408 protein-coding genes, 2 tRNA genes, 2 rRNA genes, 1 pseudogene and 1 riboswitch (1 of these 414 cut by a window edge) are annotated in these 461373 nt (G+C 32.6%); of the genes and pseudogenes, 213 read left to right on the forward strand and 200 right to left on the reverse strand.

All coding sequences use genetic code 11. From position 1 onward, the window contains the following. The 13 genes from ATE84_RS23645 to ATE84_RS23705 all read right to left on the reverse strand — a co-directional run. Positions 1-495: ribosomal RNA gene (locus ATE84_RS23645) — 23S ribosomal RNA — on the reverse strand; it reaches 2325 nt to the left of the window's first position. A 230-nt stretch (positions 496-725) separates the two neighbouring features. Further along, a tRNA-Ala gene (locus ATE84_RS23650) sits at positions 726-799 on the reverse strand. 193 nt (positions 800-992) lie between these two features. After that, a tRNA-Ile gene (locus ATE84_RS23655) sits at positions 993-1066 on the reverse strand. A 177-nt stretch (positions 1067-1243) separates the two neighbouring features. Beyond that, positions 1244-2765, reverse strand: a 16S ribosomal RNA gene (locus ATE84_RS23660). The 16S and 23S rRNA genes sit together here with 2 tRNA genes alongside, the layout of an rRNA operon. Positions 2766-3507: 742 nt before the next feature. Beyond that, positions 3508-3996 carry a DUF2938 domain-containing protein gene (locus ATE84_RS23665; RefSeq protein WP_101450263.1) on the reverse strand — a complete coding sequence of 163 codons (489 nt, stop codon included), beginning with the start codon at positions 3994-3996 and terminating at the stop codon, positions 3508-3510. Positions 3997-4128: 132 nt separating this feature from the next. Beyond that, entirely contained in the window at positions 4129-4974 is an 846-nt protein-coding gene (locus ATE84_RS23670) for an AraC family transcriptional regulator (RefSeq protein WP_101450264.1), read from the reverse strand. A gap of 138 nt (positions 4975-5112) precedes the next feature. Continuing rightward, positions 5113-6192 carry a serine hydrolase gene (locus tag ATE84_RS23675; protein ID WP_101450265.1) on the reverse strand — a complete coding sequence of 360 codons (1080 nt, stop codon included), beginning with the start codon at positions 6190-6192 and terminating at the stop codon, positions 5113-5115. A gap of 157 nt (positions 6193-6349) precedes the next feature. Further along, positions 6350-7003, reverse strand: coding sequence for an AraC family transcriptional regulator (locus ATE84_RS26380; RefSeq protein ID WP_158237324.1), 654 nt, complete (start codon positions 7001-7003; stop codon positions 6350-6352). A 614-nt stretch (positions 7004-7617) separates the two neighbouring features. Continuing rightward, positions 7618-8112 (reverse strand): hypothetical protein, encoded by a 495-nt coding sequence (locus ATE84_RS23685; RefSeq protein WP_101450267.1) that lies wholly within the window; start codon positions 8110-8112, stop codon positions 7618-7620. Positions 8113-8272: 160 nt separating this feature from the next. Then, positions 8273-9916 (reverse strand): serine hydrolase, encoded by a 1644-nt coding sequence (locus ATE84_RS23690; protein WP_101450268.1) that lies wholly within the window; start codon positions 9914-9916, stop codon positions 8273-8275. Between the two features lie 81 nt (positions 9917-9997). Continuing rightward, positions 9998-11137, reverse strand: coding sequence for an AraC family transcriptional regulator (locus ATE84_RS23695; protein ID WP_101450269.1), 1140 nt, complete (start codon positions 11135-11137; stop codon positions 9998-10000). 179 nt (positions 11138-11316) lie between these two features. Then, entirely contained in the window at positions 11317-12177 is an 861-nt protein-coding gene (locus ATE84_RS23700; RefSeq protein ID WP_101450270.1) for a polysaccharide deacetylase family protein, read from the reverse strand. Between the two features lie 121 nt (positions 12178-12298). Further along, positions 12299-14287, reverse strand: coding sequence for a putative porin (locus ATE84_RS23705; RefSeq protein ID WP_101450271.1), 1989 nt, complete (start codon positions 14285-14287; stop codon positions 12299-12301). A gap of 135 nt (positions 14288-14422) precedes the next feature. Here ATE84_RS23705 and ATE84_RS23710 point away from each other — a divergent pair, with 135 nt between their 5' ends. The 3 genes from ATE84_RS23710 to ATE84_RS23720 all read left to right on the forward strand — a co-directional run bounded on the left by ATE84_RS23710 (position 14423) and on the right by ATE84_RS23720 (position 21592). Beyond that, the gene (locus tag ATE84_RS23710; RefSeq protein WP_101450272.1) at positions 14423-15025 is read left to right on the forward strand and encodes a ribonuclease HII; all 603 of its coding nucleotides are present in this window, start codon (positions 14423-14425) and stop codon (positions 15023-15025) included. Positions 15026-15176: 151 nt separating this feature from the next. Then, the gene (locus tag ATE84_RS23715; RefSeq protein ID WP_101450273.1) at positions 15177-17645 is read left to right on the forward strand and encodes a hypothetical protein; all 2469 of its coding nucleotides are present in this window, start codon (positions 15177-15179) and stop codon (positions 17643-17645) included. A gap of 287 nt (positions 17646-17932) precedes the next feature. Then, positions 17933-21592, forward strand: coding sequence for a reprolysin-like metallopeptidase (locus tag ATE84_RS23720; protein WP_101450274.1), 3660 nt, complete (start codon positions 17933-17935; stop codon positions 21590-21592). Between the two features lie 64 nt (positions 21593-21656). Here ATE84_RS23720 and ATE84_RS23725 read toward each other — a convergent pair whose 3' ends face one another. From ATE84_RS23725 to ATE84_RS23735, 3 genes are all read right to left on the reverse strand, one after another. Continuing rightward, on the reverse strand, positions 21657-22193 hold the full coding sequence (locus ATE84_RS23725; protein ID WP_101450275.1) for a hypothetical protein: 537 nt from the start codon (positions 22191-22193) through the stop codon (positions 21657-21659). 99 nt (positions 22194-22292) lie between these two features. After that, positions 22293-23009, reverse strand: a complete 717-nt coding sequence (lipB, locus tag ATE84_RS23730) for a lipoyl(octanoyl) transferase LipB (protein WP_101450276.1) — start codon at positions 23007-23009, stop codon at positions 22293-22295. Between the two features lie 44 nt (positions 23010-23053). Further along, positions 23054-23821 (reverse strand): hypothetical protein, encoded by a 768-nt coding sequence (locus ATE84_RS23735; RefSeq protein ID WP_101450277.1) that lies wholly within the window; start codon positions 23819-23821, stop codon positions 23054-23056. 326 nt (positions 23822-24147) lie between these two features. Between ATE84_RS23735 and ATE84_RS23740 the strand changes: the two genes are divergently transcribed. Next, a complete protein-coding gene (locus ATE84_RS23740; RefSeq protein WP_143273697.1) occupies positions 24148-25467 on the forward strand; it encodes a hypothetical protein in 1320 nt (439 codons plus the stop codon). A 106-nt stretch (positions 25468-25573) separates the two neighbouring features. Here ATE84_RS23740 and ATE84_RS23745 read toward each other — a convergent pair whose 3' ends face one another. From ATE84_RS23745 to ATE84_RS23755, 3 genes are all read right to left on the reverse strand, one after another. After that, a complete protein-coding gene (locus ATE84_RS23745; RefSeq protein ID WP_101450279.1) occupies positions 25574-26164 on the reverse strand; it encodes a hypothetical protein in 591 nt (196 codons plus the stop codon). Between the two features lie 17 nt (positions 26165-26181). Beyond that, complete coding sequence (locus ATE84_RS23750; RefSeq protein ID WP_101450280.1) at positions 26182-27747, reverse strand: S41 family peptidase; 1566 nt, start codon at positions 27745-27747, stop codon at positions 26182-26184. A 133-nt stretch (positions 27748-27880) separates the two neighbouring features. Next, positions 27881-28036, reverse strand: coding sequence for a YqaE/Pmp3 family membrane protein (locus tag ATE84_RS23755; protein WP_101450281.1), 156 nt, complete (start codon positions 28034-28036; stop codon positions 27881-27883). A 160-nt stretch (positions 28037-28196) separates the two neighbouring features. Here ATE84_RS23755 and ATE84_RS23760 point away from each other — a divergent pair, with 160 nt between their 5' ends. The 26 genes from ATE84_RS23760 (at position 28197) to ATE84_RS23885 (ending at position 50172) form a co-directional block, all read left to right on the forward strand. Beyond that, positions 28197-29252, forward strand: coding sequence for a response regulator transcription factor (locus tag ATE84_RS23760; protein WP_101450282.1), 1056 nt, complete (start codon positions 28197-28199; stop codon positions 29250-29252). Between the two features lie 101 nt (positions 29253-29353). Further along, the gene (locus ATE84_RS23765) at positions 29354-30517 is read left to right on the forward strand and encodes a hypothetical protein (RefSeq protein ID WP_101450283.1); all 1164 of its coding nucleotides are present in this window, start codon (positions 29354-29356) and stop codon (positions 30515-30517) included. A 114-nt stretch (positions 30518-30631) separates the two neighbouring features. After that, positions 30632-31111: a DUF1573 domain-containing protein gene (locus ATE84_RS23770; protein WP_101450284.1), complete on the forward strand. Its 480-nt coding sequence runs from the start codon at positions 30632-30634 to the stop codon at positions 31109-31111. Positions 31112-31238: 127 nt separating this feature from the next. Next, the gene (locus ATE84_RS25935; RefSeq protein ID WP_143273698.1) at positions 31239-32138 is read left to right on the forward strand and encodes a thioredoxin family protein; all 900 of its coding nucleotides are present in this window, start codon (positions 31239-31241) and stop codon (positions 32136-32138) included. 311 nt (positions 32139-32449) lie between these two features. Beyond that, a complete protein-coding gene (locus ATE84_RS23780) occupies positions 32450-33412 on the forward strand; it encodes a hypothetical protein (RefSeq protein WP_143273699.1) in 963 nt (320 codons plus the stop codon). 190 nt (positions 33413-33602) lie between these two features. After that, on the forward strand, positions 33603-34286 hold the full coding sequence (locus tag ATE84_RS23785) for a hypothetical protein (protein WP_101450286.1): 684 nt from the start codon (positions 33603-33605) through the stop codon (positions 34284-34286). A gap of 147 nt (positions 34287-34433) precedes the next feature. Continuing rightward, a complete protein-coding gene (locus ATE84_RS23790; protein WP_101450287.1) occupies positions 34434-35453 on the forward strand; it encodes a hypothetical protein in 1020 nt (339 codons plus the stop codon). A gap of 99 nt (positions 35454-35552) precedes the next feature. After that, positions 35553-36272, forward strand: coding sequence for an SMI1/KNR4 family protein (locus ATE84_RS23795; RefSeq protein ID WP_101450288.1), 720 nt, complete (start codon positions 35553-35555; stop codon positions 36270-36272). A gap of 223 nt (positions 36273-36495) precedes the next feature. Further along, complete coding sequence (locus ATE84_RS23800) at positions 36496-37641, forward strand: Fic family protein (protein ID WP_199176907.1); 1146 nt, start codon at positions 36496-36498, stop codon at positions 37639-37641. 165 nt (positions 37642-37806) lie between these two features. After that, complete coding sequence (locus ATE84_RS23805; RefSeq protein WP_101450290.1) at positions 37807-38376, forward strand: hypothetical protein; 570 nt, start codon at positions 37807-37809, stop codon at positions 38374-38376. A gap of 271 nt (positions 38377-38647) precedes the next feature. Beyond that, positions 38648-39157 carry a hypothetical protein gene (locus tag ATE84_RS23810; protein ID WP_101450291.1) on the forward strand — a complete coding sequence of 170 codons (510 nt, stop codon included), beginning with the start codon at positions 38648-38650 and terminating at the stop codon, positions 39155-39157. A gap of 17 nt (positions 39158-39174) precedes the next feature. Further along, the gene (locus ATE84_RS23815) at positions 39175-39522 is read left to right on the forward strand and encodes a hypothetical protein (protein ID WP_101450292.1); all 348 of its coding nucleotides are present in this window, start codon (positions 39175-39177) and stop codon (positions 39520-39522) included. 170 nt (positions 39523-39692) lie between these two features. Further along, entirely contained in the window at positions 39693-40802 is a 1110-nt protein-coding gene (locus ATE84_RS23820) for an alpha/beta fold hydrolase (RefSeq protein ID WP_101450293.1), read from the forward strand. A gap of 117 nt (positions 40803-40919) precedes the next feature. Then, complete coding sequence (locus ATE84_RS23825; RefSeq protein ID WP_101450294.1) at positions 40920-42275, forward strand: radical SAM protein; 1356 nt, start codon at positions 40920-40922, stop codon at positions 42273-42275. Next, a complete protein-coding gene (locus ATE84_RS23830) occupies positions 42262-42936 on the forward strand; it encodes a hypothetical protein (protein WP_101450295.1) in 675 nt (224 codons plus the stop codon). Before ATE84_RS23825 ends, ATE84_RS23830 begins: the two co-directional genes overlap by 14 nt. 148 nt (positions 42937-43084) lie before the next feature. Next, positions 43085-43699, forward strand: coding sequence for a hypothetical protein (locus tag ATE84_RS23835; RefSeq protein ID WP_101450296.1), 615 nt, complete (start codon positions 43085-43087; stop codon positions 43697-43699). Positions 43700-43828: 129 nt separating this feature from the next. Then, a complete protein-coding gene (locus ATE84_RS26385; protein ID WP_158237325.1) occupies positions 43829-43975 on the forward strand; it encodes a hypothetical protein in 147 nt (48 codons plus the stop codon). A gap of 52 nt (positions 43976-44027) precedes the next feature. Further along, positions 44028-44246, forward strand: a complete 219-nt coding sequence (locus ATE84_RS23840; RefSeq protein ID WP_101450297.1) for a DUF6500 family protein — start codon at positions 44028-44030, stop codon at positions 44244-44246. Next, the gene (locus tag ATE84_RS23845; protein WP_101450298.1) at positions 44246-44800 is read left to right on the forward strand and encodes an NADPH-dependent FMN reductase; all 555 of its coding nucleotides are present in this window, start codon (positions 44246-44248) and stop codon (positions 44798-44800) included. Before ATE84_RS23840 ends, ATE84_RS23845 begins: the two co-directional genes overlap by 1 nt. Before the next feature lie 923 nt (positions 44801-45723). Then, the gene (locus tag ATE84_RS23855) at positions 45724-46347 is read left to right on the forward strand and encodes a hypothetical protein (RefSeq protein ID WP_101450300.1); all 624 of its coding nucleotides are present in this window, start codon (positions 45724-45726) and stop codon (positions 46345-46347) included. Between the two features lie 160 nt (positions 46348-46507). Further along, positions 46508-47005 carry a DinB family protein gene (locus ATE84_RS23860; RefSeq protein ID WP_101450301.1) on the forward strand — a complete coding sequence of 166 codons (498 nt, stop codon included), beginning with the start codon at positions 46508-46510 and terminating at the stop codon, positions 47003-47005. 60 nt (positions 47006-47065) lie between these two features. After that, positions 47066-48346, forward strand: coding sequence for an RNA polymerase sigma factor (locus ATE84_RS23865; protein ID WP_101450302.1), 1281 nt, complete (start codon positions 47066-47068; stop codon positions 48344-48346). A gap of 88 nt (positions 48347-48434) precedes the next feature. Continuing rightward, positions 48435-48791, forward strand: coding sequence for a YciI family protein (locus tag ATE84_RS23870; RefSeq protein WP_101450303.1), 357 nt, complete (start codon positions 48435-48437; stop codon positions 48789-48791). A 10-nt stretch (positions 48792-48801) separates the two neighbouring features. Then, complete coding sequence (locus ATE84_RS23875) at positions 48802-49011, forward strand: hypothetical protein (RefSeq protein ID WP_101450304.1); 210 nt, start codon at positions 48802-48804, stop codon at positions 49009-49011. A gap of 1 nt (position 49012) precedes the next feature. Continuing rightward, positions 49013-49483 (forward strand): YHS domain-containing (seleno)protein, encoded by a 471-nt coding sequence (locus tag ATE84_RS23880; protein WP_101450305.1) that lies wholly within the window; start codon positions 49013-49015, stop codon positions 49481-49483. 254 nt (positions 49484-49737) lie between these two features. Beyond that, positions 49738-50172: a GNAT family N-acetyltransferase gene (locus ATE84_RS23885; RefSeq protein WP_101450306.1), complete on the forward strand. Its 435-nt coding sequence runs from the start codon at positions 49738-49740 to the stop codon at positions 50170-50172. Positions 50173-50338: 166 nt separating this feature from the next. Here the strand turns inward: ATE84_RS23885 and ATE84_RS23890 are convergent, their stop codons facing one another. Then, positions 50339-52429, reverse strand: a complete 2091-nt coding sequence (locus ATE84_RS23890; protein ID WP_101450307.1) for a S41 family peptidase — start codon at positions 52427-52429, stop codon at positions 50339-50341. A 610-nt stretch (positions 52430-53039) separates the two neighbouring features. Between ATE84_RS23890 and lysS the strand changes: the two genes are divergently transcribed. Beyond that, a complete protein-coding gene (gene lysS / locus ATE84_RS23895) occupies positions 53040-54731 on the forward strand; it encodes a lysine--tRNA ligase (protein ID WP_101450308.1) in 1692 nt (563 codons plus the stop codon). Positions 54732-55182: 451 nt separating this feature from the next. Next, positions 55183-55791 carry an SPOR domain-containing protein gene (locus ATE84_RS23900; protein ID WP_101450309.1) on the forward strand — a complete coding sequence of 203 codons (609 nt, stop codon included), beginning with the start codon at positions 55183-55185 and terminating at the stop codon, positions 55789-55791. A gap of 111 nt (positions 55792-55902) precedes the next feature. Here ATE84_RS23900 and ATE84_RS23905 read toward each other — a convergent pair whose 3' ends face one another. The 5 genes from ATE84_RS23905 to yiaA form a co-directional block, all read right to left on the reverse strand. After that, positions 55903-56247, reverse strand: coding sequence for a DUF6515 family protein (locus ATE84_RS23905; protein WP_101450310.1), 345 nt, complete (start codon positions 56245-56247; stop codon positions 55903-55905). A 303-nt stretch (positions 56248-56550) separates the two neighbouring features. Continuing rightward, the gene (locus ATE84_RS23910; RefSeq protein ID WP_101450311.1) at positions 56551-57096 is read right to left on the reverse strand and encodes a GDYXXLXY domain-containing protein; all 546 of its coding nucleotides are present in this window, start codon (positions 57094-57096) and stop codon (positions 56551-56553) included. Between the two features lie 19 nt (positions 57097-57115). Then, positions 57116-58393, reverse strand: coding sequence for a DUF2157 domain-containing protein (locus tag ATE84_RS23915; protein ID WP_101450312.1), 1278 nt, complete (start codon positions 58391-58393; stop codon positions 57116-57118). 136 nt (positions 58394-58529) lie between these two features. Next, the gene (locus ATE84_RS23920; protein ID WP_101450313.1) at positions 58530-58889 is read right to left on the reverse strand and encodes a hypothetical protein; all 360 of its coding nucleotides are present in this window, start codon (positions 58887-58889) and stop codon (positions 58530-58532) included. A gap of 122 nt (positions 58890-59011) precedes the next feature. Further along, complete coding sequence (yiaA, locus tag ATE84_RS23925; protein WP_101450314.1) at positions 59012-59488, reverse strand: inner membrane protein YiaA; 477 nt, start codon at positions 59486-59488, stop codon at positions 59012-59014. A 180-nt stretch (positions 59489-59668) separates the two neighbouring features. On the opposite strand from yiaA, the gene ATE84_RS23930 reads away from it, so the two are divergent. From ATE84_RS23930 to ATE84_RS23980, 10 genes are all read left to right on the forward strand, one after another. After that, on the forward strand, positions 59669-61153 hold the full coding sequence (locus ATE84_RS23930; protein WP_101450315.1) for a hypothetical protein: 1485 nt from the start codon (positions 59669-59671) through the stop codon (positions 61151-61153). A 109-nt stretch (positions 61154-61262) separates the two neighbouring features. Then, positions 61263-61826, forward strand: a complete 564-nt coding sequence (locus tag ATE84_RS23935) for a hypothetical protein (protein ID WP_101450316.1) — start codon at positions 61263-61265, stop codon at positions 61824-61826. Next, positions 61798-62226: a GIY-YIG nuclease family protein gene (locus tag ATE84_RS23940; protein WP_143273700.1), complete on the forward strand. Its 429-nt coding sequence runs from the start codon at positions 61798-61800 to the stop codon at positions 62224-62226. Before ATE84_RS23935 ends, ATE84_RS23940 begins: the two co-directional genes overlap by 29 nt. Then, entirely contained in the window at positions 62227-63096 is an 870-nt protein-coding gene (locus tag ATE84_RS23945) for a leucine-rich repeat protein (protein ID WP_101450318.1), read from the forward strand. A gap of 546 nt (positions 63097-63642) precedes the next feature. Further along, on the forward strand, positions 63643-65040 hold the full coding sequence (gene tssD / locus ATE84_RS23955) for a type VI secretion system tube protein TssD (protein WP_101450320.1): 1398 nt from the start codon (positions 63643-63645) through the stop codon (positions 65038-65040). Continuing rightward, entirely contained in the window at positions 65037-65576 is a 540-nt protein-coding gene (locus ATE84_RS23960) for a hypothetical protein (RefSeq protein WP_101450321.1), read from the forward strand. Before tssD (ATE84_RS23955) ends, ATE84_RS23960 begins: the two co-directional genes overlap by 4 nt. A gap of 122 nt (positions 65577-65698) precedes the next feature. Then, entirely contained in the window at positions 65699-65932 is a 234-nt protein-coding gene (locus ATE84_RS23965) for a hypothetical protein (RefSeq protein WP_101450322.1), read from the forward strand. Further along, entirely contained in the window at positions 65929-66456 is a 528-nt protein-coding gene (locus ATE84_RS23970; RefSeq protein WP_101450323.1) for a hypothetical protein, read from the forward strand. Before ATE84_RS23965 ends, ATE84_RS23970 begins: the two co-directional genes overlap by 4 nt. A 122-nt stretch (positions 66457-66578) precedes the next feature. Then, positions 66579-66812 (forward strand): hypothetical protein, encoded by a 234-nt coding sequence (locus tag ATE84_RS23975; protein WP_101450324.1) that lies wholly within the window; start codon positions 66579-66581, stop codon positions 66810-66812. After that, positions 66809-67336, forward strand: a complete 528-nt coding sequence (locus tag ATE84_RS23980) for a hypothetical protein (RefSeq protein ID WP_101450325.1) — start codon at positions 66809-66811, stop codon at positions 67334-67336. Before ATE84_RS23975 ends, ATE84_RS23980 begins: the two co-directional genes overlap by 4 nt. A 674-nt stretch (positions 67337-68010) precedes the next feature. Here ATE84_RS23980 and ATE84_RS23985 read toward each other — a convergent pair. Then, a complete protein-coding gene (locus ATE84_RS23985) occupies positions 68011-69009 on the reverse strand; it encodes an IS1595 family transposase (protein WP_101444842.1) in 999 nt (332 codons plus the stop codon). A 118-nt stretch (positions 69010-69127) separates the two neighbouring features. Here ATE84_RS23985 and ATE84_RS23990 point away from each other — a divergent pair, with 118 nt between their 5' ends. The 3 genes from ATE84_RS23990 (at position 69128) to ATE84_RS24000 (ending at position 72643) form a co-directional block, all read left to right on the forward strand. Continuing rightward, a complete protein-coding gene (locus tag ATE84_RS23990) occupies positions 69128-69529 on the forward strand; it encodes a hypothetical protein (RefSeq protein WP_101450326.1) in 402 nt (133 codons plus the stop codon). A 174-nt stretch (positions 69530-69703) separates the two neighbouring features. Then, complete coding sequence (locus tag ATE84_RS23995; protein WP_101450327.1) at positions 69704-70747, forward strand: BT4734/BF3469 family protein; 1044 nt, start codon at positions 69704-69706, stop codon at positions 70745-70747. 102 nt (positions 70748-70849) lie between these two features. Continuing rightward, a complete protein-coding gene (locus ATE84_RS24000) occupies positions 70850-72643 on the forward strand; it encodes a reverse transcriptase/maturase family protein (protein WP_101450328.1) in 1794 nt (597 codons plus the stop codon). 97 nt (positions 72644-72740) lie between these two features. On the opposite strand, the gene ATE84_RS24005 is transcribed toward ATE84_RS24000, so the two are convergent. Then, entirely contained in the window at positions 72741-72956 is a 216-nt protein-coding gene (locus ATE84_RS24005; RefSeq protein ID WP_101450329.1) for a helix-turn-helix domain-containing protein, read from the reverse strand. Positions 72957-73078: 122 nt separating this feature from the next. Here ATE84_RS24005 and ATE84_RS24010 point away from each other — a divergent pair, with 122 nt between their 5' ends. The 4 genes from ATE84_RS24010 (at position 73079) to ATE84_RS24025 (ending at position 76923) form a co-directional block, all read left to right on the forward strand. After that, complete coding sequence (locus ATE84_RS24010; RefSeq protein WP_101450330.1) at positions 73079-73384, forward strand: hypothetical protein; 306 nt, start codon at positions 73079-73081, stop codon at positions 73382-73384. 384 nt (positions 73385-73768) lie between these two features. Beyond that, a complete protein-coding gene (locus ATE84_RS24015) occupies positions 73769-74257 on the forward strand; it encodes a hypothetical protein (protein ID WP_101450331.1) in 489 nt (162 codons plus the stop codon). A gap of 698 nt (positions 74258-74955) precedes the next feature. Beyond that, positions 74956-76224 carry a hypothetical protein gene (locus tag ATE84_RS24020; RefSeq protein WP_101450332.1) on the forward strand — a complete coding sequence of 423 codons (1269 nt, stop codon included), beginning with the start codon at positions 74956-74958 and terminating at the stop codon, positions 76222-76224. Between the two features lie 240 nt (positions 76225-76464). Further along, a complete protein-coding gene (locus tag ATE84_RS24025) occupies positions 76465-76923 on the forward strand; it encodes a hypothetical protein (protein WP_101450333.1) in 459 nt (152 codons plus the stop codon). Between the two features lie 55 nt (positions 76924-76978). On the opposite strand, the gene ATE84_RS24030 is transcribed toward ATE84_RS24025, so the two are convergent. Genes ATE84_RS24030 through ATE84_RS24040 form a run of 3 tightly spaced genes read right to left on the reverse strand, consistent with a single transcriptional unit; the run spans position 76979 to position 80880 of the window. Beyond that, positions 76979-79675: a carboxypeptidase-like regulatory domain-containing protein gene (locus tag ATE84_RS24030; RefSeq protein WP_158237326.1), complete on the reverse strand. Its 2697-nt coding sequence runs from the start codon at positions 79673-79675 to the stop codon at positions 76979-76981. A 2-nt stretch (positions 79676-79677) separates the two neighbouring features. Then, positions 79678-80481 carry a GLPGLI family protein gene (locus tag ATE84_RS24035; RefSeq protein WP_101450335.1) on the reverse strand — a complete coding sequence of 268 codons (804 nt, stop codon included), beginning with the start codon at positions 80479-80481 and terminating at the stop codon, positions 79678-79680. Positions 80482-80529: 48 nt separating this feature from the next. Then, positions 80530-80880, reverse strand: a complete 351-nt coding sequence (locus ATE84_RS24040) for a hypothetical protein (RefSeq protein WP_101450336.1) — start codon at positions 80878-80880, stop codon at positions 80530-80532. Between the two features lie 435 nt (positions 80881-81315). Here ATE84_RS24040 and ATE84_RS24045 point away from each other — a divergent pair, with 435 nt between their 5' ends. From ATE84_RS24045 to ATE84_RS24070, 6 genes are all read left to right on the forward strand, one after another. After that, a complete protein-coding gene (locus tag ATE84_RS24045; RefSeq protein ID WP_101450337.1) occupies positions 81316-83814 on the forward strand; it encodes a zinc-dependent metalloprotease in 2499 nt (832 codons plus the stop codon). Between the two features lie 224 nt (positions 83815-84038). Continuing rightward, on the forward strand, positions 84039-84725 hold the full coding sequence (gene aqpZ, locus ATE84_RS24050; RefSeq protein ID WP_024771865.1) for an aquaporin Z: 687 nt from the start codon (positions 84039-84041) through the stop codon (positions 84723-84725). Positions 84726-85137: 412 nt separating this feature from the next. Then, positions 85138-85590: a hypothetical protein gene (locus ATE84_RS24055; protein ID WP_143273701.1), complete on the forward strand. Its 453-nt coding sequence runs from the start codon at positions 85138-85140 to the stop codon at positions 85588-85590. A gap of 142 nt (positions 85591-85732) precedes the next feature. After that, positions 85733-87160, forward strand: coding sequence for an SDR family oxidoreductase (locus tag ATE84_RS24060; protein WP_101450339.1), 1428 nt, complete (start codon positions 85733-85735; stop codon positions 87158-87160). 188 nt (positions 87161-87348) lie between these two features. Next, complete coding sequence (locus ATE84_RS24065) at positions 87349-87795, forward strand: hypothetical protein (RefSeq protein ID WP_101450340.1); 447 nt, start codon at positions 87349-87351, stop codon at positions 87793-87795. Positions 87796-88100: 305 nt separating this feature from the next. Beyond that, complete coding sequence (locus ATE84_RS24070) at positions 88101-88346, forward strand: hypothetical protein (protein ID WP_101450341.1); 246 nt, start codon at positions 88101-88103, stop codon at positions 88344-88346. Between the two features lie 23 nt (positions 88347-88369). On the opposite strand, the gene ATE84_RS24075 is transcribed toward ATE84_RS24070, so the two are convergent. Together ATE84_RS24075 and ATE84_RS24080 are read right to left on the reverse strand one after the other, a co-directional pair. Then, positions 88370-89107 (reverse strand): LytTR family DNA-binding domain-containing protein, encoded by a 738-nt coding sequence (locus ATE84_RS24075; RefSeq protein WP_101450342.1) that lies wholly within the window; start codon positions 89105-89107, stop codon positions 88370-88372. Further along, the gene (locus ATE84_RS24080) at positions 89104-90093 is read right to left on the reverse strand and encodes a sensor histidine kinase (protein ID WP_101450343.1); all 990 of its coding nucleotides are present in this window, start codon (positions 90091-90093) and stop codon (positions 89104-89106) included. Before ATE84_RS24080 ends, ATE84_RS24075 begins: the two co-directional genes overlap by 4 nt. Before the next feature lie 182 nt (positions 90094-90275). Between ATE84_RS24080 and ATE84_RS24085 the strand changes: the two genes are divergently transcribed. The 7 genes from ATE84_RS24085 (at position 90276) to ATE84_RS24115 (ending at position 97107) form a co-directional block, all read left to right on the forward strand. Continuing rightward, positions 90276-91493: a S41 family peptidase gene (locus ATE84_RS24085; protein ID WP_101450344.1), complete on the forward strand. Its 1218-nt coding sequence runs from the start codon at positions 90276-90278 to the stop codon at positions 91491-91493. Between the two features lie 4 nt (positions 91494-91497). Then, entirely contained in the window at positions 91498-92259 is a 762-nt protein-coding gene (locus tag ATE84_RS24090; RefSeq protein WP_101450345.1) for a DJ-1/PfpI family protein, read from the forward strand. 86 nt (positions 92260-92345) lie between these two features. Continuing rightward, entirely contained in the window at positions 92346-92813 is a 468-nt protein-coding gene (locus ATE84_RS24095) for a hypothetical protein (protein ID WP_101450346.1), read from the forward strand. A 41-nt stretch (positions 92814-92854) separates the two neighbouring features. After that, entirely contained in the window at positions 92855-93451 is a 597-nt protein-coding gene (locus tag ATE84_RS24100; protein WP_101450347.1) for a glycohydrolase toxin TNT-related protein, read from the forward strand. 221 nt (positions 93452-93672) lie between these two features. Then, positions 93673-94566: a DUF5694 domain-containing protein gene (locus ATE84_RS24105; RefSeq protein ID WP_101450348.1), complete on the forward strand. Its 894-nt coding sequence runs from the start codon at positions 93673-93675 to the stop codon at positions 94564-94566. Between the two features lie 282 nt (positions 94567-94848). Continuing rightward, complete coding sequence (locus ATE84_RS24110) at positions 94849-95943, forward strand: serine hydrolase (RefSeq protein WP_101451226.1); 1095 nt, start codon at positions 94849-94851, stop codon at positions 95941-95943. A gap of 186 nt (positions 95944-96129) precedes the next feature. Continuing rightward, positions 96130-97107: a hypothetical protein gene (locus ATE84_RS24115; RefSeq protein WP_101450349.1), complete on the forward strand. Its 978-nt coding sequence runs from the start codon at positions 96130-96132 to the stop codon at positions 97105-97107. 237 nt (positions 97108-97344) lie between these two features. On the opposite strand, the gene ATE84_RS24120 is transcribed toward ATE84_RS24115, so the two are convergent. The 3 genes from ATE84_RS24120 to ATE84_RS24130 form a co-directional block, all read right to left on the reverse strand. Then, complete coding sequence (locus tag ATE84_RS24120) at positions 97345-97821, reverse strand: nuclear transport factor 2 family protein (RefSeq protein WP_101450350.1); 477 nt, start codon at positions 97819-97821, stop codon at positions 97345-97347. Between the two features lie 273 nt (positions 97822-98094). Then, a complete protein-coding gene (locus tag ATE84_RS24125) occupies positions 98095-98445 on the reverse strand; it encodes a DUF1801 domain-containing protein (protein ID WP_101450351.1) in 351 nt (116 codons plus the stop codon). 122 nt (positions 98446-98567) lie between these two features. After that, entirely contained in the window at positions 98568-98771 is a 204-nt protein-coding gene (locus ATE84_RS24130; RefSeq protein WP_158237327.1) for an effector binding domain-containing protein, read from the reverse strand. Between the two features lie 112 nt (positions 98772-98883). On the opposite strand from ATE84_RS24130, the gene ATE84_RS24135 reads away from it, so the two are divergent. The 15 genes from ATE84_RS24135 (at position 98884) to ATE84_RS24205 (ending at position 114276) form a co-directional block, all read left to right on the forward strand. Then, a complete protein-coding gene (locus ATE84_RS24135) occupies positions 98884-99126 on the forward strand; it encodes a VF530 family DNA-binding protein (RefSeq protein ID WP_101450353.1) in 243 nt (80 codons plus the stop codon). Between the two features lie 98 nt (positions 99127-99224). Continuing rightward, a complete protein-coding gene (locus ATE84_RS24140) occupies positions 99225-100055 on the forward strand; it encodes a CPBP family intramembrane glutamic endopeptidase (protein ID WP_101450354.1) in 831 nt (276 codons plus the stop codon). Between the two features lie 186 nt (positions 100056-100241). Beyond that, complete coding sequence (locus ATE84_RS24145) at positions 100242-100754, forward strand: GNAT family N-acetyltransferase (RefSeq protein WP_101450355.1); 513 nt, start codon at positions 100242-100244, stop codon at positions 100752-100754. A 39-nt stretch (positions 100755-100793) separates the two neighbouring features. Next, positions 100794-101171, forward strand: coding sequence for an ester cyclase (locus ATE84_RS24150; RefSeq protein WP_101450356.1), 378 nt, complete (start codon positions 100794-100796; stop codon positions 101169-101171). Positions 101172-101354: 183 nt separating this feature from the next. Continuing rightward, complete coding sequence (locus tag ATE84_RS24155; RefSeq protein WP_143273702.1) at positions 101355-102224, forward strand: DUF5694 domain-containing protein; 870 nt, start codon at positions 101355-101357, stop codon at positions 102222-102224. Between the two features lie 982 nt (positions 102225-103206). Next, a complete protein-coding gene (locus ATE84_RS24160) occupies positions 103207-103755 on the forward strand; it encodes a GNAT family N-acetyltransferase (RefSeq protein ID WP_101450358.1) in 549 nt (182 codons plus the stop codon). A 163-nt stretch (positions 103756-103918) separates the two neighbouring features. Then, on the forward strand, positions 103919-105040 hold the full coding sequence (locus tag ATE84_RS24165; RefSeq protein WP_101450359.1) for an AraC family transcriptional regulator: 1122 nt from the start codon (positions 103919-103921) through the stop codon (positions 105038-105040). A gap of 102 nt (positions 105041-105142) precedes the next feature. Further along, on the forward strand, positions 105143-105550 hold the full coding sequence (locus tag ATE84_RS24170) for a lipocalin family protein (protein WP_101450360.1): 408 nt from the start codon (positions 105143-105145) through the stop codon (positions 105548-105550). A 197-nt stretch (positions 105551-105747) separates the two neighbouring features. Continuing rightward, positions 105748-106308, forward strand: a complete 561-nt coding sequence (locus tag ATE84_RS24175) for a TIR domain-containing protein (protein ID WP_101450361.1) — start codon at positions 105748-105750, stop codon at positions 106306-106308. A gap of 532 nt (positions 106309-106840) precedes the next feature. Continuing rightward, positions 106841-107368, forward strand: coding sequence for a carboxypeptidase-like regulatory domain-containing protein (locus ATE84_RS24180; protein ID WP_101450362.1), 528 nt, complete (start codon positions 106841-106843; stop codon positions 107366-107368). Between the two features lie 14 nt (positions 107369-107382). Beyond that, positions 107383-110067 (forward strand): SusC/RagA family TonB-linked outer membrane protein, encoded by a 2685-nt coding sequence (locus ATE84_RS24185; RefSeq protein ID WP_158237328.1) that lies wholly within the window; start codon positions 107383-107385, stop codon positions 110065-110067. 11 nt (positions 110068-110078) lie between these two features. Continuing rightward, complete coding sequence (locus tag ATE84_RS24190) at positions 110079-111494, forward strand: SusD/RagB family nutrient-binding outer membrane lipoprotein (RefSeq protein WP_101450364.1); 1416 nt, start codon at positions 110079-110081, stop codon at positions 111492-111494. Positions 111495-111789: 295 nt separating this feature from the next. Continuing rightward, entirely contained in the window at positions 111790-112170 is a 381-nt protein-coding gene (locus ATE84_RS24195) for a hypothetical protein (RefSeq protein WP_101450365.1), read from the forward strand. 47 nt (positions 112171-112217) lie between these two features. Beyond that, positions 112218-112802, forward strand: coding sequence for a penicillin-binding protein activator LpoB (locus ATE84_RS24200; RefSeq protein WP_101450366.1), 585 nt, complete (start codon positions 112218-112220; stop codon positions 112800-112802). Positions 112803-112860: 58 nt separating this feature from the next. Beyond that, positions 112861-114276: a COG3014 family protein gene (locus tag ATE84_RS24205; RefSeq protein WP_233195885.1), complete on the forward strand. Its 1416-nt coding sequence runs from the start codon at positions 112861-112863 to the stop codon at positions 114274-114276. A gap of 17 nt (positions 114277-114293) precedes the next feature. Here the strand turns inward: ATE84_RS24205 and hemL are convergent, their stop codons facing one another. From hemL to ATE84_RS24225, 4 genes are read right to left on the reverse strand one after another with little or no spacing between them, the layout of a single operon-like run. Further along, positions 114294-115580, reverse strand: coding sequence for a glutamate-1-semialdehyde 2,1-aminomutase (hemL, locus tag ATE84_RS24210; RefSeq protein ID WP_101450368.1), 1287 nt, complete (start codon positions 115578-115580; stop codon positions 114294-114296). Between the two features lie 2 nt (positions 115581-115582). Next, positions 115583-116461, reverse strand: a complete 879-nt coding sequence (locus ATE84_RS24215) for a glucosaminidase domain-containing protein (RefSeq protein WP_101450369.1) — start codon at positions 116459-116461, stop codon at positions 115583-115585. A 1-nt stretch (position 116462) separates the two neighbouring features. Beyond that, entirely contained in the window at positions 116463-117410 is a 948-nt protein-coding gene (locus tag ATE84_RS24220) for a 1-aminocyclopropane-1-carboxylate deaminase/D-cysteine desulfhydrase (protein ID WP_101450370.1), read from the reverse strand. Beyond that, the gene (locus ATE84_RS24225; protein WP_101450371.1) at positions 117411-117737 is read right to left on the reverse strand and encodes a hypothetical protein; all 327 of its coding nucleotides are present in this window, start codon (positions 117735-117737) and stop codon (positions 117411-117413) included. It abuts the gene before it with no gap. Between the two features lie 28 nt (positions 117738-117765). Between ATE84_RS24225 and ATE84_RS26390 the strand changes: the two genes are divergently transcribed. From ATE84_RS26390 to ATE84_RS24235, 3 genes are all read left to right on the forward strand, one after another. Further along, complete coding sequence (locus tag ATE84_RS26390; RefSeq protein ID WP_158237329.1) at positions 117766-117942, forward strand: DUF5522 domain-containing protein; 177 nt, start codon at positions 117766-117768, stop codon at positions 117940-117942. A gap of 153 nt (positions 117943-118095) precedes the next feature. After that, positions 118096-118626 (forward strand): DUF4136 domain-containing protein, encoded by a 531-nt coding sequence (locus tag ATE84_RS24230; protein ID WP_101450372.1) that lies wholly within the window; start codon positions 118096-118098, stop codon positions 118624-118626. 101 nt (positions 118627-118727) lie between these two features. Beyond that, on the forward strand, positions 118728-119339 hold the full coding sequence (locus tag ATE84_RS24235; protein ID WP_101450373.1) for a DUF4230 domain-containing protein: 612 nt from the start codon (positions 118728-118730) through the stop codon (positions 119337-119339). 210 nt (positions 119340-119549) lie between these two features. On the opposite strand, the gene ATE84_RS24240 is transcribed toward ATE84_RS24235, so the two are convergent. From ATE84_RS24240 to ATE84_RS24280, 9 genes are all read right to left on the reverse strand, one after another. Next, positions 119550-120242, reverse strand: a complete 693-nt coding sequence (locus tag ATE84_RS24240) for a nitroreductase family protein (RefSeq protein ID WP_101450374.1) — start codon at positions 120240-120242, stop codon at positions 119550-119552. A gap of 61 nt (positions 120243-120303) precedes the next feature. Continuing rightward, positions 120304-121446: an FAD-dependent monooxygenase gene (locus tag ATE84_RS24245; RefSeq protein ID WP_101450375.1), complete on the reverse strand. Its 1143-nt coding sequence runs from the start codon at positions 121444-121446 to the stop codon at positions 120304-120306. Positions 121447-121709: 263 nt separating this feature from the next. Continuing rightward, entirely contained in the window at positions 121710-122174 is a 465-nt protein-coding gene (locus ATE84_RS24250; protein ID WP_143273703.1) for a GNAT family N-acetyltransferase, read from the reverse strand. 203 nt (positions 122175-122377) lie between these two features. Next, the gene (locus ATE84_RS24255; protein WP_101450377.1) at positions 122378-123802 is read right to left on the reverse strand and encodes a GyrI-like domain-containing protein; all 1425 of its coding nucleotides are present in this window, start codon (positions 123800-123802) and stop codon (positions 122378-122380) included. A 130-nt stretch (positions 123803-123932) separates the two neighbouring features. Further along, on the reverse strand, positions 123933-124754 hold the full coding sequence (locus ATE84_RS24260) for an alpha/beta fold hydrolase (protein WP_101450378.1): 822 nt from the start codon (positions 124752-124754) through the stop codon (positions 123933-123935). Between the two features lie 129 nt (positions 124755-124883). Further along, positions 124884-125969, reverse strand: a complete 1086-nt coding sequence (locus tag ATE84_RS24265) for a leucine-rich repeat domain-containing protein (RefSeq protein WP_101450379.1) — start codon at positions 125967-125969, stop codon at positions 124884-124886. Between the two features lie 379 nt (positions 125970-126348). Further along, the gene (locus ATE84_RS24270; protein WP_101450380.1) at positions 126349-126744 is read right to left on the reverse strand and encodes a hypothetical protein; all 396 of its coding nucleotides are present in this window, start codon (positions 126742-126744) and stop codon (positions 126349-126351) included. Between the two features lie 295 nt (positions 126745-127039). Continuing rightward, a complete protein-coding gene (locus ATE84_RS24275) occupies positions 127040-128020 on the reverse strand; it encodes an integrase core domain-containing protein (RefSeq protein WP_101449223.1) in 981 nt (326 codons plus the stop codon). Between the two features lie 239 nt (positions 128021-128259). Continuing rightward, a complete protein-coding gene (locus ATE84_RS24280; RefSeq protein WP_101450381.1) occupies positions 128260-130242 on the reverse strand; it encodes a tetratricopeptide repeat protein in 1983 nt (660 codons plus the stop codon). Between the two features lie 501 nt (positions 130243-130743). Between ATE84_RS24280 and ATE84_RS24285 the strand changes: the two genes are divergently transcribed. After that, positions 130744-131079, forward strand: coding sequence for a single-stranded DNA-binding protein (locus ATE84_RS24285; protein WP_101450382.1), 336 nt, complete (start codon positions 130744-130746; stop codon positions 131077-131079). A gap of 91 nt (positions 131080-131170) precedes the next feature. Here ATE84_RS24285 and ATE84_RS24290 read toward each other — a convergent pair whose 3' ends face one another. Continuing rightward, positions 131171-131824, reverse strand: a complete 654-nt coding sequence (locus tag ATE84_RS24290) for an OmpW family protein (RefSeq protein WP_101450383.1) — start codon at positions 131822-131824, stop codon at positions 131171-131173. A gap of 297 nt (positions 131825-132121) precedes the next feature. On the opposite strand from ATE84_RS24290, the gene ATE84_RS24295 reads away from it, so the two are divergent. Both ATE84_RS24295 and ATE84_RS24300 read left to right on the forward strand, forming a co-directional pair. Then, a complete protein-coding gene (locus ATE84_RS24295; protein ID WP_101450384.1) occupies positions 132122-133363 on the forward strand; it encodes a peptidase U32 family protein in 1242 nt (413 codons plus the stop codon). Beyond that, complete coding sequence (locus ATE84_RS24300) at positions 133363-133593, forward strand: ferredoxin (protein ID WP_101450385.1); 231 nt, start codon at positions 133363-133365, stop codon at positions 133591-133593. Before ATE84_RS24295 ends, ATE84_RS24300 begins: the two co-directional genes overlap by 1 nt. Before the next feature lie 117 nt (positions 133594-133710). On the opposite strand, the gene hppD is transcribed toward ATE84_RS24300, so the two are convergent. Beyond that, positions 133711-134868, reverse strand: a complete 1158-nt coding sequence (hppD, locus tag ATE84_RS24305) for a 4-hydroxyphenylpyruvate dioxygenase (RefSeq protein WP_101450386.1) — start codon at positions 134866-134868, stop codon at positions 133711-133713. Between the two features lie 25 nt (positions 134869-134893). Further along, positions 134894-136054, reverse strand: a complete 1161-nt coding sequence (locus ATE84_RS24310) for a homogentisate 1,2-dioxygenase (protein WP_101450387.1) — start codon at positions 136052-136054, stop codon at positions 134894-134896. Between the two features lie 352 nt (positions 136055-136406). Between ATE84_RS24310 and ATE84_RS24315 the strand changes: the two genes are divergently transcribed. Then, positions 136407-136985, forward strand: a complete 579-nt coding sequence (locus tag ATE84_RS24315; RefSeq protein ID WP_101450388.1) for an XRE family transcriptional regulator — start codon at positions 136407-136409, stop codon at positions 136983-136985. Positions 136986-137033: 48 nt separating this feature from the next. Here the strand turns inward: ATE84_RS24315 and ATE84_RS24320 are convergent, their stop codons facing one another. Genes ATE84_RS24320 through ATE84_RS24330 form a run of 3 tightly spaced genes read right to left on the reverse strand, consistent with a single transcriptional unit; the run spans position 137034 to position 140156 of the window. After that, positions 137034-137720 (reverse strand): phosphonatase-like hydrolase, encoded by a 687-nt coding sequence (locus ATE84_RS24320; RefSeq protein ID WP_101450389.1) that lies wholly within the window; start codon positions 137718-137720, stop codon positions 137034-137036. Positions 137721-137722: 2 nt separating this feature from the next. Further along, on the reverse strand, positions 137723-138877 hold the full coding sequence (locus ATE84_RS24325; RefSeq protein WP_369828554.1) for a TIGR03364 family FAD-dependent oxidoreductase: 1155 nt from the start codon (positions 138875-138877) through the stop codon (positions 137723-137725). Then, positions 138864-140156, reverse strand: a complete 1293-nt coding sequence (locus tag ATE84_RS24330; RefSeq protein ID WP_369828555.1) for a DUF5690 family protein — start codon at positions 140154-140156, stop codon at positions 138864-138866. The genes ATE84_RS24325 and ATE84_RS24330 overlap by 14 nt, the downstream gene beginning before the upstream one ends. Positions 140157-140813: 657 nt before the next feature. Here ATE84_RS24330 and ATE84_RS24335 point away from each other — a divergent pair. The 3 genes from ATE84_RS24335 (at position 140814) to ATE84_RS24345 (ending at position 143682) form a co-directional block, all read left to right on the forward strand. Then, positions 140814-142424 carry a glutamate synthase-related protein gene (locus tag ATE84_RS24335; RefSeq protein WP_101450391.1) on the forward strand — a complete coding sequence of 537 codons (1611 nt, stop codon included), beginning with the start codon at positions 140814-140816 and terminating at the stop codon, positions 142422-142424. Between the two features lie 122 nt (positions 142425-142546). After that, positions 142547-143293 (forward strand): hypothetical protein, encoded by a 747-nt coding sequence (locus tag ATE84_RS24340; protein ID WP_101450392.1) that lies wholly within the window; start codon positions 142547-142549, stop codon positions 143291-143293. Between the two features lie 5 nt (positions 143294-143298). Next, positions 143299-143682: a DUF2721 domain-containing protein gene (locus ATE84_RS24345; RefSeq protein WP_101450393.1), complete on the forward strand. Its 384-nt coding sequence runs from the start codon at positions 143299-143301 to the stop codon at positions 143680-143682. Between the two features lie 125 nt (positions 143683-143807). Here ATE84_RS24345 and ATE84_RS24350 read toward each other — a convergent pair whose 3' ends face one another. The 8 genes from ATE84_RS24350 to ATE84_RS24375 all read right to left on the reverse strand — a co-directional run bounded on the left by ATE84_RS24350 (position 143808) and on the right by ATE84_RS24375 (position 152451). Next, positions 143808-144515 (reverse strand): Crp/Fnr family transcriptional regulator, encoded by a 708-nt coding sequence (locus tag ATE84_RS24350; protein WP_101450394.1) that lies wholly within the window; start codon positions 144513-144515, stop codon positions 143808-143810. Between the two features lie 487 nt (positions 144516-145002). After that, positions 145003-145650 carry a Crp/Fnr family transcriptional regulator gene (locus ATE84_RS24355; RefSeq protein ID WP_101450395.1) on the reverse strand — a complete coding sequence of 216 codons (648 nt, stop codon included), beginning with the start codon at positions 145648-145650 and terminating at the stop codon, positions 145003-145005. A gap of 384 nt (positions 145651-146034) precedes the next feature. Further along, complete coding sequence (locus tag ATE84_RS24360; protein WP_101450396.1) at positions 146035-147000, reverse strand: DUF3078 domain-containing protein; 966 nt, start codon at positions 146998-147000, stop codon at positions 146035-146037. Positions 147001-147323: 323 nt separating this feature from the next. Beyond that, entirely contained in the window at positions 147324-147989 is a 666-nt protein-coding gene (locus ATE84_RS26495) for a carbonic anhydrase family protein (RefSeq protein ID WP_199176908.1), read from the reverse strand. A 21-nt stretch (positions 147990-148010) separates the two neighbouring features. Next, the gene (locus ATE84_RS24365) at positions 148011-149615 is read right to left on the reverse strand and encodes a SulP family inorganic anion transporter (protein ID WP_233195886.1); all 1605 of its coding nucleotides are present in this window, start codon (positions 149613-149615) and stop codon (positions 148011-148013) included. Between the two features lie 336 nt (positions 149616-149951). Continuing rightward, the gene (locus tag ATE84_RS26395) at positions 149952-150125 is read right to left on the reverse strand and encodes a hypothetical protein (RefSeq protein ID WP_158237330.1); all 174 of its coding nucleotides are present in this window, start codon (positions 150123-150125) and stop codon (positions 149952-149954) included. Positions 150126-150514: 389 nt separating this feature from the next. Further along, positions 150515-151777: a HAMP domain-containing sensor histidine kinase gene (locus tag ATE84_RS24370; RefSeq protein WP_101450397.1), complete on the reverse strand. Its 1263-nt coding sequence runs from the start codon at positions 151775-151777 to the stop codon at positions 150515-150517. Continuing rightward, positions 151774-152451, reverse strand: coding sequence for a response regulator transcription factor (locus tag ATE84_RS24375; RefSeq protein WP_101450398.1), 678 nt, complete (start codon positions 152449-152451; stop codon positions 151774-151776). The genes ATE84_RS24370 and ATE84_RS24375 overlap by 4 nt, the downstream gene beginning before the upstream one ends. A gap of 238 nt (positions 152452-152689) precedes the next feature. Here ATE84_RS24375 and ATE84_RS24380 point away from each other — a divergent pair, with 238 nt between their 5' ends. Continuing rightward, positions 152690-153589 (forward strand): hypothetical protein, encoded by a 900-nt coding sequence (locus ATE84_RS24380; protein WP_101450399.1) that lies wholly within the window; start codon positions 152690-152692, stop codon positions 153587-153589. A 386-nt stretch (positions 153590-153975) separates the two neighbouring features. Here the strand turns inward: ATE84_RS24380 and ATE84_RS24385 are convergent, their stop codons facing one another. After that, complete coding sequence (locus ATE84_RS24385) at positions 153976-159924, reverse strand: fibronectin type III domain-containing protein (protein ID WP_101450400.1); 5949 nt, start codon at positions 159922-159924, stop codon at positions 153976-153978. A 540-nt stretch (positions 159925-160464) separates the two neighbouring features. After that, on the reverse strand, positions 160465-161463 hold the full coding sequence (locus ATE84_RS24390) for an IS1595 family transposase (RefSeq protein ID WP_101444842.1): 999 nt from the start codon (positions 161461-161463) through the stop codon (positions 160465-160467). Positions 161464-161700: 237 nt separating this feature from the next. Here ATE84_RS24390 and ATE84_RS26500 point away from each other — a divergent pair, with 237 nt between their 5' ends. Then, the gene (locus ATE84_RS26500) at positions 161701-161895 is read left to right on the forward strand and encodes a hypothetical protein (protein ID WP_199176909.1); all 195 of its coding nucleotides are present in this window, start codon (positions 161701-161703) and stop codon (positions 161893-161895) included. A 931-nt stretch (positions 161896-162826) separates the two neighbouring features. Here the strand turns inward: ATE84_RS26500 and ATE84_RS24400 are convergent. Continuing rightward, a complete protein-coding gene (locus ATE84_RS24400) occupies positions 162827-163693 on the reverse strand; it encodes a bile acid:sodium symporter family protein (RefSeq protein WP_101450401.1) in 867 nt (288 codons plus the stop codon). Positions 163694-163900: 207 nt separating this feature from the next. Here ATE84_RS24400 and ATE84_RS24410 point away from each other — a divergent pair, with 207 nt between their 5' ends. Both ATE84_RS24410 and ATE84_RS26400 read left to right on the forward strand, forming a co-directional pair. Further along, on the forward strand, positions 163901-164131 hold the full coding sequence (locus ATE84_RS24410; protein ID WP_101450403.1) for a hypothetical protein: 231 nt from the start codon (positions 163901-163903) through the stop codon (positions 164129-164131). Between the two features lie 24 nt (positions 164132-164155). Beyond that, entirely contained in the window at positions 164156-164326 is a 171-nt protein-coding gene (locus ATE84_RS26400; protein WP_158237331.1) for a hypothetical protein, read from the forward strand. Between the two features lie 132 nt (positions 164327-164458). On the opposite strand, the gene ATE84_RS24415 is transcribed toward ATE84_RS26400, so the two are convergent. The 5 genes from ATE84_RS24415 to ATE84_RS24435 all read right to left on the reverse strand — a co-directional run bounded on the left by ATE84_RS24415 (position 164459) and on the right by ATE84_RS24435 (position 173627). After that, positions 164459-165982, reverse strand: a complete 1524-nt coding sequence (locus ATE84_RS24415) for a RagB/SusD family nutrient uptake outer membrane protein (RefSeq protein ID WP_101450404.1) — start codon at positions 165980-165982, stop codon at positions 164459-164461. 21 nt (positions 165983-166003) lie between these two features. Beyond that, positions 166004-169360: a TonB-dependent receptor gene (locus ATE84_RS24420; protein WP_101450405.1), complete on the reverse strand. Its 3357-nt coding sequence runs from the start codon at positions 169358-169360 to the stop codon at positions 166004-166006. Positions 169361-169489: 129 nt separating this feature from the next. Beyond that, entirely contained in the window at positions 169490-170500 is a 1011-nt protein-coding gene (locus tag ATE84_RS24425; RefSeq protein ID WP_101450406.1) for a FecR family protein, read from the reverse strand. A 183-nt stretch (positions 170501-170683) separates the two neighbouring features. Beyond that, positions 170684-171232 carry an RNA polymerase sigma factor gene (locus ATE84_RS24430; protein ID WP_101450407.1) on the reverse strand — a complete coding sequence of 183 codons (549 nt, stop codon included), beginning with the start codon at positions 171230-171232 and terminating at the stop codon, positions 170684-170686. Between the two features lie 109 nt (positions 171233-171341). Continuing rightward, the gene (locus ATE84_RS24435) at positions 171342-173627 is read right to left on the reverse strand and encodes a glycoside hydrolase family 3 N-terminal domain-containing protein (RefSeq protein ID WP_101450408.1); all 2286 of its coding nucleotides are present in this window, start codon (positions 173625-173627) and stop codon (positions 171342-171344) included. 270 nt (positions 173628-173897) lie between these two features. Here ATE84_RS24435 and ATE84_RS24440 point away from each other — a divergent pair, with 270 nt between their 5' ends. The 3 genes from ATE84_RS24440 to ATE84_RS24450 all read left to right on the forward strand — a co-directional run bounded on the left by ATE84_RS24440 (position 173898) and on the right by ATE84_RS24450 (position 177315). Beyond that, positions 173898-174833 (forward strand): hypothetical protein, encoded by a 936-nt coding sequence (locus ATE84_RS24440; protein WP_143273704.1) that lies wholly within the window; start codon positions 173898-173900, stop codon positions 174831-174833. 53 nt (positions 174834-174886) lie between these two features. Next, the gene (locus tag ATE84_RS24445; RefSeq protein ID WP_101450410.1) at positions 174887-175618 is read left to right on the forward strand and encodes a glycoside hydrolase family 25 protein; all 732 of its coding nucleotides are present in this window, start codon (positions 174887-174889) and stop codon (positions 175616-175618) included. A 158-nt stretch (positions 175619-175776) separates the two neighbouring features. Continuing rightward, entirely contained in the window at positions 175777-177315 is a 1539-nt protein-coding gene (locus ATE84_RS24450; RefSeq protein WP_101450411.1) for a serine hydrolase, read from the forward strand. Positions 177316-177399: 84 nt separating this feature from the next. On the opposite strand, the gene ATE84_RS24455 is transcribed toward ATE84_RS24450, so the two are convergent. The 19 genes from ATE84_RS24455 to ATE84_RS24540 form a co-directional block, all read right to left on the reverse strand. Continuing rightward, a complete protein-coding gene (locus ATE84_RS24455) occupies positions 177400-179526 on the reverse strand; it encodes a thiamine pyrophosphate-dependent enzyme (protein ID WP_101451230.1) in 2127 nt (708 codons plus the stop codon). A gap of 164 nt (positions 179527-179690) precedes the next feature. After that, the gene (locus ATE84_RS24460; protein ID WP_101450412.1) at positions 179691-180764 is read right to left on the reverse strand and encodes a branched-chain amino acid aminotransferase; all 1074 of its coding nucleotides are present in this window, start codon (positions 180762-180764) and stop codon (positions 179691-179693) included. Positions 180765-180847: 83 nt separating this feature from the next. Beyond that, a complete protein-coding gene (locus tag ATE84_RS24465; protein ID WP_101450413.1) occupies positions 180848-182155 on the reverse strand; it encodes a dihydrolipoamide acetyltransferase family protein in 1308 nt (435 codons plus the stop codon). Positions 182156-182278: 123 nt separating this feature from the next. Continuing rightward, positions 182279-182875, reverse strand: a complete 597-nt coding sequence (locus ATE84_RS24470) for a transferase hexapeptide repeat family protein (protein ID WP_101450414.1) — start codon at positions 182873-182875, stop codon at positions 182279-182281. A gap of 110 nt (positions 182876-182985) precedes the next feature. Then, positions 182986-183147: a four helix bundle protein gene (locus ATE84_RS26680; RefSeq protein WP_233195887.1), complete on the reverse strand. Its 162-nt coding sequence runs from the start codon at positions 183145-183147 to the stop codon at positions 182986-182988. Then, complete coding sequence (locus tag ATE84_RS26685; protein ID WP_233195888.1) at positions 183126-183353, reverse strand: four helix bundle protein; 228 nt, start codon at positions 183351-183353, stop codon at positions 183126-183128. Before ATE84_RS26685 ends, ATE84_RS26680 begins: the two co-directional genes overlap by 22 nt. Before the next feature lie 106 nt (positions 183354-183459). Continuing rightward, the gene (locus tag ATE84_RS24480; protein ID WP_101450415.1) at positions 183460-184212 is read right to left on the reverse strand and encodes an enoyl-CoA hydratase/isomerase family protein; all 753 of its coding nucleotides are present in this window, start codon (positions 184210-184212) and stop codon (positions 183460-183462) included. A 303-nt stretch (positions 184213-184515) separates the two neighbouring features. Further along, positions 184516-187017: a phenylacetic acid degradation bifunctional protein PaaZ gene (paaZ, locus tag ATE84_RS24485; RefSeq protein WP_101450416.1), complete on the reverse strand. Its 2502-nt coding sequence runs from the start codon at positions 187015-187017 to the stop codon at positions 184516-184518. A gap of 3 nt (positions 187018-187020) precedes the next feature. After that, the gene (pcaF, locus tag ATE84_RS24490; protein WP_101450417.1) at positions 187021-188232 is read right to left on the reverse strand and encodes a 3-oxoadipyl-CoA thiolase; all 1212 of its coding nucleotides are present in this window, start codon (positions 188230-188232) and stop codon (positions 187021-187023) included. 195 nt (positions 188233-188427) lie between these two features. Next, positions 188428-188838, reverse strand: a complete 411-nt coding sequence (locus tag ATE84_RS24495; protein ID WP_199176910.1) for a PaaI family thioesterase — start codon at positions 188836-188838, stop codon at positions 188428-188430. A gap of 9 nt (positions 188839-188847) precedes the next feature. After that, on the reverse strand, positions 188848-190032 hold the full coding sequence (locus tag ATE84_RS24500; protein ID WP_101450418.1) for a 3-hydroxyacyl-CoA dehydrogenase NAD-binding domain-containing protein: 1185 nt from the start codon (positions 190030-190032) through the stop codon (positions 188848-188850). Positions 190033-190132: 100 nt separating this feature from the next. Then, positions 190133-190912 (reverse strand): enoyl-CoA hydratase-related protein, encoded by a 780-nt coding sequence (locus ATE84_RS24505; protein WP_101450419.1) that lies wholly within the window; start codon positions 190910-190912, stop codon positions 190133-190135. 2 nt (positions 190913-190914) lie between these two features. Next, positions 190915-191283 (reverse strand): VOC family protein, encoded by a 369-nt coding sequence (locus tag ATE84_RS24510; RefSeq protein ID WP_233195889.1) that lies wholly within the window; start codon positions 191281-191283, stop codon positions 190915-190917. Next, positions 191283-191786 (reverse strand): 1,2-phenylacetyl-CoA epoxidase subunit PaaD, encoded by a 504-nt coding sequence (gene paaD / locus ATE84_RS24515; protein ID WP_101450421.1) that lies wholly within the window; start codon positions 191784-191786, stop codon positions 191283-191285. The genes ATE84_RS24510 and paaD overlap by 1 nt, the downstream gene beginning before the upstream one ends. A gap of 93 nt (positions 191787-191879) precedes the next feature. After that, a complete protein-coding gene (gene paaC / locus ATE84_RS24520; RefSeq protein ID WP_101450422.1) occupies positions 191880-192635 on the reverse strand; it encodes a 1,2-phenylacetyl-CoA epoxidase subunit PaaC in 756 nt (251 codons plus the stop codon). A gap of 99 nt (positions 192636-192734) precedes the next feature. Next, positions 192735-193019 carry a 1,2-phenylacetyl-CoA epoxidase subunit PaaB gene (paaB, locus tag ATE84_RS24525; RefSeq protein WP_025667674.1) on the reverse strand — a complete coding sequence of 95 codons (285 nt, stop codon included), beginning with the start codon at positions 193017-193019 and terminating at the stop codon, positions 192735-192737. Positions 193020-193052: 33 nt separating this feature from the next. After that, positions 193053-194009 (reverse strand): 1,2-phenylacetyl-CoA epoxidase subunit PaaA, encoded by a 957-nt coding sequence (gene paaA / locus ATE84_RS24530; RefSeq protein WP_101450423.1) that lies wholly within the window; start codon positions 194007-194009, stop codon positions 193053-193055. A gap of 12 nt (positions 194010-194021) precedes the next feature. Further along, positions 194022-195095, reverse strand: a complete 1074-nt coding sequence (paaE, locus tag ATE84_RS24535) for a 1,2-phenylacetyl-CoA epoxidase subunit PaaE (protein ID WP_101450424.1) — start codon at positions 195093-195095, stop codon at positions 194022-194024. Positions 195096-195197: 102 nt separating this feature from the next. Beyond that, the gene (locus tag ATE84_RS24540) at positions 195198-195767 is read right to left on the reverse strand and encodes a TetR/AcrR family transcriptional regulator (RefSeq protein WP_101450425.1); all 570 of its coding nucleotides are present in this window, start codon (positions 195765-195767) and stop codon (positions 195198-195200) included. A 249-nt stretch (positions 195768-196016) separates the two neighbouring features. Between ATE84_RS24540 and ATE84_RS24545 the strand changes: the two genes are divergently transcribed. Continuing rightward, the gene (locus ATE84_RS24545; protein ID WP_101450426.1) at positions 196017-196454 is read left to right on the forward strand and encodes an META domain-containing protein; all 438 of its coding nucleotides are present in this window, start codon (positions 196017-196019) and stop codon (positions 196452-196454) included. Between the two features lie 22 nt (positions 196455-196476). On the opposite strand, the gene ATE84_RS24550 is transcribed toward ATE84_RS24545, so the two are convergent. Further along, a complete protein-coding gene (locus tag ATE84_RS24550; protein WP_158237332.1) occupies positions 196477-198153 on the reverse strand; it encodes a T9SS type A sorting domain-containing protein in 1677 nt (558 codons plus the stop codon). 114 nt (positions 198154-198267) lie between these two features. Between ATE84_RS24550 and ATE84_RS24555 the strand changes: the two genes are divergently transcribed. Further along, complete coding sequence (locus ATE84_RS24555) at positions 198268-200028, forward strand: aromatic amino acid hydroxylase (protein ID WP_101450428.1); 1761 nt, start codon at positions 198268-198270, stop codon at positions 200026-200028. Between the two features lie 29 nt (positions 200029-200057). On the opposite strand, the gene ATE84_RS24560 is transcribed toward ATE84_RS24555, so the two are convergent. Then, on the reverse strand, positions 200058-201008 hold the full coding sequence (locus tag ATE84_RS24560) for a GSCFA domain-containing protein (RefSeq protein WP_101450429.1): 951 nt from the start codon (positions 201006-201008) through the stop codon (positions 200058-200060). A gap of 58 nt (positions 201009-201066) precedes the next feature. Continuing rightward, a complete protein-coding gene (gene alaS / locus ATE84_RS24565; RefSeq protein WP_101450430.1) occupies positions 201067-203700 on the reverse strand; it encodes an alanine--tRNA ligase in 2634 nt (877 codons plus the stop codon). Between the two features lie 209 nt (positions 203701-203909). On the opposite strand from alaS, the gene ATE84_RS24575 reads away from it, so the two are divergent. From ATE84_RS24575 to ATE84_RS24585, 3 genes are read left to right on the forward strand one after another with little or no spacing between them, the layout of a single operon-like run. Further along, entirely contained in the window at positions 203910-204887 is a 978-nt protein-coding gene (locus tag ATE84_RS24575) for a M23 family metallopeptidase (protein WP_101450432.1), read from the forward strand. A gap of 9 nt (positions 204888-204896) precedes the next feature. Next, positions 204897-206003 carry a CapA family protein gene (locus ATE84_RS24580; RefSeq protein ID WP_101450433.1) on the forward strand — a complete coding sequence of 369 codons (1107 nt, stop codon included), beginning with the start codon at positions 204897-204899 and terminating at the stop codon, positions 206001-206003. Between the two features lie 2 nt (positions 206004-206005). Next, positions 206006-206335: a MerR family transcriptional regulator gene (locus ATE84_RS24585; RefSeq protein WP_024772724.1), complete on the forward strand. Its 330-nt coding sequence runs from the start codon at positions 206006-206008 to the stop codon at positions 206333-206335. A gap of 56 nt (positions 206336-206391) precedes the next feature. Here the strand turns inward: ATE84_RS24585 and der are convergent, their stop codons facing one another. The 3 genes from der to era form a co-directional block, all read right to left on the reverse strand. Then, positions 206392-207699 carry a ribosome biogenesis GTPase Der gene (gene der, locus ATE84_RS24590; RefSeq protein ID WP_101450434.1) on the reverse strand — a complete coding sequence of 436 codons (1308 nt, stop codon included), beginning with the start codon at positions 207697-207699 and terminating at the stop codon, positions 206392-206394. 304 nt (positions 207700-208003) lie between these two features. After that, positions 208004-209536 (reverse strand): choice-of-anchor I family protein, encoded by a 1533-nt coding sequence (locus tag ATE84_RS24595; RefSeq protein ID WP_101450435.1) that lies wholly within the window; start codon positions 209534-209536, stop codon positions 208004-208006. Positions 209537-209703: 167 nt separating this feature from the next. After that, on the reverse strand, positions 209704-210585 hold the full coding sequence (gene era / locus ATE84_RS24605) for a GTPase Era (RefSeq protein ID WP_101450437.1): 882 nt from the start codon (positions 210583-210585) through the stop codon (positions 209704-209706). A gap of 169 nt (positions 210586-210754) precedes the next feature. Here era and ATE84_RS24610 point away from each other — a divergent pair, with 169 nt between their 5' ends. After that, a complete protein-coding gene (locus tag ATE84_RS24610) occupies positions 210755-212833 on the forward strand; it encodes an OmpA family protein (protein ID WP_101450438.1) in 2079 nt (692 codons plus the stop codon). 36 nt (positions 212834-212869) lie between these two features. Here the strand turns inward: ATE84_RS24610 and ATE84_RS24615 are convergent, their stop codons facing one another. From ATE84_RS24615 to ATE84_RS24625, 3 genes are all read right to left on the reverse strand, one after another. Beyond that, positions 212870-214213: a sodium:alanine symporter family protein gene (locus ATE84_RS24615; RefSeq protein WP_199176911.1), complete on the reverse strand. Its 1344-nt coding sequence runs from the start codon at positions 214211-214213 to the stop codon at positions 212870-212872. Between the two features lie 75 nt (positions 214214-214288). After that, entirely contained in the window at positions 214289-214756 is a 468-nt protein-coding gene (locus ATE84_RS24620) for an RNA methyltransferase (RefSeq protein ID WP_101450439.1), read from the reverse strand. Between the two features lie 83 nt (positions 214757-214839). Next, positions 214840-215682, reverse strand: a complete 843-nt coding sequence (locus ATE84_RS24625) for an N-acetylmuramidase family protein (RefSeq protein WP_101450440.1) — start codon at positions 215680-215682, stop codon at positions 214840-214842. A gap of 602 nt (positions 215683-216284) precedes the next feature. On the opposite strand from ATE84_RS24625, the gene ATE84_RS24630 reads away from it, so the two are divergent. From ATE84_RS24630 to ATE84_RS24640, 3 genes are all read left to right on the forward strand, one after another. After that, a complete protein-coding gene (locus ATE84_RS24630; RefSeq protein WP_101450441.1) occupies positions 216285-216860 on the forward strand; it encodes a hypothetical protein in 576 nt (191 codons plus the stop codon). A gap of 164 nt (positions 216861-217024) precedes the next feature. Beyond that, positions 217025-220084 (forward strand): histidine kinase, encoded by a 3060-nt coding sequence (locus ATE84_RS24635; protein ID WP_101450442.1) that lies wholly within the window; start codon positions 217025-217027, stop codon positions 220082-220084. Between the two features lie 7 nt (positions 220085-220091). After that, a complete protein-coding gene (locus tag ATE84_RS24640; protein ID WP_101450443.1) occupies positions 220092-220841 on the forward strand; it encodes a LytTR family DNA-binding domain-containing protein in 750 nt (249 codons plus the stop codon). A 34-nt stretch (positions 220842-220875) separates the two neighbouring features. On the opposite strand, the gene ATE84_RS24645 is transcribed toward ATE84_RS24640, so the two are convergent. Then, positions 220876-222111 (reverse strand): NAD(P)/FAD-dependent oxidoreductase, encoded by a 1236-nt coding sequence (locus tag ATE84_RS24645; protein ID WP_101450444.1) that lies wholly within the window; start codon positions 222109-222111, stop codon positions 220876-220878. A gap of 111 nt (positions 222112-222222) precedes the next feature. Here ATE84_RS24645 and hutH point away from each other — a divergent pair, with 111 nt between their 5' ends. The 32 genes from hutH to ATE84_RS24805 all read left to right on the forward strand — a co-directional run bounded on the left by hutH (position 222223) and on the right by ATE84_RS24805 (position 253372). Then, entirely contained in the window at positions 222223-223758 is a 1536-nt protein-coding gene (hutH, locus tag ATE84_RS24650; protein WP_101450445.1) for a histidine ammonia-lyase, read from the forward strand. Further along, positions 223758-224885: a WG repeat-containing protein gene (locus ATE84_RS24655; RefSeq protein ID WP_101450446.1), complete on the forward strand. Its 1128-nt coding sequence runs from the start codon at positions 223758-223760 to the stop codon at positions 224883-224885. The genes hutH and ATE84_RS24655 overlap by 1 nt, the downstream gene beginning before the upstream one ends. Before the next feature lie 57 nt (positions 224886-224942). Further along, complete coding sequence (fabG, locus tag ATE84_RS24660; protein ID WP_101450447.1) at positions 224943-225674, forward strand: 3-oxoacyl-ACP reductase FabG; 732 nt, start codon at positions 224943-224945, stop codon at positions 225672-225674. A 15-nt stretch (positions 225675-225689) separates the two neighbouring features. After that, the gene (locus tag ATE84_RS24665; protein ID WP_101450448.1) at positions 225690-226913 is read left to right on the forward strand and encodes a beta-ketoacyl synthase; all 1224 of its coding nucleotides are present in this window, start codon (positions 225690-225692) and stop codon (positions 226911-226913) included. A 3-nt stretch (positions 226914-226916) separates the two neighbouring features. Further along, positions 226917-227165, forward strand: a complete 249-nt coding sequence (locus ATE84_RS24670) for a phosphopantetheine-binding protein (protein WP_024771999.1) — start codon at positions 226917-226919, stop codon at positions 227163-227165. A 6-nt stretch (positions 227166-227171) separates the two neighbouring features. Continuing rightward, complete coding sequence (locus tag ATE84_RS24675) at positions 227172-228056, forward strand: lipid A biosynthesis acyltransferase (RefSeq protein ID WP_101450449.1); 885 nt, start codon at positions 227172-227174, stop codon at positions 228054-228056. 1 nt (position 228057) lies between these two features. Continuing rightward, positions 228058-228987 carry a hypothetical protein gene (locus tag ATE84_RS24680; RefSeq protein WP_101451236.1) on the forward strand — a complete coding sequence of 310 codons (930 nt, stop codon included), beginning with the start codon at positions 228058-228060 and terminating at the stop codon, positions 228985-228987. Next, positions 228987-230120: a beta-ketoacyl-ACP synthase III gene (locus tag ATE84_RS24685; protein WP_024771996.1), complete on the forward strand. Its 1134-nt coding sequence runs from the start codon at positions 228987-228989 to the stop codon at positions 230118-230120. The genes ATE84_RS24680 and ATE84_RS24685 overlap by 1 nt, the downstream gene beginning before the upstream one ends. Position 230121: 1 nt before the next feature. Further along, a complete protein-coding gene (locus ATE84_RS24690) occupies positions 230122-230553 on the forward strand; it encodes a hypothetical protein (protein ID WP_101450450.1) in 432 nt (143 codons plus the stop codon). Beyond that, positions 230553-231008 (forward strand): ABC transporter permease, encoded by a 456-nt coding sequence (locus ATE84_RS24695; RefSeq protein ID WP_101450451.1) that lies wholly within the window; start codon positions 230553-230555, stop codon positions 231006-231008. The genes ATE84_RS24690 and ATE84_RS24695 overlap by 1 nt, the downstream gene beginning before the upstream one ends. 7 nt (positions 231009-231015) lie before the next feature. After that, a complete protein-coding gene (locus ATE84_RS24700) occupies positions 231016-231423 on the forward strand; it encodes a hypothetical protein (RefSeq protein WP_101450452.1) in 408 nt (135 codons plus the stop codon). Further along, on the forward strand, positions 231413-232408 hold the full coding sequence (locus tag ATE84_RS24705) for a BtrH N-terminal domain-containing protein (RefSeq protein ID WP_101450453.1): 996 nt from the start codon (positions 231413-231415) through the stop codon (positions 232406-232408). Before ATE84_RS24700 ends, ATE84_RS24705 begins: the two co-directional genes overlap by 11 nt. Before the next feature lie 14 nt (positions 232409-232422). Further along, positions 232423-233163, forward strand: a complete 741-nt coding sequence (locus tag ATE84_RS24710; RefSeq protein ID WP_101450454.1) for an ABC transporter ATP-binding protein — start codon at positions 232423-232425, stop codon at positions 233161-233163. Beyond that, positions 233156-234427: an ABC transporter permease gene (locus ATE84_RS24715; RefSeq protein ID WP_101450455.1), complete on the forward strand. Its 1272-nt coding sequence runs from the start codon at positions 233156-233158 to the stop codon at positions 234425-234427. The genes ATE84_RS24710 and ATE84_RS24715 overlap by 8 nt, the downstream gene beginning before the upstream one ends. Continuing rightward, the gene (locus tag ATE84_RS24720; protein WP_369828557.1) at positions 234417-234866 is read left to right on the forward strand and encodes an acyl-CoA thioesterase; all 450 of its coding nucleotides are present in this window, start codon (positions 234417-234419) and stop codon (positions 234864-234866) included. Before ATE84_RS24715 ends, ATE84_RS24720 begins: the two co-directional genes overlap by 11 nt. Then, entirely contained in the window at positions 234859-236004 is a 1146-nt protein-coding gene (locus ATE84_RS24725) for a beta-ketoacyl synthase N-terminal-like domain-containing protein (RefSeq protein WP_101450457.1), read from the forward strand. The genes ATE84_RS24720 and ATE84_RS24725 overlap by 8 nt, the downstream gene beginning before the upstream one ends. Positions 236005-236020: 16 nt before the next feature. Next, entirely contained in the window at positions 236021-237082 is a 1062-nt protein-coding gene (locus ATE84_RS24730) for a methyltransferase (protein ID WP_101450458.1), read from the forward strand. Between the two features lie 7 nt (positions 237083-237089). After that, positions 237090-237710 carry a 3-oxoacyl-ACP synthase gene (locus ATE84_RS24735; protein ID WP_101451238.1) on the forward strand — a complete coding sequence of 207 codons (621 nt, stop codon included), beginning with the start codon at positions 237090-237092 and terminating at the stop codon, positions 237708-237710. A gap of 1 nt (position 237711) precedes the next feature. Further along, the gene (locus ATE84_RS24740) at positions 237712-237969 is read left to right on the forward strand and encodes a phosphopantetheine-binding protein (protein WP_024771985.1); all 258 of its coding nucleotides are present in this window, start codon (positions 237712-237714) and stop codon (positions 237967-237969) included. Between the two features lie 17 nt (positions 237970-237986). Further along, positions 237987-239189 (forward strand): beta-ketoacyl synthase, encoded by a 1203-nt coding sequence (locus ATE84_RS24745; protein ID WP_101450459.1) that lies wholly within the window; start codon positions 237987-237989, stop codon positions 239187-239189. A gap of 47 nt (positions 239190-239236) precedes the next feature. After that, complete coding sequence (locus ATE84_RS24750; RefSeq protein WP_101450460.1) at positions 239237-240301, forward strand: beta-ketoacyl synthase N-terminal-like domain-containing protein; 1065 nt, start codon at positions 239237-239239, stop codon at positions 240299-240301. Further along, on the forward strand, positions 240295-241071 hold the full coding sequence (locus ATE84_RS24755) for a polysaccharide deacetylase family protein (RefSeq protein ID WP_101450461.1): 777 nt from the start codon (positions 240295-240297) through the stop codon (positions 241069-241071). Before ATE84_RS24750 ends, ATE84_RS24755 begins: the two co-directional genes overlap by 7 nt. Further along, a complete protein-coding gene (locus tag ATE84_RS24760) occupies positions 241064-241681 on the forward strand; it encodes an outer membrane lipoprotein carrier protein LolA (RefSeq protein WP_101450462.1) in 618 nt (205 codons plus the stop codon). The genes ATE84_RS24755 and ATE84_RS24760 overlap by 8 nt, the downstream gene beginning before the upstream one ends. After that, complete coding sequence (locus ATE84_RS24765; protein WP_101450463.1) at positions 241662-242273, forward strand: hypothetical protein; 612 nt, start codon at positions 241662-241664, stop codon at positions 242271-242273. The genes ATE84_RS24760 and ATE84_RS24765 overlap by 20 nt, the downstream gene beginning before the upstream one ends. Further along, complete coding sequence (locus tag ATE84_RS24770) at positions 242270-242866, forward strand: porin family protein (protein ID WP_101450464.1); 597 nt, start codon at positions 242270-242272, stop codon at positions 242864-242866. The genes ATE84_RS24765 and ATE84_RS24770 overlap by 4 nt, the downstream gene beginning before the upstream one ends. Before the next feature lie 6 nt (positions 242867-242872). Continuing rightward, positions 242873-243238: a 3-hydroxyacyl-ACP dehydratase gene (locus ATE84_RS24775; protein ID WP_101450465.1), complete on the forward strand. Its 366-nt coding sequence runs from the start codon at positions 242873-242875 to the stop codon at positions 243236-243238. A gap of 36 nt (positions 243239-243274) precedes the next feature. After that, positions 243275-243769, forward strand: coding sequence for a hypothetical protein (locus ATE84_RS24780; protein ID WP_101450466.1), 495 nt, complete (start codon positions 243275-243277; stop codon positions 243767-243769). A 21-nt stretch (positions 243770-243790) separates the two neighbouring features. Then, complete coding sequence (locus ATE84_RS24785) at positions 243791-244975, forward strand: DUF2062 domain-containing protein (RefSeq protein WP_101450467.1); 1185 nt, start codon at positions 243791-243793, stop codon at positions 244973-244975. Next, positions 244972-248664, forward strand: coding sequence for an MMPL family transporter (locus ATE84_RS24790; protein WP_369828558.1), 3693 nt, complete (start codon positions 244972-244974; stop codon positions 248662-248664). Before ATE84_RS24785 ends, ATE84_RS24790 begins: the two co-directional genes overlap by 4 nt. Positions 248665-248806: 142 nt before the next feature. After that, a complete protein-coding gene (locus tag ATE84_RS24795) occupies positions 248807-250333 on the forward strand; it encodes an NAD(P)/FAD-dependent oxidoreductase (RefSeq protein WP_101450468.1) in 1527 nt (508 codons plus the stop codon). A gap of 58 nt (positions 250334-250391) precedes the next feature. Next, on the forward strand, positions 250392-252077 hold the full coding sequence (locus tag ATE84_RS24800; RefSeq protein WP_101450469.1) for a C45 family peptidase: 1686 nt from the start codon (positions 250392-250394) through the stop codon (positions 252075-252077). Beyond that, entirely contained in the window at positions 252077-253372 is a 1296-nt protein-coding gene (locus tag ATE84_RS24805; RefSeq protein ID WP_101450470.1) for a phenylacetate--CoA ligase family protein, read from the forward strand. The genes ATE84_RS24800 and ATE84_RS24805 overlap by 1 nt, the downstream gene beginning before the upstream one ends. Positions 253373-253513: 141 nt before the next feature. On the opposite strand, the gene ATE84_RS24810 is transcribed toward ATE84_RS24805, so the two are convergent. The 3 genes from ATE84_RS24810 to ATE84_RS24820 form a co-directional block, all read right to left on the reverse strand. Next, entirely contained in the window at positions 253514-254218 is a 705-nt protein-coding gene (locus tag ATE84_RS24810; protein WP_101450471.1) for a hypothetical protein, read from the reverse strand. Between the two features lie 249 nt (positions 254219-254467). Further along, positions 254468-255451, reverse strand: a complete 984-nt coding sequence (locus tag ATE84_RS24815) for an IS110 family transposase (RefSeq protein WP_101450472.1) — start codon at positions 255449-255451, stop codon at positions 254468-254470. A gap of 389 nt (positions 255452-255840) precedes the next feature. Beyond that, a complete protein-coding gene (locus ATE84_RS24820; RefSeq protein ID WP_101450473.1) occupies positions 255841-257583 on the reverse strand; it encodes an NAD(P)/FAD-dependent oxidoreductase in 1743 nt (580 codons plus the stop codon). 274 nt (positions 257584-257857) lie between these two features. On the opposite strand from ATE84_RS24820, the gene ATE84_RS24825 reads away from it, so the two are divergent. The 5 genes from ATE84_RS24825 to ATE84_RS24845 all read left to right on the forward strand — a co-directional run bounded on the left by ATE84_RS24825 (position 257858) and on the right by ATE84_RS24845 (position 261733). Then, a complete protein-coding gene (locus ATE84_RS24825; RefSeq protein WP_101450474.1) occupies positions 257858-258259 on the forward strand; it encodes a response regulator in 402 nt (133 codons plus the stop codon). 265 nt (positions 258260-258524) lie between these two features. After that, positions 258525-259070: a heme NO-binding domain-containing protein gene (locus tag ATE84_RS24830; RefSeq protein WP_101450475.1), complete on the forward strand. Its 546-nt coding sequence runs from the start codon at positions 258525-258527 to the stop codon at positions 259068-259070. Beyond that, positions 259063-260655, forward strand: a complete 1593-nt coding sequence (locus ATE84_RS24835) for a PAS domain-containing sensor histidine kinase (RefSeq protein WP_101450476.1) — start codon at positions 259063-259065, stop codon at positions 260653-260655. Before ATE84_RS24830 ends, ATE84_RS24835 begins: the two co-directional genes overlap by 8 nt. Positions 260656-260658: 3 nt before the next feature. Then, complete coding sequence (locus ATE84_RS24840) at positions 260659-260979, forward strand: Hpt domain-containing protein (RefSeq protein ID WP_101450477.1); 321 nt, start codon at positions 260659-260661, stop codon at positions 260977-260979. Between the two features lie 22 nt (positions 260980-261001). Beyond that, positions 261002-261733 carry a LytTR family DNA-binding domain-containing protein gene (locus ATE84_RS24845; RefSeq protein ID WP_101450478.1) on the forward strand — a complete coding sequence of 244 codons (732 nt, stop codon included), beginning with the start codon at positions 261002-261004 and terminating at the stop codon, positions 261731-261733. On the opposite strand, the gene ATE84_RS24850 is transcribed toward ATE84_RS24845, so the two are convergent. Genes ATE84_RS24850 through ATE84_RS24880 form a run of 7 tightly spaced genes read right to left on the reverse strand, consistent with a single transcriptional unit; the run spans position 261728 to position 267310 of the window. Continuing rightward, positions 261728-262534 (reverse strand): hypothetical protein, encoded by an 807-nt coding sequence (locus ATE84_RS24850; protein ID WP_101450479.1) that lies wholly within the window; start codon positions 262532-262534, stop codon positions 261728-261730. The two genes, ATE84_RS24845 and ATE84_RS24850, sit on opposite strands and share 6 nt — an antisense overlap. Next, positions 262534-263166, reverse strand: coding sequence for a hypothetical protein (locus tag ATE84_RS24855; RefSeq protein ID WP_101450480.1), 633 nt, complete (start codon positions 263164-263166; stop codon positions 262534-262536). The genes ATE84_RS24850 and ATE84_RS24855 overlap by 1 nt, the downstream gene beginning before the upstream one ends. Next, a complete protein-coding gene (locus tag ATE84_RS24860) occupies positions 263163-264266 on the reverse strand; it encodes a glycosyltransferase family 4 protein (RefSeq protein WP_101450481.1) in 1104 nt (367 codons plus the stop codon). The genes ATE84_RS24855 and ATE84_RS24860 overlap by 4 nt, the downstream gene beginning before the upstream one ends. Then, positions 264267-264653 carry a hypothetical protein gene (locus ATE84_RS24865; protein WP_101450482.1) on the reverse strand — a complete coding sequence of 129 codons (387 nt, stop codon included), beginning with the start codon at positions 264651-264653 and terminating at the stop codon, positions 264267-264269. A 7-nt stretch (positions 264654-264660) separates the two neighbouring features. Next, positions 264661-265590, reverse strand: coding sequence for a hypothetical protein (locus ATE84_RS24870; protein WP_101450483.1), 930 nt, complete (start codon positions 265588-265590; stop codon positions 264661-264663). A 1-nt stretch (position 265591) separates the two neighbouring features. Next, positions 265592-266743: a glycosyltransferase family 4 protein gene (locus ATE84_RS24875; RefSeq protein WP_101450484.1), complete on the reverse strand. Its 1152-nt coding sequence runs from the start codon at positions 266741-266743 to the stop codon at positions 265592-265594. Then, the gene (locus ATE84_RS24880) at positions 266744-267310 is read right to left on the reverse strand and encodes a LemA family protein (RefSeq protein WP_233195890.1); all 567 of its coding nucleotides are present in this window, start codon (positions 267308-267310) and stop codon (positions 266744-266746) included. It abuts the gene before it with no gap. Between the two features lie 352 nt (positions 267311-267662). On the opposite strand from ATE84_RS24880, the gene ATE84_RS24885 reads away from it, so the two are divergent. From ATE84_RS24885 to ATE84_RS24900, 4 genes are all read left to right on the forward strand, one after another. After that, on the forward strand, positions 267663-271676 hold the full coding sequence (locus ATE84_RS24885) for a DUF4114 domain-containing protein (protein ID WP_101450485.1): 4014 nt from the start codon (positions 267663-267665) through the stop codon (positions 271674-271676). A 1113-nt stretch (positions 271677-272789) separates the two neighbouring features. Then, on the forward strand, positions 272790-275990 hold the full coding sequence (locus ATE84_RS24890) for an RHS repeat domain-containing protein (protein ID WP_101450486.1): 3201 nt from the start codon (positions 272790-272792) through the stop codon (positions 275988-275990). Between the two features lie 2 nt (positions 275991-275992). Then, on the forward strand, positions 275993-280705 hold the full coding sequence (locus ATE84_RS24895) for a DUF6443 domain-containing protein (RefSeq protein ID WP_101450487.1): 4713 nt from the start codon (positions 275993-275995) through the stop codon (positions 280703-280705). Between the two features lie 46 nt (positions 280706-280751). Beyond that, positions 280752-281126: a hypothetical protein gene (locus tag ATE84_RS24900; protein ID WP_158237253.1), complete on the forward strand. Its 375-nt coding sequence runs from the start codon at positions 280752-280754 to the stop codon at positions 281124-281126. A gap of 114 nt (positions 281127-281240) precedes the next feature. Here the strand turns inward: ATE84_RS24900 and ATE84_RS24905 are convergent, their stop codons facing one another. Next, positions 281241-281576, reverse strand: coding sequence for a helix-turn-helix domain-containing protein (locus ATE84_RS24905; RefSeq protein WP_101448432.1), 336 nt, complete (start codon positions 281574-281576; stop codon positions 281241-281243). Positions 281577-281719: 143 nt separating this feature from the next. Between ATE84_RS24905 and ATE84_RS24910 the strand changes: the two genes are divergently transcribed. From ATE84_RS24910 to ATE84_RS24930, 6 genes are all read left to right on the forward strand, one after another. Then, positions 281720-283294: a hypothetical protein gene (locus tag ATE84_RS24910; RefSeq protein WP_101448433.1), complete on the forward strand. Its 1575-nt coding sequence runs from the start codon at positions 281720-281722 to the stop codon at positions 283292-283294. Between the two features lie 42 nt (positions 283295-283336). Further along, on the forward strand, positions 283337-284257 hold the full coding sequence (locus ATE84_RS24915; protein ID WP_101448434.1) for a tyrosine-type recombinase/integrase: 921 nt from the start codon (positions 283337-283339) through the stop codon (positions 284255-284257). Next, complete coding sequence (locus ATE84_RS24920; protein WP_101448435.1) at positions 284257-285150, forward strand: site-specific integrase; 894 nt, start codon at positions 284257-284259, stop codon at positions 285148-285150. The genes ATE84_RS24915 and ATE84_RS24920 overlap by 1 nt, the downstream gene beginning before the upstream one ends. A gap of 18 nt (positions 285151-285168) precedes the next feature. After that, positions 285169-285321 carry a hypothetical protein gene (locus tag ATE84_RS26405; RefSeq protein ID WP_158237254.1) on the forward strand — a complete coding sequence of 51 codons (153 nt, stop codon included), beginning with the start codon at positions 285169-285171 and terminating at the stop codon, positions 285319-285321. Between the two features lie 1003 nt (positions 285322-286324). Further along, on the forward strand, positions 286325-287398 hold the full coding sequence (locus ATE84_RS24925; RefSeq protein WP_101450488.1) for an RHS repeat-associated core domain-containing protein: 1074 nt from the start codon (positions 286325-286327) through the stop codon (positions 287396-287398). A gap of 2 nt (positions 287399-287400) precedes the next feature. After that, positions 287401-287946, forward strand: coding sequence for a hypothetical protein (locus ATE84_RS24930; RefSeq protein ID WP_101450489.1), 546 nt, complete (start codon positions 287401-287403; stop codon positions 287944-287946). Between the two features lie 301 nt (positions 287947-288247). Here ATE84_RS24930 and ATE84_RS24935 read toward each other — a convergent pair whose 3' ends face one another. Then, complete coding sequence (locus tag ATE84_RS24935; RefSeq protein WP_158237333.1) at positions 288248-288595, reverse strand: helix-turn-helix domain-containing protein; 348 nt, start codon at positions 288593-288595, stop codon at positions 288248-288250. 165 nt (positions 288596-288760) lie between these two features. Between ATE84_RS24935 and ATE84_RS24940 the strand changes: the two genes are divergently transcribed. From ATE84_RS24940 to ATE84_RS24970, 8 genes are all read left to right on the forward strand, one after another. Next, the gene (locus ATE84_RS24940) at positions 288761-290329 is read left to right on the forward strand and encodes a hypothetical protein (RefSeq protein WP_101450491.1); all 1569 of its coding nucleotides are present in this window, start codon (positions 288761-288763) and stop codon (positions 290327-290329) included. Between the two features lie 42 nt (positions 290330-290371). After that, positions 290372-291289, forward strand: a complete 918-nt coding sequence (locus ATE84_RS24945) for a tyrosine-type recombinase/integrase (protein ID WP_101450492.1) — start codon at positions 290372-290374, stop codon at positions 291287-291289. Next, complete coding sequence (locus tag ATE84_RS24950; protein WP_101450493.1) at positions 291286-292176, forward strand: tyrosine-type recombinase/integrase; 891 nt, start codon at positions 291286-291288, stop codon at positions 292174-292176. The genes ATE84_RS24945 and ATE84_RS24950 overlap by 4 nt, the downstream gene beginning before the upstream one ends. A gap of 84 nt (positions 292177-292260) precedes the next feature. Further along, positions 292261-292440 (forward strand): hypothetical protein, encoded by a 180-nt coding sequence (locus ATE84_RS24955; RefSeq protein WP_101450494.1) that lies wholly within the window; start codon positions 292261-292263, stop codon positions 292438-292440. Positions 292441-292521: 81 nt separating this feature from the next. Continuing rightward, entirely contained in the window at positions 292522-293043 is a 522-nt protein-coding gene (locus tag ATE84_RS24960; protein WP_101450495.1) for an ORF6N domain-containing protein, read from the forward strand. A 647-nt stretch (positions 293044-293690) separates the two neighbouring features. Continuing rightward, a complete protein-coding gene (locus ATE84_RS26410; RefSeq protein WP_158237334.1) occupies positions 293691-293864 on the forward strand; it encodes a hypothetical protein in 174 nt (57 codons plus the stop codon). A gap of 388 nt (positions 293865-294252) precedes the next feature. Then, entirely contained in the window at positions 294253-295404 is a 1152-nt protein-coding gene (locus ATE84_RS24965) for an RHS repeat-associated core domain-containing protein (protein WP_101450496.1), read from the forward strand. 2 nt (positions 295405-295406) lie between these two features. Next, positions 295407-295952, forward strand: a complete 546-nt coding sequence (locus ATE84_RS24970) for a hypothetical protein (protein ID WP_101450489.1) — start codon at positions 295407-295409, stop codon at positions 295950-295952. A 301-nt stretch (positions 295953-296253) separates the two neighbouring features. Here the strand turns inward: ATE84_RS24970 and ATE84_RS24975 are convergent, their stop codons facing one another. Continuing rightward, positions 296254-296601 (reverse strand): helix-turn-helix domain-containing protein, encoded by a 348-nt coding sequence (locus ATE84_RS24975; protein WP_158237333.1) that lies wholly within the window; start codon positions 296599-296601, stop codon positions 296254-296256. Positions 296602-296766: 165 nt separating this feature from the next. Here ATE84_RS24975 and ATE84_RS24980 point away from each other — a divergent pair, with 165 nt between their 5' ends. The 7 genes from ATE84_RS24980 to ATE84_RS25005 all read left to right on the forward strand — a co-directional run bounded on the left by ATE84_RS24980 (position 296767) and on the right by ATE84_RS25005 (position 303455). Beyond that, a complete protein-coding gene (locus ATE84_RS24980; protein ID WP_101450491.1) occupies positions 296767-298335 on the forward strand; it encodes a hypothetical protein in 1569 nt (522 codons plus the stop codon). A 42-nt stretch (positions 298336-298377) separates the two neighbouring features. Beyond that, on the forward strand, positions 298378-299295 hold the full coding sequence (locus tag ATE84_RS24985) for a tyrosine-type recombinase/integrase (RefSeq protein WP_101450492.1): 918 nt from the start codon (positions 298378-298380) through the stop codon (positions 299293-299295). Further along, a complete protein-coding gene (locus tag ATE84_RS24990; protein ID WP_101450493.1) occupies positions 299292-300182 on the forward strand; it encodes a tyrosine-type recombinase/integrase in 891 nt (296 codons plus the stop codon). Before ATE84_RS24985 ends, ATE84_RS24990 begins: the two co-directional genes overlap by 4 nt. A gap of 84 nt (positions 300183-300266) precedes the next feature. Continuing rightward, positions 300267-300446: a hypothetical protein gene (locus ATE84_RS24995; RefSeq protein ID WP_101450494.1), complete on the forward strand. Its 180-nt coding sequence runs from the start codon at positions 300267-300269 to the stop codon at positions 300444-300446. 81 nt (positions 300447-300527) lie between these two features. After that, entirely contained in the window at positions 300528-301049 is a 522-nt protein-coding gene (locus tag ATE84_RS25000) for an ORF6N domain-containing protein (protein ID WP_101450495.1), read from the forward strand. A 647-nt stretch (positions 301050-301696) separates the two neighbouring features. After that, positions 301697-301870: a hypothetical protein gene (locus ATE84_RS26415; RefSeq protein ID WP_158237334.1), complete on the forward strand. Its 174-nt coding sequence runs from the start codon at positions 301697-301699 to the stop codon at positions 301868-301870. Between the two features lie 553 nt (positions 301871-302423). Then, positions 302424-303455, forward strand: coding sequence for an RHS repeat domain-containing protein (locus ATE84_RS25005; RefSeq protein ID WP_158237335.1), 1032 nt, complete (start codon positions 302424-302426; stop codon positions 303453-303455). Here ATE84_RS25005 and ATE84_RS25010 read toward each other — a convergent pair whose 3' ends face one another. Next, positions 303456-304349: an IS1595 family transposase gene (locus ATE84_RS25010; protein ID WP_101447696.1), complete on the reverse strand. Its 894-nt coding sequence runs from the start codon at positions 304347-304349 to the stop codon at positions 303456-303458. A gap of 76 nt (positions 304350-304425) precedes the next feature. Here ATE84_RS25010 and ATE84_RS26845 point away from each other — a divergent pair. The 3 genes and pseudogenes from ATE84_RS26845 to ATE84_RS25020 form a co-directional block, all read left to right on the forward strand. Beyond that, positions 304426-304629: pseudogene (locus ATE84_RS26845) on the forward strand (hypothetical protein); the annotation flags it as partial. Positions 304630-304656: 27 nt separating this feature from the next. Further along, entirely contained in the window at positions 304657-304782 is a 126-nt protein-coding gene (locus ATE84_RS26850; RefSeq protein ID WP_369828559.1) for a hypothetical protein, read from the forward strand. Positions 304783-304802: 20 nt separating this feature from the next. Further along, positions 304803-305168 carry a hypothetical protein gene (locus ATE84_RS25020; RefSeq protein WP_101450498.1) on the forward strand — a complete coding sequence of 122 codons (366 nt, stop codon included), beginning with the start codon at positions 304803-304805 and terminating at the stop codon, positions 305166-305168. Between the two features lie 567 nt (positions 305169-305735). On the opposite strand, the gene ATE84_RS26760 is transcribed toward ATE84_RS25020, so the two are convergent. Both ATE84_RS26760 and ATE84_RS25025 read right to left on the reverse strand, forming a co-directional pair. Beyond that, positions 305736-305870, reverse strand: coding sequence for a hypothetical protein (locus tag ATE84_RS26760; protein ID WP_255412046.1), 135 nt, complete (start codon positions 305868-305870; stop codon positions 305736-305738). Positions 305871-306245: 375 nt separating this feature from the next. Continuing rightward, complete coding sequence (locus ATE84_RS25025; protein ID WP_101450499.1) at positions 306246-308333, reverse strand: tetratricopeptide repeat protein; 2088 nt, start codon at positions 308331-308333, stop codon at positions 306246-306248. A gap of 573 nt (positions 308334-308906) precedes the next feature. Between ATE84_RS25025 and ATE84_RS25030 the strand changes: the two genes are divergently transcribed. The 7 genes from ATE84_RS25030 (at position 308907) to ATE84_RS25060 (ending at position 318506) form a co-directional block, all read left to right on the forward strand. Then, positions 308907-309713: a glycosyltransferase gene (locus ATE84_RS25030; RefSeq protein ID WP_101450500.1), complete on the forward strand. Its 807-nt coding sequence runs from the start codon at positions 308907-308909 to the stop codon at positions 309711-309713. Between the two features lie 94 nt (positions 309714-309807). Next, positions 309808-313833 carry a DUF4114 domain-containing protein gene (locus ATE84_RS25035; RefSeq protein ID WP_101450501.1) on the forward strand — a complete coding sequence of 1342 codons (4026 nt, stop codon included), beginning with the start codon at positions 309808-309810 and terminating at the stop codon, positions 313831-313833. Positions 313834-313955: 122 nt separating this feature from the next. Continuing rightward, complete coding sequence (locus ATE84_RS25040) at positions 313956-315212, forward strand: oligosaccharide flippase family protein (protein ID WP_101451246.1); 1257 nt, start codon at positions 313956-313958, stop codon at positions 315210-315212. Positions 315213-315314: 102 nt separating this feature from the next. Continuing rightward, positions 315315-315611: an STAS domain-containing protein gene (locus tag ATE84_RS25045; protein ID WP_101450502.1), complete on the forward strand. Its 297-nt coding sequence runs from the start codon at positions 315315-315317 to the stop codon at positions 315609-315611. Between the two features lie 29 nt (positions 315612-315640). Beyond that, positions 315641-315940: a hypothetical protein gene (locus tag ATE84_RS25050; RefSeq protein ID WP_101450503.1), complete on the forward strand. Its 300-nt coding sequence runs from the start codon at positions 315641-315643 to the stop codon at positions 315938-315940. A 253-nt stretch (positions 315941-316193) separates the two neighbouring features. After that, on the forward strand, positions 316194-317384 hold the full coding sequence (locus ATE84_RS25055; RefSeq protein ID WP_101450504.1) for a glycosyltransferase: 1191 nt from the start codon (positions 316194-316196) through the stop codon (positions 317382-317384). A 171-nt stretch (positions 317385-317555) separates the two neighbouring features. Further along, entirely contained in the window at positions 317556-318506 is a 951-nt protein-coding gene (locus tag ATE84_RS25060; protein WP_101450505.1) for an expansin EXLX1 family cellulose-binding protein, read from the forward strand. A 42-nt stretch (positions 318507-318548) separates the two neighbouring features. On the opposite strand, the gene ATE84_RS25065 is transcribed toward ATE84_RS25060, so the two are convergent. From ATE84_RS25065 to ATE84_RS25075, 3 genes are read right to left on the reverse strand one after another with little or no spacing between them, the layout of a single operon-like run. Next, positions 318549-320093 (reverse strand): cellulase family glycosylhydrolase, encoded by a 1545-nt coding sequence (locus ATE84_RS25065; protein ID WP_369828560.1) that lies wholly within the window; start codon positions 320091-320093, stop codon positions 318549-318551. Next, complete coding sequence (locus tag ATE84_RS25070) at positions 320093-321328, reverse strand: hypothetical protein (protein ID WP_233195891.1); 1236 nt, start codon at positions 321326-321328, stop codon at positions 320093-320095. The genes ATE84_RS25065 and ATE84_RS25070 overlap by 1 nt, the downstream gene beginning before the upstream one ends. After that, on the reverse strand, positions 321328-324417 hold the full coding sequence (locus ATE84_RS25075) for a hypothetical protein (RefSeq protein ID WP_101450507.1): 3090 nt from the start codon (positions 324415-324417) through the stop codon (positions 321328-321330). The genes ATE84_RS25070 and ATE84_RS25075 overlap by 1 nt, the downstream gene beginning before the upstream one ends. A 333-nt stretch (positions 324418-324750) precedes the next feature. On the opposite strand from ATE84_RS25075, the gene ATE84_RS25080 reads away from it, so the two are divergent. Further along, the gene (locus tag ATE84_RS25080) at positions 324751-325572 is read left to right on the forward strand and encodes a dolichyl-phosphate beta-glucosyltransferase (protein ID WP_101450508.1); all 822 of its coding nucleotides are present in this window, start codon (positions 324751-324753) and stop codon (positions 325570-325572) included. Between the two features lie 123 nt (positions 325573-325695). On the opposite strand, the gene ATE84_RS25085 is transcribed toward ATE84_RS25080, so the two are convergent. Both ATE84_RS25085 and ATE84_RS25090 read right to left on the reverse strand, forming a co-directional pair. Beyond that, positions 325696-326874, reverse strand: a complete 1179-nt coding sequence (locus tag ATE84_RS25085) for a PepSY domain-containing protein (protein ID WP_101450509.1) — start codon at positions 326872-326874, stop codon at positions 325696-325698. A 374-nt stretch (positions 326875-327248) separates the two neighbouring features. After that, a complete protein-coding gene (locus tag ATE84_RS25090) occupies positions 327249-327509 on the reverse strand; it encodes a carboxypeptidase-like regulatory domain-containing protein (RefSeq protein ID WP_101450510.1) in 261 nt (86 codons plus the stop codon). Positions 327510-327677: 168 nt separating this feature from the next. On the opposite strand from ATE84_RS25090, the gene ATE84_RS25095 reads away from it, so the two are divergent. Then, positions 327678-328691, forward strand: a complete 1014-nt coding sequence (locus ATE84_RS25095) for an AraC family transcriptional regulator (RefSeq protein ID WP_101450511.1) — start codon at positions 327678-327680, stop codon at positions 328689-328691. A gap of 2 nt (positions 328692-328693) precedes the next feature. On the opposite strand, the gene ATE84_RS25100 is transcribed toward ATE84_RS25095, so the two are convergent. Next, complete coding sequence (locus ATE84_RS25100; protein WP_101450512.1) at positions 328694-329056, reverse strand: hypothetical protein; 363 nt, start codon at positions 329054-329056, stop codon at positions 328694-328696. 96 nt (positions 329057-329152) lie between these two features. On the opposite strand from ATE84_RS25100, the gene ATE84_RS25105 reads away from it, so the two are divergent. After that, positions 329153-329698: a flavodoxin gene (locus tag ATE84_RS25105; RefSeq protein ID WP_101450513.1), complete on the forward strand. Its 546-nt coding sequence runs from the start codon at positions 329153-329155 to the stop codon at positions 329696-329698. Positions 329699-329763: 65 nt separating this feature from the next. Here the strand turns inward: ATE84_RS25105 and ATE84_RS25110 are convergent, their stop codons facing one another. From ATE84_RS25110 to ATE84_RS25165, 13 genes are all read right to left on the reverse strand, one after another. After that, complete coding sequence (locus ATE84_RS25110; RefSeq protein WP_101450514.1) at positions 329764-330591, reverse strand: crotonase/enoyl-CoA hydratase family protein; 828 nt, start codon at positions 330589-330591, stop codon at positions 329764-329766. A 4-nt stretch (positions 330592-330595) separates the two neighbouring features. Beyond that, the gene (locus ATE84_RS25115) at positions 330596-331708 is read right to left on the reverse strand and encodes a heparan-alpha-glucosaminide N-acetyltransferase domain-containing protein (RefSeq protein WP_101450515.1); all 1113 of its coding nucleotides are present in this window, start codon (positions 331706-331708) and stop codon (positions 330596-330598) included. A gap of 6 nt (positions 331709-331714) precedes the next feature. Next, on the reverse strand, positions 331715-332644 hold the full coding sequence (locus tag ATE84_RS25120) for a sterol desaturase family protein (protein WP_101450516.1): 930 nt from the start codon (positions 332642-332644) through the stop codon (positions 331715-331717). Between the two features lie 106 nt (positions 332645-332750). Further along, a complete protein-coding gene (locus ATE84_RS25125) occupies positions 332751-334595 on the reverse strand; it encodes an IucA/IucC family siderophore biosynthesis protein (RefSeq protein WP_233195892.1) in 1845 nt (614 codons plus the stop codon). Next, the gene (locus tag ATE84_RS25940) at positions 334588-335211 is read right to left on the reverse strand and encodes a GNAT family N-acetyltransferase (RefSeq protein WP_143273705.1); all 624 of its coding nucleotides are present in this window, start codon (positions 335209-335211) and stop codon (positions 334588-334590) included. Before ATE84_RS25940 ends, ATE84_RS25125 begins: the two co-directional genes overlap by 8 nt. A gap of 11 nt (positions 335212-335222) precedes the next feature. After that, positions 335223-337682 (reverse strand): GNAT family N-acetyltransferase, encoded by a 2460-nt coding sequence (locus ATE84_RS25130; RefSeq protein WP_101450517.1) that lies wholly within the window; start codon positions 337680-337682, stop codon positions 335223-335225. 9 nt (positions 337683-337691) lie between these two features. Next, the gene (locus ATE84_RS25135) at positions 337692-338879 is read right to left on the reverse strand and encodes an MFS transporter (RefSeq protein WP_233195893.1); all 1188 of its coding nucleotides are present in this window, start codon (positions 338877-338879) and stop codon (positions 337692-337694) included. Between the two features lie 71 nt (positions 338880-338950). Further along, positions 338951-340282, reverse strand: coding sequence for a lysine N(6)-hydroxylase/L-ornithine N(5)-oxygenase family protein (locus ATE84_RS25140; RefSeq protein ID WP_101450519.1), 1332 nt, complete (start codon positions 340280-340282; stop codon positions 338951-338953). Between the two features lie 12 nt (positions 340283-340294). Then, positions 340295-341800: an aspartate aminotransferase family protein gene (locus ATE84_RS25145; RefSeq protein ID WP_101450520.1), complete on the reverse strand. Its 1506-nt coding sequence runs from the start codon at positions 341798-341800 to the stop codon at positions 340295-340297. A gap of 412 nt (positions 341801-342212) precedes the next feature. Beyond that, positions 342213-343316: an alkaline phosphatase family protein gene (locus ATE84_RS25150; protein ID WP_101450521.1), complete on the reverse strand. Its 1104-nt coding sequence runs from the start codon at positions 343314-343316 to the stop codon at positions 342213-342215. A gap of 25 nt (positions 343317-343341) precedes the next feature. Next, entirely contained in the window at positions 343342-344778 is a 1437-nt protein-coding gene (locus ATE84_RS25155; protein ID WP_101450522.1) for a SusD/RagB family nutrient-binding outer membrane lipoprotein, read from the reverse strand. 10 nt (positions 344779-344788) lie between these two features. Beyond that, the gene (locus tag ATE84_RS25160; RefSeq protein WP_101450523.1) at positions 344789-347998 is read right to left on the reverse strand and encodes a SusC/RagA family TonB-linked outer membrane protein; all 3210 of its coding nucleotides are present in this window, start codon (positions 347996-347998) and stop codon (positions 344789-344791) included. Between the two features lie 396 nt (positions 347999-348394). Beyond that, positions 348395-349123 carry an XRE family transcriptional regulator gene (locus tag ATE84_RS25165; RefSeq protein WP_101450524.1) on the reverse strand — a complete coding sequence of 243 codons (729 nt, stop codon included), beginning with the start codon at positions 349121-349123 and terminating at the stop codon, positions 348395-348397. A 283-nt stretch (positions 349124-349406) separates the two neighbouring features. Here ATE84_RS25165 and ATE84_RS25170 point away from each other — a divergent pair, with 283 nt between their 5' ends. The 5 genes from ATE84_RS25170 to ATE84_RS25190 all read left to right on the forward strand — a co-directional run bounded on the left by ATE84_RS25170 (position 349407) and on the right by ATE84_RS25190 (position 367552). Further along, positions 349407-349685: a DNA-binding protein gene (locus ATE84_RS25170; protein ID WP_143273706.1), complete on the forward strand. Its 279-nt coding sequence runs from the start codon at positions 349407-349409 to the stop codon at positions 349683-349685. Positions 349686-350229: 544 nt separating this feature from the next. Continuing rightward, positions 350230-350943 (forward strand): hypothetical protein, encoded by a 714-nt coding sequence (locus ATE84_RS25175; RefSeq protein ID WP_101450526.1) that lies wholly within the window; start codon positions 350230-350232, stop codon positions 350941-350943. A 44-nt stretch (positions 350944-350987) separates the two neighbouring features. Further along, complete coding sequence (locus ATE84_RS25180) at positions 350988-351680, forward strand: hypothetical protein (protein ID WP_101450527.1); 693 nt, start codon at positions 350988-350990, stop codon at positions 351678-351680. 229 nt (positions 351681-351909) lie between these two features. After that, positions 351910-355512, forward strand: a complete 3603-nt coding sequence (locus tag ATE84_RS25185) for a hypothetical protein (protein ID WP_101450528.1) — start codon at positions 351910-351912, stop codon at positions 355510-355512. Between the two features lie 73 nt (positions 355513-355585). Beyond that, the gene (locus ATE84_RS25190) at positions 355586-367552 is read left to right on the forward strand and encodes a LysM peptidoglycan-binding domain-containing protein (protein ID WP_101450529.1); all 11967 of its coding nucleotides are present in this window, start codon (positions 355586-355588) and stop codon (positions 367550-367552) included. 114 nt (positions 367553-367666) lie between these two features. On the opposite strand, the gene ATE84_RS25195 is transcribed toward ATE84_RS25190, so the two are convergent. The 14 genes from ATE84_RS25195 to ATE84_RS25260 form a co-directional block, all read right to left on the reverse strand. After that, positions 367667-368113, reverse strand: a complete 447-nt coding sequence (locus ATE84_RS25195) for a DUF1772 domain-containing protein (RefSeq protein WP_101450530.1) — start codon at positions 368111-368113, stop codon at positions 367667-367669. A 21-nt stretch (positions 368114-368134) separates the two neighbouring features. Continuing rightward, positions 368135-369436 (reverse strand): ferric reductase-like transmembrane domain-containing protein, encoded by a 1302-nt coding sequence (locus ATE84_RS25200; RefSeq protein ID WP_101450531.1) that lies wholly within the window; start codon positions 369434-369436, stop codon positions 368135-368137. Between the two features lie 18 nt (positions 369437-369454). Beyond that, a complete protein-coding gene (locus ATE84_RS25205; protein ID WP_101450532.1) occupies positions 369455-370213 on the reverse strand; it encodes a hypothetical protein in 759 nt (252 codons plus the stop codon). A gap of 112 nt (positions 370214-370325) precedes the next feature. After that, positions 370326-371084 carry an AraC family transcriptional regulator gene (locus ATE84_RS25210; RefSeq protein ID WP_101450533.1) on the reverse strand — a complete coding sequence of 253 codons (759 nt, stop codon included), beginning with the start codon at positions 371082-371084 and terminating at the stop codon, positions 370326-370328. Between the two features lie 187 nt (positions 371085-371271). After that, a complete protein-coding gene (locus ATE84_RS25215) occupies positions 371272-371814 on the reverse strand; it encodes a hypothetical protein (RefSeq protein ID WP_101450540.1) in 543 nt (180 codons plus the stop codon). A 52-nt stretch (positions 371815-371866) separates the two neighbouring features. Then, positions 371867-372475: a hypothetical protein gene (locus ATE84_RS25220; RefSeq protein ID WP_101450543.1), complete on the reverse strand. Its 609-nt coding sequence runs from the start codon at positions 372473-372475 to the stop codon at positions 371867-371869. Positions 372476-372588: 113 nt separating this feature from the next. Continuing rightward, a complete protein-coding gene (locus ATE84_RS25225; RefSeq protein ID WP_143273707.1) occupies positions 372589-373788 on the reverse strand; it encodes an ankyrin repeat domain-containing protein in 1200 nt (399 codons plus the stop codon). 151 nt (positions 373789-373939) lie between these two features. Continuing rightward, the gene (locus ATE84_RS25230) at positions 373940-374431 is read right to left on the reverse strand and encodes a DUF2867 domain-containing protein (RefSeq protein WP_101450546.1); all 492 of its coding nucleotides are present in this window, start codon (positions 374429-374431) and stop codon (positions 373940-373942) included. A gap of 179 nt (positions 374432-374610) precedes the next feature. Next, a complete protein-coding gene (locus ATE84_RS25235; protein WP_101450548.1) occupies positions 374611-375225 on the reverse strand; it encodes a hypothetical protein in 615 nt (204 codons plus the stop codon). A gap of 193 nt (positions 375226-375418) precedes the next feature. After that, positions 375419-376006: a GrpB family protein gene (locus tag ATE84_RS25240; RefSeq protein WP_101450550.1), complete on the reverse strand. Its 588-nt coding sequence runs from the start codon at positions 376004-376006 to the stop codon at positions 375419-375421. A 174-nt stretch (positions 376007-376180) separates the two neighbouring features. Beyond that, positions 376181-376624: a hypothetical protein gene (locus tag ATE84_RS25245; RefSeq protein WP_101450552.1), complete on the reverse strand. Its 444-nt coding sequence runs from the start codon at positions 376622-376624 to the stop codon at positions 376181-376183. Positions 376625-376721: 97 nt separating this feature from the next. Continuing rightward, on the reverse strand, positions 376722-377330 hold the full coding sequence (locus tag ATE84_RS25250) for a hypothetical protein (protein WP_101450554.1): 609 nt from the start codon (positions 377328-377330) through the stop codon (positions 376722-376724). A gap of 249 nt (positions 377331-377579) precedes the next feature. Further along, the gene (locus ATE84_RS25255; RefSeq protein ID WP_101450556.1) at positions 377580-378341 is read right to left on the reverse strand and encodes a leucine-rich repeat domain-containing protein; all 762 of its coding nucleotides are present in this window, start codon (positions 378339-378341) and stop codon (positions 377580-377582) included. Between the two features lie 89 nt (positions 378342-378430). Then, positions 378431-379048: a hypothetical protein gene (locus ATE84_RS25260; RefSeq protein WP_101450558.1), complete on the reverse strand. Its 618-nt coding sequence runs from the start codon at positions 379046-379048 to the stop codon at positions 378431-378433. 696 nt (positions 379049-379744) lie between these two features. Here ATE84_RS25260 and ATE84_RS25265 point away from each other — a divergent pair. From ATE84_RS25265 to ATE84_RS25275, 3 genes are all read left to right on the forward strand, one after another. Further along, positions 379745-382114: an outer membrane beta-barrel family protein gene (locus ATE84_RS25265; RefSeq protein ID WP_101450560.1), complete on the forward strand. Its 2370-nt coding sequence runs from the start codon at positions 379745-379747 to the stop codon at positions 382112-382114. 90 nt (positions 382115-382204) lie between these two features. Beyond that, positions 382205-383233, forward strand: a complete 1029-nt coding sequence (locus ATE84_RS25270) for a sensor histidine kinase (protein ID WP_101450562.1) — start codon at positions 382205-382207, stop codon at positions 383231-383233. Continuing rightward, on the forward strand, positions 383230-383973 hold the full coding sequence (locus ATE84_RS25275) for a LytTR family DNA-binding domain-containing protein (protein WP_101450564.1): 744 nt from the start codon (positions 383230-383232) through the stop codon (positions 383971-383973). The genes ATE84_RS25270 and ATE84_RS25275 overlap by 4 nt, the downstream gene beginning before the upstream one ends. A 154-nt stretch (positions 383974-384127) precedes the next feature. Here the strand turns inward: ATE84_RS25275 and ATE84_RS25280 are convergent, their stop codons facing one another. Further along, on the reverse strand, positions 384128-384517 hold the full coding sequence (locus ATE84_RS25280) for a hypothetical protein (RefSeq protein WP_101450566.1): 390 nt from the start codon (positions 384515-384517) through the stop codon (positions 384128-384130). Between the two features lie 27 nt (positions 384518-384544). Next, positions 384545-384973, reverse strand: coding sequence for an RDD family protein (locus ATE84_RS25285; protein WP_101450568.1), 429 nt, complete (start codon positions 384971-384973; stop codon positions 384545-384547). 200 nt (positions 384974-385173) lie between these two features. On the opposite strand from ATE84_RS25285, the gene ATE84_RS25290 reads away from it, so the two are divergent. Beyond that, positions 385174-385764: a hypothetical protein gene (locus tag ATE84_RS25290; RefSeq protein WP_101450570.1), complete on the forward strand. Its 591-nt coding sequence runs from the start codon at positions 385174-385176 to the stop codon at positions 385762-385764. Between the two features lie 484 nt (positions 385765-386248). Here the strand turns inward: ATE84_RS25290 and ATE84_RS25295 are convergent, their stop codons facing one another. Further along, positions 386249-386752: a GNAT family N-acetyltransferase gene (locus ATE84_RS25295; protein WP_101450572.1), complete on the reverse strand. Its 504-nt coding sequence runs from the start codon at positions 386750-386752 to the stop codon at positions 386249-386251. A 302-nt stretch (positions 386753-387054) separates the two neighbouring features. On the opposite strand from ATE84_RS25295, the gene ATE84_RS25300 reads away from it, so the two are divergent. The 12 genes from ATE84_RS25300 (at position 387055) to ATE84_RS25355 (ending at position 397752) form a co-directional block, all read left to right on the forward strand. Beyond that, entirely contained in the window at positions 387055-387681 is a 627-nt protein-coding gene (locus tag ATE84_RS25300; RefSeq protein WP_101450574.1) for an HAD family hydrolase, read from the forward strand. 205 nt (positions 387682-387886) lie between these two features. After that, complete coding sequence (locus ATE84_RS25305) at positions 387887-388615, forward strand: phytanoyl-CoA dioxygenase family protein (RefSeq protein WP_101450576.1); 729 nt, start codon at positions 387887-387889, stop codon at positions 388613-388615. Positions 388616-388757: 142 nt separating this feature from the next. Next, complete coding sequence (locus tag ATE84_RS25310; protein ID WP_101450578.1) at positions 388758-389321, forward strand: Crp/Fnr family transcriptional regulator; 564 nt, start codon at positions 388758-388760, stop codon at positions 389319-389321. A 299-nt stretch (positions 389322-389620) separates the two neighbouring features. After that, positions 389621-389815 carry a 4-oxalocrotonate tautomerase family protein gene (locus ATE84_RS25315; protein ID WP_101450580.1) on the forward strand — a complete coding sequence of 65 codons (195 nt, stop codon included), beginning with the start codon at positions 389621-389623 and terminating at the stop codon, positions 389813-389815. A gap of 5 nt (positions 389816-389820) precedes the next feature. Next, complete coding sequence (locus tag ATE84_RS25320; protein ID WP_101450582.1) at positions 389821-390564, forward strand: SDR family NAD(P)-dependent oxidoreductase; 744 nt, start codon at positions 389821-389823, stop codon at positions 390562-390564. A gap of 11 nt (positions 390565-390575) precedes the next feature. After that, the gene (locus tag ATE84_RS25325; RefSeq protein WP_101450584.1) at positions 390576-390944 is read left to right on the forward strand and encodes a nuclear transport factor 2 family protein; all 369 of its coding nucleotides are present in this window, start codon (positions 390576-390578) and stop codon (positions 390942-390944) included. A 1132-nt stretch (positions 390945-392076) separates the two neighbouring features. Then, on the forward strand, positions 392077-393468 hold the full coding sequence (locus tag ATE84_RS25330) for an RtcB family protein (RefSeq protein WP_101450586.1): 1392 nt from the start codon (positions 392077-392079) through the stop codon (positions 393466-393468). Between the two features lie 137 nt (positions 393469-393605). Next, entirely contained in the window at positions 393606-394301 is a 696-nt protein-coding gene (prfH, locus tag ATE84_RS25335; protein WP_101450588.1) for a peptide chain release factor H, read from the forward strand. A gap of 3 nt (positions 394302-394304) precedes the next feature. Continuing rightward, a complete protein-coding gene (locus ATE84_RS25340) occupies positions 394305-394838 on the forward strand; it encodes a lipopolysaccharide assembly protein LapB (RefSeq protein WP_101450590.1) in 534 nt (177 codons plus the stop codon). A gap of 49 nt (positions 394839-394887) precedes the next feature. Further along, positions 394888-395433, forward strand: a complete 546-nt coding sequence (locus ATE84_RS25345; protein WP_101450592.1) for a 3'-5' exonuclease — start codon at positions 394888-394890, stop codon at positions 395431-395433. Positions 395434-395529: 96 nt separating this feature from the next. After that, positions 395530-396414, forward strand: a complete 885-nt coding sequence (locus ATE84_RS25350) for a methyltransferase domain-containing protein (protein WP_101450594.1) — start codon at positions 395530-395532, stop codon at positions 396412-396414. A 30-nt stretch (positions 396415-396444) separates the two neighbouring features. Next, complete coding sequence (locus ATE84_RS25355) at positions 396445-397752, forward strand: hypothetical protein (RefSeq protein ID WP_101450596.1); 1308 nt, start codon at positions 396445-396447, stop codon at positions 397750-397752. Here the strand turns inward: ATE84_RS25355 and ATE84_RS25360 are convergent. The 9 genes from ATE84_RS25360 to ATE84_RS25400 all read right to left on the reverse strand — a co-directional run bounded on the left by ATE84_RS25360 (position 397747) and on the right by ATE84_RS25400 (position 408882). Further along, entirely contained in the window at positions 397747-398652 is a 906-nt protein-coding gene (locus ATE84_RS25360; RefSeq protein ID WP_101450597.1) for a 2OG-Fe dioxygenase family protein, read from the reverse strand. The two genes, ATE84_RS25355 and ATE84_RS25360, sit on opposite strands and share 6 nt — an antisense overlap. Continuing rightward, a complete protein-coding gene (locus tag ATE84_RS25365) occupies positions 398649-401366 on the reverse strand; it encodes a DEAD/DEAH box helicase (RefSeq protein ID WP_101450599.1) in 2718 nt (905 codons plus the stop codon). The genes ATE84_RS25360 and ATE84_RS25365 overlap by 4 nt, the downstream gene beginning before the upstream one ends. A 12-nt stretch (positions 401367-401378) precedes the next feature. Further along, a complete protein-coding gene (locus ATE84_RS26505; RefSeq protein ID WP_199176912.1) occupies positions 401379-403283 on the reverse strand; it encodes an AAA family ATPase in 1905 nt (634 codons plus the stop codon). Further along, positions 403283-404089: an ABC transporter ATP-binding protein gene (locus ATE84_RS25375; protein WP_101450601.1), complete on the reverse strand. Its 807-nt coding sequence runs from the start codon at positions 404087-404089 to the stop codon at positions 403283-403285. Before ATE84_RS25375 ends, ATE84_RS26505 begins: the two co-directional genes overlap by 1 nt. A gap of 1 nt (position 404090) precedes the next feature. Next, positions 404091-405059, reverse strand: a complete 969-nt coding sequence (locus ATE84_RS25380; RefSeq protein WP_101450603.1) for an ABC transporter permease — start codon at positions 405057-405059, stop codon at positions 404091-404093. Further along, positions 405059-406606 carry a phosphate ABC transporter substrate-binding/OmpA family protein gene (locus tag ATE84_RS25385; protein WP_101450605.1) on the reverse strand — a complete coding sequence of 516 codons (1548 nt, stop codon included), beginning with the start codon at positions 406604-406606 and terminating at the stop codon, positions 405059-405061. The genes ATE84_RS25380 and ATE84_RS25385 overlap by 1 nt, the downstream gene beginning before the upstream one ends. A gap of 23 nt (positions 406607-406629) precedes the next feature. Further along, positions 406630-407640 carry a PspA/IM30 family protein gene (locus tag ATE84_RS25390; RefSeq protein WP_101450607.1) on the reverse strand — a complete coding sequence of 337 codons (1011 nt, stop codon included), beginning with the start codon at positions 407638-407640 and terminating at the stop codon, positions 406630-406632. Then, positions 407641-408321 carry a hypothetical protein gene (locus ATE84_RS25395; RefSeq protein ID WP_101450609.1) on the reverse strand — a complete coding sequence of 227 codons (681 nt, stop codon included), beginning with the start codon at positions 408319-408321 and terminating at the stop codon, positions 407641-407643. Between the two features lie 120 nt (positions 408322-408441). Next, entirely contained in the window at positions 408442-408882 is a 441-nt protein-coding gene (locus ATE84_RS25400) for a hypothetical protein (RefSeq protein ID WP_143273708.1), read from the reverse strand. Positions 408883-409150: 268 nt separating this feature from the next. Here ATE84_RS25400 and ATE84_RS25405 point away from each other — a divergent pair, with 268 nt between their 5' ends. The 11 genes from ATE84_RS25405 to ATE84_RS25450 all read left to right on the forward strand — a co-directional run bounded on the left by ATE84_RS25405 (position 409151) and on the right by ATE84_RS25450 (position 418560). Beyond that, positions 409151-410614, forward strand: coding sequence for a cobyric acid synthase (locus tag ATE84_RS25405; RefSeq protein ID WP_101450613.1), 1464 nt, complete (start codon positions 409151-409153; stop codon positions 410612-410614). Beyond that, entirely contained in the window at positions 410611-411633 is a 1023-nt protein-coding gene (locus tag ATE84_RS25410) for a histidinol-phosphate transaminase (RefSeq protein ID WP_101450615.1), read from the forward strand. The genes ATE84_RS25405 and ATE84_RS25410 overlap by 4 nt, the downstream gene beginning before the upstream one ends. Next, complete coding sequence (gene cbiB / locus ATE84_RS25415; protein ID WP_101450617.1) at positions 411615-412559, forward strand: adenosylcobinamide-phosphate synthase CbiB; 945 nt, start codon at positions 411615-411617, stop codon at positions 412557-412559. The genes ATE84_RS25410 and cbiB overlap by 19 nt, the downstream gene beginning before the upstream one ends. A 77-nt stretch (positions 412560-412636) precedes the next feature. Beyond that, positions 412637-413161, forward strand: coding sequence for an AAA family ATPase (locus ATE84_RS25420; RefSeq protein WP_101450619.1), 525 nt, complete (start codon positions 412637-412639; stop codon positions 413159-413161). Positions 413162-413336: 175 nt separating this feature from the next. Then, positions 413337-413525: riboswitch (cobalamin riboswitch) on the forward strand. A gap of 96 nt (positions 413526-413621) precedes the next feature. Beyond that, complete coding sequence (locus ATE84_RS25425; protein WP_101450621.1) at positions 413622-414443, forward strand: ferredoxin; 822 nt, start codon at positions 413622-413624, stop codon at positions 414441-414443. Further along, positions 414430-415245 (forward strand): NAD(P)-dependent oxidoreductase, encoded by an 816-nt coding sequence (locus ATE84_RS25430; RefSeq protein WP_101450624.1) that lies wholly within the window; start codon positions 414430-414432, stop codon positions 415243-415245. The genes ATE84_RS25425 and ATE84_RS25430 overlap by 14 nt, the downstream gene beginning before the upstream one ends. 2 nt (positions 415246-415247) lie before the next feature. Continuing rightward, positions 415248-415970, forward strand: a complete 723-nt coding sequence (cobA, locus tag ATE84_RS25435; RefSeq protein WP_101450626.1) for a uroporphyrinogen-III C-methyltransferase — start codon at positions 415248-415250, stop codon at positions 415968-415970. Between the two features lie 77 nt (positions 415971-416047). Then, positions 416048-416986: a sirohydrochlorin chelatase gene (locus tag ATE84_RS25440; protein WP_101450628.1), complete on the forward strand. Its 939-nt coding sequence runs from the start codon at positions 416048-416050 to the stop codon at positions 416984-416986. A gap of 346 nt (positions 416987-417332) precedes the next feature. After that, positions 417333-417509, forward strand: coding sequence for a hypothetical protein (locus ATE84_RS26420; RefSeq protein ID WP_158237336.1), 177 nt, complete (start codon positions 417333-417335; stop codon positions 417507-417509). 3 nt (positions 417510-417512) lie between these two features. Next, positions 417513-418109 carry a superoxide dismutase gene (locus ATE84_RS25445; protein WP_101450630.1) on the forward strand — a complete coding sequence of 199 codons (597 nt, stop codon included), beginning with the start codon at positions 417513-417515 and terminating at the stop codon, positions 418107-418109. A 1-nt stretch (position 418110) separates the two neighbouring features. Next, positions 418111-418560 (forward strand): hypothetical protein, encoded by a 450-nt coding sequence (locus ATE84_RS25450; protein WP_101450632.1) that lies wholly within the window; start codon positions 418111-418113, stop codon positions 418558-418560. A 145-nt stretch (positions 418561-418705) separates the two neighbouring features. Here the strand turns inward: ATE84_RS25450 and ATE84_RS25455 are convergent, their stop codons facing one another. The 6 genes from ATE84_RS25455 to ATE84_RS25480 form a co-directional block, all read right to left on the reverse strand. Beyond that, positions 418706-419275: a hypothetical protein gene (locus ATE84_RS25455; RefSeq protein WP_101450634.1), complete on the reverse strand. Its 570-nt coding sequence runs from the start codon at positions 419273-419275 to the stop codon at positions 418706-418708. Between the two features lie 103 nt (positions 419276-419378). Further along, positions 419379-420503: an AraC family transcriptional regulator gene (locus ATE84_RS25460; protein WP_101450636.1), complete on the reverse strand. Its 1125-nt coding sequence runs from the start codon at positions 420501-420503 to the stop codon at positions 419379-419381. Positions 420504-421073: 570 nt separating this feature from the next. Next, positions 421074-422222, reverse strand: a complete 1149-nt coding sequence (locus ATE84_RS25465; protein ID WP_101450638.1) for an NAD-dependent epimerase/dehydratase family protein — start codon at positions 422220-422222, stop codon at positions 421074-421076. A gap of 64 nt (positions 422223-422286) precedes the next feature. Continuing rightward, positions 422287-423354: an AraC family transcriptional regulator gene (locus tag ATE84_RS25470; RefSeq protein ID WP_101450640.1), complete on the reverse strand. Its 1068-nt coding sequence runs from the start codon at positions 423352-423354 to the stop codon at positions 422287-422289. A 183-nt stretch (positions 423355-423537) separates the two neighbouring features. Continuing rightward, the gene (locus ATE84_RS25475; RefSeq protein WP_101450642.1) at positions 423538-424581 is read right to left on the reverse strand and encodes a dienelactone hydrolase; all 1044 of its coding nucleotides are present in this window, start codon (positions 424579-424581) and stop codon (positions 423538-423540) included. Positions 424582-424750: 169 nt separating this feature from the next. Continuing rightward, positions 424751-425356 carry a hypothetical protein gene (locus ATE84_RS25480; protein WP_101450644.1) on the reverse strand — a complete coding sequence of 202 codons (606 nt, stop codon included), beginning with the start codon at positions 425354-425356 and terminating at the stop codon, positions 424751-424753. A gap of 182 nt (positions 425357-425538) precedes the next feature. Here ATE84_RS25480 and ATE84_RS25485 point away from each other — a divergent pair, with 182 nt between their 5' ends. Continuing rightward, entirely contained in the window at positions 425539-426411 is an 873-nt protein-coding gene (locus ATE84_RS25485) for a winged helix-turn-helix domain-containing protein (RefSeq protein WP_101450646.1), read from the forward strand. A gap of 105 nt (positions 426412-426516) precedes the next feature. Here ATE84_RS25485 and ATE84_RS25490 read toward each other — a convergent pair whose 3' ends face one another. The 12 genes from ATE84_RS25490 to tssD (ATE84_RS25545) form a co-directional block, all read right to left on the reverse strand. Beyond that, the gene (locus ATE84_RS25490; protein WP_101450648.1) at positions 426517-426735 is read right to left on the reverse strand and encodes a hypothetical protein; all 219 of its coding nucleotides are present in this window, start codon (positions 426733-426735) and stop codon (positions 426517-426519) included. Between the two features lie 14 nt (positions 426736-426749). Continuing rightward, on the reverse strand, positions 426750-427166 hold the full coding sequence (locus tag ATE84_RS25495) for a hypothetical protein (RefSeq protein WP_101450650.1): 417 nt from the start codon (positions 427164-427166) through the stop codon (positions 426750-426752). Further along, entirely contained in the window at positions 427163-427708 is a 546-nt protein-coding gene (locus ATE84_RS25500; RefSeq protein ID WP_101450652.1) for an RNA polymerase sigma factor, read from the reverse strand. The genes ATE84_RS25495 and ATE84_RS25500 overlap by 4 nt, the downstream gene beginning before the upstream one ends. Positions 427709-427974: 266 nt before the next feature. Beyond that, positions 427975-429342 carry a dicarboxylate/amino acid:cation symporter gene (locus ATE84_RS25505; protein WP_233195894.1) on the reverse strand — a complete coding sequence of 456 codons (1368 nt, stop codon included), beginning with the start codon at positions 429340-429342 and terminating at the stop codon, positions 427975-427977. Between the two features lie 150 nt (positions 429343-429492). Then, the gene (locus ATE84_RS25510; RefSeq protein ID WP_101450654.1) at positions 429493-430248 is read right to left on the reverse strand and encodes a hypothetical protein; all 756 of its coding nucleotides are present in this window, start codon (positions 430246-430248) and stop codon (positions 429493-429495) included. 102 nt (positions 430249-430350) lie between these two features. Then, positions 430351-430716 (reverse strand): DUF2200 domain-containing protein, encoded by a 366-nt coding sequence (locus tag ATE84_RS25515; protein ID WP_101450656.1) that lies wholly within the window; start codon positions 430714-430716, stop codon positions 430351-430353. A 39-nt stretch (positions 430717-430755) separates the two neighbouring features. Beyond that, a complete protein-coding gene (locus ATE84_RS25520) occupies positions 430756-431184 on the reverse strand; it encodes a hypothetical protein (protein WP_101450658.1) in 429 nt (142 codons plus the stop codon). Positions 431185-431516: 332 nt separating this feature from the next. Then, on the reverse strand, positions 431517-432014 hold the full coding sequence (locus tag ATE84_RS25525; protein ID WP_101450660.1) for a VOC family protein: 498 nt from the start codon (positions 432012-432014) through the stop codon (positions 431517-431519). 75 nt (positions 432015-432089) lie between these two features. Beyond that, positions 432090-432905 (reverse strand): helix-turn-helix domain-containing protein, encoded by an 816-nt coding sequence (locus tag ATE84_RS25530; RefSeq protein WP_101450662.1) that lies wholly within the window; start codon positions 432903-432905, stop codon positions 432090-432092. A 131-nt stretch (positions 432906-433036) separates the two neighbouring features. Further along, positions 433037-433867: an SMI1/KNR4 family protein gene (locus tag ATE84_RS25535; protein ID WP_158237337.1), complete on the reverse strand. Its 831-nt coding sequence runs from the start codon at positions 433865-433867 to the stop codon at positions 433037-433039. Positions 433868-434010: 143 nt separating this feature from the next. Beyond that, positions 434011-434622, reverse strand: a complete 612-nt coding sequence (locus tag ATE84_RS25540; RefSeq protein ID WP_143273710.1) for a hypothetical protein — start codon at positions 434620-434622, stop codon at positions 434011-434013. Between the two features lie 4 nt (positions 434623-434626). Continuing rightward, positions 434627-436522 carry a type VI secretion system tube protein TssD gene (gene tssD / locus ATE84_RS25545; protein ID WP_101450668.1) on the reverse strand — a complete coding sequence of 632 codons (1896 nt, stop codon included), beginning with the start codon at positions 436520-436522 and terminating at the stop codon, positions 434627-434629. A 154-nt stretch (positions 436523-436676) separates the two neighbouring features. Here tssD (ATE84_RS25545) and ATE84_RS25550 point away from each other — a divergent pair, with 154 nt between their 5' ends. Continuing rightward, positions 436677-437675: an IS1595 family transposase gene (locus tag ATE84_RS25550; protein ID WP_101444842.1), complete on the forward strand. Its 999-nt coding sequence runs from the start codon at positions 436677-436679 to the stop codon at positions 437673-437675. Here ATE84_RS25550 and ATE84_RS25555 read toward each other — a convergent pair. The 9 genes from ATE84_RS25555 to ATE84_RS25595 all read right to left on the reverse strand — a co-directional run bounded on the left by ATE84_RS25555 (position 437672) and on the right by ATE84_RS25595 (position 448126). Then, positions 437672-438007, reverse strand: coding sequence for a GNAT family N-acetyltransferase (locus ATE84_RS25555; RefSeq protein WP_101450670.1), 336 nt, complete (start codon positions 438005-438007; stop codon positions 437672-437674). The two genes, ATE84_RS25550 and ATE84_RS25555, sit on opposite strands and share 4 nt — an antisense overlap. After that, positions 437991-438170, reverse strand: coding sequence for a GNAT family N-acetyltransferase (locus ATE84_RS25560; protein ID WP_143273711.1), 180 nt, complete (start codon positions 438168-438170; stop codon positions 437991-437993). Before ATE84_RS25560 ends, ATE84_RS25555 begins: the two co-directional genes overlap by 17 nt. A 91-nt stretch (positions 438171-438261) precedes the next feature. After that, positions 438262-438726 (reverse strand): nuclear transport factor 2 family protein, encoded by a 465-nt coding sequence (locus ATE84_RS25565; protein ID WP_101450674.1) that lies wholly within the window; start codon positions 438724-438726, stop codon positions 438262-438264. Positions 438727-438926: 200 nt separating this feature from the next. Further along, on the reverse strand, positions 438927-439250 hold the full coding sequence (locus ATE84_RS25570) for a hypothetical protein (RefSeq protein ID WP_101450676.1): 324 nt from the start codon (positions 439248-439250) through the stop codon (positions 438927-438929). After that, entirely contained in the window at positions 439217-440209 is a 993-nt protein-coding gene (locus ATE84_RS25575) for a nucleotidyl transferase AbiEii/AbiGii toxin family protein (protein WP_101450678.1), read from the reverse strand. Before ATE84_RS25575 ends, ATE84_RS25570 begins: the two co-directional genes overlap by 34 nt. Continuing rightward, positions 440206-440931 carry a DUF6088 family protein gene (locus tag ATE84_RS25580; protein WP_101451254.1) on the reverse strand — a complete coding sequence of 242 codons (726 nt, stop codon included), beginning with the start codon at positions 440929-440931 and terminating at the stop codon, positions 440206-440208. Before ATE84_RS25580 ends, ATE84_RS25575 begins: the two co-directional genes overlap by 4 nt. Positions 440932-441206: 275 nt before the next feature. Next, positions 441207-444953, reverse strand: a complete 3747-nt coding sequence (cobN, locus tag ATE84_RS25585) for a cobaltochelatase subunit CobN (protein WP_101450680.1) — start codon at positions 444951-444953, stop codon at positions 441207-441209. Next, on the reverse strand, positions 444944-446239 hold the full coding sequence (locus ATE84_RS25590) for a cobyrinate a,c-diamide synthase (protein WP_101450682.1): 1296 nt from the start codon (positions 446237-446239) through the stop codon (positions 444944-444946). Before ATE84_RS25590 ends, cobN begins: the two co-directional genes overlap by 10 nt. A 222-nt stretch (positions 446240-446461) precedes the next feature. Continuing rightward, on the reverse strand, positions 446462-448126 hold the full coding sequence (locus tag ATE84_RS25595) for a VWA domain-containing protein (RefSeq protein ID WP_101450684.1): 1665 nt from the start codon (positions 448124-448126) through the stop codon (positions 446462-446464). A 506-nt stretch (positions 448127-448632) separates the two neighbouring features. On the opposite strand from ATE84_RS25595, the gene ATE84_RS25600 reads away from it, so the two are divergent. After that, the gene (locus tag ATE84_RS25600; RefSeq protein ID WP_101450686.1) at positions 448633-449796 is read left to right on the forward strand and encodes a response regulator; all 1164 of its coding nucleotides are present in this window, start codon (positions 448633-448635) and stop codon (positions 449794-449796) included. A gap of 35 nt (positions 449797-449831) precedes the next feature. Here the strand turns inward: ATE84_RS25600 and ATE84_RS25605 are convergent, their stop codons facing one another. From ATE84_RS25605 to bluB, 13 genes are all read right to left on the reverse strand, one after another. After that, entirely contained in the window at positions 449832-450149 is a 318-nt protein-coding gene (locus ATE84_RS25605) for an Hpt domain-containing protein (RefSeq protein ID WP_101450688.1), read from the reverse strand. Between the two features lie 295 nt (positions 450150-450444). Continuing rightward, on the reverse strand, positions 450445-450897 hold the full coding sequence (locus tag ATE84_RS25610; RefSeq protein ID WP_101450690.1) for a tRNA (cytidine(34)-2'-O)-methyltransferase: 453 nt from the start codon (positions 450895-450897) through the stop codon (positions 450445-450447). Between the two features lie 71 nt (positions 450898-450968). Continuing rightward, positions 450969-451679 (reverse strand): hypothetical protein, encoded by a 711-nt coding sequence (locus ATE84_RS25615; RefSeq protein ID WP_101450692.1) that lies wholly within the window; start codon positions 451677-451679, stop codon positions 450969-450971. Further along, the gene (locus ATE84_RS25620) at positions 451676-452773 is read right to left on the reverse strand and encodes a cobalt-precorrin-5B (C(1))-methyltransferase (protein ID WP_101450694.1); all 1098 of its coding nucleotides are present in this window, start codon (positions 452771-452773) and stop codon (positions 451676-451678) included. Before ATE84_RS25620 ends, ATE84_RS25615 begins: the two co-directional genes overlap by 4 nt. Before the next feature lie 90 nt (positions 452774-452863). Next, positions 452864-453601, reverse strand: coding sequence for a precorrin-6A/cobalt-precorrin-6A reductase (locus tag ATE84_RS25625; RefSeq protein ID WP_158237338.1), 738 nt, complete (start codon positions 453599-453601; stop codon positions 452864-452866). Beyond that, on the reverse strand, positions 453598-455454 hold the full coding sequence (gene cobM / locus ATE84_RS25630) for a precorrin-4 C(11)-methyltransferase (protein WP_101450698.1): 1857 nt from the start codon (positions 455452-455454) through the stop codon (positions 453598-453600). Before cobM ends, ATE84_RS25625 begins: the two co-directional genes overlap by 4 nt. 93 nt (positions 455455-455547) lie before the next feature. Then, positions 455548-456561, reverse strand: coding sequence for a glycosyltransferase family 2 protein (locus ATE84_RS25635; protein WP_233195895.1), 1014 nt, complete (start codon positions 456559-456561; stop codon positions 455548-455550). Then, positions 456561-457565 (reverse strand): NAD(P)-dependent oxidoreductase, encoded by a 1005-nt coding sequence (locus ATE84_RS25640; RefSeq protein ID WP_101451256.1) that lies wholly within the window; start codon positions 457563-457565, stop codon positions 456561-456563. The genes ATE84_RS25635 and ATE84_RS25640 overlap by 1 nt, the downstream gene beginning before the upstream one ends. 174 nt (positions 457566-457739) lie before the next feature. Beyond that, positions 457740-458066, reverse strand: a complete 327-nt coding sequence (locus ATE84_RS25645) for a hypothetical protein (RefSeq protein ID WP_143273712.1) — start codon at positions 458064-458066, stop codon at positions 457740-457742. Positions 458067-458272: 206 nt separating this feature from the next. Continuing rightward, positions 458273-459460, reverse strand: a complete 1188-nt coding sequence (gene cbiE, locus ATE84_RS25650; RefSeq protein WP_101450704.1) for a precorrin-6y C5,15-methyltransferase (decarboxylating) subunit CbiE — start codon at positions 459458-459460, stop codon at positions 458273-458275. Positions 459461-459522: 62 nt separating this feature from the next. After that, positions 459523-460119, reverse strand: a complete 597-nt coding sequence (locus ATE84_RS25655) for a mobile mystery protein B (protein ID WP_101450706.1) — start codon at positions 460117-460119, stop codon at positions 459523-459525. Further along, positions 460110-460571, reverse strand: a complete 462-nt coding sequence (locus tag ATE84_RS25660; protein ID WP_101450708.1) for a mobile mystery protein A — start codon at positions 460569-460571, stop codon at positions 460110-460112. Before ATE84_RS25660 ends, ATE84_RS25655 begins: the two co-directional genes overlap by 10 nt. A 143-nt stretch (positions 460572-460714) precedes the next feature. Beyond that, positions 460715-461371, reverse strand: coding sequence for a 5,6-dimethylbenzimidazole synthase (gene bluB / locus ATE84_RS25665; RefSeq protein ID WP_101450710.1), 657 nt, complete (start codon positions 461369-461371; stop codon positions 460715-460717). Between the last annotated feature and the right edge of the window lie 2 nt (positions 461372-461373).

Raw genomic sequence — 461373 nt, forward strand, 5'->3', positions numbered from 1 at the left:
TTCCCTCACGGTACTGGTTCACTATCGGTCTCTCAGGAGTATTTAGCCTTAACGGATGGTCCCGCCAGATTCATACAGGATTACACGTGTCCCGCACTACTCAGGATACTACTAAATTAATGCTCTTTACTTATACCAGGCTATCACTGTCTATGGCTCCTCTTTCCAAAGGATTCTAATTCATCACATCTCTTATATCGTAGTCCTACAACCCCACAACTGCCGTAACAATTATGGTTTGGGCTAATCCGCGTTCGCTCGCCACTACTAACGGAATCACTTTTGTTTTCTTCTCCTCCGGGTACTTAGATGTTTCAGTTCTCCGGGTTCGCCTCCATTGCTGGATACTATATCTTCAATATAGTGGGTTGCCCCATTCGGATATCTACGGATCAATAGGTATGTGCCCCTCCCCGTAGCTTTTCGCAGCTTATCACGTCCTTCTTCGCCTCTGAGAGCCTAGGCATTCCCCATACGCCCTTAATTAGCTTATGCGTCTTGCTTTAACTTGCTCTTTTAGTTTTTGTCGATACTAATAAAGTAACTAAATTAGTATCAACCTCTTTTATTATCATTAATTGTAAACAATTAATGCTCGTATTTTTAAATCAATATGTCAATGAACGTTTTTCTTATCATTAATATAAAATCAATGAGTATAAAGACTTTTTCATATCATGAATCCTGTGCTTTATAATCTATCAATCCTTATATCTAAAGAATCGTGGAGAATATCGGAGTCGAACCGATGACCTCCTGCGTGCAAGGCAGGCGCTCTAGCCAGCTGAGCTAATCCCCCATTATTTGAAATTCAGAATGTCGAATTTAGAATTACGAATAATGTGACTTAAACTCTATCTTCTAGAATTTCCTTTTTCAATATATTATGAACTTATCAAATGTAAAATGTAAAACCGAAAAATAATAAACTGAAAAGTAAACAAAAATTAACTTTTACATTTTAAATTTAAACTTTTACATTTTAAATTTCGTAGTCTCAGGCAGACTCGAACTGCCGACCTCTACATTATCAGTGTAGCGCTCTAACCAGCTGAGCTATGAGACTGTCTTTTAGTAGTGAGTAATCAGTAATCAGAATTAGATCAAAATCTAAAAATCTTACCTAATACCTAATACTCTGTACTCAATACTAAATAATTAATTAACAGCATAAAGACTAAAAACAACCAAGATACATTCCATCGTATCATTTCTGGTCTCCTATTAAATAGGAAATCTCTAGAAAGGAGGTGTTCCAGCCGCACCTTCCGGTACGGCTACCTTGTTACGACTTAGCCCCAGTTACCAGTTTTACCCTAGGCCGCTCCTTACGGTGACGGACTTCAGGTACTCCCAGCTTCCATGGCTTGACGGGCGGTGTGTACAAGGCCCGGGAACGTATTCACCGGATCATGGCTGATATCCGATTACTAGCGATTCCAGCTTCACGGAGTCGAGTTGCAGACTCCGATCCGAACTGTGATAGGCTTTATAGATTCGCTCCTGGTCACCCAGTGGCTGCTCTCTGTACCTACCATTGTAGCACGTGTGTGGCCCAGGACGTAAGGGCCGTGATGATTTGACGTCATCCCCACCTTCCTCGCGGTTTGCACCGGCAGTCTTGCTAGAGTTCCCGACATCACTCGCTGGCAACTAACAACAGGGGTTGCGCTCGTTATAGGACTTAACCTGACACCTCACGGCACGAGCTGACGACAACCATGCAGCACCTTGTAAATTGTCCGAAGAAAAGTCTATCTCTAAACCTGTCAATCTACATTTAAGCCCTGGTAAGGTTCCTCGCGTATCATCGAATTAAACCACATGCTCCACCGCTTGTGCGGGCCCCCGTCAATTCCTTTGAGTTTCATTCTTGCGAACGTACTCCCCAGGTGGGTTACTTATCACTTTCGCTTAGCCACTCAGACCGAAGTCCGAACAGCTAGTAACCATCGTTTACGGCGTGGACTACCAGGGTATCTAATCCTGTTCGCTACCCACGCTTTCGTCCCTTAGCGTCAATTAATTGTTAGTGATCTGCCTTCGCAATCGGTATTCTGTGTAATATCTATGCATTTCACCGCTACACTACACATTCTAACCACTTCACAATAATTCAAGACTTGCAGTATCAATGGCAATTTTCCGGTTGAGCCGAAAACTTTCACCACTGACTTACAAACCCGCCTACGGACCCTTTAAACCCAATGATTCCGGATAACGCTTGGATCCTCCGTATTACCGCGGCTGCTGGCACGGAGTTAGCCGATCCTTATTCGTAGAGTACCGTCAGCATCTCACACGTGAGATGGTTTCTTCCTCTATAAAAGTAGTTTACAACCCATAGGGCAGTCTTCCTACACGCGGCATGGCTGGATCAGAGTTGCCTCCATTGTCCAATATTCCTCACTGCTGCCTCCCGTAGGAGTCTGGTCCGTGTCTCAGTACCAGTGTGGGGGATCTCCCTCTCAGGACCCCTATCTATCGTAGCCTTGGTATGCCGTTACCATACCAACTAGCTAATAGAACGCATAGTCATCTTATAGCAATAAATCTTTAATCCTTAGTGAATGCTCACTTAAGATACTATAAGGTATTAATCCAAATTTCTCTGGGCTATCCCTTACTATAAGGTAGATTCTATACGCGTTACGCACCCGTGCGCCGGTCGTCAGCGAGTGCAAGCACTCCTGTTACCCCTCGACTTGCATGTGTTAAGCCTGCCGCTAGCGTTCATCCTGAGCCAGGATCAAACTCTTCATCGTTTGTCTTTAAATATTATTCAAAACAATACAACGGAATTATAATCGTATCTCAATAATGTCTCTAGTCTTTATTCTTTGTATAAACTATTAATAGTTTAATACGCGCTGTCAATCAATATGTCTATGAACTTTTTTAACTAATAAAGCAATCTTCATCGCTATTAATTATAGATCGTAAATAAGGAATCGAACCCTATAAATGTTTACAAAAAACACCCTAAACCAATACTACTATTTTTATGAACTATGCTTTGTTTCTCTAAGCGGGTGCAAATATACAACCCTTTTTATTTCTACAAAGTTTTTTTTGATTTATTTTAAAAAAAAATTCTAAGAAAAAATCAAACTAAATCTCAATGAACTCGCAAAAACATATCCCATTTTTGCAGGGCGCAAACATACAACCCTTTTTTATTCTGACAAGACTTTTTTGATAAAGTTTTTAAAACTTTCTCTTAACCTGAAAATCAAAAAAATAAATCTCAATGAACTCCCAAAACAATATTCCGTTTTGCGGGTGCAAATATAAAAACCTTTTTATTTCTAACAACACCTTTTCTTAACTATTTTAAAACTTTTCCTTAATATCTTGATATTACACCTTTTACATTATCAATAAAATTATAGATGGTACTACAACTCCAGATATAGGTATCTCAATCTAAACATAGAAATGTTTTTTCTCCCCAGAGAAGTATACTACTATAGTATTTAATTGTTCATTTTAAATACGAACAAAGGATTATATAGTCGATATTTTATTTAATAGAATTGCGCTTAAGTATAATCCAATTCCGAAAATGGTATGTGTAAGCAAGCTTTTTATCCTGCCTATAGTTGGATTTGGCATATCTGATAATGCCACTCCAAATCCAAATGCAGGCTGCATAATAAAAAAAGGAGCGACGATAGTAACAAGACCTATTACAATGGCTGGCTGAAGAGTTGGATTAGTTAACCAATCTTTTTCACAAACAAATACCAATAAAAACGCAAATGATATACCTATTATATAATGCGATAACCAACCTATTATCAGTTCATTTTTTAATGATGGTGAATTAAAAATTTTATTATGAAAGAATTTTCCTTTGGACATATAGCCTATCCAACGACCAAGAAGACTATAGTCTAGTGATTTTATTTTAAACATACTTAATATATATGACCAAACATCCATTGTAAATGTAGCACCAATACCAATAATTATTGTTTTCAATATCCAATTCATTTTAAATTTGCTTTTTGATTCATTTAGACAATTAAGGAGTAGATAATAAATAGGAGTACTATTTATGGGTTCAAAATTAGTGCTCACATGAGTTACTGGAGCAGGACAAAATTGTAGTTTACTAGGATTTATCTAAAAAAACTTATGTCTAAACACCTTGGGTGAGCATTTCATATGTTTTTTAAAAAACCTGATGAAGTAGGATGTATCATCATATCCTAAATCATAGGCGATACTACTTATTTGGTTAGAAGTAGTCAAAAGATATCTTTTGGCTTCCAAAATCATGTATTCATTAATTAATTCGGAACATGTTTTACCTACTGTAGATTTAGTAACTGCATTAAGCTGATACAAAGAAAGGTTCATCATTTCTGCATATTGAGCGGCACGTTTACAGGTAATACTATGTGTTTCTAAAAGTTCTAAAAATTCTTCAAGTCGTTCTTGTGAATATGGTGTACCACCACCTTTATGGTCTGTTCCAATATTTCGACTAAGTTCGGTAAGTAATATACTTAAGTTTGCATTAATTACTTCCCGGTATCCATCATCCTTATTTGTAAATTCCTGAAAGATAGCATCTAAAATGGATAGTGATTTTTTAAAATCATCGATATCAAGTTGATAAAAGTTTACACCACTTATTTTCCTTAACAATTCTGCCTTCACCTTATCATGAGCTACGTAAGAATTGGCATTAAAATTAAGTAAATACCCTGTACATTTTTCATTTAGTGTAAGTTGATGTACCTGACCAGGGCGAATAAAAAATATGGTGCGAGCGCAAACATTGTAAGGAACAAAATCTATTTCATGAAAACCAGTTCCCTGCTCTAGTGCAAGTAAGAAGAAAAAATCATGCCTATGAAGACTTTGGGTCATAGATTTTCCACTCAACATCTTCTTAACATTCTTAATTGCAAAAATAGATTCATTTGAGTTTGCATTACCTTTTCTTACAGGAATGTCTTGCATTATAAGTCTCAGGGATTTAAATTTAACTTGTTTTTTTATGAGCATTAAATCATACACGAAGGCTTTATACCATATAAAGAATACTTCTAATTTTTCATTGGCACTAAGATAATTAAACAGATAAAAATGTAGCTCTGTTTATTTGCTTAGTTTATTCCAAATTTTCTTAAATCTTTCTAAATTATCAGAGCTTAGATCTTCATTTGCCATCAGGATTTGTCCTACGTTTGTTTTGGGATTGAACATCATAAAAGCAGATGCTCCTAAATCTGAACCTGTATGACCTATTTTCCCAGATTTAAAGTAAGCCATAAAAAGCCCGGTATTAGGTTCTCTCGGGTTAATATTCTGAACCTCGTTATTTTCATTAAAATTCTTAGCATATAACTCACTCCACGATTTTTTAGTAAGTAATGTACTATTTCCATTATATCCTTTTATGAGTTCAATTAAGTAAAGAGATATATCTTGTATGTTAGTTTTTAAGCTTCCATCGGGATATGTCACACAAGAATAAGGTTGTATAACTTGATCTTTTTCATCATATAATATACTATGTTGTGCACTATTTATATTCTCATAAAACCAACCTGTATTATTCATCTTTAATGGTGTGAATATATTTTCTTTAGTAAATTCATTAAAAGGTTTCGCACTAATTTTTTCAATTATATAAGCCGCTAATGCTGCTCCAATATTCGAATATTCATATTGCACTCCTGCTTTTTTTTTCAAAAAACTTTTCTTTACGCTCTTCCTATTATGATTAAGATGCTCATATAAGTATGCTCTTAAAGATATTTTTGGAGAAAGTTCATAAGCATATGCTGATTCGTATATTTTCTCATTATCCATAATTCCAGAGGTATGCGTTGCCAGATGTCGTAATGTAATGATGTTTGAATCATCGATATGCGGATTAACAATTTTAAAGTCCAGATATTCATTAATATCTTTATCCAAATCAATTAGTCCTTTCTCTTTGGCGATCATTAAGGAAACTCCAATAACTGTTTTACTCACCGATCCTATTGGTTGAATTGTATTTTTTGAATAGTTCTTCTTTTTTTCTTTATCGGCTAATCCAAATGCTTCTATTTCTAAGACCTCATCCTCATTAACTACTGCAGTAGCATAACCTGTAAATTTTCCGTCTTGAGATGTACAACTCTGGACACTTAAAAAAGTAATTAAAATAAAAGTAAAATACGATTTCATAATTATTGTTTTTTTTGATTGATATATTCATTTTGAAATTACACACTACTCAAACATTACATATCACCCTATCGAATAATTATTCTGTTGAGATTTGACACAAATAAATATGAAAACTACGACCCAAACGCTCCAACGCTTCTGTTGGCACCTATTTTTATAATGTTTTTTGGAGTGAAGATTTGAATTGGGATGGAGATAAACCGGTTTCTTTTTTAAATATTCTATTAAAACTGGTTTTGGATTTAAAACCAGATTCGTATGCAATACCCAGAAGTGTAATATTACTATACTCTGATGATTTCATTTTTTTCTTGACAGAGGCTACGCGATATTTATTCACATAGTCATAAAATGTAGTCTTTAAATATTGATTTAAAAATGCTGAGAGCTTTTTATCAGAAATTGAAATTGTACTTGCCAATCTGCTTAAAGTAAGATCTTCGTCTAAATATTTTTCTCCAACAGACATTACATGCTCTAATGACAATTTCAGATTATTCAATTCTTCATCGCTTATACCAGACAAATATTCGTTTTTTTTACCTTCTTTATCTTTTTCCTCTGGTGTATTGATCAAAAAATCAGGGAGTAGGATTTTTGACTGTTTAACTCCATAATATCCTAAATATGCTATTAATATAATTACTGAAACTAATGTCAAATACGAAGTTTCAAAATTTAGCTCTTTGACGTTGACTTCATACAAAGTAAATATCACATCCAGGCATGAAATCACGAGCACACCAATTAGCATTCGTTTCACCCAACCAAAATCATTTTCAGAAATGTTTGAAAAATTGAGTTTCATTGCACTTTTGTAGGTGTTAAATAATTTTAATGAATATAAGGTGTAAAAAATAAAATACATCATCAATAAAACGCCAAACAAATCACCATGATCATTGATAGTTTTTAAATAGTTAAAAACAAACTCTTTCTTAATGATTGAGATCAAAAAAGGAATGGACACACATAGCAAATAGAGCAAAGTGGGAACAAAATGAATATAGTATTTCCTTATTAGTTTTGTCTTTCCCTCAAATAGGGACTTGATATAAACAAATATTAAGGGTCCGGTAAAAAATTCAATAATTTCATTAAACACAAAAGTGGTGAGAAATAGGGATTTTAATTTATGAATTTGTGCATATCCATGAATAATGTAAAATAGGGTTATCGAAAAAAACAAAAGAAGTAATCGTTGCGGTGATTCTTTGGTCTTAGATTTTATCAATAACAAAAGTATAATTGCATTGATAACAATTCCTGTGGTTAAAAAGAAGGTGATTCCTAAATTCATATACTACAAAATGCTGTAAATTATCTCTGATTACACACTGTTATCTACTTTCTGAAAATCGACAAAAAAGCTATGCGCGAAAATATATTATTTCACCATTAAATCCAGACAACAACCACTATTTAATAATTTGCAAAATGAGTGTGTATTATTTTCGCATTACCTTGTTTATCATTCCTAAGAATGAATGTAACGGGTCCTTTTGAAACACTATCTTTTACTGTATTTCTATCTCCAAAATACCATACGGCAGCCACCATTGCAGTTTCTCCATAAATTTTTGTCGTGATATCTTCTAACCAGAGTGATTTTTTAGGTTGTTTCCCTCCTTCTACAAAACCAAAACCCGAGTGATGTGGCTTGAGATGTTTGTATCCTATCATCAAGCCTTCCTTTTCTGATGAAAAATAGGTTAGATCTTCGGTTTGAATAAAAATATCATCTAGCAGGTTTAAATCATAAGTCTTCCACAATTCTAACCATTTATTAATCACATGTTCTGTCTCATTTTGAGATAACGTTGCTTTCTCATTTTGGGTATCTGTTTCACTTTTTTGCGTATTGCAAGCTAGTACTAATACAAGGAAAGCGATTATATTTATAAATTTGAAGTTCATAACGATACGATTAGAGTTGTACTAAGTCAAATATAAATATTTTGCTTTTATCGTTTTTTTGTAAATGTCAAATTTAAGATTTGCGACTTAGTAAATCAGTCAAAGTTTTTCAAACTATCTTAAACCGTCCTACGTTTTTATACATTTTTGGTTATTGGCCTTATTTTCTCTCTATTATTGCAGGTAATATATATTCCTTCATCATTTTGTCTGCATTAGCATGGGCATTTGGATTGTTATATGCAGAAGAAGTAATAACAACAACAAAAGGAATATTTTTAAAGATAAAAATCTTATTTCCGCCTCTACCACTACAAAAAGAAACTGGGTAATCTCTGCCATTAACAGTATATATTTTATTCCAGAAAAGGTAGCCGTAGTAGCCATCTTTTATACCAGCATAGGTTTGTGACACTTGTTTTGATACACTTTTCTCTACCCATTTTTCTGCTATAATTTGTTTGCCATTCCATTTTCCTTTGTTTTTATATAATTGCCCATACTTAGCAAAGTCGATGGCTCTTAACTGTATTCCGCCAGCAGTATTACCTACTTTTTGTGGTGTGTATTGCCATTTATAATTGGTAATATTAAGTGGTGCAAATAATTTTTTATCTGCATAAGAAATTAATCCTTCAGGAACAGATTTATGAATGACATCTCCTAAGATCACGACTCCGGCAGTAAAATATGTGAAGTCTTTTCCTATTGTTTTATCTTTCCGCATTGGTAAATCAAGTGAAAACTTAACCCAGTTATCTGCTGGATACATATTTTCTTCATTTCCTGGGCTATTATAATCACTATCATCACCTAGAAATCCCGAACTCATAGTTAGAAGAGATTTTAATGTTACAGAATCTTTCTTACTGCTATAATTTTTAAAGGATTTTAATTTGTAAAAATCTTTTAAAAATGCATTTTCACTATTGATATGGTTTTCTTTAATAGCAATCCCCAACATTGTAGATGCAAATGATTTTCCTACAGATCTTGGGTTGTGTAAACTATTTCTGTTTTCACCATTAAAATATTCTTCTATTAAAAGCTTATTTTCTTTTATAACGACAATTCCATTAATGTTTTCGAATCTTTTTTCAGCTATTTTTCTATTTAGCACTTCTATTTTGTGACGATCAAAATTATCTTTAGATAATTGCCAACCACTATCGGGCTGTATTTCCTGAACTGGTATTAGACTTTCATCTATAGGAATTTTGGCCACTTCGATCGTTATATTCCCTTTAGCTAAAATCTCACCTACTTTTAGCGCTTCTTCTTTTAAATAAGGTCTTACTTCAATAGTTAATGAATGGTTGCCTTCTGCAAAAACATCTTGCCCTCCACTTAACTTCATAAACTTTAGCCACATAAACCAACCCCAAAAATCAATCTGTTTGGGATACATTAATGGAACCATATATTCAAGTTTGGTTGTTTTAGAATCCACAGTTCCTGCACCTTTGTTTAAATTTTCTATATGAACTTTTTTACCATCTACTAAAAATGAAAATTGAAAATTCCCTTTATTTAATAATTGATCTTGTGATAAGCTTGGAGCTAATAATTTAAGACTTTCAATAAGAGGTTTATCTAATGTAAAATGAATGTTCAGAAACTCATCTTTATTAAGTGTAAAACTATTGACGTAGTTATTTGGTGTAGGTTTATTTTTTTTAAAGTCAACCTTTGAAAAAAATAGATTCTCAATTTCATTGGTTTGAGATTTTTTTGGTGTTGAACTTTTACTAGTATTGCAAGCTACGATGAAGCAAACAATAAATACTAAATAATTTGATTTCATATTTGATTGATAATTGAATTATTCAACAAACATAGGTCTACCAGGGCTTACAAAAGCTCCATATTATAGAATGGGACTCATTTAACGCTGTTGAGAGTCATTTTTTATTGACTTTTTATAATGCAAAGGAGTGATGCCCTTAATATTTTTAAAGACTCTGTTAAAAGTTGTTTTTGAATTAAAACCACACTCAAAAGACAAACCTAATAAGGTTATGTGATCATAACTACTACTATGTAATTTTTCGATAATAGCATTTACACGATATTCATTTACAAAATCCGAGAAATTTTTATCCAAACCATCGTTTATTACTTTAGACAAAATATTGGGGTGCATATTAAGATTTTCTGCCAAAGACTTTAATGTCAATTCTGAGTTAAGATAAAAACGATTAGCTACCATTTGTTCTTTTAACCAAGATGCTTTTTTGAAGATTTCTTCAGATGGTTTTTCTTTATCAATACTATTTTCTCTATTAGCCTCTAGTAAAATCACTTCTGGTCTTAAAAAAGCTTCTGCACTAATCCAAATAGTGATAATAGACAGTAATACATAAATTGGATAATAATCACTTATGCTTAACTGAAAATTAAATACGACATAATCAATAATAGTATAGGGTGTCCATAAAAACCAAAGTACAGCAAATACGATAATCAACCTATATAACCACCTTAAACTATATGCGTCATTATTGCTGTAATTTTTATGTAACCATGTATGATAAGCTTTAATTTCTTTTAGAGCATATAAACAATAGGTTACTATAGAAATAATTGCAAAAAACTGAACAACAGGCATTAATTGAAGGTACGTATTCGTTTCTATACCAATAGTATTATTAACAAGTGCATCACGACTAATCACAAAATGTATCGCGAGTTCTATCACTAATGGTAAAAAATGAATACTGTCTTTTTTAGAAAGGCGATAACTAAAGTTGGTTATTTTTTTTACATATAAATATAATAATGGCCCAAGAGCTAAAGAGTAGTTTAATGGTATTAAATAAAAATGTGGTATATAAGTAGTGATTTGAAAATCCAAACTCAATATCCAAATATTCCAAAAAACAATAATAAAAGTAACCAAGCCAAGTAGCACATTAGCTTTTTTATTTATCCGCTTAGTAAAAATAAGTAATAGTCCAAATGTGGTTCCTATAAATACAGATGCTATTATAATAAGGTTGAAAATATTTAAATTGAATTCGCACATTATTGTATTCTTCTTTTATAAAACTACCTATTTATAAGTGGGTACGATTTTTTGTAGCAATGCTATAAATCAAAACCCCGATTAACACTCCAATTAATGTAGCATTTATAATTGCAATCGTATTTCTAACCTAAAACTTTAGAAAAGGTTTTACATAGGAACCTTTGTTATGCACTTTTCTATTTCTGTTTTTTTATATCATTCCAAGTAATTAATTCAATATTACTCTCCCTGAGTTTTGACTTGTTTTGTTCGCTTGTAAAAAAATCAAAATCGATTTGTCTCCATTCAGAACCGAAATTAGGATGGTTAACCGTAATTCCTTTCATTTCATTATCATCAAATGCAGGATGAATTAAAATAATGTTTAAGCCAGATACTAAATTTTCAAAAACCTGAGAGTAATACTCACTCAACTTTCCAGATTCAAAATATTTATATATTCCGTAGTGAACTTTTTCAATTGTTAAATCTTGCTCAAGAATATTTTCCTCTGGAATTAGTCCAACCATTTCCATTAGCTGTTTGCTTATCATGATTGGAAGATTGTATTTTTTACCTAAATTTCTATAAACTTGAAAAAATGCTGAACTAGCTCCAACACTATACATATGTGAATCAATATGCGTTGGTTTCAATCCGAATTTTAGTGCTTTTTTTATTTGGGCGTCAAGCTCTTTCTCAACATCTTCTATTTTTGCATTGTTTCTAAGGTTATCTCTTTTTTTATAAAAATATCCATTATCGTCTACTAAACTTGGAACTTCTGAAATCGGTAAAACAGGTCCGAATTTGTAATTTTCCCATTCGCATGTTAGAGTTAAATGAATTCCGTTATCAAATTGCGGATTGTTTTTAGCAAATACCGCCATTTCATAAAACCATGGACAGGGAACCATAATACTATATGAGTTCACAATTCCTTTTTCTAAGCATTGAATTGTAGCCCTATTTTCGGAATGAGAAAGTCCTGCATCATCTGCGTGTATTATCAACAGTTTGGTATTTTCCGAGAATCCTAATTTTTGTGCTGAATTCATTCTCAATAAGGTTTTTTATAACTTAAGATTCAATTTTTATGGAATTGTGCATGACACTAAGTGCATGTTCTTGTTTATAACCATTTGTTTTATCATAATGCTATTCCGTAAAGATATTCTTTTACAAAAAGAAATTCCAAACCAAACCGAAACGCAATACAGCATCGCGTGTTGCATATCCCGGTGCCGAAAACTCGTTATTTTGCCTAAAAGCTTCTCCTATGTTTTCGTATTTGAAGTAGATTCTTGTTTGTCGTACTTTGGCATTAAAAAAGATATCAAACTGTGGGTAATTTCCTATCTCCTCAACATTTTGAACATAGAACTCTGATAAAACAGGGTCGTATGCATCTGTCTTATAACTCGTGAAATATTTAAAAGTTACTCCTGTTTGCAAGTACAAAGCTTTTTTAAACCAGTGGTCATGATAATATAAACTGTTTCTAGTCGTAATTTCTGGTACGTTATATATTTGATCTCCTCCCTCAACATCTTGGTACATTACCGTATTGTCGAGACCTAGTTTCCAATATTTAAGCCCTTGGGTAAGCTTTACCTTTAGTACATCAATACTCTCTGAAGTTTGTAAAGGAACAATAGCAGCAGTTGCATTTTTGGTGAAATAGGTATAATTATTAATCTTAGCATAGCTAGCTTCTATTGCTGCTATTTTTTTTGCTTTAAGATTCACTTGTATTTTTTGAGTTTCAATATTCTCAAAATTATTTTGCCAGTTATAATTTACATAATCACTTTGATAAAGTAGAAAATTATAATTTGGTGCTACCGAGCTAGAACTTACCTTGGCCTGAATACCATATTTCTTATTGAGTTCATATCCGGCACCTGCATTGAAATAATTTCCTGTGAAATCACCAGAAACAATGGTCATTCCATCTCCAAATAGTTGAAATCCTTTATACGTATTCTTATACTCTCCTCCAACAGAATATACATCTCCTTTAATACGATTTGTTATATTTATTTGAGTTCCAGAACTATTTACCTGGTTTACAATCGCATTATATCCATAGTTATAATTAGAACTCCCTCCTAGTACACGTAAATTACCTAACCATTTATTTGTAAAATCTATAAATACTTGGTTACTAAAGTCCTCTAAAGCTACATTATCCGAAATATTTGTAGCTACATAGGACGCTCCCAAGAGGTCATTGGGAGCAATTGCAGCTTGATCATATTTAAATCTCTTATCTGTAAGATCCATGATATGTCCAACCGATAATGCTGTAGAAGAACTATCTGTTTTTTTTAATATTGCGAATTGATGATTTAGGTAAAATCGCTTTCCTAGTAATATGCTTTCGGCATTTTCAAAATTAACGGATACTGATCCCCGGTCTGCAAATTCGTCACCCTCTCCAACAAATTCTCCTGTGCCTAAATATTGGTTTAGTCCTTCTTCTGATAATCCTCCATTCTCTTCATTAAGCAAATCTTGTGACACAAAATGTGTACGCACATTATATCGTTCATTTTTGGTTAAATAACTTGCTGTAGCCCTAAAATTACCTGTACTGGTTAAGGCATGTTGATATTTCCCTAATGATCGCACACCTTTATAAGCTATCGAAAGATTAAGTCTTGGTGAAGTATTTACAGTAAAGAAAGCATCTAATTGTTGTCCCTGTTCAAAAGTAGTTTTAAAATATAACTCGGTAAGTGGAGTGGGCACCTGATAGTATACTATATCTTTGACTTCCATAAAATTGAAATGCCTTGCTCTAGCTCCCATAAGCGGTAATATATGATCTCGCTCTTCTCGCTTGGCCAAACTATTATACGTTTGCCCCACATTATGAATTGGAAGTAGTTCAAAATCATCCCTACGCAGATAATTAAACTTATAATCCTTTTGTATCGTTAATGTTGTATCCAGATACGTCGTATCATTTTCTATTGTAATGATTTTATACTCTGTAACTGGTGGCTTCTTTTTTTTGGTTTTCGGTTGTCTCAATGATTTTCTAGGTTCTTGAGATCCATCTCTTCCTACATTAGAAGTACCATCTATTCTCTCCTGATCTCTTTGTGCCCAAATCATCGAAACCGATAAAAGTGCAACTATAAATATTATGTTTTTTCTCATTAGAATGCTAAACTGTGGCAAAAATATACTTTTTTAACGAAAGTAAATGATACTCATTGTTTGTTTAAATTAACTTTCTTATTCAATTTGTGAAAATAGTTTTTAGGTATTCTATTCATACTGTATCTTCGTGTTATGCTTACATTAAAATTAAATCCAGATATTCTCGAATGTGGTACCGATGAGGCAGGACGAGGATGCCTGGCAGGTCCGGTCACAGCAGCTGCGGTAATCTTACCCGATGATTTCAATAATTCGGTCCTTAATGATTCTAAACAACTTAGCGAAATCAAAAGAAACCAGCTGAAACCTATAATAGAAGACTCTTCTTTGGCCTATGGTGTTACACATGTTTTTATGGAAGAGATTGATGAGATCAATATTTTAAATGCTTCTATTTTAGCTATGCAAAGGTCAATTGAGCAATTACAACCTCAGCCAGAACATATCATCGTAGACGGAAACAGATTTAAGCCATATCATAATATACCCTATACTTGCGTTATTAAGGGAGATGGAAAATATTTAAATATTGCTGCAGCCTCGGTATTGGCAAAAACATATCGTGATGAGTTTATGGAAAAAATACATGAAGAGTTTCCTATGTATAACTGGAAAAAGAATAAAGGATACCCAACAGTAGAACATCGAGATGCCATTCGTAAATATGGTATTACCAAATATCACAGAAAAAGCTTTAGGTTATTACCAGAACAACTTACACTAGATTTTAAATAGTTATATCTTTGAGGCTGAATAAAGAGAAAATTCTAAAAAATATATTAAATTATATTTCGATCATTACATTAGACTTTATATTTTGCAAACCAGGAAATTGAACTTTTTTATTTTGACAACTAAATTCAGGAATACAAAACGCATCGGCATAATGAAAAAAATAGTTGCAATTCTTTTAATTTTTATTGCTATTTCTTGTGACGATACAACGAAAAAATCAAATTCTTTACTGGATCACATCCCAAGAGATACTCAGATTATTATAAAAATCAATGATCTTGAAGGTGCTGCCAGTAAATTAAGAGATAATAATTTTATCAAAAACAATAACCAGATCGCTTTTTTTGAATACTTCAAAAACTTATCTATTCTGGATCAAACTCATCAAACTGAAAGCATATTATGTTTCTCTCCACTGGGAAAAAATGATTATGAATATACGTATATTTCAAAATTTGACCCTTCTGTAATTAATGCTGATTCGCTTAATACAAAACAAATTGAAACTATAAATTATTCTGAGAATACTATTTATAAAGTTACATCAAAAGGAGAATCATTTTTTGCTACCCAACAGGATAGCCTGCTTATTGCCTCTTCTTCTCAATTATTGATCGAAAATGCAATACGAATGCAAGCCGCTCCAATTCCTGTTGACAAAGATTTACAAAAAGTATATGAAGTTTCCGGTACTGAAAATACACTGTCTGTATTAGTCAATGGAAAAAAACTACAAAACATTCACAATACATTGCTACCTAATACAGATCTGGAAAGCTTGACAAATTTTAGCGGTTGGATATCTGCCGATGCCACTATAGATCAAGATGCAATGTATCTGGATGGCATTGCTATAGAAAAAGATTCATTATCCAGTACTATTGGGATTTTTGATAATACTATTGCTCAAGAAAATAAGATTTCAAAAGTCACACCTGTTACCGCAAAAGGGTTTATCTCTTATACGTATGATGATTTTGATGTATTGAAAAAAAATCTATCTATAGCGCAGGATAGAGAATTAGAAGATATCCCTGGAGATCTTGACGATATATTATCAGGTGTTTCTGAAATAGGCATGATTTTTCTGGAAAAAGAAAATATTTTAGTTCTAAATTCTCTAAGCCCAGAAACTGCCCAAGAAAGTTTAGCTGGGGATAAAATAGACACCTATAGAAATACAGCGATATATAGTTATAAAGGCACCTCTACCTTTTCACAAATCCTTAGTCCTTTGGTTAACGATTTTGAAGCCAAGTTTTATTTTGTTCGAGATGATTTTATCATTTTCGGATCTTCTACCAAAGCTCTTAGAGATGTTATTGCCAATATTCTAAATCAGACATTACTCCATGATCAGGAGTATTACAAAGCAATTATAAAGGATTTATCTGATCAATCTTCGATATTAATAGCTGGTAACATCAAAAATTTAAAAGAATATATTTCTAAAAATGCCGAAGAAGAATATTCATCGCAATGGGAAACACTTAAAGATAAAGGATATCAAATAGGGATAGTACAGGTTATAAAAGAAAATGATTTTGCTCACATTCATAGTATATTACAAAAAAACAGAGCTAAAGGTGCAGCAACATCTGTAACACAAACAGCATCAACTACTTTGGAGAATAAGGTTCTAAACAAACCTATTCTTGTTAAAAACCACAGAACCAAAGGCATGGATGTAGCCGTACAGGATATCGAAAACAATGTATATCTAATTTCTGATAAAGGTGCTATTTTTTGGAAAAAACAAATCGATGGTGAAATACTCGGCGACATTCAACAAATCGATATTTACAAAAATGGCAGGTATCAACTATTGTTTAGTACTGCTAATACCATGTACCTAATTGATCGTGATGGAAAAGATGTAAAACCGTACCCTAAAACATTTGAAAAACCAATTACACAACCACTTGCCCTATTTGATTATGACAAAAGCAAACGTTATCGCATTGTTATTACCCAAGGTAATGAAATAAAAATGTTTGATGCCGAAGCAAAAGCGGTAACTGGATTTAGATTTAAAAACACAGAAACAGATCTTATTTTACCACCGAAACATATTAGAATTGGAACCAAAGATTATATTTTACTTTCTGAAAAAAATGGAAAGTTAACGATCCTAGATCGACTAGGTAAACCACGAGTTAATGTAAAAGAAAAAGTTGATTTTTCTAAAAACGAATGGTATCAGTACCTGAATAAATTTACATCTACCACCAAAAGTGGAAAATTAATTCAAGTACAAAACGATGGTAATGCTGTAGAACAAAACCTGAGTTTACATGAAGATAATAGAATGGTGGCTACCAATAAAACCTTGGTTACTTTTTCTGAAAATAAGCTTACCATAAAAGGCAAAACTCTTGAACTCGATTTTGGAGTGTATACAGAACCCAAACTCTATTTTATCAATAATAAAATTTATATTACTATTACTGATATACAAGCTAAAAAAGTGTATCTGTATGACAGTAATGCTGAATTATTTCCTAATTTCCCAGTATACGGTAATTCTGTACTTAGTTTAGGCAATATGGATAAAGATCCTAATCTCGAATTTGTAGTTCAGGGAGAAGAAAATGGAATACTCATCTACCAAATAAATTAATCCATTGTTAAAAAAATAACAATAGTAGAAAATCCAAGATTTTAGATTTTGGATTTTCTATTGACAGAATTCACTTTACATGTAACGCTATAACACAGAAGATTTTATTGATTTTCACCATACCATTTTGTAGCAATAAACCAATATATTTTCTTTAACATTAAATTAAGAATCTACACGGATTATTGTTATTTTATGTTAAATATCATTTCCCAGGTACTAAATTTCATTTTTAGGAGTTGTACAGCCAACGACACAAATTTACTAACACAAACCAAACTCAATTTATGAAAACAAGTATTTTTAACAAAATACTGGTGCTCGCGTTCTTTTTAGTGAGTATTAGTGTTAATGCACAACTATGGAGTCCCGTATCTCCTGCAAAAGCACAAGCCAAATCCAAAGAACTTAGAAAAACAACTCCAACTAAGTATCAACTATTTAACTTAAACACTACAGAGTTAAGATCTATCTTGCAACGTACGCCATCAAGAGTACAGCAAAAAAGTTCAGGTATTGTTATCGAACTTCCAACTGCAAAAGGAGTACTACAAAAATTTAGAATTCTTGAAGCTTCTGTTCTTGAAGAAGGGCTCGCAAAACGATTTCCCAGTATCCAATCTTTTGTTGGTTATGGAATTGATGATCCTACATCTATTGCCAGATTTAGTTTCTCAAAAATTGGTTTACATGCCATGATAACCTCTGGAAATCATTCAACTATTTATATTGACCCTTATACAAAAGATAAAGGAAGTTATATCTGTTATGCTAAAGCAGACTTACCTGCTGATCCTAATAATTTCGAGTGTCTTGTTGAAGAAAACGTTAAATCAAACTTTTCTAATCAACAATTCAATGCTTTAAAAAATGCTAATGACGGTAAGCTTAGAACTTTTAGATTAGCTATCGCATGTACTGGAGAATATTCACAATTTCATATAAATAATCAGGGAATTAGTTCTAGTGCTTCTGATCAGGTAAAAAAAGAAGCTGTACTTTCTGCTATAAACACTACCATGACTCGAGTAAATGGTATTTTTGAAAGAGATCTAGCTTTAACCATGGTATTGGTAAATAATAATACTGATATCATTTTTCTCGATGCTAATACTGATAATTTAAGTAATAGTAATGCAAACTCTTTAATTAACGAAAGTCAGACTGTTTGTGACAATGCTATTGGTTTTAACAATTATGACATCGGACATGCATTTAGCACCGGAGGAGGAGGGTTGGCACAACTTAGATCTCCTTGTACAAATTCTAAAGCACGAGGAATCACAGGAAGTGGCCGCCCTATCGGAGATGCATATGATGTAGATTATGTTGCTCATGAAATGGGACACCAATACGGTGGAAATCATACTCAAAACAATAGTTGCCAGAGGTCTAATGCATCTGTAGAGCCAGGAAGTGCTTCTACGATTATGGGGTATGCTGGTATTTGTTCTCCAAACGTACAAAACAATAGTGATGCTTATTTTCATGCGATCAGCATTCAGGAAATGTGGCAGAATATTTCGCAAGGAAACAGCACATGTGGTGCTCAAAGTAATACCGGTAATGCAGCCCCTACTGCCAATGCAGGACAGGATTATACGATTCCTGCCTCAACACCATTTGTATTAAAAGGTAATGGATCTGATGCTAATTCGGGGAACAACCTAACCTATTGCTGGGAGCAAATGGATGCACAACCTGCAACCATGCCACCTGCTGCTACGTCAACAAACGGTCCTGCTTTTAGATCTTTGACTCCAACTGCTTCGCCTGATAGATATATGCCAGCATTACCTACAGTTATTTCGGGACAAACGTCTTCTACCTGGGAGGTTGTTCCTTCTGTAAGCAGAACAATGAATTTTAGACTTACCGTAAGAGATAATGCATCTGGTGGCGCTAGTAGTGCCAGCGACGATTCAAAAATAACAGTTGCAGGTGCAGCTGGGCCTTTTGTCGTTAATGCACCCAATACTAATGTTAACTGGGCTTCGGGATCTACGCAAACCGTTACCTGGGATGTAGCAGGAACAACTGCTAATGGTATTAATGCTACAAACGTAGATATTTTATTATCTACCGATGGAGGAAATACGTATACAACAACAATTGCTTCTGCAGTACCTAATGATGGTTCTCATAGCATCACTGTTCCAAATGCTGTAGGAACACAGAACAGAATAATGGTTAGAGGGTCCGGAAACATTTTCTATGACATTTCTAATGCTAATTTTGAAATCTCTGGAGGAAGCGGTGGAGATACTCAAGCTCCAACAACTCCTAATGGTTTAGCAGCTTCTAATATCACACAAACTACTGTTGATCTTAACTGGAATGCTGCTACAGATAATGTGGGAGTTACAGGATATGATATTTATCAAGGGAATACTGTAATTACAACAGTAACCTCTACTTCACATCAAGTGACCGGGTTATCAGCAAATACATCATATAGTTTTAGAGTAAAAGCTAAGGATGCAGCAGGTAATGAATCTAATTTCAGTAACACTGCCAATGCAACTACGCTTTCACAACCAGATACTCAAGCACCAACAGCTCCTGCTAATTTAGCAGCTTCTAATATTACAAAAACTACTGTTGATCTTTCCTGGGATGCTTCTACCGATAATGTAGGAGTTAGCGGATATGATGTTTATAGAGGTACTACAGTGATCACAACCGTTACTACTACTTCTTATCAGGTTACCGGATTATCACCAGATACTGCTTATAACTTTAGCGTAAAAGCAAAAGATGCTTCGGGCAACGAATCTAGTGCCAGTAATACCGTAAATATTACGACCTTACCATCTACAGGAGGTTCTTCTTGTACTGGAGAGATTTCATCATTCCCATATGCTGAAGGATTTGAAAATACTCTTGGAGCATGGAAACAGGCAACTGGAGATGATTTTGACTGGGCAGTAAATACTAACGGAACTCCATCAAGAAATACAGGACCTTCTGGTGCTTCTGAAGGAACTCATTATATATATATGGAATCATCTTCACCTAATTACCCAACCAAAAGAGCGATTCTTAATTCTCCTTGCTTTGATTTAACAGCTCAAACAAAAGCTACTTTCTCATTTAAGTATCATATGTATGGAGCTTCAACTATGGGTAGTCTGGCTTTAGAAGCAAGTAATGATAATGGTGCTACATGGTCTACAGTTTGGTCTAAATCAGGAAATCAAGGAAATTCATGGCAACCTGCTAATGTAGATCTAAATACATACTTAGGTTCTACTGTACAATTACGATTTAATGGTGTTACGGGTACTACCTGGCAAGGTGATATGGCAATAGATGATGTAAGCCTTGGTGGAGGTGGAGGATCAGGCACTACCTGTACTGATGTCGTATTAACTCTTAATTTTGATAATTACCCACAAGAAACAAGCTGGCAAATTACTGATAGTAATAGTCAAGTTATTGCATCAGGAGGAACATATGACACTCAGCCTGATGGATCAACATTAACTATTACAGAGTGTTTGGATCCGGGGACTTATACTTTTACACTTAATGACGCCTATGGTGATGGTATTTGCTGTGCATATGGTGATGGATCCTACACCTTTACATCAGAAGGAACTACTATAGCCTCTGGAGGATCTTTCGGAGCTTCTGAAGCTACAACATTTACAATCAGTAACCCTTCTGCAAGATCCGCAATAACCATTGACGATACAACGACTACAAAACAATTAGAAGTATTCGCATTCCCTAATCCTATAGGAAGAGATCGTTTACTAAATGTAATTGTTTCTAAAGAAGACACTTCATATGAAATTGTAAGTGTCCTTGGCAAAATCGTAATGAAAGGTAAATTAGCACAAAAAACAATCAATACCAGTGCATTACCATCGGGATTATATATCCTGAAACTTAACCCTGGAGGTGAAGGTAAGTACAAATCTTTTCAATTTATACAAGAGTAAATAGTAGATAATAGTTAATTATAGTAAGCGGTGCATTGAGAAATGCACCACTTACTTTTTTGAATTAAAGGCTTATTTTTTCTTTGATATTAAAGGTTTTATGGGAAACTTCAGGTATTCTAAACGATATATCAATATTGATTTCGTCTTTTGATTTTTGAAGCTCCAGATTTCCATCTTTAACTTTATAATATCCTGCCTCTCCTCTACAAAAACAGTGTTTCCCAAAAAGTAAATGTACTTGCTCTAACTTTTCCCCTTTTAAACTTAGAGTCTCTGTAGTTTTATTGATTTCAAAATGTATCGTTTCAGAATAATCTCCATCTGCAGTACCTTCAGGTCCTTTGATTAAAAATTTAAATTCGATAACTATCCCATCTCCTTTTTCGATAACAGGGTAATATCTATCTGTGGTATCTTTTTTTAGTACCATCGAAGAATTCTTATAAAGTTTGATAGTACAGTTTCCGCCTTCCGGGCAGTACTCTTTATTATTTTGATGTTCAGAAACAACCGCTATTTCTTTTAAAGAATCAACTGTATTTTGAGTTTTACATGCGTATACCAGCATAAGGGCACTAAGAAAAGTATATACCTTCATTTCTACTTATAATTTTAATCATTTCTTTTGTAAAAAGATCAGATCGTTATTGTATATAAAAACCCAGGATTAACTTTTTTAGTATGAAAAACTGAAGATTTAAATTTCTGTTTTTTGTTTTACAAATTCTGCTTCAAAAAGTGTTTTAAAATGTTTTAGCAGCTTTTCTTTAACTTCATCTACATTTACATGGTCTACTCCTAATTCGACTTGTAATGATGTAACTGTTTTGTCTTTAATCCCACAAGGAATAATATGATCAAAATACCCCAGATTAGCATTAATATTTAATGCAAAACCATGCATCGTAACCCAGCGACTGGCACGAACTCCCATAGCACAGATTTTACGAGCAAATGGAGTGCCCACATCAATCCACACGCCGGTTTCTCCTTCACTTCTTGTGGCATTAATATCATATTCTGCCAAAGTGAGAATAACCATTTCTTCTAAAAAACGAAGATATTTATGAATATCGGTAAAGAAATTATCGAGGTCAAGAATTGGATATCCTACTATTTGCCCAGGACCATGATAGGTGATATCTCCTCCTCTGTTGATTTTATAAAATGTAGCTTCTTTTTCCTTTAATTGCTCTTCTGATAATAACAGATTGCTGATATCCCCACTTTTACCTAAAGTATATACATGTGGATGTTCTACAAAAAGAAAATAATTTGGTGTACTAAGCCCAGCAGCTTCTCTTCGGTTTTTGATTTTTATATCCAAAATCTCTTTAAAAAGAGCTTCTTGATACCCCCAGGTTTCTTTATAATCTTTACGGCCAATATCCTTAAGTTGAATTCTTTTATTCATAGTTCACAAAGATACATCATAAAAAAAAGTGAAGAGATAATTTTTTAATTTTCCAGTTCTACTTCGACATCCAATATCTTAGGGTTTTCCATAAGTTCGATAAACCCGACTTCGAGTACAAAACTCTTCATATCAAGACTAAATGTGGCTTTATCTGATGACATTTTTATTATTTTTCTCGGAAAAGTATACTTCAGCTTATATTTAGAACTTGCTAAAAACATTTTGGCTTTTTCTAAGCTATCCAAGCTTTTTTTAACCTTTTCCTCATCAATAATCTCTGTAATTCTACTAAACTTGTTATTTTTAAAACTATACTTCACTTTGGTTCCTCCTTCTTCCGACGTTAACGCTTCAAGAGGATCCATTGTACTTCCATTTCCCGGAGTTTTATTATTCTTGCCTTCAATAACCATGGCAGTTTTAAAATCACTAAATACATCACCTAACTCAGAAACATCTTTAAAGTCTTTGTACATATCCATATTCATTTTCTTGGCTTCAGAATTTGCTACGATATGCATTTCATAATCCTTTAACTTTTGTAGTCTTTCCTGCATCTCTTTTGGTAATTTGGAAATACTATCTTTATGTTCTTCTAAAAAATCTTTAAAAACTATTAGTGAATCAATATTCTCTTTTTTCGTTTCTGAAACTTGCCCTTCTCCCATTTTCATGAGTTCTGATCCATCAAATTTTATGGTAATTTTCCCTGTTCCATCCTCATTCAGATTTAAATTCTCAGAAAATTGACATCCAACCAAAAGTAAAGATGATATTATAGTTAACACACAAAGACTAAATCTTTTCATATATTTTATTATTTATTTAAACTAGAACAACTATATAACAGGTCTATTTTTTTTATTAAAAACTATAGATCGCATTTAGTCTTTTCACACACTCATGATCTGTGATGTAAAAGTAAATTAAATATTATAAAGTATTCAAAATAATGAGCTCTGAGTTAAGAATTAGTAATCTTTTGCTTAAAAACCGTATTTATTATTTTCACGTTTCTTTTTTTTGTATTTTACCTATAATTTGAAAACAATGGTAGAATTATTTTTGTTTTTCAGTATAAATATTGTAATTCTTTCTTCACACAAACAATTAAGAGGAGTTCTATAATTATCAAATGAGAAAACAATTACACATATATGCACTTCTATTTTCTATGTCTTTTATTGGGTTTGCGCAAAATGGCCCAGGAGGAGTAGGAACATCTGATGGAACCTCTTCTTTAAGGGTATGGCTAAAATCCGATGACATAGATGCTGATGGTGATAATACCGATAACCCTATTAATGGAACCGCAGTATCCACCTGGTCTGATAATAGTGGTAATACCAATAATTTTACCCAGGCGGGAGCAAATCGGCCAACTTATAATACAACAGGAACTTTTAATGCTGTTAACTTTAATTCTGGTTTGGCTGCTGCGCAATTTATGAACGGTACCATAACGGGATCTTTTACTAATGCAAGTGCTTATTTTGTAATAAACCCTGTTAATACAGGTAATTCTCATTCTTTATTTGATAACACAACTGCTTCTTTACGAGTAGAACAATGGTTTAATACGAGTAGAGTTGGTTTTACTCGTTATGGAGTTGCAGATTATGCTACTACAATAGCTTCTCCATTTGGTATAAACAGTATAATATCATACCATAAAGCAGGAGGATCGACGAATCTTAATGTAAGAGTAAATGCTGCAACACAAGTTTTAAATATAGGCTCTACTACAGCAGGTATTCCTTATGACAGAATTGGTAGAAATTCTAATGGTGCTGATGAAGCAAGTGGAGATTTTTTAGAAATCTTACTATATAACAACAGCCTTAATACTGCACAAACTATCATTGTAGACAACTACTTAAGTGCCAAATATGGAAGTATTCTAATCCCTATAAATGTGTATAATGAAGATGATATAGCAGCGGGGAATTATGACCATGATGTTGCGGGGATAGGAAGAGTTGATGCGGCTAATCTTCATAATGATTCTCAAGGAACCGGTATCATAAGGATATTAAACCCATCTGGATTGGGTAATAATGAATTCCTGATGTGGGGGCATGATAATGGAGACCTACTTTTAAACAATGTAACAGATATACCTACTAGCATACAGTCGAGGTTAGATCGAGTATGGAGAGTAAGTGAAGTCAGTACATTAGGAGCACCAGTCGATGTAGGAAGCGTTGATGTTAGGTTTGATCTAACAGGACTTAGCGGTATTGCCACATCGTATTTAATGCTTCTGGTAGATACCGATAATGATGGCTTGTTTAATGACGAAACTCCAATTTATGGAGCTACATCTCTTGGGGGTAATATTTATAGTTTTACAGGAATAACAGCATTATCTGATAATGTAAGATTTACTCTGGCAACAGCTATACGTAAAGTGATAACCAATAGAAATATTACATATCGAGTTAATAGAAACTAAAGAAATAATCTATGGTATAAAAGCAAATTAAATAGTACAACATATACTGTAGAATATAGTATAGTAGTAATTATTATTTTACACATAGTTTCTTTGCAAATACTAATTATTTACCAGTCTTAAAACCGTTTTTATTGACACTAACTTCCAATTCTTTAGTCTCTACAGGAGTTTCAGAGAAGCTTTGTTGTTCTGAATGTGTTTTAAGTTGAATCTGAAGAGTATCGCTTCCATTATATTTAAGTGAATCTATTATAATTCTATCTCCTAAAAAATAAGAATCAATCTGCCTAATTGTTTTATCTTCATAATCTAAAACAAACATACCTATATAATTAAAAATACCTGATCCCTGATTTGAAACTTTGAAAGGAACCATAAAATATTGTTCATTTTCAGAAGATTGATTTAAGGTTGTTATTTTTAAATAATCGACAACAACTTCTCCTCGTTCGTTTCCATCAACATAAATGCCTTTTACCACATGTAAAGAATCTGTATCAACTTCTGAAATCTTACATTTAGCATTTGTTTCAGGAATAGTAATAACCCAATCATTAGACGTTTTTAAATTAAATAACTTTAATAAAACTTCAGATTGCGAAGATGTGTTTTCATCCTTACAACTTTGTGTTATAGCTATTATCATAATAAGGATAATTACTCTACCCGTTCTAACTCTTCTTTCTTTGACCATATATTATATCTATTATTTTATTTATTAACGTCTTGTAGTACCCACTCAAGGTTTTTATCTATCCCATTTTTTGTTTCGATATAAACATCTGGTTTTATCCCAAAACCATCAGGTTCTACTGTATGAGGTGCATTTATTTTCATTAACCCTACTCTCATATTTATTTTAGAATTAGGAAGTTCTATATATGCAAAAAACCCTGCAATTGTACCATTATATGCTCCACCTGTTTCTTCTCCCACAAAAGTAGCGCGTTTGGTAGCTTTTAGATGAGTAGATAAAATACTGCTTGCAGAAAAACTTTCCCCATCTATTAATACATAAATTTTACCGGTATACGAATTTGATTTAGGTTTTCTGAGTTTACTATATTTAAATTTAAAATAAGGATCTCCATTTTCTTTTTTAACCTTAAAAAACTGGTATGTTGTTAATACCGGGGAGAATAATATAGCTCCGGTTTTTCCGATCCAGGATTTAGTATGAAAAATCGGATATAAAAAACTTAGCCGTTTGGTCATTTTTGCCTTTTCAATAAACACATACTCTTTATCAGTCAAATAAGAATAGAGCTCTTCTATTTCTGCTAATCTACCTCCCAGATTTCCTCTTAAATCTATAATGAGGTTTTTACTAGTTGCAGAATCTATTTTTGAGAAGCTTTCTTCATAAAAATCTTTATAATTTCCGTTCGTAAAACTTCTTATTTTTATATAAGCGATAGCAGAAGTACTATCTGTTGTTATAAATTTAAAATTTCTATTATATTCTTTTTTGTATGTATCAAAGCCATATTTATTGTGCCGTTTACGCACCGCTTTATTCTTTTTCCTGGCTATTTTTTTATCTGCTTTGCTTTGTTTTACTACTGGTACAGTTATGGTGTCTTTTTTTACGGTTTTTTTCTTTTTACTATATCCGGCATGTACATAACGAGAATAAATACTATCTCCCGCTTTTAACTTCACTAGCACACTATCTTTTTGCTGATGTGTTCTGGCATAAAGCACTCCAAAACCATGACCAGTATACTTTGGGATAAATGTTCTATTATAGCCATCACCCGTATGTAGTTTTTGAAAAGACAGCAATAGATCACTTGTTTTCTCATGATCAACACTCAATATCTCTGAACCCACTGCGAGGGTATCATTTTTCTCGTAATTCTTTTCGACATATATCTTATTGTCAACACTATGAAAAGCTAATGATTTAAAAGGATAGCTTCTTCTACCTTTCATTTTTTTCTCTTTTTTTGTTTGCTTTTTATAAGGAGGATAGATTGCTGTATGTCCCTGTCGTATACTAGCAATTACTGGGGCTAATCGTTTATAAAATGCAATGCTGGATATAGGTTTCTTTATATTTTTCTTTAGTGTGTTTATTTTTTCATCCAATGAATCCTTACTTATATACCAATATAAATCCGGATGTAGTTTTTGTAATTTATGATATATAAAATCTATATCATCGTGTATTTCTCCTGGGCTATGAAGTTCGCTAATTTGTTGATTATACTTTTTAACTGAAGAACAAGCTGTTAACGAGATTGTTAATACACACAAAAATAACTTTCTAATCATAAAGACTTGATTTTAGATTTGAATTTATACCACCAAATGCATGCCACAATTATTGTATTATGGATTCATCACAATAATTCTGTTTTTTTACTGCGTTATTTGCTTTCTGTAGAAAAGTCAGAAGAGCTTTCTGTCATTTTGGATTATTAAGTATAACCAATGCCGCTATTACTCCTGGCACCCAACCGCAAATAGTTAACAACAATACTATTACGACAGATCCACAACCTTTATCTAATACTGATAACGGTGGAAAAAAAATAGCCAATATAACTCTCCAGATACTCATAGTTTGTAATGTAAAATAAATTAAATGTTATACTTATAAGTAGACGACAATTTTATTATGTTACAATATTACTGTAAAATTAATTTCTATATTTTTAACTTGGCTTGAAAATTAAAAACAATGAAACAAGCAATAACAAGTTTTGAAAATATTTAAATGCATGAAATTACCATTTCTAATACTATACTTTATTGTATTGATCAGTCCCAAAATACTTTTGGCGCAATATGAATTTTCTGGCTATGTCGATAAAAAAAACTGGTCGGGAGATATTTATCTATCATTGATAGAGGACTACAGGAAGTTATCAGGGGTTTATCCCGAACAGATTATTCAGAAAACGGTAAGTGACTCCATGGGATATTTTAGCTTTTCGGGAGATAATCTTCCTTTGCAAAACCATATGTACAGGATTCATATAGAAGGATGTTCTGAAGATGAAAAAAAGCCAATTCATTTTAATGGGTTTTGTCCTTATAGTAAAGAAGTTCTATTTATTGCAAATAACACAGATGCTCTTACCTTACCTTTTTCTTTTGATAATGAAATGTTTTGTAAAATTGTTTCGAATAACGAAAAAAGTAATGCTTTTATCAAGGTCGACTCTATCATAGGTGAAATGCGTTTTGCCTTTGCTTCATATAGAAGTGAAGCCAATCGTAAGATCAATGAAAAAAAGTGGTTTGCTACACTACAACGTTTTGTAAAAGATCAAAATGAACCACTCACAGAGCTTTATGTTTATGCTTTTTTATCAGATAAAGCCAATAATTTATATGCTCATTATCTTGAAGATCTAAAGCAAAATGTATACTATGATAACCTATTAGAACGATTACAAAAAAAATACCCCAGTAGTACATATACCAAACGATATGAAGCAGAATTAGCTTCAGATAAATTTATGATTAGCCCCAGGGAAGTTTCATATAAAAACTTGTGGCTATGGATAGTGTTGGCATGTGCTATAGTACTTAATATTTTTCAATTTCTGAACTACCGAAAAAAGGTAAAAACGTCTCATAATTCTGAAAAAAATCTTACACAGCAAGAACAAAAAGTATTAGACCTTATCCTTGATGATAAGACTAATAAAGAGATTGCTTCTACCATGTTTGTGAGTATAAGCACTATAAAAACTCACATCAACAATCTGTATAAAAAACTTGACGTGAGCTCAAGAGATGAAGTTAAATCATTGAATATGAAGAAGTAATAAAAAATCCACCTGGGGTCTAGTCCCCTTTTCAAACCTATTTTTATTGATTTTGTTCTCTTATGTTTTCATTTTTGGTATTGCTATCAAAATCAAAATAAATGAACAAAACAACGATTACACTACTACTCTATACTATATTTTTATGCAATCTAAATGGGCAAACCAGTTCTGTTCTGGTTCCTAAAAACACAAGACTACCTAAAGATTCGATCATAACCAATACGCTAATTAAATCATTAGGCGGGTTTCTTAATTTAAAAGAAGGACTCAATAGGGAGAATACATTTGTTTTACCTCAAAATTTATTAGAAACCTCAATTTTACTTGATGAAATAAAAAACATTGAGAAAAGTACCAAATTTAAAAACGAAAAATTTTATAAGTGCTATTTAAATAATATTATCAAAATCAATGAAACAGAATATTTAATTCAGTTTTATTACCTCGGCCTACATAAAACTGAACCTATTTTAAGAGCAAATTATAGTATAATGGCTCAAGAGAGGGATGGCCAATTTTACTTCTATTCTCCACTAAAAAGGAATACAGTATCCTGGCAAACAAAAAAAATAAAGAATACCACTTTTTATTTCAAGAATGATTTCGAATTACCCAAAGCAATAGCATACACTTCGAAGATTGCAGAATACGATAATATATTAAATATCCCAGAACAACCAATGGAATTCTATTGTGCTGAAAATTTTAATGAGGTCATGAAACTAATTGGTGTAGATTTCAAATTAGATTATAATGGGTATAGTCATAATTCTATTGAAGCCTATGAAAACGGTAATAGTCTAATCATTAACGGCGTTATTGCATCTAATTATAGAGATTTTGACCCTCATGACCTATGGCACAGCAGAGTACGAAAAATACTGCCTGCAAATAAGATATATAAACCTGTTGATGAAGGTTGTGCTTTTTTATATGGAGGTAGTTGGGGCTATAGTTGGGAAGAAATTCTTCAAAAATTCAAACGATTTGTGCTTTCCAATCCTGATGCTAACTGGTTAACTCTTTATAATGAGAACAAAAATTATGGCAACGAAAAAAATAAGGCATTACGAGTAGACTACACACTCAATGCATTACTAGTTAAAGAATTATACAAAGAGAAAGATTTTTCTGTAATCCTAAAATTACTGAGTTGTGGCAAAAAAAACGAAGACTATTTTCGTGTTCTAAAAGAAGTAACTGGTATAACAAAAAGTAGTTTTAATAACTATATGTCTACACTGATTAAACAAATTAAATAATTATCAGAATACTAGCCCCTCTCCCGGTAAGCTAATAAAGTACCATTTAATATGAGATAGGTTTAATATCTCTTATCTAAAAATAATGTTTTAATAATTTTAAAAATCGAAATCATGAAAAAAGAATTCCTAATCTTAGCTAGCCTACTTGTAATGGCTGTAGTATCTTGTAAGGATGATGCTACCAAAAAGATAAACGTAGAAAACGTTACCGTTTCTGAAAATCGAGATACAAAAATCTCAGATTTTCCGGTAATGGCTTTTACAGAAACCAATCACAATTTCGGAGCTATTAATGAAGGTGATATTGTAGAACATAAATTTACCTTTACTAATACCGGTAAAGCTCCATTGGTTATTATAAGTGCCAAAGGTAGTTGTGGTTGTACTGTTTCTAAGTGGCCAAAGGAACCCATTGCTCCGGGAGCAACAGGAGATATGATGGTTACTTTTAACTCTAATGGTAAACCCAATCTACAAAACAAACAAGTAACAATTACCGCAAATACCGAAAAAGGCAAAGAGATACTTAAAATCAAAGCCATGGTTACTCCTAGAATCAAGGCTGTAAGCGGAGCTCCTATAAGCAAATAGACTAGTCGTAACATTGTAATCGATTAGTTCTCGATAAGAGAGAAACAATTCTTAAACCTTAAATCTCCTCCTGATGGGAGGAGATTATATATGCCTTATTTACAACAATAATAAACACCTTCTTAACATGAAAACAATCATATGTGTCATTACATCCATGATTTTATCCATAATCACGCTTTCTGCTCAATCTTTTAATCATGAGATCAAAGCAGAAGGAAGCTCTCCTATGCTTCTTGGTAAAATCAATAATCAGGGATTAACACAAGATCCGTATAATGAGTGGTTCTCAAAAAACTATAAAGAATACACTCCAAAACAGAGTAGTATAGACTCCTTAAAAACACATTTATCCTCGTATACGATTACCCTTTTTATGGGTACCTGGTGCGGAGATAGCAAACGTGAGGTCCCTCGTTTATACAAAATATTAAAAGAAAGTAATTTCCCATTAGATCGACTCACCACTATAGCTGTAGATCGAAGTCGGGAGGCGTATAAACAAAGTCCAGGAGGAGAACACGAAGGTTTGAATATACATCGGGTACCTACTCTAATTTTTTATAAAGATGGAAAAGAGGTCAATCGTATTGTAGAATCTCCAAAAAACACTTTAGAAGAAGATATACTCGCTATACTTTCTAAAAACTATACTCCAAAATATAGTTCGGTAATTCTAATGAATGATATTCTTACTAAAAATGGAGCTTCCTATATTTTTAAAAACACCAAAAAACTAGTAAAAAAATTTAAGGATAAAACTCAAAATTTGTATGAATTAAACACCTATGCCAGTGTTCTTTTTTATGATAATAGAAAAGAAGAAGCCATAGCTGTATTGGATTTTAATACTGCATTGTTTCCTAAAGAGGCAAATACTTATGTAAGTCTTGCCAATAAATATCTGTATATGGATGACACGGTCAATGCGATCCAATACTACAAAAAATCATTAGAATTTGAAGAAAATAAAGAAATACAAAACAAAATTAAAGAACTAAGTACTACACCAAACGTTTCGAAGTAATTATAACAAGGTTTCTAGCCCTCACAGATTTGTATAAAACTTAATTCGACACAAGTCTGTGAGATCATTTTAGGGCAACTTCAAGTCCAATCTTTTTTCTAAATATATAGGTCATCACAACTTTTTCTCTCAGATTAATTACAAAATCTACTAGTATTGTAAGGCATATGTTTTTATTATTGATATTTAGCAATACCTTTATCATACAACATTATGACAAAACAAACATTTACAAATGTTTATAAATAAGTACAAACGGATGTATGTGTAATATTGCACATATAACAGTGTTAGGCATAATCAAAAAACAAATGAAGTACGGAATCTATACAATCGAAAGTCAAATACTCCACTCCGAATATTATTCTGAAAACCCTAGCTTATTTTTGAAAAGAAATGCAATTTTATTTGACAAGTTAGTTATAGCAGATGGTAGTGAAATTTATGGTTTTGATAAACTCCATTACTTAAATGGTGCTTCAAAAGAAGTTATAAAGAATAAAGCTGACCTTGAAAAAATATTACTTTCTATTAAGGATTTTATAAGTGATGACAACAATAAAAAACCTATCAATGAGCAACCCAAGCACGAAGACTCTATGTGGGGAGGAGAAAACTCAAGTGATTATATTGAATTTGTATCTGATTATTATTTGAAAAAAGTTGGAAAAAGCTCTATATCGAAATTAGGAAGATATGAATATAAAGAGTTAAAAGGATACATTGGTGGTATTTCCAATGATTTTCAAACTTTATCTCTAGCTAATGAAATATCTAAAGATTTCTCAGCTTTATTTTCTGAAATTCACGAAAAAGCATTTAGACATACATATCAAAATGAAAAGAGGTTTGATAAAGGTGACGTTATTAGAGAAATAGAAAAAATTAATTTTATCGATTTTGGAGGCTTATCTTGGGATGAAATAATCATTTTAAGAAAATCTGAATTTATAAAAGACTTTAGGCTTAAAATATTTGATTGGACGACAGACTTCTTAAAAACGAAAGATGTAGAGAAATTTCAATCCGATTTAAATAAATTTATAAATGACGCAAAATTTGACTTCATTGACAGAAAAAAACCAAACCTAAAAAAGACCTCTATTTTAGGTATTTTAGGAAATATTCCATTACCAATTCCTGTTAACCCCATAAGTTTAGCAAATAGTGCTAAAGAAATTCGAGATGATATTAAAATAAAAAAAGATTTTGACTGGTTATTTTTTATACAAAAAGCGTATAAGATGACTATGCCTAACAATGACTATAATTAATACGGGTTTTGGTGCTTTACTCAAAGTTTGGGTATATTCACGAAGTCCGCCAAATCTTTTGATTTGGCTTTACACAAAAAAGATAAAACAAAATAAAAAGTTTTGGCTAAGTGATTAATCGAAAGTTCACTACTTTTAATTCCCGCACTAACCATAGCCGAGACGTTGTAAGTAATCTAATAATCCCAAAGTGAAATTTAATTCGTTAATAATACTTTTTCTTTCACTTTTTCTTTTTAGTTGTTCTAAAAAGGAAACTGTAGAAAAGGAAAATAAAAAAATAGAAATCTATCTTACGAATAAAAGAATTTTAAATGCTAATTCAATAATAGCTACTAAATCTGATTCATTAATAAAGTACATAAAACAGAATGTTCCTGAAAAAGATTTCAATTTTTTTATGAGTAGATACGTGACTAAAGAATGGGATACAATCCAAAATAATATAGCTCCTAAGGGAAAATTTATTGCTACAAAAATTGATTTAAATAAGAATCCTATTGTTTACGATTCAGAAATAGGGAACTTCAATGTACAAAAAGGTGAGTTAAGAATAAGTAAAAGTGGACTTGATAGAATAATAAAAAACCTAGACAGAAAGTATATTTGGGATGGTCAACAGTACGTTATAACCTATGGTGGAAAACCAATATTTACGGGGTATTTTGTTTCAAGTTTAAGTAGCTCCCTTGTAAATTGGTATTCAACCTATCATTTTCATTCCGATTTATCGAAAGGAGATTTTGAATTAGCAACTCCATTTAAAATAGATCAATGTTACTGTTTATTGGAAGATAGAGAATTAATCCCCAATTTAAAGTCTAATAAAAAACTAATCGAAGCCTTTCACCAAACAGATAGGTTAACTAAATAATAACAACTACTTACAACAATTTGTATATTGCATATGCCGCCTTCGGTAGGCAAACGCAACATACAAGAGACGTTGTAATACATTTTGCTCGTCCTAAAGATTTACGAAATAGACCAGACAAAATTTCTTTAGATTTTATTTTAAATTATGCTAAAAAAAACATACATAGTCACTTTCTACTTAATCATCAATCTTTTTTGTAGTTGTCATATTTGCTTCTCTCAAATCATAGAGTATAATCCTGAAGACAACATATATGACCTTAAAATTAATCGTGGCTATTTACATAGCGTTAAAGGAAATGTAAAAAATTTAATCACTAAATTGTATGTATATGATTATAATTCTAATGAATATAAAGAATCTTCAATTAGATACCCTGAAGGGTATAGACCATCCAAGTATAGTTTAGACAAAGAAGGGAATATTATAGAAAGAGTATTTTTAGGCACCTATGCATACTACTACAGAAATTCAAAAAAACATAAAATTGACTCTAAAAAGACAAATGTCCTTAATAGAGTTTGGAATAAAGTAATAAAAACAGAAAAAATAGAGGAAGAAGATTTTAGATGGGATTATTATTTTGGTAAAGAAATAAAGATGAGTCTTTTTGACAAGTATGGTATTATTTATGAAAGAAACAAAAATAATATAGATGTCTATTTTCTAGAATATAAAAACAAACATTTATTTGATAAAAAAGGCAATATAGATAAAGATAACCATTTAGTATCAAAAGAATTACAATATAGGATTGAATATAATATACATGGAAAAATTAAAAAATTCGAGAACCTTAATGATAATAAGATGATTCATTATTATACTTATGACAAAAACAACAATCTAATACGTGAAGACATATATCATTACAGTAATAATGAGTTTTATGAATTTGAAATGAAAACATTCTTATTAAATGCCAAAAATGATGTTACCAAAAAAAATGTATATAAAGCATATATAAAAGAGAACCCTTTTGATGAAAGTACAATGCTAAAAATGTTCATTAATCTTATAAGTGACAAAAAAATACCTTCTAAGTTAAAGTATGATAATAATGAATTTGAATATGAGTATGAATATGATAAATATGATAATTGGACGACTAAATTCTATCAATATAGAGCTAGTAAAATAGTTAGAAAATTAGAATATCATTAAGATAAAATAAAAGAAATAAAACGTATTACAACAATTTGTATAATGCATATGCATTATACAAGAGCCGTTAGGCACAAGCACAAAATACTCAAACGAAAAATGAATCCAAAACAAAAATTAGAATCTATTTTAGGTAATGAGTATGAATCTGAAAACGGAGATTTATATAAAATACAGTTGTTGGATGGAATGACAAACAAAGAAATTTCAGAATACAAAAAACAGCTTCCAAATAATCATCTTCCATCAGAAATAGAAGAACTCTTGAAGTTTAGTATAGGATTTGATTTTTATGGATTAGAAGCAGTGAGATTTGATACCTATGGCCAATTTGGCTTTGAAGAAATGTTCCCTAATTCAATTCCACTTACAGGAGATGAATTTGGCAATTTTTGGATTCTAGACATCGATAAAAAAGGAAATTGGAATTCAGTATATTATGTTTGCCATGACCCAGCAGTTATTGTTAAACATTCTGAGAATTTAAGCGAATTTATTGAGCAAATTCACGAATTTATAAAAAAAGAAAACGAATCAGTTCTTAATATAATTCACAAAAAAACAGTAATGGAAATTTGGACTGAAAAAGTCGGAATAATGGAAAGAAATGAAAAGGATTATAAGTTTGAGAATGCGCAAGTTGATTTACCAGAAATATTTTTGGTAGCAGATTTAACCGACCAACCAATTAAAACTGGATTCCCTTGGGGTAAATCTGGTGCGAATACTAAAATAATAAGACCATCAGATAAACCGATTTGGATTGTGGAGAAAAAAGTAAAACAAGGGTTTTTATCGAGGTTATTGGGGGGAAAATAAAGCCAGTGCCTAACACTATAAAAAAAATTGCTGATAAAAGCCTACTTACGAACTTTAGCGCTTAAAACACGCAACTTTCCTTACACAAACACGTCGGCATTAATAAAAAATCAATCATTTCTAAATTCGCATTTAATGAAAATTTGAAAATACTTATTTTCACTATTCCAATTAATTGAAAATATAAAATATTATATTTGTGTTTTAGCTAAAAAATAAAATTATGGATTTAAATGATTTCATTTCTGGAAAGCACATTAAACAAATAGAATATAAATCATTTTCCCCTGAGAAAATTAATCACGAATGGATTGTATCAACTCCCGAAGTGAATAAATTATTATCAGAAGCAAATAGACTAATCGGAGAATTGAATGCTTTTTCACAGATTATTCCTGATGTTGATTTCTTTATTACAATGCATATTCTAAAAGAGGCAACAACTTCTAGTAGAATTGAAGGAACAAAGACAAATATGGAGGAAGCCCTAGTTAAAGAAGAAGATATCAATCCTGAAAAAAGAGATGATTGGGCAGAGGTACAAAATTATATAAAAGCAATTAACATCTCAATAAAAGAATTAGAAAAACTACCTATTTCAAGCCGACTTATAAGGAATACCCATAAAATAATTCTCTCTGGAGTAAGAGGAAAGCATAAAATGCCAGGTGAGTTTAGGACAAGTCAAAACTGGATAGGAGTAACATTAAAAGATGCTATTTTTATTCCTCCGCATCATTCAGAAGTAATTGAATTAATGAGTGACTTAGAAAAATTTATTAATGATCAAGAGAATCATATTCCTCACTTAATAAAAATAGCAATTGCACATTATCAATTTGAAACAATTCATCCATTTCTAGATGGTAATGGTCGACTTGGCAGACTTTTAATTACACTTTATTTAGTTAGTAATGATGTGTTAAAGAAACCATCTCTTTACTTATCTGATTTTTTTGAAAAAAATAAAGGGTATTACTATGATAATTTAATGACTGTGCGTCTTACAAGTAATTTAACACAATGGGTTAAGTTTTTCTTAGTTGGTGTTATCGAAACTTCGAAAGAATCAATACAAGTGTTTAAAGATATTATAGCCTTGAAGAATAACATTGAAACAGTAAGATTACCTAAATTAGGAAGTAAGATTAAAAATGGTCAACTATTAATGAAACAACTTTTTCAAATACCAATTATAGATTCAAAACAAGTTTCAGAACTATTACAAATTTCAGCATCAACTGCGAATAGGTTAATTAAAGATTTAATCGATCTGGAAATATTGACAGAACTAACAGGCTACAAACGGAATAGAAAGTTCATGTTTAAAGAATATTTTAAAATATTTCATGCGGAAACAAAAAACTAAAGACAACAAATAATGCATAATTCCCCATATAAAGAAACTCTATTAATTTCTATTGCTAACATCATTAAAAAAAGAATAGGAATTGAGCGAATTTTTGGGAAGATTGACTAAACCCTAAACAACTAAATATTAAAATAATAATTTGACGTTAGTCAGAATTCAAAAATGAGAACACATTTAATAATTATAATTGTATTAATACTTAATTTACATTCCTTTGCTCAAACAAATAAAAAAAATGACAATGGAAAATTTTATACAATTAAAGGGTTAATTACTGATAAAAACTCTAAGGACACTTTACACCTTGTAATTGTTGAATTTATGAATAAAGAAAATAAACTGATTAAAGCAATGCGATCAGATTTTGACGGAATTTATTATTCATCTATCTGTTCGAAAGAATTAATAGACGATAGCCTTCTAATTAAAACTACGAACGCATTTTACAAACAGGAGGTTTTTAATTATAAAATAGTTTCTGATACAATTATTAATATCAATATGGATTCGGATAGTAACAAAACATTTTCAAAAGAAAAATTTGAAGAATATAATAGGCTCAGAATGTATGGTCGCGGATGTGGTTTAGTTGATGATGACGAATATGATGAACTAGAATACCAAAGGAACCTAAAAACTTACAAGCATTATTGTACTGGACAGATAAAAAAATATAGAAGTTTGATTGATGATAATGCAATTTTTTCAGAATGGATACTAATAGAAAAATAAAACTATGCCTAACACGATGTCCTATAATTAATACGGTTTTTGGCGCTTAACCCAAAGTTTAGGGTTTTAAACTAAGTCCGCCAAATCTTTTGATTTACGACTTTGTTTTTATTTCATATTTTTGGTAGTCGTAGTCCTTAGGTGGGCATTATAAAGAAAAAGCTAAAACAGAATAAAAAGTTTTGGCTAAGTGCTTAATCAAAAGTTCACTACTTTTAATTCCTGCACTAACCATAGCCGGAACATTGTAAAACATAATGAGAATCAAATTTTGAAAAAATATTTAACCTTATTTGTAATTTTAATCTCTGTATGGGTGACTAATAGCCAAAATGAAAAATCTCACAGAGAATCGTTTGATTTGACTGTTGCTATAGACACTATAAATTTTTACAAACAAAAAATTGATAAAACCCCCTATTTTGTTAAGGAAAATGTTTTACAAATTTACCCAACAGAAAAGATAAATATCGAAGTTGAAATATCAAAAGATAGTATCATAGCAATGAAAGTTGTGAAAGAAAACCTTAATCCGGAAAAGACTATTGTACTTGAATTTAAACAGGAAGTAAAAAACCAAAAAAGTGAAAGGATGATGCTTACCATAACAAATCCTTTTGAAAAAACACTTACATATGATGCTCATATGTTTATTGTAGGGCACGATAAATGGATTTCAACAAGTATAATACCAATTCTTCCTAAATTGACCAACTTTGAGATGTGGAATGATATTATTCTTTCTTTAGTTTTAGAAAATTGGAAATTAACAACTAAGTAAAATACGTTTTACAACTAATGAAACTGACATTCATCATACTATTTCTATTGACTGTTTCTACTTTGTTCTCCCAAGAAAGCAAGAAAAACACTATATGTCCGATTGAAATAGTAAAATTAGCTGTAGAATTAGATTCAGTTGAATTATTAAAAACCGCATATAGCAACAGAATGGTAGATATTATATCAAGTAGCGGAGAATGGGAAAAGGCTTTCAAATACTGGAAAAAATTAGGGCTGGATGATTATTCATGTGAAATTGATCAGAAAAAACCCATAGCCATCTTTTTTTATCGAGGAAAGGAGCATGAAGGTAGAATGAAAGTTATTATGGAGAAATCAAGTTGGAAGTTTGATGAAAAATAAACGTTGTACAACACAAAATAAACCACATTAAAATGATGGTTTATTCAAACCGTTGTGTTTAATTCCCTACATAAAGAAACTCTATTAACTTCTTAAGCTAACGGATGAAATTTTAGAGTAAATTCGAAGAGTAAATTTTACCGTTAGTCAGAATTTGAGAAAAATTGAAGATGGAAATATGTATTAAAAAATCAACCTTTTTATACTCTATTAAAAGAGTAATTACACCCATACTTATAGTTACTTTAGTTCTAACTTCCTGCAAACAAAATTCTTCTAACAAGACGAATGTTGAAGTTGAAACTATAAAGAGTGACAGTATTTCGGAACAGAAATATGTAATAATTGAAGGAATAGAACAATTCATTCTTGTTAGTGGACAATCAAAATCTAATCCATTATTATTAATTCTTCACGGTGGACCAGGAACCTCAGAAATGCCTATGTTCAGAAAATATAATAGTGAACTCGAAAAACATTTTTTAGTTGTTCATTGGGATCAACGTAGTGCAGGGAAATCTTTTAGCAAGGAAATTCCAAATTCTACAATAAATGTCCCCCAAATGATTGAAGATGCACACCAACTTACACGCTATCTAAAGAAAAAATTTAAAAAGGAAAAAATATTTTTGTTAGGACATTCTTGGGGTTCATTTTTAGGTATCAATACAGTTTTCAAGTACCCAGAAGATTACTATGCATACATAGGTACTGGACAAATAGCAAATCAATTAATAAGCGAACAATTGGGTTACGAGTTTGTCTTGCAAAAAGCCAAAGAGGCAAATGATATTGAATCTATTGATGACCTGAACAAATTAGGGCAGTTAACAATAGACGATAAAACGCCAGAGGAAATTATGTCTTGGATTTTTAAACAACGAGGGTATTTGGGTAAATACGGAGGTGCAATGTTCGAAATGGATGGAGCGAAAATGATGATGAGCGCCTTTGCCGAAAGTAAAGATTTAACTGATTATGATAAAGAACATTTTATGGATGGCAGTATGCTATCACTATACAAATTATTTCCTACAGTCTTGAAAACTGATTTAACAACCAAAATAACAGAATTAAAAGTGCCTACATACTTTTTACAAGGTATAGCAGACTATACCACATCATATTCGGAAGCAAAAAAATATTTTGGCCAATTAAAAGTTCCTCAAAAAGAATTTATTGATTTTAATAAATCTGGACATAATCCACCTTTTGAAGAATCTGAAAAATTCAATAAAATAATGATTAACAAAGTGCTTAAACATGCAGATAAAAAATAAAACCTGATAGCGGATTTGTATCTTAAATCTGCGCGGAAGTATTAACGATTAGGTAACATTTTGCACAACCACGAGACATATTTATAACGTTGTGCGTCATACCGAAAAAACCTGCAAATGAAGAAACAATACAAAGTCATTTTAATTTCAATGAGTGGTGTAAGAGTTTATAACAAACGATTACTTGACCTTGGATTGACTTTACCCGGATTTGTAGAAAGAAGCGAAGTAATTACAAGTCTCCCAAGTTTAGGTCTATTGACACTTGCAGCTCACACACCTGAAAATTGGGAAGTAATTTATAAAGAATTAGACAATTTTTCAGAATCTGAAATCATAGAAATAATTAATAAAAAACCAGATATAATTGCATTTTCTTCATTAACTGCTAGAATTAATGAAACGTATAAATTAAGCCAAAGATTCAGAAATATTGGAATAACAGTTGCCATTGGTGGATTACACGTTTCAGCAGTTCCAAATGAAGCACAAAAATTTGCTGACATTGTAATACAAGGAGAAGGCGAAATAATTTGGAAAACAATTCTTAACGACTTTGAGAACAATTCAATCAAACCTTTTTATAGTTCGCTTTCAAACTCAAAATATACTTTCCGTTTCAATTCTTGTAAAATACCAAAATATGAATTGCTTGACATTTCAAGGTATAATAGGTTAACAATTCAAACTACTAGAGGTTGTCCTTTAAACTGTAGTTTTTGTGCAGCTTCTCGAACTATAAGTTCCTACAAAAAGAAATCAATATTGCAAATTGAAAAGGAATTAAACAAAATACTTGAAGTTTGGGAAAGGCCTTTTATCGAGTTAGCAGATGACAATACATTTATAGACAAAAAATGGTCAAGAGAATTGTTAACCCTATTCGCAAAATATAAAATCAAATGGTTTACTGAAACGGATATTTCTATTGCGTATGATGATGAGTTATTAAAGCTTTTGGCAAAATCCAATTGTGCTCAAATTTTAATTGGATTTGAAACCGCAAATAAAAATGGACTGAAAGGAATTGATAGAGGTAATTGGAAACATAAACAATTTGATAATTATTTAAAAGCTATTGACAAAATTCAATCCTACGGAATATCTGTTAATGGTTGTTTTATTCTTGGATTTGATACAGACACAAAAGAAACATTTAAAGAAACAAAGCAATTTATAATTGACAGTAACCTATCAGAAGTTCAGATAACTTTATTGACACCATTTCCAGGAACTGAATTATATAATCAACTTAAAAAAGAAGATAGGTTATTAACTGAGAACTATTGGGACAAGTGCACATTATTTGATGTGAATTTTATTCCGAAAAACTTTTCAGTAATAGAACTTGAAACAGAATTTGAAAATCTAATGGAAAATGTCTATTCCAAAGAGCTTGTTGCAGATAGAAAAAAGCACTTCAAAAAAACACTATTAAACAGAAAAAAAACGAATCTATATGAGTCTATTTAATACCTTAATTAAACTGTTAACTTTTAAGTTAACCAGAAAAGAAATGTTAAAATTTAATATAAAGCATTTCTATTTAGGTTTGGTTGGCACTTGGCTAGTTGGAATGGGAAGATATTGGGATGATAGTGGAGCAAATTTGATGCAACATCTAGGATTAGGTTCTGTCATTTACATTTTTGTATTGGCATTATTTATTTGGCTAATCTTAATTCCATTCAAAATAGAAAATTGGAGTTATTTTACTGTGTTAACTTTTATTGGTCTTACCTCCTTCCCTGCAATCTTTTATGCTATTCCTGTAGAAAAATTTCTTTCAATTGAAACTTCAAACACTATAAATGTTTGGTTTTTAGCAATTGTTGCAGCATGGAGATTAGCCTTACTATTCTACTTTTTAAAACAGTTTACGAAATTAAGTATGATTAATATTATTACTGTTACATTAATGCCAATATGTATTATAATATCCCTATTAACAATATTAAACTTACATAGAGTTGTTTTTAATATTATGGGAGGAATGAGAAACCCAACTCCACACGATAGTTCTTATATGGTCTTAATGCTACTTACTGGAATTTCGTTAATTTTATCAATACCATTATTGATTTCTTATGGAGTTGGAATTTATATCAGAAGGAAAAAATTAAACACAAAATAAAGTACGAAGGCACAAACGAACAACAATGTAAAAATACTAGCGGTTTAATCGCTATAATAAAAGTAAGTATAAAAAAGGTCTGTGTTTATCCGAAAAGTTAGTGAGGTAAAATCCGCTACTATCCTTATACTAGACCGTGGGTACAATTATGACGAACAGTATTTTTCATAACAAAGAATTTAAAATAAATGGAATTTCTATTCCTGAATTTGAATTGAAAAATGGAAATCTAATCCGAATATACATCCCAAATTTTGATGCCAAAAACTTGCCTTTAGGTTTTGACTTGGCTATTGAATTAATTAAACGTTTTCAAAATCAAAAAACCGATTTTCCATGGGCAAAAAACTACCGACAGCATACAGTTATGGAATTATTAAACTCTTTGACTGTTAATAAATATCTGATCAATAAAATGCGAATTGATAAATCGAAGGCGAAAAAAATTGCAGAAGAAATCGGAATTAGTTTAAAGGATAAATTCGAGCATTTGAGTTTTACTAATAGAAAAGCACTAATTATAAAAGCTCTTTTTGATAAAAATGATAGTGTGATTTTAGATTATTACGGAGTAGATGCTAACGGAATTAGATTTTTGGAAAGGTTAGTGAATTCCGAAATTGAAAATGATAAATCTGCTATTGCATTTGATAGATTTGAATTTAAAGCCAATCAAGAACCATTTCAAAATATTATCCCGATAGAAATAAAAAACTGTATCCAACACGATATATGTGACCATAACAAGCAGTTAGAGTTTTAATCCAATGGTTGTTGTATTTTCACAAAGGCACAATGCTTGCAAAAATAAAAAGTTAGCAATCAATGTACAGAAAAATCGAAAAGCAAGATAAGTGCTATTACAAGAAAATTAGCTGTAATAATTTGGACTATGAGTACTAAAAAAGCTCCTTATCAACCCTCAACTGATTTCTTATTCTTAGATCAGAAACGAAAACTTAAAATGATAAACAGAATTAAAAAACATATCGCCAAATTTAAACTTAATCTCGAAAAACCAGAAGAAATAACTAATTGATAGTCAAAACAAGTAATTGACATTAGTCAGAATTAAACTCACAATTATTAAAATGAATGAAATAATAAGGCAAAAAATAATTAATATTTGTAATGAAAAAATTGAGAAAAAAGGAACAGGTGTTGGGCTTTCATTTTATGCTTTTTTCGCCAATAAAAACGATAACCCAAAACTATTAATGGAAGTTGCAGAGTGGTGGATTATGAAACATAAACTTGACCATTTTGAAAAAGCAATTAAAATCAGAGAAATGGTCCAAAACAAATTGTAATGACTAAAAGACTTAAAATTTTAGGGATTAATGGAAGTGCAAGCCAAAATTCTTCGAACCTTTCCATTTTAAATAAAATTGCCGAACTCGGAAAATCCCAATTTGATTTGAATATAATTGACGACTTGACCGAATTACCACATTTTAAAACGGAATTGACAGATAACAATGTTCCCGAAAAAATAATTGAATTTCGTAATCAAATTGAAAATGCAGACGGAATCATAATCTGTACACCTGAATATGTTTTTAGTATCCCAAGCGGGCTTAAAAATGCAATTGAGTGGTGTGTTTCGACTGCGGTATTTTCTGACAAGCCAATTGGACTGATTACAGCTTCTGCAAGTGGTGAAAAAGGACACGAGGAATTGAAACTAATAATGAAAACAGTTCAAACAAATTTCACAGACGAGACTACGCTTCTGATACAAGGAATTAAAGGTAAAATAAATAATAGTGGGGAGATTTTGGATGATAACACGAAAAATCAATTAGAGAAATTTGTACAGTCGTTTAATAGATTAAATGAAAAGTCTACAGGTAACACGGCATAGTACATTTATTTCCTTCACGAAGCATACGCATTATACAAAAGACTCCAGACTGTCTAAAAACCAATAGAAGATTATGCCATAAAACAATAGAATTAAAAAAGTCTGTAGTTGACGCTCAACAAATAATGAGCATCATAAATCATGCATATGTTCCTAAGGAATCAAAGAGAATATTAATGAAGTTCAAGATATATGTAATAAACTAGATTCACTTGTTTTAGCTGCTAAAACTAAAACAGAATCTAATTTAAATCGAATTGCTCCTAAACAAATAGATATTGCCAAAATATTCTTATCCGAAAACCCTATAAGTTATTATGATTGCATTAATGATCCAGATTCTACAATTACTCTAAAAAACCATCCTCTAAAAAAGAAATCGAAAATTCACAACTCAATGACATCCCTTTTTCGGAGATTATGTTAAAGGATGACTCAAGCCTGTTAAAATTATCCGAACATACTTCTTCATTTTTGGATTCTTTAAAATTTCATAAGCTCAAAAAATTATCAACCTTAAATTTAAGAGAAAATAGTTTAGACTATCTACCTTTCAATTTAACAAAATTAAATAAAATTGAATATTTGAATTTAAACAAAAATAGTATCGAAAAAACACCAAATAACCTTGATGGTTTTAGTAGACTAAAGTATTTAGATCTAAGAAATAACTTTTTTGATAAAACCGAAAAAGAAAGAATCAATAGTATCTCGACTGAGACTGAAATACTATTTTGAATAATATTTGCCAACATCAAGTATGATACCATAAACGTTGAGTGATAACCAAAAGGTTCTTTTATATTTGCTATGGCACAAAAATTTCAGAATGTAAAAGTTATAAAATCAGTGTAGAAAATATCATTGGCTTGGTAACATTTTAATCAGCTACGACACATATTTATAAAATTACCACATATAAAATGAAAACTTATATTTTACTATTAGCATCAGTTATTCAACTGAGTTCATTTTCTCAAACAAAAATTTCTGGAAAAACTAAGTATTTTGCCAGTTATAAGTATAACTTATCTGTTCTTGATTCATTAGTAAAAAAGGAACTGTCTATTTTGAATTCTGCAAAACATACTATTGAAATAAAACAAGGATCAAAAACTTATAACACACAAACTGATTCTAAGGGTTTTTTTGAAATGCTCCTTGATAGTGAAGAACAAATATTCATTAAAGTAAATAAAGAATCCAAAGTTTCTAACTTTAATTTTATTATAGAACCTCATAAGTTTAATCGTCTAATTGAATTAAACATGACAAATACTAGAGTTGAAAGTCATATAGACTCTATTACATCTACTAAGTTCTACAATAAATACAATTTAGGTCAAGCTTATAAAAACTTCGAGAACAAAAACTATAAACTAATTATCATAGAAAAACCAAATACTTCAAAACAAATAATCAAAAGACGAAGACGAAAAGAGAAAAGGCATAATGTAAAATATGTCCCTGAAGATATAAACTCAGTTGCTGAGCTCAGAATGATGATTAAATATAATTCTAAGATGAAAGAATTAATCGGAATTTAATACATGTGTGGCAATATATAACCTTAATTACGGAAGATCAACTGCGTCTGAATCCACTCGGAATTTATAAGATTTATGTTTAATCCGAAAATAATAGCTAATTTAACCCGTAACTGACAATTAATAAGAATCGTATACAAAAAGCTTAACATTCATTAGAATGAAATATCTAATTCAAAACATTATTCAACAATATAAAGAAGTCCAAAATGGAAAATTATGGATAGGTAGCACATTTACTAGTAAATTAAATCAAGTTGATGAAAATATGGTTTTTAAAAGACCAATTATAGGTTTACACAGTATCGCAGAAATAATTTCCCATTTGACGTTGTGGAGAAAAGAGACCATCTTGAAAATTGAGACGGGCGAAGGAAGTAAAACAGATGATTGTGAGGAAAACTGGTTGACTAATGACAAACTGGAATTAATGGGTTGGCGATATATCAAATCAGAATATGATAAAACTCTTACAGAATTGATTAATTTACTAAAATCAAAAGATGATGAATTTCTGAATAAGGAATATTATGATACAGATTTTAAAGGCAATTATAAGTATCGTTTTGTAATTAACGGAATGTTACATCATGATATTTATCATTTAGGACAACTTGGAATAATCATAAAATATTTAAAAGAAAACAACAATAGCTAAAAGTAATTGCTTGTTCACACAACAATTCATATTCAAGACGTTAGTCACAAGCATATAAAAATGCCCGTAAATGAAAAGAACATATCGAACAAAATTGATCATTTATTCAGGCATGAATACGGTAAACTTGTTTCGGTATTAACCAAAACATTTGGAACTTCAAATATTGAACTTGCTGAGGATATAGTACAAGAAGCTATGCTCGAAGCTCTAAATAGATGGACTTATAACGGAATCCCAACTAACCCTGTCGGATGGATTTACAAAGTTGCTAAAAACAAAGCAGTAAACATCCTGAACAGAGAAAAGTACAAAAGACAATATGCTTCTGACATTGCTCATCTTCTGCAATCTGAATGGACTGTAGCACCCACTCTAGAGCAAATCTTTACAGACAAAGAAATTGCAGACGACCAACTGCGAATGATATTTACCTGCTGCAATCCTATCATTTCAAAAGATTCACAAGTTGCCCTTACCCTAAAAACTCTTTGTGGGTTTAGTATTTCGGAAATTGCAAAAGCATTTCTGACTACCGAAGAAAACATCAATAAAAGATTGGTAAGAGCAAGAAAATCAATTAAAGATGCAAATATTTTATTTGAAGTCCCAACTGGAAGAGAATTAGAACAGAGATTATCAAGTGTTCTCGAAACTATTTATCTTCTGTTTAACGAAGGTTACAATGCAACTTCTGTCGATAACCCAATTCGTTATGAACTTTGTGAAGAATCCATTCGATTAACTGAAATTATTGCATCAAATCAGATCATAAAATCTTCTAACACATATGCTTTATTAGCGTTGATGATTTTCAATACATCAAGATTTAAATCAAGAATTGACGAATTTGATAATATTCTGGATTTGGAACATCAAGATAGAAATCAATGGGATAAGGAATTGATAAAGAAAGGGCTTTATTATTTAGAATTTGCAACACAACAAAATGAGGTTTCCATTTATCACATTCTTGCCACAATTTCTGCCCATCATTGTACAGCACTTGATTTTAAATCAACAGATTGGAAAAGTATTTTATCTCTATACGATATGCTCATCAAAATAGATAATTCACCCATTGTCCTACTAAATAGAGCTATTGTTTTTTCCAAAACCGCAAGTCCCAAAAAAGCTCTTCAGCAATTAGAGAAAATAAAAGACAATTCTGTTTTTAGCTCATATTTTCCATATTATACTACAAAGGCAACGCTTCATTTTCAAAACAAAGAGTCAAAAAAAGCTAAAAAACTCTTAGATGATGCATTAAAAAAATTCGACACAAGAAACCACAAGCACCTCATTAACAAGGTTTTGAATGATTTTTCAGGAAATATTTGATTTTTTTTAAGATTCAATGTCCTTTTTGCTTCCTTTCATTTGACTATTAGATATAAAACAATTTTCAAAAAAATTAAATGAACAAATTATGCAAGAATTTATGATTTTTATCAAAACCAAAGGCGACCATTTGGCAAGCCTTTCGCCAGAACAACAACAAGCCCACGTACAGAAAATCGGGAAATACATAGGTGGTTTAATGGACTCAGGAAAACTAAAAGGTGCACAACCGTTGGAAATGGGTGGAGCTGTAATTCACGGTAACAAAGGTGTTTTTAAAGACGGACCTTTTAACGAATCGAAGGAAGTGATTGTAGGCTATTTCCACATTGTGGCTAAAAACTTAGAAGAGGCTATTGAAATTGCAAAAGCAAACCCAGTGTTTGACGATTCTGAAGGTTCAATTGAAGTAAGACCTATTAAACAAATGGACGGTATCAACTAAAAAAAACCATATGAACTCAGGAAATAAAGACAAAACAGTAGCGTACAGTGGGCATTGTGCTTTTGCCGTTAGCACAGGAAAAATAGATATTAAAGGAGGCAAACACAGCCTGACGATTGAAGGAAAAACTTATCTATTTTCAAATCCGATAGCCAAGTTTTTATTCAAATTGATACCCAATCGAATTGAAAAGGCAGATATCAACTGGAAAAACAAATAAAATGAAAAAAAGAACTAAAATAATATTACTATCACTCGTAGCAATAGTCGCTTTTATTTTCATTTTTGCAAAAGCAAACCGTATTTCACCATTATCTTGGGGGCACAAGGAAGTTAATCAATCAATGTTTTCAAACGAAGCCGCCAATGGCTATGATGTCGTTGCCTACTTTACAGAAAACAAAGCTATAGTTGGTAATGAAACCTATTCCTTCAATTGGAAAAATGCAGATTGGTTTTTTTCATCAGAAGAAAACAAAAGTTTGTTCATTCAAAATCCAGAAAAATATACTCCGCAGTATGGTGGTTATTGTGCCTTTGCCGTAAGTACCGGGTTTACAGCGAATACAGATCCGAATTCTTTTGAGATTATTGATGATAAATTATACCTTTTTGATGGAAAAAGTGTGAAAACAGATTGGAAAAAAAATCTAAAAGAAAATTTGCAAAAATGTGGAATGAACTGGAAATAATACGGTCTACAACACTGTAAAAAATAATAGCGACTTTGATACTTAATCTAAAGTCGCTTTTTTATATTTATGGTCAGTCTTAAAACAGAAAGATTAGTGTTTCAAAAAACTACTATTACTTTTATACTAAACTGTTGTCAATAATTTAACCCATGAAAATTAAGAAAAATATAAGAAATAAATACCAATAAGACGAAGTCAAAATATGGTATAAACTATCTGGATTAACGAACATATCAATGTAAATGAAAAACATGATTACTGAAATTAAACAAATCACTCCATCTGAAACTTTACCAATTCGCCAGAAAGTTATGTGGCCAAATAAACCTATAGAATATGTTGAACTGTCAAATGATGAAAACGGAAGACATTTTGGTTTATTTGTAAATGAAGAGGTTACATCAATAATATCTGTATTCGTAGAGAATAATGAAGCGCAATTTAGAAAATTTGCAACATTAGTTGAATTTCAAGGATTAGGATACGGAACAATTTTATTAAAAAGAATAATTGATTTAATGAAGAAAGAAGGAATTAAAAAGTTGTGGTGTAATGCCCGAGTAGAAAAATCAAAATTCTATGAGAGATTCGACTTAAAGCTTACAGATGAAAAATTTAAGAAAGGTGGAATTGAATATGTAATCATGGAAAGAACTTTTGTTAACATGGCATCTGATAAAACATAACTAATACCTACTAAACTGAAAGGCTTGTGTCTATTTTCAAAAATCATCGAATTTTGATTAGTCTTCAAACAGAAAATAAATAAAACACTTACACTTAATAATGAGATGTGAGTTTCTATATTTAAAATGGTAGTATTTATAGCCGATATACTACCATTTTATCATTCTAATTTTCGTTTAAAATATACTGCTTAGCACTTTCCAAAATCTCATCTTTACCACTTTTTATTCCTTCAATAGTCAAATTAACTTGAACATCTGGAACAATACCAATCCCTTGAGTCTCATCCCCGTTTGGATAATACACTCCAAGACCAGAAATCATTGTACTAATGTTTCCAGGAAGATTTATTTTAGAGATATTGCCATCTGCACCCGCCGTTTGGCTACCAATTACTTTTGCTTTAGGCGCTGTTTTTAAGGCCATAACTGTGTATTCGGCCTGGCTTTGAGTATACTCATCTACTAATATTACTACTTTCCCTTTATAATAATCTGAATTATTTCTCCCTACAGTTAATGGAGAAGCAAAATTGAATTTCCCTGGATTTTCAATAGATCCTTTAGAAAATTTAACGAATTCGACAGGTTTTGGTAAAAGATAATCACTTAAATTAAAAACAATAAAATCTGATGGATAACACCTTAAATCAATTATCAAACCTTTTTTGCTTAAGTATTTTTTCATTATTTTATTGATTTCTCCTTTCTTTAAAGAGCCCGGGTATATGTAACCAATATCATTATCCAGTTCTTTATGGGATGGCAAATCTTTATTAAAAAAATTAACTTGGCCAATAGGTGTACAAAAAACTTCCTTATTAATTTCTTTATTGTCTCTTTTTATTGTGAGATTTATAAACTTATTATTTGTACGTAACAGTTTAAAACATACATCTCTAATTCTTGCAGATTCATTAGAACCAATGGCATATTTTTTTAGAATATTGACATTTCTATCTATATTTTTCTCATTAATTTTTGTGATAATATCACCTTTCTTAATATCAAGATTCTTATTCAATATATTTGTAACGACAAATTCATTTTGGATAAATTTAATTTCCAAAGGTGCTATATTCATACCAAAAAAACTATCGATCATTTTCCCCATTTGTAATATGGTAGAATGTGTATCATTAATTTCTCCAATTAATCTTAAAACAGTTAGTTTATACGAAACTTCATCGTCTGTTTCAATAAATTCAGGAATATATTTCCTAAGTACTCCATTCCAATTATTGGCCAAATGTTTGGAAGGGTGAAAATACTCTACCATATTCCATAATCTAAACAAAGTTAATAGTTTATATCCGGTATCTTTCCAATCCATTTTAGGATAATTAGGCTCATTTTTGAAAATCGGATTGCCTACGTTTTCATCAAATTCGAGGTAATGATTATATTCGATATCATGGTTTTGCCCTTTTTTAAATGATTTTTTCCAATGAATTAGTTTGGATTTAAAATCATTATCTACTGTTAAAGGTAATATTTCTAATAACTCCTTATCCCAATTATATGCTCCTGAACTAACCAAAGAGTTATGATATTTTAAATACCCCCATTCTTTTGCTAAATCTTGTAAATTGTTAATTTGGTTTTCAGAAACGGCACCATATATTCTGAAATTAGAATCTATATAGTTATTATTAGCCTCTGATTCTTTAGTTACAGCTTCTTTAAACAATAGATCTTTATTATCCATTGTGGATACTACATCTTGATACCTTTTTCCATCTATGTAAACCGAAAAATCATCAAACCACACTTCTCCATTTCCAGACAATATACCTCCAATGTATATATTGGTTGCATCCATATGATTAGGTAAAGTAATTTTATACTTTGTCCAATCCCCGGATCCATTTATATTTTGACTATACATATTATCAAACTCCAAACTTTCATCATCTTTATCAATTCTAAGAAGTAATCCAACACGACCTTTAACATTTTTAGTTTTTATATATCCTTCTAATGTGATTTTTTTTCCTGGTAAGCTATAAGGTAACTGATAAGCAATGCTTCCAAATGGTTTTTCATCATCATTAGACGTAATATTAACGGCATAATTTCCTGAATTATAATGTATCGAATCTTTTGCTATACTATAACCTCCCCATGTAAACCAATTTTTGGGGATATGACTCCCTTTTTCATATTCTTCGAACCTATAATCAGCATTTACTATTTGAGATTTTGAACTACAAGAACAAAAAATAATGAGTAATACTATAAAAAAAGATTTTTTCATACTTAATTGAGTTTTAATATTGTTCTGGGAGGAAATATTGCATTCTTAAAAGAAAGTAGTTTTAGGAGTGCTATTATATAACAGATTTATAATAAAGTCCTTTAAATTTTTTCAATGTTAGATACAATAAATCTTTGAAGCCCACTTTTTGTTTAAGTATAAACAATTAATGGGATTGAAAATCTTTTCAATCCCATTAGTTTAACAATGTAATCTATATAAAATTAAGCGACTGTGCACTCACAAGTAGCTTGCCCAATAGTACCACCACATGCTAAGGTTACACAATTTTCGGTAGGTCTAGGTTGACATATCCTAGGGTGTGTATCACATCCTGGAAAAAGCCATGATCCTCCATTTTCTTCTCCTCCTCTAATTTCATTTTGACTTAGTTTTGATATTGTTGACTTTTCTAATTTTAGACCTTTAAGAGACTTTTTCTTTATGAGATTTTTATTTTTATATAATAAATAAGCTCAAATATATTAAATTTCAGCAATACATAGTAAAAATTAAGAACGACTGTGCATCAGAGGCTAAAAGTTTTTAAGCAGACCTTTCTTTAAATTCTTCAAATAGGCTATTTTTGTCCCTTTAAAATGACGAATTTATGCAATTATCAGAACAAGAACTTGTAAGAAGAGAGAAATTAAAAGCATTACGCAATCTAGGTATTGATCCTTATCCGGCTGCATTGTATCCGGTTGACTATACCTCTAAACAGATAAAAAGCAAGTTTGAAGAAGGTAAAAAGGTGATTATTGCAGGTAGGTTAATGTCGAGAAGAATACAGGGTAAAGCTTCTTTTGCAGAATTACAAGATACCGATGGTCGCATACAAGTCTATTTTAATAGAGATGAAATTTGTCCCGGTGAGGATAAGCTATTATATAATGAAGTTTATAAAAAACTATTAGATATAGGTGATTTTATAGGTATCGAAGGAGATCTTTTCACTACTCAAGTTGGAGAAAAAACGGTATTGGTTAAAAATTTTACACTATTAAGTAAATCTTTAAAGCCACTTCCTCTTCCTAAAACAGATAAAGAAGGAAACACCTTTGATGAATTTAATGATCCAGAGTTAAGATATCGCCAGCGTTATGCTGATCTGGTGGTGAATCCAAAAGTTAGAGATACATTTATAAAACGTACCCAGATTGTAAATACTATTCGTGATTTCTACAATGAAATGGGCTTTTTAGAAGTCGAAACTCCTATCCTTCAGCCTATACCAGGGGGTGCAGCTGCACGTCCGTTTATGACACATCACAATGCACTTGATATTCCATTATATCTTCGTGTTGCTAACGAACTGTATTTAAAACGTCTAATTGTAGGAGGATTTGATGGAGTTTATGAGTTTGCAAAAGACTTTAGAAATGAAGGTATGGATCGTACTCATAATCCAGAGTTTACAGTAATGGAAATGTATGCTGCTTACAAAGATTACCATTGGATGATGGATACTACCGAAAAGTTACTAGAAAAAGTAGCGGTAACACTTCATGGAACTCCTGAAGCACAGTTTGGAGACAATATCATTAACTACAAAGCACCGTATAAGCGAATCGGTATTCTGGATGCTATAAAAGAACATACCGGATATGACCTTTACCAAAAGAGCGAAGACGAAGTTCGTGAAGCTGCTAAAGCATTAGGTCTTGAAGTTGATGAAACCATGGGTATCGGAAAAATGATAGATGAAATTTTTGGAGAAAAATGTGAAGCCAGTTATATTCAACCCACATTTATTATCGACTATCCTGTAGAGATGAGTCCACTTACCAAAAAACATCGTTCTAAAGAAGGCCTTACAGAGCGTTTTGAACTTATGGTCAATGGGAAAGAATTAGCGAATGCCTATACAGAGCTTAATGATCCTATTGATCAACGTGAACGTTTTGAGGATCAACTTAAATTATCTGAAAAAGGTGATGATGAGGCTATGTTCATAGATCAGGACTTTCTACGTGCCTTAGAATATGGTATGCCACCAACCTCGGGGATTGGAATAGGTATTGATCGATTAGCTATGTTTATGACCAACAATCAATCTATCCAGGAAGTATTATTTTTCCCTCAAATGCGTCCTGAGAAAAAACAGGTTGAACTTAATGATAACGAAAAAGCAATTTTTGAGATTCTTAAAAAAGAAAAAAGCATGGTGCTTTCTGACCTTAAAAATGCTACCGGATTAAGTAATAAAGGCTGGGATAAGGGAATGAAAGGCCTATCTAAATTGGGATTAACAAAAGTTACGAAAACTGATGACAGTCTATTGGTAGAAATAGCAGAGTAATTTTGAACACCAAAATATAATATAAACATAAAAAACGCAACCGTATTGGTTGCGTTTTCCCCTTAATAAACAATTTCCGTTATATGAAAGAATTTTCCAGTTGTCTTCGCATATACTTTTCTAACATGCAATAATGATATCCTAGTACACCTAGGCAGTACTTTCCGAAAATGTTATTCTTATAGTATTCTCAATTCCAAATATTTGGATATTACAAGTCATCAATATCCAAAATCAAGTATCAAATAATTCCCTTTCAATCATTTTTATACCAGGCGAAGATACTTCTATCTTCATATTTATATGTTAACAATAGATTAAAAAAAAACCTAATAACAGTGAGCCTGTCATGTTATGTTTCCATTTTATATCATATAAATATTCCTAAAACTCGCAAAACCTTGAAGTTTTATAATAATCAATTATATTTGAATATCTAAACACAAATCAGATGCCTTTTATAACTGACGAAGAATTACAGAGTTTTAAAGACCAAATAGAAAAAGTAGAAGAGTCTAACCGTGCAACAGAATATACACATAGTAAAGCTGTAAAAGACGAAAAAGAAAACTCTCGAAAATTTAAGATCGCAACCATCATACTTGGTATTATTGCATTACTAGGTGTTGCCGGAACTGTGTATTTCATGAATTTTAATACTCCAGAAAACATGATTACTCAGAAAAAACACAAATCTGAGGTTACTACACGAGATACGAAAATAGCCGAGCTAACAGAAACAATTAAAAACCTATCCATGAACCAGGAATTGGATTCAAATAGTACTGGAGGAGGAAATGGTCGTTCCCTGGAAGATGAATTAGTATATGCTGTACAAATCGGAGCTTTTGAAAGTATCGATTTGTCTATGTATTCTGAGAATTTTGTGAATTTCAGACAAATTAAAAGTGGCGGATATAATAAATATGCCTTAGGAAACTTTGAAACGCTTAATGAAGCCAAAAAATTTCGTAGACAATTAGTACGACTCGGGTTTAGAAATGCTTTTATCGCCTCATATCAAAACGGAGAGCGAATAAAGATTGAAGAGGCTTGGTAGACACCGATTCTGGCTATAGTTTAAAAGAAACCAGAATAACAATATAAAGGAAAACCCCGACGCCAAAACGTCGGGGTGCACCATCAAAACTAATTAATCAACTCAATACAACTAAACTTGTACTACAATATATTTTCTCCCTGATTTCTTGTAGTATACTCCTTTACATCTGTAATATTTTACACCTCTTACTTTTACTGTTTTATATCCTCTGGGTAATGTCGTTACTCGCACTCCTGTAGGAACCGTAACTCTTTTATAAGCCCTATTCTTTTTTACATACCAAACACCATCACTTCTATAATAATGTACATTTTTATGTACTACAACTTTAGGGCGATGTACTTTGGTAACCACAACTCCTCGTGCCGGACGTACTTTTACTGTAGTTGCACAAGACGTCATTAAAAAACCAAACAATACAACTGGTACAACTATTCTCATCACATTTTTCATATCCTTACTATTTTGATTTCTTATAATAAGACCTAAGGATTATAAAAAGGTTTAATTGGTAAATATTAAAAATGACATTTTTATCATTCTACATTTGTTATGTGTTTTTATTCATCTTGAAATGGTTTAAACTTCCTTATAAAAAAGCGTCAATTCGAGTGGTTTTTCAGAATGAAATGGAGAAAAACTGTATCGAGAATAGCTTTTTTTATCCAAAATCCTATTCTCGATACACTTCTTCCTACGGTCGAAGCAATCGAATTGACGAATTTCTGATCAAAAAATATCAAAATGCATAACGACTCATTCTACATACTCTTGTATCGGTAGTCCTGCAATAATTACATCTTCTAAAACTGATGCTCCATCTTTAACATATACCACAGCATAAACATCCTCCTCCTGTGCATTTCTATTTACTTCTCTATAAGCTTTTTCTGCATCGTATGCTTTGGTTTCTTCCATATAAAATCTATCAAATGGTAGCTCAAATAGTATTTCATCACTATATGTATTCGTTACTTTGGCCATAACATAATCACCACCAGTATCAAGGGGTTCTCTACTTACCTGAACAGCTTTTGCAAAACCCTCATCATCATTTTCTATATACACTCGTACCTCATCTCCATATACATAAGTAGTATCTGATGTTTTAAAAGAATTCATTTCAAACTGAAGTGTAATATACTTTCCTCTAAACGGATCTGTAGGATCAATCGGCCTGGTTTTAAATTTATATGCCGTACCCGATATCAGGATATCCTCGTTATCAAAAATCATCTTTAGCGGAGTACCAATTTGTACTACTGCCAAGACTATAAATACTATAAAATAAATCGGTTTCATATCTCTATATTTTTAATTGCTATTTAATGCGCTGTTGTTTTTTCAGCATGATATAATTGGTTAAAAAGAACCCCGCTCCTACCATCACAAATAAAATTCCTCTGACAACAAAGCTCATTCCGGTATCAAAAAACCTACAAATGATCAATATCGAAATGATCAATAATCCATAGTTAAGGATCCCGAAGTTAATTTTATCTGCTCCAATCTTTATGGCAGACATGCCCAAAGCAAACACCAATGCATTCATTAATATAACAGGTAAAATTCCTGTATCAGGTAGTAAGAAGTAGACTACCCCAAAAACTACAAAAGCCACCTGAAACAGATTAACAGCTCGTATTCCTTTTCTTATAACAGTATACCCCAAAACAGAGATACTTAACAAGGATAATACTACTGCTGTATAGCGCTCCTGAGTATCATAATTGAATGTTTCTGGGAGTTCATCCCATATCCAACGAAACGTAAAAATCATCAGCAATACTATAGTACCCAGCGAACCAATGATCAAAAAACCGTTTCTAAGTGTTCTTAACTCTTTAAATACCGGAAGTCGTCCTATAGAATACAAGAATCCAAACATGGTGATGTACATCACAAAACCAAGATCTTCGCTACGGCCTATAAATGCACTTAATGCAATTGCAATACTTGCTGGTAAAATCCAGGTAAAAATAGTAGCCGTATTGCTGGTCGTATTCTTTGTAATTACGGTGTAGTAATACGGTAACACAGCTCCAATAAAAGCAATATACAACCAGGGAGTTTCTGTGTTTCTATAGTTCCATAGTCCAACTTCTACCGCGTAGTAGGTACTTAGCAGTATTGTAAGTAAGGCTACTGCATGCGATCGGAACAAGTATACCAATGGTAAGCAAAGTACAATCCAGGTACCCAAAAAAGAACCTAATTCTCCCGGGATATTATAAATCTGACTTACCAATGCCATACATGCGCCTACTGCGAAAAAAAGAAAAGTCCCTGATGCTTCTTTCCAGGTGGTGCTTTTATTTTTTAGTATAGAAAAACCAGCAAATATCTGACCCAGGATTAAAGGTCCAAATGCTAAAATTGTTTTTGTTAATCGCGAAAAATCATCCCAATTGTGCGCCAGCATTAGAATAATACCAGAACCGACTAATAACGCACCAAAAATCCCAAAGATCATAAACAGCTTATTAGGCTTTCCTGCATCTTTGGTAGCGTAGTATTGTCCTATTTTATCTGCAAGCTCTGGAGAAATAATCTTATCTCCTACCAGTGTTTGCAGTTCTTTATTAAATTTTGATCCCATAATGTCATGTTGTTTAGTGAACTTTTAATCCGTTGTGCATTTTAGAATTAAAAAGTATTAAAATGTCAATCCATTAGTTTTGCTCTCATTTCTACTTCTTTTTACATGAACCTGACATATGTTATTGTTGTAGTACCTACTGCTTATCTTTTATATTCAGACATGTAATAAACACAGAATACGCTGCGATACACATGGGTATAATCTCTAAGAAAATCAACTCCCCGTTACTATTCTTATGTAGATCATTTATTTCCATTTGAAATAAAACACCATATAACAAAACTATACCCCAGTATATCAATACATTCTTTTTTACTTTGGCACTTCGTTTTTTCCATTGAATAAAAAAACCCAGCCCAATACCAAGCTGAATGCCGCCAAGAAAAATTTGAGCAAATAATCCCTCTTTCTCTCCCATAATCCCGTAATATCCTAAGGTGATTATAAAAGCCAATACATTGATTATAAGTGCTATCTTTTTGATTTTTCTCATCTTTATTAGATTTATTTATGATTATAAAAAGACAGCCGTAACCATACGGCCGTCTTCTCTAATCATCAAAACAAGAGACCTCAAGTGCTTTAAGGTCCCTTCTTTTGATTTCACTGTTCTAATTACTCCTTATTGTTTTCGATAAACTTCTTATCCCTGGTATTCTTCTGTACTGCAATGGCAGCAAATAAACTTAGGGTAAAAGACATCCCATAAAACCCTTTTTCACTAAGCTCCAGGTCAGCATTCCATAAGCCGATAATCAGCAATAAAATAGACGTGAGTGTGGTAAACCAACTAATCCCATAATAGATATCGGTAACCGGAATTCCCTCTAGCCTATCCCTAACACTTTTTTGCACAGATACAGCAGAGAACAATCCAAATAGCAGGATGGTAAAGTAGTATCCTTTCTCATTAAGTAGCATACTCGCATTCCATAATCCGGTGCAATAGGATACCATTCCTATAAACAGTGCAGACCATGATGCTGATATAAAAGCCGGGGTTGGCTTTTGATCATATACTTTATTTTCTTTCTTTTCTACATTTTCGATTACGGTATCCTCGGATACATCGTTACTAAATTTGTAATTCATAATTATTGTATTTTGATGATTCAATAAAAATTCAATTGTTTGTTTTGAACAGGACAAATGTGCGATGATATGCGTTGATATAAAATTCGATTTTAAATAAAAACTTACGATATATTTATGTTAATAAATCAGTTTTATCAATATTTACAGTATTTTTATCAAAATTATACTTACGATATAATGCATGTTATTTCTTCTATAATCCATACCTTATCTGATGAATCAAAGCGAAATTTCATCACGATATTGCGGCAAAAGAATAAAAGAAACGATACCAAAAACATCCAGTTATTTAAGCTTCTTGATACCACATCAACAGCTAAAGACCTCGATATCCAGATTTATGGAAAAAGAGCCAAGGGTGCTTATCACGCACTATGCAAAAGACTTTATGATACGCTGATTGATTTTATTGCTGCCAAAAGTTTTGAGGAAGAGACTTCAGAAGAGATGGAAACCCTTAAGCTCCTTAGAGCCAGCAGGAGTTTCTTTGAACAAAAACAATATAAAATTGCTTTTAAAACCATTTCCAAAGCAGAGCAAAAGGCCAAAACCTATGCACTTTTCAGTATCCTGAATGAGATTTACTATACACAGATTCAATACGCTCACCTTAACCGGGGGATAGTAATAGAAGCTTTATTTGCTAATTTCAGAAGTAATAAAAAATCACTACAGCAAGAAGAAAACCTAAACCTGTTTTACGCTACTGTACAGCATGAATTGATGAAACAAAGACGAGATGCCGTACCGATTATAAAAACCACATTATCCAGGTTTGGATTATCGATTACACAAGATCTTACGTTTCGATCCTTATTTAAGATCCTGGAGATTACGAATCAAACAGCTCATATCACCAGGGATTATCACTCCATACTTCCTTTTGTAGAAGAAGTCTATACCCTAATAGATGCAAAAGAGGATGTAATCGACAAGCATCTCTTTTACCATATCCAGATCTTATACTATGTAAGTAATTCTTATTTCAGGAATAAAGATTTTAACACCTCGCAGCAGTACCTGGTCCTGATGCATGAGCAAATGAAAAAACATCAGGATAAATATTACAAGCGATTTTTTCCGCAATACACACTACTACTGTCGCTCAATCTTAATTATACAGGCCAGGCAGAAGATGCTATTTTGATGTTAGACACCTTTGACTACGAAAAACACAAAGACCAGATCTCATATATCCTGGATCTTAAATTAAGCCATATTGTCTATTATTTTCAGCAACAACAGTTTAAAGAAGCCCTAGGTATTCTTAATGACTTTTACCACAGTGATCACTGGTATACCGAAAAAGCAGGGCTGGCCTGGGTAATTAACAAAAATCTAATTGAGATTTTACTACGTATAGAACTTGATCATATAGATGTAGTAGAATCCAGAGTAAATAGTTTTAAAAAGAAACATGGTGCATATCTCAAAAACAATAGAGAAACGCGAGCATCAGAATTCCTGAAACTAGCGGCTACGTACTACCACAAACCAGAGATTGCAACCACAGTAGCATTTAAGGACAAGATTCATAATGAACTCACCACTTCTACTCCCAAGGATGAAGACATTTTTGATATGAGTTTTTATGCCTGGATAAAGACAAAGGTCGAAGGCACCCCTTTGTATGAAACTACTTTACAATTAGTACATCAATAAAAAGACCTATGAGTTATCCCATCACTCATAGTATTATTTTTTTCCTAAAAAATTAAAACCCAATGATAAAGTCGTACAAACCTACCCCGATGATGATGGCAAAGGTTTAATGCATATCAACCACCAGGCTATTGTAGTGGGCGAAAGTATTGCACAAGTTAAACGCTCTACCACTGCCAAAGTTACAGATAGAGGAACAATACTTGTTAGCCAGTTGAAATCTGAAATTTCATCAAGGGGCGAAGATGTGTTTTTTTATGATAATTCACTAGGCACATTTGAAGGTACTTTGGCAGATGCACAACGCCTATTCCCTAATGTTGATTTTTCAGATTTACAAGTACCTGATATCGTAGATCGCAGCAATCCAGAGTTTGCAAACTATTCGACTGTTTCACCAGATCAAGCCGTATCGTGGCAAGAGATAAGTAAATACGATGCAGAGGAAAACGGAGGAAAACCTACCACTTGGAGCAAGTGGGCAGACAGTTTACAAACAGGGTTAGATATTGCTGGTCTTGTCCCTGGATTAGGAGAAATTGCAGACTTAGCCAATGGCTGTATTTCTTTAGCACGAGGAAATTATGGCGATGCTGCACTAAGCTTTGCAGCAATGGTACCAGGTTTTGGAGTTGCTGCTACAATTGCTAAGCAAGCTAAAAAAAGCTGTTGATAATAAAGGTGTTTATGATCTTATCATTAAAAATGCTGATGATCTTGAACAGGCTTATGTAGGGCAATCCAAGAATATTTTTAAACGGATGCAACGCCATTTTGGCAAGAGTGGTAAATTAAAAAGCGCACAAGAAGTAATACAAGGTGTTACTCATAAAATGGCAGGTTCTACCAAAGCAGAACGGGAAATCTATGAACAGTTTATTATTGCTGAAAAATATGGTGGTGTTATAAAAGATAAGAGTATTTTTAAAAAGTTATTAAATAAAGTTAATCCTGTAGGCGGTAGATATGATTTGAATTCTGTAGGAGGACTTAGAAAATTTAAACAGAAAGCTCGAGAAATTGCAGAAAAATATAATCTACCTAAAGAATATCAACAAATAAATCTAAATTAAATGTATCTGATAAAAAGTGTGCCAGGTGATCCTTATTTAATGATCAAACCAAGTTCAAATTTAGATGACGCTAAACCAGAATTTTTAACGGGTAAATACAGTGTTCGTTTAGATGAAGAATTTCCTGAAGAATTTTTGGAAAAATTTATGCAAAAATTCAAAGAAATAAAATCTTTAAACTTATCTACTTGTTATTATTACAAAGCTAAATCATCTTATGTATATCAGATGCCAAATTTAGAAGCACTTTCTATATCGGTTTGGAAGGATACAGATTTTATATTAGATTGTAATACGCTGCCTGCAACTATCAAAACTTTATGGTTAACTGTTTATTCAAAGAAGAAGATTATCAATTTAGAATCATTAAACAGTCATATCGAAGATTTAATGATTTCAGATTTTGACGAAAAAGACCTAACAAAATTAAGCAACCTTACTAATCTGAAAAGCCTAAGTTTCGCAACTGCCAAAATCAAATCATTAAAAGGAATAGAAAATCTTACAAACTTGGAAAATCTATCATTAGGGGGAGTACGTAGTCTTACAGATATTTCAGGTATTACGGCTTTACAAAAGTTAGAGCGATTAGAGTTTGATATTTGTTGGAAACTTAAAGATTTTACCCCTGTCGGTGAATTGAAAAGCCTTAAAGAACTTCAATTATTAGACTGCAAAAACCTTGAGAGCATTAAGTTTGTAAAGGAATTATCTAATTTGAAACGCCTTTCTACATTAGGTACTACGATTATAAATGATTATGACACTACACCCGCCGAACACGTACCCGTGTTTTTTGGCAGTCAGAACAACAAATATAATAAGCAATATCCTGAGAAAGAAATACATAAAAAGTTGGATGATTTGTAAGCTTAAAAAAAGAAAATATTACCTACGGTAAATACTCTTATTAGATAAAAAAAATAATTCCCGTAACTGTAGTATCAATTTTGATCTTTCTTTCAATATCATTTTTGACTGTTTTAAATTCTATTTTTACCTCAGATTTCCCTGAATTAAAAATTGGTTTTCCTTTACAATATTATAATCAATTCTTTACTGCTTCTGATGAATTAAGATTTTCTTGGAATATTTGGAGTTTATTAATAGATATTTTAATTATTTGGGGAATTATAGTAATAGTATACTATTTACAGAAACGAATAAAAAACTAATCAACAAATAAAAAAACGGCTCAGAACAAACTATATAATTAATAACTCCTCCGACAATACAGATTTGCAATCCCTCCACGTACCCTGAGCGCAGCCGAAGGGTACACTTCATACCTAAAACCCAAAACCTCATACCTACTACCTAACACCTCATACCTCCTACTCCCATACATCTATCATTATTCTAAACCATTAAACCAAAATAATTTATAAATTTGAACAACTCTTAAAAACCAAAAAAATGGGCATTATTGCCAGATTATATGCTGATGGACAAGTTTATAACGTACTACAAACCGAGCACAGTATCACACAGCCCAGTGATGAGACAGGACGACCAATTTCCAGACCTTTTCACACGGGATTAAAAGCAGTGATCGAAGCTACAAAAGACACCTACTTTTTTGAAAAAGCCATACATCCCACACAGCAAATACAGGAAATCATTCTGGAATATGCCGATAGTATGTCTGGTAGTAGAACCCGTAAGGTTAGATTTGTCGATTGCTATGTAACCTATGATGGTACAGATTTTAAGGCTAATGGAAGAGAACCACTTACCGAAACCCTGTTGATAACTGCTGCGGGAATAGAAGATTCTCACTCACAGGGAAAATATACTACTCCAAGAAGGGTAACAGCGTTTCTGAATAATCAAGTACCTTTAACTACACAAGAAGAAGAAACAGAAGCTATAAAAGTAACCAATGTAGATGGCCCGTTTGATGAAGCAGGGAACAAAGTAAAATATATCAGTCCTAAACATGAATATTACTACCACGCTACACTAAAAAACTATGAAGAAGGAGATGACCTAAACCAAATACAATGGACTGCTAGTTATGACGATGAGAATGCTACTCAACAACTCACAACAGGTGGTACGTATGAAGATGGAATATTAAAAACCCCTATAAAAGTAAATAAAGGCAAGCACACTGCTAAAATATACGCATATATAGGAAACCTTAACCCAAATATAAATACCAAAGTAACTTATAAACAGGTAGTCACCTTTTTTATCGGTGGTGCTGGGGATAAGGAATCATTTTATGGTGTTGGACCAACAAATAATATCGAAAGAGGAGTCAAAGTGGTTTTTGATAATCTCATAAAAACAAGATTTGAATATAAAAACCAATATAATTCTCAGCATTTAGGCTATAACGAAGTAAAAGGAGAAGAAGATATCGAGAGTAACATATTAAGTTTATTACCTAACAAAGATGGAACACAAGTAAATATTGTAGGGCATAGCTTAGGGGGCTGGAATGGTGCTCATTTATCTCAAATACTTACTGATATGGGATATACAGTAGAGATCTTGATTACCCTTGATCCAGTAGGTGCAGGAGAACATATCAAAATGATTTCGGATATTCATATGCGTACACCAAAACCCAAAATGAATTACTGGATTAATATTTATACTCATCCAGAAGATTATATTACAGATGATGCTATTGCGGATGCAGGTAGGCAATGGACTCCTGACCCAAAAGATATTCATGTGCTACACATTACCAGATATAGTCATGGAGAATCAGGAAATATGTTTAATGAAGATATAACCAAAAACAACATAACATCTTCTAGTCAGTTATTTTTTACAATCAAAAAATATTTAGAAACAAAATGAAAACAATAAAACAGGTTGTAATTACACTATTAGTGTTTGCTTTACTTACTTACTGTGCTGATCACAAAATCCCTAAGGCAGATTTAAAATATAAAAGTTTTGAGAAGATCAGAAATAAAGGAGATCTTGTTGATACTTATATTTTGAAAATAAATTCTGACATAAAAATAGATAGTTTGTTAGAGATTAACGGAGGTACTCCTTATCTAATATGTCCCTTAACACAGATTGATAATTTTACGTCAAAAGAAATTGAGTCTTTAGAAAATTATATCGCAAGTATAGGTTTTGAGATCATCGACGATAATAGCCAACAAGGATATAATTATTTAGTTGGAGTTGATTTTTATACTGGTAAAAATAAAAGCTTTCGAGAAGCATATTTAGATAAGAAACATCTTATTAACCTGATGAAACAGGTAGAATGTTTAGAATGTAAAATTGAATGCCGTTTTTTTATGGATGCTCATAAACCTTACCTCTCTAATTCTATGTGTATACCAGTAAAAGATGTTTTAAAAGTTATAAACGAATAAAAAAACGACTCAGAACAAACTATATAATTAATAGCTCCTTCAACAATGCAGATTTGCAATCTATCCACGTACCCAGGGCACAGTCAAAGGGTATACCTCAAACCCAAAACCTCAAACCCAAGATGAATTACTGGATCAATATTTATACTGCCCCCGAGAACTATGCCATGGATGATGCTATCGCAGATGCAGGTAGGCAATGGACTCCTGACCCAAAAGATATTCATGTACTGCATATCACAGAATATAGTCATGGTAGTGCTGGAGATATGTTTACAGAATCATTATCTAAAAAAAGAATAACCGCTTCTAACTTATTGTTATCAGCTATTCAAAAATATATTGAAACAAAATGAAAACAATCAACTTCATACTCATCCTTTTAATATTGGTATTTTCAATTAGCTGCCGTTTGGACAATAATATACAAGAAACAAAAATCCATTTTTTAGATTTCAAAAAGAGTCCTACTACTAATAGACCTGATTTATATAATATATATTTCAATACAAATATAAAATTAGATAGTGCTCTCATTAATTCTCTAATATATTGTCCGTTAAATAAAAACATCAATTTTACAGTAGAAAATCTTAGAAAATCTAATAATGCCATATCTGGTTTTATTTTGGAAAACAAAAAAGTTAATATCACTGAAAAAACAAACACTTATATTGCGGAAGTAGCATTTAAAACATCCAAAAATCAAGGAAGCGAAACCAATTTTATGGAGGTAAAAGAAATAAAAAAATTACTTAAAAATTTAACTTGTGTGCCTTGTAAGATATACAAACCCTTCTATTTAGATTCATACAAACCCTACCTCTCCAACCCGATGTGTATCCCTGTAAAAGATATTTTAAAAGTTATAAACGAATAAAAAAACGATTCAGAACAAACTATATAATTAATAGCTCCTTCAACAATGCAGATTTGCAATCCTTCCACGTACCCAGGGCACAGTCAAAGGGTACACCTCAAACCCAAAACCTCAAACCCAAGATGAATTACTGGATCAATATTTATACTGCCCCCGAGAACTATGCCATGGATGATGCTATTGCTGATGCGGGTAGGCAATGGACTCCCGATCCAAAAGACATACATATACTACACATTACAAAAAATAGTCATGGAAGAGCTAAGCCTATGTTTAATGAAGTACTTGCTAAAAAAACAATTTCAGCTTCTAGTTTATTGCTAAACTCTATCACTAATTATATAGAAACAAAATGAGGCCATTATATATTTATCTATCCACTTTCTTATCGATACTTGCAATCAGTTGTTCTAAAGATCATGAGATACCTATTGCTGATCTCGAGTATAAAGAGTTTAGAAGCCCTCATAAAAAACATCCAAGGTTAGATATCTATGAAGTATTTTTCTTTTCTAACATTGATTTGGATAGTTTTTTTATAAAAAAAGGAGGTAGTCCTAGACTTTATTGTTCTTTAGAGAATAGTAATAATTTTGATATCAAAGAGATTACTCAAAATAACAGAAACCTCTCAGGTTCTTTTTATTTTTTAAATCAAAATAAAAAACAATCAGGTAAGTTTTTGTTTCGATCCGAAGTTTTTTTCTACGATAAAGATGATGAATTCTTAAATAAAAAAAGAATACTCAAATTATTATCAAATAAATCTTGTATCCCATGCAAAGTAGAAGAGAGATTTTACCTAAACACTTATAAACCTTACCTCTCTAATTCTATGTGTATACCAGTAAAAGATATTTTAAAAGTTATAAACGAATAAAAAAACGGCTCAGAACAAACTATATAATTAATAGCTCCTTCAACAATGTAGATTTGCAATCTATCCACGTACACTAAGGTGTCATACAGGCCTTGTCGAAGTGCTCTCGAAAGGTACACCTCATACCCAAAACCTACTACCCAAAACCTCATACCTACTACCTAACACCTCAAACCTACTAACGTATACAAAAAACTTTCTCCCCTACCATGTGGTTTCCCGTAACCGTAATAAAAAAGGTAGCAGTAGTTTTAGGGGATTAAAAAATACAAATGTAGATAGGCTGGAGTTTTTATGATAAAATGAATGCTTATCGATATGTATAAATGGGTGTATGTGTACTGGTACGTATATGTTATTTTCGCTAGCGATTTAAATAAACCATAGAAAATGAATTTTAAAAATGTGATCGAATTAAAGAATAGAAACAATCATTTATAAATATCAACATAAAAGTTGATACAGTTTGTGATAGAGTAAAAACAAGACCCAATAATACCTTTTTCAGAACAGAACAGAATTAGAAAATCTACTGAATAAAAAATTAGACATAAAACTTTAGACAACTATGACAGAACAAAACGCAAAATCACATTTATATGAACTTTGGCAAAATGGAGAAATTCCAGATAATTTTGACGAAAATCATTCTGATTACGAAAAAGCAATAAGGGCTAAGTTCTAAAAAGCATATTATTTACTACTATGTTTTTAAATTCCATCCAGGCAGTATTGGAAGCAAAGGCTATAGCTGCTACGGTTGCCATTTTACTGGTTGAATTTTTTATTTTTTCTAAGACTAAAAACCAATTCAGATAATTCTGAAGGTATTTTGTTGCCACTCCATTGAAGGGCTCCATAAATTTCCTTAGACGCATATCCATATTATTCACATTTTGTACGTGATATATTTTGTCAACAGCTCTTTGACCCTTCGAAGCATTAAATTTTTTGTGTGCTACCTTCTTGTCTTTTGCAAATGCAGTATAGCTTCTGTGACTGTCGCTACAAAGGGTTTCTACTTTAGCCAACTTCCCTTGTAATATAGTCTCCAAGTCACTTTTACTAATGCGACCTCTGGTAGCTACTTTGAAATCTTTGTTCCCTGATCGGTCACAACTGGCTATCACAGCTACTTTTTCATTACTGAGACCAGCTTTACTTGCCTTTGCGCCACGTTTTCTAGCAGGACGATCCAAATTTCGATTCCCTTTTTCAGAGTAAGCAAAGAAAAGATCATCACTCTCTAGGATTCCTTGGAATTCATCCACACTTACGCTCCCAAAGGAGACAAGTAATTTGTGCCTCCAATCAAAAGAAGTCTGAATAGAAATCCCTGTTTCTTTGGCACTCTTGCGAATACTATATCCAGAGAGTAAACAGAATAAATAACGATTAACTTTGTCTTTCTTCTTGAGGTTGTACCAGAACTTACCGGTAGTTTCACTAAAGTTTTTATGACAAGTATTACAAACATAGCGCTGTACTCCTTTGAGCTTACCATTAGCCTTAATTTTATTGCACTTACAATGAGGACAGCTTATGGCTTTACTCTGATTGCTATCAATCAGGGCTGAACCCTCAGTAGAGATCTCCAATAATGTGGAAACAATTTCTGATTGAACCAAAGCCGATGAACTAATGAAAAAATCTCTAAAATCTTCTGGTATCATTTCTCCGTTTTTATAAAGTAAAGATAAAACATATTCTAATTAGAACTTAGCCGCAATAAGTTATACTAAAAAAAATGGTCGATTTGATTATGAACAATTTTGTAGCGATAATTCAGTAATGAAATTTGGAGTTTGGCAAGTTGAGTCTGACGCTTTAGTTGGTAAAGTTGGTTATGATTACATTATTGCGGATAGTAGATTTTGGGAAACCCAAGATTATAATGGATATTTAGTTTGGAGTTGGCTAATTCATTTAACCGAAAAAAGTTGGATTGATAAACAAACCGTAAAAGATTTGAATACAGCTTTCTTTTTCTGTCAAGATTATTATAAAAAGTATAAGCCTAAAAATTTACCATACATTTCAACTGCACAAACTTTGAATATTCAAAAGCAATTATTGGAAATAAATGAAGAAATGCAAAAAAAGGAAAAAATAGATAAACACGGGATAATTGAAATTGAAACGGAAGGTATGACAAAATATTCCGAATTACTCAATGGAATAACATATCTATAAAACTACTGGCAACAATGGCTAAATTAATAAAGGTTTTGGTGCATAATTCAAAATATAGGACTTTAAAGAAAGTCAGTCAACATAGAAAATTGGTTAAGTGTTTAATCGAAAGCTCTCTATTTTTAACTGTTGCACTAACCATAGCCGAAACCAAAAACCAACTATGGAAATAGAATGAAAAATATTAAAGTTTCATATCAAGAAAACACTTGGTCAAAAATTTCGAAAGAAATAACAATAGGCCAAACTTTAAATATTATTAATTCTGAATTATTACAAAATAAAATTAGACGATTACGAAAAGAATTAAAAAATGGAAATAAAGATTACTATAACAACCATAAAAAATCTCTACCTGCTGTAACTTTTTCGGCTACATTTCAAGAAAACCGGAGAAAAGACAAATTAAAACATTATAACCAAATCCTTGTCATTGACATTGACAAACTTACAACAGAGGAAATGACAGAAGTCGGAAAGACTTTAAAACAAGAACCATTTGTTTTTTCTTTTTGGAAATCTCCTTCTAACAAAGGTTATAAAGGTTTGATAAAATTAAGTTTTATCGAAAAATTCGAGAAAAACAATACAGATTTTCAGCATAAAAATGCTTTTAATTTAGTTTCAAATTATTTCTTAGAAACTCACAATATTGAATTGGATAAAAGCGGTAGTGATATAACAAGGCTTTGCTTTCTTTCTTATGACCAAAAAATCATAAACAAAGAAAATTTTCAAGAATTTAAAATTGAGAATTCAAACATACCAGAACAAACTAAAAAAAAGAAAGAAAATAATTCTGTCATAAAATTTAGCAGTAACAAAGATGCTTTATACAACTCAAAAAACAGAAATGATCCATATGACAGACGTTTAATGAGTAATATAATTAGATATTTAAACAACAAAAATCATACAATTACAGAAAGCTATGAGAATTGGTGTAAAGTGGCAATGGCAATGGCAAATACTTTCACATTTGATGTTGGGAAAAATTATTTCTTAAAATTGAGCAAAAGAGATTCCGATAAATTCAATGAAATAAATTGTATAAACTTCCTAAAAAACTGTTATGAGAACAGAAAAGGTGAAGTTTCATTTGCAAGTATTGTTTTTCTCGCAAACAATAAAGGATTTAAAACAAAATACCAAAAAGATAATGGAGTACCGAAGGCGGAAGGTTTTACCTCGAGCGAATATCACTCTCATAAACGATAAGGTTTCGTCAGAGAGCTTAAAAGAAACCAATGACTTATATGTCAGTATCTTTGTCAATATGTGCATTTTGCACTTCACAGGTACTCCATTTATTTAAAACCTATGAAAGAGTTTAATTTATATTTTAATGAAATAGATATAATCAGGCAACTATGTAAAATCAGAGTGAAAATTGCTAAAAATAGAAACAAAAAACACTTATTACATTTACTTACTTCAAATGAAGAGTACAATTATCACCTAGAAAATAATTCAAATGAGCAAAACGAATTTGAAATTTATCAAAAAGCAATTAATGATAAATTAAAAACAATACTACCCCCAAGAAGGCAATGGGTGAAAATTGGTTCAAAATCAAGAATTAAAGACAAATCAACAAACGAATTTTTAACTTCTAATGATAAAAATTTTTATGCACTTTTAAAAACAATTCGTAAACACAAAAAAAATAAATCAACAGAACATTGGTTTATTAATTTAATGCAGTTCGTTACAGAAATTCAGCAAAAAGCATTATCAAATTCATATTCCGTTTCCACTCCTCTTATATTTCCAAAACTCAAAGAACCAATAAAAAAATCCTTTAAAGAAAAGAATGATTGCCGACCAATTAGTATGTTTTCCATTGAAGACAGAATAATTTTGAGTTTAACCAATAAATTTTTAACCTCAATATTTGATAAGCATTTTAAAGATTCTTCATATGCTTTTCGTTCAAAAAAAATAGAAAATAAAACTATATCACATCACAATTGTATCAAAGATATAATTGATTACAAAAAAAACAATTCTGCTTCAGAATTATATGTTATTGAATGTGATATGAAAAAATTCTATGACACAGTCAATCATAAAATTGCATTTGATATTTTTAATAAACTTATTGGTAAGGTAAGTCAAGAATCACCCGAATTAGATTTAAATCAACCTATTCATATTTTTAAAAGTTTCTTAGATTGCTATTCTTTTAACTCTAATGTAAAAAAAATAGACAAACCTGAATATTGGAATTCATATGAAATATCAAATGGTTCGTTTCCTTGGATAGATAAAGATCTATCACTTCATTATGAAAAAGGTCATAATGAAAGAATTGGCGTTCCGCAAGGTGGAGCATTATCTGGATTAATAGCAAATATATATTTAAACAAAGCTGATATTGAACTTGAAAAACTACCTGTACTATATTTAAGGTTTTGTGATGATATGATTGTAATACACAATGATAAAAAACAATGTGAAAAAGCTAAAGAAGTATATTTAAGTTGTTTAGACGAACTAAAATTATTTCCTCATAAATTTAAATTACCTGATGAATTATATACTGTTACAATTAAAAACAGAAAGACTAATTATAAAGCTTTTTGGGATGGTAAATCTAAAGGGCCATACAGATGGACAAATTCATTTAAAAATGGGGATTTTCCTTGGATAGCATTCGTAGGTTACGAAATAAATTTCGATTGTGAAACTAGAGTTAGAAAGAAATCATATAATAAAGAAGTGATTAAACAGTCGAAAATAGTTAATGAAATAAAAAAAGCAGTTGAAAAAGATCAAAGATGTAAAAAAGGAACAGCAATTGAATCTACAATAAACAAATTAATTGGAATGTCTGTTGGAAGAATTGGATTAGATAATTTCAGTGAAGTTTCAACTGATATGTGTTGGAAAAATGGTTTTCAAGAGTTAGAACTAAATAAATTTTCAAGAGTCCAAATAAAAGAATTGGATAGAAATAGGAGCAAATTATATTATAACCTATTTAGTCAAATAAATGATTTAGAAAAGGAAGAAGATGAGGAAATAGAACTTGAAGATGATAATAGGCAACATAAGAAATACGATAAACCATTTAGTTATTACTATCAAATTCTAGAAAGAAAGAGAAATTGAAAAAATCTTGGACATTAAACTATGCTCCGAAAGCCTAGATTTCCAACCCGACAGCCCAGATTTATAATCCGTAAATAACTAACATAAATAAAAAACCTTAAAAAGTAACCAACTCCGGCAATGAAACTTCCAAAGCTTTTGAGATTTCTAAAAGTGAATAAATGGTAGGGTTTACTTTTCCGTTTTCTAATTTCTCCAACGCTTGTCTGTCTTTATCGCAAGCCCTGGCCAAATCAGATTGGCTCCAACCTTTTTGAGTCCTTAACTCAACGATTCTGTTTCCTATATTTTTCTTTAGCTCGTCTTTGGTCACATAACAAATGTCAATTAATCATATGACATTCTTGTCATATTAAAGTTTGACACTTTAAATTAATTCATTAAGTTTGTCGTATAATAATATGACAACTTAACCAAGATTTAATAGATACTACCATGCACCAAAACAATGAGCAGCTTATCATCGATTTGATACAACAAGATCTTAAACATTGCCAATTGGTATACGGCTTAGCACAATTGGGGTTAGAAGGATCAAACACACACCATCTAGAGATGCTGGAGATCATATACCAGCTTATGCATATCCCCAGTGATAAAAAAAACGACTACCTCGCAGAGACCTATGCTGCTTTTATGAGTATGGCTACCGAGTATGAGATCACCCCTCTGGGAGAATCCCTGCGTCCCCTGGCAAAAGAGTGTTATCAACGCATAAAATATCTTATAGAATTGGTGTGATTGTACCCTTTGAGTGCCCATCATATTATCGTTTTCAAATGCATCTCGATACACGCTCGTTCCTCACGCACTCGATCCCGAGGAAAATTCGGGACAAGTTGTGACGTAGCGTGTTAACTCGTCAGTTCGAGTGGTTTTTCGTAATGTAATGGAGAAAAATTGTATCGAGAACTAAATGTAGTAATAGGTTTTATTGCATCTCGATACAATTTTATCAACCGCTATCGCTACTGATAAAATCACTCGATGAGACGTAAGAATATGTAAATAAAAATCAAAAAGTTAGCCAAATCTTTCTTAAAAAAATCTCAGTTCCGAAAAATGAAACTGGTGTACTCTATTCTTGTCTTATAAAAATTTATTAACTAAAAAAATATAGTAAGAATGGCATTAGAAAATCTAATTAGTGTAACCTTTACAGAAGACGAGTTAAACAAATTAACCCAGGGGATAGCAACCATAAAAGAAGTACTCTTGGGTAAAACAGTAAATCTTACCCCAGAGCAACGGGCACAGTACGGTCGAATCGCTAATCAAAACAAACTTATTGTAGACAAAGCCAAAAATTATATGGAGCAACACCCTGGCTGGATTCCTAATTTTTTGGACAAAGAAGAGTTTGATCGGGATTATAGTACCCGCCAACAGATAGAAACCCACGTACAACTATTAGAAAACCTCTCTCAGCAATTGGTAGATACCAAAACCTTATTAGATTATGATAACTACTCTAATGCATTAAGCTTTTATCGCATGATGCGTTTTCTGGCTGGTGAGAACGAACCGGGTGCCAAATCGGTTTACCAGGATATGAAAGTTCTTTTTAAGAGAAGTGGCGGAGTCACCACAGATACTCCCGATACAGAACTATAAATCGCTATATATTGTATTATACCAGTTCTGATGTAAAAATACTCAAAAGGAAAATTGAAGGTTTTTGTTCTAGGCGAATACTAAAAATCAACCATAGCCATAGCTACGTTTTATTTTCAGTATGAAGTATAAGGCAAAAAGAACGGTTTTAATTGGGTAATTTTGCGTTAGAACTGGTATCAAAACAGCACCAGCCGTAATGGCTGGTGCTGTTGTTGTATAGTAGTTACCCCTTATCGGGATGCTTCTACCCCTTAAGAACATCCTTCGAAACGTTACCGAGGTCCTTCGAAGGCTCCCTTTATGGCCTCGACCCCCAAAACGTATCGCTTTTATCCCTCCTGCCAAGCCCTCTGGGCCATATAATATCAGCTCGAACCCTGATCGTATCCCTTCGAAGGGTCATCATCACCCTTCGAAGCGTTAAAGTATCAGCTCGAACCACCTTTTGATGGGATACCCCCCATGTCGATAAGGGGGTATCCCCTTGTTGACATGGGTTGTGTACCCTTCGAGAGCACTTCGACAAGCTCAGTATGACATCTCAGGGTACTGGTATGCATATATCATTGTAGGCAATAATTAAAGATTAATCATCTCTTTTTTTAGGGTAGAAAAAGACAATGAACTAAATCTTAATTTTTAAGTAAACTGTAACATTTGTCATATTATCCCATCTTGATAAAAAGTATTATATCATGAAAAATATTAGAAAATTTTTATTTTTTGTTATTGTGTTGCTTGTTTGTTTTGCTTCAAGAAAGTCGTCTGCACAAAATGATTATTCTATTGACTCGATTATTCAGTTAAATACATATACTTTCAAAATTGTAAACAATGAAATTATTGGAAATGGAAAAGATTTTCTTCAAAGAGAAGCTGAAAATTCTCAATTTTTTATGATTGGTGAGTTACACGGAAATAAAGAAACTCCCGAATTTACTTCTGCTATTCTTAACTTACTAAAGCCTAAAGGATACAACAACTTTGCTGTTGAGATTGGTCCTTTTAGTAAAAAAAAATTGCTATCTATTATTAAGCAAAAAAACGGTATTGATTCTTTATCCAATTTTTATAAAAAGTATAATCCAGATGATTTAACAAATCCAATTCCCTTTTTTGATGGGGTTGATGAAGTTAGAATGCTAGAAATTGCTATAACTAATGCGTATAATATCTGGGGAATCGATCAAGAGTTTGTATATGCAGCTCCCTTTTTATTTGATGATATTTTTAAGACAAAAAAATTAAAAAACAATTCAAAAAACAATTCAAAAGGCTATGAAAAGATCTATAAAGAAGCTCGCGCATCTTTATTAAAGCATCTTACTACGAAATCAAAATCTAAATTTAATCTTTTATTGAAAGATAAACATATTCTTGAGTTTATTTCTGAATCAAAAGGAGTAGATAACGAGGTTACTACGCTATTGACAGAGTTAGAAAAAAGTTGGAAAATATATGCATACGGAAATGGCCCAACAAAACAATACTTTGAAAGTAATAACTCCAGAGCGATTATGATGAAACATTACTTTTTTGACTATTATAAAAAAGCTTTATCAAAGGAGCCTAACCCAAAAATGATCTTAAAAATGGGAAGTATGCATACTGTTTATGGAAAAAATCCTTTAGCTATTTATGATATTGGAAATACTTTATATGAATTATCAATATTAAATAATTCCAAAAGTTTTAATCTTGCCCTTGCTGGCAGATATTATATTAGAAGTAGTGGAGAAAAAATTGATCGCTTAAAATATGTTCCAGAATATAAGAAATTATTTAAGCATCAGGAAGAAAATCTTTGGACTCTCTTGGATTTAAGGCCTCTTAAAAAGGCTATTTACAATGGAAAAATTAAAGTAGACGATAAGAAATTCAAAAAGCTACTTTATAGATATGATTCTGTTCTCATGAAAACTCTTACAGCTGCTACAGAGGATATTAGAGATTATAAAAACTAAATTTGTCTACTAAATTCATTTATGAAAATATATGAATGACTCAAGGAAAATTGAAATTTCAAAAAGTAAGACAATCAATATTTTTAAAACTATTGCCAACAACGTGTCCTAAAAATGTACTAAAACCCATTTTACACTAACCGGTATAGTGGATTACAAGGAAAATGGAAATGGAAATAGGATATAAAACATTAAAAAAGAGAAAATAAAATTAACTTTACCGACATCAATCAACATGTTATGAGAAACCAAATTATACTATTAGCTTGTTCTTTTATTTTTATTACCTGCAACAAAAGCGAAACCGCCCCAACAATATCAAAATCTAAAGAGGTCAAAAAAATAGAAGGAGCATGGAAAATGGTGTATGGAGAGATCAAAGAAGGAGATTCTGTGAAAATTAAAGACATGACTACATCAGATTTTATAAAAATCATCGGTAAGGATCATTTTGCATTTTTTAATCAAGATCATACAAACCCAGATGGTTTTTATGGAGGAGGAGGAACGTATACTCTAGAAGGAAATACGTATACAGAAACATTACAATATTGTGCGGTAGAAGCAGTAAGAGGCCACAAATTTCCATTTACAGTAGAAATAAAAGGAGATACTCTTATACAGTATGGACTAGAAGAGGTAAAAGAAGCTAACATAAAAAGGTACGTTGTAGAAAAATATATTAGAAAGGATAAATAGTATATCCCCGACAACGCGGATTTGAAATCCACCAGTTTTTGGTATAAAATACAGATTAAAATCTGAAATCCATTTTTAAAAACAAATACCTTGGGATTAAATTATAAGTGGTTGATGAAATCGCAGTATCACTAATAGAGAAGTTCCCGAAGGTATTAGTGTTAAATAAATTATGCCCAATAAGCTGAAAACTAAGTGCATTTGGTTTTACTGTGTATTTAACATCAAAATCTGAAAAATAAAAAGTATTATTATCTTCTTCTAAATTCCCAAAATGATATCGTTCATTTTTAAGTTGAAAACTAAGCTTACTTGTGGCATTATAGGTAATGTCTAAAAAGGTAGTATTATTTGTATTGTCATTTTTGAAGTTTGCTTTTACAATAGAAGTTTTCCAACTTGTGCCTATATGAAAATTGAATTTATTGATAAACGCGGATCTATATTCTATTCCATAATTAATAGACATATTTTCGATACTTCTAACTTCTGAGTTGTTTATAATATTTTTAAAATTTGTAATAATATATCCTCCTTTTAATTTTAAGTTAGAAGATAGTTTTTTGAGATATTTGTCTAAAGTTAAGGAAATATTTGTAAATGATTTATTGGGTAATATAATCTGATTAGATTGATTGAAATCTTGATTAATAGTTGTATCAGAGCTAAAAAAATCTTTACTCTCATTGTGTACAAATGATGCATTTATCAAAAATTCATCAGACCAATTACCATATATATAATTAAACAGAAAGAAATCTGAATTGAGAGTGGTAAATTCTTTGATTCCTCCTGAGTAAAAATTACGATAGTTCGATAAAATACTATTATCTATTAATGTATTGAAATTTGAAATATCGGTATTGTAAGAATAAATTGATATGATCTTATTTTTTTTATCTAAACCATATTGCAATTGTATGTTGGGAGCAATATAAAAAGGATTCTTTTTCTTTTCTGATTGCAGGATATGGTTTTGGAATGTTGTAAATAATTGATGAGTTGTAATATTACCCGTTAATGATAGATTTTTGAATTTTATTTTATAACTAGCTTCTGTAAAAAAATCTTTATTATAAAAAGTAACATCATTTCGATATCCATCAATATTACTTATTGTATTTTCTTGATTACGGGTTAAGAAAAGGTTAGATATAAGGCTGCTCTTTTTTTGGGTATATCCAATCTTTATATTAAAGTTCTTTCTTTTTGTATTTACAATATAATTTGCTGTAACTCCAAAAAAGTTTAGCTCATTTGTGTTAAGCTGTCTTACACCTGCTATATTTTCTTGATCAGGAAATAAACTCTGGTACAAAAAAGTGTTTACATTATAGTTTTCAGGTAGATTGTGATTTAAATAACGAGATTGTACTATTAAGGCTTTGTTTTTATTCGTTTTTATAGTGTAGTCTAATTTGTGATCGTGGTATTCTCCATTAGTATTAGCTATTTCATCTATATTTTCTTTATTAAATAGTAAGCTGGAAAAAGTATCTGTATTGGTATAGTTATATTTTCCAATATAGTTTATATTGGACATTTTATTGATCTCGTATTTTGCATCAAGTTTTAAATACCCTACATCATATTTTTTTCTTAATGTATATTCTTCAGTATTTGTAAATTTAGTTTCGTCTGGCAACGTAAATTTTGTAAAACTGTTTCTAAAGAAATCTTTTTCATCAAAGGTTAGAAAACCAATGGTTTTAATTTTTAGCTTTTTTAAGGGATTATAAATTGAATTTAGAGATACAAATTCGGCATTGTTAAAATTAGTGTTACTAGATCCAAGATTAGGGATTGAAGTATTAATGTTTGTAAACCCAGAAACATTTTCATCATCTCCTACAAAATAATTTGTACCATATGCATTAGGATTTATCAGCATGCCAATATCTCCAGTGGGATCATTACCTAAATTGTTAAAGTTACCAAAGGAGTAAAATTTCATTTTTTTGAGAAATGAAATTAGGTTTACTTTTACCTCATAATTATTATCCGTGCCATAGCCGGTAGATGCATTTCCAAAAAGTTGCGATTTTCTTCCTTCCTTTAAAGTTAGATTTAGGGCTACCTTATCACTGTCTTCAACCCCTTTAAGTAATGAGTTATTAGAATATTTTTTTAAAATTTCGATTTTATCAATGATTTCGGCATTTAAATTTTTGGTTAGTAGTTGGTATCCTTTTTCAAATAAATCATCTCCTTCAATCATTACTTTTTCTATATTTTGACCTTCAACTGAAATAGTTCCGTTGCTATTGACTTCAATTCCAGGTAATTTTTGTAATAAATCTTCCACAACTTCTTCTCTTCCATCTGCAAAGGCACTTGCCTTCAATATTATAGTGTCTTTTTTTACAGAAATTTTTTTCTCATACTTTAGAACAACTTCGTCTAGTGTAAGTGTTTCCTTTTTTAGATTAACACTTTTTTTGAGAATGCGTTGGTTCGTTTTAAAATTGACAGTAAAACTTTTAGCTTGATAAGAAAGCGCATTAAATGTTAGTATATATATATCTGGAACTTCTGTTTTTATGGTGTAATTACCCTTATTGTCGGTAAATGCAAATCCAGTAATTACGCTATCTTTTTTGGTTTTCAAATAAACATTTACCTTATTCAAAGGAGTTTGTAAAGAATCGGTGACAGTACCGCTTATTTGATACTGGCCATACGAAAAATTACCTAAAACTATGGTAAGTATTAGGTAATTAAATAGGTTTTTAGTTTTGTTAGAAAAGTACAATATTATTTATTGTCTAATTCATGAGTACGCTCAATATAATCCCAATCCTCAGTATTAACAGAAACAAATGATCCCGGAATAACATCTCCTCGTTCAAATTTTGCCATTATCTTAAGTTGTTCTTTTTTTGCTTCAGCTTCTATTTCTTTTCCTATATCTCTAAGCTTCTTAAAATAAGTTAAAGATGATACTTTTTCGCCATTATTAGGAGGTAATAATTCCGTACTTATAGTTCTGTTTTTAACAGAGAATGCAGTAAAACTAATCTCTTTTTCTGTGTCTTGTATTTCCAGTATTAAACCAGGTAATCCATTGAATTTATAAGGACCAGTACTTACTGGTATTTTATCTGTAAACCACGCATGGTATGTTCTTCCTCTAAATTCCCCGATTGCTTTTTGGCAGGGATAGTTTAAAATTTCTTTTTTTTCGCTAGTTAATTTCCAATCAATTTTAGGGATTGGTTCCTCAATAATATATGGAGTTTTATATACAGTATTTCTAAATACTAGTAGATCGTTTTTTAGATTTTTATAAAATACTTTTTTGGTGGTATCAATATCATATTCGACAAGTTCATAACTCATTCCATCTTCACTTTTCTTTACAGCATTCTGTTTAGGTTCATCTTTATAAGTATACAATGACTTTATATCTGTAAAAAGAAGCATAGTCTCTCTTTCTATTATATCTGAGGAAAGTTCAAGATGTTGCCTCATTATATACCCTATTTCACCTTGTGTAGTTTGCCCAGATATTAATGATATATTAAAAAAGATATACGCAATAAATATATATATTTTCATTTTTCTATTCTTTTACAAGTAATTAAAACCGTTTCTATAAAAATTATTTTAGTTTAAAAAAGCTGGAGCATGTGTTCCGATTGAAGCGCCAGCTCTATCCCCAGTTATTTCTGCTGGTAATGCAGCTTGTTGTGATTGTTGACTTCTCTCTGCTAAAAAAGTATCAACTCTTTCACATCTAACATACCATGTCTGTACACCAGTTATTCTTCCATTTGTTCTAGTGGTAATTTTAATTTCGGCTAGACAATTTAAGGCAAATTTCATGCCGTTTTTGGCAAAAACAGTATTTGTAAGTACCGATATTTTAAGGTTATTGTTGTTAATTTCTTTTGAGCTATTTGCAAATGATACCGCAAAGGACATCATAAGTACGAGTGTAATAAAAGATTTTTTCATAAATATATTTTGAAAATGTTTAAATAATAGAAACGGTTTTAATAAAAACCTGTGAAAGATAATTTTTTTTTTAAAATGTACGGCTATTTACCTTTTTAAATATGGTTATCAAACACATTTTTAGTAAAAACCATATGTTCATGAAGCAGAATACATCTCATAATTGAAGTGTTTTGAACAAAAACAGTAGAATTATTTCAGAAGGTTAATCCTTTCTCCTCTGGTTTTTCAGAAATTCAATAAGATTAAACTTCTTACAAATATAGAATGCTAAACTAATAGCTTGTGCTCTCAAAGGGTACATGAACAACAACAAAACTCATAATAAATTCACAATTAACAGAGGTTCTGCCCTTTACCAATCTACCTTTAACCTTACTTTCACATATTGGGGTTTCTTATTTTGTTACCTTCCGCCGATTAAAAATTCTTTACATGCTCAAAAATACATTTAGATTGCTTCTATGCTTAGTAGTACTCACCACTAGCGGTTGTTCTGTTCTTCAACCTAAAAAAGGAAAAAACCCTACGGCCGATGCCAAAAAACCAGGTAAGGACAAAGACACCATTAAACCTTATGACAAGGTTATTACCAAAAAGGCTAAAACCGACAAAGGTTTATTTACCGTTCATAATATAGGTAGTAAATACTATTATGAGATTCCGGATTCATTGTTTAACCGAGAGATGCTTATGGTTACTCGTATTGCCAAAACCGCTACGGGGATTGGTTTTGGAGGCGGAAAACAAAACACTCAGGTATTACGCTGGCAACGAAAAAACAAACAGATATTACTTCGTGTCGTATCACATCAGGTCTTCGCTTCGGATTCTTTACCGATTCATGAAGCCGTAGAAAATTCTAATTTCGAACCAGTATTATATGCATTTCCGATTAAGGCATTTTATAAAGATTCTACCAATGCGGTAAAGAATGCAACAGTGATCGAGGTTACCGATCTGTTTAAAAAAGACGTAAAACCTTTAGGGTTTCCTGTAAGGAGACGAAAGCAGTATAAAATTTCAAAATTAGATGTTGCCCGATCGTATATCGATACGATTAGAAGTTACCCGTTAAATATCGAAACTCGTCATGTAAAAACCTATAGTGCTGCCGAACCACCTTCTAATGCTAGTACAGGATCTATCTCATTAGAAATGAGCAATTCTATGATCCTGCTTCCTAAAACACCTATGAGACGTCGATATTTTGACCAACGAGTAGGATGGTTTGCCCGTGGACAAACGGATTATGGGTTAGAAGCGCAAGAAAGTAAAACGGTACGTTACCTGGATCGATGGAGATTAGAGGTAAAAGATGAAGATCTTGCAAAGTTTAAACGAGGAGAACTAGTCGTTCCCAAAAAGCAAATCGTATACTATATAGACCGTGCAACTCCAAAAAAATGGAGAACATATATTAAGCAAGGGATCGAAGACTGGCAGGTTGCCTTCGAACAAGCAGGATTTAAAGAGGCTATTATCGCCAAAGATCCTCCAACAGTAGAAGAAGATCCTGATTGGAGTCCAGAGGATGTGCGCTACTCTGTAGTGCGCTACCTGGCCTCTCCAATCCCTAATGCCAACGGACCTCATGTAAGTGATCCCAGATCGGGAGAGATCCTGGAGAGTGATATCAACTGGTATCATAATGTAATGACCTTATTACGCAATTGGTTTTTTGTACAAACCGCAGCAATTAATCCACAGGCGCAGAGTGTTGCTTTTAAGGATGAAGTAATGGGAAGATTGATTCGATTTGTATCTGCTCACGAGGTAGGTCACACCCTGGGGCTACCACACAATATGGGAAGTAGTGTTGCCTATCCTGTAGAATCTCTAAGAGACCCTGAGTTTACTAAGAAATATGGTACGGCACCATCGATAATGGACTATGCAAGGTTTAACTATGTTGCCCAACCAGGAGATGGTGATGTTGCCTTAATGCCTAATATCGGTATCTATGATAAGCATGCGATACGATGGGGATATCGACCGATACTTACACCAACTGCCAAAGAAGAGAAAAAGACACTGGACAACTGGATACTGGAGCATCAAAATGATCCTATGTATCGATTCGGGAAACAACAGTTAGGAGTTATTGATCCAAGCTCACAAACCGAAGATCTTGGGGATGATGCCGTACTAGCCAGTACCTACGGAATCAAAAACCTAAAAAGAATTGTACCCAACCTCATCACATGGACTGCCGAAGACGGTAAAAACTATGATGATCTGGGCACGATGTACAGACAGGTATTGGGGCAGTTTAATCGATATATGGGCCATGTATCTTCTAATATTGGTGGAGTATATGAATATTACAAAACCTATGATCAAAAAGGGGCTGTATACTCTCATGTGACCAAAGCAAATCAGAAACGTGCCATGAAATTTTTACACGAGCAATTGTTTAGCACTCCGGATTGGTTACTCGACAATACTATTTTTGATAAAATAGAATCTGCAGGAAATGTAGAACGTATTCGTGATTTCCAGGTGAGAACCTTAAACAACCTGTTAGATCATGGTCGTATGGCGCGATTAATCGAGAATGAAGCTTTAAACAATAAAGAAGCCTATACCCTACTCGATATGATGACCGAACTACGATCGGGACTATGGAGCGAATTACGAAGTGGTCGTACCATCGATGTATATCGTCGTAATTTACAGAGAGCCTATATCGATCGACTAGAATTTTTGATGACCAAAGAGCAGCCTAAGATTCCGGAGAATATGAGACGCTTTGTAATACGAACTAATGTAAATGCTTCACAAAGTGATATTAGAGCGGTAGTGCGTGCAGAGCTAAACACGCTACGCCGCGCAGTAAGAAACGCCACTGGAAGAACATCAGATAGAATGACACAATATCACCTGCAGGATATCGCAGAACGTATCACCGCCATCCTTGACCCTAAGAAATAAGATAATACATCTATAGTATAACACCCCCTGTTTGAATCATCAAGCAGGGGGTTTCTTGTAATAAGTACTTGTCTGATCGTGTGATTATATTATAGTTATCCTATTATTCTGCACTTAATCCGAAGTTGGAGAAAAGATCATACGAGAATAGAACCTCTAAAAGAAATATAAGTACCTTAGTAATTCATACCCTCATTAGTAACATCAACAATAGAATAAACAACATGAAAAAATTAATTTCAGAATTTATTGGGACCTTATGGTTAGTATTAGGTGGGTGTGGAAGTGCTGTATTAGCAGCGGCATACCCAGAGTTAGGGATTGGATTTGCAGGAGTTGCTCTTGCATTTGGTTTAACCGTTGTAACGATGGCCTACGCCATTGGGCATATTTCGGGTTGCCATCTTAATCCCGCAGTATCTATCGGATTATGGATAGGTGGTCGTTTTGATAAAAAAGAACTGCTACCTTACATTGTTGCCCAGGTATTGGGTGGTATTGCCGGTGCAGGGATTTTATACCTTATTGCCACAGGAAAATCAGGGTTCGAAATTGGTGGGTTTGCTGCCAATGGGTATGAAGAACATTCCCCAGGAGGCTATTCTATGCTTGCGGCTTTAGTAACCGAAATAGTAATGACATTTATGTTTTTGATCATTATTTTGGGAGCTACTCATTCTAAAGCTCCTAAAGGTTTTGCAGGCCTTGCCATAGGACTAGGGTTAACTCTGATTCACCTTATAAGTATACCGGTAACCAACACCTCGGTAAACCCTGCCAGAAGTACGAGTCAGGCATTATTTGCAGGAGGTTGGGCAATAGAGCAATTATGGTTATTTTGGGTAGCTCCAATCATAGGAGCGATTTTAGCCGGATTGGTGTACAAATTTATTTCTCCGGAAGAAGCATAAAAAACACAATAAACCTATCATACTAAACCCTTGCATGATGATTCATGCAAGGGTTTATTGTTCATGTTTTGTCAGATCGAGAATCAATAATTACTATCGTTTTCAAAAGCATCTCGATACAATTCTCCAGCCTGTACTGAGTATGTCGAAGTATCGAATCACTCGATCCCGAGGAAAATTCGGGACAAGTTGTGACGTAGCGTGTTAACCCATCGGTTCGAGTGATTTTTCGTAATGTAATGGAGAAAAATTGTATCGAGAATCAATCATTCCCATACCATGAGGTTTCCCGTAACTTTATTAAAAAAGGTCGTCGTACTTTTATGTAAAGAGATAGACATTACCCTGGTAATGTTATCTGGTCGTATTTAGAAATATGGTTATTCACGTAATAACTGATAATACATTTAAAATGGACTACATAAAAAACACAAAAACAATAGAACGATTTGACGGGCATAATGCCGAAATCAATACTAAAGGAGTGTTTATCTTAGCACTTAATGTATTAATCATCATTAGTGTCACAATAATTACAAGTGATTTAACAGCATTCGTCTCCCCCTTACATCTTTCCTTGTTTAAATTGATCACCAGTTTAATAATCCTTTTTTCAATTTTTTCTATCCTTATCACCGTGTATACAATAACCCCACATTCAAGTCCTTATAAAAAGTTCTTTTGGTTTTTTAACGGTATTGCGAATAGTAATAACAAAGAAGATGAGCAAAAAGATATCGATAATCAAGTTTCTGATTTAGAAAAAGGACTAAAAAGAAAACATAAGGGCGTTAAAATGGCATTACTTATTAATTTTATTCAGCTACTTTTTCTAACCTATATCACATATATTATTGTATTTTAGATAAGATTCTCTAGTCATTATTAAAAATAAAAGCGTTAGTATACATGAGTATCGTGATACAAAGAAATGTGCAAATACATATACATAAGTATAAACAAGTATACAGGATATATGTCCTGTATACGGGTTATGATTTACATGAATGAAAATACTCTTAACAGGTGCCACAGGCTACATCGGAAAACGAATTCTCCCTTTATTAGTAAATAAAGGGCATCATGTGGTATGTTGCGTTAGGGATACCTCTAGATTTCATCCTCCTCAATCTTTGAGCGCAAGTATTTCAGTAATAGAAATTGATTTATTGAAGGCTTCCTCTCTTTCAAAAATCCCAAACGATATTGATGTAGCGTACTATTTAGTGCATTCTATGTCGACATCTGACGATTATAAATCATTAGAGCAAAAATCTGCTATCAATTTTCGGAATACATTATCTAATACAACTGTAAAACAAGTAATATATTTAAGTGGTATAGTTAATGAATCTAACCTATCTAAACATCTGCTATCAAGAAAAACGGTTGAAGATGAGCTAGGGAAAGGGAACTACAACCTAACTTGTTTTAGAGCAGGAATCATTGTTGGATCGGGCAGCGCATCCTTCGAGATCATGCGCGACTTGGTAGAAAAACTTCCTATTATGATTACGCCAAAATGGCTTCTTACCAAATGTCAGCCGATAGGAATAGCAGATGTGCAACGTTTTTTAACAGAATGTATCCTTAAAGAGGAAACGTACAACAGGAATTTTGATATTGGCTGTGATGATATTCTATCGTATAAAGAAATGCTGCTTGACTTTGCTAAAGTTAGAAATTTAAAAAGGAGAATCTGGACTGTACCTGTAATGACCCCCAGACTCTCTTCTTATTGGCTATATTTTGTAACCTCTACTTCTTACAAGCTGGCTAGATCCCTGGTCGATAGTATGAAGGTTGAAGTTGTATGTAGAAATCATGAAATCAATACCCTACTAAAGATCCAACCCATATCCTACAAGGAAGCTTTATTAAGAGCATTTAATAATATTAAAAATAATGAGATTGCTTCTAGCTGGAAAGATTCTTATTCTAGTAGTGAGATTACTAGTAATATATCAGAATTTATAGCTGTTCCAGAATTTGGATGTTTTAAAGATGTACGTATTCGGCAAACTGAAAACCACACATCATCAATAGAGAAAATCTGGAGTATTGGGGGTGAGAACGGATGGTATTATGGAAATTGGTTATGGAGAATACGTGGCTTTTTTGATAAATTATTTGGTGGAGTTGGATTGAGAAGAGGCCGCACAAACCAATCCACTATATCTGCTGGAGACTCACTGGATTTCTGGCGGGTGCTTTATGCAAATAAACAAGAAGGACGGTTATTGCTTCTTGCTGAAATGAAACTACCAGGAGAAGCATGGCTTGAATTTAAAATAGTGGATAAGGATGTAATCCAAACTGCTACATTTAGACCCTTAGGTTTGGCAGGCAGACTATACTGGTATGCTGTATACCCGTTTCATGGGTTTATCTTTAAAGGGTTAATCAACAAAATAAGTACACATAACAAAACCTAATAATTCTGGTAAGAGTACTAAAAACCTTACACTTCATTCCTCCTCTTTTACAAAAAACTTCTCCCCTCATCATATGGTTTACTCGCTAGTGGTCATATTCATGTCTCTTCCTGATAGCGTAATCGTAACAGAAAGATTCGAGGCATAAAATATTTACTATTTTAGTTACCCATATAAAAGAAAAACTAATGAGAATTAAACTTTTAACCATAAGTCTAATTTTATGTACTGTATTTGCTTACGGACAAAATGGAAATAATAAGCAGACTAACAAATCTAAAATGAATATAAAAGAGAACGCAGAAATCAAAAAAAACTCAGAAATCCTAAAAATGGGAATGATTGAATATATTCAATATGGAGAAACGGAATACACAAAATCTGATGTAGAAAAATGTATGACGCTAATTGATAATTTTCTTGTTGAAATATCGAATTCTGACTCCAAAGAAAACGGAATGAAAATTGTGAAAAAAGTTGTTCTTGAACTAAATGATTTAAATAAAAAGTGCGAATACGAATTAATTGAAACTGACCAAAGAGAATTTATCGCTGAGATTATTATTATAGCCGGACATTTAAAAGGTTACAATGATAGAAATGAAGATATAACAGAGGATTGGCGAGAATGGTAATCATGAAAGTATGTTTGTTTGATACAGGCCATGATGCGGCGTTGTAGATAATGCAATTATACAGTGATATAAAAGCCAATTTATTACTACAGGATATTTGTCTTTTTTCAGCATTAAAGAAAGTGTTATTCAACCAACCCCATTAAGTGAGCGTTGCAAATGGCAATTGAATAAAAATTAAACAGAGGAGGTTTTCAAAAAAATAAATATAAAAACTCCCAACAAACATGAAAAACAAATGACAGGAGATGCTTCATAAAGCTCTGTATTTGTATCGCTTTACAATCAATAGAACTTCTTAAAAAATGACTGAAAAAGAATTAAAAAAAATAGAAAACCGATGTAATAGAGCTACAAAAGGACCTTGGAAATCAATGATTGAAGGAAGAGATCATACAAGTGGAGATAGCTTTATCATGACAGATGGAGAAGATATTTATATTTCTAATCCACTTTTTGATAATAATCAAGATTTTATAGCAAATGCAAAACAAGACATTCCAAAATTAATACAGGAAATTAGAAGACTGAAAAAGAAAACCAACAATTAATCAAACTTAGAATATCATTAGGATTATTCCCGAATAAATTTTTCTTTAAAATAATGAGAATAACTACTGCCTAGTGGTAAGGTAATATCATTTATTTGTATCCTATTTCCATCAATTTTGCTAACGTGTTTTAGGTTTACCAAGTAGCTTTTATGGATTCGACAAAATTCAAACACGGATAATTCTTTATCAATTTTAGAGATCGTATTTCTAATAATTTTCATTTCTCCATCGATAAGGAATAGTTTTAAATAGTTCCCATAAGATTGTATATATAGTAAAGATTCATACGTTATCTTATGAATAGTTTTTCCTTCTTTTATACAAAAACAGGTAGCATTAGTACTAGAAATATTAGTTTCAAAACTTTGAGAGGTTTCATTTTTCTCAAGCATAATAACTTTTTTCACCCGCTCTAAAGCTTTGACAAAGCGTACAAATTTTATAGGTTTCAATAAATAATCTACCACTAAGTCGTAGTTGTAAGTTTCGATAGCAGAATCAGAATACGCAGTAACCATAATCACTTTTATATCTTCTTTTTGAATAGTATCTAACAATTCAATTCCAGAGATTTCTGGCATTTGTATATCCAAAAGAATAATATCTACCGGTTGCTTATTGATTTCATTAAGTGCTTCTATACCATTGTAGCAGTTTCCAATTATTTTCACATAATCTAGTTTGTCACAATAGCTTTCCAATAAATTATGTGCATAAGGTTCATCGTCAACAATCAGTATGTTATAGGTAGTATTCATAAGTTAATATTTAGATGAACAAGGTATGTTTCGTCCTTTTCTTCAATCACTAGTTGATGTCTATCTGGATAAATAAGTTGCAAACGCTTTATGGTATTTTTTTGTCCAATGTTATTTTTGGAAACTTTTTGATTTTTAAACAAACTGTTTTCTATAATTAATTCTAGTCCAGATTGGTTATAAGACAATTTAATATGTATAAAACTAGGAAGTGAAGTATGCGTCCCATGTTTAAATGCATTTTCGACAAAAGGTAAAAGAAGCAATGGCGCTATAGAAGTTTCAATATCGGTTTTAGATCGCTCAAATTTTACAGAACAATTATTCCGTAATCTCATCTTTTCTAATTCTATAAAAGCTTCTATCAACTGAATTTCTTTACGAACCGGAATTTTATGAACAGCTGAGAATTCTAAATGATATCTAAGTAATTCAGCTAAGTTGATAAGCATTTCAGTACTTTTCTCTGAATTCACCTGGTTAACACCGCATATATTATTGATAGTATTAAAAAGAAAATGTGGGTTGAGTTGAGCTTTCAATAAATGAATTTCCATTTTCAACTTTTCTACTTGAAGTTTTTGGAGTTCTAATTGGCTAATAATACCTTTCTTTGCTATTCGAGACACCACTACTATAAAGGCCATTATAAACATATTCTGCACCCATTGTCTCGTGTCTAACTTAACTTCATCGTACAAATAAGCACTAAAATAAGCAGCAAAATACCCCATAGCTACAGTAATCATAATAGCTACAATACCAAAACTGACATATTGTTTTTTAGAAAAAAAATAGTCTTTAAAATAGAATAGTAGATAAGTAAGAATCATGGAAGGAACAATAATTGTAACAGTATCAATGATCTTGTCCATTATATCTGTACTTTCTGAAGCCAGAAAAACAAAAATTATCAATACAGATAACAACCAAATTAAACTATGATAATACCAACGTTTTTTTAGTATTTTTTCTACTATTTTCATCCAAATGTAAAGATAAGGATTCCCTTAATCACACTCTATTTTTTGTGACCAACGTGGTTCATCCCACTTTTAGCAAATGATATCATTTATTGGTTCAAGCCTATCACAAATATTTTAATCTATCTTTTTTTGCATCTAATTTTGAGGTATGATAATATGTTTATCAATCAAAAATTAAAGATATGTTACGTAAAAGAAATTATCTAGTCCTCATTTTGAATTTGTTAGTTAGCTTTATAGTATTAGGACAGACACAATTTAAACAACTATCAAAAGCTGAAAAAGTAGCTGATTTTAATTATTTGTATCAGGAACTGGAACAGTCATATCCATATTTCGGGATAAATAAAAGAGCACACAATACCGATTGGCTTTCAAATAAAAGGGATTATCTTAAAAAGATAAAGAAAACTAAGAACGACAAAGAGTTTTTTAAGGTTTTTAGCGGAATTATGAATGATTTAAATAATGGTCATACAGACGCCTACCCAACTTTAATTTACAATTACTTTTATAAAGGCGCTAAACAAGCAGTAGCACATGACTCTATTTTTAAAAATTATGTAAGGGAATTGGAAAAAACAGATTCTATTCGTTCTAAATATTGGAAAGAAATTAATCTCGAACTTTTTTTCCCAGAGCGTAAAAATAAAGAGACAAACATCAATGAAACCAAAACAGAAATTTCTGAAAATGTTGAAGTCAATTTTATCGACTCATTATCAACGGCAATCATTCATATAAAATCATTTGGATATGAATATGTAGAGAAAGACGCTGATACACTAAAATATCTTTTTGACAAAGCCCACAACTATAAAAACTTAATCATAGATATACAAGGAAATGATGGTGGTAGCGACGAATACTGGATGCAAAATATGATTCCTCATCTAATTAACGATACCATTAGTGCGCCTGTATTTTATGGGTTTAAAAATTCTGATATGCTCAAAAAATTTAAACCATTCTATTTTAAAAATACTATTGCTTATCAAGAAATAGGGTTACCCAATATGCCTAAAGAATTAAAAGATGGCAGTTATTTATTTAGAAAAGATGACATGGTAATACCCCCTTCAAACAAGAAAAAATATACGGGAAATGTTTATCTTTTAGTAGACCATGAAGTATTTTCTAGTTCGGAAGCATTAGCTTATTTTTGTAAAGCAACAAATTTTGCAACGGTTGTAGGAGAAAAAACAAGTGGTGATGGTGTAGGTACAGATCCTTTATTATTAACACTTCCAAATAGTGGCATCGTTATTAGATTTACTGGAGAAATGGGATTAAACCCCGATGGTAGTGCAAATGATGAAACAAAAACAGTCCCGGATTTAATTATAAAAGCATCTAATAAGAAAGAAAGACGTAAAAAACTTATTAATCACATTAAATAGAAACATGAATAAACTTTTTGCATTATTAGTAATAGTATTTTTAGTTATTTCCTGTAATAAGAAAAGTAAAAAAACCAAAATCCTTTTTGTAACTTCCAATATTAATGAAATGAAAAGTGAGCCAAACGGAACTTATCTAATTGAATTAGCTGTTCCGTTTAATCAATTTTTTAAAAAGGGTTTTGAAATGGATATTGTATCTCCAAAAGGTGGAGAAATCCCAATCTATCATAGTGGAGATACTACGATTGTAGTAAAATCTATTATCCAAAATGAAGTATTTAAAAACAAAACGGAGAATAGTTTAAAACCATCAGAAATCAATCCAGAAGAATATTTGGCTGTAGTCATTCCTGGTGGATATGGACAATTTTGGGATACACATACGAATAAAGATATTCTTCAGGTTATATCAGAAATATATGATTCTGGAGGTATTATCGGAACAATTGGTCACGGAACTGCAACTCTAATAAATGTAAAATTGAAATCAGAAGAATACCTGGTAAAGGATAAAACAATGACAAGTTTCCCTACTTGGAATGAAAAAAACATAATGAAACAATCCGACTTTGGGAAATTGTTACCTTATGATATGGAAACAGAATTACAAAAAAGAGGCGCTAATTTGAAAGTATATAATCATGAAAAGAAAATAAATTACGAAGTAGTAGATTCTAAAAACAGGCTAATAACCGCATCTTTTTCAAATAGCGGAGAGTTTGTGGCAGATGAAGTACTAAAATTGATTAACAAAAGAGAATAAAAAGACAACTCTGTGTTTATTCAAAAATGCAGCTTTCTAAATGTTATATTTTTATACAAACCCGTTTACAAATACCATTCTAAGCCATGAAACTATCTGATTTAATTGACAAAAAAATCTCAAAAATTCGATTTAGCTATAAATTCGAAAATGAACAGGGTATTCAAGAATTTCAATCCCAAATTAGATTGTCAAATGGCCAAATTGTATTGTTACCTAAACATTTGGATGACAATTATGATTTAATTGAACATTATTCAAACCATAGAAGCACACCATTTGAGAAAGCTCAAAGATGCGGATTAACATCGAGATTAATGTTCAGAAATAAACAGATAATAGACATACATTTTAAGTTTTTGGATAATAAGTATTTAATGAATTCGTGCGCAATACTTGAACTAGATAACGGAAAGTTCGTAACCGAAAGCAATTATGGTTCAAAAGACCTAACGAATATAGATTTAAAAATTATGAACAAAGCTCAATTCCAGGAGCTTGCCGATGATGAAATCCAAATACGATCGCTTCGAAAAGATATTTTGAATCGTTAACAATAAACGTATGCTAACAACATCTATAATTAAAATAAAAAATGTTTAAAAAATTCTTTGGGAAAAAAATTGAAAGCACAAAAGAGGATAAACTAAACAGTCCTAAAATTGATTGGCACATTAACGAATCAATATTGACCTTTAATAATGGAGATGCTTATATGCATTACTACAATAAAGAAGCTGTAAAAAACACTCAAGACCCAGCCTGGCAAAATCAAGGAATATACTTTTGGAATAACGATGAAATATTTGAGAAAAAGTCTTTACCAGATGAATTTTTAGAATTTGAAAAGAAAATTTTCTTAATAAACGAAATTCCTGAATATATTACCATTGCTGGCGGTAAAGCAATGCCTTGGTTTGGAAAACCTGGAGGAGGGGATAAATACTTCTTTCGATATGAGAACAATCCAATTAGCATAGAGGAAGCCGAAAAATTAAAGATTCTTATTTATTTTGAATATGTTGAGATAACAGAAAATAATACTTCAATATTAAATGATAGAGATAATTATATATTTCAGCTTGATAAATCAGTAAATTTCAAAGAAAAAGAGTTTTACTACGAAAAATTAAAAGTCTCCTTATCAGAACTATACCACAAAGAGTTATTGAAAGTATTGAAAATAAAATAACGACACCCAATACCGTTGTATAAAACACTTAGTTAAATAAAATTAGCTAAGTTCAAGTCCAAAAGTTCAATTCTCTGAATCCCCGTACTAATCATCATCGAGATGTTATAGTACTATATATCTATCCAAGAAAATAGATTCAGGCAACTATCTCAACAAAATTTGCGTCTATATTAATAGAGCCATTTAGCCTGATAAAAACAATGAATTTAAAAAAATCAATGAAATATTTATTCAAAGTATTATTAATTCTTCTTATAATTTCATGTAGTTCAAAAAATAAAGATAAAACCAAGCAACATCATATGACCGATCTTCAGAAAGCGCTCGCTGTATATCCGTCAATTGATAGTATTCCAAAACATCAGGTTTTAACCTTAGGAGTGTTTCATTTTGACAGATCAAGAGATGGTAGCGATGTGGTTGCCAATGAGCATATTGATATCTCAACAGATAGTAATCAAAAGGAGTTAGATAGCCTGATCAATTTATTAGAGCAATTTAACCCCGGAAAAATAGCTGTAGAATGGCGTACATCTAATCAAGAATGGATGGATTCACTGTATACCGAATATCAAAAAGGAAATTATAAACTAGGAAAACATGAAACGTTCCAACTAGGTTTTAAATTAGCCAATGCCCTTGGTCATAGTAGCGTGTATTGTATAGATAACAACCCTCCATTCCCTGAATATATAAACGCTATTGATGACTGGGGAGTATATGCAGATAGCCTTGGACACCTAGAATTATGGAAAACCTATGATAAAGAAAATAAAAGATACAATACATTTATGGACACCATACAGAGGCATCTCAATGTATACGATTATATAAAATTGATCAACTCGAAACAGCATTCAAAAAGGTCTAAACAACTTTGGACAACTGGACTTGTAAATGTTGATCATGGAGGTAATTACTTAGGAGCAGACGCTGTTGGCAGATGGTACAGAAGAAACGTACGATTATTCGCTAATTCAAAAAACTTAGTATCAAAAGATGAAAATTTACTCATCATCTATGGAGGGGCTCATAAGTGGATTCTGGATGAATTATTTGAATCAGCACCTGATTTTCAAGTAATAACATTTAATGATTTGACAAAGCGCTAACATTTATGTGACGAGTTACTAGGTTTGATTCCTAAAATAGCATTAAACTGTTTGACTTCGCGTTTATGAAATTGAAAGAATTTACGTAGAAAAAAAACGAATCTATGATTGGGTTGTTTCATGTATATATAATTTTGGATATACCTTATTAGTAGTGCTACATATCAAAATATCACACTTTTTAGAAGAAATTTTTGAAATGCATACATGTATGGATTAAGTTTTTAAAATAAATACAAGCAAGCATATATACTGGTACATATATTGTGGTTATTTTTTAATATGAAAAATATAGCAACCCTAACGCTTTTTGTTCTCTTGATAAATACATTTTGCTACGGACAAAACCCATATAAATATTCTAAGCCAAAAGACCTCAATGACGGGTGGAAAACAGCTCATCTAGGTTTACAGAATGTCGACACCACAAAAATCTATCAGTTATTCGAACAAATACATAATGGTAAAAATAAGTTACACAGTGTTTTATTAGTGAAAAATGATCAAATCATTATCGAAGAATATTTTAACGACCATTCTTCAAATAAGCAACACGACCTTCGTTCTGCAACAAAAAGCATAAGATCAATTTTATTGGGAATTGCGATTGATCAAGGATTTATTGATAGCATCGACGATCCCATATCAAAGTATCTCAAAAACCCCGTGCCAACCAAAAATCTAGACAAGAGAAAAGATAAAATAACAATCAGGCATCTATTAACAATGTCACCCGGATTTGATTGCAATGATTGGGATAAAAAATCAAAAGGGCAAGAGGATAAAGTTTATAAAAAAAGGGATTGGCTTCAATATACACTTAATTTACCAATGGTTAATGAACCAGGAACTGTCTCAAATTATTGCTCGATGGGCGTAGTATTACTAGCCGAAATAATAAGTCAAGCTTCGAAAATGACAATTGATAAATTTTCTGAGCAATACCTATTCAATCCATTAGGTATTACTAATATAGGTTGGGAGCATACATCAAATAAAAAGGTGATCCCTTCGGGAAAAAGGCTGTATATGACCACACGTGACATGGCCAAAATTGGGCAATTGATACTCAATAACGGAAAGTGGAATGATAAACAAATTGTTTCTAAAAATTGGATTGAGGAATCAACCACACCAAAAACAAAAATTACAGGAATTGATTACGGATATTTGTGGTGGAACATTCCGTTTAAAATAAACGAAAAAGTGATAATTTCTAAAACAGCAACTGGAAACGGAGGGCAATATATCATGATTTTTCCTAAATTGGATATGGTTGCTGTATTTACAGGAGGCGCATACAACTCGCAAGAAGACAAATTACCTTTTGCTATAATGCAAAACATCTTCCTGCCAACATTTATAAACGAAAAATAACAGCGAATACAGTCCCATAGATCATTTCAAAAAGTGAAAGACACCACAAATCAATATCTTTACTAAATCAAAACGTTTTGTTCGTTGAGGCGTTATACAACATTTAAAAACTACATGCATAAAAAATCATTCATCCACAACGAGAAGATTCTATAAGTACTAATCAAAATATCAAATAAAACCAGAATGCAAATACAAACAATTACTACAAATTATTTAAAAACGATAGACTGGTTTGATAATAAGGTTGTGGATTGGAATTCAGCTGGAACTCAATATTTAGAAAACGGTGAAACTATTCAATTACAGAAATATCATTTTGGTTTTGAATGTGATAGCTCGATAACTTCACAGAATGGAAAATATGTTTTAATATATCAAAAGTTAGGTACAAAAGGGCTTCTATTGAAAAACGGAGAACTCTTACGAGAAATAAATAGAAGTTACTATCAATCTTCGGTATATGAATTTCCTGCAGCCTTTTTAACTTACAAAAACCGAACTTTTCTTGTTCATTGCCCAATTCAATATAATCAATTAGATATTGAAGATGTGGAGACAGGAGAAATCATTACTAACACTCCCGAGAGAGAGCCTCTTGATGTGTTTCATTCAAGATTAGAAATAAGCCCTGATAATAAATATATACTTAGTAAAGGTTGGTATTGGCATCCATTTGATGGTATAGAATTGTTTGATGTTGAAAAATGTTTTTCAAATCCCAAGCTCTTGGACGAAAGTAGGACAGTACCAGGTGTAACATCTGAAATTTGTTCTGCAAGTTTTGTTGATAATAATAGAATTTTGGTTTGTGCTTCAAATGAAGAACCCTTAGATGATGAAAACGAAGAACCTATTCCCCCCGGTCACATCGCAATTTGGGATATTACCACAGATACGATTAGTAAATCAGTAAAGATCAAGGGGCCTTTTGGAAATGTATTTGCCATTGATGATAAAACATGCTGGGATTTATATGAATACCCTAAAATAATCGACTTAACAAGTGGTGAAATAATTGACAAGCATGAAGAAGTCTTTTCAGGAAAACAAGCTTCTTCTATAATTCATCACCTTGATGATTTACCAAAAATCGCATTCAATAAACAAACCAAACAAATAGCAATTGGACACAAAAATAAAATTGAAATACTGACTAAATAAAACACTTGTTACTCAATTTTTTCTAATATAAACACAAGCATAAAATACCTAATACTTCATTCACCCACAGCACAGAAATTCTACAAATACTAATCAAAACAAAAAGCAGTAAAATTTCACCGAAAATATACTTTAAATTTAGTTTTCTGTTTAGTTTCAATAATCTCATATCGTTTTTTGATAAAATTGCAGCTAACGTGTTTGTGTACTATTATTTGCGTGTCTTAGGCACTACCTTTATTTTATTTTCCCATCATGAAATCCTGCTCTTTTCCAATTCCCTGTATCATTTACCCAAACATTAGTAATTCTATATTCATTTTTTCGGATTTCTCCGTTTTTTTTATTTGAAACAATTACTTTTCCGGTGACTATTGCCATGTTTTTATACAATTCAATTTCCATTTCATCCATTTTATATTCGATAACCTCAAGATCTCCCGATTTAATTTCGTTTTCTCTTTTACTCAAATAACTGAACCATTCCTTTTTTCCAATAGATTTTGAATTTCCATTTGTATGCAAATAGTTTTCGGTTATCATTGATTCTAGGACTGCAATATTTCCGGTCTGAAATGCTTTATTGAATTTGTCAATTGTCTTTAACAGTTTTTCTTTAGCTATTTCTGATTCTTTGTTGTTTGCATTTGTATCCTTGCAAGACAATAAATTAAAAGCTATAATAATTGTAAATAATATTTTAAGAAATCTCATGTGTTCTAATTTCGTGTTTTTTAAGGCTGTGTCCAAGGTTATAAATATGTATCGTAACAGAACAGGATATTATCGAACCACCCCACAAATCTGCACTGATTTTATAATTTATTTTTAATAAAATCTTTGAGCTATAACAAATATACAATAACCTTTGAGAGGGAATCACTTAGCAGGTGAGACATATTATATTCGGCGGCGTCAGTAAATATAAAAGGGCGTTTGAGTTTAGCACCTAAATGCCCTTTGTTTTTTTGTTGTTAGCTGTTGGCTTTATTTTCCATTATAAAGTTTCATTGCCATATCAAATATGCTATGAATTTTTTCTATTGGAATATCCTCATTTGGGTCAATCATTAAAAGTTTTGTAAATGTCCTTTTCCCCAGAATTAAGTCTGGGTGATTGATTTTTATGCCTTTTCCAATTGCTATGTAAGGAAATTGTGTTTTCTTATCTATCCACAAATAGCAGAAGATCTGATTTTTATACATAAAACAAGGTAAACGATAATACCATCTTGGTTCAAATTCTGAATTATAATTGGCTATAATAGCTTTTAAAGCCAAAAGACAAGCTTTAACAGGTTCTTCTTTATCAAAATAAAAATTGTCTAATGCTTTCATATAAATTATTTAACTGCTACAAAAAATTCTACTTCTGCATTTGTAGAGTCATGAGTTTTTTCTCCATAAACTTCAAAATCGACAGTAAAGATTCTATCCAAGTCCTGATTCCAGATTTCTGTCTAGCTGTTATACACTTCTCCTTGTAACAAATTACCTTTAGAGATAAATTTAGTGTAATTTCCTTGCTCAAATTCTTGTCTAATCATTCCGTTAGGAATTTCATTTAAGGTACTCACTTTGCATCCCAATATAGTATCATATGGTTTAGTATGGTCTTTTTCATAATTGATGTAAATTAAGAAATAGGCTTTTTGTTTAATCAAAAAGCCTATGTTTTTTTGTTAAGTTACAGAATATTTATATTTGGCTTAATACCAATCCGAAATGTATTCTACATTTTCTTATATAAAACATTTTAATTAATCATCATTAGTAATGCACGATAAAAAAAGTCCTAAGGAACAACTCAACAACCCCTTGCACGGGATGAAATTGATAGACATATTAGAAGTATTAGTAGCACATTATGGTTGGGAGCGATTAGCTATGAAAATTAATATCAATTGTTTTAAAAAAGATCCTTCGATTAAATCTAGCCTTAAATTTTTAAGAAAAACACAATGGGCAAGAGATAAGGTTGAACAACTTTACCTTGAGTTACATAAAAAAAATAACTAATACCTTTCCTTTTTTTGAATGTAACATCATCTTTTATAAAACCTTTTTTTTGGTACAATAAGTATTAATATATAGCAATTTCAAAAGGTTAATACATTATGAGAGCGTATGCAAAAAGAAATCCTATTACTTCCTTCTTCATTCTAACATTTATTATCTCATGGAGTGGAATTTTGATTGTAGCGAGCCAAACTGGGATCCCGGCTACCGCAAAACAATTTGACAAATTGCTTCCCATTGCAATGATTCCATATTTATTTGGCCCTAGTATCGCTGGTTTCGTTATGCTTGGTATAACGAAAGGTAAAAAAGGGTTCAAAATGCTATTCAAAAAATTAGTGAAGTGGCGCTTAGGAACTAGATTATACCTCATAGCGATATTCACTATCCCTATTCTTTCAATTATTTCTCTCTTCATTTTAAATCAATTTTCAGAAGTATACACTCCGGATATTATCACAACCGATGATAAAATAACCCTGATTTTAAGTGGGTTAATTTATGGAATAGTTGGAGGAGGTATTCTAGAAGAGTTTGGATGGTCTGGATTTGCTACACCAAAACTAAGAGAACGCTATGGGGTAGTAAAGACAGGCTTGATTATTGGATTGCTTTGGGGAGTTTGGCATTTCCTTCCTGTTATTTGGGGATCTGGTAATAGTTCTGGTGATTTAGTGCTATCAAAATTTCTACCTGGTCTTTTCTTTCATTACGCTGGCTTAATCCCTATAAGAATTATGATTGTTTGGCTATATGACAAGTCAAATAGTCTAATCTTACCAATTATTATGCATGCAACAGGAACGGCTTCTACATTTTTTATCTTTAATATATCTGAAGTCGGAATACCTCTTTTTACATACTATTTTTTACTAGCGTTCTTACTTTGGTCATTCATTGTGTTGATACGATATAAATTCGGTTTGTAATTAGAATTTAATACCACTTCAAATAAAAAACTAGTCACAAAAATGATATCTAAACCATTTAAAATTAATCCAAAGTTATCTGATAGTAATAGAATATCAAATTCAAGAAATATTAGCAATTTTTGGGTTGTTGCATCCTAAAAATAGTTAGACATTTGAATACATCATTTTATAAATGAGACAAGTATGGAAATTAAAAATTGTACAATAGATGATATCAATGAAATATTCCGACTGTACCGGATAGCTTCAGCGTATCAAAAATCAAAAAAAGGAGTTATCGTTTGGCCAGAGTTTGAACGACAACTTGTAGAAGACAGTATTTCAGAAAACAGACAATGGAAACTCATCATCGATAACAAAATTGCTTGTGTATGGACCATCACATTTAGTGATGAACAAATCTGGGAAGAAAAAAATGGCGATACTGCTATCTATATTCACCGTATTGCAACAAATCCCGATTTTAGAGGTCAAAATTTTGTAGCAATCATTGTAGAGTGGTCAAAAGAATATGCTCAAAATAATAACAAGGATTTTATACGATTAGATACACTTGGCAACAACGTAAAGCTTATCGAACATTATAAAAATGCTGGATTTGACTTTTTAGGGCTTTTTGATTTAAAAAACACCGAAGGATTACCGGATCATTATGGTAAGGCCCCTGCTTGTTTATTTGAAATAAAACTACCTTAGTTACTTGTATACAACTCTTACAACATAAGAACAACAATTATGAACTTAGAAGAAAATAAAAAGAATGCAATAGCATTCTACAAAACTGCCTATACCGGAAATCCAAAAAAAGCGGTAGAACTCTATGTTGGTGATCAATATATTCAACACAATCCAGATGTTGAAGATGGTACCCAGGGATTTATTGATTACTTCGAAAAAATGCAAGTCGAGTACCCCGAGAAATCAATTGAATTTATACGTTGCATTGCCGAAGGTGATCTGGTAGCACTGCATACACATCAGATCTGGCCCGGAAATGACGAATATATAACCATGGATTTTTTTAGATTTGATGAAAAAGGAAAAATTGTGGAGCATTGGGATGCTATCCAGCAAATCCCTGAAAAACGAGCAAATAAAAACACTATGTATTAATTAAAAACTACCTCTACTCTATAAAATTTCACACCAAATACCTCAATTCTAAATTATAAAAGCACTGTAACAATTTCATGCTCCTTTCATCTTTACACTAACACATCTTGATTAAGTAATACAACACAAAGTTATCTTAGTAACGATGTACGCTTGTTAGTGACAATTATGAAATATCAACTTATGAAACAATTTTTAAACAGTCTTTTACTATTATTAGTACTTGTAATCGTATTTAGCTGTAATCCCAATAAAAGTAACCCTGCCCTTAACGAGCTTGAAAAAGCAGAAAACACATTAAAAAATTATGACTCATTAACGCAATCAAAAATTATGATTGTAGGGACATTACATTTTGGTAAAGACATTCTCGAACCCCATAATCAAGAGAATATTGTAAAATTGGTCAAAACTATATCCAAATACAATCCTACAAAAGTAGTATTAGAATGGGAGCCTTCTGCTTTATCTATAGTAAACAAAGAATATCAATCTTTTGTAGTTGATACATTTAATATTTCAAACAAGAGGAATGAAGTTTATCAATTAGGATTTCGCATTGCTAAAAATATGAAACATGATAGTATATACCTTTTTGATAACCAAACCGAATTTATAGGATCCTTAGAGAATTTTTCCTTTGATTCATTTGGTGAGTATGCTAAACAAAATGATGATGGTTTTTACAATATATATGAAAAGCATCTAACTAAGATTTTTAATCAAAATCAAAAGATATACAAAAATCATAATCTTTATGATCGTATTGCGCTTATGAACTCTCCAACGGCTCAAAAATTTAATGCGCAACGTATGCATATGTATGAAATAAGAGTAGGGATCCAAAAAAACTGGATCGGCCCCGATTGGTTAGCTCGGTCGTATCAAAGAAACATAAGAATGGCAGGTAACATTCTAAAAATGGCACAGACAGGTGATAGAATACTTGTTATTGTTGGTGATAATCATAAATGGACATTAGACATGTTATTTGAAAACATTCCGGATTTTGAAGTGGTTTCAAGCTGGGATTATCTAAAGAATACTCACTAACAAATTTATCCATAATCAATAACAAGTTTAACCTTAATCCAAAATTTAGAACTCAACTATATCTGTAATAGAATATACGTGAGTTCGACATAACATCTAAGTTAATCAGAAGCCGTTAAATTGAGTGGTTTTTCATAGTGAAACGAAGAAAAATTGTATCGTCCCTTCAACAAGTTCAAGATAACAAGGTTTTTGATTAAAAATTTACTTGTCTTCGATAGTTATTCTAAGCTTGTCGAAATATAATTTTCTACCAAAAACCTGACTAATGTAAATTTTCTTATATCGAACTCATCTAATAAAGAAACTTACCAGAACTTAAATCTCAAAAAGTATACATGCTCCTTAACATAGAAGCAATATTTTTTTAAACATCAATTCCATAAAAGGGTTGAAAATAAAAAATGTGTTAAAAAAATAGGGTGTCTTCCACTTTAGATGTTGTATAAGAAAAGGTATTTGGTTTTAAAGCCTAAAACCAACATAAAATAAAGACAAGTATTGTAGTATTCAGAGATTTCGCTTCTATTTCCCAAGGTGACAAAAATGGTAAAGATTCAATTTTTGATCATCAGAATATAAAGGAATCATTAATGCTAGAATATGGTCTCAATTTTAATACAATTTATAAACAGAATATCTTTTTTGATAAGAGTTACTTCAACCCTCCTCATTAGTTCTCCCTGACCAATGAGGGAAGTAGCTCTATAGAACACCTCAGCTTACTTCTTATAAACAGGATAAACTAAAGAAATTGGGTAGTCTATCAATTTTCAAATAGAGATACTACAGAACTCGCATATAATTGCCTTCACAACCTTTTAGATTCTTTTATACCAACCTTTTTTCGGAAATAATGTTACTTGCCTCATAATATCACTTCTGAAACATATATAATTTATCACTCTATAAAGTTTTATTTATTTAATTTTACGTCTATTGAAAAATAATATGTGTACTTAAACTATAATATTATAACAAAATGCCTATTACATTTCCTATAATAGAAACAGAACGATTACTATTAAGACAGTTTACAAATGATGATTTAGAGAATGTATATCATGGCCTTTCAAATCCTGATGTAATCAAATACTATGGTGTTAGTTTTAATAGTCTTGAAGCTACTAAAGAGCAAATGACATGGTTTGCTGAATTAGAGAAAAATGAAACCGGGATATGGTGGGCGGTCTGTTCAAAAGATGGTAACACTTTTTATGGTGCGGGTGGACTTAATGCTATAGAAAAAGAAAATAAAAAGGCAGAAATTGGATTCTGGCTTCTTCCTGAGTATTGGGGAAAAGGAATCATGAAAGAAGTAATGCCTCTCATTTGTGAATTTGGATTTAAAAATCTAGGATTACATCGAATTGAAGGATTTGTAGATGCAGAGAATACGAACTGCAAAAATGGATTGGCAAAATTCGATTTTAAATATGAAGGAACTATGGTCGATAGTGAAATCAAAGACGGAAAACATATTAGCGTAGCTATTTATGCCATGTTAAATAAGAGTTCTTCTTTTAAGTAAAGAAAAGTATACTATTTATAACCTGTTGTGCATTTAGAAATTAGTAGCATAAAAAAAGTGTCAATTCGAGTGATTTTTCGAAATAGAATGAAGAAAAATTGTACTTCGGAAAGCTCAGCAGAGCTATCGAGAATAGCTTTTTTAATTCAAAATTCTATTAAGTATGAATTTTGAAATATTAGATTTTTTAATTTTAATAGGAGTAATCCAAGGATTCATTTTTGCAATCGTAATTTTATTTTCTAAATTTTTTAAGAACAAAACCAATTTATATCTAGGAATAAGTCTTTTACTTGGAGTTTTTATCAATATTCAATATTGGGCCTTACATTATGATTGGTATAAAGAACATCATAACTTTAGAATACTAGAAGATATTGAATTAGTATTGGTTTTTCCGGTAACCTTGTATTTTTATTACTTAAAATTATTAAACCCCTCATTACAACTTAGAAATAAACATTGGGTGTTATTTGTTCCCTTTATTATATCAATTGGACTAAACTTATATATTGGCGGGCAGTTTTATTTTGATTTATACCCTATTCACAACAAATCATGGATACCCTATTTTTATTCGATAGAGTATTACTTTTCGATCCTATTTAATTTAGCATTACTCGTAGTAGAATTCCGTTTACTATTTAAAAATACAACCAAACATCAACATGATATCAGTTATGATCTAAAATGGATACGCTTATTTTATACTTTTCATGTTTTACTCATATTTTTTTGGATTATAACAAGTATCGTAGATTACTTTTATAATAATGATTACTCTATTATCATATGGCTATTGCTTAATATTCTTTTTTACTGGATTGGCTATCAAGGCATATACAAGTTCACCTTAGCCAAAAACAGATTCGAAATAAGAGAGATTAACAAAAAGAAAGTAAATGAAAAACAGAAAGAGGCTGTAAAATTTAAAAAAGGAGAAGAAAATCCATATTTTAAAAAATTCATACAACTTTTAGAAAGTGAAAAACTATATAGAAATCAACAATTAAGTAGAGATGATATTGCAACCAGGTTAAATATAAGTGTTGGTTATCTTTCTCAAATAATTAATAGTGTCACTCAAAAGAATTTTTCTGATTATTTAAACTTGTATAGAGTGAAAGAAGCTAAAATCATGATTTTAGACCCTGAATTTGACAACTATGATATGGTAGCAATAGGGCTTGAAGCTGGTTTTAATTCTAAATCTGCTTTTTATAAATATTTCAAGAAAGAAACCGGCCATACACCAACTACATTTAAAAGAAATCACAAAGAATAAATGTAATGATAAAAGATGTCCATAATTGTTCAATTCTAACTTTTAGAGACTTCTAACTTTTAAAACCAAACTAATTTTGCTCAAAACAAAAAAAAGAATGTTATGAGCAAAAAATTAATTGTTTTCGTTTTAATAGGATTAAGTATGAATTTTTCATGTAATACTGATGATGATGTCGTCGGCACAATTAATGAAACATTTATTATTGGCCAGTGGCAATTAACCAGTTCTACCAAAAATGGAACTAATGTCGATCTAGGTACCTGTGACCTTATGGAAACGTATGTATTTGATAAATCTAATAAGGTAAGTATTACTCTTCACACGCTTAATGCAAACAACATATGTGAAGAAGGTTCTAAAACAACTTATGATTATAGCATTACTAATAAAAATCTTACCATTAGTAATAATAGTACTTTTGTAATTTCGACTTCAGAAAATGCCAAACTTATACTTACCTCCAAAAGTTCATCAGATACTTTTGTAAATACTTATAAGAGGAAATAACTCAAAGATATTTTGTGTTAAAAATGTCCAGATTTAATATGATGTTAAATCTGGACATTCCTATATGGTATTACCTCGAATACATAACAAATAAACTTTGTATTACACTAGGTATAATGAATATTAACAATATCTGTAACAACAAAACCTAGGGTCAGTACGTTAAGGTATTCACACATGATCATGTTATAGAACTGATGAATATATTACCTAAATACGGGCTATTGCAGTTTAGAAATGCAGCGAGAATATATAGCAAGTCTATTATTGAAAGTCTGCAACTCTTTAAGGAAGAAACAAAATCCCTAAAAGTCTCTCTGTTTTTTTCGTATAAACACGACGAACTTGAAGAACTGGATAGCGCTATTAATTTCTTAAAAGGGTTCGATGTACTTATCTATGCAGATTATTTATTGTTAGATCAAAATACTCCAGAAAACCCAAGTAAAGCAACAGACAAACAGATACAACAAAAAACAGAAGAGAAAATAAAGGGCAACAAAAAATTTATTTTCCTTGCCACAGAAAACGCTATTAACTCCAAACGTTGTAAGTGGGAATTACGATATGCCAATACACAAAAACCTAAAGATCATATCGCTATTTTTCCTATACGAGAGGATTATACAGATTATGGTGGGGCCGAATACCTGCAAAAATTCCCATACATTCAAAAAAGCGAAACGAACCCTGAAGGATATGATGTTAAATCTCCAAATGGGAATGTCATAGAATTAGGTACCTGGTTAGCATCATAATTAACTATTTAAAGGCCTAGAGAACACCTCACCTTATTTAAGCGGTTGCTTTCAATATTTTGTATATAGCAAAATACTGAGATCAAATTCGCACACCACCTACAAGCTTTCTTTATTTCATTTTTCCTAAACATTTCTTTTATTTTACTCAAATATCTTCACAGTAAATCATAAAAAATTACCGATCATCTATATTTTTTATTAAAAAAATTAAATTACAACTGGGGGGTAATATCTAATAACACGTCTTATATAATAGGCGCCATAATCAATATAAGTAATAATTGATGGTGCTAAAGTTTAATCAATTTCTATTAATAGCAGGTATACTATCTATTTATAGTACACCTCCTTTTGTATGAATTTTAGTAAAAACACGAGAATGCTTCTAATAAAACATTTCAATCATTTTTCATTTCAGTATTTCATAAGATTCTACCTACTCGATATACTCCTCAAAACATTCAAAATTATAATTCACTAACTAAAATGTAGTATCATTTTAATTCATGTCTAATCAAATCACAATTGTATGAGAAAACAACTCTTAATTTTAATATGTGCAGTACTGCTGTCAGGTATTGGTTATAGCCAAACTACTATAACAGGTACTGTACGGGACGTAGTAGGTCCTTTACCTGGGGCTACAATTATAGTACAGGGAACTAGAACTGGAACGACCACAGATTTTGACGGTAAGTACACTATCGATGCAAACATTGATCAAACATTAGTTTTTTCGTATTTGGGATATGTCACGCGAGAAATACCGATAGCCAATCAAACCATAATCGATGTTATCTTAAAGGAAGATGCAGAAGCTTTAAGTGAGGTTATTGTAACCTCTTTAGGGTTTGTAGAAAAAAGAGACAAACTATCTTCTACTTACTCTAAAATCGATGCAGACAAACTAGTGCAGCCTGTAGAAAACAAGATTATTGATGGTATAGCTGGTAAAGCCGCTGGTGTAAGTATCAGTGCCACCTCTGGAGATCCTGGAGCAGGTTCTAATATACAAATAAGAGGAACAAGTTCTCTGGGGGGTCTAGTCAACCTCTAATTATTGTAGATGGGGTGCCCTTAAACAACGACACAATAGAAGGTTCTGGTAGTAGTGACACCTCTGCAGGAGTATCACAGCAATCCAGACTTAATGACATTAATCCCGATGATATAGAATCTTTTCAGGTATTTAAAGGAGCTTCTGCAGGAGCACTATATGGAACAAGAGCACTTAACGGAGTAATTGTAATTACCACCAAAAAAGGTAAAAAAGGTAAAATGAGAATTACTTTTTCTTCTGGTATTTCTATCGATGAAGTCTCTTACAAACATCCATTACAAAAATCTTTTGGGCAAGGTACCAATGGTAATTACAGTCCAACATCTGCATTCTCTTGGGGAGATAGAATCTCTGATCGTAGTGGTGCAGCAGATGAAGTGGATACTTCGGGACGTTTTTTTGAATCTCTGGTTAGTAATAATATCATCTATCCAATCGATCAAAAAAATAAAAAAGATGTATATACTGATAGTAATTTTGATAAAGTATTTGGTACTGGGATCACACTAGATAATCGTTTCACCTTAAGTTCTGGAAATGAAAAAGGCACCTATTTCTTAAGTGGAGGTCACGTAGATCAGGACGGAACAATCAAAAATAGTTTTTATAAGAAAACCAATTTCACCTTATCTACTTCTCAGAATTTTACAGAGAGGCTTACTGCTAATATCAAAGGAAATTATATACACACTAGTTCTAACAGAATCCAACAAGGTTCTAATACTGCAGGATTATATCTGGGACTACTGCGTACTTCACCAGATTTTGATATCACAGATTATAAAGGAAATTATCATGATGGCTCTGGAACTATTGTACAATCACGTCATCGTTCTTACAGAAGGTATCTCGGAAATAGTAACAACGTAATTTATAATAACCCCCTTTGGACCATCAATGAGCAACAAAACACAGCCAAAGTAAATCGTTTTATTGGTACAGCAGAATTAAAATATCGATGGAACGATAATATCAATTCTATCCTTAGAGGAGGTGCTGATTTTTATTCTGATAGCAGGGTGTATTTTTTTCCATACTATACGGCAAGTTCTGCACGAAGATTTGGCTTAATTAATGATGAAACCATAAATAATGAAGAGTATACTCTGGATATACTAACATCTTTTAGGTATGCGTTAACCGAACAACTAAACACTAATGTTATATTAGGTTATGGTATTAATGACAGGAGAAGAAAACGAAATTTTATTGAAGCAGATAACTTCATCGCTAATTTCAGAAAACCGTTAGATCCTGTAGAAATTTCGGCAAAAGAGAATATCTCCTCAGAGATTACCAGAACTTCGAGAAGAAATATCCGATTCTATGGTACTGCTAATTTCGATTATGCTGATCAATTGTTTTTGACTCTTGGAGGAGCCTATGAAAAACATTCTGTACTTCCTAAAAGCAATAATGCTTTCTTATACCCAAGTGCAGAATTAGGATGGACTTTTAGTCGACTAATTAACGGTTTTGATCCTTTATCCTTTGGTAAACTCAGACTGGCTTTTGGTCAGGTAGGTAATGTTCCTTTAGCCCATAGAGAGGAAACTGTTTTTGAGGTAGGGTCTTTTTCTACTTTTTCTGACGCAATAGCACTGGAAGATTTTGGAGGAGGATTTCAATTCGATGAACGTCTTGGAAATCCAAATCTAAAACCAGAAATAAAAACAGAATACGAGGTTGGATTAGATCTTCGTTTCCTCACCAATAGACTTTCACTATCAACAACTTATTATAAAAATGAAACTAAAGACGTATTACTCAATATAGCAATACCCCCAACATTAGGGTTTTCTGAAATCTATGGAAATGGAGCTACGATAGAAAATGAAGGGTTTGAAGCCGAATTGAAATATGATTTTATAAAAAACAGAGATTGGAAAGCTAGTGCATCAATTAATTTTAGCACCAATAAAAATCTGGTTTCTAAGATTGAAGGAGGAGGAGTTGTTAACTTTACTTCTGGTAGTTCTATCCAATCTGTAGCCATAGAAGGTGAACCTTTAGGAGTCTTATATACCCAAGGAGCGCAACGTAATGCCGACGGTAGCCTGGTATTAGATGCCAATGGTTTCCCTATAGTAGATACAAGCGGTAACAAAGTAGTAGGAGATCCTAATCCAGATTGGTTAGGAGGTTTACAATTAAGTGTATCTTATAAAGGCCTATCGATGTCAGCATTGTTTGATACCAGTCAAGGTAATGATATGGCACAAAGAACTCGTTTCATCACTTCATACTTCGGAACTCACGGAGATGTAGGAAATACAATTACTTTAAATGAAGATTTGGTGAATTTTAATGGGGATGTTGTCCCAGCAGGTACAAGCGTAAGAGCTAATGTTGGTAACTTCGGAAATGGAAATGTCTTGCTAGATGAGAGTTATTATAGAAACCTATATGGTTTCGGAGATGGTAAATTAAATGAATTTGCTGTTGGAGATGCTAGTTGGACTAGATTTAGAGAACTTTCGTTATCCTATTTACTTAATTCAAAAGGGTTACAAAAAACAACAGGGTTAAGCTCAATTGAATTTACAGCCTCTGGAAGAAACTTGGTTATCTGGACCGATGTAGTTGGTATAGATCCCGATATAAACCAATTTGGAGTCGGTAGAGGAAAAGGACTGGATTATTTTTCAAATCCAGGAGTAAGAACCTATGCGTTTAGTATCAAGTTTAATTATTAAAAAACGAAATCATGAAGACTATATATAAAATAATAGTATCCTGTATCGTAATTACGATGTTCTCTTGTGAAGATTATCTGGATGTTAACGAAAATCCAAATCAACTGGTTGAAGTCCCATCTGGTGATCTTTTATTAAAAGGAACTCTACTTGCCAATGCACAGGTACAACAAGGACAACTGGCAAGAACATCTATGTATTATACTGGTGGACTTGTTGGATTAAATCTGGTACAACAAACACTCTATAATTATGACTATACCCCGGGAGATTCTGATGCTGTATGGGAATTAATTTATAATGGAATATTAGTTCAAAACAAGGAAATCAGACGAATCTCTCCTAACCTCGATTTACTGCAAGGAATCATCGATGTTAATGAAGCATTAGCTATTGGTACAGGAACATCTCTTTTTGGAGATATCCCCTATTCTAATGCAGTACCTGATAATGCCAGTTTAGAATCTCCTGATCCTACAATAGACCTGCAATCAGACATCTATAACAATTTGCAAAGTTTACTGGATGGAGCTATATCCAAAATAAATAATGCTACTACTAATGTTGGCAGCGAAGATATTTATTTTTCTGGTAATGGTGCTTCTTGGGCTTCAGCAGCATACACTCTAAAAGCCCGATATTATTTACAAACCAAACAGTACAATCTGGCATTAAACAATGTAGTAAATGGTATTAATAACGCATCCGGAACTATGGCTTATAAACCTATTGGTACTGTCGACTCAAACAGTAATATTCTTTTTAATTTTGTAAACAGTAGTCGTGCAGGTGACATGACTGGTGATAATGCCTTTTATCGAGATCTATTAGACCCTGCAAATACAACAAGCAGAAACAATACTAAAACAGATGAGACTGCTCGTAGAAACTATTCTTACATTAGTGGAGATGGAAATCAGGATACTGGTATTGATGGACCATCCACTCCTATGAAATTAGTAAGCTACGAAGAAAACCTATTGATCTGGGCAGAATGTATATTACGTGTAAATAGTGACAATCAAGGAGCTATTGATAAGCTTAATGAATTAAGAGTTTATCTGGATTCTGGAAATGCATTTAATCTTATTGATGTAGCCGATATTTTTAACTATGATCCATATGTTTTGGCAGATTTTCAAGCAGGAGGAATAGAAAACACTGATAATATAGCGGTAGACAGAGCGATTTTAAGAGAAATCATCGAAGAACGTTATGTAAGTGGCTTTCATAGTTACATGCCATTCAATGATTCCCGAAGGTTACTCAAATCTGATAGTGATGTTATTGTTCCTTTTCCATTAAATAATACCACTACCACAATCAATCCTCAACGATTTTTATATCCGCAGGATGAATTAGATAGTAATCAAAATATCCCCCAACCCATTCCTGATTTATTTGCTCCTACGCCAGTAAATCAATAACCGAATTACTCTATTTTTTGAGAGTAGTAAAAAAACCTACGAAGTCAACTTCGTAGGTTTTTTTTATATAACCATAAAAAATACGATCTGATACATTTCTAATAAAAAGTAGTTAGATACATTTTAACGTTTTTAAAATAGGGCAATATAAACCTTAAATGTTGTGTATATAAATTGAAAAGTCAAAATAATTTCGTAAATATATAGAGTATTTCCTCATATGATGCAACCCTTTGACTTTTAAATTGTCATTTATAGTAGGTAATATTTATATAGGAACTAATCTATAAACATTATGAAAAACATATTTTCAATATTTATTTTTGCTATAGTTGGGTGTATTGGGTATGCACAAGAGGCACAACTTATAGAAGATCAAAATCCTAATTACAAAGTGGCTATGAATAAATTCTTAAAAAATAGTCAGGAATATACGTTACAACAAGGTACTACTGCACAAGAAACCTATAAAGCCATTGATCCTCTCGAAGAAAAAAGAGAACTACGCTCATTACGAAGACAATACAGATCACAAAGAGCATACTGGAGACATGAACGAAGGTTAAAACGCATCGAAAACACCAGGTATTATGATTATGGATCTTATTATGACCATAGATCATATGGATATAATTGGTTAACATTAGGGGTTTTGGGAGCATATATCCTTTGGTAAAATCATTAAAAAACACTAATCAAAATACATTAAATAAAAATTACAAAATGAGAAAATTAATCGCTGCTATAGCAGTATTACTAGTAATATCTTTAACTTCTTCATGTGCAAGAAAAATTACACGTGTTGCTCCGGATACACAAATTGATATTAGCGGACGATGGAATGACACTGATTCACGCTTTGCAGCAGAAGAACTTACTCAAGAAGTGCTTACAGGAAACTGGATAACCGATCATATTCAGGAAAAAGGTAAAAAACCTGTGGTTATAGTTGGCTTAATACGCAACAAATCACATGAGCATATAGAAAGTGAAACCTTTATTAAAGATATAGAGAAAGCATTTATTCAACGACAAAAAGTTAGAGTAGTACAAGGTGGTAAAATGCGTGAAGAACTAAGAGCAGAACGTGCTGATCAACAAGACAATGCTTCTATGTCTACTGTCAAAAAATTTGGATTAGAAACAGGAGCAGATTATATGCTTCAAGGTAATATTAATTCTATAGTTGATGCACATAAAAGAGACAAGGTAGTATACTATCAAATTGATCTGGAGCTAACAAATATCCAGACTAATGAAAAAGTATGGATTGGAGATAAAAAAATAAAAAAGTTTGTCAAAAACTAGTTCTTAACACTCTAAACTACATCAAGCTTTCTCAGGAAAGCTTTTTTGATAATTCAACATGATCCATATAAAAATGACCTTTCGTGCTGTACTATTGTGTTGCTTTTCAATATTGCTTAACAACTGTGGTAGTTATCATACCAAGAGTGCACTTTTTCAAGAAAAAGTACAACAAGGTGATATGGAAGGTGCCATCGAAGTGATCGAGGAAAATAAATTTTTAGGAAAACCCAGAAATCATCTTCTATATTTATTAGAAAAAGGAAAACTAGCATACCTGGCAGGTAACTACACCTTAAGTAATCAGCTTTTAAATGAAGCAGATCTATTTATAGAATCTAATAAAAGAGCTATAGGAAATCAAGTTCTGGGAATTCTTTTAAATCCCGAAAAAGAAACATATAAAGGTGAAGATTTTGAAAAAGTTGCAATACACTATTACAAAGCACTTAATTATATTTTTTTAAACAAATACGATGATGCCATTGTTGAAGCTAAACGTATTTCATTACAACTCCAAAAAATCAATGAAAGTTATCCTCCCGAGAAAAAGAACAGGTATAATGATGATGCATTTGCTCATATACTGCAAGGTCTATTATACGAAGCCTCAGGGGATATAAATAATGCATTTATTGCGTATCGTAATGCTGTAGATTTATTTATAGAAAATCAAGGAACTTATATAGGAGTTAATATACCTGAGCAACTTTGCCAGGACATGTTTCATACAGCAAATTTTATGGGGTTTACCGATGAGATAGAACGCTATGAAAATCTATTAAATACTACTTATATTCCCAAAAAAACTACTGAAGGTGGAGAAGCAGTTATTTTTTGGGAAAACGGACTGGCTCCTTATAAAGATGAAACCTTTTATACGTTTACCATCTTACCAGGTAACGAAATTGGGTTTCTAACCATTATCAATGAAGATCTCTCTTTAAATTTACCATTACCAATACCAACCGGAGGAGATAATAATTCTGATTTTTCTGATCTAGATGTTTTTAATGTTGCATATCCTAAATATGTGAGTCAGCAATCTCTATACAATAATGCAGAAGTACAAGTGGATAGTCTATCATACCCATTTCAATTAACACAAAACTATGAAGAAATTGCATTTAAGACTTTAAAAGATAGAACATTTAGAGAAATAGGGAAAATAGCTTTACGACTAGGAACAAAGAAAATTTCAGAATATATAGTAAAAAATCAAAATGGTGATTTAGGTGCCTTATTGGGTATTTTCAATGCATTAACTGAAGGTGCTGATACGCGCAATTGGCAAGGTTTACCTAACAAAATATTTTATACCCGAATCCCTTTAAAGAAAGGAGAAAATACTTTAGCCGTTAAATTACGTACAAATCAAGAAGTACTAACTTCTAAAAACATCATCATACAAGGAACTGGAGGGATTCAATTTGAAAAAATCACAACCCCAAGCGTTTCTCACCCCAGTCAATAATCAATCTTGTTTATCTTCTATAGTGTTTTAGCAACTTTTTGCACTGCTGCAATAGTTTCATCCAGATCTTCATAAGTAAGCGCCTCGGTTATAAACCAGGTTTCAAAAGCGCTTGGTGCAATATAAACCCCATTATTTAGCATTCCATGAAAAAACTTTTTAAAGGTATCATTATTGCCTTTTGCAGCAGTATCAAAATCCACTACCGCATTCTCGGCAAAATGAACTGAGATCATAGAACCTATTCTATTGATCGTATACGTGATATTATGCTCATCCAGTGCATTTGCAATTCCATGATGTAAGTATTCGGTTTTATCAGCCAGGCTTTTAAAAACCTCTGGGGTATTATTCAACTCAACAAGCATTGTTAATCCAGCTGCCATTGCTAATGGATTACCACTCAAAGTTCCAGCCTGATACACTGGACCAAGTGGAGCCAAGTGATCCATAATTTCAGAACGTGCTGCAAAAGCTCCAACAGGTAAACCTCCTCCAATCACTTTACCAAAAGTAACGATATCGGCATTTACACCTGTAAGTTCTTGTGCTCCTCCTTTTGCTAATCTAAAACCGGTCATTACCTCATCAAAAATTAACAGTATATCATGGGAATCACATAGTGACCTAAGTCCTTCTAAAAACCCTTTTACTGGAGGGATACATCCCATGTTTCCTGCAATAGGTTCTATAATAATACAGGAAACTTCTTCTTTATTAGACATGATAATACGCTCCACATGATCCAAATCATTATATCTTGCCAATAAAGTATCTTGCGCTGTTCCTTTGGTTACGCCAGGACTGTTAGGGCTCCCGAAAGTAACTGCACCACTTCCTGCTTGGATCAGGAAAGAATCGCTATGTCCGTGATAACATCCAGAAAACTTGATAATCTTATCCTTTCCTGTATATCCACGTGCCAATCGTACAGCACTCATACAAGCTTCGGTACCCGAGTTCACAAATCGTATCTTATCAACATTAGGCACCATTGAAACTGCAAGTTCTGCAATCTGAGTTTCAATCTCTGTAGGCATTCCAAAACTAGTTCCTTTTTTGGCTTTATCGATCACCGCATTCACTACCGGTGGATAGGCATGTCCCAAAATCATTGGTCCCCAGGAATTGATATAATCAATTAATCGGTTACCATCCTCATCATATAAATATGCTCCTTTGGCTTCTGTAACAAATATAGGATCTCCTCCTACAGCTTTGAAGGCTCGTACTGGTGAATTAACCCCTCCCGGGATCACTTTTTGCGCTGCTGCAAATAATGCGCTACTTCTTTTATAGATCATGCTTAATTAAAATCTTCTTCCTCTTCGTCGGCAGCTGCTACTTTAAGAACTTGTCCGACTGCAATGTTATTATTAACCAGTTTATTAAATGCTTTGAGTTCCTCTACAGAGATTTTATACCTCCTAGAAATCGAATAAAGAGTATCTCCTTTTTTTACAGTATATCCATCCTTGTTAGAAACAGATGTTATAACTGCAACGGCTTCAATTTTTTTACTTCTTCTTAATGGTTTTGTACCAAGTACCTCATCGTCAAATTTATCTAAATCATAACGTTCTATAATGGCAATAAGTTTTTGTGGGTATTTCTTATCAGTAGCATAGCCCGCTTCACGTAGACCACGTGCCCATGACTTATAATCTTTTTGACTAAATGTAAACAGTCTGGAATATCGTTTTCTATCTTTTAAAAATAGAGAATGATCTCTAAAGGATTCACTTGCTCTATCATATTTTCTAAAACATTCTTGAGAACGATCATCATCATGATATACCCGATCTCCTTTCCAATCATGACATTTAATCCCAAAATGATTTCTTGCTCTTTGTGTAAGATCTCCATATCCGGCTCCAGATTCTAATATTCCTTGCGCTAATGTAATACTAGCCGGGATTCCGTATGTTTTCATTTCGCTTTTGGCAATACTCGAGAACTCATTAATATAGCGTTGCACTTTATCGTTGTATGATAATACAGGAAGTGGTTTTTTGGTAGTATGCTCTTCTACTCTATTTTTTTCAGAATTTCGCTCAACCTTTGTTATAACCATCTGTTTAGGTTTAGGTTCTGGTTTACGCGTTCGTGAAGATGTTACTTTTTTGCTTCCTCCACAAGAAATCATAACCATAGCAATACATAACAATACAATAAATTTCCTCATTTTAATATTCAATTGTAATAAGGGGTAGTTTCTTTTTCTTTAATTTTTTATTCATTCCGGCTATCCCTTGCAAACCACCGGTATGAATGGCTAAAATACGAGTATTTTTCTTAAAAACACCTTTTTGTGCCATGTCAAAAATACCAAAAATCATCTTAACTGTATAGACTGGATCTAATGCAATATGTTGCTGATCCCTAAACATATTTATAAACTCAACTCCTTCCTTGTTTATTTTACCGTATCCTCCAAAATGATATTCGTTAATAAGTTTCCAATTGGTTTTTGATGTATATTTCTTAATCTCTTTGTCGAGAAAATCCCCTTTTAAAGCAGGAAAGCCTATAACATTTTGATGAGGCGCTGTGCTATTAATAATTCCTGAAATTGTACCTCCTGTTCCTACTGCACTACAAATAATATCATAACCATTATCCTGAGCCGTTAATATTTCTTCACAACCTTTAACAGCTAGGTCATTAGTACCTCCTTCGGGAATGATACAACAAGAGCCAAATTCATTCTTTAACTCTTCTAAAAAAACTAAAGATGTTTTACCTCTATACTGTTCTCTACTAATAAATTTAAGACGCATTCCTTTAGCATGAGCAAATCGTAAGGTATCATTTTCTAATAGTGTTTTCTCCAAATCTTTACCTAATTCTTCTCCTCTAATAATTCCTATGGTTTGTAATCCCATAATTTCTCCCGCAGCAGCAGTTGCAGCAATGTGATTACTATATGCTCCTCCAAAAGTAAGTACAGTTGCATAACCAAACCTTTTGGCTTCAATAAGGTTATATTTTAATTTTCTGAATTTATTACCCGAAACATCTTTATGAATTTGGTCTTCTCTTTTAATGTCAAGAAAAATTTCGGCATTGTCCAAAATAGAATGAGTAATCGATTGATTTTTTGAAGGTAATGTCTCCGAAGAAAAAATGTGCATTTATCGATATTTAATAAAACTCCAGAGTTTTCTGTTTTTAAGATAATCAAGATTATCTTCGTTAAGATATGCTTCTCTTTCAAAAGAAATATTGCGATAGGCTTGCTGTAAATTTCGATATTGAATAACTCTAAAAAAATACTCTGTAAAGTAAAAAAAATAAAAAGGTATAACCAGTAGCTCTGCCTGTTGTCTCAAGTGGATTCTTTCATGATTAATAAAGACTTCATCCTCTTTAAGGAAAGAATTATTAACCACGATAAAAGGCCAAAGAGCAATACCAACAAAACGGCGACCTATCAAATATTTGTTAACAACAATGGGCATATAACTGCAAGATACTATTTTTGTAACTATGGACAATCCTAAAAAAGTATTAACTCCAAAAGAAGGAGATTATTATATTACTCCAGAAGGGTATCGTTGTTTTACAGAACAATACCACCTAAGAAGAGGCTATTGTTGTGAGAGTGGTTGCAGGCATTGCCCTTATGGTTATGACAAAAAAACAAATAGTTATACTAAGAAATAGATTAGGTATCTATCTCATGGTATGATTATTGTGGTTAAATTATATAAAGTAGCTATTGTTAAATCAATATCAAATGCTTTTAAAATGATTGATGAAAATGTATTTTCTTTCCCAATCATCATAGTATATTTGATATTATAAAAAACTAGGATTATGAAATTTTTTTCCATTTTATCATTAATCCTTATCATAATTCTTAGTTCTTGCTCCACAGTGCGTGTTGCTTCGGATTATGATAAGCAGGCTGATTTTAACACCTATAAAAGCTTTGCATTTTACAAACCTGGAATCGACAAAGCAGAAATTAGCGATCTCGACAAAAAACGCATTTTACGTGCTATCGAAGCAGATATGACGTCAAAAGGTTTTGCAAAATCAGCAAACCCAGATATACTTGTGAGTATTTTCACAAAGACTCAGAAAAATGTAAATATCTATCAAAATAATTATGGATGGGGTTATGGATGGGGATGGAATCCTTGGTTCTGGGGTTCTGGATACAATACCGTATCTACCACTACCGAAGGCACCCTCTATATAGATCTTATAGACGCATCTAAGAAAGAATTAGTTTGGCAAGGAATGGGGTCTGCTGCTTTAACCAAAGATGTTAATAAAAAACAAGAGAAAATGAATCAGATCGTTGCAGCAATCTTAGAAAAATATCCTCCGCAAGAACATTAAGAATAATACATTCTTACTTATATTAATAAATAGCCTTTCTTATCTATATAGAAAGGTTATTTTTTTGTGTACATTTATACTCAACATGATACTATAGATGTATGCGTAATTTTTTACTCGGTGCACTTTTAACAGCACTTCTGGTGTTTGGAATCAAATATATTATTGATCAATCTAATAGCCAAAAAACAGAAGTAACATCTTCTGGCCTTATTCTGGATCAAATCAAAAATGTAGGTAAACTTGTGGTTACAGAAGGACACTTTTCTGACATAATTACTTATAAAAATGATAAGACTTATTTTAAAGTAATCTCATCAAAGAAAAAAATAATTGTAATGGTCAATGCCAATGTACAAGTCTCTTATGACTTAAGAAAAATTGAACACATTATTGATCAAGAAACAAAAACACTAACCATAACAAAAATTCCTTCTGCAGAAGTTAATATTAATCCGGAAATAAAATATCATGATATTGAAGAAGGTGTCATCAATAAATTTAACCCCGAAGATCATAACGCTATACGTAAAATAGCGATGGCACAATTAAATGAAAAAGTAAAAAAATCTACACTCGTTACCAATTCACAAAATCGACTCATTAGTGAATTGCAGAAAATATATATTCTTACTAATTCTTTGGGTTGGACATTAAAATATCAGGATACAACGATAGACAGTCAAATAGGCATTAAAGAATTTATATTTTAAAAATCTTAAACCATATATCAAAAAATATGGGAAGAATAAATTCTTCCCATATTTAAATTTAAAAAAAAATCTGAATTACAGAATTCATTTTGTCCCTTAAACTCTAGTGTTATTACAGATTTACAAATTTGTTACTTCTTTATAACGCTTTACTTTCTTTATACCCTACCCTTTTACTAAAAAAAATAAAACAACTAACCTTTTTCAATCTTATTCATAAAAAACGGTCATTTCATCCAATCCTTTTCTTTTTAGATCTGGCACATAGGTAGGAAACTTAGGATAACCAACAGGGAGCAATAAAAAAGCTCTTTCATTAGCTGGTCTTTTAAGCACATTTGTCAAAAAATTCATAGGACTTGGTGTATGAGTTAATGTTACCAATCCAGCATTATGAATTGCAGAGATTAACATTCCGCAAGCAATTCCTATAGATTCATTCACATAATAGTTATTATGTTTATTTCCATTTTCTTCGAATTCATATGCTTTTTTGAATGCAATAATCAACCAGGGAGCAACTTCTAAAAAAGGTTTGTTCATATCGGTAGCTAGTGGTTCGAGGTCTTTTTTCCAACGTTCGCTCATCCTATCCCCATAGTTTGTTTTTTCTTCAATTTCTGCTTCTTTACGGATTTGAGTTTTTATGGCGGGATTAGAAACAGCACAAAATGTCCAAGGTTGTTTATGAGCCCCAGACGGAGCAGTAGAAGCACTTTTAATAAGGTTTTCTATAACCTCCTTAGGAACGTGTTTATCAGAAAAATCTCTTACTGATCTCCTTTTATTAAGCCATTCATAAAATGAACTACTTTTTAAAACTAACTCTTCTTCAGAGAAAACATCAGCATGGTAAGAAACATGTTTATATCCATTGATGGTAATGCTACTTGGTGATTTCATTTTTATAGTTTTGTATTATCGTTAATTATTACTTCAATATTCTTATCCTGCATTTATATTGTTAACACACTTTTTCTAACTGATACATTTCATTCATTTTTTTCTGAATCAGGTTTTTTGGAATACTTTTTAATATAAAATTTCTCATTCCTTTTCCGTATTTCCAATGTGCCATTTTTCCCGTAGCCCAGGATTGTTTTACTATTGTATTTACTTTTTGTTTTCGTTTTTCTTGAAATAGCTGAAAAACATTGACATTACCTTCGTTTTTAATAAGGTTACTCAAATAATAAGCATCTTCGATAGCTTGCGCTCCTCCTTGCCCCATATTTGGAGTTGTAGCATGACCTGCATCTCCAATTAGACAAATGTTGTTTTTATACCAATGATTAAGTGGCATTAAATCACTGATATCATTTCTCACTATTTTATCTTGAGATGTAGCTGCGATGAGTTCTTTGACTAATGGATGAAAATTAGCGTATGTTTTCAAAAGCTTATCTTTTATCAATGTATCATCATCTTTTTGATTTGGCTTGCTTAATGAGACTGCAAACCAATACACTTTATCTTTGGCTACTTTTGAGACTCCAAATCGAATTTGATTCCCCCATAGTTCTATTCCTCTGTGCTCAAAATCAGCACTCATCGTATAATCAGCGATACCTCTCCAACAGGTTTGGCCAGAATATCTTGTTTTGCTTGATGGAAAAAGCTGATTTCGTATTTTAGAATTAATTCCATCGGCACCAATTAAAAAATCAGTTTCGACCTTAGAATCATCACTAAAAGTAACTAGAATTCGTCCTTCTTCTACTTCTTTAAATTCTTTAAACGATTTTCCCAGGTGGATTTTTTCTTTTGGAACTTGTTCAAGTAATAACTTCTGAAGTTCTGCTCTATGAATAGCAATGGTAGAATACCCAAACTTGTCTTTTACATCATCTTGAAAACTATCTGACAAAGGTGACAAATCAGATCTGCCTACGGTAACTCTATCGATAGAATTTCCTTTCGCTACAACATCTTCTAGTATCCCAAGCCATTCGAATACCTGTAAAGCGTTTGGAGCGAGCCAAATTCCTGCTCCTACTTCATTTAACTTAGGAGCTTTTTCGAATATCTGATACTCTATCCCACATTTTTCAAAAGCTAAAGCAGTAGTTAGTCCTCCGATTCCTGCTCCTACTATTGTATATCCCATATCTTGTTTTTATATTAAAATATAAAGGTTTTATTACATACAGAATAGAAAAATATGCCCTACACCTTAATCAAGAATAAGCTGTATTAAAACCTTTATTTATGGATTCTAAATTTACTCATTTTACAGCAGTTAAATCAAAGAATTTACAATGTTTCGTTTTGTGATTGGATTGTTGTTTTGTTAACAAGAGCATGAAAGTTCTCTCTATTTATTTTTATCACATATTCCCGATTATTTATATCAAAAATGTAGAAGTTCTTTTATTTTAATTCCATTAGTACTCGTTGTGAATTACCTCCGTAATAGTTTGAATCATTTTTAATAATTTCAAACCCTATTTTTTTATAAAAATCAACTGCAGGACTATCTGGTTCAGTGGTCAAAACAATACTATTAATATCCAACTCATTAATTTTTTTTATAACTGTCGAAACTAATTTTAGGCCTATTCCTTGTTTTCTAAATTTCTTTTCAGTTGCCAGAGCGAGTACCCAGCCAACTTTCTCTTTAGGATTAATTCCTCCAAGAACATACCCTACTATTTCCTTTTCTTCATTTTCGGCAACAAGAAAATAATCTGAAAATAAATCATAATACTGCCTAATTACAAATAGTGGATAGTTCATTGGGGAAAATACATTTTCCTCAATTTTGTAAATTGCCTCCAGTTCACTTAATGCTACTGGTCTTATCGATATTTCCATTTGCTTTTTTTCTGTTATCACATTACTATATTTATGATCTTATTGTCACCACTTATATGAGGTTAAAAAGTAATGCTTTCTCTATTACGTGTACAAATACCCCCCCTTTGATTGCTAAAATTATAAATTCTATTACCTCTAATTTATTTTGAGCATTCATTTCATTTATTCACAATGTAATCTTTTACATATTTGCTAACGTTCTGTGTATAGTGCCTTTTTTATCATTCGAGAATATCTCTAATTTCATTTATAAATTTTAATGATTCGGTTTCAATTTGCTTTGTTAAGATACTTGTATTATCAAAATTAAGCTTTTCTACTATTATATGGTCTATGATAGAAAGGCTGCTATCAATTGATTCTGCCAAATGGTATTTACTCCAACTACTGTCTTTAAATAACTCCCAATATTTCTTCCTAATATTTTTATTTTGACCAGATAAACAAATTTCAAATCGCATCATCTTATGATTGAATATTATGACAAATTTTAATTTTTGTTTTTTCAATTCTTGAGTAGTCAAAGAAAAATAGGAAAAATCCATATTCCCTTGATAAATGTTTCCTATTATAAAATTTGAAGCATATTCATTACGGAAATAAGTCCTTAATTCTTTGATGTAATTTACCAATTGACTATACTCCTTTTGTATCTGTCCTTCACTGATTTGCTTTCTATAATTGGATAAGTTCCCTTTATTTAATGTCGTATCATTTTTATCAAATTTAATTTTATTACTGTTCTCAAGAGGGATGCAGATGTCTACTATAAATTTTTGTTCAGGATGGGTTTTATGATCATTATGGTACACTTCAAAATATTCTCCATCTCTAAAGTTATAGTCATTCTCTATCACCCATATACAAATACTTTCCCATGCTTTTGAAAAGTCTTTTGCTTTAATTTCATAATGTCCAATAGCATAAATACCTTTTTGGATCACAAGAGGCCTGATTTCTCCTTCTGCTTCAATATCTTTACTAATGGTAACGCATGCACTATATCTTACTTTTGAAGTCTGAGTCACATTGGGGTTATCGTGATACACGGTAATTGCTTTAAAATCAGACACACTCAACACTTCTTTTTGAGTTCCCCATTCCATTAATCTTTGATACATATTACCAATTTTATCAAATTCTCCAATATGCATTATACCTGCAAGTTTTATCTCATGCAATTCTTTTACCGTTATTTGAGCATTCATATCAATCCATTTTTTAATGTTATCAATGCTGCAAATGTATTTTTCCATTGTTAGAGGTTCTATACCAATCTTGCTAAGTACACTTATTCCTTCCGATTTAAACGCAGTAGGACTAATACCATAATATTTTTTAAATGACCTTGAAAATGAGCTTTCACTATTGAAACCATAACTATAAGCAAGTTCCATTATAGATTTACTACTATCCACTAGCAAGATAGATGCAATACGTTCTATTCGTTTTCTATTGACAAATTCGTTTAAATTCTCACCTACAATAACTGAAAACACTCTATGAAAATGATACGATGAATAATTGGCTTTTTCGGATAGCTGTTCAAGTGATAAATCTGCATCAAGATTCTCTTCAACGAAATCCAATACGTAGTTTATTCGTTTGATATATTCTCTACTTGTCTTGCTTATTTCAGATTGCATTTCTTCACTTGATTTTAATACAATTAAACACAACGATTTATGTATGAAAAATAGCACAAACAAGCACAAACCTTTTGTAAATATCTTACAATCAATTTTTTACACACTTAATTCCCTATTTGACCCTACTTCATTTATCAATTTTTAGATACAATTTTGTAATTTCTTCTATAACAGTTTTGGGATCTTTCTCCCAAACTTTATGGTCGGTATTTTTTGCCAGAACATATTTGTGGTTGGGCAGATTGCCAAAGTCCTTTAAGCATTTCACCCAATTTATTCTATCTTCTTCAGTTCTTAAGGTATTGCTGTCAGGTAAATTTTCGGCAACAATTAAAGTTAATGGAATATCATTGGAAATATATCGTGTGGACATATAGTCTGCAATAGTTGAGAAGTTTTGCAATAGATAATACAAGCCCACTCTATGTTGTTTGAGCATGACCCAGACATCAGCAGGGAGGCTTTTTTTATAATTTGAAGCCCACTCTTTTGTAATAATACAAGGTGTACCTACATCAATAAAAACAGCTCCGTTTATCTTACCTTTATTTCTTTGTGCAAATTCGGAAGCATAAAACCCTCCAAATGAATGGGCTACTAAAAAATAATTTTTACTGTAACCAAGTTTTTTAAGTGCCTTATTTAAATTTTTAATTTCCTGTTTAAATGAAATTTTAGTTGTGTCAATTTCGCTTTTTCCTAAACCTGCTCTATCATACGTTATTAAAGTAGCACCTGTTGCTTTATAAATGTCTTGCAAAATTGGTTTCCAAACACTTCCGTCATCTCCATTCCCTGCTTCAAAAAGAATGGGGGTATCATTTCCCTTTATTATTTCAAAATGTAGTTGATGATTACCAACATTAATAAGCGTATCTATAGTTTGAGATTGTCCTGTATTATGGATTAATAGAATCAAGCATATACAGAAGTTAATTTTTGACATCATATATTTTCCTGTTTCAAAGAAGACGATTAACCCAATTGATTGTTACAATTTGATTTTCAATACCGTATTGCTAATGCCTCTTGTATCCCGAAGGGTACATATGCAATACACAAATTGTTATAAGCTTTTTTAGTTATCAATAATGTTAACCTCTTTCAAAACCGATTTTATTTCAGACTTTTGATTGTCACTCAATTTATTTGAAAAAAGTTGATAAAGTCTTTTCAAATTCAAAAAAGGTTTAACATTAGAAATTTGAACATCCCATAAGTTTAAAACTTTTAACGCTTTTAAATTATTCAGAAAAGAAAACTCTGTTATAGAATTCCCTCTTAACTGTAAATTGTAAAGATTTAACTTTTTGGACATAACATTAATCGGAATAGAAGTTATTGAATTATCATTTAACCACAATTCTCTCAATTCATTTAAATTTGACAGTGCACTTATATCATTTATTAAAGTTCCGTTAAGCTGTAAAATTTCTAGTTTATTAAGGTTAGAAAGTATTTCTATATCTTTGATTTTAGTTGAATATGCTTGAAAAACTATAAGCTCTTTGAGATTCTTCATTGGAGCAATGTTTGCAATATTTTGGTTTAAACTTATATTTAATTCTTTTAACTTTTCAAGTTTAGACAAAGGAGATAAATCGTTTATTTTGTTCTGATTTAAAATTAATTTTTCTAAGTTCCTTAAGTCTCTTAAAGGGTTAATATTTGATATTTCATTAAAGTCTAACTCTAGTATTTTGAGATTTTTTAAATTTCTAACATGACTAATGTCTGTTATTTTTTGAGAACCTAAATATAGCTCTTCAAGATTATTTAATTCTTTCAAAAATGATAAGTTCGATATTATGCCACCATAAAATCGAAGTTTTTTTAAATTTTTAAGATTGCTAATTTCTATTAAACCCTTGTTGCCATCCAAATTCAAAAATAATTCTTCGATGGCAGTAAAGTATTTTATTCCTTTTAGGTTCAAAATATCCAATTCACTATGTGATAAGTGGAGTTTTTTTATTTCCTTTACTTCATTATATGTTATTTTTTTATCCCCATTAAAATCATATTTATCAATTATAGCTTTGCTAAAATCTATATCGTCAAAAGAAATTATTTGGTCATCACTATATTGATTAGAAGTATTGTTTTGGGCTTTACCATTAACTCCAATTAGAACTAGAAATATGAGTGTTATAATTTTTTTCATTACGGTTTTATAATTCTGAATAACATCAAATTATTCAATTGACATTCAATTATTTATGATTTTATCTAATTCCTAAAAAATCAGTTCTATTTTGTCTTCTTTATTGACGTTAGCAAAAGAAATTAATAGATTTTCTTTATATGGGGAATTAAACACAACGCCAAATATATGAATCGGAACAAAGCAAGTATACCTGAACCAATCGATTTATCTGCGCATTTTTATTTCTTGTCCAATTTATAAAAATCTGGCGCCATGGTAAAAAGGAAATGACCTCTCGATTGATGCCAGATTTTGCTCTGATTTCATATATAATGTTATGCGTTCGGCATTATTACCAATTTATTAATCAGTTAAATTAATAATTAATTTTGTCAATTTATTCAATTGGAATAATTACTCTTTGTTCAGCTTTCGTTGACCATTGTACCTGCCATACCCTTCCATCAAGCTGGTCAAGTAAAATGAAATTATAAATGTTTTGAGTAGGATAAAGGGTAAATCTATCATCTGCCTCCTCTTCGCTGTCAACAAGTGATAAAATGTTCAAATATGTTTCAAAGCGATTGCTATCTTTTACATCATATTGAACTTGCCACATTCGCCCATTTCGTGTATTTAATTTGATAAAAGTCCACATATTTTGTGTTGAGAAAAGCCGATATTTGGCTGCTGAAAGGCTGTTTTGACTGGTGACATTTTCATTTTTTTCTACTTGGGCAAATGAAGTCATTGTCATTAATACAATGATTAGTTTTAGTATAATTTTCTTCATATCTAAGTTAGTTAAAGAACTGTCAGTTTTTGTCTTGCAGCCAGTTTTTGCTGTTCGTTAAGATACATAGTTTACACAAGTTAAAGATTAGGTGTTTACACTAAGTTAGTTTCTAATCTTGTTGCTTGTTGTTTCTTTCTTAGGTTTCTTTGATCAAAGAAACCTAAAAATACATTTCTATAATAAACTTTCCAAATACCATTGCCTAACTCTTGTATACCTACATATTTCCCTTTTAATGCGGCAGTTAAATATACCCAATAATAAGACTTCCATCTAATAGCTCCACTCTTGGTTACTTTAAGTACTTTAGGTTGGTGTCGTAATCAAAATTAGATATTTTTTCGGGGAATGGTCTACAGGAAAAGTCGTGTATATCAGCAGGTGTTTTCATTTCTAAAGCTTCATGTGGTCTGATAGTATTATACTCTTTTACGAAGTGATTTAAGCGCCGTTGTTGTGCTTTTAAATCGTAAGCTGAAGGTTTAGCACAAGCTGCTTTTAAATCACGATGCATTCGTTCATGTCTTCCATTTTGTTCTGGATGAGCAGGATCAGAAAATACAGGTGTGATTCCTAGTTCAATAAACCAATAAGATAATTGTGTATAGCGTTGAATAGCTCTTACAGATCCAAAAGGACTTCCATTGTCTGTGTGTATTTGTTTAGGGATTCCATATGTTCTAAAAACCTTTGTAAACTCAGCTTTGGCTGCTTTTAGCGTTTCTTTATAATGACCTTTAGCAGTGAATAGAAATCGACTTTTAGAGTCCGCAATGGTTAGTGGATGACAATAGATTTTATTACCCATTAAAAACTTTCCTTTATAATCAGCACTCCATACTTCATTACAGGATTTTGGATCAAAAATGGGGAATACAGGTTTTACTCTTCGCATTCGTTTTTGAGGAGATACCAAACCATTTTTTCGAAGAATATTATGCACAGTAACCACAGAAGGGATTTGTTGTTCAGTAAACTCTTTAAACAATAATATTCTGATTTTTTTAGCTCCCCAAAGCTTGTGCTTTTCTTTTAATTTGATAATACTTTTAACGATATTTTCAGAGGTTGCATTAGGATGTTTACCTGGTACTCTGGATTGTTCTTTTAAGCCTTCATAGCCTTGATTTTCGAATCGCTGAATCAATTTGTAGGCCGTTGGTCTGGAGATTCCAAAGCTTTTAGATAATTCTGTGATGGTATATTTTCCTGTTCGCCATTCACAGATAAATTCAATTTTCTGTTCCATAGTTGTTGTGGTTTTCCAAGGCATGATAATTTGATTTTCCTCTCAAATTATGCCTTAAAAAGTGTAAACTATGTCCCTTTAACTTTGTAAACGATGTGCCTTTAACGTACCTTGCTGACGCACAACGGTTAGTATAAGAATAGTAGCCGATTGCGTGGCGATTTCCTGTCAAACTACACGAAAGTTGAAGCTGGCTACAACCCTTGAATTCACTACTGTCTCGGCTATTATTTTTATACATTGTTAGCGTTTCGTTGTTTATTTCAATCTTCCTTTAATAGTTTTAATTTTCTATTCATCTCAATTAAACTCTGCTCATGAAGTTTTCCAAACCATTCTTCAGATAGTTCTGTCTCAGTTTCTGGCTTATCAATTCCAAATGAACCGGTAATCATTCCAGCTTGAGCCCCAAATTCACGAATTATAATTTTAGGAAATTCAGCACAAATATGAGCCATTATTTCTATTGCTTCCTCTTGTGGAAAGTCGGTCTCAGGAAAAATCATTTTAATAACCTTTGCAGCAATTCCGAATTCATTTAGTATAGTCTGTGTTATTACAGCAGAATCCTCACTTTTAAAATATTGAGTAATCGCATTACTAAAGCTTTTTGCAAAAATAAAATCCAGAATTTCCCAGAATTCTATTGAAACAACAAATAACTCTGAAATTAAGTGGTCTGAATATCTATAAATTGAATGACTATTTCGGAAATCAAGATATCTATCATAGTGTAGCAAGAAAACAATACTCTCGCTAAGGTCTATTTCACAATCTTTAATTGATTCAAAACTAGTTTCCTTGAAAATTGAAGTGTGCTTTTGTATTAAATCAAAAATTTGTTTTTCATCCTTCAATTGCTTGATTAAAAGTATTGAGTACAAACTTTTATAATCATTTTCTAATTCAAGCCGAAATTCAAAAAATCGCAATGCTTCATCAATTAACCATTCATTATCCTTCCAGTTTTCAATTAACAAATTTGATTTAAAATTTAAATAAATTATATCTTCTGAATAATGTTCTAAGCCTTTATTAATCCAATTTAAAGCTTCTTTTATGTTTCCAAGTTTTTCATAAGCATAGGCAATCCCAAAGTAAGTATATTGATATTCAAGAAGAATATTTTCAACATTCCCAACTGCTTTCAACATGAGTGACAAACCTTCTTCTGACTTATTAAAAATTCTTGAAAGTGTAACACCTTTGCTGAATAGAGCTTGAGGTAAATGTGGGTTTATTCTTAAAGCCTTATCATAACAGTTTAACTCTTTTTCATGTTCTTTAATATCAAAGTAAACTTGCCCAAGATTTTTCCATGCTTGTTCAAAATTCGGATTTAGCTTTAAGCACAATTCAAAATGAGTAATTGCTTCTTCATTATAGCCTAATCGACTCAGAGTATTTGCATAATTGTAATGATAAATAAATTGTGTATTATCCTGATTTATAAACTCCTTAAATATATTTTTCGCCTCAATAATTTTCCCTTTGATTCCATTCTGCATGCCATCCTCTGCCAAGATGCAAGCCTTTGTCAAATATTGATTAGATGTACCTGAAAGTTCAATAGCTTTATTAATATTATTGATAGCTTCTTTGTAATGAAAGGTATTATATTGACTTTGTGCCAAACCTTCTAAGATTGCGATATCATTCGGATTTTCTACCAATAGATTTTTAAAATAGAAACTTGACTTTTCAAAATCCTGTGAAAAATAATATTTCCACGCAAGAATCTGTGAATTAGAAATTTCTTCATATTCAAGAGATTTAATGCCATCAACAAGCATTTTGACACTAAAAATATCCTGGACGTATTTTGAAATTTTCCCCCAATCAATTTGACTAAGTTTATTAGCTTTTGGAATATTTATCGAATAGGATTTTTGAGAAGATGTTAAATCAAATTCTAATTCATTATACCAACACCAGTAAGCTTCTTTTTCCTCTTGTATGTATGCAACAAGTAATACAGGTTCTAACTTTGTATTAAATAGTCCTAAAGTTGAATGTTTTAATGAAACTACAGCAAAGTCATCTTTTGTCTCTTTTATTTTGCTTTTCAACTGAACAGAAAAACTAAGTCCAGTTACTTGATTATTAGTTACTATATTAACAACATAATCTATCCCATAATCATGCTCTGGCTTATCAATGTACCATTCATTTGGAACTTGAAAATTAAAAAACTTGTTTGATTCAGTTTCTAATATATGGTTGTTATGTCTATTGGGTTTGTTCAAATTCTTTACAATTATTATTTAAGGTAATTAGTTGCACTATCGTTCTTACAATCCTAACTAACGGTAAATTTAAAATCTCATAATCACCTATATATCATTCCATTCTATTTTATTTTACCGTTCGCTTCCGAAACCAATAGCTTTTTGTGCTATATGGTGAATGAACGCTAACAAGTAAATAAGCACACCTATCGTGTTTATTTTTATAATTTGTTTTTAAAAATACACTTTTTAGAATAAAAAATCAGTTTTCAAAAAAATATCATAAACACCTAACAATCAATATTTTTATTCATTCACAAACGACTACAAACGGTTACAAACGAAAATAAACACTTCCTAACCGAATCTACGTGAGACCTCAATTTATGTTTGCAGTGTTGAATTAAAACAAGCTTTTCTCATACTATACAAGAAGTTTATAAATTCAATACTTATTAAAAAGTTCCTGAAACAAATTCAGGACATGGTATTAACTGTTTAACACGTAAAATTAAAATTATGAACACGCTAAAAAACAAAGTACAGTTGATTGGAAACTTAGGACAAGAACCAGAAATCGTAAGTCTTGAATCTGGCAAAAAACTCGTTAAATTCTCTATTGCAACAAACGATCACTATTATAACAAAGAAGGCGATAAAATCACAGACACACAATGGCATAATATCATTGCCTGGGGTAAAATTGCAGATATCGTAGATAAATATGTAAACAAAGGACAAGAGGTCGCTATCCAAGGGAAACTAACTTCTCGCAGCTATGAAGATAACGAAGGTCAAAAACGATATATCACAGAGGTAGTTTGTAATGAATTATTGATGTTAGGAAATAAATAGCCGCTAATTTATTTGAGTATTATTATAGCTAATCAAAAAACCGTTTAACAGAAATGTTAAACGGTTTTTATATGATATAACTTGTATTTGTTTACAATTTAATCCCCACTCCGGCTCCAAATATCCATGGGTTAATATCTACATCTGCTCCTACAGTTGCTCCTAATGCTGTTGTAGCATTAATTGTAGCGTCTGTACTTAAAAACACTTTTTTAACATCTACATTTATAAACCACTTATCGTTAAGCATAAAATCAAAACCACCTTGAAAAGCAAAACCTACAGCAGTATCATAATCTACATCATCAGCTACTGGTCCTTCATCTACTCCATAAAAAAGGGTTAGGTTAACCCCTGCACCAAGATAAGGAACAAAATTACCACCTGTAAAGTGATATTGACCAAGTAAAGTAGGAGGCAATAACCACACATCTCCTAAATCTATGTTTCCTGCGGCAGTACCTACAGCTTTTACATCATGTTTTGTAGTCGCTAGAATTAACTCTGCAGACCAGTTTTCAGTAAAGAAATAAGTGATATCCAATTCTGGAACAATAGCCGTAGAAATATCTACATCACCACCTATAGCTCCTATCTTAGCACTTTCATCTGGCGATACAGCGATTCCTCTTAGCCTAATTTGCCATTTGCTAAAATCAGCATTATCATTTGACTCTTCTTGTGCATACGCAAAATTAGTTACCCCTAATAGTACAACCAATACAGTAATTATTACATTTTTCATCTTGAAAGAATTTTGAATTATGTAACAAAAATATTGACAAGAAAAAGGGCTAAATATGACTTTTATCATTCCTCATTTCAAGTGTTTTTAAGTTTAAAAACCATTATTTTTAGACTCTTATAAATCAACATATTACCACCTCAAATCAAAATAAAAAAGAATGATTTTAAATACTATTTTTATGTAGCAAATACCATACATTTGCCTTTTGAAAATAATCACACTTATGATGCATATTTTGCCTACCAGAAAAGGTGAAAATGATGTATTATTGCATTTTGAATTAATTAAGAAAATATGACCCCTACAGGAACAATGGAGCTAATGGCACCGGCAGGTAATTTTGAATCTTTGCAGGCCGCTATTGATAATGGAGCAGATTCTGTTTATTTTGGAGTAGATCAATTAAATATGCGGGCCAGAGCCAGTATAAATTTTACGATTGCTGATTTACCTGAAATTGCACGTCGTTGTACTGAAAAAAATGTGCGTACCTATCTCACACTCAACACCATAATTTATGATCATGATTTGTCGATTATAAAAACATTATTAGATGCGGCTAAAGCGGCAAATCTGACTGCTGTAATTGCAATGGATCAAGCCGTTATAGCTTATGCCAGACAGATCGATATGGAAGTTCATATTTCTACTCAAATCAATATCACCAATATTGAAACGGTAAAATTCTATTCTCTCTTTGCTGATACTATGGTGATGAGCCGAGAATTGAGTTTACGACAAGTAAAGAAAATTTGTGATCAGATAGAGAAAGAACAAATTAAAGGCCCCTCGGGAAGATTAGTTGAAGTTGAAATTTTTGGACATGGAGCACTTTGTATGGCTGTGTCTGGCAAATGTTATCTAAGTCTGCACTCACATAACTCCTCTGCCAACCGTGGTGCCTGCAAACAAAATTGTAGAAAGAAATACAGTGTTGTTGATCAGGAAACTGGTTTTGAAATGGAATTGGATAATGAATATATCATGTCTCCTAAAGATTTATGCACATTAGATTTCTTAGATCAGGTTATAGATACCGGGGCCAAAGTACTAAAAATTGAAGGGCGAGGGCGAGCTCCAGAATATGTGGCAAAAGTAATTAAAACGTATCGCGAAGCTATTGATGCCTATGCTGATGGAACGTATACCAAAACAAAAGTCGATCACTGGATGAAAGAGTTAGAAAAGGTATACAACAGAGGTTTCTGGAGCGGATATTATCTGGGACAAAAATTAGGAGAATGGAGTGAAGTTTCTGGATCCAAAGCCACACAAAAGAAAGTATATATTGGTAAGGGTGTCCACTTTTTTCCTAAACCCAGCATCGCAGAGTTTAAAATTGAAGCTTACGATATAAAACTAGGAGATACTATTTTAATTACAGGTCCAACAACCGGAGTAGAAGAATTTGAACTCAAAGAAATGATGGTAAACGATGAGCGATTAGATATTGCACAAAAAGGAGATTCGTGTACTATCCCAACTAATTTTAGAATACGCCCGTCTGATAAACTTTATAAAATCGTTCAAGAATAATGGTGGTAGTTACCCTACAGCGTGAAAAATGTATTGGTTGTAATTACTGTGTAGAAATGGCTCCTGCACAGTTCCAGATGTCTAAAAAAGATGGGAAAACAGTATTACTGCACGCTACAGAAAAAAAAGGGTTTCATACCCTAAAGTCTCCTGATAATACCATTTATGATGATTGCATGCAGGCTCAAAAAGCCTGCCCTGTAAAGATTATTACGACAAAGATCCTATAATTCCTTATCGTTCATAATGTAGTGTTTTCTTTAAAGGGCAGCCTATTCTATAAATTGCTTTTTATACCATTTATACTTTGAATTTACTGGAAAAGTAAATTCAAAACACAACTGGTATTATAATGTACCTCGTCTTGCTTGTTCTGCTTCTATAGACTCAAACAAAGCTTTAAAATTTCCTTTTCCAAAAGATTGCGCTCCTTTACGCTGAATAATTTCAAAAAACAATGTAGGTCTATCGGTTAATGGTTTGGTAAAGATTTGAAGTAAATACCCTTCATCATCTCTATCTACCATAATTCCATGTTTTTTAAGGAGTTTCATATCTTCTGAAATTTCTCCCACACGATCGCCAACAGTATCATAATACGTTCCGGGTACATATAGGAACTCAACTCCCCTTTTTTTCATTTCGCTAACGGTAAAAACAATATCATCTGTAGCTACTGCGATATGTTGGCATCCAGCGCCTCCATAAAAGTCAATATACTCTTCAATCTGAGATTTCTTTTTACCTTCGGCAGGTTCATTTATCGGAAACTTAATTCTTCCATTTCCATTGGTCATTACTTTACTCATTAAAGCAGTATATTCTGTAGAAATATCATTATCATCAAAGGTAATCAGGTTTGCAAATCCCATCACTTCGTTATAGAATTTTGCCCAAACATTCATTTGCCCCCAATCTACATTGCCCACCATATGATCAATATATTTTAGACCACAACTTGATGGGTTGTAATGAGATTCCCACTTTTCGAACTTTGGAAGAAAAATACCATTATAATTTTTCCGTTCAACAAAAATATGTACTGTATCTCCGTAGGTATGTATTCCTGATCTAACTACTTCTCCGTCTTCATCTTTTTCTACTCTTGGTTCAAAGTATGATTTTGCTCCTCTTTTTGTAGTTTCCTCCCAGGATTTACGTGCATCTTCAACCCATAATGCTATCACTTTAACCCCATCACCATGTTTTTGAATATGATCATAGATTTCTTTACTTTCTCCACCTGGCATTGGAGTCGTAAAAACCAAACGTATTTTGTCTTGTACCACAACATAGGATGTTCTGTCTTTAAGACCTGTTTCTAAGCCGGCATATCCCAGAGACTGAAATCCAAGTGCTGTTTTATAAAAATGAGCTGCTTGTTTTGCATTTCCTACATAATATTCTACATAGTCTGTTCCTAGAAGCGGTAAAAAATCTTCGGCTTCTGGAAATATTTTTTCTAAGCTATAATTATAATTTTCTATATTTTTTAAATCTGACATGTCTTTAAGTTTTTAAATGAAAATCCTATTTGGCTTTCCAGGATTTATAATAATCATCTACTTGTAAATTCATTGCTTCTTCTGTAATCATGATAGGATTAAAAGGATCTATCATAACAGCTAGTTCTTCTGTTGATTTTTTTCCAACACTACGTTCTATTGCTCCTGGATGAGGACCATGAGGAATACCTCCCGGGTGCAATGTAATCTGACCTTTTTGAATATTATTTCTGCTCATAAAATCGCCATCTACATAATACAGCAGCTCTTCAGAATCAATATTACTATGATGATAAGGCGCAGGAACTGCTTTAGGATGATAATCATATAATCGCGGTACAAAAGAGCATACTACAAATCCTGCGGCTTCCCATTGCTGATGTATTGGCGGCGGCAGATGTATACGTCCCGTTATAGGTTCGAAATCAAAGATTGAAAAAGCAAATGGGTAATTAAATCCATCCCAACCAACTACATCAAATGGATGATTAGCATAAGTGTATTCCCATAATACGTCTTGTTTTTTAGAAATGATCTTAAACTCTCCTTTTTCATCATGTGTTTCTAAATTTTGTGGTAATCTAAAATCACGTTCACAAAACGGAGAATGCTCTAAAAATTGTCCGTAATTATTTCTATAACGTTTAGGCGATTCTATTGCACTTGATGATTCGATGAATAATATTCTATTGGTTTCGGTATCGAAATCTATTTGATAGGTTGTTCCTCTTGGTATGATCAAATAATCTCCATACTTAAAAGGAATAGTACCATACATTGTTTTTAATCTCCCCGAACCAACATGGATAAATAGCATTTCGTCGGCATCACTATTTCTATAAAAATAATCCTGTGAGAATGTTGCTGGAGCCGCCAGACCTATTTTTAGATCATTATTTACAAATAATATTTTTCTGCTTTCCAAAAATTCTTCTCCTTTCGGAAGTGAAAACCCCTGAAAACTCATCGCTTTCATGTTTTTATCGATTGCGATTTTTGGAGTGACGTCTTTACCTCTTTTAATTTCTGAAACTACTGTAGGAGGATACAGGTGATAGATAAGTGATGACATCCCTGCAAAACCTGCTGTTCCAAATAATTCTTCTTGATACAACCCCCCTTTAGGGTTATCAAAAGTGATATGTCTTTTATGAGGGATCTCTCCCAATGAATGATATCTAGGCATAAAATACTAGTGTTAAAATGATTAAATGAATAATTAAGCTTAAGGCATGACAAGCCTTATTCTGGATTTCTCTTGATGAGAAAGTGCAAATAGATGAGTATGTATATCCATTGAGAATTCACAACGCTAATAAAAGTATTGTATTTTAGAAAAAACATGACAAATATCATATTACAGTTCATAAAATATTAGAGAATGTAGCGTTGTTATTGCCATTTCAACTCTTAAACCATAAGCAGTAATAAATTTGTTAAATAATACTAGTTATTTCCCTGATATTACGATCAGAAACATTTTCTTTGTCTTTCCTTTTAAGAATATTGTTCTACTATTATTTACTATTTACAAACAAATGGAAGATTATTTAATAGGTATTGGTAAACGTCTAAAAGAGATTCGCAAAAGCGATAAAAAAACCATTAATGAAATCGCTACTAAAGCAGGGGTTAGCAATGGGCTTATTTCCCGAATTGAAAATGGAAGAACCATACCTTCTTTACCTGTTTTATTAAATATCATTACTGCACTCGACATAGAGATTCCTGCTTTTTTTAATGGGGTGCCTAGTCAAACTAATTTTACATTTTTAGTCACCAGAGCTTCTGAGTATAGTGTCATTCAAAAAGAGGATGATGCTATTGGGTTTAGCTACAAATACATTTTTGGTAAACAACTTTCCTCTATTGGTTTTGAAGCTGTCTTTTTGGAAATACAACCGGGATCTGAACGCAACAAAGTTGAGACAGATGCTTATGAGTTTAAATATATCTTAACCGGAGAGTGCCATTATATTATTGGAGAAGAGGAAGTTCTTTTGAAAGAAGGGGATTCAATTTTCTTTGACGGGCGGATTCCTCACGTGCCTGTTAATCGTGGAAAAACACCTTCTAAAATGATTGTTTTATATTTCTTTTTAGACAAGGAAAACTAAAAAACCGCCATAAGGCGGTTTTCAGAAACAAACAATTAAAACGTTAATCTAATAAAATATAATATTGATCAACTCTATTAACTCATTTACAATATAATCTGGTTTCGCTTTTTCTAGTTGTTCTCTATTTTGCGCTCCGGTTAAAACACCAACTGTAATTCCGCAATCAGCATTTTTACCTTCTTCAATATCAATCGCAGAATCTCCAGCTTTTAACACCTTAGAAGTATCTGTAATATCAAACATTTGCATTGCCTTACAAATCATTTCTTTGTGTGGTCGACCATTGGTTACATCATCTGATGTAAGTAATGCATCAAAATGCTTCTCTTTTTTCCAACCTATTTTTTTGATCAGTTGATTTGCTGTTTTTGAATCATATCCCGTATTGAGGACTATTTTTATCTCATTGTTTTTCAATACATCAAATAATTCTTCAACCCTGTCAAAAGCCACAACCTCTACCTCTTGGTATAGTTTTTTTAGAATCGGTCTAAAATTAGAAAATGCTCTTTTTGCTGTACTTTTTACTTCTTCACAAGAAGTCACACTAGTCAAAATATCAACTATTGCCTGGTGTTTTTCTTTACCTGCACCATATTCAAGTACCTCATTCAGACTTACATTATACCCTTCGTCATTAACAACCTGCTGTACAGTTTTATACACTATATTATCTTCATTTACTGTGGTTCCTGCCATATCAAAAACAGCCAGTTCAATTTTTTTATTCATCTTTATACATTAAAAATTCTTGTGATATTTTCTTTTGAAAAGCCAGCACTTCCTGTCATTCCCTTACCTCCTATCCCTGTTATAATATGGATATTGCTACCTATCGTTTTCTGAAATATATCTTTTGTTTTACATTGAGAATACATTCCATACCATCGATGTTGAATATCATAAGTCGGTAAATCAATGATTTTTTGGGCTTCGGTAATCATAAAATCATCTATATTCATATCCAAATCATACCCCAAATCTTCTATATGCTTTGCATCGGCATATGTATGAGAATCTCCAATAATTACTGATCCATCTGGTGCCTGTTTAAACAATATATGTATTCCCCATTTTTTCTGAAGTGAATCTGGATCTTCTTGAGATTTAACTTCTGTAAAAGAGGCACATTCGGTAAATGCTTCATATCGTCTAATAGACCAGCCTGTTAAAATATTTCCTGGTAATTGATATGCTGATTGGGGTTTAGTTTTAAGCATTTGTAATTTTGTTACTTCGAGATCACTTTCATTAAAAAGCCTTGGATATAGGTTTTTAAACTCATTTCCGTTACAGATGATCACTTTTTCTGCTTCAAAAATTTCTTCTGAAGAAGAGGTAACTCGTACTCCTGTATTTGTTTCTTCACAGGAGATTATATTTTGATTTGTGAAATAAGCCAGATTCATATGTTTCACCATAAAATCCTGTAATCGATGGATCATTTCCCGAGATTCTACAGTAACTTCCTCTGGAAAGAATAATCCCGCTAGTATGTAATCTGATCGCAATCCTGAATATTTTTTCAGGCATTCTTCTTTGGTTAATACTACTGAGGCATATTGGTTGTTCTTGTTAATTTGATGTAATTCTTCGATAAGTTGTACTTCTTCTGGATTTGAAGCAAGATAAACGGATCCATTTTCTCGAAGTGTAATATCGAATCGTTGTTGAATCTCTTTGTAGGTTTTTAAACTTTCTCTACCATAGGTCTGCCATTTGGTATTCATCCCAGATGGGACCACTTGTCCGAAATTTTGAGTTGTAGCTCCTTGTGGTCTTTTATTTTTCTCAAGCAAGGCTACCTGTAATCCATTTTGTAGTGCATGATACGCATGAAACGTACCCAGCACTCCACCTCCTATAACAATGAGGTCATATTTTTTCATAATGTAATTCTGTTTGTATAGTTTCTAATCGAGTTTGATATGCATTTTTAAAATAAAGCAACGATCCCAGTATACAGAATATCCCTAGTACTGTTACGGCGTATGCTCCGTAAATAAAAAAGTCTAACCATGTTAAATTTGCTTGTCCAAAATTTTTATATAATAAAGCAGATATACTGCCTAAATACCCAAAAGAATCTGCGATATAGATTAAAAACCCTGCATTTCCTCTTACTTTGAATGCTGCTATAAATCGATCAAAAAACAAGCAATTAAAGGGAACGTAACAAATGTAAAGTCCAAAACCACAAATCACCATCCAGATAAAAGGGTTCAATATCTCTAACTGAAATAGAAGTGTAGAAACTCCAATGCACAGGATACCTGTTAAAATCAAAAGATGATAGATATACAATGCTTTTGCATTGTTTTTGATGTAAAATGTGCTTCCTAAGATTAATAAAACTACTATAGCAATGATAGTTTCTGAGGTGGTATATACCGATATGTCTCCCTGATAACCGATACTATCCCAGAGTTCTCGGGCAAAATTATCCCTAAAATCCCTAAATGCAGTTAGGATCGTATAAAACACTACGATTCCTATAATTGGTATGAAAAAAGAAAACAATAGATGTTTACGATCTTTGGATGACATTGGCACACGTACAGAACGCATTCTCTTATCCTCTTCAGTAGTACCAGGTAGTTTTTCTAACAACCATGCAAAAAATAACAATGGGACTATAAATAATGCTCCGGTCGCTGCAGGCATCCAAAACCGGGAGATCTCCCAGGTATTCATAAGGTATAAGCCAATAGACTTTACAATTCCACTAGACACAATAAAACTAGAACATAGTGCAACTCCAAGTATCTCAGTAAATTTTCGTCCTTCTAGATAAGAAAACACGATACCCCATATCATTCCCAGCGGTAACCCATTAAAAAATAAAGAAATTACATTGTAGGGTCTCGGAAGTATTGCAAAAAATAGTAATGCGACTTCTGCCAAAAGAATTAGTCCTATTAAATAAAATGCGCGTTTCCCTGTTTTTAATTCTGAAATTATTTTAATCCCAAAAAACTTTGATAAGGTATATCCCAACACTTGAGCAATGATCAGTATAATCTTATAATCGATATTAAATACAGAAAGATTCTCAAAAGTCGCAACACTAAATGGTTTTCTAAAGGCGTACATACAAAAATATGCTCCAAAAGAAGCGATACAGGCATGTAAAATAAATTTCAGATTATAAAATTTGATTTTTTCCAATTTTTTTACAATTAGTAAATTTTATGATTCAAAATTGAATAATATTTTACTATTTGTAAAACTACGGAGTTTAAGAAATATTTACCATAGCTTTGATTAATTGTAAAACTATGGTTAAGGATGTTTCAGAAACAAAGAGAGCTGATAACGAATTCTTAATCTTGAGAGAACAATAATAACTATTATAATTTGATTAGGATACTACGCAAAAATCTCACTCTCTCACCTTTTACTTTACTGATAGTCAATAAAATTATAAGATTTTATCCAAAATAATTTTCAAAAACAATTATACGGTAGTATTCTTAAAATTGAGTATTTTTAACAATACTAACTAATAATTCACCCTCTTGAATATATATCCAGATATTAGTTTTCTAATGAGGCTAACCTCTTTAATAAGCTTGAAGAATAATCTATTTTATTGTTAACACAAGTTATTAATAGTCTATATGGAGATTTATTTGACTTTAAAATGAAGTCTGTTTTTTTAAATAGTATAACACCAATAACGAAGTGATTATTAGTCAGTTTTATCTGAAAAATAAAAACAAGTTTTATGAACAGGTGAAAGTCTTGCTAAAGTTTTGAGACCAAATACAATATTTATTCTGATCAAGATCAAAATAAATTCTACCTAACCTAATAAAAAAATAGATGAAACAACCTGTCATAATAGCACAACTTAGTGATTTAGAAAATAAAGAACCTGCTCATGCCCTGATTAATGGATTAGATTTGGTCATTATAAAGTATGATGATGACATTTCTGTATTATACGGCAGATGTTTACACAGAGGAGCGCTTATGGCAGATGGGCATATTGATGGACATAACCTCATCTGCGGAGTACATGGTTGGGATTATCGATACGATTCTGGTGTTTCTGAATATAATAATAGTGAGGTTTTACATAAATTTAGCACTAAAGTTGAAGGGAATAACCTCTATGTAGATAAAATTGAGATCAACTCCTATATTGAAGATCACCCGCAACCATTTAATCGTGAAGAATATTTGGGTGCTTATGCAGATACCCATCCTGAAGAAACTGAACCTTATACTGGTTACATCAAAGAATTAGCAAAAAATGGGTTGAAAAACCTAGGGCATCATGGATTCTCTGCATCAATGGGAGTAGATCGAAATACATTACCAAAATGGAATGACATCCAATTTTTACCTGCTCAATTAGCCAACAGACCTTTATTAGATCACGAAGAAGTAGCTACCAAAGTAATTATTGGCCCTAAAGCTAAAAAACCTTTATCTATTGACATTCCATTATTTGTAAGTGACATGAGCTTTGGAGCGCTTTCCCGAGAAGCAAAAATAGCATTATCCAGAGGAGCAGAAATGGCAGGAACAGGTATCTGTTCGGGAGAAGGTGGAATGCTACCAAAAGAGCAGGAAAACAACACAAAATATTTTTATGAATTAGCCTCAGCACAATTCGGGTTTTCATGGGATAAACTAGATAAAGTACAGGCCTTTCATTTTAAAGGAGGACAAGGTGCCAAAACAGGAACAGGGGGTCATCTCCCGGGAAGCAAAGTAAGTAAAGAGATTGCAGAAGTTAGAGGATTACAAAAAGGACAAACCGCAATCTCTCCTGCAACCTTTCCTGATTTTCATGGTATACAAGATTTTAAAGCTTTTGCAGATCAGGTGCGTGAACGAACTGGTGGTATCCCAATCGGTTTTAAGATTGCTGCCAGTCATATCGAAAAAGATATACAATTTGCATTAGATGTAGGTGTAGATTACATTATTCTAGATGGTCGTGGTGGAGGAACAGGTTCTGCTCCTACTATTTTGCGTGATAACATTAATGTTCCTACCATACCTGCACTCGCAAGAGCACGAAAATACCTAGATAAAGTAGGCACAAACGACGTAACGTTAATCATTACCGGAGGACTTCGTATTGCCGAAGATTTTGCAAAAGCAATGATGTTGGGAGCAGATGCTATTGCTGTATCTAATTCTGCACTGCAGGCGATTGGATGCCTGGGGATGCGTGCTTGCGGAAGTAATAATTGCCCAGTAGGAATTGCAACCCAAAAAGAATCTTTAAGAAGCAGAATGATTATAGAATCTTCTGCTAAACAATTACAAAATTATTTTGATGCGACCAATGACCTTATAAAGGTAATTGCAAGAGCTTGTGGATATGATGATGTTTCAAAATTTAATCATAATGACCTCTCTACTTATGATTATGACATGTACCGATTAGCAGGTATTAATTATGCTGGTATTGTCTAAAATTGAAACATTACAGATTAAAACGCCAGTATAAAATGGTAGATATAGGCCTTGCTTCAAAAATGAAAATTTCTGAAGTATTGAAAACAAATTGACCTGATAAACTAATAAATCAACAAAATATGACCACTCAAATGCATTTAGCAGCGCAATATCTGGCAGCTGCTGGGATTAGCTTTCTAAAAAAGAAAAATGATGATAGCCATACTAACCTGGGGTTTTCTATAGAGAAAGGAACTTTATATACCAGACCTCTTAATCCATCCAGAGACATACTGTCTCTTAATTATAATCTTTTCGCTTTAGAGTGGAACAGTCATAATTCAACAAAGACATTGCAATTAGATGGTACTTCGCATGCAGAAGTTTTGCAATGGATAAGATGTATGGCAAAAGATAGTGATATCAATACACCATATAACTATGCTCTGCATTATGAGTTGCCTTATACGATAACAGATGACTACATCTACACACTGAAAGATCCTGATAGATTACGAGAACTGGTAGCATTTAGAAAATTATCTAAATCTGCAATCCAAGAATTTTTACAAAACAATCTATTAAATTCTGAGATTAGAATATGGCCTCACCACTTTGACACAGGAGCTTTTGCCTCATTAGAAGACGAATCTGGCCTTGCCATAGGTCTAGGACTTGCCATTCCTGATACGATGTGCAATGATTATTATTTCTATATCAGTGGGTATCAAAGTCATGATAGCCTGGATACTTCTGATTTCAAACCATTAACAACAGGAAAATGGTATAATGAGGGGTTTAAAGGCGCTGTTCTACCTATTTCTGGAGTAAATAAAACTACAATTATTGCCTTTTTTGAAGAAGCATTTACTGCCTATAAAAATTAAATACTATGGAACATTGGTATATCCCGGCTACTATAATACCAGGTATTGGGCTTTTGATATTATCTACTTCTAATCTATTAGTCAATCTCAGTACAGAGATTAAAACTTTAATTGTAGAAGTAACACTCAAAGAAGCCCTCATAAAACGTAAGCTTAAGCAACTTAAATTATTAAACAGTGCTATGGTTTTCTTATATGTCGCTGTGGCCAGTTTTGTGGTCTCTGCACTAATTTCTGGAGTATATAAAAGCGTAGAAACCAGTTTTGATTCTGCTATATATATTACCATAGCAGGCATTATTAGTGCTTTACTAGGTTTGATCGCGTTAATTGTATATTCATTTAGAGCGGTAAAAATCAGACAAGACCAATTTAATAACAAATGTTAATACCTAAAATTAATCGTAACTAGAACTCTACGCATAGGAAAATTAGTTAAAATTATACCGTTAAGCTATAATTATGATTTGAAAAGGCATGAAAAGTGTATCAATTATTCTGAAATTAACCATAGCTATATCACATTAGCGATACCTATAAGTTTTTCCATATCTTTAATGATCATCACATTTTCTTTGATTTCAATAATCCTTTCTTCTTTAAAATCATGTAAAACTCTAACCAAGGATTCAATAGATGTTCCTACTATATTACTATGATCCTTTCTCGATAGTTTAATTCCACCATTCATTATCGCGCCTTCATTAAAGAATTCTTCTAATTTTATAATAGACAATGCAATTCTTTCTCTAGCACTATGTTGGGCCATGACCTTAGAATTATTTACAAATACCCCAAATTCATGACCAATATTTTGTAATAAGCGATCTAACAGATCGCGATTATTTTCTATAATCGAAAAGAAAATGTGTTTAGGAATTAAATAAAATATGCAATCTGTCAAACAAGCAGCAGAATGTGAATAGGTTTCATCACATAATATGTTATGATGACCAAGAATTCTATTTTCTCCTACCAAATGAAAAACATGTTCTTTTCCATTTAACCCTGTAGTATAGTTTTTTACTTTTCCTTCTTTCAATATACATACCGCAGTTGGGATTGCTCCTTCATGAAATAATACCTGGCTTTTTTTAAGTTTAAGAACTGTCTTTTTTTCATCAATTATTTCTAATACATCGTTTGGAATACATTGTAAAAACGATTCATGAATAAATGAATATTGCTTGTTAGGGAAAATAGCGCTAATCGTAGGGGGCATAATTACTAAGTATTTCCTGTTCAAAAAATTAAATACAACACACTGAAAATTAACATTTTTCACATATCATATCAACGTAAAAATAACTGATATATTATATAAAACACCCATTACAGGTATCAATCACAAACAAAACGAATGAAGTAAAACATATAAATCTTCCTTAATCCTGACTGCATTTTTTCATTCAAATCTTTAATAAAAAAGGCTGCCCTTCTTATTAAAAGTATAAAGACAACCTTTTTCTCCTAGATTAGGTAAGTATTGGGGACTCCTCACCTTTAATCATCCAGAACTAATGCTTTTTTATTTAAAGCCTGTTACTACTCTAGAACTTTTATATGCACCCTGTTTGAATTTCTCTAATTATTTATGATCGCTTCTACAGATCATTTAGCCAGATACAAGATAACATACTTAATATGTTTAAAAGAGCAGCTGTTGTTTTAAAAACGTAAAGAACTATATAATATTAGACATCTCTACATCACACAAAATTGGTTGCTGCAATTAATTTTTTCATATCTATAACTTTAATAGTTTTCTCTTTAATTTCTATAATTTTCTCTTTTTTAAAATCATATAAAACTCTAGCCAAAGATTCAATAGATGTACCAACAATATTGCTATGATCTCTTCTGGACAAACTAAAACTACCGTTTTCATCAAAAAAATTTTCTAATTTAATTATTGACAATGCGGTTCTTTCTCTAACACTATGTTGAGCCATAACCATAGAATTATTAATAAACATTCCAAATTCACGACTCATATCTTTTAAAAAGAGATAGCGAATTTCATGATTAGTTTCGATAATTGAGAGAAAAACTTCTTTAGGAATTAAATAAAATAAGCAATCCGTAAGGCATGCTACTGAATACGAATAAACCTCATCGCACAATAAATTATGATGACCAAAAATTTCATTTTCTTTAACTAAAGAAAAAATATGCTCTTTATTACTTAATCCTGTAGAATATTTTTTTATTTTTCCTTTTTTTAAGACATAAATCCCACTAGGAATAGTGCCCTCATAAAACAAGACTTGTCGTTTTTTTAGTGTTATCGGAATTTTTGTTTCTTCTATCAAAAGTAAAACATCACTTGATAGTTTTTTAAAAATATTCGAATTCATAAAAGAATATCGTTTATAAGGGAAAAGAGTGCTGGCCACAATATTAGGTTTAGGTTTTATTTCTCTAAAACAGGTCTAATCCAAAATACCCTACCTTTATTTTTATTTTTTATTATATAACAACCTATATTATAAACAAAGGAGTTGGCTTTTCTCTTATTTCAATACTAATTACTCTCTCATACTGCTATTTTTAAAAGTTTAAATTTTCATAGTTCATCCATCTCTCTTATACTTATACAATAGTTGTATAAGTGATGACCTCTATACTCTGTAACAATTGAACATATACGTAGTCAAAAAGTTTCTAATAAGTGTAAAACATTTTTAATCTGATATGTATCATTATTTGTATACTGGTCATCACCAATATATTTGATCGCTTTAAAATTGATAATTTGCACCAATACCAAATGCTTCCTTTATCTGTAAATTCCCAACAGCATCGTCATCATATACCATTCTAAACACCACTCTAGTAGACAAATATTTACCTACTACAAGCGAAAGATTGGCTGTATAATCTAAGTCTACATTTTGAGGGGCTTCGAGATAATTAGAGTACAATTCTAAAGAGTTACTAAAAGACAGATTTTTTACAATATCAAACTTTAAAAAAGTACGTATTGCCGTACCAAATTCCCAAAGAGAACTTTTATTAGCTTCTACACCATAATATCGATGGTTTTCATAATGCTCTAGAGCTTCTTCATCCAAAGGATCTACTTCTGTAAAAGTTCTATCTACAAGCGTTACTCTACCCGCTACTGGAGAAACATTAACAAAAAAATGTTCCTCTTTTTTATACAATATTCCAGGGCCTAATTTTATATCTGCCGGAGAGAAAAAATGAGTTCTTTCTGTTTTTATTTCATTACCCAATTCATCTTCTTTATATTGATATCCTCTATTAAATTGAGTTTTAAAATTTAACGCAAGAGAATAGTACAATTGAGATCTCCTAATTTTGCTTCCTAATATAGAGTTAACTTCAAAATGATCAGAAATCTTACGTATAGATCGATCATTATCTGTTAATCTGGTTGCACCAATACCGTAACCTGCAGCAACTTCATTATCTATAATTACTTTTTCTTTTTTATAGTTAATGGCAGAGGATACTGTTAACCCTACAGTCATATCAACAGGTTGTCTTCCTATCCAGTTGTCATTAAAAGCTGTTTGTCCTACTACCGGAAAAATATTTCCTTCTACAGACCACCCTTCTTCCAAATGTTCTGTATTCCTTTCTTCGTAAGTCTCCTTATCAATATCAATCATGGCTTCATCCTGAGCCATCAGAATAAAAGAGTTTATCAAAAGAGATATTATTAAAAATGATTCTTTCATTTGATTATTAATTTTAGAAATGATTTATGTGATTTTAAATAAAGAATACATCTAAGCTTTTCGTTATACTCTACCGCCTTATACTCCTAGCAACTATTATTGTAGAATAAAGTAAAATCTAAAAAGCTTAAAATGAATTCAATAAATAGATGATGAGAATAACATGAATAAGATACTTTTACTAAACATGGTTAGTCAACCTTTGAGAATTATCAAGAATATAGGAGAGGCACTCTACAATAACTCCTATCATGATAGTTCTCAAAAGGGTATATGCTAAAAGAATCTTATTAACACCCTTTATCTATTTGTTGTCAGTTTTTTTAATTCACTGACTTCTCTAATTTTTCTTCCATAGAATTTTTAAGATTAAAAGGATCTAGATAAAACTCGACCTTCCCTGTAGATACGTTATATAAAGCGCCTACAATTGCGATCTCGCCTAATTTTTCCATCTGAGATAGTATGATACTTTCTTCTCTTATTCTTTGTATAGATAGTTGAATGTTCTGAACAGCTACTTTTTCTATAGCCTCTCCTTTTATTTCCTCTTTTTCTTTAATACTATCGACTGCAGGTTTAATCTTACTTAAGAGTGAAGTTATATTACCTAATTCGACATTTTGACATGCAGCTTTTACTGCACCACATTGAGTGTGTCCTAAAACTACTACTATCTTAGAACCAGCTACTTTACAAGCATACTCCATAGACCCAAGTACATCTTCATTAACGATATTGCCCGCTACCCTAGTACTGAAGATATCTCCTATCCCGAGATCGAAAATTAATTCTACAGGTACTCTAGAATCAATACAACTTAAGACTACTGCAAAGGGATATTGCCCATCACTAGTTATTGCTACTTGATCTTTAAGATTTCTCTGAGCTTTTACATTTTGTAGAAACCTCTTATTACCTTCTTTCAAAATTTTATATGCATCTCTTGAAGTAAGGCTTTGCTGTGAGTTTTTAGTTTGTGTTATCATTATTTTTAATTTATGAGTTTGTTAGGCCGTTGCCAATTCTTTTTCTTTTCTACTACTTCTGTTCTTTCTATTTTTATTTTTTTCTATTGGGCAATGCAGATGCACATTAATTAATGAAACATCAATATTTTTTTCTTTAGCATTTTCTTCAAAGTCTTTTATAATTTCAAAAACATCAGGGTGAAGAAAGTGCGAATTCAATGCACATATTTCTACAGAAGTATTTTCAGGAATCTCCATTAATGATTTCTGAATTGAAGCTTTGTTAAGAAAAGTAACATCCTCTGATAACTCTAGTTTAAAATTACCTTCTTTTTCTACTACAGCTTTTTTCATATCTCCTTTAAAAGGAACCTTGTAATTGTTGCGTAATATTGAAAAAACCGAAACCATCATTCCCATTGCAATACCCATTAATAAATCGGTAGCAACTATTCCTACAACAGTAACTACAAAAGGAACAAATTGTTCAGGTCCTTGTTTAAGCATTTTTTTAAACAGTACAGGTTTTGCCAATTTATAACCAACGGTAAGTAGTATAGCCGCCAATGTTGCCAGAGGAATAAGATTTAATATCGTTGGGATAAGTACAACACTTATTAATAATAGTACACCATGTAAAATCGCTGATGCTTTGGTCTTACCTCCAGATTGTTGGTTCACAGAACTTCTTACAATCACCTGTGTTACAGGTAATCCTCCTATTAATCCTGATATCATGTTTCCGATTCCTTGTGCTTTTAGTTCTTTATTAGTAGGTGTAATTCTCTTTAAGCTATCTTGCTTATCTATCGCTTCTACACTAAGTAAAGTTTCAAGGCTTCCTACTACCGCCAGGATAATAGCCGTAATATAAATTTGTGGGTTTACTAAAGCCGAAAAATCAGGAACAGTAAAATTACCCAAAAACGAATCTAGGCTATCTGTTATTGGTAATGAAACCACATGTTCTGAGGCAATTGACAGATAAGGGATTCCAGCAAATGCTTTGTTTAATAGAACTCCAACTATTACTGCAACTAGAGGTCCAGGAACAGAGGATATATACTTTAAATTCTTAATGAATTTAGTTTCCCAGAATATCAAAATAAATAGAGATATCATGGTAATAATAATTACTCCCAGGCTCACATAATTTAATACGTCAAATATCCCAAGAAAAGATTCTGGCGAAGCTAAGCCACCCTCTGGGGCTATATAGCCAAAAATATTTGGAAATTGCTTTATTATAATAATTAAGCCAATACCTGCAAGCATTCCATGAATTACAGAAGAAGGGAAATAATAGGCTATCACCCCAGCTTTTAAATATCCCATTGCTGTTTGTAAAATACCGGCTATAACCAGAGCAACAAGAAAAAACTGAAACCCTCCTAAATCTGTTATACCGTTTAATACGATTACTGTTAACCCTGCTGCAGGGCCACTTACTCCAAGAGACGAACCACTAAGTGATCCCACTACGATGCCTCCTATAATACCGCCAATAATACCTGAAAAAAGTGGTGCTCCAGATGCTAAGGCTATACCCAGGCATAAAGGCATAGCTACCAAAAAAACAACAATACTCGCTGGAATATCGTGTTTTAGTTTTTCTACAAAAGTTAAATCATTAATTGCTTTCATTTTAATTCGAGTTTTAAGTATGATAATTCGTGATATTAATTAATTTTATAAATTACTTTATCTATCAAACACCTTGAATACAAGACAATTAACACAATAGGTTAATTAGAAAATATTAAAACTTTACGATACCAATACCATTATTATAATTACTAATAAGGCTATGCTGATAATAAATAAGTCAAGGTTTTTTTTAGTGTATTTTTCTAAATCAAATTAATTTGAATTAAGTGATGGACATATGAAACCCATGTAAGCTATTTTAAGAGAAAAAATAACCCACGAGAATAAAAAATGAATTTTGGAATTATAATGTTAGTGTATTAAAATATATGTTTAAGCTCCATATAAATTTTCTGAAAGATCATTATGACGTTTTGATTTACCTAAAAGGTTTATTTTCTTTCTATACATGTTTTCACTGAATTGTATATGAGTATTTTTGTAGGAATTCATATATGGGATTATCCATAGAAAATTGATAGCATTATATTTTGTTGGGGATTTCATGATTTCTAATATTTTTTGATATGTAATATTATAGTTAATGTTGGTTTCTATTCTTATAATTTCAAGGTGAAACTATATAAAGATTCTGAAGAGAATCTGTAGAAACAATAATCATTCGAAATATTTTAACGCTATTTCTTCCTAATCACCTTATTCCATGCCTAATATAGAAGAATTTTCAAAAGTCAAACTTTAATAAAAATAACACATCTACAATACATAAATCATACTAAAATTTGCATCTTACAGATATAAAATACCATTTTTATTTCCCCGTAATGAGAAATATATTCTGGCGCTATCGTTTATTTATTCAATTTCTAAAACCAGATGATATAAAAAAGTATATCATAAAAGAAGTAAACCTTCACATAGAATAGGAACAAAAATTAAAACTTTAATTTTAGAATATGCCATACCTCTTTATTAGTATAGGTAATTGAGAAATTGTAATATTTAACGATACTTTGTATTAATGATAGCCCCAGACCTGTAGAGTTATGCTTATCACCATGCTTCTTAAATCGTTCAAACAATTTTTCAGGGGCTATTGGCAAAGGTTCTCCAGTATTCTTTATTAAAACATAATCTCCAGTAAGTTCTAAAATTATTTTCCCGTGGTTTATATTGTGTTTTATCGCATTACTTATTAGGTTAATAAATAACAAATAAGCCAAAGTCTCATTAAGTCGAATAATAGGAGCTTCTTTAAAATAAAAAGAGACATCAATATTTTTCATTTCTATTAACTCTTCGACACTTTTTATCATCTCTTTTAAATAATCTGCTACATTTATATCGACGACATCAATAAATTGATTGTTGCTAATTTTTGACAATAATGAGAGGTTGTCCTTAAGTTTGGATAGTCTTATAATGAGTTTATGAATTTGGTTTAAAGCAATTAATTGATCTTTAGAAAAATCATTACCCTGAATAATCAATTCTATTTTATTTTTGATAATCGCAATTGGTGTTTGGATTTCGTGAGAAGTATTTTCTGTATATTCTTTTAAGTTATTGTAGTCCTTAACCATTTGATTGGTTATTGTTTCTATAGTTGAATTTAACTCTCGAAATTCTCGAACTTTCGTTTTCTTAAAAGAGAAAGATTGTGGTTTTACGATGTTAAGTTTTTTTATCAAAGAAAGGGTATCATAAAATGGTTTCCATACTTTCTTTGATATGATATTACTTAACAGAAACATGGTCATAAAAAACAAAAATGTTATCAATGCGACAATTTCTGTAACTAGTTTTATTAGATCTTCAGAAGAAAGTAAAGATTTTGAAATCGTAATAATATAAAAATCGTCTTTAACTTGATCCGAAAACACAATCTGTCGAAAACTTATTTCCTCTTTTTTATAGAAATCGTATATTTTAACATCCTTAATATGGGTTTCTGTTTTTGGATCATGATCCATTTTTTGTAATGAAATACGGTCTCCTATATTTAAATATAAGGTTTCTAATAGGTTATCATATTCACGTAATTCGTATATTAATTGCTCTTTTTCTGCAAATAATTGCTCGTTAAATTCTCTATTTATAATAGATTTTATCATATAATACGATAATATCTCTCCTAAAATCGAAATAACTAGAAGTCCTATAAAATAATATCGATTAGATAAGATTAATAATTTCATTGATCCGAGAGTTTATAACCTAATCCATATACAGTTAAGATATAATTCTTATTACTCTTTTCTTTGATTTTTTTACGTAGATTTTTTAAATGTGAGTAAATAAAATCGAAAGAGTCTGCCATATCCATTTGATCTCCCCATAGATGTTCTGCTATGGATTCTTTGGGAATAACTCTATCTGGGTTTGATATAAAAAAAAGCATTAGATCATACTCCTTTCTAGTTAATTTTAAAACCATATCATTTACTTTTACATACTTCTCATAAGGAAAAACCTCTATTTCATTGTATGTAATACTATTTTGCGCATTAAATTTTTTTCTTCTTACTATAGCTTTGATCCTCGCATTTAATTCAGGAAGGTCAAAAGGTTTGGTCATGTAATCATCAGCTCCTAAGTCCAGGCCTTTAATTTTAGCATCCATAGCATTTCTTGCAGATACAATAATGATTCCTATATCAGAATTCATTTTTTTTACCTGTTTTATTACCTCAAGACCACTTCCATCGGGTAAATTAATATCTATAACAAGACAGTCATATTCATAATCCCAACTTTTCTCTTTAGCTTGTTTTAGGTTGTCAACCCATTCGCATAAATAGTCTTCATTTTTGAGGTACTGGAGTATAGATTCAGCTAATATCGATTCATCTTCAATAATCAAGATTTTCATCCTTTTTTGATTTTATATTTAATCCGAAATTGAAGTAATTATTATTGCAGACTGAAAATTATTATTATCAATATATTAATATTAAACAATGACCTCCAAAAATAATATCTTGTTATCATTCAACTCTTCAATTTCATCAATCAAGAATATGATATATATCAATTAATTTGTTGACTATTGAGTGGTTTAAATCAGAATAAATCGATATTTTTAAAGTATTAATTATCACACAAAACTCATGATACAATCCTCTGATTCACAACATAGGTTAATCACTATTTTAAAACTTTCTACTTTTCTTATTTTTTTAGGAAGAGCCTACCAACACATTATATGGGATGCCCCTTATCGAACTTTTTTATGGGATGAAAGTATCTTAAAAAGTGTTGTTGAAAATATTTTTGATGTAACCTGGAACGATTATGTAACCAGCCTTTCTGCTGCTAATACAATTTCTTTTTCTATAAAAACGATAGGTGTCTTTTATCTCATTTGCGCTATCATTACCTTAATGATAAAACCCAACATGAAAAAAGCAGGTAAACTCTTTTTACTTGGCGGAAGTATCGGTTTTTTTATTTTAGCACTCCTGTATTGTAAAGAGAAGTTTTTACACGTTGGACAATTTTTTGAATATACAATTCAATTTATTACTCCAGTACTTCTTTACATGGTATTGTTCACCTCTATTGAATTTAAAAAGATACGCGTAATAGCACTTATTGCTATTGCTCTTACATTTAGTTGCCATGGTTTATATGCTGTTGGATATTATCCCAGACCAGGTAGTTTCATTGATATGACACTAAATACTCTTCCTATTAGTGAACCTAGTGCCCACGTGATGTTAAAAATTGCAGGGATTCTAGATTTTGTAGTCGCTATTGCCATTTTCATCCCAAGAATATCCTATGCAGCATTGGTCTATGCATTTGTATGGGGATCACTAACTGCCATTGCTCGACTCGTCGGGCATTTTCATATTGAATTTTTATGGAACTCTTTTAGTCAATGGACCTGGGAAATGTTGATTAGATTACCTCATGGTTTAATTCCCTTGTTTGTAATGATTGCTGATCGACCCAATTTACATTATTGGAAAAAACTCCCTTTTGGAAAAAAACCTCAAACCGTATAATTTATTCATCATTGTATTTCGTAAATAATCCTCATAGATTTTCCCGAGGATTATTTATGTAATACATCATATTCGCTCGCTCTTTATCTTGATTTTAAACGAATCGAGTTATGTAGTCCTAATTTAATGTAAGGGTTTAATTCAAAACCTTCAAATTGAACCGTTCTTCATAACAACTTCTAGACTGCACTCCTTTAGATTTATTTTAGATAGATATCGCATACCGATATTTTACACCTAAACACACTTCATATAAGTTCCTACAAATAAGTGTTTTAAAATAAAAAGCATAATTTCATTAAATAAACTTTAAAGCATTAATCTTCCTATAAAAAAAACTGCCTGAACTTATGTTCAGGCAGTTTAATAAAAGTAAGAAAGATATTTTATCTCTTAATAAATTTCTTACTCACCTCTCCTTTTCTTGTTTTAATAACAATGAAGTATACTCCGGCATTCAATTTATCAATGGCATAGGTTGTTGTCTCTGATTTAAAGTTCACTTTATCAACCACCCTTCCAAACATGTCTCTAATGATTGCTTCCGACCTGTTGGCCTTAGCATAATCAGGATATTTGATGTGTAACATACCTGATTCTATTGGGTTTGGATGAATTTCCAGTTTCTTCTCTACAACACTGTTGTCACCTGTCAATGAAGTATTACTTCGTTGAGCAACAGCTCTTACCGTATGCGGATTATCGACAGTCACAACACTACCTCCTGTAGGGTTCCAAACATCAATATTGGTAGGTAAAACAAACAAGTTGTTGTCACTTAATTGTCCAACACTACTCGCATTATCTACTTTAATGGTTCTAAGTTCTATCTTGTTTTTATCGATCCATAACCACTTAAACTGGTTAAACGATCCCGCTGCTCTTGTCCAGTTCTTAGTATCAGAAGCATTACGTAAGGGAGCTCCCCAACATCCTTCTCCAACATAGATAGCTCTCTTTGGATCTGAATCTACTCTCACAAACCCTTCATCACTTCCGGTAGCTGTTGATGGTTTGATTGGCCAGGTACGTTTCACTACGTGAGAATCACTCTCCATCACCAATTGTACAGCATGAGTGTAAAAAGGTTTAGACCATGCTTCATACTGATCATTTTGTTCTGATTTACCAGGCTCATGAGGTCTGGTTGCTCTATGATACTGTGCTACTGCCCATGTGTGATTAGCAGAGTTAGACGTTAAATCATTAGCTAACCAAGTTCCTTGTGTACCTGCTGGGGTTACCTCTGTGTTTAAGGTATAGGTTCTCATCAAACTACCTCCAAAACTCAACGCATAGTATTCTCCTCCAGCTGCGGTAGGAATATCAAAAAGATCTCTGATATCATTCGATTTCTCATGATTACCTCGTGCGGCAACAACAGGAATCATCCTTCCATCAGAACCAATAGTTAATTGCCAGTCTTCAAACCAGTTTTGCCATTGAGAACTCGATGAAGAACTTGTCATATCTCCACCAAAGAGTACAGCATGTGGTCTGATCTTGGCAACAAGTTTATTAGCATTTTGTCTTGGAGTACGATTGTTTCGAGAATCTCCTCCTGCTACAATTGATAAACGGGTATTAGGATCACTAGGCGCAGTCTTAAACCAGAATCTTTTAGAAACTCCTTCACTATCCTTGATCACAAAATAATAAGCAGTATCTGCCTGAAGTCCTGTTAATCTAGCATAATTATTACTCATTCCTTTACTAGAAACCGTTCTATCTACAGTTTTACTAAGCGGATATGATGCAGCATTACTACCAAAATCTGTAGTACCGTAATGTACCACAGGATTCGTTCCTCGTACCTGATTCCATCCTACAACCATAGTGGTAGACGTATTACCTCTCCAGGTTAATCGATACTTTTCTGTTGAAGTACTGATAACAGGAGCTTCAGTAAAGGTCGCTGTTACGGTCTTATCAGAACTCATCGAGATAGATGTCGGATTCGTATTGCCTGATAGAGCACCAGACCACCCGCTAAAATCCCATCCTGATGCAGCAGTAGCTGTAACCGTTACAGATGTTCCTGAGTTATAGGTTCCTCCTCCACTTACTGTTCCTTGTCCTGTTGTATTGGTCGTTAAAGTATATTGAACAACATTCGTTGTCTTAACATTAGCAGCGTTACTACTGCCAGATACATTGCCTGCAGCATCTTTAGCCTTTACAGTAAAACTATATGTAGTATTGGCTGTAAGACCACTAACACTATATGTAGTACTTGTTGATGAACCAATACTTGTTCCATCCTGATATATATCATATCCTGTAACGCCAGTATTGTCTGTCGAAGCGTCCCAACTAAGATCTGCTGATGTATTAGCAATATTAGAAGCTGTTAAATTTGCAGGTACCGTTGGTGCTTGTGTATCTGGAACGATAGAAATAATCTTCACATTATCGATTGCCATATCACTACTCCATCCTGATCCCGTCGTTGCTTTGAATTGTAACTTGATTACAGATCCAGCATAAGAAGTAAGTGCAACTGTAGCTTGGTTCCAAACATCTCCTTGACTACCATTCTTTGACCATATAGAAGTATAAGTAACTCCATTATCTGTACTTGCTAAAACTTCCATATTCCCCATAGCAGTTCCTTGCATATGGTATCCGAATTCCAGTGATCCATTAGGAACTCCTGTTAGGTCTATACAAGGACTATTTAATAAAGCCACTTTATTTGGGCTACCTGGTGGAGTGACATTGGTCGAAGCTTCGGTATACAGATAGAAAGAACCATCCTGTCCGCTTGCCGGACCAGTAGCATTTGATGGAGTACCTCCTGAATCTCGAGTCCAATCAATATCATCACCTGTAGCGTTGGTCCAAACTCCTAAATCAGACTCAAAACTCTCACTATATGGAAAACTATTAATCCCAGCACATGCTGGAGTGTCTGTAGTAGTGACATTAGCAACATTACTGTTTCCTGATACATTACCTGCTGCATCTTTAGCTTTTACCGTAAAACTATATGCTGTTGAAGCTGTAAGACCGGTAACACTAAAACTAGTTGTTGCAGATGTTCCTATACTACTACCTCCCTGAAAAATCTCATATTCGGTAACGCCTACATTATCTGTAGAAGCAGTCCAGGATAAATCAGCTGTTGTTGCGCCAATATTAGAAGCTGCTAAACTTGCTGGAGTACTTGGTGCCTGTGTATCGAGTGTTGCAGAAATGATCTTTACATTATCGATTGCCATATCACTTCTATAATCTGGTCCCGTAGTACCTTTTAACTGTAGTTTTATCACACTACCTCCATAGCTAGATAAACTTACTACCTGAGAATTCCAATTATTACCCTGATCACCTGTCAAACTCCAAGCACTAGTCCATGTGGCTCCATCATCTGTAGAAACTCTAATTTCTAAAGTTCCCATATTAGATCCATACATATGATAATCAAAACTAAGTTCTGAGCTTGGCTGATTAGAAAGATCAATACAAGGACTGGTTAAAAGTGCAACCTTATTTGGAAATCCATTTCCATTTCCTGAGGCTTCGGTATAGATATAACTACTACCATTTGTTGCCGAAGATGGCCCTGTACTTGAAGAAGGTGTTCCTCCACTATCTACTGTCCAGTTAATATCGTCACCCGTTTCTTGTACCCAAACACCTACATTACCTTCAAAACTCTCACTATATGGAAAACTATTAATCCCAGCACATGCCGGAGTAGCTGTAGTAGTGACATTAGCAACATTGCTGTTTGCTGATACATTACCTGCTGCATCTTTAGCTTTTACCTTAAAACTATATGATGTTGAAGCGGTAAGACCAGTAACACTAAAACTAGTTGTTGCAGATGTTCCTATACTACTACCTCTCTGAAAAATCTCATATTCGGTAACCCCAACATTATCTGTAGAAGCAGTCCAGGATAAATCAGCTGTTGTTGCGCCAATATTAGAAGCTGCTAAACTTGCTGGAGTACTTGGTGCTTGTGTATCGAGTGTTGCAGAAATGATCTTTACATTATCGATTGCCATATCACTTCTATAATCTGGTCCCGTAGTACCTTTTAACTGTAGTTTTATCACACTACCTCCATAGCTAGATAAACTTACTACCTGAGAATTCCAATTATTACCCTGATCACCTGTCAAACTCCAAGCACTAGTCCATGTGGCTCCATCATCTGTAGAAACTCTAATTTCTAAAGTTCCCATATTAGATCCATACATATGATAATCAAAACTAAGTTCTGAGCTTGGCTGATTAGAAAGATCAATACAAGGACTGGTTAAAAGTGCAACCTTATTTGGAAATCCATTTCCGTTTCCTGAGGCTTCGGTATAGATATAACTACTACCATTTGTTGCCGAAGATGGCCCTGTAGTTGAAGAAGGTGTTCCGCTGCTATCTACTGTCCAATCAATATCATCACTCGTTTCTTGTACCCAAGCACCTACGTTACCTTCAAAACTTTCACTATAGGGAAAGCTATTAATCCCAGCACATGCCGGAGTAGCTGTGGTGGAAACATTAACAGTACTACTATTTCCTGACACATTTCCTGCAGCATCTTTGGCTTTTACTCTAAAACTATATGATGTTGAAGCGGTAAGACCAGTAACACTAAAGCTTGTAGTAGTAGATGTACCGATACTAGTGTTTCCTTGAAATACTTCGTATACGCTAACACCAATGTTATCTGTTGAAGCCGTCCAACTAAGATCAACAGTTGTTGAACCAATATTAGAAGCTGTTACGTTTGTAGGTACACTTGGTGCTTCATTATCAACTACAACAGTAGTACTAACACCACTAGCTACAAGAGAAAAATCTTGCGAACCATTAGTCAAAGTACCTTTATGAGTTACCGTAACCGTATAGGTTCCTGCCGCTAAAACTGCATCTATTTTTTCTACATTATCTCTAAAATTATCTCCTTTTTGAGCAGCATCACTATAATTATTAAAGCTTCCATTAGGTACCATTACCCAAGGAGAATATGTATTCCCATTTCCGGTTACACGAACATCCAGGTCATTTACCAATACAGGTGTATTTCCTGAACCAATCGCACCAGCAGGATCATTCCATACTATAGTCAAAGCTAATGGGGTAGATCCGTCAGAAATGATAGTTCTGGTATATGTACTTCCATTATTTAGCGTTAATTCATCCATAACAGATGCACTGCCATTATTACTGATTACCTGAGCAGCCCTTTCTGCATTAATCAAACCCCATCCACTTGCAAAATCAGGACCATCATTGGCTCCCATTTCATCAGCAGTATCAATAATCAATCCTTTAGCTGTAGCAGCTCTCATGTATACTCCGTTGATATTTTTATAGTGTTCCTGTAACAAGGCAATAGTACCTGCTGTGGCAGGAGTCGACATCGAAGTACCACTCTTAGTAGTATAATCTGTATCATTTGCATTATTAGAAGAATATACAGTAGTACCATTATTAGTAATATCTGGTTTAATTCTCCAGTCATCAGAAGGGCCATAAGAACTAGATGAAGACATACTTACAGAAGAAGGTCCTGTATAGTTTAGCACATCATTACAATTTCCGACAACCAGTAAATTCTTTGCAAGCTGGTTAGTTTTTACTATACCATAATTATTTCCACTATTTCCTGCAGATTTACAATGCAGATAAAATGGAGCATTATAGGTAACTTCATCCATATCACGTGCAGTAGCGTCATAAACACCTGCAGAGCCGCTTGGGGTATTGGAATTATTAGCTAAGATTCCTCCGGCAGCAGCAAATGAAGCTGCTTCTGATACCATCCCAGAAGCTGTATAGTTTTTTATAGTTGCCCCAGAGGCCATTCCTCTAGCCGCTGCATCAGTACCACTGGCAATTAATGTACCTCCTGTATGTGTTCCATGGCTAGTAACAGATCCTCCATCACCTCCATTAGAAGCTCTGCCTCCAAATTCCTGATGAGTTGGTCTGGCATAACCACTTTCCCAAACACCTATTTCGATGCCAGCTCCAGTAAGATTAAGACCTGATGCCCCACCTGTCCATATTTTATTTGTACGTCCAGAAGCTGCAGCATCAACATTATCATCATAAGCATAAATAGCTTCACCTTTTTCATTAAAAGAATAAAAAACCCCTAACCGACCGTCTTTTGTGGTCTTTGTAAGAGGCATTCTTTGACTTGCAACTTTAGCCCTATTGGCATTATTTGCATTATTAGATCTGTTAATAACCCGTTGTAGGGCTTGTAAATTGGTTTGTTTTTTAATATTCTCTCGGTCATTCTGATTTTGTGCGTTAACGAATATCGAAAACAACAAAAACGGAATAAGGAGGAATATACTCTTCCTTGATTTCATGAGTTGAGTTTTAATTAATTAAGATTGTGTGTTAAAAAAAATTAGCTTAAGATTTTAAAAGAGAAAAATCTTTTATGTCCAAAAAAGACATTGGGGTCGGGGAATAATAACTTTTGTTTTATTACTTGTGGTTTTTTGAGTATTCATAAGTACTAATTAAAATGGTTGTGTCTATTTATTATGACGTATTAATTTTGACTACCCCCTAGTTCGTTATCTTTTTTCCGAAATAAAAGCTTTACTGCCAATGCATTATAAGTCATCAATATAGACTACACACCTACTCTACATGTAGTTTATTCTTTTATAAGAGTATTAAGGGCTCTTATAAAGGTTTAATATGGTTTTGCCTTTTTCTACAATTAGTAATTTGAAATAGTAATAGGGGATACTATATGAAATTAGAGATAAGAGCATTTTACTGGTTCTCATAATCTTGTGTAGGTTTACAGTTAATGATGTTTCAAAAATACTCTCTTATCATCATTCAAATCCTCGAATTAATCAACCCAAACCTTGATATTTATCAATTTTTTTTGGCTAAGTTCTAAAAAGCATATTATTTACTACTATGTTTTTAAATTCCATCCAGGCAGTATTGGAAGCAAAGGCTATAGCTGCTACGGTTGCCATTTTACTGGTTGAATTTTTTATTTTTTCTAAGACTAAAAACCAATTCAGATAATTCTGAAGGTATTTTGTTGCCACTCCATTGAAGGGCTCCATAAATTTCCTTAGACGCATATCCATATTATTCACATTTTGTACGTGATATATTTTGTCAACAGCTCTTTGACCCTTCGAAGCATTAAATTTTTTGTGTGCTACCTTCTTGTCTTTTGCAAATGCAGTATAGCTTCTGTGACTGTCGCTACAAAGGGTTTCTACTTTAGCCAACTTCCCTTGTAATATAGTCTCCAAGTCACTTTTACTAATGCGACCTCTGGTAGCTACTTTGAAATCTTTGTTCCCTGATCGGTCACAACTGGCTATCACAGCTACTTTTTCATTACTGAGACCAGCTTTACTTGCCTTTGCGCCACGTTTTCTAGCAGGACGATCCAAATTTCGATTCCCTTTTTCAGAGTAAGCAAAGAAAAGATCATCACTCTCTAGGATTCCTTGGAATTCATCCACACTTACGCTCCCAAAGGAGACAAGTAATTTGTGCCTCCAATCAAAAGAAGTCTGAATAGAAATCCCTGTTTCTTTGGCACTCTTGCGAATACTATATCCAGAGAGTAAACAGAATAAATAACGATTAACTTTGTCTTTCTTCTTGAGGTTGTACCAGAACTTACCGGTAGTTTCACTAAAGTTTTTATGACAAGTATTACAAACATAGCGCTGTACTCCTTTGAGCTTACCATTAGCCTTAATTTTATTGCACTTACAATGAGGACAGCTTATGGCTTTACTCTGATTGCTATCAATCAGGGCTGAACCCTCAGTAGAGATCTCCAATAATGTGGAAACAATTTCTGATTGAACCAAAGCCGATGAACTAATGAAAAAATCTCTAAAATCTTCTGGTATCATTTCTCCGTTTTTATAAAGTAAAGATAAAACATATTCTAATTAGAACTTAGCCTTTTTTTTTTGACAAGCCTGCTCTTTTCTCTTTATTTAGTCATTTCTTTTAGGTCAGAATTTCTGTACCAAGAGTACCAAAATGTATCTGGTGGGTAATCGTAAGCATCGACAAGGGATCATGATAGCTGCAAAGAATTAAAACTAATACCTACTACTGAAGGAGAACTGGATTTTAAATTAAATATGACTCAACTCTTAGATAGCTATCCGGGTCATGAACATTCCTTGCCTATTTACCTTATCTATAAAGATGTTGTAAAAACAATAACAGATTCAAAAATGGCAGTAACAGCTACTTTATTAATATCCTATGGCGCATCTTGGGCAGAAAATTATTATTACTCGCGTGAAAATGTTTGGAGTGATCAAAAAATATAATATTTCACACCTTGTGAAGAATTAGCACAAAAAGCACAAACTTTTCATTGTCAAACCAAAAAACCAAATAGATTACCAGACATCAAAAAATAGATGTGAAACAAATTTAATTTCAGTAAATATTTGGAAAACAGCTGAAAAACTATTAATATTTGCATAACAAGATGAGAAATAACAAACTGCATATTAATCCAAAAACATTGTATAAACAATGTAGATATTGTAGGATAAATACATTATCCCTGCAAAACAGGATGCTATGTAGCTATTTTTGATTTTTTTGAAGTGATTTGAAATAAAAACTAAATATAACTCAAGCGTCCAAGAAATTGGACGCTTTTTTTATTGAATCTTTTTGATATAAAACGAAATAAATACATAAAATCTAGTCGAAACACTTCTCAAAATAATAAAATCTAAATAAACTCAATAAAAAAATTAAACATATGCATAGAAATTAATTAGCACATAAAAAATACTATTTGGAAACTAAGCAACAGGGAGACAGACAATTGCTACAATTATCCAAAATCTGTTGAAAAACGGACAGGAATTCCTATGCTTCAAATTAAACATAACTAATTGATTTTCAGTAAAATAACTTGAAAAAATATTTGCTTATTAAAAAAATGTTTTGATCTTTGCATCGAAACAATTGCGAACTTAGATTAATATCAATAGTACGCATTTAACTTAAAAAAATAAAAATGACACCTAGTAATTCACAACCTATGTTAACCTGTCTTTTTAATAAACAAAGGAGGTATTGTTCTGGAGTGAACATAAAAGGTGTTTTATTATATACAACAGATAATTATAAGGATAGAAACTTATAAACAAATCAAGATAAGATATAAGAAAGACGCCCTAATAAGGCGTCTTTTTTTATTGATATAGTTCAAGTTCATTGACATATTGAAAACTAATACTACTAGTTTTCATGGGTATAACTTTTCTTAATACCCATATAGACAGCAATACCACCTGTAAAAAACATTAATAAGCTATATACTGCTGGAGCAACCGCAAAAGAAGTATTTTTAAGTAAAACAACAGCGATCGTTATTGCTAAGGTTCCATTTTGGATTCCTGACTCAATTGCAATTGAAATGGCTCTTTTATCTTTAATATTAAATAATCTAGAAGAATAATACCCCACAATCATTGTAATAACATTTAGGCATAAAGCAACTGCTCCCGCTTGCCGAAAGTAAGGTACAATATTATCTTTTTCTTTAATTGCGATACCTACAATTACAAGCATGAGTACAATCCCTGAAGCTCTCCGAACGGGTTTAGCCATTTTTAAGGCAAACCGTTCATTATATTTTCTAATTAACATACCAATACTTACAGGAATAATGGTAATTACCAATATCTGAATAATAGTTGTCATCACATTCAATCTAATCATTTGCCCTTCTTCTAAAAAGTGAAGAAGTGCAAAATTTATAATAAAAGGTATAGTCAAAATAGTGATAAAGCTACTTAATGCAGTAAGAGTAACAGACAATGCTATGTCTCCTTTTGCCAAATGAGATATTAAATTAGACGTGGGGCCACCTGGACATGCAGCTAATATCATAATTCCGATTGCAATCTCGGGTTGTACGGGAAATAAAGATGCTAATGCAAATCCCAATACTGGTAAAATCAGTATTTGATTAGTCAACCCTAATAGGATTGCTTTTGGGTATATCAATATTCTTTTAAAATCCTCAATTACCAGAGATAGCCCCATTCCAAGCATGATAATGATAAGTGAAAGGGCTAAAATAATTGTCGATATACTATCCATATTTCATACTTATGATTGGATAAGCAAGATAGAAATTTTTGGAAGATATTCTGGTAAAACACCACAAAGAATACGGTATTTCTCAAGTGTTTAAACACCATCAATTTATAGATTATCTAATACAACACACAACCAATAATACTTTAGTAAAAATAAAAAATGATAAGATAATCTTATCAAGTCTAGTAATCATTAAAAACAATAATTATGAAAAATGATGTACCACAATGGTTTTTATCTAAACCCGAAAAAACAGGAAAGCTCATTGTACAACCAAAAGTTATGAATAGTACTCCTTATATCAAACTAGTTAAAGTGAATAACCTTGATAGGTCTTGTAGAAACAAACATTCTACAATAAAAAAGCGCATCGAGAATTACTCAAATTCTATTAAAAAACTTGATTCACTTGAGTATGAATCACTGCGAGGAACATAAATAAAAGATCAAAATATAATAACTATGAAAGCACAACTTACTAATACCAAAGAAAAAAATATAAAAGGAAAAATATCACAAATAATTACAAAATGGCTATCTAATTATATTACAGCTATGAGTAAATTTTTATACCCTCCAGAATCAAAAGGAGTACAAAGTAAAAATGACAGACATCGTATTTTTCATAAATGATATAGTATAATACCCTGTTACAAAACATGAAAGTAACAGGGTTTTACTTATGGTAGTTTATATTGTCTAATCATGCTATAAAAACAGTGTGTATAAGCATGCTGTTTTTATAATCTAATTACAGGCTCTAATTCAATATCCTGGGTTTTGATCTGATACTGACAATGCTGTATTCAATTGAATTTCGGTCATAGGAATAGGAAACAAATCATTTTTAGTTGTATATCCCGTACCGGCAAGTTCAGTTGCTGCTTTATCCCATCGTACTAAGTCCCAAAAACGTTGTCCTTCATGTGCTAATTCTAAGAATTTCTCATCTACAATTGCCTCAAATAAATCATTACCAGATATTCCGGAAAGGTTTGGTAATCCAGCTCTATTTCTTACCTTATTTAATTCAATTAATGCCAGATCATCTTGTCCATTTTTATTATATGCTTCTGCTGCTAATAATAAAACTTCAGCATATCTTAATAACCTCCAATTGGCTGAATAGTTTACTTCTGATATTCCATTAGAAACAGTTTCGGATAAACGAGTTACATATTTCATTCGTATGGCTCCTTCATAACCCCAAATATTCTCTGGATTATTCACACTACCTCCTGCAGCAATAATCTCTGCTTCTGTAGCTATTGTAGCCATTTTTCGATCTACGTCTCCTGCTACATCAAAAGTTGCTATCAATTTAGAAGTAGGTAAATTAAATCCCCATCCATTTAGAATTCCTAATCCTTCTACATCAAAAAAACCATCTCCTCTTGGCCCCATTAATTGCTGATGTATATTACTTTCTGCGCGACCATCCCACGGAAAATTACTCCAATCATAACCATTAGTAGAGATATACCCTAATTCAAAGAGTGATTCTTTGCCAAATTCTGTTGCTGTAGTCCATACATCTACTGGAGTATCTTCTAAATCATGAGCAGGATTTGAAATCACATCCGACAGTTGAGTAATTGCTAATGCATATTTCTCCTGAAAAACGAATACTTTGCCCAAAAGAGCTTTTGCCGCTCCTTTAGAAACTCTAAATGGCTGAGAAACTGATATTTTATCTGGTAAACCGGTAATAGCATCTTCTAAATCCTTTTCTACCTGTTCATAGATTTTTGCTCTAGAACTTTTAGGTAAAGCAAAATCATCAGAGCTTATATTGGATGGTTTTTTTAATCGTAAGGGAACATCTCCCCACATTGTGGTTAACTCAAAATAACACCAAGCTCTAATAAATTTTGCTTCTCCTAATACTAATTCACGGTTATCTAAATTTCCTGTTTCTACAGTATTAATAATAATATTTGCTAATGCAATTGTTTGATAAAACAAATCCCAATTGCTCTGAATTGAAATATTATCAATCGATACATCTGTATAACCATCAATATCTTGTAATTGCTTTTGATCTGTAGAACTTCCTCCCCCTGCATTAACATCATCTCCTGGTAACATTTTTACAAAATACGCACTGTTCCAGTTAAGTCCATAATTGTGTTGCATAAGATCATACAAACCTATAACTGCCTGATCTGCATTTTCTTCAGTATCAAAATATGTAGCGGTATCTAATACTCCAACAGGAGCAATATTTACGAAATCATCACTACAAGACACACAAAAAGCTACTATTGTAATAAAAATTAATTTTTTCATGATTATAAATAATTAAATTCATTAAAAACCTACTGATAAACCAAATAATGCTTTGCCAGGTATTGGGTAGAATCCTCTATCGATCCCTTGGCTATTATTTTCATAACTCCCGGCTTCAGGATCTAAACCATTATACTTGGTAAACGTAAAATAATCATCTAGGGAGACATAAACTCTAAACTTTCCTAAGCTAAGTTTATTTGTAATTTTTAATGGAAAATTATATCCTATTTGTAATTGCTTAATTCTCATGTAAGAACCATCTTCTACCATAAGATCAGTATTGTATGCGTCTGCGATATTAGCAGCTCCCGGAAAAGATGCTATATCACCTGGTTGTTGCCATCTATTATTATAATAATCAATAGGTTTATTAGTGATTGGGCGAGAAGGTTGGTGATATCCTGCAAAAATATCATTTCCGTATGTTCCTTGAAGTAATACATTTAAGTCAAAATTTTTATACCCTAAACTAATATTACCTCCAAACAATATATCTGGATGTGGTGAACCAATCATAGTTTTATCATTGGAAGTAATACCTGGAACCCCATCGGTATCAACAAAAATAATTTCTCCTGTCTGAGGGTCAATACCATCGGTTTTAAATCCATAAAAATACCATACCGGAAAACCTTCTTCAAATCGCGTAATCGGTGCCCCAGGGATTGATGCTCCATTTAATGCTCCTCCGATAGATACTTCTGAAGTATTATTTTTTAACGTAGACAAATTAAGGTTAATACCATAATCCAGGCCTCCGCTGGTAGTCGTATTATAACCAATCTCAAATTCAAAGCCTTTATTGGTAATCGTACCGGCATTAATTGCTCCTAATGTTCTCCCTACAGATCCGGGTACTATAATGTTACCATTAGAGACAATCAAATCTCTGGTAGTTTTATTATAATAATCTACTGAAAAATTAAACTTATTATCTAAAGCTTTAAGATCAATACCGATATCAACTTGTTCAGAACGTTCCCATAATAATTGGGGATTTGCCAAATCTCCAATTTGAGTACCACTTATACCTTCATAAACTATTGGGATAACTCCAACATCGGTAACTACATTTTGCCAGAATTCTAAATCTCCATTACCTGATAAGTTTGCATCACTCCCGTTCTGTCCCCAACTACCCCGTAACTTGATGTAATTAATCTTATTTGAATTCCAAAAATTTTCTTTAGAAAGAACCCAACCGACAGAAACTGCAGGAAAATACCCTCCCTTTTCATTTTTAGGAAAAACACTTGATTTATCATATCGTAATGATCCTTCTAACAAGTATTTATCTAAATAATCATACGATATTCTTCCAAAAACCGAAGTCATATTTTTCTGAAATATGTTATTTCCTATGATATCATTGTCTCTGTTAGAAAAATCAAAGTATGCAAAATCATCTGTTCCTCTTGTAATACCTGCTCCTTGTAGATTATAATATGGGTTCTTAATTTTCTCTGCAGAGTATCCTAATAAACCGGTAAGACTATGATCTCCCAAATTCTTATTATATCTTGCAAAATTCTCCCATAACCATCTTGAATTTCTACTTATTGCATGCTTTAAAGTCACAATAGAATTACTTGCCTCACTAGTAACATAATATATAGGTGTCCATCTGGTATCGAATGAATTAGATCTTTCATAACCAAATCTTGAAGTAAATGATAAATCATCTGATAACTTTATCTTGCCTTTAACAGAGAGTAAAACTCTATCAGTGTCTATTCCTCCTCTAAAAATATAATTTGAGGATGCCACAGGGTTGATTACCTCTCCTGTAGAATATGTAGGATATCCATATACATTTCCATTTTGATCAAGCATTGCAGTTCCATTCTCAACACCCGTAAGTGCTCTTGGAGGCAATGAACCATTGTATGTTACAGGGGTTAACGGATCAATTAATAATACATGATTTACAACTCCATTATAAGAGTCGTCTTCTGTAATTGGAGCTTGACCTGTATTAGAGTACACAATATTAGCCCCTACTTCTAGCCAATCTTTTATATCACTCTTAAGATTTGCTCTTAACGTATATCTTTTATATGACGAATTATTTTTACCTACTATACCATCCTGGTCTAGAAAAGACCCAGATAGAAAATACGTTGATCGTTCTGATCCTCCTGAAAAGCTGAGATCATGTTTCTGAATAAATGCATCTTGAAAAGTTTCACCAATCCAATCGGTATCAATTCCATTATTTACTACGGTAGTATTGCCTGCTTCATTCGAATATGTTACAAATTGAGAAGCGTTCATTAGCTCCATTTTAGTTCTCAAAGTTTGGATCCCAACTTGTGAATTGTAATTAATGACTGGTTGGCCTTTTCTACCTTGTTTTGTAGTGATAATCACAACACCATTTGCGCCTTGAGTACCATAAATTGCTGAAGATGCCGCATCTTTTAACACCTCTATATTTGCTATATCACTTGGAGCAATATTCTCTAAGTTTGAAACTTTCATACCATCAACTATGTAAAGAGGATCAGAATTTCCGTTAGAGCCTGTACCACGAATCCTAACTTTTGCCCCTGAACCAGGAGCTCCTGATGAAGAAACAACCGTTACACCCGATACTCTACCTTGCAAAACCTGCTCCATACGCTGGTTGGATGAATTTTCTATTTGTTTAAAACCAATACTAGAAATTGCTCCCGTAATTAGACTTTTTGCTCTAGTTCCATACCCTACAACAATTACTTCTCCTAATTCGCCTGCATCTTCAATCAATGTAATATCTAATTTAGGTTGACCAGAATAAATAACCTCTTGATTACTAAATCCTAAATAAGAAAACACTAAAGATTCTCCATTAGTAACTTCCAATTTATAATAACCATCAAAATCGGTCTGAGTACCTCTATTTGTTCCTTTTATAATAATACTTGCCCCTGGTAATGGTTCACCAATGGCAGTGGTAACTTTACCTGTTAGTATATCCTGTAGAGGGAGCTTTGGTTTTGAAGACGTTTTCGCGTTTAACTCTTTTTTTTGCTTGGATATTACTATTTGTCGATCAATTATCTTATAAGCAAGATCTGTTTTTTGAAATACTTTATTCAATATTTCAGCTATAGTAGATTGCTTAAGAAGTAATGTAATCTTTGTATTTGTTTTTACAATATCATCCTTATAAAAAAATATAAATTCGCTTTGAGAATGAATTTGACCAAATAGTTCTTCAAGGGTTCCATTTTTTAAGTCAATATCCAGCTTAGTTTGTGAATAAGAGTTATGTGCATATACACTTGTTAAGCCAAAACACAGGGATAAAATAAAAACTCTCATAATGATTAATAGAAAATTGAATTCCTTCTTTTTAGACAAAAAAGAAACATCGTTAACTTTTTTATTCATAATTTTGTTTTTTATGCATTAAGTATTGCGATATCGCAATATTTGATTTAGGTCAGAAAATGCGGCAACATTTTCTGGCTTTTTTTGTAATAAATTATAGGGTTATTTCATATCATACGATTGATGTTTTTAGTTAATTACAAATTTTCCATTTTCATTTTTATATCTCAAATCTGTTGATTGTTTAAGGACTTCCATTACCTTTTCTACACTATCTTTTAAATCCAGATGTCCAGAAAAAGTCTGTTTTTTAAGTTCTTCACTCTCTATCAAAATTGTAACATTATAATATCGAGAAAGCTTTTTAACTATCACATCCATTCTTTGCTTTTTGAATATAAATTTACCGTCCCGCCATGACATATATTTAGTAACATCAACTCTGTTACTACTCATCTTTTTGGTTTTGTTATTATATATAGCAAGTGTTCCTGGTGTTATTTTCATGCTTGATTTCCAAAAAAAAGAACTCCCTTTATATTTTATCATTACACTACCTCTTTCTAGTGCTGTACTCGTATAATCATCATCACTATAACTGCTTACATTAAATACTGTACCCAAAACTTTAATATCATAATCATCAGTAACAACATAGAATGGCTGCTTATTATTATGCATTACATCAAAAATAGCTTCTCCTATAAGGTGAACTTCTCTTTTATCTCCATTAAACACAACTGGATATGTAAGTCTAGAACCCGAATTAAGCCATACTTTTGTGCCTTCAGAAAGTGTAATTTTGATTCTCTTTCCATAAGGAACAATAATCGTATTAAACGTATTCTCTAACGATTGTTCTACTATTTTAGAATTATTTACAGTTACTTCTCCACCAGAGCTAGAATACGTAATGCTTGGTGCTTCTTCTGTAATTTGAACTTCCTCTTTATCATTTAAAACTAACTTCACATCTCCGTCTTTATCAATATTAGTACCTGTAACATCAACATAATTTTTTAATGCTGAAGAGTTTTGATAGGTATTCGTATACTTAATAGAAAAGAACATAATTGTAATCGCTGCAGCAACACTTATATAATAGTATACTAGCCTTCTCTTTTTCCTTTTATTATAATATTCGGTAACAGACGCATTTATTTTATTTTTTAAAAGTTTTTTCTCTTCTTCAGTTAGCATTTTTAGGAAGATTTTAATATCAATTATTTTTTTGTACTTTTTACTTAGTAAATTATTACACCATAGTATTTGGTAAAAGTTTTAAGGTGAAATAACAAATTCAGTACCCTATCAAACTATAAAAGCATCAAAATCAAAAAACATAGACAAAAAATTATTGTTTTTTTTGATTTTCATTGAAATCTAAATCTCATTTCTTAATTTTTTCACTGCCCTGTAAATAAGTGTACGCACTGATTCTATAGAAATCCCCATGATTGCAGAAATCTCTTCGTATGATTTTTTTTCATCAAATTTTAAGGATAACCCTTTCCGTTGCCTGCTAGAAAGAGAGGTTAAAGCAATAGAAAGTTTTGCTTCAATTTCTAAGGAATTTTCTGACTGAATAATAATTTCTTCTATTGATTTGTATTCAGATCTAATTTCATTTTTTTTCTCTTCTGTTGAGAATAGACTAAGCTTTGATTTAAATTTTCTATTGATCTTTCTTTTCAAAGATTTAAAAAGATAATATTTTACATTATCTACATCAGAAAGTTTTTTACGGTATTTATAGATGTCTAAAAATAGATCATGGATACAATCTTTAACATAGTCTGTATCGTTGGTATGTTGAATACCAAATTCATAAAGTGCATCTATATACCTATCATATAGTTGATTAAAAGCGTCTAAATCCCCTAATTTAACTTTTGTCCACAATATAGAATCTATAGTTTTAACGGATTGCATTTAAAATAGTTTAAGGGTTCATAAATTCTTAAATAAATAATTTATTTCCTGACCATTTAAGAATGTTAATTTAACACTAAAAAACAAAAGAATAATCCTAAGAAAATATTCATGGTTCTTTTAGCTCTTTTTCCAGTACTATTTTTTTAGAAAGAGGTCCAATCATAACCTCAAATTCCCCGCTTTCTGCAACCCATTCATTATTTTCATTAACAAATTTTAAATCATCAATTCCAATCATAAATGAAACTGTTTTTATTTCTCCAGGTTGAAGCTCTATTTTTCTAAATCTTTTTAGGGTTTTCACCTCTGGTGTAATACTAGCAAACATATCTTTTAGATAAAGCTGTACTACTTCCTTCCCTGTTCTTATTCCGCTATTTTGAACATCGATAGTTATTTGAATAGAGTCTTCTTTACTCATAAATATTTTATCTATGTTCAAATTTTTATAGCTAAAAGTTGTGTACGATAATCCATAACCAAACTCATACTGTGGATTATAACTCTTTTGATAATCAGCATCATCATTTTGCTCTGTATCTCCTAAACTTTCTGTATATTTTCTATTATATTTTTGCAGAGAATTTGCGTATCTGGGATAATTATAAGGTAATTTCCCACTTGGGTTTATATCTCCATAAACAATATCGATCAAGGCACGTGCTCCTTCATTTCCAGGGAGATAACATTGTAAAACAGCATTCATATCATTTTCAAACTGACTTATGATTCTTGGTCTTCCTTCATTAAGAATTAGTATAATCGGTTTATTTAGCTTAGCTAACGCCTGAGCTAATTTGATTTGAGGTTCGGTGATCATCAAATCGTTAATATCTCCAGGAGTTTCTGTATAATTATGCTCTCCCAAACATAAAATTATGTAATCTGCATTATTAGTAAGTGAAACAGATTTGGCAATATCAATCTCTTCAAAAATAGATACTCCAGGAGTATATGTTACATTTTGCTCTCCTATTTTATTTTTAAATGCTTCTAAAATTGTAAGCTTATCGTTTGCATATTCATCACTTTTTTCTCCTTGCCATGTATATGACCATCCTCCATTAAGATATTTCATACTATTCGCAGTTGGCCCAGTTATTAACACCTTACTTTCTTTAGAAATAGGAAGTATTTTATCTGTATTTTTTAGTAACGTAATAGACTGGGATGCGGCGATATACGACATGGCTACTGAAGAAGGAGAACCAAAATCCGGATAATCTTTAGGGTCTGTAACTGGTGTTCTAAATAAATCTAATTCAAATTTGACTCTCAAAATTCTGCTTACAGCATCATCAATTCTAGACATAGGTACTTCACCATCACTCACTAAAGAAAACAATTCTTCAAAAAATGAGTAATTATCTGGCACCATACTCATGTCAACTCCTGCCATAACTGATTTTTTAACAGCTTCACGCATAGTAGAAGCTACCTTATGACGCGTATGTAAGTAAATTATATCTTGCCAATCGGTTACAACAAAGCCTTTAAAATCTAATTCGTCTTTTAGAATTTCTGTTATCATTTTTTTACTAGCATGCACAGGAATGCCATTAATCTCTCCAGAGCTAATCATAATACTTTTGGCTCCTGCATTTATACTTTTCTCATATATTGGTAAATCATGCTGTCTAAGTACTCTCTCAGGAATAATACTTGGGGTCCTGTCTTTTCCTGTAGTTGTACTACCATATCCAATATAATGTTTAAGGCAGGTAGCTACTTTATCAGAAGCACCAACATCATCCCCCTGAAAACCTTTTACCATAGCTGCAGCCATTTGTGAAGACAAATAAGTATCTTCACCAAAAGATTCCCATAGTCTTGACCAGGCTGGATGTCGAGGTAAATCCAGATCAGGTGAAAAAACCCAGGGTATTGAAGATGCTCTGGTCTCATAAGCTGCAATTGCGGTACATTTTTCTACCAATTCAGCATCCCATGTTGCAGCCATACCAATTTGTTGAGGAAATAAAACAGCTCCATCTGTATAACTTGCTCCATGAATAGCATCTATTCCATAAATTATCGGAATTTTTTTATCAGTTTGATTAGTTTCGGCCAAAATCTCATTTAAAATCGCATTCCACCTTTTTGGTTTTGGAGCTCCAGGATTAGGTGTATTAAGTATTGAACCTATCTTATACTTATGAATTGCCTCTCTTAATTTATTTTTATCAAGTATCCCTGGCTCTCCTTCTTTTTCCAGTGCAGTGATTGTAATTTGAGTCATTTGACCAATTTTTTCCTCCAAAGTCATACTTGATATTAGTTTAGATACTTTGGCATCAATTGGGTCAGAAGAAATACCCTCTTGTTTTCTAAATGAGCAGGATGGTAATAGAGCTATACTTAATAGGATCGTAATAATCGTACTAATTCTCATATTGATGATTTATTAATTCGTGAACATTTATTAAAGAGTACTTACTTCAAGAAACATAGACATTATTACGAATGTTTTTTTATTTAAATATTAAAAACATCGCTTAAATCATATCAAAACTATAGAGAATCATAGGGTTATATTAGCGTGTCTTTTTCTATACATGCTATATATATTTCTGCCATAATCACGTATAAATACTTACATAATTTATTTCAAAAATTATCTACCTTTAAATTACACAAAAAACAAACCAACTTTAGCAACCTTATGGATATCAACCAAACACTATCCAATCTAATTAAAAATGATAAAACCTGGATTATTATCATCTCTTTGATTATTATCACTTTAGGGTGTAGTAACATATTAGTATCACCAGCTATTGATTTTTTATCTGATATTAATGGGGATATGATGCTAGGCCTTGGCCTTGCCATGGAATTAAAAAGTATTACTACAGGTATTGACAATTCGGGTATTCTCTTAGTGGGAGGGCTGGCAACAGAGCTTTCTGATATTTTTACACGAGCAATTAATTATTTAACCTTTGCTAATATTGTAATCGCGGTTCAAATCATATTGATAAATATGAGTAAATCATTATTGCTCAAATTACTTCCTGCGTTTTTTCTTATTGGTATATTCTTTGAAAAATTTAAAAAAGTAGCTTTAAAATTACTTATTATAGCATTTCTCATCAACCCAGGGCTTTCTTTATATGTTAATGGAATACACTACGTGTCTGATATTATGGAATTAGACCTTGGTTCTTCCTTACATGAACATCTTTCGTCTATTAAAAATAAATATGAAGCAAAGAGAAAACACATTAAATCAAAACAAGAAGCTCGAAAAGAAAGACAATTAGAGAAAGCTAAAGAAAAAGGTCATAAGCGTATAGGTATCTTTAAAAAAGTTGAAGATGCAGTTGTTGATAAAGTTGAAGATGTTAGTGTGGATGTAGGAGAAGGGTTTTCTGAAGCTTTTGAAATTTTAAAAGAAGGTAAAAAAGAATTGATGAAACTTATCATAAATATGATTAGTAATCTCATTGTTCTTTTTCTTATTTTACCACTATTATACTTTTATCTCATGAGTTTCTTACTCAAAAAATTCTTTCATTTTTCCGGGTTAACTAAAATCAAAGAGGCTCAAGAGGAAAATTTAAAAAAACTTAGTAATGACCTAACCAATAATTCATAGCAATTTAAAACTTCATACAATTAAATACTCTTAAGACTTAACCAATAGAATTCATGAAAAAAATTACCATTCAACTATTTATACTATTGTTAGTACTACTTTCTTGTGCAACAGATAAAAACAATTTGTGTAATTCAGAAAATCAAAGACTAGAAACAGATCCTTCTATTTCAGGAATGGATGTTTCTCATTTCCAAGGTGATATCAAATGGAATGATATTAAGAAAGATAATGTTAATTATGTTTATATCAAAGCTTCAGAAGGTGCTGATTTCATAGACCCAAAGTTCAAATCTAATCGAGCAGCTGCAAAAAGCAAGTGTATTTACAGAGGAGCTTATCATTTTTATCAAACCAGTGATGACCCCAAAATACAAGTGCAAAATTTTATATCAGCTGTAGGGCAATTAGAGCCTGGAGATTTACCTCCAGTTCTAGATTTAGAAAAACTGGGTATCAATGCTCCTATTACTATAAAAGAATATCAAGAAAACACTTTACTTTGGCTGCAAATGGTAGAAAAAAAATTAGGGGTATCTCCAATTATTTATACTAATCTATTTTTTGGCATTAAGTATCTTGACCATCCCGATTTTTCAAAATATAAATTGTGGATTGCAGAATACACAAAAGAAAAGCCAAAACTTCCCGAAACATGGAAAAATAAAGGTTGGACCTTCTGGCAACGTACTGATCTAAAAAAATTAGAAGGTATTAAAGGCAAAGTAGATTATGATATATTTAATGGAGATGCTGAAGCGTTTAGAAAATTATTAAAACAGTAGTATACATACAACCAATATGGTCTTAATTAGAGAAATCTATTGTATTATCTGATTATTTTTGAATGGTATTCTGAAACTAGCCTGGTACTTCTCATATCACACTAAATAAACTATATTTACTTTTTGAAACACACAAAGCATTATCTAAAATTAATATCATGAAAAAACTATTGCTGCTATTTATAGTATTCCTAATTTCTACAACGAATATATTGGGTCAAACAAAAACTACTGTTGATCTTAAAAAGCTAGATGAATACTATGCAAAAATGGTAAAAGATTGGGATATTCCTAGTGCTTCTATTGGAATTGTTAAAGATGGAAAACTGATTTTCAGTGGTAGTTACGGAGTAAAAGAGAATGGAAAAAACGAAAAACCAGATGAAAATACTTTATATGCTATCGCATCTAATTCTAAAGCCTTTACTGCTACCATTATTGGGATGCTTGTTCAGGAAGGAAAGCTAAATTGGGATGATAAAGTAAAGAAACATCTCCCTTATTTTGCACTCTATGATCCATGGGTAAGTAATGAAGTTACGATTAGAGATATATTAAGCCATCGTGTTGGACTGGGTACATTTAGTGGTGATGTGATCTGGTATAAAGCAAACCTAACATCAGAAGAAATTATAAAGAGAGTTAAACACCTTCCTAAAAATTATGATTTCAGGTCTGGATTTGGCTATTCTAATGTGATGTATATCACTGCAGGAGAAATTATAAAAAAAGTAACCGGAAAAAGTTGGGGAGAAAATGTAAAAGAACGGATCCTGAACCCTCTGGGAATGGATAGAACCATAACATCTTACAAAAAACTCGGGACAAAGAAAAACTATGCTACTCCTCATGGTCGTACTAATGATAAGAACATCCCTATTGACTGGGTAGATTGGGAAGAAATAGGAGCTATGGGTGGGCTTATTTCTAGTGTAAAAGATGTTTCTAAATGGATGATCTTTAATCTAAACCATGGTCGTATAAATCAAGATACCTTACTTACCAAAAATACCAGAAATATAATCTGGACACCTCATAATAATTATAGAGTAGATCACACTTCAAAAAATGATTTCAATAAGCATTTTAGTGGCTATGGATTAGGATGGGGATTAAGTGATTATCAAGGAAGGCTTAGTGTTGCTCATACAGGAGGGTTTGATGGTATGATTACAGCAGTTACTTTAATTCCTGATGAAAATCTAGGAGTTGTAATACTCACCAATGGTATGAAAAGCCCAATTAGAGCTGCAACTTACCACGCTTTAGATCAATTTTTGGGTACAACATCTATCGATTGGTCTGCCAAACTATTAGAAAAAGCAAGTAACAGTGGTAAAAAAGATACTCGAATCTCTAAAAGAAAAGAAAAAAGAGAACTAAACACCAAACCATCTGTCGCACTAACTAAAATAGCAGGAGATTATATGTCTGATATCTACGGAAAAATTAAAATCTCGTTAGAAAAAGACCAGTTACGCATGAAATTTGAGCACACTCCTGATTTATCTGCCACACTACGACACTGGCATCATGATGTTTGGGAAATTGTATGGGATAAAAAACATGCCTGGTTTAGTTTCGGAACAGTAAAATTTAATACGGATAATAACCTAAAGATAAAAAGTATGGATTTTGATGTTCCTAATGATGATATCTTCTTTGAAGAACTAAAACCATATAGAATTTCTAAATAATATATAGCTATTTAAAAAAATGAAAACCTGAATTTTAAGTTAAAATTCAGGTTTTTCATTTTAATCTGGTCTATTTGAGTAAAATCAATATGCTAATAATTCCATTATCTTCTCTTTTACCTTTTCTGTAGAAGGAATCATTGTTTGCTCAAGTGTGCTGTTCAAAGGAATAGCTGGCATATTTTCTGACCCAATTGTCATTACAGGGGCATCCAAAGATCTAAAACATTCTTCCTGGATCTTACCTGATAATGCTCTTGCAAAAGAGTTATTGGTTGGCTCTTCGGTTACAACAAGGCATTTCTTTGTTTTCTTTACCGATTCCATTATGGTTTCCTCATCAAGAGGGTATAATGTGCGTAAATCAATAACCTCAACTACTTCTTTCATATCCTTTGTAGCATTAAGAGCCCAATGTACTCCCATTCCGTAGGTTACGATAGTCATAGTCTCTTTTTCTTCTTGTGCCCATATGCGTTGTACAGCATTAGCTTTCCCAAAAGGTAAAATATAATCTTCTGATGGCTCTATAGTTCTGGCAGCATCAGTTCCTTTTACTTTGGACCAATACAATCCCTTGTGTTCCAAAATAACTACAGGATTTGGGTCGTGATATGCAGCTTTCATCAATCCTTTAAGATCAGCTCCATTACTTGGATATGCTATCTTAATACCTCGAATATTAGTTACTACAGATTCAACAGAAGAAGAATGATAAGGTCCTCCACTACCATATGCTCCAATCGGAACTCGCAGAATCATCGATACCGGCCATTTCCCATTAGACAAATAACATGACCTACTCACCTCTGTAAATAATTGGTTTAACCCAGGCCAGATATAATCGGCAAATTGTACTTCTACAATAGGTTTTAATCCAACTGCAGACATCCCAACAGTAGAACCAACAATAAAGGCTTCCTGAATAGGAGTATTAAATACACGCTCATCTCCAAATTTTTGCGCCAACGTAGCCGCTTCTCTAAAAACACCTCCTAATCTTCCTCCTACATCCTGGCCATATAGTAAACACTCTTTGTGCTCTTTCATTAATTCTTCTACCGCAAACAGAGCGCAATCCACCATCACCACTTCTTCTTTATCAACAGGAGATCGTTCTCCTTTCTCTTCTGTAATTGGTGTTGGAGCAAAATCATGAGTAAACAGATCCTCTGGCTTTGGATCTTCAGCCTTCATGGCTTCATCCAAATCTTTGGCTACTACTGCTTTTGCTTCTGCTTCGATAGCCAATACCTCATCTTCTGTAAAACCAGATGAAAGTAATTGATTTCTTAATACTGGATATGGATCACGAGAGCGAGCTTCTTCCAGGTCATCACGGTACCATTCCATTCGTACTCCCGAAGTATGATGATTTAATAAAGGCACTTTGGCATGCACCAAAATCGGTCTTCTTTCTTCTCTAATTGTTTTGATTACTTCTTGTATCGCCAGGTAACTTTCGGTAAAATTGGCCCCATCGATAGAAATAGCTTCTAATCCATTAAATCCTGCCGCATATTCAAAAGCATTTTGCGCACGGGTTTCCTCTTCATTTGCAGAAATATCCCATCCGTTATCCTGTACCAAATACAAAATCGGCAACTGCTTTAAAGCAGCCATCTGAAAAGCTTCTGCAATCTCTCCTTCTGTTACCGAAGCATCTCCTAAAGAACATAGCACCAGAGGTGCATCTAGTATCTCACTCTTGCCGGAATCCATCGCTGATGGTTTTGTTATCTCACTCTTGTCAGGATCGTTTCCAGAAACATGATCTATCCCTACCAATTCTTTGTATTGCATTCCCATTGCCACTCCTGTTGCAGGTATTGCCTGCATTCCTGTTGCTGATGATTGGTGCGGAATTTTTGGTTTATCCTCATCACGTAAACTAGGGTGTGAATAATACGTTCTACCTCCAGAAAATGGATCATCTTTTTTAGCCAACAATTGCAACATCAAATCATAAGGTCGCATTCCTATTCCCAGTAACATCGAATCATCTCTATAATATGGGAACGCATAATCCTGAGGTAATAACTGCATTGCTGTAGCTATTTGGATTGCTTCATGTCCTCTTGAGGTCGCATGTACATATTTAGAAACAGTCTTAAAGTTTTCTTCATACAACTCTGTCATCGACTTAGCGGTACAGAGTGTCATGAATGCTTTTTGTAATGTTTCTTTTGCTATGGTCTTTTCTGCTAACATTTCTTTTTTGATTTTTGAATTACGAATATTTGTAATTCTGAATTCTTCATTTATCAATCTCAAGTCAGGTTGAGCTGGTCGAAATCTTTTTTAAACCAAATGGATATAGCTATTTCTACAGAGGCTATTCTAGGTTTATCGAAGGGCTCAATATGACAAAACTTTTATCTTACTTTCTCTCTAACAGGTACGGGTATAATCCAACCATGCTTATCTTCTCTTTTCTGAACTTTAATCTCATCCAAAGTATCCTTCATATCCTGGCTTACTGGGTTTGTATCGGGTAATGTGATCAATTCTTCATTATACCCAATAGCTTCAACCATAGCGATAGCAACAGCTGTACCTGTCCCAAAAGCCTCTTCTAATTTTCCTTCTTTCGAATATGCAATAACCTCATCGATCGTAATCGGACGTTCTTCTACCTCAAAACCTTTATCTTTAAGTAAAGTGATCACACTATCTCTTGTAATTCCTTTTAAAATAGAACCATTGGTACTCGGAGTAATAAATTTACCCTCTACTTTAAAGAAAATATTCATCGTTCCTACTTCCTGGATATACTTATGCTCATTGGCATCCAACCACAATACTTGGTCATACCCTTTGGCTTTGGCTTTTTCGGTAGGTAGAATCGCTGCTGCATAATTTCCTGCTGCTTTTGCTTCTCCTGTTCCTCCATCTGCCGCTCTTATATATTCGGTTTCAGCATATAATCTGATTTTTTTAGTAAAGAACGGACCTGCAGGAGAACAGATTACAATAAACTTATAACTTGATGCTGCTCGCATCCCGATAAAAGGTTCATCTGCATACATAAATGGGCGTAAATACAATGCGCTTCCATCTTGTGGTGGTATCCATCCTTGCTCTATTCCTACAATCTGCTTTACTGCCTCTACAAAAAGCTCTTCGGGTACAGAAGGCATTCCCATTCTTGCTGCACTATGATTAAATCGTTTTGCATTTTCTTCTGGTCTAAATAACAACGGAGTATTATCATTACCTACTGTTGCTTTCATTCCCTCAAAAATTGCTTGCCCATAATGCAAAGCCATTGCTGCAGGATGCGTAGGAATTAATGCTAACGGTTCGATTCGTGGGTTTTGCCAAGCTCCATCTTCATAATCACAGATAAACATATGATCGGTAAAGGCTTTTCCCAAAGGAATAGTAGAAAAATCAATATCCTTTAATTTTGAATCTGAGGTTGTTGTAATTTTGATTTTTTGCTCCATTAGTATTAGTTTTGGGCACATCCCAGTGGGTCGGGCTATTCGCGCTACATGGTAGCCAGCTTCTATCCCTTGTGCATTTATTATTATATTTCTCTATTTATATCAAAAGCTTCCAATTCATCACCTACTTTACGTAAAAATGACCCTCCTAAAAACCCATCTACTACTCTATGATCAAAAGACAATGACAAATACATCATACTCCTAATTGCAATTTCGTCTCCTTTTTCTGTAGTAATTACTTCGGGTCTTTTCTTAATAATCCCTAAAGCAAGAATAGCAACTTCGGGTTGATTAATGATTGGTGTTCCCATTAAACTACCAAAGGTTCCTACATTAGAAATAGTAAAAGTACTCCCTTGTATTTCGTCTGGTTTTAAGGCATTATTTCTTGCGCTATTAGCTAGGTGATTTACACGTTTAGCTAATCCAAGTAAGTTTTTCTCATCAGCATTTTTAACTACCGGAACGATTAAATTACCATTAGGCAGTGCAGTTGCCATACCAACATTAATATCGCTATGTACCACAATCTTCTTGTCATCTACAGAAACATTAATCATCGGGTATTCCTGAATTGCCTTAGCAACAGCTTCTACAAAAATTGGAGTGAATGTTAATTTCTCTCCATGTTTTTCCTTAAACTTTACCTTTACTTCATTTCTCCAATTCACAATGTTAGTTACATCAACTTCAATATAACTGGTTACGTGAGGTGAAGTATGCTTAGAATACACCATATGATCTGCGATCATTTTTCGCATACGATCCATTTCTACAATACGATCTTTTCCTTCTACAAAAGAGATTAGAGGTGCATTGTAAGTTGATTTTGGTGCTTGTGGTTGTGGTCTGCTTGGTAAAGGATATTTTCTGTTTTTCAGGTAATGCATCACATCACTCTTACGTATACGACCATCTACTCCTGTACCAGCAATACTTTGTAGTTCTTCTATGGTTATATTTTCTTTTTGAGCAATACTAATGATTAAAGGAGATAAAAAACCATCGTTTTCTCCTGTATTTAGAGTTTTGAACTCAGAATTACTTGCTTTTCTTGATTCAGAATTAGCCAATGGTTCCTGAGTTTTTTGTGATTTTTCAGTCGTTTTTGACTTTTCAGGTTTTTGGCTCAGTGTTACAGATGTTGCATCTGCATCAATTACGGCAATTACCTGTCCTATTTCTACTACTTCATTAGGTTGGTAACGTATTTCTGTAATCACTCCATTACAAGGAGAAGGAACCTCAGAATCTACTTTATCTGTAGCTACTTCTAAAATCGTCTCATCCTCTTCTACTGTATCACCTACATTCTTTAACCAGTTAAGAATGGTAGCCTCTGATATACTTTCACCCATTTTGGGCATTTTTAATTCTACTGTCGACATTTTGGTTAACTAATGTTTGTTAGTTTATTGTTTGTAATATATTAATTTTAATTCGTTTATGTTACATTTCGACAACACTTCGACAAGCTCAGTGTGGCAGCTCCATGTGACACTCGTAATTACCTATTTTCGCTTAAACTCTTCCAGCGTTTTATAAAATGCTTCTTGTTTGGTTCTATCTTTCGAAACCTCTCTTAAAGGTTCTACTTCTTTAAGTGACTCATAACAATCTGCAGGTAATTGCTGATACAACTTTGTTCCTTTTGTTTTCCAGGCTATCATTTCATCACTCACTTCTTTAATTACCTTCGCTGGATTACCAACAATCAAACTTCGTTTTGGAAAAACTGTATTTGCTTTCACAAAAGACATTGCCCCTACTATACATTCATCTCCAATTTCTGCATCATCCATAATCACAGTATTCATCCCAATTAGACAATTACGGCCCAAATTTGCTCCATGAATCACTGCTCCGTGTCCTACATGTGCACTTTCTTTGAGCACAATAGATTTACCCGGAAACATATGTACCGTACAATTTTCTTGTACATTAACTCCATCTTCAAGGATAATCTCTCCCCAATCTCCACGTATCGCGGCTCCTGGTCCGATGTAACAGTTTTTACCAATAATAACATTACCGGTTACTGCTGCTAATGGATGCACAAAACTACTTTCGTGTACTACGGGTATATATCCTTTAAAGCTGTAAATCATTATTAAATATCAAATTATAAATGTAAAATCTAAAAGTTTAAAGTAATCAGCAATTCTAGTAAAACTTTATCATTTAAAATTTTACATTTTTCGGTTTTGCTGTTTATATTCTATTTCATATTTGATGTTTTTATACTAGTAGTAAAAATTGCAACCAATTCTTTACATTCTTGTATAATAACATTAAACTTCTCATGATCTTTTATTAGTTCTGCTTCATTTAATACCTGCAAATTAACTTGTGATTCTCTTAACTCTTTCCTTTCAGACATATTTTCATTTTATGAACAAAATCTCTTCTTGATTCTGCGCTTTGTGCTTCACCATAATTTAAAGCAGAAGAAGTAGAGGAACGAATTAATTGTTTAGTCAAATGCTCTGATGCAAAACTTTTATTCAAAGCATTTGTACTAAGAATAATGCTCGCTGAAAATTTCACCAATCGCTCTTGTAAATCATATTTTTGAGTCGTTTTCACTTTCAGTTTCTTCTTAAATTACCTCATTAGGTCTATTTATCATTATATAGATATACCACATTTTCATCCTCAATTAGCAATAGATTCCTGCCTCCAAAGGAATTTGTTATTTAAATCGTTTCAATGTTTCTTTTGTAAAGTCACTTAGCACCAATCTTCCGCTAATTACGGCTCTATCTGCCAAAAGTGTATCCCAATCCTCTGTTCCTTTCCAAAATGCTTGTTTCATATCCTTCATTGCCTCTGGATTGTAGGTGCATAAATGTTCTGCAAAAGCTTTTACTTCAGCATCTAATGTTTCTATATCTTCAAAAACTTTGGTAAATAACCCTTTATCTCTAGCCCATTCTGCATCATAAAATGAATTGGCATCAATCGCTATTTGTGTCATAGCAGACAATCCAATTTTACGTTCTACTGCAGGTCCTACTACAAATGGTCCTATACCAACATTAAGTTCACTTAATTTTATGGCCGCATATTTTGTTGCCATACAATAGTCGGTTGCAGAAGCTAATCCAACTCCACCACCAACAGTTTTTCCTTGTACTCGCCCAATAACAAATTTTGGACATTTACGCATAGCATTGATCACATTGGCAAAACCAGAGAAAAATACTTTTCCGGTTTCGGCATCATTAATATTGATCAATTCTTTAAAACTGGCTCCGGCACAAAACGTTCTGTCTCTTCCACTTTTTAATACAATTACCTTGATGTCATCATTATTACCAGCATCAGTAATTGTTTGAGCAAGCTTAGCCAAAATATCTCCTGGCAAAGAGTTATGAGCAGGATGAAAAAACTCAATGGTTCCTACCTGATTTTCTATGTTTATGTTTACGTATGGTTGTGTCAAAATAAATATCAATTTTTAAATGTAAAATCTAAAAGTCTAAAGTAGATAGCATTGCTTTACAACTTTATCATTTACTATTTTACATTTTTCGGTTTTACATTATATCTCAATCTTGGATTCCAGCCTTTAGTTTATCCTGAGCTAAGTCGGAAGACTGGAATGACAATCTAATTTATTTCTTCTGTCACACTGAGCTTGTCGAAGTGCATTCTAACATAAACTCCCTTCGACAAGCTCAGGATGACATTCGTTTTCATTTTTCGGTTTTAGCATCACTCCCACTTCACGGGAATTTTGATCAATTTAATCCAATAGGTTAAATTGATCAAAATGATGATTTAAATGTTTTCTTTCTAACAGATACCATTCATATTTGTTCAACTCTCCGAAAACAATATTTTTTAGTATTGCATCTGGATTTTCCTTAAAATATGTTTTATACACTTCTCTTTCTTCGTTCAACTTTGTTACGGCTGTTTCAAGATCAGGATGCTTTAGCTCTTCTAACTCTCCTTTTTTAAGTAATGGAAAGTCTGTGTTTTTAGGAAAAGCTTCATAATTATATAAACTATTATGTACTTTATCCAGAATCTTCTCTGGCGTTGCAATCTCAAAATCCTGAATTTCTCCAGAAGCAATTTTGTATGTATACTCCAGATGTTCAACCATATGTTGGGGTGTCATGATTCCCCATTTTGGTTTAGCATCTGTGGTTAGCTTATGTAAGCATTCCTTAATTTTTGCTTCAGTCATTTCTACAAGAGAGGTTTGTTTTTTCTGCACCATCGTTAAAATGGTAGCAATAGCTACCAACTCGTCTTCAGTATCAAAAACCTCTACAAACCATTTTACAATTCCGCTAGGATGCTCTGCACTTGCAACATCACGATCTACTTTTTCTTTACAGGTTAGTCTAACATATACTGTGTCATTATGATAGATCGGTCTTAAAAATCTACATTCTTCTAATCCATAATTTGCTGCTACCGGACCTTTATTAGGATACACAAACAAACCTGCTGCGGCTGCAAGGATAAAATATCCATGGGCAGTACGTTTTTCAAAAATACTTCCGTCTAAGGATGTTATATCTGTATGCGCATAGAAGTGATCCCAGGTAAGGTTTGCAAAACCAATGATATCTGTATCAGTTACTGTACGTTTATGAGTTTTTAGTGACATCCCAGGCTCAATATCCTCCCAATGATATGAGAACGGATGATTCTCTGATTCTTTATATGCAGCATTAGCCTGATATATACCTGTTACTTCTGTAAGTGTTGTTGGTGTTCCTTGGATAGCACAACGTTGCATAAAATGCTTGATTCCTCGCATTCCCCCCATTTCTTCACCACCACCAGCACGTCCTGGGCCTCCATGTGTAAGCAATGGTAACGGCGAACCATGACCAGTACTCTGTTTTGCATTTTCTCGATTACCAACTAGGATACGACCATGATGAGAAGCTGCTTCTACTATATATTCTTTGGCTATTTTATCATCATATGTAAAAATAGAAGATACCAATGATCCTTTACCCATTTGAGATAATGTAATAGCATCCTCAAGAGTATCATAAGGCATAATGGTTGCAACCGGCCCGAATGCTTCAATAGTATGAGCGTTTGTATTTTTGAACGGATGATCTTCTCTCATCAAAATCGGACTCACGAATGCTCCTTTTTGAGCATCAGCTCCAACTGTTTCAAGTGTATCTAAATCACCATATACCATCTGAGCAGTTTTGGCTATTTCGGAGATATTATTCTTAAAACTTTCTACTTGTTGTTGACTTGCCAAAGCACCCATTCGTACTTCTTTCAATCTTGGGTCTCCAACAGTAACCTTATCTAACTGTTGACCTAAAGCAATCTGCACATCTTCGATAAGATCAGAAGGTACTATAATCCTACGTATGGCGGTACATTTCTGACCGCATTTTACAGTCATTTCTTTTCTAACTTCTTTGACAAACAAGTCAAACTCTGGTGTACCTGGCACAGCATCTTTTCCTAGCACCGAAGCATTTAATGAATCTGCTTCCATAGTAAAAGGAACAGATTCTTCTACTAATCTTGGATGCGCTTTCAGCATTCTTCCTGTATGTGCAGAACCTGTAAAAGTTACTACATCCTGAGATTCTACTGTATCCAAAATAGTTTTAGTCATTCCGCTAAGAAGCTGCAATGCTCCTACTGGCAATATTCCTGAATCTATAATTACTCGTACTACTGCTTCAGTTAAATATGCGGTTTGTGGTCCTGGTAGTACTACTGCAGGAACTCCTGCCATCCAATTAACAGCACATTTCTCTAACATTCCCCAAATAGGGAAATTAAAAGCGTTGATATGTACTGCAACTCCTCTTTTAGGTACCAAAATATGATGTGCCATAAATCGTCCGCCTTTAGACAAATCTATAGGATCTCCTTCTACATGGTAAGGTTGATTAGGGAATAGTTTTCGTAATGATGCGTTGGCAAAAAGATTACCAAAACCTCCTTCGATATCAATCCAACTATCTACTCGGGTTGCTCCTGTACGGTAGCTTAGTTCATAAAATTCTTCTTTCCGTTTGGTGAGATACAATGCTAGTTTTTTAAGCATATTACCACGTTGTTGAAAAGTCATTTTTCGAAGAATTTCTCCTCCTTTGGTTCTTCCGTATTGTAATACCTCGGGGATATCTAGTCCTTCTGTTGAAGACATACCGATAACTTCACCTGTTATGGCATCGTGCATTACGATTCCATCTCCAGAACCCGAAGTCCATTTTCCGTTTATGTAGCTTTCTAGTTTTTTCATAAATCAGATATTTGTATTTTCAATTACACAAGCATACCCTTGACCTACTCCCACGCACATTGTAATTAGAGCATATCGTTTATTTTGTTGTTGTAATTCTAAAGCTGCAGAATATGCAATCCTAGCACCAGTCACTCCTAATGGGTGTCCTATTGCAATAGATCCCCCGTTAGGGTTTATTCTAGAATCGTCATCTGCTAATCCCCATTCTCGTATACATGCCAATGCTTGTGAAGCAAAAGCTTCATTAAGCTCTATAACATCAATATCATCCATTGTAATTCCGGCTTTCTCTAACGCCTTATTAGATGCCTTAACAGGGCCAATTCCCATAATTCTGGGTTCTACTCCCACTACTGCAGAACTTACTATTCTGGCCAGTGGTTTTAAGTTATATTTTTTTACTGCGTCTTCTGATGCTATAATAGTAGCTGCTGCTCCATCATTTAGTCCTGAAGAGTTTCCTGCAGTTACACTTCCTTCTTTTTTAAAGGCCGGGCGTAATTTTGCTAATACCTCTTTGGTAGTTGTTGGTTTTACAAACTCATCATCAGAAAACAGAATTGGATCTTTTTTACGTTGCGGAATTTCGACTGTAGTAATTTCTTTAGCTAGTCTCCCGGATTTCTGGGCATTGGTCGCTTTCATCTGACTCCAATATGCAAAAGTATCCTGATCTTCTCTTGAGATATTATATTTCTCTACCAGATTCTCTGCAGTATTCCCCATACCGTCTGTACCGTATAGGTCATGCATTTTTTGATTTACAAATCGCCATCCAAAACTAGAATCATACATTTTAGAATCATTACCATAGGCTGATGATGGTTTTGCAATTACGTATGGACCACGTGTCATATTTTCTACTCCTCCCGAAATAAACAGATCACCATCTCCTGCTTTTATTGCTCTATTTGCATGGATTATCGCAGACAGTCCCGAGCTACATAAACGATTTACCGTTTCTCCCGGAACGGTAAAAGGTAATCCCGCTAATAATGCAGCCATTCTGGCTACATTACGATTATCTTCACCGGCTTGATTAGCACATCCTAAAATGACATCATCATAGGCCTCTTTTGGAATATTTGGATTATTTTCTACTAACTTTTCTATTACCAAAGCTCCTAAATCATCAGTTCTCACTGCTGATAATGTTCCTTTATAACTTCCTATAGGAGTACGGATTCCGTCTATTATATATGCTTCTTTCAAAATTTTAAATTTTAAATGTTAAATCATAAATTCTAAAGTGTAATCTTATATATCCGGATCACTTTTACATTTATCATTTTATGGTTTTATATTGTTTAAATATCAAATTATAAATGCAAAATCATAAAGTCAAAAGTAAATAGCATTGTGTCAAAACTTTATCATTTAAAATTTTACATTTTTCGGTTTTATATTTCACTTTTCCCAGTCTTTACTGGTTCTGTATACTACTCCTTTAAAAAGTGCAACGATATCATTTCCTCTTTTAACTTCTACAATATTAAAACCTACTTTGGTCTTAGTAATATCAACTGTAGCTTCTGCTGTTAAATAATCTCCCTCTTCCAAAGCTTCGATATGATTGATCGAGGTTTCTATAGATACTGCATATTTACCATGAGTATTTGCCGAAAAACCAAAAGCTGTATCTGCCAAGCTATACGATATTCCTCCGTGAGCTTTATTCATACTATTCAACATTTCTTTCCTAATCGTCATCCCTACTTTACATCTTCCTTTTTCGACTTCGATAATTTCGATACCTAACCATTGGCTAAAAGCATCTTGAGATAACATCTTATGAGGAATTCTTTCTGATTTTATCATACGGGTAGATTAATTATCTGCAACTAGTTTTTTATTAAAAAAAGTTCGATTCTCTCTCACCATTTTTCTTAATATCGGGCTACATCGATATCGATCTTCGTGATATTCGTTATAAAGTTTGTCTAGCATATTGACACACCAATCCATTCCTTTTTCATCTGCCCAGGTTAACAATCCTTTTGGATAATTTACTCCTTTGGTCATTGCAATATCGATATCTTCTGCCGAGGCAATATTCCAGAACAGTGCATCTGCTGCTTCATTGATCAACATCACCAATACTCTATCAAAGATGTATTGCGCCAATACTTTATCTTCTTTAGGGCTTTGCTTTATTGCATTTTCGCCATATTCATAATATCCTTTGCCTGATTTTCTTCCCAAATATCCTGCTTCAGATAATCTCTTTTGTGTAAAAGAAGGTTTATATCGAGGATCGTAGTAAAATGCTTCAAAAACAGTTTCTGTAACCGTATAATTGATATCGTTTCCTATAAAATCCATTAACTCAAAAGGCCCCATTCTAAATCCTCCCAAAGTTTTTAAACTCCAATCTATAGTAACTACATCTGCCAAGCCTTCCTCATAAATACGTAAAGCTTCTCCATAAAAAGGCCGTGCTACACGATTCACAATAAACCCAGGAGTATCCTTAGCTAAGGCTACTATTTTCTTCCAATCTTTGATGATACTCACTACTTTATCTGTAATCTGAGTCGAAGTTTGTACTGCAGGAATTACCTCAACCAATTTCATTAACGGAGCTGGATTAAAAAAATGGATACCTATACATCGCTCCGGTTTTTTTAATGAAGATGCTATGGATGCTATAGATAAAGAAGAGGTATTGGATGCGATAATTGTAGTTGAAGAAACGTATGTTTCTAATTCTGAAAATACTTTCTTTTTAATATCCAGGTTCTCAATAATAGCCTCGATTGTGAGATCTGCATCTTTAAGGTCTTTTAAGGAATCAACATAAGAAATATTACCTTGAATACGTGTTTTCTCTACTTGATCAATCCTTCCTTTTTCAATTAAGCGGGAAAGAATTTTTTCTAAAGCTTGTTTACTTCTATCTAACGCTTCTTGTTTCGTGTCAAATACTTTTACTTTACAACCAGAAGTAGCGGCTACCTGAGCGATACCACTTCCCATTGTTCCTGATCCTATTACTCCAACTGTTTGAATCATAAATTTTAAAGTTTAAATGTAAAATTTAAAAGTTTGAAAAAATAAATCACCCTATTTAACCACTTTTACATTTATCATTTTTCAGTTTTATATTTTGAGTTTATTTTCCTTTAAATATTGGTTTTCTTTTTTCAATAAACGCATTTACCCCTTCTGCATAATCTTCACTTTCTGCAGATTCTATCTGTAGATCTGACTCCATTGTTAATTGCTCTTCAAGCGTATTTACCAAGGATTGGTTTAGTAATCTTTTGGTCAATCCCAATGCTTTGGTAGGCATTAGTGCTAGTTTTGAAGTTAATTTAACAGCTTCTTCTTCAAAAGCTTCTACCTCAACCACTTTATAAACCATTCCTAATTGCTCTGCCTCTTTTGCGCTCACTTTATCACCTAACATCATTAAGGCAGAAGCTTTTTGGAAGCCAATCAATCTAGGCAGAAAAAAGGTTCCTGCACTATCCGGAATTAGTCCGATTTTACTAAATGCCTGGATAAAACTTGCTGCTTCTGAAACTATAACGATATCACATGCTAATGCAATATTAGCTCCTGCTCCTGCAGCAACTCCATTTACGGCTGCCACAATCGGTTTTTCGATAGTTCTTATCTTGCGAATTATTGGATTGTAATGTTCTTCTAATATTTTTCTAAAACCTGGATTCAACTCGGGAGAAGTTACTTCTTTAAGATCCTGACCAGCACAAAATGCTTTTCCGTTACCCGTAAGCATAATGGCTCTTACTTCATTATTAGTATTACACTCATCTAATGTTTTTTGTAACAACAAGGCCATTTCTCTATTGAAACTATTAAAAGTTTCTGGGCGGTTTAACGTTATTTTCGCTATTCCATTATCAATGTGCAATTGGATTGAAGGCATATTTAGTTCTCTATTTTGAAATGTGGATTATAAATTATTCCGATACTATTATTCCATGGGCATTTTACCGACGCCACTACTATTTCTCCTCCTACATTTGTTGGTTTCTCATGTTCTGTAGCCCCTAAATCAAGTAGTTTTTGATATGTTGCATCAATCTTTTCTACACCCCAATATGAAAGCACACCATCTGATTTTGCTTCTGAAGAGGTTTCTTCTGGTAGTAATCCAAGCTCATATCCTCCTATATTGAATCCCACGTAAAAAGGTTCATCGAAATAAGGCTTTGTATTAAACGCTTCTGAATACCACTTCTTGGCTTTATCCAGATCACTAACTTTATATATTGTTGTTCTTAATCCGAGCATCATTATTTGAGACATTTGAAATAATCAAAAGGTTCTAAGCAATCATTACATTGAAACAGTGCTTTACACGCCGTTGAACCAAATTGACTTATCATTTTTGTATTTGTTGATCCGCATAAAGTGCACTTTACTATTTTTTTACCTCCAAGTAGTGCTTCTTTATCAGCTTCCTCATTTAAAGGAGCAGCAATACCATATTTTTCTAGTGCTTCTCTACCTTTTGGAGTAATCCAATCGGTAGTCCATGCTGGTGATAAAACTAAAGTAATTTTGGCTTCTATATTTTCTTTTGCAAAAGCATTAATAATATCGTCTCCTATCACATCCATTGCTGGGCAACCGCTATACGTTGGGGTAATTGTAACCTGAGCAATAGTTTCTATCATTTGAGCAGAGCGAACGACTCCCATATCCATGATAGATAATACCGGAATTTCGGGATCATGAACTTTTTCCAAAATTGGAATCAGTGTTGGATCGATATGTTTCTCAAGTTCTATTGTCATAATAAATATTGAATATCGAATATTTAGCACCAAAGATTGAAGTTTTATTTCTCTTCATCATTCAATATTCTAGACTCAGCATTCTATATTATTTTACCACTTCATATTAGGATAGGTACGTTGCATATATTGCAAATCTGAAAGTAAATATCCCATATGTTCACTATGAATACCTTGTTTACCACCTTTCTGAAACCATTTTGTTTCTGGTATGGTAATAGTCGCTTCTTCAAATACTTCTCTAATTCTTTGATCGTATTTTTCTCGCAAAGCTTCAGTATTAACTCCAACTCCATTTTCTACAGCAATCTTATCATCGTCTGTCATATGGAATAGTTCATCAGTAAACTTCCACAAGTCATCAACGGCTTCCTGAATTTTTTGATGGCTTTCTTCTGTACCATCTCCTAATCTTTTCATCCAATCAGAAGAAAATCTTTGATGATAACTCACTTCTTTAATTCCTTTCTTTGCAATTGCTGCTACTATTTCATCATCACTATTTTGCAATTCTTCTAATAATAGTAAATGAAAAGCATCATAGAAGAACTGTCTTGTAATCACATATCCAAAGTGTTTGTTTGGTTGCTCAACAAGAAGTACGTTTTTGTATTGTCTTTCTATTCTCAAAAAAGCAATATCATCTTCAGTCTTCCCTTCTCCAGAAAGCTGAGCCACATATTGATAATAGCTTCGTGTTTGGCCTAATAAATCCAATGCCATATTAGTCATTGCAATATCTGTTTCCAGGTTTGGCCCATGACCACACAATTCTGACAATCGTTGACCAAGGATCAAGGCATTATCTGCTACACCGTAGATATATTGTATTTTATTTTCGTTTTTCATAATACAGCCCATAAAATGGGTATCTTATTTAAATAGCTTTAATTTCAAATAGTAAATCTCCTGTATTCACAGGAATTGTAATTCTTGCAGTTGCAAAAATCACATATGCTTTACTTCATCGGGTAATGTATAAAACGTAGGGTGTCTATATACTTTATCCTGAGCGGGTTCAAATAATTCTCCGTTATTTTCGGGGTTTGATGCTGTAATATGTTTAGATTCTACTACCCATATACTTACTCCTTCATTTCTTCGTGTATATACATCTCTGGCATTTTCTAAAGCCATTTCTGCATCGGCTGCATGAATACTACCGAAATGACGATGTTCTAAACCATTTTTACTTCTTACAAATACTTCCCAAAGTGGCCAGTTATTTTTCATAATTATGAATTTTGAATTCTGAATTCAGAATTATTATATTGCTTTTTTAAGCTTTTTATCTTCTTGTTTTTTGGCATAAGCCATAGCTGCGTCTCTTACCCATTCTCCTTTTTCCCAGGCATTAACTCTAGCTGTCATACGTTCTTTGTTACATGGACCATGACCTTTTACAACTTGCCAGAATTCGTCCCAATCTATTTCTCCAAAATCGTAACTTCCTTTCTCCTTATTCCACTTTAAATCTGGGTCAGGAATGGTGAGTCCAATTAATTCTGCTTGTGGAACAGTTTGATCAATAAACTGCTGACGTAATTCATCATTAGTTTTTCTCTTTAATTTCCACTTCATGGATTGAGCAGTATGCACAGATTCTGCATCTATAGGCCCTAGCATCATCAACGATGGCCACCACCATCTATTTAATGCATCTTGTGCCATTTCTTTCTGTTCTGGAGTACCATTCGCCAACGTAATCATTATTTCATATCCTTGACGCTGATGAAAACTTTCTTCTTTACACACTCTAATCATCGCTCTTGCATATGGCCCATAAGAAGTACTACATAGTGGCACTTGATTAATAATTGCTGCACCGTCTACCAGCCAGCCAATTGCTCCCATATCTGCCCAAGTGATTGTAGGGTAATTAAATATACTAGAGTATTTTGCTTTACCTGTGTGCAATTGTTCGTATAGTTCTTCTCTAGAAATCCCTAAAGTCTCACATGCACTATATAGGTATAATCCATGTCCGGCCTCATCCTGAACTTTAGCTATTAAAGCTACTTTACGCCTTAAAGAAGGTGCACGAGTAATCCAGTTTCCTTCTGGCAGCATTCCAATAATTTCGGAATGTGCATGCTGAGAAATTTGCCGAATATGAGTTTTCCGGTATTTTTCTGGCATCCAATCTTTAGGCTCGATCTTTTCATCTCTGGCAATTCTCTGCTCAAAGATTTCTTCTAAATTCTTTATTTCTTTTTCGCTCATAACACTTGAGTTTTATACATCAAAATCAACCACTACTTTTTCTGTAGTAGGAACAGCCTGACAAGATAATACTAAACCTTTAGCAACCTCATCTTCTTCTAGTGCATAGTTAACCTTCATTTCTACTTCTCCTTCAACAACTTTACATTTACAAGTACTGCACACTCCACCTTTACAAGCAAAAGGTAGATCTGCTCCAGAGGCCAATGCTCCATCTAATATATTATCATGATCATCATCCATGGCAAAATGAAATTCTTTTCCGCCATCTATAATAGTAACTTCAGTTCCATCAAATTTATGATCAACTACCTCTGCTGCTTTTTTCTTATCTTCTTCAGAAACACCTGAAAAGAAAAGTTCATAATGAATTTTGTCTTTTGATAACCCTGCATTCACCAACCCATCTCTAATCAAAAAAATCATCTCTTCGGGACCGCAGACAAAGCATTCGTCTACGCTGGATATATCAATTACTTTATCAGTAAGTTCTTGTATCTTTTCTTCTGTAAATCGCCCATTAAGTAATGGTATATCCCGCTGTTCTTTTGTTAAAAAATAGAATATCTCTACTCTGCCAAAATACTTATTTCTAAGCGCTTCTATCTCTTCTTTAAAGATAATTGATTTAGCATTCCGATTCAAGTAAAAGAGCTTGAAAGTACTTTCTGGTTCAGAAGCAAGGTGAGTTTTTAGTATGGATAATATAGGTGTAATACCACTTCCTGCAGCAAAAACAATGTAGTTTTTAGCTTTTGACGGGGCTACTTCAACAAAAAAGCTTCCCATAGGAGGCATTACTTCTATAACATCTCCTTCTTTAAGTACATCATTTGCAAAATTAGAAAACAATCCCTGATCAATTCGTTTAACTGCCACCTGCCACTTATTTTCGACGGGGCTTGAACACAAGGAATAAGAGCGTCTTACCTCTTCATCATTTATAGATGTTTTTAGAGTAAGATGCTGACCTTGCTTATACGAAAACGCACTTCTTAGTTCTTCTGGAATATCAAAAGTTATAGATGTACAGTCTTTGGTTTCTTTAGTTAACTCAGAAACGCGAATAGAATAAAAATCAGTCATATCTTAATTTAGCCATATGTTTGTAGCTAAACAAAACTAACGATTGTTAGTTTGATACACAAATAATTATTTGTTAATTTTATTACTACCCTAAAATATTGATCATGCTACTCCTTTAAGCAGTACCGATATCATATCACGTTTTAAGATGTCAGAATCAATTTCTTTTTGTTCGGGATACCACAAATACAATGTTCTTAAGGTAGAGAGGGTAGAAAAAACCATAATTTCAACATTATAGGGTTTAATCTCTCCTTTTTCTAACCCTTTCTTTACTATATCCCTAAAATTACCTTCATATTCTTCTCGCATTTTCTCAAAGTATTGCAGATTACTCTCTTCAAGATGCATCCAATCATTATTAAGCGAAGCCAAACCATCTGCATTTCGTAGGGTCACATCTATATGTAAATCGATAATATTTTCCAGTTTTTGGATGGTATTTTCATTAGAAGCTACAATTTTATTCATCCCTACAGTAAATTCTTCTGCAAGTCCAATTATGATTGTAGACAATATCTCCTGTTTTGACTGAATATGATTATACAAGCTTGCCGCTTTAATCCCCATAGCTTTCGCTAGATCTCTCATAGTCACTGCACTATACCCTTTTTCTTTAAAAAGAATAGCTGCTGCATTTATAATTTCTTGTTTTCTGCTTTCGGGTCTCATCTGTTTCGATTTATCATTTTTATTGGTCAGATAAAATTCATATAGCAGTTATTTTCAACGGGCTCAACTAATAAAGCGAAGCCAGTACTAAAAACATTAACTATACTCATTTCATGGTAGGCATTTTGTTTTCCACTCAAAAATAAATTTTAATCTCATATAACCCATATTTTTGCCAGCAAAAACAATGATTATGATTAATTTATGTTATAAACAATACTATATTAACCATAAAAAGAATCTAGACTTATGAAATCTTTAATAATTATTTTGTTTTTCGTGGCATTTTCAAATACAAATAGTTGCACAAACAAAAACAATACAGCAGTCAAAAGTCAGGAAAAAGAAAATCAGGTTACTAAAAAAACAACTTTTTCTGTTACCCGTCTTAATGGAAAAGATGTTTCTGACAAGAAATTACACATCACCTTTGATCAAGAAAAAGGTTCAGCTTATGGCCATTCTGGCTGCAATGGTTTTTCATCTCAATACACTATCAAGAAAGAAGCTATTTCTTTTGAATTCCCTATAGCTACAAAAATGTATTGTGGAGAAAATTCCAAATTAGAAAAAGAATTTTTCAAAACTCTTGGCGAAGCAAAAATCAGAATCTTAAAAGGGGATTCTTTAATTTTAAAAGATAGTAATAACAAAGAGTTATTCCTTGGAGTAAGATCCAAAGAATAACTCTTTATATGTTATTTTAAATCTAGAACTGTTGTTTACTTACAATTACTTTCTTAGTAAAAGAATTGCCATCAGATGTGTTTTTAATATAAATAAAATACATTCCTGATGATTTATCTGACATATCAATTTTTCTTTTTTCCACAGAAATTTTACCCGAACCTACAACCATTCCAGAGATATTATAAATATAGTATTCTAATCTACCCTCTATTGTATTAGTAACATCAATTGTAGCATCTAAGGCATTAAAAAAAACGGTCAACACTTTTTCTTCTTCTGGCTCTGGATCAACTGGTGGTGGCGGTGGTGGTGGTGGAGTTCCTCCATTTTCCTGAGAAAGCATATTTAGTGTTTCTTTTCCTGTGTTATCTGGATCTAACCAATTAGAAAGTCTACTAGAATCCGAGGTACCAAAACTCCATGATATATCAAATCTACCATAATAATCTGAAGAACCATTATCATTTGTTCCCGAACAGGCTGCACCTCCTCCCGAAAGTTGTCCTATTATCCTACCACTTGGATTAAAAAGAGCAGAACCAGAAGACCCTCCTTCTGTAACTCCAAGATCCCAATCTTTCACTTCCCAAGAATCAACAGGATCAGGAATACCTCCTATATCAGTTCTAACTTGACCAAGCGGTTCATTTTCCCTACATACCTTCATTATATCCCCGCTAGGGTGATGAATTCCCACTGCAAAACTTACCGCAACATCTCTTCGATCCCAACCAGCCCATTCTAAATCCCAGTCCGTATCTAAACCTCCATCCAGATTCAACAGTTTAAAATCAGATTCTGGATTAGAAGCTAATCGCGTAGCTCCACTTGTTGTTTGATTTATCATAGTATCTGTACTACCTGTAATTGTTGAACAAGAAGGATTAGGACTAATCCAATTAAAACGAAATGCCCAGGTAGATTCGTTCCCTGAACAATGATTAGCCGTCAAAAAATATGGGGCTTTATCATTCTTCGTATTATTAATTAATGTCCCAGAACAAACAAAACCATCCATAAGCACAAATGCTACAGCATGTTTTAACCTATCTTTTAATTCATCAAAATCTTCTCCAACGGGACAATCAACATCTTGATTACAATCTCCTGATTCATCTATTTTTTGTTGAATTTTTGCATCTACTATTGAACGATATCCATGAATTACTTTTGCAATATTCAACTCCCCCGTACCAGCAACAGAAGCAGGTTCAAAATATTCTATCCAGACATTATCTCCTTCAACCATCCAGGTACCTAGCATTTCATCTGGTCTATTAAAAATATTAGTATACGCACCTAAAAGATCAGATCTATCATTATTATATAGATATACTGTAGCTCCTCTAGGTATTTTATAAGTATCAAAAATGAAATTTAATGATTTAGCTCCTTTGGATATAATGTTAACTCGCCATATCCTATCTCCATTAGGTAATTCATCCCATACCCCAGAATTTTTAAGTCCCAAGTTTACTTTAAGCTCATAACCAAATCGCCATGGTCTCGATTTATCTGAATCGTTCCTAGCATCTTCTACCTTGATTTTATTTAAATCAAAACTTTTCATTAACATAGGAACCATGCTCTTTTTGCTTGATAAACTCCAGCTCACAGGTTTTCCTTCATTAGTAGTTTGGGCATTAATTCCTAATGTACCTATTAATAATCCTAATATTATCAACCTAATTCTCACAATCATCTTTTTTTAATTGATAAAACAAATTTAACTATTTAAGAATACTTCAATATCAAAATAAAACTATTATTTTCCCATTTAAATTGTCTTGATTAAAAATTAATTTTAAATATGTCTCTAAATATCACATCTAACCCCTTGATTTACAGGCTTCCCAAACATCTTAAACAATTCATAAAACCACAAAATTATGAAGAGTACACATCAATAAATCAAGCAGTATGGAGATATGTTATGCGCAAAAACATCACTTCTCTTAGCAAAGTTGCCCATAATTCTTATCTAAACGGTCTAAAAAAAACAGGGATTTCGATCGATGAGATACCGAGCATGTATGGCATGAATCGAATCCTAAAAGAAATTGGTTGGGCAGCTGTAGCTGTCGATGGATTTATCCCACCTAATGCATTTATGGAGTTTCAAGCATACAACATTCTTGTTATTGCTTCAGATATCAGGCAATTAGAAAATATTGAATATACTCCTGCTCCTGACATAATTCATGAAGCTGCCGGGCACGCTCCTATAATTGCTAATCCTGATTATGCAGAATACTTGCGGCGTTTCGGGAAAATTGGTTGCAAAGCTATCTCTTCTAAAAAAGATTATGATATGTATGAAGCTGTGCGTGCACTTTCTATTCTAAAAGAAGCATATGGCACATCCCCTAATGAGATAGAAGAAGCAGAAAGAAAAATAGACGAATTACAAAACCAGAAGGAAAATCCTTCGGAAATGGCGTTGATACGTAACCTGCATTGGTGGACAGTTGAATATGGTCTTATTGGCACCGTAGATGAACCCAAGATCTATGGTGCAGGATTACTTTCCTCGATCGGAGAAAGCGAATGGTGTATGACAGATAATGTAAAAAAAATACCCTATTCTCCCGATGCTGCTTTTCAGGATTTTGACATCACTAAACCGCAACCTCAGCTTTTCGTAACACCAGATTTTGCTTATTTATGTCAGGTATTAGAAGAGTTTGCCGATACTATGGCCTTAAGAAAAGGCGGGCACAGAGGACTTGCAAAATTAATTGAATCAGAAAATTTAGGAACTATAGAATTAAGTACTGGTTTACAAATATCGGGAGTATTTATCCGAATGATTAAAAATGAAGATAACGAGGTTATTTATTTTGAAACCAGTGGTCCAACAGCGCTTTCATATAGAGAAAAAGAACTTACAGGTCATGGTATAGAGAACCATACTAATGGTCTTAGATCTCCTCTTGGAAAATTAAAAGGAATCAATCTTGCTATAGAAAATATGTCTCCCAGAGATTTGAAAGCTTATAACTTTTATGATGGAGAGTACATAGAATTCGAATTCGAAAGTGGAATTACTGTCGCAGGAAATAATATTACAGGCATAAGAAACATTAAAGGTGAATTAATTTTAATTCAGTTTAGTGAATGTACCATCAAATATAAAGATGAATATCTTTTTAAACCAGAATGGGGCACTTTTGATCTGGCTGTTGGAAAAGAAATAGTTTCAGCTTTCTCTGGCCCTGCAGATGATAACTCATTTGATTTAGTAACCCATAATCCTTCATCGGTTACTGCACAACGAACATATTCTGAGAAGGAAAAAGACCTACATTCATTATACTCGTCTGTTAAAAACAGTAGAGAAGGCAAAAATGCTATGTTTTCACTAGAAGCCGTATTTGAAATTTTAGAGAAAGAACATCCTAATGATTGGTTACTTGCATTAGAGATTTATGAATTAGTTCATGACAGAGATTCCAAATTTGCTTCGCAAGTTTTAAAACACCTCAAAAACATACAATCCAAAAGACCTAATATTCAACATTTAATAAACAGCGGTCTGGAAATAATCGCAAAAGATTTTATTATTATCTAAAAATGTAATTTTACACTACTTGTATCTCATCAGGAAAAATCCATAAATGGATATTCTTGATAAAGCTGATATTTTTTTGATTCTAGTTTTTCCAAAAACTCTAAGTATTGTTTACTTTTTGGATTAAACGGCCTATGCTTCATTCCTTTTTTGATTTCTTCAACTCGGATCATTGTTTGGGCAGTCTTTTCAGAAATCCAAACTTTAGAAAAACGTTCCCAAATATAGTGTATTGCCACACTACTCGGATGAATCATATCGATATCATAAAATCGATAATCTCTAAGTTCATCCATCATAATTTCATAAGAAGGAAAATAGCTTAGATTTTTATTACCACTAACAACTTGATGTACCGATGTAATTAAATGAGATTTACTTCTATTGTTTTCTACAAACCCATCTTTACTATGCCGTACAGGAGAAACAGTAAATACAATTTCTGCTGATGGATTAACACCTTTAATGAGATGTATACAATTCTGAAGACATTGATTGATCTCCTCTACAGACAATAATTCTTTTTCAAACTCTCTTTGCGGAATTTTATGGCAATTTGCTACTACCATATCCAAAGATTTTAATCTATATACCCATGCGGTTCCTAGAGTGATAAAAACATGAGTCGCAGATTTAATATTCTCTCTTGTAGCTGTTAATGCAGTATTTAGATTAGACAGCACTACATTTTGATCAGCATTACTTAAAGAAGAATGTGCATCAAAACAATGCCACTGTTCATTGACATAAAACAAATCAGTATCCGTATATTTTTCTTCCTGAGTAGCCATCCACAAAAATGTTTCTATTGCCTTAGGGTGAAATAATATCCCAAATGGATTGACCTTATTCTTAAACTTAAAGTATTCGAATTTTTCTCCTATGTTTTCTGCAAAACATGAACCTAACAGTAAAAGTTCTGAATTATAATCAACTTTTGGCTCTTGAGACTGTAGTGTTATTTTGGTTTGTAGGTTCATAAGCCTCCTTACTCAAACCTCTTCCATAAAGGAAGAGGAAGGATTTTATAGTTTAAGATTATTTCAAATATTGTTTTGCATTTTCTAATGCCTCTTCTATGCCCTCAGGGTTCTTTCCTCCTGCTGTAGCAAAAAATGGTTGTCCGCCACCACCGCCTTGAATGTACTTACCAAGTTCGCGAACCATCTGTCCTGCATTCAATTTTTTCTCATCTACCAAATTCTTAGAAATATAACATGACAACAAAGCCTTACCTTTCTGATCTGATCCAAATAGTACTACAATATTTTCAAGTTCACCTCCTAATTCAAATGACAAGTCTTTAATCCCTGCAGCATCTAAATCTACTTTTTTGGCCAGAAATTTAACCCCATTTATATTCTCAAATTCTGATTTAAGGTCTCCTTTTAGATTTTTGGCTTTATCTTTAAGGAGAGCTTCAATCTGTTTTTTAAGACTTGTATTTTCTTCTTGTAATGACACTATTGTTTTTAGAGGATCCTTTGTTTTAAGAACTGCTTTCACTTCTCCATATGCCTCAGATTGAGTTGTAAAAAATTCTTTTGCTGCATCACCGGTAATTGCTTCAATTCTACGAATTCCTGCTGCAATTGCACTTTCTGATACAATTTTAAAATGCCATATACTACTAGTGTTTTTTACATGAGTACCTCCGCAAAGCTCCATAGATTCTCCAAATCGTATGGCTCTTACCGTGTCTCCATATTTTTCTCCAAATAGTGCAATAGCTCCTTCTGCTATTGCCTGATCATAAGAAATATTACGCTGTTCTTCTAATGGAAGCTGCTCTCGGATTCTCGCATTCACAAAATGCTCAACTTCTTTCAATTCTTCGGCAGTCATTTTAGTAAAATGAGAGAAATCAAAACGCAAATTACCACTATGAACCATCGATCCCTTTTGTTCAACATGAGTACCTAGAATTGTACGCAATGCCTGATGCATCAAATGTGTTGCTGTATGATTTGAAGCAGATCTCGAACGCTGTTTTTCATCTACTACAGCAGTCAAAGTCTCATCTATATGCTTAGGCAAGTTTTTAGTAAAATGAATAATAAGATTATTTTCTTTCTTGGTATCTATTATATATACCACATCACCATTAGGTACTTCTAGGTATCCTTTGTCTCCAACCTGCCCTCCTCCTTCGGGGTAAAATGGTGTTTTATCAAATACCAACTGATACAGCTCTCCATCTTTCTTGCTATTTACTTTGCGATAACGGGTTACCTTTACATCTGTTTTAAGATGATCATATCCAATAAAATTTTCTATCGTATTATCATCTAGCAATATTTTCCAATCTCCTGCAGTTACTTGTGATGCTGCTCTGGATCTATCTTTTTGTTTCTGGAGTTCTACTTCAAAAGCTTTTTCATCTAATTCATATCCTTGCTCACTTAAAATTAAAGCTGTTAGATCAATCGGAAAACCAAAAGTATCATACAATTCAAAAGCTTTCTCTCCAGAGATTATATTTCCTTTGGTATTCTTGATCACATTTTCTAACAATACTAGTCCCTGATCCAATGTTCTTAAAAAAGATTGTTCTTCTTCTTTAATTACATTAGTGATTAAGTTTTTCTGAGCTTTCAATTCAGGAAAAGCTTTACTCATTTGTTTGCTAAGTGTTTCTACCAGCTTATAGATAAAAGGTTCTTTGGAATCCAGAAAAGTAAAGCCATATCGAATAGCTCTACGCAAAATTCTTCGGATCACATATCCCGCTCCCGTATTACTGGGCAGTTGGCCATCTGCAATAGAAAATGACACGGCTCTAACATGATCGGCAATAACACGAATTGCAACACTCACTTTTCCATCATCATTAGTTGGCAAGCTATTTTTATCGTATGTAGAATTCGTAATCGTTTCAATTTCTCGAATTAAAGGCGTAAAAACATCTGTATCATAATTTGACTTCACTCCTTGCAATACCATACACAAACGTTCGAACCCCATTCCGGTATCTACATGCTGTGCAGGCAACTTCTCTAATGATCCATCTGCTTTTCGATTATATTGCATAAAAACCAGATTCCAGATCTCTACCACTTGCGGATGATCCATATTCACCAAGTCCCGGCCAGGGGTTTTAGCTTTTTCTTCATCTGAACGGATATCAACATGAATCTCAGAACAAGGTCCGCAAGGTCCCTGATCTCCCATTTCCCAGAAATTATCTTTCTTATTCCCCATGATGATACGTTCTTCTGGAACAATGGCTGTCCAAAGATCATAGGCTTCTTTATCCATATCCAGATTTTCATCTTTCGCACCTTCGAAAACAGAAACATAAAGAATTTCTTTATCTATACCATATACTTCGGTCAACAATTCCCAGGCCCATTGAATGGCTTCTTTTTTAAAATAATCTCCAAAACTCCAATTCCCAAGCATTTCAAACATGGTATGATGGTAAGTATCCATACCTACTTCTTCCAAATCATTATGTTTACCGCTTACTCGTAAGCATTTTTGGGTATCGGTTATTCGATTACTTTTCGGAATACCATTGCCTAAAAAGAATTCTTTAAACTGGTTCATCCCCGCATTAGTGAACATTAACGTAGGATCATCCTTGATCACCATTGGTGCAGAAGGCACGATGCCATGTTTTTTGGATTTAAAAAACTCTAAAAATTGATTTCTTACTTCTTGGGATTTCATGAATTCTATTTATTACTATTTTTTTTCGAAATAAAACACTTAATACAATCGTGATCAATATTTTACGTTGTTTTAAAAAAAAGATTCTAAATCGATATTTGTCAGTTTTTTCTGGACTTTGCAACAATTTGTTATATTTGTTGCGATGTCTTGGTTCTTTATGAACCACATATTGGTTGATATCCTGCAAAAATAGCATATTTTAGATTATGTCAAAGGTTAAATATTACTATGATAGTGAGACGCTTTCTTATCGCAGAATTGAGCAAAAGAAAGGGCGTAAATTTGGTATAGCTGCATTAGGAGTGATTAGCTCTTTTTTAGCTGGTTTTATCCTTCTTCTTATTTATCTTAACATCCCTCAATTAGAGACCCCAAAAGAAAAAGCCTATAAAAGGGAACTTGAAAACATGCAGCTTCAATATGATTTAATGAATCAAAGATTGAAGCGTGATGAAAATATTTTAAAAGAAATCGCCGAGCGTGACGATAATATATATCGACTTTATTTTGGAGCTAATCCTATTCCTGAGGAATTACGTAACGCTGGATTTGGAGGAGTTAACAGGTACAAAAGCTTAGAAGGTTTTGACAATTCTGATATTATTATTGAAAGCAGTGAACGTATAGACAAATTGACCAAACAGATTGTAGTTCAATCAAAATCTCTTGATGAAATCGCATCTTTGGCAGAGAAAAAAGAAGAATTATTAGCAACAATTCCCGCTATACAGCCTATACAAAATTCGGATTTAAAACGTATGGCATCGGGTTATGGATGGAGAAGTGACCCTTTTACCAAAGCAAGAAAATTTCATTATGGAATGGATTTTTCTGCCAATACAGGAACTCCTGTTTATGCGTCAGGTAATGGTGTTGTAACCCGTGCAGATGCTAATTCTTCTGGTTACGGAAAACATATACGCATTGATCACGGTTTTAATTATGTTAGCTTATATGCCCATCTAAATAAATACAATGTAAAAAAAGGGCAGAAAGTAAAACGGGGAGATGTTATTGGATTCGTAGGAAGTACAGGAAGATCTGTTGCCCCTCACTTACATTATGAGATTTTTAAAGATGGTGAAAAGATTAATCCTAGAAATTTCTATTACGGAAGTTTAACTTCTGAAGAATTTGATCAAATGCTTAAAGCTTCTAATCTAATTAATGAAACTCTAGACTAAATAATATTGATGCGCAAACTATTTCTTATTGTCTTCGTTTTTGGTTTTTGTTCTTCTATACAAGCTCAAAAATATTCAAAAGAAGTACTGGACTCGATGTACGTAATAGTCCAAAATACCCAACAAAAATTAGCAAAACCTAAATATATTAAAATCATGGCCGTTGGTGATATCATGATGGGAACCGATTTCCCTAATGATAGCTATTTACCTCCCGAAGGCAAAGGTCCTTTTGATGATGTTAATACTATACTTAGTCAAGCAGATTTGCTTTTTGGCAATTTAGAAGGCACACTTACTGATGAAGGTGAGAATGCTAAACGCTGTTCTGATCCATCAAAATGTTATTCATTTAGGTCACCAGAATATTTTGGAAAATACCTTGAAGAAACTGGGTTTGATGTAATGAGTATTGCTAATAATCACATTGGCGATTTTGGTGAAATAGGAATCAAAAACACCTCTAAAACTCTCGAAAAGCACAATATTGCTTATGCCGGAGTATTTGCTCAGCCTTCTACAGTTTTCGAAAAAGATGGTATCACGTATGGATTTTGCGCTTTTGCCCCTAACAAGGATTGCATAAAAATTCACAACTTAACCAATGCTAAAAAAATCGTAACCGAACTCAAACAAAAGGTAGATATTGTGATTGTTTCTTTTCATGGAGGTGCAGAAGGCCTAAAATACACTCATGTTCCCAGAAAAACAGAACGTTTTTATGGTGAAGATCGCGGTGATGTCTATCGTTTTGCACATACCATGATCGATGCTGGTGCTGATATTATTATAGGACATGGACCACATGTTTCGAGAGCTTTTGAGGTATACAAAAACAAATTTATAGCATACAGTTTGGGTAATTTCTGTACCTATTCCCGATTTAATCTAAGTGGCATAAAAGGATATGCTCCAATTGCAGAAATCGAAATTGACACCGATGGTAATTTTGTTAAAGGAAAGCTTCATTCTGCCAAACAAATAGATGAAGTATATCCGTTTATAGATGAGAAAAAGAGAGCTCTAAAGGAAATTAAACAATTAACAGACGAGGATTTTCCTGAAAGTAAACTCATGTTTGAAGATGATGGAAGTTTTACACAACAAAAAGAATAAGTATGTATGTAGACTTACCAAAAAAAATGTATTACAGTATTGGCGAAGTAGCCGATGCATTTGATGTAAACGCTTCATTAATTCGCTTTTGGGAAAAGGAATTTGATATTATAAAGCCTAAAAAAAATGCTAAAGGCAATCGAAAATTCACCCCAGAAGACATCAAAAACCTTGAGTTAATTTACCACTTGGTAAAAGAACGCGGATTTACTTTGGAAGGTGCTAAAATTCATCTTAAAGAACAAAAACAAGAAGCCTTAGACAGTTTTGATATTATCAGAAAACTAGAATCTATCAAAGGACAATTGCTTAAGATTAAAGAACAACTATAAAAAAAGTAAAATTAGAAAGTCATCTTATTTCTAATTACAAAAACTACTTCTCTTATTTATTTCTTCCTTAAATACACCGAAACTGGTACACCATGAAAATTAAACTCTTTACGAAGCTGGTTTTCGAGAAATCGTTTGTATGGATCTCTTATATACTGAGGTAAATTACAGAAAAATGCAAATTGAGGTTGCGGTGTTGGTAATTGTGTAATATACTTTATCTTCACATATTTACCTTTATAGGCAGGTGGTGGATTATGTTCAATTATCGGCAATAAAACATCATTAAGCTCGCTGGTTTTGATCTTCTTAGATCTGTTTTTATACACCTCTACAGCAGTTTCGATAGCTTTAAATATACGTTGCTTTGTTAAAGTCGAAATAAATACAATAGGAACATCTGTAAATGGTTCTATTTCTCTACGTATATATTTTTCAAAATCTTTTAAAGTATTGCTCTCTTTATTTTCTACGAGATCCCATTTATTAACTAAGATTACTATTCCTTTACGATTACGCTCTGCCAGCCAAAAAATATTTTGCACCTGTCCGTCAAAACCTCTGGTAGCATCCAAAACGATTAAACAAACATCACTATGTTCAATCGCTCGAACCGATCGCATTACAGAATAGAACTCCAGATCTTCTTTCACTTTAGACTTACGTCGTATTCCTGCAGTATCTACCAGATTAAACTCGAATCCAAAACGATTGTACTTGGTATCAATTGCATCCCTAGTAGTTCCCGCAATATCGGTGACAATATATCGATCCTCTCCTATCAAAGCATTAATAAAAGAAGATTTACCAGCATTAGGTCTTCCTACTACTGCAAATCTTGGTAATTCACTGGATTCGTCTTCATCTTTTTCGGGCAGTACTTTTACCAATTCGTCCAGAAGCTCTCCTGTACCACTACCATTAATACTGGCAATAGTATAATATTCGCCAAGGCCCAAATTATAAAATTCTACTGCATTTGTTGCTCTCTGTCCATTATCCACCTTATTTACAACCAAAAAAACAGGCTTATCTACCTTACGAAGTAGATTAGCAACATCTTGATCCATTCCTGTTATTCCTGATTCTACATCAACCATAAAAATAATAGCGTCTGCTTCATCGATAGCCAATTCTACCTGCTTATCGATTTCGGTCTCAAAAACATCATCACTCCCCACAACATATCCACCGGTATCAATCAATGAAAACTCTACTCCATTCCAATCACTCTTTCCATAATGTCGATCACGGGTTACCCCGCTAACAGCATCTACAATAGCCTCTCTTCTTTGAATTAATCGATTAAAGAACGTTGACTTTCCAACATTAGGTCTTCCTACAATTGCCACTATACCACTCATTGATATCTATTCTAAATTTTGTGCAAAATTAGACTTTTTATTTTAGCAATGCTATAAATGTTTTGATTTGATTAATAATAGAAAAGAAAGTAAAAATAAAAAGCCCAAAGGCCGATGTTTCAGGCCGATGGAACTTTTCATAATTGATAGTCAGTCAGTGAAATAATTACTTAGTCAAATATACCACCTATTATAGTCAAGTTGGTTACTGTAAAACAACAAAATTTTTATTGTTATTAATGAAAAGGCAGGGTTATTCAGTGTTTCGCCGACATTACGACAAATATTATTTTCATGAACTTATTCAATCTTTTTCATTTATTTCATAAATAGCAACAGTATTAGACACTTCATTAGTTACAATAATCAAATCATTTTCTGTTGGACTATCTTCTGCTTCAACAACAATTAATCCTTCTGGAGAAATATCTGTCTCATCCCTTAACCATTCTAAAAATTTTGGACTAGATGGATTAGATACATCATATACCAAAACTCCTCCTGTTCTCTCTAACCCCACAAAAAGGAGTGTTTTATCACCTACTTTAAGAGTTTCTACAGCTTCTGGCTCTGCTCCTTTATCATCAGATCTTTTATCAGCTACACTCCCTTCATTAGTATTAAAAGCACTTGGATCCAGATCAAAAATCGTTTTTCCTATTTGATCTCCACTATCATATATGACTGCTCCCGATGTAGACCAAATCGTAAATGATCTCGCACCATAAGCATAAATTTTGTCATAATCTCCATCTCCATCAATATCTCCATTTGCTGTGGTAATTTTTAATCTTCCCAAATTCTCATCTAATTGTAAAGTAGCTGCATCAGAAAAAACAACAGGGTCAAGTGTAAGATCTTTTACTCTCTTTTCTTCAGAAAACCCATCATAATCTCTGGAATCTCCTTCATTTGCAGTTATTAAGTATCGTCCTCCTCTGATCTTAGTATACGTTATAGCATCTGGGTGATAAAATCCTAAAACTGGCCAATTTTGAAAATTCCCTACAATATCATCTTTATCACTAGCATCTATTTGATTATTTGTTAATCCATAATTTTTTACCCCCAGCCCAATAATATCTGCAATTGTTTTAGTTTCTAGATTGACGATTGCCAATCCATTATTTTCCTGCAACGTAACATATGCTGTTTTCGAATCATGAGAAATAGCTACATATTCTGGCTCTACATCTTGTGCCAAAGATGCTCCTAGTCCAAAAACCCGAAAATCATTACCAATAGTCTGACCATTAAAAGCTGTAAAACTTATATTCGAAACCTGCCCGGTAGCAACCTCTATAACAGTTATTGATCCTTCTGGATCATCCGTATACAAATCATTAGGTTCTCCCTCATTTGCTGCTACAATATATTTCCCATTAGGGCTAAAAGTTACCATATCTGGTAATGCTCCTGCTGGATAGGTATGTAGCAATTCTTGTGAATCCGAATTATAAATTGCAATCGTTCCGTTTGCTTGTTTGTTTGAAGAATTTTCTAAAGCCACAGCTACTATCCCTTTATTTACAGCTACGCTATTGGGGTTACCAATCAGAGATATATCTACTCCTTGTACAGGTACGCCGGGATCAGAAATATCCCAAACCGAAAGTTCTGATTCTTTTGGATTTACAACAAAAAGTTTATCTGTTTCTGGGTCAAAAGCAGAAATCTCTGCAAATCCCTCACCTTCCGTTCCATTGGTAAACCCTCCAATTTTCTTGAACGTTAGTTTACTAGTATTTCCACCTCCATGATAATCATCAGGATCGCATGCGCTAAAAAGGCTTAATGTAACTGCGGAAATAAGAATAGTTTTGTTAAAAATTTTCATTATTGATCTCGTTTTGTGTGATTAAAACTCCAAATGTTAACAACGTATATATCCTTAACGTTATGCTAAGGATAAATTATAAACATCGATCAATAAATACCCTTCTTACAGCTAATAAAGAAGGTATAAAAAAAGTAACTAAAGTAATATTATTTGCGGTAGAGCAATTAATTATTATATCCAAATCGTTTTAATTGACGTTCATTGCTGCGCCAATTTTTATTGATTTTTACATAAAGTTCTATATGTATCTTTTTTCCAAAAAACTTTTCCAGTTCTTTACGAGCTTCAGTACCTACTCTTTTTAAAGCAGATCCTTTATGGCCTATAATTATTCCTTTTTGAGAATCCCTCTCAACCATAATTACCGAACGAATTCTAATAATATCATCATCCTCTACAAATTCTTCTGTCTCTACCTCTACAGAATAAGGGATCTCTTTTTTATAGTGCACTAATATTTTTTCGCGAATGGCTTCATTTACAAAAAAACGTTCTGGTTTATCTGTTAACTGATCTTTTGGATAAAAAGGCGGAGAATCTGGTAATAATTCGACTATTCTACCAAAAACTTCTTTTACATTAAAATTCTCTAAAGCAGATATAGGATATATTTCTGCATTGGGTACTTTTTGACTCCAAAACTGAACCTGTTCCTCTAATTTTTCCTGATTAGACTGGTCAATTTTGTTTATTAGTAAAAGAATAGGAATTTTTGCATTTGTTATTTTATTAAAAAAAGCTTCATCTTTCAGATCTTTTTCACCGATCTCTACCATATATATCAATACATCGGCATCTTCAAAAGCAGATTTAACAAAATCCATCATTGATTCCTGGAGTTCATACGCAGGTTTTATAATCCCAGGAGTATCTGACAGAATCACCTGAAAATCATCACCGTTTACAATTCCTAAAATACGATGTCTTGTTGTTTGCGCTTTAGAAGTAATAATAGATAACTTCTCGCCAATAAAAGCATTCATTAATGTAGATTTACCGACATTAGGGTTACCTATAATATTTACAAAACCAGCTTTATGAGCCATATAATTGATTTTAATGCAAAGGTAGACGAATATTAAACAAGAAAACAACAGATCATAGAATTATTACACACATCCATGTTTTATTAACATTTTCCTACAAAAAGTAGTTATTAAAATAAAGATACTGAATTCACTTTTTAATTGAATTTTTCTTAAATTTAGTTCCAGTATGTTTTCAAACACCCCGTGGAAACAAGTTTTTAACATTAAATTCTGGGATCGTTTGAAAAATCACACATTATTTTTTGCCTCAATCTTTATAAAAAGAAATCTCATTTCTTTATGGGCATTTATTCTCTTATCATCGTCACAGCTTTTTTCTCAAGATCAGGATAAACTTATAACTAAGGCAGATCAAAGTTTTACAGCATTTGCTTATATAGATGCCAGAGCAATATATATAGATGTTGCTCAACGTGGATATTCTTCTCAAAATCTATATGCTAAACTAGGAGATTCATTTTATTTTACAGGAGATCTTGAAGACTCTGTAATATGGTATGAGAAATTAATTCAGAACTATCCAGAAGATTTAAATCCCGAATATTTATTTAGATATGCACAAAGCTTAAAAAGTGTTGAGCGTTACAAGGAAGCCGATAATATTATGGATCAATTCTATGCTATTACAGGAAATGACAAACGTGCTAGGTCTTTCATAGAAAAGAGGAATTATTTAGATTTTATCGAAATGCAATCGGGTAAATATGACATATTCCCTCTTAGTATTAATTCAAAAAATTCAGAATACGCTCCTAGTTTCAACAATAAAAATCAAATCGTCTTTGCCTCGTCAAGAAGTAAAAATACTAATGATTCAAAACTTCATAAATGGAACAAAATGCCTTTTTTAGATATCTTTTCTTCAAATATCAAAGAAGATCAGATTACTCTGGAAGACCCTGTTAAGTTAAAAGGAAAAATAAACACAAAATTCCATGAGTCATCTACTAGTTTTAGTAAAGACGGACAAACAGTATATTTCTCTAGAAACAACTACACTAACAATAAATTAGGAACAAGCAAAAAAGGGGTTGTACTCTTAAAATTATATAAGGCCACCCTCAAAGACGGAACATGGACAGATATCGAAGAATTATCATTTTCTAGTGACGAATATTCTGTATCTCACCCTTCTTTAAGTGCTGATGGAACTAAACTCTATTTTGCCAGCGATATGCCTGGCTCTATGGGGCAGTCTGATCTGTTTGTGGTAGATGTATTAGGAGATGGAAAATATGGTGAACCAAAAAACTTAGGAGGTAATATAAATACAGAAGGCAGAGAAACTTTTCCTTATATAAGTAGCAGTGGAAGGCTCTATTTTTCTAGTGATGGTCATGTAGGGTTGGGAGGCTTAGATATTTTTGTTTCTGTACCTAACGAATCTGGCTTTTCTAATGCTTTTAATATTGGTAAACCTGTAAATAGTTCTAAAGACGATTTTACCTTTGTATTAAACGAAGATACCAAAATAGGATATTTTGCCAGTAACAGAAAAGGAGGCAAAGGCAATGATGATATCTACAGCTTTAAACAAACAGAAGAATTGATCACTTCTTGTATGCAATATATAGAAGGCACAATCACAGATAGCGCAACTGGTGAGCCACTTTTAAGAACAGATATTATAGTGTTGGATAAAAATAAAAACACAATACATCAGGCAGTTTCTGATTTAAAAGGAAAATACAAAATTAAAGTCCCTTGTAATGAATCATATACAATACGAGCAGAACTAAATGAGTATATGCCAAAAGAAGTTTCACTAGAAACCACAGGTATTTTTGAATTTATTCACAATATTCCTTTTGTATTAGAAAAAACAGGAGTGCAAAAATTGTTATCTACCAGAGTAGAGATCACTATCGGTGATGATTTAGGCAAGATTTTACAGCTAGAACCTATTTATTTTGGTCTGGATGATTATGAAATTAGTCCAAATGCCGAAGTAGAACTCCAAAAAATAATTTCGGCGATGAATAAATATCCCGAATTAAAGATTGAGGTTCGCTCACATACCGATAGTAGATCCAGTCATTGGTACAACAAAAGGTTAAGTGTAAAAAGAATGAGGGCCACAATAAAATATATAGTGCGAGAAGGTAATGTTAATTGGCGACGTATACCTGGTAAAGCCTATGGAGAGAGAAGGTTAATGAATAAGTGTGCTGATGGAGTCGATTGCACAGAGGAAGAGCATCAGGAAAACAGAAGAAGCGAGTTTATCATTATCAAAATGAAATGATGTAAAAACCTGATCTAATGAAGTATAAAAGTGGTATTACATTTTATATTTTTCAAAATAGATTTTAGCTCTCGCATTCACTCTAGGAGCTAATAATAATCCGGAAATTACGGTAGGAATTGCCATGATTGCAAAAGCACTATCAATAAGATTAATTGCAAATTCTATTTTAACTACTGCAGCGATTATAATCGACACTATGTACAAATAATTATAATACTTGCCATACTTCGGCTTGGTTAAAAACCCTAAACATGTAGTACCATAATGCGAATATGAAAATAATGTAGAAAGCCCAAATACCAGAACCATAATAACCACTACAATATCTCCCAAACCATACGGAAGAACAGAATTAAAGGCTTCTAAAGTAAGAGATATCCCATTATCACTAGAACTTTGCCACACCCCTGTAGAAAGTATTGCCAAAGCAGTTAATGTGCATACCAGTAATGTATCTATTGCAGGACCAATCATAGCTACTAACCCTTCTCTAATAGGCTCATTAGTTTTTGCTGTCCCATGCATCATAGGAGCAGTTCCTATACCTGCTTCGTTAGAAAATGCGGCTCTTTTTACTCCTGTTTTAATCAAATACCCTAAAGCTCCTCCTGCCGCTGCTTTTCCAGAAAATGCATCAGATAAAATTAACATGAACATATCTGGTATTTTTTCTATTTGTAATACTAAAATAGTAATCACTGTAATAAAATATAATACCACCATAAAAGGAACTAATCTACTAGCTACAACGCCAATTCTTTTTATTCCTCCCATAATAACCAGCGAAGCAAAGCCTGCTAATACAATTCCTATATACCATTTATAATCATCATTCCAATCCAAAACATCTATCAATGTTTGAGTTAATTGGTTTGCCGTAAACGCAGGTAGTGTACCTATCAGTCCTGCCAAGGCAAAAACTATAGCCAAAGGTTTCCATTGGGTTCCCAGACCTTTGGTTATTATATACATTGGACCACTAAGCAAAGACCCTTTATCATCCTCTGATCGATACATTACGGCTAATGAACAAGTATAAAATTTGGTTGCCATACCAATTAAGGCACTTATCCACATCCAGAAAACGGCTCCAGGACCACCAGTAACAATTGCTACGGCTACGCCACTTATATTCCCCATACCTACTGTTGCAGCAATAGCAGAAGATAATGCCTGAAAATGACTAAGCTGGCCAGGCGCATCTTCATTATCATATTTACCTCGCAACACATTGATCGCGTGTTTAAAATAGAAAAAAGGCGTAAACCTAGAATAAATCAAAAAAAACATTCCCCCTCCGATGAGCAATACCAGTAAAGGCCAATCCCACACCCAAGAACTAAAACCAGCAACAAAATCTTCTATTATTTTAAACATATATGATAAGGATAGTAGTTATAAATGTAGTGACAAAAATTATATATGATACCTTCATTTTAAAAATCACAAGGTTCATGCTTTTATAAATCTTGGTTTATCAATGCCCCGATCATACATAATAATACTTCCCGCTACAGCAACATTAATACTTAGTTCTGATTTAAACTTGACTAAAAACTGTGAGTTTCCGATAGCTTTTTTGGGCAAGCCATGGTCTTCGGCTCCCAGTAAATACACACAGCGTTTTGGGTGATTAAAAGTTTCGAGAAATTGTGCCTCATCTGTTAGTTCTACTCCTACCAACATTGCTCCTTTAGGTAAGTGTTGATAAAAATCTTCAAAAGTATCATAATGAAAATACGACATCGCTTTTACTGCATTATGTGTATCACTGGCTTGTTTTGCATATCGATTACCTATCGTAAAAATAAAACTAGCTCCCATGTTTTGTGCAGAACGCCATAATACACCTAGATTCTCTGGTGTTTTACCATTTTGAATACCAATCCCAAAAAATTCATTCTCAAAATTATCAATCATAAGGCAAAAATAGAAAAACTGAAATATAGTTAAAGAACCACAATCTAAACTAAAACAAATTTAATTCTACTATATAACCACAATTAACTATTACTATATTTTATATAAGCATTTTTTAGTCTAGTATCATACTTATTTTTCTTGTAACCCGATCCATTATATCCTTCGGCAAATCTCGCCCAGTTCTTTTCTTTTATCCAATCTAGCAGTTTTTTACCTTTAAAAGATGTAGCTTCTATAAATTTCCCAAAAGCTTTAAGGTGTTCTCTTTCATGATCATACATTTCAGAAACAAAATGATCTACAGAAGAAAAACCTAAGTTTGCATAATGAAACCCCATGATTTGAAAAGCTCCCCATGATGCTGAGCTATATGCTGCTTCATGAAACGCTGGTTCATCAGACATCCCTGCAGCTTTTTCTAAACGATCATACTCACCTGCTCCTCCTTGATAATATACTTTTGTCCATTTTTCATATAGTACGTTTTTGGTATATTCAGAAATATACTGAGATGGATTTACTCCTCGCTTACCCAGTTCTTTCCAAAAAATATGTCCTTCAAACAAAATTCTTGGTCTGCCAGATACCAAAAATCCCTTTCCATTACTTTCTATTTCATTAACTGCTTTTACCATTGCTAATTCTAATTCAAACTGATCTGCAAAATCCTTAATATCTTGTTCAGATAAGAGTTTATCATTAAATGCAATAAGGTCATTTTTGACTTCAATAAGCTTGGACCAGGTTTTAAGTCCTACAATACCATCTATTACAAGATTATGCTTAGCTTGAAAATCTCTGACAGCTGTATCTGTATCCTTTCCAAAAAAATTAGACACATATACTTGATATCCCAGTGTGGTTAGGATTTCTTCTAAAAAATGAACATCCTGTCCGTGTGAACGGTAACGTATTGTTTTCATTTATTTATATTTTAAAGATTTTTTGTATTGGGTCGACTTCTATTATAAAACAGAAGGTAAGTATCAAATAGTCTATAACTAAACGTAAAATTCACTAAACATATTTAGTAAAAACTGAATATCTGGCATAACGTTTTTTATGTTCTCTAAATACTAATAGTAAACATGCACATCTTTGAATGATCACAAGAGATGATCTTTATTAAAAAAGATGTCTAAAGTCTAAATTTCGTTAGGGTAATTCTTGTCAAGACGCAAAAATAGTATCTCAAAAGTATAATTTCAAACTCAATTACAACCCCACTATTCTATCACATTATCAGACATTTACACATAATCTACACAATGAACAACATAAATCAAAAGCAGCAAAAAACTATAGGCTCTGAAAAAGATAAATTCATCAAGTAGTTTACCATACTGGTTACCAATATGCTTTTACCTCCTATCATTTAAAGCATTAGAATATAAAACGACGAAAAGATATTTTATTTTACAAAAACGAATTCTAGTTAGATCATTACGAATACTAAAAACACATCCTCAAAAATGAAAGAAGGGACTACTTTTATATCAAATAGCCAACCTCAAAATAAGCTGTTATGAAAAATGTTGCCATAATCATTATTCTGTTTCAAAGTTTTCAAGGTATCCATGCGCAGAAAGTTTTTGCCGATACTCAAGAGTTTTTGGTTACTACCGAAATTATGGATCGAGGAGAAAAACACCCCTCATATGTTATTAACTTGGTTCGTTCGGGAGAGGAAAATTCAGATAAAATATCGACTCTTACTATTGAAGACACAGAACTTTTTGAGGATATCTTTATAACCACCTTAGAGAATCCTGGACTAGAAGGAGTCTCTAAGGTGATTAAGATGGAAGTTGAATACTTAGCATGTTGTGCTCATGTAGAAGCATATTATTACATGCTTAAAGAAGATAATACAATTGCCGAGTTGCCTGAACTTAAAAATGTGTATTGCGAAAACTCTGACACTGATTTTCAATACATATTTCCAAATCAGGAATATGGCATAAAAGATAATATATTACAAACACAAACATTTTACCAAGGAACATCAACTAATATTAAATATGTAAACCTTAAACAACGTTTTGCCTGGAACCGTGGTGTTATTGAAGATTCAAAGACAACTGCTATCACCGGGTACTAATTAATCCTAACAGTAATCTCAATCTAATAAACAAAAAGGGGGAAACTTTTGTTTATTATACCGACCCACCCTAACCGGTGGTGTCGGTTTTTTTATATTTAAATTGATTATGTGTCAGAAAAAAGCAGTTTGACTATATTTGTTATCAACCAGACAAACCTCTTGTGAACTTAAACTATAAATACATTTATCTTGCTGCTTTCTTGATATTAAACATTATCGGCTCATTATCAGCACAGAATAACCAACTTAGAGCATATACATTAGAAGATGGACTGCCACAATCACAAGTTTATGATATCATACAAGACAAAATAGGATACTTATGGTTAGGTACTCAAGGAGGTGGCCTCTCTAGATTTAATGGTGAAGAGTTTAAAGTATGGAATGAAAATGATGGATTACAATCCAACTATATTCATTCACTTGCTTTTGTGAATGACAGTCTTTTTATTGGCACCAAAAATGGATTAAGTATTAAGGTTAAGAATAAATTCACTAACATTGAAAGCCCTCGGATTAACAAAATATGCTTGATAGATAACAAAACCTATTTGGCCACTAATATTGGCATTTATCAGTATCGTAAAAATCTAGGATTAATTAAAATCAACCTTAACCCCAAAATCAACACTAGTATTATTAATGACATCGTTTTTGATGGTAAACTATATTGGGTAGCTACCAATAAGGGGCTCTGGAAATTAAATAATATAAAACAAGGCACTAGCATTATAGAAAGACATAGCGCATATGATTTCACTGCTGCTATCTTTTATAATAATAAAGTATTTGCCGCTGCTTTCAATCAAGGGGTTTTGGTTTTAAATACTAATGCTAAAACCTACGGTAATCGTTGGATTCAAAGACCCGTAAGAGTAACAGATATTTCTGCACATAACAATAATGAATTATGGTTTGCTACCGATAATGATGGAATCACAGTCCTTGATTTTGAAAAGTATACAGAAAAAAAGAAAATTAATCGAAAAAATGGACTGTCTGTTTCTTACACTAGAAAAAGTATTTTAGATCGCCAATCCAATATCTGGATCGCTACATCTGGAGGAGGGTTTTGTAAATATTTTCAAAATAATTTTACACACTATGATCAAAATACAGGATTAAAAGGTAATCGTGTATATGCAGTTCACAATACAAAAAATAGTATCTGGGCATCTAATTCTGAAGTTGGAATGGTAGAGATCGATTCTCTGGGAATTCACCATATCCCACAAGAAGAACGCTTATCTGATGTGAAGATTAAAACCATAACCAGTGATAATTCAGGAAATATTTGGGCTGGTACCGAGGGCAAAGGCATTCTTTTTAAAGAGATTAAACAAGTTGATAGTATTATTGTAGACACTATCAATAGCAAAGAACTAAATTCTGACCCAATTATCACGACCGACACCATTGCAATAACTGTTAGAAAAAATCATATCATTGATACTGATAAAGGTTTACTATCAGACTGGATAAGAAGCATACAGGTCGTAAACAATACTATTTGGGTTGCTTCTTATTCGGCAGGTATCTCAAAATTTATATACGATTCAAAAAAGAAACGTATAACATCTTTGAAGAAATTTACCAGAAAGAGTGGTATTAAAGATTTGCAAATCAGAGACATGAAAAAAGATTCTCTCGGTAAAATCTGGTATGCTACTCAAAATGGACATCTGGGATATATCGAGAAAAATAAAGTTACACATTTAGGCAATGTTCTAAAACAAAAAACAGCAATTAGCACATTGCTTTTTCATAAAAACATATTATACCTCGGTACAGCCGGAAGAGGGATTTGGTGGTCTAAACTTGATGGAAACATTACTTTTAAAAAGTTAAAAGGTAGAAAAAAACCCTATTCAGACAATATCTATCAAATGATATTTGATGACAAAAACAATCTATGGGCAGGAAGTGAACGAGGAGTTGATAGAATTGAACTGAACCAATCAAATGATATTGTAGACGTTTTTCACTTTGGAAGAAATGATGGTTTTTTAGGAATTGAAACTTGCCTTAATGCTGTCACCAAAGATAATCAGGGAAATCTCTGGTTTGGTGCGATATATGGACTAACCAAATATCAACCTACAGGAACTACAAAAGCTACAATTAAACCAAGCCTGTATTTTGAAGATGTAGAAGTTGACTATCGTAGTGTAGATTCTATTCAATTAGGCACCTGGGTAAATAGCAAGAATGTTTTAAAACTAACGCCTAATCAAACAGAATTATCGTTTAGTTACAAAACTATTGATCTTGATCATCCTAATGATGTAGAATATCGCTGGAGATTAAACAATTCTGAATGGAGTCCCTGGTCATCAGACAACAAACAAAATCTTGCAGGACTAGCATATGGACCACATTACTTTTCTGCGCAATCCAGAAATTACAGATGGGAAGAAAGCGATCCTATTATGTTTCAGTTTTTTATTGACAGTCCTATTTATGAAAAAGCTTGGTTTCAATTAGCCGTCTTAGCAATAATAGTACTAATTTTAGGTGGATATGCATTATCTTACATCCGAAGAGTAAAACAAAAAAACAAAGAAGAGCGTAATCGCTTACAAATGCAGAATCATTTACTATCATTAGAACAAAAAGCACTGCGTTTGCAAATGAATCCTCATTTTATATTTAACGCACTTAATGGTATAAAAGCAATGGGGACCAATAACCCTAATCGTATGAACACTACGATAAACACATTTGCAACTTTATTAAGAGAGACATTATATAATTCTAGAAAAGATCATATAACCCTGGATCAGGAAATACAGACTTTAAAACATTATATCGAAATAGAACAATTAATGGCTAGTAAACCTTTTATCTATGATATTTCTATAGATTCTGATTATGACCCTGAAGAAATCCTTATTCCGCCAATGCTAATTCAACCTTTTGTAGAAAATGCTGTTAGACATGGTATCTTAAAAGGCAGTCGTGATGGTGAATTAAAAGTATTATTTCATACTACCGAAGATTTTTTATATTGCACTATATTAGATAATGGACAAGGTATTTTTCAATCGCAAAAAAGCAAAACTAAGACAGACCACCAATCTATGGCACTTACAGTGACCCGAGAGCGACTTGAATCAATTTCAGGAAAAGATTCTTTACACATAAAAGAGATTCTCTTAAACGGTAATTCTGTAGCAGGAACCGAGATTACATTTAAAATACCATTAGAAACCGACTATTAAAACAATTATGCTTACAGCAATTATCGTAGAAGACATGCCTGATGCACTTCAGCTTTTAAAAAGTGACCTAAAGGCAAATCATCCAGAAATAAAAGTAATTGATACTGCCCAAAGTGTTGTTGAAGCAGCAAAATCATTACGTAACACACAACCTGACATTCTTTTTTTAGATATTATGCTAGGTGATGGTACTGGATTTGATATATTGGAAATATTTCCTGATCTAAAATCAAAAATCATTTTTGTTACCGCTAGTGATGAGTTTGCTATTAGAGCCTTTAAATTTGCAGCTATTGACTATGTCTTAAAACCATATTCAAACGAAGAATTAGCACAAGCTATTGCTCGAGCAAAAGAACAGATTCAACCAAACAAAGAACGCCTTAACATTCTAAAAGACACATTATCTGCACCAGAGCAAAAACCTGATAAAATTTCATTACATACGCTCGATAAGATCATTATCGTAAATCTGGATGATATTATTCGTTGCGAATCTGATAGCAATAACACCATTTTCTATCTTCAGGATGGGCAGAAAATTTTTGTAACCAAAACATTGAAATATTTTTCTGACATGCTCAAGAATTATCAATTTCTACGAGTGCATCAAAGTCATCTGGTCAATCTACAATGCATTAGTGCCTTTATCAAAACTGACGGAGGATATCTTATGCTAAAAAACGGAGAAAACATTCCTGTTTCGGTACGAAAAAAAATAGAAGTGATGGAGATTCTAGATCGTTTACACAGATAAACACCTCACTTACACCGCCTTAAAAATCAATTTATCAGGCTTCATTTTCTATATCTATCATATGTGCAACCGTCTTAATCAATCTATTATGCTTGGTAACAAAAGGATTAGTCTTATCCCAGACATATCCAGCTAAAACTGCGCATATTTGCCTTTTGATTTGCGGGTTTTCTGGCTGATGAAAAAATAATTTCTGAAGATTTCCAGTGTACCATTCTTTTACATAGGATGAGAAAACATTAACTCCATCTTTAATATATCCTGTATATTCTTGCTCCCAATCTACATTTGTGCCTTGTAATTCTTTGGCGACAAGTTTTGCTGCTAACAATGCCGATTCGGTAGCAAATGTAACTCCAGAAGAGAACACGGGATCTAAGAATTCTGCACTATTTCCTGTTAACACATATCCTTTTCCGTATAGTTGCTTTACGGATTTTGAGAAATTTTTAATCAATATAGGGTCAAACATAAAATCAACATTTTTAAAACGCTCATAAAAATAGTCTGAACGTTGTAACATTTGTGTCAATTTTTCTGTAGCATTACCCTCAAATGATTCCAGAAACTCTGTCGGCCCTACATACCCTATACTGGTAACTCCATTAGAAAAAGGAATCACCCACAACCAGGTTTCTGTATCTATTACATCAAATGTGATTAGTGTCCCTTCATTTCCTTCGGGCCTATTTATATCTTCAACATGTGTGAAAATTGAAGAATGTTTAGGTAATTCAGAAGGTTGTTCTAAATCCAGAAGTCTAGGCAATACTCTTCCATAACCACTAGAATCTATAACATATTTTGCAGTAATAACATGATGATTTCCTTCTTTATCTTTTATAGTTGTTTTTGAAATTTCTCCTTCAAAATCCACAGCAATAACTTCTTCTTCAAAACTGATATCTACCCCTCTATTAAGCAGCTCTTTTGCAAGCGCTGCATCAAAATCTGCTCGAGGCACCTGCCATGTCCAATCCCAACCCTCGGTATGCTTCTTACTAAAGTCAAAATTACAAACTTGTGACCCTTTTAAAAATCGTGCTCCTGATTTTACTTCGAACTCACATGCCTTTAAACAATCTAATAGTCCTACTTCTTCAAAATGATCCATACATCTTGGCAAAAGACTTTCTCCTATCACAAATCTTGGAAAAAGATTCTTCTCTACAACTTTTACATTATAACCATTATTATGTAAATAGGAAGCTGCAACACATCCCGAAGGCCCCGCCCCCACTACTAAAACATCAATATTTTCATCATTCATAGCACTATTGTACTTATTAATTCCTTAATTATTATAAATTTGCAAACCAAAATAACTGTTTTATTTTTGGTTATTAAAATATTATTCATTAAAATTTTGAGCAAGATATAGATGCTAACACTAACAGGGAAAATAGAAATACAAGACTTTTTCAACATTATATTTAAAGAAGAATCGATTGCAATAGACGAAAGTGTTCTAGCAACTGTAGAAGAAAGTTTTAATTTTTTGAAAGAATTTTCTGAAAACAAAATCATTTATGGCGTAAATACGGGCTTTGGGCCAATGGCACAATACAAAATAAATGATGAGGAAAGAAATCAGCTACAATACAATTTAATAAGAAGCCACGCTTCTGGAACAGGAAACCCTATTCCTCCTATGTATGTAAAAGCAGCTATGCTGGCACGTTTAAACACCCTATGTTTGGGATACTCTGGTGTTCATAAATCTGTCATAGATGTTATGACTTCTTTGATTAATAAAAATATTACGCCTCTTATTTATGAACATGGAGGTGTGGGTGCTAGTGGAGATTTGGTTCAACTAGCACATTTAGCGTTAACTCTTATTGGTGAGGGAGAAGTGTTTCATGAAGGAGAACAAAAAAATACTAAAGAAGTTTTTGAAAAAGAAAACCTTAAACCTATTACGATTGCATTACGAGAAGGACTTGGCTTAATGAACGGAACCTCGGTAATGACTGGTGTGGGATTAGTAAATACTATTTACACAAGAAGATTATTGAACTGGATGATTACAGCTTCATGCGCAATCAATGAAATTGTAAAGGCATATGATGACCATTTATCACAAGAATTAAATCATGCAAAAAAACATGTTGGGCAACAACAAATTGCTAAACAGATGCGAGAGCATTTAGAGAGCAGTTCTTTAATCAGAAAAAGAGAAGAATATTTATATACCGACCAAACTGAAGTAGCTGTTTTTAAAGAGAAAGTTCAAGAATATTATTCATTACGTTGTGTTCCTCAAATATTAGGACCAGTCTTAGACACCTTAAACAATATTGAAAAAATTCTAATAGAAGAGGTTAATTCTGCTAATGACAATCCAATTATTGATGTTAAGGAAAAACATGTATATCATGGTGGTAATTTTCATGGAGATTATGTTTCTTTAGAAATGGATAAGTTAAAAATTATAGTTACCAAATTGTCAATGCTGTCAGAACGTCAATTAAATTATTTATTAAACTCTAAATTAAATGACATACTTCCTCCTTTCGTAAACCTTGCTAAACTAGGTTTAAACTTCGGAATGCAAGGAGTACAATTTACAGCAACGTCTACAACAGCAGAAAATCAAATGCTATCAAATCCTATGTATGTACATAGTATCCCGAATAACAATGACAATCAAGACATTGTAAGTATGGGAACAAATGCTGCCTTGATTACAAAAAAGGTTATAGAAAATGCTTTTGAAGTTGTTGCAATAGAGCTAATTACTATTGTTCAGGCAATAGAATATCTAGGTGTAAAAGATCAAGTTTCCACGAATACAAAAAGGATGTATGATGCCATCCGAAATATAGTTCCTATATTTACAGAAGATGTTATTATGTACCCCTACGTTAATCAAGTAAAAGATTTTATTATAAATAATGAAACCAAAGAAGCGTGATGAAAACTAAACATTTTTTATTTTTTGTATTTTCTTTTTGTTTGCTAGTAGGGTCTGCTCAAGAACTAGCATTAGCAAAATTCGAAGGTAAATTTGGTTATCTAACAAAATCAGGTGATTGGAAAATACCTGCAACCTTTGACGTTGCAAAAAACTTTTCTGAGGATCTAGCTGCCGCAAGAAAAGGTAAACTTTGGGGATTTATAAATAGAAAAGGAGAATGGGCTATAGAGCCTAGTTTCGACAAAGTTAAAGCTTTTAATTCTGGTATTGCAGTTGTTTTAAAAAACAAAGAATGGTTTTATATCAACACCAAAGGAGAGAAAACCCTTACCAATGTTAATACCGATAAAATTTATGATTTTAAAGACGGTTTTGCTATCCTAAGAAAAGGGGATAAAATAGGCTTTATCAATACAAAAGGAGAGACTACAGTAGCTCCAAAATTTTCGAAAGCCTTCAATTTTGAAAATGGATATGCCAAAGTAAGAGAAGATGAAAAATGGGGATTAATAGATCCTTCTGGTAATTATTTTGTAAAAACAACCTATGATGGTGTTAGTAATGTCTATCACAACGCAATTGTAGCTACCCAAGGTCTTCGGCATGGATTGATTATTAACGGAGAATTTAAAGAAATATCAGGAGCTCAAAAAATCTGGGATTTCTCTGTAAATGGAGAATATACTTACGCCAAAAAAAATGATAAAATTGGATTTATCAATAAAAAGGGAGAATGGATAATTGAACCTGCATATGATAAAGTAAGAGCTTTTAATAACGGATTAGCGCCTGTGTTCAAAGATGGTAAATGGGGATATATTAGTACCAGTGGCGAAACTGTAATTCCTTTTAAATTTAGAGACGCAGAAATATTTAGTGCAGATGGATTGGCACCTGTTAAATCTAAAAAACTTTGGGGATTTATAAATACAAAAGGAGAACTGGTCATAGAAGAGAAATATGAAATTACAGCTGGTGGTTTTTCTATTTTCAAAAAAAATGCGCAAAAAGGTTTTGTAAATGGCTTAGCAAGAGTTAAACAAAAAAAATCTTGGTGTTTTCTAAACACTAAAGGAGAAATACTTAAAAACATGTGGTTTGAAAATTTAGAGTTATTTAATTAATACTTATTAATCTTTTATACAGAATCGATTGAAATAACTATTACATCTTACAAATAAATGAAGTGTGCTTTAATAACAGGTGGCTCGAGAGGAATTGGAAAAGCAATTTGCATACAACTCGCTAAAGACACCGATTATCATATATTAATTAATTATAACAGTAACGAAACGGCTGCAAAAGATACTCTTGCAGAAGTTAAAGCTACTGGCGGAACTGCAGAAATTATTCAATTTAATGTAGTTGACGCTGATCAGGTAAAGACAAAACTAGACATCTGGCAAGAGAACAATAAAGATGCTATAATTGAAGTCATCGTAAATAATGCAGGGATCACAAAAGACAATTTATTTATGTGGATGCCCCAAAACGATTGGCAAAATGTTATTAACACCTCTCTTGACGGGTTTTACAATGTAACAAATCATTTAATTCAAAAATTATTACGAAACAGATACGGTAGAATTATAAATATTGCTTCTGTATCTGGAGTTAAGGGAACGGCTGGACAAACTAATTATTCTGCTGCCAAAGGTGCTATAATTGGAGCTACAAAAGCTCTGGCACAAGAAATAGCCAAAAGAAAAATTACAGTAAATGCTGTTGCCCCGGGGTTTATTAAAACTGACATGACCAATGAGTTGGACGAAAAAGAACTTAAAAAATTAATCCCAGCCAATAGATTTGGAGAAGCTGAAGAAGTAGCGCATATCGTATCGTTCTTAGCATCCAAAAAAGCTTCATATATTACTGGTGAAGTGATCAATATAAATGGTGGGATTTACTCGTAAATTAATTCAGAATATATGAGAAGAGTTGTAATCACGGGAATGGGTATATATTCTTGTATTGGTAAAAACCTAGAAGAAGTAAAAACATCATTATACAACGGGACATCTGGAATTGTTTTTGATGAAAAAAGAAAAGAATTTGGATATCGTTCTTGTTTAACAGGAATGGTAGAAGAACCTGAATTAAAAAAATTACTTTCCCGAAGACAACGTGTTAGTTTAGGGCAAGAAGGAACATATGCCTATATAGCTACACTTGAAGCTTTAAAAAATGCAAACATAGATCAATCTTTCCTTGATCAAAATGAGGTAGGTATACTCTATGGCAATGACAGTACTGCACAGTCGGTTATTGAATCTGTAGAAAAGATCAAAGAAAAAAGAGACACTACATTAGTAGGTTCGGGAGCCATTTTTAGAGGAATGAATTCCTCTGTAACCATGAATCTTTCTACAATTTTTAAGCTTAGAGGAATTAACTTTACCATTAGTGCAGCTTGTGCCAGTGGATCCCATGCTATCGGAATGGCATATCAGTTTATAAAAAGCGGATTACAAGATTGTATTGTTTGTGGAGGAGCTCAAGAAATAAACCAGCTTGCCATGGGAAGTTTTGATGGCTTAGGAGTATTCTCTACAAATACAGAACACCCCGAAAAAGCCTCTCGCCCATTTGACACTAACCGAGATGGATTAGTACCTAGTGGCGGATCTGCAACTCTTATTGTAGAAAGCTATGAATCGGCAATCAAAAGAGGAGCAACAATTCTTGGAGAAATTATAGGGTATGGATTTTCTTCAAACGGGGAGCACATTTCTACTCCAAATGTTGACGGCCCCTCTAGAGCTATGAAAAACGCACTCCAACAAGCAAACATCAAAACATCAGCCATAGATTATGTAAATGCCCACGCAACTTCAACTCCAGTTGGAGATGCTAATGAGGCAAAAGCAATCTTTAATGTTTTTGGAGAAAATGGCCCACATGTAAGCTCTACAAAATCTATGACAGGCCATGAATGCTGGATGGCAGGAGCTAGTGAAGTTATTTATTCTATGCTCATGATGCAACATTCTTTTATTGCACCAAATATAAATTTGGAGCATCCAGATGAAGATGCAGCCAAACTAAATTTGGTTAATAAAACTCTAGATAAAAAAATTGATGTATTTTTGTCTAATTCTTTTGGATTTGGGGGAACAAATTCCGCGTTAATAATAAAAAAATTTAATAAATAGAATATGGATAAAGAAGTTATTATTGAAAAGATAAACGACTTTCTTATTGATGAGTTTGAAGTAGAAGGGGAAAATATCTCTCCAGAAGCAAACTTAAAAGAAACGCTTGAGCTAGATAGCTTAGATTTTGTCGATCTTGTAGTAGCTGTAGAATCCAATTTTGGTGTGAAATTAATAGGCGAAGATTTTATAAATGTTGTAACTCTTCAAAATTTTTATGACCTTATAGAAAATAAAATAAAATCGCTATAGACATATATGACTACTGAATGGAAAGGAAAGTCCAGAGGTACAGTACTTGGGTATAAAATATTTGTTTTCTTTATTAAAAAAGTTGGCTTAGGCTCTGCCTATTTTATTTTATACTTTGTTGCTATATATTTTTGTTTTTTTGCCTTATCTAGTAGTAGATCTATATATTACTATTTAAACAAGAGACTTAAATACCCTAGATTTAAAAGTTTTTTAAAGATATTTCAAAGCTATTATGTTTTTGGCCAGACTATTATAGACAAAGTTGCCATATCATCGGGTCTTAGAAATAAATTCACATACGAGTTTGATGGTGTAGAACTAATAAATGAAACCTTAAAGCAAAAAAAAGGAGGTATTCTTATTAGTGCTCATCTTGGTAATTTTGAGATTGCTGAGCATTTTTTTGGTGAGCTAGAGGAGAATGCCGCAATTAGTCTTCTAACCACAGACATAGAGCATACCGCAATTAAGAATTACCTTGATAGTGTTACTTCAAAATCTAATATTAAATTTATTTTCATCAAAGAAGATCTTTCTCATATTTTTCAAATTAATGCTGCTTTGGCTAGAAATGAAATCGTATGTATTACTGGAGATCGTTATTTTGAAGGCTCTAAATATTTAACACAAGATTTATTAGGACAAGATGCTAGATTTCCTTCTGGACCTTTTATGCTAGCTTCTAGACTAAAAGTACCTGTGCTTTTTGTATATGTAATGAAAGAAACAAATACTCATTACCACCTTTATGCGAGAAAGGCCAAAGCAAAACATAGAGATGCCAAAGAACTATTAAAAGAATATACAGAAAGCTTAAAATGGATGCTAGACAAATATCCATTACAATGGTTTAACTATTTCGATTTTTGGAGTGTAAATGATAAGTAAAATGAAACATGTTTTAGTGATCCATTATTCGCAGTCCGGGCAATTGTCAGAAATTGTTAAAAACATAGTTTCTCCTATAGCTTCTTCTGAAGAAATAAAGGTAACACATCATAAAATTGAAATGGAAAAACCTTATCCTTTTCCATGGAATAAAAAAGCTTTTTTTGGTGTTTTCCCAGAAGCATTTCTTCAGATACCAGAAAAAATCAAACCAATTCCTTCAGAAATAACAAATCAAAAATACGATTTAGTGATACTTGGCTATCAAATCTGGTATCTAACCCCTTCTATCCCTATCAATTCTTTTTTAAAGTCAGAAAGTGCTAAAAAAATATTGGATAACACACCTGTGATTACAGTAATCGGGTGTAGAAATTTGTGGATTCAAGCACAGGAGAAAATGAAAATTCTTTTAGCGTCTTGTAATGCAAAACTAGTAGGGAATATTGCCTTAGTAGACAGACACATTAATCACATAAGTGTATTAACTATAAAACACTGGATGTTTAAAGGAAAAAAAAGTCGATTTTTAGGTTTTTTCCCTAAACCAGGAGTTTCTGATAAAGACATAAAGAATGTAGCAAAATTCACTCCTTCTATAAAGGATGCATTACTTGCTAGTAATTTTTCAGGATTACAAAAAAAATTAGTGCAATTAGGTGCGGTAAAAATCAAACCGTTTCTAATTATTGTAGACAAGCGAGGCAATATTATATTTTCTAAAATAGCCAACTTAGCTTACAAAAAAGGAAAAACAAGTAAGACTGGACGTGAAAATCTCCTTGTTTTTTTTAATTATTACTTGTTATTTGCTATTTGGATTATAGCACCACTAGTTTTTATTGTATTTTTGACTGCTTATATTTTTATGTATAAAAAAATTAGCAGAGAAAAAAAATATTATTCATCTGTTGATACAAAAAATAATTAATGAAAGACGTATACATTACCAGAATATCAAAGTTTTTACCTAACGACCCAATCGATAATGATCAGATGGAAGAGAGGTTGGGCATTCTAGATGGAAAAGTATCAAAAGGCCGAAGAATTGTTTTACGAAATAATCAAATAAAAACCAGATATTATGCGATTGATAATGACGGAAATATAACACATAATAATGCTCAGCTTACTAAAGAAGCTGTAGAGCTTTTGTGTGATGAAAGTTTTACTACAGAAAATATTGAATTATTATCTTGTGGTACAGGTAGTCCTGATCAAATATTACCATCGCATGCTGCTATGGTTCATGGGTTTTTAAAAAATGGGAATGTAGAAATCAATTCCCCTTCAGGAGCCTGTTGTTCTGGTATGAGTGCTTTAAAATTTGGTTACCTTGCAATCAAATCAGGCCAAAATACTAATGCAGTTTGCACAGGATCTGAACGTGCATCTTCGTGGATGAAATCAGATGTTTTTAAAAATGAAATAGAGCATTTAAAAAAGTTAGAAGAAACACCTATTTTAGCTTTTAATAAAGATTTCTTACGTTGGATGTTATCTGATGGCGCCGGAGCTTTTCTTTTAGAAGATAAACCTAATGGTCATCTTCCTTTAAAAATTGAATGGATGGATGCGTATTCTTATGCTCATGAAATAGAAGCATGCATGTATGCCGGAGGAGATAAGCTAGACAATGGAGAACTCAAACCATGGAGTGAATACCCATCAGAAGAATGGGCACAAAAATCACTATTCGCAATAAAGCAAGATGTTAAATTACTATCAGAAAATATTCTAACAAAGGCTGTAGAAACCTTAGTTAAAGTATTTGACAAACATGATATTAACCCAGAAGACATCACGTATTATTTACCACACATTTCTTCATACTATTTTAAAGATGCCTTATATGAAGCTATGAAAGATAATGGTGTAGAAATACCTTGGGAAAATTGGTTTATCAATTTAAGTAAGGTAGGAAATGTTGGTGCTGGTTCTATTTATATTATGTTAGAAGAATTAGTGAATACTGGAAAATTAAAAAAAGGAAATAAAATTTTACTTTCTGTACCAGAAAGCTCCCGTTTTTCATATTCGGTGGCACTTTTAACCGTTTGTTAAAATGAAAAACACAAAATTTCCTATTACAAATATTAAACACTTAATACCTCAAAAAGAGCCTTTCGAAATGGTAGATACTTTGTTAGGTTTTTCTGAGACAAGTGTTGCATCCTCTTTCAAAATCACAGAAAACAACCTTTTTCTAAAAGACAATCTATTTTTAGAACCAGGGATTATAGAAAATATGGCACAAACTGTAGCTTTACATACAGGTTATGATTATTTTCTTAGAGACGAACTCGCTCCCACAGGCTATATAGGATCAATAAAAAAAGTAGAAGTTTTTTATCTTCCAAAATTAAATGAGACTATAACTACCGAAGCTGAAATCTTACATGAATTTATGGGAGTTACTATGGTCAAAATTGAGGTATTTAACGCCAAAAAAGAAGTGATTGCTTCTGGGCAAATGAAAACAGTTATTGCTAGTTAATGGATAAAGTCAAAACATTAGATATCGCTAAATTCCTGCCACATCGAGCACCATTTTTAATGGTAGACAGGGTATTATCTATAGATGATGAACATGTAGCAACCTCTTTTGATATAAAATCAGATTGCATTTTTGTTAACGATACTATTTTCAGTGAAATTGGTATGGTAGAAAATGCTGCTCAAACCTGCTCCTCAATCGTTGGTAAGAGTTATTTTGAAGATGATGATCTAGAGGGCGAAGGCACAAAACTTATTGGTTTTATTAGTGCAATAAAAAAAGTTGTAGTGCATAGCTGCCCTAGTATAGGAAAGACAATAGTTTCTAAGGCTGTTTTAAAATCCCGATTCGACACCGAACAATACAGCATGTGTACATTAGAGTGTACTATCCATGAAGCAGATAAAGAATTATTATCTTGTGAAATGAATTTATTTATTCAGGAAATGAAATAGGTGTGCTATGAAAAAAAGTGAGATTCCACAAGATAAAGGCAGCTTAAAGTCTGCAAACTTTAAAGAGCTATGCTATGCCGTTAATGAAAATGGAGAGTATACAACTGCAGGTAGCAGTGGATGGACCCCTAAGACCATTGCATTAAACAATGCGCTACAGGAAATAAACGAACGTATAGAAAGCGCAAAAATTAGAGTTTTAAATAACCAGACAAGCCCAATAGAATATTATATGGAACTACATAAAATGGACATTACTATTTTAGCTAGTTATGTTGGTCTATGGAAATGGCGGGTTAAAAGGCACTTTAAACCAAAAGTGTTTCATAAACTATCTCAAAAAATATTACAAAAATACGCTGACGTTTTCGAAATCACCGCAGATCAATTAAAACACATTGAACATGGAAATTAATTTTACACACCATCAATCTGCACACTGCGAAAATGGTGTTGTGTCTAATTTAATGAAGCATAATGGTTTCAATGTTAGTGAACCTATGGTCTTTGGTATCGGATCAGGTTTGTTATTTTGTTACATCCCGTTTTTAATGGTAAACCACGCTCCTGCCCTTACTTACCGAGCAATGCCTGGTTTTATTTTTAAACGATTTGCAAAAAGAGTTGGTATAAAAATAAAACGAGAAAAATTCAAAACACCTCAGAGTGCAAAAGCACGTTTAGACGAAAATCTTAACAAGAATAACCCTGTAGGGCTTCAAGTTGGGGTATATAATCTAGTATATTTTCCCGACGAATATCGTTTTCATTTTAATGCTCATAACTTAGTTGTATACGGAAAAAAAGAAGATTCGTACTTAATTAGTGATCCTGTAATGGAGACCGTTACAACTTTAACAGCAAAAGAATTGGAAAAAGTACGTTTTGCCAAAGGTGCTTTCGCTCCTAAAGGGCATATGTACTATCCTATCGATTTCCCTAAAGAGTTGGATTTAGAAAAAGCCATAGTTAAAGGAATTAAACAAACCTGTAGAGAAATGCTTGCTCCTGTACCTATTGTTGGAGTTAAAGGAATTCGAACGGTTGCTAAATTAATTCGCAAATGGCCGAAGAAGAAAGGCACAAAAGTAGCCAATCATTATTTAGGGCAAGTAGTTAGAATGCAAGAAGAAATAGGAACCGGCGGTGGCGGATTTAGATATATCTATGCCGCATTCTTACAAGAGGCAGGTAAAGTATTAAAAAATAATACATTAGTCGAGTTATCTACTGAAATGACTACAATTGGTGATTCGTGGAGAGATTTTGCTTTAGATGCTTCTCGTATATACAAAAACCGAAGCGCAAAAGATGATGCATATAACGATATTGCTTCGCAACTAGATGATATAGCAAATCGAGAAGAAGTTTTCTTTAAAAAACTAAAGAAAGCTATTTAATAGTAAAATAAAGCATGATTAAAATTGAACACTTATCTAAAAAATATAAAGGTGCAGAAGCATATTCTGTATCAGATTTAGATTTGTTTATCGATGAAAAAGAAATTTTTGGACTACTTGGTCCAAATGGTGCAGGAAAGACTACATTAATTTCATTGTTATGTTCTTTAATAAAACCCACATCAGGATCATTTACTATAGATGGTCTAACCTATAAAAATCCCAATCAATTAAAACAACTCATTGGTATTGTGCCACAAGAATATGCTTTATACCCGACGTTAACTGCTAATGAAAACCTTACCTATTTTGGAAGCATGTATGGCTTAAAAGGACAGTTATTAAAATCTAAAATAAGCCAAGCAATTGAAACATTAGGTCTGTCTAAGTTTGCTAATAAAAAAGTGAGTACGTTTTCTGGAGGAATGAAACGTCGTATTAATTTAATTGCTAGTATATTACACGAACCCAAAGTATTATTCTTAGACGAACCAACTGTTGGGGTGGATGTACAATCTAAAAATGTAATTATCAATTACTTAAAATTATTAAACAAAAAAGGAACTACTATTATTTACACATCACATCATCTAAATGAAGCTGAAGACTTTTGTACCAAAGTAGCTATTATAGATCATGGAAAAATAATATCTCAAGGAGAACCACAAGAATTAATTTCTAATCAAAAAAATGCAAATAACCTTGAAGATGTATTTTTAGCATTAACCGGGAAAGCATTAAGAGATCATGCATAAATTATGGGCTTCTACATATAAAGAGTTTTTATTACTCACTAGAGATATTGGAGGCATTGCTATTTTATTCATAATGCCTATCGTACTAATCATCACGATAACAATAATTCAAGACAGTAGCTTTAAAACGATTAGCGATACCAAGATTCCTATACTTCTTGTAAATAATGATAATGGTCGTGTTTCTGAGACTATAATTAGTAGCTTAACAGCGTCTAATACTTTTGAGGTCATTCAAAAAGATAAAGAGCAAGAAGCCAGAGATCTGGTATTTAAAGGAAATTATCAATTAGCGATCATCATTCCAGAAAAATTATCATCAGATTTAGATAAAAAAGTCAATCAGAATGTGGAAGGTATTTTATCAAAATTTGGTTTAGAGGAAGAAGAAAAAGAAGTTCAACCAGAAGAAACTATTTTAAGCAAAGAGGTTAGATTATATTTTGATCCGGCAACTCAACTTACCTTTAAAAGTTCTGTAAAAAATGGTATAGATAAGATGATTTCCAAAATAGAAACACAATCTATATACAAGGCTTTTCATAAACAAGTATCAGAGGATGATACCGAGGTTATTTTTGAAACCGACAATTTTATCAGCTTTAAAGAAATAGTTCCAAAACAAGGAGACAAAGAGATCATACCCAATTCGGCGCAGCACAATGTACCTGCCTGGACTTTATTTGCCATCTTTTTTATTATAGTACCTTTATCTATAAATATTGTAAAAGAAAAAAATCAAGGAACCTTTGTACGATTAAGAACAAATCCTGTATCCTATGCAATAGTATTAGGGGGAAAAACAGTCGTCTATTTGGCTGTTTGCCTCATACAATTTACTTTAATGCTAGCAATAGGAGTGTTTTTATTTCCTAAATTAGGTTTACCAACATTAGACGTATCGGGAAGAATATTTAATCTGTTTATTGTTGCTTTTTTTGCAGGTTTAGCTGCGATAGGATTAGGGTTATTGTTAGGAACGGTTGCAAAAACGCAAGAACAGTCTGCTCCATTTGGGGCAACCTTTGTAGTTATTCTAGCCGCTTTGGGAGGTGTTTGGGTACCTGTTTTTGTAATGCCAAAATTCATGCAACTGTTATCAAATATTTCGCCAATGAATTGGGGGTTAAATGCCTTCTATGATGTATTTTTGCGAAATGCCAACTTTATAGAACTTGTTCCAGAAATAATATTACTTTTATTATTTTTTATAATAACAGCTTTAATTTCTATTGTTTATAATGAAAAGAAAAATGCAGTCTAAAAACAACAAAGAAATAAGTTTTACCAGCCAGGTCAGAGTACGTTTTGTCGAAACTGACCCCTTAGGGATTGTCTGGCATGGTAATTACATTCAATATTTTGAGGATGGTAGGGAAGCTTTTGGGAGACATCATGGTATTTCTTATTTAGATCAAAAAAAATTTGGTTACGCAACACCAATCGTAAAATCTAGTACAGAACATAAACTACCATTACGATATGGAGATATTGCTACCATAAAAACAATTTATGTAGATAGTCCTGCTGCTAAAATGATTTTTAGATATGAAATTTATAACCAAAATCATAAATTAGTCTGCACAGGAGAAACTGTACAAGTATTTGTTGGAGATATTGGAAATGGCGAACTATCGCTAACAATTCCATCTTTCTTTACCAAATGGAAACAAAAAGAAGGCCTTATAAAATTAGATGAGTAAAATTTACGCTTCATATAATAATATAATATCATCACTTGGTTTTGACAGCAAAACGGTTGTGCAGAATATTCATAATGAAAACTCTGGTTTACAACTTGTTGATGATAAAAACATGTTGCCTACTCCATTTTATTCTTCAATAATAAATACAGAAGATTTATATGCTGATTTTGAGCAATTAAATAATGAAGGACAGTTTACTCGTCTAGAACAGATGATGATCTCTTCCTTAAGCAAAGTTATTAAAGCATCTAAAATACCTTTAACAAATCGTGTAGGACTTATTATATCTACAACCAAAGGTAATATTGATGTCTTAGATAAAAACAATGGATTTTCTAAAGAACGAGCTTATTTAAGTACCTTAGGAAAAGTGATCAAAGAAACTTTAGGGTTTAAAAATGATGCCATTGTTGTTTCTAATGCATGTGTTTCAGGGATTTTATCTATTGCAATTGCCAAACGCTATATTAATCATGGCACCTATGATGATGTATTTATTGTTAGTGGAGATATGGTAAGCCAATTTATAATAACTGGTTTTAACTCGTTTCAAGCGTTAAGTAATGAACCCTGTAAACCTTATGACAAAGACAGAACAGGAGTTAATATAGGAGAAGTAGCTGCCAGTATTTTAGTTACTAATAATGAAAAAGGACTACCAAAAGAAGCAGTTGCTATTTTGGGTGAAGGTTCATGTAACGATGCAAATCATATTTCGGGACCTTCACGAACCGGAGAAGGTTTATATCGAAGTGTACAGTCTGCTTTTAAAGAAGCTAATGTCACCCATACCGATGTTGATTACATTTCAGCTCATGGAACAGCAACACTGTTTAATGATGAAACAGAATCAATTGCATTTAACAGACTTCATTTAAGCAAAGTACCTTTAAATAGTTTAAAAGGCTATTTTGGACATACTTTAGGAGCCTCAGGATTAGTCGAGACTATTGTCGGGATGTATTCATTACACAAAAATACTTTATATACCTCATTAGGTTTTAATAAACCTGGAACATCAAAACCTTTAAATATCATCACAAAAACTACCCCAAAACAATTAAATATTTTTCTAAAAACCGCCTCCGGATTTGGAGGTTGTAATACTGCAGTTGTATTCCAAAAAATAAAATAATTTATATTTATAAAATATGTCAGTTCAAACTATAAAAGCTATAGACGCAATTCAGGAAGCACAAAAAATAGCCTTTGCACCTTTCGTTTTTCAAGCAACAATTTCTTTACGAAAACTAGGGGTTCTAAACCTTATTTTTGATAGAAGAAAAAAAGGAGGGGTCACATTAGAGGATATTTCCAAAGAATTATCTATTAGCAATTATGGTATTGGTGTTTTATTAGAAATTGCCGAAAGCTCTAATATTGTTAGTAAAAATGAAGACAACGCCTATGAGTTGACTAATATTGGTTATTTTTTAAATTATAATAAAACCGTTGATGTTAACATCAATTTCACGAATGATGTCTGCTATAAAGGGCTGTATCATTTAAACGATTCTATTAAAGAAGGGAAACCCGAAGGCTTAAAAGAATTAGGAAATTGGGATACTATATATGAAGGTTTATCACAATTAGATCCGCAAATACAAAAATCCTGGTTTGAATTCGATCATCATTATTCTGATGATATATTTCAGGATGCATTACAAATTGTTTTTAGAAAAAATCCAAAATTGATATTTGACATTGGTGCAAATACAGGAAAATTTGCCATTAGCTGTTGCAATTACAATGATGATGTTTCTGTAAAAATGATTGACTTACCTGGTCAATTAAAAAAAGCCCTTGCTGCAGTAAAAGACAATCAATTTGAAAATCGTGTCACCGGTCATGAAATAGATTGGCTATCTGAAAATCCAAAAATCCCAACCGGGGCAGATACTATATGGATGTGTCAATTCTTAGATTGTTTTTCTAAAGATGAAATTCTAAAAATATTAAAAGTTTGTGTAGAGTCTATGGATGAGAATACCGAGCTATTGATAATGGAAACATACACCGACAGACAAAAATTCGATAATGCAAAATTTATCTTAGAAGCTACATCACTATATTTTACGGTATTGGCCAATGGAAACAGTAAAATGTATAAAGCTACCGAATTGATTGAATTAGCAAACCAAGCTGGGTTAGTAATAAAAGAAGATTTGGCTGTAGGAGAGTACCATACCATATTTGTCTGTAAAAAAAAGTAATCGATTTATGGAGTCTGGATTTTATATAAAATCATTCTGTCACATAAAAGATAATAAAGTCTCTTTAAACGGATCTGTTATATATGATGATAAAGACACTTTAGAGTTTTTAGAATTTATAAAAGCTGCCTATAGAAGTTTTGATATTAAATATCCTAAATTCTTTAAAATGGATGGGCTAAGTAAACTTGCATTTTTGGCATCAGATCTTATCCTACAAAAAGAAAAATTAAATATAGAAGACGAAAACAACATTGCTATTGTGTTTTCAAATAAATCATCCAGTTTAGATACCGATGAAAAACATCAGGAATCTATTCAAAATGAAGATAATTACTATCCAAGTCCTGCTGTTTTTGTTTATACATTACCCAATATTTGTATTGGTGAGATTAGTATAAAATATAAACTTCATTCTGAAAATAGTTTTTTTATCTTTGACAGCTTTAATGCCGAGTATTTATCAGACTATACAAATAGTCTATTATCAGCAAATAAAGCTAATGAAGCACTTTGTGGATGGGTAGAATTTGATGGGGTAGCATATGACGCATTTTTATACTTGGTTTCTAAAGAAGGAACCACAACGCATACTAAACAAAATATAGTAAATTTATATAATACATAATATGGAGGTTTTAAAACAAGAACTAAAGGAAAACATTATTGAGCAATTAAATCTTGAAGATATTGCTGTTGAAGATATTGCTGATGACGATATTCTTTTTGGTGATGGTTTAGGCTTAGACTCAATTGATGCATTAGAGTTAATTGTAATGCTAGATAAAAACTACGGCATTAAATTAACTGATCCTAAAGAAGGACGCGAGATTTTTGCATCTATAGAAGTAATGGCAAAATACATTTCTGAACATAGAACAAAATAAATTTTATTTATATTTAAATGAGTAAAGGTGTTGCTATAACCGGAATGGGAATAATTTCTGCTATTGGAAACAATGTTGCAGAAAATTACCAATCACTTATTAATGGTGAAAAAGGAATCTCTAGAGTTTCCAAAATTGATACCATTCATAAAGACGCTATTATGGTCGGTGAAATTGCATCTACAAATCTGGAGTTAGAACAACAGTTGGGTCTAACTCCTGATAACAATTACTCAAGAACGGCTTTATTAGGTGCTATTGCTGCTAAGCAGGCAATACAAGACGCTAGAATTTCTGATATCAATGCCTATAAAACAGGACTAGTTTCAGCAACCAGTGTTGGTGGGATGGATATGACAGAAGCTTACTATTATGATTATCTTGAAAATAAAAACACCCAAAAATATATCGAAGGTCACCATGCCGGAGATTCTACTCAAAAAATTGCAGAACAGTTAGGGATCAAAAAAAGCCTGGTAACTACAATAAGTACAGCTTGTTCTTCTGCTGCAAATGCTATAATGTTCGGTGCCCGATTGATTAAATCAGGAAAACTAGACAGAGTTGTTGTTGGTGGTGCAGATTGTTTGTCTAAGTTTACCATTAATGGGTTTAAAACCCTAATGATCTTATCTGATACTTATAATACTCCTTTTGACGAAAATAGAAAAGGGTTAAATTTAGGTGAAGCTGCCGCTTTCTTAGTACTAGAATCTGATAAAGTTATTGCTGCAGAAAAAAAAGAAGTGCTGGGATATGTTAAAGGATATGGTAACGCAAATGACGCCTATCATCAAACGGCATCTTCAGAAAATGGAGATGGGGCAACTTTAGCAATGCAAAAAGCCATAAAAGTTGCAGCCTACACAGCAAAAGATATTGATTATATTAATGCACACGGAACAGCAACAGGAAATAATGATTTATCTGAAGGACGTGCTATTCTAAGAGTTTTTGGTGAAGAAATTCCCGATTTCAGCTCTACAAAAGCATATACAGGACATACTTTGGCCGCAGCAGGAGCTATCGAAGCTGTTTATGCCGTACTAGCCCTTCAACATAATATCATCTATCCAAATCTCAATTTTAAAACTCAGATGAAGGAGTTTGATATCACACCACAATTAGAACTTAAAGAAAAAGAATTGCATACGGTGCTGTCTAATTCCTTAGGTTTCGGAGGTAATTGTTCTACAGTAATTTTTTCAAAAGAACAATAGTAAACAAAGGGAATACCTATATGCAAAAACTGTTTAATTAAAGAGATATGAGTGCAGTCTATATAACCGGTGTCGGATCTATTTCATCTCAAAAAACTTTTGATAATACTGAGTTTTTGAAAGAAATCTTTACCTATACAGATAATGTGATTTCTGTGGTTAATCCAAATTATAAAGAATATATTCCACCTGCTGCAGCACGTAGAATGGCAAAAGGTATTAAAATGGGAGTTGTTGCCTCCAGAATTGCATTGAAAGACGCAAACATAGAAAATGTTGATGCCATTATTACAGGAACAGGAATGGGATGCGTTAGGGATTCAGAAAAATTTGTTAGTGCAATTATAGACAATAACGAACAATACCTCACCCCTACTTCATTTATACAATCAACGCATAATACAGTTGGTGGGCAAATCGCTTTAGGACTTCAATGTAAAGGCTACAATTTTACATATGTACATGCAAGTGTATCTTTTGAATCAGCATTATTAGACGCTCAATTACAATTAGAAAATAATGAGGCCGATACTATTCTAATCGGAGGTGTTGATGAACATGGCGATCACACAATTACCATTCACAAACTTATTAACCATATTAAGCCAGAAAAAACTGAATCTACTAAGGTATTGGATTCTAAAACAGAAGGTGCAATATTTGGAGAAGGTGCAAATTTCTTTGTAGTATCAACTAAAAAACAAGACTCGAGCTATGCCGAAGTTATAGCAATACAAACCTATAATACATTATCAGAAACTGAAGTTTCTCACGCAGCTCAACTATTTTTAAAGGATAATGACTTAACTATTGACGATATAGATGCTATTGTATTAGGGAATAATGGAGATGTAAAATACGATACATTTTACAATGAGTTAAGTTTAAATCTATTCAAAGAGACACAACAGATATGCTACAAACATTTATGTGGTGAATTTAATACCGCATCGTCTTTTGGGGTATGGTTGGCTTCAAAAATTTTAAAAACACAAGAATTACCAGATGTAGTTAGGTTAAATAAAAAATCAATATCAAACTTTACTACTATTTTATTATACAATCAATATAGAGGAGAGAATCATAGCTTCACTTTACTGCGTAAATGCTAAATTTTAAATACGTCAATAGAATAACAGCACTCGCTTTTTTGGTTTTACACATAACCAATTACTCAATAGAAATACCGGTATGGTCTTATTTCTTATTAGCTTTTATATGGTTAATTATTACTATGGCTGGTTCTGGACTTATACAATGGAACTACCATTTCACCTCTCTTAATGCGAATAAGGATATAAAAGATAATCATGTTGCTATAACTTTTGATGATGGACCAAACCCAGAATTCACACCTCAAGTCTTAAAACTCTTAAAACAGTATAATGCAAAAGCTACTTTTTTTTGCATTGGACAACATATTGAGACGTATCCCGAATTAACTAAAGAAATTATAAAGCAAGGACATATTATTGGTAATCACACATATTCACACCCAAACTCTTTTGGTTTTTTGAAAACCAAAGAAGTAATTTCAGAGTTACAACAAACCAACGCCATAGCAAAAGAAGTAACAGGGCTAACTATGCAACTTTACCGGCCCGCTTTTGGTGTAACAAATCCAAGAATTAAAAAAGCACTAAAAGTCACAGGATTACAATCTATAGGATGGAATGTTAGATCTCTAGACACAACATCCAGAAGTTCTGATAAAGTACTAAAACGAATAACAAAAAAACTATTCAAAGGGGATGTTATTTTACTACATGATACAAGTTTAAAAACAATTATTGTTTTGGAACAGTTATTGTTATTTTTACAACAACAAAATATAGAATCGGTTACAGTAGATTCTTTATTTAAGATAAAAGCATATGCCTAAAATTATTTATATACTATTATTTATTGTCTCAACTTTATCTGCTCAGACCAAAATGAGCACTATAGAAGCAGACGCCTTAAAAACAAAAGTAAAAGCTCTTGCAACTACAACAAAAACCATTTCAAGCGATTTTACGCAATACAAACATCTGGACTTTTTATCAAATGATATTATCACAACAGGAAAACTTGCTTTTAAAACACCAAATATTGTAAAATGGGAATATATAAAACCTTTTAAATACTCTGTATTGTTCAAAAACAAGACACTATACATTAATGATGAAGGTAATAAAAGTAATGTCGATATAGGGTCTAGTGAGCAGTTTAAGCAATTGAACAAGCTTATTATTAACAGTGTAAAAGGAGATATGTTTAATGATGATGAATTTAGTATCAGTTATTATAAAAACCAGGAAAATAGCGAAGTACATTTTACTCCCAAAAACAAAAAATTCGAAAAATTTATTAAAGCATTTCACATTACATTTAATTCCAAAGGTGATGTTGTTGAAGTAAAAATGATTGAACCTTCGAATGATTATACAAGAATAGTATTTAGCAACAGAGTCTTAAACACCCCTTTGGCAGATGAAATATTTGCTCATTAGTTTTTGTTTTATATGTATAGGGTGTGCTTCCTATCCAAAGAAAAACAATTTCATTAAAAGAGAAGCATCTGATATAAAAGTAAGGAACTTGTATTTTTCAGATAAGACAAAAGATTATGTATATAAAGCAAATATTGATGTTTACAAAAAACATTTTGGCGGAATCTTTATTGTAAAAAAGATCGAGGACAAAAATCATCGAGTTGTATTTACTACAGAAATGGGGAACAAAATTTTTGACTTTTCATTTATTAATGACAGCTTTACTGTAAATTACATCTTGGAGGATTTTAATAAAAAGATTTTAATAAATATTTTAAAAAAAGATTTTAAAGCATTGATTGAAGAAAATCCAATGTTTTTAAATACATTTTTATATCATAACGATGTTGTTTTTGAAACTAAAATTAATAACAATAAGCATTATTATTACACTATAAATAATGAAATACATAAAATTGTTAGAACTGGGAATAGAAAAGAAAAAGTAGTTTTTACATTTTCAGAAATTAGTGATACTATTGCAAACTTAATTGCGATTGAGCATAAGAATCTAAAACTTAAAATTAATTTAAAATCAATTCAAAAATGAGAAATCTTTTATTAATTATAGCCTTTCTTGGCGTTTTTGGGGCGGTTTCTGCACAGAGCAAAACATCTTTTGGATTAAGAGGTGGTGTTAACATTTCGGATCTTTCTAATGCCAATTTAGAAACCAAAGCAGGTATTTACATAGGAGCTTTATTACATATCAGATTCTCAGAATTATATGCACTTCAACCCGAAGTAGGATACTCTAATCAAGGAGGAAACAACAAATTTTCAAATGGAGATGACCTCGAAATTCATTACATCTCAATATCCGCCACTAATAAATTTTTTGTTAGAAATACAGGATTACATTTGATCATTGCACCAAGTCTTGATTTTGATTTTGATGATACACCCGTAAGTTTAGTAAACAGAGAAGAAGGTAATGACATTACCTTTGTAGATCTTTCTATTGCAGGTGGTCTTGGTTACGAATTCAAAAACGGCATTACCATAGAAGCGAGATACAAACATGGTACATTAGATGTATTTTCTGGTGATTTTCATGATTTTTCAACACAATCGATATACGAAGAAAAAAGTCAATTTAACCGCGTTTTTCAAGTTGGACTATCGTATAGATTTAATTTCTAATTACATATGTTACTAAAAGATTTTTACACCGCAAATACATTAGAAACTGTTGAAAATGTATCAACAGCAACTATTACCATCAACAAAAACCATGAGATTTTTAAAGGTCATTTCCCAGGAAACCCTGTAACTCCAGGTGTTTGTATGATGCAAATAATAAAAGAACTAACAGAAGGTATTGTAGATAAAAAACTATTTATGCAATCCTCTAGTAATATTAAATTTATGGCTATCATAAATCCGGAAAAAAATCCAGATTTAGTTTTAACCCTAGATATTACCAAAACAGATGATACGTATAAAGTAAAAAATATAACTAAATTTGAAGATACGGTTGCTTTAAAATTAACTGCCAATTTTAAAACAACGTAAATTTAATTTATTGAAGTGATTTAAAAACCTGAACGAGTGAAATTTTTAATTGTATTCATATCATTTTCTCTTACTATGCTCTCAATAGATTTGGATACTATTAGAATTGCATATAAAGAAGCCGCTCATGACAAAACAAAAGTAGCTGCACTTAATAAGCAACTTGCATCTGTAAATAAAGAAGATAATATTGTTTTGGTGGCTTACAAAGGAGCTGCTATTACATTACAGGCCAAGTATGAGAGAAATCTTAAAGAAAAAAAACGACTGTTTATAGAAGGGGTTACATATATAGAATTTGCAATAAAGAAATCACCAAATGCTGTTGAGGCTCGTTTTATACGTATAGGAATACAAGAAAACACTCCCAAATTACTAAGATATAAATCCAATATAAAAGAAGACAAATTATTTCTGCTTAAACAATACAAGACTATAAAACCTAAAATTTTAAAAAAGCATATCGGTGAGTATATTTTGCAATCGAAAGCTTTTAGTGATGAAGAAAAAGCAGTAATTTTAGTTCCTTAAAAATTGAAACACTTCAATTGAGTGATAAAAGAGTTTACAAAACAAAAAATCGACCTATTCAACGTATGTGTAATAATCCCTACCTACAATAATTGTAAAACATTACGACGGGTTATAGATGGAGTATTACTTTATACTAAAAATATTATCGTTGTAAACGATGGAGCCACAGATTCTACTCAGGAGATATTAAAGGAATATTCTCAGGTTCAACAAATCCATCTGCCAAAAAATAAAGGTAAGGGTAATGCTTTACGTGTTGGATTTGCATATGCACAAAAACAAGGCTATCAGTACGCAATTACTATAGATTCTGACGGCCAGCATTTCCCTGAAGACATTCCTGCTTTTATTACCGCTTTAGATAAGTCTGAAAATAAAAATATCTTGCTCATTGGTGCAAGAAATATGAGCCAGGAAAGCGTCCCTAAAAAAAGTAGTTTCGGAAATAAGTTTTCTAACTTCTGGTTTTGGGTAGAAACAGGTACAAAACTTCAGGATACCCAGTCTGGATATAGATTATACCCATTAGAAAATTTAGCAAATTTGAATTTTTATACTTCAAAATTTGAATTTGAAATAGAGGTTATTGTAAAAGCAGCCTGGAATGATGTTATTGTAAAAAATATTCCAGTACAAGTACTATATGATGAAACCGAAAGGGTATCACATTTTAGACCTTTTAAAGACTTTACCAGAATAAGTATTCTTAACACCTGGTTGGTTACAGTGGCCTTTTTATATATAAAACCGAGAAATATATTTCGGAAAGTTAAAAAAAAAGGGATAAAACGTTTCTTTCTTGAAGATTTCTTAGAGAATCAAGATTCCCCACAAAAAAAAGCATTATCAGTAGCTCTAGGGGTTTTCATAGGAATATCACCACTATGGGGATTTCATACAGTGCTGGTACTCTTTTTAGCTGTTTTTTTCAAACTAAACAAGGTAATAGCTTTTGCCTTTTCTAATGTAAGCTTGCCTCCTTTCATTCCTTTTATCATTTTTATAAGCTTAAAAGTAGGTAGTTTTATTTTTGGAGAGTCTCAACCATCATTTACCAATATTGGCGAAGATTTTGAAATGATAAAAAGCCTTAAAACCTATATTGTAGGTAGTTTTACTTTAGCCATAATTTCTGCTATTACTTTAGGGATTTTAGGATATGTATTTCTTACCATTTTTTATAAAAAAAATAATGCATCATGATGGATCGCTTTTTTTATAGTTTATATACATCTATTGTTTCCAAAAAAGTAATAGGCTTTGGAATATTTGCACTCATTATTTTGGGCTTATTATTGATAGCTTCAAAAATTGAATTTGAAGAAGATATTACTAAATTGATTCCTACAAATGATAAGACTTCTGAGATTCAAAAAGTATTAAAATCAGTAAATTTTGCTGATAAAATCATAGTAAACATTACACGTCAGCCTGAAGGGTCAGTTGATGATCTTACCAAATATGCAGCACAATTTATTGATAGTGTTACTATAAAATCTGGCGAACACATCAAACAAATTCAAGGTAAAGTTGAAGAAGAAGACATTTTTAATACTTTGGATTTTGTATACAAAAACCTCCCTCTTTTTTTACAAGAAAATGATTATGATGACATTAAAAACAAAATTCAAAAGGATAGCATTGAAGCTATAACGAATCGCAATTATAAAACCTTAATCTCACCAACAGGAATCATTGCAAAAGATAATATTTTGAAGGACCCATTAGGGTTATCATTTATTGCTTTAAAAAAATTACAGCAACTTAGTTTTGGTGATGATTTCACTTTGCACAATGGTTTTTTACTTAGTAAAGATCAAAATCATGTTCTATTATTTATAACTCCTAAATTAAAATCTAGCGAAACGTCCAAAAATGCTGCGTTTGTAGAGGATCTTTATCAAATAAATGATCAACTTAATGATCTTTTTAATGGTAAAGTACAAAGTGAATATTTTGGAGGTGCTTTAATCGCTGTGGCAAATGCCAAACAGATAAAACGCGATATCCAACTAACCATTAGTATTGCTATTACTATTTTATTGATCATACTCATCTTCTTTTATAGAAAAATTACCATTCCGATTATTCTATTTGTTCCAACAATTTTCGGAGGGTTATTAGCTATTGCCTTATTGTATTTAATTCGCGTAAAAATTTCTGCAATATCCCTGGGTATTGGCTCTGTACTACTAGGTGTTACTTTGGATTACTCACTTCATATTTTGACACACATAAGAAGTAACACTAATATTAAAGCCGTTTACAAAGAAATCACTACTCCGGTTTTAATGAGTAGTTTAACAACCGCTTTAGCCTTTTTATGTTTATTATTTTTAGAATCACAAGCACTTCAGGATTTAGGTATTTTTGCAGCCATAAGCGTTGTTGGGTCCTCTTTTTTCGCATTAATTTTCATCCCCCAAGTATATAAAAGTGCTTCTCAAAAAAGGCCAAAAACAACATTAATAGATAATGCCGCCCAATACCCTTTACATAAAAACAAATGGGCAATTATAACATTAACGTTGTTATTAATTGTAAGTCTGTTCACCTATAATAAAGTACAGTTTAATAATGATATTTCTAAGCTAAACTTCGAGCCACAAGAGCTAAAAGATGCACAGTTAAGGTTAGATGCTCTAACTAATATTGCTTCAAAATCAATTTACCTGGCGGCCTACGAAAATTCAGAGCAAGGTGCCTTACAGGTAAATGACAAGATTTTCGAAAAGCTACAACTACTAAAAGAGGAAGGAAAAGTAATCGATTTTAGCTCGATTGGATCTTTAATTTATTCAGAAAAAACTCAAAAAGAAAGAATCTCGAAATGGAATTCTTTTTGGAACACTAATACAATAGCAAATACAAAAGCTAATCTTATTGAAAGTGGAAACAAGTTAGGTTTTAAGCCAACTAGTTTTAATGCTTTTTATACCCTCTTAGAATCGAATTTCAAACCTCTTAAAATTACAGATTATAATGCTTTAAAAACGATTTCTATTGCAGACTATATAACAACAAAAGATGATTTTATCACTGCAACAACGCTCGTTAAAGTAAAAGATGAAAATGCGCAACATATAGTTGATATTTTTAAAGATCAACCTCAAACTATTGTTATTGACAGGAAACATATGAATGAAACCTTTTTAGGGAATCTAAAAAATGATTTTAACAAACTAGTAGGTTACTCATTAATTGTTGTGTTGCTTATCCTTTTATTATTTTATAGAAGTTTATCTCTTACCTTGGTAACAAGCATTCCTATAGCAATCACATGGTTGCTAACAATTGGTATAATGGGATTATTCTCACTAGAGTTTAACATCTTTAATATTATAATTTCAACTTTTATTTTTGGTCTTGGGATTGACTATAGTATTTTTATGACCAATGGGTTACTACATGAATATAAAACCGGGGAAAAAGCAGTAGCAACTCATAAAACATCCATTATTTTATCTGTTATTACTACTATTTTGGGAGTAGGTGTTTTAATATTTGCTAAACACCCTGCGTTATATACGATATCATTACTTTCTATTATCGGAATATTATCTGCAATTGTTATTTCATTTACAATTCAGCCTCAATTATTTAGACTTTTTATTGGTAGTAAGACAAAAAGGCCAATAACACTTAGATTATTTTTACATTCTGTTCTTTCTTTTGCTTACTATGGTTTAGGAGGCTTATTACTTTCACTATTTAGTGTATTTCTGATAAAAATTATCCCATTACCTAAAAAGATGAAAATGAAATGGTTTCATAAAATAATGTCAAAGTTTATGGGATCAGTACTATATACAAATCCTTTTGTACATAAAAAGATCATTAATCAAAGTAATGAAACCTTTGATAAACCAGGAGTTATTATCGCTAATCACACTTCTTTTTTAGATATTTTGGCAATAGGAATGTTATATCCAAAAATTATTTTTCTGGTAAACGATTGGGTGTACAACTCTCCTGTTTTTGGTAAGGCAGTACAATTAGCTGGTTTTTATCCTGTGTCTAGTGGTATAGAGAATGGATTAGACCATTTAAAGAAAAAAGTTGATCAAGGCTACTCACTCATAGCTTTTCCTGAAGGAACAAGATCTAATACCAATAAAATTAAACGCTTTCATAAAGGAGCATTTTATCTTGCTGAGCAATTTGAGTTAGATATTATTCCAGTACTTATTCATGGAAATTCTGAAGTGCTCCCCAAGGGAAGTTTTATTATTAAAGACGGTAGTATAACCATCAAAATACTCGATAGAATAAAAGCAAATGACACCAGTTTTGGTGAAAATTATGCTAGAAAAACAAAACAAATCGGAGCATATTTCAAAAGTGAATATGGGAAACTCAGGAGTGAGATAGAACATGATGGGTACTTCAACAATATCATTCTTGAAGAATATCGATATAAAGGAGATTCTCTTTATAAAGAAGTACGAAAAGATCTAAAAGTTAATAAAGAAATCTATAAAGCAATTATAGATGCCGTTGGAAAAAAAGAAACTATACTTCATCTTTCAAAAGATTCGGGTCAGTTAGATTTTCTATTATCTTTAGATAGTCCAGACAGGAAGATTATTAATTACATAGAAAACAAAAACACTAGAGATATCGTTAAAAACAGTTATATTTCTAATAATCATAGTAAAATTATTTGTGTCAATGATTTAGAAGAAACAATGGCATATGATGCAAGTGTTCTTATCATAAATTTAGCTACTATTACACAAAATGAATTAGAAAAGGTGCTAAGCAATAAAATTAATCTTTTAATTTTACTAAAAGAAAGTCAAAATATACATACACAGATAATTACTAATTTGGGATTCGAGATCAGACACCAAAAGAATAATCTGGTTATTTTAAAAAACAAAGAACATTAAAGAATGAAACGAGCATTAAGAAATTTCAACAATTACTTCATAAAAGAAAATGTTTAAATTTTTAATGCGAGAACGTAGTGGTTACACACGTTCTCAATCTTATAATTAATTTATTATTAAGTAATTACTAAAATTTAAACGTGTGAAAGAGCATTATGATATTGTAATTATCGGAAGTGGTTTAGGTGGTTTAGTTTCTGCTATCATTTTAGCCAAAGAAGGCTATAGTGTATGTGTGTTAGAAAAAAATAATCAATACGGTGGAAATTTACAAACCTTTGTAAGAGACAAAACTATTTTTGATACAGGAGTACACTATATTGGTGGCCTTTCTGAAGGACAAAATCTATATCAGTATTTTAAATACATTAATATCGTTGATGATTTAAAATTAAAAAAACTTGATGAAGACGGTTTTGATATCATAACTTTTGAAGGTGATGAAAAAGAATACAAGCATGCTCAAGGGTATAAAAACTTTATAAAAGTTTTAGTCAATCAATTCCCAGAAGAGGAAGAAGCCATTAGAACCTATTGTGATAAATTAAAAGAAACATGTCGTAAATTTCCACTTTATCAGTTAAAACAGGGTAAGCCTTACTTTGATGATAGTGAAATTTTTTCGCTTAATGCGAAATCTTACATCAATTCCCTTACTGATAATAAAAAACTACAAGGAGTTCTTGCAGGAACAAATTATTTATATGCTGGAGATAGTGATCGCACCCCTTTTTATGTACATGCATTATGCATTAATTCATACATCGAAAGCTCATACCGATGTATCAATGGTGGGAGTCAGATTACAAAAGTTTTAATCAAAAGATTAAAAGAACATGGTGGAGAAACATACAAACACCACGAGGTTACTAAATTTGGATTTGATGACAAAAAAATCAGTTCGGTCATATGTAAAAACGGTAAAGAAATAAAAGGAGACTTATTTATTTCTAATATTGAACCAAAACTTACTTTAAAGCTAGCAGGAGAGGATAAATTTAGAAAATCTTATGCCAATCGAGTACATAAGATTGAAAGCACAATCGCCGCTTTTACACTATATATCGTACTAAAACCAAACACTTTTGCTTATCAAAACAAAAATTTCTATCATTTTAATCATCCAGATAGAGTTTGGGATACACAAAGTTATACTCAGGAAAGTTGGCCAGAAGGATATATGATGACTATGGGGATTAATAAAAACACAGATGAATATGGAGATAGTATTGCTGTAATGACATATATGCGCTATGAAGAAGTTGAACCCTGGGAAAACACATTTAATACGGTAGCTAATAAAAATGAAAGAGGGCAAACCTATGAAGAATTTAAAGCCGAAAAAGCTGAAAAAATTATTAATGAATTAGAGAAAAAATTTCCGAATATAAGAGATTGTATTCAAGAAACATATACTTCAACACCATTATCCTACAGAGATTATATTGGTAGTAATGAGGGGTCGATGTATGGTTATGTTAAAGATGTTAATAAACCTATGCACTCTTTTTTATCTCCAAAAACCAAAATTAAAAATTTAATGTTTACTGGTCAAAGTTTAAATATGCATGGTATTTTGGGAGTTACTATTAGTGCAGTCACTACTTGCTCAGAAATAATAGGTAAAGATTATTTGCTTGATAAAATATTGGAAGCCAATAAAGAATAAAAGCTATTTAGGCTATGGAAAAAATTAAAATAACGAGCATCTAAAAAAATAAAGAAGTATGTTCTTAAAAACATCTTGTCTTACAAAATGGTTGTGCTTTTTTGCGCTCCTTTTTCTATTAATGTCATGTGGCGTTTCTAGATCTATAAAGGATATTCCTGATGTTAGTACTTACTCTTCTTCTGTTGAAAAAAGAATTAAAGTTTCGGATTCTGTTTTTACTTTAGGAAATAGCTTTCTTAGCAAAAACAAACAAGGTTTATGGGAGCTTTATGTAGAAGGAGACCCTTTACAAATAGGCTTACAAACCGGGAGTCTAACACAAGAATTATTTAAAAAACAGGAACATGCTTTTCTATCTAAGGTTGGGGAATTGGTCCCTTCAAAAACAAAGCAATATTTATTAAGAAAAGTTGTAGCGTGGTATAACAGGAAAATGTATTTACACATTCCTGCAGAGTATAAAGCAGAAATATATGGTCTGTCAAAATATGCATCAAACGATTATAACCATATCGCAGAAAACTATCTAAGAATATTATACCTTCATGGTGCGCATGACATAGGGCATGCTTTGCAAGATTTAGCATTAGTGGGATGCTCTTCATTTGCCGCCTGGGGAGAGAAAACCGTAGACGGTGATTTAATCATTGGTAGAAATTTTGATTTTTATGCTGGTGATGACTTTGCCAAAGATAAAATCATTGCTTTTGTAAGCCCAACAGAGGGTCATAAATTTATGTCTGTAACCTGGGGAGGAATGATTGGTGTAGTTTCGGGAATGAACGAACATGGACTTACAATAACTATAAATGCAGGGAAATCCAAAATCCCTTTATTAGCAAAAACTCCTATTTCAATTTTGGCTCGTGAGATTTTACAATATGCCTCGACAATTGATGAAGCAATAGCGATAGCCAAAAAACGAGAAGTTTTTGTATCCGAATCAATATTTATAGGAAGCGCAAAAGATAAAAAAGCAATTACTATTGAGGTTTCTCCCAAAAATTTTGGCGTTTATGAAGTCCCTAACTCTAATCAATTAATTTGTTCTAATCATTTTCAAAGTGAAGCCTATTCTGATGATCAAAACAATATAAAACATATCGCAGAAAGTCATTCTCAATATCGTTATAAAAGAATGCAAGAGTTATTGCAACAACAACCAAAAGTAACACCACAAATTGCTGTTGATATCCTAAGAAATAAAGAAGGACTAAACAACAAACAAATTGGATATGGTAATGAAAAAGCTTTAAATCAATTATTAGCACATCATGGTATTGTTTTTAAACCAGAAGATCGTATGGTTTGGGTATCATCAAGCCCATATCAATTAGGAGAATTTGTTGCCTATAACTTGAATGATATTTTTAATAAAAGAAAAAGAAAAAGAAAAAGAAAAACAACATTATCTCAATCTGATTTAAACATTGAAAAGGACTCTTTTCAATTTACTAAAGCATATAAAGATTATGAAAACTATAGACGATTAAGTAAAGATATTCAATCGGCAATTGAGAATAAAGATATGTTGGATCCTTCTTTTATTGGAGATTTTCAGAAGGCCAACCCAGAGTATTGGGAAGTACATTATTTAATTGGTAAATATTATTACGAAAAACAATATTATGCCGCTGCATTGCGTGCTTTTGAAGAGGCAAGCAACAAAGAAATCACGACAGTTCCCGATAAACGTGAAATCAATACGTATATTAAAAAATTAAAAAGGATATTAAAATAATGATTCCTGAAATAGAAAAAGCATCGTTGGCTGAAATCAAAACAGCGCAAGAGCAAGAGTTAAAGAAACTAATATCTTATTTAGACACAAATTCTACCTATTATCAAGGTGTTTTTGCCAAGCATAACATTCTTTCTTCGACGATTAATACACTAGAGGACTTAGTAAAAATACCCGTTACTACCAAAGAGCAATTGCAGCAGTTTAATGACGATTTTATCTGTGTCTCAAAAAGCGAAATCATAGATTATGTTACCACTTCGGGAACCTTGGGAGAACCTGTTACTTTTGCACTAACCGATAATGATTTAAAAAGACTAGCCTATAATGAAGCGATTTCTTTTGCTTGTGCTGGTGTGCAAAAGGAAGATGTAATGCAGTTAATGACAACTATCGACAGGCGTTTTATGGCAGGAATAGCCTATTTTCTGGGTGCTAGAGAATTAGGAGCCGGAATTATACGTGTAGGAGCCGGAATCCCCGAATTACAATGGGATTCTATTCTAAAATTTAAACCTACCTACCTAATCGTAGTTCCTTCATTTTTATTAAAATTAATTAAATATGCCGAAGAACATGATATTGACCTCAATGCTTCAGGGATAAAAGGTGCTATTTGTATTGGAGAATCTCTTAGAAATCAAGATTTTTCGTTAAACACACTTGCAAAAAACATAAAAAACACCTGGAACATCGAATTATACTCTACCTATGCATCTACAGAAATGAATACAGCATTTACAGAGTGTAGTGAACAACAAGGAGGGCATCACCATCCAGAGCTAATTATTGCAGAAATTTTGGATGACAATAACAATCCCGTTTCTCCTGGTGAAGTAGGAGAACTTACCGTTACAACTTTGGGAGTAGAAGCAATGCCATTATTGCGATTTAAAACAGGAGACATGGTCAAGGCACATACTTCAAGTTGTGCATGTGGGCGCAATACAATGCGTTTGGGTCCAGTAGTAGGAAGAAAAAAACAGATGATCAAGTATAAAGGAACAACCTTGTACCCTCCAGCTATGGATAATATTCTCAATGATTTTAATGAGGTAGAGAATTATATCATCGAAATTTTTCATAATACAATAGGTACAGATGAAATCTTAATCAAAATAGTTACACAAACCCCTACAGAAGATTTACTACATGATATAAAAGATCATTTTAGAGCAAAGCTTAGAGTATCTCCAAAAATTGAATTTCATGATAAAAAAGACATTCAGAAACTTCAATTTCCGAAACTGAGTAGAAAACCTGTAATTGTTATTGATAAAAGAAAAATAGAATGATTTTTTGGATTACAAATACATACTGTACACAAATAAGTTTTATAGTATTTTCTCTTGGTTTGTTTTCTCCATTCTTTGAATTGTCTCTATTATGATAGAACAAATAAGAACTAAAAAAGATATTCTTATCTGTTTCAAATCTTAATCCATTTGAGTTTTAGAAACTAAAACCTCTATATTCTCACCGTGCCTATACTTCATCAATCGAAAAACATATCCCTTTAACTCATCAAAAGTCAATCCATCTAGTGGATACACTACTCCATGTAAAGATCTACTTACAAAGTATATGTTTTTTGTAGTATTATCTAAAGCGATATCTACTTCGGCCCTAGCATATAATGGATTTCCTGGATAAACACGCTTAGTTACAAAATTTGTTAGCGATAATGAAACCCCATCCTTTAACTGCACAGTTTCTCCAATTTTCAATCTAACCATTTCTCCGTTTTTAATTTCTTTGGATACTTGTTCTTGATGTTCTTTTAAAGCTAAGGCATCCGAAATAAAAGTATTTACAATTGATTTATATTCGAGATCTGAGTTTTTTAATACCGTACTTCCTTTTTTAAATAATATGGTTCTTTTTTTATAACTGATGGTGTATTTCAATATTATATGAGGCACCCCTATATCTTCTTTAACAAGAGTAGTCCAATGGATTTCATTTGCAGTATCGACATACTTGAAATTAATTATCTTCCCTATACTGAGGTACTTAAAATGAGTTACCTCATAGTTGTTATCAGATATAGAAGTACTATCTATATGTATGGAAGTACTTCTCCTATTGGTGTCAACTTTATTTTTAACCATATCAAAGGCCTCAATTAATTTTTCATTCATTGTTTCAAATTGTGACTGTGCTTTACACGAGAATAAATTAACACAACATAATATTACAAGGATGTTTTTCATTAAATAAAATTAATTAATTCAATACATTAATACCCCACTGTTTCCAGTGATGATTCAATAAACTGTGCTCTAGGTTCTTGGTAGTGGTAAATTCCGTCTAAGTATTATTCTATGATTTAATAAAATAACCCGTTGTGCATTTGAGATTTTTTAATTCAAAATTCGTCAATTCGATTTCTATGACAATACCAAACGGTTTTCATAAAAAGATTTGTTTTTTATTAATGCCATTGCGATATGTATTAGTTTGTTTCTAACAGCATTGAGTACACTCATTTTGTTCTTACCTTCTTCTACTTTTCTCAAGTAAAAGTGTTTAAGATCGTTATCCATTCTTACTGCTCTCATAGCTGCCATTTGGAGCACGGATTTAAGTTGCATATCCGCCATTTTTGATACTCTTGGTTTTGTCTTTAGACTTGTTCCACTTTGTTGTTCGAATGGAACAACGCCAGCAAAACAAGCTAGTTTTCTCGGATTAGTCAATCGCACAAAACCATCAGTTTTCACAGCTAAAGTCCAAGCTGTAACTGATCCTATTCCTGGTATAGTTCTGATACGTTCTATGTCCTTTTTCAAAACAGAATCATTAGCTATCTCCTCTTTAATCAATTTTTCTATAGCCGCTATATGTTTATTAATCTGCTCAATTTCTTTTAAATTGATTTTCATTGAGGAACTTATTATTTTAGTCCTTTTAACTGTTTTAAGCTCCTTATTTTGTTGTTTAATAGCCTGTCTAGTTTTTACCTTATGTCTACGTTGGCTCATCAGTATTTTTATATTTTGTACAGCCTCACTTGTGGGCTTCCAGCAATCAAAATCTTGATAGTTCCTTTCAATAAAAGTAGCAATGCGCTTAGCATCAACTTTATCATTCTTACCACGAACTAAACCGATGCTTCGTTTAATGTGCTTAGGATCGATCACATAAACATTAAATGAATAATCCTTCAAAACTTCATATAAATTATAATTATAAAGACCAGTATTTTCCATTGCAATAAAGATCTCAGCATCTAAAGTAGTTATCTCCTTAAAGAGTTTTTTAATCGCTTTGATTTTATTTTCAATCTTAAAGAATGCTTCTGATTTCTGATCAACTAAACAAATATCTAATGTTTTTTTACTAATGTCAATTCCTAAATAAATACTTTTCATAATTTTACCTCTCTGAATGAAAAGAGCATTTTCATCATAACTCGACTCCTTGATAATGGGCTTAAAATCCCGAATTTCTATTAGAGATTGTTGATGAAAGAAAGAACTTAAGTCTAAATCGAACTATGAAGTTTACCCTTCTGAGTGTTATTAGTGTACTTAAGTTCTGCTCTTTTTTATTTCAATAAATATAATTATGCAAGTCTAAAGGAGTGCTTCGACCAAAGGAAGAAGTGTATCGAGAATAGAATTTTGAATCAAAAAAGCTATTCTCGATACAATTTTTCTTCATTCTATTCCGAAAAACCACTCGAATTGACGCTTTTTTATGCTATTAATCTCTAAATACACAACAGGTTAAGATAGTATTATTATATATCAAGTAGAGATTACTTTTCTTCTTTAACAGAAGAAAATCTATTATCATCGGTAGCCAAACGTGCTTTTTTGACTTCTATTTTGCGTAACATCCAGTCTGGATAATCAGAAGGGTCTTCGGCATCATAAATACGAACATCCTGATTTAGATCTGCATCTGGCTGAATAAGATCATCTTGTCTGCATTTGAGAATTAGCGCTGCGGTCTGAACTCCAGAATAGCTTGCTCCTGCTACTCCATGAGAAGCAATACTGGCGCCACAGAGGTACAGATTTTCGATTTCACTTTTTGGTTTATATGCCAAAGGACCAATATGGCGTAAACTTTTTTCGGTACCATATACACAGCCCTCAGTAGAATTTATATAATACTCATTGGTAATCGGAGTTCCTAGATCCTTCTGCACAACATGATCACTAATCCCGGGAACTACTTTTTCCAGACTATTCATAAATTTTTGAGTCAATCTTTCTTTGAACTGTAGATATTCTGGAGAGCGTTCCTTATTCTCATTTTCGAATCTTTCAAAAGCCTTATAATTAATATAAGTAATTACTTCCATAGTATGATATCGACCATCATAACTTATGGGATCTTTAAGCGTTGTACAACTTATAAAAAGACCTGCAAATTCATCACCTTCTTCGATATCAATTCTTTGCATTTCTGCAAACTGCTCATCCATATCTGCATTTTTGGGCATCATCCAAATATTACCAGAATCCAATCCTGCTTTTCGAAGATCCATATCCACTGTCAAAAAAAGCATAAGTGATGTACACGAATATCTTGTTTTATTAAGTTTCTTTAATAATCCACGGCTTATATTATCGCGACCTACCATATCCAAATAGGTTTTTCCTGGATCTGCATTAGAGATCACTCTTTTGGCAAGAATTCTCTCTCCGTTTTCTAGTTCGACTCCAATAGCACGTTTTTTCTTTTCTCCTTCTACCAAAATACGTTTTACGCTTTGGCCAGTACGTACTTCACTACCATGTTTTTTGATTGCATTGGTCATCGCTTTTACAATAGCTCCTCCTCCACCCATAGGATAAAAACCACCATCAAAATAATGATCCATTACTGCACAATGTAACGGAAAACTTGCCTTACCCGGTGGTAATCCATGATCTCCATATTGTATATTGAGTATCGTTTTGAGTAATGGATTTTTGAGATACCAACCGATCACCCTTTTTAAACTAAACAACGCATACTTTCCCATGTATTTTGTTCGAAAAGGGATAGTAACATGATCCCAAAAACCTTTTATTTTAGGGATTAATTGTATTTGTCTACTCACTGTGCGTACCATAGTGAGGTATTTTTTAATATTCTTCTTTTCTTCTGGAAAACGTTCTGATAACGAATCACATAATTCATCAAAATTAGCAGGAAAATCAAAACGCTCATTACCAATCCAGCAGTGTTCGTATGATGCCGTATTCATTCTAAAAAAAGCAAGATCATTTGCAATCCCCAGTCCTTCATAAAGTTCGCTTGTAGATTGCCCTTTATCCAACAACCCTACATAATGTACTCCAGGTGTAAAGCGATATCCATTTAGATAAAAACTATGACACCATCCTCCTGGCACATCGTGTTGTTCGAGAACTAAAACACGTTGACCACTACGAGCAAGACAAATTGCAGAAGCAAGCCCTCCTACTCCAGAACCAACAATAATTGTATCTATTTCATTTTCGTTTTTCAATTTTAGATCTGGTGTTTCTTGAGAGTTGTTTTGCATTACTACTAATAAACAAGGATTATTCTTTAATTGTTCTGTAATGATACAACTATATTTTCAGAAGTGATCTATGAACTCATATTGAGTAAGCAAAATTTACGTCTTACTCTCTAATTTTATCATTTTTTTCAATCCTCCACTTATCTATAAAAAATTACCATTCGTCTACACTAAAAATACATTTCAACGAAAGAAATCATAAAACCACCTCTAAAAAGGAGACCTTTAGTGTTGTTAAAGAACAATTTTTAACCTAACTTAAAACACTGAAATAATGAGTTTGACTTTTTTATTAATAGATGATGATGAAATAGAACGACTAAAATTTGCTAGAGTTTTGGATAAAAATGGCTATCCGCATAAAATTGTAGAAGCCAAAAATGGTGAAGAAGCTTTAGATATTTTGGATCAAAAGGATCAACAACCAGATATTATCTTTCTTGATCTAAATATGCCTAAGATGAATGGTTTAGAATTTTTAAAAGAGTTAAAATCAAACGCATCTTTACAATACATACCAGTGATCATTTTAAGTACATCTAATAATCATCAGGATCTTAAAGAGGCATACAAAATTGGAGCTGCTGGTTATATTGTTAAACCATTAAAGTATGAAGAATACACACATAAAATAAAATGTTTAATTGAATACTGGAGTGTTAATGAACTTTTATAAGCATAATAGTTATCTTTATAAACTACCAAAAATAGTATAGACATGAAATAAATTTCTTTTTAATGTAAATATATTGTCATTATAGGAGTTCTTATCCGATTTATACCCCAGGAAGAAAACATCTGTTTGAATTAAGTTATTAACTCAAAACAGTGAAAATTACCTCATATATGTTTTCTTTTCAATATTATACAAATCACGCAAAACTACAATACAATAGTTTTTCTGAGGTATACAGGCATCTAACCAAAAAGTTTTTAAAAGAATGAAAGGAATAGTATTTACAGAATTTTTAGAATTAGTCGAAGATAAATTTGGATTAGAAGTAGTCGATAAAATCATCCAACAATCTAATCTGCCCTCGCAAGGAGCATATACCGCCATAGGTACTTATGACTTTTCTGAAATGCTGGGGTTACTAAAACATCTTAGCGAGCATACAAAACTAAGCATCGATGACCTTCTTCTCACTTATGCCGAACATTTTTTTTCTGTTTTGGCCAGTAGTTATCCACATTTAATAGAAAAGTACAATGATCCTATAGAGATGTTATCCTCTATCGAAAATCATATTCATGTCGAAGTTCGAAAAATATATCCCGATGCAGAACTTCCCACTTTTGAAATACAAGAAAAAACCCCCTCTAGACTGGTTATGATTTATAAATCCAGTAGAGCGATGTACAATTTTGGACTTGGGTTAATGCGTAAAACCTTTGAGCATTTTGATGCTACGGCTACAATCACACTAGAAAAACTCACATCAGATGGAACGGAAGTAAAATTTAGTATCGTGAAAACAAATGAGTAGTGATGATATAGAAATACTAAAAAGAGCTATACAAAGAGAAAAGTTAGCTCGAAAACAAGCAGAAAAAATTCTTGAGGATAAATCTCGGGAACTTTATCTGATCACTCAAGAATTAAAAGAAACCAATGAAAAACTAGAAGATCAGGTAGGTACAAAGGAATCTGAGTTACAAGGCGTATTTGATAATTTACTGGATGCCTACGTTAGAATGGATATTTTCGGTAATGTCCTGGAGATGAACTATGCCGCTAGAAATTTATTTGGATATGATATTACAAAAGAAAAACTAAATGTTGTAAAACTTATTTATAAAGAAGATTATAAATATGCCATGACTTCTTTTCAGGAACTGGTTACCAAAGGTTCTTTTTCTAATTACCAAGCCAGAGTATATACAAAGGATAATGGAATACGTACCGTTCATATCAATGCCAGTCTTATTTTTGATAAAAACAAGACTCCTATTGGAGCACAAGGTATTGTTACCGATATTACCGAAGAGCTGAAACAGAAACAAATATTCGAAGAACAGAAAAAACAACTATCTGTTATTGTAGAAAACTCATCTTTGGGAATTGCACTTACTCAATTTGGTAAAATAGTTCAAACCAATAAAGCATTTCAAAAATTATTAGGTTTTACCGATGAAGAACTCTTGCAAAAAGAAGTTAAAGATATTTCTATAAAAGATGAATATGAGGCCGTAGTAGAAAATTTAGAAAAGATGAATGCAGGAAAAATCGATAGCTTTTCTGTAAACAAAAGATATGTAAAACATAATGGATCTTCATTTTGGGCCAAAACCAATATCGCGGCGGTACGAGATCTTGATGGAAATATTAAATATCAGGTCGCATTTATAGAAGACATTACAGAACAATTAAGGGTAGAAAAACAAAGAGACAGGTTAGTAAAAAAATTAGAAAAAAGTAATCAGGAACTTAATGATTATGCACATATTGTATCACACGATCTTAAATCTCCTTTACGTAGCATGAATGCATTAATTACATGGTTAAAAGAAGACTATGCTGATACTCTCGATGATGGTGCTCAAAACTCATTAAACATGCTACTTAAAAAAGTAGACAAAATGGATCATCTGATTAACGGGATTCTCAAATATTCGAGTATTGACAAACAAGATTACCCCGAAAAAAACATTGATCTTACTGATATTTTGACAGATATTATAGATGTTATTCATATCCCGGATCATATCAAAGTATCGATCATCAATGAGCTTCCTGTTGTAAAAGGAGACAAATTCAGATTACAGCAGTTATTTCAGAACTTAATTAGTAACGCTGTAAAATACAATGATAAAGAAAAAGGAATTGTAGAAATTTCATGTAAGGAAAATGGAAAATTCTGGGAATTTGCAATAAAGGATAATGGGCAAGGAATTCCTGACAAGTATCACAATAAGATTTTTCAGATTTTTCAGACATTAGATAATAAAAAAGAATCCACCGGAGTAGGATTATCTATAGTAAAGAAAATTGTTGACTTATACAGCGGTAAAATCTGGGTTGAATCAGAAGAAGGGCAAGGAACTACTTTCTATTTTACATTAAAAAAATAACGTATGAACGAAACTCCAAATCTCATATACATTAAAGAACTCGCTGCTGGTTCTGAGTCTTTTGAACAAAAACTAATTGGTATTGTAAAGCGAGAGTTTCCTGATGAAAAAGGTGAATTTCTTAAAAATTATACCTCAAAAACATATACTAAAGCAGCAGAAAATGTTCATAAACTCAAACACAAAATTGGAATGTTTGGTTTTGAAGAAGGGTATCAAACCGCAATAGATTTTGAAGAGGAGCTAAAAAGCGGTACCCCTTCGTTATATTCAAAATTTATATTAATTTTAGAATCCATAGAGCATTTTCTAAAAACGCTTTAAAAATCCTAAAAACCAACTTACTATGAATTGCATAATTATAGATGATGAAGAAACCGCAAGAATGATTATTCAACAACTTTGTTCACAGGTTGATGAGTTAAATGTTATTGAGGATTTTCCAAATGCAATTCAGGCTATTAAATTCTTAAACAAAGAAGAAGTAGATCTAATTTTTCTGGATATTCATATGCCAGACTTTACAGGTTTTGATTTTATCGATACCTTAAAAAATCCACCTAAAATCATTTTAACAACTTCTGACAAAAATTTTGCTTTAGAAGCTTTTGAGTATGAGTGCATCGTAGATTATCTGGTAAAACCAATAACCTTACCTAGATTTCTTAAAGCAATACAAAAGGCAGAAAGCGTAACGGTAGTTGCTGCAACAGAAACCACAACAGAGACTTCTACAGAACCGCTATCAAATACATCTTCTTCTGAAAAAAACGAGCTTTATATTAATATCGACAGAAGATTAATCAAGATAAATATCCCAACTATTAATTTGATTGAAGCCAAAGGAGATTATGTGCTTATTAAAACCGAAAAACAGAATTATACTGTTCATTCTACATTAAAAAAGGTTGAAGAAAAATTACCAACTGATCTTTTCTTAAAAGTACATCGATCTTATATCATAAATATCAAAAAAATCATTGATATAGAAGACAACAGTGTACTTATTGCCAAAGATGTTATCCCTGTGAGTCGATCAAATCGACCAGAACTCATGAGAAGATTAAACTTGTTATAACTGATTGCATTTTTTTCTTTTAAATTGATCGTCAAACCTTCTTTTAAAGGGTAAAAAGTGTTGTTTTTGACGATAGTCTTGTGTTGCAAAAAAAGTATTAAAACCACAAGCTGTAAAAATTTTGGTCGACCCTTCAAGCAAAGATCGAATTGGTCTTTCAGAAAAAATCAAAGTAACATCTTCTACATCGAATGTTATCATTTCACTAAATGTCTGAATATAAATATGCTCATCATTTTTTTGATATAACTGTGCTAGTTTATATAATTGAATCACTTCTTCCTTAGGTTCAGAATGAATAATAAAAAAGAATGGTTTTTTTAAGGAGAGTTTTTCTTTTGAGTATATAAAACCTTCGTTAATGGATAAGTAAAGTGCTTTTGAATACCTATAATAATCAAGAACAATTCCTTTTTCTAATATAATCAAATCGTCATAACGAGGTGAGCTATGTTCCCTAAAATAAGATGTTTTAAGAATACGAGTTACTATTGTTTTTTTTATCTTAATTCTATCAAGATTACTAAGTTCTCCGTAAAAACCACATGGAAAAACATCAACTACAAACTCATACACAGCATATTTTTCAATACTTTGAATGAGTGTGCTAAAAAACAACTCATGATTCTTAAAAAAAGAATCTGGATAATACATCATTTTTATTTCCTGCGGAAGAAATCCTTTATGTCTCGAATTGGTTAGTATAATACAAGATGAAAGTTCTATTTCTCTAACTCGTATATAACTAAGTATTCTATTAAGATGTCCTAATCCAGATCCATATGCATAAAATAAGATCATTATAACTGTGTCGACAATTCTGCTAGAATGAACATTTTTTGATCTTCTGGAATTTCTTTTATAGCCAAAATAGCATATACATAATTATCTTGATTAGAAGACAATTGATATAAAATTTCATCATTAACAGTAACAGAGGAAGAACCGAGTTGTATAGCATATAGCTCCTCTTCATTACGTTTTATTTTTATTTTATCATCGTATCTCCTGATTTCAAAAGCATTTTCATTTTCTTCATTATCTGATATCTTAATTTTATCTGGGTATATTTTAATTTTCCATAATAACTCTGAATTTTTATCTCTTAATTTAAAACCTTCACTTTTAAACTTCACTTCATATACCATTGACCCATTGGTATAAAACTTATGTTTATCAGGTTTGTTCTTACTTGTATACTTATTTCCTCCTGCATAAATCGTTAAAGGATCTAGAGTAAATCCTCCTATTTTTTCTCCTGTTGGTGTCGAAATAACCATTTGGTCATCAACATTTGTTGCTTCTTCAACACTTGTTGCCTCTACAACATTGTTTGTTTCGGTCTCTTTTGATGCATTATTTTCTGTATTTGATTTACAGCTACTTACGATTAACAATAAGCAAAATAATGCTACAGTATATATCTTTTTCATAATTTCAGTTTAGTTAAATAATTTATAATCTCTTTTTCTTCGGTATATTGATTGTTTATTTTATTAAATAAACGATTAGAAATTTCAATTTTTGTTTCTGAATCTAATTTATGAACTTTCATGAGTACTTCTAAAAGACTCGAAGGTTTTAATGGATTAAACAAAAAGCCATCTTTTTCATTCTCGATCACATCTTTTATACCCCCAACGTTTGAGGCAATAACCACATTTTTTGAAGCCCCTGCTTCTAGCAATACATTTGGCATTCCATCATAAAAAGAAGGGATTAGAATAATATCTGCTGCATGATAAAAGGTAATTAATTCATTTTTATTTACAAATGAAAAAAAACATACTTTAATATTGAGTTGATTAATATATTCTTTGACAGAATCTTCGATATCACCAACCATCCAGATTTCATATTCTTCTTTATTACTAAAGGAAGAAAAAGTAGTTGAAAATTCTAATATTCCCTTTTTGGCTTTTAACTGCCCAACGATCACAATTCGTTTTCTTTCCCCAGAATTCTTTTTTAATGCATCAATCTGTTTTAATTGACTATTAACAGGTTCCCATAATTTACAATTAATCCCATTATGTGTGAAATACACATTTGGATGTTGTATTAGTTTAATAATTTTATCTCTTTTCTCATCGGTAACCGTGAAAATAAATTTAGACTGTTTTAATGTATATAATAAGGCTTCACGTCTCTTAGAAAAAATTGCTTCATCAAAATCATTACCTCTTATCAGCGTAATCAATGGTTTATCTATCCATTTCGAAATAATTGGTCCCAAAACAATAGGTAAATGTCCTCCAAACGCAACAACATATTTTATATCATCTAATACGGATAGTCCTTCTATAAATTGGGATGCAAGATTGAGCGTAAACTCTTCTGAATTATAAACTGGTACTGCAGAATAACTTCCTTGCACAGCCGCTTCTGTATGAAACTTTTTTCTTCTATTTGTAAAATGGATGACGTGCACATCTACCTTATGCTTCCTGAAATTACGAATTAATCGATCACAAGATTCTGCCATACCCCCTTTACTAGGGTGATAATGTTGGGTAATAAAAAGAAGACTCATTTAGCTATCAAAATAAGAAGTACCATCATCGGTATCATCATAATTGTCATAATAGTCATTAACCATGAATAGTGCACCATAATCTTCTGCTATAAAGGTCATGTACTCGTATTCTTTATGAAAACGTTCTATCATTTTTCTACGCCACACATATCGGTCTTTCGAGTATAACTCAATATCTTTGGTTAATCTCGTGTCTTGTTCTGTAAAACACGTTAGACATAAGTTTTGTGTCTCTTCGACAGTATTCGTGCTCTCTAAAGGTTTAAATGCATGAATATTACATATAGGTTTATTGCACTTTTTACAATGATGAACCATTGGTATATCACATGCTCGTAAAACAAATAATCCAATAGTCTCTTCGCAATTTTTTCTTTCTTCCATATAAGGTTTACACTCTTGGAGTTACACAACTATAACTGACGTTTATCAAATTAATTAATTCTAAAGCAAAATAATCAGAAGAAAACATCTCTATAGAACTTGATGAGTAAGGTTGATATTTTTCTGGGTGCTCATTTTTAATATCAAATTTTCGGGTCGTTTTAACAATATAAAAACTTGTATCTTCTGCTAGTTGTATATTAGACTTATCTACTTCTTTTTTAAGGATATATTTTGTTTTTGGGATTTTCATTTTTAATACAAAAGGATATACCGATTTATATTTTTGTTTTGTTTTTTGTTTACCACTTACTCTTCCTCTTTTGGTAATAATACGATTTCTCAATCGTTCTGTAAAATTAAAGGAGAGCATCGATCCATCGCTTAAAAAGCATGATCCTTTACTAATCTCTTTTTCATAATAATAATTATTACCTGAAATAAACCCAGAGGTGTTAGCATCATGTTTTTCTTGTTTTATCAAGTTTGTGGATTGTATTGTGTCTTTTACATTAGCCTCTAATGAGATTCTGGATTGAGGTTGTAAATCCTCTTCTATTAATGTAAAAAAAGCAGAAAAATAATCCGAAAAAAAATCAAAGCCATCTGTATATTTTTTCCTGAACTTACTATTAATTTTTATGGTAAACAGTATGGCAATACCCAGGCTCGCGATAATCAATATAAACACAGGAAAATAAAAAAAATAATTAATTATGAATCCAAGGACAATTAACGATAATGCCCCAATCCATATTTTTTTAAGTTCTTTTTTCTTTTTATCATTAGCATGTTCTCTTTGTAATACACAAGCTCTAAAAAAGCGAATCCATTTTAATGGTGTCTTTTTTGATGTAAAGCCCCTATGCAAATGAGCTCTTTCTATGGGAGCTCCACTAAATTGCTCCTTAGTTAAAACAGATCCTTGTTTATTCATATTAATTTCTTAAATCCTCATATACTTGGTTTAACTTCTTTACTTGTATTTGCCAGGTAAACTCTTTTTTCATTTTTTTTAATGCTCTATCCGACAAAACCATACGCTCTTCTGGGGTATCTAACAAAAAACGAATACATCGAGCTAGATCCAACTCCCGATCTGGTTCAACTAACATGGCTTCTTTTTCAGAAACAAGTTCTCTTACTACTGGTAAATCCGATGCTACAACAGTAGTTTCGCAAGCCATAGATTCTAATATTTTTAAGGGATTACATCCTTGAATAATATTTCGATCACACGCTTTTAAAGGAGCTATTGATAATTTTGCGAAATGTATATAGTTATAAAGTTCTTCTCTTTGTAATTTTGACTTTACAATCACCCGATCACTAATTTCTAATTTTTCTATCAGTTTTTGTAACGGTTTAAATGCTTTTTCTTTTACAGATGAGCAAATTACCAATTTTAAATCCTCATAGTCCTGTAAAAAGGTCATCGCTTTTAAAAGCACTTCTATTCCTTGCCATCGCTGTAAAGCCCCAAAATAAATGATATAGTTATTTGGAGCGTCATTTGGCCTTTCAAAAGACTCTGGAACATGCGCTCCGTTAGGAATCACTTTAATCTTATTCTCAAGAATCTTATAATCAGACACCAATAGCTTTTTTGTGGTATCTGAAGGCGTTATAATTACATCTGAATTTGTGAGACACTTTTGTTCTAAAGACCTAAGTTTACTTAGGAAATCATCTGTAAGATTTGGATATCTATAAGGTAATTCTATTGAGGTTAATGCATTAACCTCAAAAACTGACTTGATATTTTTATGTGCTATGATTCCCATACCACTCCAAATATCTCTGAAATGAGCAATTTTTATGTCCTTTTCATTTCTTTCAATTTCTAAAAAGATTTCTTCAGAGAACAGAGAAGCTTTTTCTAAATAATTCAATTTTTCCTCAGAATAATACCTCTTAATTAAAATATTTTCATGCCTTTGAACCGCAGGGAGTTTATCATTCCCTCTTAAACATAATAATCTAAGTTCATCCCCATGCGTTGACAACTCAGATATCATTTCTTTTATATGTGTAGATGATCCTTTTGAGCTAGGAAACACATCGTAAGCAGCATAAACATTTAACATCATCTAAAACGATACTTTTGTTGGTTCTCGCTGCGATGTCTCCTTAATTTCGAAAAAAGTTCCTTTATCAAAATTGAACATATTTGAAATGATATTAGAAGGAAAGCTTTCTATTGCAATATTATTCTCTTTTACTGTACCGTTATAATATCGACGTGCCATCTCTATTTCTTCCTCAATAGCACTTAGCTCATTTTGCATCTCGATAAAATTCTGATTTGCTTTTAATTCCGGGTAATTTTCTGCGATTGCAAAAAGATTCATCATAGAATTTTTTAATGCATTTTCTGCGTTACCTTGATCAGATACATTGTTAGCATTCTGAACTAAGTTTCTGGATGCAGTAACATTTTCAAAAAGCTCTTTTTCATGACTTGCATACCCTTTAACGGTTTCCATCAAATTAGGTATTAAATCATTTCGTTTTTTAAGAAAAACATCAATACTACTCCATCCTTCTTCCATAAGGTTCTTTTTGGTAACTAAACTGTTATAAATAGAAACCCCTGCCAAGAACAATAAAATAACACCTCCTAAAACGATAAAAACAATAATCATAATTCCACTCATAGTTATAATAAAATTTAGTCATAAAAAATTTAAATTGACAATGCTATATAGATCATCTTTTTCATGATTTGTTAAAAATAGAAATAAATATTGATAGATGATTATAATGCTCTCAGAATAGTATAAAATATCCAAATACTAATCTAAAGGAGTGCTTCGACCAAAGGAAGATGTGTGTCGAGAATAGTTTTTTATACTATTAATTTCTAAATGCACAACGGGTTATTATAGACAAATACAACCCAATATAAAACCCATTCATCTACAGCAAATTACCTCTGATCGAATACCACCAATATTAAAGGTTGATATAGATTAATTTTAGTCATCAGAAACCTAAATCTATATCAATATGAAAAAAATAACTACCCTCATATCCATATTAATAGCCCTATCTGGATACGCTCAACAACCTTTTGATTGTGATGAAGGAAATTTCTACCAGGTAATCTCTGGATCTTTAAAAGCATATGACCCAATTACCGGTTCATATTCTGAAGCACTACACACCTACTCTTCTACCTATAATGCGGGAGGATATAATCCAGAAGATAATTATCTATATGCCATTAAGAGAAATGACAAACATCTACTTAGAATCGCCAAAGATATGGTTGTTGATCTTGGTGCTGTAACCCCTGCCGGAACTACAGTCTTTGGTGGTGGATACGCAGCAGATGTAGATGCAGACGGAAACCTTTGGGTATATCAAAACACCAATAAAAAAACATTTCATAAAATAACAAATTTAAAAGATTATGACGGATCTTCTTCTCCGGTTTTTGAGGTCGTAGAAGCTGATCAGGCCTCACCTAGTACTTGCGCAGATATTGCTTATATAAACGGTGCTCTTTATGGAGGAAGCAGAGGAAAACTATACAAATGGGAGTTGTCTTCAGGAACCCCTGTATTTTCACAAAAAACAGTAACCAATCTACCTACCAGTACTTTTGGAGCTGCTTATGCCGATGCAAATAACAGGTTATATTTATCCGATAATAGCGGAGGATTATACTTAATCAATGATTATGAAAGTAATACCCCGACAGCCACTCTTCTTAATCTTACCGAAACCACAAACTCTAATGATGGGTTTAAATGTGCCAACGGTATTTCTCCCTTAGATAAAGATCAAGACGGTGCTTTAGATTCTATGGATGCTGATAGTGATGGTGATGGTATAATGAATATTACAGAATGTAACGGTATAGATCCTTACGGAGACGATGATGGGGATGATTTGTACAACTCCCTGGATAATGATATTAGTGGTAATGGAGACAATGTAGTACAGGATGCTTTTGATAGAGACAGCGACGGTAATCCTGATTTTCTGGACATCGATTCTGATAATGATGGGATATATGATATCGTAGAAGCCGGGCAAGGCGATAAAGACACCAATAACGACGGAATCTTCAATGGTTCTGACAGTAACTTTCTGGATACCGATATGGATGGGTTAGCAGATGCGTTTGATCCTGATCAGACCGGAAGCACTTTTATTCCTAATGACACTGATAATGACGGTATTTATGACTGCTACGATATTGATTCTGATAACGATGGCATTGTAGATATTATTGAAGGTCAGGATAGTGCTAATTATCAAAGACTATCAAATATTGATCAAGACAAAGATGGTATGGATGATGCCTTTGACCCTGATTATGCAGGAACCACAAATGGAACCGTAAATACTGATGGTACTGACACTTATGATCATCTGGATACTGATTCTGATAATAATGGTGTATCTGATAGTACAGAAGCATATGATAGCGATGGTGATGGGGTTGCAGAAACTACATTATCTGGAGTTGATAATGATAATGACGGATTAGATGATAGTTTTGATTTAAGAAAAAGTAGTTTTTCTCCAGAAAACGGCGGACAAACTCCAACAAGTTTTCCTATTCCTGAGATCTGTGACCGATATAACTACTTAGGTGATTTTTCTTCTAATGGAAAGCCACTGTATTTAGACGGGCAAGATGTAGTGACACAAGAAACTATCGATCAAATAAACAATGCATTACCAGAAGGGTATCCGGTACCAGATTTTAACCCTCATTATATTTCTTCGGGTTACGATACCGATATTGAAGTACAGGAGCAAGCTGATATCTGGGTTACTTTTATAGGAGAAGGAGCGGGTTACAAAAACACATTAGGATTCTATACTTATGATATTAATAATCCGTCATCTTCAATACCCGCTCCAGAAGATATTACGATCATTTTCCCTAATGTATCCGCAGTAGGAAGCGGTGGTGAATTAGAGGTCGGTGACAAAGTAAAAATCGGTACTTTTCCTCCTAATACAGGAATTGGATGGGTATTACTAGCCAATGCATGGTCAGATGGTTGTGTAGGAACAGGACACTGGCAACTACACTCTAATCCGGATTATAATCCAGAAACAGACCCTTCACTACGATATCACAATGTATTATTATCTGATCCTGACAACGAAAGAATTATATTAGGTTTTGAAGATATACGAAGAGATTATACTTCTTGTGACCAGGATTTTAATGATGCATTATTCTATATCACAGCAAGCCCTTATACAGCAATTTCAACAGATAATTGTGTGGATATCGATACCGCAACCGATGTTACCTCTGCTAATAATGGTGGGTTAGAAAGTAATGGAGACTTAGCAAGCTTAATCGCTAAACGTAACTTTAGCAGAACAAAAACGAATAATATTTTCAATACCAAAAAATCACAACAAAGATTTCAACCTGGTATGAAATCGTATAAATCTGGTAACAAGGAAGATTTAAGTATCTATTTCCCTAATACAGGAATATTTGGAACGGAGTCTACTTATGTATCCAGTCCAGAAGATCTATTAAGTATTACCAATGCAGAAGCGGTATTCTCTGTAGACTACTATAAAGGAAATGAAAGAGTAGCAGCGGCATTAGCCACATCGACCAAAGGTTCTATTTATGATCATTCAAAAACAATATGTGACCGATTAAATGGCTCTAAATTATTAGATGTAAGAACAGTAACTATTAAAAATCATACGCTTGTAAGTACCAGAATAGAAAGAGCTACAGGTCAAATTGAATATGCACTAACCTTTTCGGTTAAGAAAGGTGAATCTGAAAATGAAATCTATAGCTTATGGAATATTGGCAACTATCCTGATGGAGATTATATAAATTTCCAGGTATGGGGTGGATCAGTACCGCAAGTAGCAAATATTGCGAATCACATCTTGGATTCATTTACAACCGATAAACCTATGCGTAGTCATAAAATGAGTCATAGAGTGCCTACCGTATTCGTAGAAAAAGGAGCATACTCAAATGGAAAACTAACTCTTAATATTATCAATAAATTAGGCGCTACTCATATGACCTTTAATGGTAACATTAGAACGACTGAACAATCAAAAGAACACAATATGATTGAAACAGTAGCATTATCTGGGGCATACAATGAGCAAATCACTATAGAAACAGGATATCTATTTGATATCGGATTCTCTATCAAAGGAGAAAACTCTACACAATTAGATGCATTGTATCTAGCAGATGGTCCTTGGGGTATCGATTACCAGGAACAAGGAGTAGTGATCGAGAATTTTGAAGTCACAAAACATGATGTAACAGCACAGAAAAATGAATATACTATAGAACGAAATGCATTAGTATATGGTGAAGTAAAAGAAACACTAAATCTTTTTAGAAATATATTAGCAGGCGAATTAACACTACCTGTATCTAACTATGATGCTCTACAGTTTGAAATGTATAATGATAGAGATATCGAAGTAATATTAGTAACCGAAGATCTTACAAACTGGAATAACAGACTTAGATATAGAATTCCTGCTACCGATGAAAAGACTACACATACCATTTCATTTTCTGATTTCACAAATGGCAATAAAGAAAACGAAACCTTCAAAAAAGTAAGAAGTATTGTGTTTTCTGTACAGGGGGATTATCAAAACTTTACTCCATTTCATTTAGAAGTATCGGATTTGGCATTCACCAGTACAACAACAATAGATCCCGAAACCTCTGTAGCAGTAGAAGAAGACCAAGGAGATAATGATGATGAAATCACACAAGTAGAAACAGATGAACAAATCACAGTGACTACGCTTTCTAATTATCCTAATCCTTTTAAAAACAAAACTACAATTCGAGTACCAGGAAACCATAAAGCATTAGAAATAGTAGTCATCGATATGATAGGAAGAACAGTGCGACAGGAACGTATGGCATTACAGAATAACACTATAACTTTTGAAACCAAAAGCCTTATCCCAGGTGTATATTATTACATCTTAAGAGGTGATAACAAACAAAAATATAAAGGTAGTTTTTTAATACAATAAAGATTAGGTTAAGTTCAGGATTTGGGTAATAGCGAGGATGATGTCATGATTGTCCTCGCTATTTATTTATCCCGAATTATCAATATCGTTAAGTTAAGTTTTTGCATTGTCAGTCTGAATCAGTCAATAAAGGTTTTATCCAATGAATGAACTGACGTTCCAAAGCGGAGCTTTGAAAATCTTTTTCACCAGTATAAGATTTGTTTTGCGTTAAAAAATCTTGAAGCCTTGGGAAAATTTTAGCAAACCAAATCTGGTTTTTGGTCAAGCCAAAAAATACCTTGAAAAAGCGCCTTTTCTTTTGGTTTTCTTTGCTGCCGGGCGAGCAAAGAAAATGAATAGGAAGTTAAATCAAAGCTAATTGGTTTAATTTTTTACGACACCTAAAACACCTTATATACAACTCATTAATACAAACATCAATGGTAGCCTGTCGAAGACCAACAAAGCCGATGTTTTTAATTGCACTTCGACAGGCTCAGTATGACATAGAGATAGTATTTTTCTTTAATTTAACGACATTGCCCGAATTATGTATCAGAACTTCGTTATGAGGCTTGAAAATGCAAGAAAAGAAGCTTGACAGATACGCTCTTTTTAATGCTGAAATACAACTAAAATATAATGATTTTTTTGGGAATTTTCAGTCTAGAATAAATGCTCTCCTATTGCTATCTCATTAAACTAGTAATCCCTTGTAGTTTCATTGCAGCTACTTTAATTTCTATACATATTCTTAACGATAGTTCATATACCAAAACTTTAGGTTTTAGACACAGCTTCCTATTTAACATTTTTTTAACAACTCCTATAAACCCAGTCCCGAAAAATGAAACTGGCACCGATTATCTTTGTACAAAGAATGGACTAAATTTACTATTTAGATGAAAACAAATTTGTTCTATTTTATGATACCTCACACTCATAAAATTCAATATTTATAATCATTCTTTTATAATTAGTAATTTGTTTTTTTTATCGGTTAATCATGAATTTTTGATGTAGTTTTAGCATTTCAAAAAAATAAGAGTTCATTTTGGATCATAAGATGAAGCTGTGTAGTGTATTCGTAAATGATAAAAAAACAATATTTATTTCAAAATCTTAAAATATATGAAACGATTGTGTTTTCTGGTAATAGCATCGCTATCTATTAGTTTTAGCGTATTAGCACAAAATGATCTTCTTACAAATCATTTTGTTCCAAAAATAACACCTCCAAATGTAAGTGCTTTTCAGACCGTAAATTTATCCAATGTAAATAGTTATACTGGTGCTGCTAATATTAGCATTCCAGTATTTAATATTCAATTAGGTAAAATCAATATTCCTATATCTATCGATTATTTGTCTACAGGAGTCAAACCAAATGAAACGAGCTCTAATATTGGTAAGAATTGGTCTTTAAACGCAGGAGGTAGTATCATTAAAATAATTAAGGGGACAGAAGATTTTTCTGCTTCTTTTATACAACCTTATAAAGCAGGAGCTAATGAATTGGTAAAATATACAGATTTATGTAATCCAAATACCAATAATAATATTTTAAAAAGGTTAGGTTGGTTGTTACAATCCGTTCCTTTTTCTACAAAAGATTATCTAGATATGTCTTCAAACTGCTCTGATAAGTCTTACTCTGTAGCAGATATAATCAATAAATCTTCTATAAAAAGAGATGAGTTCCCTGATCTATTTATAGCTAATGCTCCGGGACTTAGTTCTAAGTTTACACATCGTCTTAATCGAAGTATTATGGAATTAGAAAAACAAGGAAATATAATAACCACGTATATTGGAAAAAGTGGGATAATCAATTTCTTCCCAGAATTTAGTATGCCTATGTTTCCTGGTATCAATTATACTTATGATGGGGGACCTGCAAGAAGATTAACTTGTGTAAATAGTATTGACATCACCAACGTGCAAGGTGTTAAATATAAATTTAATGACCTAGATGTTATACAGTATGTACAAAGAAACATGATTGATAATGTCCCAAATGCAGGTGATGATGTACGATTAACTTCACAGGAGATTTCTTCATATAATCTTAGTAGTATAGAAGATACAGAAGGTAATAAAGTTGAATTTATTTATGAAAAATATCAAGTGTCTCAATCAGAATTCAAAAAAAGATCAAGTTATTTTTTAAGCACAAATCAAACTTTTAGTCCTCAAAGTTTGATGTCGACAGAAATAAAATATCCTCAATTAAACCGGCTTAAAAAAATTATGTATAGAACAGGTAACGTAGAGTTTTTCTATACTAAATCAAGAGAAGATGTAATTGGCGATTATGCACTGACTAGTATTGTAGTAAGAGATATTCATAATAAAATCATCAAAGAAGTTAGACTTGAGCAGAATTATTTTATTTCTAATAATGCATGTTCGGCACCTACCTGTAAAAATCTAAAATTAGAAAAAATACAGGTTTATGGCAGAAATAATGAGAAATTACCTCCATATCAATTTACATATAATAATACAAAATTACCTGAACGAGGAAGTCATTATGTAGATTTTTTAGGATATGCAAATAATCAAGTACCATCAAATTTTTTTGGAAAAAGCATTATAGAAGGAAAAGAAAGTGAATTAATTCCGTCACCTATTCTATATTTTTCTCCTTATAAAAAACGGTTATCGATATCTCCTATCAAAATTTATTCTGACACCTATATGACGGGAGGGATAATATCTTTGGCTTCGTCTAAAACATACTCAAAAGCAGGTATTTTAGAAAAAGTTATTACTCCAACAGGAGCTACTCAAGAATATTTTTATGAATTAAATAAATTTATTACTGAAGATGGCTTAGAAGTGACTGGAGGAGGGTTGCGAATAAAAAAACAGCAAATAAAAGATGAGTTGGGGCAAACTCAAATGAAACGATATCATTATATAGATGCTACAGGTAAATCATCTGGATATTTAAATAATTTACCCTTATATGGAATTCCTAAAGCTTATGACAATGCATATAACATTAAAAAGGAAGTAAATCAAAAAATTGCAACAGCTATACAACAAGGTAATATAAAACTGAATATCTTTTCCTCACCACAAACTAATATTCAACTAACTAATGGCTCTGCCATAGGATATTCTAAAATAATAATTGAGGAGAATAATAATGGATATGAGATACAAACGTTTACTTCGCCAAAGGAATTTCCTATAGAAGAACCTGCTTTTAATGCTTCTTATCTAGGTGCAAATGCCGAAATAGAAATTAGATATGCATACGAAAATGGCACGTTTTTTCAATATTTTAACAATAAAGATATACTACTAGGAAAAATAAAAACCATCAGCCAATATGATAATGATAATAAACTTTTATCAAAAAAGCAGATGACATATGAGTATAAGGTTACAGAAACAATGAAACGAGTAACTAAAGTGTATAAATCACAGATGCTTAGTGGTGTTAGTCCGGGAGAAGATTATTCTTTTCTTTTTACTACTACACTACATTCAGAACGTAATTTGAATACAAAAGTATTAGACACACAATTTTTACGTGATAAAAAAATTAGTACAGACACTAAATTTATCTATGATTCCAGTTTTCCTTTTGTTAATGAAGTGATAACATCAAGTAGTAAGGATACTAAACTTTTAGTCAACAGAAAATTTTATCCTTTTCAAACCGATAGATTTGATGGGATAGATGCAAATGATAACGCAATGAATATTGCTCTTAAAAATGCAAATCGTATAGGTGTTCCTGTCATGGAAAAATCTTTTAAAAAAATAGGAGAACAACCTGAATCATTGTTACAAACACAGCGGGTCACATATAAAAATTTTGGCCAAAAGATTTTGCCACATCAATTTTATTCATCAAAAGGGGCTGCTGGTTTGCAGATACGTACTACTAACAAAAGTTATGATGATTATGGAAACCTTACCAGTACTATTCAACTAAAAGGTACACCTATCAGCTTTATTTGGGGATACCAAAATAGTTTACCAATAGCTAAGCTAGAAAATATAACTTATGCTGATATCCCCTCTAATATTATCGAACAATTGCAAAACCTCTCAAATTCAGATGTTGATAGTTGTAATGAGAATACTTGTACAGAAGAATCGCTTCGCACAAATTTAAATACGTTACGTTCTTTATTTCCTAATGCTATGATTACCACATATACACATGATCCTTTTATAGGAGTAACCAGTATAACAGATAATAAAGGTTATACCTCGTACTACACTTATGATGGATTAGGAAGGCTAAAAGAGGCTAAAGACCACGATTCATATATCTTGTCACAATACAATTATAATTTCAAAAATTTATAAGCATGAAAATCTACATGTTATTCTTGGTTGTACTATTCTCTTGGGGGGTTAATGCACAAGTAATTGATCCAGATCCAGACCCTGATTGCCCTTCTTCCCAACAGATTCGATATTATTTGGATCAAGATTTAGATGGAATAGGAGCAGGTCCTGTAATTCTTTATTCTTGTAAACAATTAGAAGGTACCGAAAAAGGAAAAGGTCTATCTACATCTGATAATGATTGTGATGATAACGATCCAGATGCCAATATTGGAACACAATGGTATATAGATGCTGATCGAGATGGTTATGGAGATATTAATTTTACTCCTATATATCAATGCTTAAGACCAGAAGGATCATTTGTAGCTAATGGTTTAGACTGTAATGATCTGAATTTTGATATCAAAAATGTCAATACATATTATTTAGATGCAGATGGAGATGGTTATGGAAGTCGGAAAAATAATCAAAAATTAAGTACATGTGATCCTCTTCCAACCGGGTATTCGACAAATAACTATGATTATGATGATACTAACGCGCAAATTATTGATGCCCCGTTAAAATTAGTTTGTTCTGAAGGGGAAAAAATTGCAGTTTATGTTGATAGAGATAGGGATGGTTATGGTACAAGCTTAGGGATGTTTAATTGTGATACCCCTCCTGATGGATATTCATTGGAAAAAGGCGATTGCGATGATGATAACCCAGAAATAACTCTTAAATATTATTATGAAGATAATGATAAAGATTCTTTTGGAGATCCAAATAAAAGAATTTCTTGTGATTACCCGGGATTATTTAATTTAGATTTAGTTACCGGTGAAACTGTTCTAAACGAACTTTATGTAGAAAATGCTCTTGATTGTAATGACGGTGATCCTCTTATTTTAGATGGTTATTTTTTTTATAGGGATAAGGATGGAGATGGTTTCGGAAATAGGTTTGTAAAAGTAAAACATTGTACTAAACCACTTGGTTATGTTGCCAATCTTTCGGACTGTAATGATAATGACCCTAACATTACTCCCTCTACAATATGGTATGAAGATAAAGATAAAGATGGTTTTGGGGACCCTAACAAAAAGATGAATTCGTGTGATCAACCTGATGGCTATGTTGACAACGCACTTGATTCATGCCCAACACAGGGAGGACCCAACTCTGGATGTATTTCTACTGTTGTAGATGGATTTACAAATAAGAATTATATACATACCATTTTACCTCAAAAACCTTTAAGCGTTATAACATCGAGTACGAATAGAGACCAACTAATCGAAACCGTAAATTATTTTGATGATAGAGGTAGGTTAACTCAACAAATCACCATTAAAGGAGGTGAAAACCTTAATAAAAATGATATTGTTACTCGTGTTGAATATGATATACAAGGGAGACAAAGAAAAGAATACTTACCCTACGCAACCTCGGGAACTAAAAATGGTGGATTTTATAGTAATGCCACACTTGAAACATATGCTTTTTATGATACCAACAAATACGAGAATACCTTAAATCCATATTCAGAAAAAGTATTAGAAGCTTCACCATTAAACAGAGTACAAGAACAGGCAGCACCAGGAAATGACTGGAAAGCCAGTTCTGTCGACAATACTCCCGTTGTTCCTAGTAATTTACCCGTTGATATTGTTATTAATCATACGGTAAATGCTACTAGTTCTGAATCAGATAGAAATCTACTTGCTTCATCCTCTATAACATTAGCAGCTGGTACCTGGATACAATCAGGTAGTAATTTTAGTGCTAAAATTTTTAATACTAATAACAATTCTGAAACTGATAATCATACTATCAAATTTGATTGGGATACTAATATAACCGATGATGTAATATACTTTAAAGTAAACTTTACAGACCCAACAAATACAGAAGCACCTAGTTTGGTAAAGGATGGTTTTTATGCTCTAAATCAGTTGTATGTCACCATCACCAAAGATGAAAACTGGATCCCGACAGATGGGAATCTACATACCTCTCGAGAGTATAAAGACAAACAAGGCAGAGTGGTCTTAAAAAGAACCTATGCTTCGACAAGCTCAGCAACAGGGGCACCGAGCATAGTCGAGGCACATGACACGTATTATGTGTATGATGATTTTGGGAATCTTACTTATGTGATTCCACCTAAAGCAACTACTGCTGATGGTATTTCTGATATTGAACTTGCCGAATTATGTTATCAGTACACATATGATTACCGCAATCGATTGATTGAAAAGAAGATCCCCGGTAAGGATTGGGAGTCTATTGTATACAACCAGCTAGATCAACCGATCTTAACTCAGGATGCAAACCTAAAAGCAGACAATACCTGGCTCTTTACCAAATACGATGCTTTTGGAAGAGTAGCCTACACCGGTAAAATCAGTATCACAGAAAAAAACCGTAAACAACTACAAACCGAAGCAAATGCATATGCAGAGGAGCTATGGGTAACCAGAGGAGCTAAGGTTAGCATCGGAGGAGTAGATATGCACTATACTGATGGTGGTTATCCAAAAGCACTTGCAGGTGAGGTGTTAAGTATTACTTACTATGATGATTATGCGTTTTTAGGAGCTACTCCACAGCAAGCTTTTATAAAACCGAATACTATTTATAATGAAGCAGTTTCAGATCAAACCAAAACATTGGCAACCGGAAGTTTAGTAAAAATACTAGATACCTCATATTGGACAACTACAGTTACCTATTATGATAAAAAAGCAAGACCGATTTATATAGCCAGTAAAAATGAATATCTCAACACTACTGATATTATAGAGAGCAAGCTTGATTTTGTAGGTAAAGTAGAAGAAATCAAAACCAGCCATACCAAAGACAGCAACGCTGCAATTGTAACGATAGATACATTTACTTATGATCATATGGGTAGACTAAAAGAGCAAGCTCAAAAGATCAATACCCAAACCCCAGAGGTAATTGTGGCTAATACTTATGATAATTTAGGACAATTGAAATCTAAGACTACAGGAGGAGGATTGCAAGAGGTAGATTACACCTATAATGTACGAGGTTGGCTGACTAAGATTAATGATCCTAATGTAGCTCTTGGAAACAAATTGTTTGCTTTTGGGATCAATTACAATACCCCACAACACGGGGCTAAGGCATTGTTTAATGGTAATATTGCAGAAACAAAGTGGAAAACTGCCAATGATAATGTAGAGCGATATTACAAATATGAGTACGATGCTTTAAACCGAATCACAAGTGGGAGTAGTAAAGACAACAATTACAGCTTAAGTGATGTTACCTATGATAAGGTGGGTAATATTATGAGTCTAACTCGCAGTGGTTTCCAGAACTCAAGCACATTTACGGGTATGGATATATTGGGATACGAGTATGACAGTGGTAATAAGCTACAAAAAGTAACCGATACCGGTAATAAAACCTATGGGTTTAAAGATGGTACTAATACTGATAATGACTTTGTCTATGATGCTAATGGTAACATGATCAAAGATCAAAACAAGGGGATTACGGGGATTACTTACAATCATTTAAATCTACCTAAAACCGTAACTGTAAATAATGCAGATCATACCGGAGATATTACTTATATTTACGATGCCACTGGTGTAAAATTAAAAAAGATTGCAACAGAGGGAAGTTCTATGACAACAGAGTATGCTGGTAATTATGTGTATAAGAATGGTGTATTAGAGTTCTTTAACCACCCAGAAGGTTATGTAGAGAAAGAAGCTGATGGATATAAATATGTCTATCAGTTTAAAGACCACTTAGGGAATATCCGACTCTCCTACAAAGACAGTAACAAAGACGGTAAAATCACCCAAAGCGAGATTGTAGAGGAGAAACATTATTATCCTTTTGGTCTACAACATAAAGGATACAACTTCGCTGTAAATGGTAGGAAACATAACTATGGATTTGGTGGGAAAGAAGAACAAGATGGACTAGGACTTGATTGGCACGACTTCGGTGCTAGAAATTATGATGCTTCGCTTGGTCGTTGGATGAATATTGATCCACTTGCAGAACAGTACCTTTCCTTAAGTCCATATAACTACACTATGAATAATCCTATATTCTTTGTTGACCCTGATGGACAAGAAGTAATAATCCATTTTAACAAGACTAAAAACAGGTTATACATATATGATGATGATAAGTGGGATGATAATTTAGAAACTAAGGCCGTAAGTGCGGAAGAGTATAAAACTTCTTTTGAAGAAGGTGAAGAAAAGTATAATCAAATACTTGTAATTCACAATGTTTTTTCTGGTGGAAACGATAGAGATGGTGATGGAGAAATAGAATATGGAGGTTCAGAAAACGAAAAAGAAATACCTAATGGAGAATACGATTTAGTAGATAATAAATCAGATGATAAGCATCCTGATTGGTATCGAATAGATTCAAAGACTGATGGAAATCGATACAATGATCGTTATGATGATCCAACTGAGAAAAATTCTAAGGGAAAACTTAGAGATGGATTTAGATTACATTTAGGAGGTATGAGTTGGGGATGCGTAACTATCTGTAGAGGACCCGAATATAACAAAAAGCAAAAAGAGTGGAATGTTCTAAATCAAATAATACAAACTACGGAAACAACAACAGTTAATGATAGAAGAGGAAGGCAGTCTGTAAATCCTCTTTCTAGATTAACAGTTTATGGGACTATTACAGTATCAGGACAGAACCCAAAACCGAAACAAAAAAAGAGTAACTAAAATGCGAAAATGTAGTTTTTTGGTAATGATTATAGTCATTTGTACAATGATTACTAGTTGTAATAATTGTAATGAAATTCAAGGAATAGTAATATCAGAACTTCTAAATAGACAAATAAATGATTCATATTGTGATATACTAAATAAAGCAATTGAGTTAGATAAAGAAGCAATAATTAAAATTTCAACTATTGAAGTTTCTGATGCAGCAGGATATGATCATGGTTATGTTTTAATTCGTTTAATAGAAAAGATTGGCGAGCAAGAATATTTAAAAGCCTTGGAAAATGTTTCAACGGAGCAAAAAAAATCTATTGAATCATATTTATGGGCAGGTCTTGAATATGGAGGAAATAAAATCTATAGTAATAAAAAGCTGAACGAAGTTTTACCTCTATTAGCAGAATCATTAAAACAGTAAATAATGAATATAATAGCGCGGAAATGTTTTCTGTGCTGGGTATGTAAGCGGTAAGAGTGGTTAAAATAAATGCTAAGAACCAGTTACATTGATGTAGCTGGTTTTTTTATGCGGTTAAGAGAAAGCTTGTTTAGTTTTATAGTTCTGTATCACATTATCAATTAAAAAGAAGAGCTTACTTTTAGTGTCTTGGTCAAGTTGCTCAATATCTTCAATACGTTTTAGAACTTCTTTGTCATAAGTAGATAATTGACCTTCACCAATAATATAATCAACAGATACATCGAATACTTTAGCTATTTTAAGGAGTATATCTACAGAAGGTGCATTTTCATTACGTTCATAATTACCAATAATAGTTCTAGAAACATCAACTTTTTTAGCTAAGTCACTTTGTGATAAGCTATGCTTCTTTCTTAAACTGATAATCTTACTTCCAATGTCCAACATAGTTATCTAAAATCAAGTGTTTGTAACGATTATAGGCAAATTTAGTCAAAATATTTTGACATAAGAAATGATTGATTGACATTAGATTGAAAAGAATATTGTACATTTGTCAAGAACCCTTGACAATTAAATATTTTTAAACAATGCTAAAAACACACAATCCACACAACTACAGCTACATCACAAAACACTTAGAAATCCACATCTTAGGTGGGATCAAACTCAATAATTTAGACCGTATGCGAGTCACTATGAGCGTACAGAAACCAAAAAGCATTAATGTATTACGTCACAGTATCGATTTATACAATGATAACATGGTAGAGAAATTTGTACGAAAGATTGCCGAACGTATCGAAATCGGTACGAGTATTGCCCGTAAAACCTTGCAAGAACTCACATCAGCACTAGAACACTATAGAATTGATGAACTGGAGGCAGCCAATAAAGCAAACGAAATACAGGTAAAAGAACTTAGTGAGAAAGAAGAACAAGCAGCTGTAAAGTTTTTGAAATCTAAAGATCTGCTTAAAAAGACAAATGAACTGATTGGTAAATCTGGAGTAATCGGAGAAGAAACCAACCGATTGTTAATGTACTTAATTTTTACGAGTAGAAAAACTAATAATCCATTGCATTGTATCAGTCTTGGTAGTTCGGGAGTTGGTAAAACACACTTGCAATCTAAAGTAGCAGAACTGATCCCCGATGAAGATAAAATAGAAATCACTGTATTATCAGCTAATGCGTTTTACTATTTTAATAGAACAGAATTACAATACAAATTGATTTTAATCGAGGATTTAGATGGTGCAGAATCAGTACTTTATCCACTACGTGAATTACAATCTAAAAAACGAATTACCAAAACGGTAGTCCATAAAGACTCGCGTGGCGAGAGCAAGACAATCCATTTAGTCGTAGAAGGTCCTGTAAGTATTGCAGGTTGTACTACACAAGAAAGTATCTACGAAGACAACAGCAACAGGAGTTTTTTACTCTATATCGACGAATCGGAAGAACAAGATAAAAAGATTATGGATTACCAGCGGTTGTTAAGTGCAGGCAAACGAAATGTAAAAGAAGAATGTACAGCAGCCAGATTTTTACGTGATGTACAAAGAACCTTAAACTCGGTATCAGTTCGTAATCCGTATGCAGAATACTTGAGTTTACCATCCTCAGTTTTTAAACCAAGAAGAACCAACAGCCATTATTTACAATTTATAGAAGCCGTTACCTTTTACTGCCAGTGGCAGAGGCAGAAAAAATATGACGAGGAAACGGGGGAAGAATATATAGAAACCACAATCCAAGATATAGAACAAGCTAACGAACTGATCAAAGAAGTATTATTACATAAAAGTGATACCATCACAGGAGCAGCCAGAAATCATTTAGAAAAGCTTAAAACTTATTTAAAAGAAAATAACCAGACAACATTTACTAATGCCGAAATCCGAAAGCAGCTACATCTTAAAGAAAGTACATTACGAGGCTATCACAAACAACTACAGGAAGAAGGGTATATAAAAAGAATGAGGCATAAAAAGACTAAAAGTTATTGTTTTGAAATCACCGATATGAAGGAGTATGATTGGCTCAAATCCAATATTGACAATGCTTTAAAGAGTTGCATACTACAGATAGAACTCGCAACCCCGCAACCAACCCGCAAGTCACCTAGTTGCGAATCCAAAAGTAAGAAAGCCAGTTAATTAACTGCTACTCGCTACAAAATCACAAAAAACACATACCCTATGAAAAAAAGTAAGCTACAAAATGCTGGCTATAGAACTCTATTGACCAATTTTAGCGAATGGTTGGACATATTGGGTTATAGTGATGCGATGCAAAAGAACTATCCTGCACAACTCTGTGAGTTCTTCTACTGGTTAGAACAAAACGATATTACTCATATTGATTATATACAAGATCATCATATCAGGAATTACTACAACCATTTAAAACAACGACCCAATAAGACAAGAGGTGGCGGACTAAGCAATATCTATCTTAATAATCACCTGCAATCCTTACACAAGTTTAGGGAATACTTAAAAAAGCACAATGCAAAACCCTTTAATCTACCCATCAAAAGGGAAAAGGAAACTATAGCAGAAAAGCTAAATATAGTATCGCAAGAAGAAATCAAAGACTTGTTTATGGCAACGAATTACAGCAATCCATTACCAAGATTTAGGGCAAGACAAAAAGCAGTATTAGTCTGTTTGTACAGTTGTGGTATGCGAAGAAATGAAGTGTTGAACATAGAAATATCAGATATCCTTTTTGATAAAGAACGAATCTACGTCAGAAAAGGTAAAAACTATAAAGAACGCTTTATACCCATCAATTTATACAACCTACAAATACTAGAAGATTATGTGTACGATACACGGATGAACTTTAAAAAGTCAAGTGAGAGCAACTATGTTTTTATTACCGAACATAGTATCAAAATGAGTGGAGCTACTTTAGAAAACGATTTAAAACAGATTATAAAAGCTACAGAAGATAGGATACTACTCGAAAGAAATATTACGCCACACGCCTTACGTCACAGTATTGCTACCCACTTTTTACAAGCAGGCATGAAGATCGAGGATATACAACAGTTTTTAGGACATAGCAGTCTGGAATCAACACAAATCTATACACATATTTTAAAAGAAAACTAATGGAATATCGAGAGTATTTACACCAAGAAAATTATAGTAAGACCACAATAGTACATTATCTAAAACGTATTACAGAATTTACGGGATGGCTTAAAAAGCGAAGGGTTACAGCAAGCGAGATCGATTATAAAACCTGTATGAAATACATCAAATACCTACAACAAAAAAAGATCAAACCCCAAACAATCAATAATCACCTGGTAACGATTAGAAATTACTTTGATTACCTGATAGAGCGAGCAGAGCGAAGCGAAAACCCATTAGAAGATGTATCTGTAAAAGGTACTGTAAAAAAGATGTTGCACAATCTTTTAGAGCCAGACGAACTAGAAGATCTATACTACAGTTATGAAACCGAGAAGTTTAACAGGAACGCTAACGGCTTTGCTAAATATGCAGCAAAACGTAATAAAATTATTGTTGGGCTAATCGTATATCAAGGTTTAAATGCTACCCATCTAAAAAGCCTAAACTTAGAAGATGTACAATTAAAAAAAGGTAAAATCTATGTTCCTGCAACCCGTAGGAGCAATGCCAGAGAAATAGAATTAAAACCTTGGCAAATCATTGATTTTATCGAATATCTAGACCAAATCCGACCACAAATAGCCAAAAACAACGATCTGCACAATCAAGAATTATTAATCCCACAAAAGTGCTTTAATGATATGCTACGAATAGGAATCTTAAAAAGATTAAAAAAGATCAATCATAAAGTCATTAATGTAAATCAATTACGAGCCTCTGTAATCTGTAATTGGTTAGGCCAATACAATATCCGTAAAGTTCAATATCTGGCAGGACATAAACACATCGGTTCTACAGAATCCTATAAACAAAACAATCTGGAAAGCTTGCACGAAGCAATCAACCAGTTCCATCCAATACATTAAATTACAAAACCCATCCTTATGAAAATAGAACTTATCATTACCGACAAAGAGGAATTAAATTATTTACAAAGTTCCTTAGCCGCAGCAATACATCAATTAGCCATATCAGAAAAAAACCATGAAGATAGTATTTATTGGTTATCACAAATCTTACTTTTATCTTACGAGTAGTATAATAATCAAGTGACTCCCTACGGTCGGCATATTATTATGGGCGCAGACAAAAAAGTCTTTGCCCATAAGCTGTTATAAGGTGTTCCTTCGTCACTCGTTCCCTGCTTCGCCAGTTGCTATCGCACCATAATCACTTCCTCGCCTTCGGTCGTCAGCAATTATTACTGGTCTTCGCGGGACTCCTTCCTCCATCACCCGTAGCTACTTTTTTGCTTAAAAACAATAAGGTACGCTATCGCTAAATACTAAATTAAGCAAAACCGCTACTTCATGGGCTACGCCGCTTAGTCGCAACCTAGCCGATTATTTATGTGGAAGTTAATATCTGATAAAGAAGAACACATAAAAATCGTCTGGCACACAAAACCACTACGTTCCTTTTTGTGTGTCGGTTGCTCCACTACGCTTTGGCTACGCCTTTGTCTTCTGCGTTCGCCACGCAGGCATCTTCAATCGCCAGATAGCTATGATCAATCTTGAAGCTGAAGCACTACACTTACAGCCTTTGCGCACTTCAGCTTCAAGATCAATCGATCTTACTCAAACGGAAAATATTTTAAGAAAAAGTGGAATGCGGTGGCTGATGTAGTAGGTCTTCCGCTTTTTATTAAAATACTAGCCTTAATGGCGATTGAATGACCCCACAATGCTTAGAATCACGTCTACGACACGATTATATGTGTATAATACTATAATATCTCTCCTAAAAATAGCTTGTTAGAAGTCAAAATCTTTAAGTGTAGTAGTCGGTGCGCGGCTATTTTATATAAACCCTGTTATAGACCCTGACTAAAGGGAAGTGCGGGTATAATAAGGATTATGTAAAGATAGCTTTGGTGACGTTCGCTGGCAATAGTAGTAACAAATACAGAATGCTGTAATGTAGGTATACTCTAAATTATTACTTTAGCATAGCAGACAGATATATGACAGGTAGGACGTTCTTTTTTTTAGCAGTTTTAACAGGTGTCTGGGAAAAATGTGACCGCAAAATTTATTTTTGGGCGTAAATGGTGACCATTTAGGGAACATAAGACTATCCTACAAAGACCGCGACAATGATGGCAAAATTGATGTTGTGCGAAATAACATAGATATTGATGGAGATAATGACAACCTTCACGAAATTATCCAAATACAGGATTACTATCCTTTTGGATTAGAAATAGAATATGGTGCAGATCATCCTAATTCACTAATTACAGGAAGTAATGAACATCCATATAAATTTCAGGGAGTTGAGCTTAATGAAGATTTAGGACTTAACTTATATGAAATGGATTTTAGGCAATATGATCCCGCAATTGGTAGGTTTACTTCTACCGATCCACTAGCAGAAGAAAGAAATTGGTTAACGCCTTATAATTTTGTTCAAAATAATCCTATTTTAAGGATTGATCCAAGTGGATTGTTAGATGATTATGGAATTGATCAGCAAGGGAATATCTCTCTACTTCAAAAAACAGATGACAATACAGATACTCTTTATGCAACAACAACTAATGAAAACGGAGAAACGGTTAAAGATGAAAGTAAAGGCTCGGTTACAGTAGGTAAGGAATCAGATGGCAGTAGTATAGTTTCTGATCTGGCAAACAATATGACTACTGAACAATATGATGATTATGGGATAACTAAAGAAAGAAGCGTGAGTATTGCTGTTACAGATGAAAAGAATAAAAACGATGTTTTTAAAGTTTTTAAGTTTGCAGCAGATAACTCAAATGTAGAATGGAGTGTCGGTAAAATTAATTATCAAGGTTTAGGTACTAACTATCAAATAGGAACTTATCACGAGAGACATTTATCACCAGGAATTCGAAACTCAAAAATAGGGAGTCCTTTGGGATTACTTCATTCACATCCTAATCAATTAACAAATAGTGAGAGAAATGAAAGTTTAGGAGGAGACACATCTGTTTCTACAAACTTTCTAAGAAGATACGGTGCAAATAAACCTTATTTAATATACTTTCCTAGTACTCAAAATACCACTAGATTATTACTGCCAAGAGAGGATTTTCTCATTGGGTCAACAGTAAGAAAGAGAAATAATCAAAAAATAAAATTTTAAATATGAAATGGTATATAATATCTTGTTTTGTATTACCCATAGTAATTATTGGATGTAATTCAAATGATAGGAAAGATGAGAAAAATAATTTGATTGACGAAGAATTAGCTAAAGTCATTGATAAGTATATTGAATATAAACCAATAGAAATAACGTACGGAGAAGGTTTGAAGAAATATTATGCAAAAGGTTTTTCTCATCCTTCTTATCATATATACTTTGAAAAGGTAAAAAATGACACTTTATTTACAATAACTTTATTTCCTCAATTACATACTTTTGAATTAGAACCTCGAGCTACAGAAGACAAGGATGAAGATGTTTTTTTAGCAACGTACCCAAAGGGATTTTTTACTTATAAAAATAAATATCCTATAATAGTCTTTGATAAAAAGTCTATTGCTAACAAATTCTATAATAGGGAAGTACTACATTCTATTGCCGATACCCTTATTACAACTAATTATGATGATATCAGAGATTATCAAGCAGATAAATGGATTTATAAAATGGAAAATGGAAAAATATCTAATAGAATAAATTTATAATAAAGCCCAGTTCCGTAAAGTCTCCTGACTTAGCGTACATTAATAAAGTAAAGAAAGTCACAACGTGTAGAAATGTTGTGGCTTTTTATGTTTTATGCAGCATATAAAGACTACATTTTTAAGGTCAAAAATGTAATTTGGTCAAAAACAGGGTTTAAAAAAGCATTAAAATATTATTGTAATAAACTGTTTTGTAGTCTATTATGAAATAGCACTACATTTTTGATGTTAAAAATGCATGGTAATTATATATAGTAATAAAAGAAGTTAAATATAAAGTTTATTAAAACTATGAGTTTTGTTATGTAAGTTGTTTTTGTATATCTTTTTGAAATACGAAAGCTTTAAGCATTGCTTTTACACTAGTAATATCTTCATTATTTAATAACTGTACTTTGTGAAATAATTGTAGTAGTTCCTCATCATTAAGTTTATTATTTACAATTTGCTCATCAGAACCATAAATAAGTGAATCTGTAGACACTTCTAAAGCATCAGCAATCTTTTTAGCTACATCGATGGTTGGTGATGTTAAATTACGCTCATATCTTGATATATGTGTAGCGTGTACATCTATCATCTTAGCAAGATCACCTTGTGATATATCCTTCTCAGCACGTATTCTCTTTAAATTATCGCCAAATGACATAAGTGTAAATATTAATAGATAAAACATCAAAAATGTTATACAAATGTAGATAATTATGAACATAAAATATAACAGAGTTAAAAATAATAGTCAAAGTGTATATTTTTAAATAAACAAATTGTATATATTTGTAGTCAAATATGACTATTAAAATATTTTTCAACAATGTTAGATATTACTAATCCAAACAACTACAGTTATTTTACAAAAGAGTTAGAAATCCATATTCTAGGTGGTATCAAGTTCAACAACCTAGAACGTATGCGTGTTACATTAAGCATACAAAAACCTGAGAATAATAATGTACTACGACATAGTATTGATCTGTATAATGATAATACAATAGAGCGATTGGTAAGAAAAGTAGCAGAACGTATAGAAATTGGTACAAGTGTGGTACGTATAACATTACAAGAATTAACAGCAGCATTAGAACAATACCGTATTGATCAGATTGATAAAGAGCAGGAAGTTCCTGCAACCAAATCATTATCCAGTAAAGAGCTGCGAGCCGCAGAGGCATTTTTAAAAGACAAAGACTTACTAAAAAACACAAATGAACTCATCGGTAAATCTGGTGTGATCGGGGAAGAAACCAATCGATTATTAATGTATCTAATCTTTACCAGTCGTAAAACATCAAACCCATTACATTGTATTAGTCTTGGTAGTTCGGGAGTTGGTAAAACACATCTACAATCTAAAGTAGCAGAACTTATACCCGAAGAAGATAAAATAGAAATCACGGTATTATCTGCCAACGCCTTTTACTATTTTAATAGAACAGAATTACAACATAAGTTAATCTTAATCGAGGATTTAGACGGTGCAGAATCTGTACTTTACCCATTACGGGAGCTACAATCTAAAAAGAAGATTACCAAAACGGTAGTTCATAAAGACAGAAAAGGTAATACCAAAACAATACACCTAACCGTAGAAGGCCCTGTAAGTGTTGCAGGTTGTACTACACAAGAAAGTATTTACGAAGATAACAGCAATCGTAGTTTTTTACTTTATATCGATGAATCTAGCGAGCAAGATAAAAAAATCATGCACTATCAGCGGAGAGCCTCCGCGGGCAAAATAAACAAGGATGATGAGTTCATATCTGCTAGATTTTTACGAGATGTACAAAGAATCTTAAAACCTATAAAAGTCATTAATCCATATGCAGAATATCTAGAGTTACCCGAATCTGTATTTAAGCCAAGGAGAACCAATAGCCACTATTTACAATTTATAGAAGCCCTTACCTTTTACAAACAGTATCAACGGGAGCGTAAATATGATGAACAAACCGGTGAAGAATATATAGAAACTACTACCCAAGATATACAAGAAGCAAACGATATTATCAACGAAGTACTCTTGCGCAAAAGTGATACCATAACAGGAGCAGTACGAAACCACTTAGAACGTCTCAAAAGGTATTTAAAACAAAATAATCAAACCACTTTTAGTAATACTGAAATACGAAGAAACCTACGAGTAAAAGAAACCACGCTACGCAGATACAATACACAATTACTAGAAGAAGGCTATATAAAACGGATAAAGAAAGCTAAGACCAAAAGCTATTGCTTTGAAATTATAGATATCGACGAATACACAAATCTTAAAACCCAGATAGACAATGCATTAAATACTTGTCTGGATCGACTCGATGCCGCCAGTTCGCCACCAAATCGCCATACCCCAAGTGGCGAAGTTAAAATAAAGAAAGTCAGTTAATTAAGTGCTTCTCGCCACAAACCTTTAAAAAACACATACCGTATGAAAAAATTAAAGCTACAAAACGATAGCTACAAGATACTATTGTCTGATTTTGAACAATGGTTAGATATCTTAGGTTATAATGACAGGACAGTATATTATACCCCAATCTTTATGCGGGAGTTCTTCCACTGGTTAGAAACCCATGATATCCAACAGTTAGACCAGATCACTATCGATACCGTAAAAGCGTATTATAAATATTTAGGACAGCGCAGTAATCAACGTACTGGCGCAGGATTAAGCAAAGCCTATCTTAACAAACATCAAAATGCACTTAGAAAGTTTAGGGAATACCTAAAAAAGCATGGTGCAAAAACCTTTAAAATACATCTTCGACTAGAAAAGAAAGAAAGTGCCATAAAAGATATCCTTACTCAATCAGAGATCAAACAACTCTTTGCAGTGACCAGTTACAGCAGTAAGTATCAGCGTACCCGATTACGTGATAAAGCCATCCTTGTTATATTATACAGTTGCGGTTTACGTAGAAAAGAAGCCGTAAGTCTTGATATAGGTGACATCCTTTTTGATGCAGGGCGTGTGTTTGTCAGACAAGGAAAAAATTATAAAGAACGCTACGTACCGATCAATAAACACAACATACGAATCCTAGAAGATTATATCTATGAAGCACGACCCATGTATACTGGTAGTCATGCTACAGAAGCCCTATTTATCAATAAATACGGAAATCGTATGCACGGTCAGGATATGGGCAGAAGGTTACAACATTTACTAACCCTTGTAGATGATGAAATCTTAAGAGAGAAACATATTACTCCACATTGTTTACGGCATAGTATCGCAACACATTTATTACAACAAGGCATGAAGATCGAAGACATACAACAGTTTTTAGGGCATAGCTCTTTAAAATCTACACAGATATACACACACTTACTTGAATCATTATGAAAGATTATTACACATACTTAGAAGAACTACAACATAGTGAGCGAACCATCAAAACGAATCTTTACAATATTGATAAGTTCAAACAATGGTGCAAAACCAAACGTACCAAACCAGAGCATTTAACCTACAAACAATTACTCAACTACATCAATCACCTAAAAACTACCAACAAACCCGAAACCATCAATAGACATATCTGGGCAATCAAACATTATTGTACGTATCTGATAGAACAAGGGTATCGAACAGATAATATTGCAGAGGGTCTAAAGGTGAGAGGAGAGCGTAAAAAAGTGTTCCATAACTTGCTTACCAGTGATGAATTAGAAGATCTGTTTTACAGTTATGAAACTGATAAGATATGGAAGGATAATTTTTATTACAAAGCCACAGCAAAACGTAATAAGATAGTTGTAGGGTTATTAGTGTACCAGGGTTTATTGAGTAACAACTTTAAAGCTTTAGAAGTAGAACATGTAGACTTACGTAGGGGAACAATTTATATCTCAAGTACCCGACGCAATGCATGGCGAAAACTAGAGTTAAAACCTTGGCAAATTATAGAACTCAAGGAATACATAGAAGAAATACGTCCTATCCTACAAGATCATATAGGTACAAATGATGAAAAGCTGTTCCCTCTAAACACCCCACAGTTCAATACCATCTTACATCCAATCTTAAAAAAGCTAAAAACCTACAATCAAAAAGTCACTAACAATACTCATATCAGAGCAAGTGTTATTGTCAACTGGTTAGGGCAGTATAATATCAGAAAAGTACAGCAAATGGCAGGTCATAGACATATTAGTTCTACAGAATCCTACAAACAAGATAATCTGGAAAGCTTACACGAAGCTATCAACCAGTTCCACCCATTACATTAATTACTAATCTTTAAATATACACTTATGAAACCAAAACAAAACTGTATCAAAATCCCAATAACGCGACCTGATGAGTTCTTATATATGAAAAACTCCCTACTAGAAAATCTCTATTTATTAAGTCAGCTAGACGATAACTATGAACACAATAGAGGATTTAAAGATGCAGTCTACTGGATATCTAAAATATTAATAGCAAGTCACCTAGCAGAAGAGCGTGAAGTAATAACACAACAAAGTAAAGAAGCATCAAAGTTGTTATAAAAAAAAGAATAAACTTGATATTCCAATTTGGAATATCAAGTTTTAAAAATAGTAATTTTGCCAACGAAATAAGCACACAAAATGAGTAAGGAAATAACAATAACAGAAGAAGCCGTAATTAGTAAAATTTATATCATCAGAGATCAAAAAGTAATGTTAGATAGAGATTTATCAGAGCTTTACGATGTAACGACAGGTAATTTAAATAAAGCTGTAGGTAGGAATATAAAACGTTTTCCAGAAGATTTTATGTTTGAATTAACCAAAGAAGAATACGAAAACTTGAAGAGCCAGTTTGGCACCTCAAACTGGGGTGGAACTCGTAAAATGCCAAAAGTTTTTACAGAACAAGGAGTTGCAATGTTATCAGGAGTTTTACATAGTGATCGCGCAATTATGGTAAATATCCAAATAATGAGGGCATACTCTAAAATGAGAGAAATGCTAACCGATAATCTAAGTGTAAAACTAGAAATCGAAGAAATCAAAAAGAAGTTACTAAACCATAGTAAAAATATAGAACTGGTCTTTGACTATCTTGATGAACTACAAGAGAAAAAAGAAAACCCTAGACCTAAAATCAAAATCGGCTACAAAAAATAATCAAATAACTAAAAAGCTAAAAAGATAAAGCGCACTCAGACTTTAAAAGCTTTTAATAAATTTTAATAGCTACAAAAAAATTAAAAAGCTAAAAAAATACATACAGATCATTAACAGGCTCGAACCGATACGTTCGGGTTTTTTGTTGTCATAGATAAATAGCCAGGTGACTCCTTCCAGTCGAAATATTATTATGGGCTTAGCCAGAAAAAGGCTTTGCCCATAAGCTGCAATAAGGTGTTCCTTCGTCACGCCGCAAGCTATTTTTTGTTATTCCACAAGTGCAGAAAAAACACTTGTTCCATACCGCTCCAACTTCCTCACCTTCGGTCGGTAGTCTCCACTACAAACAAATAGCCTTGCTCTGTTCCTCTATCACTCGTAGCTACTTTTTTGCTTAAAAACAATAAGGTTGCCTAACGGCGTATGTTGAATTAAGCAAAACCGCTACTACATGGGCTACGCCGCTTAGTCGCAACCTAGCCAATTTTTATGTTGAAATTTATATCTGATAAAGAAGAACACATAAAAATCGTCTGGCACACAAAACCACTACGTTCCTTTTTGTGCGTCGGTTGCTCCACTACGCTTCGGCTACGCCTTTGTTCTGCGTTCGCCACGCAGGCATCTTCAATCGCCAGATGACTATGATAATTATTGAAGCTGAAGCACAACAACTACAGCCGTTGCCCTCTTCAGCTTCAATAATCATCGTTCTTACTGTTGCGGAAAACTATTTTAGTAAAAAGAGGAATGCGGTGGCTGATGTGGTAGGTCTTCCGCTTTTTATTAAAATACTAGCCTTAATGGCGACTGAATGACCCCACAACGCTTGAAATCAGGTCTACGACACGATTATATGTGTATAATACTATAATATCTCTCCTAAAAATAGCTTGTTAGAAGTCAAAATCTTCAATGATAGCAGCCTGTGTGTGGCTATTTTATATAAACCCTGTTATAGACCCTGACGTGAGGAAGTGCGGGTATAATAAGGATTATGTAACATAGCTTTGATCATGCGGCTGGCAATAGTAGTAACAAATACAGAATGCTGTAATGTAGGTACACTCTAAATTATTACTTTAGCATAGCAGACAGATAGATGATAGACAGAACGTTCTTATTTTTTGCTTAATAGCAGGGTAACCGCATGAAAAAAGGGTATACCGTTTAATTTTTTGCGTAACTGATTATACAGGTAATTATGTGTATAAGAATGGTGTATTAGAGTTCTTTAACCACCCAGAAGGTTATGTAGAGAAAGAAGCTGATGGATATAAATATGTCTATCAGTTTAAAGACCACTTAGGGAACATAAGACTATCCTACAAAGACCGCGACAATGATGGCAAAATTGATGTTGTGCGAAATAACATAGATATTGATGGAGATAATGACAACCTTCACGAAATTATCCAAATACAGGATTACTATCCTTTTGGATTAGAAATAGAATATGGTGCAGATCATCCTAATTCACTAATTACAGGAAGTAATGAACATCCATATAAATTTCAGGGAGTTGAGCTTAATGAAGATTTAGGACTTAACTTATATGAAATGGATTTTAGGCAATATGATCCCGCAATTGGTAGGTTTACTTCTACCGATCCACTAGCAGAAGAAAGAAATTGGTTAACGCCTTATAATTTTGTTCAAAATAATCCTATTTTAAGGATTGATCCAAGTGGATTGTTAGATGATTATGGAATTGATCAGCAAGGGAATATCTCTCTACTTCAAAAAACAGATGACAATACAGATACTCTTTATGCAACAACAACTAATGAAAACGGAGAAACGGTTAAAGATGAAAGTAAAGGCTCGGTTACAGTAGGTAAGGAATCAGATGGCAGTAGTATAGTTTCTGATCTGGCAAACAATATGACTACTGAACAATATGATGATTATGGGATAACTAAAGAAAGAAGCGTGAGTATTGCTGTTACAGATGAAAAGAATAAAAACGATGTTTTTAAAGTTTTTAAGTTTGCAGCAGATAACTCAAATGTAGAATGGAGTGTCGGTAAAATTAATTATCAAGGTTTAGGTACTAACTATCAAATAGGAACTTATCACGAGAGACATTTATCACCAGGAATTCGAAACTCAAAAATAGGGAGTCCTTTGGGATTACTTCATTCACATCCTAATCAATTAACAAATAGTGAGAGAAATGAAAGTTTAGGAGGAGACACATCTGTTTCTACAAACTTTCTAAGAAGATACGGTGCAAATAAACCTTATTTAATATACTTTCCTAGTACTCAAAATACCACTAGATTATTACTGCCAAGAGAGGATTTTCTCATTGGGTCAACAGTAAGAAAGAGAAATAATCAAAAAATAAAATTTTAAATATGAAATGGTATATAATATCTTGTTTTGTATTACCCATAGTAATTATTGGATGTAATTCAAATGATAGGAAAGATGAGAAAAATAATTTGATTGACGAAGAATTAGCTAAAGTCATTGATAAGTATATTGAATATAAACCAATAGAAATAACGTACGGAGAAGGTTTGAAGAAATATTATGCAAAAGGTTTTTCTCATCCTTCTTATCATATATACTTTGAAAAGGTAAAAAATGACACTTTATTTACAATAACTTTATTTCCTCAATTACATACTTTTGAATTAGAACCTCGAGCTACAGAAGACAAGGATGAAGATGTTTTTTTAGCAACGTACCCAAAGGGATTTTTTACTTATAAAAATAAATATCCTATAATAGTCTTTGATAAAAAGTCTATTGCTAACAAATTCTATAATAGGGAAGTACTACATTCTATTGCCGATACCCTTATTACAACTAATTATGATGATATCAGAGATTATCAAGCAGATAAATGGATTTATAAAATGGAAAATGGAAAAATATCTAATAGAATAAATTTATAATAAAGCCCAGTTCCGTAAAGTCTCCTGACTTAGCGTACATTAATAAAGTAAAGAAAGTCACAACGTGTAGAAATGTTGTGGCTTTTTATGTTTTATGCAGCATATAAAGACTACATTTTTAAGGTCAAAAATGTAATTTGGTCAAAAACAGGGTTTAAAAAAGCATTAAAATATTATTGTAATAAACTGTTTTGTAGTCTATTATGAAATAGCACTACATTTTTGATGTTAAAAATGCATGGTAATTATATATAGTAATAAAAGAAGTTAAATATAAAGTTTATTAAAACTATGAGTTTTGTTATGTAAGTTGTTTTTGTATATCTTTTTGAAATACGAAAGCTTTAAGCATTGCTTTTACACTAGTAATATCTTCATTATTTAATAACTGTACTTTGTGAAATAATTGTAGTAGTTCCTCATCATTAAGTTTATTATTTACAATTTGCTCATCAGAACCATAAATAAGTGAATCTGTAGACACTTCTAAAGCATCAGCAATCTTTTTAGCTACATCGATGGTTGGTGATGTTAAATTACGCTCATATCTTGATATATGTGTAGCGTGTACATCTATCATCTTAGCAAGATCACCTTGTGATATATCCTTCTCAGCACGTATTCTCTTTAAATTATCGCCAAATGACATAAGTGTAAATATTAATAGATAAAACATCAAAAATGTTATACAAATGTAGATAATTATGAACATAAAATATAACAGAGTTAAAAATAATAGTCAAAGTGTATATTTTTAAATAAACAAATTGTATATATTTGTAGTCAAATATGACTATTAAAATATTTTTCAACAATGTTAGATATTACTAATCCAAACAACTACAGTTATTTTACAAAAGAGTTAGAAATCCATATTCTAGGTGGTATCAAGTTCAACAACCTAGAACGTATGCGTGTTACATTAAGCATACAAAAACCTGAGAATAATAATGTACTACGACATAGTATTGATCTGTATAATGATAATACAATAGAGCGATTGGTAAGAAAAGTAGCAGAACGTATAGAAATTGGTACAAGTGTGGTACGTATAACATTACAAGAATTAACAGCAGCATTAGAACAATACCGTATTGATCAGATTGATAAAGAGCAGGAAGTTCCTGCAACCAAATCATTATCCAGTAAAGAGCTGCGAGCCGCAGAGGCATTTTTAAAAGACAAAGACTTACTAAAAAACACAAATGAACTCATCGGTAAATCTGGTGTGATCGGGGAAGAAACCAATCGATTATTAATGTATCTAATCTTTACCAGTCGTAAAACATCAAACCCATTACATTGTATTAGTCTTGGTAGTTCGGGAGTTGGTAAAACACATCTACAATCTAAAGTAGCAGAACTTATACCCGAAGAAGATAAAATAGAAATCACGGTATTATCTGCCAACGCCTTTTACTATTTTAATAGAACAGAATTACAACATAAGTTAATCTTAATCGAGGATTTAGACGGTGCAGAATCTGTACTTTACCCATTACGGGAGCTACAATCTAAAAAGAAGATTACCAAAACGGTAGTTCATAAAGACAGAAAAGGTAATACCAAAACAATACACCTAACCGTAGAAGGCCCTGTAAGTGTTGCAGGTTGTACTACACAAGAAAGTATTTACGAAGATAACAGCAATCGTAGTTTTTTACTTTATATCGATGAATCTAGCGAGCAAGATAAAAAAATCATGCACTATCAGCGGAGAGCCTCCGCGGGCAAAATAAACAAGGATGATGAGTTCATATCTGCTAGATTTTTACGAGATGTACAAAGAATCTTAAAACCTATAAAAGTCATTAATCCATATGCAGAATATCTAGAGTTACCCGAATCTGTATTTAAGCCAAGGAGAACCAATAGCCACTATTTACAATTTATAGAAGCCCTTACCTTTTACAAACAGTATCAACGGGAGCGTAAATATGATGAACAAACCGGTGAAGAATATATAGAAACTACTACCCAAGATATACAAGAAGCAAACGATATTATCAACGAAGTACTCTTGCGCAAAAGTGATACCATAACAGGAGCAGTACGAAACCACTTAGAACGTCTCAAAAGGTATTTAAAACAAAATAATCAAACCACTTTTAGTAATACTGAAATACGAAGAAACCTACGAGTAAAAGAAACCACGCTACGCAGATACAATACACAATTACTAGAAGAAGGCTATATAAAACGGATAAAGAAAGCTAAGACCAAAAGCTATTGCTTTGAAATTATAGATATCGACGAATACACAAATCTTAAAACCCAGATAGACAATGCATTAAATACTTGTCTGGATCGACTCGATGCCGCCAGTTCGCCACCAAATCGCCATACCCCAAGTGGCGAAGTTAAAATAAAGAAAGTCAGTTAATTAAGTGCTTCTCGCCACAAACCTTTAAAAAACACATACCGTATGAAAAAATTAAAGCTACAAAACGATAGCTACAAGATACTATTGTCTGATTTTGAACAATGGTTAGATATCTTAGGTTATAATGACAGGACAGTATATTATACCCCAATCTTTATGCGGGAGTTCTTCCACTGGTTAGAAACCCATGATATCCAACAGTTAGACCAGATCACTATCGATACCGTAAAAGCGTATTATAAATATTTAGGACAGCGCAGTAATCAACGTACTGGCGCAGGATTAAGCAAAGCCTATCTTAACAAACATCAAAATGCACTTAGAAAGTTTAGGGAATACCTAAAAAAGCATGGTGCAAAAACCTTTAAAATACATCTTCGACTAGAAAAGAAAGAAAGTGCCATAAAAGATATCCTTACTCAATCAGAGATCAAACAACTCTTTGCAGTGACCAGTTACAGCAGTAAGTATCAGCGTACCCGATTACGTGATAAAGCCATCCTTGTTATATTATACAGTTGCGGTTTACGTAGAAAAGAAGCCGTAAGTCTTGATATAGGTGACATCCTTTTTGATGCAGGGCGTGTGTTTGTCAGACAAGGAAAAAATTATAAAGAACGCTACGTACCGATCAATAAACACAACATACGAATCCTAGAAGATTATATCTATGAAGCACGACCCATGTATACTGGTAGTCATGCTACAGAAGCCCTATTTATCAATAAATACGGAAATCGTATGCACGGTCAGGATATGGGCAGAAGGTTACAACATTTACTAACCCTTGTAGATGATGAAATCTTAAGAGAGAAACATATTACTCCACATTGTTTACGGCATAGTATCGCAACACATTTATTACAACAAGGCATGAAGATCGAAGACATACAACAGTTTTTAGGGCATAGCTCTTTAAAATCTACACAGATATACACACACTTACTTGAATCATTATGAAAGATTATTACACATACTTAGAAGAACTACAACATAGTGAGCGAACCATCAAAACGAATCTTTACAATATTGATAAGTTCAAACAATGGTGCAAAACCAAACGTACCAAACCAGAGCATTTAACCTACAAACAATTACTCAACTACATCAATCACCTAAAAACTACCAACAAACCCGAAACCATCAATAGACATATCTGGGCAATCAAACATTATTGTACGTATCTGATAGAACAAGGGTATCGAACAGATAATATTGCAGAGGGTCTAAAGGTGAGAGGAGAGCGTAAAAAAGTGTTCCATAACTTGCTTACCAGTGATGAATTAGAAGATCTGTTTTACAGTTATGAAACTGATAAGATATGGAAGGATAATTTTTATTACAAAGCCACAGCAAAACGTAATAAGATAGTTGTAGGGTTATTAGTGTACCAGGGTTTATTGAGTAACAACTTTAAAGCTTTAGAAGTAGAACATGTAGACTTACGTAGGGGAACAATTTATATCTCAAGTACCCGACGCAATGCATGGCGAAAACTAGAGTTAAAACCTTGGCAAATTATAGAACTCAAGGAATACATAGAAGAAATACGTCCTATCCTACAAGATCATATAGGTACAAATGATGAAAAGCTGTTCCCTCTAAACACCCCACAGTTCAATACCATCTTACATCCAATCTTAAAAAAGCTAAAAACCTACAATCAAAAAGTCACTAACAATACTCATATCAGAGCAAGTGTTATTGTCAACTGGTTAGGGCAGTATAATATCAGAAAAGTACAGCAAATGGCAGGTCATAGACATATTAGTTCTACAGAATCCTACAAACAAGATAATCTGGAAAGCTTACACGAAGCTATCAACCAGTTCCACCCATTACATTAATTACTAATCTTTAAATATACACTTATGAAACCAAAACAAAACTGTATCAAAATCCCAATAACGCGACCTGATGAGTTCTTATATATGAAAAACTCCCTACTAGAAAATCTCTATTTATTAAGTCAGCTAGACGATAACTATGAACACAATAGAGGATTTAAAGATGCAGTCTACTGGATATCTAAAATATTAATAGCAAGTCACCTAGCAGAAGAGCGTGAAGTAATAACACAACAAAGTAAAGAAGCATCAAAGTTGTTATAAAAAAAAGAATAAACTTGATATTCCAATTTGGAATATCAAGTTTTAAAAATAGTAATTTTGCCAACGAAATAAGCACACAAAATGAGTAAGGAAATAACAATAACAGAAGAAGCCGTAATTAGTAAAATTTATATCATCAGAGATCAAAAAGTAATGTTAGATAGAGATTTATCAGAGCTTTACGATGTAACGACAGGTAATTTAAATAAAGCTGTAGGTAGGAATATAAAACGTTTTCCAGAAGATTTTATGTTTGAATTAACCAAAGAAGAATACGAAAACTTGAAGAGCCAGTTTGGCACCTCAAACTGGGGTGGAACTCGTAAAATGCCAAAAGTTTTTACAGAACAAGGAGTTGCAATGTTATCAGGAGTTTTACATAGTGATCGCGCAATTATGGTAAATATCCAAATAATGAGGGCATACTCTAAAATGAGAGAAATGCTAACCGATAATCTAAGTGTAAAACTAGAAATCGAAGAAATCAAAAAGAAGTTACTAAACCATAGTAAAAATATAGAACTGGTCTTTGACTATCTTGATGAACTACAAGAGAAAAAAGAAAACCCTAGACCTAAAATCAAAATCGGCTACAAAAAATAATCAAATAACTAAAAAGCTAAAAAGATAAAGCGCACTCAGACTTTAAAAGCTTTTAATAAATTTTAATAGCTACAAAAAAATTAAAAAGCTAAAAAAATACATACAGATCATTAACAGGCTCGAACCGATACGTTCGGGTTTTTTGTTGTCATAGATAAATAGCCAGGTGACTCCTTCCAGTCGAAATATTATTATGGGCTTAGCCAGAAAAAGGCTTTGCCCATAAGCTGCAATAAGGTGTTCCTTCGTCACGCCGCAAGCTATTTTTTGTTATTCCACAAGTGCAGAAAAAACACTTGTTCCATACCGCTCCAACTTCCTCACCTTCGGTCGGTAGTCTCCACTACAAACAAATAGCCTTGCTCTGTTCCTCTATCACTCGTAGCTACTTTTTTGCTTAAAAACAATAAGGTTGCCTAACGGCGTATGTTGAATTAAGCAAAACCGCTACTACATGGGCTACGCCGCTTAGTCGCAACCTAGCCAATTTTTATGTTGAAATTTATATCTGATAAAGAAGAACACATAAAAATCGTCTGGCACACAAAACCACTACGTTCCTTTTTGTGCGTCGGTTGCTCCACTACGCTTCGGCTACGCCTTTGTTCTGCGTTCGCCACGCAGGCATCTTCAATCGCCAGATGACTATGATAATTATTGAAGCTGAAGCACAACAACTACAGCCGTTGCCCTCTTCAGCTTCAATAATCATCGTTCTTACTGTTGCGGAAAACTATTTTAGTAAAAAGAGGAATGCGGTGGCTGATGTGGTAGGTCTTCCGCTTTTTATTAAAATACTAGCCTTAATGGCGACTGAATGACCCCACAACGCTTGAAATCAGGTCTACGACACGATTATATGTGTATAATACTATAATATCTCTCCTAAAAATAGCTTGTTAGAAGTCAAAATCTTCAATGATAGCAGCCTGTGTGTGGCTATTTTATATAAACCCTGTTATAGACCCTGACGTGAGGAAGTGCGGGTATAATAAGGATTATGTAACATAGCTTTGATCATGCGGCTGGCAATAGTAGTAACAAATACAGAATGCTGTAATGTAGGTACACTCTAAATTATTACTTTAGCATAGCAGACAGATAGATGATAGACAGAACGTTCTTATTTTTTGCTTAATAGCAGGGTAACCGCATGAAAAAAGGGTATACCGTTTAATTTTTTGCGTAACTGATTATACAGGTAATTATATCTATAAGAATGGTACACTAGAGTTCTTTAACACGTCCGAAGGCTATGTAGAGAAAGAAGCAGATGGGTATAAGTATGTATATCAATACAAAGACCATTTAGGCAATATCAGATTATCATACAAAGATGCGGATAAGAATGGTACAATCTCTCAAAGTGAGATTGTGCAAGAGAAGAACTACTATCCTTTTGGACTCGAACATAAAGGATATAACGATCTAATTAGAGGTAGTGATCATCAATATGATTATTTAGGTAAAGAACGCCAAGAGGATTTAGAAATAAATTGGGTGTCATTTAGATATAGAAATGGAGATCCATCTACAGGAAGATTTTTTGGTATTGATCCGGTTTCAGAAGAATATTTTACGATATCCAATTATCAGTTTGCTCATAATAACCCTGTTTGGAAAGTTGAATTAGAAGGGTTAGAAGGAGCATCTATCAACGTGCCAGATAAAATCAACAGTGAACCTGTAGCTAAACAAGGACTTGAGTTTAAATTTACTTTAGGATGGGGTAAAACAGTTGGTTTAGATGCTGAAGTATTAGGTGTTCCTATTTCTGGAATGAAAGATTGGGGAACTTCAAATACAGAAATTAGCTCATTAACAGGTGCAGAATTTAGTCAAACTTCAGGATTCAATATTGAATCTCCCATTATTTCATATTCGAAGGAAACAAAGTTGATTTATTCTGATCCTAATAAACTTACAGGATCTCTAAAAAATACAGATAATATTAAAATAGAAAAAGGAACTAAACTAGAAGGGAAAAAAGAAACAGAAACTAAATATGGGTTTATGTTTGGAACTGGAGTAGAAACCATTACAGAAAATGGCCAAATAGTATTTAATGAAGATGAAGAAATAACAGTAAGTACTCAAAGGGGAGGAAGTACACCTGGAGCGTTTCCTGGTCCATTTGATTTAAGTTTTGAAAAAGATAAAAATTCAAATTCAAAAAAAGAGAATAATGGAGAGTTTACTCTTTTGGGAGCGACAATTAATACTTGGGTAAGAATAGGATTTGAAGTAAATTATCACACAGGAGAAAGTTCTAACAAAAATAAAAGAACTACATATGTCCCTGTTTGCTTTACAGAAGGTACAAAAATAATGTTAGCAAATGGGCAAACCAAGAAGATAGAAAATATTAAACCTAAAGATTTAATAAAAACTTATAGAGGTCAGTAGTTAGTTACTTATTAATTCTTTGTGATATATTTTATCTCCTTGTACCATTTTTGTTATTAAGTTATTGAAGATCGTAGCTTTACTTTGAGATCTGTTTATCCTAAAACAAAACTCATTAAAATATCTATTGAGATTCTCATCACTTACCCAAGAATAGGTTGTCCTAATCCAAGATTTAACTTGGTGTATCATCGTATGAAGTGCTTTAAAATTCAATCCCCTATTACTGGGTAGTTGAGTTATATTGTATGCCTTTGAAATAGGTCTATATCCTCTCCATTGGTCAGTTGTGACATTAGCCTCTCGGCTAATATGATTAACAAATATGTATTGTAGTGATTGCGCTGAAAAATCATTTATTTTCATAGCGTACATCCTCTTAACTTTACCGTCTTCTGTAAGCTGAACCGCTGTTACAGCCTTCTTTTTCTTACCGTCATAGCTTCTGCCTGTTTTGCCTTGATCTCTACCACCCAAAACAAATTCGTCAACGTGAACATCACCATCCATTGGATTATTCCCACCTGAACCCATAGCCTCCCTAACTTTCAACATAAAAAGTCTGGCTGTCTTTTCTGTTACGCCATAGCGCACACCCATATAGCTTGCAGATAAACTTTTAGTGGTCGTGGACATCTCAAAGCAAATAAAAAATGCTTTTCTTACTCCAAACTTTACCTTATGGAAAAGTGTATTAGCAGTAGCCGATTCGATGTGACCACATATGTTACATTGCCTCGAAAAATCCTTACGAACTTGGCAAGCTGTATGATTACATCTCAAACACTTATAATCCATTTCTGACTTCATTGAAGCTAGGTATTCCTTGCAATCTTCATCGGTTTTGAACCGATCAGAGAACTCTAGAAGATTTTGACCCTTAAAAACATTCATAAAACTATATATTTATTGATCTCCAAGTTAAGTATTTATATACTGACCTCTAAAAACTTATAACGAAAAAGCATATAAAATAGAAAATAAAGAAGTTTTACTAACTCAAACATCAACAGATAGTGTATTTGTTGAAATAGAGTTTGAAGATGGAACGAAAAATATAAATACTGTAACTCATCCTTATTATATAAAGAATAAAGGTTGGAGTTCTTACAATAGTGAAAAAGCTATTGATGGACATAATGTAATTGTAGAAAAGTTAGAAGAAGGAGATATTTCTTATAAACTAAGTAAGGATAACAAAATGATAGAAGTAAAGATTATTAAAATTAAACAGATTTATAAAAAGCAAAAAATATATAATATATCTAGAGTAAAAGATAATCATAATTTTTTTGCAAACGGTATTTTAGTTCATAATAGATCATAGACAAAAATGTAATTAAAATTATGGAAAATTATTATTTAAGTAGAGGACTAGCATTTATGATAGATCTTTTTATTATTGGTTTAATAGCCGTACTTATAGGATTTTTGCCTATTACGAAAGAATTGGACAATATTATTTTTTATATTATACTCGTAGTTTGGTTTTTTAAGGATATTGTAAACAAGGATGGTTCAATAGGGAAAAATATTTTGGGGATAAAACTCAAATGCAATAACCCAAATTCAAGATTTATAATGGTTAATAAAGTATTAAGAAATATAACATTATTGATTTGGCCTATTGAAGCAATATTAGTGATTCTATTTAAAAAAAGAATTGGAGATTTTGTTTTTGGAACATATGTAGAAAAAAAACAGATAACTTAGGGGTATTCTAAGACTTATTAACAATAGATTAAAACCCTCCAAATTCTGACTAACGTCTCATAAGTGGGGTGATTAAAACAAATAGGCTGTCTAGCATTTAGGCAGTCTTTTTGTTTTAAGCATACTAGATTATGGTTACGTCCTACTATTCTTTATGCCTAGTTTTATGACATAGGGATCAAATAGGACATCCTTTGCGGTTTTATGCCTAATAATGGTGTATGTTTTGAGTGGATAGTTGTTATTTATCTGGCACTTTGAAAATAACGCTAACATCATAACTATTTACATTTATCCATTTTTCGACCTTCCAAAGTATAGTACAAATCTACACTTGTTTTTAGGATACGAACTAAAAGAAGTACTCCAAAGACGATTTTTACCGTGGTCGTAATAGTATCTGATTTTGATGTGTTGTTTATTAATGTATTCCCTGGCTGCTCCTAGCGTGTAATTGATCGCTACCGCTATGCCTCTTGGCTAGTGGCGATGATGAGTAGGGGTACGAGTAATAAATGAATGATATAAAATCCACAGCAGTAAAATGTTGTGGATTTTTTTATGCAGTTATGAAGCTAAATCTTGTACCGTTGTTTTAAAAATAAAACCATCAAGAAACTCCATTAAAAGCTTCTTCTTATCATCTGGCATTTTCTCAATCTTTTTGAACTGTAGTAGTAGCTTTTCATCCGTAATATTCAAGTTTGCTTTATCTTCAAGAGTTCCATTGATTAAATAATCTGGAGATACTTCTAGTGCTTGACAAATACGATTTAAAACTTCTGCAGATGGCTTGGCATCCCCGCTGCTCCTAGCGTGTCATTAATCGCTCCCGCTATGCCTCCTGGCTAGTGGCGATGATGAGTGAGGGGTACGAGTAAGAAATAAAAGTAAAGAACCAGTTACAGTGATGTAGCTGGTTTTTTCAACTTTTGCTTTTGCAAAAGTTGAAAAAATTAGATGCTTAAGACATAAATATAGGTTGTTGTTTTGAATCTATTTTGAAGTTTTATTGGCACGGATTACAACCCTGCACTATAAGGTATAGTTTTTTACATTATAAAAAAACCTTTCTTATTAATTTGACACATTGGTCTGTAATTGCATAATCTTTTTATCAAAAATCGGTTTACGTAAGAAATACCATTTTAGCCTAAAACCAAATTCTACATACTCAAAACCTGCTGCTGTAGCCGAAGCAATATTGCTATACTTACCATAAACATCTGCTTTAAAACGTTCTGAAAAACGGTATCCAAATTTTCCTTCTGCTCTAAACGTAGATGAACTCGGGTCATCTTCTACAAATTGTCGACCCAAAGCTGCACTTGCATTATAAAACCATTTTTTCTGCGGATCGCTAACCACTTCTGCAAATAACTCTCCCAAATTAAATCGTGCAGGACTAAAATAGATGGTAGGTACCTGATCCTTAAAAGAAAGATATTGATAATTAACACCCACTTTTAAGATCGGTCTTTGTAGTACTGTATAATACAAAGATGTAAAAAGTAGATTTCTGCTATTATCATCGGTTTGAGAAGTGTAAATATACTGGGTATACCATCCCAAATTAAAATTGGTACCAAGATTATAATTCAAAAAATAATTATTCATTACAATCTCTCGGTTCAATAAATCTGCATTAAAGTTTTGTAGCTCTCTTTTATATCCAACATCTAAGTTTTGAAGCCTAAAAGGCTTTGTTTTTAATATCGCCTCGGCAACCAATTCTGTATATTCGGTTGTAAATCCATTGGCATTAGTAATCCCTATTTTGGATTGTAAAGAAACTCTACCATTATACTTATACACTCCCCCTAACCAAAAATCATGAGAGCTAGCTTCATTTTTGGTTACCGTATTTTTGGTAGTCCTATAATCATATTGAATCTCTGATTTGAATTTGGCAGATAATGGAATCTCGGTCTTTACCGTAATATTTACTGCTTCATTATCTCCATTATCAAAAGTGAATGCTGTTTTTTCTTCTATAAAAGGCGTATGTGATTTTTTTAACGTCTTTATTAGTTTCTCGGCATCCTGTTGCTTTGGGTAATATGTTAACGTTTTAAAAGCATATGCATAGGATTTCATATCCTCTCCTACTGCTCTATATGCATTTGCTATTCCTAAATTACCATCAAAAGACCCTTGATCTTTGCCTAAAATCGCATTGTATTTTTGAAGACTGGTTTTAAAATTACTGGTATACATACCATAAGTAGCCTGTAAAGCCAGTACCCTTGGATGATCTGGATATAATTGCTGTAGTTGACCTATATTTTCTTTTCCTGCAGTAAATTTCCTGTTCCATAACAATGCTTGTATATATCGTTCTCGTGTAGATAGATAGAGCTCTTTATCTTCTTTAAATCTTTCTACTTTGTGCATTGCCATATCAGCAATAGTTAATGCTTTTTTCTCTTTATGTCTTTTATGAGCTACCAAAGCCAAGCCATTTAACGATACAATACTATCCTTAGAGTGTACTGCCAAAGCGGTATATGTCTTTTCTGCATTATCAAGATCATCTGTCATTAGATACAGATTCGCCTTATTTAGTTGAGTATCCTTATCATTAGGAAAATCAATCAGGTTTTGATCTAATAGTTCAATTGCTTCATTATATTTTTTGTCTTGTGCTATGGTATTGGCATACCCCAAACGAATATATTTGCGAGATAATAGAGCATTGGGGTTTCCTTTTTGTAGTTGTAATGCATTGTTAACTAACTTCAGTGCATTCTCATATTTTTTGAGATTAGAAAGTGTATTTGCATATCCCAGTACTGCAGGAAAGCTTGTGCTATCTTCTTCAATCAATTTTTCATAAAACGTTTCGGCTTCGGTAAATTGCTTATTCCAGAGTAGTGACTCGGCATAATTTAGTTTAATTTCAAAATCATTTGGATATTCTTTTTTTAGCGCCGTAAAAATTGATACTGATTCTTGTGAATCTCCAAGCAATCCCACCGATCTTCCATAACACAGACGTGCCGTTTTGTTATCAGGATATTGTTTTAGAATCGTATCAAAAAAAGACTTTGCCTTATCATATTTCCCGGTTTCTAAATAATCGAACCCTTCTTGCATATCCTGTGCAAATAAAAATGAAGATGAGAACAAAAATAAAAGGCTAATAAAAAATGACTTTATGTGCATTATTTTGTGTAATAGTTGATTAACATCGTTAAAGTAAGAATAACTAAAAAAACAGCAGTCAAAAACTTAATAAGTTTTATAAAAATAATACCTCTATCCAACATTTATTTAATAAAAAATGAGTCGACATTAACATAATTTTATAAAATCATGAATTGAAACAGGGGAAAAACCCCCTTTTTTTAACACTAAAATTATCAAAAAATCATCTTTTTCTTTAACATTTGTAGTATTTAACCTTCTTTTTATATATGAAAAATGTTAAAATTTCAATGAAAAATAACGATTAATCGATGAAATACACTGTTTTTGGTGTTTGCGTAAATATTTTGTGGTTTTACCGCAAATAAATTTCAAAAACACATATTACTTTTACAATGAGTTGATAACTAGTGTTTAGGATCAATTCGAGATTAAAGTAAATTCGTCAAAATGTAAAATAGTCTTCAAAAATCCCCAGAAGAACATTTAACATATTTTAAAAAGAGTAAAGGTCTAAAAAAATTAAAAGACCATTGAAGAAAATTAATACTTCTACTACCCCGGAAGTATGTCCCCAAAATCTAAAAAAAAATGACGAAAACTACCGGAATTATCATCCCATGCTATAATGAATATAATAGACTGGATCAGAAAAAGTTTTGCGATTTCTTAAGTAAAAATTCAAATTATCATCTATGTTTTGTAAATGATGGCAGTTCTGACGACACTTTAAAAATGTTATGTGAACTGAAAGAATTTGACACACAAAGGATATCGGTTCTTGATCTAGAACATAATCAAGGTAAAGCTACTGCAGTGCAAACAGGCGCTAATTATTTGGCAGATATAGATATTATCGAAAACATAGCTTTTCTTGATGCTGATCTTTCTACATCATTAGAAGAAATGGACAATCTCGTAAAGAAACTAAATAGCGACCCAAAGCTAACCATGGTTTTTGGTTCTAGAAAAGCAGCAGAATCAAACAACATTGACAGAAATATAATTAGAAAAATCTTATCTAATTTTGTTGGTTTCTTTATCCGATTTATTCTTCAGCTTCCTATCAAAGATACCCAGTGCGGAGCAAAAGTATTCAAGAAAAGTATTATTGAAAATGTATATAGTCAGCGATTTATTAGCCGATGGTTATTTGATATTGAAATCTTCCTTAGGTTGAAAAAGCATATAGGATTAAAAGATCTATTAAACTGTATTAGTGAAGAACCGCTAGATAGCTGGATTGAAGTAGAAGGCTCTAAAATAACATTAAAAGATTCTTTTCTTATTCCAATCAATCTATTGATGATCTGGCTTAGCTACTTCAGAATTAAAACACACAGTAAAAGTGCTTCAGACATTTTCAACCTTAAAACAGATTACTACATGGTAAGATAACTACTTTTCTTCTATAATAAATTTAAGTCAAAAATATATTCTAACTATCAAAAAACGTCTGTATTGATTTCGATACAAACGACCAATATATACTATGAAAAAAATCATTACTCTTTTGATAATTCTCCTAGCAAATATTACATATGCCCAGCAATCATTTGATTGTAATGAAGGTAAATTTTATCAAGTAATTTCTGGAGCATTACGATCATACGACCCGATCACAGGGACATACTCAGACCCTCTTCATACGCATACAGCATACAATGCAGGAGGATACAATCCTGTAGATAACTTTTTATATGCAATAAGAAGTAGTGACAAACATTTACTACGTATCGGAACAGACATCGTAGTAGACCTAGGTGCTGTTGCCCAAAACGGAGGGGTTTCATTTGGTGGTGGCTATGCTGCTGATGTAGATAGTGAAGGAAACTTATGGGTTTTTCAAAATGGACTTGATAAAAAATCATTTCATAAGATCACTAATCTTCAAAGTTATGATGGCTCTTCATCTCCCACATTTGAGATCGTAGTATCTGATCAGGCCTCTCCTAACACATGTGCTGATATTGTATTTATTGATGGCAATCTATATGGCGGTAGTAAAGGAAAAGTATTTAAATGGGACTTATCTACAGCTACTCCTGCTTTCAGCAGTAAAAATGTTACAGATTTACCCAATCATACTTTTGGTGCATGTTATACTGATACCAGTAATCGACTATATGTATCCAGTAATAGCGGAGGATTGCACCTAATAAATGATTATGAGTCTGCTTCTCCTTATGCGACATTACTAAATAATACCGAAGTAACGAATTCTAATGATGGCTTTAAATGTGCTGTGGGAGTATCCCCTATCGATGCTGATAATGATGAAGTTTTAGATCCTTTTGATAAGGATACCGATGGTGATGGAATCCCTGATATTGTAGAAGGTGGAGGAACAGATCCTTATGGTGATGATGACTCTGATGGAATTTTTAACTACCTGGATCCAGATTTTGGTAATACGTGTAATAGTGGAGTGTCTTTGGCTTTTGATACTGATCGTGATGGAGTTCCTAATGTACTAGATCTTGATAGTGATAATGATGGGATATTTGATATCGTTGAAGCCGGATTAGGAAGCTATGATACCAATGGAGATGGCTTTTTTAATAGTTTGGATGCTAATTTTGTAGATTCTGACCTTGATGGGATTGCAGACATCGTAGATGTTGATCAAACCGGAGTTGCATTTTATCCTACGGATACAGATGGTGATTTAATTTATGATCCATATGATATTGATGCAGATCAGGATGGTATTATTGATCTTATCGAAGGGCAAAACAGTTCAAATTTCATAGCTCTTTCCGGTTCAGATCAGGATAGAGATGGCATGGATGATGCCTTTGATCCCGATAATGGTGGTACTCCTCAAGGGTATATAAATACTGATGGTACTGATAATCCTGATTTTATGGATACCGATTCTAATAATGATGGAACTCTCGATACTGTAGATGGATATGATACTAATAGTGATGGTACTGCTGATACCATTGCAGCAGGAAATGATTTTGATCAGGATGGTTTAGATGATAATTTTGATTTAAAAGAAACCGTATTTGATTCTGATAACGGAAACCAAACTCCTAGTAGTTTTCCTGTATTGAGTATTGGTGAACGATATCAATATTCAGGAACATATAATAGTAACGGAACTCCCGATTATTTGGGAACAAACGAAACGCTAGCTTCTGATTATCTCACACGAATCGATAACGCATTACCAGAAGGAAGTTCTGTACCCAACCTCAACCCTAATTACATTCACTCTGGGTATGATACTAATGTTACCATAGAAAATACAACCAATATTTCGGTAACATTTATTGGTGAAAACACAAATTATAAAAATACACTAGGTTTTTATACCTATGATCTCAATAGTCCTTCTACTACAACTCCTAACCCCGAAGATATAACTATTGTTTTCCCTAATGCCTCTAAAACAGGTAGTAATGGTGAATTAAATGCTGGTAACACTGTAAACATAGGTAGTTTTGCAGCAAATACCGGTATTGGATGGGTATTACTTGTAGACGGTTGGAATGGGAGTTCTGTAGACTCTGGAGTATGGCAAATCTATTCTAATCCAGATTACAATCCAGAATGTGATGAAGCACTACGACCACATAACATCCTGCTTGCAGATACTGCAAATGAGACCATAGTTCTTGGTTTTGAGGATATCAGAAGAGATTATCCGGGTGCAGATCACGATTTTAATGATGTTCTTTTTCATATCAAAGCTGATCAATACTCATCTTTAAAAACTACAAATATACCTGAACTAACAGAAGAAGGTGTTGTAACTTCTGGAAATGATGGTGGGCTAGAAAGTAATGGTGATCTGGCAAGTTTAATCGCCAAAAGAAATTTTTTAAGATCAAAAACAAACAAAATATACAATCAAAAGAAATTACAGAAAAGTTTCGCTCCGGGTCAAAAATCATACAAGTCTGGTAATAAAAATGATTTAAGTATTTATTTCCCAACAACCGGCGCCACAGGAACAGAAACATCTTTTGTTTCTAGTCCTGATGACCTGATCGGTATAACCAATGCTACTGCAGTATTTTCGATAGATTACTACAATGAAGACAACAGAGTTGGAGCAGCACTGGCAATGGCAACTACTGGATCTGTTTATGATCATTCTAAAACAATCTGCGATAGACTTAATGGTTCTGTATTAGAAGACATAAGAACATTAACAATTCGAAATCATACTTTGGTAAATACCAAAATTAGAAGAGTTACAGGAGAAATCGAACAAGCCCTGCATTTCTCTGTGAGAATAGATGAGTTTCAAAATGAATTATATAGCTTATGGAACATCGATCAATATCCAGAAGGCGACTACCTTAATTTTCAGATCTGGGGTGGTTCTATACCACAAGTGGCAACTATTGCAAATACCATTATTGATAAATTAATTGGTCAAAAATCATTAGGGAAAACTTTTATTCCTAATAATATTCCTTCGGTATTTGTACAAAAAGGATTTTACAGAAATGGTAAACTTGTTTTAGACATCATTAATAAGTCAGAAGCAAGCCAGTTCAATTTCAGAGGAAATAAAAGAGCTACAGAACTGTCAAGAGAAGAGTTAATTACCAAAACAATATCCTTATCTGGTAAATACCAAGAAACCATTACTGTAGAGACTGGATATTTATTTGATATTGGATTTGCTATTACTGGGGATAATCCTCACAAAGCAGATGTATTATACCTGGCAGATGGGCCCTGGGGTATTGATTTTCTGGAACAAGGAGCAACTGTATTCAATTTTGAAATCATAAAAAATAAAAACAGTGAAACTCAAAAAGATACGTATCAAGTAGAACGAGATGCCAAAGTAAGCGGTAATCTTAAAGAAACTATGAACTTGTTTAGAAATATCCTTGGTGGTGATCTAACGTTAAATGTTTCTGAGTATGATGCGGTTGAATTTGAATTATTAACCGATAGAGATGTAGAGGTAATTTTAGTAACCAAAGATCTTGTAAACTGGAATGACAGGCTTAGATATACCATAAAAGCAAGTGATACCAAACAAACGTATACCATTCCGTTTTCAGATTTCTCAAGTAAAGCAAAACAAGGTGTTTCTATGGGTGAATTAAGAAGTGTTGTATTTTCTATTCAAGGAGACTATCAAAGCTTTGCTCTTTTCAATCTCGAAGTTGCTAAACTCGCCTTTACCAAGGAAAAAGGAAATAATGACTCTATCGATGAGGAAGATAGTGATGCTACCGTCATTAATAATGATGATATCGAAGACATTGCTCTAACTACAGATAATACTACTGTAATAAACAATTCTCCTAATCCGTTCAGAACACAAACAACTATCAAAATGCCTACAGTAAATCAAAAAATTACAATTTCTGTTATTGATATGTTGGGTAGGGTTGTACAAAAAGAGCAGTTAGGAAATGTAGCAGCTCCATCAGATACTTTTACGTTTACTGCTAAGAATTTACAGCGGGGAGTGTATAAATACATTATTAAAGGTGATGACTTTAAAAAAAGATATAAAGGAAGTTTTTTAATACAATAACTACAATCAACAAAACCACTATACTATCTACAAATCAATGGTATAGTGGTTTTATTTAAAAGAGAATATTTTTATTAATATAAAATGTAGAGGTTGGAAAATTAAAAACTAACTTTATGAATATGATTCTTAATACTGCTTTAAAAAAATTGAGCGCTGAACAAAAATTTATGATCAGCGTTATTATTGTTAATGGAGGAAACTACTTATATAATTTAATATTAGGAAGAATCTTAGGTCCAGAACAATTTGCAGATGCAGCATTATTAATTACTTTTCTTTTGGTTTTATCATTTATAGCCATGACATTTCAGTTATCAACTGCCAAGTTTTCTGTGATTTTTGAGGATGCAATATTTAAAAGCTTTATCAATATCATTTACAAATATTCAAGTATCATCGGCATTATCTTTGGTGTTCTCTTAATTATTTTCTCTAAACAACTTCAAGTGCTTTTTAATACTCAATCCTCTTCTATGTTTACCATTTTTGGAATTGGTGTGCCTATTTACTTCATAATGAGTGTTAACAGAGGTGTGTTTCAGGGCGGTAAAAAGTTTGATAGCCTCGCGATTACATATCAGGGAGAAATGCTAAGCAGATTGGTTATAACTCTTATTTTAATATATACCTTAAGTTTACAGTCTTCTATTTTAGTTGCTTTGGGTATTGCAATTTCTTTTTTGTTTGGGTTATTACCTTTTCGTTTTCGAGATATAGAAATCACTAAAAAACATGAGTTACCATCTGCAGAATCTAAATATATCATTAAGTTTTTCTTGTTAACAGCTTTTTATGAGTTTACCCAAATCATAATCAATAATAGTGACATCCTGATGGTAAAACATTATTTTGAAACTTATGAAGCAGGTTTGTATGCGTCATTAGCATTGATTGGCAGAGTTGTTTATTTTGTAGCCTGGATGTTTGTGATGTTGCTATTACCAAAAGTAGTACAAAAGCAAAAAGACGGAGAATCTCATGCTCCTATTTTATTTAAGTATGTATCCTATATAACATTACTTTCGGTTTCAATAGTTCTAGGGTGTTACCTATTTCCCGAATTGGTCATCAATATCATGTTTGGTCCAGAATACTTAAGCGTTGCACCATTACTATGGAAATATGCAATCGCAACTTCACTTTTTGCGATTTCTAATATTTTTGCATATTACTTCTTATCCCTAGATCAATATATACCAGTTGTATTATCAGCATTACTTGGCGTTTCACAAGTTGTACTTATTATATTCTTTCACGACACATTATCTGATGTTGTTATTATGCAAATAATAGCAATGGCTATTCTTCTTTTATTTCAAATCTTCTTTTTTTTAAGCTATCAAAAGTTATCTAAAAAAAGCTCAACGAATAATTAAATCTATTCATCGAAAGATACTTGCGACTCAACTAATTTAGAGTAGAGATGCTAAAAAATTGATCCATCTTTGAAATATTAATAACCAATAAAACCAGAAGTTATGGCCTTAAGAATTACTAAAAACCAAGGGATTTTTGAAATTAAAGGAAGTATTGTAGCAGAAAACACTAAGTCTCTTCAGCATCATTTTGAGAAATTATTATTCAATGCCGATAAGGTGGTGGTATATATGGATAAAGTCAAAAAAATTGACGCTTCTGGTGTTTCGGTATTGACCAAATTATTCAGAAAAGCTATGGAAAGCAACAAGATTTTTCACATCATCGGTAAAGAAAACAAAAAAGTAAGTAACGCTTTTGGCAAAGTAAATTACATCCTAAGAAGTGATTTCGTATAACATATAACACTCCCCAAATACAAAATATAATGAAACTACAAATAGAAAATACCTTAGGAACATTTGAAATAATAGGAAACTTTACTTTGGATAATACAGAATTAGTAAAAGATCATTTTAACTACTTACTAGATCATTATGAAGAAGTAGTAATCTCTTTAAAAAAAGTAAAGAAAATTGACAAAAAGGCTATGAAAGTTTTAAAAGGCATCTATGCAAAAGCAAATAAAAGAAGTAAAATACTTTTTGTTTTAGGTAAAGAAAATAATGTAATAGCAAATGCTTTTAAAAAAGATAAAGCAGATTATATTTTTAGAGAAAATTATTAATCTCTAGTTATATAAGTTTATTATCAGTACTACTCTTATAAAATTCTTTCTGATCGGCAATACTATCATTATTCTTCTTATGTTTCAGTTGTTTTTGTTGTCAGGTTATTATAAATTGTAGTTTAGTATATCAAAAAAAATAAAGACGTACCCCATTCGTCCTAAAATCTTGAAACCTATATAACCAATAAGATTTCTACTCGATTTTAATTCGTCTCTGTCTGTTTCTAAAAAAGAATACAAAATTCAACAGATGAAATTAGCAATTGTAACAGCATATCCGCCTAGTAAGGTAACTTTAAATGAATATGCTTATCACCTGGTAAAACATTTTAGACAGCATACCGAAGTATCTGAACTTATTTTATTAACCGATGTATCCTCTAAAGATGCTGATACCGTTTTTGACGAAAAAGGATGCAATGTAGTAGTTAAACAATGTTGGAAATTTAATAGTTACCGCAATATCTTCTCTGTTATGAAGGCTATTAAACAAACCAAGCCAGATGCGATACTATTTAATCTTCAGTTCATGAAATTTGGAGATAAAAAAATAGCTGCAGCACTTGGCTTATTATTACCAAAACGTTGTGTTTCTAATAAAATACCAACCATAGTTCTGTTACACAATATTATGGAGCAAGTAGATCTGGAAAGCTCTGGGTTTACAAAAAATAAAGTTTTACAAAAAATCTACAATGGCATAGGAACGACACTAACTCGATTTATTTTATCTGCTGATATTGTTGCCGTTACTATTGACAAATATGTACATATTTTAAAAGCGAAATATAAAAGCGAAAATGTAGTACAGATTCCTCATGGAACTTTTGAAATACCTGAAGAGCCAAAATACACGCTACCAGAAGGCCCCTTACAGATCATGACTTTTGGCAAATTTGGCACCTACAAAAAAGTAGAAATCATGATTGAAGCGGTAGAAAAAATACGATCAAGAACAAATATCGATTTAGAGATTGTAATTGCAGGAACCGATAACCCCAATGTTATTGGATATCTACAATCGATGAAAGAAAAATATGTCGATGTACCTCAGCTCACTTTTACTGGTTATGTTGAAGAAGTAGATGTACCTCGAATCTTTACAGAAAGTGCTATGGTCGTATTTCCTTATACCTCTACAACGGGTAGTTCTGGTGTATTGCATCAGGCAGGTAGTTATGGTAAAGCAGTGGTTATGCCAGATTTGGGAGACCTAAGTTTATTAGTGAAAGACGAAGGGTATCGAGGAGAATTCTTTAATCCAGAAAGTGTAGATAGTCTTGCTGATGCCATAGAAAAAATTGTATTGGATCCTGCGTATCGTACAGAATTAGGTCAAGCCAATTACAAAGCAGCAACTGCATTACCAATGAGTAAAATCACAGCAATGTATCTAGAGCAGTTTAATGCTATTAAAAAAAGTAAAACCCGCAAAAATTAAAAAGACAGACAAAGAGCTTTTTTATACCCTGAGTTCGATGTAAGAAAATCATTTAAAAAAGGAAATAAACACATAGCATTATACTATATACCTAAGACATGAGTTATTAGAGTTTAAGAAACATTTTTATATACAAAGTTCTATATAACTTCAAATTAATCGTAATTTATTATGCTTAACCTTCAGTATTTTTTATTGTTTTTTCTATTTAGCCTTTCTGTGGTTGCCCAACAATGTGATAATAGAGTTTGGTCTGGAGTGGCAAAGTACCACCAGGTGACAAATGCTACCACATCATGTGGATACTCTCCCAAAGCTGATGACACACTATATGCTGCACTAAGAGCTACAGATTATCAAGCTGAAAGACTTTGTAATACATGTTTAAAAGTTAGTTCTAGCAAAGGCAGTGTTATTGTGAAGGTAATGGATAAATCTGGTGCTCATGGGTTAGATATTCATAAAAAAGCTTTTGCAAAATTGGGAGATACTCTCAAGGGTAATGTTGATGTCACATGGCAAATCACAACTTGTCCTGAACAAGGAAATATTGGGTATTATTATTCCAAAAGTTCCTTTGCTTCAGAAAAGAGAGTAATGGTTGTAAACACCAAATCGACTGTTAAAAAACTGTATTTCAGATACCAAAATAATGATTTCAAAGAGGTATTTCGTGCAAAAAATAATAGTAATGATTTTTTTGTAATCACTTGGAGAGATGATCTAAATTTGGGACCTTATGATTTTAAGGTGGTAGACATTTATAATAATTCTATAATTGATCATGACATAAATTTTTCATCAAACACTACTTTTTATGGTCAAAATCAATTCCCTGGATGTGATGTGATTTCTGAAATAAACGATGAATCTATAGACAAAGTAGCTATCAAATTTCAAAACCCAATGAGTCACAATGGATCTATTTCTATCGAAACGGATCAAGAAAAACAATTCACACTTCATTTATATTCATTAAGAGGCCTTAAGGTATTAGAGACTAGTCTTGAGAGTAATTCCAAAAAACATATCTTTAAAGATATGCAAGCAGGATTATACATCATCTCTATCTGGAGTAACGAGGGTCTAATTTTGAATGATAAGCTTATTATTCAAAATTAAATAGTTAAGATAATATGTTTCAATACCTATACATTGGACATATTACTTAGTTATAAACTCAAAAGCGGGTTTCTTGTTTCCATTACGATCAATAAATCCAAAGTATTTTTGCTTATGTTTTCGCCAAGGTAACTTACCTACTACGGCACTAGGTACTTCCTTAAAATCGTATAAAGTCCAAGAAAGATAATGAATATCATCTTTTTTAATGATCTCTTGAAATTGTTTATAATAATTAGCTTGCTCTTTTTCTGAGGGACCGAAAGGACTCCAAAACCCTCTACTAGAAGACAACCCAAATTCTTGTAACACCAGAGGTTTCTTGATTTTAGAATTCATTACAGTATACGCTTCAGAAAAAGCATTGATATCCAGATAATAATGAAAAGAAATAATATCTACCTCATTTTCTAGTAAACCAACAGATGCAGTATCAGACCACCCGATAGTAATCAAATGATTAGGATCAAATTGTTTGATTTGGCGAGTCATTTCTTTTAGCCAAGCCAATACATTTTCTTTTCCTCTGGTATCAAAATCCAGATTAGGTTCGTTCTTTATATCCCATGCAAGGATAGCGTTATGGTCTGTAAAAGCACTTACAATCTGCTCTGCATGGCGATGGGTTAATGTCCAATCCAAGACAGAGTAATCTCCATAAAAATCAAATAAAGTAACAATAACTTTAAGGTTTTTGGCTTCTGCCTTATCTAATACTTGTTTTAGTTTTTCTAATTTTTCGGTTTTCACCTTAGCTTTGCCAAAAACTTCGTAGGGTATAAAAATTCGTGTCGTATTTAAACCTGCATTCTTAATAAGATCAAAATCGGCAGCAATTACATTAATGTCATAATCATCACCAAACATATCCCAAGGTGTTTTCTGGGGATAATAGTTAATCCCTTTGATTTGGTATTCTCTATCTTCAACAAATATTTTATCCTCTATAACTTTTATAGACCTATTGGTTTGCACCACAGGGTCTGATGAGTCATTTTTTTCTTTTACTATATGCCGTATTCGCCAAAAACCATCTTCTAGCATTAACATCACCTGATAGTCTGATTGCAATTCTGTTTCTAGCAGTAGTTTTTCATTACGATAAATCCTTTGATATTCTTTTACACCTGTATCTGTAATGACTGCCAATTGGCCATCTGCACTATAAAAATCTAATGCTACATTATGAGTAGTTGTGGTGCTATGTATAGCAATATCTTTTTCTTTGTTGGATACTAATGATGTAACAATATGTTTCCGTGCACTTTTGGTATAGTAATCCTCTATTCCCTCTTGCTTATTAGTTTGGTATGCTGCATTGCGTATATACCATGCATTAAGGTAATCCTGCTCTATATCGTGTAGTGTCTGTTTTTCTATAGGTCGCCCGGGATTGATCGTATCTTTCCATTCTAATTTGGGTAAATATACTTGCTCTTTATGCAAAGCCAGATGTAGCATCGAAGTCCGCTCTGCTCCTGTAGTAAGATAAGATAATGTCTGGCTGATACCAAAGAGTATTACTATAGTAACTCCAACAAAGGAAATGATGATGAGTGATCTATATATGTTTCTATTCCAGCCCATCATTTTAGTGTTATATTCTTAAATTCTTTTTGTACTCCTAAAGCTTTGATCTGAATATCATAGCTTCCTGAATCATAAAATCCCTCTTGTAACAAGAATCTAACGAGCCCTTGTGAAGAAGTCTTGACTTTGGTATCTACTTTTTGATTATCCTTAAAAATATCAATCTTTACTATAGTTCCATCGGGAATCAATTGTTCCATAAAACTTATTAGAGGCCCAATGGTAATTTCTCGATTATCATTACCAAATTTCACTTCAAAATCATTCAAAACCTGAGTATATCCTAAAGTTAATGTATTACTCTCTGCCATTCCTGGTACATAGGCTTTAATTTGCCACGTGTCTTTATGATCGGGATGTAAAATTTTACCTACTGCCTGGCCATTAACAGTACTTCCTTGTGTGTGTAATAGTGATCCTTTTGCATCTTTGATTACAAACTCAACCAGAGTACCATCGCTTACAATATTACCATATTCATCTTTTACAACAGAAGTAATAAACTCAGTGATTTGATTGCCATCTGCATATGCATGTTTTCGATTGCTATCTATCTCAAAATTTTCTGGTAATGAAGGAAACACCTCAACAGAAAACTCTTTAGAAACCGTTTCACCTACCTTAGAAAACAGCAATATCCGCCCTGATTGATCATAAGAGAATATGTTTGCCCAACCTATCATATCTTTACTCTGTAATATGCTCTCTTTTTCTATATCTAAAAATTGATGTCTGATCAATACTGCTGTACTATCTGGTAATGGATTATCATAAGAATCAGTAGGAACGATAATTTGCATTGTATAATCTTCTCCCCCAGCTATGATACTAGGAGGTCCGATATAGGATTCTAAATACACTTTTGTTTTGGCATTAGGTATAATACGTATTTCACCTTCATATAGATTCTCTGACTCACCAAGTAAGACATATGACACCATTCCTTTTTTATTTGCCATAAACTCTGGAATGATAAAACGAGCTGTATCGTCTTTATCAGAATCTATTACATTGCTTCCGAAAGAAGAATGTATAAAAAGTTGCGTCTTAATGGGTGTATTAAGTTTAAAATCTAATACAATGGCATTTCCTGCTTCAAACACTCTTTCTTTGGTTAGTAAAACTGCAGAAACCTCTTTTGGTTTTTTTAGAACAGTCGTAAAAGCTATACTTATGGTACAAATTAATGATCCTAACAGTAGTAAAATAATATGTTTCTTTCCTAGCTTCATTAATTTGGTGCCCCGATATAGGTGTTAATTTCAAATTTAATATAACTAAACCCTTTTCCTTCAATTGGTAAAAATCGTGCTGATTCGTGTTCCATTTTTCTACTAGGAACCACTTTATTACTGATTAAAGTATTTAATAACCCATTCACAAAAACGTTCTCCATATCTTTATTAACAGTATTCATGTCTGATAAATCCAACAACTGATAATCAAAATATTGTTTGCGTTGCGGACGAATACCTTCTGGCAAATATTGATGATCTACCCATACTAGTTCATGCTCCTTATTGTAATAAGAAACTAATAATACAGGAATGGTAACCTCTTCTAGTCCAGAGTTAAACAAAACTCCTTCTACATGATCATTTTTTATAGAAAGCTCATTAATTGCGACTCCTTTATATAAATCTACCGTGGTTACATTTCCCGCACATTGCAAATTGAATTTAGCAGGTTTTTCATCAAATTTCATCGCTGTAAACTGATCTGGGTCAAAAGTTTTAGGTTTATGTTCCTTTTTGTTTATCCATGCAATTCCTTCAAAATTAATGCGGAAACTAGTAATTTCCTTAGGCATTAATTTATGTTTCATTTGATGTTTAGCATTATATCTTGCTAATTTTTCATCATTACTGTTATATAATGTGCCAGTGATTACAACATCTGCCGGTATATTATCGATATTTTGTATTTCGCCTATAAGACTATATCGATCCCTATACTCAACTATTTTTGTCGATAACACCTCTAATACAGGTTGTTTAAGAACATCTTCGTGATAGGTCTGTTCAGAACTAACTCTACGTCTTCCGTGATTATAAAAAGCTGTACTATTTTCAGCAAATAACTGATCAGGTGGAATATCTAGATCATATGGTATTGGTTTTACAAACCACTTTTTCCTATATTTCACTAATTCATGATAGAATGTTTTATCTATTTTTTCTAAAGGAGTTATCCAATGTGTTAGCACTTTAACTTTAGCAGTACTATCTGTTTGCGAAGTAATGTCTACCTTAATATCATCTAATTTGGCATATGAACTTAATAACCCATCTGTCACCGCGATTTCTAACATATATTGATGGATGGTTTTATCGCTTTTTGGATCCAGATAAGAGTATGCCCTTTCGAATTCTTTAAAATCTAATGCATCATAATACGATTCTGTTACTCTAACAGGATTTATCTGTTTTTCATTTTTTATGTATATCAAATAAAAACCATATCCCGTAAAAATTAACATCAGGAATCCCCACAGGTAAGACACTTTAAAAACTGATTTCTGAAACCCCTTGTAATGCACTCCAAACTTAAAATATACTGGAAAACTTTTATGTTTAGCTTTTAAAGCATGTATCCATATCAATTGTATATTAATAATAAATGCCAATAATACAGTACATATTGGAATCAAACTCCACATTAGTTTTTGAAACTTAGGAACATCTTCTTTGGGCAAAATACTGGATAAAGGAGGAACATTTAACTTTTCCCAAACCATAATTCCATTTTCTAGCCGTCGTAATCTCTGCCAACCACAGAAATATAAGATGGGGTCATAAAACTTATCATTCGAGAACACATATTTTAAGTTATATTTTTCGGGAACAGTAAGAAATTGTTGTAGAGAGCCAATGCCTTCTACTCCTCTAAATTTTGAATTTTCTAGACGTTCTACTGCTCTGGTCGTTAACTCTGGTAATCTCCTGGCAGAATGATAATTACCATCTACCGTCATTGCTTTAGTTTGAGCAGAAAGCCATGCCATCTGATCTCCAAACCCTAAAGGAAGGTATCGCCAATGATCGTGTTGATCCTGACTTAAGAAATTTAAGATCGGCAGCATTTTAATTTTTTGCGGTTGCGAAGGTCTGAAATATCCAAGGCTCATCGTAAAAAATGTCATAAAAACAAGAGCTCCCGTAAATAATCCCCCTAAAATCCTATGATATAAGCCTCCATAATTTTCTCGAATCTTTTGTTTTAAATCTCCTTCTACAAATCGATAACTAAATTCACCAAACATAGGCAAAGCCATAATAGAAGCCCATAGTGTAAATCTATCTAGTGTGAGAATATTAAATGCATTTTCGCCAAGGATCATCTTGGGGATTGGTGTTGTCCCTCCTGTTCCCAAAATCGTTAAAAGTGTTATCGACAACCCAAAAAACAAATATCGTTTACTATAAAATCGATACCATATATAAGGCAGTATAAATAACAAAATCCCCCACGGAATCAAAAAGAACACTAATCCCGACGAAGTGACTTCGAAAAAATTATCTCTCGATCCATGTGGTATGGGTACTTGGGTAATCGGATTGTTTTTGGTATTAATCCAATACGGAAGAATACAACCAATAATTAATACTAATGATCCAAAACCAAAACCTACAATTCTTTTAAAAAGTGAACGAAAACTTTGTAAGAACATTAAAAACCCAACTTCTTTATATGTGCCTATCTTTTCTCTGGAGACATCCATGATTACCATTCCTATTAACGGAAAAATAAAGAACACCATTCCAAAAATTGGAGTTACGTGATGAGAAGTCACCGTAACCGCTATTAGACTCAAAGCGTTTAGTAAATATTTATATTTCCCTATTTTGAGCCATAGGTAAATTTCGGGTAAGGCATGCAATAGGATAGACAGCCCTACAATACTAGGTAATTGTCCAAAAATATGTAGTGTTTCTATAAAAGCAGATGAGAACACTGCAAGTATAGCAGTATATCCAGCAACTTTTCTATTAGAGGTAAGTACTAAAGCAAAACGATATATTCCTGTTATAAAAAGAATGATGGCTATAATCGCCACAGTAAATAAACCAAATTTAAGCCCTCCAATATAAGAGAACAATCCTATACTTTGATGCACTAATGGCGGATATCCCATTACTGTAAATCCCGTATACCAACTATAATTCCAAGGTTCGAACCAATTATTGGCATAATGATTCCCAAAAAACAGATGAATTAATGCATCATACGTAGACTCTAACGTAAAAAAGATGGTAACACCATGGAAAACCACTCCAATGAGTAATGCGCTTATTAAATACTTATTTGTGGTTTTATCCATAAAAGCTCGCCATAGTTTTCGATTTAAATATACAACAAAGGTTTCGGTTTAGGAATAAGCCTAAAACAGAATGCAAATCAAAAATCAATTATTTGAATTCCTGATTAAACTATAAAATAACCATACACATAGATAAACAAATCATCACCTGTGACATTATTGGTTTCAAAACACTGGTTGATAACAAACAAAAGCTGATTTTCACTATAGACGAATGGTATGTCTTTCGATAAAAACCATTCACCGATAGCAATATTCTACTCATCGAAATACCTTCTCATACAACGCAGATCGTGGCTACTTTTGGAATATAAACCTCAAAAAAGTATCATTATGAAAACGGGAATTATCATACCATGCTATAACGAAGAAAACAGATTAAATGTAACTGCTTTTTTAAACTTTATACAAGAAGAAAACGATTTCCACTTATGTTTTGTAAATGATGGAAGTAAGGATAACACTGTGGATGTATTAAAGAAGATTCAATCTCATAATCCCTTAAAAGTAAGTGTTATTGATATTAAAAAGAATTCAGGAAAAGCTGCTGCTGTAAGAGCAGGTGCAAGATATCTACACAGCAGAGGTGATATAGAATTTATTGGTTTTATTGATGCCGACTTATCTACAGATTTTGAAGATTTTGATGGACTTTTAAAAACCTTAAAAACCAATAGAAATTTAAGTTTCGTTTTTGGATCCAGAGCCAAGGATGTTTCAGATAGTATAGAAAAAGATGATATTAGAGCAATGATCTCAAAACTTATTAATATCCTTATTGTATTCATTTTGGGATTGTCTATTCAAGACACTCAATGTGGTGCTAAAGTTTTCAAAGCAGATTTAGTTCCTGTAATTTTTAATAAAAGCTTTTTTAGCAGATGGTTGTTTGATGTAGAAATGTTTATAAAAATGAAAAAACACTTCGGTAAAACCGAAATCATGAATAAAATCTATGAGCAACCTCTTAAAAGATGGATACACATGGAAGATTCTAAATTAGGATTAAAAGACTCATTAGAAATCCCTTACCGATTATTATCTATATGGTTTAATTATAATGTATTACAATCTTTACAGGTTTCATTTTCTGAAGAGATGACCGAACCTGCAATAGAAGTATACGGAACTATTACTCCAGCTTTAGCAGCATAAGACATAAGATAGTCTTACAAAATTTGACTCGAAGTTACCCCTAAATATATCTATGAAAGAGAGTATACCCTTATAAAAGTTATGCTCTCTTTTCTTTTATTCAAAACTATAATGAGGACAAGTTTACGTACTGTATGCAGAAACTAATCTGCTTTTAACTTTAGACTTCTTTTTATACGTTCTTCCATACCATAATAACACTCCGGTAACTGGTAATGAAGCACAAATAAGACTTGCCAAAAAAGCTATTATTTTGCCTGTAAGCCCTCCGATAGCACCAACATGAATATCATAGTTCATACGAATTACTTTATCGGCAAATCTGGCATCTTCGTATTTTCCATATATACTGGTCGTTTCTATTGCTTCTAATGTATTTTGATCAAAAAAGAGATAATCCATGTTATAATATACTCCTTTAGAATTACTCACTTCGACGAGTATTGATGTCGAATCATTTTCGGGATAATGTAGTTCAAAACTTTGAGCATCCTTATAAGCATCATAAAGCAACGGAACTAATTGATCATATGCAGGATTTTTGTTAGAATGAACTATAGTTGTACTGATATTTTGAGGCATAATAAACTGTGGTGCTTTATCACCCCCTGTAGCTATATAGGCGATAAAATAAAACCAATTAAATGCCATAACACATCCTGTAAATGCAAACAGTAATCCTAGAGAAGAAATATAAAACCCGGTTACAGTATGCAGATCAAAGTTTTTTCGTTTCCAACGTGTTTTACTATTCCAATCAAATTTTAACCGTTGACGCCAGTTTTTCTTATTTCTAGGTATCCAAAGGAAAAAGCCACTTATCAGTATTACCAAAAACAACAGTATCGAATATGATACCACTCTCGAACCAATAATCTCTGGAAGCCACAGTCGTACATGTCCTTTTAATACAAAAGCAAAAAACCCAGAGTTGTTGTCTACTTTTTTAATGAATTTACCCGAATATGGGTCCAAAAAGACACTCTGATAAAATAATTCTGGTTCGGCCTGGTAAAAAACAACTTCTATTGCTTCATTTGGTTTTCCATAAATAACACCATGAATGGTTTTATTAGGTATTATTTGTTCGGCAATTGACTTTACCTGAGATGATAGAATAAAACCTTGTTCTTGTGGAATTACGTACTTATAATCGTCATAAAAACTTTCTATTTCATCTTTAAAAACCCATAAACATCCTGTAATTGAGACAACAAAAAGCACAATTCCGGTAATTAAACCTAATATTTTATGAATTTGCAAAATGGTTTTGCGTCTATTTTTCTTTTTTGTCGAAGACATAGTTCTATTTTAAAAAATAATAACACCCCCAGACATAAAATATCTGGGAGTGCTTCTTCTCAAATGGTTAGGTTAGTTAGTTACCTTAAAATTCCTTCAAACATAATCCAAATATTCTTGTTCCCTTAACCTTTATAGTAATAAAACTACATTTAGTTACAATTTTCCTATGTACAAAAATAAATTTCATTAATTCTTTATCACTTTATAAGTTTCTTTATTATTTTTAATACTATAAAATCCTTTTGTCAAACTTTTCACAAAGGCATGTTCCTCTTCTTTATTAATCACTACTTTTTTGATTAATTTTGATCCTCGCATATTATTTATCTAAACTTCAAAAGCCTTATTAACAAAATTCTCTTTAGTGACAATCACAGGTTCTGATCGTGAAAACATATTATATTTACAACACCTCCTAAAGTATCAGCTCTAAGATAAACAGGAACTATTTCTTTATAAACAACTTTTAGAGTATATGACCCCGGAAGTATTTCTAAATTGAATTTATCATCAAAATCACTTACTGTTTCTCTATTTTTGAGTTCTAAAATCTGTATAGATGCTTCAGGAACCGGATTAGAATTTTGATCTAAAATTACTCCTGTTAGACTACTCTGAGCATTACATAACATTACACATAAAAACAGAAAAAAAAGAGAACTGTTTTTTTCTTAAAATAAACACTGACATCACAATTTTTTTTAAACAATTTAGTTTAGACTTTATATTATTATTTATATTTGGTCTAAATAAATTCAATTGCAAAATTAGTATCTAGGGAAAGAGAGAAATGACGCATTATGGATAAAAAAAGACGCAATAAAGAATCATTAAAAACAACAAGCTCTAATCATCAAAAAAAATGTTCCTTAAACACTGTTACTAAACCAATTAACACTCAAAAGCATTGTGGACTATATTCAAAAAAACTTCAATTCTTGCCCGAATATGGAGATGGCTATTTAGAGTATCTCTATTTTGATGGATTACATATAACAATTTTTGATGTATCCTTAAATAAGGATTTTGATACTTATGGTGTACATACGAGAAATGCCTTAGAACTTTCTTACCTAATTGATGGTGAGCAAATCATTAAAATTGATGGAAAAAATCACGATCTGATTTATGAAAGTCAGGAAAGTTATCTTGTGTACATATCCCAAACTTCTGGATCTATTAAATACCACAAAAACAAATATTTTAAAGAAGTCAAAATCAGAATGAGTCGAGATTTTATCAAAAAACACAAACTCGACTCTGAGTATGGAATCCGAGAAAAGTATGAATTAGAAAAACTTAATAAAGATTTCACAAAACCTTTATGTACCAAAACTCAGGAAATACTAGTAGAACTATTAACCGATACTCGACAGGGGCTGTTAAAACGTTTATTCTTAGAGTCCAAAGTACTAGAATTACTCTCTCTACAATTAGATATACAAAAGAATCCTAAAACAGAAGTCTCAAATACAGATAACCCTATTAAAAAACTATATGAAGTCCAATTTATTATAACCTCTGATTTAACCATTCAATATTCTGTTCATGAATTAGCACGTAAAGTTGGACTCAATGATTTTATGCTTAAAAAAGAATTTAAACGTGTTTTTGGTACAACAGTTTTTGAATATGCTTTAAATCTAAGAATGACAAAAGCTAAAAAACTATTAAACCATACTAAAAAACCTATCTATGAGATTTCTGAATTGGTGGGATATAAAAACTCTACGCACTTTACTGCAGCTTTTAAAAAATTCGAAGGTATAACCCCCAAAAAGTATAGAAAAAAGGAACCAAAAGTCATAAAATAAAACTAATAAATTGATTTGTTTATCTTATTATTCTGTAAAATATTATTATACTCTTCATGAAATAATACTCCCAAAACCAATTCTTCTAATCCATCCAAAATACTAGGAGTCAATTTAAAATTAATTTCTGCATGAGGAGTGTTGCATTTAATAGTTCTACTGCAATTTTTATTGTTACATTGACACTTCTTTCTAGCTGAACGTATAACATCAAGAAATATTTCCATTTCTTTAATATCCATCAAAATAGCTGTATCACCAATTTGTAGTTGTAATTTTTGATTTGTTCTATCTTTAACATTTTTATTTTTTATGATATATACAATACCAGTACTATTATAATATAATGGATCTAAAACATACATGTTTATTCAATTTTGGTAATCAAATTTATTACATTATTTTTATTTATTCTAAATAAAAATAATGTAATTTTGGAAAAATATTAAATCATAACTACCATGCAAAAAATTGGTTTATTCTATGGATCAGATACCGGATGTACTGATGATATCACTAAAGATTTTATTTCTATTTGGGGTGATGAAGATTTGGATGTTCGAGAAATTGATGATGTATCTAAAGAAGATTTTGATCAATTCAAAGTTCTAATATTAGGATTATCAACGTGGTATGATGGTGACTTGCAAAGTGATTGGGAAAATTTCTATGATGATTTCAAAGAAATCAATTTTACTGATAAAGTAGTAGCAATTTATGGGCTAGGTGACCAGATCGGATATGGAGAATATTTTGTTGATGGAATTGGAATTATAGCCAAAGTTGTGCTAGAAAATGGAGGGAAGATTATCGGGCACTGGCCTATAGAAGGATATCGGTTTACAGACTCTGTAGCTGTTATAGAAGAAAAAGAAGACTATTTTTATGGTCTTGCAATAGACCATGATAATGAGTCCCAATTAAGTGACGAACGTTTAGAGAAATGGATCAATCAAATAAAATTAGAATTAAAACCTTATATAGCCCTTGAACACATTACAATTTAAAAGTTCAATATATAAGATAACTTACTAAAACTGGTTTTAGTAATATGATCTCACTATCTAATACATTAAATTTCTACATTTACTTTTCTTGATTGTGCATTTACAATAATTTCCATTTTACGAAGATCAAATTCACTAACTTTCATGCAAGCCTCTACCCATAAATCTGTAATTTTTAAAAGTTCATCTTTCCGTAGTGGAAAAACATTTTTCTTGCTTTGTAAATGATGGTATTCAAAGTTAAATTTTTCGGTTGCTCGTTTAATAAAGTTGTGCAAAGATACTACTGCCTGTCCCTTTTCGGCCAATTCTTCTATTAACCCCAATGATTGTAAATACCTTGCTTTATGGGTTTTGCCACTTTTTAGAATTGTATTAGCCTCTCCAGCACTAAGTTTTCTTGATAATAAACTATAGGCTCCCATGCCAGGAAATAAGTTGAACTTGTTTTCTGGTAAACAAAACTGAGTTTTTTCTTCTGCAATAATATAATCGTGAGCTAATGCACATTCAAATCCACCACCATATGCATTTCCCTCTACCAATGCGATTGTTACTATAGGCAAATCAAAAGAAGTATACATATTATAAATAGCATCAATACATAAATGTGCGTACGTTTTTAAATTATCTATATTTTTTGATCGTATATTTTCTAAGAAAAACTGAATATCTCCCCCCATATTATAAATTCCTTCATGTTCTGAAGCCGAAACAATGAATTTAAGAGGGCGATCAGGGTGTGAAAAGTATTCTTTTACCCAAGAAGCGAATTCTTTAAATTCTTTTAGCCCTTTTAAACAAAAATTAGGCATTCCTGTGTCTTTGATTTTCCATAATAGAAGCTCATGACTTCTAAAGTATTCTACTGTAATACAATCAAATTGTCGCATGATATTAAGGTTTTTGTAGAGATATTGAATTCTTTGTGGTATAATTTTGCTTTTTTGTTTTCTTTGACCAAAATGGCTTATCAAACAGTAATTTTTGGATTCCGAGTGTTAGCATTATATAAAAAGGAATCAAAATCAAAACACCAGCAATACCAAATTGCTGATACCCTAAAGCTCCCATTCCCCAACAGATAATTACCCATTGAATGATATATATTGTAGTCACTCGTTTACTACAGTAATATAGAAACTCGAAAACCTTATTTGTTTTTATATAAGTCACCAGTATATTTGCCAACCACATAAGAACTAAATTGAATCCTGCCAAATAAATAGTTCCTCCTGGTCCCAAATGGAAATAATCTCCAAAGTGATACTCAAAATTATAATAACACAATCCTCCACCAGTCAGCATCAAAAGAACACCTGCTACAAACATTCTTTTAAATATATGTGCATTGCTTTTATTTTTCTCTTTGTACCACATTCCAAAGAACATCCCAATAAGTATAAAAGAAAACCAAGGAAATACAGCAAAATATACATTCCACTCTGCTCCCCACATTAGGTCTAGAATATAATCCACACTCCCTATTCCTAATCGGAAACCATGTACCTCCTTGGTCACTACAGCTATTATAAATGCAATAATTAGTGGGACATATTTGTTTTTAGACAATTTGTTTATAATTCCCATAAATAATAAAGAAACTCCTGCAAGTTGTAGAATATCACCGGTAAGCAGCATGAAGATCATATTATCTACAGTGGCAGGGGTGGTCCAACCATAGGCTTCTATAAAAGCGTCTGGCATTGTTCCGATTAAAACTGGTAAAACAAATTTCAAAAAGTTCATAATATATCCTGCAGCCAGAATATATAGTGCTCGTTTTATAGACAATACTATACTTTGATTTCTGGATAAGGTAAATGATACTCCCATTGCAATCAAAAACATTGGAGTCCCCTTTCCAATAAAATGAACTACTCCTCCTAACCAAGTATTTGATTGTGTAGATACATCACCATATATCCATAAGGTGTGTACTATGATTACCATCAATACACTCACTCCTCTTGCCAAATCTATAGCTAAAATTCTATTGTTGTTTCCCATCTATCTTTACCTTTTTTGTGTTTTTTTGATTAATTCGTCTCGTATCCATGCTTCAGATCTATACGCACTTGCTTTTTTACCACCATCGATATGATTCCAACCTGGATACATAATCAGGTATTTAAATTTGTCAGATAATTTTGTGGCTGTTTTAATATCGATCCAGAGTTCTTTCCATAACAGCAATTGAATTTGCCATAAACTTTCGCTATTTATACTATCGCCCATTAATCCATATTCTGGTTTTTCGTCATCCAATTCTACCTGTAGAGTTCCAAAAATTTTATCCCAAATAGAAAAAGTCTCTCCGTAGTTTGTATCTAAATACTTATGATTTTTTGCGTGGTGTACTCTATGCAAAGAAGGAGTTATAAAGATCTTCTCTAACCAAGGCTGTCTACCGATTAACTTTTCGCTCACATGTTCATAAAGTCCATATAGATTTGCTATTAACTCTATGATAAAAATCATAAATGGGTCAAATCCTAATAGGGGAAGCCATAATATGGTATGTGGCATATGCAAAAAAATAAGAAATGATCCTCGTACTGCAACAGTCAGTTTCATTTCTTCTGCAGTATGATGTACCCCGTGAATGCACCAAAAGAATCGAATTTTATGCCCTATAAAATGCAATACATAAAACATAAAATCATATAAAAAATAGGCTAGTATCCATACATACCATTCATATCCCAAGGTAAATAAGCGATACTCATACCCCCACATCATTATTCCCAAAATCACAATCTTACCGAAAAAAATGTATGGGATAGATTCTAATATATAGGATACTATGTTTACTACACCTTCTTTATTACTTTCTATTTTCTTGGTTATAAACAGAATAACCCATTCTATAACCACAAGAACTATAATAATAATTCCAGAAATACTCTGAAATTTATCTAACCATATTTGAATTGTTTCGTTCATGTCATCTTAGAATACATAAATTAAACTGACCTTTTTTATTTATTGAAGCAGTTAAAAATCATTTATAGTAGTACACGATTTTTTTATAGTTCTCTGTTTTTATCTTTTATATAGTATTACTCATAACAGAAATACTGACTCTATTATTACGATACTCTGCAATAGGGTTTTTAAGGGTTCCTACTAATTGCAAGCTCTCTATAGGATCCGCCAAATCCAACATCTGTTTTGTATTGTTTAACTGTAATCTATTGAGACAACATCTATCAAATTCTGGCACAAAAAGATCATATTTCTTGAACTGCGGTTCTAATTCAGGGTGTGTTTCCTGATATGTGCTAATACAACCTGCAACTAACTCCCAGAATAACTCCTCTGGATATTCACAATATTCTGCCAGTATATCACCCATAAACCTAAAAAAGCAATCAAATACATCTGTAAAAATTGAAAGTATTTTCATTTTATCAGAAGTTTCGGTATACAGTCGTTTTACTTCTTCGGGTAAATCTAATTCTGGATTAAAAACGATTACTTCTTCAGTAATATCTTTCATCAATACCTTTACAGGAGTATGATTCTCCATCACCATAATCAGATTTTCACCGTGTGGCATAAAAACCAGTTCATAGGCATAGAAACAGTGCAATAAAGGATTTAGGTAATACCGTAGATATTTCTTTAACCAAGTTGTGGTATCAAATGGAGAAGCCTTTATCAATTCTGCTAATAACGAAGTATTATCATTATCTATATGTAAAAAGGCAGCCATGGTCATCACTTGCTGACCTTCTTTAATTTTAGATCCGGGAGCTTCTCTCCATAAGGCTGAAAGCATTTTATTATGAGCATTTGTCTTGCCTAACACTTCATAATTCAGGTTCCTATATCCAACTGTAGCAACTTCGCCCAACATTGTAAACCTTTGTTTTTTAAGATATTTATCATCTTTAAACAACTTGGTTATCCAAGTGGTTATATGTGGGGTACTTTGCATATAATATGGTGAAAGGCCACGCATAAACCCCATATTTAAAATAGATAATGCTGTTTTGGTGTATAATTTATCTGGAGTAGTTTTATTGTATAACGTTCTTATAGACTGTTGTGCAGAGTATTGATCTTCTCCTTTTCCCAGAAACACGAGATCCATATTTGCTATATCTGCAGCAAAAATGTGAATTATCTTATTATTCCATTGCCAGGGGTGAACGGGTATAAAAACATAGGATTCCATATCCAACCCTAAGTCTTCTAGTGTATTATTAAATTTGGCTATGGTAGCGACACCAAGTTCTCGTCGCATTAGTGATTTATATTCAAATCCTTTTACTGCGGTAAATGTCGCTTTATCTTGATGACCTGCCAGCCATATAATCTGAAACGAATTATCGGTTTCGGGTGCATATTTAATGTAATCTTCAGCATCAAAACCTATTCGCCCATTATTAGCCACAAAACAAGGATGTCCTTCGGTCATTGCATGCTCTATTACCTGAAAGCTACATTGTGCTAATTCTTTTGAAGAGCATTTTTTATTGTGATATTTATATGCCGCCCCAGATAAGGTACTGGTAATTTCTTCGAGATAGGTAGGTAACATATCATCAGCAATCCCCAAAGTATATTTAAATTCTAAAATAAAATGTATAGCATCTACAGTTACCGGATTTCCATTTTGTCTTTTAACAAGGCTATTCTCGTCAATATGCCAATGATCAAGGCTCCGTTTTTTGGCTTTAAACTCATAGGTGATTTCTGGTATATCAGCAACCAAAATATAATGCCCCCAATATTTTTCCTGATACTGAGGTTTTGGTCGTAAGAGTAATTCGTGTGTAAATTCGCTAATTGCTTTTTTAACAAGGGCTCGATTTACTTTTTTCCATACATCGAGTCTTAGATGATCAAGATTAACTTCTGGTTGGTTTACCATATCTAACTTAGTCATTGGTTTTGGTTTTATGTACTATATTTTTCTCTTCTTCTAGCAAGAGAGCTTTCTCATAATCTTTCTTATCACAAAAAGCTAGTGCTGCTGTTTTATGAGGTAATTCAACTTCTTTATAATATTTAAATCCCGCCCTTTTATTAAGTGAATGAATTTTTTCATTTCTCACATCTGGTTCTACAACAATGCGATCCGTTTGAGGGTCACTAAACAGATATTCGAGAATAGTAGAAAACACATGCCAGGTAAAATTTGGAATCTTTTTTTTGACAGGGCTAACCAAAATATGCATTCCCCGATCCTTTTTCTCTGTATTATAATATGCTGAAATAGGATCTTTTAAAGCATCATAGCTTTCCATTAAAAAAATAGGTTGATTATCTAGTATTCCTATGAAAGCATCATGATGATCTGATTCAACTATTTGTTGATATGATAGTTTTACCTCTTCTAAAGTATATTCTTGCATCCCCCAATACATTGCATAGGGTTTGGTCACCCAATCATGAATAGTTTTGATATCTTTTTCTATATCTAAAAAACGTAAATGTATATCTCCAAGACCTTTAATAGTTTTAGAAAAAATAGCAGTTGGTATGATCTCAGTGTTATTCATAAACAAATGTATTATGCTTGAAAAGTCGATTTTTCTTTTTTAAAAGCGGCAATAGGGTTTTGTAATCGCCCTGCAAACTGAAGTAATGCAACCGGATCATCCAGATCAATCATTTGCTTATTGTTGTTTAATTGTAATCTATTAAGGCACGACAAATGAAAATCTGGCGCAAAAAGATCATACTGTTTATACTTGTTTTCTTTTTCAGGATATTTTTCCTGATAAAGTTGAATATTTTCTGCTACTAGTTTCCAGAAGTTCTCTTCCGAATATCCTGCATGTTCAACCAGAACATGAGACATGAATCTGAAAAAACCATCAAAAACATCTGTGAATATTGATAACAATTTCACATCTTCAGGAACCGGGGCATACATACGTTTAAGATGTTCTGGTAATGTAACTTCAGGATTAAGAATACAAGCTTCTTCAGTAATATCTTTCATTAATATTTTTACAGGTATGTTATTCTCTAATACCATAATGATATTTTCGCCGTGAGGCATAAATACCAAATCAAAATGATAGAAACAATGTAGTAGAGGACTTAAGTATGCCTTAAAGTAATGACGTAACCATTCTGATATGGACAATCCTGATGCGGCAATAATTTTGGGTAATAATGCTTCGCCGGTTTGATCAATATGCAGAAAAGCAGCCATTGTCATTGGTTTTTGCCCTTCGTCTATAGCACTCATTGGACTTTCTCTCCATAATGATGCTAACATTTTGTTGTAATCATTATGAGGGCCGAATTCTTTAAAATATGGGTTTACATAGCTAACAGAACCTATTTCTCCTAACATCCTGAATCCTGTTTCAATAATATAAGAATCATTATATAACAGTTCTTCTAACCAAACTGCCATTTTTGGGGCTGTACCCAAATAATATAAAGGCAATCCTCTCATGAATCCCATATTTAATATAGAAAGGGCCGTTTTAGTATATAACTTATGAGGGTTTGAAATATTAAACAGTGTACGCACAGATTGTTGAGCAAGATATTGATCTGGACCATACCCTAAACAAATCAAACTTCCTTTAGCAATCTCGGGTGAAAATATATTAGCTAGTTTATTAAACCACTGCCAGGGATGCATTGGGATAAAATAGTAATCATCTGGATCAAAGCCTTTATCTTTTATTATAGTATTGAATGATGAAATTGTATCTTTATCCAATTCCTGTTCAATTAATGTATCATATGGTAAATCCTCAATAGCAGCATATACAGCATTACTTTTATGACCGGCTAACCATATCAGATAAAAAGAATTCCCGGCCTCGGGAGCATATGATCTATAGTCACTACTATCAAATCCTATTCGCCCATTATTAGCCACAAAACCAGGATGACCTTCCATCATTGATTGTTCTATAGTCTGAAAATCTGCTGAAACCAAATCTATTGCCACAGGATTCCCTTTTGCATATTTAAAGGCACTTCCATACAGTGTACTAATAATTTCTTCAAGGTAAACAGGCATCGTATTGTTATCGATCCCTAATTGTTCTCTAAATTCTTTGATAAACAAAATGGCATCAAGTCTTACTGATTTTCCAAGTTCATATTTTTGAATAGAAACTTCACTAATCCATAGATGATTTAGAGCTAATTGCTTTCCCCTAAATTCATACAGGATTTCTGAGTTATCAGGTATTAAAGTATATTTACTCCAACCATCTCCTAGTTTTTCAGTTATTTTGGGCTTTATAAGCAACTCGTGACTAAACTCGCAGATTGCTTTTTTAATAAGTAATGTATTTACTTTAACCCATAATTCTGATTGAATATGAGCTACAGATTGTTGAGGCGAAACAGCATTATCTAAAGTATTCATTGCACTTCGTTTATGTATTTGTGGAACCAACTTAAGTTGGTTATGTTTTTGTCTGGTTAAGAAAGCGAGTTGCGCCGTTTTATGTGGAAGTTCAACAATAATATCAAGCTGAAATCCTACACGTTGGCAAATCGCAAACATCTTTTTATTTCTTATATCGGGTTCTACTATAATTCGATGCACTTTTTCATCTCGAAAAACAAAACTCATTATCGTATCAAACATATACCATGTGAAGTTTTCAATTTTACCTTCGGGTGATGGTGCTACTATAATATGAATCCCGCAATCATTACTCTGGGCCGGATAGTATTTTCCGATAAGATCTTGTTGTGGATGATAACGTTCTAATACAAAAACGGGTTGTTCTTTATATACACCAACAAAAATATCATAATGATCTGGTAGCATTAATTTAGCATATTCGGCTTTTACTTTCTCTACCGAACTCTGTTGCATACCCCAGAACACGGCATAATCCCGATTTACCCAATCGTGTAATACAGCACTATCTGTTTCAATATCAAAATGCCGTATATGTATATCCCCAAAGCCCCGATAAGACGATGAAAACTCATATCCTTCTTTTGCAGGTGTTATTAAACTTGTGTGTTCTTGAACTGACATATAAAATCTTTATGTTTTTGCTAGGTCTTTTACTCGTGTTCTAAATGTTGTTCTGTGAAATATGAAATAGTACATCCCGAGTGTGATCAAAAAACCTGCTAATGCCACTCTAAACGGAATTTGTAATCCATGATGATCCACCAAAATTCCAACCGAAAAAGAAGCTAGTAGTACTCCCAGATTCTGAAAAAAATGCACTTTACTGTAATCAATGGCATAAGAATTTGGAGAGCTGAATTCAAACAGTAACACATCAAAACGCACTACTCCCTGAAAAATCGCCCAGCCATAAATAATTCTTCCCAATATTACAATCGTCTCAACAGGAAGTCCTTGAAGTATTAGCCCTATCATTCCCAGGAATAATGCCGATAGGATACTCTTATTTTTATATTTCGGAATATGCTTTGTATTAATCCAAAGGGCAATTAATGCTACAAAACCAGGTATAGCATATATACATCCAGAAATTAATTTACCATCATAATCAGAAAGGCTTTCCCAGTATAGTGAGAAAAAAGGACGGATTAGGAAATCACTAAAATATAAGACCATTGTTACTAACCCAATCTTAAGGATAAAACCTTGGGGGATAATTTTATCCTTAGCATCAAGAGTTGATTGAGTTTCAATAATTTTATTCGTATCATATTTTTTGCTACGCAGTAGATACATACTTATTCCCATTTGCATAAAATCTCCAGCAGCCATCACCAGAAAAATATAACTGGCATCAACAAGGTCTACTGTCAATCCGCCAATTACAGCTCCTAAAATCCCTCCCAGATGTACAACAACAGAGAGTAACCCTATGGTACTTGTATGTTCTTTTTTGGTAATAATTTTTAAGATATAGGGATATACCAAAAGATAACTTCCTTTAAATATTACCATAATCAAGGATATAATCCAGAAGTTAATATAAGAGGTCGTCCAATAACAGTATAATGCTAATATCCCTGCAATACATTGGGTATACACCAAAATATTAAGCTCGGCCATTTTTTTGGATATGTAAGCCCAAAACGGAAATGCAATCATCACCATAAAACAAATAGCTGCAAAATAATATCCTACATATTTGGGATCTGTAACCCCAAAGCGAGCTTCAAAAAACTGTGGATAAAAAGGATGTAGTAAATAATCACTTACTACCGCTACCAGAGTCATGAGGATAAGAATTTTTTTTAAAGTCATTGTAGGGTTACAATTATAAACCTCACAGGCTTGTGCCGAACTTAATTTCAACACCCTATAAAGTTTGTGGTTTACCTTAAAACAGGTTCTTCCGTATTAATTTCTTCTTCCTGAGTCACTTCAAATTGCTGAAAAGCAATACGTTTTTCTATCGGGTAATACTCTTTTCCTGTTAATTCTTTAATGATGAAAGAATTGCGGTAACATGCCATTCCTAAATCTGGAGTTACGAACCCGTGAGTATGCAATTCTACATTTTGCACATAGATATCTTTACCTTGCTTATCGATGCTATAATTGCGATGTACGGCATATCGGTTTTTATCATCCCATTGAATATGATCTGCAATACCTTCTATAAATTCTGGTTTCTGATAGGTATACCCAGTTGCTAATATCAACGCTTCTGTTTGATGTCGGTATCGTTTATCTTGTTCAATTTGGTGTAGTTCAAGATTAAAAGTATCGTGATTTTCATTATGTTCTGCTGCGGTTAATTCAGAATTTGTGCGTAGAGATACTTTTACATCATTAGTCAATTGCTTGGTGTAAATCAGATCATAGATATCCCCTATCAGGTTTTGATTGATTCCTTTAAAAAGATGTTTTTGATTCTGAATTAAATGATCTTTTTTATGCTGTGGCAAATCATAAAAGTAATCTACATACTCTGGAGAAGTCATCTCTAGGGTTAATTTAGAATACTCTAACGGAAAAAATCTTGGAGATCTGGTAATCCAGTTTAACTGATATCCTTTTGTTTCAATCTCTTGTAAAAGGTCATAAAAAATCTCTGCTGCACTTTGCCCGCTACCCAAAACCGTTATCGACTTTTTAGATTGTAATAGTGATTTATGCTTTAGATATGATGAAGAGTGAAACGCTTTTCCTTCTAACTGTTTGCAACATTCGGGAACATAAGGTTGAGTTCCTGTACCTAAAACCAGTTTTTTTGCTTTATATATTTTCAATTCATCTGTTTGTGTGCATTTTGAGGTAACTACATAGTACTCATCTTTCTCATTGTATTGTATGTGTGTTACTTCGGTATTAAAAAACAGATTTGGCAATTGTTCTATCACCCATTGGCAATATTGGTTGTACTCATTACGAAGTAATAAAAAGTTCTCTTTTATATAAAAAGAATACATCCGTCCTTGTTTTTTAATATAGTTCAAAAAGCTAAAAGGACTGGTAGGATCTGCCAGAGTGACCAAATCTGCCATAAACGGAATCTGTAATGTTGTATCCTGAAGTAACATACCGGGATGCCAATCAAACTTAGGGCTTTTGTCTAAAAAAACTCCTTCTAACCCATCTATAGGCTCTGTGAGACATGCCAATCCCAAGTTAAATGGTCCAATACCTACTGCCACAAAATCTATTATTCTAGTATCACTCATCATTATATTGTTTTAATTATTTGTTGTATAGATTAACCCCTGTTCTTTGATCATTTTAACAACCTCTAAAAGATCTTCTTTTGTAGTTCTTGGGTTTAACAAGGTAAATTTTAAATAGATTTCACCATCAATTTTTGTACTGGCTACAGAGGCTTTTCCTGAGTTAAACAAGGTGTTTTTAATATAAAGATTTACTGCATCTAAAACCTTATCATCGGTTACTCCGGGTATTTTAAATCGAAACACAAGAGTACTTAATTCGGGTTTGTGTGCTACTTCAAAATAGATATCGTCTTTAATGATATCATAAGCTTCGTGGGCTAAGTGATGTACTTTTTCTAGAAATCCCCCTAAAGTTTTGGCTCCTGTTACTTTTAATGTAAACCATAACTTTAAAGCATCAAACCGGCGGGTAGTCTGAATAGATTTTTCGATTAGATCAGGGTGTTCTTCATCCCTGTTCTCGATAGGATTAAGATAATCTGCATAGTAGGATATATATTTAAAATATTTTGTATCTCTAACCAAAAAAGCACTCGAACATACCGGTTGAAATAACGTTTTATGAAAATCGATAGTCATCGAATCAGCAAACTCTACCCCTTTAAGCAAATGCCGATGAGTATCGGTTAATACATAGCATCCTCCATATGCCCCATCTACATGAAACCAGATGTTGTATTCTTTTGCTATTTTAGAAATTGTATGTATTGGATCAAAACTTCCAAAATCTGTTGTTCCTGCAGTAGCGACTATAGCAATTGGTATATTGCCTTGTTGCTTTTCTTTTTCTATAGCTTGTACCAGAGCATCTACTTTCATCTTCATCTTATCATCTGTATCCACCGGTATTACTGCGTCGTATCCCATACCCAATAAGGCTGCATTTTTTTTGATACTGAAATGTGCTTTATTTGAACAAAAAACACGAAACTTACTTACCTCATCAGACCACCCATTCTCTTTTAAGTTAATTCCATAATGCGTAAATGCATAATGATCTCGCGCCATCAAAAGTGCCTTGAAATTAGATTGTGTACCTCCACTGGTAAAAACACCATCTGATTGTGAAGGAAAATTCATTTCATTACAAATCCAACGAATTATTTCTTGTTCTATCAAGGTAGCAGAAGTGCTTTGATCCCAGGTTTCGATAGCGGTATTAACAGATGAAGCAATTAAATCTCCTACCAATGCCGGCAATAAAACAGGGCAATTAAGATGCGCTACATAACGAGGATGGTGAAAAGAAATGGCATGATCAAGAAACACATCTTTGATTTCTCGTAATGCCTGATCCAAAGATAAATTAGTTCGTGAATTTACTGAAATCCCTTCTTTTCGGGATTTAAGCATTTCTGCAGATTCTCCACTATAGAAACAATCATTATCCAAAAAGGTCTTAATATATTGAACAGTTTTTTGTATATATTCTTCATATTCATGTTTAGAATGAGCATCAAAAAGATAATCAACAGCGAGGTCAGGTTTAAGGGTAATTTGAGTTTCCGATAACATAGTTATTTTTATTTGATCTAAATAAATTTTAGTACAAAACTAAGTATCAATTGAAATAACTAAATGACGAGAATTGGATAAAAAATGACGTGAATATTTAACTAGATGTTACTTAGCGTATCCCAAATATTGTTTTTAAAGCTTGCAAGAAAAATTACTAAATGCATAGTCACATTTTGAAGTCTGTAATAACTTAGAGACAAATATTTAAAAACTCTAAAGGTTCTCTTTTCTTGAAAATTAAATGGCAGATATTCACAAAAATCCAAGTAAAACTCTCACAAAATGCGCATTACTAACCTCTATGTAAACGAATTAATAATGATTCCACATTTTATGAGAGTTTACTTAGATATTCAAAAATAACAGTTAGAGTTTATGTAATATCCTCTTTTTGTTTGAATCAATATGATTACTTTTTTGATTTCACTATACTCTCAATCGGTTTCCCTGCATTTTCAACAGAGTATTCATTCCCCATAATTGCTGCGACCGTTGCAGCAATTTGGTTACTATACAACTGTTCGGTATTTTTCACTTCTCCCAAAGCAGCTATTTCTTTTCCGAAAGCAACAATCCACACTTCTCCAGCATTTTTCACTTTTGACCCATGGCTTTTCCAGGTATCCAAAGGATCTGTTCCTCTACCATGATCTGTAGAGATAATGAAAACGGTATTGTCTTTATAATATGAATCCTGTTGGGTAAACTCCCATAATTCTTTGATCATACCATCTGTGTTATGAGCCGCTTTTAAATAAGCTTCATAGTCTCCGTCATGAGCAAAATCATCTGTTTCACCATATGCGATATACATCAAATCAGGATGGTTTTTTTTCATATGCTCTATCGCATAGTGATGCGTAAAAGCATCTAAACGAACCGTACTCCAGGGACTTGGAATTTGATCTTGCAACTGGTTTAAAAACACCTCTCTGCGACTAAGATTGTTTCCTTTGGCAGCCTCGAAACCTGCATTAACAAGAACTCCAGAACGATCTTCATTTATGATAAATGGAAATACATCCCAGCTACCAAAAGCAGCTACTTTTCCTTTATAACCTGGTAGATTATTTGTTATTTCCAATACCGTTTTATTTGAGTTGTTTATCTTTTTATTACTGTTGATATTCTTATCATCAGCCACCCCGGTTAAGATCTCATTGTATCCAGGGTAAGAAAACCACATCATATTCGTTAAATTGACTTTACTCCCCACATTTCTATTTCCGTGTAATTGCCCCATGGAAGCAATAGTCTTCCAAAAAAATGGCATTAGAGCCTCTCTACGGTCTTTTGTTTTTGGTCTCCAAAAATCTGCTTTTAGCTTCGTCGTATCATTTACATACGTATTATTTGTTACTAATAGTGAATCAGCACCTGTGTAAAGTTCTTGCCAGCGTAATCCATCCAAGGTGATCAAGATTACTTTTGGTGAATTTTCTGTTTGTGCGCTGCCTTTAATTGCAAACAAATGCAAAGTAAAAACAACTATAAAAATTATATTTTTTTTCATCTGTTTATATCTTGTTTTGTGATCACTAGTTCTCCCACCAGCCTTTTATATTAATATCGTTACCCCCCATCTGAGAAGTTGCCTGCTCATAATTTTCATTATTAAGTGTTTGCTCACTATCAGGATATAAGAAACGTACAGGTATACGGTCACCATTTACATTGTCTGGCCCCGGAATAATTACTGAGGGCAATCCAGTTCTTCTGAAATCATACCAGGCTTCAAAACCAACTAAAAATGATGCTAACCATTTTTGGGTGATTATTGTTTCTAATGTATCATCATACACTACACCAGTTTGTGCAAGATAGGCAGTGACATCTTGATTGACTTCCCAGTATTCAAAAGATAATCTCACACCATTTTCGTATGAGGTTTTAGCATCTGTTGTAATCCAACCTCGTTGTGCTGCCTCTGCAAGGATAAAATGAACTTCGGCTGCTTGTATGATTACTGCTTTTACACTATTTGGAGAATCATAAAAAAATGATTGATTTATTCTTGATACATTACTAGCACCACCATTAAAGGTTGACGCATTATCCTCACTCAATCCATTAGTTAATCCTACAAAAAGAGTAGGATCATCATCAGGATTATCTGTGGGTTGAAACCACTTTGATAGACGTTGATCATTAAATTGTTTCAAAATAGCCTCACTGGTTTCACTAAGTCGATGTTCATCAAATCCACCAATTCGTCCTGTACTTATAGGCCATGAATCTATTTGTGTTGTTGCCGGATAGGATACCGCCGCATTATCTGCATTGGCGGCAATAAAAATACCACTATCTACAATCTCTTTCATTTCTGAAGAAACATCCACTTTGTTCGAAATTCTTAAAAGATAACGAAGCCTTAAAGAATTTGCCAGTTTTCTCCATTTTTCAAGATCGCCTCCATACAAAATATCGCCCCCAAGAATAGGCTGTCCCACTGCCAGTTGCTGTTCTGCCTTTTTTAAATCTAAGAGAATTGCAGTATAAATATCTTGCTGATTATCATACTTAGGAGTGAAATTCTTATTTTGACCATCTATTGCTTCTGAAAAAGGAATATTCCCCCAATTATCTGTTAAAATGGAAAAAACATAAGATTTGAGAATCAATGCCATCCCTTCATAACTTGTATTTTTGGTTTCTTCTTGCAATGAAGCTTTCAAAATAAGGTCAATTTCAGGAAGAATTTCGTAATATTCATTCCACAACCCAGATTCTGAACCCCATTCATAACGATCAAAACCTGTAAAATTGATCTTTGCCGTTAACTGACCTACAATATTTCCTCTATCCCATCCAGATTGTGCTGCTCTATTAGCCACAGTAGAGATAACTGTAGATAATAACAAGTCAGAGCTTACCTGTTCTGGTTGATTAGGGTTAGCGTTTGTTTCTTCAAAATCATTAGTACATGATAGTACTGATATTAATATCGTTATTGTTACTATTATATATTTTTTCATCTTTTTTACTTTAGAAAGTTACATTTAGATTAATTCCATAGCTTCTAGAGCTTGGTAATGCCATATCCTCAACTCCCAGCACGATATTTCCGCCATTAAATGAAATCGTCTCAGGGTCAAAATGAGGGTTTTCTGTCCATAGCGCTAAATTTCTACCAACCAATGATAACGACATGCTTTTGATAATTGTTTTTTTGAGGATTTTTTGAGGAAAATTATATCCCAAGCGCACTTCTCGTAGTTTTAGAAAAGAGGCATCGAATATCCCTATTTCTTCGTTTCCACGATTATAACGCCACCAGTAATAATCTCGTCCAGAAAGTACTATATCATTTGGCCTATAGCTTCCATCTGCATTTTGGATAACGCCTTCTGAGATGATTCCTGTTTCTCTTCCAACAGCTGTAAAATCCATCATTCCCGAAGTACCACCGATCAGGGTTGTTCTAGACATGATTTCTCCTCCTTGTCTCCAATCAAATAAGAAACCAAAATTGAATCCTTTATAAGTAAATGTATTCTGCCAACCTACGGTAAAATCCGGATTATAATTTCCTAATTTTTTTAAGTTAGGATCTCGTTTAGAAAAACCATCTTCATTATGCACCACCTGACCAAAAAACTGACTATTAGGATCATCTACTGTTACTAGGCCTGTACCATAAATATCTCCCATTCTACCTCCAACCTGAGCTAATACATTAACATAATTAGAAGATATTGTATACGTACCTAATCCTTCTACTAGTGATTTTATCTCACCTCGTGCGCTAGTAAAGTTCACATTAGTTTCCCATGTAAATCCACTTTTACTTTTTATAGGTTTTGCATTTAATACGACTTCAAATCCTCTATTTTCTATTTCTCCTGCATTAATAATCCTAGATTTAAATCCAGAAGTGTTGGATACCGGTAAGGTTAGAATTTGGTTTTTTACGGTAGATTTATAATAGGTTACATCAAACCCTAAACGATTATTAAAAAATCGAATATCTGCTCCAACTTCGGTTGATGAAGCTTCTTCTGGTTTCAAGTTTTCGTTGCGCAATATATCCGATGCATTTACACGTTGAAAATTACCAAAAGGTTCATTAAACGAGAATGTGTTTCTAAGTGCATAAGGGTCTGTATCGTTACCAACAACAGCCCAACCTCCACGAAGTTTTACAAATGAAAACATTTCTGGTAATTCTACCATATCAGATACTACAGCACTAAGACCAACAGATGGATAAAAGTATGAGTTATCATCTTTTGGTAAAGTACTTGACCAATCATTTCTTCCGGTAATATCTAGAAAGAGAAAGTTTTTATATGAAAAATTGGCAAATGCGTATAATGAATTGATTTTACGTTTATCATTAAATTGTGTTTTTGATAATGGTTCTGCCGAATTTTCAAAATTATAAATTCCGGGAACTGATAATGAGTTTGCACTAATCCTCTTATATCGATTTTCTTCTTCTCTAGTATTACCTCCTAAAGATAATCCCATTGTAAAATCTTCATTTAGTGTTTTATTATATTGCAGGAGAAAATCGGTGTTTTGTTCTTTGAAGTAAATATCATCTTCTCGATATTGCCCCTTTGCAAATCGCTGTGTACTATACGCTCGTCTACTGGCTCGTAGCTCACTAAAATAATCAACACCTGTACGTAACATAAGGGATAGACTAGGTGTAATATTTATATCTACTCTGGCATTACCAAAAATTCGATTTTTATCAAATCCATTAGTATTTTCATTCAATGTGAAAAATGGATTATCGTGCCAATTGTAATTATAATTAAACTGCTGTCTTCCTTCGAGGCCGGGTTGCCAATAATTTCGAAGTGAATTCATATCAATCTGACGTCCAAACCAAACCCATAAATACATGATATTCTCGGTACCATAAGAATTGTTTGGTCTATTATTACTCTTACTATTAACGTAGTTAACTGATGAAGAAACTTTTAACCATTTTGCTAGATTATAAGAGCCATTAAGCGCATACGTTCTTCTATCATAATCTGTATTTGGTAGAATACCTTCACTTTCCAAATTAGTTAAAGAAAGTCTTAAATTCCCGAATTCATTGCCGCCCGTTAAAGCTAGGTTTGTTGTTATTGTTGATCCTGTTCTAAAAAAATCTTCAATATTATCAGGATTAGATTTCCATGGTGTTAGGATGATTTCATCTGCAAAAGTACCATCAGAGTTTCTTGGTCTTACTGCAAAATCTCCTGCTCTAAAACCACTTGTTGTTGGGCTATCATGCTGAGCAATCAATTGGCCATTTAAGCGTGGCCCCCAACTCTCATCAATATTATCATTTACACCTCCTCCAAATCCATCAAGAAAAGCAAATTCTCCTCCTGCACCCTGACCATATTGATTTTGATATTTTGGTATTCTTAATGCATTTTCAAAGGTTACATTTTGAGTAAAACTAATGCCTAGTCCTTTTGTTCTTTCTGCAGACTTTGTAGTGATTAACACCACTCCGTTTAATCCACGAGATCCATAAAGAGCAGTCGCATTAGGCCCTTTAAGGATAGAAATAGATTTAACATCATCTGGATTAATATCCTGTGCACCATTACCATAATCTGTTTCAAGATTTCCTTCGGATCGATTACTAACAGTACGGTTACTTATCGGGATACCATCTACTACAAACAAAGGAGAGTTATTACCCGGAATAAGAGAACCTTCTCCTCGTATTGTAATTAATGAAGTTGATCCTACACCAGATCCTCCTCCTGTTATTTGAACTCCTGCTGCACGACCAGCTAACGAATTAGTAACATTAGTTTCTCTTGCTGTTGTAAGTTGATCTCCCTGTACTTCTTGTACAGCATAACCTAATCGTTTTTTTTCTTTCTCTATACCCAAAGCTGTGACTACAACTTCATCCAAAGATTCTGCAGAAGCAATGAGCTCAATACTTCCTAAACTTTTAATTTCCCCAGGATGTATAGTTATTGAAATCACCTTATCTTCAAAACCAAGATAAGAAATAACAATACTGTATTGTCCTTCCTGAATTCCGATGATTTCAAAATTACCATCAAAATCTGTTACTACCCCTTTTTGAGTTTCCTGAAGCATAACATTTGCTCCAGGAAGCGGAGTTTGACCGTCTGTAATTATTCCTGTAATACTAGATTCCTGACTGCTGACTACCGTAGAAAAAAAGTAAAATAATACTGAAAAAAGTGTTAATGAACTTTTCATTTGTTAAGTTTAAATTTTACTAATACTAAATTTACAGGCCAAAATTGTATATAAATTTTAATATTAGTAAAATAGAAACATTATTTAATCATTACTATAATAATGACAAATCGTAAACCTAACGTTAAAAAGATTAACTTAATTTAACCTCAGTTTCTAGTTTTAAGAAATGAAATACTTTTTTTGAAAAAAATTATTATAAAAAGAAATGATTGATAAAGAAAAACATGTATTCGAATTGAAATCAAAATTTGAAAATCATACCCCTATAACCTAAGAATTTTGGTTATTAATTGAATCAATTATTACTTTTCAAACTTTTAAAAAGATGAAAAACCTATTAAGGAATGGGCGGGCAAAATATTATATATGCACTACTTTAAATCAAGCTTATACTCATCTCCTATTCCTGTGCCTTCTTACATCGACAACATTAAAAATTTTGGCAACATCTTTTAGATGCACATGAGTATCTTCATAATATTCATTTAAAGAATGGAGAGTTAATATTCCTTTTTCAACATCATGCGCTATAATTCTTTTTAAAAGAATTCCCTCCTCTTTATGCACGATTACAAAATCCCATTTATTAATATGTAATTTACTACTCCAAAAATCCTGTCTCACATCCCGGCATAGGATAAGATCTCCTTCAAGATAACTTTCGTAGCTGCCATTATCCATCGAATCCCCTTTTACTTCAAAAAACACATAATTACCTTTATATTGTCTATCTGCCAAATAGGGCATTTTTGGTAATTCTCCTACATAACCTTCATTTTCAAATCCACTTAAATATCCAGCATATGCATATTGATTTACCAAAGGAATCATCATAACATTAATGGTATTTGAATCGATATGTTCGGTATTGGTAGTAGCACTCATATCATGAACCATTTCGGCAGCATCATTATTAAGTTTAATATTTTGAACTACAGCTAATAATTCTAAAGGCGGAACTTTTAGAACATCTGATATTTTCAAAAAAGCTTCTAAAGTAATAGCTGTTTTTCCTTTCATATAATTGAAAAGAGTTCCCTTCTTGATCCCCGTTTCTTCTATTAAATCCTTAATTAACTTGCCTTTTTCGTCTGCTATTTCTTTTATCTTATGTAAATCCATATGTAACAGTTAAAATTATAAACTTTACAATTTAAAGTTCATACCTAACACATAAAAAAGTTTAAAATATTGAATTAATATTTTTATTTGTTCAATATTTTAAACTATATTTGTGTCGGAAACAATCAAATATACAAAAAAATGAACAAAAAGAATTTTTTTTCTTGTAAACAGGCCATAAAACCAGATTATTATCCTGAATGTTATTTATGATTAGTTGAAAATCTTGAATCCAAAAAGAGAATACATATATAGGTGTAATAAAAAAACAGGAAAACAAATTATGGGCATTATCACTAAACACATCAAAACTATAGAACGAATAGATCAACTTACTCGTTTACAAGCCACAGGATCTCCAGAACAATTAGCATATCGTCTGGGGATTTCAAAAACAAAACTCTACCGTATTATAGATCTCATGAAAGAATTAAATGCTCCTATTAGCTATGATGTCTCTATACAAAGTTATGTATATATAAAAGAGGTAGGTTTTAAGTTCGGATTCTACTTAAAAGAACAAAATTTAAATACCAGGCCCCATATAACTTCGGTTTTGTGATCTATAAACCTTAGATTTAAGAATCAATATATAATTTTCAAATTTTAGTGCATTCCGATAATATATAACCAAATTCTTTTTAAAACCTATCTTTTTTCAGTTTATAAATCCATAATTTTTAGTGATAGCTCGTTAATTTCTGTCTTGATTATTTCACTTTTAAGAATAGTACTATCTCTTATCAACAATAGTTGTAACCCTTCTGATTTTAAGTAACAACCGTCCTATTCTCTCTTCTTTTTTATGGTAAAACCCTTACTTCAATCTCTAAAAACACCATTATAAACCATTAAAAAACACGGGTTTATACCTATAGGAAATGTTTTGGTTTAAAGGTATCTTAGTACAAGAGTACATTCATACTCAATATACCAACTGACACACACAAATCGAAAAGTAAATAGCAATGCTAATAAATTTCAACTATTTCTTTAAACCGGGGTTTTACGGATTTACTACTAAGAGAATTATATCATTAAGTATGATTATACTCTTTTTACATTTCCCGAATCAGTCATCATGCGTTTTAGCATCCTGCCCTGTAATGAAATTTAATACCTCTAATATTAATACTATTGCTTTGAAAGAATTTCAACCTCTTGCTGTAGCAATTGAAACGGCAAAACTCAATACTTGTAAGATTGAAATTACTAGTTTTACCGGAGAATCAATTACTGTAGCCTTTTCGGGACTTCCTGCTAATCAACCATCAACATACAAAAATTTTATAGCTATCTGGGAATCATCTGTTATTCCCTGGACAGTAACGCCTTTAAAGGTGATAGAAATAGGAGTTAATACCCAAAGTGGTACCGTTACCATTGATGGTCTTACTATTACGTATAACAGCTATGTGGTGGGATATGGAGTAGGTTCTGGAACAGGAAATATTTGTGCCAGTGCAATTCTAGGTGCAGGGGGTATCAAAGCACCTCTGTCTAATGTACATATTGGAATTGAAAATTTAGGGCAAACTTCATTATCTGTTTTCTATCAAACTCTTTCTGGCTACCTACCCAAAGAAAATGGGAATTGGATTGGATTGTGGAAAGGCTATGCCTCTCCATATAATCTACCTCCTGATGCTCTTATTAAAACAAAAATAGATAGCTATTCTAATCAAGGGATTGTAGCGCTAAACAACCTATCATTGGGTAGAGATACTGAATATACTTTAATATACTTCATGGGAGCAGATAATACAACGGCTGCAGCCATTTTAAATTTTAACACAAGTGATCCGGCATCGGATAAATAGATACATTTTTAAAACCTAAAATTAACATTTAAATCTAAACAATTATGAGTACTGCAACATTAGAAAAACAAGGAAAATCAACAACGGTATTAACTACAAAAATTGAGATTACTACCATTACGGCCAATTCTCTTGACATTACTTACGATACGCTTTCTGGGAATCAACCTAATACTTTTGGAAACCAAGTAGTATTATGGCAGAACAGCAACGAGATCCCATTTGGTACTCCGCCACTTGAAAGAAAAGTAATACCAAGTAATACACAAGCAGGATCTTTAAACTTTGATGGTCTAGATCTTAATAACAATAGTTACATTGTTGGGTATGCTGTTGGCCCAACATTAAACGACCCTGCACAGACATATGGAAACATTTGTTCTTCTTCATTTATTCCTGCAGCTGGACAACCAAGTCCATCTAACAATTTTGAAGGAACAATCGTTAACGTAAAACCTGGTACAACCAGTGTATCTTTTAGTTTGGAGAATTTCCCAAATCAAATCGATCTTAAAGGAAATGGTGCCTGGGCAGCTATCTGGCAAGCAGGAGCTCCTTCATATTACGCTCGTCCGTTATCTGCGGTTCAGATCACGAGTAATAATGGTGGAGCCTTTAATAATATAAGTATCGGTAGAGGTCTTACCTATACTATCGCTATTTTCATGAGCGGATATAGCGCAACAGCAAATAGTAATCAGGAAACTATGGCTGCTGCCTATACGTTTACTAATTAATCGTTCAGGTGTGTGTCTCCTTTTATATCCATAAAGGAGTAACCGATTAATTTGTCTATTCAGATAAGTAAAGACCTGTGTATACATAGGTCTTTACTTCCCTGAATATCACAAAGGCTATTCTATTCATTATCAATGCTTTTTTGTTTAAAAACAAATTGGTAGTGCTCATATATTCTCTTAAAACAAGGAAAAGCTTATCGCTTTTATCCATCTTAATTAGTTAGACATGACAGTTTTCTCTAAGAAGTTTATCAATCAGTTATATATCGCTGAAAATGTAGCAGATGATCGTGGTTTTATTGCTTTTGTTACTCCAGAAGGTATTGACCCCTCTGGCGGCACTATTAATCTAAAAGATGCTCTGAGTAATACATATTATAATGGAAATTTTGTGTTTTCTGCACAGGCACCTTCCATTGAAAACAATGCTGATGCCGAAATTTTCGTAAAAAACATAAACGAACTAATCTCTTCTAGCTCTGCCAACAGAGCAATGATATGGCTTGAACAGATTGATATCAATGAAATCGAAAAGTCTAATACATCACTCATGGGACTTAGTGCAGACGGTTCTAGTTTAAATACAGGGTTACAGGCACCTCTTACCTCAAGCTTAAACCTTACCATACAAAATGGAATGAGTCTCATTTTGGATGATGCTTCCAGTGTAATTACTCTTAATGGTAATCCGGGTAATCTGGTGATTGATTTTTCAGGAACTTCGTCTCCAAAAACTATTCCTACCAAAGTAGGATACATTGATTTCTCGGGAGAGTTACGTGGCTGTATACGCTTTTCTAATTTTTTTATCAATAGGCTTTCTCTTTTAGATGATCTAAAATGGGGGTTTCAATATCTATTTCCAGAAGAAGGAGATGAAGATTCATTATCAGAATGGCTACCACTAGCCCAAAGTACTCCTGCAGGAGATTATCTTGGTTTTAGTGTTGTTATTGATCCATCAGATGTTACTAATGAAACCTTTGATCCCTGCCCTAATGATGATTCTACTGTATGTAATATCAATACAGCATACAACTCAAGAAGGACCTATTTTAACTTTACCGGCAAAAACAGCGATCAAAGAGATACTACCTTATACTCTTATTTCACTTCTAATTACGGAAATGAAATAGCACTGTTACCTAAACAAGAAGCTAACAATATATATAATGCCCGTCTGGTAATTTCTACAGGGGCTATTAATGATAATAGTAATACAGAACAATTTCATTTTACTCCCGAAGGAGATTTTGAAATTGAATTTCAAAAAGAAACAACTACCGGTGAATATTATATGATGTGCGGTCTACAGGGTACAGAATTTTTCACTCTTAGTCAAAAAGGAGATACCATTCGTTTTATTTCTAAAAATGCAGCATTGGCACCTAAATTCCCTTTTGAAGCTGCTTCGTCTGTAAAAGCACCTGAATCACCAACTGCACCTTTATTAACTCATACAAAAGAAACTTCCTGGGCAACTATACTAAACACTTCTGGTAATACGGTTACCTATGTATCTCAACCAAAGGGTTCGGCTCTTTATGGAGAAGGTAATTCCTTATATAAATATCAGGATCTATTTGTTCATAATAATTTAGGGTTTACCTATACAGCCGATGATATAACCTTATTCCCGATAGTTCCATATTTGGGGTTAACCGTAGGAAATGGAGTCACTTCATTTTCTGAATCAGACACAGAAACATTTGAAAGCCAAATCATCAGTCAAACTCGTAGAAATAACATTGGAAAAGCAAGCACTAATACATCATTGCTATCTGCAAAACAAATGGTAAATAAAAATGGAGTAACTCCAACTACTTCTACCACTCCGTCAGGGCTTTTAGCCACTACAACGCAAAGCGGAGGACAAACCTTATGGAACGAAGTTTTCTTAGGTCAGAATACAGATCATAATGAAAAGTACAAACTAGAGTTTTTAAATCCCGAAAACGAACTGGTCGAGGCATTACAAACTAGTGACCTCTTTTTAGTCACTGCGAATTCAAAATATTTAGGAGCATTAGGTGAAGAAGATCCTCTAACGGCTACATTTAATAATATCGTGAGTATTGATAGTTGGCAATTACAAGCCAATGTAGGACAAGGAAGTGAATACAACAACTACAAAAATGTCATGATCATTAAAGGACGTAAAGGTAAATTATATGATCCTAATCCTGATTCAGAAATTAGTGCTAAAGAAAGCCTGGTCGCTAATCCCAAAAAATGGACACAACGGGATCAATTTGGTTCTCCATCTACCATTAATTCTGAAGGAACACAACAAGAACCAGATACCGATCAATTGATCATACTATCCCAATGGCTGCAATCTTATTTCAAAGAAACATATGAGCAGTCTGACAACGAATATTTCTCTAAATTTAATGAAATCGCTACCGATGAAAACTGGACGGGTATTCTGGTATTGCGAATGGATATTAAAGAAATCCCAACAAATCTTCAGGGCATCATGGCTGGGATCACCAATCCCGAAGCATTTAATGCACATCATTTTGCGGTAGAAATAAGCCCTGTAAAAAAAGGAGATACCAAAAATACTGGAGCTGTTGTTGATCAATCCAGCACTATGTTCGGTCTGATTTATTATGTAGATCCAGATTTTGATGATACCGCTAATCCACCAGAAACCATCTCTCCTACCACAGCAGATACTTATGACTTTAGACTGCTCTCGTTAAAAGTTTTGTTCGAGAATACTGCAGTAAAAAACTTTGAAAGTTATTCTCAATTAACCATCAATACACTTTTTGATAGTGAAGTAGTAAGTATGGGAAATCCCAAAAATATTTTCAAAAATATTTTACTCAAAGGTAGTTTTCAGATTAACAATGGTAATGCAGTATATAGCATGGGTAGTATTGAAGATAATATCTTCCTGTTTGATAGTAATATCTATAATAAAATAGAGGTTACAGATGTATTATTAACAACACGAGACTCTCCCAAAGAAGGGTTTGATGAATCCTGGTTTAGTATGCAGGGATTCATTGATTATAAAATTATTGAGAATACAAGTGATTCAGAAAACACAACTAATTTTGATATTTTCTCTTTTGGAAGTCCTGATAACGATAACCTCACTCCAAGAAGTGGTCTTAATTTCAGCAATCTGGGGATTGCTATGGTTTATGAAATTGCAAACCCACAACAAAATAAATCCCTGAATTTTGATGCAGGAGAAATCACCTTTGATATCACCACCAGTACTGCCAGAAGCGAAAGTTTGTTTATCAATTTTGCACTGGATCTAAAAGGTTTAATTATCGGAAACAGTGAAAAAAGCCCTCAGGACAAAGGATTCTTAACTGTAATTCCTGACGTTAGATTATCTGGGGTTGATAACTCTACCTGGTATGGTTTGGATTTTAAGCTAAATATGGGAACTCCAGGGGAATTGGCTGGTAAGGTAAGTTTAGACTCTTTTCTACTATTAAACTGGGCTCCTGATAGCACTGGAGATAATTACAATGCTAACATTGGCATTTCCCTACCGGGTACAGGAGGAGGAGCAAAATTGATTAGCTTACAATCAGTACTCAAACTCTCTATAGGACAGCTTCGATTAGCTTTTGACGATAATCAGAAATCATTCCTTCTTATGTTTACCCAAATTGCTTTGAAATTTCTGGGCTTACTTAAAATACCGCCCAATGGTTCTTCTTTATTTTATCTGTTTGGTAATCCCAATTCTGGAGGAAAATCATCTGGACTAGGTTGGTATGCTATGTACAAAAAAGATGACCCAAGTTCTATAAAAAGCTTAACCAGTAATAAGAAGATAGCAACACTAGTAGAATAGTATAGACACAACATTTATAACCAACATATCATAATTCTGTAAAGAATTACACAAATCATAAAAATATTTTAAGATGGGCGACTTCAATGATCTTTTAAGCAAATTAATGCAAGGGCAGGATGCTAGTGAGTCTACTACCAGTGCGTCAATAAAGGACATGCTTGCACTTATAAAAAGCAAGGATGAGCTACGATTTTATGTAGACGGTACTCCCAATTTTGGACATCAGGCCACTACAGTAAATATCATGAAAAGAATAGTTGATGCAACCGACTATTCTAAAAATATTCTGATGATCTATTCGGGATCAGATACACCTAGTAAACTGGCTATATTACTTACCGGGCTTATTCCAGATAATATCTCAACAGCTAGTATCACTTATGGCAAAGCTACTATTACCTTTTTAGAATATAAAGACACAAAACCAAACCTGGAACAAATCGATTTTGGATTTACTGGCGGAGCTGATAACAGCGAAGTAAATTATGCCGACCTTTTTAATGTCACCTATTTTTTAAGACTACAACCTTATTTATGGGAAAAAGCACCTAACCAAATAGAACGCAAAGGTAAAGACCCTTATGATTTAACAAAAGAATCAGCTTCATTTGCAGAATTAGCCTTTAAATTCCCTACTGACTCCTTAACAACTGTTCCAGAAACCTTATGGACATGGTATGCCAAAAATCAAACTTATAATCCCGATCTAAAAATAAGATCTATAAATGCCGAGTCGATTTATAATGCCCATACTACTAAAAAGGAACTTCGCCTTTGGCCAATATATGGTTTGCATCAGTTTTCTAGTCCGGCAGAAATGACCTTAAATTTGATCCTTTCTGCTTTTACTGCACAAATGAGCAGTAATACACCCATCGCATTTTTTATCCTAAGTGATATTGCCAAAATACAAGAAAAATACCAGGAAATGCCTTTTGATTATGTCTCGGCATTTGCGGATGACCTAAAAAATAAAAACAGCTCTCTGCCAGCTCTCAAAGCAAAAATCAAAGAAGCTTATCTGGATACCGATCTCATGGGAGCTTATGCCCAATTAAGTTTAAATAATTTTATTCTTAAATTGGGGCAACAAGTAAAACCACTAATGGATGGTGGATATACACTAACATTAGTAGAAGGTTACAAAAATGGGAGCTATGTACAAATTGATGATCTAACCAGTACACTTACTAGTGCAGGAAATAAAGAAATAGTGGCTATCACTCTTGGGCCAGTTCCTCAGGAAGTTTATAATTATTACTATGCCAATTCGGGATTACCTGGAGTTTTTGAAGGTCAAGGATCTTCTAGTCTACCTATTAGTTTAGGACGACCTTTCCTACAAATTCCGAAAACAGGAGAAGAAGACAGGGCCAATTATCCTTCTACCTTGTCTGCTGTAAACTATTCCCCTGTTGCAGAAGCTGCAAAAACTGCAGCATTAAATTTCAGAAATCAAACTTTTGATACGTATCTGCAAAAAACAAATCCAGGTAAACCCGAAGAGTACTACAATGCATTAGCTGTTTCGGGAACATTTATGATTAATTCATATACCCAATCTAATGATGTACATACCTATTTTACGAATTTAGGAACCTACTATCAGCAGGACATTCATGATAAATTAATGCTTGGTCTGGTAGGAGTTAAATTAGTCCTGCCCGTTGTTACGCTATTAGCTTCTTCAAAAGCTCGTACCAAAACCAGTTCTGATACTGATCTAATGGTTTTAGAAGAAGAAGCACTTACATTAGAAGGTGTTTATAATAAACTTATCAATAACTATAGTAACGGTGGTGTAAATATCCTAAATGCATTACCCAATACATACTTATCCTCTTTTTTCAAACTCGTAACGGGTAATTTGTTTTTTATTACCGTAGACAAAGAGGATATCACAAAAGAAAAAGACGGAGATACAGTAACGCAGGTTACCTTATCTAAAGGAACAACAACTGCCTTTGGCCCTGATTTTAATATTACATTAAATTTTACCAGTCCCGAAGAGTCGGTTGTAACAGAGATTGAAACGGAAATAAATCAAAGTTGGAATATCGACGGAATCCCTTGGATAGGTTTCGAAAAACCTGGTTTCAGTTTAAAAATTAACGAAGCCGGAAGTGCAGTAGAAGGAGGTTTGAAGGGGAATATTATTGGGTCTGGAAAAGATCCCAATAATGATCCTATAGTACTGGAAACAATGATTAAATACCCTGAAGAAGAGAGCACCTGGCTTATTACTGGCGGTTTTAGCAGTCCTCTTAGTGTATCCAGTTTTTTCCAGATGGCCGGAGGTATTAATCTGGTTCAAGTACTTCAACCTCCTTTGAATGGAATGGCAGGTTTTGGTTTAAAAGACATTCAATTGCATTATAACAATCAAACTCATGCATTTGATTATATGTCCTATGCAATGAGTACAGATACGCCGTGGGAATTGTCTGCAAATCCTCCTTTTCAAATTAATCCCAGCGTAGATGTACAGGTTTATAATGTACAGGACGTAGCAAACAGAAAAATTGAATTTACGGTAACTGGTGATTTTAAAATAGGCGAAGGAACGGTTACTATTTTAGGTAGCTATCCCGATTTTAAAGTCCACGGAGGATTAAGTGATGGTGTAATCCAGCTTAGTGACCTACTGAAATTATTTGGTGCAGGACCATTGGATTTAGAGACTGCCGTGACCTTATTGGACTTTGACCTAAAACCAAATGAAAAATATTATCAGCTAAATACAATTCTTGAGGCTAATAAACCCTTAGTTATAGGACCTCTTTTCACGATTAATAAACTAACAGTTAATATAATTCACAATACAGGTAGTAATGAAGTCAGTATTGGAGGTGAATTTGTAGTATTACCCGAAAGTATGAAAATTGGGCTATCACTACAATCTTCCTATGCCACAGGAAGTGGTTGGACATTTACCGGAACACAGACCTCTGGTGCCTTAGAAATTGGGCAGCTCCTCACTTTTTATATCGAACCAACCTGGAAACCCGAGGATGGATTCGATTATGCTATTGATGGCCTTGGTTTTAAAATCCAGTCAAAAACCAAATATTGGGAGTTTAGTGGTAAAACTGCTAAACCCTGGGAGATTGATTTCCTTAATCTTAAGATAGCCGGTAATGCTATGGTAGCATATGGTAAAAAAGATGAAGAAACAGAAGTAGGATACTACGGTAATATTAATGCTGATGTTACCTGGCTGGGTATTAATTTTCAAGCATTTTATGATTTTGATCCTAGCGTAAAATCTTTTGGAATTATCTGGGAATTCTTAAAAGGTGAAGTAAAAGATATTGGTACTAAAGCAAAACCTCATTATATCGCAGAATTAAGCTTTACCGAATCTACCACTATTGGTAGTATGGTAGAAAAAATGGTGTCCTGGGCAACAGGAACTCAATTTGGACTAGCTGCCCCCTGGAATATTCTCGATAAGATACCACTTAACAACTTAAGTCTAAAGTATGATTTCACATCAAAACAGGTTGGTTTCAGTCTGGGGATAGGCTCAATTACTTTAGGGTTTGCTACTATAGAATCTATTGGAATTACCTACAAATCAAATCAACCTGATCCAAAAGATAATGGGGTAATGGTTACTTTAGATGGTAGTTTTTTATGGCAAGACAACCCTAAGGAGTCTTTAGCCTGGGATGCTGCCAAACCAGAAACCACACCTTCTCCTTCGGGGCAAGGAAATAAGTATCTGGATTTACGTTTACTGGCATTAGGACAGCATGTTGAAATACCTGGCTTCCAGAATGTAGAAAAAGTACAAGATGCTATAGATATTATGGTTGGTCTGCCACCTACTGAACCTGGAGAAATTCCTGGCATCAATTTAGATCCCAACAGTAACTGGTTGGTAGGAATGGATTTTGGAGTACTTAAGCTTGAAGAAGATAAAAAATCTACTTCAGCAGCTGCATTGGCTAATGGATCTGATACCAGTAGCAGTGATTATTTTATCACCATGCAGATTGTTTTTAATGATCCTAATCTATATGCATTACGCCTGGCTCTCGAAGGAGAACCGGCCCGTATTTTTAAAGGTCTGGATTTTCAGATTTTATATAAAAAGATAAGTGATACCATAGGTATGTATAAGGCAGAAATTGCTTTACCTACCGTAATGCGAAAAATACAATTAGGCCAGGTTAATCTTACATTACCAATTTTTGGTATAGAATTATTCACTAATGGTGATTTTCAGGTAGATATAGGATTTCCATGGAAAGAAGATTTTTCTCGATCATTCACTTTTCAAACCTTGATTTGGACACCTGTTGGTATCCCGATCCCTGTAATGGGTTCTGCCGGAGTTTATTTTGGTAAACTTAGTAGTGCTACAACCAATAAAGTACCAGATGCTACTAATGGTACCTTTAATCCTGTTTTGGTATTTGGTTTCGGTATACAGTTTGGATTTGGATATGATTTTGATGCTGGTATTTTGAAAGCAGGATTTAGTCTTACTGCAGTAGCTATTTTGGAAGGGGTTCTGGCTAAGTTTAATCCATATCAATTAACGACGACCTCTTCATCTAATGATGCCCAGGTAGCAGAAGCGTATTATTTCTGGTTTAGAGGTACAGTAGGTGTCATAGGAAAACTATATGGTACTATTGATTTTGCTATCATTAAAGCAGATCTTAATATTGACATCAGGTTATTGGCTCAATTAACGTTTTCTCCTTATGAACCTATTGTAATTCAGTTATCAGCCTCGGTAAGTGTTTCACTAAGTGTGAGTATAAACCTGGGATTATTCAAAATAAAAATGCATTTCAGCTTCTCTGCAAGCATCAGTCAAAGCATTACAATCAAAGCAATAGCAAGCAATCCACCATGGCAAACTGCCGAATCTGGTATCGCTTTAAAAGCATATGCGCAGAATGAATTACAAAATGCGAAACAACTTCGTATCGCTTTACATAACCCGCTTACAGTAGCATTAACTCAGGTTACACCAAACTGGTCTAATCTGGAAAAAGCAGCAACAGTTGTACCGCTAACAGGATATTTGGGACTAGGGCTTACTATGGCCGGTGATAAAGCTACCCAATTAAGCGAGCAACAGGCATGTTATATTTCTATGCTTTTCTTAGAATCGATGACATCACCACAAGAAAATCGTATAGATGGATATCAAAAAGCTTTTAAAGACACTACAGATTCTTCTTTTGAATTACTAAGTAAAGAAATTTTTAGATGGACAATAGCTGCGCTTCAGAATGGGTCTATCACTAGTGAACAAGTAGATACTACTCCTGTCACCAGTTCACAGCTAACACAATTATTAGCTTATTTTAGTGACCCTTCTAATCCAAGTCCAATCCCGACAAAAGCTATAGATTCTTTTATGACAGATCAGTTTAATCTGCTTATCCAGGAACAACCACAACAAGAAACAGATGTCAATGCTGCATTCTTCCCAATGGCATTATCACTAGAATTATCGACACCAGATTATGATACTGATTACAAAGGAGTGACCTATGATTTTAAAAACTATAACACTATTTCTTCTACATATATAAGTGATCTTAGAAAATACTTCGATCAATTAGCCATTCAAATGCAGGAGAAAGATCCTGCTACTTTTGCGGCCTTTGCAGAAGGAGAAGATATTTCTGTAGGTAATTTTGTATTCAGCGACTATTTCTTATTGATTGCCAAACAAATGGTCCAGAATGCTCAGGATTCTTTAAAAGATTTTAAATATTATACCAGTAGTGGGGATAGTCCAGATAGTATAGTAAAATGGATTAATGATAATGGTGATCTTTCTGGCGAAATGGCCTATACTGTTGATGAACTTTTTAATGATAATTCTGGGATAGCATTGAATTCTGGTAAAACTATGCATATCCCCAATAGTACATACACAGTACAACAGGGAGATACCTTTGATAGTGTTGCCAATCAAAGTATTTATGGAAAGAGTTTTGATGGAAATAGCCTGGCAATGCTAAACAAAGAAACTCAAAACATTCTGCAAGAAGGTATCGCTATTAGTTTTACCTATAACAATTATACATACGATTACACTACTTTACCTTCTCAATCTCTAGTCAAAGTTGTTGATGCTATCAATGCTATCGTACCCAAAGGAAACGAAATTGATATTGATATTTTGATTACTGACGGAGATATTGCTTCTATAGCAAATTTATTACTTCCTGTTGCTACATTGCGTATTCCTCTAATTACATATGCTACTATTGAAGGAGATAGCCTGAGAAGTATTGCTTCTAAATTCAATGTTACTCAAAAGGATCTGGCCAAGAAACCAATTGACAAAAACCATAATAATGGTGAGATTCCGGATCTATTTGATTCTGCTACATTGGACATGGCAAATCTGGAACAATTTAAAGTAGGAGAGTTACTTAAAGAAATTCAGGCTACTCAGGGCATACAACATTTGTCAGGTATGACTTCCAGATATTATCTTGCCGGTCTTAAACTTCCGGTAGATGGAGTTACACCAAACTATAAAGGGATGTGGGTAGAAGATAATAAAGGTGTCTTATCATACGGGGATCTTGAATCTGCAGGACTATATGCACTAAATGGTCAGCAGTTTCCTATCCCCACTCTTACAGAAGGTAATAATTTTGAAATTACCTTTAGCAAAAAACCAGAAATTCTAAAATGGTTATCTTTTAATGGTGATGATCCTACAAAAATGGTAATTACTATTAAACCCGATAGTGATGATGCTATCCGTATAAATAAGGTTGCTGAATATGCTACCAAAAACAAACTAAATACTGGTCTTAGTTTCTTAGGTGTTACTGATTTATTTACGAATAGTGAAGCTAGTTATCCATATACATCAGAGATTGTTTGGAATGCTGCTTCTGCTATTAACCTACCATATGGAGGTACTCCTCCTGGTGTGCCGGCATTAAGCTTATGGCCATTACCAGATACGTTACTGCAACTTCCGGATCTAAATACCAGAGCGGTTAACCCAAGAATGGAATTTTTAATAGGCCAATATGATGAGGTCTCTAAAAAGATGATCAATCATGATGCTACATATTACGGACTAGGATCTCTCGTAGAAGTTACAATCAAGAAAGTACCTGTAGTTTCTGATAGTCCATCTACACAGACTACTTATGAAGTAGTTGGAGCAAACAGTAATAATGCTAATATTCTTGAAAAAATAGTTAGCGAAATCGGTGATAACAATTCGCTAATTGCCAGTTTGATCCCTGCTTATGCAGTTAATTCTAATGGAAGTACACCAGACGGTATCCAGACAGATGCACAAAATGCACTTACTATGGGATTAGCCCAGGTAAATCTCTCTACGGAAACAAGACCTGATATGGCTTTTGATCTCATGCTTAAAAGTGCAGTCCGTACCGAAGATGAAAAAATGCGATTGCTCAATACACAAACAGATTTCTTACGTTTACTATGGCAAGCCAGTATCACCAGAAATGGAGGATACTATTTATACTACTTTAATTCAGCTAATAAACAAGGGCTTCCGGATCGTATTTTTGATGATAACGGCGAAGCTACATTATCATTTATTGTAATGTATAGCAAACCCTCTGAAGAAAGCTTTCAAAATACAGTAACTTCATATATGAATGTTTTTGCTAATGGAGAAACTATTAATAAAGATAACTCTGTACTCTTTGCACAATCAAATCCTAATACCATAAAGTTAGCATCTGCTAATACACAAACACTACGTGAACTGGCCTATGCTTACTACGGAAATGTAGCCGATGTAGCCACCGATAATCAAGAGTTGACCCTTAGATCAGCAATTAAATTAAATATCAATGAAGGTATCTATGAAGTTGGAGTTGGTGGTAATACGCTTCAGGAAATCGCTACCCGTTTTGAGACTACTGTTGCTGCTATACAGGAAATCAACAAACAGAAATCAGGTAGCGAATTACCTGATCAGCTAAACTTATTTGATTCTATTTTCTTACCGCAGCTTACGATCACCATAGGTACCAGCCCTGGTGGCACTACCTTCTTTTCATTATCCGATTTTTATGGAGAGAATATTTCCTCTATGGCCAATTACAATCAGGATGTTGTAGGGATATTTGCCGATAGTCAAGAGATTAAAAGTACCGGGGGTCCAAAAATCAGGACAGCTACCGTTGCAGCAGGCACAACTTCTATAGACGCTATACGACCAATACCTGCTCCTGTTCCCGATAATCCAAAAACAGCAGGTTTTGGAGAGCTATTCTTACAAAATGTCTATAGTTCACTAACCTATCAGGTAGTAGCTAATGATTATTTTAACAGTAGTAATATTGGATTACCTTCTGGTCCGACAACAGATGCAGAAGACCCAGAGAGTACTGATAAAATCCAGGTTCCAAAAACACTAACTGCCAATGATAACTGGGACTACCAGGTAAGCATACCTTATACTCGTTTTAGTAAAGAGGTAGTCGCTTCAGAAAATGATCTTCCAGACGGAAACGATAGTCCGTATTTGGGATTAGGTGATATTCTTCAAGTTAATTTTGCATGGCAGGATATTTATGGTAACAGCATTATAAGCGAGTTATCGGATCCTTCGGCAACCAGTAATGAACCATTAAATGAACCACCTGTATTAACAGGATATACAGATGCTATTCTAGGACTTAACCAGTGGCCTTCAGTTAGTTCTTCCTGGATGGTAACCGGCGAAGAAGGGCAAGCCAAACTAGATACGGGATTAAATTTTGACCCTAGTTATTATCAGGGACTGATCACTACAACAGCAAAAAACAATACTACCATTCTGGGTCAATATACTGTAACTGTAGATGAAACCAGTGCTATAGACAAAACTAATTATACTATTGATCAAAATGTCAATATCGAGTCTATTGTTCTTAATGCTGATAAAAAATCAGTTACCATTACGGTAGATAACATTCCCGAAAATGTAGAAATCACAGTTACTATAAGTAATGTTAAAGCAGATTTAACTGATCCTGGTGATAAGAACGTTCTTGTTTTTAACGGTTGGTCTAAATTTAGCGCTGACAATGATAAAGATCTGGCTACTTCTACAGTCATAGAACAGGCAATCAGGGATCTACAAACCTATACTCAGATTTGGTATCAGTTAACCGACCCTAATGGTATCGCTTTTCAAATAGATACTACATTAACTTCTGATGCTTTTGTACTAAGCAAGGATGATGTGAACAGCCTGATTCAGGAATGGATTGCTTCTATCTATCTATTCTTAGCTAATCGCAGTATGGGAGAAATTACTACTGCGACACCAGATAGTGATCACACCATATCCTTCGACATAAATACTGCACAGGTAAATACCGAGCAAATATTCAGATTAGAGTTGCGTTTTACCATCGAGCGTATTGGAGGTTCTATTTCTGGTGATTTTGAAACTACCGGAGGTATTAAATCCGCAAGTACTAGTATTCCACCTTTATCAAAAGCAGAATCAGGAACAACTACAGGTTTAGAAGACTTTGCGATTGGTTTTGAAACTGCATTATCCAAAAAAGATGTGTATCAACTTAAAGTTACTTCTGGTGTGGACCGCGATGAGAATCTAAGTAATGCTGGGGGTACAGAAATATGGGCTACTCGATTAGGTGTTGATTCGGCTACCAGTATTGGATATGAGATCAACGATACCAGTAACCCGGTGATTTTTGCACCAAAACCAATATCTAATAAGTTAGAGACAAAAGATCACATTCCTATCTATTATTTTAATCCTAAGACGGGGATAGATTTCTCTACTCCTTCTACCTATACTGATTTTAAAAATATTGATATGGATCTCTGGGGTAAACAGATCTTTTCGAGTATTGATGATGTATTAACTCCTGAATTCACCGCTGCTATTCAATTAGTCGATAATTTCGGAAGTACAACATTCCTCACCGATATGTTGGCCAATAAAAAACGCCTGGCAGAAATCCTTAAACTATCGATGGTACCTGTTTTTGCAGGGCAGACAGCAGATACGTCTGATATTCAGGAAACCTTCTTACAACAATTATTAGTTAAACTTAGTAATGCGTATACCACTCGTGCCGGAATTCAGTTTGCCGCTACTGTACAGGCAGATACTGTTCCCGAAGATGCAGATACTCCTCAACTTTACGGAAATATAAATCTGAACTTTGCTTTTATGGGGGTAGAATTAGATCAGGAAGAAGCTACTATAGTGTATCTTTTCTTCTCTAATTTTATGAGTAAAGAAGAAGCAGAAAAAATAAGTAATTACACCGTTTCAGATGATATACATGTTTTAAACGCTTCATTACTTAGTGAAAATAATCGCATTGTACGTTTAAAATTAAGTGGAGATGCTGTAATCGATAAAACTATAGTAACTATAGCAGATACATTGTTTGATGAAGTTGGAAACGTTATTACACCTCCACTACATCATACAGTACAGCAAAAAGTTGATGGTGGTAACTTCAGCACATCCTTTAGTCTAAGTTCACCAAAATTGGCGTTAGATGAAAGTAAAGATGCTAAGCTACCCTTCCTACTTTCTTCTCCAGATATCATTAGAGGTACCGAAAATGAAGTATTATCCTATCTAGATCTGGATATTACCTATGCTGGCTTTGCTATCGAGCATCAAATTAGTTCGGTTCCGGGAATCGAAGATTATAAAGCATCATCATGGTTAAGTTTTATTTCAAAAAGCAAAACCAATCCAATAGAAACTTCATTAGGCAATTTTAAAGTTCCTTTGATTTTAAGGTCCTTCCCCACTGCACCAGCAATGGTTAAGCAAGAGGGTTCTTATCCTTATACTACAGATACTAATGCCATAGATGATATCCTGAATTGGAATTACCAGATCACGTATTCTCAATCCTTTCACTATCCTCAGGATCAGGTTAATATTGAGATTCTGTTTAATGTTCAGGAGAATATGGCTAAAGCTCTTGCCGGTTTTGATGATGCATTTGCACAAATGGCTGAATTCATTTCTGTTTTTCCTAACATCAATCAGGTATTTAATGATACATTAATCAAGATCGATGCTACGACTACAGATGCTTCTCAGTTCGAATCAGCAGCAGTGGCCTTATCATCCTATAACCAGATGGTTTCCAAAATGGCAGATGCCGCAGAAACCAGTAATGGCTTTGCTCTTAACACCTTTAATGAGCTATTAAAACAAGGCTATACTGCAGATCCATATGCATTTTACATCAAAGAAAGTTCTACAACAATAGAAACGACTACAGGAGTATTATTAGTTAACATTTTTGGTGCAGTACCAGAAGGAATTGGTATCCCGATTGTGAATATCCCTGATTACAATGCAATTAGCATTGACCCTCAGGATGGAGCTAGTTATAGTTATTATTATACTTCTAAAAATACAGGGGAAATCCTTGAAGCTTCTATTGGGCAATCTATAGCAAATCGTGAGGTACTTATCCCTACAATGAATATCCTAAACAGACAGGATGCTGACACCACTGCAAACCTGAAGCGTAATGTAGAATTAGTACCCGGTAAACCATCTGCAGATGATTTTGTATATACGACAGGTAATATAGGGTTTTCAAATACATTTCATCCAACTATAGATAGTAGTAAACCACTAAATATTGCAACGATAAATAATCCGTCCAGCCCTAATGTTGAAACATTAGAACAACAGCTTACTATTTTATTTGATACGTTATTGGCAGAAAACTCCCAGGATACCATTAGTATTTTAATGAATGCTAATTATAGCTATCAGGCAAACAGCAAGCTAAGTGATATTTTCCTTCCGGTAATTATGCAACCATTACAGTCGATACAAGTACTAGGTAATGGATCGGATAAAGCACTAAAACAAATGATTTCTGATTGGGCAAATAGTATTAAAGAATGGTATAGTACAAATCAAGTAGATAATACCGAAGCATCACTTTGGTTTGACCTCACTATATTTTCTAATCTAACAGCACAACCTAAACCATTAATTCGATTAAGAACATTAACACTATCATTAGATTATATTACAGACATGTAATACATATATAAAAACAGGCGAGCCAACTTATATTCTGAATAGGTTGACATCAAAAACTCCATACGACTAGTTTTCGTATGGAGTTTTTCTTCTTACGGGTATGCATAAGTTATTTTACTTAACGAAATACACTAAAAACACTACAAAAGCTAAAAAGATTAATCCATTCCAAATTGTTCTAACTGCGTGTAAATTTCCCCAATTCAACAAATCTTTTTTTGTTTGATCAGAATTTGGGTCTACATCATCTGCCATTAACCTTCTGTTTGTTGGCATCATATATTTTAATGTATAAGGTCCATTAAGATGCATAAGTGCTGATATTCCGAACCACCACCAATTCTTTGTAATAAATGATAAAACCAAAGCCAGTATACTTACCATGATAGACATTAATAAAACAGCCTTGTGAGTTTTATCAAAAAAAGGTTTAAAGACTTCTATAGCAGCTGGACGAGATATCATTTTCAAAATTGGATGTACAATGATTGATGATGTTAAGGCAACTCCAAATTGAGTTCCCATAATTAAAATGATTAGGGTAATTAATAAATCTGTCATAATATTAGTATTTAGTTTTTGTTATCTAAATGCAAATTCTTCGTCGTAAATATGTTTACTTGAAACATGTTTATGTTTTAACTGTTTAGTCATATTATCCTTTAAAGATTTTGGACCACAAATTAAATAGGCTTTATCTGTATAAGAATCCAAGCTTAAATTTTCTACAGTTAAATAGCCTGATGTCTTAGAACTCCAAATCACAAAGTCAAAATTCGGATTATCGTTTGAAATAGCTTCTAATTCTTCTTTGTATACTGCTTCTTTTTCATCGTTTACACACCAAAACAGTTTTACTTTATTTGGATATAAATCTTTAGATAGTGACAAGAAAGGTGTAATTCCAATACCTCCAGCAATCCATATTTGATCTTGTTCCTTTACATATTTTGAAGAAAAATGACCATAAGGACCTTCTACTAAAGCTTGTGCTCCAATAGATAATTTTTCATTGATATCATTGGTGTAATCTCCTAGGCATTTTATTGTAATTCTTAACTCATTATCGTAAGGATGACTACTAATAGTAAATGGATGTTGTTCTTTCTTACTAATGCTAGGAAATTTGAAAAAGGCAAATTGACCTGCAGAATACTTCAATTTATCTTCGCTGGTTTCCATTGTAATTTCTGTTATTCCATAATCTAAATTTTGAACAGCTTTAATCGTGTACTTTAATTTTTTATTAAAAAGATTAAAGAGAAAAGCTCTGTAAAACCATGCAGTAACACCTATAAATGACATTCCAAAAACATAAACTCTTGTAATTGGCAATTCTTTTATAAGGCTGTTTACCATTAAACCGTGAAGTACGGCAAGAACATAGAAAGCTCCCATTAATTTATGGATGTTTATCCATTTATGATAAGGGATTTTTCTTTTAAAAAACGGGGCAGCCGAAAGTATAACTCCAAGTATAATTAAAATGAAAGCATAAAATCCTAGTGGTTTTCCTGGATTAAATTCTACTAAATCCCTTGGAACTACTATGAAATGTAGTAGTAATAAGACAACAGCTATCACACCAGAGCGTCTATGAATGAGATACATTTTATCTAATCCGCCAAATAATTTTTCTACCCATTTTGCTCGAGTTGCCATTAAAAAATTAAAAGCAAAAACCGTAACTACCCAAGATGAGAACACCTCTCCTAAAATGCGATGTGTGTTTTTCCAAGATTCGTTGGTTAATTCTCCAAAGAATAAGGTATCTGATGACACTTCCATGAATGAGCCCTTATAAAAGTATAAATCTACAGCCCAAAAAATGAAGTGAATGCCAATTATGATAGGAAAATATATTTCCTGTTTGAGCATTTTCATATTTATCTTGTTTAAATATTAGTTTTGCTCATATTTTCCCATCCAAAATACACCAACTTCATGGATTTTGTATGTGGCAATATTATCTTTAAAAAATGGAAGAGATTCACATATAGCTTTTGCATCTGCTTCAGAATTGGCATTAGCATAAAAAACAAAATCAGTTTCATTATTTGCTTTTTGAGTACCTTCAATATCAAAATATACATTTTCTACTTTACCTGATTTCCATAACTCTAACATTTTATCGTTTTGTACTTGAGTCAACTCATCTGTTGGTATGCCAGTTGTTGTCCAAACTGTAACAAAAGATTTAGTCATACCATTTTCATGAATAGTTTTATACTTCCTGTCTAGCCATAAAGTACCAATAGGATATAATTTATATGTTGCAATACCTTTTTTAACAATCGTTAACTTATTCAGAATGACTTCGGCAGATTCATATGATTCAGCTTTTAAAGAAAAAGAAATATTAGGGAAATATGATAGTTTGTCCACTTTTGAATCACTGTTATAATACGTGTTCTCTACAATACCTTTTTTCCAAAGCGATGTTAATTCATTGGATATTGTCTGTACATTATCTGAAACTAATTGTTCATCTGTTGTTGTCCAATTCCATACTACAGCATAGTTGTTTTTTCCAATTTCTGAAGCTTGTATAGATGTTGATTCTACTGTTTCAGATTTGGTTTCTGTCTTTGCTTCTTTTTTGGTGTCATTACAACCGAAAACAAGAAGACTTAGTGCTAAATAAAAGATTGCGTGTCTCATAAGAAATAAATTTTAGTTTTTTATGTCATATGTAACATCCTATAACTATATGTCCATTCTTTTAAAGACAATACTTATAGGATGTTACATATGCAATAATTTTTTTACAAATCTATTTCTTCGATATTCTTTTTAATTGTATAAAACGGTCGTTTTGTTGTTTGTGAAGTGATTTAGGTGTTTCTCCTGTATGTTTTTTAATTTCACGGATGAAGTGAGGTTGGTCAAAAAAACCTTTTTCAGGATAAAATTTACCATTACCAATCTGAATATAGGATTGATAACATTTTTGAATATTTAAGTACTTTTTTAAAGAAACACCTACATATTTATTTAAGTAGCGATTAATCTGTCTATTAGTCCAATATATTTGATCAGACACTTCTATTGCAGAAATATTTCCATTCATTTTATCAAGTAGCTGTGATAACCTAAGTTTATTTCCCTGTATTGTTTTTTGTGGTTTAACCGATAGAAGTTCCTTTTGCCATTGTTCAACGATCACTTTGAAACTTGATAAATCAAATTTGTCAACATTTAAATAATGTAAATCTAGTTGGTGCATTTTTTGTAAAATAGATGCGACTTCTCTATTTAGAAGAAATTCTGGTGCTAAAACTTTTAATCTAACACCTATAGATAACGCATTTGGTGCGAATGAAAATTCTTTTTCATCTAGCCATAAACCAGTCATAAAATAAGAGATGATTTTTTGATTTTTAATCAGCATCACTATCTTAAAATAACTATCAGGAACAATGGTAGTTTTCTCTACGGTATCTGAATTGTTTTGGTGCATCCAAAAAGAATGAACGAAGTCTTTTAATTCCGTTATTGGTTCAATTTCTTGGTATGTACTTTGTTCGTTCATAATTGTACACAACGCCAAATATATGAATCGGAGCAAAGCAAGTATGTCTGAACCAATCGATTTATCTGCGCATTTTTATTTCTTATTCAATTTATAAAAATCTAGCACCACCACAAAAAGGAAATGACCTTTTGATTTGACACTAAACTTTGCTTTGATTTTATATATATAATGTTGTAACACGTTTTTATTTCCGTTGTGATAGATTAATGTCATCGATAATTTCCAGACATTTAAATCTTAATTTGTTATTTCCCCAATGAAAAGAATTGATTATTTTTTCGTTCGTTATGTCAAATTCTATTTTCTCTTCGTTGTAACTTTCATCATCTTCCGCTCCAATTATTGGTGTTATTTCAATTATCGCATCAGGATTTTCGACAGAATCTGAGTGAGTCAAAAACCTTTCAGATAGATGGATTTCTTTAATAAATGGTCTCCAACCTTTGTCATAATTCAAACTTCCTTTTATGCGATACTTCACTAGGGATTTACTATTGAACAAGTTTAGTTTACTTTCAATTATTTGTACTTCGAAAGTATCAACAGTAAGCGCTTCTTGTTTAGACCACCATCCGATTGAGTGAGTTTCCTGTATTTGAACTGTTGGATTTCTTGGTTCAGTTGATAAACTTAAAAATATCAACCTCGGTAAAAGAAAATAATAGGCTAAAGCAAGAATAACTAAAATCGCTCCGCTCCATATTATAATTTTTTTCTTTTTTGTCATTTCAATTAATGCGCTATAACGGTTCGGCTATGATTAGCCATGATTTACTTTCTTATTTATTTTTATTAAGAAATTGTAATGCATTTTCATATTTATAATTTAAGGTTTTTTCTTGACTGGTAAGTTCATTAAACAAGACGTTAATCACTGTTACATTTTCATGTAACAAATTCTTTCTTTGGATTTCGCGCGAACTAAGAAAATCAATTATTCTTCGAATAGTTATATTAATAGCCTGTTGTTGTTCATAAACTTCGTACAAAACCCTTGATTTATCTAATGAAATCCTATTTGAGATTTTGTCAGTTTTAGCAACTGTCCAAACTATATCGTTTAATGTTCCCTGCATTATACCATTAGAGGCAAACTCCCCAAAAGCAAATCCATCATCTGTAAATAAATTTGATTCCAGAGAATCATTTTTAATTATGTGCTTTATTTTTTCACTTACTTGATTATGATAAGGAATTAGAGTTTTTAAAAATTTCTGATTTTCTGCTACCTCTTTGTTTATATTTTCAAGAATTTTTTCTGTCTTAACTTTTTCATTATAATTATTTCTCCACTCGCTAATGATTAGGGCTAACAGAACACTAAAAACAATCAGCCCTGATTCCATCAGTAACTTTAGTATTCTTGATTCTTTTTTTTCTCGATTCATTTTTTAAGTGGATTTCTAAGTAGTAAATAACTTTTTAGTAATTTATGTTTTTGAGCCATTTTTACTAACGTCTCTTATATGGTACTATGCGCTATACAAATTGTTATAGACTTTTATTTTTCTAATAGTTTTATAATCTCCTCATTTTTCATTGCAATGGCTAATGATAGAGGTGTATGGTTTTCGGCTTCCACATTTTTATCAGCCCCATTTTCCAATAAAATACGAACCATTTCTTTCCGTCCCATTTCTGATGCTCTGTGCAAGGCTGTAAATCCTCTATTATCTTTAGCATTTAAGTCAGCTTGATTTTTAATCAAAATATTGAGGTGCTCGATTTTATCTGATTGAACAGCATTCATTATTGGTGTTGCTCCTTCAGTCGACTTAGTATTTGGATTAGCTCCTTTATCAAGTAATAAACTTAAGACATTAGAATCAGCAGTCATTGCCCATTGCAAGGTTGAAAGACCATCTCCAGCTAAACAATTAATATTAGTGTTTCGATCTAATTGCTCATTGATTTTATCCAATTCACCTCTTGCAATTGCAATATGTAATAAAGAATGCGTTCTTAGTTTTAGATTCGTTTTGTAGTTAAAGTCTTCACCAAAATACCCTAAGTGAGCCATATTGCCATAAGTTGAAAAAGCCCACATTCCAGCCTGATCAGTATTGCCCGATAATTCTTTAGGAATAGGAGCAGGTATTGTTTCATTTAAAGAATGACTAAATAATAAGAACATCAAAATAGATTCTGTCATTTCAGATGATTCATCATTTGTAAATTCTCCCGTTATTTCCGTTATCTTTAATTGATTATTCTCTTGAACAGTTTTGGCAACCACAAAAGCTTCTCTTAACCAGCTTCTTATGAATATCAGGCGATCATTCATAAAGTAGATTGCCCATTTATTTTCCATTGTTGATGGATTAAACAAAACTCCTTCTTCAAGTTTTCCGTCTATTGGAATAGTTAAATTACTAGAGGTTATTCTTTCAGATTTTGGTAAATACTCTTTAAAAGTTGTTCCATCTTCTTGACTGTAAGAAATAGCATTAGTAGCCATTTTAGGGTCTTTTGAAGTTGAAAGCATAGTTTGAGAAATTGGTCTTAAATCCAAAATTTTCAAACCCCAAGGATTTTGCTCTGCATTAATCCATTTTAAATCGTACTCATTAGTCTTCTTTTCTTCTTGCTTTGGATTTCTTTTTTGGTTCCCTCCGAATAGCTTTTTAAAAATCCCCATAATTTTTCTTTGATTGTCTACAATGTTATAAGTATGTGTCGTAGCAGAGCAAAATGTTACCAAGCTTTCGACAAATCTGTGCTGATTTTATAATTTTTTCTCCCCAAAATCTTTGCACTATGGTAAATATACAAGAACCATTGGATTAAAACTTTAACTACTTGCTATGATCGCATACCGTGTTGTGCGTTCGTTTTTTTTCACTTTGGTCAATTCATAAACCCGATTTATAGGCTTGTTTAACCATTCTTTTTACAATAAGGTGATGAAAAGGTTTTACAATAAACATATAAATTTTTCCAAAACGATTGTTATATTCAACTAAAGTAGTGACTTTAATATTGAATAGATTTTCGTTAGAATTATATACACTCACTCTAAAATTCAAATGCTTATCATCTGCCCCAAGCATTATTTCATTTTGCTGGATGCTGAAAATCTGAAAAAAACCAACATAACTACCAACCTTAAAGTCTGGATGAAAATCTTCAGGTTTTTCTGTTTTTAACCCAAATACTTTAACAATATTATTTCTAAGCTTCATCAAAACTTCAACCCATTTTGGCATTGTTCCAAAAACCAATTTTGATACTGTCTTTAAACTGTCAAGATGATTCGTAGTTGAAAAAGTATCAGTAAAGTTTACCTGTGGAAGTGCATATTTAATTCCTTCGGTTTTTGGTATTGCTTCCATTTTTACCTTCATAGTTTTTAATTAATCCATTTTAGTTTTGAGTGAGTTTTACTAACTAATGTGTTTGTATAAGATTAGTTGCGTGGTTTAAGCACTAAATTTAGCAAATACAAACCGAATAGAAAACCCAAGAGGGTTTTCGTAAGTGGACACGCAACAAGCAATTAATCAAGGGTATTACCACACGTTTTTCATGCTAATTCTTCCGAAATAATGTCAAATTTAATCCCATTTTCATCAATAGCCCAAACTTGTAAAGTATCAAATCCATTTCGTTTTACTTCTTCAAAATCAATTTTCTTTCCACTTATCAATTCTATCTTTCCGTTTGAATCAACTTCATCTCTAAATTCATCTTCATAATCTATTCCATTGTATGTCGATATTATTAATTCAAATTTATCATTTCCATTTTCAGAACAATAAATTTTGTTCGCTATTCTATTTTCTATTTGGTCTTCCGAATATTTATCGCAGAACATTGCATTATATCCGTGAATACAACCGTCAAATAGTAAAAATTCGTTCTCATTTGTAATGTCAACCGCGTAAATTTTTGAAGGTGCAAATTCCGTTTGAACAATAAGGTTTTTATATTTAGAATGAAGTTCTCCATAATATTTTATTTTGAAAATTTTCCCACCTGATTTTGTTTTTAATTTCCTTCTCCATTCGTGTGAATGAAGTTTTTTGGGATTGACAATATGTTCAACATTATTTTCAAGAAAAGTTGGACTTAAAATTCCATTTTCTGTTGTGGAATTAGAATTTTCATTCTTTTTCTTAAAGATATCAAATATTCCCATATTCAGGTTTTACGTAGTTTTTCGTCAATGTGTGATACCATTAATATGAATCGAAGCAACAAGGCAAGTACCCCTAAACTAATCGATTTATCCACGTATTTTTATTTCTTGTTCAATTTCTAAAAATCTAGCGCCATTGCAAAAAGGAAATAACCTTTTAATTCAGTATTAATTTGCTCTGATTTCATATATCTTATTGTGCGTTGGCTTCTCTGTTTATAATTTCCAACGTTTCATTTACAAAGTCTGTCTTTCCAAGAACATATGAACCTCTGTCATTTTTAAATTTAGATTCTAATTCCAGTTTTAAATCTTCGTATTGTTTAGCTCTTTTATTATTTACGATTAGATAATCTCGAAAGTCAATTTGTTTCCACATTATATTATCTTTTGGGCACATGTGTATATGGAAAATCTGCTCTTTTTTTCCGTCAAGATTATATCCTTTTCCGAAAGATGAGTAATCTTCAATATTTTCCCTTGCTGGCACTTTAAAATGGGAATAACCTAATTCTGTGAATTTTGCGATTAGATTTTCGTTAAAAAGCATTTCTTTTGGTATTTCAATCATCAAATCTATATATGGTTTTGATTTGATGCTCGGAATTGATGAACTTCCAAAGTGTTCTATTCTCAAAATTGTGTCACTTCCAACTTTGTCAATTATTCGTTCTTTTTCCTTTTTGTAAATACTTTTCCATTCAGGATTATGTTCAACCAATTCAATTGGGAAAAGCGTGTTCCAATCCTCTTTGGTTAAATCATATAAGGTCTTTTTCATTGTATCTTATTTTTTCAACTCCCGCGCAATGTTATAAGTATGTGTCATATCAGAACAAAATGTTACCTTGCCGTCGACATATCTGCGCTGATTTTATAGCTTTCTCATCATAAAATCTTTGCGTCATGGCAAATATATAATAACCTTTTGGGTTATCACTTAACTGCTATTACATCATACTTGATGTTGTTCGTAGGTTTTATTTTTTCTCCGATCATAATATCCCTTAAAAATTAGAAACAGACCAAATAAGGTCAATATAATTCCACTTCCGATTTCATTACTTAGTTCTCCTTCAGTTTCCCAAGTAAAAACAAAATCAGTTCCACTGTCATTGGACTTCATCTGTAGAACTTGTTCGTTTTTAATTTCTTTGCACCATTTTTCATTCACATTTCTTGAGTGAGTTTTACCTTTATAATTGAAGAAAACAACTAATATATCTCGTTTATGTCTTTTCTTGCAATGGTCGGGAGCCTTTTCGATTAGAACATCAACTAATTTTCCGGTTTTAAGTATTTCTTTCCCTTCATAATCCGGAATTGTAATCATTATTGAAATGAAAGTCATTATTAGTCCAGCAATAGTAAAAGCAGGGATAGGAAATAGTCTGTTCAATTTTTAGGTTTTATAATGCACAGTCTGACGTCTATTGTATGATACGTTTGCATCCCGAAGGGTGCACATGCAATATACAAATTGTTATCTCTTTTTTTTATTTGTTTAATATCCACAATAAAGCTAAAATTATCAAACAAATAGGTAAAACAATTTTCATCATCCAATTCCGATAATCGTCTTCATCTTTCCAAAATTTTTTTTCAGACTCTCGATATTCATTCTTCATTTTGGCTTTAAGATTACTATCCAATCTTTTTTTTATTTCAAGAATCAGCTTTTCAGGTTCTTTTATTGCGAAAGTTGTAAAATGATAATTTTTACCATTTGAAAATAGTCTTACCTCTTTTCCTGTTCTAAAAGAATAATCACTACCACTACTTTTAGTTGTTATAAATCTCATACCAGCATCCGAAATTGATTTCCATTCAATGTTTTTTTTTCGTCCGATCAATGGATAATTTAGAACTAAATATTCCTTAGTAATAAATACTGAACATAGCATTAAAGTATTTGATGCAATTAAACCTCCAAGAAAAATAAATCCTAATGGGAAAATGATAAACCAATTAATTCCTGATTCTTGAGTATTTAGTAAAAATTTGATTCCAACTCCTATCAAAAAAAGACTTCCCAATATCATAACAACCAAATTAAAGGTTGATAACTGACTTTTATGAATAACACTTGAGTTTTGATCAGGCATTGGTTATTTTAGATTTTGTTATTCAATTTGGTAATTACAGATGACATTTCGAACTTGTACTAAGCCAAATATAAATATTTTGCTTTTATCATTTTTTATAAACGTCAAATTTCATATTTGACGACTTTGCAAATAATACCGATCTTTCGAATAGCCCCAAAATGCCTATGTTTTTTTATATAATGTTGTAATACGTTTTTATAATATGAAACACAAACTTAGTTTTACATCTTAAGAAATAGATTTAGATTAGTAGTGAAATTTTACAATACAGCTACTTGGAAGTAATTTTTTGATTTTCAGTTTGTTCTTGTCGTCTATTGGGTTATCGTATAATAGGATCTTAGATAGATTTTCTAAATTTTGAATGGATTCAGGAAGCTCTTTTATTTTGTTGTCGTTCAAATATATAGTACTTAATTTACTAAGTTTTCCGATTGATTCAGGTATTTTCGATATTTGATTTTTACCAATAAATAAGTTCCATAAATTACTGAATTCACCTATAAATTCAGGTATACTTTTTAATTGAACATTAGTAAGATAAAGATCTTCTAATCTTATAAGATTTTTTGTGTCGTACGGAAGCTCAGGAATCTTATTATAATTAAGGTCAAGTGATCTTAATTCATAAAGCTTGGTAATCGCATTAGGAAATTCAGTTAAATAATTACTGTTTAAATTCAAAGATTTTAAATGTATTAGTCCATCTAATTTGTTAGGGATACTTCTAAAGTGGTTAAAGGATAAATTAAGCTTTTCAAGATTACTAAGGTTGTTTATTTCTTTAGGAAGAGTAGTAATTTCATTCCGACTTAAATTTAGATCAATTAAGTTCTTCAAGGTTCCGATTGACTTCGGTACATTAGATAAGTTTTGTTTGCTAAGATCTAATTTATAAACTAAATCTTTATTCTTAAGAGCCATATTTAAAGATTTGTAAACCTTATCTTTTTGTGAAAAAATTAAGTTTTGCGATATTATAAGAATGAATAACAAGTATTTTTTCATAAGTAGGCAATAATTTAATTAAAATGTTTGTGTATAAATGTATTACAACGCCTGCTACATAATTATATAGCTTGTTCTAAGCCATTTTACTATTGTTTATTCTTTCGTAAGTCTTTATACATACATTCTTTAGTTCTGTAACACTCAATAACATCACTATTTATGTTTTTATATAGAATATCTAATAATTCTTCTCTTAGTACTAAAGGATTTAACTTTTCTGGTATATCTATAAAATTGGCTTCTTTATCGTTTTTCATTGCAAATATTAAAACACGATTTTGAGTATAGCCACGTGAGGTTTTTCCTTGAGCATTTTCTAAAAAGGGTTTAATTGAGATTGTATCTATGGTATGCCTTAGAACATGAACATAAAACTTTAGATTATCTTTATATTCGTAGCTAGTCGTCTTAACCGAAAACTTTCTGTTGTTTAATTGAAAAAGTGAATCTAAAGTTCTTGCTTTGTTGGACATCCAATCTTTGTGTTTTTCTTTAGTATGTTTAATATGTCCTATTGTATTTAAAACTTCTTTGAGATCAACTTTACTAACTAAGGAATTCTTAATTATGTTTTTTTGTTTGTTTAATATAGTAGTATCTTGAATTGCTTTTTCTACTATTATATTATTTCCTATTTCGTTTTTTGGTTTTTTACAACTACAACCAAACAAAATGATTATTAAAAAAAGAATGCTTTTCTCCATTGTTATTTCTTTTTATTACGTAATTGGTCGTCCTGTCTCATCACTACGTTGTATTACACTTTGTTCAGATTGTAGTACGTTATACACTTCTCCGTCTACATATAATTTGGCAATGATGCCCATATTTTTAGGTTTTCAAGATTAGCCAAATTTGTGAATTATTTTGATCATAATGGATTAGAACAATTGGATATACAAAATTGGGTATATTTCTCTTTTACTCACAAATCTAGCGGATTTTGGATAGACCTCAAATTATTTGTTGCCTCTTGTGTATAAATTTCTGTTGTTTTCTAGGTCTCTCTATACTATAAAACCGATTGGGTATTCCCATCACCACTTCATAATAGAACTTGATACTATTGATGGTTTTATATAACTATTAGATTTGTTTAGTTTGAATTGTCTATTTTCCATTATTCGATTTGCAACCAAGATACGAACCCAACCAAACAGATAGAGCCAAAATTACTATACAAATAAACCCTTCAATAGCAAAGACCTATAGCCCAATCAATATAATTCCAGGAATTAAAAAAGTAAGCCGATACCAGTTTATTTTTAGCAATATTGTTGAACACCTTTTTTGTTTCCCCTAATTCATTTCATTTTTTCCTTAATTCATTACATAGCCATTTCAAAAACTGCATTCTCAAAATACTTTTGGAGTGTTATTAATTTTGAATTACTATTATTATGAAAACCATAACAACACTTTTAATCGCTTTTGTTTGTTCAATAAGTTTTGGGCAAAATTTTACAGGAAAAATAATTGATAAACAAAATCTACCTATTTCATTTGCTAACATTGTAGCAAAAGACAAAGCTGATAATTCATTAATTAAAGGTACAATTTCTGATGAAAATGGTGTGTTTTCTATCAATACAATTAAAGAAGACATATATTTAGAAATTAGTTTTGTTGGATTTACCACCAAAAAAATATATCCCATTCAACCTGCTATCGGAACAATCGTTTTAGAGGAAGAAGGACAACAACTACAAGAAGTAGTTATTACTGCTCGTAAAAAACTCATTCAACAAAAAGTAGATAGATTAGTCTTTAATGTAGAAAATACAGTTGCTGGTACTGGTGGAACTGCGCTTGACGCACTAAAAGCTACACCAAGTGTAAATGTAGATACTGATAATTTAGCCATTGTAGGGAAAGGAAATGTACGAGTAATGGTTAATGATAGAATTATACAATTATCAGGCAATGAACTAACGGCTTATTTAAACAGCATTGCATCCGATGATATTAAAGATATTGAAGTTATTACCACACCACCCTCAAAATACGATGCCGAAGGCAATAGTGGACTTATTAATATTGTTCTAAAAAAATCAAAAGAAAATAGCTGGAATAATCAATTAAGAACTTCTTACACGCAAGCAACATATTCTTTATTTAATTTTGGAAACACATTTAACTACAATAAAAACAAAGTAAGTTTAATTGCTTCGTTAAATGGAACTAAAGGACATACAGCACAATTTAATCAATTTGATATTATTTACCCATCTGCTTCAACCGTATCAAATCTTGATATGAAAAATAAAGAAAATATGATTTCAGGCAGGTTAGGTTTAGATTACAATTTAACAAATAACGCTACTGTCGGAATTTTATACACAGGTTTGTCTGAAGATAAAGGTATAAACGATGGTGGAAGAACACTGACAAATGATGGTAATGGAACGTACACTATTAATGAAGGTAACGCGGAGACAACAAACAAAAATCACTCAATTAATGCTCATTACATTCAAAAATTAGATACGCTTGGTAGAAAATTATCTATTGATGTTGATTACTTTAATTTCAATAATTCTTCTAATAGAGGTTTTAGCAGTGAACAATTTGTTACAAACCAAAGTTATTTTGAAGCAAAAAATAGCACAAATCAAAACATTAAAAATTATAGCGGAAGAATAGATATGGAACACCCAGGCAAATGGGCTAATTTTTCTTACGGAGCAAAAACCACAATTACAAAAACAGATAGCGATGTAGCGTTTTACAATACCACTACAGGTACACCAATTTTTGACCCAACCCAAAGTAATGAGTTTATGTATTCTGAAAATATTAATGCAGTATATGCAGATATGTCTAAACCATTAGGTGAAAAATGGCAAACAAAAATCGGACTTCGTTTTGAAAACACTCGAACAAAAGGAGTTTCAGAAACAAACAATCAAACTGATATCAATTCGTATAACAAACTATTTCCATCTGTATTTTTAGGGTATACTCCTAGTAGAAAAAATATGTTTAATTTGAGTTATAGCAGAAGAATTCAACGTCCTAGTTTTGAGCGTTTAAATCCTTTTCGATTTTACATTAACCCTATTTCGTATCAAGAAGGAAACCCGTTTTTAAAACCACAAATTTCTGAGAATTTAGAATTAAAGCACATTTACAAAGGAAAACTCATCAGTAAAGCATTTGTAAGTTATGTAGATAATGGATATTTCAACATTATTAAAGCAGAAGATGGAGCACAACAAAGAATAGTGGTAACATTTGACAATTTTTATACAGCTTATAATTATGGGTTAACTGAAACTTTTATATACAATCCAACAAAATGGTGGAATACAACAACTCAAGCAACGGTATCAAAAATGGATACACAATACAAAGACGGGTTTAATTTAGACGCTGAATTAGTAAGCAGATGGAACTTTCAATTGTATAACCGAAATACATTCCATTTAAACGAAGCAAAAACAATACAAGCAGAAACCACGCTTATTTATGCCTCGCCACAAAAATTGATGTATTTTTCAATATCTGAAATGGTGAGTCTAGACCTTGGATTAAAATTTTCGTTACTAGACAAAAAACTAAATTGTACAGTAGCCGTAAACGATATTTTAAAGCGTAAGGCAACGAGTGTAAACACCAAAACCAACGGAATAGACCAAACATACTATAATTATTTTGATACCCGAGGTGTGAAGATTGGTCTAAACTATAGTTTTGGTAACAAAAAGATAAAAGTTAAGCAACGTAATTCTGGAAACGAAGAAGAGCAAAACAGAGCAAAAACTAATTAATCGAAAATAAAGCTGTTTAAAGAATTAGACATTTTAAACAGCTTTTTTTTAGCGTAAAAATGTATTTTGTACATCTAAAATTACAAAACAGTGAAGATTTTCAATCAAAAAATAAATCTAAAACAAGTTTTAATAGTCATTGCACTATTGTTACTAGGGAATGCTGGTAAAATTTATCTTTTACATAACGTACGAACTAAAAGTGATATTGATTTTTATGACTATTTCGACCACGTTTCTGTTTTTCTATTCTCTGCAGTTTCGGTAATATCAGTACTAGTTTCTTGGAAAGTCATTAATAGAATAGACACGACAAATACAATTCTAAAATTTGTAAAGGTTTATATTTTGTCTTTTTTATTATTTGTTATCGCTGGTGTTATTATTGATTATGTTCTTTTGGGTATTATAATGAACAATAATGAATATGATTTTATGATTAGATTTATAAACACGATGTCAGTTGCTTTTATACTTGTTGATATTTTTGCGCTTACTTCTGCATTTTTATATTTCAGACAATCTCAAAAAACCATATTAGAATTAGAGCAAACCGAAAAAGAAAAAGCAACGTTACAATCGCAAATGCTACAAAAGAATTTAGAGCCTCATTTTTTATTCAATAATTTAAGTGTTTTATCAGGATTAGCAAGAAAGCAACCGGAGCAAATAGAAAATTTTATCGATGATTTTTCGGATGTATATCGCTACTATTTAAAACATGGAAAAAAACAATTGGTCGAGTTGAAAGATGAACTATCATTCTTAATAAGTTATATGAATTTAATGGAAAAACGCTTTGGAAATACGTATCAAATTGAAAATAGTATCGAAAATACAGATGGTTTTATCATTCCGTGTTCTCTACAACTATGCGTAGAAAATGCGATAAAACACAATAAGGGGAGTGAAGAAAACCCGCTGTTGATATCGCTTTCACGAAATGAGGATACCATTGTGATAAAAAACAAATTAAACAAAGTAGATTTTACGTTAGGGACAGGAACGGGAAATGATTACCTCAAACGTCAATATCAACTCAATTTTAATAAAGATGTTATTTTTACTGAAACTGATACTGAGTTTATTGTTGAAATCCCGCTAATTTCTGAAATATGAAAGTATTAATTATAGAAGACGAAGCTATTAACATCGAAATTATTACCGATCATATTCTTCGATACAACGACAAAATCGAAATTGTAGCTTCGTTACAAAGTAAGGAAGAAGTAGAAAAATGGTATCAAACCAATGAACAAGTAGATTTGGTTTTTTCTGATATTGAATTGTTAGACGGGAATGTATTTTCATTGTTAAAAACCAACATTATAAAATCTCCAATTATTTTTACAACTGCCTACAACACCTTTTACCAAGATGCTTTCGATGTAAGCGGAATAGCCTACCTGTTAAAACCGATCAGTTATAGCAAGTTTTACAAGGCAATGGAAAAGTTTGAAAGCCTACAAAACAAAGAGGTAAATTGGAAGAAAATATCAGAAACCATTCACGGATTAAACAACAATTACAAAGAACGGATCATTGTAAAAACCAAAACAGAAATAAAAATTGTGAGCACCAAAAATACGGGAGCAATTTTATCTAATTCAGGAAAATGCATCGCGATTGATGAAAGTGGAAAAGAAAATGAATTTCGCTACAAGTTATCTGATTTAATAAAAGAGTTAAACCCAAAAGAGTTTTTTCAAATTAATCGTGGTGAAATTGTAAATATCAATTTCATCGAAAAAATTGAACCTTACTTTGGAGACAGATTGGCAATTTCAATCAAAAACTACAAACAGCATTTAATTACAAGTGCATCTGCAACAAGCGAATTTAGAAAATGGATTGAGTAAAAAAGCTAGCAACTCCAGAGCTTAAATTACACTCCCTCTTTATATGTTAATTCAGTTTCTGTCATTTCATCAATGTACTACAACGTCTCTTGTCTGGTGTGTTTGCATCCCAAAAGGTGCATTTGCATTATACAAATTGTTAGCAAATGTTTTATTATTTGACTTTTACCAACTCGTATATAAATGTCTTGTTATGAAGAGGAAGCTCTTGTAATTTCATTGAATCTTTTGTCATTTTTAGTATTTTATACTTATCAGTTCCAAATTCCCATTTTATATACAAATAGGTGCCTTTTTTCAAATACCATTTATCATTGGTTATCCTATGACCGTGATTAACTTCTACATCATTATTAATTTTAAAATTGTAAATGTCATCTTTATTCAATTCAGTTAACATTTTTTTTCCTAATTCAGTTACTATTTTTTTATCATCGCTTTCAAATGATGTACTGGCGATTTTCCATACACCAATGATATTGTCTTCTTTTATCCCACTACATGAAATAAATAAGAATATAAAAAATAAAGTAAAATATTTCATTCTGTTAAATATTATGTGTTCGCCCTTTTAATTTTTATTTCGTTCAATAACAATCGTTTCCGCTATAATATCTCCTAGACGTTGATTTTCCTTAGTAAATTTAATTGTTAGAATCCCAACTAACCCTAATGGCCACATATCTATTAAGTCAAAACAATGTCTTAGTAATGGTTGCCAAAAATCCATTTTTTTACCACTTTTATGAACTGCCTTTAGTCCGAATATTAGGTTACCGATTGTACTTTGGAAAACTATTTCCGTTACTACCATAGTCAATATCCAGATTCCAAAAAAGAAAAATAAAAGATGATTTCCGGTATATCCTCCTTCAGGTAATTTCTCTCCAAATAGTAGGCAAGAAACATAGAACAGTGAAAAGTAAATTATATAATCAATAAGCCCAGCTAGAGATCTTTTTAAAATGTAATAATTTGGTAACTTATTTTGTATTTCCATTTAGTCTTTTAGAATTCCTCTTTTTAATGCTCTACAACAATAGAATAAAAGACATATATCCTTTATATAATTGTTATGTGTAATTCCTTCTATTTCCTGAAAAATTAATTACTTTGAGGAAATGTTTTTCGGGAAGTTAATTATTTAATAACTAATTACAAAAACGTTACTCAGAATTAAAACGGACTCTATAAAAAAATATGGGAGGAATGCTTCATCCTACTGCTAAGGGGATATTTGACGGACGTATAAAAGGTCTAAACAACTCAGTTCATATTACTATGTATGTAGATAATGGAATAAAAGGGTTGAAAATTCCTGATTACTATACATCGCCTGGAATTGAATATTATATCGGTTTTGGGACGGGTTATGAACAAGGTCAAAAATTGAGAGTGTTATTGGAAAAAGATAGTAGTAGTCAAATGTCTTTAGATGAAAAAACAGAATGTCTTTCATTTCTATTGATAAAACAAGAGACTTGTAGGTTAATTCTATCTACTGAATCTTTTTTAGATAATATTAAATGCTGGGAAGAATTTAATATCCCAAAGACTACTATTGATGAGATACAAAATCTATTAAAAGAAAACAAAACTCAAAGAGCTGTTGATAAAATCCTTATATATTTAAAAGAAAAATTTTACTTAAAATCTTTAATGGAATTTTATACAATTTACGACGAACTAAAAAGAATAAGGCAAAAGAAAAAGAAGAATAAAGAATATATTATTATCGAAGAGTTAGAGAAAATAAAAATTGAAATCCAAAATTGGATTAGTTTGAAATAAACAAAACTACACACAACAATTTATATTGCATTTGCTCCCTTCTGTTCGTTAAGATACATAGTTTACACAAGTTAAAGATTAGGTGTTTACACTAAATTAGTTTCTATTCTTATTGCTTGTTGTTTCTTTCTTAGATTCTTTTCATCAAAGAAACCTAAAAATACATTTCTATAAAATACTTTCCAAATGCCATTTCCAATATCTTCAATAGCGAATAATTTTTCATAATTTTGAGATTATAGATAATAAAAAGTTGAATTTCTTTAAAGCCTTTATTAGACCTATAAGTCTATCATTCTATTTGAAGCTATTCAACAAGACAAAGAGAATGTAGAGAACTAATGCGCGATATAAGTCTTTGGAGACTTTGCGGATTTGATAGTTCACCTCTACTTCTCTTTATTAAATATAGAAAACTATCTATTCTTATCTAATATCAAAGTAAAAGCAGATTTGCACCTTAAACCCGTATCATCGGGTAGTTTTATTTCAATTCTTTCTCATAGAGATTATTAACTGATAATGGTAACTCTTTTGTTCCAACTTTCTTAAATCCTATTTTTTCGTAGTAACTACAAAGTTTTGAGTTTTTGGAGTCAGCATCAAGTCTTAAATAACTACAGTTATCCTTTTTAGCAATACCCTCTATTTGATTAATTATTTTAGTTCCAATTCCTTTTCCATTATATTTTTCTTTGACTACTAATGAATGAATGTATTTTGCTTTTTTATTTTGTTTCCCCCAGTATAACAAGTCTTCATTTAGTATTCTAACCATACCTAAATTTTCCTCGTTTTGGTTATCGATAAAAAAGAACTCGTTATTTAGAATACCATTTTCAACCCATTTAATCTTTTCTATAGGTGGATTTTTCCAATACTGCCAATGGTCAATATTCATTTTATTGATTTTTTCAGCAGTCTTTTTAAATAAGCCTAGGACTATATTTTTGTCCTTAATCTCAATCCGCTTAAATATAATATTCATTAATCAAAATTATTTTTCAAATTACCGCCAATGAATAGCTGTATGTTTAGCTTAGTGGCGTTGGACAAATCTAGTAGATTTTTGATTAACGAAAAATTATTTACTACTACTTAAGTATATATTTTCTATTGTTTTCATATTACTATTACTGGTTTGGGTATAGCCAGATGACGCAGATTTGCATCTTAAATCCGTACCATCGGGATGAAACTATTCGATTCATCAAAAATCCCTTAGATTTGTGAATGCATATTGCATATAAAGGGCATATGTCTTTTGTATAATTGTTGTGAAGAATTGAGATGAATAATATTAAAACAATAGTTTTTGATTTGTATAATACTTTGATTGAAATAAAAGAATCAAAGCATTTCTTTCTAAAATTATTTAAAACTTCTCAAAACGGTTTCGGTATGGATACTTCAACATACCTACAGCTCGTGATGAAAAATGATCTTAACGAATTAAGGGATATTTTACCTTCTGAATTTAGCGCATTATATGATAAAAAACTACCTGACTTAGAACAGGAATTAAACTCTATCGTTATTTATGAAGAAGTTATAAATGTTCTTGAAGACTTAAAAAAAGACTTTCGAATTTTCTTGATTTCAAATTTAGCATCGCCATATAAAGAACCTGTTTTTTATAATAATCTTGATCAGTATTTTGAGAAAATGGTTTTTTCTTGTGATTATGGATTTTTAAAACCCGATAAAGAGATTTTTAAAGAAATAGAAAAATTAACTAGTAACAAACCAAATGAAATATTAATGGTTGGAGATTCTTTTAAGTCAGATATTGTAGGAGCAAAAAACATGGAATGGAATTATTTGAGAATTAATCGTTACACTCCTATTTCAAAAGAATATGAAATAAAAAACTTGAACGAAATTAAAAAGCATATAACAATGTATAAAAAGCACTAAAACTCATGTTATACGAGATATTGCTAAAAACAAATTTTACAAAGAGTTTGTAACGGATAACTCAATACAATTAAAAGATAAATGGAACCATCTGGTGACAGATGATTTAGCAATAATTAGAATAAAAAATAATTTATAATTCATCTACATTCCTCCTTTCGAGAAACAAACCTAACCTATAAAAGATAGTATCCATAAGCTAAAAATGAACTACGCAAAGAATAAAATAGAGCTTCAAGAAAATGGATATTCCGTTTTAGCCAACTTATATTCAGAGAATGAAATAAATCAAATTTTGACTTGTATAAAAAGTACTGAACAAGAAGGGAATTCATTTCTAAAAACAAAGGATTTGTTTGCAATTCGACAGCTGACAAAAAATGTTCCTGGATTAACCGAGTTACTGTTTAATGCAAAACTGACTACATTAATTTCTGACCTTTCTGAATCCGACTATTTCTTAACCAAAGCTATCTATTTTGACAAACCAAGCGAATCGAATTGGTTTGTAGGGTATCATCAGGATTTGAGCATCTCGGTAGATAAAAAAGCAGCTATGGAAAATTATGTGAATTGGACTTTTAAAAAAGGGCAATACGGGGTTCAACCGCCAATTAAAATCTTACAGGACACCATCACAATCCGAATTCATTTGGACGATACAGACAAAAATAATGGAGCACTAAAAGTAATTCCAAAATCACATCTAAAGGGAATAATTCGAGCAGAATCGAAAGATTGGAAAATTGAAAAAGAGCATATCTGTGAAGTAAAAAAAGGTGGAGTAATGTTAATGAAACCTTTAACTTTACACGCTTCAAATAGAACAACCAACAGAAAAAAAAGAAGGGTAATCCATTTAGAGTTAAATAAACATAAGCTGGCTGAGCCGTTGAATTGGTTGGAATATTGGAATAAGAAAACTAGTAAATGATAACCAAAAGGCTATTGTATATTGGCTATAGTACTAATTTTTTATAAGTTTAGCAAGAAATAAAAATAACACAGAATAATCAATGGATTCAGGTATATTAGCCTTGCTTTGATTCATGTATTTAGCGTTAATAACAATTAAAATGATACATCCTTTACGACAACATATTGAAGAAATAATCAGCCTTACTGATGAAGAATTCGATTTTGTTTTGAGTCATTTTGAGCAAATCAAAAAACGTAAACATCAATATATCGTTCAGGAAGGAGAAATTGTTAACAAAGAATACTGGATCATAAAAGGATGTCTAAAAAGCTATTTTATAGACCATACAGGAAAAGAGCATATACTACAATTTGGGATGGAAAATTGGTGGATTACAGATTATGAATCATTTGTAAAACAAACTAAATCCAAAACTTCTATAGACTGTATAGAAGATAGCGAGCTACTCTATATAACTTTTGAAAATAGAGAAAAACTAACGGCCAAAATGCATAAAATGGAACGTTTTTGGGCAAAAAAAAGTAAAATTGGTCGAATTGCGCTTCAGAATAGAATCTTATCATTATTGAAAAATTCGACTAAAGAACGCTATGAATTACTTCTCGAACACTATCCAAAACTTTTTCAACGTGTTCCCAAAAAAATGATTGCTGCATATTTAGGAGTTTCCAGAGAAACGCTTAGCAGACTAAACTCTTAATTTTATTTCTTTTACCGCATTTATACGCTTCAACCCGAATTATACATTAGAACTTCGTTATGAGACTTGAAAGTACCCTAAAATATGGCATTTTCTTAGTTTTTGCATAGCATCGCTACGGTTAAACTGAAAAATGTAGTGCAACGGTATATTTTGAAGTAGTTTCAAGAGGTAATAGATTTTCTAATGTATAATTCGGGTTAAAGTGATATGTATCACTTTAAAGAAGTGACAATCCTCCTTCCTAATAATCACATTCTACAACACCTTTGTATGACAATTAATTTAATAAAAAAGTCATGCCATACATTAACATTAAAGTTACCGATGAACAAGTAACGACAGACCAAAAACGTCTATTAATAGAAGGAGTTACACAGCTCGTTGTTGACATATTGAACAAAAACCCAAAAACGACTCATGTCGTTATTGAAGAAATACCCATCAAAAATTGGGGGGTAAACGGCAAACAATATTTAGGAACTAAAAAATAAAAACCATGAAAAACAAAACAGTAATTATTACAGGAGCATCCACCGGAATTGGTAAAGAAATTGCAAAATACTTTATAGCAAGAGAAAGTAATGTGGTAATGAACTCTTCTAACGAAGAAAACTTAAAAAACGCTTATGAAGAACTCGGTTCTCCTTCGAATGCAATCTACCTGGCAGGAGATATAAGCAAACAAGAGACAGGACGAAAACTTGTAAGCCTGGCAATAGAAAAATTCAATACTGTAGCTGTTTTAATTAATAATGCAGGAGTATTTTCTCCAAAACCTTTTTTAGATGTTGAAGAAAAAGATTTAGATCATTATTGGAATGTAAACCTAAAAGGAACATATTTTACATCGCAAGCTGTGATTCCTCATATGATAAAACAACAAAATGGTTCAATTATAAACATCGGAACCGTCTTAGTTGACCATGCCATAGATGGATTCCCGGCAACAGCTCCTCTTACGAGTAAAGGTGCCATACATGCTTTAACCAGGCAACTTGCTGCCGAATTTGGTAAAAATAATATCAAAGTAAACACAATTGCTCCTGGGATAATCAGAAGCCCATTACAAGGTAAAATCGGAATTGAAGATGCCGATAGTTTAGCAGGATTGCATTTACTAAACCGAATTGGAGAAGCTAATGAAATTGCAGAAGCAGCATATTATTTGGCTACATCAAATTTTGTAACCGGAGAAACAATTAATGTGGCAGGAGGACATACAGTTGGACACGCCATCTAAAAAAATAAATTATGTATCAAGAAAATATAAAAGAAATCGAAAGTCTAATTACCGATTACTTTGAGGGAATTTTTTATGGAGATATAACCAAACTTGAATCTTGTTTTCATGAAAAGGCATATATCTATGGAGATATCAAAGGTGTAGATTATTTAAAAAGCGTAAATGAATATATCGAGGGAGTTAAAAGTAGACAAAGTCCTAGAGATTTAAACGAGAATCTAAAAATGAAAATTATAGGGATCGATATTATGGGTAAAATTGCCATGGCAAAATTACACGTCCCCATGCTAGGTTATAATTATTACGACTATTTATCATTAACCAAAATCAATAAGGATTGGAAAATTGTAAATAAGCTATTCACTCATGTGCAATAAATAAAGTGTTAACCTATTGTGCATTTAGATATTTTTGAATTTCAAATTTGTCAATTCGATTTCTTCGACCATAGGAAGAAGTATATCGAGAATAGGATTTGGGATCAAAAAACCAGATTCTGACGAATCAGAACAAAAAAAGATGAAGAGTTTCTTATAGCGGATAAAGTCTATTAGAGCTATGAATTAGAACTCATATTTAAACTTTTTGGTTTTAAGTGAAAATTAAATGTTTTTAGCTCTGTTGAAGGCTTTTTTGATTTGCATAGCAGGGCTACAGAAATAAAAAAAGATAAAAACAGGGTTGAAAACAATAATTTTTTAGCAAATCGAAAAAGTTTAAATGAGTTCTTACAATAAACCCTTTGAAGGGTTAAAAAATAACCTCATATTTGCATCATAATTTTGAACCAAAAAACAAGTTTTAAGCCTATGCTATTATTTTTTACATATAAAAAGGACGCTGTAAAGCCGTTTTTAAATCAAGAATATAGGTAGCAAACTATACATGAGATATAAAAAACATAAGCGTCCAATACATTTGGACGCTTTTTTTTATCATCTTTTTTTGTATATCTATTTTATCAAACAAAATGGTATTTGAGAGATAAACATCAGAACAGCAATTGGTTACCAAACAGGCAATATCCGTTAAAAAACGGACAGGGATTCTTATGCCTAAAAACAACACAACACACTGAATACCAATAAATTAAATCTTTAATTTTAGTTGTATAATTAAAAAATAGATTACATATTTGCACCGCAGTTCATAAATTGCAAAACCATAAATAGTTAATCTTTAATAACCGAAGTAATATGATTTTTACAGACATATATTGCAACACTCCAAAAGAACCAGGTTCTTTTAAGAGTATGCTTCGGGACTTCACCAATACATAATTTCCATTATATATGAGAAGAAGTCCGAAGCCATAAAGTTTCGGGTTTTTTATTTTTCCTTTTAATCAGATTGCATTGTCACACTGAGCCCTTCGATAAACTCAAGACAGGCTTTGTCGAAGTGTAATTGAAATCTCAATAAAATCTCTCGAAACATTTTATCAAGTTTATGTCAGTAATGAAAATTCATTACATCACTCATTATTGACAAATATCAAAACCTATACTAATGGGAAAGAAACTAAGCGGAAAGGACCTAATTAAATTAGGCTTTCCAAAGAATAATAGTATTAATGTGGCTTTGGGTCAGATTAATCGATATCAAAAGAGAGTAAAAAAAGAACACATATTAATTGAAGCTAAAAAAGTATTGCTTAATCCAGAAGCATATCATGGTGATGGTATCTGGGGAAAGATAGCAGAGAGTTTATTAAAACCTGTAGAGGTCAAAAAGCATGCATTGAAAACAACTCGCTCTCCTTTTCAGATTTATGGTGAAAACGAAATTGATGAACAAGCAAAATATCAATTATTTGATGCCTTAAAATTACCGGTTGCAATTGCAGGAGCTTTAATGCCAGATGCCCATACTGGATATGGTCTTCCTATCGGAGGAGTTTTGGCAACAAAGAATGCTGTGATTCCTTATGGAGTTGGAGTAGATATTGGATGTAGAATGTGTTTAACGGTCTATCCAATAGCAATCTCTTATCTCAAAGGAAAAAAGCATCAGCTTGAGAATATACTTTCTGAACATACCAAGTTCGGAATGTATGAAACTCATAAGATAAAGCATGACCATGAGATCTTTGAACGAGATGAATTTAAAACCATTCCGTTAGTAAAAAGATTGAAAGACAAAGCGTATAAGCAGCTAGGAACCTCTGGTGGTGGTAATCACTTTGTAGAATTTGGAGTAATTACCATTACAGATGCAACAAATGAATGGGGATTGAAGACTGGTGAGTATTTAGGCGTTTTATCACATAGTGGTTCAAGAGGGTTGGGAGCTAATATTGCCAAACACTATACCTATTTAGCTACTAAGCAATGTCCGTTACCAAAGCATGTACAACAATTGGCTTGGTTAGATTTAGATACTCACGATGGCCAGGAATATTGGCTGGCGATGAATCTTGCTGGTGATTATGCACAAGCTTGTCATGATGATATTCATGCTAGGATAGGAAAGTTATTAGGGTCAAAACCCATAGCAAAAATTGAAAATCATCACAACTTTGCCTGGAAACAAGAGGTTAATGGCGAAGAGTGCATTGTGCATAGAAAAGGAGCTACACCAGCTGCCAAAGGTGAATTGGGAATCATTCCCGGTTCTATGACGGCACCAGGTTTTATTGTTAGAGGATTAGGAAACGAAGCAAGTTTACAATCTGCATCGCATGGGGCTGGTCGCTTACACTCTCGAAGAAAATGTAAAGAGAAATTTACAAAAAATGAGATCAAAAAGCAGTTAAAAGCGCATGATGTAACTCTTATAGGAGGAGGAATCGATGAGGCACCAATGGCATACAAAAACATTGAAAAAGTAATGGCCAATCAACAAGAACTCGTAGAAATTCTTGGAACATTTACGCCAAAAATTGTTCGAATGGATAAATAAAAGTTAGGGCGTTACCCAAAGGGTCGGGCTTTCGGCAGTCGCTCTCTGCGAGGAGCTCCAACAAAACCTCAATCCCTAACGCAAAATTAAGACCTCACAGGTTTTTAAAACCTGTGAGGTCTGTAAAAAACAAGAAAATGAATCAAAAGATTATACAAATAACAGCGGGAAGAGGCCCGGCAGAATGTTGCTGGGTCGTAGCCCAAGTACTTAAATGTTTTTTGGAAGATGTACAAAAAGTGGGATTAACCTATACTATTCTCCAAAGAATAAAAGGCATAGAAAACGGCACAGTACAATCGGTTACAATAAAACTAGAAGGCAATGAAGTTACTTCATTTGCGAGTTCTTGGTTAGGAACTGTACAATGGATAGGAACCTCGACTTTTCGTAAATATCATAAACGAAAAAATTGGTTTATCGGTATTTATGAATTAGATCTTATACCTATAAAAAAAATAGCCGAAAAAGATATTGTATTTCAAACTATGCGAAGTTCGGGGCCGGGAGGTCAGCACGTAAATAAGGTGAATTCTGCAGTTAGAGCAACACATAAACCAACAGGAACAATTGCAGTAGCCATGGATAGTCGATCGCAGCATCAGAACAAAAAAATTGCTATCGAACGATTAAAAACCAAAGTAGTCGCAGTGCAGTTAGAACAACTAAAAAAATCGCTGTCAGACGAATGGGAAAACCACTTAAATGTTCTACGCGGTAATCCAATTAGAGTATTTAAAGGAACTGATTTCAAAAAGAAAAAAGAAGTAAAAACCTTTAAAAACAAACGAAATCAATTAAAAAATGATTTACGTAATCAATTAAAGAATTAGAAAATGAGTAATTTACTAGACAAATATTTATTTCAGGCATTAGACGCCTATCCTTATAACTTAGAGGAAGCTGTAGAGTCTTTAAACTATGCATTGTCTTATGATGAAAAAAATCCGATTGCATTAAGTCTTTTGGGTCAGATATATGCAGAAAGTTTGAAGAATTACGAGGTTGCAAAAGAGTATTATCAGCAAGCTTTAGCAGAGGACATGTATGCATTAGATGTATATCCAAAGTATATCAATGTTCTACTTTGGAATGAAGATTATGACGAAGCCGAAAAACTAGTTGACTTTGCCCTAACCGTAAAAGGAACAGATAAGGCAATGCTATATCTAAAAAAAGGAATTCTTTTTGAGCAAAAAAAAGGCTATAAAAAAGCATTAAAATATCTGAAGTTGGCAAAAGAGAATGCCTACAATAATCATTTCATCAATGAAATAAAAGAAGAGGAAGAACGAATTAAAAATAAAATGCCAAAGAAGAAAAAATCTAAGGATAAGTCTTCTTCTAAAAAATCAAAGAAGAAATCATAAAGCACATCATCCCAGCTTTTGCTGGGATGATGTATTGAAAATCAAAAAAATGAAAACAACAAATACAATTATAGTCATAGATCTAGAAGCTACGTGCTGGAATGGTCCCATTCCTGCAGGTCAGGTCAATGAAATTATAGAAATAGGAATCTGCCTTTTGGATACTCAAACAGGAAATATTTCTAAAAATGAAGGGATACTCATTAAACCCGAACAATCAGAAGTCAGTCCTTTTTGCACAGAACTCACTACGATTACTCAAGAATTAGTAGACAAAGAAGGAGTTTCTTTTGCAGCTGCCTGCGAAATACTAAGAACTCAATACAGTGGTCATCAATACACCTGGGCGAGTTATGGCCAATACGATCTAAACATGATGAAGAAACAATGTGCCCACAGAGGAATGGAGTATCCTTTATCACAAAATCATATCAATGTAAAAGAACTTTTTTCTCAAGTTAAAGGCCTGCGAAAAAAAGTAGGAATGAAAGGTGCATTAGGAATTTTAGAAATCCCTCTGGAAGGAACGCATCACAGAGGAGTTGATGATGCCAAAAACATTGCTAAAATCTTACATTGGTGCTTAGATCAGTAAATTAAAGAAAATCAAAAAACTTCTGGGGTTTTTAAAAACTCCAGAAGTTTTTTGACTTGCAGAATCACTATATTTACCTAAAACTAGTGACATCCTATGCAAGACAAGTTATTCAAAAATATTATAGATAATTACGATGCTTTAAAATATAGTTTACTTAAAGCACAAACATTTGACGAATCTCATTACGGGTTTCCAGAGATTTACTATAAGATTATGGAAACTGATAAGCAACGTGTAGATGCTTTTCATAAAGCATTCACTTTGAATAATAACTTTAAGGATGCGGTTGTATGTGAAGTTGGTGTGGGAACTCTTCCTCTAACCAAATTATATATGCCTTATGTTAAAAAAGCATATCTAATTGAAAATAACCCAGATCTGGTTCCTTTTATCAATAAAGAAATTGCAAAATATCCCTGGGCTGATAAGGTAGAAGTCATCTATGCAGATGCGTTAACTGTAGATCTGCCAGAAAAAGTAGACTTTGTGGTTGGAGAACTTATGAGTATCTATTGTGCCAATGAGTTTCAGGTACAGATATTTCAGCACATGAGATCCTTTTTAAAACCCGGAGGAAAATTATTCCCTAATCGTATTGTGAATTTTGCCAGATTATGCGAAGCCGAAATAGAGGCAGAAATACATCACTATCCAGTAAATTTTACAAGACATCAACCTATGTTCCTAACGCAACAGTTTTTGGTTAATGAAATTGAATTACTCAAAGAGAAAAAACAAGGTGTACGATTAAGTTTTTCTGTTCCCGTTTTATTTTCAGGGACTGTAAATGCACTTTATCTCGAATCTTATGTAGAAGTAACCGAAGGTTCTAATTTCACAGGTACCGATAGCCTGATGCCTCCAACAGTTTTAAAAACTACCAATACCCAGGAGGTAAAAGCCGGAGATCTGGTACATATCGATTTTAGTTTTGATTATGGTTCTTCTCTGGATGAAATAAGCTGTATACTTTCTTAGTCATTTTGGTCTAAAAGAAGAGCAAAAACAATGAAAACCGATAAACTTCTTTCTTTTATTTTTAGTATTAAAAAGTCTAATTTTGAGATTACTCCTGAAGAGTTAAAAAAAATAACTGATTTAGAAAGCTTTATCAATCAAAAAAAGATACTTGATTTAGACATCTTATGGGAAGATGAAATCGAAAATAATCCTAAAAAAATTCTTTTAGCCATTTTTGAAGAAGCTAAAAAAAAGAAGCCCCAGATTCTTCTGGGAATGATGCTATATGACTATGAACAATTAACAACTTTTAATGATTTATTAAAGAGATCCCTTGAGTTTAGATTACTTTTTTTGCATTATCATATCCTAGAAATAAAAAAAGAAAATAATGGTAATGATACCTTTAATGGGGTTCATATTAGGTTTCAATTAAGACTTCTAAATTATTTACTGGATAAAGATTTACCTTTAACAGAAAAAGATTTTATTATTCTTTTCAATTTTTGGAATACAGTAGAATACTATTCATCTCACTTTTCTCTAGATCGAATTATATCTCTTCTTCATGAACGTTCTAAGCAAAAAGAAATCTCCAAAGAGTTTTATAATTTTTTAAGATTCTTTATCTCTTCTAATCATGTCAAGAAAAGTGAATATAAAGAGTATCAAAAACAAGTGGCTAATATAGAACGTATTCTACTTGATCACTACACTATCAAATCTGATAAAGTAAGTGTCGTTTTTCTGTTATTACCAGATCATTTTGGAGTTTATACAAATCAATTAATTGCAAAGTTGGATGATGCTATCTTATCGCCTTTTTCTAAAATTTTAATGGTTTTAAGTAAAAACAAGGGTTTAAATACTCCACCTCAGCTTTTTTATACTATAGAAAAAGAGTTTTCAAAAATACACCTTAACACGTATAAAAAATTAGTTCGAGAACTATTAGAAAGGGCTTCAAATTTTAAACCTAAAGTAAAACCAATTTATAGAAATACGTATTACCGAAATAATTTTTATTTCTATGATTATGAACCTATGCGTAAGGAAAATATCTTAATCATTAAAGGATTAGTGTTATCGGCTGCATTTTATAAAGATGTAAAATCCATACCTTTTATTCAACTCATTTTGGAACGTTCATATTCGAGTACCAATGCAATAAAATTAGGCCCAACATCAAGAGCTTTGGGGGCTATATGTATCCAGGTTTTGGCACATCATTTTGATCTGCAAGGTCAAAAACTATTGGTTGATGTATACCATCAAACCAAATTCAAATTGATCAAAAAGCAAATTGAAAAAGAATCTAAAAAAATATTTCAGCATACAGGTCAGCCTCTATTATAAAATATCAATATCAAACCCTATAATATCTCTGATTCCTAACTTTAAAGAGTCATCAGGCTCGATAGGAGTTACATAATGCCATAGATCATTACCAAAAGTAAATTCTTCTCCGGTATCTGCTTGAAAAATAAACTCTCCAGGATCTAATACTTTACTATAGATCAACTCATTATGCTCTGATGATGATTTCTCATAAATCTGGCTTTCTGCGCCAATAATATTTTGTCGGTTTATTACCAATGCAGACATAATGTATTGTGCGCCATCTTCATGAACTCCTTCTGGTGCATTCTCTCCTTTGATTTTTCCCTGAGAAATTGTACGCATAAAATGACTAGTGATTTGCAACTTCCTGATTTCGGGATGAATCTTTTTAACCAAGCCAGTTATTTTTTTTAGTAGCTCAAAAAACAGTTCATTTTCAACGGCTTCTTTGGTTGCTTGTGTGAATACTCGTTTCCATACTCTAAAATCATCGACATCCTGTTCAAATGATTGCTGTACTATTCTTTCTGCAAAAATAGTATCATCCCATATTTCTATTTGAAAAGAAGCAATATTACGTTGGCGAGTAATGGTCGACAAGTATTCAAATTGTTGTTTTTGAGAAGCATCCAACCTTTGAATCCACGGATCTAAAACCTCACCAGTTACATGACCTTCAAAATAAGATTGATGAATCCTTTCAATCGTTTCTGATTCTTCGGGAAAAGACTGTTTTAAAAAAGTAATTTGTTTCCCTTTAACCAGATATTTATCGTCTTGTAATTCTTCAAAAAAAGGTTTGAAAAAATTTAGAAAAGTAGTGATGTCTATCCCCAAATCTGTTACATCACCTATCCTAATCGGTGATTTGATAGTTCGCCCTAATCTTTTGGATATGTCTTTTTCGGTTATCACTTTTTGATTCTTACTTTTTTTCTAATATGCGCTATACAAGCTTCTTTATTAAACAACCAATAAGCATAAGGTATGGTAATAATAGGAATATTGGTTCTAAACAAAGTTTTATACTGATCTACAGAGAATGTTTTTTCTAATACTCCCGGGTATCCCACCAGATCAATACAAATTGTTTTTTGGTTATAGGTTACCAACATATCCATTATATATCCTGCCAATGGGTAATTGGTGATAATATTTTCTTCAGTAATTCCTAATTGAATTAATTCTTCGTGTACTTCTGTTGCAAAGTTATCTGTAGGCTCAGAAACGATAGTATGTTGCCGTTCTATTCTTGTTTCAGAATGATAATCTATCAGTAAATGCTGATTTTTAAAATTCTTTGAATTGAAAGAGTAATACAAATATTGTTTTTGCTTAGCACGTGTAATACTCACATTGAACACATCCTCCCTATCTAAATACTGAAACACCGAAGTGCTGGTTTGATCATCTATCGTAAAAGTGATATACATTTGATCTCGCTCTTCTCCCTGAAACTCGAACGGAGTACCTACAGCTATTTTATGTTTTTTTATAGCTGCCAGATCAAACTCTTCTATTTTACTTTTCAAGTAATTTACCTGATCTCTAAATGGAGAAAGAATACCTATAGTAGTAGATATTTCGGGAGCTACATATACTTCTTCTTCAATTACTTGTTCTATATCCTGCAATATTTTATTAGCTTCCTCCAGATTTCTCCCATCTTTCAGTTTTTCCCCTTCACAAAATATCCAATGTATTGCAGATGATTTGTGATGGATTTGCAGATCTGACATTACTTTTAGTTTATCAAAATAAAATTTTTGATTACTATAACGTATAATACTTGGTACACTTCTGTAATGTTCATCCAGAAAATGAATATTATTTTGCGAGGGTAGATGTTCCATTGCATAATCAAGGATACTGGTTTCTCTATAATTTAGTACATCCACATTTTGTAGTAATCCATATGAATTTGCTATTTTCTCCATAATTTCTCTGGATAAAAAAGAAACATGACGTAACTGTTTTGGATCTCCTACTACAACTACTTTTTTAGCTCTTGCCAGTACCGGAATCATTGTTGCTATATCACATTGCGAAGCCTCATCTATGATTACTACATCAAAAATATCATTCTCTAACGGAAAAACATTACTCACGTCTGTAGATTTGGTAATCCATATAGGTAAGCATTGTAATACCGAATGAAAATCTATGGTTTGAAATAATCGCTCCCTTTCCTCTGGATCTTTTGTTTTATGTAGTTTTAGTAATTGAGGAAAAGTTCTGTCTTTTTGTAATAAACTCTCAATTTTATCTTGATATTTTAAAGAAATGATTTCTTTAATATGTCTATTTTTCTGTAAAATATAATGATGCAATAAATCAATGAGTTGCCAGAAAGGATATTCTTTTAATACATTTTTGGATACATAATGTCGTTTGAGCCGTTTAAAAAAAGAAGGTTTGTGATCTAGAAAAAGTTCTGCATTTTTTATTTCCCGAGTTTCTCTTTCTCTAATTTCTTCACTTATTTCTTCTATTTTATTTTGAGCGTAATCTATTTCCTTTTGTTTTTTAGGAATATAATAATCGCCTCCTGCTTTTCGAAAACGTGTAATAGACTCAATTTTCTTTGTAAGTTTGGATCGATGTCCTCTCCCAGAACCAGCTCTTATAGAAAGACCTTTTACTCCCAAATCATTTACAATCTTGTCCTGTAATACGTCTACTGCCTGATCAGATTTAGAACATATCAATACACTTTTGTTATGATATACCTGATCAATTGCCAAGGAAGCGATAGTGTAAGATTTACCAGTTCCCGGTGGGCCAATCACGACGCTTAAAGGAGAAGATTTAACTGAATGAATAATATTTAGTTGTGGTGCACTCAGGTTAGAAGGAACATAAACTGTTTTACTAGACTCATCAGATGAAGTTAGATTTTCTTTCCTTCTGGAAAAAAAACGCTGAAGTGTTTCATTATATAAATGCCCTTCTTTTATTTCATCTATTTCGTATAGTACATCACGATTAGATTTAGATTTTTCTACAATACCAAGTGCTATAACAGGGAGTAGTCTTAATTGTTCAGATTTCTTGTATTTATGCAAAGTATCCCCAGATAGCAAAGTAGGTAACTCTTGAAGTTCACTACTATCAATAGGAATATAACTCTCTAATTTTTTGGAGAGTTCTTTGATATTTTGCTCACTAGGTGGTAGATCATTAATTAATGATTTAATTTCTAAAACAAAAGAATCATCCAAATTATAATTCGACTTTATCAGTTGCAACAAAGCATCATTAGATCGATTCTCAGCAAAGTCGTATTTCAAATGATATAATGCATCATTATTGATATCGATGGCTACAGGAGTGACTATTAAAGGGGCACAAATCGTTCTCTTTCTACCAAGAAATGTAAGTTTTCCGGTGATAAAGAAACTACAAGCGACAAATGTTTTTTCTTTTTTATGAATTTCGAGATATTTATATAATTCATCTCCAAATTCGATTTGCATAAACGTAGTATCTTCCTCACGATATAAACTTTGTATATCTTTTAAAAAAAATCGCTTATCAACCTTGGCTCCTAAAAAATTGAGTATGTCATTGTTTCTAAATTCTTGCTTATAACAATCCTGATAATATGAAAGAACTTTTTCAATATGCATAACATTGTTATTTTAAGCGTCTTCTTCATCTTGTTGAAACCTAAGATATTCTTCTACCGTTTGATTAACAGGTGGAATATCTTCTTCTTCAATATTTTTTAATAATTCTTCGGTAAGCGGTGTTATCGATACGATACGATTTGCCTGGTATTCAATAATTTTTTCGAATAGATTTCTTGCTACCCGGGCATTACCAAAGCTTTTATGTCGTTTTTCATACAATTTCTCAAAAATAAACTGTAATTTTTCTTTGGCGTCTTCTGTGATCACAAAATCATTTTTCAAACAAAACAGCTCAAAAATACCAATGAGTTCTTTGGGTTTATAATGATCAAAAGTAAAATATCGATTAAATCGCGATTGCAATCCGGGATTAGATTCAATAAACTCTTCCATTTCATCGGGATATCCTGCCACGATAATTACAAGCTGATCACGATGGTCTTCCATTTTTTTAAGCAGTACTTCTATCGCCTCATTACCAAAATCCTTTTTATTGTCTTTGGCCAAAGAATATGCCTCATCAATAAACAACACTCCATCTAACGAAGTTTTTACTACTTCTTCTACTTTTAATGCTGTTTGACCTACATATCCTGCTACCATTCCTGTACGATCGGTTTCTACCAAATGCCCTTTTTCAAGATACCCTAAGTGTTTATATATTTTAGAGACTAATCGTGCTACAGTTGTTTTACCTGTACCCGGAGGCCCCATAAATACAGAATGCAAGGAGTTATTTACATTTTTGAGTCCTTTTTCTTCTCGTATCTTTTGGATTTTCAGAAAATTAGAAAGCTCATGTACAGCTGTTTTTATTACATCTAATCCAATAAGCTCATTTAATTCATCCATTACATCCTCCAGCGTTTCATTTTCATCAATCTCGGTATGTTTTACACCTTCTAGCTTTTCTTTTGGATGTGATAATTTATCATTAATCTTTTTTAATACTTCGGTTTCTTCTTCAGATATCGTTCCGTCTGCTTTTGTAATCAAAGAAGCAATACGGTATAAAAATGCTCCCGAATTTGCAAAATGATTACTATCTAATCTTTTCAAAATTGAAGGTAGTAGAAACTCATTTTTATACTCATCCCCTAGGTTAAAAAGACTAGCTGTTTTAATGATTTCAATATTTTCATCAAATTTCTCTGATTTAACAAAAGCATTGATGCGTTCTATAGATAAGGAAGCAATGATATCATTGCCTTGTAGTTTTTCGAACAAAAATGCCAACAGAAACTTGATTTTCACATCTGCAACGTCATTCTCTTTATCGCTTAAGGGATATATCATATTAAACGCCTTGATAATATCCTGCAAAATCACATGCTCTGCTTTAAAATGCAGTGCATCATCTGTTTTATGAACAATAGTATTGATGGTATTCGAAAATCGTTTGTTATGGTTAAGATCTTCGGCTAAATCCTGAATTTTTTCACCTTCGTGCTTTAGAATTTTTAAAAACTCATAATCGATATCAAATTGCTGCTTGGTATCTTCTTTTTGATTGATGAAGTCTTTAAATTTATTGGTAAAATGCTCTAGGTTCTTTTTTTCATCCTTTTTAACCAACATCAAATCGTCGATCAGATCATTAAATAAATCTATATGTTCCTTAGGAAAGGCACTAAATTCAGGCTTTTCAAATATTTCTTTGGACAGCTCAATTTTATGATCTGCTAAATGAATATTCTGAGAAGTAATAATCATATCAAGATGATCGATAGATTTTTTGAAAGAATACAGCACCAACAAATCTTCATTTTTAATACTCAAGGCTGGGAATGCAGATGAGATCGATAAAATTTTAAGAGGGTTAATCGACTTCCCTTTAAAGAAAAAAGAAGTGTTTTCTTCATTTAATTTGGAAAAGAACAGATCAATGATCTTAGTGTATTTTCTGGTACTCATTAGTCTTCAGAATCAATTAGCATCATTGCATCTTCTACTTCGTGCACCAACTCATCAAAATGTTGAAGCCTTTTGGTTTCTCGCGTTCTTTGAAACGGTAAATCTATATCAATATGCTTTACAAATTGAGATGGAGCATGTTTCATAATATAAATATCATCTGCGAGATACACCGCCTCCTGAATATCGTGAGTTACAAACAATATAGTTGGGCTAAATTTTTCCCAGATACCGATCAATAAATCCTGCATTTGCAGTCTTGTTTTTACATCCAAGGCTCCAAAAGGTTCATCCATCAGTAAAATTTCAGGATTCGACATTAAACTACGTGCAATAGCTACTCGTTGTAGCTGTCCGCCTGAAAGTGTAGGGTATTGTGCATATTTTTTTTGATGACCATCTAATCCTACCAATTGGATCATTTCCATCGCTTTTTCATCTCGTTCTTTTTTAGAAACTCCTTTAAAGCGTAATCCCAACCCTACATTATCTAAAACTGTCATCCAGGGTAATGAAGAGTATTGCTGAAATACCATACTCACCCTGTTTTCTTTACTTACAGGTTTCCCTTTTACCAGTACTGTACCTGAGGTAGGTTCTTGTAACCCGGCAATATATCGAAGTAATGTTGATTTACCACATCCCGACATTCCCAAAATCACGGTAAATTGCCCTTGCATAGGTTTATCTTCAACCAATAAATCCAGATTTTCTATAATATTAGTCTTTCCGTTATCATAGGATTGAAAAACATTACGTAACTCTATGATATTGGCAGCATCAGAGTTGTCGTTAAATTGTACCATATTAATGTTTGTTGCCTTTGTTTATGTGCTTAAAAGGAAATAATATTCTATCGATCATTACAAAGAGTCGATCTTGCAAAATCCCAATAACCACTATAATAATAAGTATGGCAAATGCTTTGTCTATTCTACTTTGCCTTTTAGCGGTCCAAATCAATTCACCAATACCGCCACCCTTATTAAGCATTTCTACGATGGTGATATAAGTCCATGAAATTGCCGTAAGCACTCTGATATCATCGATAATCTTTGAAAACACATAAGGTATATATACTGTTCTAATCGTTTGCCAGGAAGTGGCTCCCAATGTAAAAACAGTATTAAGATATACATTTTGTACTTCGTCTATTCGCTGGACGACTACCGGAATTAAATACACAATTATACCAAATGCTAAGAAAGACACTTTCATTTCACTACCAAGTCCCAGCCACATAATAAAAATCCCTGTTACCGCTGTGAGCGGAATAAATCGATATGAATTGATAATCTGGCTGAACAATCCTCTAAACAAAGGAATCAATCCCAATATAAACCCAATAGGAATAGATACCAGAATAGCCAACAGGTATCCCAAAAAATTAAGCTTGATAGAGTAAAAGGTATTCCCAATAACATCATCATGTTGATTAAGATCGGGAAAGGCTTTTATTACCTTTATTGGAGACGGAAGTAAAGGGTATACTTTGTTCTTTTTTAAACCAAACGATTCTAATTCTTTTGTACTCATCTGCTCCAACACATCATAATTGGCGATAAGAAGAGAATCACTTTCATAGTATACTCTTTCTTTTTGCGCGAACTTAGAAATGTCTATAGATTCATCTTGAGTAATGACAGATTTTGATAAAAATTCTGCCATAACAAACCATAATACAATAAGAATAACTGCTCCTATTATAGTAAGAACAATTTTATCCTTTGATTCGAGGTTTCCTCTTAGTTCAAATAGTTTTTTGATATTTACCATTAGTCAACAACTAATTCAAAATCCGTTCTTCGATTCTTCGATTTACAATCTGCATTTTGATTGCGTTCGCATCCTACAATAGGTTTATCAGGACCATTACCTAAGATAATAAACCTGTTTACAGGCATATTATGTTCATTAATTAGATAATCGGCTACAGATTGTGCTCTCTTTTTAGAGAGTGCTATGTTAGAATTACGATTTCCTACATTATCTGTATTTCCTTCAATTCTGATTCTTGTATTGGCAAATGCTTTTGCAATAGGAGTAAACTGTAAATCTATAAGTTGTTTTGCATTTTCTCCCAATCGAAATTCGCCAGTTCTAAAACTAATACTGACTTTCTTAGATGAAAGAGATTCTTTTTTAGCAAGATTGTCGTCAACAACAGTAAACTCTTTCTGTTTTTCTGAGTCATGACTAGAACCTGATAATGATGTTTTAGAAACCAGATCTTTTGTGGATAATAATCTCCAGCTTTTTGCTCCTGCTGTACTATACCCGAGATTATTATATTTCACTTTCATCTTGTTATAAAGATCTTCACCGGTTACTCCATTGTAATTACTATTTAATCCAAAGAAGCTTTGATTATCTCCATGTGTTGCTAATCTCACATTATTAATGGCATCAAAACAGAAATCTTCTGGTTGAGATAAACCTTCTGCCAAGATTTTGGCGGCTTTTCTTTTGTTACTTTCAGAATTATTTAACTCTGAAGCTCCGATCATCCATCCTTTGTATAGATCTTTTAACTGATCTTTATGTGTTTCTATAAACTCTTTTTTAGCTACAAATACATCTGCAATAATATGGGTTGCATTTTTGGTACTCTCCAATACTTTAGAGCCAGCAACTTTACTCACACAATCTGCATCATCGGGGCTCCATACTACAGCAGCATCAACGGTATTACTTTTAAAAGCATCTGCAGCATCTATTGCACTAGGTACCTCAACAATCTTGACATCTTTAGTACTCATATCACCAGCTTCTAATAGCCAAATCAAGAAAGAATGTGATGGTGTCATGGGTGCTACTGCAATTTTCTTCCCTCTTAAATCACTTACTTTATTAATTCCTCTTCTTGCTACAATAGCATCTCCTCCTCGACTCCAATCTGCCTGAAAAACTACTTGAGGTTGGTATTGAGACAGCCCTTCAACTTCTGTAGGAAATGCATCAATAGTAGCCCACATTAAATCTATAGAACCATTTTTAAAAGCATCTCTAGAAGCATCAAAATCATCGATAACTTCAAAGTTTACTTTAAATCCATAATCTTTATAAAATCTGGATGCTGTATTGGCTTTAAATCCTTCGTTAAAATATTGTCCTCCGGCATATCCTCCCCAGGTAACCACACCAACATTAATTACATCCTTGTAACCGTCTTTGGTTGCACTTGTATTATCAGAAGAGGTTACTTCTTCTATTTTATCTTTTACTGCTGGATCTCTGAGTTTATTTAACAAAAAATACAGCCCACCAATGATGAGTACGACTATAAGTATTTTTGAAAATGGTGTTAATCTTTTTCTTGCCATGATAATTGACTGGTTTTTAGTTGTTAATCCTCAAAATTAAATAAGTCTGAGTATTGATTATTTTGGTGTTTTTGTTTTACAATAGGAGCATCAAGATCTACACTATGTTGATCATGTACCAATAGGTCTTTTTGATTACCTAAAATAAGAGAAACTCCTTCATTTTCCCATTTTTCGAGTAATTCAAGTCCTTCTTCTTCAAATATTCCATTTTGAAGATCAATAGAATCCATAAAATTGGTAGACATCTCCATGAAACGTTCCATCTCTCCTATTTTCATACTTACATCATCTGCAATTGCTTCGAGTGCACGATCAAACATTTCTTTTTTATCATTATTACCTGCTATGATATTCATTGCCGATTTCATAGCAGAATGCCCAGCTCTTACCGCTTTTCTTTCTTGCTCTTTTACCATTACCTGATCCTCAATATCTTCTAATAAAATCTCAGAGTTTTCGTACATTTTCACTAATACTCTATATAAAATTTCCATTTTTTTATAGAGTTCGTCAAGCTTCATATTCGATTCTTTCAATCTTCCTGCCTTTCTGGATTTAAGGATCATAATCCCTTTTTTATCCTTTTCTTTGGCTGCACTCGCTAACTTCAAGTTATTATTGATACTCTTTTTATTATCATACATGATTTGCTGTAAACGTTTCATTTGTCCTTTCAGCACAGCAATCTGTTTATTCATTTTCTTAAGATTATCCTTAAGATCATCTATATAACTTTTTAGAATACCAATAGGGTCTATTTGAATAAAAATCCCAGTTAGCCATCTCATAAAAGATTTATACATATAAAAAATGAGGTTTCTCATTTTTGGATCAAGCACAATGTAAATCAACGCTCCAAGAACAGCCAATAAAATACCTAAGTATAATGTGTTTTCTACAATGGTAATTAAAAAGGGAAGTACTTTATACAGCCCATATAATCCTCCTGCTCCTAAAAGTCCCATAAACAGCATTCCTGTTTTACCTTCGGGTTTTTTCCAAAATGATTTTGGTTTTATTGAGTTCTCCATTTATTTTAAGTATTTCTGCATTTTAACTTTATCTTCCTCAAGTTGAGATTTTAAATGATCATACGATAATTTAAAATCGTTTTGTGTTTTATTGATCTTGGCATTACTTTCTTCTATTTTACCTTTTAGATCTGTGATCTGCTTTTGATGTTTAGCAATTTCTTCAGTAAGCTTTTTTATCTCTGCAGATTTTTCTTTTATAATAGACTCGAATTGAGCAACTTCTCTTTCTCTACCCGATACTTTATCGTTAAACTGGTTTTTAAAGGCTCCTAAAAACTGTTCGTTTTCTTTATCGAGAACTCCAATATAAAAATTAGTAGTTTGCAATAGTTTATCTAGAGTAACTCCCATAGTAGAAGCCGTTGCAAAAGCCGAGCGGTATTTGGTAGCCTCATCCATAGGCATTTTCTCTAAGGCCTTTAATGATTTCTTATATTCAAGATAATCAAATCCTTCCAAATTATTTTTTTCGATAGCTTGTAATAGCTTTTCTATAATTTTAGCATCTATAACTCCCGAAGACCCTGAATTGACTACTTTATTAGGAAGTGGAGGTGGCGTTTTGGTTGGTGGATTCTTATCTGATTTGGTGTCATCATTTTTAGCTGATTCCTGTTTTGGTTTATTCTCTTCTTCAGAATCATCAACTATAAATAATGACTTCAAGTTTTTTAACATGGCTAGTGAATTTAAACAAATTTAAAAAAATAAGCGTAGCATACCGTTGTAAGGGTCAAAATTACGCAAACATCTTCTATTTAATAGGTATTGTTTATCATAAAAACGTTACAAATAAGGTTACTTCATAATTTTATTCCAAGCTATTTTCAAGCCCAAAAGTAGTAGTAAGAAAAACATCACCAGATATTGAATTTTCCCTACAAAGAAAACTCCAAAAAACATCCTTTGCAGTACATATGTAATTATAAATGTTATCAGTACTATTATAAAAAGTCCCGATAATCTTCCGAATCCTGGTATTCTAGACATCGGAACAGTTTTATTGACAATAACTAAGGTAATAATCATAGAGATTAAAGGCGCGAAATACGTTACTAAATCTACTTGTAACAGATTTGTTTTTAAAAAGAAAAAACTATACAAAACAAGTATTAGAGCTAACATCCCCGGGATTGTAACCGCATATACCAATATACCATATAAGTAAGTAATCGGAGACGTAAAATTTTTCTGATTTACAAAAAGCAATCCAATCAAAGAAATTGCTATAATTATCATAAAATATCCCAATATTAGATTGGGATTATTTGAGAACCAATGTATAAAGTCTTGTACAGTCATTAAGAGTAAATGTACAAATTAAAGTTTTATCCGTCTAAACAACTAATTTTATGCAAATAACAGCTGATAAAAATCTAAACTGATTACAATTAGATCATTTATTTAGGAATAGCGCAAGAATACAATTTCTTATATGCTTTCTGCAGAAATTCTTTTCATCAGATTATTTAACTAATTTTGAAACCAATTCATTTCACACATAAGAATGACAAAATTACGGCCTATTATGTTTGTAGGAACAGGATCAGATGTTGGGAAGAGCATTCTTGTTACTGGTATTTGTAGACTCCTGAAACAAAAAGGATATGCTCCCGCTCCATTTAAGGCGCAAAACATGTCACTTAATAGTTTTGTAACCCCTGATGGATTAGAAATAGGGAGAGCGCAAGCTGTACAGGCCGAAGCATGCAAAATTGATTGCACTACAGACATGAATCCCATCTTATTAAAACCTTCTGGGGCAAATAAGTCTCAAATCGTTTTGCATGGCAAACCTATTGGTGATCAAACTAGTAAAGAGTACTTCTTAGGAAATAATAAACAACAACTTTTTGAAGAAGCCAAAACCGCATTTCTTCGACTTCAGGAAAAATATAATCCTATTATTTTAGAAGGAGCAGGAAGCATTAGCGAACTTAATCTAAAGCATCGCGATATTGTAAATATGCGAATGGCACAAGCGGCCGACGCAGATGTATACCTTATTGCAGATATTGATAAAGGAGGCGTTTTTGCAAGTGTATATGGCTCGATAGCCCTGCTCGAACCCTGGGAAAAGAAACTGGTAAAAGGAGTAATTATCAACAAATTTAGAGGAGATATTTCTTTATTTGAAGATGGAAAAAAGACATTAGAAAAACTAACTGGAATTCCTGTTTTAGGAGTTGTACCCTATGCCAGTGACATTTATATTGAAGAAGAAGACTCTGTAGCCTTACAGAAAAAGGAAAAAACCATAGTAAATGGGTTAGTGAATATCGTAGTGGTCTTATTACCCTATATTTCTAATTATACCGATTTTAATGTACTGGAAAAGGATGCAAGAACACATCTCTTTTATTCTAATGATCCCAAAAACATATCTGAAGCTGATATTATTATACTTCCCGGTAGTAAAAACACCATTCAGGATCTTATATTTCTTAGAGAAAAAGGCATTGCTAAGGTAATATTAGAGGCTCACAAATCACAAAAAACCATTATTGGTATTTGTGGCGGATATCAGATGCTAGGAAAAATGATAGAAGACCCTCTGGGAGTCGAAAGTGATATTAAAACGCTTCCTGGATTAGGTATTTTACCAATAACCACGCAGCTGACTTCAGAGAAGATTACTACGCAATGTAGCTTTACTTTTAAAAAATATCCAGAAACCATTTCGGGATATGAAATCCATATGGGAGAAACTACTGTTGAAGATCATCAACCCTTAAATTATATCGATGGCCAACCAGAAGGGTATATCCAGGGGAATTGTTGGGGAACCTATATTCATGGAATTTTGGATCACTTGGTTGTCATTGAAGACCTGTTACAAAATTTCACCAATACCAAAACATCTTTTGATTATAAAGCCTATAAAGAAGAGAATTATGATAAGTTAGCTGCTTTATTAGAAAAAAGCATTGATCTAGACGCTATTATTTCTGAAATGCATACCATATTATGATATACGGACACGGTGATGACGGCTATCGCTACGCAATACCATTTAAAGCAAATTTTAGTTCTAACATTTGGCCTGAAGGGACTTCAGAGCAGTTACTTTCATATCTTAGAGAGCAGCTACCTCTTATTGCTAATTACCCAACTCCAAATGCAGATGTATTAACGCAACAAGTAGCAAATCATCATGGATTAAATTCATCACAAGTAATAATAACTAACGGAGCTACAGAAGCTTTTTATAATATAACTCCTCTTTTTTCTGGTAAAAAAGCAGCCATAGGTATTCCTACCTTTTCTGAGTATGAAGATGCTTGTTTAAGGAGTAGCATGAAAATCAAGCACTTTGATCGTTCTGAAGTACTAAACACCTCTTTTCAGGAAGATCTCGTATTTCTCTGTAACCCTAACAATCCTGATGGTTTTAGCAATACGGTTTTAGAAATAGAGAAATTAGTAACCGATTTCCCTGATACAATATTTGTTGTCGATGAAGCCTATATTGAGTTTACCCATAAGATCAAATCTTGTGTCAAGCTTCTCGAAAAGTTTGCCAATCTCATTATCATAAAATCACTAACCAAATTATTTTCGATACCAGGATTGAGGTTAGGATATATTTTGTGTAGTGCAGAAATAGGAGAAAAACTACAGCATTCTAAAATACCGTGGAGTGTTAATACCATGGCAATCGAAGCAGGGAAATATATATTTAAAAACTATAAGGCCTTATACCCGGATATGGCAACTCTTCTAGGGTATAGCATTCAGTTACAACAACAAATTGATAGATTAGATGGATTTACTGTTACCTCATCAAATACTAATTATTTTGTAGTAAAACTAGAAACACCAAGTGCTCCTCATCTCAAAGATTATTTAGCACATACCCATCAATTATTGATCAGAGATGCATCGAATTTCAGAGGTCTGGGCGGTCATTACATTCGTATTGCCAGTCAGAACCCCGAGAAAAATGAACTATTAATTCACGCTTTACAGCAATGGAGTACGCTACAGTAATTATTCCCTTAGTGATTGGGTATATTCTCGATTTGATATTGGGAGATCCCAGGTGGCTTCCTCATCCCATACGGTTATTCGGGAATAGTATTGCTTTTGGCGAAAAAAAACTAAACACAAACCCTTTTGCTTTTATAAAAGGAATGGTGCTTACCATTGGGTTACTCGCAAGCACAGTTGCATTTTTTTATTATACTCAAAAACTCATTTCCTCATATACAATTGCATATTATACGTTCACCTCTGTATTTGTGTTCTACGCCTTAGCAAATAAAAGTTTAATAGAGGAAGGCAAGGCTGTTTTCACAGCTTTACAAGAAGGAATAGAGCAAGGTAGAAAACGACTGTCATGGATTGTGGGTCGGGAAACAGACCAATTAAATCCGCAACAAATAAAAACAGCGGTATTCGAAACATTATCAGAGAATCTTAGTGATGGAGTTATTGCTCCTCTTTTCTATTATGCATTATTTGGTGTGGCCGGTGCTATGGGATATAAAATGATCAATACTCTTGATTCTATGATTGGCTACAAAAATGATAGGTATATACATTTTGGGAAATTTGCTGCAAAATTAGACGATATGGTTAACTATATCCCAGCTAGAATTACGGCATTTCTAATGTTACTGGTAACTGGTAAACTTCATAAAATCTCTTTTGTAGTACAATATGGCAAACAACATTCTAGTCCTAATGCCGGATATCCCGAAGCTGCTCTGGCCGCGATTCTGGATTGTAAATTTGGTGGACCTAATTATTATCACGGAAAATTAGTTGATAAACCGTTTATAGGAACGAATGATCGAATCCTGAAAGATCGGGAAATAAAAACGGTAGCAAGGATCAATCAAAAAGTAACCTTTACATTTGTCCTTTTAATTTGTGTGGTTTATTATTTTCTTTATTCATCTATAATAGCGTGACAATAATTTTTCGATTTATTAGAAAAAGATCTAAAATCTAATAGTGAAACGGTCTAAATTCTAGCATCTAAAAAAATATGCCCAAAAGATATATCATCACCGGAGCACCGGGAACCGGAAAAACAAGTTTAATCCAAGCCTTACAAGCTAATGGACATCAGTGCTTTTCTGAAATTTCGAGAAAAATAATACTTGAACAACAACAAATAAAAAGTGACAAAACTCCTTGGGGGGATCTTCCTTGCTTTGCTAATTTAGTCTATCAAGAAACGGTCAGAGAGCTACAGATTCCTATCGAAAAAAATATATTTGTAGATCGAGGACTGCCTGATATTATTGCCTATCTAAAAGCAAAATCTCATCCTATTCCAGAATATCTGTTGGACTTTCCGTTCAAAACACATTATGTATCTACGGTATTTTTAATGTCACCCTGGGAAGAAATCTATATCAACGATCCCCAACGTCCTCAATCTTATCAGGAAGCACTACATATTCATCAATGTCTTGTACAAGTCTATCAAAACTTCAAATTTACAATAGAGGTAGTACCTAAAACAACTTTAACAAAACGTGTAGATTTTATCCAATCATTTATTTAGAACTCGTTTGGACTTTATAAATTAAAGCGAAAATTAGCAATTTTGTATTTGAAAGAAGGCTTTTTTGAGTTGCATAGCAGAGCTATGGAAGGAAGAAAAGGCAAAAAACAGATGCAAAAGAGCAATTTTTTAGCTAATTGAAAAAGTTTAAATGAGTTCTTAAACAAAAAAAGTATCTTCGCTGTTGATTTACGGTTCTTTTGGAAACAAAAGATGAAAAGGGAATTTGGTGAAAATCCAAAACTGTTCCCGCAACTGTAATACATATCTAAAATTATGATCCATATGCCACTGTAGTGCAACTATGGGAAGGTGATCATAATTGTGTAAAGTCAGGAGACCTGCCATAAATCAAAATATACTATTAACTCTCGGGTAAAGGGTTGGTCTTGAATAGCTTTATGTACATTCGTAAAGCAATCTTATTTTTGACTTCTCTTCCTGTTTTTATTTTTTAATTATGGGAAAAAATCTAAGTAAAGTAAACACCACCTTTCAATTTTGTGATGGAGGGTCTTGCAAAAAAGCAAAAGGTGAAATCGCTATACGTGAAGCCAGAGCATATCTTCGTAACAAAGGGCTTTGGGATGCTACTCATACTATTAAAACAAGATGTAATGGTCGATGTGAAGATGCACCAACCTGGATCGTACAACCTGGTAATTTTTGGTACAAAAACCTGACTCCTGATAAAGCTGTTTCAATTTTGAAATCTCACTTAGAAGAAGATCAACCTGTAGAAGAATACTTATTATATAAAGAAGGATGGTCGGTCTTACTAACCGAGAATGAAAAAACCATTGCTCCTGTTACTTTTAAAGATAAAACAGATACAGTATTAGGAGAAGCTTTGATAGCCCGGTCTTTTGCTTCTGATCAACACCTTTATCCTTTATTTAAGTACTTATTTCAAGAACCAAAACCTATTGCTGTGCAACAATACGACGCAGCCACCATTGAAATAAAATCGCCTCATCTGGTAGATTACACCGATGATTATGAGGTAAAAATTACTGGAGAAGAGCTTCAGTTGCAATTAACGATCGCCGGAATTCCAAAAGACATTTCAGAAGAGATAGCCGATCGTAAAGTAAGTGTTGCAGAAGTGATCTGGCTTAAAAAATCTACTATCTTTACCAAAGCAATACGCCTGAAAAACAAAAAAGGAAAACACCTGGTCACATTTTGGATAAAAGATGAGGATACAGTAACCTGGGAACATATCCTTACTGTCTATCTGGGGATGTCACCAAATCATATAAGAATCAGTGAAGAAGTCTAAACATATAAGTATACTAGGTTGTGGGTGGTTAGGATTACCATTGGCAATAGATCGAATTACCAATGGAGATACGGTAAAAGGATCTACAACCACAGAAAGTAAAATCGACAAGCTAAAAACTGAAGGAATTACACCTTATCTTTTTACACTTGGTGAATCTTCGGAAAAAGAATACGTAGATTTTCTATCAGGAAGTGAAATTGTCATCATCAATTTTCCTCCTAAACGAATTCCTAATATTATAGAAATATACCAAGATCAAATAAAAAGTATACTTCCATTTATTTCTGATACTCAAAAAATAATCTTTATCAGCTCTACTTCGGTATACCAAAACACAAATGGAGAAGTAACTGAAACACTCGTTGTTTCTCCCGAAAAAGAATCAGGAAAGGCTGTTGCGGCTGTAGAGCAATTATTGCAAGAACAATTTGAAAATAGAGTGACCATTATTCGATTATCAGGTCTTATTGGTGATGATCGCTTACCAGGTCGATTTCTTGCCAATAAAAAAGAAGTCCAGAATGGAGATGTTCCTATTAATGTAATTCATAGAGAGGATTGTATTGGATTAATTAATGCGGTTATAGAAAAAGAAGCCTGGGGAGAAATTATAAATGGTTGCGCAGACCAACACCCGATACGAAAAGAATACTATACACTTGCTGCCCAAAAAATAGGGCTTACCCCTCCTACTTTTATCAAACAAGAAAAGCAAGCCTATAAGATTATCTCCAATACCAAAAGTAAAACACTTTTAGGATATTCTTATATTCACCCTGATCCTTTAAAATTGATTTGATCATGAATATTATAGCCATAGTAGGTGCTGGCCCGGGAGATCCAGAATTATTAACTGTAAAAGCATCTCGTCTTATCAAAGAAGCAGATGTGATCTTTCATGATAATCTCGTTTCAGATCTTATTTTAGCAATTAATACAACTGGAGAAAAAGTATATGTGGGGCGTAAATTTGGAGACACTTCGGATCAAATAGAACGCCAGCAAAAGATCAATGAATTACTCTGTGCTCATTACCAGAAAGGCAAAAAAGTAGTTCGCCTTAAATCTGGTGATCCTTATGTCTACGGAAGAGCGGCTGAAGAAGCACGATATTTAACAGAAAAAAATGTTCCTTTTGAGGTGATTCCGGGTATTTCTGCAGCACTGGCAGCTGCTAATATTTTTAATATCCCCATTACTGAAAGGAATAAGTCTAATGCCATGCTGATATGTACGGCACATACTGCTGATTATTCTTTTGAACAACTAACGGGGATTGCGCATATGCTTAAAGCCGGAAATACCATTTCTATATATATGGGACTTAAAAGCCTGCATAGGATTATCCCTAAACTTTTAGAAGTATGCGAAGACGATACTATCCCAGTTAATGCAGCCTCTAATGTATCGAGATCTAATCAGGAAATTATAACAGGAACGCTAGGGAATATACAAGAACAGATCAAAAACAGCACATTACAAATGCCTGTGGTGTTACTTATTGGAGCTAATCCTATTCGGTAAATTAATGTTTGTCATTCCAGTGCAGACTGGAATCCATTTTCAACTATAGTCGATAATTCAATTTATAAATAAAAACAATGAAAGAAGGAATATTACTTTGTGGACACGGAAGTCGTAGAGAAGCTGCCATCACTTCTTTTAAACGACTAGTAAGTATCCTAAAAGAACGTTATGAGAGTAACTATGAAGTAGATTATGGTTTTTTAGAATTTAATCACCCTACTTACGAGGCTGCTGTAGAGCGCATGTACCTAAACGGAATTCGAAAAATATATGCTTTACCCGTAATTTTATTTGCTGGGTCTCATGCAAAAAATGATATCCCTTATGAATTGAACACCATTCAAAGTTATCACGAGGATCTCTCCATTGCTATGGGAAAACACATTGGTGTCAATTCCTTTTTGTTGGATCTTGCTGTAAAACGAATTGAAGAGACCGAAGCTACTTTATCTAAACTAGATCGAAAAGAAACCTGCCTGGTGGTTGTGGGTAGAGGGACAACTGATCCTGATGCCAATAGTGATGTATGTAAACTAACCAGTATGCTTTGGGAAGGAATGGGATTTGGATTTGCTACCACAGCTTACAGTGGAACAGCCTATCCCAAAGTCGATGAATCGCTACAAATGATTGAAAAATTAGGATTTAAACGAACTATCGTTATTCCTTTTTTCTTTTTTACAGGAGTATTACTAGAACGTATTTATGGCCATGTCACCGATATGAATACATCTTCTGCCTTAGAATATATCTATACAGACCCTTTTGGTACCGATGAATTATTGATGAAAGCTTTTGACGAGCGTTTAGAAGAAGCCAAAAGCGGTACTGCCCATATGAATTGTCAACTTTGTAAATATCGAAAACAAGTGGTAGGATTTGAACAAGATTTTGGTAAAGAACAAGTTGGGCACCACCTTAATGTAAAAGGTATCCTTTTTGAAGAAGATGAGAAACCCGGTGAAGTAAAAAACTCATTGGGTAGCAAAATCAAGAAGGTATTGGGGATTTAAATCTTCAGAATTTCAATTCTTATAATTTTACCAAAAATAGAGCGCTAAACTCAAGACATATACAATACAAACCTTATGTGACAGTATGGGTTCTCCACTAGATATCCTCATCTCTATTTAAGTATTGATTTGGGATGTATCTATTCGCTTTTGTTTCTTCCTAAAATCTATTTATTATAGTAAATACTAATTATCAATACTATAATTAAAAACATTCTCTCATTCTGGATCTATCATTATAGGTAATTATAGCGCTATGGATTTTATAAATATTTTATAAAATATAATTTGTTAGTCAACACTAACTTTTTTAGTTTTACACAGCTAATATTTTATATACTTATACATGGACTACGCTATTGAATTATTAGAGATAAAAAAATGGCAGTTAAACCGTGAAATCATGAATAAAAATCTTCTGCAAAAAGATATCAGAAAAGGAATCTCCGAATTATCAAAAGTCACAGAAATAACCAAAGCAATAAAGATTTTGAAATCAAAAAAATATAAACACAAAAATTAAAACATGAAGATTACACAACAAATACCAGATCTACCGTATGACAAAAAATCACTTGCTCCTATGGTCACAGAAGAAACTTTTGATTACCATTATGAAAAACATCATGCAGCTTATGTACATAATTTAAATACATTGATAAAAGACACTCCATTAGTAGACGTCACGGTACAAGAAATTATCCAATATGGGTTTCAACATAATGATACTCTCCTTTTCAATAATGCTGCACAGCACTGGAATCATAGCTTCTTCTGGCATTGTTTATCTCCAGATGAAGGAAAAAAACCACATGGAAAGATCAAAAAACTTATCGAAAGAGATTTTGAAACATTCGAAAAATTTAAAAAGCAATTCTCTACCAGTGCCATTAAATTATTTGGTGCAGGTTGGACCTGGCTTGTGCAAAACCAGGAAGGAAAATTAGAAATTCTATCCCTGAAAGATGCTCAAACTCCTATAATAGAAAACAAAACCCCTATCCTAACACTTGATGTCTGGGAACATGCTTACTATATTGATTATCGTAATGCACGTCCAAAATTTGTAGAAAGTTTTTGGGAGATTGTAAACTGGAGTTTTGCTAATCAAAATCTAAAATAAGATGAGTGAATTATGTACTAATCATATTGAAAATTATTGGAAATCCAAAATAACAACTTCTAACATTTTGTTTAATAAAGGTAAACTCGACGAAGCATTATTAGGCTATAAAGACGCTCTCTACAGAGCTGAAATATTAAATATAAACCAGTCGGATTGTATTCGAGATCATATTCCATTTATACAGATATATATCATTTCTTGCAATAACATTGCTAATACCTATAAGGAATTGAAACAGCTTGAAGAAGCTGAAAACACACTTAAAAGAGTCGTCTATTACCTTTTACATTTATCCAGTAATAAAGACTTAAACATAAATGAAATTAAAACAGAACTAAAAAGAGCTACCATTGCCTATATAAATTTTGTAAAGGAAAATGGAGGAGACAGAAAACAACAGGAACTATTATTTACCGTATTAAAAGAACAGTTAATAGAAAGTCATTAATTACTACCAAAAACGTGAGTTCGATATAATATCTGGATTCAATTACTATTTGTTAAAATCAATAGTTATTATATCAAACTCACCTAAGTAAAATAGTAGTTTAGTAATACTTAAAAACAGCTATTTCTGTTATGCCATTTATCTATCAAAATTGATAACCAATACGCAAATGCAAATTTATAGCAGCTTCGCCTTTATCTTTTGAGAATCCGGCATTTTTAGAAAAATAATGGATATATCCCACTCCTACTCCAGCCTCATAATTAAAATGTTTCCCTATGTTTCTTCTAATTCCCCAAGTCGGAATTATAGATAGATCTGTCACTATTTTGGTATCTTCTTTATTATCTAAAACAAGTAGCAGATCAGAATGATGCAAACTCGTTTTTAGAGAAAAGAAATTACCACTATTACCATCTATGCGTTTTGATTTACTTTCGCGCTTAGCCAAATTATAGTACCAACGAGGTTCTAGAGTAACTACAGTGGTTAATAAAAAACCTGTGTCTGGATAAAAATCGCTCTTTCCATTTCGGGCATCAAAACCTAACTCACTTCTTAATGCTATTTGATTTGATAGTTTTAACTCATTATATATCCAGAATCCTGCAAACCCTGTTTGTATTCCAAATGTTGATTGCTCTACACTAGCATTTTGAGATCTCACAAGTAGCGTGAATGCACAAAAGGCCAAAGTCAATATGATTTTTTTCATTGTATTATATGTTTATAAATTCAATAGCAAATCAATGAATTTATAAGCGCTTTGGTTGACCGATAGATGCAGTGGTGCTCTTTTTCTAAAAAAAGATACTATTTTACGAAAATTGCTTTTTATAAACCGAAGGAGAGCATCCTGTTTCTTTTTTGAAAATCCTGTTAAAACTAGTTCTTGACTTAAAACCACACTCACATGCAATCCCAAATAGATTATAATTATCATATAAATCTGACTGTATTTTTTCTTTTACCGCATTAATTCGATATGTATTAATTAAGTCATAGAATGTAGTATTCATGTATTGATTTAACAACATAGAGAGTTTTTTATCTGTTGTAGAAATTTGATTTGCTAATTTCCCTAGAGTTAAATCTTCATCCAAATAAGGACGATTTGTTACTAAAATGAGTTCTAGTTTACTTTTTAATGTTTCAAATTCTTCTTTCTTAAAACTTGGCAAAGTATTTTTTGACTTATTGGTAGTGAATTGATCTTCTTCTAATAAATAATCCGGCAATAATACGCTAGATTGATTTACCCCATAATATCCCAAAAATGAAATTAGAATGATCATTGTTATTACAGAAACAAAATCTGCATTCCAATCAAAATCACCATAAAAGGATTCGTAAATTTTGAGCATTACATCAATACTAATGACACACAGTGCGCCCTGCAACATAATTCTTATCCAATTAAAATCATATTTGGTTAGATTTGAATATTTAGATTTCATCAACTTCCTATATTTTGATAGTAATCGTAGTGAGATAATGAGATATAACATCAAATGTAAATCTCCAATTCTGATAAAAAAATATATAAAATCTGATAGTATATATGACAATCTATCTATACTAAATATACCGTATAACAATGTTGGAACTGCAATAAAAACAGTATATAATGCCGCTGGAATAAAATGTGGAAGCGAATTCTTTACCAGATTTTCTTCTTTTAAGAATAACGATTTTATATACAAAAGTAATAATGGGCCTACCACCAAAACAGTGATATCATTGGGAATAAAACAGATTCGAAACAACCAAATAATATCATGTAACAGTGCATAAAAACATAGGATAACACATCCCAGAAAGACAAAAAACACAGTCAGTATTTTTTGTGATAACTGTTTCTTTTTTGATTTTATCAATAGCAATAACAGTATTGCTATAATGATAACACCACCAACTAAAACAAAATCTACAAGAAGCTTCATTATCTATTTTTGAACAATACAGGTTTTTAATTAAGACTGCAAAAAGTAAAATGATGTTGCATTTTTTATGTTAAGAGGCCTTGCATAGGTCTGTCTATACCTTATCAAGGTACTCTCCCAATGATAAACAAGGTGATTGATTGGACAAAATGCTAGCTCGAGCAATCGAAGTGCTACTTCTAAAGAATTTACAAGGTACTTCGAAGGGTTACCAAAGTAGTTCGAAGGATTAAAAAGGTAGTTCGAACCACCTTTTTTGAGGTCGTTACCTCTAAAAACATCACAAAAAACTCTTAAATGATCACTTTTACTCCTCATTATATAGCTTCGAAGCGTTAAAGGATCAGCTCGAAGAATTAATGTAATACTTCGAACTACCTTTGGCCGGGTTTGACCCCATATCGATATGGGACGTCCCCCTTATTGACAAGGGGGAGTTATAGGTATATTCACTCATTGTTTCACGATATTAACCCTAATTCTAGTTGAAGCATTTATGTGATATATAGATTACTATATTTAGTCTATCTGTACATTTTCAGGTTGTTTTTATCAATATTTCCTGAAGGCTTATTTTGGTCTGGATACCCATTTTTTTATGATTTCTTTTTCTTTTCCAGCACTATAGTATTTTATTTGTTTTCCCTGTATTACTTCTCCAAATACAATATCATTTTTGGGATATCTACTTTTGTATCCTTCTAATTGATCAGATGTCATTTCGACCATAGGACGATTTACTAATCCTGCATTGATTGCTTTTTGAACATTAAAATAATACATTCCTACAGGTTTTGACCTCCATAAAGGCATTATCTTATAAGGAAGGATCCCATTTTTTATAAGAAAATCTCCATCAATCCAATGTAGTTTTTCTGGCATACTTGTAGCATGAATGAGACAGGACACATAATCTTTAAAAGGGGTTGGATTAGAAGCGACATTGAATGCGCCATATATTTTTGATTCTGAACAATGAACGATAAAGTTTGCCAAACTTTTTACATCTGTAACCTGCATGTGATGATTATGAACATTTGGCAATAGTATTTCTCCTCCTCTATAAAATCTAACCGGCCAAAAAGGCTCTTCATTTGGGTTACCTGGATGAGTAACTCTAGAACTTTTCATCCCATGAGATCTATATATCGTAAAATTATCTATCCGTTCTCTAATGGCTTCTTCAGCGAATGTTTTCCTTATGGCATATCTAAAATCTTCGCCTATTGTTTTTGGGAATTCTGGCAATGGGTTTAAAGGTTCTGATTCTTCAATAAACTTTTTATCCCATTTGTCATAAACAGAAATAGTAGATATATAGTGATAATGTCCAAATTGCCCTTTAAACTCTTCAAGGAAATCTGAAACGGCTTTTGGAGATTTCTGCCATGTATCTACAACAATATCCCAATACGCTTCTTTATGTTTTTTATCAATATTTTTAAGTCCTTCCTTATTTTCTTTTTCTCGGTCACAAATGATAACAGGTAAATACTTGAAAAGTTCGGGATTCGTTTTCCCTCTGTTCAATAATGTTACTTCATAACCTGATGCTAAAAATGTTTCGACAATAGTAGGACCCAAAAATCCTCTTCCTCCCAGAATAAGTACTTTTTTATTAGTATCGCCAAACATTTTAAGTCCCGAAGCGGTTATTGGGTTTAAAAAAGTAATGGTTGAAGCAATCCCCAAAGTTTTTATAAAATCTCTTTTATTCATGGTAATTCATATTATGTTAGAATACAAATATGAGGGCAAGTAAGAGAATAACGGAACTTATTAATTAATCAGTACTTATTTCTTTTTTGAATTGTCCAGGAGTTTTCCCTGTATGTTTTTTAAAATGATGAAAGAAAGCCGATTTAGAGTTAAACCCGCACTCATAGCCAATCCCTTCTAAAGTTAAATTTGGTTTATTCCCTTCCTTTATTCTTCGTATGGCATATGCTACTCTTTTGATATTGACCAAATCATAAAAAGTAGTATTCATTTCAGAATTTATGATTTGAGAAAGATGATGCTTAGGAATGTTTACAGATTCTGACAAAACAGCTAATGAAAAATCAGGATGTAGATACGCTTTATTTTCTTTGAAAAAATGATTAATAGAATCTATGAACATAATTATCTCATCGTTTTTGAGTGGACTATGTTTATACTTCTTTTTATCAATAGCAGTATCAAAAGGTACTTCTGGTCGGTATACCATACCATATTTCAACCCATAAAATCCGATTACAGTTACGAGAATAACATATCGTAAAACATCCCAAACTTCAAAATATGCTACTCCTACTATAAGTTCGATTATTAGTCTTACACTACTAATCCCTGTACTTATAAGAAATAAAACCGCAATGATTCTAATCCAGGACAGTTCAAGCATACTACTATTAGCATTATTAGCCTTCAAAAATTTATCTGTTTTATAATATGAATATAGTATGTACAATGGATAAAAAGTTAAAGAAATCAATTTTGCTATTAGAATTATTATTTCCCATAATAATTCTGATTCTTGTCTAATAAAAAAACTGAAAAAGGTAAAAATTACAAATGGTGAAAAATGTAAAAGGTTGGTTTTAGGAATATATTGATTAAATAAAGATTTGGTATAAAACAGAAAAAAGGGACCATGCAAAAAACTCATTGTTGTTATTAATATCCCGGTTATATGAGTTGGGTATAATCTTTTACTTATCCCTAATAATAAATGGATAGAAAATACTAAAAACCAAATCAACAAAATCAGATCAGATGGTTTTCTTTTCTTTTTCAATATAATAAGTATCGCAAACAAAATACTTTGAATAGATCCAATTCCTAAAATTACGACTAATACATTAGACATTTTTATTATAGATTTTGACTTATGTTACCAGATAGTAATAAAATTATAGAAAGATAATATGATTTCATCTTTAATTTCAAGAAATCTTTAACTCTAAAAACGTAGTACAACATTCTTTCATACCTATACATGAATTATAATAGGCATTTACTATTGGTTTCTACAAAACATGATTAAATGGTTTTATAGATTTTTTTGAAAAAAATCAATTGCAAGGTTTAGTGTTTTTTTGTGTATTTCTTTTCTATTTACTTTGGGATGATCTATTGTAATTGCAGGAATAACTTTTTTTCCCAGTTCTGTGGGTTCGTTTAAAAACACATAATGATCAACATTTTCATCAAATAAATGCACTTCACTAGTCGGTATCAAATTATGATAATGAAGAGCATTTTGCTTAACAGGCGTATTAGTATCTCCTTTACCTGCGACTATGTATATAGGAGCGGTAATCGATTGCGTTTGTTGTTTAGAGTGAAACCCAAACCCAATAGCTGGTGACATCACAAAAAATGCTTTTATTCTTTTATCTTTTACCTTGTCTTTGTATTTAATATAGGATGAAACGATAAGGCTATCTTTTTCAAAATCAATAATTTCATCTGTATTTGGGAATTCTGGTGGTGCTTTTCTCTCAACATCACTTATTTTATCTGTTTTCCTTTTATTTCTATCAACATACCCTCCTGCAAGAGCAATATTAGTATAACCTCCTAAAGAAAAACCAACACCTCCTATTTTCGTAGTATCAATCTTTTTGTTAAAAAATTCATCCTCCAAAACAGTATTAAGTACATACTGAATATCAATTGCTCTTTCCCACCATTTTACAAATTCTCTTGGTAATTTGTTATCAGTAGAGTTTCCATAATGATCTACAGACACAACTATATAGCCTTCTTTTACCATTTTTTCAATAAACCAGGTCAATGAAAATCTATTACCCCCAGTTCCATGTGAGACTAACAATAAAGGAAGTTTATCGCCAAGTAAACTTGCATTTGGAATCGTTTCAATAGTTTTGAAAAGTGTTTCTTTTTTAGGAACTGAATCTTTTTGTATTAAGATATCATGAGTCGGATACCATATTTCTGTCACTAACGGACGACTCCGAGATTCATCCATATAACTTACCGACTTCTGCCCTACCTGAATGCTTTTATCTTTTTCTGAAGAACATGAAACAAATAAAGTTATAGTAATAATAGCTATTGAAAAAAAATTCATTTACCTAGTTTTAGTGATGATTAGTGTATAGATGATTAACCATTTTATTTGTTACACTTCCACCAGGTATTTCATGTTTTTATTGTTCATATAGCTTAAGGAAAATAGTATCAAGAATCCTCTGCCCTCTAGCTTTCAATCCAACGATATTTTTATATTCTCATAAACTTTACTCTTTCTTATTTGGTCCATATACATCGCATACCATATCCGAAAAAACCCCAAAGTAAGTTGATCTATCTAGTTCTTCTATAGATAAGACTCCTGAACGTTGTGAAATAACGAATTTTACTTTTTCCATGGTGCAACGTGGTTCAATGACAAATTTGATCAAACCAAATACTTCAAAATCTTTTTGCGAGTCAATGGTAAGTTTCTGGGTGTAGGTGGTATTACGTTTCACAAAGTTTACCCATCTGTCACTAAAAGGATCATAACTTTCTAACGATTTCGGGAATTCTATAATTGAATCTTTCATGACAAGGCTCTTAGTTTCGTCTAACGAAAGAGCAAAACGACCCAAAAAATTACCATTAGAGTGTGGAGATACAAAAAAGGCTTTATCGTATAGATCTATCGAAACAATGAGGCTATGCTCATTCTTATCGGTAGTATCAATTTTTAACGCTAACGCATACGGGTCATCCATTTTGTTAACGGTTGTTGTTTTGGCGGTATCTGTTTGCGTTGCTTTTGTTGTTACAGTACCCACCGGATTGTTTTTAGCACAACCAGTACTTAATAGTACTATAAATACGATTATAAATTTGTTCATTTTTTGATTGTTTTAATTTGTTCTTTATTATGATGATAAGGACATGCTTACTTATGATTTTCCTTATATTACTTTTATTTTTAGTAAAGCTAAATCGAACAGTGACTTAAAAGTGTCAAAAAAATGTCAAAGAAGTGTCAACTACTGTAAAATCTCATAAGATTGTATGTTATTTGTAACACATGGAACACAAAAAGATATATGTATTAGGAATTCTGTCGGGTATTATTTTTTTCATTTTGGGGTTCTCTGATATAAAAGAGCAAAAAGAAGAATTCTCAGAACTAGTGAAAATTGCATTACGCGATGTTGGCAATCAATTATTGCTAACCAATCAAGATAGTACTTCTTTAGTTTTACCTGTAATCGAATTAAAAAAATCAAAGTATCAACTTTCTTTTGAAAATTCACTTTCATTTGACCCCAGTGATTTGACTTCTATTATAAAAGAAAGTTTTCAAAAAGCTGGATTACCAAAACAATATCGTGTTGAGGTGTTACGATGTTTTGATCAAGAAGTTCCATATAGCTTCCTAATTAAGGATGATATTACTAGAGATATTATTCCTTGTGGTGGAAGATTTTTACCAAAAGGTTGCTATACGATCGAAGTACGATTTACCGAAACCCAACCCCAATCTAGTTCCTTCGGTAAACAGACATTAATCTATGGGTTACTTTTTATTGTGTTGATACTCCTTTTGTTGGTTTTATATAGAAGAAAGCAGCTTCATGTTACTAATAAAAGTGGCGCAAACTATGCATCTATAGGTAGTTTCCAGTTTTATCCTGAGCAACATAAATTGATTAAACAAACTGTTGAAATTAGTCTTTCAAAAAAAGAATGTGAGCTGCTAGAGATTTTTGTGGCAAAGCCTAATCAAATTGTTAAACGAGATGAATTGATTAAAAAAGTATGGGAAGACAATGGCGTAATTGTAGGGAGAAGCCTGGATACATATATTTCTAAACTGCGTAAAAAATTAAAAGACGACCAGACTATTAAACTAATAAACATTCATGGTATAGGGTATAAGTTGGAGATAAAACCTTAAGCATTAATTATTTTATTTTTTAAAATTCTATTTTTCAGGATCGAGCTGGCTTTCCAAACTTGTTATTACAATTAAGGGTAACAACAAGTTTTTACGATAATAGTTTTAATCCGACAATGTTTTGATATAAAATCCTTGTATTTGTACTAGATCAATAACATCCACTTCTGATAGATTTGTTGTAGCCTCAATTCTAAGTACATTATCAATATCTTCTAGATCAATCGACCATTTAATAATATCTGAATGATTGTTAAGTACTGGTTTTAATGATTTAACCTTTTTCTTTGATTTAATATCTGTTCGAAATATTAGTAATTCCATATTGAAATTTAATGTTATTCTGATTCTGGTTTTGAAGTGTCCTCTTGCACTTGATTTGATTGTCTTTCTATATATTGTTTGTAATATTCATCACCTTCTTCTTTCCAAAACTTATCATAGTATTTCCATTTTGAAAAATCAGTTTTCGAATCTTTTTTACAGTCATCACTCGAATCTTTTGATGATTTTTTACTGCCACTACTGCCACAACCTCCAAGAAATATTTTTAGTAATATAAACATTCCTACAGCTTGCCAATAGGTAAGAGTAGTCAGTCCAAAAATCTCGGGCATAAGCCAATTCCATAACCACATAATAACGAAGCCAAATAAAATGGCTAATCCTGTTATAGCAATTGCACCAAAAATAATTATTCCTACAATCTCTATTGGTGACTTTTTTCTGAATTTATGAGTGAAAAAATTTGTCATGATATATTTTTATTTTTATTAATCTCTACTTCTATTTTTTTATATAATACTCCAACTGCCCTATGTCTTCTAGACATTAGTGTTCCTATAGAAATTCCTGTTTTAGTTGAAATTTCTCTATATGTATACCCTTCAAAATCTACAGCTATGATAATATCTTTATAGGCTGGTTTAAGCTGTTCGATACACCTTTTTAACACTACTATCATTTGATCCGAAGTGTAATTGTCGGTTGATTGGTGTAGTACCTCTGCTAACTCTACTAAATCTTTATCAATATCTATCGAACTTGTCTTTTTTGTGGTTCGCATCACATCAATAATTTTGTTTTTTATAGACCTGTAAACGAAACCAGCTACATTATTTATAGGTGCATATCGATCTGCTCCCGAAAATAATTTTAAAGCAACATCCTGGATGATATCTTCTGCATCGCGATTGGCTGTGTCACTTATTTTAGTTTTCACATACCTCTTGAGAGATTCATATTCTCTTCCAAAAAAGTCGGTTAGTTTTTTACTGTTTTCTGATTCCAAATTCATTAAAACCTTTTATGAAGGGTCTTCAATTAGAAAGACGACACTTTTTTAATCTATTGCATTTTTCAATATATATTTTAAAAAAAATAAAATTTATGTTGGAGTGTTTCTTTTTACTAGCCACTATATAAGCCGTGCAGTAAAAAAAAGAGTTTAGACTAAAACGTAAGAATCCGTATTTTAAACACTTAATTTAGTAAATACAAATTCATGTGTTAGTTTTTCTAATGAAATACAACAGTTTGAACAGTCACTTGTTTTAATGATATCTATTTTTTGTTGGCAAATGTTATATTTTTATCCGAGCCATAAAATTTATTGAAAATTACGCTCGCAGTTAGGTCTCCAGTCACATTAACTGCTGTTCTAAACATTCCTAAAATTCTATCTATACCAATAATAATAATCAGTCCATCTATTGGAATTCCTGCGCTCTGTAGCACTGATGCAAGAATGATGACACCTCCTCCTGGAATAGCAGGTGTTCCGATAGACGCGGCTACAACTGTAGTAGTTATTAATATTAAGTTTATCACCGACAGCTCAATACCATAAGCTTGTGCCAAAAACAAGGTGGTCACACATTGAAATAGAGCAGTACCGTCCATATTTATCGTTGCCCCAACAGGAATAACAAAGTCACTAATATTAGAGGATACTCCTAATTTTTCATCTGCTGTTTTCATAGATACCGGCATAACAGCTGCAGAACTAGCGGTAGAAAATGCTAATAGTTGAGGCTCACGGATCAAGTTCAAAAATTTCAAGGGGTTCTTACGTGTGAAAGCAAATACCATTATTAAATAGAATATCATTAAGAGAGTCAAACCCAGAATAACAACTATCATATAGTAACCCAAACCAAGAAATATTTCAATGCCTATTTTGGATAACAAGGCGGCTATTAAGCCAAATACAGCATATGGCACGAGCATCATCGCCCATGAAACTACAATCATGCAAATCTTCTGAATCGCTTCGACAAAACGAATGATAGGCCTTGCTGTGTCATGATTGAGCTGGGTAATCGCGACACCAATTATTATGGTAAATATCACTACACCAAGCATTTCTCCCATTAAGATAGACTCTAGTGGATTATTTGGGATGAGCTTAGAAATAGTATCTGGAATGTTTTCAATCAGGTTCGTTTGTTCATTGGGTTCAATTAGTTTTTCTCCACTGTTTGGAAATCCTCCCAGCTTGAAAACATATTGCCCGGGTTTCATGATGAATGTGACAATCAAACCAATAGTGATAGCGATAACTGTAGTGAAAACAAAATACAATAACAGTTTTATTCCAAAGGCTTTAAGATTCTCAGATGTGTTTCCTACAATTCCCGAAATAATAGAAGCAAATATTAAGGGGATCATAATCATTTGAACTAACCTCATAAATATTTGACCTGGTAAGTCGAGCCAATTGGCTAATGATAAACTAAAATTCTCTGGAACAAACCCAGTAGACGGGTTGATTACGATGCCAACTCCAGCACCTAAAATCAATCCAATAATTACCTTAAGCCATAAACGACCTTTTATAAGGCGATCCAAATAGACTGACAAATTATTAAGAGGTCTAATTTCTAGCATGGTATGATTTATAAAATGTTTGTCAACTGCAGTTTGTGACATAGTAATGCAAAATATTACCAAGCTATCAACGACCCTGTATTGATTTTATATCTTTTTATTTCCAAAATTTCTACTCCATAACAAATATACAAGAACCTTCGATTAATCATGTTACTCCTATGACCACATACTTGAGGTATTATATACTAGTTATTGTATAGCATTAATCAGATTTTCTTTCGCTAACTTTAAAATTTCATGTAATTCTTTTAGAGATATTTCTGCTGCATTATTAAAATCCACTAAAACATGGTCATATTTTTTAGGGTATTTTTCTTGTATGGCATCCCTAACAAATTTTACCGCAGGCCTTAAATGACGATATTCTCCATCAATAACAATAGATGATTCATAGAGTGCGCAAAATAAACTATAGGTGTTATTAGATTCACATACTCTATTATCGTTTTTATTCCAATCTTCCGTAGACCCAAGTAGTTTAATCGTGTTTTCTATAATTTTCACTTCAATTTCACTAGGTTTAAACCAATTTCCTTGTAGTTGTGCATCTTGAAAGTTAAATTCTTTAATGACCATAGGGAGTATTTTTGTTCCGTCTTCAAAATTTCCTGCATAATAACCATCTGTATATTGAATAAGAGTTGCTATTCGTTTAGGCATATTGGGCCAAGAAATCTCTACAAATCTTTGAACTGTATCGTTTTTGATAACCGTGAATTCCATTGGAGGTTTGCCATACGGAGCGAGAATGATACTAGTTAAAGCCCTACCATCCTTGATTATATTATACCTGCCTTGATGTACTTTTCCATTCTCATCTGTGTAGGTTCCAAACCAAAGCTGTTCTTTTTGTGCAAAAATAGTACTAGAGGAGAAAAACAGAAATAGTAAAAAAAAGAGGTTTGAATAAAATGGGGATTTGTTTTTTTTGATTGATGCTTGCATGATTTTTATATTTAACTGATTAAATATAAGAGTTCAATTACACCAAAACGTTACATTTCAATAAGATAGTAAGATTTATTCTTGTATAAATGCGTATAGTGCTTACCCAACTCGCAAAATCTTATCCATCTTACGCCCTTTTGCCAATTCGTCTACTAATTTGTCCAAATATCTCACTCGTTGCGTTAACAGATTTTCGATATCCTCTACTCGATAGCCACAGATTACACCAGTAATAAGGGTAGCATTAGGGTTTACAGAAGCATTCCGAAAAAACACTTCAAAAGTTACTTTTTCTTCCATCAGTTCTTGCAGTTCTTTTTTATCATAACCGGTCAACCATTCAATTACTTGATGCAACTCTTCTTTTGTTCTGCCTTTCTTCTCGATCTTGACAAGATAATGTGGATACACCGATGCAAATGTCATTTTTGAAATACGCTCATCGTGATGTTTTGTGCTGCTCATGTTTTGTGTTTATAATGTTGTTTAGTGCATTACCCTTAATTAAAAACTTATTCTTGTCATTGTTGTGAAAATTAGTAGCAATGTTAATATTCCAACAGCGGTTGTAAATATCCCGATTTTTTTTGATTTTGTCCATCCTGATAATGAAATCATAACCGTTAGAGAAAAGAGTCCGATCATAAAAGTCAGTATTCCAATTATTCTAGGAATTAAAAAGTCCTTTGCAACAACATCTTTTAAATATCCTCCTGATGTAGCCATCATTGAGATTTGTATCATTGCAAACACAGTGACGAGAAAACAACCAGCAGATAACGTTGCAGATTTTAAAATTTTATTAGTTAGTTTATCTTTCTTGTCAGAAACCAATAGATTAGCAACTACAGTAATAGAAAAACCACTCAATAAAGAACTTATCAGAATAGTTTGGTTAGCTAAAGTATTCCAATATTCTAATGTTATTTGCATATTCAGTTTGATCTTTTTGTTTACTATTATTGGTAACAGTTTTATCTAAAAGCACCTGCTTTTAAATAGCAATATACCTATTTAATACAATAGCAGTTCGAGTTTGTACTCGAACCGCTATTGCTATTATACCTTATTTTGCGTTTGCTTTTTTCTTCAACCCGGATTATGCATTAGAACTTCGTTATGAGACTTGAAAGTACCATGAAATATGGCATTTTTTTTGTTTTAGCATAGCATCGCTATGGTTAAACTGAAAAATGTAGTGCAACGGTATATTTTGAAGTAGTTTCAAGGCGTAATAGATTTTCTAATGCATAATCCGGGTTTAATCAATTTGGGGAATGTAACCCCATTTTATTTCCTTCAGAATCAAGAAACATTGCGAAATATCCGCTTTCATCAGCATGAGGTGTTTTGGGAATAATGATTTTACCGCTATTTTTCTCGACTTTATCAAGAATTACCTGAAGGTTGTCTCCTCCATTTAGGTATATAGTTACACCATCTGCCGAAGGTTGGAAACCTTCTCCTTTCATGATAACACCAGTAACCATCTGTCCTTCGTATGGAAATATACCCATTTCCATACCTGGCATTTCCATTTTCTCAATGTTTATATCCAAAATTGCCTGATAAAATTCGATTGCTCGTAAAATGTCTGTTGCTGGAATTTCAAAAATTGAAACATAACTTTTCATGGCTTTTGCACTTTGATTTATAGTTGAATCACTTTTCTGTCTTTCTAATTCGGGTTTATCTTTGCTATTACAAGCAGTAAAACCCAAGATTAATATTGCAATAAAAAGGCTACATACTGTTCTTCTCATGTTTATTAATTAAATGTAGAGGTAAAGTTAAACTACCTATAAGAAACGAAATTGTAAAAATGCGACAGATCTAATTCATTTGTAGAAAATGGAAGAAAGCGTCATGTTTTCATTCCCTAAAAACTCTTTTGGACTAATTCCTGTAAACTCCTTAAAATCTTTGATAAAATGCGCCTGGTCGTAGTATTCACTTTCATAAGCAATATTAGTGAGGCTTTCTCCTTCTTCGCTAAGCAACATTTTTAGTGCGCTTTGTAACCGAATTACTTTACCTAACTGTTTCGGACTGATCCCTATTTGTTTTACGAACATTCTTTCTAGTTGTCTCCTTTTAGATACATCTTCTTTAAGAATATCACGTATAGATGTACTTCCTTTTGTTGACAAGAGGGTATCTATGGTTGTTTTAACAATATTGTCGACCGTGACCTGCTCACTAAGTTTATTCAGAAGAAAAAATTCTATGATCTCTATTCTTTGTTTTGTATCTGTTGCTTGAATGATGTCTTGTTCTAATTTTTTGGCGGTTTTTTCTCCAAATAATATTTCAATTGGTGTTTCCTTATTTGCCAACGTTCTGATTGGTACAGTTACGAAATTGGCAAAACCATAAGGATAAAAACGGATTGCAAATGTGTTGACATATCCCGTTGGTTCTATATAAAAAGGGTCAATGGTTTGTCCAAGCACCATTGAACGAGGTTGTATAATGAAATTATCTTCGGTAGTATATCGTTTTATATCATCTCCAAGTATAAATACCATTTCGATTGTACCATCAGGAATTATTCGTTGTCTTTGGGTATCCACTGCTGCAGGAACTTCCAAAGTCCAATAACAACTAATTAGCGATTCTAAATCTGGATGAGGCTGAAAAGTTTGATAATTCATGAGCTGTTTGTTTTTAATTTTCTATTCTAAAAGCCAAATTAAAAATTTGGCGACTTCGCAAATAAGTACAGACCTTTTACTCTAGCCTTTATTAGCTATGTTTTATACATATCTTCATTGTAAAACGTTTTTTATTCTTCATCAATTTCGGACATTCTTTGATTTATAAACTCAAAAAAACCAGTTTCTCCCGAAATCTCCCAAATTTCGTGGTCCCAATCTACAGTCGAATTACTATTGTTTTTATAAAAGCATTGAGCATTTCCAGCACCATCTGGATAGAATTCAAGTAAATCATTAAATGAATAGCCATCAGGTTGTACATTTTGTTCTTTACAAATCGGATTCATCATTTCAGCCATTACTTTTATATCATCGTTTGCCATTACAAAATATGCGTCATATATTTCGCCAAATCCGTTGTGTATTTTATAAAAAGTTTTTAAATCGTTTGGAACATTCCAATTAAATTCTTTCAAGTTTTTATTTGGTTCTGCATTTAAAAGTGGTGCTCCTCCAGTATATATTTTAAAATAATCTCTGTCATCATAAAGTTTCATATCAAGCAAATAATGTAGATGCCAAGTATTTTCTTTATTTTCCGCAAAAATAAATTTGCATCGATCTTTTAATGAAGCTATTAGATTCGGGATGTCTTTGGAAATTGGTTTAAAATTTTCGGTAATAAATTCCGCAATAGTTTTGTCATTTAAAGATATCCAAGGACAGTCTTTTGGTAACTCACCAAGCTTATGAAAGTTTGAACTGTTTCTTGATTCAAATACAAGCTTAATTCCTTGAAAACCATATTTTTTTATGATTACATTTTCTAAATTAGTAGTTCGAATAAATTCTGAATTAAATTCTTTTTCAGAATCTCTTTTCAGTTCATTTCTATACTTTATTTCTAATTCCGAAATCAAATTTTCATAACTTTCTTTTTTATTATTTTGACTATTCACTCCGAAAAAGGATAGGATTCCCATTATTAAAATTATATGTTTCAATGTTTCTCTCAAATGTTTTTACAACGCTTGTTGCTATATGATTGTGTAGTTATCCCAATAGGGTAGCTATTAATTATATAGCCTGTTCTAAGCTGTTTTTACAATTTTTCCATTATCAAGAACTTCTCCTCAACGATCTCTCCTGTTTTACCATTAATAGTAATAGATTTTAATCTCCCACTATCGTAGTGCCATGTAATTCCCCAAGTAGGAATAACACCTTCTGTTGTTCTGCTAATACGTGTAGTGTTTTTTGATAAGTCTATTTTCTTTTCTTTTACAAATTTCAAGATATCATCCCAAGTGTATGTAAATGGTTGATCATAATCAATGGTTTTTTCCAAGTTTTCTTGCTCATCATAATAATTCCATATTCCTTTTTGATAGCTATTAAAATACATTGTTCCATCTATTTTTAGCTTACCAGATGCATAAAAAGATTTCCTTTTTTCGAAAAAAGAATTTTGTTTTCTAGAATATTCATAATAACCACTTTCTTGATTTCCAAACTGGGTAACTTTAGTTCCATCATCTAAAGTGAAAATGTAATTTTCTGCTTGATCTTTGTTTTTGTTATATGTATCTATATCGAATGTTTCCATAGCCTTGTTTTGATTGTTGTTCTTCTCATTTGTTACAGAGTTGGTTTCTTTGTTTTGAGCATTACACCCTATCTGAATCAATGCTAGTATTACAAAAAGAGTTTTCATCATCTTATTCTTTATCCAGGTTTTTCCATAATTCTGTCCATTGCCATTGCCAAGTACTGATAACTGGTACTGGTGGAGTAGCAATATCAGAATAGTCCATGATATTGTCTGTTTTATTTTTCTCAAAAGTAAATGCACTCTTATCACTAAAACTATGATATAACCCCATAGCATGAAAAGTTTCATGTGCGAGCGTACTATCGTTAAAACCTATAGCATAGACTACTACAGATCGATTTGCAGAAGGTATTCCATACGATCTACCATACAAACCCCCAGCACTCTCATTTATAAAATAGATTTTATAGTGTTTTCTGTAATCTTTACCTAAAGGATCATATTTAGCATATAATGCAGTATTCATATGATCTTGTATAGCATCACTACTACCATTTATGATATTACCAGCAGAACTAAAACTGGTGTTAAATGTAGCATCTGAAGATAAATCTAATGTGACTGTATTAAAAGATGGTTTAGCCAATGCTTGTGCCATATATTTTTTGAGTTCTGAATCTCTTTTACTTAATACGGGTTTGTTAGGAGTTCCTGAACTTATAATATCAGTCCAAACTTGAACAAACACAATTTCTGCCTTGTACCGATTTGCTTTATCGTTAGCTAGTACTTTAAGTTTTCCTGCAAATTTACCGTCTGCTTCTACTTCGATAAATTGATCTGTTGTAAACTCCTTAATACATTCTATTGTTAAGTCATCTGCTAGTTCCTTCTTACCTAAAGTTTTATGAGATACTTCGGATTTATCTAGTTTAAAATACGTTTTATCATATTTATACTCAATTTTTTGAGCATCTGCATCTTTAACTTCTACTTTTAGTGTTAATGTTGCTTTTTTAGTAGGTAATAGTGCCAATACAGGAACCACGTATTTATCATTGGCTTTTATTGGATGCTGGGGCATTTCAAATTTCTTACCCAATTTCACGTATTCAGCATCACTTTGCACAAAGTTACTTGTAGCATAACTACCAATAATATCTTTGTAAAAAACATCTCCTTTTTTACCCGTATCTGCCATTCGTAACCAGTCAAAACCATACTCGCCTTTATATCCATTTCCTGTTCTAAAATTCACTAATACTTTTGGCGGTGGTATGATCTGCAAAGCAGCACTTTCTCTACTTACCCCACCATGTTCTACTTTGGCAATGAGTTTATCAATATCAGCGGTTTTAAATTCTTCCCACCGTTCTTGGATTTCAAAGGGTGTGATCTCTATAAATCCTTCTTCGGCTATTTCTTCGGTAAAAGAGAGTTGGGTTTTTCCGTTTTCAAACTCGGTGCCGTCTTCTTTTTCTATAGTAATGATAGCTGTGCTACCCATTGGGTTTTCTATTTGGGCTATCAGACTTACTTTTTGAGCATACTTGATTTCGGTTATATTTTCTTCTTGCTCTCCATCATTATTCCACATGATTCTCGTAATGGTGGTTTGTGGAGTTTCTGTTCCTGTAACAGGTATCTCTTCACTCAAAAACTCTGTTACACGTCTTGGAGTGGTATATTTACCCTGAGAGTGTGAATCTTCTATTCCCGCAGCAGTGATCAATAGGGTTTCTGTAAGTGATTCTCTACCGTTTGCCTTAAAGTCTGTACGATCAAAGGTTACATGGCAATCAACAAACCTGACTTTACGGGTTCTACTCCCCAGCATACTATCTGTATATTCCAGAATGATTTCTTGTATTTGCTGTGTGGGATGTATAGCTTTTTCAAAAAAGTAGGAGTCTTTTGTCGCTTCGATCACAGCTTTTAACCCAGTATGAAAAGGTCTGGAAATTGGTCGTCCTGTCTCATCACTACGCTGGATTATACTATGCTCAGCTTGGAGTACGTTATATACTTGTCCGTCAGCATATAGTTTGGCAATAATGCCCATGTTTTTTTGGTTTTTAAGAAGTCGTTCAAATTTATAAATTATTTTGGTCTAATGGCTTAGAACGTTTTAAATAAAGCGTGCTTTAATAGGTTTTATTTTTTGGGCTAAGTTCTAATTAGAATATGTTTTATCTTTACTTTATAAAAACGGAGAAATGATACCAGAAGATTTTAGAGATTTTTTCATTAGTTCATCGGCTTTGGTTCAATCAGAAATTGTTTCCACATTATTGGAGATCTCTACTGAGGGTTCAGCCCTGATTGATAGCAATCAGAGTAAAGCCATAAGCTGTCCTCATTGTAAGTGCAATAAAATTAAGGCTAATGGTAAGCTCAAAGGAGTACAGCGCTATGTTTGTAATACTTGTCATAAAAACTTTAGTGAAACTACCGGTAAGTTCTGGTACAACCTCAAGAAGAAAGACAAAGTTAATCGTTATTTATTCTGTTTACTCTCTGGATATAGTATTCGCAAGAGTGCCAAAGAAACAGGGATTTCTATTCAGACTTCTTTTGATTGGAGGCACAAATTACTTGTCTCCTTTGGGAGCGTAAGTGTGGATGAATTCCAAGGAATCCTAGAGAGTGATGATCTTTTCTTTGCTTACTCTGAAAAAGGGAATCGAAATTTGGATCGTCCTGCTAGAAAACGTGGCGCAAAGGCAAGTAAAGCTGGTCTCAGTAATGAAAAAGTAGCTGTGATAGCCAGTTGTGACCGATCAGGGAACAAAGATTTCAAAGTAGCTACCAGAGGTCGCATTAGTAAAAGTGACTTGGAGACTATATTACAAGGGAAGTTGGCTAAAGTAGAAACCCTTTGTAGCGACAGTCACAGAAGCTATACTGCATTTGCAAAAGACAAGAAGGTAGCACACAAAAAATTTAATGCTTCGAAGGGTCAAAGAGCTGTTGACAAAATATATCACGTACAAAATGTGAATAATATGGATATGCGTCTAAGGAAATTTATGGAGCCCTTCAATGGAGTGGCAACAAAATACCTTCAGAATTATCTGAATTGGTTTTTAGTCTTAGAAAAAATAAAAAATTCAACCAGTAAAATGGCAACCGTAGCAGCTATAGCCTTTGCTTCCAATACTGCCTGGATGGAATTTAAAAACATAGTAGTAAATAATATGCTTTTTAGAACTTAGCCATTTTTTGTTATAAGTTTTTTGTCACACCAATACCAAGCGGCATCTTCACCTCCAGGTTCATAGGGAGCAAATTTATCAAATTCCATCCCTATTTTTTCCATCACCCTTATAGATGCTTTATTTTCCTTCATAGCAATTGCTATTATCCGTCTTAATTCGAGTTTATCAAATCCGTATGTCAAAATTGCATGAGACACTTCTGTTGCAAAGCCCATCCCCCAATATTTAGGTAAAAATCTATAACCAAGATCAATTTCATCAAATTCCGGTAGATATGCTAAACCAGCCCAGCCAACAAACTGCATCCCATTTTTAGAAAGGTAGCCCATCTTCCATATCCATACTTCTCATAGTCGTTAATTCTTGTCTGTATGCCTGTTCCACTTCTTCTATAGATTCAACCAGAGGTTCTCCCGTGTACTTTTGTACGTCAGAATTAGAATGCAACTGAAACATTTCCTCTTTATCATCCAGCGTAATTTTCCTTAACAATAATCTTTCTGTTTCTATTAAAGTTTTCATTTTTTTGATTACAACGTTATAAGTATGTGTTGTTAGTGTTTCGTTATTTTTTTTAGATTTTTTATTGCGTAATTCCGAAGCCCCAAGTAATACTAGTGATTTTCCATTTACCATCAGCCTTATGTAGTGTCATCAATTTATATTCCGGAAGCTTGGTTCGAAATTGGTCTAATCGAAGTCGAGCTAACGCAAGCTTATCATAAATTTCAATACTCAATAATTCCTCTTTATAATTAGGATCTGCGTTATCTGAATCCAATCGAAAAATACTTTCTGAATATTCTCCATCTTTGTTGACATATCTGTATGCACCCTTTTCGTGCATCGAGAGTTTTTTATGTTTGATACTTCCAGTATGGTCACCGATATAAAAATTCTTAATTGTCTTAATTATAGCTTGACGGTCGGATAAATCTGTTTCTGAAGCAGATTCCTTAGAATTTTTCTCTGTTTTTTGTGCAGACAAAGAAGAAGTAAATAGGATAAGAATAAATAGAGGCAAGAATAATTGAAATGATTGTTTCATGACTAAGATTGATTATGTAAATTTTTCTAAAGTTTTTTTTCATGTATTATTGGTTGGTCAAAATGAAGCACAACAGTTAATATATGTCTTGTAGAGGGCAAAATGTTACCTTGCATTTTGATTTTTCTGCATATTGGTTGCTAACTTTTCCATTCCGCAAACATTGTGCATTACCAAATATACGAGAACCATTCGATTCATTACTTAACTACTATCACATCATACTTGGTACTAGCAATTGTTATTTTATTTTTTTCAATAAAAATAACCTTCTTACAAATCTGTAACTTATCAGTGAGTAGTTCGGTTACCAATTTCAATCTGATTTTTTGTCCTGAGTCAATAAGGTTTTGATATGAATATTTGGTAATTGGTTCATAATCCTTTTTAGACATGTAAACAATAAAGGTCGAATCTGAATCAGTTTTAAGGTAAATAAATGGACTATTTAGCAACTTGTGTTCTTCTAATAATTCAATATGAGGAATTATTATAGAATCTTGTTTTCCAATTTGATATTCCAATCAATCGATACTATTCTTTTCTGAATTAGGATTAAGGTATTTAATAATTCTGTTTCATTTGGAAAAGAACCATAAACCAAGTTTTTAAAGTCAGACTCATAAACAATTTTCAAATCGTTCCACACTTTTTCAGGTTTTTTAAATATTAGTGAATTAACAGGATGAGTTTTCAACCATTCATTGTTATTTTTAAAACTTATTACATCATCTTGAGCAACTTTTAATAACATGTTGTCAAATTCTTTTGACTTAAAAAAGGTAAGCAGTTCTTTTACAGAAAGAAGTTGGTGTAAGTCATATACGTGTCTAATCTTATTCCTTAAATCTGTAATGGGATTTTCACCATACGAGAACCGAACTAAACTCATTATTTTTTCGCAAATAGTCCTGCTTGGTTCTAAAACAAGTACATTGAATGGTAATAAATCTTGTTCTTTAGCGATTTTGCTTTGTCCATTATTCATCATCATCTCACCAACAAAAGAGCAAACACTTTTAGTTGTATAAGGTTCAAAATACCCAAGCCAAGTAGCTTCCACTACAATAGCATCTCTTACTTGACCATAATTTCCTTTGAATTCTTTGTTGTATGAGTGTGCTGTTTTACGATTCATTCCCATTTTGTGAGTTAAACCTACTATCTCTATTTCTGGCAGTACATCTTTCACTACACTACTAATCGTTCTTATTTTAGTTGTAAGTTTATTATTTGATTCTCCCTCTCTTCTTAAAACAACTAGGTCAATATCTTCTGAAAATCTTTCAATTATGTTGTAACATTTAGATAATGCTGTTCCTCCTTTGAAAACTGTATCACTACCAATTTTATCATTGAATATTGTAAAGAGTGCATATGTTACCCAATAATCTTTTTCTACAAATATTGCAGGTATTTGCATTTGGTCAGATGTAAACTGTACAGCTTGTCTAAATAGCTTTTTGTCTAGATGAAGTTTCATATGATATTCCAGTTAGAAGCTTTAGTTAATGCTTTTTTTGCACCAGGAATCTCATATTTAGTAATTGGATTTAGAGATTCTTTCAAGCTAATGGTTATTGATTTATTTTGTATTTCATCTAACAATGCACCTAATAAAGCTCTTGTAGATGGAGGATACTTTAAAGAAAGTCGTATTAATTCTTTCTTATCATCTAAATTCAATTTTCTAATTATTTCCAAAAACCTTAAACAAGATTTTTTTATGGTAGTGTCGGGTATTTTCTTTACATACTTAATTGAATCTAGAACCTGTAACAGAGGAATATTTTTTTTGGTAATTATATTTTTTTGTTTGATAAATGATATAGTATAACGCTCTCGTTTAAATTTAGGGCGAGTTTGATTTTTTCCTATTTGTAATATACTACTAACTTGGGTTGTTAACCCTAGCTTATTATATATACTATAACCAGTGAGGTATCCAACTACTTTACCATCTTCATTTATTAAGTCTTTAACTATTTGTTCTTGATTAGGCTGAAGACTACCAAAAGGAGTTTTTTCAGGTTTAAAGTACTTTCCTTTTGATAGTTTTTCAATTTTGCCTGAATTTACCATACGATTTAAGGCTTTGATGATTGCTTCTTTTTTATTCACATCAATATTAAAGTCTTCATAGGTGAAAATATACCCCTTTGGCAATCGATCTATCGTATTTCTAATATATTCAGTTACTTTCAATGTTTGTTGTTTATTCAAAAATAGTAAAAATGTCCAGTTTTTTAACTAATAAACTGGACAAAAAAATGATTTATTTGGAAATTAATACTGTGGAGCTTATCTTTGCGGTGCAAGCACCGCAAAGATAAGCTCCACACCCTTTCTTCTTTATTTAATAATTTTTAGAGTACTGTTTTTAGATGACGTACAACAATGTTTTCTCTATATGCATCTACAAATCTACTGGTTTTTATCCGATCTAAAACATTAAGCTGTTAGCCTAAAAGAAGATATACTTACTCTATCAATCCTTCACCTTCCATATACAACTCCTCTAATTGTTCTTTAACCTCATCAGATGGATTTGCCCACATCCCTCGTTGTATCGCTTCCAACAAGCGTTCGCTCATATCTTTTAAGGCCCAGGGGTTATTTTGGGTAATAAATTCTTTGTTTTCGGGAGTTAACAAATAGCTTTCTGTAATTCCTTCATACATAAAATCATCAATTAGGTTTGTTGTGGCATCATAGGCAAACAGATAATCTAAAGTGGCAGCCATCTCAAAAGCTCCTTTATATCCATGCCGTTGTACTCCAGCAATCCATTTCGGATTTATTACCCGTGAGCGGTATACTTTTAGTAATTCTTCTTTCAGTGTTTTTATCTTGGGGGTTTCTGGTCGGGAATGATCACCAAAATAGATTTTAGCTTCATTACCTTTTACGGTTTTTACAGCATTGGCCAATCCCCCATGAAACTGATAGTAATCATCACTATCCAAAATATCATGCTCCCTGTTATCCTGGTTTTGCATTACAATCTGCATCGCTTGTAATCGATATTGAAACGATTCATGTGCAGAAACTCCCTTTTTAGAATTGCCATAGGCATATCCACTCCAATTGATATATACTTTAGCGAGATCTTCCTGGGTTTGCCAGTTCTTCTCATCGATTACTGCTTGCAGTCCTGCTCCATATGCTCCCGGTTTAGAACCAAACACACGATATAAAGCGCGTTGCGAAGCTTCCTCTTGTGGTAATCCTTGCTCCTGCCATTGTGATTGTTCTGTCAAAAATCGTTTTCGAATCGGGTTATCCTCCACAGGTTCCTCCAGATTTGCCAAACGTGTTACCACCGCATTAAACAGATTGATCACATCTGGAAATGCGTCTCTAAAAAATCCTGAGATCCGTAATGTAACATCTACTCTGGGTCTTCCTAATGCTATTAAGGGGATTACCTCAAAATCGGTAACTCTGCGATTGGCATTTTTCCATAACGGGCGTACTCCCATTAATGCAAATGCTTGTGCAATATCATCTCCCCCTGTACGCATAGTAGAGGTTCCCCATACCGAAACTCCAATGGTTTCGGGGTAATCACCGTTTTCCTGCAAATATCGATCAATAATCAACTGTGCGCTTTTCTCTCCCAAACGGTAGGCTGTTTCGGTAGGAATAGTACGTACATCTACAGAATAAAAATTTCTTCCGGTAGGCAACAAATCCAATCGACCTCGTGTTGGTGCTCCCGATGGCCCAGAGGGAACATAGCATCCATTAAGACCTCCTAATAAATAATGGAGTTCGTCTGTAGTTTGTTGTACTGCAACTAAAGTAGTAGATTTTATATGTCGTACTATTTGATTCAAGAAAGGATACTCTTCGGCAAGGATTTCTTTTTCTAAATACGTAATCAATTGTCTTTTTGCAATACCTTCTAATTGTTGAGTCACATGCCCTGCAGTTTTACAAAAAACACCTTCAATAGTCAACTCCATAGGTTCTGTATAAGCAACCTCAAGAATGTTTTTGGTGATTCCTAAATCTTTGGCTAGTGCTTGTGTGATTCCTTCCTGTTGATATCCTGGTACGCGATGCAATGCTATTAACAAATCAATGAGCTGTTCATCTACAGGGGCTTTCCCAAAAATGTGGAGTCCATCTCTGATTTGTGCTTCTTTTAATTCACATAAATATCCGTCTAATTTGACCAATAATTCATCTACATCGTCTGAGGCGATTCCCAAATCCACATTTAATTTGGTTTGTGTAACCAGATCTGCTATTTCTTTTTCTAATACTCGTGACCGTTTGGGGTCTAAGGTAGACGCTTCATAATATTCATCTACCAGATGTTCCAATTTCATTAGACTACCATAACTTTCTGCACGGGTCATCGGTGGAATTAAATGGTCTATGATCACTGCTTGATTGCGTCGTTTTGCCTGTGTTCCTTCTCCAGGGTCATTAATGATAAACGGGTAAAAGTGTGGTAATGCTCCAAATACAGCTGCAGGAAAGCAAGTTTCGGGATCTAGTGATACACTTTTTCCGGGTAACCACTCCAGGTTTCCATGTTTTCCTAAATGGATCACTGCATCTGCCTGATAATTTTGTTGTAACCAAAAATAATAGGCGAGATATTGATAGGTTGGTGGCAGATCAGGAGAATGATAGATTGCCTGTGGATCCTGATTATACCCTCTGGAAGGTTGAATACTCACAAAGATATTTCCCAATAAAAATCCGGATACTATAAATCCATCGCCGGTATAATATGGATCATCTTCTGGTTTCCCCCATTGCGCTGTTACTTTATCCTGTAATGCAGAAGATAATGCCGAAAAACATTTATCAAAATCTGCTCGATCAAAAGTCAATGCATGCGGCCTGGTCATCGTGGTCGTAACATCATTAGTGGTTACCTGTGTAATCCAATGCATTAGCTCTGTACCACTCTTTGGTAATTGCTCTCCTATAGTATACCCTTCCGCTTTAAGCGTATCTAATAAAACAATGCAACTTTCGGGGGTATCAAGACCTACTCCATTTGCGAGACGACTATCCTTATTGGGGTAATTTGGTAAAATGACCGCTACCTTTTTATCTATATTCTTTTTATACTGTAATGCTGCCCATCGCTGGGCTAATTCTGCCATAAAATCGCAGGCAGGAATATGAGCTTCATATTTTAAAATAGAGCTATCGGTAAGTGCATCTTTACTAATTTCTTTTTTAAACGAAACCGCACGACCAATAATCCTTCCATCAATTTCGGGTAAGGCGATATTCATAGCAATATCTGTAGGAGGTAACCCAAAGAGTCCATCTTCCCATACTTGCTTATTAGCAGTAGAAAATATGGCTTGCAAAACGGGAACTCTAAGTTTTTCGAAGATAAACGTTGAACCGTCCATGGGTTTGATCGTAAATCCTGTAGTATTAATAATAGTATGCACATCACGCTTCCCGTTATGCGTCATTAATGCTTCTATCTGATCTAACAATTTAGGATCTCGCAGGTTGCTGGCAAAAACTACAAAGGCATTTATTCCTCGTTCCTGAAGTACTGTACTGATCACATGCAACGGCTCCATATTATCCGATAGAAAATGAGTGCGATATCCTAACAATGCCACATTAGGCTTGGAGGTATCTATAGTGTTTTCCAAAGCCTCTTGAGTAGTCATTCCTAACGCTGTAGTATACAGAAATACGTCTGCAATACCTATAGCAGATACAATCGGAAGTTGTATATCAAAGAAATGAGTTCGTAAATAATTAAATAAGGCAACAGCATTTTCTTTTCCTCCTTCTTGTAAATATTGTCGACACTGATGTACAATTTGTATATCGACAGATGACAACTGCATTAGCTCAAAATCCGGTTCATGAGCTGGTAAAAATAATATCGTATTACCTGTTTGCTCTTGTAAACTCACCAAAGATTCTACCAAATACTTGTAGTAACTGATTCCCCCTAGCATACTACAAACAATAACTTTGGCTTTACTCAATACTTCTTCGAGATAGGTATCTATTGTCAATTCTTGTTTGAGATATACCAGGTTGGTCATTCGTAAACTAGGCAATTTATCTCCTTCGGCTTCGTGTAGTTCCTTATACGCCTCATTTAAGGTATGAATTTCGGTATCTCCTGCACTCAGAAATACAATATCTCCCGGTTGCTGATCGATATAAAAGATCCCATCGTCATTGGGGTTCCACCCTCCAGGTATGGTTGCGATTAGATGCATAAGTCTACAGATTCTTCTAACGCTGCCCAGTACAAATGAATGTAGCTGGCATATACGTTTTGATGTTGATATATTTTTGTGGAAACTTCTTTTTCTCTTGCAGAAAACACTTGCCCTACAGTGGGTATACTATTGTCGTTTAGTACTTTGGAATAATGAAATTCGTGTCCCCAAATTTCTAAATCATTACACACTACTTTTCGATATCCTAACGATAATTTTTTGTGTTGCATAGAAGTATGAAACGGAAATATTCCTACCATATCATACTCCTTACCTTCTTCATCAATAATGGTATTTCCCAGATACATCATCCCACCACATTCTGCCAGGATTTTCGTTCCTTGATTAGCTGCCTCTTTTAGTTGATCTTTCATTAGTGCATTATTAGATAGCGCTTCCAGATATAATTCGGGATATCCTCCTGCCAGATATATCATATCTGCTTCAGGGAGTTTCTGGTCATGAATCGGACTAAAATATATGATTTCTCCAATAGCTTCTAGCCATTTTAGATTTTGAAGATAGGTAAATGTAAATGCTTCATCTTTTGCTACAGCTATCTTATATTTTTTTTCTGAAGTTATACTAGCCGATGCTTCATGATCTATTTTAGGAACTACTTTTGCATATTTTAAAAGTGTTGGTAACGATATATGTGTTGCGATATGTGAGGCTGCTTTTTCAATAACATTTTCAAAAGCACCATCGATATGTAATCCCAAATGACGTGAGGGAATTGCAATTTCTTCATTCGGCGGAATGTATCCTAAAGATGGAATTCCTACAGTATCACATGCTTCTTTAAGAAAGGCATAATGTGATTCTGTTTTTATAAAATTAAAAATAACGCCCGCGATCTTAACTTCGGGGTCAAACGTTTTTAATCCATGTAAGATTGGAGCAATCGTATATGCCATAGCACTGGCATTAACCACTAGGATTACCGGAATATCCAATAATTTAGCTATCGCTGCCGAGCTTCCCTGGTCTTTTACTGCACCATCAAACAATCCCATCACTCCTTCTACAATACTAATATCGGCAGACGCACTATAATGTTCAAAAACAGTATTCACATGTTCCTTAGGCATCATCACAGTATCTAAATTCACCGCTGATTTTCGGGCGGCAGTACTGTGATGAATCGTATCAATATAATCGGGTCCACATTTAAAAGTTTGCACAGTATTCCCCTGGTTACTAAACCAACGAGACATCCCTAGTGTAAGTGTTGTTTTTCCCGAATTACTCCACGGAGCAGCTATTAAAAATGCTTTGGACATATGGTTTTGTTTAGATCGCTACCCTTTTAGAAGTTAGATATTAGACCGCTTCGCTATTAGAAAATAGATCATAAATTATGTTATTTATATTCGTATGGTTTTATTGATTTAATGTCATGCTGAGCTTGTCGAAGCAAATTATCGTAAGAATGCCCTTCGACAAGCTCAGGTTGACATTCCTTTTTATAATTGTATTTTCTGTTCGCATAATTATTTAAATCACTAAAAATCAGAAACTGTAGTATAATTCAACTTTAGCTGTTGTGCTAACTGCTTGGCCTTACCTAATCTTACAAACCCTGTTTCGGTATCAATAACAGTAGCTTTTTGAATCCTCGCCAGGTATTTTTTATACGTAGTAATTGCATATTGAAATGGGTTTTCTGCTCCCGCATTTATTTTTCCATCTGTAAAAACAAATAATTGTACTGTTTGCGTATTTACAGATCGCAGCAATTCATATACTTTAAAAAAAGCAGCTCCCAAATTCGTCTTTCCTCCTGTTTTTAATTGGTGATTTATATTTGAAATTTCATGGGTATTGGCCGTAAACCCTTGGATAATTTTAGCTGTAGTATCCTGTAAGCCAACTATAGCATACTGGATTTTTTGCAGAGGATATGACATAATTGTTTTCTCTATGATTCCCTTTAAATATGCCATTTGCTGATCTAGTGCCATAGACGCACTGGTATCAACCAAAAATATAATTCGTGCCGCGGCTTTCTGTGTTGCTTGTTTATATATTGCTGTAAATTTCCCTGTCTTCAGATATTGTTTTACAGATTGCAATACTGATATTTCTTGTTGTCGTTCTGCCGGGTGTGACACCGAATATAATTTCTGTGGGGTATCTAAAAGGATTTCCTGTTTTTTAGTTGCTTTTGAAGCTGAAAATTTCAGTCCTTGTTGTACAGCTTTGGGTAGCTGAAATGTGTTATTATTTTGTCCGTTTCGAGGTGCACTTTCTTCCTGGGATGTTTGGTTCCCTATATCAGATGGGTTTTCTTTATTCTGATCTGTTGGAGGTGTATACTCTTTTGCACGATGTTGTAATACAAAAGGGGCTATACTATCTACCATTGCTGCAGTTACCTGTTTCTCATCATAAAATGCTGCATATGCTCTTGCCGTTTTTAAAAGTAAGATGTCTGCACGCATTCCTTCTACCTGATTAGTAATAGTTAATGTAGCACATTGTTCTTGTATCGATTCTGGAATAATTACATCATTAAGTCTCTTTTTGGCCAAAATAACCTGATGCTTAACCTGCTGTTCTTCTTCTTGAAATTGTTTATAAAATGCTATTGGATCACTATCAAAACTAAGACGTTGCATTGCAATTTTGGTACGTGTCTTCATTTCTTTAGGAGTCTGGATAGTAACACTTAATCCAAATCGATCTAATAACTGTGGTCGTAAGGCTCCTTCTTCTGGATTCATTGTACCAACAAGGCAAAAACGACTATCCATCCATTGTGAGATTCCTTCGCGCTCCAGATGATACCCTCCTGTTGCCGAAGCGTCTAATAATACATCCATCAGGTAATCATTGAGGAGATTTACCTCATCGATATACAAAAATCCCTGATGTGCTTGTGCTAGTAATCCTTTATCTACAATCGTAGTTTTCTGGTTAATCAATGCTTCCAGATTAATACTCCCTAATACTCGATCTTCGGTAGCGCCAATAGGTAGGTTAACAAATGGAAAATCTTCTCCCATCAACTGACTCAACCCTCGTACCATAGTAGTTTTGGCAGTACCTTTATCACCAGTTGCCAGTACTCCTCCTATACTTGGATCTACCAGATTGAGTAACAAACATAATTTTAAATCTTCCTGATCGGGGATGGCAGTAAAAGGATAGGTATATTTTGGCTTCATCTGTACTTTTGTATGATTTGTAAAACTACGGATTTATATAAGTAGAATTGGTATGCTTTTTTATTTATATCTTCTATTTTCTATATGCACAAAATAAAGAATAATCAGAACTACTCTTACCTCCATACTTTTTGGTTACCAATTTTATTTTTGGTGATACCACTTTTAATAACCTCTATTAAGTTCATAAAAAAATTGCAATAGAAATGAATTCTAATCTTTACTCAATTATCCTATAAAATCTATCGTATATTATAAAACATTAACACTTTATAAGCTTAGTTCCCTAATAATTCCCTACTTTTAAAATAGTTATTGATTTTCCTTTTAACAGAAAGGTGCTCGATTTCTAGTCAAAATGTAAACGAATAAAAAACCCTATAAAAATTATATTCGTTAAAGAAGTTCGTCTTCTACTCTTATCTAATTACCCCTATTTGTATTTTTTTGAATATACATATATCGATTTTATATACTGAATTGTTATATCGTGAAACCTACATTAAATGAAGAGAATTTTAGCAATAGATGACCAACAACTTGTTTTATTATCCTTAGAAAAACACCTCTCTGATACAGGGTACATTATCAAATGCGCAGATAATGGTCAATTAGGATTAGATCTTTTTGATAGTTTTAAACCAGATATTGTTATTGTAGATATTAATATGGATGGAATGTCTGGTCTTGATGTAATCAAAAATATTCGTCAAGAAAAAAAATCAGATGTTAATATTTTGGTGATGTCAGGTAATACAAATGAAGATACTATTATAGATGGTTTTGATCTGGGGATAGATGACTATATGAAAAAACCATTATCGCTTAATGAAATTTCGGCTCGTATTGCAAGAATTCTTGGTATAAAACCTACAAAAAAACTAGAAAACAACTCTAAGGGTCAAATGCTACAAAGACATTGCGTTGGGGTTGTAATCCCTTGTTACAATGAAGAGACAAGAATTTTGAGTACAGAATTTACTGATTTCACACACAGTAACTTAGGATATCATTTATGTTTTGTTAATGATGGAAGTACAGATAATACTCTAGAAGTTTTAAAAAAACTATCTGAAGGGAGAGAAGATAACATTAGTGTATATAATTGTGCTAAAAATGGAGGAAAAGGAGAAGCTGTAAGACAAGGAGTTCTTCATCTTGCCAAAGACCCACAATTAGATTATATAGGATATCTAGATGCTGATTTATCAACAGACTTTAAAGATTTTGATGATTTGGTTAAAACTATAGAATCTTCAAAATTTAAAATCGTAAGTGGCTCAAGAATGAGTAGAATGGGAGCAAATATCACCAAAGAGTCTGCTCGAAAAATAATAAGCAAAACTATTAATTTGATTATTAGAAATATCTTAGGTATGTCTTTTAACGACACACAATGTGGTGCCAAAATAATGGATAGAGAAATAGTCAATGAAATGTTTAGAGAAAAATTTATTACAAAATGGTTATTTGATGTAGAAATTTTTATGAAGATGCGTAAGTTTTATGGAAAAGAAAAAGCCATTTCTTATATATGTGAGCAACCACTTAAACGATGGGTACATGCTGATGGTTCTAAGTTATCTATGAAAGATTCTGTGAAGATTGTAGGGCAACTTGCTCAAATTGCTTATTACTATAATTTTAAAGTCAAATCAAAGTTTAAGTAAAATAGTAGAATCAAAAAAACCAATTATAAAAAGAGTCATAGTGTATTTATGTATTCTGTTATCATTTGTAGAATTTTTTCAAAATCCTTCTTTAAATCATAACTTCCTTCTTTCAAATTGTTTTCATAATCTGTTGCTATTTCATAACTTTTTTCAAGTCCAAAAATACTGACCTTATGCTTTAACTTATGCACATATTCTGCAGCTTTTACAAGGTTTTTATTTTTTAAACTACTGAAATATTGTTCTTTTTCTATCGGGAATTCTTTTCTGATAACATTTAACATCTTTTCCTCAAAGGCTTTATCTCCATTAGATATCTTATTTATTTCTGATAAATTTGGTTCTTCCATTTAGTTGGTTTTTAATTAGAGCATAATCAATAAAAGTATTCGAAGTACTAAAAATACTCCTTATTCTATAATTATTATCCAAATGACACCAATAATGCCCTCTGAGTATATTCTTTTTATTCTCTTTTGGAAAAAGTAATTATATTATATTATTGCCGTTCCCTTGTTTTCATCATCAGGTTTTAACAATGATCATTGTTAAACACTTCGTCAAAAAGTTCCATGAGAAGGTCGGCGTGGTTAAAATTTGTACAACAAATGTTAAAAATTTAAATCTGGAAAGTAAAATTAAGAGCTATCTAATATTTCTTATCCCTTCATAAACTACAATACTCACTGCATTGGCTAAGTTTAAACTCCTTACCTTATCACTGTAAATTGGTATTTTATAGAGTTGATCCGGATATTTTTCTGTTATAGTTTTTGGCAAGCCAGTAGATTCTTTTCCAAAAACAAAAAATAGATCATCTTCATAAGGTATAGAACAATAATCTTTTTCTGCATGACTTGATAGATACACCATGTTTTTACCTTTATTTACGGCATAAAATTCGTCTATGCTATCATACATATGTACCGAAATGTGTTTCCAATAATCCAACCCAGCTCTTTTTAATCTCGAATCACTTAATTCAAACCCAAATGGTTTTACCAAGTGTAGATTTGATCCTGATGCTAAACTAAGTCTACCAATATTACCCGTATTCATGGGGATTTCTGGTTCTACAAGTACAATATTATATGTCATTCTTTATTATATCTACGCTCTTCAATCGTTTATAAGCAATATATGCCAGTAACTAGCATACTTAAAGTTATTCAAAAAAGCACACTTTGTAATACCATACATCCTGCTATTATCGAAATGATACCAATAACACCATTCATCCATTTAAATATCGACATATTGCGTTCGATAAAACGGCTCATGGTAAAGATCAGTACATAACTATATATTGCCATAGAAAATATAATTCCAATAGACTCTACTATTAATATCAGGATGGCATCAGAGATGGTATCTGCGCTAATAATTAGTGCAGAGGTTAGCGCACCTCCTGTACCTGCCAATCCATGTAACATCCCAATCCAAAACGACCTGTTAATAGGATTCATAGCAATTTCTTCGCCTCTTTTTCCATGTAGATGAATAGGATTATTAGCCGCATGCTCGTGTGCTTCTATTTTTTTATGATCTGCCATCATCTCATTAATCTTATGATTTCTTCGAATAGCCATTACCCCTAGCCAAATCATAATTGGACCGACAGAAAATTCTGCCCAAAAAGAGACGCTCTCTACAAAAGCATGTAAGGCTGCTCTAAATACTAAAGCAATCCCTCCAAACATCAACAAAGTTACCGAATGTCCTAATGCCCATTGAGATGCTGTAAATGCAGTCTTAAAAGACACTTTCTTTTTTTTAATGGCGTTTTCTGCTGCAAGTACCGATACTGCAGACATATGATCCGGTTCAAAAGAATGTAAAACCCCTGCTATCAGAGGGCGGGCAAGATTCATGATATTCATATAGTATATGATATGTGAGTTCCATCATTATTAATCAAATACATAGCAATCGTTACATTTGGTGCTATTTTCTGACAATGATAATGACATTCTTGTATTAATTTTTGATAAAAATTTTCTTGGGCTGTAAAAGTAAAAATTTCCCGAAGACGTCCTGCCATATTTAGTACTAAAACTTTGTTAGCAATTTCCTCTGGATATCCTGCAGATATAGCTAGTTGATATATAAAATCTTTATCCCATGTTGTTTTTCCGCTATGGGTATTCGTTCTGCCTTGTGCTAATTTTGATGCTTTTCCTAACATAATCCCCATAGATACCTTGGTAATCTGAGGAGATTGATGGATTTTTTCGAAAGTTTCCTGTATCCAGTTTCCATAATGTATACAGGATACTTCTGAAATATTAGGAAATATAGACCTCAACATTTTTTCACTACGCGCTCCAGAGTTTATTAATAATTCTGTCATACCATTTGCAACAGCAACATCAATCCCTTGTTGAATGCTGGCAATATAAGAAGCGGCAGAAAACGGAGTGACAATACCGGTAGTTCCCAATATTGAAATTCCATGCAATATCCCTAAACGACTATTCAATGTTTTTTTAGCAAGTTCTTCTCCGTTTTTTACAGATATGGTAATGGTTACTCCATGTTTCTCGAGTTGATGATCTGATATTATCTTTTTACAAACGATACGCATCATATCTCTGGGGACTGGATTAATTGCTGGCTCTCCTACAGGTATTTCTAATCCCGGTAAGGTAACTAATCCCACTCCTTTTCCTCTTTTAAAAAGAATATCTCCAGTATTATTAAGAGATACAGTAGCTGCGATCTCTGCGTTATGAGTTACATCAGGATCATCACCTGCATCTTTTATTGTTGAATATGTAGCCTCCTTTTGTGTTAACGTATTGGGTTGAACTCGAAATGTAGCGATTTCACCTATAGGCAATTGCACTTGAGCTTCAGTAATTTCCTGTTGGGTTACTAAACTCCATAATGCAGCTTTAACACAAGCAGTTGCGCAGGCCCCCGTGGTATACCCTTTTCGTAATGGTTTATCTGGTATGTCTTGTAATTCGCTAATGTTTTTACTTGATGAATTTAGGGTTTATAAAAAACATGATTTCACAGACCTCACAGGTCTTGGAGACCTGTGAGGTCTGTAGGTTCTCGTCTACTCATTAGTAATCATTTTAATCAACTTCACCTTTGTATCTACACAAAGATATCGATTAGAAATTTTTGGTTTCTCAAGAATGACTATCGAGATGTTTACAGCTAGAGCCGCAGCTATTTTTTCTTCTAGTTTCCCATTACTTCCACTTTCTTTAGTAAAAATAACATCTGGAGATAGTTTGGCAAACAACTCCATTTCGGCTGCTTTAGTTTGTGGATATCCAAATAACAACTTCGTTTTTGGAAATCCCGCCTCATCAGCAATCGTCCTGGAACTATCGCGATCCAAAATACGAAACCAAGTGAGATGATCTTCCCAATAAGATCGTAATTTAGTAATGGTTTGCACTCCCGAGAGTGCCAATAATGAACTATAGTTGTTTTTATTAAAATAACGTATCGCCTCTTCAAAACTAGCTACATAAGATACTTTTTGATTTAGTATTCTAGGAGAAAACTGTCTTTGAAAGCGTATCAAAGGTAGTACGATCGAAATATCAGAAATCATTTGATGCAATTGTACCGCAAAAGGGTGAGAAGCATTAACAATATGTGTAATCTCATGTTTCTTACAAAAATTTTCTAATAGAGAACCTGTCATCACTCCATGAATCGGAATTCCTTTTCCTTCAAAATCCACTTTTGTTTTGGTTGAATAGTAATACGGATATTCTAGTTCATCCAATATTCTGGCGACTTGTTTCCCTTCTGTGGTGCCTCCAAAAACGAGTATCATGAGGATTGGATTTCTTTTTCTTTTTTCCTGAAGATATGATACCATTTATCATCATATAACCACGATCTGTTTTTACGAGCACCTACGGCTTCGCCCACTACAATAAGCACCGTACGAGTTAGTTTATTTTTTTTGATGATAGTAGTTAGTTCAGAGAGCGTACCTGTCCATACTTCTTCATCTTCCCAACTTACACGGTACAGTATTGCTAATGGTGTATTTTCTGGATAATGTTCCAGAAGTTGTGCTTGTATTTTTTTAGCTATACCTACACTTAAAAAAATACACATTGTAGCTCTTAATTTTGCCATATCAGCAATTTTTTCGTGCTCTGGCATTGGTGTATTTCCTTCTCCCCGGGTAAGGATAATAGTTTGTGCTACTTCGGGAATGGTAAATTCTGATTTGAGATATGCAGCTGCCGCCTGAAATGAGGAAATTCCCGGAACGATGTAATAATCGTATCCTTTTTCATCAAAAATAGTCATCTGCTCCTGTATCGCTCCGTATATAGAAGGGTCTCCAGAATGCAAGCGCACAACAGATTTTCCTTGTTTATAATATTGATCAATAATCATTATTTGTTCTTCTAAGGTCATCGATGCAGAATTACGCACCAATGCACCTTCTTTTGCCATATGTGTCAAAGCTTCTGGCACCAAACTCCCGGCATATAAAATGCAGTCTGCATTTTCTAGAATATACTGTCCTTTTAAGGTTAATAATTCTGGATCTCCAGATCCAGCACCCACAATTGCAATACTTGCTTTACGCTCATATCTGGCCGACAAACTTAATGCATAGGTGAATTTTTTACCAGACGGCGTGAGCGCTTTTGTTTTTTCGACCAACCACGTTGATTGACCGGCTATTAATGCCGCAGCGGCTTCAGAAACGCCATAAACACCTACTTTTCTCTTTACAACTTCTGAAGGATTGGCAACTGTAATCGTATTGAGTTCTTCGCCTGTATAGGTCATAAAAGGAATATTATAATACGCTGCAAAATCAAGATATGCTTGTTCCTCATTCTTAATAGTTGCAGATCCTATAGCGTAAATACTTTCTATAGCAATATGTTGTTCTCGTAATGCAGACTCTAATCCTTTCATGAGTAGTTGAGGCTCTATATCTTTTGCGCACCCACTACCTAAAGCCACACAAGGAGGGTAGAAGGAAAGAATAGGAGTCTCTGTAGCAATAAGTTCATAACCTACATATAGTATTAATTCATAGTCGCTATGTTCAAAATCTTTCTGATCATAATAAATATCTACAAAATCCGGACAGGTTTTCTCCAGGTGTTGAACTCCTTTATTCTTAACTTTTAACACTAGTGCTGTAGATTTTCTATTCACAAACAATGATATAATCTCATTTGTAGAAATAGAACTCATCATTTTCCATCCATAGGTTTCCGCTAGCGTATCCAGTGCCCATAGGTTTTGCAAATCACTAGATGTAGATAACACAGCTTGTGCATTAAGAATTCTACTGATTTGAGTTGTAAGTGTATTGGCTTTGCCAATATGACCGCTAAGTACGGCTTGTACAAATTTACCCTGATCATCAACATTAATCACAGCAGGGTCACTTGTCTTATCTTTGATATGTGCAGCGATACTACGCACACAAATCCCTAATGCTCCGACAAAAATCCATGCATCATAGTTATGAAATGAGTTTTCTATCAACTCTGATACCGAATTGATTTGCTTTATATCTTTACTAGTTTCTACTGTTCTTGTTGTAAACAGTTTAGAGCGATAAAATTCTTTTTGCAAGGTTTTAGCAATAGATACTCCTTGATCTGTGAAGCAGAGTATTGCAACTTTTATAGTGTGTTCTGACATGTGTTTTTGAAAAAGCTATTAAATTCTTCTACAACACAAAGATATTAGGTTATTAACGTCTTAAAAAATGTTTAGTAAGATTATACATACTTGTTACGCAAAAAACCAAAAATCAACAACCGGTTTTTTATTCCATAAGACGAGTAATTCTTCTATTTCTTTTTTCCCTGTTGGAGATGCTACTACAATAATTATCTGGGCATTCTCGAGCGTTTTGATATCGTCATAATGCCCTAATCGTACTCCATAGATGTCCTTTCCTATTTTTCTCTCATTATCACATACCCAATGAAATTGATCAGTATAAGATTGTAAGAGTTTGGCCATATCCTTTCCGTTTTTCCCTGCGCCCCATAGCACTAAAGGCCGTGTTTTATCTCTATCTAATTCATAGAAAAAGCGTAGCTTGAGATCAAAATATCGATTGTCTTTGTATTCTTCCCAGGTACGTGAAATTCTATCAGATCGATCTCTCCAGTGATGTAGAATTTTATCAATCCCTACAATTGTTAAACCTAATCTATAAAATCGAAAACAGAGGTCATAATCTTCAGGGTATACAATCGGATCAAAAGCTCCTGCTGCATCAAAATCCTCTTTGTGTAGTAACCAACAATGAGATGGGATCACACATTCTCTATAAATCTCTTGATAGTGAGTACTTGTTCTGGCAACTTCATTAAGCCATTTTTCGTATTTAAGAAACCCATCACCCACAACTCCTTCGTCAACAAAATGCTCAGTTCCTCCTGCAATCACAGTTCCTTTTCCATGTTTACTCCATTCTTCTACAAGAACTTCTATTTTATACGCTGGCATTTTATCATCAGAATCCATTCTGTTGATTAACGTTCCTCTGGTTTCGGCATATCCTACTTGTAGTGTTGGGATTAGCTTAGGTCTATCACTATTAAAAAATCGAATTCTGGAATCTTTTGCGGCATATTCCTGCAAAATTTTTGGACTATCATCAGATGAATGATCATTTACAGCAATAAGTTCCCAGTTTTGATACGTCTGCGCCAGAATAGAATCTAAGCAATCCCGCAAATAGGGAGCCGTATCTTTAACAGCCATTATAATAGTAACTAGTGGTTGATTTGTCATTATCTTAAAGGTTTTCTCCAGGAATTCGGCAGCTTTTTTGTTATTTCAATGTTTTGGAATTCTTTACTAGAACGAGACCCATGAGTCTTTACCCATTTGGCCATTTCTAAAAGCCCGGTTTCTAAATCTATATGTTTTTTGGGATTAAAAACGGTATCAAATTTTGAATGATTAGCATAAGCATGAGTCACTTCTTCCCGTTTTTCTAGTTGTTCTATATTTAGTTCTGATTGCATTGCATTACTTACTGCTATTGCCAGTTCTTTTACAGAGTATACTGCATCATTTCCTATATTAAAAACTGTATTATGTGCTTCGGGTATTGTTACCGAACTAGCAATATAAGGTGCAATATCATCAATATGTGTAAAAGCTCTTGTTTGCTTACCATCTCCAAAAATGGTTAACGGTTTATTTTCAAGAATTTGATTCATAAATATCCCAACAACATTACGATATTTATCTCCTATATTTTGATGTCTTCCGTATACATTATGAGGTCTGAAAATAATATAATCCATACCAAACATCTTCTGTGCATTTATCAGGTCCAATTCTACAGCATACTTTGCTATTCCATAAGGATCTTCCGGTTGCGGAAATTGTGTTTCTACCAATGGCAATGTATTTGTCCCATAGACTGCAATAGAAGAGGTAAAAACAAAACATTTCACTTCATGAACTACCGATGCGTTAATCAAATTAACACTACCGATCAGGTTATTCTGATAGTTGAAATTTCTAATAAAATGGCTTAATCCTTCAGCTGCATAAGCAGCCAAATGATAGACATAGGTGAACTTATACTTATCAAAAAGAGTATGTATTAAGGTAACGTCTAGTATCGAACCTTCATAAAATAGTGCTGCTGAGTTTATATTTTCCTTATCTCCTCCCGAAAGATCATCTAAAACGATAACCTGGTGATTTTGTTTTAGTAAATGATTAACCACATGCGAACCTATAAATCCTGCTCCGCCAGTTACAAGTGAAGTTATTTTCACACGTTGAATTTTTTTAATGCTCGTTTCATTTGGCAAACCTACATAAATTGATCATATATGGTAGAGGTTTTGATTAAAATGAATTATTTTCTAGATCTGTAATAGAGTTTAACACAAACTTTCTGTTGTTTACATCCCCTATATAATAGGCTTTATAAACAGGTGCTAGTGATTTTAAAGCCTATAACGATAATCTAATATGAGAAATGGTGTTATACGGGTATCCGGGAGTGATTCGATCAAGTCTTTTGTATCAGATCCTAGGCAATAATCTTCATTCAATAAAATATTTTCATAAGTGACACACCCATCATCATCAGTAGTTTTTGTTGCTTTATCAATAATGATTTCAACATTCGTCAATGGTCTGTTTTTTGTATCTATAATTTTTAAAATAAGATTATTTGTAAGAAATTTTTCAGAAGAAATAGTACTTATAATCCTGTTGGTTTCTTCTATCTCTGTTTCTATTTCTATCTGTTCGGTGTCAAGTTTGGGCATGTCACTATCCCTTTTACAAGAATATAGAACAACTGCCCCTATTATCAGCAAACTAAGTAATTTATTTTTTTTCATAATCATGTTCTTTTCCCAATACTTAGACACAAAAGTATACACTATATGAAGTGAAGAACACACTGGAAACCGTGAATTTGATTAAGAACAAGAAAACCAGATACTGAAAAAAAATAGATTTCTATTTGGTTTTAGACCTTAACTTTTATCGCTTTAAGCATTGTAATTGGGTTATAATCATCAAGTGAGAATGTGGATTCTTCTACAATAGTATACCCTATTTTGTTGCAACCTGCTTTAAAAGCTTGTACCGAGCTTTCTTTTACAGCATTGATCACTATACAGGTTTCATATTGTAAAATAGGAGTGATCTTTAGAAAAAGCTCTTCTAATCTGCCGCCGTGACCACCTATAAAAATTGCTTCAGGTTTTGCAAATTGAGTAAGATCCTGCTCAAAAAAATCTCCCATTACAATTTGAATCCCAGGAGCTCCAAAACGTTTTTGGTTTTCTATCATAATTGCCTCACACTCCGGCCTTTTTTCAAAAGCAATGATATCTAAATCCCCATTTTTTAATTTAGCCTCGACACTAACAGATCCAGTACAAAAGCCGATATCCCATACTATATCAACATTAAGAATATCTAAATAATGCAAGGTCATTAATCGAATAGGCATTTTGGTAATCATTTTAGGCCTGCCAGGTAAACCTTTAAAATCAGTGTCGCTTATACCAAAATCAATTTGACGATGCGCTGTTTTTTTTAGTATAACACAATTCAGTGAGTGAAACTTCATTGTTGAAGCTTCCAATAAAGATAATTTCTGAAATTTTTCCTGTTCTCCTTCTATATCTTCGCCTACGATGATGTCATAATTATCATATCCATACTCCAATAGTCTTTTTGCAATGGTAGCTGGTTTTTTTTCTGAATCTGTAAGTACTCCTATACATTCTTTTTGTTGGATTAAGATAGCATCTAATGCTTCCCAGGTTCTTCCATGCACACTCACGGTTTGTAACTGGTTACTATTCAAACGCATTGCATTAGCCAATAATTGAATCGAACTAAAATAGGGAGTTGTTATGATTTCTGCATCTGGGTACTTATTTTTCAATGTATTCGAGAATCCATAAAACAGTGGGTTTCCAGAAGCAAAAACAATAATCGGTACTGCTGCTTTTTCATATGCCTCGAATACCTGACACATCGGAGATTGAATAGCTATCCATTGATGATCTTTGGGAAGATGGTCTTTGACCAATTCATAGTGTCGTTTTCCTCCACTAAAAATAAGAGTATCCAGAATGTTCTGTTGTTGTTCTGTTGTAAAATCCGGGGTTTTATTTGCGATACCTATAATATGGAAGGTCATAGTATAACGTCTTTTGTATGATATGTTTGCATCCTGCCTGAGATGAATGTATATTGTTGGTTTTAGTTTTGAGCAAATTCAATTAAAGGGTTTATATTTCCATTATCGGCTTCTCTTAATGTTGCTATGTAGTTTTTCCTTATTTCGTCTGCTTTAACCATATTTGACTGATGCCAAGTAAATATTTCTTCTCCAAAAACAGATTCCATTATTATGTCAGCCATCATTCTAGAATGTCTTCCGTTTCCATTAGGGAAACAATGAATTGTAACAATTCTATGTTTAAATCTAATTGAAATTTCTTCGGAGGAATACGTTTTGTTTTCTATCCAATATTTTGTGTCATCAATAAGGTTTTTTAACTCTATTCCAATTTGTGTCCATTTTATTCCTATATTTTTCTCAGATTTCCTAAACTCACCTGCCCATTTCCAAATATCACCATACATCTTTTTATGTAGATCTTTTATAAACTTTTCTGACAATATTTTTTCAGGTTTCAAATTAGCATGAATAGTCCATTCAACTGCTTTTTCAATATTTAACTGCTCAAATTCATCTAATTCTTTTTGTGTTGTTATTGATTTTATTCTTAAACCTTCTTTTTCTTCTTCATTTATAGGAGTTTGTCCATTTGTATATTTTAATTTTAATCCCATAATGATTTTCTCATTTCTCTTTTTATTTCATTAGCCAAATCTGTAATTGATTCATTAATTTTTTCATCGCTTATTCCTTGATTTTCTAATTTCATATTCTGATTAGTTCTTAATACAATCTTTCGAGCCAGTTTTTCAGATTTTAAATTAACCAGATTGTCAATGGTTCCTTCTTTTGGGACAAATCCATATACAAATTTAAAGTCTATAGCTTCAGCTACTTCTTTTAATGAATTGATTGATATTGTACCTTTGGCTTCACTTTCTTCAATTCTTTTTACACCTTGTCTAGTAATATTTAGTTTGGCTCCGAGTTGAGCCATAGTCATATTAAGGGTTGTACGGATAGTATTTATCCATCCTTTGTTTGGCATCAGTACCATTTCTGTTTTTTGAAACGGTTCCAACTTTTGGTCTAATTGCTCAATTAAAAGTTTTTTCTTATTTCTCATCAATTGTAATTATTTAAGTTTACAAAATATTAAAAATGTAAATTTATATGTTTACAAAATTACAAAAAAATAAACTTGTATATTTACTTTACAAAAGCATTTCAAATTAAGCCTTACAATATATTGTATGCGCTTAAAAAAAACTAACCATATTTTTCCTGGATAACCACTTCTTTTTGAAGTTTTTTGCGATCCCATTTTTTTAGTTCTAATTCGGGTTGGTTATAAAACATGTCGGTATACCCAAAGCATAAATATCCTATCAATTGGTTTTTCTCTGGAGCTCCAAGTACTTGTTTTACTTTTTCGGGATCCAAAATACTCACCCATCCCATTCCTATATTTAAGGATCGTGCCATGAGCCACATATTTTGTATTGCACAAACTACACTGTATTTACCCATGTTAGGCATGCTTGTCTGCCCCAAAACAGGGCCTTCTGCAGGTTTATAAAACACTGCCATATTTAAAGGAGATTCTAAAATCCCTTCTAGTTTAAGCTTAATGTATTCTTTTTGCTTTTCGTCTGTAAATTGAATTGCAGCACGTGCCGTTTCTTCAGAAAAAGTTTCTTTTACGGCTTGCTTCGTTTTTTGATCCCTGATCAATACAAATTCCCAGGGCTGTGAAAACCCTACCGAAGGGGCTGCCAATGCAGCTTCTATAATCCTATCAATTGATTCCTGAGATATGGGAGTATTTAAAAACCGATTCCCTCGAACATCCCTGCGATGCGCTATTATCTCTTCGAGCAATGTTTGCTCTTTATCGTCAAATATACGTTGCGGATGCTCTTTCATTT

The sequence above is a fragment of the Aquimarina sp. MAR_2010_214 genome, assembly GCF_002846555.1.
GTDB lineage: Bacteria > Bacteroidota > Bacteroidia > Flavobacteriales > Flavobacteriaceae > Aquimarina.

Coding starts and splice junctions, on each gene's coding strand:
- ATE84_RS23665 (WP_101450263.1), bottom strand. CDS start 3,996: ATGAATTGGATATTGAAAACAATAATTATTGGTATTGGTGCTACATTT.
- ATE84_RS23670 (WP_101450264.1), bottom strand. CDS start 4,974: ATGCAAGACATTCCTGTAAGAAAAGGTAATGCAAACTCAAATGAATCT.
- ATE84_RS23675 (WP_101450265.1), bottom strand. CDS start 6,192: ATGAAATCGTATTTTACTTTTATTTTAATTACTTTTTTAAGTGTCCAG.
- ATE84_RS26380 (WP_158237324.1), bottom strand. CDS start 7,003: ATGAAACTCAATTTTTCAAACATTTCTGAAAATGATTTTGGTTGGGTG.
- ATE84_RS23685 (WP_101450267.1), bottom strand. CDS start 8,112: ATGAACTTCAAATTTATAAATATAATCGCTTTCCTTGTATTAGTACTA.
- ATE84_RS23690 (WP_101450268.1), bottom strand. CDS start 9,916: ATGAAATCAAATTATTTAGTATTTATTGTTTGCTTCATCGTAGCTTGC.
- ATE84_RS23695 (WP_101450269.1), bottom strand. CDS start 11,137: ATGTGCGAATTCAATTTAAATATTTTCAACCTTATTATAATAGCATCT.
- ATE84_RS23700 (WP_101450270.1), bottom strand. CDS start 12,177: ATGAATTCAGCACAAAAATTAGGATTCTCGGAAAATACCAAACTGTTG.
- ATE84_RS23705 (WP_101450271.1), bottom strand. CDS start 14,287: ATGAGAAAAAACATAATATTTATAGTTGCACTTTTATCGGTTTCGATG.
- ATE84_RS23710 (WP_101450272.1), top strand. CDS start 14,423: ATGCTTACATTAAAATTAAATCCAGATATTCTCGAATGTGGTACCGAT.
- ATE84_RS23715 (WP_101450273.1), top strand. CDS start 15,177: ATGAAAAAAATAGTTGCAATTCTTTTAATTTTTATTGCTATTTCTTGT.
- ATE84_RS23720 (WP_101450274.1), top strand. CDS start 17,933: ATGAAAACAAGTATTTTTAACAAAATACTGGTGCTCGCGTTCTTTTTA.
- ATE84_RS23725 (WP_101450275.1), bottom strand. CDS start 22,193: ATGAAGGTATATACTTTTCTTAGTGCCCTTATGCTGGTATACGCATGT.
- lipB (WP_101450276.1), bottom strand. CDS start 23,009: ATGAATAAAAGAATTCAACTTAAGGATATTGGCCGTAAAGATTATAAA.
- ATE84_RS23735 (WP_101450277.1), bottom strand. CDS start 23,821: ATGAAAAGATTTAGTCTTTGTGTGTTAACTATAATATCATCTTTACTT.
- ATE84_RS23740 (WP_143273697.1), top strand. CDS start 24,148: ATGAGAAAACAATTACACATATATGCACTTCTATTTTCTATGTCTTTT.
- ATE84_RS23745 (WP_101450279.1), bottom strand. CDS start 26,164: ATGGTCAAAGAAAGAAGAGTTAGAACGGGTAGAGTAATTATCCTTATT.
- ATE84_RS23750 (WP_101450280.1), bottom strand. CDS start 27,747: ATGATTAGAAAGTTATTTTTGTGTGTATTAACAATCTCGTTAACAGCT.
- ATE84_RS23755 (WP_101450281.1), bottom strand. CDS start 28,036: ATGAGTATCTGGAGAGTTATATTGGCTATTTTTTTTCCACCGTTATCA.
- ATE84_RS23760 (WP_101450282.1), top strand. CDS start 28,197: ATGAAATTACCATTTCTAATACTATACTTTATTGTATTGATCAGTCCC.
- ATE84_RS23765 (WP_101450283.1), top strand. CDS start 29,354: ATGAACAAAACAACGATTACACTACTACTCTATACTATATTTTTATGC.
- ATE84_RS23770 (WP_101450284.1), top strand. CDS start 30,632: ATGAAAAAAGAATTCCTAATCTTAGCTAGCCTACTTGTAATGGCTGTA.
- ATE84_RS25935 (WP_143273698.1), top strand. CDS start 31,239: ATGAAAACAATCATATGTGTCATTACATCCATGATTTTATCCATAATC.
- ATE84_RS23780 (WP_143273699.1), top strand. CDS start 32,450: ATGAAGTACGGAATCTATACAATCGAAAGTCAAATACTCCACTCCGAA.
- ATE84_RS23790 (WP_101450287.1), top strand. CDS start 34,434: ATGCTAAAAAAAACATACATAGTCACTTTCTACTTAATCATCAATCTT.
- ATE84_RS23795 (WP_101450288.1), top strand. CDS start 35,553: ATGAATCCAAAACAAAAATTAGAATCTATTTTAGGTAATGAGTATGAA.
- ATE84_RS23800 (WP_199176907.1), top strand. CDS start 36,496: ATGGATTTAAATGATTTCATTTCTGGAAAGCACATTAAACAAATAGAA.
- ATE84_RS23805 (WP_101450290.1), top strand. CDS start 37,807: ATGAGAACACATTTAATAATTATAATTGTATTAATACTTAATTTACAT.
- ATE84_RS23815 (WP_101450292.1), top strand. CDS start 39,175: ATGAAACTGACATTCATCATACTATTTCTATTGACTGTTTCTACTTTG.
- ATE84_RS23820 (WP_101450293.1), top strand. CDS start 39,693: ATGGAAATATGTATTAAAAAATCAACCTTTTTATACTCTATTAAAAGA.
- ATE84_RS23825 (WP_101450294.1), top strand. CDS start 40,920: ATGAAGAAACAATACAAAGTCATTTTAATTTCAATGAGTGGTGTAAGA.
- ATE84_RS23830 (WP_101450295.1), top strand. CDS start 42,262: ATGAGTCTATTTAATACCTTAATTAAACTGTTAACTTTTAAGTTAACC.
- ATE84_RS23835 (WP_101450296.1), top strand. CDS start 43,085: ATGACGAACAGTATTTTTCATAACAAAGAATTTAAAATAAATGGAATT.
- ATE84_RS26385 (WP_158237325.1), top strand. CDS start 43,829: ATGAGTACTAAAAAAGCTCCTTATCAACCCTCAACTGATTTCTTATTC.
- ATE84_RS23840 (WP_101450297.1), top strand. CDS start 44,028: ATGAATGAAATAATAAGGCAAAAAATAATTAATATTTGTAATGAAAAA.
- ATE84_RS23845 (WP_101450298.1), top strand. CDS start 44,246: ATGACTAAAAGACTTAAAATTTTAGGGATTAATGGAAGTGCAAGCCAA.
- ATE84_RS23855 (WP_101450300.1), top strand. CDS start 45,724: ATGAAAACTTATATTTTACTATTAGCATCAGTTATTCAACTGAGTTCA.
- ATE84_RS23860 (WP_101450301.1), top strand. CDS start 46,508: ATGAAATATCTAATTCAAAACATTATTCAACAATATAAAGAAGTCCAA.
- ATE84_RS23865 (WP_101450302.1), top strand. CDS start 47,066: ATGCCCGTAAATGAAAAGAACATATCGAACAAAATTGATCATTTATTC.
- ATE84_RS23870 (WP_101450303.1), top strand. CDS start 48,435: ATGCAAGAATTTATGATTTTTATCAAAACCAAAGGCGACCATTTGGCA.
- ATE84_RS23875 (WP_101450304.1), top strand. CDS start 48,802: ATGAACTCAGGAAATAAAGACAAAACAGTAGCGTACAGTGGGCATTGT.
- ATE84_RS23880 (WP_101450305.1), top strand. CDS start 49,013: ATGAAAAAAAGAACTAAAATAATATTACTATCACTCGTAGCAATAGTC.
- ATE84_RS23885 (WP_101450306.1), top strand. CDS start 49,738: ATGATTACTGAAATTAAACAAATCACTCCATCTGAAACTTTACCAATT.
- ATE84_RS23890 (WP_101450307.1), bottom strand. CDS start 52,429: ATGAAAAAATCTTTTTTTATAGTATTACTCATTATTTTTTGTTCTTGT.
- lysS (WP_101450308.1), top strand. CDS start 53,040: ATGCAATTATCAGAACAAGAACTTGTAAGAAGAGAGAAATTAAAAGCA.
- ATE84_RS23900 (WP_101450309.1), top strand. CDS start 55,183: ATGCCTTTTATAACTGACGAAGAATTACAGAGTTTTAAAGACCAAATA.
- ATE84_RS23905 (WP_101450310.1), bottom strand. CDS start 56,247: ATGAAAAATGTGATGAGAATAGTTGTACCAGTTGTATTGTTTGGTTTT.
- ATE84_RS23910 (WP_101450311.1), bottom strand. CDS start 57,096: ATGAAACCGATTTATTTTATAGTATTTATAGTCTTGGCAGTAGTACAA.
- ATE84_RS23915 (WP_101450312.1), bottom strand. CDS start 58,393: ATGGGATCAAAATTTAATAAAGAACTGCAAACACTGGTAGGAGATAAG.
- ATE84_RS23920 (WP_101450313.1), bottom strand. CDS start 58,889: ATGAGAAAAATCAAAAAGATAGCACTTATAATCAATGTATTGGCTTTT.
- yiaA (WP_101450314.1), bottom strand. CDS start 59,488: ATGAATTACAAATTTAGTAACGATGTATCCGAGGATACCGTAATCGAA.
- ATE84_RS23930 (WP_101450315.1), top strand. CDS start 59,669: ATGCATGTTATTTCTTCTATAATCCATACCTTATCTGATGAATCAAAG.
- ATE84_RS23935 (WP_101450316.1), top strand. CDS start 61,263: ATGCATATCAACCACCAGGCTATTGTAGTGGGCGAAAGTATTGCACAA.
- ATE84_RS23945 (WP_101450318.1), top strand. CDS start 62,227: ATGTATCTGATAAAAAGTGTGCCAGGTGATCCTTATTTAATGATCAAA.
- tssD (WP_101450320.1), top strand. CDS start 63,643: ATGGGCATTATTGCCAGATTATATGCTGATGGACAAGTTTATAACGTA.
- ATE84_RS23960 (WP_101450321.1), top strand. CDS start 65,037: ATGAAAACAATAAAACAGGTTGTAATTACACTATTAGTGTTTGCTTTA.
- ATE84_RS23965 (WP_101450322.1), top strand. CDS start 65,699: ATGAATTACTGGATCAATATTTATACTGCCCCCGAGAACTATGCCATG.
- ATE84_RS23970 (WP_101450323.1), top strand. CDS start 65,929: ATGAAAACAATCAACTTCATACTCATCCTTTTAATATTGGTATTTTCA.
- ATE84_RS23975 (WP_101450324.1), top strand. CDS start 66,579: ATGAATTACTGGATCAATATTTATACTGCCCCCGAGAACTATGCCATG.
- ATE84_RS23980 (WP_101450325.1), top strand. CDS start 66,809: ATGAGGCCATTATATATTTATCTATCCACTTTCTTATCGATACTTGCA.
- ATE84_RS23985 (WP_101444842.1), bottom strand. CDS start 69,009: ATGATACCAGAAGATTTTAGAGATTTTTTCATTAGTTCATCGGCTTTG.
- ATE84_RS23990 (WP_101450326.1), top strand. CDS start 69,128: ATGAAATTTGGAGTTTGGCAAGTTGAGTCTGACGCTTTAGTTGGTAAA.
- ATE84_RS23995 (WP_101450327.1), top strand. CDS start 69,704: ATGAAAAATATTAAAGTTTCATATCAAGAAAACACTTGGTCAAAAATT.
- ATE84_RS24000 (WP_101450328.1), top strand. CDS start 70,850: ATGAAAGAGTTTAATTTATATTTTAATGAAATAGATATAATCAGGCAA.
- ATE84_RS24010 (WP_101450330.1), top strand. CDS start 73,079: ATGCACCAAAACAATGAGCAGCTTATCATCGATTTGATACAACAAGAT.
- ATE84_RS24015 (WP_101450331.1), top strand. CDS start 73,769: ATGGCATTAGAAAATCTAATTAGTGTAACCTTTACAGAAGACGAGTTA.
- ATE84_RS24020 (WP_101450332.1), top strand. CDS start 74,956: ATGAAAAATATTAGAAAATTTTTATTTTTTGTTATTGTGTTGCTTGTT.
- ATE84_RS24025 (WP_101450333.1), top strand. CDS start 76,465: ATGAGAAACCAAATTATACTATTAGCTTGTTCTTTTATTTTTATTACC.
- ATE84_RS24035 (WP_101450335.1), bottom strand. CDS start 80,481: ATGAAAATATATATATTTATTGCGTATATCTTTTTTAATATATCATTA.
- ATE84_RS24040 (WP_101450336.1), bottom strand. CDS start 80,880: ATGAAAAAATCTTTTATTACACTCGTACTTATGATGTCCTTTGCGGTA.
- ATE84_RS24045 (WP_101450337.1), top strand. CDS start 81,316: ATGCTCAAAAATACATTTAGATTGCTTCTATGCTTAGTAGTACTCACC.
- aqpZ (WP_024771865.1), top strand. CDS start 84,039: ATGAAAAAATTAATTTCAGAATTTATTGGGACCTTATGGTTAGTATTA.
- ATE84_RS24055 (WP_143273701.1), top strand. CDS start 85,138: ATGGACTACATAAAAAACACAAAAACAATAGAACGATTTGACGGGCAT.
- ATE84_RS24060 (WP_101450339.1), top strand. CDS start 85,733: ATGAAAATACTCTTAACAGGTGCCACAGGCTACATCGGAAAACGAATT.
- ATE84_RS24065 (WP_101450340.1), top strand. CDS start 87,349: ATGAGAATTAAACTTTTAACCATAAGTCTAATTTTATGTACTGTATTT.
- ATE84_RS24070 (WP_101450341.1), top strand. CDS start 88,101: ATGACTGAAAAAGAATTAAAAAAAATAGAAAACCGATGTAATAGAGCT.
- ATE84_RS24075 (WP_101450342.1), bottom strand. CDS start 89,107: ATGAATACTACCTATAACATACTGATTGTTGACGATGAACCTTATGCA.
- ATE84_RS24080 (WP_101450343.1), bottom strand. CDS start 90,093: ATGAAAATAGTAGAAAAAATACTAAAAAAACGTTGGTATTATCATAGT.
- ATE84_RS24085 (WP_101450344.1), top strand. CDS start 90,276: ATGTTACGTAAAAGAAATTATCTAGTCCTCATTTTGAATTTGTTAGTT.
- ATE84_RS24090 (WP_101450345.1), top strand. CDS start 91,498: ATGAATAAACTTTTTGCATTATTAGTAATAGTATTTTTAGTTATTTCC.
- ATE84_RS24095 (WP_101450346.1), top strand. CDS start 92,346: ATGAAACTATCTGATTTAATTGACAAAAAAATCTCAAAAATTCGATTT.
- ATE84_RS24100 (WP_101450347.1), top strand. CDS start 92,855: ATGTTTAAAAAATTCTTTGGGAAAAAAATTGAAAGCACAAAAGAGGAT.
- ATE84_RS24105 (WP_101450348.1), top strand. CDS start 93,673: ATGAAATATTTATTCAAAGTATTATTAATTCTTCTTATAATTTCATGT.
- ATE84_RS24110 (WP_101451226.1), top strand. CDS start 94,849: ATGAAAAATATAGCAACCCTAACGCTTTTTGTTCTCTTGATAAATACA.
- ATE84_RS24115 (WP_101450349.1), top strand. CDS start 96,130: ATGCAAATACAAACAATTACTACAAATTATTTAAAAACGATAGACTGG.
- ATE84_RS24120 (WP_101450350.1), bottom strand. CDS start 97,821: ATGAGATTTCTTAAAATATTATTTACAATTATTATAGCTTTTAATTTA.
- ATE84_RS24125 (WP_101450351.1), bottom strand. CDS start 98,445: ATGAAAGCATTAGACAATTTTTATTTTGATAAAGAAGAACCTGTTAAA.
- ATE84_RS24135 (WP_101450353.1), top strand. CDS start 98,884: ATGCACGATAAAAAAAGTCCTAAGGAACAACTCAACAACCCCTTGCAC.
- ATE84_RS24140 (WP_101450354.1), top strand. CDS start 99,225: ATGAGAGCGTATGCAAAAAGAAATCCTATTACTTCCTTCTTCATTCTA.
- ATE84_RS24145 (WP_101450355.1), top strand. CDS start 100,242: ATGGAAATTAAAAATTGTACAATAGATGATATCAATGAAATATTCCGA.
- ATE84_RS24150 (WP_101450356.1), top strand. CDS start 100,794: ATGAACTTAGAAGAAAATAAAAAGAATGCAATAGCATTCTACAAAACT.
- ATE84_RS24155 (WP_143273702.1), top strand. CDS start 101,355: ATGAAACAATTTTTAAACAGTCTTTTACTATTATTAGTACTTGTAATC.
- ATE84_RS24160 (WP_101450358.1), top strand. CDS start 103,207: ATGCCTATTACATTTCCTATAATAGAAACAGAACGATTACTATTAAGA.
- ATE84_RS24165 (WP_101450359.1), top strand. CDS start 103,919: ATGAATTTTGAAATATTAGATTTTTTAATTTTAATAGGAGTAATCCAA.
- ATE84_RS24170 (WP_101450360.1), top strand. CDS start 105,143: ATGAGCAAAAAATTAATTGTTTTCGTTTTAATAGGATTAAGTATGAAT.
- ATE84_RS24175 (WP_101450361.1), top strand. CDS start 105,748: ATGAATATATTACCTAAATACGGGCTATTGCAGTTTAGAAATGCAGCG.
- ATE84_RS24180 (WP_101450362.1), top strand. CDS start 106,841: ATGAGAAAACAACTCTTAATTTTAATATGTGCAGTACTGCTGTCAGGT.
- ATE84_RS24190 (WP_101450364.1), top strand. CDS start 110,079: ATGAAGACTATATATAAAATAATAGTATCCTGTATCGTAATTACGATG.
- ATE84_RS24195 (WP_101450365.1), top strand. CDS start 111,790: ATGAAAAACATATTTTCAATATTTATTTTTGCTATAGTTGGGTGTATT.
- ATE84_RS24200 (WP_101450366.1), top strand. CDS start 112,218: ATGAGAAAATTAATCGCTGCTATAGCAGTATTACTAGTAATATCTTTA.
- ATE84_RS24205 (WP_233195885.1), top strand. CDS start 112,861: ATGATCCATATAAAAATGACCTTTCGTGCTGTACTATTGTGTTGCTTT.
- hemL (WP_101450368.1), bottom strand. CDS start 115,580: ATGATCTATAAAAGAAGTAGCGCATTATTTGCAGCAGCGCAAAAAGTG.
- ATE84_RS24215 (WP_101450369.1), bottom strand. CDS start 116,461: ATGAGGAAATTTATTGTATTGTTATGTATTGCTATGGTTATGATTTCT.
- ATE84_RS24220 (WP_101450370.1), bottom strand. CDS start 117,410: ATGCACATTTTTTCTTCGGAGACATTACCTTCAAAAAATCAATCGATT.
- ATE84_RS24225 (WP_101450371.1), bottom strand. CDS start 117,737: ATGCCCATTGTTGTTAACAAATATTTGATAGGTCGCCGTTTTGTTGGT.
- ATE84_RS26390 (WP_158237329.1), top strand. CDS start 117,766: ATGGACAATCCTAAAAAAGTATTAACTCCAAAAGAAGGAGATTATTAT.
- ATE84_RS24230 (WP_101450372.1), top strand. CDS start 118,096: ATGAAATTTTTTTCCATTTTATCATTAATCCTTATCATAATTCTTAGT.
- ATE84_RS24235 (WP_101450373.1), top strand. CDS start 118,728: ATGCGTAATTTTTTACTCGGTGCACTTTTAACAGCACTTCTGGTGTTT.
- ATE84_RS24240 (WP_101450374.1), bottom strand. CDS start 120,242: ATGAAATCACCAAGTAGCATTACCATCAATGGATATAAACATGTTTCT.
- ATE84_RS24245 (WP_101450375.1), bottom strand. CDS start 121,446: ATGGGATATACAATAGTAGGAGCAGGAATCGGAGGACTAACTACTGCT.
- ATE84_RS24255 (WP_101450377.1), bottom strand. CDS start 123,802: ATGCAATCTGAAATAAGCAAGACAAGTAGAGAATATATCAAACGAATA.
- ATE84_RS24260 (WP_101450378.1), bottom strand. CDS start 124,754: ATGATGTCAAAAATTAACTTCTGTATATGCTTGATTCTATTAATCCAT.
- ATE84_RS24265 (WP_101450379.1), bottom strand. CDS start 125,969: ATGAAAAAAATTATAACACTCATATTTCTAGTTCTAATTGGAGTTAAT.
- ATE84_RS24270 (WP_101450380.1), bottom strand. CDS start 126,744: ATGAAGAAAATTATACTAAAACTAATCATTGTATTAATGACAATGACT.
- ATE84_RS24275 (WP_101449223.1), bottom strand. CDS start 128,020: ATGCCTTGGAAAACCACAACAACTATGGAACAGAAAATTGAATTTATC.
- ATE84_RS24285 (WP_101450382.1), top strand. CDS start 130,744: ATGAACACGCTAAAAAACAAAGTACAGTTGATTGGAAACTTAGGACAA.
- ATE84_RS24290 (WP_101450383.1), bottom strand. CDS start 131,824: ATGAAAAATGTAATAATTACTGTATTGGTTGTACTATTAGGGGTAACT.
- ATE84_RS24295 (WP_101450384.1), top strand. CDS start 132,122: ATGACCCCTACAGGAACAATGGAGCTAATGGCACCGGCAGGTAATTTT.
- ATE84_RS24300 (WP_101450385.1), top strand. CDS start 133,363: ATGGTGGTAGTTACCCTACAGCGTGAAAAATGTATTGGTTGTAATTAC.
- hppD (WP_101450386.1), bottom strand. CDS start 134,868: ATGTCAGATTTAAAAAATATAGAAAATTATAATTATAGCTTAGAAAAA.
- ATE84_RS24310 (WP_101450387.1), bottom strand. CDS start 136,054: ATGCCTAGATATCATTCATTGGGAGAGATCCCTCATAAAAGACATATC.
- ATE84_RS24315 (WP_101450388.1), top strand. CDS start 136,407: ATGGAAGATTATTTAATAGGTATTGGTAAACGTCTAAAAGAGATTCGC.
- ATE84_RS24320 (WP_101450389.1), bottom strand. CDS start 137,720: ATGAATAAAAAAATTGAACTGGCTGTTTTTGATATGGCAGGAACCACA.
- ATE84_RS24325 (WP_369828554.1), bottom strand. CDS start 138,877: ATGAAAAAATATGACCTCATTGTTATAGGAGGTGGAGTGCTGGGTACG.
- ATE84_RS24335 (WP_101450391.1), top strand. CDS start 140,814: ATGAAACAACCTGTCATAATAGCACAACTTAGTGATTTAGAAAATAAA.
- ATE84_RS24340 (WP_101450392.1), top strand. CDS start 142,547: ATGACCACTCAAATGCATTTAGCAGCGCAATATCTGGCAGCTGCTGGG.
- ATE84_RS24345 (WP_101450393.1), top strand. CDS start 143,299: ATGGAACATTGGTATATCCCGGCTACTATAATACCAGGTATTGGGCTT.
- ATE84_RS24350 (WP_101450394.1), bottom strand. CDS start 144,515: ATGCCCCCTACGATTAGCGCTATTTTCCCTAACAAGCAATATTCATTT.
- ATE84_RS24355 (WP_101450395.1), bottom strand. CDS start 145,650: ATGAATTCGAATATTTTTAAAAAACTATCAAGTGATGTTTTACTTTTG.
- ATE84_RS24360 (WP_101450396.1), bottom strand. CDS start 147,000: ATGAAAGAATCATTTTTAATAATATCTCTTTTGATAAACTCTTTTATT.
- ATE84_RS26495 (WP_199176908.1), bottom strand. CDS start 147,989: ATGATAACACAAACTAAAAACTCACAGCAAAGCCTTACTTCAAGAGAT.
- ATE84_RS24365 (WP_233195886.1), bottom strand. CDS start 149,615: ATGAAAGCAATTAATGATTTAACTTTTGTAGAAAAACTAAAACACGAT.
- ATE84_RS26395 (WP_158237330.1), bottom strand. CDS start 150,125: ATGAAATCCCCAACAAAATATAATGCTATCAATTTTCTATGGATAATC.
- ATE84_RS24370 (WP_101450397.1), bottom strand. CDS start 151,777: ATGAAATTATTAATCTTATCTAATCGATATTATTTTATAGGACTTCTA.
- ATE84_RS24375 (WP_101450398.1), bottom strand. CDS start 152,451: ATGAAAATCTTGATTATTGAAGATGAATCGATATTAGCTGAATCTATA.
- ATE84_RS24380 (WP_101450399.1), top strand. CDS start 152,690: ATGATACAATCCTCTGATTCACAACATAGGTTAATCACTATTTTAAAA.
- ATE84_RS24385 (WP_101450400.1), bottom strand. CDS start 159,924: ATGAAATCAAGGAAGAGTATATTCCTCCTTATTCCGTTTTTGTTGTTT.
- ATE84_RS24390 (WP_101444842.1), bottom strand. CDS start 161,463: ATGATACCAGAAGATTTTAGAGATTTTTTCATTAGTTCATCGGCTTTG.
- ATE84_RS26500 (WP_199176909.1), top strand. CDS start 161,701: ATGACTCAACTCTTAGATAGCTATCCGGGTCATGAACATTCCTTGCCT.
- ATE84_RS24400 (WP_101450401.1), bottom strand. CDS start 163,693: ATGGATAGTATATCGACAATTATTTTAGCCCTTTCACTTATCATTATC.
- ATE84_RS24410 (WP_101450403.1), top strand. CDS start 163,901: ATGAAAAATGATGTACCACAATGGTTTTTATCTAAACCCGAAAAAACA.
- ATE84_RS26400 (WP_158237331.1), top strand. CDS start 164,156: ATGAAAGCACAACTTACTAATACCAAAGAAAAAAATATAAAAGGAAAA.
- ATE84_RS24415 (WP_101450404.1), bottom strand. CDS start 165,982: ATGAAAAAATTAATTTTTATTACAATAGTAGCTTTTTGTGTGTCTTGT.
- ATE84_RS24420 (WP_101450405.1), bottom strand. CDS start 169,360: ATGAATAAAAAAGTTAACGATGTTTCTTTTTTGTCTAAAAAGAAGGAA.
- ATE84_RS24425 (WP_101450406.1), bottom strand. CDS start 170,500: ATGCTAACTGAAGAAGAGAAAAAACTTTTAAAAAATAAAATAAATGCG.
- ATE84_RS24430 (WP_101450407.1), bottom strand. CDS start 171,232: ATGCAATCCGTTAAAACTATAGATTCTATATTGTGGACAAAAGTTAAA.
- ATE84_RS24435 (WP_101450408.1), bottom strand. CDS start 173,627: ATGAGAATTAGTACGATTATTACGATCCTATTAAGTATAGCTCTATTA.
- ATE84_RS24440 (WP_143273704.1), top strand. CDS start 173,898: ATGGATATCAACCAAACACTATCCAATCTAATTAAAAATGATAAAACC.
- ATE84_RS24445 (WP_101450410.1), top strand. CDS start 174,887: ATGAAAAAAATTACCATTCAACTATTTATACTATTGTTAGTACTACTT.
- ATE84_RS24450 (WP_101450411.1), top strand. CDS start 175,777: ATGAAAAAACTATTGCTGCTATTTATAGTATTCCTAATTTCTACAACG.
- ATE84_RS24455 (WP_101451230.1), bottom strand. CDS start 179,526: ATGTTAGCAGAAAAGACCATAGCAAAAGAAACATTACAAAAAGCATTC.
- ATE84_RS24460 (WP_101450412.1), bottom strand. CDS start 180,764: ATGGAGCAAAAAATCAAAATTACAACAACCTCAGATTCAAAATTAAAG.
- ATE84_RS24465 (WP_101450413.1), bottom strand. CDS start 182,155: ATGTCGACAGTAGAATTAAAAATGCCCAAAATGGGTGAAAGTATATCA.
- ATE84_RS24470 (WP_101450414.1), bottom strand. CDS start 182,875: ATGATTTACAGCTTTAAAGGATATATACCCGTAGTACACGAAAGTAGT.
- ATE84_RS26680 (WP_233195887.1), bottom strand. CDS start 183,147: ATGTCTGAAAGGAAAGAGTTAAGAGAATCACAAGTTAATTTGCAGGTA.
- paaZ (WP_101450416.1), bottom strand. CDS start 187,017: ATGAAAAAACTAGAAAGCTACATAAACGGAAAATGGACTTCGGGTTCT.
- ATE84_RS24495 (WP_199176910.1), bottom strand. CDS start 188,838: ATGATAAAATCAGAAAGAATTCCTCATAAGATGTTATCTCAAGATGCT.
- ATE84_RS24500 (WP_101450418.1), bottom strand. CDS start 190,032: ATGATTCAAACAGTTGGAGTAATAGGATCAGGAACAATGGGAAGTGGT.
- ATE84_RS24505 (WP_101450419.1), bottom strand. CDS start 190,912: ATGCCTTCAATCCAATTGCACATTGATAATGGAATAGCGAAAATAACG.
- ATE84_RS24510 (WP_233195889.1), bottom strand. CDS start 191,283: ATGATGCTCGGATTAAGAACAACAATATATAAAGTTAGTGATCTGGAT.
- paaD (WP_101450421.1), bottom strand. CDS start 191,786: ATGACAATAGAACTTGAGAAACATATCGATCCAACACTGATTCCAATT.
- paaC (WP_101450422.1), bottom strand. CDS start 192,635: ATGAAAAACGAAAATAAAATACAATATATCTACGGTGTAGCAGATAAT.
- paaB (WP_025667674.1), bottom strand. CDS start 193,019: ATGAAAAATAACTGGCCACTTTGGGAAGTATTTGTAAGAAGTAAAAAT.
- paaA (WP_101450423.1), bottom strand. CDS start 194,009: ATGAGCGAAAAAGAAATAAAGAATTTAGAAGAAATCTTTGAGCAGAGA.
- paaE (WP_101450424.1), bottom strand. CDS start 195,095: ATGACTGATTTTTATTCTATTCGCGTTTCTGAGTTAACTAAAGAAACC.
- ATE84_RS24540 (WP_101450425.1), bottom strand. CDS start 195,767: ATGAGACCCGAAAGCAGAAAACAAGAAATTATAAATGCAGCAGCTATT.
- ATE84_RS24545 (WP_101450426.1), top strand. CDS start 196,017: ATGAAATCTTTAATAATTATTTTGTTTTTCGTGGCATTTTCAAATACA.
- ATE84_RS24555 (WP_101450428.1), top strand. CDS start 198,268: ATGTCTCTAAATATCACATCTAACCCCTTGATTTACAGGCTTCCCAAA.
- ATE84_RS24560 (WP_101450429.1), bottom strand. CDS start 201,008: ATGAACCTACAAACCAAAATAACACTACAGTCTCAAGAGCCAAAAGTT.
- alaS (WP_101450430.1), bottom strand. CDS start 203,700: ATGAAATCCCAAGAAGTAAGAAATCAATTTTTAGAGTTTTTTAAATCC.
- ATE84_RS24575 (WP_101450432.1), top strand. CDS start 203,910: ATGTCAAAGGTTAAATATTACTATGATAGTGAGACGCTTTCTTATCGC.
- ATE84_RS24580 (WP_101450433.1), top strand. CDS start 204,897: ATGCGCAAACTATTTCTTATTGTCTTCGTTTTTGGTTTTTGTTCTTCT.
- ATE84_RS24585 (WP_024772724.1), top strand. CDS start 206,006: ATGTATGTAGACTTACCAAAAAAAATGTATTACAGTATTGGCGAAGTA.
- der (WP_101450434.1), bottom strand. CDS start 207,699: ATGAGTGGTATAGTGGCAATTGTAGGAAGACCTAATGTTGGAAAGTCA.
- ATE84_RS24595 (WP_101450435.1), bottom strand. CDS start 209,536: ATGAAAATTTTTAACAAAACTATTCTTATTTCCGCAGTTACATTAAGC.
- era (WP_101450437.1), bottom strand. CDS start 210,585: ATGGCTCATAAAGCTGGTTTTGTAAATATTATAGGTAACCCTAATGTC.
- ATE84_RS24610 (WP_101450438.1), top strand. CDS start 210,755: ATGTTTTCAAACACCCCGTGGAAACAAGTTTTTAACATTAAATTCTGG.
- ATE84_RS24615 (WP_199176911.1), bottom strand. CDS start 214,213: ATGTTTAAAATAATAGAAGATTTTGTTGCTGGTTTTAGTTCTTGGGTG.
- ATE84_RS24620 (WP_101450439.1), bottom strand. CDS start 214,756: ATGATTGATAATTTTGAGAATGAATTTTTTGGGATTGGTATTCAAAAT.
- ATE84_RS24625 (WP_101450440.1), bottom strand. CDS start 215,682: ATGAAAACAATACGTTACCGTTCACACGGACAGGATGTTCATTTTTTA.
- ATE84_RS24630 (WP_101450441.1), top strand. CDS start 216,285: ATGAAAAATGTTGCCATAATCATTATTCTGTTTCAAAGTTTTCAAGGT.
- ATE84_RS24640 (WP_101450443.1), top strand. CDS start 220,092: ATGCTTACAGCAATTATCGTAGAAGACATGCCTGATGCACTTCAGCTT.
- ATE84_RS24645 (WP_101450444.1), bottom strand. CDS start 222,111: ATGAATGATGAAAATATTGATGTTTTAGTAGTGGGGGCGGGGCCTTCG.
- hutH (WP_101450445.1), top strand. CDS start 222,223: ATGCTAACACTAACAGGGAAAATAGAAATACAAGACTTTTTCAACATT.
- ATE84_RS24655 (WP_101450446.1), top strand. CDS start 223,758: ATGAAAACTAAACATTTTTTATTTTTTGTATTTTCTTTTTGTTTGCTA.
- fabG (WP_101450447.1), top strand. CDS start 224,943: ATGAAGTGTGCTTTAATAACAGGTGGCTCGAGAGGAATTGGAAAAGCA.
- ATE84_RS24665 (WP_101450448.1), top strand. CDS start 225,690: ATGAGAAGAGTTGTAATCACGGGAATGGGTATATATTCTTGTATTGGT.
- ATE84_RS24670 (WP_024771999.1), top strand. CDS start 226,917: ATGGATAAAGAAGTTATTATTGAAAAGATAAACGACTTTCTTATTGAT.
- ATE84_RS24675 (WP_101450449.1), top strand. CDS start 227,172: ATGACTACTGAATGGAAAGGAAAGTCCAGAGGTACAGTACTTGGGTAT.
- ATE84_RS24680 (WP_101451236.1), top strand. CDS start 228,058: ATGAAACATGTTTTAGTGATCCATTATTCGCAGTCCGGGCAATTGTCA.
- ATE84_RS24685 (WP_024771996.1), top strand. CDS start 228,987: ATGAAAGACGTATACATTACCAGAATATCAAAGTTTTTACCTAACGAC.
- ATE84_RS24690 (WP_101450450.1), top strand. CDS start 230,122: ATGAAAAACACAAAATTTCCTATTACAAATATTAAACACTTAATACCT.
- ATE84_RS24695 (WP_101450451.1), top strand. CDS start 230,553: ATGGATAAAGTCAAAACATTAGATATCGCTAAATTCCTGCCACATCGA.
- ATE84_RS24700 (WP_101450452.1), top strand. CDS start 231,016: ATGAAAAAAAGTGAGATTCCACAAGATAAAGGCAGCTTAAAGTCTGCA.
- ATE84_RS24705 (WP_101450453.1), top strand. CDS start 231,413: ATGGAAATTAATTTTACACACCATCAATCTGCACACTGCGAAAATGGT.
- ATE84_RS24710 (WP_101450454.1), top strand. CDS start 232,423: ATGATTAAAATTGAACACTTATCTAAAAAATATAAAGGTGCAGAAGCA.
- ATE84_RS24715 (WP_101450455.1), top strand. CDS start 233,156: ATGCATAAATTATGGGCTTCTACATATAAAGAGTTTTTATTACTCACT.
- ATE84_RS24720 (WP_369828557.1), top strand. CDS start 234,417: ATGCAGTCTAAAAACAACAAAGAAATAAGTTTTACCAGCCAGGTCAGA.
- ATE84_RS24725 (WP_101450457.1), top strand. CDS start 234,859: ATGAGTAAAATTTACGCTTCATATAATAATATAATATCATCACTTGGT.
- ATE84_RS24730 (WP_101450458.1), top strand. CDS start 236,021: ATGTCAGTTCAAACTATAAAAGCTATAGACGCAATTCAGGAAGCACAA.
- ATE84_RS24735 (WP_101451238.1), top strand. CDS start 237,090: ATGGAGTCTGGATTTTATATAAAATCATTCTGTCACATAAAAGATAAT.
- ATE84_RS24740 (WP_024771985.1), top strand. CDS start 237,712: ATGGAGGTTTTAAAACAAGAACTAAAGGAAAACATTATTGAGCAATTA.
- ATE84_RS24745 (WP_101450459.1), top strand. CDS start 237,987: ATGAGTAAAGGTGTTGCTATAACCGGAATGGGAATAATTTCTGCTATT.
- ATE84_RS24750 (WP_101450460.1), top strand. CDS start 239,237: ATGAGTGCAGTCTATATAACCGGTGTCGGATCTATTTCATCTCAAAAA.
- ATE84_RS24755 (WP_101450461.1), top strand. CDS start 240,295: ATGCTAAATTTTAAATACGTCAATAGAATAACAGCACTCGCTTTTTTG.
- ATE84_RS24760 (WP_101450462.1), top strand. CDS start 241,064: ATGCCTAAAATTATTTATATACTATTATTTATTGTCTCAACTTTATCT.
- ATE84_RS24765 (WP_101450463.1), top strand. CDS start 241,662: ATGAAATATTTGCTCATTAGTTTTTGTTTTATATGTATAGGGTGTGCT.
- ATE84_RS24770 (WP_101450464.1), top strand. CDS start 242,270: ATGAGAAATCTTTTATTAATTATAGCCTTTCTTGGCGTTTTTGGGGCG.
- ATE84_RS24775 (WP_101450465.1), top strand. CDS start 242,873: ATGTTACTAAAAGATTTTTACACCGCAAATACATTAGAAACTGTTGAA.
- ATE84_RS24790 (WP_369828558.1), top strand. CDS start 244,972: ATGATGGATCGCTTTTTTTATAGTTTATATACATCTATTGTTTCCAAA.
- ATE84_RS24800 (WP_101450469.1), top strand. CDS start 250,392: ATGTTCTTAAAAACATCTTGTCTTACAAAATGGTTGTGCTTTTTTGCG.
- ATE84_RS24805 (WP_101450470.1), top strand. CDS start 252,077: ATGATTCCTGAAATAGAAAAAGCATCGTTGGCTGAAATCAAAACAGCG.
- ATE84_RS24810 (WP_101450471.1), bottom strand. CDS start 254,218: ATGAATGAAAAATTAATTGAGGCCTTTGATATGGTTAAAAATAAAGTT.
- ATE84_RS24815 (WP_101450472.1), bottom strand. CDS start 255,451: ATGAAAAGTATTTATTTAGGAATTGACATTAGTAAAAAAACATTAGAT.
- ATE84_RS24820 (WP_101450473.1), bottom strand. CDS start 257,583: ATGCAAAACAACTCTCAAGAAACACCAGATCTAAAATTGAAAAACGAA.
- ATE84_RS24825 (WP_101450474.1), top strand. CDS start 257,858: ATGAGTTTGACTTTTTTATTAATAGATGATGATGAAATAGAACGACTA.
- ATE84_RS24830 (WP_101450475.1), top strand. CDS start 258,525: ATGAAAGGAATAGTATTTACAGAATTTTTAGAATTAGTCGAAGATAAA.
- ATE84_RS24835 (WP_101450476.1), top strand. CDS start 259,063: ATGAGTAGTGATGATATAGAAATACTAAAAAGAGCTATACAAAGAGAA.
- ATE84_RS24840 (WP_101450477.1), top strand. CDS start 260,659: ATGAACGAAACTCCAAATCTCATATACATTAAAGAACTCGCTGCTGGT.
- ATE84_RS24845 (WP_101450478.1), top strand. CDS start 261,002: ATGAATTGCATAATTATAGATGATGAAGAAACCGCAAGAATGATTATT.
- ATE84_RS24850 (WP_101450479.1), bottom strand. CDS start 262,534: ATGATCTTATTTTATGCATATGGATCTGGATTAGGACATCTTAATAGA.
- ATE84_RS24855 (WP_101450480.1), bottom strand. CDS start 263,166: ATGAAAAAGATATATACTGTAGCATTATTTTGCTTATTGTTAATCGTA.
- ATE84_RS24860 (WP_101450481.1), bottom strand. CDS start 264,266: ATGAGTCTTCTTTTTATTACCCAACATTATCACCCTAGTAAAGGGGGT.
- ATE84_RS24865 (WP_101450482.1), bottom strand. CDS start 264,653: ATGGAAGAAAGAAAAAATTGCGAAGAGACTATTGGATTATTTGTTTTA.
- ATE84_RS24870 (WP_101450483.1), bottom strand. CDS start 265,590: ATGAATAAACAAGGATCTGTTTTAACTAAGGAGCAATTTAGTGGAGCT.
- ATE84_RS24875 (WP_101450484.1), bottom strand. CDS start 266,743: ATGATGTTAAATGTTTATGCTGCTTACGATGTGTTTCCTAGCTCAAAA.
- ATE84_RS24880 (WP_233195890.1), bottom strand. CDS start 267,310: ATGAGTGGAATTATGATTATTGTTTTTATCGTTTTAGGAGGTGTTATT.
- ATE84_RS24885 (WP_101450485.1), top strand. CDS start 267,663: ATGAAAAAAATAACTACCCTCATATCCATATTAATAGCCCTATCTGGA.
- ATE84_RS24890 (WP_101450486.1), top strand. CDS start 272,790: ATGAAACGATTGTGTTTTCTGGTAATAGCATCGCTATCTATTAGTTTT.
- ATE84_RS24895 (WP_101450487.1), top strand. CDS start 275,993: ATGAAAATCTACATGTTATTCTTGGTTGTACTATTCTCTTGGGGGGTT.
- ATE84_RS24900 (WP_158237253.1), top strand. CDS start 280,752: ATGATTACTAGTTGTAATAATTGTAATGAAATTCAAGGAATAGTAATA.
- ATE84_RS24905 (WP_101448432.1), bottom strand. CDS start 281,576: ATGTTGGACATTGGAAGTAAGATTATCAGTTTAAGAAAGAAGCATAGC.
- ATE84_RS24910 (WP_101448433.1), top strand. CDS start 281,720: ATGCTAAAAACACACAATCCACACAACTACAGCTACATCACAAAACAC.
- ATE84_RS24915 (WP_101448434.1), top strand. CDS start 283,337: ATGAAAAAAAGTAAGCTACAAAATGCTGGCTATAGAACTCTATTGACC.
- ATE84_RS24920 (WP_101448435.1), top strand. CDS start 284,257: ATGGAATATCGAGAGTATTTACACCAAGAAAATTATAGTAAGACCACA.
- ATE84_RS26405 (WP_158237254.1), top strand. CDS start 285,169: ATGAAAATAGAACTTATCATTACCGACAAAGAGGAATTAAATTATTTA.
- ATE84_RS24930 (WP_101450489.1), top strand. CDS start 287,401: ATGAAATGGTATATAATATCTTGTTTTGTATTACCCATAGTAATTATT.
- ATE84_RS24935 (WP_158237333.1), bottom strand. CDS start 288,595: ATGTCATTTGGCGATAATTTAAAGAGAATACGTGCTGAGAAGGATATA.
- ATE84_RS24940 (WP_101450491.1), top strand. CDS start 288,761: ATGTTAGATATTACTAATCCAAACAACTACAGTTATTTTACAAAAGAG.
- ATE84_RS24945 (WP_101450492.1), top strand. CDS start 290,372: ATGAAAAAATTAAAGCTACAAAACGATAGCTACAAGATACTATTGTCT.
- ATE84_RS24950 (WP_101450493.1), top strand. CDS start 291,286: ATGAAAGATTATTACACATACTTAGAAGAACTACAACATAGTGAGCGA.
- ATE84_RS24955 (WP_101450494.1), top strand. CDS start 292,261: ATGAAAAACTCCCTACTAGAAAATCTCTATTTATTAAGTCAGCTAGAC.
- ATE84_RS24960 (WP_101450495.1), top strand. CDS start 292,522: ATGAGTAAGGAAATAACAATAACAGAAGAAGCCGTAATTAGTAAAATT.
- ATE84_RS26410 (WP_158237334.1), top strand. CDS start 293,691: ATGATAATTATTGAAGCTGAAGCACAACAACTACAGCCGTTGCCCTCT.
- ATE84_RS24970 (WP_101450489.1), top strand. CDS start 295,407: ATGAAATGGTATATAATATCTTGTTTTGTATTACCCATAGTAATTATT.
- ATE84_RS24975 (WP_158237333.1), bottom strand. CDS start 296,601: ATGTCATTTGGCGATAATTTAAAGAGAATACGTGCTGAGAAGGATATA.
- ATE84_RS24980 (WP_101450491.1), top strand. CDS start 296,767: ATGTTAGATATTACTAATCCAAACAACTACAGTTATTTTACAAAAGAG.
- ATE84_RS24985 (WP_101450492.1), top strand. CDS start 298,378: ATGAAAAAATTAAAGCTACAAAACGATAGCTACAAGATACTATTGTCT.
- ATE84_RS24990 (WP_101450493.1), top strand. CDS start 299,292: ATGAAAGATTATTACACATACTTAGAAGAACTACAACATAGTGAGCGA.
- ATE84_RS24995 (WP_101450494.1), top strand. CDS start 300,267: ATGAAAAACTCCCTACTAGAAAATCTCTATTTATTAAGTCAGCTAGAC.
- ATE84_RS25000 (WP_101450495.1), top strand. CDS start 300,528: ATGAGTAAGGAAATAACAATAACAGAAGAAGCCGTAATTAGTAAAATT.
- ATE84_RS26415 (WP_158237334.1), top strand. CDS start 301,697: ATGATAATTATTGAAGCTGAAGCACAACAACTACAGCCGTTGCCCTCT.
- ATE84_RS25010 (WP_101447696.1), bottom strand. CDS start 304,349: ATGAATGTTTTTAAGGGTCAAAATCTTCTAGAGTTCTCTGATCGGTTC.
- ATE84_RS26850 (WP_369828559.1), top strand. CDS start 304,657: ATGATAGAAGTAAAGATTATTAAAATTAAACAGATTTATAAAAAGCAA.
- ATE84_RS25020 (WP_101450498.1), top strand. CDS start 304,803: ATGGAAAATTATTATTTAAGTAGAGGACTAGCATTTATGATAGATCTT.
- ATE84_RS25025 (WP_101450499.1), bottom strand. CDS start 308,333: ATGCACATAAAGTCATTTTTTATTAGCCTTTTATTTTTGTTCTCATCT.
- ATE84_RS25030 (WP_101450500.1), top strand. CDS start 308,907: ATGACGAAAACTACCGGAATTATCATCCCATGCTATAATGAATATAAT.
- ATE84_RS25035 (WP_101450501.1), top strand. CDS start 309,808: ATGAAAAAAATCATTACTCTTTTGATAATTCTCCTAGCAAATATTACA.
- ATE84_RS25040 (WP_101451246.1), top strand. CDS start 313,956: ATGATTCTTAATACTGCTTTAAAAAAATTGAGCGCTGAACAAAAATTT.
- ATE84_RS25045 (WP_101450502.1), top strand. CDS start 315,315: ATGGCCTTAAGAATTACTAAAAACCAAGGGATTTTTGAAATTAAAGGA.
- ATE84_RS25050 (WP_101450503.1), top strand. CDS start 315,641: ATGAAACTACAAATAGAAAATACCTTAGGAACATTTGAAATAATAGGA.
- ATE84_RS25055 (WP_101450504.1), top strand. CDS start 316,194: ATGAAATTAGCAATTGTAACAGCATATCCGCCTAGTAAGGTAACTTTA.
- ATE84_RS25060 (WP_101450505.1), top strand. CDS start 317,556: ATGCTTAACCTTCAGTATTTTTTATTGTTTTTTCTATTTAGCCTTTCT.
- ATE84_RS25065 (WP_369828560.1), bottom strand. CDS start 320,093: ATGGGCTGGAATAGAAACATATATAGATCACTCATCATCATTTCCTTT.
- ATE84_RS25070 (WP_233195891.1), bottom strand. CDS start 321,328: ATGAAGCTAGGAAAGAAACATATTATTTTACTACTGTTAGGATCATTA.
- ATE84_RS25075 (WP_101450507.1), bottom strand. CDS start 324,417: ATGGATAAAACCACAAATAAGTATTTAATAAGCGCATTACTCATTGGA.
- ATE84_RS25080 (WP_101450508.1), top strand. CDS start 324,751: ATGAAAACGGGAATTATCATACCATGCTATAACGAAGAAAACAGATTA.
- ATE84_RS25085 (WP_101450509.1), bottom strand. CDS start 326,874: ATGTCTTCGACAAAAAAGAAAAATAGACGCAAAACCATTTTGCAAATT.
- ATE84_RS25090 (WP_101450510.1), bottom strand. CDS start 327,509: ATGTTATGTAATGCTCAGAGTAGTCTAACAGGAGTAATTTTAGATCAA.
- ATE84_RS25095 (WP_101450511.1), top strand. CDS start 327,678: ATGGATAAAAAAAGACGCAATAAAGAATCATTAAAAACAACAAGCTCT.
- ATE84_RS25100 (WP_101450512.1), bottom strand. CDS start 329,056: ATGTATGTTTTAGATCCATTATATTATAATAGTACTGGTATTGTATAT.
- ATE84_RS25105 (WP_101450513.1), top strand. CDS start 329,153: ATGCAAAAAATTGGTTTATTCTATGGATCAGATACCGGATGTACTGAT.
- ATE84_RS25110 (WP_101450514.1), bottom strand. CDS start 330,591: ATGCGACAATTTGATTGTATTACAGTAGAATACTTTAGAAGTCATGAG.
- ATE84_RS25115 (WP_101450515.1), bottom strand. CDS start 331,708: ATGGGAAACAACAATAGAATTTTAGCTATAGATTTGGCAAGAGGAGTG.
- ATE84_RS25120 (WP_101450516.1), bottom strand. CDS start 332,644: ATGAACGAAACAATTCAAATATGGTTAGATAAATTTCAGAGTATTTCT.
- ATE84_RS25125 (WP_233195892.1), bottom strand. CDS start 334,595: ATGACTAAGTTAGATATGGTAAACCAACCAGAAGTTAATCTTGATCAT.
- ATE84_RS25940 (WP_143273705.1), bottom strand. CDS start 335,211: ATGAATAACACTGAGATCATACCAACTGCTATTTTTTCTAAAACTATT.
- ATE84_RS25130 (WP_101450517.1), bottom strand. CDS start 337,682: ATGTCAGTTCAAGAACACACAAGTTTAATAACACCTGCAAAAGAAGGA.
- ATE84_RS25135 (WP_233195893.1), bottom strand. CDS start 338,879: ATGACTTTAAAAAAAATTCTTATCCTCATGACTCTGGTAGCGGTAGTA.
- ATE84_RS25140 (WP_101450519.1), bottom strand. CDS start 340,282: ATGAGTGATACTAGAATAATAGATTTTGTGGCAGTAGGTATTGGACCA.
- ATE84_RS25145 (WP_101450520.1), bottom strand. CDS start 341,800: ATGTTATCGGAAACTCAAATTACCCTTAAACCTGACCTCGCTGTTGAT.
- ATE84_RS25150 (WP_101450521.1), bottom strand. CDS start 343,316: ATGAAAAAAAATATAATTTTTATAGTTGTTTTTACTTTGCATTTGTTT.
- ATE84_RS25155 (WP_101450522.1), bottom strand. CDS start 344,778: ATGAAAAAATATATAATAGTAACAATAACGATATTAATATCAGTACTA.
- ATE84_RS25160 (WP_101450523.1), bottom strand. CDS start 347,998: ATGAAAAGTTCATTAACACTTTTTTCAGTATTATTTTACTTTTTTTCT.
- ATE84_RS25165 (WP_101450524.1), bottom strand. CDS start 349,123: ATGGATTTACATAAGATAAAAGAAATAGCAGACGAAAAAGGCAAGTTA.
- ATE84_RS25170 (WP_143273706.1), top strand. CDS start 349,407: ATGGGCATTATCACTAAACACATCAAAACTATAGAACGAATAGATCAA.
- ATE84_RS25175 (WP_101450526.1), top strand. CDS start 350,230: ATGAAATTTAATACCTCTAATATTAATACTATTGCTTTGAAAGAATTT.
- ATE84_RS25180 (WP_101450527.1), top strand. CDS start 350,988: ATGAGTACTGCAACATTAGAAAAACAAGGAAAATCAACAACGGTATTA.
- ATE84_RS25185 (WP_101450528.1), top strand. CDS start 351,910: ATGACAGTTTTCTCTAAGAAGTTTATCAATCAGTTATATATCGCTGAA.
- ATE84_RS25190 (WP_101450529.1), top strand. CDS start 355,586: ATGGGCGACTTCAATGATCTTTTAAGCAAATTAATGCAAGGGCAGGAT.
- ATE84_RS25195 (WP_101450530.1), bottom strand. CDS start 368,113: ATGACAGATTTATTAATTACCCTAATCATTTTAATTATGGGAACTCAA.
- ATE84_RS25200 (WP_101450531.1), bottom strand. CDS start 369,436: ATGAAAATGCTCAAACAGGAAATATATTTTCCTATCATAATTGGCATT.
- ATE84_RS25205 (WP_101450532.1), bottom strand. CDS start 370,213: ATGAGACACGCAATCTTTTATTTAGCACTAAGTCTTCTTGTTTTCGGT.
- ATE84_RS25210 (WP_101450533.1), bottom strand. CDS start 371,084: ATGAACGAACAAAGTACATACCAAGAAATTGAACCAATAACGGAATTA.
- ATE84_RS25215 (WP_101450540.1), bottom strand. CDS start 371,814: ATGACAAAAAAGAAAAAAATTATAATATGGAGCGGAGCGATTTTAGTT.
- ATE84_RS25220 (WP_101450543.1), bottom strand. CDS start 372,475: ATGAATCGAGAAAAAAAAGAATCAAGAATACTAAAGTTACTGATGGAA.
- ATE84_RS25230 (WP_101450546.1), bottom strand. CDS start 374,431: ATGAAGGTAAAAATGGAAGCAATACCAAAAACCGAAGGAATTAAATAT.
- ATE84_RS25235 (WP_101450548.1), bottom strand. CDS start 375,225: ATGGGAATATTTGATATCTTTAAGAAAAAGAATGAAAATTCTAATTCC.
- ATE84_RS25240 (WP_101450550.1), bottom strand. CDS start 376,006: ATGAAAAAGACCTTATATGATTTAACCAAAGAGGATTGGAACACGCTT.
- ATE84_RS25250 (WP_101450554.1), bottom strand. CDS start 377,330: ATGCCTGATCAAAACTCAAGTGTTATTCATAAAAGTCAGTTATCAACC.
- ATE84_RS25255 (WP_101450556.1), bottom strand. CDS start 378,341: ATGAAAAAATACTTGTTATTCATTCTTATAATATCGCAAAACTTAATT.
- ATE84_RS25260 (WP_101450558.1), bottom strand. CDS start 379,048: ATGGAGAAAAGCATTCTTTTTTTAATAATCATTTTGTTTGGTTGTAGT.
- ATE84_RS25265 (WP_101450560.1), top strand. CDS start 379,745: ATGAAAACCATAACAACACTTTTAATCGCTTTTGTTTGTTCAATAAGT.
- ATE84_RS25275 (WP_101450564.1), top strand. CDS start 383,230: ATGAAAGTATTAATTATAGAAGACGAAGCTATTAACATCGAAATTATT.
- ATE84_RS25280 (WP_101450566.1), bottom strand. CDS start 384,517: ATGAAATATTTTACTTTATTTTTTATATTCTTATTTATTTCATGTAGT.
- ATE84_RS25285 (WP_101450568.1), bottom strand. CDS start 384,973: ATGGAAATACAAAATAAGTTACCAAATTATTACATTTTAAAAAGATCT.
- ATE84_RS25290 (WP_101450570.1), top strand. CDS start 385,174: ATGGGAGGAATGCTTCATCCTACTGCTAAGGGGATATTTGACGGACGT.
- ATE84_RS25295 (WP_101450572.1), bottom strand. CDS start 386,752: ATGAATATTATATTTAAGCGGATTGAGATTAAGGACAAAAATATAGTC.
- ATE84_RS25300 (WP_101450574.1), top strand. CDS start 387,055: ATGAATAATATTAAAACAATAGTTTTTGATTTGTATAATACTTTGATT.
- ATE84_RS25305 (WP_101450576.1), top strand. CDS start 387,887: ATGAACTACGCAAAGAATAAAATAGAGCTTCAAGAAAATGGATATTCC.
- ATE84_RS25310 (WP_101450578.1), top strand. CDS start 388,758: ATGATACATCCTTTACGACAACATATTGAAGAAATAATCAGCCTTACT.
- ATE84_RS25315 (WP_101450580.1), top strand. CDS start 389,621: ATGCCATACATTAACATTAAAGTTACCGATGAACAAGTAACGACAGAC.
- ATE84_RS25320 (WP_101450582.1), top strand. CDS start 389,821: ATGAAAAACAAAACAGTAATTATTACAGGAGCATCCACCGGAATTGGT.
- ATE84_RS25325 (WP_101450584.1), top strand. CDS start 390,576: ATGTATCAAGAAAATATAAAAGAAATCGAAAGTCTAATTACCGATTAC.
- ATE84_RS25330 (WP_101450586.1), top strand. CDS start 392,077: ATGGGAAAGAAACTAAGCGGAAAGGACCTAATTAAATTAGGCTTTCCA.
- prfH (WP_101450588.1), top strand. CDS start 393,606: ATGAATCAAAAGATTATACAAATAACAGCGGGAAGAGGCCCGGCAGAA.
- ATE84_RS25340 (WP_101450590.1), top strand. CDS start 394,305: ATGAGTAATTTACTAGACAAATATTTATTTCAGGCATTAGACGCCTAT.
- ATE84_RS25345 (WP_101450592.1), top strand. CDS start 394,888: ATGAAAACAACAAATACAATTATAGTCATAGATCTAGAAGCTACGTGC.
- ATE84_RS25350 (WP_101450594.1), top strand. CDS start 395,530: ATGCAAGACAAGTTATTCAAAAATATTATAGATAATTACGATGCTTTA.
- ATE84_RS25355 (WP_101450596.1), top strand. CDS start 396,445: ATGAAAACCGATAAACTTCTTTCTTTTATTTTTAGTATTAAAAAGTCT.
- ATE84_RS25365 (WP_101450599.1), bottom strand. CDS start 401,366: ATGCATATTGAAAAAGTTCTTTCATATTATCAGGATTGTTATAAGCAA.
- ATE84_RS26505 (WP_199176912.1), bottom strand. CDS start 403,283: ATGAGTACCAGAAAATACACTAAGATCATTGATCTGTTCTTTTCCAAA.
- ATE84_RS25375 (WP_101450601.1), bottom strand. CDS start 404,089: ATGGTACAATTTAACGACAACTCTGATGCTGCCAATATCATAGAGTTA.
- ATE84_RS25380 (WP_101450603.1), bottom strand. CDS start 405,059: ATGGTAAATATCAAAAAACTATTTGAACTAAGAGGAAACCTCGAATCA.
- ATE84_RS25385 (WP_101450605.1), bottom strand. CDS start 406,606: ATGGCAAGAAAAAGATTAACACCATTTTCAAAAATACTTATAGTCGTA.
- ATE84_RS25390 (WP_101450607.1), bottom strand. CDS start 407,640: ATGGAGAACTCAATAAAACCAAAATCATTTTGGAAAAAACCCGAAGGT.
- ATE84_RS25395 (WP_101450609.1), bottom strand. CDS start 408,321: ATGTTAAAAAACTTGAAGTCATTATTTATAGTTGATGATTCTGAAGAA.
- ATE84_RS25400 (WP_143273708.1), bottom strand. CDS start 408,882: ATGATAATTATAGCAATTTCTTTGATTGGATTGCTTTTTGTAAATCAG.
- ATE84_RS25405 (WP_101450613.1), top strand. CDS start 409,151: ATGACAAAATTACGGCCTATTATGTTTGTAGGAACAGGATCAGATGTT.
- ATE84_RS25410 (WP_101450615.1), top strand. CDS start 410,611: ATGATATACGGACACGGTGATGACGGCTATCGCTACGCAATACCATTT.
- cbiB (WP_101450617.1), top strand. CDS start 411,615: ATGGAGTACGCTACAGTAATTATTCCCTTAGTGATTGGGTATATTCTC.
- ATE84_RS25420 (WP_101450619.1), top strand. CDS start 412,637: ATGCCCAAAAGATATATCATCACCGGAGCACCGGGAACCGGAAAAACA.
- ATE84_RS25425 (WP_101450621.1), top strand. CDS start 413,622: ATGGGAAAAAATCTAAGTAAAGTAAACACCACCTTTCAATTTTGTGAT.
- cobA (WP_101450626.1), top strand. CDS start 415,248: ATGAATATTATAGCCATAGTAGGTGCTGGCCCGGGAGATCCAGAATTA.
- ATE84_RS25440 (WP_101450628.1), top strand. CDS start 416,048: ATGAAAGAAGGAATATTACTTTGTGGACACGGAAGTCGTAGAGAAGCT.
- ATE84_RS26420 (WP_158237336.1), top strand. CDS start 417,333: ATGGACTACGCTATTGAATTATTAGAGATAAAAAAATGGCAGTTAAAC.
- ATE84_RS25445 (WP_101450630.1), top strand. CDS start 417,513: ATGAAGATTACACAACAAATACCAGATCTACCGTATGACAAAAAATCA.
- ATE84_RS25450 (WP_101450632.1), top strand. CDS start 418,111: ATGAGTGAATTATGTACTAATCATATTGAAAATTATTGGAAATCCAAA.
- ATE84_RS25455 (WP_101450634.1), bottom strand. CDS start 419,275: ATGAAAAAAATCATATTGACTTTGGCCTTTTGTGCATTCACGCTACTT.
- ATE84_RS25460 (WP_101450636.1), bottom strand. CDS start 420,503: ATGAAGCTTCTTGTAGATTTTGTTTTAGTTGGTGGTGTTATCATTATA.
- ATE84_RS25465 (WP_101450638.1), bottom strand. CDS start 422,222: ATGAATAAAAGAGATTTTATAAAAACTTTGGGGATTGCTTCAACCATT.
- ATE84_RS25470 (WP_101450640.1), bottom strand. CDS start 423,354: ATGTCTAATGTATTAGTCGTAATTTTAGGAATTGGATCTATTCAAAGT.
- ATE84_RS25475 (WP_101450642.1), bottom strand. CDS start 424,581: ATGAATTTTTTTTCAATAGCTATTATTACTATAACTTTATTTGTTTCA.
- ATE84_RS25480 (WP_101450644.1), bottom strand. CDS start 425,356: ATGAACAAATTTATAATCGTATTTATAGTACTATTAAGTACTGGTTGT.
- ATE84_RS25485 (WP_101450646.1), top strand. CDS start 425,539: ATGGAACACAAAAAGATATATGTATTAGGAATTCTGTCGGGTATTATT.
- ATE84_RS25490 (WP_101450648.1), bottom strand. CDS start 426,735: ATGGAATTACTAATATTTCGAACAGATATTAAATCAAAGAAAAAGGTT.
- ATE84_RS25495 (WP_101450650.1), bottom strand. CDS start 427,166: ATGACAAATTTTTTCACTCATAAATTCAGAAAAAAGTCACCAATAGAG.
- ATE84_RS25500 (WP_101450652.1), bottom strand. CDS start 427,708: ATGAATTTGGAATCAGAAAACAGTAAAAAACTAACCGACTTTTTTGGA.
- ATE84_RS25505 (WP_233195894.1), bottom strand. CDS start 429,342: ATGTCACAAACTGCAGTTGACAAACATTTTATAAATCATACCATGCTA.
- ATE84_RS25510 (WP_101450654.1), bottom strand. CDS start 430,248: ATGCAAGCATCAATCAAAAAAAACAAATCCCCATTTTATTCAAACCTC.
- ATE84_RS25515 (WP_101450656.1), bottom strand. CDS start 430,716: ATGAGCAGCACAAAACATCACGATGAGCGTATTTCAAAAATGACATTT.
- ATE84_RS25520 (WP_101450658.1), bottom strand. CDS start 431,184: ATGCAAATAACATTAGAATATTGGAATACTTTAGCTAACCAAACTATT.
- ATE84_RS25525 (WP_101450660.1), bottom strand. CDS start 432,014: ATGAGAAGAACAGTATGTAGCCTTTTTATTGCAATATTAATCTTGGGT.
- ATE84_RS25530 (WP_101450662.1), bottom strand. CDS start 432,905: ATGAATTATCAAACTTTTCAGCCTCATCCAGATTTAGAATCGCTAATT.
- ATE84_RS25540 (WP_143273710.1), bottom strand. CDS start 434,622: ATGAAAACTCTTTTTGTAATACTAGCATTGATTCAGATAGGGTGTAAT.
- tssD (WP_101450668.1), bottom strand. CDS start 436,522: ATGGGCATTATTGCCAAACTATATGCTGACGGACAAGTATATAACGTA.
- ATE84_RS25550 (WP_101444842.1), top strand. CDS start 436,677: ATGATACCAGAAGATTTTAGAGATTTTTTCATTAGTTCATCGGCTTTG.
- ATE84_RS25555 (WP_101450670.1), bottom strand. CDS start 438,007: ATGGGCTACCTTTCTAAAAATGGGATGCAGTTTGTTGGCTGGGCTGGT.
- ATE84_RS25565 (WP_101450674.1), bottom strand. CDS start 438,726: ATGAAACAATCATTTCAATTATTCTTGCCTCTATTTATTCTTATCCTA.
- ATE84_RS25575 (WP_101450678.1), bottom strand. CDS start 440,209: ATGAAACTTCATCTAGACAAAAAGCTATTTAGACAAGCTGTACAGTTT.
- cobN (WP_101450680.1), bottom strand. CDS start 444,953: ATGCATCTAATCGCAACCATACCTGGAGGGTGGAACCCCAATGACGAT.
- ATE84_RS25590 (WP_101450682.1), bottom strand. CDS start 446,239: ATGTCCAAAGCATTTTTAATAGCTGCTCCGTGGAGTAATTCGGGAAAA.
- ATE84_RS25595 (WP_101450684.1), bottom strand. CDS start 448,126: ATGAAGCCAAAATATACCTATCCTTTTACTGCCATCCCCGATCAGGAA.
- ATE84_RS25600 (WP_101450686.1), top strand. CDS start 448,633: ATGAAGAGAATTTTAGCAATAGATGACCAACAACTTGTTTTATTATCC.
- ATE84_RS25605 (WP_101450688.1), bottom strand. CDS start 450,149: ATGGAAGAACCAAATTTATCAGAAATAAATAAGATATCTAATGGAGAT.
- ATE84_RS25610 (WP_101450690.1), bottom strand. CDS start 450,897: ATGACATATAATATTGTACTTGTAGAACCAGAAATCCCCATGAATACG.
- ATE84_RS25615 (WP_101450692.1), bottom strand. CDS start 451,679: ATGAATATCATGAATCTTGCCCGCCCTCTGATAGCAGGGGTTTTACAT.
- ATE84_RS25625 (WP_158237338.1), bottom strand. CDS start 453,601: ATGATACTCGTTTTTGGAGGCACCACAGAAGGGAAACAAGTCGCCAGA.
- cobM (WP_101450698.1), bottom strand. CDS start 455,454: ATGTCAGAACACACTATAAAAGTTGCAATACTCTGCTTCACAGATCAA.
- ATE84_RS25635 (WP_233195895.1), bottom strand. CDS start 456,561: ATGACAAATCAACCACTAGTTACTATTATAATGGCTGTTAAAGATACG.
- ATE84_RS25645 (WP_143273712.1), bottom strand. CDS start 458,066: ATGCCCAAACTTGACACCGAACAGATAGAAATAGAAACAGAGATAGAA.
- cbiE (WP_101450704.1), bottom strand. CDS start 459,460: ATGACCTTCCATATTATAGGTATCGCAAATAAAACCCCGGATTTTACA.
- ATE84_RS25655 (WP_101450706.1), bottom strand. CDS start 460,119: ATGGGATTAAAATTAAAATATACAAATGGACAAACTCCTATAAATGAA.
- ATE84_RS25660 (WP_101450708.1), bottom strand. CDS start 460,571: ATGAGAAATAAGAAAAAACTTTTAATTGAGCAATTAGACCAAAAGTTG.
- bluB (WP_101450710.1), bottom strand. CDS start 461,371: ATGAAAGAGCATCCGCAACGTATATTTGACGATAAAGAGCAAACATTG.